This window comes from Geodermatophilus poikilotrophus, from assembly GCF_900111455.1.
GTDB lineage: Bacteria > Actinomycetota > Actinomycetes > Mycobacteriales > Geodermatophilaceae > Geodermatophilus > Geodermatophilus poikilotrophus.
In genome coordinates this window covers 446,376-903,629 of sequence record NZ_FOIE01000001.1, presented here as the reverse complement: position 1 = coordinate 903,629, position 457,254 = coordinate 446,376, and the positions used below count along the sequence as shown (strand labels likewise).

Genomic DNA, 457,254 nt, shown 5'->3' with positions numbered 1-457,254 from the left:
GGGCGGGCTCCGGAGGCGCGTCCCGATGACCTTCCCGATGACACCGCGCGACCGCCGGCGTGCCCGCAGCGGAGGAGCCTCCCGATGACCTTCCAGGCCCCCTGGTGGCTGCTCGGTCTGCTGGCCGTCGTCGCGCTGGTGGCGCTGTACGTGGTGCTGCAGCTGCGCCGCAAGGCCTACGCCGCCCGGTTCACCAACGTCGCGCTGCTGGGCACGCTGGTGCCCAAGCGGCCCGGCTGGCGGCGGCACCTGGCCTTCGGGCTGGTCGCGCTCGCGCTGGCCGCGCTGGTCGTGTCCCTGGCGGTGCCCAGCACCGAGGTGCGGGTGCCCCGGGAGCGCGCCACGGTGGTCATGGCCGTCGACGTGTCGCTGTCGATGCAGGCGACCGACATCGAGCCCAGCCGGTTCGAGGCGATGCAGGTGGCGGCCAAGGAGTTCGTCGACGTGCTGCCGGACCGGATCAACCTCGGGCTGGTGTCCTTCGCCGGCACCGCCACCACCGTGGTCACCCCGACGACCGACCGCGGGCAGGTGAGCACCGCGATCGACAACCTGGAGCTGGCCGAGTCCACCGCGATCGGCGAGGCGGTGTTCACCTCGCTGACCGCGATCGAGAACTTCCAGTCGTCGCTGGACACCGACGGCGAGGAGGTGCCGCCGGCGCGGATCGTGCTGCTGTCCGACGGCTACAACACCGTCGGCCGCCCCGACACCCAGGCCGTCTCCGCCGCGCTCGACGCCGGCATCCCGGTCTCCACGATCGCCTTCGGCACCGACTACGGCACCCTGGACCTCGACGGCGAGCGGGTGCCGGTGCCGGTGGACCGCGCCACGCTGGAGGAGATCGCCGACCAGACCGGCGGCAGCTACAGCGAGGCCGCCAGCGCCGCCGAGCTCGAGCAGGTCTACCAGGACCTCGGCAGCCAGATCGGCTACACGACCGAGCCGCGCGACGTCAGCTACTGGTTCGTCCGCGGCGGCGTGCTGTTCGCGCTGATCGGCGTCGTCCTCAGCCTGCTCTGGACCAACCGCCTGCTCTGAGCCCCCCTGCAGGGCCCCGGCCCGAGCCCGCGGGGGGCGGGGGGCAGGGGGTCCTCCCACTCACACCGTGAAGCCGCGCTGGCGGCGCACCAGCTTCTTCACCATGAACAGCGTCTGCAGCACGGTGACCAGGTAGAGCACCGGCCAGCCGATGGACAGGATCGCCGACTGGATGCCGACGCTCTGCTGGCTCCAGGCGAAGATGAGCACCACGAAGGTGGCCGCGGCACACACGGCCGGCATGACGTAGGCCGAGCCGCGGCCCCGCTCCGCGTCCGCCTGCGCCGCCCAGTTGTCCTTCTCCACCCGGGCGAAGAACTGCACCCACGCGGTGACGAAGTGGCCCATCCGGATCCACATGTACAGCTCCGCCGGGGCCAGCAGCAGCGCGTAGAAGATGTCCGAGGCGCTCTTGTCGTGCATCGACGCGACGATCCGCAGGTTGAGCAGCGTGGCCACCACCGGCGGGATGAGCCACACCGGGTTGAACACGAACGCGTCGATCGACAGCGCCGCGGCCAGCAGCAGCAGGAACGCCATGCGGGTGCTGATGTTGAACAGCATCGAGACGTTCTCGTACCAGCGCAGCCGCAGGTTCGGGTGCAGCGGCTGGCCCTTGTTGTCCCCGCGCTGGCCGGGCCAGAGCAGGTCGATGCCGCCGAAGTTCCACTTCACCTGCTGGCCGTGCAGTGCGCGCAGGGTCTCCATGGGGCCGACGAAGGCCCGTGCCCGGGCGCTGATCTTGGTGCTGAAGCCGGCGTCCTTGATCTGCAGGGACAGCTTGGAGTCCTCGACCTCCGAGTCCCGCACCCACGGCGCGGACTGGTGGTTGCGGTACATGACGGTCTCCAGCGCGCGGACGCTGAACAGGCTGCACTGCCCGCCGAGGACGGCCATGTTCCGGCCGCGGACCAGGTTGTCCATGTTGAACCCGGCGAACTGGGCCCGCTGGCCGGCGACGAGGAACGTCGCCATGGCGCCCTTCACCCTCGACTTGTCGAAGGTGTAGATGGCCGACAGCCCGCCGATCCGCGGGTCGGTGACCATCTCCTTCTCCAGCCACTCGAGGCAGCGCCGGTCGAGGGTGGTGTCGCCGTCCACGCCGAGGATGTAGTCGTAGCCGCGGCTGACGTAGTAGCCGAAGTTGAGCGCCCCGACCTTCTTGTCGGGGTTCTCGCCGATGTCGTGGACGTGCACGACGGTGGTGAACAGCTCGCCCTTGACCACCCGCTGGTGCTCGCCCTCGAACCTGCGGGCGATCTCCGGGGTGTCGTCGTCGGTGTTGTTGATGATGACGTGGATGGCGTCCGGCAGCCGCGTCTGACCGAGCAGCGAGGTGAGGACCTCGCTGATCGTCGACTGCTCGTTGTAGGCCGGGATGATGCAGCTGATCGTGGCGTGCCGCTGCTCCTCGGGCGTCGCTGGGCCCCCGAACTCGGCGGGGACGAGCGAGCTGATGTCGGGGACCTGGCCGGTTCCCCGGGCGAGCAGCTGGACGCGGTCGGTCGCCCGCCGCATGCCGTGCAGGACGAGCTGGGTCACTGGGTCTCCTCCTGGAGGAAGGGCAGCACGATGCTGTCGAGGACGGTCTGGCGGAAGTAGCGCCGGGACCCGGGTTCGGTCTCGACGAGCAGGTCGAACTGCACGGAGAGGTCCACCTGCCCGGCGTCGGCCGCCGAGGGGGTGAGGACGAGGGCGGTGCCGTAGCTGTAGGGCGGCTGGAGCGCGAACTCACCTCGGTCCTCGGCCACGGTGCTGCGCGTGGTGCCGTCGTCGGCGGTGGCCACGAAGCGGGTGACCAGCACCTCGAGGTCGGGGTCACCGCCTTCGAGGTGGGCGGACAGCTGCAGACCCTTGGTGTCGGCGGCCCGCCACTGCCGGGCCGGCTCGGGGGTCCACCAGTCGACGACCAGGGCGCGGTCGCCGGCCGGCACGGTGCGGGTGGTGGAGCCGGTGTCGAGGTCGCCGACCGGCCGCGCCGGGCCGGGGTCCGCGACGGCAACGGTGGCCGGGGCCGCCGGCTCCGGGGTGCGAGGGGGTGCGGTGGTCGACGCCGGCGCGGCGCCGAGGTCGGGGCTCATGCTGACGTCGGGCAGCGTGCAGCCCGAGAGGGCCACGCTGGTGAGCACGAGCAGTACCGCCCCTGCCCGGAGCTGCCGGGACATGGGTGTGATCACGAGTTCTCCCTGGGTGCGGCACGAGGCCGCGGCCGACAGACACCCGCAGGGCGGGAGGGCGACGCTGGCCCCTCAGCTGCGGTCATGTCTGACAGTAGGGAGATCGCTACGTCAGGTCATCCCCTCGTCACCCGTCCGGGTCGGGCTCCCGGCCGTGTGGAGGGCGGCCCGCCCCGGTGGTCACCGAGCGGGGTCGAGGACGAGCTTGCCGGTGGTGCGCCGGGCGAGCAGGTCCTGGTGCGCCTCCCGGACGGCGGTCAGCGGGTAGCGCCCGCCGATGACCGGCCGCAGTGCGCCGTCGGCCACCAGCGGCAGCAGCTCGGTCATCGCGTCGTCGAGCATCGCCGGCCGGGCCATGCAGTGCGCGAGCCAGAAGCCGATGACCGCGCGGCTCTTCTGCAGCAGCACCCCCGGCGGAACGGCGGCGGTCTCCTGGCGGGCGGCCATGCCGTAGGTGACGACCCGGCCGAACGGGGCCAGCGCGGACAGCGACCCGGCGAAGACGTTGCCGCCGGTCATCTCCAGGACGACGTCGACCGGCCGGCCGCCGTTGGCCTCGCGCAGCGCGGCGGTGAAGGCCTTCGGGTCGTCGTCGGCCAGGGCCGGGTCGACCGAGGCGTCGGCGCCGAGCTCCTCGGTCAGTGCCCGCTTCTCCGGGCTGGACGCCGTCGCGATCACTCGTCCCGCGCCCCAGCGGCGGGCCAGCTGCACGGCCAGCGACCCGACGCCACCGGCGCCCGCGATGACGACGACGGTCTCCCCGGCGGCGAGGTGCGCGCTGGTGCGCAGCAGGTGGTAGGCGGTGCTGCCCTGCAGGACGACGGCAAGCGCATGCTCGTCGGTGACGCCGTCGGGGACCTGCCAGGTCAGCCGCGGGTGGGCGAGGACCTTCTCCGCGTAACCGCCGCCGTCGAGCAGGCCGACCACCCGCGGGCCACCACCGTTCGTCATCCCCACGAACTCCGCACCCGGCACCAGCGGCAGCTGTTGGGCCGCGAGGTAGCTGTTCTCGATCTGGTGAGTATCAGCGAAATTGACGCCTGCAGCGCTCACCTCGTACAGCTGCTGTCCGTCGCCGGGGACGGGGTCGGGGAGGTCGACGACGTTCAGGACCTCGGGTCCACCGAATTCGGTGATCTGCACGGCGCGCATGGGGCCAGGCTATGACCTGGTCCGCCGCGGCCGTGTCCGTCAGGAACAAGGCAGCAGCGGCTCCTACGCTCCGCGCATGCAACTGAGCGCTGCGCTGGAGCAGCACATCGCGGTGTTCGGTGAGAGCGGCAGCGGCAAGACCGTGCTGCTGTCGTCGTTCTACGGAGCCACACAGGAGCCGCAGTACCGGAAGAAGGCGCTCTTCGACGTCGTGGCGGACGACTTCGGCCAAGGCACCCGCCTGCACCGGAACTACCTCGGCATGAAGAACTCAGCGCGGCTGCCAGAGCTCAATCGCTTCTCCGCGACGTCCTACGCCTTCTCACTCAAGTTGAAGCCGGGGTCCGACGCCAAGGCGGCGAAGGGCCGGCCAATCGACGCCCTGCGCCTGGTCTGGCACGACTACCCGGGGGAGTGGTTCGAGCAGGATGTGAGCGGGCCGGAGGAGGCCGAACGCCGGGTCGACACGTTCCGGTCCCTGCTGCGTTCCGATGTCGCCCTGCTGCTAGTAGACGGCCAGCGGTTGGTGGACAACGCCGGCGAGGAGGAGCGGTACCTGAAGTCGCTGCTGGCCAACGTCCGCAACGGACTGCTGAAGCTCCGGGACGACCTGCTGCCGGATGGAAAGCCGCTCGTCGAGTTCCCGCGCATCTGGATCATGGCGCTGTCGAAGTCCGACCTGCTGCCGGATCTCGACGTATTCGCCTTCCGGGACCTCCTCGTGGACAAGGCGGGCGAGGACCTCAACGAGTTGCGCACGGTGATCGCCGGCCTGGTCGAGGCAGGCGACGCCCTGTCCGTGGGCGAGGACTTCCTCCTGCTCTCGTCGGCGAAGTTCGAGGTAGGCGCGATCCGGGTGACCGAGCGCGTCGGCCTGGAGATGATCCTCCCCCTGGCCGCGATGCTCCCGTTCGAGCGCCACATCCGGTGGGCCCGGGCGAAGCTGCTGCCCGGGAAGGTGGCGGAGACTCTGCTCCGCGGCGTCGCACCTCTAGCCAACGTATTGACCAAACGTCTGGGCAAGCTGCCCGGCCCGCTCGGCCGGCTGTCGAAGTTCGTCGGCCCCGGCCTCGAGGAGGTGGCGAGGCTAGCGGGGGACAAGCTGAGGGAGGTCAACGCCGAGGCGTTGGCCGAGCACGACTACCTCCGGGCAACCCTGACCGGCTTCCAGCTGGACCTGGAGAGGGGCGAGGCGGAGCACATCTTCCTCAAGAGCCCACGGTGAGCCTCATCTGGGCCACGCGCGGGCGGACCTGGGGATTCCGGTTCCTCCGTCGAGGGGGCTTCGAGGACCCGCTGCCGGTCTACGACACCGCATTCTCAGGTCTTGAGGAGCGGTCCGAGGTGCGGGCACGCGTCCCCGGCACGGGTGCGCTCCCCGAGCTGGTGGCTCTGCGGTTCCCCGACCCCCTGGGGCGGCGGGACCGGGCCGGCCGCGTAATCCCCCACGAGTTCGTCGTCTTCCCACCCCTGGCCGACGGGGTCGACTCGGTCGGGGACGGCCTCCGGCTGGTCTGGCCGCTGGTGGCCGACGACTTCAAGCGCGTCTGGGAGCTTCCCAAGCCGCCTCCAGTCAACCAGTGACGGACGGCAGACCTCGCGCGCCCGAACCGGCAGGTCACCGGCCTAAGTGCCACGGGCCTCCAACGATCCGCACGGCGCTCCAGTCGTTCCGCATGCACGCGGAAGGTCGGCTTCCAGGAACATGAGCTGGCTGGCCGCCACTTCCTGGCGTGCCTTCAGAACCCTGCGCTGGTGATCTGCTCACGTCAGTTGACCTACAGGGCGTGGTGGGTGTCGGCGAAGTTGATGCCGGCGGCCGAGACCTCGTACAGCTCCTGCCCGTCGGCCGGCTCCGGCTCGCGGACGTCGACGACGTCGAGGACCTCGGGACCGCCGAAGCGAGTGATCTGCACGGCACGCATGGACGGCACGGGGATGAGGGAACGCGGCTGCACGTGGCGGGCGGTGTGCTGAGAGCTGGCCTCCGCCGCTCAGACACGCGGCCGGCCCGTCAGCCGCCCCATGGACGCTATGGGCGCTCGTCCCGCCTCAAGGAGGGCTTTCGCCTGGGTCGCTTGACGAACCCCGTCACAGCAAAGTCGACCACATGGCCGGGTCGAGGGCGATCCGGATCACCATCAGGCAACGGCGGTCGTTTCGCCGCTGGAACGGTTCGACTCGGGCGCCGCTCGATCCATGGCGTCGATGTAGCGGATGAGGGCGTCTCGGTTCTGCTCGAGGACCGCGATGCGTTCGGTCATCTTGTCGCGCTGCTCGACGAGCATGGCCCGAAGCTGCGGGTCGGCATCCTCGACAACGATCTCCGCCTGGTGCAGACAGGGCAGGATGTTGCCGATGATTCGGGTGGGAATCCCCGCATCGAGCAATCCGCGGATTTTGTGAACGCGGTCGACGAGGTAGTCGTCGTACTCGCGGAATCCGTTGTCCAGGCGCCGCGCCGTGATCAGGCCCTGTTCCTCGTAGTACCGCAGCATGCGGGGAGAGACGCCGGTCCTGTGGGACAAGTCACCGATGCGCACTCGCCCATTCTCCTTGACCTTGACATGGGTGTGAAGGTTCGAGGATGGTCGTATGACTCACACGTCTGCGCCGTCCGAGCGCGTGTCTCCGCTGGGCATGCGGCATGCGCTTGCCGGCTTCGCGACGGGCATCGCTGTCGTGGCCGCGGAGATCGACGGCGAGGTCGTCGGGCTCTCCGCGAACTCGTTCACGTCGGTGTCCCTCAACCCACCCCTCGTGTCGGTCGCATTCTCTGACACGTCGACGACGTGGCCACAGCTGCGCAGGGCGACCCGCTGGGGCATCAGCATCCTCGGCGAGACCCAGACGGGGCTGCTGCAGGACCTCCGCCGCCCGTCCACCGAACGCTTCGACCGCATCGCCATGGACGTCGTGGACGACGCGGCCTTCGTGCGAGGCGCTCTCGCGAGGCTCACCGTCGAGCTCGACACCGAGATCCCGGCCGGCGACCACGTCCTCAGCCTGTTGCGGGTCCTCGACCTCCATCGCGACGACGAGCAACGGCCCCTCGTCTTCTTCGGCAGCAATTCACACCGGCTCGCCGAATGACCCTCCCCTACGGAAAGAGAACGATGACAAAGAACAACCTCATCCTCGGCATGGCCCTGACCGACGGATACGGGAACCTGAGAGGCGCGTGGCGGGCGCCCAACGTCGATCCGAGCAACTACGTGAACATCGAGGCGAACATCCGCTACGCGCAGGCCGCCGAACGAGGCAAGTTCGCCTTCCTCTTCACCCCCGACTTCCCGGCGGTACGCGCAGACGTCGAGCGCGCGCCCATCAGCAACATCATCGAACCGCTGATCTCCTTGACAGCGATCTCCCAGGCGACGTCCCGCATCGGCTTCGTCGCCACGGGATCGACCACGTTCCAGGAACCCTTCAACCAAGCCCGCCAGTTCAAGGCGCTCGACGTGCTGAGCCACGGTCGCGCAGGGTGGAACGCCGTCACCACGAGCGACCCCGCGGTGGCCGCGAACTACGGCCGTCCGGTGGCCGAGCGCACCGAGCGATACCAGCGCGCCCACGAGTCCATCCAGATCGTGCAGGCGCTCTGGGGGAGCTGGGAGAAGGAAGCCTGGATCAAGGACCAGGCGTCCGGGCGGTTCGCCGATCCCTCGAAACTGAAGCCGATCAACCTGCAGGGCGAGTACGTCGCCTCGCGCGGCCCCCTGCCGATCCCGCCGTCGGAGCAGGGGCAGCCGGTCATCTTCACCTCCGGAGGCCCGAGCCCCCACCTGCTGTCGATCGCCGGTCGCTATGCGAGCGGCTTCATTTCCGAGGTGTGGACCATCGAGGAAGCCCGGGCGCAGCGCGCCATGGTCCGGCGGGCGGCTGAGGAGGCTGGCCGCGACCCCGACGAGATCAAGTACATCGTGGGACTGATGACGACCGTTGCTCCTAGCGTGCGTGAGGGGCTCGACCGACGGATCGCGATAGCGGGGGACACCCTTACCGCGCAAGTGCCGCACCTGGCGGCGATGCTCGGGGTGCAGCTGCAGCACAGCCAGCTCGACCAGCCGCTGACACCGGAACAGCTCGCGGCTGCCCAGGCCTCGCCGATGGACCCGCGCTCGGGACCTGCCCTGGAGGTGGCGCGCCAGGGATGGACGGTTCGCGACATCCTCGCGCACGGCGTGATCGACTACCACCCCGTCACCGTCGGCCCGGCCGAGGTTCACGCCGACCACCTGCAGGAGTGGTTCGAGGCAGGAGCTGCTGACGGGTTCTGGCTCAGCCCGGACGTCTACGAGGACGGCGTCGACGCATTCGTCGACCATGTCGTGCCGTTGCTGCAGGAGCGAGGCATCTACCCGACGGAGTACCCGGGCAGGACCTTGCGCGAGAACCTCGGCGTGCCCGAGCTGTACGGCTTGGACCCGCGCGTCACCTCTGGCGAGGACAGCTGACTCGACACGCGGAACTCAGGCATCGGGGCGCGAAGCGGTGAAGGGTCCCCTGCCCGCATCTTCAGCGCCAGAACGGGACTCGCCCCGCGACGGACGACACGGCTCGCGCCGTTAGAACAGCAGGGTGGTGTCGACGGCCGTGGCTCGGGCCGGGCCCCCACGTCCGCGACGCGCCGGAGTGCTGGACATGGCCCAGGTCGGTCTCGGTGAGGCGGACGGTCTTTCCACCGCGAGGTGCATCGGCGTGGCCCCGTGCTCGGCACGGTGTCCGTCGGCCGGGCTCGACGCCCGGCCGGCGGACACCCCCACCGCAACCGTCGACCCCTCACTACAGCCGACCCCGCACATCGCACCGCAGTGACACCACGCGCCCCCGACCCGGTGTGACGCACCACGAGCAACTTCAGCGGAGGAGCAGCAATGCAGATCGGCATCCTGGGCGTCGGGAACATCGGCGCCACATTGACCCAGCGGCTGAGCGAGGCCGGTCACCAAGTGAAGGTCGCCAACTCCCGCGGTCCCGAGACCATCCCGGCCGACGTCTTGTCCGTGGGCGGACGCGCGGTCAATGCCCGCGACGTCGTCACCGACGTCGACGCCCTGATCATCTCCATCCCTCTGTTCCGGATCCCTGACATCCGGCCGCTCGTCGACGACTTGCCCACCCGCGCTGTCCTGCTCGACACCTCGAACTACTACCCGATGCGCGACGGCCACATCGCCGCCCTCGACGACGGGCAGGTGGAGAGCCTCTGGGTCACGGAGCAGCTGAGCCGCCCCGTGGCCAAGGCGTGGAACGCCATCACCACCGGATCCTTCGACGCGAAGGCCGTCGCTGCAGCCGATTCCCGTCGCCTCGCCCCCCCGGTTGCCGCCGACGCCGACGCAGACCGCGGCCTCGGCATCTCCCTCGTCGAGGACACCGGCTTCGACGGGCTCGACGCCGGCCCGTTGTCAGAGTCGTGGCGCCAGCAACCCGGGACCCCGGCCTACTGCACCGACCTCTCCCGTGACGAGTTGCGGCGCGCTCTCGCCGCGGCGGTCCCCGGTCGGGCGCCCCGGCGTCGGGACCTGGCGATGGAGGTCATCGCCGAGCTGAGCGCCGATGCCACCGTCGACCGGGGTGATGACTTCCTTGTCCGGGTCAACCGGCTCATCTACCCCTGACCGGCGCCACGACGAAGGCAGGGACTGGAGCCGGATACGCGATCCGAACCGTCCCCCCGCCGGCGGATGACCTCCCGCGCCATGTCGTCGACTACCTCGAAGGCCGAACGTGACGTCGACCTGCGTGGCTGGACGCAGCTGGCAGCAGCGTTCCTGACCTCTGCTGCGGGACACCAGCGCCTCGTCAGCTCAGTTGGCCGACAGCCGGTGGTGGGTGTCGGCGTAGTTCACGCCAGCGGTGGAGACGTCGAAGAGCTGCTGACCCTCGCCCGGCGTGGGGTCGGGCAGGTCGACGACGTCGAGGACCTCGGGGCCGCCGAAGCGGGTGATCTGCACGGCTCGCACGCGTCTGAGGCTAGGGCTCCACCGGCACGCGACGGCTCCAGGGGCTGACAGCCGACGGCGCAGGAGGCGGTCCCGTGCGAGCAGGCCTCCCACACCAGGTGTCGCTGGTCCGCTTCGGGACATTCACCACCGCGTCGAGCCGGCGGTCCCCTCGAGCGGGGGAGGGCCTGCCGCGCCGGCGGGGTACTCCAGCATCGGCACGGCGTCCTGGGCCCACGCCTGGAGCACCGGATCCACGATCCGCCAGGCCTGCTCGGCCTCCTCGCCGCTCACCGAGAGTCGGCTACCGCCGGACAGCAGGTCGGTCAGGACCTGGCCGTACGCGGCGCGCTCGCCCGGGGCGGCCACCTGCACGCCGGGCTGCCGGGTCTCCTCCGGCGCGTCCAGCTCGATCCACAACCGGTCAGCCGCCACCCGCTGGGCGTCGCGCGGGTCGCACGCCGGCGCGGCGGTCCGGAAGTGGAGGGCGACTCCCTTGCGAGGCGTCCCCAGTGCCTTCCCGGTGCGCAGCACGAACCGGGTGCCGGTCCACCGAGGGGTGTCCAGCTCCAGGAGCAGCTCGGCGTAGGTCTCGGTGCCGCGGGCGGGGTCGACGCCGTCCTCGTCGGTGTACCCGGGCACGGCCCGACCGCCGGTGGCGCCCGCTCCGCTCAGTGTCCCGGCGGTGTAGCGCGCTCGTCGGGTCCGGACGGGGACCTCCGCGGCGGAGAGCACGCGCACCGACCGCAGCAGCTCCAGCTTGGCCGCATGCAGGTCACCCTCGGTCTGCCGGGCCGGCGGATCCATCGCGACGAGGGTCAGGACCTGCAGCATGTGGTTCTGCATCACGTCCCGGACGGCACCGGTCCGGTCGTAGAAGTCTGCCCGGCCCTCGAGCCCCAGCGTCTCCTCCCACAGCACGTCGACCTGTGCGATCGAGGCACTGTTCCAGACGGGGGCCAGCGAGCGGCCGGGTGCGTGCAGGTCGAGCAGCGCCTGCACCTTCGGCATCCCGAGGAAGTGGTCGACGCGGAACGCGGCCTCCTGGTCGCCGCCGGTCACGCGGGTGAGCAGCTCGTTGAGCGCCACCGCGCTGCGCAGGTCGGAACCGAACGGCTTCTCCACCGCGGTGCGGCTGCCGGCCGGCAGGTCCGCCCCACTGAGCGCGCCCAGCACCGCCGGGAACAGCGCCGGGGGCAGGGCCAGGTAGACCGCTACCGCCGCCCGGTCAGTGGCATCGCCGCCGTCATCGAGTGCGCGCACCGCGGCGGCGACGGTGTCGGGCTGCTCGGGGTCGACCGCCCGGTACCGCAGTCGATCGACGAGTGCATTCCGCACCTCGGTCGGCACGTCCCCGGCGTGCTGCTGCAAGCGGGTGGCCGCGTGGGTTCGGAAGGTCCGGTCGTCCCAGTCCTGGTGAGCGCCGCCCACGACCTGCAGGCCATCGGGCACCCGGCCGTCGGCCGACAGCCGGGCCAGCGCGGGCAGCAGGAACCGTCCGGCCAGGTCCCCCGTGGCACCGAGCAGGAGCAACCGGCTGATCACGAGTCCTCCTGGCGGACGGTGACGGCCTGGGGTCGGCTCCGTCCGGGCCGTGGGTCGGGTCGGACGGGCGGCGGGGCTGTGACCATGGCGCGACCGATCCTCCCCGAGCCCCGCGACCGGCGTCCACGCGGCCGAGGTGGCCGTTCGCGCGCGGGACCGGCGCGTAGTACACCCTCTCGTCAGCAGCGGCCCCGTGCGGTTCGCGGCATCTCGGGTGGGGCATCGTGCCCGCGGAGTCGGGACCGGGCGACGGCTGTTGCGGTCGCGGTCGACCGTCTGGATCGTGCGGGCCTCCGCAACCCGAGCAGGACCACCGTCGGAGAGGAACTCGATGTCCACCTGGCTCATCACCGGCTGCTCGAGCGGGCTCGGCCGAGCCCTTGCCGAAGCAGTCATCGAGGCCGGCCACCACGCCGTGGTCACTGCGCGCGACGAGGCCAAGGTCGCCGACCTCGTGGAGCTGGCCCCGGATCGCGTGCTGGGCGCGGCGTTGGACGTCACCGACCCGGCGCGAGCGGCAGCCGTCATCCAGCAGGCCGAGGACCGCTTCGGCGCCGTCGACGTGTTGGTCAACAACGCCGGGTACGGCTACCGCGCCGCGGTCGAGGAAGGGGATGACGCCGAGGTGCGTGCGTTGTTCGAGACCCACTTCTTCGGGTCGGTGACCATGATCAAGGCGGTGTTGCCCGGGATGCGTGCGCGTGGTGCGGGGGCGATCGTCAACATCTCCTCGATCGGGGCGCAGATCACCCCACCGGGATCGGGCTACTACTCGGCGGCGAAAGCGGCACTCGAGGGGATGTCCGGATCCCTGCGCGCCGAGCTGCAACCGCTGGGCATCTCGGTGACGGTCGTCGAGCCCGGCGGATTCCGCACGGACTTCTCCGGTCGGTCGCTGACCCAGTCCCGAACCGTGATCGACGACTACGCCGAGACGGCGGGCAAGCGCCGCAAGGAGCGCGACACGACGCACGGAACCCAGCCCGGCGACCCGGTGCGCGCCGGCCGGGCCATCCTCACCGCCGTGGAGTCCGCCCAGCCACCGGCGATGCTGCTGCTGGGCACCGACGCCCTGACCAGCTACCGGCGGGTGCTCCGCACGGCCCTCGCCGAGGCCGACCAGTGGGAGGAGCTGAGCGTCAGCACCGACTTCGAGGACTGATCCCGCAGCGCGGGCCGGGTGACCGGCGGTGTCGCTGTGGACGTCGGGGTCCCACCACACCCGTCCGGCCGGGTTCGTCGACCTGCGGGCGGCCTCGGCGTCCTGGCTCGGGCACGTCCTGGGGCAGGGCGTGGACGGTGCCGGGGTCTCCGGACCGGTGGGAGCCCGGGCCCTCGAGGCGGTGACGCGGAGCCGCGGCTACGGGGCCGCCCGCCGTCCTCACAGGCCGACGGTCTGGCCGCCGTCGACGACGAGGGCGTGGCCGACGGTGAACCCGCCGAGGTCCGAGCACAGCCACAGCACCGCCGAGGCGATCTCCCCGGGACGCCCCATGCGGCCGATCGGTTCCTGGCCGACCATGCGTTCGCGGCCCTCGTCAGTGCCGCCACTGACCCGGCCGATCATGGCCGTGTCGACGATGCCGGGGCAGATGGCGTTGATCCGGATGCCGGCGCCGACGTACTCCAGGGCCGCGGACTTCGTCATGCCGATCACGCCCCACTTGGCGGCGGCGTACCCGGCCTGTCCGGCGATGCCGACGACCCCGGCGCCGGAGGAGGTGTTGACGATGGCACCCCCGCCGGCGGCCTGCATGAGCGGGATCTCGTGCTTCATGCACAGGAACACGGCGGTGAGGTCGACGTCGACGATCCGCTGCCACTCCTCGGTGGGGAGCTCGGCGAGCGGCGTGAACGGCTGCTCCACCCCGGCGTTGTTGAACGCCACGTCCAGCCGCCCGAACGCCCCGACCGTCCGGTCCAGCGCTGCCCGGACGTCGTCCTCGCTGGTCACGTCACAGGTCAGCGCCAGCGCGCGGCCGCCGTCCTGCTCGATCAGCCGCGCGGTCGCGCGGACGTCGTCCTCGGGGATGCCGGCGACGGCGACGGCGGCGCCCTCGGCGGCGAAGGCCAGCGCGGTGGCCCGGCCGATGCCACTGCCGGCGCCGGTGACGAAGGCGACCTGCCCGGCGAAGCGGGCGCTCCCCGAGGCCGTCACCGCAGGGTGGCGGTGTCGATGACGAACCGGTAGCGGACGTCGGAGGCCAGGACGCGCTCGTAGGCCTCGTTGACCTGGTCGGCGGCGATGACCTCGACCTCGGCGCCGATGCCGTGCTCCGCGCAGAAGTCCAGCATCTCCTGGGTCTCGGCGATGCCGCCGATCATCGACCCGGCGTAGCTGCGGCGGCCGCCGATGAGGGAGAAGACGTTGAGGCTCAGCGGCTCGGCGGGCGCGCCGACGTTGACCAGCGCGCCGCCCACCGCCAGCAGCGAGAGGTACGCGTCGACGTCGATCGGTGCGCTGACGGTGTTGACGATCAGGTCGAACCGGTCGGCGAGCTCGCTGAACGTGTCCGGGTCGCTGGTGGCGAAGTAGGAGTCGGCACCCAGCCGCAGGCCGTCCTCCTGCTTCTTCAGCGACTGCGACAGCACGGTCACCTCGGCGCCCATCGCGTGCGCGAGCTTGACGCCCATGTGCCCCAGACCGCCGAGGCCGACGACGGCGACCTGCTTGCCGGGGCCGGCGCCCCAGTGGCGCAGCGGGGAGTAGGTCGTGATGCCGGCGCACAGCAGCGGGGCCGCGGCCGCCGGGTCGATGCCGTCCGGCACCCGCAGCACGAAGCCGGCGTCGACCACCACGTGGGTGGAGTACCCACCCTGGGTCGTGCTGCCGTCCCGGTCCGTGGCGGCGTAGGTGGCGACCATGCCGTTGAGGCAGTACTGCTCGTCGCCGCCCAGGCAGTTGGCGCAGTGGCCGCAGGAGTTGACCATGCAGCCGACGCCGACCCGGTCGCCGACCCGGTGGGTGGTGACCTCGGCGCCCACCTCGGTGACCGTGCCGACGATCTCGTGGCCGGGCACCACCGGGAACGGCTGCGGGCCCCAGTCGCCGTTGACGGTGTGGATGTCGCTGTGGCAGATGCCGGCGTGGGTGATCTCGATGAGGACGTCGCGCGGGCCGACGTCCCGGCGTTCGATGACGGTGGGGACGAGCGGCTCGGCGGCTGCGGGGGCGGCGTAGGCGTGGACCTGCACGGGGGTGCTCCTCGTTCTCGGGGGTGCTCGGGTGGGGCGGGGATCAGTCGGCGGCCGGGGCGGCGCCGTACTCCTCGTCGGTGACGGGGGCCAGCCAGTGCACGACGGCGTGGTCGTCGTCCCCCTCGTTGATGGCCACGTGGACCATGAGCCGGTTCGGGGCGGCGCCGTGCCAGTGCTCTTCATCGGCCTCGAACAGGACGCGGTCGCCGGGGCGGATGACCTCGACCGGGCCGCCCCGGCGCTGGCACAGGCCGACGCCCTCGGTGACGAAGACGGTCTGGCCCAGCGGGTGGCGGTGCCAGTGGGTGCGCGCGCCGGGCATGAAGTGCACCAGGTTGGCGCTGACCCGGGACGGCGCGGGCGCGGCGGCGACGGCGTCGATGTACACGTCGCCGGTGAACCAGTCTGCCGGGCCCTTGACGGTGTCGATGGAGCTGCGGGTGATCTGCACGCTGTCCTCCGGGGCGGTCAGGGACGCAGCAGGGTCTTGATGGCGCGGCGCTCGTCCATCGCCCGGTAGCCCTCGGCGGCCTGCTCCAGCGGCAGGTCGAGGTCGAAGACCCTGCCCGGGTCGATCTCGCGCTTGCAGATGAGGTCGATCAGCTCGGGCAGGAACCGGCGCACCGGAGCCGGTCCGCCGTGCAGGTGCACGCCGGAGAAGAAGAGCTCCTCGCCGGGGATCTGCACGTCGTGGGTGACGCCGACGTAGCCGACGTGCCCGCCGGGCCGGGTGGCGCGGATGGCCTGCATCATCGACTCCTGGGTGCCGACGGCCTCGATGACCGAGTGCGCGCCCAGCCCGTCGGTCAGGTCCTCGAGCCGGGCCACGCCCTCGTCGCCGCGCTCGGCGATGACGTCGGTGGCCCCGAACTCCCGGGCCAGCTTCTGGCGGGACTCGTGCCGGCTGAAGACGACGATGCGCTCGGAGCCGAGCTGTCTCGCGGCCAGCACACCGAGCAAGCCGACCGCACCGTCGCCGACGACCGCGACCGTCCTGCCCGGGCCGGCCTCGGCCGCGACGGCGGCGAACCAGCCGGTGCCCAGCACGTCGGAGGCGGCGAGCAGGCTGGGGACCAGGTCGTCGGAGGGCAGCTCGGGGGTGGCGACGAGGGTGCCGTCGGCCAGCGGGATGCGCGCGTACTCCGCCTGGGTGCCGAGGGCACCCACCGGCACGGCGTTCACGCAGCGCGACTGGTACCCCGCCCGGCAGATCTCGCAGGTGTTGTCCGAGGCGAAGAACGAGCCGACGACGAACTGGCCCCGCTCCAGCGTGCGGACGTCGCTGCCGACCTCCTCGACGACGCCGACGTACTCGTGCCCCATCGGCGCGGGCCCGTCGACCTCCTCGATGCCGCGGTAGGGCCACAGGTCCGAGCCGCACACGCAGGCAGCGGTCACCCGGATGACCGCGTCGGTGGGCTGCTCGATCCTCGGGTCCGGGCGCTCCTCGACCCGGACGTCACCGGGGACGTGGAGAACGACTCCTCGCACGGCGGTGCTCCTCACTGCTCGGTGGCTGGGCTGACCACCCCAGGGAACCCCGTCCGTCCCGGGCGCGGGTGGTCGGGCTTGTAGGGGGGAGAAGCACGACCTCCCTGGACCGGCGTGCCGCCGTACCGTCGATCCGGTGGACAACCGCTCCGACATCCGCGACTTCCTCGCCAGCCGGCGCGCTCGCATCACCCCGGAGCAGGCGGGGCTGCTGCCGGGCGGTGGCCGGCGTCGGGTGCCCGGGCTGCGCCGCGAGGAGGTCGCCGTCCTGGCCGGGGTGAGCACCGACTGGTACACCCGGCTGGAGAAGGGCCACATCGGCGGCGTCTCCGAGGACGTCCTGGAGGCCGTGGCCCGGGCGCTGCAGCTCGACGAGGCCGAGCGGCGCTACCTGTTCGACCTCGCCCGCGCCGCCAAGCCGAGCCGTACGCCGCAGCGGCGCAGCCGCGCCCAGGTGTCCCCGCGCGTGCAGTGGATGCTCGACTCGATGAGCGCCTCGGCGGCGTTAGTGGTCAACGGCCGGTTGGACGTCATGGCCGCCAACACGCTGGCCCGTGCCCTGTACTCACCGGTCTTCGACATGCCCGGCCGGCCGGCCAACATCGCCCGCTTCCAGTTCCTCGACCCGCGGGCCCGGGAGTACCACACCGACTGGGACGGCGCGGCCAGCGTCACCGTCGCGCTGCTGCGTGCCGAGGCCGGCCGCGACCCCCACGACAAGGACCTGCGCGAGCTCGTCGGGGAGCTGTCGACGGTCAGCGAGGAGTTCCGCGCCCGCTGGGCCGCGCACGACGTGCGCATCCACCACGCCGGGGCCAAGCAGTTCCGTCATCCCGTCGTCGGCACCCTCGAGCTGGTCTACCACACGTTCGACCTGCCGACCCAGGACAGCGGGAAGCTCGCCATGACCGTCTACACCGCCGAGCCCGGGACCCCGTCCGAGGACGGGTTCACGCTGCTGGCCAGCTGGGCGGCCACCGCCGCCGACGTGGCCGCCCCCGCGATCGACCGGGCCTGAGCCGGGGCCGGGCAGGTCGACGCCGAGACCCCCGGGGCCGCCGGAGCGCGTGGTCCGCACGGCCCGCGACGCCGCGGGGCCGGGCCGGGTCCCGGATCGCTCGGCGACGGCCCCGTCCCATCCGCTGTGGTTGGCTCACCGGTGCGTGCCGAGCCGCCCGAGCGGCGGGCCGCCCCGTCGGGTCGCGACGGGCGGGAACGACGAGGAGGCCTCCCATCCCGGCTGACCGGATCCTGGACGCGGCGACGCGGATCGCCGACCTCCTGCTGGACGTCCAGACGCGGGTGAACGGGCAGATCGACGCCGCGCTGACGGAGCTGCTGCCCGAGGTCCAGCAGCGACTGGGCGTCTCACCGGCGGACGCCGTCGACCTCGCCGGCCTGGTGAACACCAGGATCACCGGCCTGAGCGTCGTGGTCACCCCGGCGGCGGTCGCGACCGTCGTCCCGCTGTCGGCGCAGTCCGCCGCCACGACCCGGGCCGGTCGGCGTGCCGTGACCGGCATCGTCACCGGCGCCGACGACCGGCTGGCCGTCATCGCCGGCCCCTGCTCGATCCACGACCCGGAGGCCGCGCTCGAGTACGCCGCCTTCCTCGTCCGCATGCGGGAGCGGCACGGCGAGGACCTCGAGATCCTGATGCGGACCTACACCGAGAAGCCGCGGACCGAGGTCGACTGGAAGGGGTTCGCCTACGACCCGTTCCTCGACGGGTCCAGCCGGATCAGCGTCGGGCTGGTCGCGACCCGGGTGCTCATGTGCCGCATCACGGCCCTCGGCGTGCCGGTGGCGGCCGAGCCGCTGAACGCGCTCACGCCGCAGTACGTCAACGGGCTGGTCACCTACAACGGCGTCGGCGCCCGCAACGTCACCGACCAGACCGCCCGGGAGCGGGTCTCGGGCTTCTCGTCCGTCGTCGGCTTCAAGAACTCGCCGGAGGGGAGCATCGACGCCGCCGTCTCGGCCGTGCTGACCGCGCGGGCCCCGCACGAGTTCCTCGGCGTCGACCACCACGGGGTGAGCGCACAGCTCTCGACGACCGGCAACGACACCGCGCACGTCATCCTGCGCGGCGACAAGGACGGCCCCAACCACTCCGCTGCGCACATCGCCGACACCAAGGGGAAGCTGGCGCGGCGCGGGCTGCCGGAGGTGGTCGTCGTCGACGCCTCCCACGGCAACAGCCAGAAGGACCACCGGCGCCAGGTCGTCGTCGTGCGGGACCTGGCCGGGCAGATCGCTGCCGGCGAGCGGGCGATCCGCGGCGTGATGGTGGAGAGCAACCTCGTCGCCGGGCGGCAGGACCTGGACCGTCGCCACCCCGAGAGGCTGGCGTACGGCACGAGCGTCACCGACGCCTGCGTCGACCTCCCGACGACCGAGGTGGTGCTGGCCGAGCTGGCCGAGGCCGTCCGGTCACGGCGGCGCGCCGTCGCCTGAGCGGGTCCTCCCGTGCACGGAGGCGCCGAGCGGGACCGCTCACGGCAGGGCGGTCCCCCCGAAGGCGCGGGCGTACTCCTCGCGCCGCGCCGCCGGCACCTCCGGGTCCGGCGCCCTGCGGGGGAGCGGTGGCGGCAGCTCCCCGGTGACCGCCCGGGCGGCCAGGTGGGCGGCGCCGAGGGCAGTGGCCTCGCGGGCGTCGACGAACGCGGCCGCGCCCTCACCGAGGACGCTGCGCAGCTCGCGCCAGGCGGGGGAGGCGACCGGGGTCCCGGCCAGCAGGCGCAGGGCGACCGGCCGCGCGGCGGTGCGGCTGAGGTCGCGGGTCAGGTCGCGGGAGGCCACCGCGGTCGTCTCCATGAGGGCGCGCAGCAGCGTGGCGGGGGAGACGTCGACCGGCACGTCCTCCAGGGACAGCCGGCGGTCGGCGGCGAGCCGCCCGCGGACCCCGCGGCTGCCGACCGGCTCGGCGTCGAGCAGGGCGTCGAGCGGCGCGGCGGGGTCCAGCCCCAGCAGCCGGGTCCAGGTCAGGTACAGCGCCCCGGAGGGCAGCGCCGCGTGCAGGTAGTACAGGCCGTCGGTGACGAAGCACCCGACCTCGCTGTCGGCGGTGGCCGCCGGGTCCAGCGAGTCGGTGACCAGGAGGTGGGCCTCGGAGGTCCCCGCCGAGATGTACAGGTCGCCGGGTGATCGGGCGCCGGCGGCCAGCGCGCCGCAGAAGTGGTCGTGCCCGCCGGTGACCAGGGGCACGCCGGGCGCGACGCCGAGCGCCGCGGCGGCGTCGGCGCCGAGCTCGCCGACGACGGTGCCCGACGGCACGAGCCGGGGGAGGGCCAGGTGCCCGGTCCCCACGACGTCGAGGGCCTCGGCCCGCCAGGACCGGGTGGGCGCGTCGAAGAGCCCGGTGCGGGAGGCGTGCGAGTGGTCCATCACCAGCTCGCCGGGGCCCAGGGTGGAGAGCAGCCAGCTGCCGAGGTCGGTGAGGGTCGCCGCGGCCTGCGCCTGCGCGGGACGGGTGCGCGCCCACCACCCGAGCGTGTGGACGGTGTACTCGGGGTGCCGGAGCCCGGTGATCGGTGCCCGGCGGTCGAGCTCCTCGGCGTGCTCCCGCGCGGGGGCGTGCCCGACCCCGGCGAACCACGTCGGTACGTCCCCGACCGGGCGGGCCCCGGCGTCGAGCAGCACCGCCTCCTCGCCGACCGACGTCACGGCGATGCCGCCGAGTCGCGCGCGCGCCTCGGGGCCGGTCTCGGCCAGCGCCCGCCGGGCGGTGTCGACGACCGCGTCCCGGACCGCCCCGGGGACGTGCACCGGAACGCCGTCGGCCTCGCCCTGCGGCGTCGCCGCGGCGGCCGCGGCGAGCGCGTCCGAGCCTCCGCTCGCCAGGACGACGGCCTTGGTGCGCGTCGAGCCGACGTCGATCCCGAGGAAGGTGGCGCTCACCGGCGCACCGCCGGGACGGCGGTGGCGACGGCGCGCGCCCGCAGCTCGCGCACCTCGTCGGGCCCGCTGAGGTCCGGCTCGAGCCGGGCCGCGTTGGCCGCACCGGCCGCGGCGCCCGTGCGCAGCGCCGTCTCGACGTCCTCCCCGTGCGCCAGGGCCGTCACGAAGCCGGCCAGCATGAGGTCGCCGGAGCCCGTGGCGTTCACCACGGGGACGGCGGGCGCCGTGACGTCCCACGCTCCGGTCGGCGACCGGTAGCAGAGCCCGTCCGCACCGCGGGTGACGACGACCGCCCCGACGCCGGCGTCCAGGACGTGTCGCATCAGCGTGTCGAGGTCGGCGCCGTCGTCCTCCTCGGCGAGACCCGCGTCGGCGCGCAGCTCCTGCTCGTTGACCTTGAGGACGTCCGGCGCCGCGCGCACGGCGAGTGCCAGCGCCGCCCCCGACGTGTCCACCACCGTGCGGACCCCGCGGCCGCGGAGCTCGCGGACGCACCGCGCGTAGAGGTCCGGCGCCACCCCGCGGGGCAGGCTGCCGGTGCACACCACGGTGTCGCCCCGGGCCACCGCGCCCAGCAGCCCCTCGACCAGGGCCTCGACCGCGGCGGTGGCCACCTGCGGGCCCGGTTCGTTGACGACGGTGGAGGACCCCGAGGAGGCATCCACCAGGACGGTGTTCACCCGGGTCTCGCCGTCGACGCGGACGTGCCGGTCCTCGATCCCGAGCTCCCGGCAGCCCTCGGAGATGTGGGCGCCCACCGGGCCGCCGAGGAAGCCGTGCAGCGCGGCGCGGCCACCCAGCCGCACCACGCCGCGGGCCACGATCATCCCCTTGCCCCCGGGCCGGCTGACGACCTCGGTGGCGCGGTGGACCTCGCCGACCACCAGCCGGGGGACCACCTGCAGGCGGTCCTGCGCGGGGTTGGGGCTCACGACGTGGACCGTCGGGCCGGGTCCGTGCACGGGGTGTCCTCCTGGGGTCGGCCGGGGCGGGTACGGGGTCAGTCCGCGAGCAGGCGCACGAGGCGCTCCACCTCGCGCGCGGTCGCCGTCCGCGCGGCCCCCAGGTACGTGCGCGGGTCGACCAGCGCAGGGTCGGCGGCCAGCGCGTCGCGGACGGCGCGGGTGAAGGTGGCGTTGAGGTGCGTCGAGATGTTGATCTTCGTCATCCCCGCGGTGACGGCCTCCCGGAGGTGGTCGTCGGGGACGCCGGAGGAGCCGTGCAGGACCAGCGGCACCGGCACGGCGTCGCGGATCGCGGTGATCAGGTCCAGGTCGAGGCGGGCGGTGCGCTCGGTCATCGCGTGGGAGCTCCCGACCGCCACCGCGACGGCGTCGATGCCCGTCTCCTGCACGAACCGGGCGGCGTCCTCCGGCCGGGTCCGCACGCCGGGCGCGTGGACGCCGTCCTTGCCGCCGATCTCGCCGATCTCCGCCTCGACCGACGCGCCGAGACCGTGCGCCCGCTCGACGACGCGGCGCGTGGTCGCGAGGTTCTCCTCGACGGGCAGCGTGGAGCCGTCGTACATGACCGACGTGAAGCCGAGGTCGAGCGCCTCCTCCACCAGCTCGACGCCGGTGGCGTGGTCGAGGTGCACCACCACCGGGACGTCGGCCGCGTCGGCCACCGCGAGCATCGCCCGCCCGACGGCGGCCAGGGCCCCGTGGTAGCGGACGGCGTTCTCGCTGAGCTGGAGCACGGTCGGCCGCCCGGCGGCCCCGGCCCCGGCCACGATGGCCTCGGCGTGCTCGACCTGGATGACGTTGAAGGCGCCGACGCCGCGGCGCCCGGACTGCGCCGCGGACAGGACGTCGGTCAGTGCTGCGCGTGGGATGAGGTGCTCCTCGGGTCGTCGTGTGGGGGGTCGGTCAGTCGCGCTCGAGCGCTGCCCTGAGCTCCCCGGCCAGCACCGGCGCCAGGGGCAGCTGGGGCAGCAGCACCGCCTGGTAGGCGTGGTAGACGTCCGGCTTGCCCGACCAGACCGGCGGGGTGTCCCCGACCGACAGCTCGTGCACCCAGCTGCCGCGGTCCCGGTCGGTGTAGCGCGCGACGGCCTCGTCCCAGAAGGTCCGGTACCAGCGCTCGTACTGCGCCTCGCCGGTGCGCGCGCGCAGCACCGCGGCGGCACCGATCGCCTCGGTGAGCACCCAGTGCAGCCGGGAGGCGACCACCGGGCGGTCCTCCCAGTCGAGGGTGTAGACGAAGCCGGGCTGCCCGTCCGGGGCCCAGCCGACCTCGACCGCCGCGGCGAACAGGCTGCGGGCGGCCTCCGGCAGCCAGTCCGGGGCCTGCCGCCCGGCGTCCTGCAGAGCCGCCTCCAGGTGCAGCAGCAGCCGCGACCACTCCAGCCAGTGCCCCGGGGTCGAGCCGTACGGGCGGAACTTGTCGTTCTTGCGCTCGGCGTTGTAGTCCGGCAGCGGGCGCCACTGCGCGTCGAAGTGCTCGGGCAGGCGCCAGCCGTTCTCCCGCGTCGCCCGGTGGATCAGCTGCTCGGCGGTGCTCAGCGCCCGGTCCAGCCAGCGGGTGTCGCCGGTCACGGCGGCCACGGTGAGGAAGGCCTCGGTCATGTGCATGTTGCTGTTGGCGCCCCGGTAGGGCTCGGGGATCGACCAGTCCTGGTCCCAGCTCTCCGCGCACCGGCCCTCGTCCGGCCGCCAGAAGTGCTGCTCGACGACGGCGAGGGCCTCCTGCAGCAGCTCCGCGGCACCCGCCCGTCCCGCCGCGGTGGCGCTGGCGGCCGCGAGGACGACGAAGGCGTGGTCGTAGGCGGCCTTGCCGGTGCCCTCGGGCTCCCCGGCGGGGGTCAGCGCGGAGTACCAGCCCCCGTGCTCGGCGTCCCGGAAGGCGCCGGTCAGGGCGGCCAGGCCGTGGTCGACCAGCCGTCCGGCTCCCGGGCGGCCGCGCAGGGAGGCCAGGGCGAAGACGTGGGTCATCCGGGCGGTGATCCACAGCTGCGGGCCCTGGTCCGGCTGGGGCCGGCCGTCGTCGTCCAGCCAGGCGAACCCGGTGGCGGCCGCTCCCGCACCCTCGGCGAAGTCGAGGAGCCGCTCGCCCTCGGCGTCCAACCAGGCGCGGTGGGACGCCAGTCGGACCCAGGTGCCGGACACCTCGGGGGACCCGGTCGTCGTCATGGGGCTCCTTCTCCGTCAGCGGCCCGTCGGTGCCGGCCGGGGTGGTCAGGGCAGGGACCCTAGCGGCCCGGAAACGTTCCCGAGGGCCGGCGGGATCAACCTTGACATCGTTGACACGGGCGAGTTTAGTGACGCGCGCCATGTCGGGTCGAGCCCTGGGAGGAGCTGCCGTGGCCGTCCGTCCCGGTCGCCGCCGCCCGCACGGGCCGCCCGGCAGCCGTGTCCCGGGAGGCGCCCCGTGTCCCGGGCGGTGACGCTCCGCGACGTCGCCCGGGTGGCCGACGTCAGCGCGAAGACGGTCTCCCGGGTGGTCAACGGCGACGCCCACGTCACCCCCAGCACCCGGGAGCGGGTGCAGCGGGCCATCGACGACCTCGGCTTCGAGCCGAACCTCGTCGCGCGGTCCCTGCGCGTGGGCCGGGCCGACGCCATCGGGCTGGTGGTGGAGAGCCTGGCCGACCCGTTCTTCGCGCGGCTCACCAGCGCGGTCGAGCAGGCGGCGCTCGAACGCGGCCTGGCGGTTATGATCTCCAGCGTCGGCGACCTGCCCGATCGCGAGGCCGTGGTCGTCCGCAGCCTGCTCGTGCGCCAGGTCGCGGGCCTCATCGTCGTCCCCGTCGCCGAGACCCACGCGCACCTCGAGGACCCGCGGCAGCGCACGCCGGTCGTGTTCGTCGACCGGCGTCCGGACGGGATGGACGGCGACGCCGTCGTCGTCGACGACCTCGCCGCCGCGGAGACGGCCACCCGGCACCTGCTCGCCCACGGCCACCGCCGGGTCGGCTTCCTCGGCAGCCAGACCCGGAACCCGACGACGCGGTTGCGGCTCGAGGGCTACCGCCGCGCGCTGGCCGCCCACGGGGTCGCGGAGGACCCGGCCCTGGTCGCCCTCGGCGCCGGCACGGCGCAGACCGCCCGCGAGGCCGCGGAGCAGCTGTTCGCCGGTCCGCAGCCGCCCACCGCCGTCTTCGCCTCGAACATGCGGTGCTCGCTGGGGCTCGTGCCGTTCCTGCACAGCAGCGGCCGGACCGACGTGGCGGTCGTCGGCTTCGACGACTTCCCGATGGCCGACTCGCTCCTGCCGGCGGTCACGGTGATCGACCACGAGCCCGAGGCCGTCGGCCGGGCCGCCGCCGAGCGGCTGTTCCGGCGGCTCGCCGAGCCCGACGTCCCGGCCGAGACCGTGGTGGTGCCGGTCCGCCTGGTCCAGCGCGGGTCCGGCGAGCTGCCGCCTCCGGCGGGGACGACGGGTCCCCGCGGCGCGGACGGGGGCGAGGACGACCCGGGGCGCACAACCGACGCCCCGGTGCAGCAGGACGGGACCAGGGAGTGGGAGATGGCACAGGAAGGAGGGGGTCGCTCATGACGTCCCCGCAGAACCGGGAGGACGCCCCGTGACCGCGGCCCTCGAGGCCCGGGGCCTGCGCCGGGAGTTCGGGCACGTGCGCGCCCTCGACGGCGCCGACTTCGACGTCGACCTCGGCGAGGTCGTCGCGCTGATCGGGGACAACGGCGCGGGCAAGAGCACGCTGGTCAAGGCGCTGTCGGGTTCCCTGGCGGTGGACTCGGGGGAGATCCTCAGCGACGGCCGCCCGGTCACGCTCGACTCCCCGGCGGCCGCCCGGTCGCTGGGCATCGAGACCGTCTACCAGGACCTCGCCCTGGCTCCGCACCTGGACCCGGTGCAGAACATGTACCTGGGCCGGGAGGTCATGCGGTCCGGCCTGCTGGGCCGGCTGGGCTTCATGGACCACACCGAGATGAAGGACCACACCCGACGGGCGTTCGCCGACCTCGGGGCGACGGTGCGCGACTTCAGCGCGCCCGTCGGGTCGATGTCCGGTGGCCAGCGCCAGCAGATCGCGGTGGCGCGCGCGGCCGCCTGGGCCAGCCGGGTGATCTTCCTGGACGAGCCGACGGCGGCGCTGGGCGTGGTGCAGACCCGCAACGTGCTCGACCTGATCCGGCGGGTGCGGGACCGCGGCATCGCCGTCGTCTTCATCAGCCACTCGATGCCGCACGTGATCGAGGTGGCCGACCGCATCCAGGTGCTGCGGCTGGGCCGGCGGATCGCGACCTACGACGCGAAGCAGACCTCGATGGAGGAGCTGGTCGGTGCCATGACCGGGGCGATCAACCAGGACGCGGCATGAGCGCGGCCACGGGTCAGCAGCAGGCCGCCGGGCCCGCCCCCGCGGACGAGGAGGCCCCGAAGACCCCGCTGCAGCGGCTGCTGGGCGCGCAGGCGTTCCAGATCCTGGCCGTGCTGCTCGTGCTGGTCGTCCTGTTCAGCGCGGCGGAGCCGGACGCGTTCCCGTCGGTGAACAACTTCCGCAACATCGTCGTCAACGTCTCGATCCTGGCGATCATCGGCGTCGGGATGACGTTCGTGATCATCACCGGCGGCATCGACCTGTCCGTGGGCAGCGTCCTGGTCTTCAGCGGTGTGGTCGCGGCCAAGACGATGGAGGCGCTCGGTGGCCAGGGGGTCGGTGTCTCGCTCATCGGCGCCCTGGTGGCCTGCGTGTCCGGCGTCCTCTGGGGGCTGCTCAACGGCGTGCTCGTCGCCAAGGCGAAGGTCCCGCCGCTGATCGTCACCCTCGGCTCCCTGGGCATGGCCCTCGGCGGCGCGCAGATCATCACCGGCGGGATCGACGTCCGCGGCGCCCCGACGGTGCTCACCGACACCATCGGCTTCGGCCGCCTGTTCGGCCAGATCCCGTACCTGTCGCTGATCTCCCTGGTGGTCGTGGTGCTCGGCGCCGTGCTGCTGCACCGGACCCGGTTCGGCCGCTACACGTACGCCGTCGGCTCCAACGACGAGGCCGCCCGGCGCGTGGGCGTCCGGGTCGACCGGCACCTGATCCTCATCTACACGCTGGCCGGCTTCTGTGCCGGACTGGCGGGGATCCTCAACCTCGCCTTCTTCGCCTCCACCACGATCGCCGGCCAGTCCAACACCGCCCTGAACGTCATCGCGGGCGTCGTCATCGGCGGCACCAGCCTCTTCGGTGGCATCGGGACGATCGCCGGCACCGTCGTCGGCCTGTTCATCCCGGCAGTCCTGCAGAACGGCTTCGTGATCATGGGCGTCCAGCCCTTCTGGCAGCAGGTGGTCGTCGGGGCGTTCCTCATCGTCGCCGTCTACGTGGACCAGGTCCGGCGAGCCGCAGCGGCTCGCGGGGCCAGGGCCCGCCGGTCGGTGGCCTCTCGGTTCTCCCGCCCAGCCCGGGCACGTCGAAAGGAAGCACAGTGAACAGAAGGACCACAGTCCGGATCTCCGCGGTCTCGGCGCTCGTGCTCGGTCTCGCCGCCTGTGGCGGGGACGACGGCGGCGGCTCGGCCTCCGGCGGGGGCGGCGGCGGTGGCGGCGGGGACTACGAGGTCGCCTTCGTCCAGGGCGTCGCGGGCGACGAGTTCTACATCACGATGCAGTGCGGGATCGAGGCAGCCGCCGAGGAGCTGGGCGTCACGGTCACGACCCAGGGCCCGCAGCAGTTCGACCCCGCGCTGCAGACCCCGATCGTCGACAGCGTCGTCGCCAGCCAGCCCGACGGTCTGCTCATCGCGCCCACCGACGTGAGCGCCATGAACCGGCCCATCCGGGCCGCCGCGGACGCCGGCATCACGGTCGGCCTCGTGGACACGACCCTCGAGGACCCGTCGATGGCGGTCACCCAGGTCGCCTCGGACAACGAGGGCGGCGGCGCAGCGGCCTTCGAGGCCATCAAGCAGGCCAACCCCGACGGCGGCACCGTCCTCGTGGTCGGCCACGAGCCGGGCATCAGCACGAACGAGGCGCGCATCAAGGGCTTCAACGACGCGCTGGCGCAGGACCCCGCGTTCACGGCCCTGCCCACGCAGTACGCCCAGAACGACCCCGCCGAGGGGGCCCGGATCGTCACCTCGACCCTCCAGGCCCACCCGGACCTGATCGGCATCTTCGGCACCAACCTGTTCGCCGCCGAGGGCGCCGCGACCGGGCTGCGGCAGGCCGGGGCGACCGGGGTGACCGTCGTCGGGTTCGACGCCGGGCCGGCCCAGGTCGAGGCGCTGCAGAACGGGACCGTCCAGGCCCTCGTCGCGCAGCAGCCGGCGGACATCGGGCGGCAGGGGCTCGAGCAGGTCGTCGCGTCCCTCAACGGCGAGGAGCCGCAGGCCGAGATCCAGACCGGGTTCACGATCCTCACGCAGGACAACCTCGACCAGAACCAGGACGCGGTGTACCGGTCCGACTGCTGACTCACCGACCAGCGGCGCCCGGGGGGCCGGTCCCGGGGTCGGGCCTCAGCCGGTCGGGTCGTCCTCGGTCGAGTGCTCGGGGACGTCGAGGTGCACGATCAGGTCGGCGCGCTCCCGGGAGGCGTCGACGACCTCCCCGTTGGGCCGGTCGACGGTGCGCACCCAGTCCTCGGAGGCTCGCCGTTCGTGGCCGTGGGACAGCCGGCGGCGCAGGAGCCGGCGGGCACGCACCTCGGGTGGCACGTCGAGGTGCCAGACCTCGTCCAGGCACGGCCGGACCGCGTCCCACCCGTGCTCCTGCAGGAGGAGGTAGTTGCCCTCCGTGAGGACGAGGGGGGTGTCCGGGGGGACGGGGACGGCGCTGCCGACCGACTCCTCCAGGTCGCGGTCGAAGACGGGGCCGTAGACGGTGTGGTCCGGCGGCGTCCGCAGCCGCTGCAGCAGGGCGACGTAGCCGTCGACGTCGAACGTGTCCGGTGCGCCCTTGCGGTCCCGGCGGCCCAGCCGCAGCAGCTCCCGGTTGGCGTAGTGGAAGCCGTCCATCCCCACGAGCGCGACCCGCGCGCCGAGTGCGGCGACCAGCGCCGCGCAGACGGTCGACTTGCCCGCCCCCGGCCCGCCGGTGACGCCGAGCAGTCGTCTCCCGCCGGACGCCAGGGCCGCGGCCCGGTCGACCAGCTGCTGCACCGTCTCGCGGACGACGGGTGGCCCGCCCGCTGGCGGGGGGCCGGCTGCCTCGTGCACTGGCGACCTCCCCTCCCGGTCGCACGTCCGCGGCGTCGCCACGGGCCCCGGGGGAGGCGCGACGCAGCCAGCGTGACATCGGTGTCAAGAGACGCCATGACACCGATGACATGCGCGCCGTCCCTGTGGTTGCATCAGCCGTGGCGCCACTCCGCCCGGAGGCGGCGCGCACCGAGCCCCAGGGAGAGACGCTGACATGACCGACCTCGAGGGCCGCACCGTCCTGGTCACCGGAGCCAGCGGGGGCATCGGCGGTGCGACGGTCCGCCGCCTGACCGCCGCAGGGGCCGACGTGATCGCCAGTGGCCGGTCCGTCGAGGCGCTGGAGCAGCTGTCGGCCGAGACCGGAGCTCGCCCGCTGCCCTTCGACCTGACCTCGGAGGAGAGCGTCCGGTCGGCGCTGGAGGGCCTGGACCTCTGGGGTGTGGTGAACTGCGGCGGCTTCGGCGGGGAGATCGCCACGCCGGTGGACACCGACATCGCCGTCTTCGACAAGGTCATCAGCATCAACGCCCGCGGCGCGCTGCTGGTCACCAAGTACGCGTCCGCCTCCATGGTCCGGCTGGGTCGCGGCGGAGCCATCGTCAACGTGTCGAGCCAGGCGAGCCTCGTCGCTCTCCCCGGGCACATCTCCTACGGCTCCTCCAAGGCGGCGCTGGACAACATCACGCGCGTCTCGGCCCTGGAGCTCGGCAGGTACGGGATCCGCGTCAACAGCGTGAACCCGACCGTGGTGATGACCGAGATGTCGGCGTTCTACTGGGGGCGGCCGGAGATCGAGGGACCCTTCCTCGAGCAGATGCCCCTCGGCCGGTGGGCCACGGAGGACGAGATCGCCGCACCGATCGTGTTCCTGCTCAGCGACGACGCATCGATGATCACCGGGGTCTCCCTGCCGATCGACGGCGGCTACACGTGCCGCTGAGCGTGACCGGTCGTCGCCGCGCGGGCTGAGGCACCGGTGGCGACGATGCGGCAGGTCGCCGCCCGGGCCGGGGTGAGCGCCAAGACCGTCTCCCGGGTGGTCAACAACGACCCCCACGTGCTGCCGGAGACGCGGACCAGGGTCACCGAGGCGCTGCGCGAGCTGCGGTACGTGCCGAACGCGCTGGCCCGCACGTTCCGTGCGGGCGGTGCGCCGGTCCTCGGTGTGGCGGTGCCGGACATCGCCGACCCCTTCTTCGCCCTGGTGGCCAAGGCGGTCGAGGACGTCGCGGCGGCGCACGACACGTCGGTCGTGGTGAGCAGCCTCGGCTACGACCCCGAGCGGGAGCGGGGGGCGCTGGAGTCGCTCCTGCGCCGGCCGCTCAGCGGGCTGGTCGTCGCGCCGACCTCGCCGGACCAGGGCCACCTGGCCCGGTGGACCGCGCGGATGCCCGTCGTCTTCGTCGACCGCCCGCCGCGGGGGCTGGAGGCCGACACGATCACCGGGGACGACCACGGGGGTGCCCGGATGGCCACGGCACACCTGATCGGGCACGGCCACCGCCACATCGCCTTCGTCGGGGACAGCCCGCAGGTGCCCACGACCGCCGACCGCCTCGCGGGCCACCGTGCGGCGCTCGCGGAGGCCGGCCTCGTCGCACGGGACGAGCTCGTCGCCTTCCGCGACTCCGACGACGCGGCCCCGGGGCGGCTGGTGCAGCGCCTCGCCCGCTCGTCCCCGCCGCCGACGGCCGTGCTCAGCGCCGACGCGCGCACGACGATGGCGCTGGTGCCGGAGCTGGCCGGGACCAGCTGGGCCGTCGTCGCCTTCGGGGACTTCCCGATGGCCGACATGCTCTCGCCGGCGCTCACGGTGGTGGACCAGGACCCCGCCGCCCTGGGCCGGCTGGCCGCCGAGCGGGTCGTCGAGCGGCTCGGCGCACCGGAGGGCTCCGCGCTCCGGCGCACCGTGCTGCCGGTCCGGCTCGTCGAGCGGCAGTCGTGCCGGGCCGAGGCCCACGCGGCGGGGTTGTTCCCGTTCTCGGCGCCGGAGCTGGACACGAGCGTCTCCCGGGTCGAGCCGCCGGGGGGAGCAGCGTCGCGCCGCTGCCCGGACGCCTCCGCCTGACCTCCGTCCCCCGGTCGCCCCACCACCGCACCCAGGAGAGAGAGCCCCGACCGTGACCGCCACACCGCTGCAGGAGACCACCCTGACCGCGCTGCCGGCACCGGTCCGGCGACCGGCCTACGACCGCGCCGCGGCCGGCAGCGGCGTCGTCCACCTGGGTGTGGGCGGCTTCCACCGCTCGCACCAGGCCGTCTACTTCGACCGGCTGCTCGCCCGGGGGCACGGGGAGTGGGGCATCACCGGTGTGGGGGTCCTCCCCGCCGACCGCGGACTGCACGAGGCGCTGCGTGCCCAGGACGGTCTCTACACCCTGGTGCTCAAGCACCCGACCGGGGCGATCGAGCCGGCCGTCGTCGGCTCGCTGCTGCGCCTGCTGCTGGTGGACGACGACCCGGCGGCGGTCCTGGCCGCCATGGCGTCGCCGTCGACCCACCTGGTCACCATGACCATCACCGAGGGTGGCTACAGCACCGAGAAGTCCACCGGGCGGTTCCGGCCGGACGACGCCCTGCGCGCGGACCTCACGGCCCCGCACCCGCGGACGGCGTTCGGTCTGCTCAGCGCGGCGCTGCGCCGTCGACGCGACGCCGGGACGCCGCCGTTCACGGTGGTCTCCTGCGACAACGTCGAGAACAACGGCGCTCTGGCGCGGCGGACCCTCGTCGAGTTCGCCCGCCTGCAGGACGCCGGGACGGGGGACGACCTCGCCGGGTGGATCGACCGGCACGTCGCGTTCCCCAGCTCGATGGTGGACCGCATCACGCCCGTCACGACCGACGACGACCGCCGCCGGCTGGCCGACGAGGCCGGGATCGCGGACCGGTGGCCGGTCGTGGCCGAGCCCTACCTGCAGTGGGTGCTGGAGGACTCCTTCAGCGACGCGCGGCCGCCGCTCGAGGAGGCGGGGGTCCAGCTGGTCGACGACGTGCGTCCGTACGAGCTGGGGAAGCTGCGGCTGCTCAACGCCGGCCACCAGGTGATGTCCTACCTGGGCTACCTCGCGGGCCACCGCCGGGTCGACGAGGTGATGACCGACCCGCTCTTCGTCGAGCTGGTCGACCGGTACATGCGCGAGGAGGCCACCCCCACGCTGCCCCCGGTCCCCGGCACGGACCTCGCCGCCTACCGGGCCGTCCTCCTCGACCGCTTCGCCAACCCGGCCGTCAGCGACACTCTGGCCCGGAACTGCGCCGAGGGCTCCGAGCGCATCGCCACGTTCGTCCTGCCCGTCGTGCGCGACCAGCTGCGCACCGGCGGGCCGATCGACGTCGCGGTCCTGGCCGTGGCGGCCTGGGCCCGCTATGCCACGGGGGAGGACGAGGGAGGCGGGCGCATCGAGGTGGTGGACGCCCGCCTCGACCGGATGGCTCCGCTGCTGCGGCGCCGGCAGGAGGACCCCTTGGCCGTCCTGGGGCTCGGCGACGTCTTCGGCGACCTCGCCGACGACGAGCGCTTCCGGCGCGCGTACCTGCGCGCGGCCGGGTCGCTGGACCGGTTGGGCGCACGCGGCGCGGTCGCGCACCTGCTGGGTCCGTCGTCCGGACGCTCGCGCTGAGGCCCCACGCGGGCCCCCACCGGCCGCGGGCGGTCGGGGGGTGGTCAGCCCAGGCGCGCGGCGAGCACCTCGGCGCCGGGCCCCGCCAGCCCGTCGAGGCCGGCGCGCCGTCCCGCCGCGACGAGCAGCAGGTCGATGTCGGGGCCGCGCACCTCGGCCCCGTCGCCGTGGGTCCACCCGGTGTCGGTCGAGACCAGCCGCACCCCGGCCAGTCGCCGCGGCGCGCCCATGAACCTGTTCGGAGCGACGTAGGCCAGGCAGTCCGCCACCACGTCCGGGGGTGACACGAGACGCCGGCCCAGCGGCCGCGCGACGTCCTGGGCGTGGACGACGAGGTCCATCAGCGGGTCCCTCGGGGTGCTGCCGGGGAATCTCCGCGTGGAGCCGGCGCTCTCCCGCAGTTGCGCGACCAGCTCCGCGGGGCTGTGCGCCGCGGCCCGCTGCGCCGCCAGGTCGACCTCCATCCGGTCGAAGCTGCCCCGGGCCCGCACCGCCGCCCACAGCAGCCGGGGCACCGTCAGCCTGGTCGTGACCGTGAGGTGGGCGATGACGTCGCGCACCGTCCAGGCGGCGCAGAGCGACTCCGTCGCCCACTCCTCGTCGGTGAGGTCGGCGACGGAGTCGGCGAGGCGGTGCCGCTCGGCGGCCACCGCGGCGTCGACGGCCGCCCGGGACAGGGCAGGGAGGGTGCTCATGGTCCTCCCGACTCCGCCCGTCCCCGGAACTCGTCGGTCGCGGCCGGGGCGTGCCACCCGTGACCGGGTGTGACCTGCGCCGACCGACTAGGTTCGGGAGCCGGACCGGATGGACCGGCGCAAGGGGTGTGGGACGTGGCGAGATCGGTGCTCGTGACCGGCGGGAACCGCGGGATCGGGCTGGCGATCGCCCGCGCGTTCGCCGAGCAGGGCGACGCGGTGGCGGTGACCCACCGTGGCAGCGGCGCCCCCGAGGGCCTGTTCGGCGTGGAGTGCGACGTCACCGACGCCGCAGCGGTCGACCGGGCCTTCACCGAGGTCGAGGAGCACCAGGGGCCGGTGGAGGTGCTGGTCAGCAACGCCGGCATCACCCGCGACGGGCTGCTCATGCGGATGAGGGAGGAGGACTTCACCGACGTCCTCGACGCCAACCTCACCGCCGCCTACCGGGTCGCCAAGCGGGCCGCGGCCAGGATGGTGCGCGCGCGGAGCGGCCGGCTGGTCTTCGTCTCGTCGGTCGTGGGCCTGCTGGGCTCGGCCGGGCAGACGAACTACGCGGCGTCCAAGGCCGGCCTCGTGGGCCTGGCGCGGTCCATCGCCCGCGAGCTGGGCAGCCGCGGCATCACCGCGAACGTGGTGGCGCCCGGTTTCGTCGAGACCGACATGACGGCGCAGCTGCCGGAGAAGCGGCAGCAGGAGATCCTCGGGCAGGTGCCGCTGGGGCGGTACGCCTCGGCGGAGGAGATCGCCGGCGTGGTGCGCTTCCTGGCGAGCGACGCGGCTGGCTACATCACCGGGGCGGTCGTCCCGGTCGACGGCGGACTGGGAATGGGGCACTGATGAGCGGCGGCATCCTCGAGGGCAAGGAGATCCTGGTCACCGGGGTCCTCACCGAGGCCTCGATCGCGTACGCGACCGCCCGGATCGCGCAGGAGCAGGGCGCCACCGTCGTCCTGTCAAACTTCGGCCGCGCCCTGTCGCTGTGCCAGCGGATCGCCAAGCGGCTGCCGCAGGAGGCGGCCGTCGTCGAGCTCGACGTGACGAACACCGAGCACCTGTCGACCCTGGCCGACCGGCTGCGCGAGCAGGGCTTCGACACCCTCGACGGCGTCGTCCACTCGATCGGGTTCGCGCCCCAGGAGGCGATGGGGGAGGGCTTCCCCGAGGTCGCCTGGGAGCACGCGGCGACGGCCTTCCAGGTGTCGTCCTGGTCCTACGCCTCCCTCGCGCAGGCCTGCCGGCCGCTGCTGGCGAACCCGTCCTCGGTCGTCGGGCTGACCTTCGACGCGTCCGTCGCCTGGCCGGTCTACGGCTGGATGGGCGCGGCCAAGGCGGCGCTGGAGTCCGTGAGCCGGTACGTGGCCCGCGAGCTCGGACCCGAGGGCGTGCGGTCCAACATCGTGGCCGCCGGGCCCCTGCGCAGCATGGCCATGAAGTCCATCCCGGGCAGCGCGCAGTTCGAGGAGGCGTGGGAGGGGCGGGCGCCGCTCGGCTGGTCGGTCACCGACACCGAGCCGGCCGGCAAGGCCGTCGTCGCGCTGCTGTCGGACTGGTTCCCCGCCACCACCGGCGAGATCGTGCACGTCGACGGGGGCTTCCACGCCGTCGGCGTGTGAGTGCATCCGCCGGCGTCCCGCAGCGAGAAGGAAGTCCGTGCCCCGCGCCACCGTCGACATCAACCCCGGCCAGCGACCCGACGAGGACCCCTCGCTGGCCGTCCGCAACAACGGCGGCGTCCCGCCGTCGGCCGACCCCGCCCCCGCCGGACGACGGGAGGCGCTGCTGGTGCTCTCCTTCGGCGGCCCCGAGGGCCACGACGACGTCATGCCGTTCCTGGAGAACGTGACCCGCGGCCGGGGGGTGCCGCGCGAGCGGCTGGAGGAGGTCGCCGAGCACTACCACCACTTCGGCGGCGTCAGCCCGATCAACGACCAGAACAAGGCGCTGATCGCGGCGGTCGAGGCCGACCTCGCCGCCGCCGGCGTCGAGCTGCCGGTCTACTGGGGCAACCGCAACTGGGCGCCGTTCGTCGAGGACACCTGGCAGCAGCTGGCCGACGACGGCATCGAGCACGTCTACGTCCTCGCCACCTCGGCCTACGCCTCGTACTCCGGCTGCCGGCAGTACCACGAGGACATCGCGCGGGCCCGCGTCGCGACCGGCGGCGGGCCGACCGCGGAGAAGCTGCCGCACTACTTCGACGCGCCGGGCTTCGTGCAGGCCAACGCCGACGCGCTGGCCGCCGCGATCGCCACGCTGCCCGAGGAGCTCCGCGGCACCGCCCGGCTGGTGGCCACCGCGCACTCCATCCCCGACACGATGGCCGCCGTGGCGGGGCCCGGGGGGCACGCCTACGAGGCCGAGCTCACGACCGCCGCGCAGCTCGCGGTCGACGCCGCCGCGCCCGGCCGGTCCTTCGACCTGGTGTGGCAGAGCCGCAGCGGCCCGCCGTCGGTGCCGTGGCTGGAACCCGACGTCAACGACCACCTGCGCGCGCTGGCCGCGGCGGGGGAGCAGGCCGTCGTCCTGTTCCCGGTCGGGTTCGTCAGCGACCACCTCGAGGTCGTCTGGGACCTCGACAACGAGGCGAGGGAGACCGCCGAGGAGCTCGGGCTGGCCTTCGCCCGCGCCGCGACCGCCGGGACCCACCCGGCGTTCGTCCGGTCGCTGGTGGAGCTGCTGGGGGAGCGCCGCGCGGGTGGGGAGCCCCGCCTGGGCACCAACTGCCCGGCGTCGTGCTGTTTCGTCGCACCGCGCCGTCCCGGTGCCGCCTGAGGGAGGACCCCGTCCTCCCCACCCCTTCGGGGAAGGACCTCCCTGTCCCGCCACCGCTCGCAGGCTCGCGGCGGGACCCTGCAGGGAGGCCGGCGGGACCCGGGACGGGGGTCCTCCCTCAGCCGGTGGGGCGGAGCACGTCCGCCACGGCGGCGGCCACCGCCTCCGGAGCCTCCGACGGGATCTGGTGCCCGGCCCCGGGCACGACGACGGTCTGCGAGCGTCCCGAGAGCGCGGCCAGCTGCTCCTGGCCCGCCGTCCACGGCTCGCCGGCGCCCTCGCCGCGCATGAGCACCACGAGGCGCGGGTCGTCCTCCAGCGCCGTCACCGACCGCGCGGCCTGCTCGACGTCGCGGAGGTCCAGCCGCTCGCCGGCCATCTCGACCTCCTGCAGGCTCGGTGCGCCGGTGCCGCTCAGCAGGCCGACGGAGGGATCGAGCGCGTCGACGAACACCAAGCCGTCGACGCGCTCGGGGTGCCGGTCGGCGTAGACCCGCGCCAGGTAGCCGCCGAAGGAGTGCGCCACCAGGACGACCGGGCCGCCACCCGCGGCGTGGTCGACCACGGCATCCAGTTCGGCGTCGAGCTCGTCGGCGCCCCTGCCCGCGGTCCGGGGGGCGTCGCTGGCGCCGGTGCCGGGCCGGTCGTAGCGGCAGACCCGCGCGCTGCCGGTGAGGGGCCGCTCGACCTCGATCCACTGCTCGGAGGTGGCGTCGTCCCCGATGCCGTTGACCAGGACCACGGCGGGACCCTCACCGGCGCACCACACCCGCTGCGGTCCCGTCGGCGCGCCGACCTCGGCCTCGACCTCCCCGGGCACCGGGTCGCCGCCCGCACCGCAGGACGTCACGACGAGGCCGCACGACGCGAGGACCGCGAGCCCGACGGCAGGACGCCGACGGTGCGACCCCCTCACCGCGGGACGGCGTTGTAGGCGGCGGTGACCGCCTCGCGGACGGCGTCGCCCAGCGGACGGAGCGCGTCGTCGCGGGCGGCGGCCTGGCGGTGGGTGACCGCACCACCGGGGGCGTCGCTGAGCGCCAGGTCGAGCACCGTCGCCAGCCGCTGGGCCCGCGCCAGCAGCGACATCGCCAGCGGATCCGTGCCCGGTGGCATCCCCGGCACGTGCGCCGCCTTCGCCAGCCCGGCCAGCAGCGCCGGGACCTCCGGGTGCCACCGGGCCAGGTCGAGGTCGGCCAGCGTGCGGGCCGCGTCGCCGACGGCGAGGTCCAGCGCGCCGGACACCGCGCGCAGCGACCCCTCGACCGGTGGTGGCACCGGCGGGACACCGGTCAGGTCGAACGCCCTCCACTGCACCACCTCGGGGCCCAGCGGTTCGGGCACCAGCGCGAGGTGCTCGCCGACGGCGGCCTGTCCGGCCTCCACCGCCGGCTCGGCGAGGCCCGGGGCGCGCGGCAGCCCGCGCACGTCGCCGGGCACCGGCAGCACCAGGCGGATCCGGGTCTCCCCGGCGCTGCCCAGCGCGCTCAGCGCCCAGCCGAGGGGCACGGCCTCGTCCGTGCCGGGCAGGCCGGCGACCCGGTGCGCGGTGTCCCCCACCAGGGCGTCGAGGGCGTCGTCGTAGGAGGCGCGGCCGGTGAGCCAGGCGGTCGCCCACACCGCGAACCGGCCCGCGGGGAAGTCGTGCACCCGGCGAGGTTATGCCGGGCCCCGGCCGAGGTGACGATCCGGTTGAGATCGATCACAGCGCAGTCCGGATCTGGGAGAGTTCGGACGTGGACGCCTGGCTGCTGTGGCTGATCGCGTCGGGACTGTTCGCCGCCGGCGAGCTGGCCAGCGGCGACCTGTTCCTGCTGATGCTGGCCGGCGGGGCGCTCGGCGGCGTCGGGGTGGCGCTGCTCGGCGGTCCCGTCGTCCTGCAGCTGGCCGCCTTCGTCGTCGTCGCGGCACTGCTGGTGGCGGTCGTCCGGCCCCTGGCCAAGCGCCACCTCACCGAGGGCACCCCCGACCAGCCGGACGGCGTCGCCGCGCTCGTCGGCCGCACCGCCAGGGTCACCCGGGCGATCGACGGGCACGGGGGACGCATCCGCCTGGGCGCCGACGAGTGGACCGCCCGGAGCCAGTACGGCGGCGAGCACTTCCCGGTCGGCACGACCGTGCGGATCCTCCAGGTCGACGGCGCCACCGCCGTCGTCGGCGACGCCCTCGAACTGGAGTAGCACCTCCAGCGGGGGAGCGCGCGTCGCGCCGTGACCGGATCGTCACCGGGACCGGGCAGGATCGGCGGCGGAACCCAGAGGAGGGAGCGTTCCCGTGACACCCGCACTGATCGCCCTGATCGTGATCGCCCTGCTGGTGGTCGTCGTCGTCGCCAAGAGCGTGACGATCGTGCCGCAGGCCCAGGCCAAGGTCGTCGAGCGGCTCGGCCGCTACAGCCGCACGCTCTCGCCGGGCCTGTCGCTGCTCGTCCCGTTCATCGACCGCGTGCGCGCCACCATCGATCTGCGCGAGCAGGTGATCTCCTTCCCACCGCAGCCGGTGATCACCTCGGACAACCTGCAGGTCGGCATCGACACCGTCGTGTACTTCCAGGTGACCGAGCCGCGGCTGGCCACGTACGGCATCGCCAACTACATCCAGGGCATGGAGCAGCTCACCACCACGACGCTGCGCAACGTCGTCGGCGGGCTCAACCTCGAGGGTGCGCTGACCGGCCGCGACGGCATCAACAGCCAGCTGCGCGAGGTGCTCGACGGCACCACCGGCCCGTGGGGTCTGCGCGTCGCGCGGGTGGAGATCAAGGCGATCGACCCGCCGCCGTCCATCCGCGACTCGATGGAGAAGCAGATGCGGGCCGACCGCGACAAGCGGGCGATCATCCTGCAGGCCGAGGGCGCCCGGCAGTCGGCGATCACCACCGCCGAGGGGCAGAAGGCCTCGGCGATCCTCTCCGCGGAGGGCAAGAAGCAGGCGGCGATCCTCGAGGCCGAGGCCGAGCGGCAGAGCCGCATCCTGCGGGCCGAGGGTGAGCGCGCGGCGCTGTTCCTGCAGGCGCAGGGCCAGGCGAAGTCGATCGAGACGGTCTTCCAGGCCATCCACGACGGCAAGCCCGACCAGGGGCTGCTGGCCTACCAGTACCTGCAGACGCTGCCGCAGATCGCGCAGGGCGACGCGAACAAGATGTGGATCGTCCCCAGCGAGTTCAGCAAGGCCCTCGACGGCCTGGCCAAGCTCGGCGGCGCCGACGGCGACGGGCGGTCCTGGATGGACGTCGAGCCGTCGCGGAACGGCGCGAGCCGGCCGACCGCGGAGATGGACACCAGCGGCTGGTTCGAGTCGGCGCTGCCCCGGGCCGCCGACCAGCCCGAGGCGAAGATCGAGCTGTCGAGCATCGCCGACGCCGCGCCGGGCGTGGCCGCCCCGGGGATCCCGGACACCACGGCCCTGGCCCGCGCCGCCGAGCAGGAGACCACCGGCGGGGAGGTCCAGCCCCGTCCCTGACCGGTTCCCCGGCGGGACGGTCACCGTGAGTCCGTCACCGCGGGTCCGTCACCGCAGGTCCGTCAGCACGAGTTGACCACGGGGTCGTCGCACGGGACACGCGCGGACGCGCCGCGCGTCGGCGCGACAACCCCGTGATCGACTGCTGCGGGCGGCCGCTGACACCCGCCAGGGCCCCCCGGGAGCGGCCCCGTCCACAGGCTCGGCGCGGGCCTGCGAGCGGAGGAGGACGGGGTCCTCGTCAGTCCTTGAGCAGGCCCTCGCGGAGCTTGGCCAGGGTCTGGCTGAGCAGCCGGGACACGTGCATCTGCGAGATGCCGATGTCCGCCGCGATCTGCGACTGGGTCATGTTGCCGAAGAACCGCAGGATGAGGATGCGCCGCTCCCGGGCCGGGATGGTGGCCAGCAGCGGCTGCAGCGACTCGCGGTACTCCACGCCCTCCAGTGCGGAGTCCTCCTCGCCGAGCGTGGCGGCGAGGGTGGGGGAGTCGTCCTCGCCGGAGAGCCGCTCGTCCAGCGAGCTGCTGCGGTAGGCGTTGGCGACGGCGAGCCCCTCGAGCACCTCCGCGCGCGGGATGCCCAGGTGCTCGGCGAGCTCCGAGGGCGTCGGCGCACGGCCGTTCTTCTGCGCCAGCTCACCGACCGCCGCGTTCAGCGACAGGTGCAGCTCCTGCAGCCGCCGCGGCACCCGCACCGACCAGCCCTGGTCGCGGAAGTGCCGCTTGATCTCACCGGTGATCGTCGGGACGGCGAAGGAGAGGAACTCGACGCCGCGGGTCGGGTCGAACCGGTCGATCGCCGCGATGAGCCCCAGGGTGCCGACCTGCAGCAGGTCGTCGAAGGGCTCGCCGCGGTTGCTGAAGCGGCGGGCGAAGTGCCGGACCAGCGGCAGGTGCTCCTCGACGAGGACCTCCCGCAACCGCTCGCGGCGCGGGTCGTCCTTGTCCAGCGTGGCCAGCTCGGCGAACAGCGGCGCGGTGCGCTCGGCCCGCTTGCGGTTCTCCGACATCGGCGGGGCGGCGGGTGAACCGGTGCCGGTCGACTCGCTCGCGTCCTCGTCGACCTGGTCCTCGTCGGACGCGTCGGTGACGTCGTCCTCGGACTCGACGTCGTCGTCGGCCGGGTCGTCGGCCGCTGCGTCGCGCCCGGGCGGTGCGCCGGCGTCCGGCATGGGGACGACCTCGCTGCGCGGGTCGGGCACCACGACGGGCTGCTCCTCGGACGCGACCTCCCCCTCCGTGCCCCGCGGGCCGGTCGGGTTCTCGTCGTCGCGCAGGGTGTCCTCCTCGACGGTCGTGGGCTCCGGGGCTACCGCCCCGGTCACCGCACGACCGAGACGTTCTGGCCCGAGTCCCCGAGCTGCTTGTCCGGGTGCTGTCCCGGGAGGTACTTGTCCATGGAGATGACGGCGACCGGCGAGGTGCCGCCGTCGCCGGCCGGGACGGTGGCCTGGGTGGCGGGACCGGCCTCGACCCTGTCCACCAGCGTGTGCAGCACCGCCCAGCCGAAGCCGTCGCGGGGGACGTCGGTGCCCTCGGCCGTCGGCACCCAGGCGTCGATGTGCAGGCCCTGGCGCGTGGTCTCGAAGACCACGGTCAGCCGGCGGTCGCCGGAGACGATCGCGGAGAGCGTCGCGCAGGCCTCGTCCACGGCCAGCCGGAGGTCCTCCACCGCGTCGAGGTCGTAGTCCATCCGCATCGCCAGGTCACCGGCCATGGCCCGCACGGCGGGCAGCTGCGTGGGAGTGGTGGGCACCCGCAGTTCCAGTCGTTCGGCGCGCCGCCCGTCCTGCGCGAGGGCACCCCTCGAGTCCACCATCCGTCGTCCGCTCCTCTTCCTCGCGTGGTGACCGCGCGCCCGGGTCCTGGGACCGGTTCCGCGCGGTTCGCACCCATCCTGCCCGACCGGCCGCAGCGGAGTGCCGGGCCGGGTCGGACGGGGCGCCTGAAGAGGAGGGGTACCCCTCCCCACGCGCGGGTCAAACCCCAGGTCACGCGGGCGGTGGGCGCGGTTGCAGCCGTCTGGGGGCTGCGGTTCGCTGGCCCGAGATGAACGCCAGCCAGCAGAGCCCGGGCTCCGGGCCCGCCCCGGTGGACGACGCAGGCGGTGCCGCGCTCGTCGCGGCGTTGGAGACCGCCTCCGCCGCCATCTGGTGCCTGGCCGGGACCGCCCTGGAGCCGGTCTGGGCCAACGCCCGGGCCCGTGCCCTCGGAACGGGCCCGCACGACCTGGTCTCGGTCGCCGGCCGGCGCGTCACCGAGCTGGCCGGCTCGGTCGCCCGCACCGGCCGCGCCGAGACGGTGCACGGCGACCCCGACCCCGCGGGTCAGGTCGCGAGCGTCGTGCTGCAGCCGCTGGAGGTGCGGGGGCAGCCGGGCGTCCTCGTCGTCGTCGAGGCCGACCGGACCGACAGCGCGCAGGCCGTGGCGGCCGTCGCGGAGGAGGACGTCGTCGACCAGGTGCAGCACTCGCTGCTGCCCCCGGCGCTGCCGCTGCTGCCGGACGTGCGGCTGTCCGGCAGCTACCACCGCGCCAGCTCGGTGCACGCCGCAGGCGGCGACTGGTACGACGCGGTGCCGCTCGGCCGCGGCCGGCTGGCCCTGGTGGTCGGCGACGCCGTCGGCCACGGCGTGCCCGCCGCCGGGGCGATGAGCCGGCTGCGCGGGGCGATGCGCTCGCTGGCCCTGCGCGATCCGTCACCGGCGGCGGTGGTCGCCGCGCTGGACGCCTTCGCCGGTCAGATGGAGGACGTCGAGGGCGCCTCGGTGTTCTACGGGGTGCTCGAGGCCGCCACCGGGCGGCTGACCTACGCCGCGGCCGGGCACCCCGCCCCGTTGCTCGTCCGGGCCGACGGCAGCGCCGAGTTCCTCCCGCTGGCGCCCCGCCCGCCGCTGGGCAGCCTGCCCGGTGCGCCGACCGTCGCAGCCACGGCGCAGCTGCCGCAGGGCGCCACCCTGGTGCTGTTCTCCGACGGCGCCGTCGCCGCCGCCGGCTGGCTGTCGGCTGAGGGCCTCGACCGGCTGGCCCGGGTGTCGCAGGCCGCGCTCACCGCTCCGGGGGCCCTCGCCGGTGACGTGCCGGGCGAGCTGGCCGCGGCCATCGTCGAGGGGCTGGCGGACACCGCCGAGCGCCCCGACGACATCGCCGTGCTGGTCGCGCACCGCCGCGCCGTGACCACCGAGCCGCTGGCGCTCGACCTGCCGGCCGTCCCGGTGTCGCTGCCGACGGTCCGCCGGCGGCTGGGTGCCTGGCTGGCCGGGCTGGGCATGGGCGAGCAGGACCGGGTCGGCGTCATGGTGGCGGTGGGGGAGGCGGCCGCCAACGCGGCCGAGCACGCCTACCGCGGTGTGCAGCCGGGGCGGATGCAGGTGACGGCGGCGGTCGACGTCGACGGGCAGCTCACCGTCATCGTGCGCGACCAGGGCCGGTGGCGCCCGCCGGACCGCGATCCCGGCGACCGCGGCCGCGGTCTGCTGATCATGCGGCAGCTGGTCGACGGGGTGGTGCTGCAGGGCGAGCACGGCACGACGGTGACCCTGAACATGCGGCTGCGCCGCAGCCCCGATGACGACGCGGACCGTCCCGGCGGCACCAGCGCGGCCGACGTCGCCGTCGACCGGAGCGGCGAGTGCCCGGTGGTGCGGGCGACCGGCGCGGTCGACATGCTCGGCGCCGAGCAGATGCGCATCCGGCTGCTGGAGGCCAGCCACGGCGGCACCGGCCGGGTCGAGCTGGACCTGACCGCGGTCACCCTGTTCAGCAGCGCGGCGGTGCGCGTCGTCCTCGCGGTGGCCCGGATCGCCGGGGACGAGGGGTGGCGGCTGGTGGTGCACGCCCCCGAGGGCGGGGTCACCCGGCACGTCCTCGAGATCAGCGGGCTGGGCGGGCTGGTCGAACTGCGCTGACGGGCGAACCGCCGTCGTCCCGCGTTTGCGGAACGCCGGCGGTGCCCATCCTCTGGGCGTGAGACTCCGCCGCAGCGACGTGCACGGCCCCGGATGGCGGCGCCGGCGTGCCGGTCGCGGCTTCGCGTACTACGACTCCGCCGGCGCCCTCATCAGGGACGAGCGCCTCGACCGGCTCCGCTCGCTGGCCATCCCGCCGGCCTGGCGGGACGTCTGGATCTGCCCGTGGCCCAACGGCCACATCCAGGCCACCGGTGTCGACGCCGCGGGTCGCCGGCAGTACCGGTACCACGAGGAGTGGCGGGCGCGGCGGGACGCCGAGAAGCACGAGCGGGTGCTGGAGATCGCCCACCAGCTGCCCGACGTGCGCGACGCCGTCGTCGAGGCGATCCGGGGCGGGGGGCTGACCCGGGAGCGGGTGCTGGCCGCCGCCGTCCGGCTGCTGGACCTGGGCGCCTTCCGCGTCGGCAGCGAGCAGTACGCCGAGGACAACGGCACCTACGGGCTGGCGACGCTCCGCCGCGACCACGTGCGGGTCCGCGGCGAGCAGGTGTTCTTCTCCTACACCGCCAAGGGCGGCATCGAGCGGGAGCTGGAGCTCACCGACAAGCCGACCGCGGACGTCGTCCGGGAGCTGCTGAAGCGGCCCGAGGAGGGCGAGGAGCTGCTCGGCTACTGGGTGGAGGACCCGGACGGCGGTCGGGTGTGGCACGACGTGACCAGCGCCGAGGTGAACGCCTACCTCAAGGAGATCAGCGACGCGGAGATCACCGCCAAGGACTTCCGCACCTGGAACGCCACCGTGCTGATGGCCACGACGCTGGCCGCGGCGCCGGAGCCGGCGACGAAGACGGCCCGCAAGCGGGTGCTCAAGGAGGCCTACGAACGGGTGTCGGAGACGCTGGGCAACACACCGGCGGTCTGCAAGGCCAGCTACGTCGACCCGCGGGTGGTCGACCGGTTCGAGAACGGGGACACCGTGGCGCACGCCCTGAACGAGGCGGCGGAGGCGCCGGACGACCGGACGGCCCAGCAGGTGCTCGAGCAGGCGGTCTGCCAGCTGCTCAGCGCCTGACGGGACCTCCGGTCCCACGCTCCTCGCGAGCCCGCGACGGGCGGGATGCTGCAGGGGCCGAGCGCGGATTCGGGGCGAGGGGCACCGCACGACACGACGAGAGGCCCCGCCGGAGCAGGGCCTCTCGTCAGTGCTGTGGCCCCCTGCCGGGGCCCGCCGCCGGCCCCGTCCCGGGTCCCGCCCTGAGCTCGCGGAGGGTGGGGAGGACGGGGTCCTCACACGGTGGGGGCAGGGGATCCCTCGTCAGCGGGCGCTGCCGTCGACGATGGTGAACAGGTCGATCAGCCCGGTGACCTCGAGCGGGCGGGTGACGGCGCGCGTGGTGGCGATGAGGCGGAGGTCGACGTCGCGGGAGCGGGCCGACTTCTGCGTCTCCACGAGGACCGCCAGGCCGGCGGAGCCCAGGAACTGGACCCCTGACAGGTCGATGACCAGGACCTGGGGCTGCTGCTCCAGCTGGGTGTCCAGCGACGACCGGAGCACCGGGGCGGTGAACGTGTCCACTTCGCCGACGACCGTCACCGTGACCACGCCGTCCTCGCCGGTGGAGGTCGAGAGCGTGATCACGTCGTCGAAGGGCGCCTCCGTGCCTTCGGTCGACACGTCTGGCTGCCCCTCGGCAGGCAGGTCGGATGTGGTCACGAGCTGAGCTCCTCTCAACGGCAGTACCCGGCGGCACGACCGCCCGGTCAATCTACCGCTGCGCGGCCCCCCGGATGTCGTGGCCCCCGGACACGCACGTCGTCGTTCGTGTCCGCGCCGGGCGGTTCCCCGGCACGACCGCGGCTGCCTGCTCAACCGCAACCACAACGTAGACATCCGAGGTCGAACGCGCCAACCCGCCCCCGGGCACCCCCACCAAGTCGTGACGCCGTGCCCCCGTCCGGGGGACGGGCACGGCGTCACGGGTCGGTGGTGGAGCCGGCGAGCCGCGATGGGTGGGGAGAGGCGGTGCGTCCTCAGTCCACGACGTGCATGGCCGACTCCTCCGGGCCCTCACCGCCGACCACCGGGTCGAGGCTGGCCTCGACGTCGTCGGCGGTGCGGTTGGTGCCGGAGTCGGTGTCCGGGGTGGTGTCGTAGTCCTGCTCGAGCTGGCCGAGGCCACGGCCCGGGTCCTCGGCGGGGCGCACGTCCGGGACGTCGTCGGCGATCTCCTCCTCCAGGCGCCCGGACAGCGACCTGCCCTCCGACTGCTCGAACGCGGTCGTGCCGAAGCCGACGGTCCGGTGGCTCTCCCGGTCGCCCGGCTCCGGGGCGAACTGCGGGTCCTCGGACCGCTGCATGGTCGGGAAGTCGTCCTGGGAGACGTCCGGGACGCCGTTGTCCTCGGGGAACACGTCCCGGGCGGTCTGGCCCTCGGGTCCGGTGGCCCCGGTGTCGCCGCGGACGTCGTCGCGGGTCCCGGTGAGGCCCCGCTCGTCGTCGGGGAACTCGGCGTCGTTGAGGGCGGAGTGGACGGCTCCGCGGTCGGTCGGGTCCGGCTCGGTCATGGGGTTGCCTCCGTTCTGCGTGCGTCCGCCGTGCGCACGCTCGTCCATCCCGTGGACGGGGGGCCGGTCGGGTGACCGGCGTCGTGATCTCGCCCTACCCCTCGCACCCCACCCCATGCGTGAGCCGGCTCGCGACACCGGTCGGGCGCGTTCCGCATGGGCCGCGCACCAGTGGGTAGCGCGCCAGCCATGGCCATCGCAGACGAGGTCCAGCGGATCGGGGCCCCGGTCCGCCGCTGGGCCCGCCACCAGAAGCGCGAGTACACCCAGGGGGAGCCGCGCCCGCTGGCCGGGGACCTCGGTGCCATGGGCGTCTACCTCGGCCTGGTGTCGGCCGGCGCCGCGGCGGTCCGGGCGTCGGGCCGGGAGCTGCCCGAGCGGATCCCGCCGGGTGATGCGGCACTGCTGGCGGTGGCCACCTTCCGGCTGGCCCGGCGGATCGCCAAGGACCCGGTGACCAGCCCGCTCCGCGCGCCGTTCACGACCTTCCAGGGCCCGTCGGGTCACGCCGAGGTCGCCGAGGAGGTCCGCGAGCACGGCGGTGCCAAGCACGCCATCGGGGAGCTGCTCACCTGCCCGTTCTGCCTGGCGCAGTGGGTGGCGACCGGGCTCGTCTTCGGCTACGTGACCGCACCGAAGGCCACCCGCCTGGTCGCGCTGACCATGACCCTGGTCGCCGGTTCCGACGTGCTCCAGTTCGTCTACGACTCGATCCAGAACGGCGCGCTCGCGCCCGAGGGCGAGGAGGAGGCCGGCGTGCAGTGACTCCTCCGTCCGGAGGAGGCGGCGCCGCTCGACCTGCCGGAGGGGGAGCGGCGGTCCTATCCTGGTGATCTTGACCGCACCGGCCTTCCCCGCCCGCGGTCCACGGACGGGTCTGGCGACGGGAGCACGGGCATGCGGTCGATCTGGCGCGGGGCGGTGTCCTTCGGCCTGGTCAGCATCGGCGTGAAGCTGTACACGGCCACCGAGGACCACGACATCCGGTTCAACCAGGTGCACGCGACCGACGGCGGGCGCATCAGGTACCGGCGGGTGTGCTCCATCGACGGCGCGGAGGTGGAGTACTCCGAGATCGCCAAGGGCTACGAGCTGCCCGACGGCCAGCTGGTGGTGCTCACCGACGAGGACTTCGAGGAGCTGCCGCTGGCCAGCCGGCGGGAGATCGAGGTCCTGCAGTTCGTCGACCAGGGCGAGATCGACCCGATCCAGTACGAGAAGACCTACTACCTGGAGCCCGACCCCTCGGCGACCCGCCCGTACGTGCTGCTGCGCGACGCGCTGGAGAACGCCGGCCGGGTCGCCATCACCAAGATCGCCATCCGGTCGCGGGAGTCGCTGGCCGCGCTGCGCGTGAAGGACGGCGTGATGGTGCTGCACACCATGCGCTGGCCCGACGAGATCCGCCGGCCGGACTTCGCCTTCCTCGACGAGGACGTCGCCGTCCGGCCGCAGGAGCTGCAGATGGCCGAGGCGCTGATCGGCTCGATGACCGGTGCGTTCGACCCCACCGAGTTCACCGACGACTACCGCGAGGCGATGGCCGAGCTGCTCGAGGCCAAGCAGAGCGGCGGCGAGGTGCAGCCGCTGCCGGAGACCGCCGAGTCCGGCGCGGCCGTCGTCGACCTGATGAGCGCGCTGCGCCGCAGCGTGGAGGCCGCCCGCGGCGGCGCCTCCACCGAGGAGACCCCGGCGGAGCGGACCCCGGCCAGGAAGGCGACCGCGGCGCGCAAGGCCACGCGGGCCGCCGACGAGGACGCCGCGCCGGCCCGCCGCACGACGGCGCGCACGACCGCCGCCGCCGACCGGGCCGCTCCGGCCGCGAGGGCCACCCCGGCGAAGAAGGCCACCGCGGCGAAGAAGGCGACCGCGGCGAAGAAGGTGACCGCGGCCGGGAAGGCCACCGCCGAGAAGGCGCCGGCCAAGCGGGCCCGCCGCACCGCCTGAGGTGCCGACCCGGGGGAGCGCCCGGCGGCCGACCCCGCCGGCCGGCGAGCCGTTCGTCGTCACCGAGCACCCGTCCAGGGGCGTCGAGCTGCGGCTGGAGCGGAACGGCGTGCCGTGCTGCTGGGACCTGCCGGAGGGGCCGCCCACCCGGCGGGGCCGTCCGCTGCCCGCCGTCCCCACGAGGGGCGGGGACGCGACCGGGCTGCCGACCTGGGACGCCGGCCGCTACGCCGTCGAGCAGTGGACCGACGACCGCGTCGTCGTGGTCCTCGCCGGACGGCGGCTGCGGGGCCGGCACGTCCTCTTCCGGTCGCCCGACGGCGCCTGGTCCGTCCGCGCGCTGGACGCCCCGACGGAGTGCGCGCCCCTGGTCCCGATGCTCGCCGCCGCGGGGGAGCTGCCCCCGCCCGCGCAGGACGCCGACTGGGGCTACGAGTTCAAGTGGGACGGCGTCCGGGCGCTGGCCGTCGTGGAGGCCGGGGAGCTCGCGCTCTGGGCCCGCAGCGGCACCGACGTCACCGTCCGTTATCCCGAACTGAGTCCACCACCTGCAGTGCTCAGGGGCCACGACGCGATAGTCGACGGTGAGGTCGTCGCCCTCGACGCACGCGGCCGGCCGGACTTCGGTGTCCTGCAGGGACGGATGCACCGCACCGGCCCCGAGGTGCGCCGGATGGCCGCGGCCACCCCGGTGACCTATCTGGTGTTCGACCTGCTCGCATGGGAGGGCGAGAGCCTGCTCGGGCTGCCGTACGCGCGCCGCCGGGAGCGGCTGGAGGCGCTGGGCGTCGTCGGGGAGCGGTGGGTGGGCACGCCGTGGTTCCGCGGCGGCGGGGCCGCGGTGCTGGCCGCGAGCCGCGACAACGGCCTGGAGGGCGTCGTCGCCAAGCGGCTGGACTCGCCGTACCGCCCGGGGCTCCGGGGGCCGGACTGGCGCAAGGTGAAGAACGTCCGGACGCAGTCGGTCGTCGTCGGCGGCTGGCGGCCCGGGCAGGGCCGCCGGGCCGGGGGCGTGGGGTCCCTGCTCGTGGGGGTGCACGACGACGCCGGCCGGCTGGTCTACGCCGGGCACGTCGGCACCGGCTTCACCGCCGCGGCGCTGGAGGAGCTCCAGCCGCTGCTCACCCCCGCCGCCCGCCCGCCGTTTGCCGACGCACTGCCCCGCGAGGTCACCCGCGACGCGCGCTGGGTGGCGCCGGAGTTGGTCGGTGAGGTGGCGTTCGCCGCGTGGACCGCCGACGGCCGGATGCGCCACCCGTCGTGGCGGGGGCTGCGCGACGACCTGGTGCCCGAGGACGTGGTCGAGGAGTGGTGACCTGCCGGCGGGTACAGGAGACCGCGTGAGCCGGCAGCTGGTGCGCGTGGACGGGCGGCAGCTGCACGTGTCCAACCTGGAGAAGGTCCTCTTCCCCGAGGTGTCCTTCACCAAGGCCCAGGTCATCGACTACTACGTGCGGATCGCGCCGGTGCTGCTGCCGCACCTGTCCGGCCGGCCGGTGACCTTCACCCGCTGGCCCGACGGCGTCGAGGGGCAGGCGTTCTTCGAGAAGAACAGCGCCCGGCACGCCCCCGACTGGGTGCGGAAGGTGACCGTGCCCAGCCCCGGCAGCTCGCGCGGGCGCGAGACCCTCGACATGGTCGTCCTCGAGACGGTCGCCGACCTGGCGTGGGCCGCCAACCTGGCCGCCCTGGAGCTGCACGTGCCGCAGTGGCAGGTCGGCAGCCGGCTGCAGCCGGCGCTGCCGGACCTGCTGGTGCTCGACCTCGACCCCGGTCCGGACGCCGGGATCCTCGAGTGCTGCGAGGTCGCCGACCGGCTGCGCGAGCGGCTGGTCGACGACGGCCTGGACCCGGTGGTCAAGACCTCGGGCTCCAAGGGGATGCAGGTGTACGCGCCGATCCGGGTGACCGACCGCGAGCACCCCAGCCGGTACGCCAAGGCGCTGGCGCAGCAGCTGTCGGCCGAGACGCCCGACCGCGTGGTGTGGCGGATGGAGAAGGTGCTGCGGCCGGGCAAGGTGCTCATCGACTGGAGCCAGAACAACCCGGCCAAGACGACGGTCGCGCCGTACTCGCTGCGCGCCCGGCCCGATGCCACGGTGTCCGCCCCGATCGGCTGGGACGAGGTCGAGGCCGTGCTCGACGGCGCCGACCCCGGCCTGCTGCGCTTCCGCACCGAGGACGTCCTGGCCCGGGTCGAGGACTACGGCGACCTGTTCGACATCGCCGGTGCCCAGCGCGCCGTCCTGCCCCCGGCGTGAAGCCACTGGGGCGGCCGCCGCGGCCCTGCGGCCGGGACGACCATGGAGGCCCGGGGGCGACACGCCGGGCTGCCCGGTGCGTCGCCACCGCACATCCATGATCGTCTGCGGGGGAGTGGGCGGGGGAGTCGCCGCCGGGGGGCGGGCCGTGCCTGGCATCCTCGCTTCCCGTGTCCGCTGAACTGTCGCCCCCCGGGCCGCGCGACGACCGGCTCGACGACGTCGGGCGCCTCGTCGTCCGCTGCCCCGACCGGCCGGGGATCGTCGCCGTCGTCAGCGGGCTGATGGCCGACGTCGGGGCGAACATCATCGACTCGCAGCAGCACTCCTCCGACCCGGTGGGCGGCACGTTCACGCTGCGGCTGGAGTTCTTCCTCGCCGACCTGGCCGCCCGGCGCCAGCAGCTCGAGGGCGCGCTGGCCCTGCTCGGGCAGCAGTGGCAGTTCACCTGGCGGCTGACCGAGGCCGTGCACCGGCCGCGGCTGGCGGTGTTCGTGTCCAGGACCGACCACGTGCTGCAGGAGCTGCTCTACCGGGTCCGCGCGGGCGACCTGCGCGCCGAGATCGCCGCGGTCGTCTCCAACCACCCCGACCTCGAGCCGGTCGCCCGCGCGGCCGGCGTCCCGTTCCACCACGTGCCGGTGACGCCGGAGACCAAGGCGGAGGCCGAGGCGCGGGCGCTGGAGCTGGTCGGGGACGTCGACCTGGTCGTGCTCGCCCGCTACATGCAGATCGTCTCGGCCGACTTCTGCAGCCGGTTCCCGGAGCGACTGATCAACATCCACCACAGCTTCCTGCCGGCCTTCGTGGGGGCGAACCCGTACCGGGCGGCGCACGACCGCGGCGTGAAGCTGATCGGGGCGACCGCCCACTACGTGACGCCGGAGCTCGACGCCGGGCCGATCATCGAGCAGGAGGTCGCCCGCGTGGACCACCGCGCGACGGTCGAGGACATGCGCCGGATCGGCCGCTACGTCGAGCGCCAGGTGCTGGCCCAGGCGGTCACCTGGCACGTGGAGGACCGCGTCATCGTGGACGGCGAGAAGACGATCGTCTTCGCCTAGGCCCCCTGCAGGGGCCCCCCGCCGGCCCCGTCCCGGGTCCCGCCCTGAGCGTGCGAAGGGTGGGAGGACGGGGTCCTCAACCGGTGGGGACAGCGGGTCCTTCTCTTGACTGGTTCAAGAAAAGCGTGTTCGCTGGGTCGCGATGGAGACGACCTGGCAGGAGCAGCTCCGCACGGTGGGGCTGCGCGTCACGCGGCCGCGGCTGTCGGTGCTGCAGGTGCTCGCCGAACGTCCGCACGCGGACGTCGACACCATCGTCACCGCGGCCCGTGCGCTGCACCCCACGTTGTCGCCCCAGGCGGTCTACGGGGTGCTCGAGGCGCTCGTCGCCGGCGGCCTGGCCCGCCGGATCGAGCCGGCGGGCGCACCCGCGCTCTTCGAGCTGCGGGTCGGCGACAACCACCACCACCTGGTCTGCCGCTCGTGCGGTGCGGTCGCGGACGTCGACTGCACCGTCGGGGCGGCTCCGTGCCTGACGCCCTCGGACACGGCGGGTTTCGTCGTGGACGAGGCGGAGGTCGTCTTCTGGGGTCTGTGCCGCGCGTGCCGGGTAGGGACACCAGGAGTGACCGCTCAGGTCCTTCAGCACGACAATCGAGGAGGAGCACACGTATGACCGACGTCGCATGGCAGGGCCCGGCGCCGAGCGAGGCGGACCGTCCGGTCCTGACCAACCGTCAGGGTCACCCGGTCTATGACAACCAGAACCAGCGGACGGTGGGTGCCCGTGGCCCGGCGACGCTGGAGAACTACCAGTTCCTCGAGAAGATCAGCCACTTCGACCGGGAGCGCATCCCGGAGCGCGTGGTGCACGCCCGCGGCGTGACCGCCTTCGGCTACTTCGAGGCCGACGGCACCGTGGGCGACGAGCCCATCGCGAAGTACACCCGCGCCAAGCTGTTCCAGGAGAAGGGCAAGCGCACCGACGTCGCGCTGCGCTTCTCGACCGTCGCCGGTGGCCGGGACTCCTCGGAGATGGCCCGCGACCCGCGCGGCTTCGCCGTGAAGTTCTACACCGAGGACGGCAACTGGGATCTCGTCGGCAACAACCTGGGCGTCTTCTTCATCCGTGACGCCATCAAGTTCCCCGACTTCATCCACTCGCAGAAGCCGGACCCGGTCACCTTCGAGGCCAGCGTCGCCGAGCGCGCGTTCGACTTCTTCAGCCAGACCCCCGAGGCCATGCACATGGTCTCCCTGGTCTTCAGCCCCCGCGGCCTGCCGGCCAGCCTCCGCACCATGCAGGGCTTCGGGGTGAACACCTACAAGTGGGTCAACGCCGAGGGCGAGACCGTCCTGGTCAAGTACCACTGGCTGCCCGAGCAGGGCGTGAAGTCCTACACCGCCGCCGACGCCGCGGTCATCCAGGGCCAGACCCTCGGTGCCCACACGAAGGACCTGCACGACGCGATCGCCGCCGGCGACTTCCCGTCGTGGGAGCTGCACGTGCAGATCATGAGCGACGACGAGCACCCGGAGCTGGACTTCGACCCGCTCGACGACACCAAGGTCTGGCCGGAGGAGCTCTTCCCGCTCCGCAAGGTCGGCAGGATGACCCTGGACCGGATGCCGGAGGACAACTTCACGCAGAACGAGCAGATCGCGTTCGGCACCGGCGTCCTGGTCGACGGCCTGGACTTCTCCGACGACAAGATGCTGGTCGGCCGGACGTTCTCCTACTCCGACACCCAGCGCTACCGGGTCGGCCCGAACTACCTGCAGCTGCCGGTGAACCAGCCGAAGGCGCGGGTGGCCACCAACCAGCGCGACGGGCAGATGGCGTACGGCGTCGACCGCGCCGAGGGCACCAACCCGCACGTGAACTACGAGCCGTCGATCCTGGGCGGCCTGCGCGAGGCGCAGTACCCGACCCACGACGAGCAGGGCCCGCTCATCACCGGCCGGCTCACCCGCAAGCGGATCCCGCGCACCAACGACTACGCGCAGGCCGGCGAGCGCTACCTGCTGTCGGAGCAGTGGGAGAAGGACGACCTGGTCACCAACCTGGTGAGCGCACTCCAGCAGTGCCGTCGCGAGATCCAGGAGCGGATGGTCTGGCACTTCTTCATGTGCGAGGACGAGCTCGGCCAGCGCGTCGGCGACGGCCTGGGCATCACCGCGGACGACGTCCGCGGCCTGTCCCCGCTGCAGACGCAGACCCTCTCCGAGGAGGAGCTGCAGCGCGCGGCCAACCTCGGCAAGAACGGTCCGCGGGACGTCACCGGCCACGTCATGACGCACTGCGTGCCCAACGAGCACGTCGTCGTCGCCGGCTGACACCCAGCACTCCGCGGCGGGCCGCGACCGGGATCCCCGGTCGCGGCCCGCCGTGCGTCCGGGCTCGATCGGCGACCTTCCACTGGCTGGGAGCGCGGGCTGGGTCAGGTGGTCCGGCTCACCTACCGTCTCCCCGGGTCCGCAGCGTCGCGCCAGGAGGAGACATGAGCAGCACACCGACGAGCGCCGGCCGGACGGCGGGACGTCCGGGAACCGCGGGCCGCGCAGCCGGCTGGGTCGCTCCGCTGTGCTGGATCGCCGTGCTGCTCGACGGCTTCGACCTCGTCGTCGTCGGCACCGTCATCCCCACCCTGCGGACGCCGGAGGAGTGGGCGCTGTCCGGCACCGGCGCGACCGCGGTCATCACCATCGGGCTGGTCGGCATGATGGTCGGTGCCCTGACCATCGGGACGCTCACCGACCTCGTCGGCCGCCGAAAGGCGCTCATCGGGGCCGTGGCGGCGTTCTCGCTGCTCACCCTGCTGTGCGCCTTCGCGCCCAACGCCACGGTCTTCGGCCTGCTGCGCTTCCTGGCCGGCATCGGCCTGGGCGGCTGCCTGCCGACGGCCATCGCGATGGTCAACGAGTTCACCCGGGCCGGGCGCAGCGGCCGGGCGACCACCACGATCATGACCGGCTACCACGTGGGCGCGGTCGCCACCGCGGCGCTGGCCATCGTCGTGATCCCGAACCTCGGCTGGCGCTGGATGTTCGTCATCGGTGCGCTGCCCGCTCTGGTCCTGGTCCCGCTGATGGTGCGCCACCTGCCCGAGTCGGCCGGCTACCTGCTGGCGCACGGCCGACGCGCCGAGGCCGAGGAGGTCGCCCGCCGGCACGGGTTGCAGCTGGAGACGGCCCCGGCGACCGCCCCGCACGCCGGCGAGGAGCGCGCGGCCGGCGCCGCCGCCACGGTGCGGATGCTGTTCACCGCCGGCTGGCTGCGCAACACCGTCGCGATCGGCGTGACCTCGTTCATGGGCCTGCTGCTGGTCTACGGCCTCAACAACTGGCTGCCGACGATCATGCGCGAGGCCGGCTACGACCTCGGCGACTCGCTGGCCTTCCTGCTGGTCCTCAACGTCGGCGCGATCGTCGGCCTGCTGGTCGCCGGCACCGTGGCCGACCGCATCGGCATCCGCACCGCCGGGATCGGCTGGTTCGCCTCTGGCGCGCTATTCCTGGCCCTGCTCTCGGTGCGGTTGCCCACCGCGGGCCTGTACGCGATGTTCTTCCTGACCGGCTGCTTCGTCTTCAGCGCCCAGGTGCTCGTCTACGCCTTCGTCAGCGCCAACCACCCTCCGCAGGTGCGCGCCACCGCGCTGGGCTGGTCGGCCGGCGCCGGCCGGATCGGCGCGATCGTGGGCCCGGTGGTCACCGGGGCGCTGGTCACCGCCGGCGTCGCCTTCCCCTGGGGCTTCTACGTCTTCGCCGTCGTCGGCGTGGTGGGGGCCCTCGCGCTCAGTACCGCCCGGACGCGCCAGGCGGCCTGACCACCTGGCCGCCGTCCGGTCCCGCGAGGTCTGCGGTTCCGCGAGATCTGCACAGTGGCGGTCATCGGCACGCGGGAGACCACCACTGCGCAGATCTCGTCGCGTGTGGTGGCCCCGCCCTCACTCGCCGCGGCGCTCCTGCTCGGCGAGGAAGCGCTCGAGCTCCGCACCGATCTCGTCCCCGCTGGGCACCTCGCCGATCTCGCTCAGCAGGCCGGTGCCTTCGCGGGCGGCGGTGAACTGGTCGAACTGCTGCTCCAGTGCTGCCACGACGGCGGTGTTCTCGGGGGAGCGGGCGATCTGCTCGTCGACCTCGCTGCGGTGCGCCTCGGCGGCCTCCCGCAGCGCCTCGGTGGGCAGGTGCAGCCCGGTCAGCCGGGACAGGTGCTCGAGCAGCGTCAGCGACGCCGCCGGGAAGGTCGCCTGCGCCAGGTAGTGCGGTACGTGCGCGGCCACCCCGTAGGCGTCCAAACCGGCCTCGCCCATCCGCAGCTCCAGCAGCGCCGCGACGCTGCCGGGGAGCCGCATCTCACCCCAGTAGACCGGGTACTCCGCGATCAGCGAGCGCCTCGTCGCGTGGGCGGTGACGGTGACCGGCCGGGTGTGCGGCACCGGCATCGGGATGGCCTGCAGCGACACGACCGACGTGACGCCGAGCCGCTCGACCAGCCAGCCGACGGCGGCCACGAAGCGCTCCCAGGCGAAGTCCGGCTCCGCGCCGTGCAGCAGCAGGAACGGCTCGCCGGCGTCGTCCTCCAGCGCGTAGAGGAGGAGCTCCGGCGCGGCGAACGACTCGTAGCGGTCGCCGGAGAAGGTCATCCGCGGCCGGCGCGCGCGGTAGTCGACCAGGCTGTCGACGTCGAACCGGGCGACCACCTCGTGCGGCAGCACGGCGAGCAGGTGGGCGCCGGCCAGCGCCCCGGCCGAGGCCGCGTCGAACTCCCCGGCGACGTCGTGCACCAGGACCAGCCCACGGCGGGCACCGGCCTCGGTGACCTCGGCCTCGCGAGCCAGGAACGGCTCCGCCTCGGGGAGCAGCTCGACGAGCTCCTCCGGTCGCTGCGCCACGGTGGTGCCTCCTCGCGATACGGGTTCACCACCTACAGCTCCCGCCGTGCCCACCGCATTCCCCGAGGTCCCCGGAGGGGTCAGGCCGGAGGGCGGGCGGGGGTGTCGTCGTCGCCGTCCGGGACGTCGTCCGCGACGGACCCGGGGGCCGGCGCCGCGACGCGCTCCCGGACGACCGTGGCGCCGGTCTCGTCGCCGGTGACCTGCACCCGGGTGCCGTCGTCGGCGACCTCCGGTGTGCGGCCGTCCAGCTCGTCGCGCACGTACCGGTAGAAGACGGCGATGAGCGCGGCCACAGGGACGCCGAGGAACGTGCCGAGGATGCCGTACAGGCTGCCGCCGGCGGTGACCGCCAGGATGACCACGGCCGCGTGCAGGTTGAGCCCGCGCCCCTGCAGGATCGGCTGCAGCACGTTGCCCTCCAGCTGCTGCACGACCAGCACGATGACCAGCACGATGAGCGCGGTCTGCCAGCCGTTGCTGACCAGGGCGATCAGCACCGCGAAGGCGCCGGCGACGAAGGCGCCGATGATCGGGATGAACGCGCCGAAGAAGGTCAGGACGGCGAGGGGCAGCACCAGCGGGACGTCGAGGATCCACAGGCCCAGGCCGATGAAGAACGCGTCGATGAAGCCGACCAGGGCCTGCTGCCGGATGAACTCCGACAGGGTGGTCCAGGTCTTGTAGGACAGCGCGGCGACGTGCGGGGCCACCTTGGGGCCGGTCTGGGCGGCCAGCCACGGCAGCCAGCGCGGGCCGTCCTTGATGAAGAAGAAGGCCAGCACCAGGGCGAGCACCAGGTTGAGCAGGCCGCTGCCGACTGCGCCGACGCCGGTCAGCGCGTAACCGGCGATGTTCTGGGCGTTCCCCTGGACGCTGTTGATCACCTGGTCGACGGCCTGGCCGATCTGGTCCTCGCCGAGGTTCAGCGGCGGCCCGGTCACCCACTGCTGCACGTCCTGCAGTCCGGCGGTGGCGGCGTCGGCCAGCTCGCCGGTCTGGGCGGCGACCTGCGGGACGATCCAGGAGAACAACCCGACGACGACCGCGAAGAAGAGCAGCAGCACCACGAGGGCGGCCAGCGCCGGCGGGAAGTGCAGCCGGCGCAGCAGCCGGGTGGGCGGCCAGAGCACGGTCGCGAACAGCAGGCCGAGGATGGCCGGCAGCAGGACCGGCCACAGCCGGCCGAGGACCCAGCCGACGACCACGAGTCCGGCGACGATCAGCAGCAGCTGCGCCGAGGCGATGGCGAGGGCCCGGACGCCCTTCTGCAGCCGGGGTCCGCGGTCGGGACTCGGGGCGGGGCTCGCGGTGACCGCTGCCGTGGGCACCGCGGCGAAGCTGGGCGTCCGGGCGGTGGCCGTGGCGTCGTCCCCGGAGCCGGGGGCGGACGACGCGTCCGGGCGGCCGGGCAGTCGGGACCTCATGCGGTCGATCACAGCAGGCCACTACCCCGGGCAGGGCCGGGACGATCATGACGTGGCCGTCGTAACGTCCAGGCCATGCCGAGAACCGCGACCGCCGACCGGGTCGACCGTCCCGCCCTCGAGGAGTTCCTCCGTCCGCGCCACAAGGCGGTGCTGGTGACCCGGCGCAGCGAGGGGGGTCTGCAGCTGTCCCCGGTCACCTGCGGTCTGGACCAGGACGGGCGGGTCGTGGTCTCGACGTACCCGCAGCGGGCCAAGGCGGCCAACGCGCGGCGCGACCCGTCGGTCTCGCTGTGCGTGCTCTCCGACGACTTCGACGGCCCCTGGGTGCAGGTCGACGGCCGTGCCGAGGTCCTCGACCTGCCCGAGGCGCTCGAGCCGCTGGTCGACTACTACCGCGCGATCAGCGGCGAGCACCCCGACTGGGACGAGTACCGGGCGGCGATGGCCCGGCAGGGCAAGTCGCTGCTGCGCGTCACGATCGAGCGCTGGGGGCCGATCGCCACGGGTGGCTTCCCCCCCGAGGTCTTCGACCAGCTCTGAGGCCTGCTCCAGGCCGGGAGGGACGTCAGGTCCGCGCGATGCCGTACGTGCTCACCGTCGACCAGCAGGGCAGCCGCCGGACTCCGGACCGGGGCGCCGACCTCCTGGGGCGGCTCACGGACGGCGTCCCGACCGTGCGGCCCTTCGAGCGGACGGCGGGCGAGGAGTTCCAGGGTGTGCTGGCCGACCCCGTGGTCGTCGTGGACCTCGTCCTGCGGCTGGTGCGCGAGGGCGGCTGGAGCATCGGTGTCGGGGCCGGCACGGTGCAGGCGCCGCTGCCCGACAGCACCCGCGCCGGGGCCGGGGCGGCCTACCTCTGCGCCCGCCGGGCGGTCGACGCGGCCAGGCAGCGCGGCGTCCGGCTCGCGGTGCGTGGCGCCGTCCCGCCCGACGCCGGTGACGCGCAGGCGGTGCTGAGCGCGCTGGCCGTCGTGGTCCAGCGGCGCAGCGCCCCGGCGTGGGAGGCGATCGAGCTCGTGGGCGCCGGGTGCACCCAGGCCGCCGCCGCCGCCGCGCTCGGCGTCTCCCGCCAGGCGGTGGGCCAGCGGCTGACCGCGGGGCTGTGGGAGCTGGAGCGCGAACTGCGGCCGACGGCCGCGCGGCTGCTCACCCGGGCGGCAGGGTGAGCGTCGTCGGTCCGGGCCGCTGCGCAGCGCTCGAGGCCCCGGCCGCCGCCGCCGAGCGGTCCACCCTCGGCCCGCCGGCCGGCGTGATGTGGGCGGCGGCGTGCACCGGCGTCGCGCTGCTGCCGCGCAGCTGACCGGTCGCCGCGCGCGGTGATCACCGGACGGTGAGAATGGGTTCCGCACCTCTGCCGTCCGATCCCCGGGAGCACCCGTGTCCGAGCCGACCGCGCCAGGCGGGATCCGCAACGCCGACCTGCTCGGCGTCTACACCAACGACCACCTGGCCTCGGCCACCGGCGGCATCGAGCTGGTCAGCCGCATGCTCGGTCGCTGGCAGGGGACCCCCTACGAGCCCCGCCTGGAGCAACTGCTCGACGAGCTGCGCGAGGAGCGGACGTCGCTGCGCAGCACGATGGCGGCCCTCGGCCTGCCGGTGCGGCAGTACAAGCAGGCCGCGGTCTGGCTCGGCGAGAAGGTCTCCCGGGCCAAGTTCAACGGGCACCTGCTGTCCCGCTCGCCGCTGTCGGACCTCGTGGAGTTCGAGTTCATCGCGACCGCCGTGCTGGCCAAGCGGGCCGGGTTCGAGACGCTGCGCGCCGCGGCCGAGGCCGACCCCCGCATCGACAGGGCGCTGTTCGACCGGCTGATCGACCAGGCCGACGAGCAGCACCACTGGCTGGCCGACGTCCGCCGCGAGGTCGCCGCGCAGGTCTTCGGCGGCTCCGCCGCCCCGGCCGACGCCGCCGCCGACACCTGAGCCCCCGCCGGGCGGCCTGCCGGGTGCGCAGGTAGAACCGGCGGCATGTGCCACGACACCGACAGCCGACCGCCCGCACCGCCGAGGGGTGGCGACGTCGCCGAGCGCGGCACGCTGACCCTGACCTCCACCGACGGCACCGAGGTCGCTGCTGCGTACGCCGCGCCGGCCGGCCCGGCGCAGGTCGGCGTGGTCCTGCTCCCCGACATCCGTGGGCTGCACCCGTACTACGTGGCGCTGGCCGAGCGGTTCGCCGAGGCCGGGCTACCGGCACTGGCCGTCGACTGGTTCGGGCGGACGGCGGAGCTGCCGGAGACCGGTGCCCGCGGGCAGGACTTCGACTGGCGGACCCACATCCCGCAGGTCACCGCGGCCGGCGTGGACGCCGACGTCACCGCGGCGGTGGCCTACCTGCGCGGGCGCACCCGCGACGACCTGCCGGTGGTCACCGTGGGCTTCTGCTTCGGCGGCAGCCACTCCTGGCGGCTGGCCGGCGGCGACCTGGACCTGGCCGCCTGCGTCGGCTTCTACGGCAAGCCCGAGACGAGCGGGGACGCCCCCGCCGTCCGCCCGACGCTCATGGTGATCGCCGGGGCCGATGCCGCGACCCCGGTGGAGGCACAGCTGGCGCTGGCCGAGCGGCTGCGGTCGGGCGGCGCGGAGGTGGAGACCGCCGTCTACGACGGGGCGCCGCACTCCTTCTTCGACGGCGCGCACGGCGACTGGGCGCAGGCCTGCGACGACGTCTGGCGCCGGGTGCTGGCCCTCACCGACCGGGTGGCCGCCGGCTGACGGCGTCGGGAGCACCGCAGTGAGCGCCGGCGAGCGAGGAGCGGACCGGCGCGCGGGAGCCGGCCGGCGTCGCCGCCGGCTGAGCGCCGCGCCGCCCCCGCCGTCGGCCGGACCTCCTAGGCTCGACGTCGGGTCCGGGCGGGCGAGGGTCCGCACGGCGGAGCGGCGTCGAGCACCGGGCCGGTGAGGAGGACCGATGAGCGAGCAGGGGAGCGGCGGGATCGACCCGGGTGTCATCGAGCTGGCGGCGCGGGTCTTCGACCTGGCGCGTGGCGGGGCCACCGAGGAGCTGGCCGCCTACGTCGACGCCGGGGTGCCGGCGAACCTGACCAACGACAAGGGCGACTCGCTGCTCATCCTGGCCGCCTACCACGGCCACCCGGAGACGGTCGCCGCCCTGCTGGACCGCGGCGCCGACGTCGGCCGGGTGAACGACCGGGGCCAGACGGCGCTGGCCGCGGCGGTGTTCAAGCAGTCGGAGCGGACCGTCCGCGCGCTGCTCGCGGCGGGTGCCGACCCGGACGCCGGCGGCCCGACCGCCCGGGAGACGGCGGCGTTCTTCGACCTGCCGGCGATGACCGCGCTGCTGGACCGTGCGCGTCCCTGAGCCGGCCGGCCGGGCGTGCGAGGGTGGCAGCCCGTGAGCCCGGCGTTCTGCAGAGGAGGGCACGTGGTCGTAACCCACCCGGCGCCGCCCGGCGCCGCCACCGCCGGCTCGCCGGCCCGGGCCGCGGGCTGAGGAATCCGACGGTGACCGCGCAGCGGGGTGTCCCGCGGAACGACCTCCCGGTGACCAGCGGGGCCACTGGCGTGCCGCCGGCCGCCGCCGCGGAGGTGCAGACCGCGGCCGTCCAGGCCCAGGCCGCGGCGGACGCCGCCGCGGTCACGGAGACCCAGGCCGACGTCCTGCCCGAGGTCGCGCTGGGGCCGCCGACCGGCGGCATGCCGCGCTGGATGGTGCTGCTGATCGGTGCCGCCACCGCGACGATCGCGATCGCCGGGGTGCGCTCGATCGCCTGGCTGGTCGGTCCGGTGCTGCTGGCCCTGGTCGTGGTGATCGCCCTCACGCCGGTGCAGCGCTTCCTGCAGCGGCACGGTTGGCCGCGGTGGGCCAGCGCCACGGTGCTGCTCCTACTGGTCTGGACCGTCCTGCTGGGCTTCGTCGCCCTCCTGGTGGTCTCGATCGCCCAGTTCGCGGCACTGCTGCCCAACTACGCCGGCGAGGCGGAGGCGCTCATCGCCTCGGTCGTCGCCGACCTCAACGACCGCGGCATCGTCTCCGGCCAGCTCTCGGACCTGGTGGCGCAGTTCGACTACAGCCAGCTGGTGGGCGTGGCCACCGGTGTGCTGTCCCGGGCCACCGACGCCGCCTCCACGCTGGTCCTGCTGCTGGCGGCGCTGGTGTTCCTCTCCATCGAGTCCGGCGGGTTCGGCCGGCGGTTGGCGCTGGTCGCCGCCGACCGGCCGCACCTGCCGATCGCGCTCGGCCTGTTCGCCCGCGGCACCCGCAGCTACCTCTGGGTCAGCACGGTGTTCGGCGGTGTCGTGGCCGTCGGCGACGGCATCGCGCTGGCGATCATCGGCATCCCGCTGCCGGTGGTGTGGGGGCTGCTGTCCTTCGTCACCAACTACGTGCCCAACATCGGGTTCGTGCTGGGTCTGGTGCCCCCGGCGATCCTGGCACTGCTCGACGGCGGCTGGACCGAGTTCTGGACGGTCGTCGCGGTCTACGCGCTGCTCAACTTCGTCGTCCAGACGCTGATCCAGCCGCGGTTCGTCGGTGACTCGGTGGGGCTGTCGATGACGGTCACCTTCGTGGCACTGCTCTTCTGGGGCTGGGTGCTCGGCGCGCTGGGGGCGCTGCTGGCCATCCCGCTGACCCTGCTGCTCAAGGCGCTGCTCGTGGACGTCGACCCCCGCGGGCACTGGCTCGACGCGCTGCTGCGCGAGGAGCCCAGAGCCCCCCGGACCAGCCGGGCCCGGCAGCGCGCGAACGCCCGCCGCGCGGCCCTCGCCTCGGTCCGCGCGCTACACGTCCCGCGGCCGCACCGGCGCCCGTCGGAGGACTGAAACCGCAGGTCAGCCCGGAATGTCGTACCCCAGGAGGACGTTGTCCCCATGTCGGGCACGTCGCCCGGCGCGACGTCTGGAGGACGCGATGAAGGGCGACCGTGTCGAGATCGTCATCGACGCCGGCGGGGACACCCGCACCTACGAGATCGAGGCCACCCGCGCCGGGCGGCGGGTGGACGTGAGCCACGGCCGCGGGCTGGTGGAGGTCACCGAGACCACCCGGGGCGGCACCGCCGTCCGCACCGCCCGGTTCATGGCCGGCCGGGTCCTGGCGCTCGTCGAGCACCCGGCGCCCCGGCTCGCGCTGGACGACGACGCCGACGTGACGCCGCTGCGCCAGACCGCCTGAGCGGGGACCCCTGCCCCTCCCCGTGGGAGGACCCCGTCCCCCCCACCCTTCGCACGCTCAGGGCGGCACCCGGGACGGGGCCGCGGCGAGCCCCTGGACGGGGCAGGCCCGGGACGGGGCCGCGCCGGGCCCCGGCAGCAGGGCTCCGGTCCCGGGTCGACCGGAGCTGGTCGTCATGGCCGGCCTGCAGGGCAGCGGGAAGTCGACCTGGGTGCGTGAGCACCTGGCCGCGACGCACACCGTCGTGAGCAAGGACCACTGGCCCAACGCCCGCCGCCGCGAGGCCCGGCAGCGGCGGGTGGTCGCCAAACTGCTGGCCGAGGGCCGCAGCGTCGTGGTCGACAACACCAACCCCGCACCGGAGGACCGGGCGCCGCTGGTCGCGGCGGCCCGCGCGGCCGGCGTCGGCGTCCGGGCGGTGTGGCTGGACACGCCGGTCCCCGTCTGCGCCGCGCGCAACGACGCGCGGGAGGGGCGGGCCCGGGTGCCGCTGGCCGGGTTGTACGGCACGGCAGCACGGTTCGTGCCGCCGTCGGCGGCGGAGGGCTTCGACCGGGTGGACGTGGTCGCCGCCGGCTGACGGTCGCGAGGAGCACCGCAGCGAGCGGGAGCCGGCGGGCGTCACCATCGGCTGACCAGCGCGGGCATCCGGCACGCCGGGGCAGGCCGGGGGACGCCGGTGCGGTAGACACGTCCGGCGTCCGCCCGTCCCGCGTCCCCCCGGAGGTCCCTCGTGCTGGCCAGCATCGGTTACGCCGTCGCCTACACCGGGGTCGGCATCGTGCTGCTGACCCTCGGCTTCCTCGTGCTCGACCTGCTCACCCCCGGCCACCTCGGCCGGCAGATCCACGAGGAGCGGTCGGTCAACGCCGGCATCGTGCTCGCCGCCGGGTTCCTCGCCCAGGGGCTGGTCATCTTCAGCGCCATCTGGAACAACGCCACCAGCGGGTTCGGCGAGGCGCTGCTGTACACCGTCGTGTTCGGCGTGCTCGGGGTGGTGCTGCAGGCGGTCGCGTTCCTGGTGCTCGACCTGCTCACCCCGGGCAAGCTGGGCCGGCACGTCACCGAGGTGAGCTTCCACCCGGCGAGCCTGGTCCTGGCCGCCGTCCAGCTCTCCGTCGCGGGCATCGTCGTCGCCAGCACCTGGCCCTGACCCGCGCCTCCGCCACCACCGCGCTACCGGCCGGTAGCCTCGCGTAGCCGGTCCGTACGGTGTGGTCCAGCGCACCGGACGGCGCAGACATCGGAGAGGGACGAACACATGAGCGAGTCGAACAGCACCGCCACCCGCGTGGCGATCGTCACCGGAGCCGCGCGTGGCATCGGTGCGGCCGTCGCCAAGCGGCTGGCGCAGGACGGGTTCGCCGTGGGCGTGCTCGACCTGGAGGAGGCCGCGGGCAAGGCGACCGTGGAGGCCATCGAGGCCGCCGGCGGTCGCGCGCTGGCCGTGGGCGCCGACGTCAGCGACGCCGAGCAGGTCGAGGCCGCGGTCAGCCGCGTCGCCGCCGAGCTGGGCGCCCCGACGGTGTTGGTCAACAACGCCGGCGTCATCCGCGACAACATGCTGTTCAAGATGACCGAGGCCGACTGGGACACGATCATGAACGTGCACCTGCGCGGCGCCTTCCTCATGACCCGCGCGGTGCAGAAGCACATGATCGAGGCCTGCTGGGGCCGGATCGTCAACCTCTCCAGCACCTCGGCGCTGGGCAACCGCGGCCAGGCCAACTACTCGACGGCCAAGGCGGGTCTGCAGGGCTTCACCAAGACCCTGGCGATCGAGCTCGGCAAGTTCGGCGTCACCGCCAACGCGATCGCGCCCGGCTTCATCCAGACCGAGATGACCAAGGCGACCGCGGCCCGGATGGGCGTCGCGTTCGAGGACTTCATCGCCTACGCCGCCAAGGAGATCCCGGTGCAGCGAGTCGGCCAGCCCGAGGACATCGCGCACCTGGCGTCGTTCTTCGCGAGCGAGGGTGCGGGCTTCGTGTCCGGCCAGGTGGTCTACGCCGCCGGCGGCCCGAAGGCCTGAGGAAGGACCACCCTTCCCCACGCCTCGCGCGCTCGGCGCGGGACCCGGGAGGGTGGCCGTTCCAGCACGTTCCCAGGCTCGCGGTGGGGACCTGCAGGGGGGGCTGAGACGCGACAGGGCCCGGCCGGGAGCACACCCGGCCGGGCCCTGTGGCGTCTGCGGGCCGGGCATGGCGGTGCGTGCGCCGGTGTTGTACGAACCGTGACCCGCACGTCTCTCCGCCTCGCCCTGATCGGTGATTCCCTCGCGTACGGCTCCGGCGCGGCCGGCCCCCGCGACGCCCTCGGCCCGCGGCTGGCCGCGGCCCTGACCGACGCCGGCTACGACGTCGAACTGTCCGTGCTGGCCGTCCCGGGGGCGGTGTCGCGCGACCTGGCCGCGCAGGTCCGCCGGGCCGCGCCGCTCGGCGTGGACCTCGCCGTGGTGGTGGTCGGCGCCAACGACCTGGCGCGGCTGGTGCCCCCGGCCCAGTCGGCCGCGGCGCTCTCGAGCGCGCTGGCCGACCTGCGCGCCGCCGGCACCGACGTGGTCGTCGTCCCGGCGCCGGACATGTCGACGGTGCCGTGGGTGCCCCCGGCGCTGCGGCCGCTGGTCCAGGTCGCCTCGGCGACGCTGCAGCGCCAGCAGGCCGCGGTCGCCCGCGCGAACGGCGCGATGGTGGCCGCCGTCCCCGAAGCCGTTGCGGCCGCCTTCGGCACCGACCCGGCGCTCTTCTCCGCCGACCGCTTCCACCCGTCGTCGGCCGGCTACGCGCACATCGCCCAGGCGCTGGTCCCGCACGTCGTCGCCGCCGCCCACGCCCGCCGGGACGGCGCCGCCGCCTGAGGCCTCGGTCCACGCAGGCCCGTCGAGGCCCGCGGTCATCCGGCGATCCCCACGCACGCATTCCCCTGGACGGCCACCGGCGACCTCCCTAGCGTCGCCGGTGCGTCATTTCGGACGGATGCGGTCCGGAGGGGGAGACGTGGCGGTCCATGGCCGCGCCTGAGGTGGGCGTCCGTGGGCGGCACCGCGCACGCCGGACACACGGCCCGGCTCCCGCGGCGGGGTATCAGGAGCGCTCCTCCGGAGCTCATCCGAACCGGGACGACGGTGTCCCGGCTCGCGGATGGGGGATCGGTCATGGCGAAGCGGCTCGTGGAGTTCCCGCTGGAGGGCGGCGGCACCGTGCTGGTGCACGCCGAGGACGGCGCCGCGACCGGCGGGCACGACGGCGGTGAGGTCACCCGCGGGTGGGGGGACCGGGACGAGCGGGTGGTGCTGCAGGCGCAGCAGAGCTTCGAGCAGGCCGTCGGTCGGGTGCAGCCGGCCGTGCAGGCGCTCGTGCGCCGGCTGCGGTCGGTCGCGGAGAGCCCCGAGGAGATCACGGTCGACTTCGGGATCGAGCTCAGCGCCGAGGTGGGGGCCTTCGTGGCCGGCGCCAGCTCCACGGGCAACTTCACGGTGTCGATGACCTGGCGACCCGGTCGGGCAGCCGGGCAGGGCCCCGCCCCGGCCGAGTCCGGCCGGGGCGACCCGACGACCGGGGCGCCCTGATGACCGAGCGCACGTACCTGGACTTCGACGTGCTGGTCGAACCGGCGTCGGCGACCAGCTACCGCGCCCGGGTGCTGCACTCCCCGGTGGGCGAGACCCGCCCGGTGCCGGTCACCGTGCCCTTCTCCGATCTGGAGCTGGAGAACTTCCTGCTGCGGATCGGTCGGCCACGCCGGTACCTGGTCCGCAGCGAGGACGCACCGGAGGCCACCGCGGTCCGCGACTTCGGCGGTCGGCTGTTCGACGCCGTCTTCCGCGATCAGGTGCGTAGTGCCCTGACCGCGAGCCTGGACCAGGCCGAGGGGCGGGACGCCGGGCTGCGCGTGCGGCTGCGGCTGACCGACTCACCCGAGCTGGCCGACCTGCCCTGGGAGTACCTCTACGACAGGGACGCCCGCCGGTTCCTGGCGCTGTCCGAGTGGACCCCGCTGGTGCGATACCTCGACCTCCCCGGGCGGATCCGCCCGCTGCCTGTGCAACCCCCATTGCGTGTCCTGGTGCTGGTCGCCAGCCCCTCCGACTTCCCGCCCCTGGACGTGGACGCCGAGTGGACCCGGCTGCACGAGGCGCTGCACGACCTGCAGCACGCCGGACGGGTCCGGCTCGAACGGGCCCCGAACGGCTCCATGACCGAGCTGCAGCGCCAGCTGCGGCGGGGTCAGCACCACGTCTTCCACTACATCGGTCACGGGCGGTACGACGGCGAGCTCGGGGACGGGCAGTTGGCCATGGAGGGGCCTACCGGCCGGGCCCAGCCCATCAGCGGCTCCGACCTCGGCGCCCTCCTGCACGACCACCGCACCCTGCGCCTGGCCCTGCTCAACTCGTGCGAGGGCGCCCGGGGCGGCCGCACGGACCCCTACTCGGGGACCGCGCAGAGCCTGGTCTACCAGGGCATCCCCGCCGTGGTCGCCATGCAGTTCGAGATCACCGACCGGGCCGCCATCGTCTTCACCCGCGGCTTCTACGAGGCCGTCGCCGACGGCTACCCGCTCGACGCGGCGATGGCCGAGGCCCGCAAGGCCATCCGGCTCCAGCCGAACCAGGTCGAGTGGGGCACGCCGGTGCTGTACCTGCGCGCCCCCGACGGACGCATCTTCGACGTCGCCCCCCGGTCGGACGCCGCCGGAGCGGCGCCCGCCGGCCCCGTCCCCCCGGAGGTCGCTCCGGCGGCCGTCCGCGGGATCGCGCCGGAGCCCGCCCCGGGCGTGCTCCCGGCCCCGCGGCCGGACCCCGGACAGCCGCCCGGGACCGCCCGGTCCCTCGAGGCAGCACGGGCACGGCAGGACGTCCCGGTCACCACCGACGACCCCGCACGGGAGGACGCCGGACCGACGGTCGGGGACCGACAGCACGACCGCGCCGACGACGCCACCGCACCCGGGCGGGGACCGGGCGAGCGGCGTCGATCCGGCGACCAGGCCGGCACGGCAGCCGGGAGCCCCGCGCCGGCCGCCGCTCCAGAGCCTCCTCGGACCCGCAAGGCCCCGGCGCCGCGGGCCCGGGTGAAGGCGAGGCCGGGCCGGGAGGACGCCACCTCGGTCACCCCGACGGCCCCCCGGACGTCGACGAGGGACAGCTCGGCCGACGGGACGCCCGCGTCGGCGTCCGCATCGGCGCCGACGCCACCGTCGCCGTCGCCACCGTCGCCGTCGACACCGTCGCCGTCGACACCGCCGCCGCCGACACCGCCGCCGCCGTCCTCGAGGCCGCCGCCGTCCCCGCCGTCGGGGCAGGTGCCCGTGCCGGCGCCCGGTCCCCAGCCGCCACCGGTGAACCGGTGGCTCCTCATCGCGGTCGTCCTGCTGGTCGTGGTGGCCGGCGGAGCGGTGTTCGTGGCGATCGACCGACAGCGGCTGGGCCAGCAAGGCGACCCGGCCCGGACGATCGCGTCCGAAGCCACCTCCCCGGGGCCCACCGCGCCCACCAGCTCCGGCCCGCCACCGGTGTCCCCGAGCGTGCCGATCCCGTCGGCCGGCGCGATCATCCCCGTGGGCGAGACACCCGGCTACGCGGTGGCCTCACCGAGCGGGGCCCAGCTCTACGTCGCCAACCGCGCGGCCCGCACCATCACGGTGGTCGACACCGAGCTGGACCGGGTGACCGGGACGATCCCCGTGCCGGTGGGCCCGCCGCAGTTCGTGGTGTTCTCCGCGGACGGCCGGACGGCCTACCTCAGCCTGTACGACGAGGACACCAGGGACGGGGCCTTCGGCGTCCTCGACACCCGGACGTGGAAGATGATCGAGACCATCCCCCTGGACGGCAAACCGTGGTCACCCGCGGTCACCCGCGACGGGGGCCGGGTCTTCGTACCCGTCGAGGGTCCGGACACCGTCGTGGTCATCGACGCCGGGGCGTACGAGGTGCTGACCGAGATCCCGGTGCCGCCTCTGCCGCACTCCGTCGAGTTCACCCTCGACGGCACGCGGGCCTACGTCGCCGACCACACCTCCAACGTCGTCACGGTCCTCGACACCACGACGGACACCGTGCTCCGGGAGGTGCCGGTCGACGCGGGCCCGCACCGCGTGGCAGTGCACCCTGCTCGGCCGTTGGTCGCCAACGTCAACTACGACGCCGACACGGTCACGGTGATCGACACGAGCACGGACACGGTCGTGACCAGCATCCCGGTCGAGGCGGGGCCTCAGGACATCACCTGGGCGCCCGACGGACAGTTCGCCTACGTCACCAGCGTCGACGCGGACACGCTCTCGGTCATCGCGGCCGGCGACTGGAGCACCACGGCGAGGATCCCCATCGGCGACGCCCCGACCTCGGTCGCGGTGCTGCCCGACGGGTCACGCGGCTACGTGACCAACCTGAACGACGGCACCGTCCGGGTGCTCGATCTCGACGGCTGACCGGACGGCGCCGCCAGAACCGCCTCGAGGGCGCCCTGCACCATCCAGGCCCACCGTCGCGGCTCCTGGCTCAGGACGGGTCGTGAGCCAGGAGCCGCGGTGATCAGCTCACCTGGTCGTCGGTGGAGCGGGGGAGCGGCTCAGGAGGTGTGGTGCACCTCCTGCAGGCGGTAGACCGGGGTGGGGATGCCCTCCTGGCGGGCCTTGAGCTGCAGCGCCAGGTACAGCGAGTAGTGCCGGGACTGGTGCAGGTTGCCGCCGTGAAACCACAGCCCCGGCTGCTGGGTGGGCTTCCACATGTTGCGCTGCTCGCCCTCCCACGGCCCCGGGTCCTTGGTGGTGTCCGACCCCAGACCCCACACCTTGCCCACCGTGTCGGCGACCTCCTGGGAGATGAGGTCGGCCGCCCAGCCGTTCATCGACCCGTAGCCGGTGGCGTAGACGACGAGGTCGGCGGGCAGCTCCGTGCCGTCCTGGAGGACGACGGCGTCCTCGGTGAGGTGGTCGACCTGGCCGTGCGCCAGCTCCACCTCGCCGTCGGCCACCAGCTCGGCGGCGCCCACGTCGATGTAGTAGCCCGAGCCGCGGCGCAGGTACTTCATGAACAGCCCCGAGCCGTCGTCGCCCCAGTCCAGCCAGAACCCGGCGTCCGCCATCCGGCGGTAGAAGTCGGCGTCGCGCTCCTTCATCTGCTCGTACAGCGGGATCTGGAACTCGTGCATGATCCGGTACGGGATCGAGGCGAAGGTCAGGTCGGCCTTCTCGGTCGTGACACCGTTGGCCAGCGCCTCCTCGCTGTAGAGCGCGCCGAGGCCGATCTCCATCAGGCTGTCGCTCTTGACGATGTGCGTCGAGGTGCGCTGCACCATGGTCACGTCGGCGCCGATCTCCCACAGCGCCCCGCAGATGTCGAACGCCGAGTTGTTGCTGCCGACGACGACGACCTTCTTGCCCTTGTACTCGTCCGGCCCGGGGTGGGCCGAGGAGTGGTGCTGCTCGCCGCGGAAGACGTCCTGGCCCGGCAGCCGGGGGACGTTCGGCTTGCCGGACATGCCGGTGGCCAGCACCAGCTGCTTCGGGCGCAGCGTGACCGGCTGCCCGTCGCGCTCGACCTCGACGGTCCACTCGCCGGTCTGCTCGTCGTAGCTGGCCGAGCGCGCCAGGGTGCTGCCCCAGTAGGGCACCTCCATGACCTTGACGTAGGACTCGAGCCAGTCGCCGATCTTGTCCTTGGGCGAGAAGACCGGCCAGTTGTCCGGGAACTTCAGGTAGGGCAGGTGGTCGTACCAGACCGGGTCGTGCAGGCACAGCGACTTGTAGCGGCTGCGCCACTGGTCGCCGGGGCGGGCGTGCTTGTCGATCACCAGGGCGGGGACGCCGAGCTGCCGCAGCCGGGCGCCGAGGGCGATGCCGCCCTGCCCGCCCCCGACGACCAGCACGGAGGGCTGGGTGGTGTACCCGAGCTCGGCCTCCTCCTGCTCGCGGCGCTCCCGCCAGGTCCTGCGCTCCTTGTTCGCGCCGTGCTCGGCGCCCATCGGCCGGCGCTGGCGCAGCGGCTCCTCGTGGCCCTTCAGCTCGTACAGGGTGGTCAGCAGGGTGAACGCCTTGCTGCCCCCCTCCTGGAGGCGCAGGTGCCCGCGCCCACGGCCGACGGCGGTCTCGAACTCGATCCAGGCGGTGGTCACCCCGTCGGCCTCGGTCGGCTCCTCGGAGGTGCGGAAGCCGCGCGGGCCGGTGGTCTCGAGGGTGGCGCCGAGCAGGTCGCGGACGCCGTCCGGGCCCTCGACCGTGGTGATGTTCCAGGTGAAGGCGATCAGGTCCCGCCAGAAGCTCGTCGCGGCGAACATCCCCGCCGCGCGGTCGACGTCGCGCGCGGTGAGCGCGTCCTCGAACGCGGCCAGCCAGGCGTCGGTGCGGTCGGCGGGGGAGCCGGTGGTGCCGGGTCGTTCGGCGGTCTGCGTCATGGGTGCGCCTCCTGCGTCGTCGCGGGCGGGGTCGCCGGTGCGTCGTGGACCAGCAGACCCGCCCGGACGAGGCGCCGGGAGGCGTTGCAGGGGGTTGCACGGCATATCGTCGTGGCGCAGGTCACAGCGGAGGAGCGGCCCATGACCGTCGTCCAGAGCGCTCTCCCCCCGGGAGCCGACCCCCGGGTGCACACCCGGCTGCTGGCGCGGGTGCGCGCCGCGGCCCTGGCCGGCGGCACGCCGCCGGCCGCGCCCCGGCCGGTCATCGGCGCGTCCTGGCGCCGGGTCCGCGGCAGCGGCCTGGACCCCTCCGGGGCGCCGGACGTCGCCCCGCTGGACGGGCCCGAGCTGGAGCGCCGCCGGGCCGAGAGCGGGCTGGCCCCGCTGCTGCCGCTGCTGCGCGAGCGCCTGCTGCCGGTGGCGCGCGACGCCGGTCAGGTGCTGGTGGTGGGGGACGCCGGCTGCCGCGTGCTGTGGCGGGAGGGCGGTGCCGAGGTGCGCCGGCGGGCCGACCGGCTGGGCTTCGTGGAGGGGTCGTCCTGGGACGAGGACGTGGTCGGCACCAACGCCATCGGCACCAGCGTGGTGGTCCGCGCGGCGCTGCAGGTGCACGCCGGCGAGCACTACGCCGAGGGGCACCAGCCCTGGACCTGCGCCGCTGCTCCGCTGCGCGACCCGGTCACCGGCCGGGTGCTGGGGGTGGTCGACCTCTCCGGCCCGGCCTCGACGGTGCACCCGAGCACGATCGCGCTGGTCGACGCCGTCGCCCTGCTGGCCGGGCAGGAGCTCCTCCGCGCCCGCACCCGGCACGTCGAGCGGCTGCGGGCGCTGGCCGCGCCGATCCTGGCCCGGCTGACCGGCCCGGCGCTGGTCGTGGGCGTCGACGGGTGCACCGCCGCCGCGACCGGCCTGGCCGCACCCGACCGCGTCGTGCTGCCCGAGGAGGTGCGCCCGGGCGCGGCGTGGGTGCCGGCGCTGGGCCGGTGCACCGTCGAGCCGCTGCCGGGTGGCTGGCTGCTGCGCCCGCAGGGCCCCGGGGACGACGACCGGCCCGCGGGGCTGGTGCTCGACCTGACCGGCGCCCGCCCGCAGGTGCAGGTGACCGGGGCCAGCGGCAGCTGGACGGCCGGGCTCAGCCTGCGGCACGCGGAGATCCTGCTGGCCCTCACCCGGCACCCGGCCGGCCGCTCGGCCGCCGCGCTCGCCGCGGACCTCTTCGCCGACCCGACCCGCACGGTGACCGTGCGCGCCGAGGTCTCGCGGCTGCGCCGCACCCTGGGCTCGGTGCTGCTCACCCAGCCCTACCGGGTCGACGAGGACGTCGCCGTGGAGGTCCGGCTGCCGACCCCGGTCGCCCGCCTGCTCCCGGCGTCGACCGCACCGCTGGTGGAGGGTCTGCGACGGGGCTGAGCAGGGACCCCCACCCCGCTGAGGACCCCCGTGCCCCCACCACTCGCGGACTCGCGCCAGGCCCGTCCCGAGGCTCGCCGCCGGCCCCGTCCCGGGGCCTGCCCTGAGCCTGCGGAGGGTGGGGAGGATGGGGTCCTTCCACGGTGAGGGGGACGGGGCCCTCGGTCCTGCGAGGAGGCCGTCAGGGTTCGCGGCGTGACCCTGCAGGGGACCGGGCCGGCGCGTCGGACCCCTCCGGCAGGTGGGTGCGGGCCCACAGCGCTGCGGAGGTGCGGTCGCGGACGCCGATCCGCTGGAAGACGCTGGTCAGGTGCGCCTTGACGGTGCTCTCCCGGATGCCGAGCCGGCGGGCGATCTGCTTGTTGGCCAGGCCGTGGCCGACGAGGGCCAGCACCTCCTGCTCCCGTTCGGTGAGCTCGGCCGCCCGGGCGGGGCTGCGCCGGGCGTGCAGCACCGTGCGGGCCACGCGGGGGTCCAGCGGCGAGTGGCCGCGGGCGGTCGAGCGGATCGCGGCGAGCAGGTCGGCCGGCTCGGTGTCCTTGAGCACGTAGCCACTGGCGCCGGCGTCCAGGGCCTCGATGACCCGCTGCCGGTCGGAGAAGGAGGTCAGCACCAGCACCTCGACGGACGGGTGCTCCTCGACGATGCGGCGGGTGGCGGCGACGCCGTCCAGCACCGGCATGGACAGGTCCATGAGCACCACGTGCGGCGTCAACCGGGCCACCTCCTCGACGGCCTCGGCGCCGTCGGCCGCGGTGCCGACGACGCGCATGTCGCCGGCGGCGGCGATGAGGCCGGAGAGCCCGGAGCGCATGAGCGCGTGGTCGTCGACGACCAGGACGTCGATCACGGGGTGGGGACCTCCAGCCGCAGGCTCGTCCCGGCCCCCGGGGCGGTCCGCACGGCGAGGGTGGCGCCCGCCGCCGTGGCGCGGTCGGCCAGCAGGCGCAGCCCGAGGTGCCCGGCCCGCGGCCGCCGCACCACCGGGTCGGCGTCGAAGCCGATGCCGTCGTCGGTGACCTCGAGGACCAGCCGCCCCGTCCGCTGCTGGACGGTGACGTCGACGCACCGGGCGCGGGCGTGCTTGCCCACGTTGCGCAGCGCCTCCTGGACCGTCCCGAGCAGCAGCGCAGCGGTCGCCGGTTCGGTCTCGAGGTCCTCGGGGACGCCCAGCCGGACCTCGATGCCGCGCGGCCGCAGCCTCGCGGCCAGGTCGGCGAGGGCGCCGGGCAGGCCGGCCCGCTCGAGCGTCGGCGGGTGGATCTCCACGAGCAGGGAGCGCAGCGAGCCGACCGACTCCCGCAACGCCCCGGCGGCCTGCCCGAGGACCTCGGCGGCCTGCCGCTCGCGTCGTCCCGCGCCGGTGGCACGCAGGTCGTCGGCGGCGCGCGCGACCAGCAGCGCCGAGGCGGAGACGTCCTGCACGATCCCGTCGTGCAGGCTGCCCGCGATCAGCCGGCGCTCCTCGGTCGAGACGTCCAGCGCCCGCGCCTGCAGCAGTTCCCGTTCCTGCTGGGTCGCCCGCAGCTGGGTCACCATGCGCCGGGCCAGCGGGAGCTGCACCGCCACCAGGGTCAGCAGCACGACCAGGGAGATCGGGGCGAACTCCGCCCAGACCTCGAACCGCCGCTCGGTGACCTCGTCGTAGGCGGAGTAGGTCTCCAGCAGCAGCGGCTGTCCCCGGGGCCCGTCGATCTGCCCGTAGACCTCCAGCAGCCGGCCGGCCGAGCGCTCGAACCGGTTCTCGGGGCGGGCGAGGTCGCTGACCGCGGCCCGGGTGACGCCGTCGCGCAGGGTCTGCCGGCCGGTCTCGTCGAGGGGGTGGGTCCGGCCGATCAGGCGGGCCTCGTCGGAGTAGACGACCCGGCCGTCGGCGGTCCAGACCTTGAGCCGGAGGACGGCGGTGTCGGCCAGGCGGCCACGGAGCGCGGCGTCGACGGCGACGACCGCCGCGGGGTCGCCCCTGGTCAGCCCGTCGCTGACCAGGGGCTGCACGAGGACGGCGGCCAGCAGGTCGGTGGTGCGGCGGGCGTCGGCCAGGGCCTCGTCCTCGGCGGCGCCCACACTGGCCCAGAGGCCCCCGGCGATCAGCAGGACGACGGCGATCAGGTTGGCCAGCACGAACCGGAGGACGACCCGGCCCACCGACGGGGACGCCGGCCCGGACCGGGTGGCGGCGGTGCCGTTCCCGAGCGGGACCCATCCCGGGGCCTCGGACGGCGCGGCGGCCGCCGTGAGGTCCGTCGCCATCGCGCCCCCTCCTCGCGCAGACGCGGGAAGGGCCTGCCGGGGAGTTGTGCCACCCCGGGGCGCCGGTGCACAAGGGGCGGGCGGGTGGGGTGACCCGGACGGGCGGACGGCGGCCGGCCCCGCGGGGCTCACCGGACGACCCGGTTCCAGGCCCGGCGCAGGAGGTGCCGGTCGCCACCCGGCGTCGAGGCGGTCGCTGCGGAGGCGCCGGGATCGGTCCGGACCGGTACGCCCAGCGTGGCCTCGAGTGCCTGGGCCAGTGCGGTCGGGGCGCCCGCCGGGACCAGCGAGCCCGCGACCCGCGAGGTGAGGTGCGGCGCGGCCTGCCGGGTGGCCACCACGGGACAGCCGGTCACCCGGGCCTCGAGCAGGGCCACGTCGGCGGCCGGTCCCGCGCCCGCGCCGTGGTCCCGGTGCGGCAGCACCAGGACGGCGCACCTGCGCACCGCGGTCCGGACCGCCGGCGCGCGCATCGGGCCGCAGAAGACGACCCGGTCGGCCACCCCCAGGTGGTCGGCGTGCGCGCGCAGGGCCCGGGACAGCGGGCCGCCGCCGACCACCTGCACGGTCAGGTCCGGGCGGTCGCCGGCGAGGATGCCGAACGCCGTCAGCAGCGTGTCGACCCCGCCGGCGGGCACGAGCGGCGCCACGCACAGCAGCCGGCGCGGCGCACCGGGGACCGTCGCCAAGGTTCCCCCTCCCGTCAGGACGGGGTCACTGCACCAGCACGCCGGTCGGTGCCGCACCTGGACGGGGGTCGTACGACCCCGCGGTGCCGGAGCGGGGCCGGGCGGGGGGTGGTGACCACCCCCCGCCCGGTGCTCACCCGGTCGGCGGCTCGTCCTTGCCGGCCTCCTCGGCCGCGTCGGCCTCCTCCTTGGTCTTGTGCACCGCGCCGTCGGCGTGCTCCGGCGGGCCGTAGACGGTGTAGAGGACCAGCGGGTTCGGGCCGGTGTTGACGAAGTTGTGCTTCGTGCCGGCGGGGACGACGACCAGGTCGCCCTGCGCCACCTGCTTCGTGGACCCGGAGATCTTCGCCTCACCGGTGCCGCTGACGAAGGTGAGGATCTGGTCGATGTCCTCGTGCACCTCCTCGCCGATCTCACCGCCCGGCGGGATGGTCATGATGACCAGCTGGGTGTTCTTGCCGGTCCACAGCACGCGGCGGAAGTCGGCGTACTTCTCCGCCTCGGTCGCGATGGTGTAGTGGATGACGGACGCCATCGAGGGCTCCTCTCGTCGGTCGGGCACGGGTCTGTGCGGCCGCGGCCCGATCGGGCCCGGCGGACGACGTCCCTCCTGCCCCCCGCCCGCGTCGGTCATTCCTGCCCTGGGGACCGTCCTCCCACCTCTGCGGAGGAGGCCTCCCCGCCTCGGCGTGCTCGGACGGACCCGGGGGCCTGAGCCGCCGGACGGGCCCGCCCGGGGCGGCTCCGCGGCGTGTCCCGGTCGGGCACACAGGGGGTGGTGATCGAACTCACCGGGGCGACGGGGAAGGGACGGCGGCGCTCGCGGCGTCGTCCCTGAGGTGACGACCGCGACCTACGCCCGCCCGACCGCCCGTGCCTACGCCGTGTGGCTGGTCGCCCTCGCCGCGTACACCGTCGCCGTCTTCCACCGCGCCTCCCTCGGCGTCGCCGGGGTGGAGGCGCAGGAGCGGTTCTCCGCCGGCGCCTCGGCCATCTCGCTGTTCCTGGTGCTGCAGCTGGTGGTCTACGCCGCCATGCAGGTGCCGGTGGGTGTGGCGCTGGACCGGTTCGGGTCCCGGCGGCTGATCCTGGCGGGCGCGCTCACCATGGCCGCGGGGCAGGCGACGCTGGCGCTGGCGGGAGACGTGCCGACGGCCATCGCCGCGCGGGTGCTCGTCGGCGCCGGTGACGCGATGACCTTCGTCAGCGTGCTGCGCGTGGTCGGCTTCTGGTTCCCCGGCCGGACGGTCCCGCTGATCACCCAGCTCACCGGCATCCTCGGCCAGTTCGGGCAGATCGCCGCGGCCTACCCGCTGGTCGCGCTGCTGCACGCGACGTCCTGGGAGTCCACCTTCCTCGGCGGGGCCGCGGTCAGCGTGCTCGTCGCCGTCCTGGTGCTCGTCGCGCTGCGCGACGTGCCCCCCGGCACCGTGCTGGCCCCACCGGCCGGGCTCGCCGAGGTCCGGCGCAGCCTGGCGCTGACCTGGCAGGAACCGGGCACCCGCATCGGTCTGTACACCCACCTGGTCACCCAGTTCTCCGGCACCGTCTTCGCGCTGCTGTGGGGCTACCCCTTCCTGGTCCTCGGCCAGGGCCTGAGCCCGGCCACGGCGGCAGGCCTGCTGACCCTGCTGGTGGTGGTCGGCATCGGCGTCGGCCCGCTCTTCGGCCGGCTGTGCGGCCGCTGGCCGCTGCGCCGCTCGTCGCTGGTGTTCGCCATCCTCGTCGCCACCGCGGTCACCTGGACCGTCGTGCTGCTGTGGCCCGGGCGCGCGCCGCTGCCGCTGCTGGTGCTGCTGGTCGTCGTCCTGGGCACCAACGGCCCCGGCTCGATGATCGGCTTCGACTTCGCCCGCACCTGGAACCCCGCCGAGCGGCAGGGCAGCGCGAGCGGCGTGGTCAACGTCGGCGGCTTCGTCGCCTCGCTGCTCACCGTCCTGGCCGTGGGCGCCGTGCTCGACCTGCTGACCCCGGGCGGCTCGACCGGCTACTCGCTGGACGCCTTCCGCGCCGCGTTCGCCACCCAGTACCTCTTCTGGGCGATCGGGTTCGTCGGCGTGCTGCGCCACCGTCGGGAGCTGCGGGCGCGGCTGGCCCGAGACGGCGTCGTCCTGGCGCCGCTCGGCGCCGCCGTGGGCGCCCGGCTGCGCGGGGGCTCTGCCTACCACTGAGGAAGGCCCCTGCCGCTCGTGGGAGGGCCCCGTCCTCCGCACCGTGGAAGGACCCCGTCCTCCCCACCCTTCGCAGGCTCAGGGCGGGGCCCGGGACGGGGCCTCGCGGCGAGCCCCTGGACGGGGCCGGCGGGACCCTGCAGGGAGCTGACCACCCCCTGTGGTGGACCCAGCACGCAGGTGGCGGACGAGGCCGTCTCGCCCGCGGCCCGGGAGCGCGGGACTCCTCCTGGCGGCCCTGGTCTGGCACCGTCCCGGCCCTGGGGAACGGGGAAGCAGGGAGGCGCGGTGTTCGGACGCAGCGAGGCCCCGTTCGGCAGGGGGTCCGGGGCGGCCGGGGCGGCGGCCCCGCGCGCGGAGCGGGGCCGGCCCGGTGGCGCCGGGGACCTCGACGCCCTGCTCGAGCCCCGGCCGGCGTTCCGCGCCGCGCTGCGCGGCTACGACCGGCTGCAGGTGGACGACTACGTCGCCTGGGCCGGGACCGAGCTGCTCGCCGTCCGGCGGGCCAACGACGACCTGATGTCCCGCTACGGCGCCTGCGCCGCGGAGCTGGAGATCTCCCGCCGGCTGCTGGCCTGCTCACCGGCGGGGCGCGAGCAGGTGCGGACCTCCGAGCGGGTCGGCGAGATCCTGCGGCTGGCCGCCGACGAGGCCGCGCGGCTGACCGAGGCCGGCGCCGCCGACGCCGACCGGCTGCGCGGTGAGGCGCGCGCGGAGGCCGACGCGCTGCTGCGGCGGGCCCGCGAGGTCAAGGACGGCGCCGTCGCCGAGTGCGCCCGCATGCGGCGGGAGGCCGAGCAGGCCCGGGCGGCGGCGGAGGAGGAGCTGGCGCGGGCACACGCCGAGGTGCGCCGGCTGACCCGGGAGCTGGACGCGGTGCTGCAGGTCCTGGCCGGCCAGCCGGCCGGTGAGGAGCCCGCGCCCGCACCGCTGCCGACCTGACACGATGGCGCCGGGCCCGGCCCAGGGCCCGAGCGGGAGGTGCACGTGGACGTCGTCGTCGGGCTGGACTCCGGGACGACGGCGACGAAGGCGGTCACCGCGGGCGTCGACGCCCGCGTGCGCGACCTCGCCAGTGTCGGCTACCCGCTGCGGGTGCCCGGGCCCGGCCGCGCCGAGCTCGACGCCGGCCGCCTGCAGCAGGCCGCGGTCGAGGCGCTCACCGCGATCGCCGAGCGCGCCCGCGAGCGCGGCGACCGCGTCGTCGGGATCAGCCTGAGCGCCGCCATGCACGGCCTGGTGCCGATGGACGCCGACGGCACGCCGCTGGGGCCGGTGGTCACCTGGGCCGACGCCCGGGCCGCGGAGTGGGCGCAGGCCCTGGTCGCCGACGGGCGCGCCCCCGCGCTGCACGCCCGGACCGGCACACCGGTGCACGCGATGTCGCCGCTGGTGAAGCTCTCCTGGGAGCGGGCGCAGGACGCCGACCGGGTGGCTGGGACGCCGCGCTGGGGCGGGGTCAAGGAGCTGGTGCTCGGGGCGCTGTGCGGCGGCGCGCAGGCGGTCGACCGCTCGTCCGCCTCGGCCACCGGTCTCTACGACGTCCGGGCCGGCCGCTGGGACGACGAGGCGCTGGCCATCGCCGGCATCCGGGCCGGCCAGCTCGGCGAGGTGCTGCCGACGACCGCGGTGCTGCCGGGCCTGCGCCCGGGCGTCGCCGCCGCGACCGGGCTCCCGGCGGACACCCCGGTGGTCGTCGGGGCCGCCGACGGGGTGCTGGCCAACCTCGGCGTCGGCGCGGTGCGCCCCGAGGTCGCCGCGGTCTCCCTGGGCACCAGCGGCGCGATGCGGGTCGTCGTCCCCACGCCCACGGTCGACCCCGCGCGCCGGCTGTTCTGCTACGCGCTCACCGACGACGCCTGGGTGGTCGGGGGATCGGTGAACAACGGCGGCTCGGTGGTGCGCTGGGCCAGCCACGCGCTGGCCGTCGAGCCCGGCTCGCCCGAGCCGCACGGCGAGGCGGCCGACGAGCTCGACGCCCGGCTGCTCGAGGAGGCCGCGCAGGTGCCCGCGGGCAGCGCCGGGCTGCTGTGCCTGCCCTACCTGCTCGGCGAGCGGGCGCCGTGGTGGCGCTCGGGGCTGCGCGGGGCCTACATCGGCCTGCGCCGCGAGCACCGGCGGCCGCACCTGGTGCGCGCTGCGGTGGAGGGTGTCTGCCAGCAGCTGGCGCTGGTCCGCGACGCGTTCGCCGCCACCGACCTGCCGGTGCGCGAGGTGCGCGCCACCGGGGGAGCGGTCGCCTCGTCGCTGTGGGTGCGCACGCTGGCCGCCGCCCTCGACCTGCCGGTGCGGGTCGCCGACTCCCCCGAGGGCACCGGGCTGGGCGCCTGCCTGCTCGGGCTGCACGCCCTGGGCGCGCTGCCGGACCTGGACGCCGCGACCGAGCTGGTGGCCGTGCACGACCCGGTGGAGCCCGACCCGGCCGACGCCGCGGTCTACCGGCAGCTGCGGCCGCTGGTCGAGCGCTCCACCGACGCGCTGACCGACGTCCTCACCGTCCTGGACGCGCTCGACGACCCCCCGGCCGCCCCCGTCTGATCCCGGGCTGCCCCCGCGAGCCGGACGCCGGCGGCGGGCCACGGGCGGCGGACGCGGACGGGGCGTCGACGGACCCCCCGGAACCGGGCCCGCGGTGACATCGTGGCGCGATGGGACGCACTCTCCGTCTCGCCGGTGCCGGCCTCGCCGGTCTCGCCGCGGTCGCCGCCCGCGACCTGCTGCAGCGCGAGCACACCCTGTTGCGCAACTTCCCGGTGCTCGGCCACGCGCGCTACCTGCTGGAGTCGGTCGGCCCGGAGCTGCGCCAGTACCTGGTGGCGGGCAACAACGAGGAGCGCCCGTTCACCCGCGACCAGCGGCGCTGGGTGTACGCCTCGGCCAAGGGGGAGAACAACTACTTCGGCTTCGGCACCGACAACGACCTCGAGTACACCGCCGGCTACCCGGTCATCAACCACCGGACGTTCGGCCGGGCCGTGCCGCCGTCGACGCCGACCTCGGCGCACGACGTGCAGCTGCCCTCGGCCAAGGTGCTCGGCGGGCCGCGCGGGCGGGCGCGGGCGTTCCGGCCGGCCTCGGTCGTGAACGTCTCGGCGATGAGCTTCGGGTCGCTGTCCGGCGCAGCCATCGAGGCGCTCAACCGCGGCGCGGCGCTGGCCGGCTGCCTGCAGAACACCGGCGAGGGCGGGCTCTCGGTGCACCACCGGCACGGCGGGGAGCTGGTCTTCCAGCTCGGCACCGCCTACTTCGGCTGCCGGGACGAACGCGGCCGCTTCGACCTGCAGCGGCTCAAGGACCTCGTCGCCGGAGCGCCGGTCCGGGCCCTGGAGGTCAAGCTCAGCCAGGGTGCGAAGCCCAGCCTGGGCGGCGTCCTGCCGGCTGCCAAGGTGTCGGCCGAGATCGCGGCCGCGCGCGGCGTGCCGGAGGGCGTGGACTGCATCAGCCCGTCCCGGCACGCGGAGTTCAGCGATGCCGACAGCCTGCTGGACTGGGTGGAGCTGCTCGCTGCCGAGACCGGGCTGCCGGTGGGCATCAAGTCCGCCGTCGGGGACATGACCTTCTGGCACGAGCTGACCGAGCTGATGACGACGACCGGCCGCGGCGTGGACTTCGTGACGGTGGACGGCGGCGAGGGCGGCACCGGCGCGGCGCCGCTCATCTTCACCGACTCGGTGTCCCTGCCGTTCCAGCTCGGCTTCGCCCGCGTCCACTCGGTGTTCGCCCGCGCCGGGCTGCAGGAGCAGGTCACCTTCGTCGGCGCCGGCAAGCTCGGCCTGCCCGACAACGCGATCGTGGCGTTCGCCCTCGGCTGCGACATGGTGAACATCGGCCGCGAGGCGATGCTCGCGATCGGCTGCATCCAGGCGCAGAAGTGCCACACCGACACCTGCCCGACCGGCGTCGCCACGCAGAACCCCTGGCTGGCGCACGGCTTGGACCCGCAGCTCAAGTCGGTCCGCGCAGCGAACTACATCGGGACGCTGCGCCGCGACCTGGTCAAGGTCGCCGAGGCCTGCGGTGTCGAGCACCCCGGGCTCATCGACTCCTCCTCGGTCGAGGTGCTCACCGGGCGGACGGCGTCGACACCGCTGGGGGAGGTCTACGGCTACGAGCCGGGGTGGGGGCTGCCCTCGGCCACCGACCGGGCCGAGATCGTCCGGATCATGACGGCCGAGGCCCCGCAGGGCGGCTCCGCCGTCCCCTCGGAGGACGCCGTCCGCTGACGTCTTCCCCACGAGCCCGGAGTCCCGGGTGCGACGCGCGGTCGCACGCAGGCGTGTCGTCCCCGGGAGCTCGTGATCGAGGCACCGCGGCGCCGGGACGACCTGTCGGGCTCGGCAGGTGGCCCCGGCGCCTGACTGCGGCGGAGTGCCGGCTCAGTGCCCGCGGAGCAGCTCCTCGAAGGAGGGGACGTCGGCGAACGGGTCCACCGGCCGCTCGACGGACGGCCGGCCGGCGACCAGGTCGGCCAGCTCGCCGGCGGCGCGGTCGACGCGGCGGGCCAGCTCGCCGTCCACCCCTCCGGCGCCGGCCCAGTCCTCCGACGCAGCGAAGACGCCGGTCGGCGCAGGGATGGCGCGCAGGTAGGCGAACAGCGGCCGCATGGCGTGCTCGATCACCAGCGAGTGCCGGGCGGTGCCCGCGGTCGCGCCGAGCAGCACCGGCGTCCCGGTGAGCGAGTCCTTGTCCAGGACGTCGAAGAACGTCTTGAACAGCCCGCTGTAGGACGCCGAGAACACCGGCGTCACCGCGATCAGCCCGTCGGCGCCGACCACCGTGTCGATCGCCGCGCGCAGCGACTCGTTGGCGAACCCGGTGACCAGGTCGTCGGCCAGGTCGCGGGCGTGGGCGCGCAGCTCGACGACCTCCACCGTCGCGTCGTCGCCCCGCTCGCGCAGGGCGGCGACCGTCGCGGCGGTGAGCCGGTCGGCCAGCAGCCGGGTCGACGACGGGGTCGACAGGCCGGCGCTGACGACGGCCAGGGTGCGGGTGGTCATGCCGTGACCTCCTCCGGGGTCGGGGCGGCGGTGCGGGCCGCCACGCGCGAGGCGTGGGTCGGGGCGTCGGGCACGTGCGCGGGCTTGAGCGCCGCGAACTCGCGACGCAGCACCGGCACGACCTCCTCGCCCAGCACGTCCAGCTGCTCCAGGACCGTCTTCAGCGGCAGGCCGGCGTGGTCGATGAGGAACAGCTGCCGCTGGTAGTCACCGACGTACTCGCGGAAGCCCAGCGTCCGCTCGATGACCTGCTGCGGGGAGCCGACGGTCAACGGCGTCTCGCGGGAGAAGTCCTCCAGCGAGGGGCCGTGGCCGTAGACCGGCGCGTTGTCGAAGTAGGGCCGGAACTCCCGGACGGCGTCCTGGCTGTTCCTCCGCACGAACACCTGCCCGCCCAGCCCGACGATCGCCTGGTCGGCGCTGCCGTGGCCGTGGTGCTCGTAGCGGCGGCGGTAGAACTCCACCATCCGGGCGGTGTGCTCGGCCGGCCAGAAGATGTGGTTGTGGAAGAAGCCGTCGCCGTAGTAGGCGGCCTGCTCGGCGATCTGCGGCGAGCGGATCGAGCCGTGCCACACGAACGGCGGGACACCGTCCAGCGGCCGCGGGGTCGAGGTGAAGCCCTGCAGCGGCGTGCGGAACTGCCCCTGCCAGTCGACGACCTCCTCGTCCCACAGCCGGCGCAGCAGCGCGTAGTTCTCCACCGCCAGCGGCAGGCCGTTGCGGATGTCCTGCCCGAACCACGGGTACACCGGGCCGGTGTTGCCGCGCCCCATCATCAGGTCCACCCGGCCGCCGGCCAGGTGCTGGAGCATCGCGTAGTCCTCGGCGATCTTCACCGGGTCGTTGGTGGTGATCAGCGTGGTCGCCGTCGACAGCTGCAGGGTCGACGTCCGTGCGGCGATGTAGGCCAGCGTCGTCGTCGGCGAGGAGGAGAAGAACGGCGGGTTGTGGTGCTCGCCCAGGGCGAAGACGTCGAGCCCGACCTCCTCGGCCTTCTCCCCGATGGTGACGATCGCCTGGATCCGCTCAGCCTCGCCGGGCGTGCGGCCGTTGGTGGGATCGGTCGTGATGTCGCTGACCGAGAAGACGCCGAACTGCATGTCGGTCTCCGTTGGTTGAGAGTGCAACTACCGGCTGGTGCAACGTACCGCGGCCCGTGGTATTCCCCTCGCCCGGCTCCCTCGGAGGAGGGCGGGCAGCCCCCGGCGACGTCACTCGCGTCACATCTGCCGTCCCCAGGATTGTCACGGGACGGTAACGCCGCTTACGGTGGCTCCCGTCCGGTCGGTCGTCTCGTCCCCGCTCGGGGAGCCTGACCGGACGCCGCCGAGTCGTGTCCGCCGCCAGCGGGCGCGAGCCGGGGACCCACCGCAGTACTGGGGTGAATCCCGCCCGCGAGTCCGACTCGCGGGCCGGTAGGGCTGCTTCCCGCCCGAACCCGTCAGCTAACTCGGTAGGCGGCTCACGGAAGAACGGAGCACTCCGCATGCCCCGCCCACGGGCCCTCGCGGCTCGCCGGCCCACCCGGCCACGCGCACTCCGCGCCTCTTCCCCGGCCAGCTGACCCGGCACCAGACCGCGCCCGCCGGCACCCCTGATCCGCCGGCGTCCCCGTAGACCGCGCCGCGCCGGGCCGTCCTCTGCCAGGAGGACCGACCCCGCGCGCCCTCCCGCCACGGAGCACCCCCACCTGATGGACACCCAGCAGTTCCCGGCCGTCCCGGCCACCGACACCGCCGCCGACCGGACCACCCGTCGCCGCCTGCGGCTGCCCGCCCACGGCCGGCGCCCCGCGATCCTGCTGGCCACCGCCGCCGCCGGCGCGATCGTGGTCAGCACCGTCGTCGGCGGCCAGCCCGCCGCCGAGGCGGAGGCCGAGACGGTCACCGCCTCTATGAGCGTCGCCGAGCAGCTGGGCATCCGCACCGACGCCGCGCAGCAGCCGCTCGCCGCCCCGGCCGCCCCCGAGCTCGCCCCGCTGCAGGACCTCGCCGCCTCCCGCAGCGAGCGCCAGGTCGCCGAGGCCCAGGCCGCGCAGGTCCAGGCCGCCGCCCAGCAGGCCGAGCTGGACCGCCAGGCCGCCGAGAAGGCCGCCGCCGAGAAGGCCGCCCGCGAGGCCGCGGAGCGCGCTGCCGCCGAGAAGGCCGCGGCCGAGGCGGTTGCCCGTGCGGCCGCCGCGCCCGCCCCGGCCGCGGCCCCGGCGCCGGCCGCCAGCAGCTCGTCGTCGTCCGCCGCGCCGCGGGGCTCCTTCAAGGACTACGCGATGAGCAAGGTCGGCAGCGCCGAGCAGTTCAGCTGCCTGGAGAAGCTGTGGGGCAAGGAGAGCGGCTGGAACCCCAACGCGCAGAACCCCACGAGCACCGCCTACGGCATCCCGCAGTTCCTGAACTCGACCTGGGCCAGCACCGGCATCGCGAAGACGTCGGACGGCTACCGGCAGATCGACGCGGGCCTGATCTACATCGAGAACCGCTACGGCAGCCCGTGCGGCGCCTGGTCGCACTCGCAGGCCAACGGCTGGTACTAGGAGGACCACCCTTCCCCCCACGCCTCGCAGGCTCGGCGCGGGCCCCTGAAGGGCGGCCGTTCCAGCACGTCACCACGCTCGGCGCGGGCCCCTGCAGGGGGCCGTTCCAGTACGTCACCAGGCTCACCGAGGGCCGTTCCCGCACTGCGGGGGCGGCCCTCGGCCGTGTCCGGTTCACGGGGCCCGCGGCGCGTACATGATCACGGCCACGCCGAGCAGACAGATCAGCGCTCCGAGGACGTCGAAGCGGTCCGGCCGGTAGCCGTCCAGGGCCATGCCCCAGGCCAGGCTCCCGGCGACGAAGACCCCGCCGTAGGCGGCCAGGATCCGGCCGAAGGCGGCGTCCGGCTGCAGGGTGGCGACGAAGCCGTAGGCGCCGAGAGCCGCCACCCCCAGGCCGACCCAGAGCCAGCCCCGGTGCTCCCGCACGCCCTGCCACACGAACCAGGCGCCGCCGATCTCGAGCACGGCGGCGGCGAGGAACAGGGCGATCGAGCGGGCGACGAGCACGCGCGGATGCTCCCAGCCGGCGCGGTGCCGGGTGGAGGCGCGTGGTGGACTCGGGGCGTGACCGTCCGCGCCGTCCCGTCCGCCTTCGTCCGCGAGCACACCCAGGTCCGGCGGCCCTCCTCGGTCCCGGAGGTCCGGTTGCACGTGGCCGACGACGTCGTCGCGCTGTGGGAGGCGATGGAGGACGCGGACGGCGGTGCGGGGGAGACCCCGCCGTTCTGGGCCGCCGCCTGGCCCGGCGGGCAGGCGCTGGCGCGGTACGTGCTCGACAGCCCGGAGGCGGTGGCCGGGCGGGCGGTCCTCGACCTGGGGTCCGGCAGCGGGCTGGTGGCGCTGGCCGCCCGCCTGGCCGGCGCCCGCTCGGTGCTGGCCAGTGACGTCGACCCGTTCAGCCGGACGGCGGTCGGCGTCAACGCCGGCCTGAACGGCGTCGGCGGGATCAGCGTCACGGGCGACGTCCTCGGCCGGGACCCCGCCGGCATCGACGTCGTCCTGGCCGGCGACGTCTGCTACGACCGGGAGATGACCGAGCGGGTGCTGCCCTTCCTCGACCGGGCCCGCGCCCGCGACTGCGAGGTCTACGTCGGCGATCCCGGCCGGCCGTACCTGCCGCACGACCGGCTCGAGGCGGTGGCCGCCTACGACATCCCGGAGACCGAGGGCCCGGGGCTGCGGCGGACGACGGTCTGGCGGCTGCCCTGACCGGGGCCGTGCACGTCGGGACGTCGGGCTGGAGCTACGACCACTGGGACGGCGTCCTCTACCCGCCGGGCACCCCGCCGCGGGACCGGCTGGCGCACTACGTCCGGCGCTTCGGCACCGTCGAGCTCAACGCGAGCTTCTACCGCTGGCCGCGGACGGCGACCTTCGCCTCCTGGCGCCGCCGGCTGCCGCCGGGCTTCCAGCTCTCGGTCAAGGCCCCCCGCGGCCTGACGCACGCCAAGCGGCTGTTCGCGCCGGAGACGTGGGTCGGCCGGCTCACCGGGTGCTGGCACGAGCTCGGCGACCGGCGCGCCGTCCTGCTGGTGCAGCTGCCGCCCACCCAGGCCCGGGACGACGCCCGGCTCGACTTCTTCCTCGGCCTGCTGCCGGACTGGATGCGGGTCGCGGTGGAGTTGCGCCACCCCAGCTGGCACGACGAGGCGGTGTACGCCCTGCTCGAGCGGCACGGCGCGGCGTACTGCGTGATGAGCGGCGCCGGCCTGCCGTGCGTGCTGCGGGCGACCGCGCCGTTCGTCTACGTCCGCCTGCACGGCCCGGACGACGCGCATCTGTACGCCGGCTCCTACCCCGACGCCGACCTGCGCTGGTGGGCCGACCGGATCGGCGAGTGGGCGCGTGACGGCCGCGATGTCTACGGGTACTTCAACAACGACGGGCACGGGCACGCCGTGCGGAACGCCGAGACCCTGCGGGCGCTCCTCCTGTCCTGAGTCACCGCTTCCGCGGCGGCGCCACCACCAGCGCGACACCCAGAGCGGTGACCCCGATCCCCACGAGCGACAGCCCGCCGACCCGCTCGCCGAAGAGCAGGTACGCCTCGACGGCGGTGGCCACCGGCACCAGGTAGTAGAGGCTGGAGACTCCCGCGGCCGTGCCCCGGCGCAGGAGCAGCAGCAGCAGCAGGACGGCGCCGATCGACAGGAACAGCACCAGCCAGACGAACGCGGCGACGAACTCGCCGGTCCACCGGATCGACGTGTCCTCGGTGGCCACCGCGATCCCCAGCAGCACGGCCGCGGCCGCCGCGTACTGCACCGCCGTCCCCCGGACCAGCGGGATGGAGTCGCCGTGCCGCTTCTGGTAGACGGTGCCGAGCGTCCCCGAGGCGAGCGCCACGAGACACGCGACGAGACCGGCCACCGGGAGCGGCTGGGCCGGCCCGACGTCGGCGATGCCCGGGCCGACGACCAGCGCCACGCCCCCGATCCCGAGCACCAGCCCGAGCCACTGGCGCGCCGCGGGTCGCTCGCCGAGCACCCCCGCGGCGAGGACGGCGGTGAGCACCGGTTGCAGGCTGACGACCACCGCCGCCACCCCCGCGGGCACGCCCAGCGAGATGCCGTAGAAGACGCCGCCCAGGTATCCGCCGTGCAGCAGCAGCCCGGCGACCGAGGCGCGGCCGTACTGCAGCCGCGAGACCATGCCGGCCGAGCGCAGGGCGACGGCGAGGAGGCCGAGCAGGACCGCGGCGACGCCCAGGCGCAGGCTCAGGAAGGTGAACGGCTCGGCGTAGGGCAGCCCGTACTTGGCGCCGACGAAACCGGTGCTCCACAGCAGGACGAACAGCGTCGGCCCACCCAGCGTCTGGACCCGCGAGGTCGTCGCCGTCATCGGCCCAGTCTGACGACGCCCGTTCGATCACCGCCTGCGTGCCCCGGCACCGGGTCGCCACCCCGCGCCGTCCACCACCCCGGCGACGCCGGACCCGGCCCGGTCCACCGCCCTCGCCCGCCGGTCCCGGCCCGTCCGCACCCCGCCGCGGGCGCCCCGCGCGGCCAGCAGCCCGTAGCCGAGGACGTTGGGCACCAGCGCGACGGTGTAGATGCCGGCCTGGACGGCGGGACTGCCGACGTCCAGGCCGAGCGGCGCGAGGGCGTGGTGGCCGAGGAAGCCGCCGGTGTAGGCCTCCTCGCCGGCGCGCTCGCGCAGCGCCAGCTCCAGCTCGGTCAGCGGGCACGGCGCCCCGGCCAGGTGCACCGCGAGGATCGCCGCGGCCACCGGCGCGTGCACCAGCAGGAACCGCGGGCGGTGCAGCGCGACCAGCGCGCCGGTCACCATGAGGACGACGGCGAGCGCGTGCACGACCGCGACGAGGTGTGCGAGCACCACGTTCCCAGCCTGGCACGCCCGGGAGCGCGCCGGCCGCCCGCGGGCGCGAGGATGGGGGCATGAGCGAGCACGACGCCGGCGGGCGTGAGCCCGGGTCCGGGAACCGGGTGAGCCGGTCGGTCGAGGAGTTCGTCGGCCAGCTGCGCGCCTTCACCGACCGCGCACGCGGCGCGGTGCCGTTCTCGATGCCGCGGCTGCCCTCACCGCCCGGGGCGCTGTCGGCGGCCCAGCTGCGCGCCATCGACAAGGCGGTGCGCAGCCAGCGGCAGCAGATCGCGGCGATGACCGCCCAGCTGCAGGCCTTCGACGAGCAGCTCGCGGTCTTCGAGCGGATCCTCGACCCGCTGGTGGAGTGGAGCACGACCTGGGCGCGGCTGGAGGAGTCCGTGGCCGACCTGGTCCGCCGGCCCGGCGACCCCGACGACGGGACGGCGGGGACGACCCCGCGCGCCTGAGCTACCGCCGGTCGCGCCGCAGCGGGTGGTCGGGCGGCACCTCCACCAGCACGATGCGCACGCCCTCGGGGTCGGCGACCCACGCCTCGACCAGGCCCCACGGCTCGGTCCGCGGGTCGCGCAGCACCGTCGTCCCGGCGGCGCGCAGCCGCTCGACCTCGGCGGCGACGTCGCGCACCTGCACCCACAGCGCCATGCCGCGCGCCGGCGCGTCGCCGGGACCGGAGACCTCGAGCAGGCCGTTGCCGAGGAAGAACACCACCCCCGGGTGCTCGGGCGGCCCGAACTCGCGGTACACCGCCAGCCCCAGCACGTCGCGGTAGAAGGCCTGCGACCGCGCGGGGTCGATCGACCGGAGGAGGACCCGGCTGCTCAGCACGTCCACGGGGGCATCATCGCGGCACGGCCGGGACACCGACGCGAGGAGGACGCCGTGGCGCAGCGCTACGAGTACCGGGTGGTCGAGCTCCGCGAGGGGCTGATCGGCGGGAAGATGTCGGGTGACAAGCTGGAGAAGGTGCTCAACCAGCACGCCCGCGAGGGCTGGCAGCTCAAGGCCATCACCTCGGTCGAGGTGAAGGGCCGGATCGGCCCGGGCGGTGTCGAGGGCGTGCTCGTGACGCTGGAGCGCCCGACCACCTGACCGATCCTGCGAGGGGAGGGCCGTGCCCGACGCCGCCGCCGAGGCCCGCGCCCGGTTGCGCGCGGACTGCACCCGCTGCGCCGGGCTGTGCTGCGTGGCTCCCGCGTTCGCCGCCTCGGCCGACTTCGCGATCGACAAGCCGGCGGGGCACGCCTGCCCGAACCTGCGGGACGACGACCGCTGCGGCATCCACGCCGACCTGCGCGAGCGCGGCTTCCCCGGCTGCACGGTCTTCGACTGCTTCGGCGCGGGGCAGCAGACGGTGCAGGTGACCTTCGCCGGCGCCCCGCACTGGCGGGACTCCCCGGAGCGGGCGGCGGCGGTGTTCGCGGCCTTCGGCGTCCAGCGGCTGCTGCACGAGCTGCTGTGGTACCTGACCGAGGCGCTGGCTCTCCCGGCGGCGGCACCGCTGCACCGCGAGCTGGCCGCCGCGCGCGGGCGCGTCGAGCGGCTCACCGCCGCGGACGCCGGGGAACTCGCCGCCGTGGACACCGGGCTCCTGCAGGCGGAGGCCGGCGCGCTGCTGCTGTCGGTCAGCGAGCTGGCGCGGGCCGGCGTCCGCAGCCGGCCCTCCGCAGGGCCCCGCCGCCGGGTCGACCAGCGCAACGCCGACCTGGTGGGCGCCGACCTGCGGCGCGTGGACCTGCGGGGGGTGGGCCTGCGCGGAGCCCTCCTCATCGGCGCGGACCTGCGCGGAGCCGACCTGCAGCTGACCGACCTGCTCGGCGCCGACCTGCGGGGCGCGGACGTGCGCGGCGCCGACCTCTCCGGCGCCCTGTTCCTCACCCGGCGGCAGGTGGCCGGCGCCCGCGGCGACGCCGCGACCTCGCTGCCCGCCGGGCTCGAGCACCCGCGGCACTGGGGCGCGCGGTGAGCGCCGAGGACGCCGCCCGCTGGGTCGAGCGGCACCGCGGCGGGGCCGCACCGACCGACGTCCTCGCCTTCGCCGACCGGCTGCCGGGCGTGGCGGTCGAGGAGCTGACCGGCCGCTGGCGGGGTGCCGAGCTGCCCACCGGCTCGCCGCTGGACGGGCTGCTGACCGCGCACCGCTGGTGGGGCAAGGAGGTGGTCGACCCCGACACCGTGCACCCGCTGCTCTTCCCCGACCGGGCGGGCCGACCCCGGCCGATCGACCCGGCGCCGGCGCCGCTGGCCCTGCTGCGCCGCGCACCCGGCCTGGCCCGCAGCGCCCCGGCGCGGCTGGCCTTCCTCGTCGCCCGGCCGCTGCTGACCACCCGCCGGCCCACCGCCCGGCTGCGACCGGTCGTGCACCGTGGCGTGCCCACCGCGGCGCTGCTCTACGACCGGCTGCCGGTGGTCGACGTCTTCCGCCGGGTCGGCCCGGACCTGCTGCTCGGGCTGATGGACATGCGGGGCCTGCGCGACCCGTTCGCCTTCCTGCTCCAGCGGGCCGGCGGCTGACACCCCCGCCCCATACGCGCCGGTGTGCTGCCGCGAGGCCACGTGGCCCCGCGGGCAGCCCGCCGTCACCTCCGCCGTCCCGGTGCGCGTCGCCGGCCGGGGGAGGACCACCGGCGGACGGTCAGGCCGGGGGCGCGTTCCCGTCGGGGCGGCCCGGGGTCCCGGGCGCACGGCGGCGCAGGAAGCCGGCGACCGTGCCGACGCGGTCGGTGGCCTGGCGCAGCCCGTGCACCAGCGGGAGGAGGTCGTCGGAGACGGTGCGCAGCGTGTCGGGCAGGGTGTCGACCACCGGGTCGTCGAGCACCCGGCCGACCCGCTCGAGCCCGGGTCGCAGCGCCCGCACCGGTTCCTCCAGCTCGTCGACCAGGCCCTCGAGGCGCTCGGCGGTCCGCTGCGCCGACGCGATGGTCTCGGTGGCCACCCGCGTGGCCGTGATCAGCTCCCGGACGGCGCTGTTGAGGTCGGCCAGCGTCCGCGGCAGCTGGGCCATCGCCTCGGTCTGCTTCTGCAGGACGTCGACCAGCTCGGACAGGCCGGGGATGCGGGGGAGGCCCAGCCCGCGGAAGGGGTCCACCCCCTCACCGTCGGGGACCGCGGCCGCCCCCGCAACCGTCAGAGCGCCTTGAGGATGTCCTCCACCCGCTCGCGGGCGTCACCGAAGAGCATCCGGGTGTTCTCCCGGAAGAACAGCGGGTTCTGGACGCCGGCGTACCCGGTGCTCATCGACCGCTTGAAGACGACGACGTGCTCGGCCTCCCAGACCTGCAGCACCGGCATGCCGGCGATCGGGCTGCCCGGGTCCTCCAGGGCGGCCGGGTTGACCGTGTCGTTGGCGCCGATGACCAGCACCACGTCGGTCTTGGCGAGGTCGTCGTTGACCTCGTCCATCTCCAGGACGATGTCGTAGGGCACCTTGGCCTCGGCCAGCAGCACGTTCATGTGCCCGGGCAGCCGGCCGGCGACCGGGTGGATGCCGAAGCGGACGTCGACCCCGCGCTCGGTCAGCTGGCGGGTCAGCTCGGCGACCGGGTACTGGGCGTGTGCCACCGCCATCCCGTAGCCCGGCGTGATGACCACCGACTGGGCCTCGCGCAGCAGCTCGGCGACCTCCTCGGCGGTGACCTCGGTGTGCTCGCCGTCCTCCGTGCCGGAGGCCGTGCTGCCCTCGTTGCCGAAGCCGCCGGCGATGACCGAGAGGAACGACCGGTTCATCGCCCGGCACATGATGTAGCTGAGGTAGGCACCCGAGGAGCCGACCAGCGCGCCGGTGATGATCAGCAGGTCGTTGTCGAGCAGGAAGCCCGACGCCGCGGCCGCCCAGCCCGAGTAGCTGTTGAGCATCGAGACGACGACCGGCATGTCGCCGCCGCCGATCGAGGCGACCAGGTGCCAGCCCAGCGCGAGCGCCAGCACCGTGACGGCGGTCAGCAGGCCCAGACCGGGGGAGAGGACGAAGGCGACGGTCAGCACGGCGAAGGCGACCAGTGCGCCCAGGTTGAGCCAGTTGCGTCCGGGCAGCATCAGCGGGTTGCTCCTGATCCGCGCCGAGAGCTTGAGGAACGCGACGATCGAGCCGGTGAGGGTGACCGCGCCGATGAACACCCCGATGACCACCTCGGCGGAGTGGATGCCCAGCAGGTCGGCCGGCACCTCGGTCTGCTCCCCGGCGTCCGCCTCGACCGACAGGTAGCCGTTCCACCCGACCAGGACGGCGGCCAGGCCGACGAAGCTGTGCAGCAGGGCGATCAGCTCGGGCATGCCGGTCATCGCGACCCGGCGGGCCCGCCACAGCCCGATGGCCGCACCCGCGGCCATCGCGACGACGATCAGCCCGACGGCGGCGGCCTCGGTGCTGCGGGCGGCCAGCCCGATGGTGGCCGCCAGCGCGATCGCCATGCCGGCGATGCCGTACCCGTTACCGGCCCGCGCCGTCTCGTGCCGGGACAGGCCGGCGAGGCTGAGGACGAAGAGCAGGCCGGAGACGATGTAGGCCGCGGCGGCGGCGGAGACGGCGGTCATGTCAGCTCCTCGTGAACATGCCGAGCATGCGGCGGGTCACGGCGAAGCCGCCGAAGACGTTGATGCTGGCGACCAGGACGGCGACCGTGGCCAGCACGGTGACCAGGGCGCTGGTGTGGCCGATCTGCAGCAGGGCGCCCACCACGATGATCCCGGAGATCGCGTTGGTGACGCTCATCAGCGGCGTGTGCAGCGCGTGGTGCACGTTGCCGATCACGTAGAAGCCGACGACCACCGCCAGCGCGAACACCGTCAGGTTCCCGATCAGCTGGTTCGGCGAGAACGCGGCGGCCAGGAACAGCACCAGCGCGGCGCCGCCGACCACGCCGGCGGTGCGGGCGGGGGAGCGCGGCGGCTTCGGTACGGCGACGGGCGCGGCCGGGCGGGGGACCGGCGCGGCAGCCGGGGCCGCGGACACCTGGACCGGCGGCGGTGGCCACAGCAGCTCGCCCTCCCGCACCACCGTCATCGAGCGCTGGACGACGTCGTCGAGGTCGAGCACCAGCCGCCCGTCCTTGCCGGGGGTCAGCAGTTTGACCAGGTTGACCAGGTTGGTGCCGAACAGCTGCGAGGCCTGGCCGGGCAGCCGGCCGGGCAGGTCGGTGTAGCCGATGATCGTCACGCCGTTCGGGGTGACGACGAGCTCGTCGGGCACCGAGCCGGCCACGTTGCCGCCCTGTGCGGCAGCCATGTCGACCACCACGCTGCCCGGCCGCATGGCGGCGACCATCTCCTCGGTGATCAGCCGCGGCGCCGGCCGGCCGGGGATCAGCGCGGTGGTGATGACGATGTCGACTTCGCGGGCCTGCTCGGCGTACATCGCCGCGGCCCGCCGGTCGTAGTCGGCGGAGGTGACGCTCGCGTACCCGGTGCCGCCGCCGCTGTGCTCCTCGTCGGCCGGCACCCCGACGTACTGGCCGCCCATGGAGGCGATCTGCTCGGCGACCTCGGGCCGGACGTCGGTGGCCCGCACGACCGCGCCCAGGCTGCTGGCCGCGCCGATGGCGGCCAGCCCCGCGACGCCCGCGCCGACGACCAGGACCGTCGCCGGGGGCACCTTGCCGGCTGCGGTCACCTGTCCGGTGAAGGAGCGGCCGAAGGCGTGCGCGGCCTCGATGACCGCCCGGTAGCCGGCGATGTTGGCCATCGAGCTGAGCACGTCCAGGGACTGGGCCCGGCTGATCCGCGGGACGGCGTCCATCGCCAGGGCGGTGATCGGCCGGGAGGCCAGCGTCGCGAGCAGGTCGGGGTCGAGCGCGGGGGCCAGCGTGCTGACCAGCACCGCGCCGTCCCGCAGCCGGCCGACCTCCTCGACGGTCGGCTTCGCCACGTGCAGGACGACGTCGGCGCCCCACGCCTGGTCGGCGGTCCCCACCCGGGCGCCGGCCTCGCGGTAGCCGTCGTCGGGGAAGCTCGCGGCCGCTCCGGCCCCGGTCTCCACCAGCACGTCGTGCCCCAGCGCGGTCAGCTGGCGCACGGTGGTCGGCGTCGCCGCCACACGCGTCTCGCCGGGGCGGGTCTCCCGAGGTACTCCGATGAGCACGTCCGGTTCCTCCTGCACGGGTCGGTCGCCGCCCGTCTCCGGTGACGGTGCGGTCCGGTACAGCGGTGGGGCACGCCAGTGGGCGGGCGATCCGGGACGGCGTGCACTGGTGGCGCAGCCGGGGAGATCATGCCGAACCACCGGGCCCCTCCGTGAGTGGGCTGCGTCACCCTCCGCAGCGAGGGCCCCGACCGGTCCGCGCGCGCCTGAGGGCCGGCGGCTCCACCCCGGGAGGGTGAGGGACGCCGTTCCCGGCTGGTGGGCGCACGCCCGGCTGTCGTACTCCTCTGCGGGCGGACGAGAGGCACGGATGCCGGTCGCCGCCGATCGGGAGGGGGACGCGTGCCAGCGATGCCCGCGACCGCTGAGCCGCTGGTACCGGCGGAGGTCGTCTCGTCGGTCTTCTACGGAGCCGCGGTGAGCGACAGCCTCGTGCTCCTGGTGGTCGAGGTCGTGGACGGGACGCCCCGGATCGCCTGGGGCAACGAGGGCGCGACGCGACTGCTCGGCTACGGGGTGGCCGACCTGCAGTCGCTGCCGGTCGCCTCGTTGGTGCCGTCGCTGCGCGGCGCGGAGGTCGGGCTGCTGCTCCGCCGAGAGCGCAGCGCACGGGTGGACCTGTCCGTGCGCACCGCGAGCGGTGCGCTCGTGCAGGTGGTGGTGCTGTGCACCCCGACGCCGAGCGGGCGGACGTGGACCCTGCAGCTGGTCCCGGCCGACAGCGGATCCGAGCGGGTCCGGCAGGCCACCGCCGAGATCCACGAGCGGCGCCTGGCCACGCTGACGGAGCGCTCCCCGGTGCCGACGGTCCTGTCCGAGCAGGGCATGCGCCTGGCCCACGTCAACGACGCCTTCTGCAGCCTGGTGGGCCTGCACGCGGAGCAGCTGCTGGGCACCGGCTGGATGGCCACGGTGCACCCCGACGACCTCGACGACGTCATCGAGCAGGTCGTCGCCGTCCTCGGCGGGCGCGACGGGGAGATCAGGGCCCGGCTCGTCCGGGGCGACGGCACCGAGCGGACGACGGTCCTGCGCCTCTCGCAGCTGTTCACCCCCGGCGTCGGGGCGGGCTTCGTCGGCACCGTCGAGGACGTCACCGACCGGCTGGCCGTCGAGGCCCGGCTGGCGCACCAGGCCCGCCACGACCCGCTCACCGGGCTGCCCGACCGCACCCTGCTCGCCGAGCACGTGGCCGAGCGCTTCCGCCCCGGCGCCGGCGGCCTGGCCGTCATCTCCCTCGACCTGGACGACCTCACCGTCGTCAACGAGTCCCTCGGCCACGCCGCCGGCGACGAGCTGCTCGTGGAGGTCGTCACCCGGCTGCGTGCCACGGTTCGCCCCGGTGACCTGGTGGCACGCTCCGGCGGCGACGGGTTCGTCGTCATCGGCGAGGACCTCGACGAGGGCGCCGCGGTGACCCTGGCCGAGCGGATCGGCGCGGCGCTGGCGCAGTCGGTGCGCCTCGGCGGGGTCGACGTCCGCCCGCACGCCAGCGTCGGCGTCACCGTGCAGACCACCGGGCACCGCACGGCCGAGGACCTGATCCGCGACGGCGACATCGCGGTGTGCCAGGCCAAGGCCGGCGGCAAGGGCCGGATCAGCGTGCTGGACGAGCGCGCCCGGGCCGGGGCGCGGGACAAGCTGCGGCTGGTCGCCGAGCTGCGCGAGGCGATCGAGGGCAGGGAGATCACGCTGCTCTACCAGCCGATCCTGCGCGCCGGCGACCGCGCCCCGGTGGCCGTCGAGTCGCTGGCCCGCTGGCACCACCCGCTGCGCGGCCCGGTCAGCCCGGCGGTGTTCGTCGCGCTGGCCGAGGAGGGCGGGCTGATCGGCGTGCTCGGCCTGCTGGTGCTCGACGAGACCTGCCGCCAGCTGGCCGAGTGGGACCGCGTGCTGGGGGCTGCCGCCCCGCAGCGGGCCAACGTCAACGTCTCGGCCCTGCAGCTCGACGACCACCTCCACGGTCACGTGGTCGCCGCCCTGGAGCGGCACGGGCTGCACCCGTCGCGGCTGCAGATCGAGATCACCGAGTCCGCTCTGATGGAGGACCCGTCCTCGGCCCGCGAGGTGCTCGGCCGGCTGCGCGACCTCGGCGTCTCCCTGGCCATCGACGACTTCGGCACCGGCTACTCGTCGCTGGCCTACCTGCGCCACCTGCCGGTGGACGTGCTCAAGGTGGACCGCTCGTTCGTCGCCGAGCTCGCCGACGGGCACCCCCAGATCGTCTCGGCGGTCATCGCGCTGGCCCGCAGCCTCGACCTGACGACCGTGGCGGAAGGCGTGGAGACCGACGAGCAGGCCGCGCAGCTCGCGGACCTGGGGGCCGCCTACCTGCAGGGCTTCGCCCTCGCCCGACCGATGACGGGCGAGGCCGCCGCCGCCTGGTACGCGGCCCGCACCCGATGACCGTCAGCTGCCCCGTCCCCCCGGCGAGCAGCGGCGCCGCGGCCCGCCACCTCACCCCGAGGTTGGAGGGCACGCACCGTCCCCTCAAGGGCGCGGCGCCGTCGGCCGACGACCCTGGTGTGCGCCAGACGGCGCAGCTGCAGAGCGGCACCCGGGGAGGGCATGTGAGCGAGACGGCGGAGTCGCGTGTCGGCCGCCTGCCGACCGAGGTCAGCGCATCGATCTTCTACAGCGCCACGGTCGGCGACGCGACGGCCCTCCTGGTGGTCGAGTACGTCGACGGCGAGGCGCTCATCAGCTGGGGCAACGACAGCGCGGCGCACCTGCTGGGCCACCCGCTCGACGAGCTCCGCCGGTCGCCGCTCGCCGGCGTGCTCCCCGACCTGGGGGACGGCGGACTCGCCCTCCTCCTCCGGGAGCGCACCGCCCAGGTCACCGTCCCGGTCCGGACGGCGACCGGCGCGGCGGTCGAGTGCGTGCTGGTCGCCATGCCCGAACCGAGCGGCCGGCGGTGGATGGTCCGGATCATCGCCACGGCCAACGAGCTGGAACGGGCGCTGCGCGCGACGGCCGACGCGCACGAGCGGCGCTTCGCGACGATCACCGAACGGTCGCCGGTGCCCATGCTGCTCTCCGAGCAGGGGATGCGGCTGGCCCACGTCAACGAGGCCCTGTGCGACCTCGTCGGGCTGCGCGCCGAGCAGCTGCTGGGGACCGGCTGGCTCGCCGTGCTGCACCCCGACGACGTCGACGCGGTGGTCGACCAGGTGGCCGCTGTCCTCGACGGCGACGAGGGGCAGGTGCGGGTCCGGCTCGTGCTCGCCGGGCACGAGGTGCGCACGGCGGTGCTGCGGCTCTCGCCGCTGCTCACGCCGGGCGCAGGTGCCGGTTTCGTGGGGACCCTGGAGGACATCACCGATCGGTTGGCCTTCGAGGCCCGCCTGGCCCACCAGGCCACCCACGACCCGTTGACCGGGCTGCCCAACCGGACCCTGCTCAACCACTGGGTGGAGGAGCGCTTCACCGCCGGGCGCAGCGGGCTGTCGTGCCTGTTCCTCGACGTCGACGACTTCAAGCTGGTCAACGACTCCCTGGGTCACACCGCGGGGGACACGCTGCTCGTCGAGCTCGCCGGCCGGCTGCGCCGCACGGTGCGCCCCGGTGACCTCGTCGCACGGTTCGGCGGGGACGAGTTCGTGGTGGTCTGCGAGGGGCTGACCGAGGACGGTGCCGTGGGCCTCGCGCAGCGCGTCATCGCGACGCTGTGCCGGCCGGTCCGGCTGGGCGGCGTGGACGTCCGGCCGCACGTCAGCGTCGGCGTGACCGTCCAGACCGCCGAGCACGCCGACGCCAACGAGCTGATCCGCGACTGCGACATCGCGCTGTACCAGGCCAAGGCCGGCGGCAAGGGGCGGGTCGCCCTGCTCGACGAGAGCGGTCGCGAGGCCGCGCGCGACCGGCTCCGGCTGGTCGCCGACCTGCGCGACGCGATCGAGCAGCGGTCCCTCACGGTCGCCTACCAGCCCATCTTCCGGGCCGGCGACGGCGCGGCGGTCGGCGTCGAGGCCTTGGCCCGGTGGCGGCACGCCGAGCGGGGCCCGGTGAGCCCCGAGGTGTTCGTCCCGCTGGCCGAGCAGAGCGGGCTCATCGACGGGCTCGGCCTGCTGGTGCTCGACGAGACCTGCCGGCAGCTGGCCGAGTGGACCCGGGAGCTGGGCGCCGCGGCCCCGTCGCACGCCCAGGTCAACGTCTCGGCGCTGCAACTGGACCCGTCGCTGCCCGCGCAGGTGCAGGCCGCGCTGGACCGGCACGGGCTGGCCCCCCACCGGCTGGCCATGGAGCTCACCGAGTCGGCGCTCATGACCGATCCCGCCGCCGCCCGCGACATCCTGCAGGCCCTGCGGGACCTCGGGCTGCACCTCGCGATCGACGACTTCGGCACCGGCTACTCCTCCCTGGCCTACCTGCGGCACCTGCCGGTCGACAGCCTCAAGGTGGACCGGTCGTTCGTCGCCGAGCTCACGGCCGGCCACAACGAGATCGCCTCCGCGGTCATCGGGCTGGCCCGGACCCTCGGCCTGTCGACGGTCGCGGAGGGCGTCGAGACGCCGGAGCAGGCCGCCGAGCTCACCGGGCTGGGCGTGACCTACCTGCAGGGCTTCGGCCTGGGCCTGCCCATGACCGGCGCCGAGTGCACCACCTGGTTCGCCTCCCGACAGGAGCTCGCCCCGTGACCACCGCGATCGTCCCCGCACCGCTGGACGTGCAGCGCATCCTCGAGAGCATCGACACGATGGCCGCGCAGAAGCCGGTCGCCGCGCAGATCGTGGCCCGGGCGAGCGCGGACGACACCAGCGCCAAGGAGCTGGCGGCGATCCTGGCCGGGGACCTGCCCCTGGCCGGGCGGGTCACGAAGCTGGCCAACTCCGCCTACTTCGGCATGAGCGGGCGGGTCAGCTCGCTGCAGTTCGCGATCGCGGTCGTCGGCTTCATGACCGTGCGGACGATGGCCACGGTGGCGCTGACCGACCTCGACGACGAGTCGCGGCTGCCGGAGGACTTCTGGCTCACCAGCACCCACCTGGCGCAGGCCGCGACAATGCTGGCGCCCCGGTTCGGCGAGCGTCCGCCGGACGCGCTGTGCCTGGGCATGCTGGCGCAGCTAGGCAGCGCGCTGCTGCACCACAACGACCCGGAGGGCTATGCCGAGCTCGTCGCCGAGGAGCCGGACCTGCCCAGCCGGCGGCTGGCGGAGGAGCGGCGCTACGGCATCCACGCCCAGCGCCTGACGGCCGTCGCCCTCGAGCACTGGGGCTTCCCCCGGCGGATGGTCGCCGCGCTGTACTCCCTCGACGACCTGACCGCCCCGGACGGGGCGCTGTTGCGGGTCGCGTTCGAGGTGGCCGCGCGGCTGTCCTCGCGGTCGCACGTCCCCGTGCCCGTCGGCCGGCTCTGCGGCGGGTTGCTCACCGAGGACGCGCTGGACCTGGTCGTGGAGCGGGTCCGGGCCGAGGCCGGGGGGCTGCGGCTGGCCATGCTCGGCTGACGGACCCCCCGGCCCCCACCGCTCGCAGGCTCGCGTCGGGCCCCTGCCGGGGCCGACGCGAACTCGCGAGCGGCGAGGGGCAGGGGGTCCCTGCTCAGCGCGTGTAAGGCGCACCCAGCGGGTCGACGGTCTCGTGCGCGTCCACGTCCGCGGCCAGGCGGGACAGCGCCCAGTCGCCGTCGCCCAGCACGTGGTCGATCGCGGTGAGCCGGCTGGTGTGGTGACCGACGGTGTACTCAGCGGTCACCCCGATCCCGCCGTGCAGCTGGATCGCCTCCTTGCCGATGTGCCGGCCGGCGCGGCTGGTCTGCAGCCGGGCGCGGTCGGCGGCGGCGACCACGTCCCCGCCGGCGTCGACGACCATCGACGCCCACAGCGCGGTGCTGCGGGCCAGCTCGAGCGAGACGTACATGTCCGCGGCGCGGAAGGTGAGCGCCTGGAACCGGTTGAGCGTCACGCCGAACTGCTTGCGGGTCTTGAGGTACTCGGCGGTGGTGCGCAGCGCCGTGTCCATCGAGCCGATGGCCTCGTGGGCGTAGGCGATGCGCCCCTCGGCGAGCACCCGCTCGATCTGCGCGGTCCGGTCACCGGGGTCCGTGCCGAGCAGCTCGGCCGGGGTGCCGTCGAAGCGGACGCTCGCCGCGCGGCCGCCGTCGTGGGTGCGGTAGCCGGTGCGGGTCAGGCCCGCGGCGTCGCCGCGCACGAGGAACAGCGCCGTGCCGCCCTCGACCACCGCGGAGACGACGAGGACGTCGGCCCGCGCACCGTTGAGGACCGGCTCCTTGACGCCGGTGAGCGTCCAGGAGCCGCCGTCCTGGGTGGCGGCGACGGCCGCGGCCGACGGGCTCCAGCGGGTGCCGGGCTCGGCGTGCGCGACGGCGGCCAGCGTCGTCCCCTCGGCGATGCCGGCGAGCACCTCGGCCTTCTGGGCGTCGGTGCCGACCGCGGCGACCAGGCCGCCGGCCAGCACGACCACCTCGACGTAGGGCTCGGGGGCGAGCACCCGGCCGATCTCCTCGGCGACGACCGCCACCTCGATCGGCCCGGCGCCCATGCCGCCGTGCTCCTCGGCGAAGGGCAGGCCCAGCAGGCCCATCTCGGCCAGCCGCGACCAGGTCTTCTCGTCGAAGCCCGGGTCGCTCGCGGTCACCCGGCGGCGCTGCTCGCCGTCGCCGTAGGCGCGGTCCAGCAGACCGCGCACGGCCTCGCGCAGGTCGTTCTGCTCACTGTCGAAGGTGAAGTCCACGGTTGCCTCAGAGCCCCAGGATCGTGCCGGCGATGATGGTGCGCTGCACCTCGTTCGAGCCTCCGTAGATGGAGACCTTGCGGTAGTTGAGGTACTCCGGCGTGGCCACGCGGGCCCAGTCCGGGACCTCGGAACCGCCGTCGGCGAACGAGGACAGCGAGAGCGGGCCGGCGATGTCGACCACCAGCTCGGTGATGTCCTGCTGCAGCTCCGAGCCGCGCAGCTTGAGCACCGACGAGGCCGGGTGCGGCTTGCCGTCGGCGGAGTGGGCGACCACGCGCAGCGCGGTCAGCTCGAGGGCGAGCAGCTCGTTCTCCAGCTCGGCGAAGCGGTCGGCCGTCCGCGGGTCCTCGATCAGCGGGCGGCCGCCGACGGTGACCTCCCGCGCGTAGGACTTCGCCTGGGCCAGCAGGCGCTTGGAGGAGCCGATGCGGGCGATGCCGACCCGCTCGTTGCCGAGCAGGAACTTGGCGTAGTCCCAGCCGCGGTTCTCCTCGCCGATGAGGTTCTCCGCCGGGACGCGGACGTCCTCGAAGAAGACCTCGTTGACCTCGTGGCCGCCGTCGATCAGCTGGATCGGCCGCAGCGTGACGCCGGGGGTGTCCATCGGGAAGACCAGCAGCGAGATGCCGCGCTGCTTCTTCTCCGCGGTCGGGTCGGTGCGGACCAGGCAGAAGATCCAGTCGGCGTGCTGGCCCAGCGTCGTCCACGTCTTCTGGCCGTTGACGACCCAGTCGTCGCCGTCGCGGACGGCGGTGGTGCGCAGGCTGGCCAGGTCGGAACCGGCGTCGGGCTCGGAGAAGCCCTGGCACCACCAGATGTCGATGTTCGCCGTCCTCGGCAGGAAGCGCTCCTTCTGCTCCTGGCTGCCGAAGGCCGCGATGACCGGGCCGATCATGCTGGCGTTGAAGGGCAGCGGCTCGGGGACGCAGGCCAGCTGCATCTCCTCGCGCCAGATGTGCATCTGCAGCGGGGTCCAGCCCCGGCCGCCCCACTCCACCGGCCAGTGCGGCACGGCCAGCCCCGCGGCGTTGAGCGTCCGCATGGCCTCGACGTACTGCTCCTTGGACAGGTGCCGGCGGGCCGCGACGGTGTCACGGATCTCCTGGGGCACCTGGGTGGTGAAGAACGTCCGCATCTCCTCCCGGAAGGCCTCCAGCTCCGGGGACAGTTGCAACCGCATCGGACCTCTCTCCTGACGTCGGCCACCCTCGTCGGACCTGCGACCCGCAGGGTGGGAGACCGACGATCCCACACTTGCTACCGGCCGGTAGCCCCCGGGGCCCGGGTGCGCGGCGCGGCGTGTCGAGGGCGCCTGCGGCGGGCGGGGAACGCGGGCCGGACGCCGCCCGTTGCCGGGCCATGGAGCTGACCTGTCCCAAGTGCCAGGGGCTGATGCGCACCTACGAGCGCAACGGCGTGCACGTCGACCAGTGCACGGAGTGCCGCGGCATCTTCCTCGACCGCGGTGAGCTGGAGCGGCTGGTGGACGCCGAGACCGCGTGGCACGGGGCCGGCCGGCCCCCGTCGGGGGCGCCGTCCACGTCCTCCGCGGGTGGGCACGGGCACGGCTCGGCAGGTCAGGGCTCCGCCGGGCACGGTGCGGGTGGCTACGGATCCGGCGGGCTCGGGTCGGGCGGGCTCGGGGCGGTGGTCGGAGAGGTGCTCAACCAGGTGCAGAAGAAGCAGCAGCACTCGTCCGGGTACGGGCACTCCGCCAAGCGCAAGCAGTCGTTCCTGGGAGAGCTGTTCGGCTGAACATGGGCCCCTCCGCAGGGGCCGTGCCGGACGAGGACCCCGTCCTCCTCATCCCTCGCGAGCTCGGGACGAGCCTCTGGACGGGGCCGGCGGCGGGACCCCGCCACGCGGGGGACGCTGGGAGGCGTGTTCGACGTCGACTGGATGGGCCGGCTCGCTCGCGAGGTGCTGAGGGAGCGGCTGCCCGCGCTGATCGCCGAGGCGTGCGCGTGGAGCGTGGGCCTCTCCGACCGGCCGCACCACGAGCGGCGCCGCGGCCGGCTGCGGGCGACCGGCGGGACGAACGGTGACCGGATCGCCCGCGGTCAAGCGCTGTCCGGCGAGGAGGACGGCCGGCTCGACCTCGGCGACGCCCAGCCGGGCAGCTTCCGCGACGTGCTCAACGCGGTGGACGCCGACGGGGTGGTGTACGCCGACCGGTTCGACCGCGAGGTGATCGAGCCGTTCGTGCTGGCCACCTGCGTGCTCGCCGCCGAGCGGGCCCGGGTCGCCCGTCGGGCGGAGTGGGCCGAGCTGCTCGACGACCTCGGGGAGGACGGCCGCGACCTGGTCGGCGTCGTCCGGGCGGGGGAGTGGGAGGTGTCGCTGCGGACCGAGGCCGAGCACCTGGTCCTGGCCGCCCTGGCCGACGTCCCGCTGCTCGAGGTCGAGGCCGAGGGGCTGCCGCTGTCGCTGGTGCGGGCGGCCGAGGCGATGACCCGGGAGGCCGCCGCCCTCCCGCCGGCCGCGCCGCCAGAAGAGGACCCCGCCGCGTCGGGCGCGGTCTTCCTCGCCCGGGCCGCGCTCGCCGGGCTCGCCGAGCCGGTACCACCGGCGCAGGCCGACCGGGTGCTCACCGCGCTGCTGGCCGAGGGCATCGAGCCCGAGGAGCTGCCCGCCGTCCTGCCGCACCTGCCGCTGGCGCCGGGCACCGCGGACGCCGTCCTCACCCTCCTCGACGCCGGCCGCTGACCCGGCCCGTGCGCCCACCGCCGGGCACCGCCCTCGCGCGGGGGTGCCGACGTCCGTCACGATGGGCGGGGCGGTCCAGGGCCGCGGAGCCCGGTGGATGGAGGACGTCATGACGGAACAGCAGCCGGTCGAGCCCGACGCGATCATCGGCAGGGACGGGGCCGCGGTGCGGGGCCCGCGAGGCGACGATGCGGCGCTGCAGCCGCTCCCGTCGCTCCTCCCCGCGCTCGCCCGCGTGGCGTTCGCCGGCCCGCTGCTCACCGCGTCGGCGGTCGCGCTCACCGCGGCCGCGGCCGCCAAGGCGGTCGAGGTGGCCGGCCGGGTGGCCCGGCAGCGGATGGGTGCCGATGCGGTGCGGCAGGTGTTCCCCGGCGGCGTCGAGGTCACCTGGACCAGGATCGAGGTCCGCTGGACCCCCTGAGCGTCGCCGCTCACACGGCCTGCTGGGGGCTGGACCGGCCCCCAGTGGTTTCCCTCAGATCTCGAGCGGGAGACCGGTGTAGTTCTCGGCGAGCTCGCGCGCGGCGGCCTCCGAGGAGCAGACCCGGCGCAGCTGGGAGAGCTGCAGCTCGGCGTCGAAGTCGTCGCCGGAGCGGTGCAGCATCGACGTCATCCACCAGGAGAAGTGCGTGCACCGCCAGACGCGGGCCAGCGCCCGGTCGGAGTAGGAGTCGACCAGGTCGGTCTCCTTCTCCTGCAGCAGCCGCACCAGCGCCTGCGCGAGCAGGGTGACGTCGGCGACGGCCAGGTTGAGGCCCTTGGCGCCGGTCGGCGGGACGATGTGCGCGGCGTCCCCGGCGAGGAAGAGCCGGCCGCGGCGCATCGGGGCGCTGACGAACGAGCGCATCGGCAGGATCGACTTCTCCGTCACCGGCCCGCGGTTGACCGACCAGCCCTGCAGCGCCATGCGGGTGTCGAGGGAGTCCCAGATCCGGTCGTCGGACCAGTCCTCGATCCGCTCCGACGGGTCGACCTGCAGGTACAGCCGCGACACCGACGGCGAGCGCATCGAGTACAGCGCGAAGCCCTCGGGGTGCCAGGCGTAGATGAGCTCGTCGGTGGCGGGCGCGGCGTCGGCCAGGATGCCGAGCCACGCATAGGGGTAGGTGCGCTCCCACACCCGCCCGCCCGCCTGCTGCACCACCGCGCGGGAGGGGCCGTGGAAGCCGTCGGTGCCGGCGACGACGTCGCACTCGAGCACCTGGGCGACGCCGTCCGCGTCGGTGAACCGGATCCGCGGGGCCTCGCCGTCGACGTCCTCGGGGTGGACGTCGGAGACCTCGAACAGCAGCGGCGGGCCGCCGTCGAGCTGGGCCCTGATGAGGTCCTTGGTGACCTCCGTCTGCCCGTAGACCCACACGGTGCGCCCGCACAGCTCCGGGAAGTCCAGCGTGTGCCGGGTGCCGGGGTACTGCAGGTGGATGCCGCGGTGCTCCAGTCCCTGGCGGTGCAGCCGGTCGCCGACGCCGGCCGCGGTCAGCGTGTCGACGGTGTGCTGCTCGAGGATGCCGGCGCGGATCCGCGCCTCCACGTACTCCCGTGACCGGTTCTCCAGGACGACGGAGTCGATGCCCTGCAGCGCGAGCAGTCGCGACAGCAGCAGGCCGGCCGGGCCGGCGCCGATGATCCCCACCTGTGTGCGCACGCAGCCGAGTGTGACCGCCGCTACGTGGCCGTGGGAACCGCTCGCTCCCGCTCAGCGGAAGTGCTGCACCCGCGACAGCTCCCGGCCGATCCCGCGCGCGGCGACCTCGAGCACGGGCACGAGCCGCAGCAGGTCCCGCCGGTGGCTGGGGACGACGATGCCCAGGGCGGCGGCGACGGCGGGGCCCGCGGGCCGCTCCACCCGCACCGGGACGGCGACCGACAGCGTGCCCAGCGACATCTCCTCGGCGGTCCGGGCGTACCCGCGGCGGCGCACCTCGGCGATCTCCCGGCGCAGCCGTCCCGCGTCGACGACGGTGTGCCGCGTCTCCCGCGTCGGCGCGCGCAGCGCCGCCTCGACGACGTCGTCGGGCGCCGCGGCCAGCAGCACCTTGCCCACCCCGGTGGCGTGCAGCGGCAACCGGCTGCCCACCTGGCTGACCACCGGCACCGACTCGCGACCGGAGACCCGCTCGACGTAGAGCGCGCTGCGCCCCTCCCGGACGGCGAGGTGCACGGTGTCGCGGGTGGCGGTGTGCACGTCGAGCAGGAACGGGGCCGCCACCTGGCGCAGCTCCAGCTGCACGGGGGCGAGCAGGCCGAGGTCCCAGAGCCGGCGGCCGATCTCGTAGCGGCCGTCGGGTCGCCGGTGCAGCGCACCCCAGGTCGCCAGCTCGCCGACGAGCCGGTGGGCCGTGGACAGCGGCGTCCCCGAGCGCTCGGCGATCTCCGAGAGGGTCAGCCGCGGCGCACCGGAGTCGAAGGCGCCGAGCACGTCGAGGGCGCGCCCGGTCACCGACCGCCCTGCGGCCCCGCCACCGGCCACGGCCGCCTCCTTCCGCTGGCTGGAAGGCCAGGCTTGGGCAGGGTAGCCCGCGGCCCTACGGTCTCGGACATGACCGGGACCACACCTGGCAGCCGGCTCGATCTGCGGCGCTATGCGCGCACGGACGTCGCGCTGCGCACCCCCGTCGGGTACGCCGACTACAAGAGCACCGGGCTGCGCGCGCCGTTGCGGACCCCCGTCGACCTGCCGCACCGGCTCACCGAGGTGACCGGCCCGCTGCTCGGCGAGGACCGGGTGACCGCCGCCGACGCCGACCTGACCAAGCGCCTCGGCGGGGAGGCCCAGGGCCAGCGGATCATCGTCCACGGCCGGGTGCTCGACAGCGACGGCCGGCCGGTGCCCAACACCCTCGTGGAGGTCTGGCAGGCCAACGCCGCCGGGCGCTACCGGCACGTCGTCGACAACTGGCCGGCGCCGCTCGACCCGCACTTCGACGGGCTCGGCCGGGTCATGACCGACGACCAGGGCCGCTACGAGTTCACGACGGTCAAGCCCGGCGCCTATCCCTGGGGCAACCACCACAACGCCTGGCGGCCGGCGCACATCCACTTCTCGCTCTTCGGCCGGGCGTTCACCCAGCGCCTCGTCACCCAGATGTACTTCCCGGACGACCCGCTGTTCTTCCAGGACCCGATCTTCAACTCGATCCCCGAGGGTGCGCGCCACCTGGCGATCAGCCGGTTCGACTACGAGCGCACCGTGCCCGACTGGGCACTGGGCTTCCAGTGGGACATCGTCCTCCGCGGCGCCGAGCAGACCCCGTTCGAGACCGAGGACGACGGGGACGTGGCCTGATGACCCAGCCGATGACCACCCCCAGCGCGACCGTCGGCCCGTACCTGGCGATCGGCCTCACCTGGGAGGGCGGCGAGTTCGCCGTCCCGGCCGACACCCCGGGCGCGATCTGGCTGCGCGGCACGGTGTTCGACGGCAACGGCGACCCGGTGCCCGACGCGATGGTCGAGACCTGGCAGGCCGACCCCGACGGCCGCTTCGACCACCCCGACGACCCGCGCGGCGCGGCCCGACACCCCGGCTTCACCGGCTTCGGCCGCTCGCACACCGACTCGGGCGAGTACGCGATCTGCACGCTCAAGCCCGGCCGGGTGCCCGACGGCGAGGGCGGCCTGCAGGCGCCGCACGTCGACGTCTCGCTGTTCGCCCGTGGGCTGCTCGACCGGGTCGTCACGCGGATCTACTTCGCGGACGAGGCGGAGGCCAACGCCGAGGACGTCGTCCTGCGGGGGCTGCCGGAGGACCGCCGGCAGACGCTGCTGGCCACGCCGACCGACGACGGCTACCGCCTCGACCTGCACCTGCAGGGCGACCGGGAGACGGTGTTCTTCGCCGTATGACGCTCCTCTCCGGGACCTTCGCCCGTGGCGGGGCCGCGGCCGCCGTCTCCGACGACGCCTGGTTCCGGGCGCTGCTCGGCGTCGAGGCCGCCCTCGCCCGGGCGGCGGCGCGCACCGGTCTGGTGCCCACCACCGCGGCCGACGCGGTCACCGCTGCCTGCGCGCACCCCGAGCGGCTCGACCTGGCCACCGTGGTCGCCCGGGCGGCGGACGCCGGCAACCCGGTGCCGCCGCTGGTCCGGGCGCTGCAGGACGCGGTCGGCGAGCGCGACGCCGTCGCCGTCCACGTCGGGGCCACCAGCCAGGACGTGCTGGACACTGCGCTGCTGCTGATGGCACGCGACGCGATCGCCGCGGTCGACGCCGACCTCGCCGCCGCTGCGGAGACCGCCGCGGGGCTCGCCCGCGCCCACCGGGACGACGTCCTGGCCGGCCGCACGCTGATGCAGCAGGCGCTGCCCACCACCTTCGGGCTCAAGGCCGCCGGCTGGCTGGCCGGCCTGGACGGCGCCCGGCTGCGGCTGGCCGAGGTGGTCGCCTCGCTGCCCGTGCAGTACGGCGGCGCGGTCGGCACGCTGGCCGCCAGCGGCGGGGCGGGCGTCGCGCTGCGGGCCGCGCTGGCCGAGGAGCTGCAGCTCGCGAGCACCGCCGTCCCGTGGTTCACCGTCCGGCTGCCGGTCGCCGACCTGGCCGGGGCGCTCGGCGCCGCCGCGGGCGTGGCCGCCACCGTCGCGGTCGACGTCGTGCTGCTCGCCCAGACCGAGGTGGCGGAGGTCGCCGAGGTGGGAGGAGGGCGCGGCGGGTCGTCCGCGATGCCGCACAAGCGCAACCCGGTCGCGGCCGTCTCCGCCCGGGCCTGCGCCCGCCGCGCGCCGGGGCTGGTGGCCACGTTGCTGTCGGCGATGGAGCAGGAGCACGAGCGGGCCGCCGGTGCCTGGCACAGCGAGTGGCCGACGCTCACCGAGCTGCTGAGCACCGTCGGGTCGGCGGCGTCCTGGCTGGCCGAGAGCCTGCGCGGGCTGCAGCCGGACCCGCCGCGCATGGCCGCCACCGCCGCGGCCGCCGCCGAGGGCCCGCTGGCCGGCGCGCTCGCCGAGGCGCTGGCGCCTGCCCTCGGGAAGGGGGCCGCGCACGACGCCGCGGCCGCCGCCGTCCGCGAGGCCCGCGACGGTGGCCGCCCGCTGGCCGAGGTCGTGGCCACCCGCACCGACGTCGACGTGCGGGCCGTGCTGGCCGCCGGTACGTCCGACGTCGGGGAGGCCGGCGCCCAGGTCGACGCCGCGCTCGCCGAGCACGCCGCACTCACGGAGGGACGCCAGTGACCGCAGTCGAGGTCTCGTACACCGAGGACGGGCCGGCCGACGCGCCGGTCGTCGTCCTCTCCAACTCGCTCGGGGCCACCCGCGGCATGTGGGACCCACAGGTGCCGGCGCTCGCCGAGCGCTACCGGGTGGTCAGCTACGACACCCGCGGCCACGGCGACTCGCCGTCCCCTGCCGGGCCGTACACCCTCGACGACCTGGTGGACGACGTCGTCGCGCTGCTCGACCGGCTGGGCGTGCGGCAGGCGCACGTGGTCGGGCTGTCCCTGGGCGGGATGACGGCGCTGCGGCTGGCCGCCCGCGAGCCCGCGCGGGTGGACCGGCTCGTCGCCCTGGCGACCTCGGCGAAGCCCGACCCGCAGGGGTTCCTCGACCGGGCGGCTGCCGCCCGCTCCGGCGGGACGGCGCCGCTGGCGCCGACCGTGGTGAGCCGCTGGCTGACGCCGGGGTACGCCGCCGAGCACCCGGACCTGGTGGCGCGGCTCGAGGCGATGATCGTCGCGGCGGACGACGAGGGCTACGCGCTGTGCTGCGAGGTCGTGGCCGCCGTGGACCTGCGGGAGGACCTCGCGCGCATCACCGCGCCGACGCTGGTCGTCTCGGGCGCCGAGGACCCGGCGTTGCCGCCGCCGCACCAGCAGGCCATCGCCGACGGGATCGCCGGGGCCTCGCTGGTGTCGGTGAGCCCGGGGGCGCACCTGCCCAACCTGGAGCAGCCGCTGGAGGTCACCGGCGCGCTGCTGGGTCACCTCGACGCGGCGGGCGGGCACGCATGAGCGAGCTGCCCGGCACCGACGACGCCCGCCGGGACGCGGGCATGCGCACCCGGCGCGAGGTGCTCGGCGACGCGTGGGTGGACCGCGCGGTGGCCGGCACGACGCCGTTCACCGCCGACTTCCAGGACTTCATCACCCGGGTGGCCTGGGGCGACGTCTGGCAGCGGCCCGGCCTGTCCCGCCGCGACCGCAGCCTGATGACGCTGTCGATCACCATCGCGCTGCGGCACTGGGACGAGTTCGCGCTGCACGTGCGGGCGGCCAAGAACAACGGCCTGTCCGACGCGGAGATCGCCGAGGTCATCCAGCACGCCGCCGTCTACGCCGGAGTGCCCGCGGCCAACCACGCCTTCAAGGTCGCCGCGCCGATCCTCGAGGAGCTCCGCGGCGGGGCGTGACCCTCCCGTGGCCGGCCCTCCTGAGGGGACCCGCCACGAGTGTCGGGAGCCTCCCTCACGCCGGGCGGCCGCGACCCTCCCGGAGCAGCCGGACCAGCGCGTTGGTCGACGAGTCCGAGTCGTACTCCGGCGCGGACTCGCTCTGCAGCTTCGGCGCGAGCTGGTTGGCCATCACCTTGCCCAGCTCCACGCCCCACTGGTCGAACGAGTTGATGCCCCAGACGACGCCCTGCGTGAAGACCCGGTGCTCGTAGGCGGCGACCAGCTGCCCGAGCACCGAGGGCGTCAGCCTCGGCGCGACGATCGCATTGGACGGGTGGTTGCCCGGCATCACCTTGTGCGGGACGACGTGCGGCGCCGTCCCGTCGGCGGCGACCTCCTCGGCGGTGCGGCCGAAGGCCAGCGCGCGCGGCTGGGCGAGGAAGTTGGCCAGGAAGAGGTCGTGCATGCCGTCGAGGTCGTGGTTGGGCTGGACGAAACCCAGGAAGTCCGCCGGCACCAGCACCGTGCCCTGGTGCAGCAGCTGGTAGAAGGCGTGCTGGCCGTTGGTGCCCGGCTCGCCCCACACGATCTCGCCGGTCGGGACGTCGACCGGCGAGCCGTCCAGCCGCACCGACTTGCCGTTGGACTCCATGCACAGCTGCTGCAGGTAGGCCGGGAAGCGCGCCAGGTACTGCGAGTAGGGCAGCACCGCCTGGCTCTGCGCCCCGAAGAAGTCGACGTACCAGACCGAGATCAGCCCCAGCAGGGCCGGCAGGTTCTCCTCGTACGGCGCGGTGCGGAAGTGCTCGTCGACGGTGTGGAAGCCGTCGAGCAGCTCGCGGTAGTGCTCCGGCCCGATCGCGACCATGAGCGAGAGCCCGATCGCCGAGGTGAACGAGTAGCGTCCGCCGACCCAGTCCCAGAAGCCGAACATGTTGGCGGTGTCGATGCCGAACTCGGCGACCTTCTCGGCGTTCGTGGAGACGGCGACGAAGTGCGCGGCGACGGCCTTCTCGTCCCCGCCGAGCCCCTCGACCAGCCAGCGGCGGGCCTCCTTGGCGTTGGTGAGCGTCTCCTGGGTGGTGAAGGTCTTCGACGCGACCACGAACAGCGTGGTCGCCGGGTCGAGGTCGCGGGTGGCCTCGGCCAGGTCGGTCGGGTCGATGTTGGAGACGAAGCGGAAGGTCAGCGACCGGTCCGAGTAGTCGCGCAGGGCGGTGTAGGCCATGGCCGGGCCGAGGTCGGAACCGCCGATCCCGATGTTGACGACCGCCCGGATCCGCTCGCCGGTGTGCCCGGTCCACTCCCCGCTGCGCACCCGGTCGGCGAACTGCGCCATCCGGCCGAGCACCTCGTGCACCTCGGCGTTGACGTCGTGGCCGTCGACGTCCAGGCCGCTGGTGCGCGGGTCGCGCAGCGCCACGTGCAGCACCGCCCGGTCCTCGGTCGTGTTGATGTGCTCGCCGCGGAACATGGCCTCGGTGCGCTCCCGCAGCCCGACGCTCTCGGCCAGCGCCGCCAGCAGCCGGACGGTCTCCCGGGTGAGCCGGTTCTTCGAGTAGTCCAGGTAGAGGTCGCCGGCGGTGACCACGAGCTCGGTGCCCCGCTGCGGGTCCTCGGCGAACAGGTCCCGCAGGGAGGCGTCGCGCAGCTCCCGGTGGTGCTCGGTCAGCGCCTGCCACTCCGCGCTCTCCGTGATGCCCATGGACCCCTCCTGCTCCCGGCCGATGCATCGGCTGCCGTCCCACCTACCCTGCCGGGAGGCGGCTCCCAGGGCGACTCCGGGACCCACCGCCCGGACGAGAGGACGGACAGGGATGGCACTGCTGGACGACGGCGCGTGGCGGGGGAAGCTCTGGACCGGCGCGTGGACCGACGGGTCCGGCGGCACCTACGACGTGGTCGAGCCCGCGACCGGGGACGTCGTCGGCGCGGTCGGGAAGGCCACCCCGGAGGACGTCGTCGCCGCGGCGGACCGGGCGGCCGAGGCCCAGCGGGCGTGGGCGGCCGCCCCGTTCGAGGACCGGGCGCGGGTGCTGCGCCGCGCCGGTGAGGTGCTGGAGGCCGACGCCGACGAGATCAGGGGCTGGCTGGCCCGGGAGACCGGCGCGGTCCAGCCCTTCGGCGACTTCCAGGTGCACACCACCGCCGCCGAGTGCTACGAGGCGTCGGCGCTGCCCAGCCACCCGTACGGGGAGCTGCTGCGCACCGGGGCGCCCCGGTTGTCCTTCGCCCGCCGGGTGCCGGCTGGCGTGGTCGGCGTCATCGCGCCGTTCAACGTGCCGACCATCCTGGCGATCCGGGCGATCGCCCCGGCGCTGGCGCTCGGCAACGCCGTCGTCCTCAAGCCCGACCCGCGCACCGCGGTCTCCGGCGGCGTGCTGTTCGCCCGTGTCTTCGAGGAGGCCGGGCTGCCGGCGGGGGTGTTCCAGGTGCTGCCCGGCGGCGCGGACGTCGGTGAGGCCCTGGTGACCGCTCCGCCGGTGCGGGTGATCGCCTTCACCGGCTCGACCAGGGCCGGTCGCGCGGTCGGCGCGCTGGCCGGCCGGCACCTCAAGCGCGCGCACCTGGAGCTCGGCGGCAACTCCGCGCTCATCGTGCTGCCCGACGTCGACGTGACCGCGGCGGCCTCGGTGGGCGCGTGGGGCACCTTCGCCCACCAGGGTCAGATCTGCATGGCCACCAGCCGGCACCTGGTGCACGAGTCGATCGCCGAGGAGTACACCGCCGTCCTCACCGAGAAGGTGGCGGAGCTGCCGGTGGGCGACCCCTTCCGCGAGCAGGTCGCGCTCGGCCCGCTGATCGACGCCGGCCAGCGCGACCGGGTGCACGGTCTGGTCACGAGCAGCGTCGAGGGCGGGGCGACGCTGCGCACCGGCGGCACCTTCGAGGGGCTGTTCTACCGGCCTACCGTGCTCGGCGACGTGCCGGTCGAGGCGCCCGCCTACCGGGAGGAGATCTTCGGCCCGGTCGCGCCGGTGACCCCGTTCCGGAGCCTCGACGAGGTGGCGGAGCTGGCCCGCGGCACCGAGTACGGGTTGTCCCTGGGCATCCTCACCCGTGACGTGTACGCCGGCCTGCAGCTGGCCGAGCGCATCCCGTCGGGCCTGGTGCACATCAACGACCAGACCGTGAACGACGAGGCCGTGGCCCCCTTCGGCGGGGTCGGGGCGTCGGGCACCGGCTCCCGCCACGGCGGTCCGCAGGCCAACGTCGAGGCGTTCACCGAGACCCAGTGGGTCACGCTGCGCGGCGACCTGCCCGCCTACCCCTTCTAGGACATCGAGCGAGTGGCAAGCCTAGGCCGGACCCCTCTCGCCTTCAATCCTCATAATCCCAGACCGTGCTCGCTGCGATCAAGCCGATAAGCGCGGACGCTATCAGCAGCGTCGAGAGGCACAGTGCAAGCCACAATGTAATACTTGCAGTGCCCGCCCTGAGGAAGAGCCGCCAGAAAAGGAGCACCTCGTAGAAGACTGGTGCGATGACGAGGACGAATGTTCGCGCACCAGCTGCGAGATCTACGTACTTGTGTAATTTAGCCTTCTTTCCGAAGCCGAAGCGAAGCCGATCCCCAGCGAAGAAGGTCATGTTGGAGGGGTAGAGCAGCCGCCCCAAGCGGGCCTGCCAAAGTGCGGGCTGTCGTGTGATGAGTATGCTCTTGAACGCAGTCTCGTTCATCGACGACTCCGCAGCTAGGAACATGAGACTCGAGTACAGGTACGCAATCACTACAGGAAGTATGGCGTATAAGATTGCGAGGTCTGTGATTCTGACTCCCGCAACCGCTACTTCGGAAGTCGCCCCACGGATGACAAGTTCCGACACGCCGCACGCCAACACTAACAGAACGGTAGTTCTGTTGATACTTTTCTCGCAGTCGCGCCAGTTGACTAGGAGCTCGGATAGAAAGGCGTGCTCGTAGGCCGCCGCCTGCTCGCCCTCGAATGCCTTCCGCACAGCGTCATTAATCGCCACGGCCGTGCCCTCTCGGTCAGCGATGCAGAGGCCCTCGTGGTGGGTCGCAGTCGCAGGACACCACACGGTACGGACGGCGTTGCCTCCCCGATAGGCTACGCTGCACAATCGGCTGGAGGTCGGCTGAGGGGGCGTCGCCTGGGCAGGGGTAACCCTGCGCCCTTGGATAGGGCCCTTAGAAGGCGTTGCATTAGTTCGTCGGTAGGCGTCGCGCGCAGATCAAAGTGATCGCAAGCCGGGCCAGCGCGGTGATGGTGACGGCGGTGCGGTCGTAGCGCAGCGCCAGACGTTTGTAGGACAGCAGCCAGCCCAGCGTCCGCTCGACCACCCAGCGGTGCCGGCCCAGCCGGGCGCTGGAGTCGCGCCCGATGCGGGCAATGCGGGCGGTGATGCCGCGGCGGCGCAGGTAACGGCGCACCCGCGGGATGTCATAACCCCTGTCGCCGTGCAGCTTGACCGGTCGGCGGCGCGGGTGGCCGCGGCCGCCCCGCTTGATCGCTGGCATTGAGTCCAGGATCGGCTCGACGAACAGGCTGTCGTGCCGGTTCGCGGCCGACACCAGCACGTTCAGCGGCAGCCCGTGCGCGTCGACGAGCAGGTGGTACTTGCTGCCGGCCTTGCCCCGGTCGGTCGGATTGGGCCCAGTCAGCTCACCCCCCTTTTCGCCCGGACGCTGACGGAGTCCAGGCTGGCCCGCGACCAATCCAGTTCCCCCTGCTCACCGAGCCGGTCGAGCACCGCCTGGTGCACCCGGTCGAACACGCCGGCATCCGCCCACTCACGCATCCGCCGCCAGCAGGTCCACCCCGAGCCGTAGCCCAGCTCGGCGGGCAGCTTGGTCCAACCGATCCCGGTCGACAGCACGAAGGCGATGCCCTCGAGCACATCGCGGTCGCAGACCCGCGGGCGGCCGGTGCGGCCGTGCACCGCCAGCCTCTGCGGCGGGATCAACGGCTCGAACAGCGTCCACAGCTCATCGCCGATCAGCCGGGGCGGCGGGGAAGACGCCAGCGAGGACATGCTCGACAAGCTGCGCCGAACCGTCAGAGCGGAACAGGGCTCAAGGACCTACTTCTGCAACGTCTTCTTAGTGCGGGCAATGCCCCCTGACGGCTCGGCAGTGAATAACTGAGACCCCGGACACCTCGGGCTCCGGCGCCCACGACCCCTTCCGCGCGCCGGCTGGTCCGGCGGCGGGTCGAGGGTGTCCTCGGCCAGGCCGAGCACCAGCTCGGCCTGGTAGGCGGCCCTCCCCTCGCGGGTCAGCGCACCGACCGGCACCCGGCGCGTGGCCGGCGGCCGGTCGAGCAGCCGACCGACCAGCGCCGCCTCGATCGGCGTGCGCAGGGCACCGGCTCATGTAACGATTCGAACATATGTACGAGCGCGACAGTTTCAGGTCGCTGAAATGCAGATCTGGCGACCGGCCCACCGAATCTCCCGTAGACGGCGAGGGGCGCCCGGGTCGGGCAGGCGTGGTCAGCGGGAGGATCCGGCAGCGTGGGCGTCCGTCGTCGCCTCGGTCACCAGCCGCGGCCGGCCGGCGTGCAGCCCGGCCGCGAGCTGGAGGCCCTGCAGGACCAGCAGCACGGCCAGCCCCGCGCGCCACCCGCCCGTCGCGTCGTGCAGCAGGCCGACCGCCAGCGGCCCGGTGGCGGCCAGCAGGTACCCGACGCTCTGCGCGGCTGCCGACAGCCGGCCGGTCTGCGCGGCGTCCCGGGTGCGCACCAGCACGAGGGTCAGCGCCAGCGGGAACGCCGTCCCGGTGCCCAGGCCCCACAGCACTGCCCACACCGTGGGGGCGGCGGTGGGCGCGACGAGGAGGCCGAGGATGCCGACGGTCGACAGGAGGGTCGCGCCGGCCACCCACGCCACCTGGGACCGCTGCCGCGCGGCCAGCGGCGGGACGACGAGCGCGCAGGGTGCGCCGAACGCGGCTGCGGCGGCCACCAGGCCCCCGGCGGTGACCGCGGTCGTGCCGGCGTCGTCCTCGAGGACGTCGGCCATCCAGGTGAGCATCACGTAGAAGGCCAGCGACTGGAGGCCGAAGAACACCGTCACGGCCAGCGCCACGCGGTCCCGCAGGACGGCGACCACCGGCAGCCGGGCCGCCGGGGGACCGGCCGCGGGGCGGGCGCGCCGGGCGAGCAGCGCCATCGCCGGGATCGCCACCAGGACCGGCGCGAGCCACAGCGTGAGCCCGGCGACCGCGCTCCCGGTCACCGTGACCAGCGGCTGGGCCAGGCCCGCGCCCAGGCTGGCCGAGAACCCCATCGTCGCGGTCGTCGCGCCCAGCACCGGTGCCGCGCGGTCCCCGTAGACGGCCCGCGCGGCCGCGGGGACCAGCACGTTCCCCACCGCGATGCCGGCCGACAGCAGCACGGTGCCGGCGTACAGACCCCAGGTGCCGGCCGTGCGCAGGGCGATCCCGGCGGCGAGCACGACCAGGCCGGCCAGGACGGCCCGCTGGACGCCGAGCCGCGCGGCCAGCGCGGGCGCGAGGGGGGAGACCAGGCCGAAGCAGACCAGCGGGAGCGTGGGCAGCACCGACAGCGCCGCCTGCGCCAGGGACAGCTCGTCGCCCAGCTCGCCGAGCACCGGGCCGACGGCGGAGAACGGCGCGCGCAGGCACAGGGCGGCGAGGACCAGCGCGGCGGCGGGCGCGAGCACCGCCCACCACCGGGGCCGGGAGCCGGTCGGGGTCGCCGGGTCGGCGGTCTGCACGCGCGTTCCTCCAGGGGTCGTCGGGGACGGCTCATCGTCGCGCAGCGCCCGCCGGTCGCTCGAACCGTCCCCGAGGGGGCTACGCGACGACGTCGACCGCGCCTGACGGACTCGTCGGCCGACTGCTCGCCGCGCCGGTCCCCGGCCGGCGCGGACCCGCGGTCAGCAGCACCAGGCTGCCGAGCAGGATCGCCATGCCCAACCAGCCCAGGGCGGGCAGCCGTTCGTGCAGGACGAGGACGGCGATGACCGCGGCGACGGCGGGCTCGAGCAGGGAGAGGGTGGTGGCGGTGCTGGCGGGGACCGCGGCCAGGCCCCGGCCGAACAGCACGTACCCGAGGAACATCGGCACGGTGGCCAGGTAGGCCACGGCCGCGAAGTCGGACCAGTCCGCGACGATGGGTGCGCCGGTGAGCAGCAGGACCGGCAGCAGCAGCACCCCGCCGGCCCCGAAGACCGTGCCCATGACCGGGCGGGAGGGCAGTCCGCGGCGCATCACCCGTGCGGCGCCCCAGGAGTAGAGCGCGTAGGTCAGCCCGGCCAGCAGCCCCAGCGCGATGCCCAGCAGCGGCCTCGTGCCGGAGGTGCCGGCCGTCGGCCCGCCCGCGTCGGGGTGGGCGAGGGCCAGCGCGAGCACGCCGAGCACGCCGACGGTGGCACCGACCGCCCAGCGCCGGGACAGCGGCCGGCGGTCGACGACGCGCTCGACGAGGGCGGCCGCCATCGGCGCCGAGCCGATCGACACCACCGTGCCGACCGCCACCCCCGCCAGGCGCATGGACGTGTAGAAGGCCAGCGGGTACACCGCCACCGCGGCGGCGGACAGCGCCAGTGTCCGCCACTGCGCAGCCAGCCCGGCGCGGTGGGCGCGCATGACGCGGCCGGCGGACCCCGCCTGCAGCAGGCCGCCGACGCCCATCGCCGCCGCACCGACCGCCAGCGACCCGACCCCGGGCGCCAGCGCCGCCGCGGTGCCCGTCGTGCCCCAGAGCACGGCCGCGGCCAGCACGCACACGCTGCCGTACGTCGCGTCGTGCCTCACCGTGCGTGCCCGCGAGGGGCGGCGTCCACCAGCTGCAGCGCCAGCTCGCGGACGCGGTGCAACCGACGGGAGTCGCCCTCCAGTCCGGCCCGGGCCATCGCGCCCTCGAGCAGGAACGACAGCTGCTCGGCCAGATCGGCGGCCTGCTCGGCCGTCACCCCGTCCAGCTCGGCCAAGGAAGCGGCCAGCAGTGCCTCGACCTCCTCCTTGTGCCGGCGCACCAGCTGCCGCCCCGGCGCACCGGCGGGCAGCTCGGCCGCCGCGTTGAGCAGCCCGCAGCCGCGGAAGCCGTGTCGGTGGGCCAGCTCGGCGTGGTCGACGTAGGCGTCGAAGACCGCGGCGACCCGCTGCCGGGCGTCGGTCGCCGTTCCCAGCCGGCGGCGGTGGAGGCCCAGCCACTCCTCGTGCCGGGCCTCCAGGTACGCCAGGACCAGGTCGTCCTTGCCGGCGAAGTTGTTGTAGAGGCTCATCTTCGCCACCCCCGCCGCGGCGGTGATGGTGTCGATGCCAGTGCCGTTGACCCCGTGGTCGTAGAAGCACTCCGCTGCTGCAGCCAGCAGCCGCGCCCGCGCCGAGCCCCGGCCGGACCGCACCTGGGGCTCGGTCGCCACGGTCTGCGGGCCTCCATGATCGGGCACGGGAACTCCTCGGTCGGTAATAGGTAGACCAGTCTACACAGTATGGTGGCGCCATGCGGCCCCGGGCGATCAGCACCGTCGACCACCACACCGCCGGAGAGCCGTTCCGCATCGTTCCCGACCCGCCGGTGCCGATCCCCGGGACGACGGTGGCCGACCGCCGGGCCCGGGCGATCGAGGACCCCGAGGTCCAGGAGCTGCGGGCGGTGCTGTGCTCGGAGCCGCGCGGCCACGCGGACATGTACGGCGGCTTCGTCGTGCCACCAGACGACGCCGGGGCCCACCTCGGGGTGCTGTTCTGGCACAAGGACGGCTTCTCCACCGCCTGCGGCCACGGCACCATCGCGCTGGGCGTGTGGGCGGTGGACACCGGCCGGGGGGCCGCACCGGGGACCGGCAGTGTCGACGTGGTCGTCGACGTCCCCTCCGGCCGGGTGACCGCGCGGGTGCACCGGGAAGGCGGACGGACGGTGGCGGTCGACTTCGTCAACGTGCCGAGCTGGGTCGTCGCCCGGGAGGTGCCGGTGACCACCTCCCGGGGCGAGGTGACCGTGACCCTGGCCTACGGGGGGCGATCTACGCGACCCTGCCCGCCGCGCAGCTGGGCCTGTCGGTCACCCCGGAGCACCTGGGCGAGCTGATCACCCTCGGCCGGGAGGTCACGTGGGCGCTCGACGACAGCGAGCACGCCGCGCACCCGGACGACCCACGGCTGAACGGCGTCTACGGGACGATCTGGGTCGACGAGCTCGGCGACACCGACGGGCAGGTCCACCAGCGCAACGTGGCCGTCTTCGCCGACGGCGAGGTCGACCGCTCACCCTGCGGCTCGGGCACCTGCGCCCCGCTCGCGGTGCTCGCCGACGACGGCCGGCTACCGGCCGGCACCGTGCTGCGGCACGAGTCGATCGTCGGCAGCACCTCCACCGGCCGGGTGCTCGCGACCGTGGACGTCGACGGTCGTCCCGCGGTCCTCCCGCAGGTCACCGGGATGGCCTACCGCACCGGCGAGCACGTCTTCGTGGTCGACCCGCACGACCCGCTCGTCCCCGGGTTCGTGCTGCGGTGAGGTACCTCGACGCGGACGCCGTGGCCGCCCTCGGCCCGGCCGGCGCCGGTCCGCGACCTGGTGCCCGTGCGCGACGTCGTGACCGGTGCGGTCGCCCGGCCCGCCGACCGGCCCTGAGCGGAGTGACCGGGACGGCCGGTCAGCGGGGGACGACCGCGCCCCGGAAGCGGAGGGTCTGGCCCGGGCGGAGCTGGCCGCAGCGGTCGACGTCGGCGTCCTCCACGTAGCCGATGACCGGGTATCCACCGGTCACGGGGGCGTCGGCGAGGAAGAGCACCGGCTGCCCGGACGGGGGTACCTGCAGCGCGCCGCGCACCATGCCCTCGCTGGCCAGCTCTCCGGTGCGGGTCCGCTCCAGCGCGACCCCGGCCAGCCGCAGGCCGATCCGGTTGCTCTCGCCGGTCACCTCCCAGGAGGTGGTGGTGAGGGCGGTCGCGGCCTCGGCGGGGAACCAGTCGGCGCGCGGGCCGGGCAGCACGCGCACGGTCGCCTCGTCGCCGGGCGGGTCCGGCACCGGCGCGAGGTCGACCCCCGGCATCGGCGCGGTGGGCTCCCCGACCGGCAGCACGTCGCCGGGGGAGAGCACCGGCGGACCGAGCCCGGAGAGCAGGTCGGTCGAGCGGCTGCCGAGCACCGGCTCGACGGCGATCCCGCCGCGGACGGCGACGTAGGTGCGCAGCCCCGTGGGCGGCAGGCCGAGCCGCAGTTCCGCGCCCGCCCGGAGCGGCACCGGGGCGTTGTGCGCGACCGAGCACCGCGCTCCGGTCGTGGTCACCACCAGGTCCGCGCCGGCGCGCAGCACCAGCCCGCCCAGGGTCACCTCGAGCACCGCGGCGTCCGGGTCGTTGCCCACCAGCCGGTTGGCCAGCCGCGCGGCGGCGCGGTCGACGGCGCCGGACCGGCCGACGCCGAGCGCGCCCTGCCCGGGCCGGCCGCCGTCCTGCACGGTGGTCAGCGGCCCGGTCGCCAGGACCGTCAGCGTGCGGGTCACGTCGCGTCCACGAAGCGCACCCGCACACCGGGGCGCAGCAGCGCCGCCGGGTCCCGGCCGAGGTCGAAGACGGCGACGTCGGTGCGCCCGATCAGCTGCCATCCGCCCGGGGACTCCCGCGGGTAGACGCCGCTGAACTCCCCGGCAAGGGCCACCGACCCCGGCGGCACCTTCGTGCGCGGGGTGGGCCGACGGGGCACGTCCCACCCGCCGCCGTCCTGGGTGAGGTAGCCGAAACCCGGGGCGAAACCGCAGAAGGCGACCGTCCACTCGGCTCGCGTGTGCCGCTGCACCACCTCGGCCGGCTCGACCCCCAGGAGACCGGCGACGTCGGCGAGGTCGGCGCCGTCGTAGACGACCGGCAGCTCGACCAGCTCCTCCCGGCCGCTCCGGTCGGTGCGGGGCCGGGTCTGCCGCACCGCCCGCTCGACCGCGTCCAGCGAGGTCCGGGCCGGGTCGGTCACCAGCAGGACGGTGCGCGCGGCCGGGACGACGTCGACCACTCCCTCGACCGGCTCGGCCACCAGTGCGGCGTACAGGCCGAGGACCTCGTCGAGGCCGTCGAGCTCGACCAGGAGCGCGGTCGACCCGCTGGGCAGGACGCGCATCAGGGGGCGAACGGGGCCAGCGCGACCCCGGCCGCGGTGAGCGCCTCGCGCACCTGCCGGGCGATCTGCACCGCGCCCTCGGTGTCGCCGTGCACGCAGATCGACTCCGGGGACAGCCGCAGCAGGCCGCCCTCGACGTCGGTGACCGGCTCACCGGTGGCCATCGCGACGCAGCGGCGGGCGATCTCGTCGGCGTCGTGCAGCACCGCGCCGGGCAGCCGGCGGGAGACCAGCGTGCCCTGGGGGGTGTACTCGCGGTCGGCGAACGCCTCGGCCACCGTCGTCAGCCCGGCCTCGTCGGCCAGCCGCAGCCAGGCCGACCCGGGCAGCCCCAGCACCGGCAGGTCGCGGTCGTACGCGACCACCGCCTGCACCACCGCGGCCGCCTGCTCCTCGTGCGTGACGATCGTGTTGTAGAGCGCGCCGTGCGGTTTGACGTAGCGCACCCGGGAGCCGGCGACCTTGGCGAAGGCCTCCAGCGCGCCCAGCTGGTACAGCACGTCGGCGGTCAGCTCGGCGGGCTCGACGTCGACGAAGCGGCGGCCGAAGCCGGCCAGGTCGCGGTAGGACACCTGCGCGCCGACGGCGACCCCGGACTCCGCGGCCCGGGCGCACACCCGCCGCATGATCGACGGGTCGCCGGCGTGGAAGCCGCAGGCCACGTTGGCGCTGGTCACGACGTCCAGCAGCGCCTCGTCGTCCCCCAGCCGCCACTGGCCGAAGCCCTCGCCGAGGTCGGAGTTGAGGTCCATCCCGTCAGCCTCCCTCACGAGAACAGGGCGATCACCGGGCGGACCGAGTTGACCGCCAGGTAGATCGTCAGCAGCCACGCCACCCACCCGACGACGAGCAGCCAGCGGGGGTAGCGGTACCCGTGCATCAGGTCCGACCGGCGGGTGGCCACCCAGAGGATGACCGCGATGCCGATCGGCAGCAGCAGCCCGTTGAAGGCGCCGGCGAAGACCAGCAGCGTGGTCGGGGCGGCCCCGATGAGCAGGAAGGCCAGCGTGGTGACCGCGATGAAGCCGACCACCAGCATCGTGCGGGTGCGGTCGCTGGTGCGGGTCCGGGAGGTGATGAAGGAGACCGTCGTGTAGGAGGCGCCGATGACGCTGGTGATCGCCGCGGCCCAGAGCACGACGCCGAAGACCCGCAGCCCGACCTGGCCCGCCGCGGCCTGGAAGGCGTTGGCCGCCTGGTTCTCGGTGCCGAGGTCGGCGCCACCGGCCACCACACCGAGGATGGCGAGGAAGAGGACGACCCGCATGATCCCGGTGATCACGATCCCGGTGACCGAGCCGCGGGTGATGTCGCGGACGTGCTCCCGGCCGGTGACCCCGGAGTCGAGCAGCCGGTGCGCGCCCGCGTAGACGATGTAGCCGCCGATCGTGCCGCCGACCAGCGTGGTGATCGCCAGGAAGGAGACCTGCTCGGGGAGGACGACGTTGCGCAGCGCCTGGCCCACCGGCGGGCCCGAGGTGATCGCGATGTAGGCGGTCAGCAGGATCATCAGCAGGCCGAGGACGACGACGATGCGGTCGACCGCGACCCCCGCCCGGCGGCTGAGGAAGATGCCGATGGCGATGACGGCGGAGACGGCCCCGCCGATCCTCGGGTCCAGTCCGAGCATGGCGTCGGTACCGAGGCCCGCCCCGGCCACGTTGCCGATGTTGAACACCAGCCCGCCGATCAGCAGGAAGGCGGCCATCACCCAGCCGAGACCGGGGGCGACGAGGTTGCCCAGCTCCTGGGCCCGCCGGCCGCTGACGCCGATCACCCGCCACACGTTCAGCTGCAGCGCGATGTCGATGACGATCGAGACGGCGATCGCGAAGGCGAACGCGGCGCCCAGCTGGACGGTGAAGGTCGTCGTCTGGGTGATGAAGCCCGGTCCGATGGCCGAGGTGGCCATGAGGAACATCGCGCCGAGCAGGGTGGAGCGGGTGCCCGCGGCCATGCGGCCGCTGGTCGGGGCGGTGGTGGTGGGGGCGGGGTCGTGGCTCTGCGACATGGGCTTCTCCACGATGACGGGGGTCCGACGCTAGGGGCCCTTGCAGGTGGCGGCAACGCGAGGGCGGGCGGCGCTCCGGTGGGGTCGGCAGGGCAGTGAGCCGGGGGCAGCAGGAGGGCGACCTGCGGGGGAGCCGGACGGGAGCAGGCGGGAGACCATGGGCGCACGGCCACTCGCCACGACCGAGGAGGACCCCGTGACCGCCACGCTCCCCGCCGCCGACCCCGCGGTCGCCCGCGAGCACTACCGCGCCGGCCTGGCCGTCCCGTCGTCGGGCTGGGCGCCCGGCTACACCCAGGCCAACCTCGTCGTCGTCCCGCAGGACTGGGCCTACGACGTGCTGCTGTTCGGGTTGCGCAACCCGAAACCGGTGCCGCTGCTCGACGTGACCGACGCCGGGTCGTACCGCACGGTGCTGGCGCCGGACGCCGACTTGCGCACCGACCTGCCGCGCTACCGGGTGTGGCGGGACGGCGAGCTGGTCGACGAGCCGACCGACGTCGTCGACCTGTGGCGCGACGACCTGGTCGCCTTCCTCATCGGGTGCAGCTTCAGCTTCGAGACCGCGCTGCTGGACGCGGGCGTGCCGGTGCGCAACATCGAGCAGGGGCGCAACGTGTCGATGTACCGCACCGACCGGGCCTGCCGCCCCGCCGGCCGGCTGTCCGGGCCGCTGGTGGTGTCGATGCGGCCGGTGCCCGGCGAGCTGGTGGCCGCCGCGGTCCAGGTGACCGCCCGGATGCCGCAGGTGCACGGTGCGCCGGTGCACGTCGGCGTACCCGGGGCCCTGGGCATCGCGGACCTCGGTGCGCCGGACTTCGGCGACCCGGTCGAGCCCGCCGAGGGCGACGTCCCGGTGTTCTGGGCCTGCGGGGTGACCCCGCAGGCGGCGCTGATGGCCTCCCGGCCGCCGTTCGCGATCACCCACGCGCCCGGGCACATGTTCGTCACCGACGTCCCCGACGCGGTCTACCGCCAGTCCTGAGGCCAGGCCCGCCGACCTCGCTGCAGGACGCCGCCGGCCCCGTCCCGGGTCCCACCCTGAGCCTGCGAAGGGTGGGGAGGACGGGGTCCTCAATCCGTGCCGGACTCCATCGCGGCGCGGTCGAGCAGCTGCTCGTCGTCGGCCACCGTGCCGCGGGAGGCGATGGCCTCCGCACCGCCGGCGTCCATCGCGCCGATCAGGCCGGTCGAGGCCGCCTGGGCGACCCCGATCAGCCGCGGGTGCCCGCTGCCGACCATGCCGAGGGCCGCGTACTGCTCCAGCTTGGCCCGGGAGTCGGCGATGTCGAGGTTGCGCATGGTCAGCTGGCCGATCCGGTCCGACGGGCCGAAGGCGGAGTCCGCGGTCCGCTCCATCGACAGCTTGTCCGGGTGGTAGCTGAACGCCGGTCCGGTCGTGTCGAGGATCGAGTAGTCCTCGCCGCGCCGCAGCCGCAGCGTGACCTCGCCGGTGACCGCCGTCCCCACCCAGCGCTGCAGGGCCTCCCGCAGCATGAGCGCCTGCGGGTCCAGCCAGCGGCCCTCGTACATCAGCCGGCCGAGGCGCCGGCCCTCGCTGTGGTAGGTGGCGAGGGTGTCCTCGTTGTGGATGGCGTTGACCAGCCGCTCGTAGGCCGCGTGCAGCAGCGCCATGCCGGGGGCCTCGTAGATGCCGCGGCTCTTGGCCTCGATGACGCGGTTCTCGATCTGGTCGGACATGCCCAGCCCGTGCCGGCCGCCGATCGCGTTGGCCGCCAGCACCAGGTCGACGGCGGTGTCGAACGTCTTGCCGTCGATCGCCACCGGCCGGCCCTGCTCGAAGCCGATCGTCACGTCCTCGGGCTCGATGTCGACCGCCGGGTCCCAGAACCGCACACCCATGATCGGCTCGACGATCTCGACGCCGGTGTCGAGGTGCTCGAGGGACTTGGCCTCGTGGGTGGCACCCCAGATGTTGGCGTCGGTGGAGTAGGCCTTCTCCGCGCTGTCCCGGTAGGGCAGGCCGTGCGCGGTCAGCCACTCCGACATCTCCTTGCGGCCGCCGAGCTCGGTGACGAAGTCGGCGTCCAGCCACGGCTTGTAGACGCGCAGCGAGGGGTTGGCCAGCAGGCCGTACCGGTAGAACCGCTCGATGTCGTTGCCCTTGAACGTCGAGCCGTCGCCCCAGATCTGGACGTCGTCCTCGAGCATGGCGCGCACCAGCAGGGTGCCGGTGACCGCGCGGCCCAGCGGCGTGGTGTTGTAGTAGCTGCGCCCGCCGGAGCGGATGTGGAACGCCCCGCAGGTCAGGGCCGCCAGGCCCTCCTCGACCAGCGCCGCGCGGCCGTCGACCAGCCGGGCGACCTCCGCGCCGTAGGCCGTCGCGCGCCCGGGCACCGAGCTGATGTCGGGCTCGTCGTACTGGCCGATGTCGGCGGTGTAGGTGCAGGGAACCGCGCCCTTGTCACGCATCCACGCGACCGCCACGGAGGTGTCGAGACCGCCGGAGAAGGCGATCCCGACGCGTTCGCCGACGGGCAGGGACGTGAGCACCTTGGACACGCGAAGAAGTATGCACGACAGTGAATGGTCATGCGTCGGCGGGTCCGCGGTCGGGTCGAGTGGGCAGTTGCGGTCGCCGGGCCCGGCGCGTCATCACGTGTCGCCGACCGCAACTGCTCACCCGGCCGCGGGAGGCCTCGGCGAGATCACCTGCGGACGACGTCGTAGCGGACGCAGACGAACTCGCCGTTGACCGCCTCCTCCGTCCGCCTGAGCTCGAGCCGGCGCGGCAGCAGCGGCGCCCCGCCGCCGAGGGTGACCGGCGTGATCGCCACGACCACCTCGTCGAGCAGGCCGCGGTCGGCGAACTGACCGGCCAGGTCGCCGCCGCCCACGACCCACACGTCGCGGCCCCCGGCGGCGGCGACCATCTGCGCGTGCACCTCGGCGACGTCGGCCGCGGTGAACCGGATGTCCGCGCCCGGGTACGCGGTCAGCTGCCGGTGCGTGAACACCCACGCGGGCACGGTGTAGGACCACGCCTCTGGCCCGCCGTGCTGCTGCACCCACTCGTAGGTCGTGGCGCCCATGGCCAGCGCGCCGACCTGCTTCTCGAACTCCGCGTACCCCATCGGACCGTGCTCGTCGGAGTGCCGGGAGAGCAGCCAGTCCAGTGAGTGCCGCTCGTCGGCGATGAAGCCGTCGAGGCTGGTTGCGGTGTAGTAGACGGTGCGGGTCATCGATCCCTCCTGGTCAGCCAGTCGATGGGGTCCCCGGAGTCGACGGCCAGGCCGGCGTCCCGGAGCAGGTGGCGCACCAGCAGCCGCCGGTGCGCGGAGAAGGTGAGGACGTGGGCGACGACGCTGCCGAGGACGAAGGTCTCCGGCGGCTCGCACAGCGCGTCGACCAGCCGGTCGCCCCAGGCGCCGCGCCGGGCGATGTCGCGGACGGCAGCCAGCCAGCGCGGTGCCACGGCGTCGTGCCGGGCCAGCAGGGCGGCCGGGTCGTCGGCGCCGCGGGCGGGCTGCCCGGCGCCCTCGATGGAGGCCAGCCACACCTCCTTGGTCCACACCAGTGTGCCGAGGAGGGCGGCGATCGACTCCTCCGCACCGCTCCAGGGCAGGACCGACAGCCCGGGCAGCCGGGCGCGGCGGTACTCCTCGTCCGCGAGTGCCTTCGCGACCTCGAACAGGGCGCGGGTGTCCTCGATGTCGTGGTGGACCAGCATCGCGGTCACCTCGTCCGGGGAGCCGCGCCCGCTGTCGTCGGCGACCCACAGCGAGGTCGGCGGGTGGAAGTGGATGCCGTTGCGTGCCGGCAGCCAGTGCTCGTCGCGGGTGCGCGGGCGGCCGGCGTCCGGTGTGCCGGGGGAGCGACCGTAGGCGCGGCCGAAGGCGCGGGCGAAGCCCTCGACCGACTCGTACCCGGCGGCGAAGGCGGCGTCGGTGACGCTGGACCCCTCGCGCAGCTGCCACGCCGCCCGCTCCAGCAGCACCCGGCGGCGCAGCGCCACCGGCGGCTCCCCGGCGCCCCGGCTCACCTGCCGGGCGAAGTACCAGGGGCTGGCGTAGGCGTCGCCGGCCATGTCGGGGAGCGTGCGGTTGTCCTCGTCGAGGACGGCGTCGAGGAGCTCGCGGAGTCGGTCCCGTCCGGGGAGGGGGTCGTCGTCGGCCACGTGGGCAGTCTGGCCGGGGACGGCGGCGCGGCGCCCGACCGTTCTTGCCCTCTCGGGCGGGAGGCGGACCGGCCCTCGTGCTGGGTCGGAGCGACCACGAGCGAGGCGCGCTCCGGTCGCTGGTCGACGCCGTGGGCCGGGGCTAGCGTGGCCGGATGGCGGATCGCGTCGGCGCTGACCGGTGGCCAGGGGGCGCCGTTCCGTCCTTCGCCGACCCCGGGCTGCTCGGCGTCCTGGAGGGTGCGCCGGCCGAGGCCCTCGACGACCTGGCCTTCGGGTTGATCACCATGGACCGCCGAGGGGTGGTCCTGCACTACAACGCGGACGAGTCACGACGGTCCGGGCTCGGCCGCGAGCGCGTGGTGGGTCGCGACTTCTTCACGTCGGTCGGTCCCTGCGCCGACCACCCCCTGGTGGCCGGCCGCTTCGCCCGGGCTGCCGAGACGGGACGCACGCTGGACGAGGAGCTCGACTTCACGTTCACCTTCCGGATGCGGCTGTCCCCGGTCCGCCTGCGGCTGCTCGCCGCGGTCGGGTCGCCCCGGCAGTACCTCGCGGTCCGTGACGCATGAGTGCGGCGGACGAGCTGGAGCGCATGTACCGGTTCTTCTACCTGTGCCCCGTCGGGTTGATCGAGGTGGACAACGCCGGTGCCGTCCAGCAGGTCAACCCGGCGGCGGTGCGGATGCTGGCGCCCGCGCTCGAGGACGCGCCGCTGCGGGACCTCGTGGCCGTCCTGGACCGCCTGTCCCCGGGTACCCGGACCCTCGTGGGGTCCCGTCCCCAGCAGGTCGGCCAGCTCGCCGCCGGCCGCCGCATCGAGCTCCCGGCGTCCTCGGGGTGCACGCGCGTCCACGTCGAGGTGCAGCTCCACCGGGTCGACCCCCAGCGGGTCGTGGTGCTGCTGCAGGACGTGTCGGCCGAGCACCGGCTGGCCGAGCAGGAGCACCGGATCGCCGTGGAGCTGCAGCGCTCCCTGCTGCGGCAGGTCGACGTCCCCGACCTGCCCACCTGCCACGCCTACCGCGCCGCCGCACCGGAACTGGAGGTCGGTGGCGACTGGTACGACGTCATCGCCCTGCCGGACGGCGCCGTCGCCCACGTGGTCGGCGACGTCGTCGGACACGGCGTGCACGCCGCCGCGACGATGGGCCAGATGCGCAGCGCGCTCCGCGCGCTGGCGCCCGCCTTCCCCGACCCCGCCGACCTGCTGGGGCGCGTCGCGGCCTTCGCCGAGGACGTCCCCGGCGCCGCCTGCACGACCGTCGCCTACGCGGTCCTCGACCCCCGGGACGGCCGGCTGACCTACGCCTGCGCCGGGCACCCGCCGCCGCTGCTGATCGGGCCCGATGGGACCACCCGCTTCCTCGAGGGCGGCCGGACCCTGCCGCTGGCCAGCCTGTCCGCGCCGCGGTTCGCGTCCGCCCACGACCGACTGACCGGGAGCGACGCGCTGCTGCTCTACACCGACGGGCTGGTCGAACGCCGGGGACAGGACCTCGACGCCGGGCTCGACCGTCTCCGCACCACCGCGCAGTCCCTGTCCGGAGCACCCCCCGACCAGCTGTGCGACCTCCTGGTCGCGGACATGACCGGGAACGACCCGCTGCACGACGACATCTGCATGCTGGCGGTGCGCTGGGCGCCGCTCGCCGACCTCGCCGCGGCCGGACCCCGGGCCGCGGGGCGTCCCCGGGGCCGGGTGTCCGGTCCGGTCGTGCGACCGGTGTTCTGAGCTCCCTCACCTGCGGGTACGGCGGCCGCCATGCCGCGCACCGACCGCATCGCCGAGCCCTGGGGGAGCCGGACGCCGTACGCCGTCGGGGAGACCTGGCCGACCCGCGTCGACCAGCACCTCGCCGACGGGCTGACCGAGGACGACGTCGAGCGCTGGGTGCAGTCGGCGTCGATCCTGCACAGCAACGGCGACGCCCTCGACATCGCGGTGAGGGACGGCCGGATCGTCGGCGTCCGCGGCGGGGCCGTCGACCGGGTCGACCGCGGCCGGCTCGACCCCAAGGACCTGTTCGGCTGGCAGGCGAACAACGCACCCGACCGGCTCACGAGGCCGCTGGTCCGGCGCACCGGCTGCTGGCCGTCGCCGAGCGGCACAGGGTCGACCACGAGCTCTTCCACGTCGGCCGCGACCTGGCCGGCTGGTCGCAGGACCACGTGCGGCGGCTGGCCGCGTTCGGCGACCGGTACGGGGTGCGCCTCGACCCCGAGCCCGCCGGCGAGCTCCGGGTCCTGGCGGAGCTCAGCGAGGCGGTCAGCGACCGGCTGGGCCGGCGCTCGGCCCCCGCGCTGCTGCTGCTGCGGGACCTGCGCAGCCTCTCCACCCACGCGCAGGGGGTGTCCGCGGACTGGGAGATGATCGCCCAGGTCGCGCAGGGCATCCGGGACACCGACCTGCTCGCCCTCGCCCAGCGCTGCCACCCGCAGACCCTGCGCCAGGCCGAGTGGGCGAACAGCACCCTCAAGGAGTCCGCGACCCAAGCCTGGTCAGCTGATGGCGGACCGGGACCCCGTCGCGCGGCCGGCGACCCGCGTCGTCCTGCGGCCGCTGGCCACCCCGCTGCCGCTGGGCTGCCCCGCCCTGGCACGCCGGGGGGCGTCCTGCTCGGGACGCCGCGGCACGCTCGGCCGCGTGGGGGACCGCGGGTCCGCTAGCCGGCGATCGTCTGGCGTTCCGGCTCGATCCAGACGGTGACCCGCTCGGTCCTGATGTTCTCGGCGGGGCAGGGCTTGCCGTCGTACTTGTGGGACAGCTCGTCGATCTGAGCGCGGGCTCGCGGGCCCCGCTCGGTCCCGACCACGCGGCCGCGCACCTCGGCGTAGCGGTACGGATTCCGCTCGTCGCGGATCGCCAGGGTCACCCGCGGGTCCTGCTCGAGGTCCTTGAACTTCTGCCGGTGGGGTTCGGTGTTGACGAACAACCGGTCGCCGTCGACGCCGACCCAGATGTACTGGGTCTGGATGTGCCCGCTCGGCATCAGCGTGCTGATCGCGGCGTAGTTCGGGCCGCTGGCGAGCTCGCGGGTCGTCGGGTGCAGGTCGGGACCGTCCTGGGTGTCAGCCACGGACCCCCGACTACCCACCGGGCGCCGCGGCACGCCCGGCCCTCCGTCAGCAGGCCCCCTCCTGCGCCGCATGGGCGTCGAGGAGATGCCGGGCGTGCGCGCCGGGGACGACGACGTCCGCGACCGGGCGCCCGCTCACGCCGCGCCCTGCGCCGCGTCGGCCGCGCGCCGGACGAGGTCGTCGTAGACGCCCGGGTCGTCGGCGTCGACGACCGGGTAGCCGGCCTCGGACCAGTGCAGCTCGATGCCGGGGTTGTGGACGTCGGAACCGTCGGCCAGGAAGAAGTGCGGGCTGCCCTGCACCTCGTCGGCGTGCGCCCGGTAGTCGGCCATCATGGGGCCCCTGGCCCGTCCGTCCTCCAGCGCCGCGGCCAGCGCGCCGGCGTCGACCGCGTCGCAGTCTCCGGCGACGTCGACCACCTCGTGCAGCATGCTGATGCAGCGGCTGTCCCGGAAGAACGCCAGCCGCAGCGCCATGTCCAGCTGCTCGGCGGCCGCGGCCGACTGGGCCTTGGCCGCGTGCACGGCCTCGTTCGCCGGCAGCGCGGTCACCGGCCAGTCCGACGGCTGCCCCTGCCACGGGGTGATGCCCAGATCGGGCTCCAGGGAGCCGACCACCGGTATCTCGGCCTGCAGCATCCGCATGGGGAGGGCGAACCGGTTGACGTCCTCCAGCAGGTACACCCGGTGGTCGACGCGCACCCGGTCGTCCAGACCCAGCCGGGACCGCGCCGCGTAGAAGCGCTGCAGGGCGACGGTGGACCAGGCGCAGACCACGTCGGTGTAGACGACCACGGTCCCGGGGGCGACGTCGACGGTCACGACCTGCCCCTACCCGCCGGCCGGCCCGGCGCACCCACGAACCCGGCTCTCGTCGCCGGGCTCGTCACGGCGGGTCCCGCACGGCCAGCGGTACCCGGCGGGCCCTCCCTCGGGTCCGAGGACGGGACCGGGCAGGCGCCCGGCCCGGCCGTGCACGGCGCGGCCCGGCCGGTGCGCTGCAGGTCACACGGGTGGCGACGAGGCGGTAGCTTCCTCGCTCCCGGAGACCACGGGGCACCGACGAGGAGGCCGCCGATGTCCGTCCGCCGCTCGATCTGCCTGTACACGCCGTCCACGGACCCCTCGGGGATGGGCGCGCACATGGTCGACCTGGTCGCCGAGTACGCGGGGACGGCCGACGTGGCGCTGATGATGAGGCCGACGGTGGGCGGCCGGCGCCTGCTCGACCGGGCCGCCGCGCTCGGTGCCCGCACGGTCGAGCTGCCCTCACCCCGCGACCCGCGGTTCGCCCGGGTCGTGACGGGCTTCCTCGACACCCACCCCGCCGACGTCTTCCACTGCCACGTCGGCACCGGCAGCGAGGACTGGGACGGCGTCCGCCTGGCCCGCCGCGCCGGGTGCGGGGTGGTCGTGCAGACCCAGCACCTGCCCTACCTGGTGTCCCACCCGCGCAAGCGGCGGGCCTACCACCACGCGATCGAGGAGGTGGACCGGCTCGTCGCCGTCTCGGACGGAGTGCGCCGCACCTACCACCGGATCGGCGTCCCACCGGAGCGGATCACCACCGTGGCCAACGGTGTGGCGCCGGTGGCCCACCGGATCGGCCGGGACGCCGCCCGGGCGGCCCTCGGGCTGGACCCGCGGCAGCCCGTCGTCCTCACCGTGGGCCGGCTGACCCACATGAAGGGCCAGTGCCACCTCGTCGACGCCGTACCGGGCCTGCTCGCCCGCTTCCCCGACCTCGCCGTCGTCCTCCTCGGGGACGGGCCGCTGCGGGAGGCCCTGGAGAAGCGGGGAGCCGGGCTGGGCGTGGGGAGCGCCGTCCGGTTCCCCGGTCACCGGGTCGACGCCCGGCTGCTGCTGGCCGCGGCCGACGTCTTCGCCCTGCCCTCGCGGCACGAGGGGATGCCCCTGGTGGCGCTGGAGGCCATGGAGGCCGGGCTCCCGGTGGTGGCCACCCGCGTCATCGGCAGCGAGGAGGTCGTCGACGACGGGGTCACCGGCGCGCTGGTGCGGCCCGCGGACCCCGCCGCCCTGGGGGCGGGCCTCGGACGGCTGCTCGCCGACCCGGACCTGCGGCGCCGGCAGGGCGCCGCCGGCCGGCGCCGGTACCTCGCCGGCTTCACGCGGCGGCGGATGGCCCGGGACACCGCGGCGGTCTACGAGGCCGCGCTGTGCGGGGCCGGGCGGTGAGCCGCCTGCGGGTGGGCGTCGTCGGCACCGGGTTCATCGCCGGCCGGCACCTCGCGGCGCTGACGGCCTCCCCCGACGTGGCGGTCGTGGCGGTCGCCGACCCGGTGCGCGAGCGGGCCGAGGCCGCCGCGGCACGGTGCGGGGCGCGGGCCCACGGTGACGGGCTCGCGCTCCTGGAGACCGAGGAGCTCGACGCGGTCTGGCTGTGCGTGCCGCCGTTCGCGCACGGGCCGCTGGAGGCGGCGGCGGTCGCCCGCGGCCTGCCGTTCTTCGTGGAGAAGCCCCTGGCCCTGGACCTGGCCACCGCGGAGGCGGTCGCGGCCGGGGTCGCCCGGACCGGCCTCCCCACGGCGGTGGGCTACCACTGGCGGCACCTGGGGGTCGTGCAGCGCGCGGCGGGGGCGGTGCCGGCCGGTGAGGTGCAGCTGGTCACCGGTTCCTGGCTGGACCGGACACCCGCGGCGCCCTGGTGGGTGCAGCGCGGCGGCTCGGGCGGTCAGGTGCTCGAGCAGACGACGCACGTCCTCGACCTGGCCCGGCTGCTCGCCGGGGAGGTCGACCTGGTCTCGGCGGCCGAGCGGCCGGCCGGCACCGACGGTGAGGTCCCGACGGCGGCCGTGGCGCTGCTGTCCTTCGCCTCCGGTGCGGTGGGCAGCATCTCCTCGACGCGGGTCCTCGGCTGGCGGCACGCCGTCGGCCTGCAGGTGGTGACCGAGGGGCGGGTGGTCGAGCTGTTCGAGCGCAGCCTGACCGACCACGGGCTGCGGGTGGTCACGGCCGACGGCGAGGAGGTCAGCCGCAGCGACGAGGACCCGGTCGCCGCGGAGGACCGCGAGTTCGTCGACGTCCTGCTCGGCCGGGCGGCGCAGGTCCGGGTCCCCTACGCGGAGGCCCTGCGCACCCACGCGCTGGCCTGCGCCGCCGACCGGGCCGCCCGGGAGGGCACGTCGGTCCGTCCGGCCTGCTGAGTGGCGGCCGGGTTTCACCGACCGGCCCACCCGGGCACCGGGTCGCCATGACGACGAGGATCGGCCTGGTCGGGGCCGGGTTCATCGCCGGCCGGCACCTGGACGCGCTCACCGCCATCGAGGACGTGCGGGTCGCCGGGGTCGCCGACCCGCGGGCCGACCGGGCCGAGGTGCTCGCCGCCCGCGCGGGGGCCGCGGCCTACGCCCACTGGCAGGACCTGCTCGACGTCGAGCGGCTCGACGCGCTCTACGTCTGCGTGCCGCCGCACGCGCACGGGGAGGTCGAGGCGGCCGCGGTCGACCGCGGGCTGCCGCTGTTCGTGGAGAAGCCGCTGGCGGCCGACCTGCCCACCGCCGAGGCGCTCGCCGACCGGATCGACGGCGCCGGCCTGCTCACCTCGGTCGGCTACCACTGGCGCTACCTCGACACGCTGGAGACCGCCCGCGAGCTGCTCGCCGAGGCGCCGGCCCGCATGGTGCTGGGCGCCTGGCTGGACAGGGCGCCGCGCGTCGACTGGTGGGCCCGGCAGGACGGCTCCGGCGGGCAGACCGTCGAGCAGGCCACCCACCTCTTCGACGTCGCCCGGGTGCTGGTCGGCGAGGTGGCGGGCGGCTGGGCCACCGGCTCGCGCTCCCCGCAGGGCCCCGGCGACATCCTCGACGTGTGCACCGCCGCCCTGCGGTTCGGCTCCGGCGCGGTGGGGTCCTTCTCGAACAGCTGCCTGCTGCCGCGGGCCCAGCGGATCGGCGTCGAGCTGGTCGCACCCGGCCTGGGCCTGTGGCTCACCGAGCACCAGCTGGTGGTTACCGACGCCGACGGCGAGCGGACGGTGCACCGCGGGGTCGACCCCTTCGCCGCCGAGGACCGCGCGTTCGTCGCCGCCGTCCGTGGTGAGGGGGATGACGTCCGGACCTCCTACCGGGAGGCCCTGCGCACGCACCGGCTGGCGGTCGCCGTCGCGACCGCGGCCGCCGGCGGCGGGACGGTGCAGCTGTGAGCCGGGTGGTCCGCAGCATCGGCGTCGTCGCGCCGGGGGAGCCGGCGATCCTGGACGTCGAGGAGCCCGACCCCGGCCCGGGGCAGGCGTGGGTGCGCACCGAGTGGAGCGGGGTGAGCGCCGGCACGGAGGTGGCGATCGTCCGCGGCACCGACCCGCACCACCTGCTGCACTGGGACCCCGACCTGCGGTCCTTCGACGACGCCGGCCCGCCGGCCGCCTACCCCGTGCGGAGCCTGGGCTACATGGAGGTCGGCCGGGTCACCGAGAGCCGGACCCCGGACCTCGCCGAGGGGCAGCTGGTGGCCATGGCCCACGGGCACCGCACCGGCGTGTGCGCCGACCCCTCGGCCAGGCCGGTGGTGCCGGTGCCCGACGACCTCGACCCGCTGCTCGGCGTCTACCTCGCGCAGATGGGGCCGATCTGCGTCAACGGGCTGCTGCACGCCGCCGCCGACGCCGCCGGGCCCGGCGCGGGCGTGGACGCTGGGGTGCGCGACCGGCACGTGCTGGTCACCGGCGCCGGCGTGATCGGGCTGCTGAGCGCGCTGCTCGCCGTCCAGCACGGCGCCGACGTCGTCGTCGCCGAGCCCTCGGCCGAGCGGCGGGCGGTCGCCGAGGCGCTGGGCCTGGCCACCCTGGCCGACGACGGGTCCGCGTGGCGCGCCGTCAAGGAGCGCTGGCACCACGGGCGGGGGGACGCCGGCGCCGACGTCGTCCTGCAGTGCCGGGGCCACGACGCCGCGCTGGCCACCGGGCTCAAGGCGCTGCGCCCGCAGGGCACCGTCGTCGACCTGGGCTTCTACCAGGCCGGCGCCGAGGCGGTGCGGCTCGGCGAGGAGTTCCACCACAACGGCCTGGCGGTGGTCTGCGCGCAGATCGGCCGGGTGCCGCGCGGCATGGCCGACGCCTGGCCGCGGACGGCGCTGGCCCGGGTCACCCTCGACCTGCTGCGCGAGCGGGGCCCGGAGATCCGCACCCACCTGGTCACCGACGTCCTGCCGTTCGAGGAGGGGCCGCGGCTGCTGGCCGACCTCGCCGGCCGCCGGCTGGCCGCCCCGCCGCTGCAAGCGGTGCTGACCTTCCCGGGCGCCTGAGCCGGTGCGGGTCCTGCTGGTCGGCAACCACTGGACGCGAGCGCCCGGTGGTGCGGAGACGGTGCTGGTGCTCACCGCGGACCTGCTGCGCGCCGCCGGGGACGAGGTGGTGCCGTTCGCCGTCGCCGAGGAGCGGACGCTGCCGACGCCGGTGCGTAACCGGCTGCCGGTCGCGGCGGGCGCCGGCGCCCGCACCCGGTTCGGCGAGGCGTGGGCCGGCACCTGGTCACCGCGGGCCCACCGGGCGCTCCTGCAGGTCGTCGACGAGGTGCGGCCGGACGTCGCGCACGTGCACCACGTCTTCGAGCGGCTGACCGTCTCGGTGCTGGACGCGCTGCAGCGCCGGGGCGTGCCGACGGTGATGACGCTGCACGACTACAAGCCGGTCTGCCCCAACTTCCGGCTGTTCACCGACGGTGCGCCGTGCACCCGGTGCCTGTCCGGCGGGTACTGGCAGGTGGTGCGGCACCGCTGCCTGGAGGGCTCGCGGTGGCGGTCGGTGGCGGCCGCGGCCGACGCCTACGCCTCCCGGGGCCGCGGCGTCTACGACCGGGTGGACCGCTTCCTCGCGCCGAGCGCCTTCCTCCGCGACCGGGTGGTCGACGGCGGGCTGCCGGCCGACCGGGTGGAGGTGCTGCCCAACCCGGTGGTGGCCGCGCCCGAGCCCCGGCCGGCCCGGGCCGAGCCGCCGACGGTGCTGTACGCCTCCCGGCTGGTCGCGGAGAAGGGCGTGGACACCCTGCTGGACGCCGCCGCGCGGCTGCCGGCCGGCGTGCGGGTGCGGCTGGCCGGGTCCGGGCGGCTGGAGCGGGCGGTGCGGTCCCGGGTCGCCGCGGAGCGGCTGCCGGTCGACGTCCTGGGCCCGCTGCCGCCGCCGGAGGTCGCGGCCGAGCTGCGGGCCGCGGCGGTCGCCGTCCTGCCGGCGCTGTGGTGGGAGAACTGCCCGATGGCCGTGCTGGAGGCCGCCGCGCAGGGGGTGCCGGTGGTCGCCACGGCGCTGGGCGGCATCCCCGAGCTGGTGGACGACGGCTCGACCGGGTTGCTGGTGCCGCCGGGGGACGCCGACGCGCTGGCCGGCGCGCTGACCCGGCTGCTCGACCGGCCCGACGAGGCCGACCGGATGGGCCGGGCCGGGTGGGCGCGGGTGCGCGCGCGGCACGACCCGCACGGGCACGTCGCGGCGCTGCAGGGGGTCCATCGGCGTGTCGCGCGGTGAGTCGGCGCGGACGGCCTTGTCCCGGAACTCGTGCGGCGGGATCCTGCCGTCATCGTCGCGGACGCCGGGTGGACCGGGCTGCCTCGGCGGTTCGGGGAGTGGGTCGTCATGAAGTGGGCGATCATCGCCGTGCTCGGCTTCGGGCTGGAGATCGCGCTGGTCATCGCGATGGCGCGGAGCAACACGGCGCGGTGGGAGCGGGACCACCGGGCCGCCCGGGCGGCCATCCGGGCGCGCGAGGAGGCGGGGCTGCGCGTGCGGGCGGCCGGGCTGGTGGCGCAGCGCGTCCCGCACCCGCACCTGTCGCACCTCCCGCACGTGCACCTGTCGCCGCGCGTCGTCGACCGGCTCGCGCACACCCGCGAGGTCCTGCACGTCCCGCGCCTGCACCTGCCGCGCCTCACCCGGCACCCGGCGCGGCCGGACATCCCGGCTCCCGCGCCGGCGCCGGACGACGCGACCGCGGCCGCGGCCGACACGCCGTCCGAGGAGCAGTCCACGCCGTAGCGCCCGTCGCCGGTGCGCACGGACACCGCAGGACGACCGCCGGCGCCCCGGGCTGCATGCGGCAGACTGCCGCCGCAGACGCCGGACGAGGAGGTGGTGGTGACGCCCGAGGACGACCGCACCGAGGCCCCACTGGTCGGGGACGAGGTCCCGCTGCTGACCGGGTTCCTGGACTTCCAGCGGCAGACGCTGGCGTGGAAGTGCGCGGGGCTCTCGCCGCGGCAGCTGGCGACCCGCGCCGTCGCCACCTCCGACCTCACCCTGCTCGGCATGGTGCGCCACCTCGCGGCCGTCGAGACCGGCTGGCTGGTCGGCTTCGGCGGGCTGCCGTACGACGTGTGGCCGGACGTGGTCCGGGACTGCGACGAGCAGTTCCGGGTCGACCCCGCGACCGTCACGCAGGAGGACGTCGACACCGCCTGGGCGACCTGGCACGCCGTCGCCGACGCGGTCGCCAAGGTGGTCGACCAGCTCCCGCTCGACACCGCCGACCGGCCGTGGGGCCGCGACGACGAGTTCTCGCTGCGCTGGATCCTGCTCCACCTGGTCGAGGAGTACGCCCGGCACAACGGCCACGCCGACCTGCTCCGCGAGGCCCTCGACGGAGCCACCGGCGAGTAGCCGCGGCCGCCCGCTACGCCGGGAACGGGAGGAGGGGTGGTGCCTCGACCCGGGGGTGGTCCCGTGTCCCCTGCGCCGCCCGCTCCGCGCACCGGGCAGCCCGTCGTGCCGCGTCCCGCCGGTCGGCCGCGCGCCGGGCGTGCAGTGCCCGGGCCTCCGCGGCGCCCGGGGCCTCGAACCCGTCGGCGGTGAGGCGGCAGGCGCCGAGCCGCACCCAGCGCGTACCGCCGTCGACGTCGCGGACGCCGACCAGCAGGCCCGTGTTGTGCCGGCGCACCGCGTAGGCCACGCCGCGCACGGCCAGCTCGGTGTCCGCTGCCGACCCGGCCGCGGGTCCGTACAGCCAGGTCACGTGCCGGACCCGCCTCCGGTACCGGTCGTCGCGCTCGCGCCAAGCGGTGTCCGGCAGCGGTGACAGCTGCACCTCCACCACGGCGCCGACCTCCGCCACGACGACGTGCAGGCCGCCGCTCCCGGGCGGACCCGGGACCTCCTCGATCCGCGGCCGGAACCCCTGCGCGGCCAGCCACGCCGCCACCGCGCGCCGGTGGCGGAGGTGGTCGTACGCCGGCCCGGCGTCGGACCCGGTGAGGGCGCAGCGCACGTCACCGCAGTGGCGGAAGTGCGGCCGGGAACCCTCCCGGACCTCCAGGACGAGCCGGCCGCCGCACCCACCGGCCTCCCGGGAGCACCAGAAGCCGCCGCTGCGGTGCAGGCCGAGCGCGCGGACGGCGGCCCGGTCCTCGGGCAGCGCGACCGCAGCGGTCCCGGCCGGCCCGTCGGTCACCGCCCACCGCAGCTCCATCGACACGCCGCGACGGTAGGCCGGGGGTCCGACAGGACGAAGCCCGCCAGGACGAGCCGGACACCGGCCTGCCTGCAGGGCCCCGTCGGCCCCGTCCCGGGTCCCGCCCCGAGCCTGCGAGGGGTGGGGAGGACGGGGTCCTCCCTCAGCGGGCGACCGACCGGAACAGGTCCACGACGCGATCGGCGTGCGCGTCGAAGGTGTGCTGCTCCCGCGCCGCCAGCGCCGCCGTCGCACCCCGCCGCGCGGCCAGCTCACCGGCCAGGACGGCGGCCACGTCGTCGGCGTCCCGGTAGAACAGCCCGGTGCCGTCGCGGCGCAGCACCCGCTCCACCGACACCAGCGACCCCGGGTTGGCCTGCTGCAGCAGCGGCAGCCCGGCGGTCAGGTAGACCGGCAGCCGGGCGGGGGAGTTGAGGTCGTCCCAGGTCGCCCGCCGCAGGTCGCCGTCGTTGGCGCTGTCGAAGCGGTGCAGCCACCCGGCGTCGTACCGCGACAGCTCGCGCACCCAGGCCTCCGGCCCCACCGGCGGGTGCAGGTGCACGAACCCGGGCGCGGCGGTGAGCGCGGCGTCCAGCCAGCCGGTCCACGAGCCCTTCGGTCCCGGCGCCCGGACCTGCCCGTAGAGGTGGGTGTGCACGCCGCGCGCCGCCAGGGCCAGCACCCAGTCGAGGTCCAGCCCGGACGGCCGGCCCGCGACGACGGTGTGCGGCTGCCCGTCGTGGTCGGAGAGCCTGGGCGTGAGCGGGGCGTCGAGCCAGTCGCGCGCGGGCAGGTCGCCGTCCAGCACCCCGAGCCGGGCCGGGTCGACCCGGCCGGACAGCGCCAGCGCGAACCAGTCGCGCTCCTCCTCGGTGGCGAACAGCGACGCGTCGGCGCGGCACACCAGCTCGGCCAGCAGCGGCCACTCGCCGCGGACGGTGCTGCGCTGCGGCGCCTCCTTGAACGTCCACACGAACGGCAGCTCGGGGAACGCCGACTGCACCGCGTGCGCCAGGGGCACCGCCCGCCAGTTCAGCTGCGCCCACACCACGTCGGGCGCCCGTTCCCGGACGGCGTCGCGCCACCGGTCGCGGTCGAGGTCGGGGACGTGCCCGAACGGCAGCGGGCCAACGGTCGAGTCACCCAGGCCGCTCGTGGTCCACAACCCGGTGAGGGAGTGCCCGCGCCCGGCCAGCGCCAGGACCCGCTCCGGGTTGAGCGCCAGCTCGCCGACCAGCAGCACCGACAGCCCGTCCGCGGCCGGCGGGTACGACCGCGACCGGAACCGCGCGTAGCGGGCGACCTCGTCGACCTCCCCGCCGTCCGAGGAGGCGAAGCGCAGCGGCTCGCGCACCCGGTAGCGGCTGCGGAAGACGTTGAGCCCGCCGTCCCGCGACTCCCGCAGGGCGGCCGACCGCTGGCCGGGGTGGCGGGTCCAGGAGCAGGTGACGCGGCCGGTGTCCGCCGTCCGCCCGCGGGCCCGCAGCCGGTCCCACATCAGCCGGCCGAGGTCGTCGCTCTCCAGCTCGGCCCGCTCGGTCCACCGGTCGGCGGTGACCCGGTGCGCCACCTGCACCAGCTGCTCGTACGCGGTGTCCGAGGGCTCGGCCAGGCCGGACCGCGCCAGGACGACGTCCGGCTCGGCCAGGCACCGCAGCAGCGCGGCGAGGTGGCCGGGCGACCAGCCGTCGTCGGCCGGGAGGTAGGCGACGAGCGGGGTGTCCAGCGCGTCGAGCCCGGAGTTCAGCGTCGCGCCGAGCCCTCGGTTGGCCGGCCGGCGCAGCAGCCGCAGCCGGGGGTCGCCCAGCCCGCGCACCACGTCGGCCACCGCGGAGGCGTCCGTCGAGCCGTCGTCGAGCACCAGCGCCGTCCAGTCGGCGAGGTCCTGGGCGAGCAGCCCCTCCAGCGCGCGGGGCAGGAACGCGGCCTGGTCGTACACGGGAACGAGCACGCCGACCGCCGTCACGCCACCGCCTCCAGCGCGTCCTCCTGCCGCACCCGTGCGTAGACCGACGCCACCCGCGCGGCCAGCCGGGGCCACGCGTACTCGGCGGCCCGGGCCAGCGCGCCCGCCGCCAGCCGGGCCCGCAGCCCGTCGTCGGCGGCCAGCCGGTCCAGCGCCGCGGCCAGCGCGTCGACGTCCCCGGGCGGCACGAGCAGCCCGGTGACGCCGTGGTGCACCACCTCCGGGATGCCGCCGACGTCGCTGGCGACCACGGGCAGCCCCGAGGCCAGGGCCTCGGTCAGCACCGAGCCCATCTCCTCGTAGGCCGAGGGCAGCACCAGGACGTCGAGCGAGGCCAGCACGGCCGGGACCGCGGTGTGCTCGACGAACCCGGAGAGGTGCACCCGCGGGTGGCCGGTCGCCAGCGCGTGCACCCGCTCGCGGTCCGGGCCGTCACCGACGACCACGAGGGACGCCGGCTCGCGCATCCGGCCGAAGGCCTCGACCAGCCGGTCGGCGCGCTTCTGCGGGGCGAGCCGGCCGACGTAGCCGATCCGGGGGCGGCGCGCGGACGGGAACACGTCGGGGGAGCCGCCGCCGAACAGGCGCGGGTCGAACCCCGACGGGATGGTGCTGACCCGCTCCGCCGGCACCCCGTCGGCGGCCAGCGCGGCCGCCGTCCGGTCGGTGAGGACGACGACGGCGTCGGCCCGGCGCAGCACGGAGCGCTCGACCGCCCCGCCGAGCGCCCGCAGCAGCCGGGTGCGCGGACCCCGGCCGGTCAGCGTGTGTCCCACGCTGCAGTGCACGGTCACCACCAGCGGGCAGCGGTGCCTGCGCGCGGCGAGGCGGGCCAGCGGCAGGGTGGCGAGGTCCTCGCCCTGGTGGGCGTGCACGACGTCGACCGGCCGGGCGGGCCGCCGCAGGACGACGCGCAGCGCGTCCAGCGCCCACAGCTGGCGCAGCCGTGGCACCGGCAGGCCGGTGCGGTGCACGACGGCGGAGCGGTCGAGCCGGGTGACGCCGCGCCGGCCGGCCAGCCGCGAGGTGACCACCGTCTGCGCGTGCCCCTGGGCGTCCAGGCAGCGGGTCAGCGTGGCGGTGTGGTTCTGCATGCCGCCGATCGGGTCGTAGCGCGCGGACCGTCCGTCGACCCGCACGGGCTCGAACACGCTGCACAGCCGCAGCACGTGGGCGGGGTGCACGGGACCTCCGGGTTGGACCGACTCCAGCCACATCGGCAGGACCCGCAGTAGAGCAGAGTTGCGGCGGCGTCGCCGCCGGGGAAGATGCCGCAGGTGACCGCCCTCCTCGCCGACCCGTCGGTGCGCCGGGTGGCCCTGGTGCGGCTGCGCGTGGGCCTGGGCGACCTGCTCTGCTCCCTGCCGGCCCTGCGCCGGCTGCGCGCCGCCCGTCCGGACCTGGCGGTCAGCCTGGTCACCTGGCCCGAGACCGCCGCGGTCGTGGAGCGGATGGGGGACGCCGTCGACGAGCTGCTGCCCTTCCCCGGGGCGGACGACGTCCCCGACCGCCCACCGGGCCGCGAGCCGGACCCGGCGGCGTGGGCGGCGTTCACCGCGGCGGCGGCCGAGCGGCGCTTCGACCTGGCGCTGCAGGTGTACGGCGACCGGCCCGGGGCCAACCGGGTCACCGCCGCCCTGGGCGCCCGGCTGGTCGGCGGGTTCGCCCCGACCGGCTGGGCGCCGCCGCGCGGCACGGAGCACCTGCACCTGCGCTATCCGCTGCACCTGCACGAGGCCGAGCGGCACACCCGGCTGTTCGAGCACCTCGGCCTCCCGCCGGCCGGCCCGCCCGAGATGGCCTTCCCGTCCACGCCCGCCGACGAGGCCGAGCACGCGGCGACGCTGGACCGCGCGGGCCTGGTGCCCGGCGGCTACGCCGTCCTGCACCCGGGCGCCTCGTCGCCGACCCGCAGGTGGCCGGTCGAGCGGTACGCCGCGGTGGGCGACGCGCTGGCCGCCGACGGGCTGGTCGTGGTCGTCACCGGCGGACCGGGGGAGCGGGCGGTCGGCGCGGCGGTGGTGGCCGCGATGCGGGCCCCGGCGGTCGACCTGACCGGCGCGACCAGCCTCGGCGGGCTGGCCGCGCTGCTGCGCGACGCCGCCGTGCTGGTCGGCAACGACACCGGCACCGCGCACCTGGCCGCCGCCGTCGGCGCCCGCAGCGTCACCGTCTTCCTGCCCGGCGACCCGGTCCGCTGGGCGCACCCCGGTCCGCGGCACCGCGCGCTGGTGGCCGACGTGCCGTGCGCGCCGTGCCCGCACCTGGTCTGCCCGATCGACTTCCGCTGCGCCGACTCGGTGCGGACCAGGGACGTGCTCGCCGCGGCCCGCGAGCTGGTCGGTGCCGGCGCGTGAACCGGGTCTCGCTGGTCTGCGACTCCGAGAACTGGGGCGGCGCCGAGGTCTACCTGACCTCCCTGCTGCGCCGGGCCGGCGGGCTGGGCTGGGCGGCGTCGCTGGTCTGCGCCGAGCCGCTCGCCGGGCGCTTCGCGCCCGTGGTTCCACCCGGCCGGCTGGCCCTCGTCCCGCTGGCCCGGCACACCGCCGTCGCACCGGCGGTGCGGGACGCGCTGGCCGCGCAGCGCCCGGACGTGGTGCTGGTCAACCTCGTCGACCCCGGCTCCAACGCCGCGGCGGTGGCGGCGGCGCTCGAGGTGGCGCCCACGGTCGGCGTCCTGCACCTGCCGGGCGACGCCGGAGCGGGGGGGTTCCGCGCGCGGGTGGCCGGGCTGTACGGGCGGATGGCCGCCGTCCTCACCCCGGCCGCCGGTGCGCGGGAGCAGCTGGGAGCCGACCTGGCGGTGCCCGCCGACCGGGTCCACGTCGTCCCGAACGGCGTCGACCTGCCCGCCGATCCGGCCGGACCGGCCGGGCGGACGGTGCCGCGGGTCGGCGGGCTGGGCCGGCTCACCGCGCAGAAGGGCTTCGACGTGCTGATCGACGCCGTCCGGTCGCTGACCGACGCCGGCGTGCCGGTCGAGGTGGTGGTCGGCGGCGAGGGGCGCGACGGCGACCGGCTGCGCGCCGCGGCCGCGGGTCTGCCGGTCACCTTCTGCGGCTTCGTCGACGACGTGCGCGGTTTCCTCGCCGGGCTCGACCTGTTCTGCCTGTCCTCCCGCCACGAGGCGTTGCCCCTGGTGCTGCTGGAGGCCATGGCCGAGGGGCTGCCCTGCGTGGCCACCGACGTGGGGGACGTCGCGGTCGCGGTCGGCCGGGACGCCGTCGTCGTCCCGCCGGGGGACGCCGGAGCGCTCGCCGCCGCCCTGGCCGGCCTGCTCGCGGACCCGGGCGGGCGGGCCGAGCTGGGACGGCGGGCGCGGGTCCGGGCGACCGACGCCTTCGACGCCGACCTCATGGCCCGCCGGACGTTCGCCGTCCTCGCGGGTGCGGCGGGTGTGCCCGCGACCGGCGCGGGGAACGCCCAGGAGCGACAGAGTTGACGTGCGCGGGGCACCGGAGGCCCCGCACCCGAGAGAGGACGCCGCCCATGGCCATCGCCACGGTCAACCCCGCCACCGGCGAGACGCTCCAGACCTTCGAGCCGCTGTCCGACGACGCGGTCGAGGAGCGGATCGCCCGGGCCGCGGCCGCCTTCGACCGCTACCGGCTGACCACCCCGCAGCAGCGGGCCGGCTGGCTGCGGGCCGCCGCCGACGTGCTGGACGCCGACGCCAAGAGCGTCGCGGAGCTGATGACCACCGAGATGGGCAAGACGCTGGCCTCGGCGCAGGCGGAGGTCGGCAAGTGCGCCAAGGCGCTGCGCTACTACGCCGAGCACGGCGAGCAGATGCTGCAGCCCCAGCCGGCCGACGCGCAGGCGGTCGGCGCGGTCGAGGCCTACGTCGTGCACCAGCCGCTGGGTGTGGTGCTGGCGGTCATGCCGTGGAACTTCCCGCTGTGGCAGGCGATGCGGTTCGCCGCCCCGGCGCTGATGGCCGGCAACGTCGGGCTGCTCAAGCACGCGTCCAACGTGCCGCAGACGGCGCTGTACCTGGAGGAGCTGTTCCGCAAGGCCGGGTTCCCCGACGACGTCTTCCAGACCCTGCTCATCGGGTCGGGACAGGTGGAGGCGGTGCTGCGCGACGACCGGGTGGTGGCTGCGACGCTGACCGGGAGCAATGCTGCCGGTCAGGCGGTGGCCACGGTCGCCGGGGACGCGCTGAAGAAGACCGTGCTGGAGCTGGGTGGGTCGGACCCGTTCATCGTCATGCCCTCGGCCGACCTGGACCGGGCCGCGGAGGTCGCGGTCACCGCGCGCTGCCAGAACAACGGGCAGAGCTGCATCGCCGCCAAGCGCTTCTTCGTGCACGCCGACGTCGCCGAGGAGTTCACCCGGCTGTTCGCCGAGAAGATGGCCGCCCTGACCGTGGGCGACCCGATGGACGAGGGGACCAAGGTCGGCCCGCTGGCCACCGAGTCCGGCCGGGAGGACGTCGAGCGCTACGTGGCCGACGCCGTCGAGAAGGGCGCCACCGTCGTCACCGGCGGGAAGCGGGTCGACCGGCCCGGCTGGTTCTACGAGCCGACCCTGGTGACCGACGTGACCCCGGAGATGGGCATCTGGTCGGAGGAGGTGTTCGGCCCGGTCGCCGCGCTGCACACCGTGGCCGACCTGGACGAGGCGATCCGGCTGGCCAACGAGCACGTCTACGGCCTGGGCTCCAACCTGTGGAGCGAGGACCAGGGCGAGCGGCTGCGGTTCATCCGCGACATCCAGTCGGGCATGGCGTTCGTCAACGGGATGACCACCAGCTACCCGGAGCTGCCCTTCGGCGGGGTCAAGCAGAGCGGCTACGGCCGGGAGCTGACCGAGGTGGGCATGTACGAGTTCTGCAACGCCAAGACCGTCTGGATCGGCCCGCCCAGCGCCCAGCAGGGCGAGGGGGACACCGCCGCCGCCGCGTCCGAGTGACGCGCGTCGTCCTGGCGACCGCCTACGGCGGTCCCGAGGTGCTCACCGTCGTCGACCGGCCGGTCGGCGACCCCGGCCCCGGGCAGGCGCGGGTCGAGGTCCGCGCCGCCGGGGTCAACCCGGCGGACTGGAAGAGCTACACCGGCGCGTTCGGCACCGACCCGGCCGCGCTCCCGCGGCGCCTCGGCTTCGAGGTGTCCGGGGTGGTCACCGCGGTCGGTCCGGACGTCGACCTCGCCGTCGGAGCCGAGGTCATCGGGTTCCGGGTCTCCGGCGGGTACGCCGCCGAGCTCGTCGTCCCCGCGACGGCGCTGATGCCCAAGCCGGCGTCGCTCGGCTGGGCGCAGGCCGCCGGTCTGATGCTCACCGGCGCCACGGCGGTGCACGCGCTCACCGCGACCGGCGTCGGCCAAGGCGACACCGTGCTGGTGCACGGCGCCGCGGGCGGGGTGGGGCTGATGGCCGTCCAGCTCGCGGCGCTCCGCGGTGCGCGGGTCATCGGCACCGTCGGCGGCGCCGGCGCCGACCTGGTGCGCCGGCTCGGCGCCGAGCCGGTGCGCTACGGCGACGGGCTGGCCGGCCGGGTGCGCGAGCTCGCCCCGGGCGGGGTGGACGCGGCGCTGGACCTCGTCGGCAGCGACGAGGCCGTCGACGTCTCCCTGGAGCTGGTCGCCGACCGGCAGCGCATCGCCACCATCGCCGCCTTCGGCCGGGCCGCGGCCGACGGGATCAGGGCGCTCGGCGCCGGGCCGGGCGCCGACCCCGGCACGCAGCTGCGGGACGCCGCCCGGCCCGAGCTGGCCGAGGCGGCCGGCGCCGGCCGGCTGGAGGTCGTCGTCGCGGCGACCTTCCCGCTGGAGGACGTCGCCGAGGCGCACCGGCAGGGGATGGCCGGCCACACCCACGGCAAGCTGGTCCTCATCCCCTAGGCGCCGGCCTCGCCCCGGGTCCTCTACGAAGGGCGGGGAGGAGGGTGTCCTCCGTCAGACCTCCTCGACCGGGAAGGTGTGGCTCGGCGTCACGAACTCGTCCTGCGCGGCGACCAGCAGGATCTCCCGCGAGCGGGCCCGCTCGGTGGCCTCGAGGAGGCCGTGCACCGAGGCCGCGGCCGCGCCGAGCGCTGCTCCGGCGTCCCGGCTCGACAGCCAGTGGGCGAGGAAGAGCGCGGCGATGGCGTCGCCGGCGCCGTTGACCGAGAGGTCCAGCCGCGGGGTGCGCACCCGGAAGTGCCGGCCACTCTCGGAGGCGAGCAGGTCGACGGCGTCCCCGGGGGTGTCGTCGGTGACCAGCGAGGTGGTCAGCACGACCCGCGGGCCGAGCGCCTGGACCGCGGCGACGGCGTCCCGGACCTCGCCGAGGGTCCTCGTCGCCGTCCCGGCGAGGAAGTCGAGCTCGAAGTGGTTGGGCGTGACCAGGTCGGCGGCGGGGACGGCGACCTCGCGCATGAACTCCGGGATGCCCGGGCGGACGAAGACGCCGCGGCCGACGTCGCCGATGACCGGGTCGCAGCAGTAGACCACCGCTGGGTTGGCCTGGCGCACCCGCCGCACGGTCTGGACGACGGCGTGGCCGATGTCGGCCGAGCCGAGGTAGCCGGAGAGGACGGCGTCGCAGCTGCCCAGCACGCCGCGCTCGGCGATGCCCTCGACGACCTCCTCGATCGCCTGGCCGTCGAAGACCCGGCCCGTCCACTCGCCGTAGCCGGTGTGGTTGGAGAACTGCACGGTGTGCACCGGCCACACCTCGATGCCGAGGCGCTGCAGCGGGAAGACGGCGGAGGAGTTGCCGACGTGGCCGTAGGCGACGTGCGACTGGATCGAGAGAACGGCGGTCACGGGAGGAGACGGTGGCACACGGGCGCTACTGCTGTCCGCCCTCGTCCTGCACGGCGGCGAGCGCACCGGCCACGAACTCCTCCGCGCGCGCCCGATCGACGCCGAGGCCGGCCAGCACACCGGTGCCCTCGTCGGCGTCGAGGAGGGCCAGCAGCACGTGCTCGGTGCCGATGTAGTTGTGCCCGAGTCGCAGCGCCTCGCGGAAGGTCGCCTCCAGCGCCGCCCGCGTGCGGTCGTCGAAGGGCACCAACTCCGGCGACTCGCCGGTGCCCGCGGGGCCGAGCACCGCCGTCGCCACCTCGCGGACCCGGTCCAACGGCACCCCCTGCGCGACGACCGCCCGCGCAGCGAGCCCCTCCGGTTCGGCCAGCAGGCCGAGCACCAGGTGCTCGATGCGGATCTGCTGGTCGCGCCGGGCGCGCGCCTCGTTCTGCGCGGCGACCACGGCGTTGCGGGCCCGCGGGGTGAACCGGCTGAACCCGGCGTTGGGGTCGAGCGCGGCGGAGTCGGCGGCACCCGGACGCTGTACGAAGCGCTTCTGCGCGGCCTGCTTGGTCACGCCCATGCTCGCGCCGATCTCGGTCCACGAGGCGCCCTGCCGGCGGGCCTGGTCGACGAAGTGACCGATGAGCGCGTCGGCGACCTCCCCGATGTGGTCGGCGACGAGGACGGCGTCGGTCAGCCGTTCCAGGGAATCGGTGTGGACCTCCTTGATCGTGGCCATGAGGTCGTCGAGTCGGACGGACGTGGAGAGCGGGGTGGGGTGGGTCATGCCGTCAACCGTAGGTTGACGGTCCCGGTGCGTCAACCTGCGGTTGACGATGCGATCCGGTGATCCGTGTGTGGCGTCCGCGGGCTGCTGCGGGAGGGGTGAGCGCAGCGGGCAGGATGGCGGCATGCCCCTGCCTGCTGCTACTCCACCCGGGATCGTCGGCGTCGCCGGCCGCGTCGCCGAGCCGGTCGACGTCCTCAGTGCCGAGCTGCGGCTGGGTGGCCGACCGCTGCCGGTGGTCAGCCCCGCGCGCGTGTACGTCTGCGGCATCACGCCCTACGACGTGACGCACCTCGGGCACGCGGCGACGTTCGTGTGGGCCGACGTCCTCACGTCGGTGCTGCGGCTGGCCGGGGTCGAGGTGGTGACCAGCCGGAACGTGACCGACGTCGACGACGTGCTGACCCGCGCCGCCGACGCCCGCGGCCGGCACTACGACGAGTTCGCGCTGGGCCAGGAGTTCGCCTTCGAGCAGGACATGCGCGCCCTCGGGGTGCGGCCGCCGACCCACGCACCGCGGGCCCGGCACCACATCACGCACGTGCAGCAGCTGGCTGCGGCGCTGCTGCGGGCCGGGCGGGCGTACGAGCGGGAGGGGCACGTGTTCTTCCGCGGTGCCGAGGCCGTGGCGGCGTCGGGGCTGTCGCACGACCGGGCGCACGAGCTGGCCGCCGAGTTCGGCGACGAGCCGGACGGCCCGCTGCGCGAGGACCCCACCGACGTGCCGGTGTGGCGGCCCTCCGGCGAGCGGGACCCCGCCTGGCCCTCCCCGTGGGGCTGGGGGCGGCCGGGCTGGCACGCCGAGTGTGCGGCGATGGCGACCGCGACGCTGGGTCGGGGTGTGGACGTCCTGGTGGGCGGCGCCGACCTGGCCTTCCCGCACCACGCGCACCAGGCGGCGATGGCCGAGGCGGCCTCGGGGGTGGCGCCGTTCGCGCGCAGCCAGGTGCACGTCGGGGCGGTGTCCCAGGACGGCGCCAAGATGGCGAAGTCGACGGGCAACCTGACGCTGGTCGCCGACCTGCTGCGAGTGACCTCCGGACCGGCGTTGCGGTTGCTCGTGCTGGACCGGCCGTGGTCGCAGCCGTGGGAGTACCGGCCCGAGCTGCTCGAGACGGCGTCCGCGCGGCTGGACCAGCTGTTCGCCGCCGCCGGCCGTCCCGGCTCGTCGCCGGCGGCGAGCCGCGCGGTGGCCGACCGGCTGTTCGACGACCTCGACGTCTCCGGCGCTCTGGACGTCGCCCTCACCGACGGCGGGGACGCCGCCCGCCAGCTGGTGCGGGTGCTCGCGCTCGGCTGACGTCCAGCCGCCTGCCCGCGCGAGGAGTCCGGCGAGCTCGCGGCCCCGCCCGAGGTAGCGCCGCTCGTGGGGGTCCGTCGGCCGGGCAGGAGTCGGTCGAGGCCCTGCAGGCAGGCGCTGGCGAGCGCACGCTCTGCTGGGCCGGTCGGAGCGGATGACGGCGATCCGCCGAGCCAGCCAGTGTTGATCATGGGCTTGTTGCCGGCGACGCGCGGGGACACGCCGCGCCAGGCGGCGACACCCCCATGATCACGGCCGGGAGCGGCTCCAGCCGATACGGCGGCCGGCCGATCCGGCGAGCGGGAGTCCAGCAGGGCAGGACCCGGAGCACCCGGCCGGGTGAGGCCGGTCGAGGGGTCACCTCGCCGAGCCGATCACCAGGGGTCGGCTCGGCGACGGCGAACCGGTCAGGCGGCGCGGAGCGTGGCCGGAGCGGCGGTCGGCTGCGCGGTCGGCTTGGTGGGCACGGTCCAGCGCATCTCCATGTGCCGGTGCCCGGCGCTGTCCACGACGGGGACCCAACGCACCTGCGGACACGTATCCATACGCATGACAGCCACCTCTCGTTCACCTGTTGTTCACCATTGTGACACCAGGCACCCCTTGTGCGGACCCGACACGACGGGGGTGACCCGAAAGGGGGGCTAGAGCCAGCCGACCACAGAGGCGCCGATGCCGACGTGCAGCACCGCCCCCGGCACGACGCCGACGAGGGTGCCGAGCGTGGCGGGCAGCCACCGGATGCTCGACAGGCCCGCGGCGTAGCTGACGATCCAGAACGGCACCGGGCTCACCCGCGCGAGCGCGACGGCGAGGAAGCCGCGGTCCCGGAACAGCCGGTCGGCGCGCGCCAGCCGCGAGCCGGTGAGCCGGGCGACGGCGTCGCGGCCCAGGTGCCGGCCGAGGGCGAAACCGCCCATCCCGCCGAACCAGCCGGCCAGCACGGCCACCGCGAGCCCCGCCGGGAACCCCGCCGCGGCGCCCAGCAGCACCGACAGGGCGGTCCGGGGGACCGGCGCCATCAGCGCACCGGACACGGCCAGGACGACGGCGCTCCAGCCGAGCGGCCCCGCTTCGTCCAGCCAGCCCTGCAGCGCCGGGACGCCGGGCCGCTCCACGGTCAGCGCCACCACGGTGGCCGCCGCGAGCAGCACCCCCAGGACGGCGAGCCGCAGCCACGGCCGGCGGGTCGGCGGGCTCTCCGGCTCCGGGAGGGGGGATCCGGGCCCGGGGCGCACGCCGTCCACGCTACGGGCGCCTCCGGAGAACCCGGTTGCGGCCGCTGCGACGCTGCGGGCAGTGACCGAGCTCGCGAGGTCGCGCACGAGCACAGCACCGCCGGGCACGGGTCCGACGAGCGCCAGCGATGAGGACGCGTGACCGACCGACTGCTCGTCGACTTCTCCTACGCCCAGCAGCTGGGCCACGCCGTCGAGGCGCTGCAGTACTGCGTCGGGCACGCCGCCGCCGTACCGGGGCGGGAGGTGTCCGTGCTGCTCAACGCGGCCACCCCGACCGAGCTGGCCACCTGGTGCCCAGCGGTGTCGGCCGTCTTCCCCGTGGACGGGCCGTTCCTCGAGGCCGACCCGGCCGCGGCGGAGCGGCTGGCCGCCGTCCCGCGCGACTGGGACTGGGTGGTCGACGACACCCGCCGCCACCAGCCCTTCCAGCTCGACCTCTTCCCGGGGATGCGCGACCACTACACCGCCTCCGACGCGCACCTGCGCCCGCGGACCGGTCGCTCGGTCGTCGGCGCCGACCGCGTCGGCTACCTCCCGCACCAGCCGGTGCGCCTCGACCTCCCCGCCGCCGCCCGGGCCGCGGCTCCCCGCCGGGTCGGCGACGACGCCCGTCCGCGGATCGCCGTCCTCCCCGCCGGGTCGAGCGACCCGTCGCTGTACCCCTCGGTCGCCTCCTGGCGGCTGGTGCTCGACGCCCTGACCGACGCCGTCCCCGGCCTGCAGCTGGTCCTGCTCGGCCGGCTGGCCCGGGACGAGCGCAGCTCCACCTCCTGGGCGCGGGCGGACGTCGACGTGCTGCTGGCGCACCGGTCCCGTCCCGTGGACTGCGTCGACGTCCCCCTCGCCGAGCAGCTGGCCGTGGTGGAGGCGTGCGACGTCCTGCTGGCCCCGCACTCCGGGTTCGGGATGGCCGCGCTCGCCGTCGGCACGCCGTGGCTGGCGCTCTCGGGCGGGCGCTGGTTCGAGTACTGGGCGAACGCCGGGGTGCCGTTCCGTTCCGTGCTGCCCGATCCGACCCGGTACCCGGCCTTCAGCCAGTTCGACCCGGCGGCCGTCGTCCTCGACGGGGACGACGGCCCGCGGACGCCGAGCATGACGCGCGCGCGGGTGCGGCAGGACCTCGACCGCCTGGTCGCCGGCGCCCGCGAGCTGCTGGCCGGGGAGCTGACCCACGAGCGGGCCCTCGCCGAGTACTCCCGCGACCTGCGCGAGGTCGTCGGCGCCGAGGCGATCTGGTCGATCGACGGCGTGCACGCCGCGTTCCCCTGACGACGCGACACCATGGCCGGGTGGCGGAGAGCTGGCTGGTCCGGGACGCGACGGTCGAGGACGCCGCGGCGTGCGCCCGCATCTACGAGCCCTACGTCCGCGACACCGTCGTCTCCTTCGAGCTGGAGCCCCCGACGGCCGCAGAGGTGGCCGGTCGCATCGCGGCCGCCCTCGCCCGGCACGCCTGGGTGGTGCTCGAGGACGACGGCCGGGTGGTCGGCTACGCCTACGGCTCGACCTTCAACGCCCGCGCCGCCTACGACTGGTCGACGTCGGTGAGCGTCTACACCGAGACCGGACGACGGCGCACCGGCGCGGGCCGCGCCCTCTACACCGCGCTGTTCGACCGGCTGGCCGCCCGCGGCTTCCGCACCGCCCTGGCCGGCGTCGTGCTGCCCAACGACGCCAGCGTCGGGCTGCACGCGGCGATGGGGTTCGAGCCGGTCGGCACGTTCCGCCGGGTGGGCTGGAAGCTCGGCCACTGGCACGACGTCGCCTGGTCCCAGCGCCCGCTCGGCACCGGCCCGGGCGAGGACGACGACCCGCCGGCCCCACCGGGGGCGACCGTGGACACGGCGGCCTCGGCGGGAGATACTAGGACGTCCAACTAAATCGGCGCGGGTCCGTCGCGCGTCCGACGCTGGGAGCGACATGCCGTCCGACCTGCACGTCCCCACCCACCCGGTCCGCTTCGTCACCGCGGCGAGCCTGTTCGACGGCCACGACGCCGCGATCAACGTGATGCGCCGGCTGCTGCAGAGCCAGGGCGCCGAGGTGGTGCACCTCGGGCACGACCGCAGCGTCGACAGCGTCGTCCGGGCGGCGCTGGAGGAGGACGTGCAGGGCGTCGCGATCTCCTCCTACCAGGGCGGGCACGTCGAGTACTTCGGCTACCTGGTGGAGCGGCTGGCCGAGGCCGGCGCCGGGCACGTCAAGGTCTTCGGCGGCGGCGGGGGCGTGATCGTCCCCGAGGAGATCGCCGCGCTGCGCGAGAAGGGTGTGCGGATCTTCAGCCCCGAGGACGGCCAGCGCCTGGGCCTGCCGGGGATGATCAACGAGCTGATCCGCGAGTGCGACGTCGACCTGACCGAGCACGGCCCGGACGTCGAGGCCCTCCTCACCGGCGACCCGGCCGCGCTGGCCCGCGCGATCACCGTGCTCGAGTCCGGCCGCGACGCCGGGCTCGCGACCAGGGTGCGGCAGGCGGCCGAGGGCCGGGCGGTGCCGGTGCTGGGCATCACCGGGACCGGCGGCTCGGGCAAGTCCTCGCTGACCGACGAGCTGCTGCGCCGGCTGCGCACCGACCAGGAGGACAAGCTGCGGGTCGCCGTCCTGGCGATCGACCCCACCCGGCGCCGCGGCGGCGGGGCGCTGCTCGGCGACCGGATCCGGATGAACGCCCTGGAGACCGGCGAGGGCGGCCACACCTTCTTCCGCTCGCTGGCCACCCGGTCGGCCGGCGGGGAGACGCCCGAGCACCTGGACGACGTGCTGTGCGCGGTCAAGGCCGCCGGCTTCGACCTGGTCATCGTCGAGACCCCGGGCATCGGGCAGGGCGACGCCGGGATCGTGCCGTTCTCCGACGTCGCGCTGTACGTGATGACGCCGGAGTTCGGCGCCGCGTCGCAGCTGGAGAAGATCGACATGCTCGACTTCGCCGACGTCGTCGCGATCAACAAGTACGAGCGACGCGGGGCCGAGGACGCCCGGCGGGACGTCGCCCGGCAGATGGTGCGCAACCGCGAGGCGTTCGGGCAGCCGTGGGAGACCATGCCGGTGTTCGGCACCAGCGCCGCCCGGTTCAACGACGACGGGGTCACCGCGCTCTACCAGCACCTGCTCGGCCTGCTGGTCGAGAAGGGCCTGCCCGCGGGCGCCGGCGTCCTGCCGCGGGTCGACGTCACGGCGTCGTCCGGCCTGACCAGCGTCGTCCCCGCGCAGCGCGCGCGGTACCTCGCCGAGATCACCGAGGCGGTGCGCGGCTACCACGCGGCCACCGAGGCGCAGGCGGAGGTCGTCCGGCGGCGGCAGCACCTGACCACGGCCGCCGACGTCCTCAACGGGGACGCCGCCCAGGCCGCCCGCGCCGCGGTCGAGGCCGCGGACCGGGAGCTGCTGCCCGAGGTGCGCGAGCTCCTCGACGAGTGGCCCGCACGGGTGGAGGCCTACTCGGGCGACGAGTACGTCTACACCGTCCGCGGCAAGGAGGTCCGCACGCCGCTGACCCGGACGACGCTGTCCGGGAACCAGGTGCGGCGGGTGGCACTGCCGCGCACCCGGGACCAAGCCGAGCTGCTGCGCTTCCTGCGCCGGGAGAACCTGCCCGGCGGCTACCCGTTCACCGCCGGCGTCTTCCCGTTCAAGCGGTCCGGCGAGGCGCCGGCGCGGATGTTCGCCGGCGAGGGCGACGCCTTCCGCACCAACCGCCGCTTCAAGCTCCTGTCCGCCGGCAACGAGGCGACCCGGCTGTCGACGGCGTTCGACTCGGTCACCCTCTACGGCCGCGACCCCGACCCGCGCCCCGACGTCTACGGCAAGGTCGGCACCTCCGGGGTCTCCATCGCCACGCTCGACGACATGGAGGTCCTCTACTCCGGGTTCGACCTCTGCGACCCGACCACCTCGGTGTCGATGACGATCAACGGCCCGGCCCCGGCGGTGCTGGCGATGTTCCTCAACACCGCGATCGACCAGCGCCTGGACCGGTTCCGGGAGGAGGAGGGCCGCGTGCCCGACGTCGCCGAGGCCGAGGAGATCCGGGCGTTCGTGCTGGCCACCGTCCGCGGCACGGTGCAGGCCGACATCCTCAAGGAGGACCAGGGCCAGAACACCTGCATCTTCTCGACCGAGTTCGCGCTGCGCTGCATGGCCGACATCCAGCAGTGGTTCATCGAGCACCGGGTGCGCAACTTCTACTCGGTCTCCATCTCCGGGTACCACATCGCCGAGGCCGGGGCGAACCCGATCAGCCAACTGGCCTTCACCCTCGCCAACGGGTTCACCTACGTCGAGGCCTACCTGGCGCGCGGCATGGCGATCGACGACTTCGCGCCCAACCTGTCCTTCTTCTTCTCCAACGGCATGGACGCCGAGTACTCGGTGATCGGCCGGGTCGCCCGCCGCATCTGGGCGGTGGCGATGAAGGAGCGCTACGGCGCCGGTCCGCGGTCGCAGCAGCTGAAGTACCACGTGCAGACCTCGGGCCGGTCGCTGCACGCGCAGGAGATGGACTTCAACGACATCCGGACGACGCTGCAGGCCCTCTGCGCCATCTACGACAACGCCAACAGTCTGCACACCAACGCCTACGACGAGGCCGTCACCACCCCAAGCGAGCACTCCGTCCGCCGGGCGCTGGCCATCCAGATGATCATCGACCGCGAGTGGGGGCTGGCCGGCAACGAGAACCCGCTGCAGGGCTCGTTCGTCGTCGACGAGCTCACCGACCTGGTCGAGGAGGCGGTGCTGGCCGAGTTCGACCGGATCGCCGAGCGCGGCGGCGTGCTGGGCGCGATGGAGACCGGCTACCAGCGCGGCAGGATCCAGGACGAGTCGATGCTCTACGAGCACCGCAAGCACGACGGCAGCCTGCCCATCGTCGGGGTCAACACCTTCCTCGACCCGCACCGCGACGAGACGCCGCCGAAGCCGGTGGAGCTCGCCCGGGCCACGGAGGCGGAGAAGCAGTCGCAGCTGCAGCGGCTGGCGGACTTCCACGCCCGGCACGCCGACGAGGCGCCGGCCGCGCTGGCCGAGCTGCAGCGGGCGGCCACCGAGGGCGGCAACGTGTTCGCCGCCCTCATGGACGCCGTCCGGGTCTGCTCGCTCGGTCAGATCAGCGACGCCTTCTTCGAGGTGGGCGGCCAGTACCGCCGCAATGTGTAAGGACCCTCGTGCCCCCCACCGTTCGCAAGCTCACGGCGGGCCCCTGCACGAGGGCCGATGACCTCGGCCACCCGGTCGAGCTGCCGCGGCCGCCGCGGCGGGTGGTGTCGCTGGTGCCCTCGCTCACCGAGGCGCTCGCGGTCACCGTCCCCGAGCGGCTGGTGGGCGCCACCGACTGGTGCACCCACCCGACCGGCCTCGCGGTGACCCGCGTGCGGGGCACCAAGAACCCCGACCGCGCGGCGATCGCGGCGCTCGAGCCGGACCTCGTCGTCTGCAACCGGGAGGAGAACCGGCGGCTGGACGTCGACCGGCTGCGGGCCGCCGGCGTCCCGGTGTGGGTCACGGTCATCGAGTCGGTCGACGAGGCGCTGGCCTCGATGCGCCGGCTGTTCGACGAGGTGCTCGACGTCGGTGAGCCCGGCTGGCTGGCGGACGCCGCGAGGGTGTGGGCGCAGCCCGCGCCCACGAGCGGGCTGCGGGTCGCCGTCCCGGTGTGGCGCGACCCGTGGATGGTCGTCGGCCCGCGCACCTTCACCGGTGACGTGCTCGCCCGGCTCGGGCTGGTCAACGTCTTCGGCGCGGGAGCGGACCGCTACCCGCACGTGCCGGTCGAGGCCGTGCGGACGGCGCGACCCGACGTCGTGCTGTTCCCCGACGAGCCCTACGTGTTCACCGCCGACGACGGGCCCGAGGCCTTCCCCGGGATCCGCACCGCGCTGGTGTCCGGCCGCGACCTGACCTGGTACGGCCCCTCGCTCGGCCCGGCTCGCGCGCGGTTGCTGGCGGCGATCGCCTGCCGGCCGTCCTGACCGGAGACGTCGGCCGGAGACCCGGGACCACCGATCGCGGGCGGTCGGGGCGGTCGCTACGGTCGTCCCGGGCCACGGGACCCAGGCCACGAGGGTGCCGCCCGAGACCGCGCGGACGGGAACCAGGCCGCCGGGACCGGCCAGGACGTCGGGGCCACGCACACGGCGCGGCGACGGGCCGCCCGGGTGCGTCCCCGGCGTCCACGGGTGCACGGCCGGGCCCGGGACTCCCGCGGCCCAGGACGACGACGAGGGGAGAGCCGCATGTTGTCCGACCGCGCCCGTCCGGTGGTGGAGGCGACCCTGCCCGTGGTGGCCGAGCACATCGGCGAGATCGCGCAGCGGTTCTACCGGCACCTGTTCGACGCCCATCCGCAGCTGCTGGACGGGGTGTTCAACCGGGGCAACCAGGCCGAGGGCACCCAGCAGGTGGCGCTGGCCGGGTCGGTGGCAGCCTTCGCCAGCACCTTGCTGCAGACCCCGGAGCAGCTGCCCGAGCAGCTGCTGAACCGGATCGCGCACAAGCACGCCTCACTCGGCATCCGGCCCGAGCAGTACCAGGTGGTGCACGAGAACCTGTTCTGGGCGATCGCCGACGTGCTCGGCGACGCGGTCACGCCGGAGGTCGCCGCCGCCTGGGACGAGGTGTACTGGCTGATGGCCTATGCCCTGATCCACCAGGAGCGGGGTCTGTACAGCGCGCGCGGGGTCCGCCCGGAGCGGGTGTGGCGGGACTGGCGCGTCGAGGAGAAGGTCGACGAGACCGACGACGTGGTCACCTTCCGGGTGCGCCGGGTCGACGACCGGCTGGTCAAGACCTCCCTGCCGGGGCAGTACGTGTCGGTCAAGGTGCGCATGCCCGACGGGGTCCACCAGCCGCGGCAGTACAGCCTGACGCGCGCCGACGACGGGGAGCACCGCCAGTTCTCGGTGAAGCGGGTCCGCGGCGCCGGGAAGCCCGACGGCGAGGTCTCCACCCACCTCTGCGACCGCGTGCAGGTCGGGGACACCCTGACCCTGTCCCTGCCCTTCGGTGACGTGGTGCTCGACGACTGGCGGCCGGCGGTGTTCCTCAGCGCGGGCATCGGCATCACCCCGATGGCCGGCATGCTCTCCCACCTGCGGCACGCCGGCTCCGAGCTGCCGATCACGCTGCTGCACGCCGACGGCGACGAGGCGTCCTTCGCCCTGCGCGGTCAGGTGCTCGACGACGTCCGCGCACTGCCGAACGCCACGGTGCACGTCTGGTACGAGTCCGGCGCCGACAGCGCGCTGCCGGTCGACGGCGTGCACGCCGGGACGATGGACGTCGGCGCGGTCGACCTGCCCGCCGGGGCGGCCTACTACCTGTGCGGTCCGCTGCCGTTCATGCAGGCCGTGCGCAGTGCGCTGATCGAGCGCGGGATCCCGCCCCGGGACGTCCAGTACGAGGTGTTCGGCCCCGACCTGTGGCAGGCCGACCTGCAGAGCGAGCCCTCGCCCGGCGCCACGACCTGAACCTCCCGCCGCGGCCACGGGTCCTCGGCGCCGGCGCGTGCACCCCCGGTGGGGCCGCCGTCCGGACCGATGAGTCCGGCGGCCGGCCGGGGTCTCCACACGCATGAGACTCGCGCCGGTCCGGGACCTCCTGCAGCGCCAGGTCGACGAGGGCCTGCTGCCCGGCTTCGTCGCCGCGGTCCGGCACCGTGGCACGACGGAGGTGTTGTGCGGCGGCACGACCACCGCCGGAGACGTGCAGCCGATGGGCCCGGACACGCTGTTCCGCATGTCCTCGGTGACCAAGCCGGTCGCCGGCGCGCTCACCCTCGCGCTCCGGGAGGACGGCGTGCTGGGCCTCGACGACCCGGTGGGGGAGTGGCTGCCCGAGCTGGCCGCGCCGCGGGTGCTGCGCGACCGCACCGGGCCGCTGGCCGACACCGTGCCCGCCGAGCGGCCGATCACCGTGCGGCACCTGCTCACCAGCACGCCCGGCTTCGGCGGGGTCTGGGACGGCAGCCCGCTGGCGCGGGCCATCGACGAGCGCGGCATCGGCCCCGGACCCTGGCCGCCGGCGCTGACCCCCGACGAGTACCTGCGCCGGCTGGCGGAGGTCCCGCTCGCCGCCCAGCCCGGCGAGGTCTGGCTCTACCACCTGCCCGCCGACGTGCTCGGCGTGCTGCTCGCGCGCGCCACCGGCCGGCCGGTGGCGGCCCTGCTGGCGGAGCGCGTCACCGGGCCGCTGGGGCTGACCGACACCGCGTTCACCGCGGTCGACCCCGCCCGGCTGGCGACCGTCCACGCGACCACCCCCGACGGCCTCGTCCCGGTCGACGCCCCCGACGCCACCGTCCCGCCGGCGTTCGAGGGCCTGGCGGCCGGCCTGGTCTCCACGGCGCCGGACGTGCTCACCGTCCTGGCCGCGCTGGCCGACGGCGGCGCTCCGCTGCTGTCCCCGGCGTCGGTGGCCGCGCTGACCGCCGACGCCCTCACCCCCGCGCAGCGGGCGGGCGCGGCGGACTTCCTGGAGCCCGGGGTCTCCTGGGGCCTGCAGACCGGCGTCTGCGTCGAGCAGACCGAGCCGTGGTGCACCCCGGGCCGGTTCGGCTGGGACGGCGGCACCGGCACCAGCGCCTGGGCCGACCCCGCCCGCGAAATGGTCGCGGTGCTGCTCACCGGCCGGTTGATGGGCGGCCCGGACGACGGGCCGCAGGAGTTCTGGCGGACCCTGTACGCCTGCCTCTGAGCGGGGTGCTCCGCTCGTCGCTGCGGTCCTCGGGCCCCTGTCGGCCCACCGGGCGTTGCTAGGTTGGCGGCCGTGCTGCCGCCCTCCGGCCCCCTGGCGGGGATCCGCGTCGTCGAGCTGGCCGGCCTGGGGCCCGTGCCCTACGCCTGCCTGCTGCTGGCCGAGCTGGGCGCCGACGTCGTCCGCGTGGACCGTCCCGGCGGCGGCACGCAGCTGGTGCCACCGGAGCGGGACGCGCTGAACCGCAGCCGCCCGTCGGTGGCCGTCGACCTCAAGAGCCCGGCCGGCCGCGACGTCGTCCTCCGCCTGGTGGAGAGCGCCGACGTGCTGGTCGAGGGGCTGCGGCCCGGGGTCACCGAGCGGCTCGGCGTCGGCCCGGACGAGTGCTGGGCCCGCAACCCGCGGCTGGTGTACGCGCGGATGACCGGCTGGGGCCAGGACGGCCCGCTCGCCGACCGCGCGGGGCACGACATCAACTACCTGGGCCTGACCGGCGCGCTGCACGCCATCGGGACGGCGGAGGCGCCGGTCCCGCCGCTCAACGCCGTCGCCGACTTCGGCGGCGGCGCGCTGTTCCTCGTCGTCGGCGTGCTCGCCGCGCTGCTCGAGCGGCAGATCAGCGGGCGCGGCCAGGTGGTCGACGCGGCCATGGTGGACGGCGCCAGCTCGCTGGTCACGATGGTCTACGGCCTGCTCGGCGCCGGCCGCTGGCAGGACCGCCGGGCGGCCAACCTGCTCGACGGCGCCGCGCCGTTCTACGGCACCTACGCCTGCGCCGACGGCCGGCACGTCGCCGTCGGCGCCATCGAGCCGCAGTTCCACGCGCAGCTGCTCGCGGGGCTGGGCCTCGACCCCGACGCGCACGGCGGCCAGCTCGACGTCGCCCGCTGGCCGGAGCAGCGCGAGCGGATCGCCGCCGCCTTCGCCACCCGCACCCGCGACGAGTGGGCCGAGGCCTTCGCCGGCACCGACGCCTGCGTGACGCCGGTCCTCGGGCTGACCGAGGCGCCGTCGCACCCCCACCTGGCCGCCCGCGGCACCTTCGCCGACCGCGGCGGCCACCCGGAGCCCGCGCCGGCGCCGCGCTTCTCGCGCACCCCGGGTGCGGTGCGCGGGGAGCCGCGCGCGCCCGGCCAGGACACCCGCACGGCGCTGGCCGGGTGGGGCTTCGGCGAGGACGAGGTGACCGGCCTGCTGGAGGCCGGCGCCGTGGTCCAGGCGGACTGAGGAGGTTCGGTGGACGAGGTGCTGGTGGAGCGGCGGAACGGCGTCCTGCTCGTCACGATCGACCGGCCGGAGGCCAGGAACGCGCTCAACCGGACCGTCGCGGAGACGGTGGCCGCGGCGGTCGACGAGCTGGACGCCGACGACGAGCTGCGGGTCGGCGTCCTCACCGGCGCCGGCGGCACCTTCTCCGCCGGCATGGACCTCAAGGCGTTCCTGCGCGGGGAGAGCCCGGCCATCGAGGGCCGCGGGCTGTGCGGCATCACCCAGACCCCGCCCCGCAAGCCGCTGATCGCCGCCGTCGAGGGCTGGGCGCTCGCCGGCGGCTTCGAGCTGGTCCTCGCCTGCGACCTCGTGGTGGCCGCCGAGACCGCGCGCTTCGGGGTGCCGGAGGTGAAGCGGTCGCTCGTCGCCGCGGGCGGCGGTGCGCTGCTGCTGCCGACGCGGGTGCCGGCCAACGTGGCGATGGAGATGCTGCTCACCGGTGACCCGATCGACGCCCGGCGGGCCGCGGAGGTCGGCCTGGTCAACCGGGTGACCCCCGAGGGCGGCGCGCTGGACGGCGCGCTGGCGCTGGCCGCGACCGTCGCGGCGAACGGCCCGCTCGCGCTGGCCGCGACCAAGGCCGTGGTCCGCGGGAGCGCGGACTGGACGACCACGGAGGGGTGGGCGCGGCAGGCCGACCTGGTCGCCCCGGTCTTCGCCAGCGAGGACGCCCGGGAGGGTGCCGCCGCCTTCGCCGAGAAGCGCCGACCCGTCTGGCGCGGTCGCTGAGGGGCGTGCGTCCGCGCGCACGGGCGACTCCGGGTCCCGGGCCGGCGCCGTCGGGGACGACCGCCGCGGCAGGGAGCCGGGCAACCTCGTGGGACCCGATCGCCCGCCTCCCCGGGCCCGTCGCACGGTCCGGCCGGGGCCGCGACCTGCGCAACGGACCGGTGCGGGGACCCTGACGTGTCCCCCCGGGACGGGATCAGCCAGGATGGAGCGCGTGCAGGGGGAGGAGGGCCACCGTGGGCAAGCACCGGGCATCTGACGCTGACCCCACCGACTTCGACGCCGCCACCAGCGCGCTCGTCGACGTCACCGGGGACTACGAGGTCGACGTCGCGCACACGCGCATCGGGATCCGTGCCCGGCACGCCATGGTGACCACCGTGCGCGGGTCGTTCGGCGACTTCGCCGGGACGGCGCACCTCGACGTCGCCGATCCGGCGGCCAGCTCGGTGGCGCTGCGCATCCGGACCGCCAGCATCGACACCGGCCAGGCCGACCGCGACGCGCACCTGCGCTCCGCGGACTTCCTCGACGTGGAGATGTACCCCGAGATCGTCTTCGTCTCCACCGACGTGGAGCAGGTCGACGAGGAGACCTACACGGTCACCGGTGACCTCACCATCCGGGAGACCACCCGGCCGGTGTCGGTGGACTTCACGCTGACCGGCTCGGCCAAGGACCCGTTCGGCAACACGCGGGTCGGCTTCGAGGGCGCGCTGGCGATCAAGCGCAGCGACTGGGGGCTGACCTGGAACACGCCCCTGGACACCGGCGGCGTGCTGGTCAGCGACCGCATCCAGATCGAGTTCGACGTCTCCGCCGTCCGCGTCTCCTGAGGGCGGCACCCCTTCCGGCAGGGGCCCTCACCAGTCGACGCCGGCCTCCTCGGTGCCGGTGCGCACCAGCCCCCGCCCCTGGACGCGGTAGGTGTTCATGACGGTCAGCCGCGGCGTGCCGCGCACGACGGCGGAGGCGCCGGCCGAGCCGCCGTGGTCGTGCAGGCCGGTGCCCTGGCCGGGCAGCCAGGGCAGCAGCCACACCTGGGCGTGCGACAGGTCCTCGTGCAGAGACGGGTCCAGGCATCGGCGGCGGCGTCGCGGGGGAGCAGCGCGCTCCAGCGGCTCCCGGCGCAGGGCGGCAGGGGACGGCAGGGACCGGGGCACGACGGGGTCTCCTCGGGGAGTCGGCCCGGCCACGGGGATCGGCGGCCGGCAGGGCGGGGGCGCCGTCAGCGACAGGCGGCGGACCGGACCCGGCCGAGGTCGACGTGCACGCGCCGGACCAGCCGCGGCAGCGCGGCGGGGACGGTCGGGACGGCGGGCACGGGTCAATGCCTACCACGTCGGTCGGGTTTGACGGCATTCGGAACGGCGTGCCAGGCTCCCGGCAGGTCATGAGCGCCAGCGCGGAGCCCCGGCTCGCTGGCCGGCAACCCTCCTCCGCGATGGGGTGCCCCGGGTGACGACCAGGCGGGCACCGACCGGTGCCGGCAAGCGCGGGCTCCCGGTACCCGGGCCCCGGACGCGAGGAGACCCCGTGCCGCGGTCAGCCGTCCAGCAGCACCGTGCGCAGCTCGTGGGCGCCGTCGGCCCGGGTGGCCTCGTAGAACCAGCGGGCACCGCCCCCTGGCAGCGGCACGACGTCGGCGTAGCGCAGCCCGTGCGGCGGGTGCGGGCTCTGCAGCAGCGGCCCGTCGCCGGCCGCGGCGAACCGGCCGTCGCCGACGGCCGTGGCCAGCCCGGTGCGCTCCTCCCAGTTCTCCCCGGCCGTGGCGCGCCCGTCGTAGAGGGCCCAGGTCCGGTCGCCGTCCAGGACCACGGTGGCGAACCGGACGCCGCGGGCGTCCCAGCTCCCCGGCGTGCCGGCCAGCGCGGTGCCCTGCCAGGTCCAGACGGTGCCGTCGGGGCTGGTGGCGTGCTCGGTGGTCATCCGGTCGGTGGCCTCCGGTTCGTCCAGCGGGTGCACCGAGGCCCAGAGGTGCCACTGCCGACCGTCGTGCCGGACGACCGGGTCCTTGACCGCCGCGAGGTCGCTGCCCGGCAGCACCGTCCGCGGCTCGGCCCTCGCCAGACCCTCGACGTCGTCGGCCTCGAGCAGGTCCACCCGCCAGTGCTTCGTGCCCGGCGTCGCGCAGCTGACGTAGAGCCGCCACCGCCCCTCGAGGGTGTGCACGAGGGCCGGGCGCTCGAGCGACTCGGCGCCGAAGCGGTCCTTGCCGACCGCGACCACCGGGGCGAACCGCACCCCGTCGTCGGACCGCGACACCACGTTGGCGAACCCGCGGCCCTCGCCGACCGGGCGGCGCAGCCGGGCGGCCAGCCACCACGTCCCGTCGACCAGCTGCACCGACGGGCCGCCGGCCCAGGAGCCCGGCCGCGGGTCCTCCGGTTCCAGCACCACCGCGGCGTCGGCCCAGAAGCGGTCGGCGACCGGCGGACGGGCCAGGGACGTCGGGACGGGGTGGCTGGGCACGCGGCGGCTCCACGGTCGACCGGAGGGGACGCCGCCCAGTCTGCACACCACCGAGGAGGGACCACCCCGTGACCGGACGCCTGCCCCAGTTCGTCGTCGCCGGCGCCCCCAAGGCCGGGACGACGGCGCTGCACGCCGCGCTGGCCACCCACCCCGGCCTGTACCTCTCGCCGGTCAAGGAGCCCAAGTTCTACCTGACCGACGGCCGCCCGCCGCCCCGGTCGCAGCAGCGCGGGCCCGGCGACGCGCACAGCGCCCGGGAGTGGATCTGGCGGCGGCAGGACTACCTCGCGCTGTTCACCGCCGCCCCGGAGGACGCCGTGCGCGGCGAGAGCACGCCGTTCTACCTCCACGACCGCGCCGCCCAGGCCCGGCTGGCCGCCGACGTCCCGGACGTCCGGGTCGTCGCCGTCGTCCGGGACCCGGTGGACCGGGCGTGGTCGAACTGGGTGCACCTGCGCGCCGACGGCCTGGAGCCCGAGGCGGACTTCCTCGCCGCCGTCCGGCAGGAGGAGCGGCGGGTCGCCGACGGGTGGGCGCCGTTCTGGCACTACCGCGGCCTGGGCCGCTACGGGGAGCAGTTGCGGGACCTGTACCGGCACGTGCCCCGGGAGCGGGTCCTGCTGCTGCGCTACCGGCAGGTGGTCGACAGCCCGCGGGAGACCCTCGACCGGGTCAGCGCCTTCCTCGGCGTGGCACCCGGCGTCGCGCACGCGGTCCCCCCGGAGAACGTGAAGCCGTACGTCGCCGACGGGCCGCGCCACCGCGCGCTGTCCCGGCTGGTCCGCGCCGGCGCGGCCCTGGGCGCGTACGCCCCGCCGCAGGTGTGGCGGCAGGTGAGCCGCCCGCTCGTCGCCGCGCTGCACGCAGGGCGAGCTCCCCGGCCCGCGATGCCGGTCGAGGTCCGGCGCGAGGTGCTCGAGCCGCTGCTGCCCGACATCGAGCAGCTCGAGGAGCTGACCGGCGAGTCCTTCGCCGACTGGAAGGGCGACACCGGCCGCGGCGACTTCCGCTCCCGGTCGGCCGGGAGCGAGGCCCGGTGACCGCGCCGCGGGACGATGCCGCCGTGGCACGACCCCGTCCCGGCGAACAGGACGTCGTGCCGTTCCGCACGGCGGTGCGGGCCTGGTTCCTCATCTCGCTGCAGACCTTCGGCGGCCCGGCCGGGCAGATCGCGGTCATGCAGCGCACGCTCGTCGACGAGCACCGCTGGATCGGCCAGCGCCGGTTCCTGCACGCCATGAACTACTGCATGCTGCTGCCCGGCCCGGAGGCCCAGCAGCTGGCCACCTACGTCGGCTGGCTGCTGCACGGCACCCGCGGCGGGCTGGTGGCCGGAGGGCTGTTCGTGCTCCCCGGGGTCGTGGCCCTGCTGGTGCTCTCCGCGGTCTACGTGGCATTCGGCGACACCACCGCCGTCCTCGCGGTGTTCGCCGGCCTCGCCCCCGCGGTGCTGGCGATCGTCGCCCAGGCCGTCCAGCGGGTCGCGAAGCGGGCACTGAACAGCCGGGCACTGGTCGCGATCGCGGTCGCCGCATTCCTCGCCCTGGCGCTGTTCGGCGTCCCGTTCCCGGTGGTGGTGGCACTGGCCGGCGTCGCCGGCTGGGCACTGGGCCGCTGGCGCCCGACCGCCGTGCCGCAGAAGGCGGCGGCCGCAGCGGGGGACGACGGCCTACCACCGGTCATCAGCGACGACGTCCTGCACTCCGAGCCGCCGACCGCGCGCCGGACGCTGCGGGTGCTGCTCGTCGGACTGCTGGGGTGGGCCGTGCCGGTGGCCGCGGTCGCGCTGCTGACCGGCGCCGGCAGCGTCTTCACCCAGCAGGGACTGTTCTTCTCCGGTGCCGCGGTGGTCACCTTCGGCGGCGCCTACGCCGTGCTGGCCTACGTGGCTCAGCAGGCGGTGGAGACCTACGGCTGGCTGGGGCCGCGGGAGATGGTGCGCGGGCTGGCGCTGGCCGAGACCACGCCCGGACCGCTGATCATGGTGGTGCAGTTCGTCGCCTTCCTCGGCGCGTACCGCGACCCGGGCACGCTCGACCCCTGGGTCGCCGCCGTCCTGGCCTCGCTGCTCGTCACCTGGGTGACCTTCGTGCCGAGCTTCCTGTTCGTGCTGCTGGGTGCCCCCTACATGGAGCGGCTGCGCGGCAACCGGTCGCTGTCGGCGGCGCTGACCGGCATCACCGCGGCGGTGGTCGGCGTGATCGCCAACCTGGGGGTCTACTTCGCCGTCCACACGCTGTTCTCCGGGACCGTCGACGTCGACCGGGGTCCGCTGTCCCTGGAGCTGCCCGACCCGACGGCGCTGCGGCCGGTGCCGCTGGCGCTCGCCGTCGTGGCCGCGGTGCTGCTGTTCCGGCTGCGCTGGTCGGTGCTGCGGACCCTCGGCGTCTGCGCGCTGCTGGGGCTCGCCGCGGGGCTGGCCGGACTCCCCGTGGGGTGACGCCGATGAGTCCGGACGCCGCGCGCGGTCTGCAGGGCATGACCACCACGCCTCACCGACCCGTCAGCCGGCCCCGGCGCAGCGGCCCGCTGGACACCGCGTTCACCGCGCTCCTGCAGCGCAGCCCGGCACCGGGCGGCTGGACCTACGTGCAGATGCCCGGCTCCGCGGAGTTCTTCGGCACCCGCGGGCTGGTGAAGGTGCGCGGCACCATCGACGGCCACCCCTTCCGCAGCTCCTTCATGGCCCTGGGCGACGGCACGCACAAGCTGCCGGTGGCCGCGGAGGTCCGGCAGGCCATCGGCAAGGAGGCCGGGGAGCCGGTGGCCGTGCACCTCGTGGAGCGCCTGGGCTGACCCGTGCAGCTCCGGGAGCCGCCGGGGGTGCTGGCGTAGATTCCCCCGTCGAGGCCCGTTGCGGTCGATCGGAGCGTGGGGACGACGTGAGGGATGGCGGACTGCGCGCAGCGCTCCTCCCGGAGGGGCGGGCCGCTGATCCGCGGCGGTCCGCCGTCGCGGTCTTCGACGGAGACTGGACGCTGGTGTCGGTCGACCAGGCCGCCGCGGACCTGCTCGGTCGCCGGCGCGAGGAGCTGGCCGGCCGCAACATCTGGATCGCGCTGCCCGAGCTCGCCGGCACGATCTTCCACAGCTTCCTGCTGCACGCCCGCAGCGTCGGCGACCGGGTGACCTGGCGCGGCTTCTACCCGCCGGCGGGCTGCTGGCTGGACGCCACCGCGCACCGGGTCGACGACCGCCTGCACGTCGCCCTGAGGCGCAGCGCCGGCCCGGCGCCCGAGGGCGTGCTCGACCCCCCGGCCGGCGCGGCCGAGGACGACCGGCTGCGCTACCTCGCCGAGGTCAGCGAGTCGATGGTCAGCACCCTGGACCCGGACGAGTCGGTGGCCACGCTGGTCGACCTCGTCGTCCCGCGGCTGTGCGACTGGGCCGTCGTGACCGTGCTGGGGGACGACGGCGCCCCCGCCGACGAGGGCTGGGGCCACCGCGACCCGGCCCGGGCGGCCGACCTCGACCTCTACCTGAGCCGGAGGGTGCGCGCCGCGGCGGACGACAATCCGATGGTGACCGCGCTGCTCACCGGCGAGCCGATCCACCTGCCGGTGATCGACCCGGCGATGGTCGAGCCGGCCATCGGCGGCGACGAGGAGGTCCGTGCGGCCTGGGAACGGCTGGACGCGGGCTCGATCACCGTCGTCCCGCTGCGGGCCCGGGCGGAGACCTTCGGCGTCCTCGGGCTGGTCAACGGCTCGGCCCGGCCCCCGCACAGCGAGATGGAGATCGCCACGGCGGTGGAGGTGGCCCGCCGCGCCTCGCTGGCCATCGACAACGCCCGGCTCTACGGCCGCCAGCTCGCCGTCGCCGAGACCCTGCAGCGCAGCCTGCTGACCCCGCCGCCGCAGCCCGACGACCTGGAGATCGCCGTCCGCTACCTGCCGGCGTCGAGCACGCTGCACGTCGGCGGTGACTGGTACGACGCCTTCCAGCAGCCCGACGGCGCGACGCTGCTGGTGATCGGCGACGTCGTGGGCCACAACGTCGACGCGGCCGCGGCGATGGGGCAGGTGCGCAGCATCCTGCGGGGCATCGCCTACGACCGGCAGGAGGAGCCGGCGCGGGTGCTCACCCGGGTCGACGCCGCGCTCACCGGTCTGCGGATCGGCACCCTGGCGACCGCGCTGATCGCGCGCATCGAGCAGCCGGGCGAGCTGGCCGGCAGCGGACGGCGGGTGCTGCGCTGGTCCTCGGCCGGGCACCTGCCACCGCTGCTGCTGCGCGGCGACGGCCGGGTGGAGCTGCTGGCGAGCGAGCCGCAGACGCTGCTGGGCGCGGAGTCGACCGGTCCCCGGACCGACGCGGTGGCCGAGGTCGGCCCCGGCGACACGCTGCTGTTCTACACCGACGGGCTGGTCGAGCAGGGCCGCACCGGCATCGACGAGGGCACCGACCGGCTGGTGGCCGCGGTCCGCGAGCTGGGTGCGGTCCCGGTGCACCGGCTGTGCGACGCGCTGATCGAGCGGATCGTCGGGCGCCAGCCGGAGGACGACGTCGCGGTCGTCGCCGTCCGCTGCTCCGCCCAGGGCGGTGCCCCCGCCGGCTGAGCGAGGCCGCGGGGGAGCCCTCGGCTGCTCAGGGTGCGGACGGGGTGGCAGCGCGTCACGATGGGTCGCGGCACCGGGCGTCCGGGCCGGGTCCCGACGAGGAGGCAGCCGTGATCGGACGACCGACGACCCGGAGGGGTCCGGGGGTGGGCCGTCCCGGTGTCCCCCCGCCGACGACGACCGGGCGGTCCGTGGTGGTCTTCGCCGACCCCGACGAGGACGGCGCGGCCACGCTGCGCCGGCTGGCCGGGCTCTCGGACGTCGCCGACTCCCGCGACGCCGAGCCGGGGGACGCCGACGCGCGGGCGCTGCGGCAGGCCGACGCGGTCGTCTTCCCCGGGCTCGGGCTGGCCGTGGCCGCCGTCGACCCCCGGCGACTGGCCGGCGACGGGGCGGTGCTCGCCGTCACCCCCGAACTGGTCCACCACGTCCTGCCGGAGGTCCCCGAGGGCTACCTCGCCGGGTACCGGGACGGCGTCACCGACCTCGCCGGGCGGCTGATCGACCTGCCCGGGGACACCGCCGGGCCCACCACCCCGCCCTTCGCCGACACCCCGGAGTACACCTGGGGCCTGCAGGCCACCGAGGTGCCGGCCTCGCCGCGCACCGGCCGCGGCATCCGGGTGGCCGTGCTCGACACCGGCGTCGACCTCACCCACCCGGACCTCGCCGGCCGCGCGGTCACCGCCACCTCGTTCGTCGCCGGCCAGTCGCCGCAGGACGGGCACGGTCACGGCACGCACTGCGTCGGCACCGCCTGCGGACCGCGCACCCCGCAGGGGACGCGCGGCTACGGCGTCGCCCCCGACGCGGAGGTCTTCGTCGGGAAGGTGCTCAGCGACGAGGGCTCGGGCACCGACGCCGAGATCCTCGCCGGCATCGCCTGGGCGGTGCGCAACGGCTGCCAGGTGATCTCGATGTCGCTGGGCGCCGACGTCGCCGAGGTCAGCCCGGCCTACACGGCGGCGGGCCGGCGGGCCCTGAACCAGGGGTCGCTGATCGTGGCCGCCGCGGGCAACAACGCCGACCGGGAGAACGGGGACGCCGGCTTCGTCGGCGTGCCGGCCAACAGCCCGGAGGTCCTGGCCGTCGGCGCGCTGGACCCCGCCCTCGCGGTCGCCCGGTTCTCCGCCCGCAGCGGCGCCGTCCCCGGCGGGCAGGTCGACCTGGCCGCGCCCGGGGTGGACGTGTACTCGTCCTGGCCGCTGCCGGACTGCTACACCACGATCAGCGGCACCAGCATGGCGACGCCGCACGTCGCCGGCCTGGCCGCGTTGTGGGCCGAGGAGACCGGACTGCGGGGGCGGGAGCTCTGGCAGACCCTGACCGGGGCCGCGCGGCGGCTGACCGCCCCCTCGGTGGACGTGGGCTCGGGGCTGCCGCTCGCGCCGCGGTGAGCCACCCCGGCGGCGCCACCCGGGGCTACCGTTCCCCCGTGACCGCTGTGATCGTCACCGTCGACGACGCGCACCTCGCCCAGCTGGACGCGGTCGCCGAGGCGCTGCGCCGGCACGGTCTGCAGGTCGAGCAGGTGCTCTCCGAGGTGGGCCTGATCGCCGGGCAGCTGCCCGCCGGGCGGGCGCTCGGGGAGCTGCGGGTCGAGGGCGTGGCCGCGGTCGAGGAGGCCCGCACCGTCCGGCTGCCCCCGCCGGACGCGCCGGTCCAGTAGCCGCCCGGTGCGGGGCCCCGCGACGCGGTTGTCGCGCCGGGCACCCGCCGTCAGAGTGGGGGGCGTGCACCGCCTGAGCTCCGGGTCCGAGCCGCCGAGCGGGGCCTTCCGGGTGGTGCACGAGGACGCCGGCCCGGTGCTGCACCTGCTCGGCGACGTCGACGAGCCCCTGGTCGGGCGGATGCGCGCCGAGGGCGTGGACGAGCGCGCGCTGGTCGCGGTGCACGTCGCCTCGGTGGGCTACATCGACTCGGCCGGCCTGTCGCTGCTGGTGCGCTGGGCGCAGTCCGCGGCGCGCGACGGCCGGCCGGCGGTCCTGCGGTCCGCCTCGCCGCGGTTCCGCAAGGTGCTCGACCTCGCCGGCATCTCGGTGCTCTTCACCCTCGAGGACGACGGCGGGGCCTGACCGGCCCGCACGCCCGCGGGCGGCCCGCCCTACAGTCCGCGAGGACGGCCCGCCGGGGGCCGGGGGAGGTGGGCGACCGTGGACCGAGCGCCGGTCATCGCGCTGCTGGGGCTGGGGGAGGCCGGATCGGAGATCGCCCGCGACCTGCTCGCCGCGGGCGCCGACGTGCGCGGGTACGACCCGCGGGTGCGCCCGCCGCCCGGGGTGCTGCCGCGGGCCGACGAGGCCGCCGCGGTGGCCGACGCCGACCTGGTGCTCAGCGTGAACAGCGCCGCCGACGCTCCCGTCGCGCTGCGCAACGCCCTCCCCGGCCTGCGCCCGGGCACCGTGTGGGCCGACCTCAACACCGCCGCGCCGAGCGTCAAGCGGGACCTGGCCGCGGCCGTGGCCGGCCGGGGCGTGCCGGTGGCCGACGTGGCGCTGCTGGCCACGGTCCCCGGGCGGGGGCTGCGCACCCCGATGCTGGCCTCCGGGGACGGTGCCCGGTCCTACGCCGAGGTGCTGGCCGGCTTCGGCGTGACCGTCGACCTGCTGGACGGTCCGCCCGGCGCGGCCATCTCCCGCAAGCTGCTGCGCAGCGTCTTCTGGAAGGGCGTGGCCGCCGCCGTGGTGGAGGCGGTGGAGGGCGCGGAGGCGGCCGGGGTCGCGGACTGGCTGCGCGGCGACATCGGCGCCGAGCTGGACCGCTTCACCGCGACCGACGTCGAGACCTTCGTCGCCGGGTCGCACCTGCACGCCCGCCGCCGGTCGGCGGAGATGGCCGCGGCCGCCGAGCAGCTGCGCGACCTCGGCGTGCCGCCGCGGGTCGCGGAGGCCGCCCGGGACCAGCTCGCCGCCCTGGTCGAGCGGGCGGCCGAGCCCGGCTGAGCGCCCTCCCGGCGCGACCGCCGAGGAGGGCGACGGGCGTGATCTCCGCCCTCCCGGTCGGGACACCGACGTGTCGTCGTGTCGTCATGTCGTCATGACGTATGGTCGTGCACTCCGCCACGACCTGAGGAGCTGCCCCGGTGCGCATCGGGATCCTGACCGGCGGGGGCGACTGCCCCGGCCTCAACGCCGTCATCCGATCGGTGGTCCGCACCGCGACGACCCAGTACGGCAGCTCGGTGATCGGTTTCCGCGACGGCTGGCGCGGCCTGCTCGAGGACCGGACCACGCCGCTGGACGTCCCCGCCGTCGACGGCCTGCTGACCCGCGGCGGGACGACGCTGGGCTCGGCCCGGGTGGCGCCGGAGAAGCTGCACGCGGGGCTCGGCGACATGACGGCCGTGCTGGCCGAGCACGGCGTCGACGTGCTCGTCCCGATCGGCGGCGAGGGCACGCTCACCGCGGCGCACCTGCTGTCGGAGGCCGGCGTCCCGGTGGTGGGGATCCCCAAGACCATCGACAACGACATCGACTGCACCGACCTGACCTTCGGGTTCGACACCGCGGTCAGCATCGCCACGGAGATGATCGACCGGCTGCACACCACCGCCGAGTCGCACCAGCGGGTGCTGCTCGTGGAGGTCATGGGCCGGCACGCCGGGTGGATCGCGCTGCACGCGGGCCTGGCCGCCGGCGCGCACCTGACCCTGGTGCCGGAGGAGCCCTTCGACGTCGCCGAGGTGGCGAAGATCGTCGAGGACCGCTTCGCCCGGGGCGACTCGCACGTCATCGGCGTCGTCGCCGAGGGCGCCTCCCCGCTGCCCGGCACGATGCTCGTCCGCGACGGCGGCGTCGACGAGTACGGCCACAAGCGGTTCACCGGCGTGGCGCAGCAGCTCGGCGAGGAGCTGGAGCGGCGCACCGGCAAGGAGGTGCGCACCACCGTGCTCGGCCACGTGCAGCGCGGCGGCACGCCGACCTCCTTCGACCGGGTGCTGGCCACCCGGTTCGGCCTGCACGCCACCGTCGCCGCGCACGAGGGCAGCGTCGGCCGGATGGTGGCGCTGCGCGGCACGGAGATCGAGCTGGTGCCGCTGGCCGACGCCGTCGCCCGGCTGAAGACGGTGACGCCGTCCCGGCTCGCGGAGACCCTCGCCTTCACCGGCTGACCGAGGACCCCCGCCCCCGCCGCTCCCGGGCTCGGACCCTGCTCCAGGCCGGCCCGCTGGGTAGCGTCCGGGGCGCCCACCCGGCCGACGACGACGGGAGCCGCCCGTGCCCGAGACGACCGTCCCCGGCGGGGCGAGCACCCCGCAGCTGCGCGCCCACCTCGCCGTGCCGCCCGTGTCGGAGGGACCCTGGCCGGGCGTGGTGGTGGTGCACGAGGCCTTCGGGCTGAACGACGACACCCGCGAGCAGGCCGACCGGCTCGCCGCCGCGGGCTACCTCGCCGTCGCGCCCGACCTGTTCAGCGCCGGCGGTGCCGTGCGCTGCCTGAAGCGCACCTTCGGCGACCTGCTGCGCCGGGAGGGTGCGGCGTTCGGGGACCTGGAGGCGGCCCGCGGCTGGCTGGCCGGCCGCCCGGACTGCACCGGCCGGGTCGGTGTCCTGGGCTTCTGCATGGGCGGCGGCTTCGCGCTGCTGGGCGCCACCCGCGGGTTCGACGTCGCGGCGCCCAACTACGGGTTCGTCCCCAGGGACGCCGAGCGGCTGCTGGCCGGCGCCTGCCCGGTGGTCGCCAGCTACGGCCGCAGGGACCCGGCCCTCCGCGGGGCGGGGCACCGGCTGGAGCGGGCGCTGACCGGCAACGGCGTGCCCAACGACGTCCGCGAGTACCCCGACGCCGGGCACTCGTTCATGAACCGGCACGACAGCGGGCCGTTCGCCGTCCTGGAGCGGGTGGCCGGCCTCAGCCACCACCACCCCTCGGCGGAGGACGCCTGGGGGCGCATCCTGCGCTTCTTCGAGACGCACCTGCGGGCCTGAGGCGCCGCCCGGCGGGTCGCGGCGACGGCTCCCGGGCGCGGGGATCCCGGCGCCCCGTGTGTTACGGACGTGTTTCGGAAGGGCCGGGAGTGGGCAGGGCTGCTCGACCCGGTCTGGTGGAGCACGCCGCCATGGTGCCGGAGGACCGCTCCTCGCGATCGGCGCGCAGCGCAGTTCCGGCCGTGCACCCGTGGGCACGCGGTCGCACCCCCCGAGGGATGGCCCCCCATGCACGGAGCCACGATCCTGTCCGGCTCCCGGCCCAGCCGGCGCCCGACCCCCGGCGGTGCCCGGTGGTGATGCGGCCCCCGATCCGCCGCCGGTCCCCGCTGTCGGCCGCCAGCCCGCTCACCGGCGTCCCCTGGCAGCCGCCGTCGGAGCACCAGCTGCGCGGGATGCGGCCCGGCGTGGCGCTCGACCTGGGCTGGGGGCGGCTGGTCTTCGGGCAGACCTTCGCCGACCTCCGGGGCATCGTCGACGTGCTGCGCGACGAGGCCGACGGCCGCCGGGACATCTGCATCTACCCGCGGGACCCCCAGGTGCTGGTCGGGCTGGCGCCGGACGAGCTCTTCGTCGACCCGAGCTACACCTTCCGGCTCGACCTGCACTGCTACCGCCCGCGGCGCGAGCTCATCGAGGGCGTCTTCGTCCGGACGGTGTCCAGCCCGGCCGACGTCCGCGAGCTCGAGCTGATCCACGACCGCGCCGGCATGGTGCCCGCCGACCCGGTGACCACCTGGCGCAACCAGCGCACCCGCACCGTCACCCACCTGGTCGCCGAGGACCGCCGGACCGGTGGGGTGGTCGGGACGGTCACCGGGGTCGACCACGTGCTGGCGTTCGGCGACCCCGAGGGCGGCAGCAGCCTGTGGTGCCTCGCCGTCGACCCGCAGAGCGCGCCGCCGAGGACGGGGGAGGCGCTGGTGCGGGTGCTGGCGGAGCGGTACGCCGCGCGCGGGCGCGCCTACCTGGACCTGTCGGTGCTGCACGACAACACCGGCGCCATCGCGCTGTACCGCAAGCTGGGGTTCCGGCAGGTGTCGGCGGTCGTGGTCAAGCGGAAGAACTCGATCAACGCACCGCTGTTCGTGGGCGGCCCGCCCGGTCTCGACGACCTCAACCCCTACGCCCGGATCCTCGCCGACGAGGCGCTGCGCCGGGGCGTCCGCGTGGAGGTCACCGACGTCGCGTCCGGCGAGATGCGGTTGAGCCTCGGCGGGCGCAGCGTGCTGACCCGGGAGAGCCTCTCGGAGCTGACCACCGCGGTCGCGATGAGCCGGTGCGACGACAAGCGGGTCACCCGGCGCGTGGTGCAGGGCGTCGGGGTCCGCGTGGCCCGCGGCGCCGAGGTGCCCGGCGGGGACCTCACCGCCGCCCTGGCGCTGCTCGACGAGGTGGGGCAGGTGGTGGTCAAGCCGGCCCGCGGCGAGCAGGGCCGGGGCATCACGGTGGGGGTGCAGGACCCCGCCGCCCTGCGGCGCGCGGTCGACGTGGCCCTGCGGCACTGCCCCGACGTCCTGGTCGAGGAGCTGGTGGCGGGGGAGGATCTGCGGGTCGTCGTCATCGACCACGAGGTGGTGGCCGCGGCCGTCCGCCGGCCCGCCGAGGTCGTCGGCGACGGCCACCGGGACGTCACCGCGCTGGTCCGCGAGACCAGCCGCCGGCGCGAGCGGGCCACCGGCGGTGAGTCGCGCATCCCGCTGGACGAGGTCACCGCCGCGGTGGTGGCCGAGTCCGGCTACGCGATGGGTGACGTCCCGCCGTCGGGGGAGCGCCTCCGCGTCCGGCGGACGGCGAACCTGCACACCGGCGGCACGATCCAGGACGTCACCGCGCGGCTGCACCCGGAGGTCGCGGAGGCCGCCGTCCGGGCCAGCCGGGCCATCGACATCCCGGTCACCGGCCTGGACTTCATCGTCCCGGACGTCGACGGGCCCGAGCACGTGTTCATCGAGGCCAACGAGCGGCCGGGGCTGGCCAACCACGAGCCGCGGCCGACGGCGCAGCGCTTCGTCGACCTGCTGTTCCCGGAGACCCGCCGCCGCTGAGGGAGGACCGCTGCTCCCCACCGCTGGCAGGCTCGCGCCTGGCCCCGTCCGGAGGCCCGCCGCGAGCTCGCGAACGGTGAGGAGGACGGGGTCCTGCTCCCTGCACGGGGGTCTGCCTCAGCGCGGCGGGACCAGGGCCGCCTGCCGCCGGCGGCGGTGGGCGGCCATGCGCACCGGGGCGTCGGCGGTGCCGTAGCCGTCGTAGCCGTCCAGGCGCTGCACCACCTCGAAGAAGACCCGGTCGCCGAGCACCTCGGTGGCCAGGTGCAGGTAGCCGCCGGCGCCGTCCTCCTCGTACATGAGGCCGTGCTCCCGGATCGCGGCCAGGACGTCGGCGGGCAGGTCGAAGCGGGCCTCGAGGTCGGCGGCGTAGTTGGCCGGCAGCGGCAGCAGCGGCGCCCCGGCCTCGTGCAGGACGCGGGCGGTGGCGACCAGGTCGTCCGTGGCCAGGGCGACGTACTGCGGCTCGGGCACGCCGGGCGCCCAGCCGCCGCGGCGCAGCGTCGCGGCCGAGAGCGCCAGCCGGACCGACCGGTCGGGGTCGGTGACGGCCCGGGTGCGCACCAGCCCGAACGGCGCGGCGGTCTCGACGACCTCCTGCGCCTCGAGGCCCAGCACCGCCCGGTAGAACAGCCCCGCCTCGTCGAAGGAGTCGAACGGCTGGGTCAACCCCACGTGGTCCACTCCGGTGATCCCGGCTCCGGGGCCCGCCTGCTGCCCGGTGGGCAGGAAGTCGGCGGGCCAGCCGTCGGGGACGGTGCGGGTGAAGAAGACCTGCGTGCCATCGGGCGCGGCCACGGCCGACAGCTCCGCCTCGGCGGCGCCGCGGGTGCGGGGGAGGACCGGGGCGCTCATCGCCTCCGCCCGGGCGGCCGAGCGGCCGGGGTCGGCGCTCTCGAGGCCGAGCGCGGCGACCGAGGCGACGCCGGTCGCGGCCGGGCGGACCACCGAGGCGTTGAGCAGCACCCGCGCCCCGCCCTGCTCCCACAGCTGCACCGGCTTGGAGCGGTGCTGGCCGGTGTGGGTGAAGCCGAGCGCGGCGAGCACCTCGGCCGCCCGCGGCCCGGAGACCCCGTCGACCCCGAGCTCGGTGAACGACCAGCCCGACAGCGCCGGCGCGGCCGGGGGCGGGACCAGACCGGACGCCGGGTCGCGCACCGCGAGCGCCTCCTCCAGCCACTGCAGCGAGCGCATCGCGTCCACCGCCGTCCGGGCCGGGTCGGCCTGCCGGTAGACGTCGTTGAAGACCTCCAGCGACAGCGGCCCGGCGTAGCCGGTGGCGAGCACGGCGGCGACGAAGCCAGGCAGGTCGAAGGCGCCCTGGCCGGGGAAGAGGCGGTGGTGGCGGCTCCACTGCAGCACGTCCATGGCCAGCCGCGGCGCGTCGGCCAGCTGCAGGAAGAACAGCTTCCCCCCGGGGACGTCGGCGAAGCCGGCCGGGTCACCACCGCGGGAGAGCACGTGGAAGCTGTCCAGGCACAGCCCGAGGGCGGCGGAGTCCGCGCGCCGGACGGCGTCCCACGACCGCTCCCAGGTCGAGACGTGCCGGCCCCAGGCCAGCGCCTCGTAGGCGATCCGCAGGCCGCGCTCCCCGGCGCGGGCGGCGGCGGTGGCCAGCTGCCCGGCCAGCCGGTCGGCGTCGTCGACGGCGTCCGGTGCGACCGAGGAGCAGACCAGCACGGTGTCGACGCCGAGCTGCGCCATCACGTCGAACTTGTGCTCGGCCCGGCGCAGGTTGCGGGCGAAGCGGTCGTCATCGGTGGAGTCGAGGTCCCGGAACGGCTGGTAGAGGTCGATCGACAGGCCCAGGTCCGCGCAGCGGGCGGCCAGCTCGGCGGGGGACCAGGGGGAGGCGACCAGGTCCGGCTCGAACACCTCGATGCCGTCGAACCCGGCGGCGGCCGCTGCGGCGATCTTGTCCTCGAGCGTGCCGGAGAGGCAGACCGTGGCGATCGCCCGATGGCGAGGGGCGCGGGTGGCGGCCCCGTCCAGAGGCTCGCCGCGAGCTCGCGAGCGGTGAGGAGGACGGGGTCCTTCTCCTTCACCGGACACGGACGTCGCTGACCAGCGTGGTGAAGTGGGTCAGCATCCGCTCGGCGTCGGGCTCGATGCCGGTGAAGAGCCGGAAGGCGTCGACGGCCTGGAACACCGCCATGCCGCCGCCGTCCAGCACCCGGCAGCCCAGCTCCCGGGCGGTGCGCACCAGCGCGGTCTCCAGCGGCCGGTAGACGATGTCGGCCACCCACAGCCCGGGGCGCAGCAGGCCGGCGTCCAGCGGCAACCCGGGGTGGGCGGCCATGCCGGTGGGGGTGGCGTGCACCAGCCCGTCGGCGCGTTCCAGCGCCGCCGGCAGCGTGCCGAGGTCGCCGCCCTCGGCGCGGTCGGCGCCGAAGCGCCCGCCCAGCGAGGCGGCGAGCTCACCGGCCCGCCGGCCGTCCACGTCCAGGACGGTCAGCCGGCGGGTGCCCAGGGTGAGCAGCGCGTGCGCGACCGCGGCCCCGGCGCCTCCGGCGCCGAGCAGCACCACCCGGTCCAGCGGGGCCTCGGGCAGCCCCCGGTCGAAAGCCCGCGCGAAGCCGGACCAGTCGGTGTTGTGCCCGACCGCCCGCCCGTCGCGCAGCACGACGGTGTTCACCGCACCGAGGGCCGCGGCGTCGGGGGAGAGCTCGTCGAGGTGCTCGAGGACCAGCTGCTTGCAGGGGTGGGTGACGTTGAGCCCGTCGTAGCCGGCCAGCCGGGCGGCGGCGAGGACCTCGCCGACCGCCGACGCCGGTCTCTGCAGCCGGTCGAGGTCCAGGCGCCGGTAGAGGTAGCGCAGGCCCAGCTCGTCGGCCTCGCGTTCGTGCAGCGGTGGGGACAGCGAGGGGCCGATGCCGCTGCCGACCAGACCGATCAGGAATCCCTGCGCGCCGTCCGCCACGGGACCGCCCCCCTTATGTACCAACTGGTGAGTTGATGTGCAGCAGACCACATCCCGCCGTCCCGCACCAGCCTCCACCAGCGGACGACGACCGTCTGCGAGCCGGGGCTTGTGCTCCACGCCACGCTAATGTACCAATTAGTTCATTGCGGACGTGGTGTCGGTCACTGCGCTCGCTCTCCGCACCGAGCACCGCCGTCCCCGCGCCAGCCGGCGCACCCCCTTCCCTCCCAGGAGGACCGATGCGCGACCGAGTGGTCGAACCCCCCGGCTCGCACGAGCCCAGCGAGTTCCAGAAGACCCCCAGGAAGGCCGCGGCCAGCGGCTGGATGGGCAGCGCCCTGGAGTACTACGACTTCTTCATCTACGCCCAGGCCGCCGCCCTGGTGTTCCCGACGCTCTTCTTCCCGGAGTCCGACCCGCAGATCGGGATCATCATCTCGCTGGCCACCTTCGGGGTGGGCTACGTGGCCCGGCCGATCGGGGCGTTCGTCCTCGGCCACTGGGGTGACACCCGCGGCCGCAAGAACGTGCTGGTGCTGTGCATGCTGCTGATGGGCGTGTCCACGTTCCTCGTCGCGCTGCTGCCCACCTACCAGCAGGTCGGCCTGCTGGCTCCGGCGCTGCTGGTGGCGCTGCGACTGGTGCAGGGCTTCGCCGTGGGCGGGGAGATCTCCGGCGCCAGCGCGATGATCGTCGAGCACGCGCCCTTCGGCCGGCGCGGCTACTACGCCAGCTACACCCTGCAGGGCGTGCAGGCCGGGCAGATCCTCGCGGCCGCGGTGTTCCTGCCGCTGGCGGCGATCCTGCCCGAGGAGGCGTTCCAGTCCTGGGGTTGGCGGATCCCGTTCCTGCTGTCCGCCCTCGTGGTGGTCGCCGGCGTCATCATCCGACGCCGGGTCGACGAGACGCCGGTCTTCCAGGAGGAGGCCGTGCACGGCGAGGTGCCCAAGGCGCCGATCGTCCAGGCGGTCCGGGAGAGCGGCCCGGACATGCTCCGGGTGATCTGCATGGCGCTGATGAACGCCGTCCCGGTGGCGACCACCGTGTTCGGTGCCACCTACGCCACGCAGGAGGCGTACGGCATCGAGTTCAGCGCCGCCACCTACCTGTGGATCTCGGTGGTCGGCAACGCGGTCGCCGTGCTGCTGATCCCCTACGTCGGCAACCTGTCCGACCGCATCGGCCGGCGGCCCTGCATCATCGTCGGCGCCCTGGGCTCGACGGCGCTGTCCTTCGCCTATCTCTACGCGATCAGCCAGGGCTCCGTGGTCTGGGCCTTCGTGTTCGCCATCCTGATGTGGGGCGTCGTCTACCAGGGCTACAACGCGGTCTTCCCAGCCTTCTACCAGGAGCTGTTCCCCACCCGGACCCGCGTCACCGCCTTCGCGGTCTCGCAGAACCTGGGCACGATGATCACGGCGTTCCTGCCCACCGTGTACGCGATCATCGCCCCTGGCGACGCCAACGTGCCGCTGATCGTCGGCGGCATCACCTTCGGCATCGGGATCATCGCGGCGACGGCCGCCTGGTCGGCCCGGGAGACCCACCGGGTGCACATGGACGACCTGGGCCGCGACGACGCACCGATGGTGCCGCGCGAGGAGTACGAGCGCATCCGCGCCTCGCTCTGAGCGAGGACCCCCACCCGGTGGCCGGGCCGGCACTCGTCGGCCCGGCCACCGGCCTCTGCGTCCAGGGAGACGACGTGTCCGCAGCGCCCGGCGTCGCATCGCGGTGGCCGGCGTACTCCGCGGCCGTCGTCCGCGGGGAGGCGGAGCCCGTGTGCCGCGGCCGGGACCGGCCGGCGACCCTGCAGGTGGCCGGCGCCGTCTGCGAGTCGGCCGCCACGGGCCGATCGGTCGGCCTCCCGGGCGTCGCCACGGGCCGTCCTAGGCTCGGGGGGAGTCCACCGACGTGAAGAGGTCCGCACCCGTGTCGTCCGCCGCCCAGCAGCTGCCCGACGAGCCCGTCCCCTCGGTCGCGGCCGTGCCCGATCCGCCGCGGCAGCGGGACGCCGAGCGCACCCGGGCGGAGATCCTCGACGTGGCCACCCAGGAGTTCGCCGACCGGGGCTACGCCGGGGCGCGGGTCGACGAGATCGCCGCCAAGACCAGCACGACCAAGCGGATGATCTACTACTACTTCGGCGGCAAGGAGCAGCTCTACGTCGCCGTCCTGGAGCGGGCCTACAAGCGGATCCGCAGCCTCGAGCAGGGGCTCGACGTCGAGCACCTGGACCCGGTGCAGGCGGTGCGGGAGCTCGCCGGCCTCACCTTCGACCACCACGAGGCGCACCCGGAGTTCATCCGGCTGGTGAGCATCGAGAACATCCACCGAGCCGAGCACATCGCCCGTTCCGAGGCGCTGTCCGGGCTGGCCAACCCGGTGCTGGACGTCCTCGGCCGGATCCTCGAGCGCGGCTGGGACGCCGGGTTGTTCCGGGGCGACGTCGACGCCCTCGACGTGCACCAGGTGATCAGCTCGTTCTGCGTCTTCCGGACGGCGAACCGGCACACCTGGCGCGCCCTCTTCGGCCGGGACATGCTCGACGCCGAGCGGCGCGAGCACCAGCGCCGGATGCTCGGCGACCTCGTCGTCGCGCACCTCACCGCCCGCTGAGACCCGAGGTCCTGCGCGGCTCGTCAGGCGCCGGCGACCTCGATGAACGCGATCGTGTTCCCCTCCGGGTCGGTCGCGACGGCCTTGCGCGCGCCGTCGCCCTCGGCCCCGATGGGGCCGCAGCGGATGCCGCGCGTCCCCAGGTCGGTCACCGCGTCCTCCAGGTCGGGCACCTCGATGGCGACCAGGGCGCGACCGGCGCGGGTGGCGTCCTCGACGACGTAGAGCCAGCCGGTCCCGGCGACCTGCCACAGCACCTCGCGGTCGTGCGCCACGACGTCGGCGTCCCGGCCGAACAGCCGGCGGTACCACTCGGCCGCGCGAGGGAAGTCGGCGACCGCGACCCCCGCGAAGAGCGACTGCATCGACACAGGGGCACTGTGCCACCCCTCGGACCGGCCCGGCGGGGGTCCGAGGGGTGCCGGTGGAGCCGCTGGAAGCCGTCGAGCAGCAGGTCGAGTGCGAACTCGACCTCGACCTGGTCGTCGCAGCCACCGCCGACCGCCGACCCCTCGTCGTGGGATCCGGCCGTGGCCATCCCGACGAGGTGGGGTACCGCGCGGCGACCCGGCCGAGCGCCGCCGGCGGCCCGCGAGGCCGGTCCCGTCCATCCCCCCGCCGCGTCCGGCGGCTCCACCGGCGGCGGCCGAACGGGTCGGCTGAGCCGACGGACTCAGTGCAGCCGGGACCGCCAGTCGGCGGGCACCCGGCCGCGGGGGCCCGGCGCCGGCTGGTCGAGCGGGTGGTGCGCGGGGGGCGCGAGGTCGGGGCCGGCGACGACCTCGTCCCGGGTGAAGTCCCAGAACCAGCGCTCCCCGGGCTCGAAGCTGCGGATGACCGGGTGCCCGGTCTCGGCGGCGTGCCGGCGGGCGTGCTGCGACGGCGAGCTGTCGCAGCAGCCGACGTGCCCGCACGCGGCGCAGCGGCGCAGGTGGAACCACCACCCCCCGGTGGCGTCGCACTCCAGGCAGCCGGTCCCGCTGGGCGGTACCGAGGGGTCGATCGCAGCAGCAGCGTCCACGCCGGTCACGGTAGGGACGGGCACCGGCTCCCGGAAGCCGTCGCGCGGCCGGCGGGGCACACTCGGTCGGGGGGACGGAGGTCAGCATGGGGACGACGAGCCTCTCCGGGGAGGACTTCGCGGCCGCGACGCAGGCCGCGGGCATCGTGCTGGTCGACTTCCGCGACGCGGGGTCGGGCTCGAGCCGCGCGTTCGCGGAGGTCTTCGACGCCGCCGCCCACCGCCACCCCGACCTGCGGTTCCGAGCCGTCGACCTGCCCGCCGAGCCGGCGCTGGCGGCCGCGGTCGGCGTCGAGCGGGCGCCGAGCCTCATGGTCTTCCGCGACGGGGTGCCGGTGTTCGCCGAGCCGGGCTGGCTGCCCGAGGACTCCGTCGAGCTGCTCATCGCCACGATCCGCGGGCTCGACATGGTGGCGGTGCGCGAGACGTTCCCGGAGCCGGTCCACCGCGCCTGAGCCGGGCGAGGCTGTCGCACCGCTGCTCCGCCGGGCTAGCGTGGCGGTCACCCGGCAACGACGCCGTCCTCCCGCACCTCATCGGTCCGGCAGGGCCGGACAGGAGGCCGCCATGGGCCGACCCGTGCTGCTCACCGTCGACGACGACCCGCAGGTCTCCCGCGCCGTCGCCCGTGACCTGCGCCGGAAGTACGGCGACGCGTACCGGGTGCTGCGCGCCGGCTCCGGCGCCGAGGCCCTCGAGGCGCTCCGGGAGCTCAAGCTGCGTGGCGAGCCGGTGGCGATGCTGCTGGCCGACCACCGGATGCCGGAGATGAACGGCATCGAGTTCCTGGAGCGGGCGATGGACCTGGTCCCGCGGGCCCGCCGCGCGCTGCTCACCGCCTACGCCGACACCGACGCGGCCATCGCGGCCATCAACGACGTCGACGTCGACGCCTACCTGCTCAAGCCCTGGGACCCGCCCGAGGAGAAGCTCTACCGCACCGTCGACGCCATGCTGACCGCCTGGCACGAGACGCCCGACCCCGAGGTGCACGGCGTCAAGCTGGTCGGCCACCGCTGGTCGGCCCCGTCCTTCCGCGCCCGCGACCTGCTGGCCCGCAACGCCGTCCCGTACCGCTGGTTCAACGCCGACGAGCCGGACGGACAGCGGATCCTCGCTGCCGCCGGCGCCGGTCCGGACGACGTCCCCATCGTCGTCACCCCGGACGCGCGGGTGCTCCGGCACCCGGGCGAGGCCGAGCTCGCCGCCGTCGTCGGGCTGGCCGTCGACCCGCGGGAGGAGTTCTACGACCTGGTCGTGGTCGGCGGCGGGCCGGCCGGGTTGGGCGCCGCGGTCTACGGCGCGTCCGAGGGGCTGCGCACCGTGCTCGTCGAGCGGGAGGCCACCGGCGGGCAGGCCGGGCAGAGCAGCCGGATCGAGAACTACCTCGGCTTCCCCGACGGCGTCTCGGGCGGGCAGCTGGCCGACCGGGCCCGCCGCCAGGCGGTCAAGTTCGGCGCCGAGCTGCTGCTGGCCCGTGACGTCGTGACGCTCGAGGCGCACGGGCCCAAGCGGGTGCTCCACCTCGACGACGGCCGCCGCATCGCCGCGCACGCCGTCGTCCTGGCCACCGGCGTCTCCTACCGCAGCCTCGGTGTGGACGGCGTGGACGACCTGACCGGCCGCGGCGTGTACTACGGCTCGGCGATGACCGAGGCCGCCGAGTGCGCCGACAGCGACGTCTACATCGTGGGCGGGGCCAACTCCGCGGGCCAGGCGGCGGTGTTCTTCGCCCGGTACGCGCGCTCGGTGTGCCTGCTGGTCCGGGGGGCGTCGCTGGAGGCCTCCATGTCGGCCTACCTGGTCGAGCAGATCGCCGGCATCGGGTCGATCTCCGTCCGCACCTGCACCACCGTGGCCGGCGCGCAGGGCGACGGGCACCTCGAGGCCATCACCGTGGAGGACGCGCGGACCGGCGAGCGGGAGACGCTGCCGGCCAGCCACCTGTTCGTCTTCATCGGTGGTGAGCCGCGCACCGGCTGGCTGGACGGCGCGGTGGTCCGCGACGAGCGCGGCTTCATCCCCACCGGCCCGGCGCTGCTGCGCGAGGGGCGCCGTCCCGCCGGCTGGGACGTCGACCGCGACCCGTACCTGCTGGAGACCAGCCTGCCCGGGGTGTTCGTCGCCGGCGACGTGCGGGCGGACTCGGTGAAGCGGGTCGCCTCCGCCGTCGGCGAGGGCGCCATGGCGGTCACCCTCGTGCACCGGTACCTGGAGGAGAGATGACCGAGGTCGCGAGGGCATCCGGGGGCAGGACACGACTCGGAGCGAGTCCGACGAGCGCCGGCGAGGAGGGGTCGTGACGACGGCGGCCGAGCGGCTGTCGGCTGCCGAGCTGCGCGAGCTGTTCCTCTTCACCGACCTGGACGAGGGGCAGCTGGCCTGGGTCGCCGACCACGGCGCCGTCGTCGCCCACCCGGCCGGCGCCGAGGTCTCGGTCGAGGGGGAGCCGGCCCGGTGCTTCTCGGTCCTCCTCGAGGGGACGCTGAGCATGTCCCGCCGGGTCGGCGGCAGCGAGGTCGAGACCGTGCGGACGTCGCACCGCGGCGTGTACTCCGGTGCGGTGCAGTTCTACGTCGGCGAGCGGGTCGACCAGCGCTACCCGGCGACGGTCCGCGCGGTGACCGACTGCCGCTTCCTCGAGCTGCCCGCGACCGAGTTCGCCGCGCAGTTCCGGCGCTGGTACCCGATGGCCGTGCACCTGCTGGAGGGCATGTTCATCGGTCAGCGGAACTCCGCCGAGCTGGTCGGGCAGCGGGAGCGGCTGCTGGCCCTCGGCAAGCTGACCGCCGGGCTCACCCACGAGCTCAACAACCCGGCCGCCGCGGCGTCGCGGGCCGCCGCGGCGCTGCGCGAGCGGTTCGCCGGGATGCGGCACAAGCTGGCCCTGCTGTCGGAGGGCCGGCTCGACGGCGCGGTGCTGCGGTCGCTGACCGGGCTGCAGGAGGAGCTGGTGGCCCGGGTCGGCAGCGCCCCGGAGCCCACCGCGCTCGAGCGCGCCGACCGGGAGGACGAGCTCGGCGACTGGCTCGACGAGCGGGACGTCGGCGGTGCTTACGAGCTCGCCGGCGTCTTCGTCGGCGCCGGGCTCGGGCCCGCGGACCTGGAGCGGGTCGTCGACACCGTCGAGCCCGCCGCCCTGGAGCCCGCCCTGCGTTGGCTGGCCTATGCCGTGGAGACCGAGTCGCTGCTCGCCGAGATCGCCGACAGCACCGGCCGCATCTCCGGCCTGGTCGAGGCCGCCCGCCAGTACTCGCAGCTCGACCGCGCCCCGCACCAGCCCACCGACCTGCACGCCGGGCTCGACGCCACGCTGGTCATGCTCAGTGCCAAGACCCCGTCCGGTGTGCGGGTGGTCAAGGACTACGACCGGACGCTGCCGCCGGTGCCCGGCTACCCGGGGGAGCTCAACCAGGTGTGGACGAACCTGGTCGTCAACGCGCTGGACGCGATGGCCGGCGAGGGGACGCTCACCCTGCGCACCGCCCGGGACGGCGACTGCGCCCTGGTCGAGGTCGCCGACACCGGCCCGGGCATCCCCGAGGAGCTGCGGCAACGGGTGTTCGAGCCGTTCTTCACGACCAAGCCGGTCGGCCAGGGCACCGGTCTGGGCCTCGACGTCTCCTACCGCGTCGTCGTCACCCGGCACGGCGGCGACCTGCGGGTGCGCTCCCGCCCGGGGGACACCCGCTTCCAGGTGCGCCTCCCGCTGCAGGAGTCCACACCTTCGTAGTCGATCACGGGGTTGCCGCACCGGGACACGCCGTCGCGCGGTGGGGGGCAGAGGGTCCTCTGCTCAGCGCGGGGTGCGGGCCACGTAGACGGAGTTGAACGGGTCGTCGGGCACCTCGTGCACGGCCACGTCGACGAAGCCGGCCTCGTCGAGCATCCGGCGGGCCAGCTGCTCGCCCCACACCGTGCCGAGGCCGGCGCCGCCCTGGGCCAGGGAGACGGTCATGCAGTGCAGCGTGCTGACGGCGTACAGCCAGGGCGCCATCGGGTTGCCGACGTTGTCCTCGAGGGCGGAGGCCGCCTTGATGTCCACCATCACGAACCACCCGCCCGGCTCCAGCGCCGCGCGGACCCGCGACAGGACACCGGCCGGGTCGGCCTGGTCGTGGATCGCGTCGAAGGCGAACACGGCGGTCGACGGCGGCTCGCCGGGCAGCCGGGCGACGTCGAGCACCTCGAAGGACACGTTGGTCAGTCCCCACTCGGCCGCCTCCGCGCGGGCCTGGTCGATCGCGTCGCCGGCCAGGTCGTAGCCGGTGAACGACGACCGCGGGTACGCCCGGGCCATCAGGTTCAGCGCGTGGCCGGTGCCGCAGCCGATCTCGACGGCCCGCACGCCCTCGGTCAGCCGGGCGGGCAGCTCGCCGGTGAGCGGCAGGATGCCGTCGAGCAGCTGACCGTCCATGACCCCGCGCGAGACGCCGTCCATGACGTTGGTGAAGTCCGGGCGGTAGGCCTCGTAGGGCACACCCCCGCCGGTCCGGAACACCTCGGCGACACCGGGGACGTGGGTGGCGAGCAGGGTGACGAACCGGCTGATCGGGGCCATGTTCATCGACCCCGGGCCGGTCAGCAGCACGGCGTGCTCCGCCGGGAGGGTGTACTGCCGGGTGCCGGCGTCGTACTCGACGACCCCGGCCGTGACCAACGACCCCAGGCACTCGCGGACGTAGCGCTCGGCCAGGCCGGCCCGCGCGGCCAGCTCCTCGCTGGTGCCGGGACCGGTGGCGAGGGCGTCGAGCAGCCCGGTCCGCGAGGCCAGGTCGATCATCAGGGCCACCATGCCGCCGACGTAGGCGCCGACGAGTTGCTCGCCGAAGGCGGCCACCCGGGTCTCGTCGAGTGACGTGGTCATCGTGCACCTCCGTAGTCGTCGGGATGGCCACGCTAGGAGCGCGCGAGCGGGCGCGGCCAGGGCCGGAGGCCCCGCCCTGCGGCTCCGGCGGACCGGGCGGACCATCGGGGGGACGGCGGGCGCGCACCGGGCGCCGCCGCTGCAGACCCCCGGAGGCGCCCGTGACGGCCCGGCCCGACCTCGACCGGACGGCCCGGACCGCGGGGGACCCCGGCGGTGAGGAGGAGTACCGGCCGGACCCGCGGCGCTGGCGGGCGCTGTCGGTCACCCTCGTCGCCGGCTTCATGAGCCTGCTCGACGTCAGCATCGTGTCGGTGGCGCTGCCGACGCTGCAGCGCGACCTCGGCGCCTCCGCGGCGTCGGTCCAGTGGGTGGTCTCCGGCTACGCGCTCACCTTCGCGCTGATGCTCGTGCCGGCCGGCCGGCTGGGTGACGCCCTCGGCCGGCGGCGGATGTTCCTCGTCGGGCTGGCCGGCTTCGTGCTGTGCAGCGCGGCGGCCGGTGCGGCGCCGTCCGTGGGTCTGCTCATCGCCGCGCGGCTGGCGCAGGGCCTGGCTGCCGGGGTCCTCGCGCCGCAGAACTCCGGGCTGATCCAGCAGCTGTTCCGCGGCGGCGAGCGGGGCCGGGCGTTCGGCCTGTTCGGCGCGGTCGTCGGGGTGTCCACCGCGGTCGGCCCGATCGTCGGCGGGCTGCTGCTGCAGGTGGCCGACTGGCGGTGGATCTTCTACGTCAACGTGCCGATCGGCGTCGTCGCGTTCGTCCTCGCCTGGCGGCTGCTGCCCCGCAGCGGGGCGGGCGGGCGCGGGCACATCGACGTCGGCGGGGTGCTGCTGCTGGGCGCCGGGGCGCTGGCCCTGCTGCTCCCGCTGGTGCAGGCGGAGGCCGGCGGCCTGTCCCGGCTGTGGTGGCTCTTCCCGGTCGGGGTGCTGCTGGTGGGCGGCTTCGTCGCCTGGGAGCGGCGGGTGGTCCGCCGCGGCGGGGAGCCGGTGTTCGACCCGCGGCTGGTCACCGAGACCCGCGGCTACGGCCTCGGGGCGGCGCTGGGCACCGTCTACTTCGTCGGCTTCAGCGGCATCTGGCTGGTCTTCGCGCTGTTCTTCCAGACCGGCCTGGGGCTCACCCCGCTGCAGTCGGGCCTGGCGGTCACGCCGTTCGCGCTGGGCTCGGCGACCGCGGCGGTGGTGGCCGGGCGGCTGGTCGAGCGCGTCGGGCGGCTGCTGACCGTCATCGGCCTGGTCGGGGTGCTGACCGGCCTGGGCGCGACGGTCGCCGTCCTGCTGCTCGTGCCGGCCGACGCCGTCCCCTGGGCGGTGGCCCCCGCGCTGCTGGTGGGCGGGCTCGGCGGCGGTTTCGTCATCTCGCCGAACATCACCATGACGCTGCGCGACGTCCCGGTGCGGATGGCCGGCGCGGCCGGGGGCGGGCTGCAGACCGCGCAGCGCTTCGGCGCGGTCATCGGGACGGCGGCGCTGCCCGGCCTGTTCTACGTCGTCCTCGGCGCCACCGCCCAGGACTACCCGGCGGCCGCGGCCGCCGGCCTGGCCGTCGCCCTCGCCGGGATCGCCGCGGCCCTCGTGCTCGCCGTCGTCGACCTGCGCCGCACCCGGCGGCAGGACCGGGCGGACGCGGCCGAGTACGGCCACGACGCCGTCCACGGGCACGGGCACGCCGCCCACTCCTGACGCGACGAGGGCGCCCGGTCCTGGACAGGACCGGGCGCCCCCGGGGGAACGCGGTGCGGGTCAGCGCACCGAGGACTCCGCCAGCTTGGCCTGCGCGTCACCGGCGTCGCGCTGGCCAGGACCGGCGTTGGTCGCGTCGGCGGGGAGGTTGTCGTCGCTTGAGCCCCCGCCGTGGCCGTCGTCGTCGAGCATGGTCTCCTCGTCGAAGGGCCGGTCACCGGCGAGCACGGCGTCGAGCTGCTCGCGGTCGAGCTCCTTGGTCCAGGTCGCGATCAGGACGGTGGCGATCGCGTTGCCCGCGAAGTTGGTCACCGCCCGCGCCTCGGACATGAACCGGTCGATGCCGACGATCAGGCCGACGCCGTCCAGCAGGTCCGGACGGTGGGCCGAGAGCCCGCCGGCCAGCGTGGCCAGGCCGGCGCCGGTCACCCCGGCGGCCCCCTTCGAGGCGATGATCATGAAGGCCAGCAGCCCGATCTGCTCACCGATCGACAGCGGGTCGCCCAGCGCCTCGGCGATGAACAGCGAGGCCATCGTCAGGTAGATGGCGGTGCCGTCGAGGTTGAAGGAGTACCCGGTGGGGACGACGATGCCCGCGACCGGCTGGCTGACGCCGGCGTGCTCCATCTTGGCGATGAGCCGCGGCAGCGCGGTCTCCGACGACGAGGTGGAGACGATCAGCAGGAACTCGCGCCCCAGGTACTTGAGCAGCGAGAAGACGTTGATCTTCGCGACCAGCCGCAGCAGCAGCCCCAGGACGATGAACACGAACAGCGCGCAGGTGGCGTAGAAGCCGAGCATGATCACGGCCAGGCTCTTCAGCGCGTCGATCCCGGTCTCGCCGACGACGGCGGCGATGGCGCCGAAGGCACCGATCGGTGCGACCCACATGATCATCGCGAGGATGCGGAACACGAGCCGCTGGAAGTGGCCGATGCCGCGCAGGAGCGGCTCGCCGGCGCGGCCCATGGCCTGGATGGCGAAACCGGTGAGCAGGGCCACCAGCAGCGCCTGCAGGACCGAGCCCTCGGTCAGCGCCGACACCAGCGTGGTCGGGATCAGCCCGAGGATGAAGTCGGTGGTGCCGCCGGACTCCTCGGCCGTGCCGGCCAGCTGCGCGCCCTCGCCGCGCAGCTCCTCGGACAGCTGCAGTCCGTCGCCGGGGCTCAGGATGTTGCCGACGACCAGGCCGATCGCCAGGGCGATGGTCGACATGAGGATGAAGTAGCCCAGCGCCAGCCCGCCGATCCGGCCGACCTTGGCCGCCTGCCGGATGGCGCCGATGCCCAGCACGATCGTGCAGAAGATGACCGGCGCGATCAGCATCTTGATCAGGCCGACGAACGCGGTGCCGAGCCACTTGAGCGACACGGCGAACTCGGGGAAGGCGAAGCCGACCGCGATGCCGGCGAGCACCGCGCCGATGACGGCGATGTACAGCCAGTGGGTGCGATCCCGCTTCTTGGTGGCCGGTGGTTGCCCGGCCGCAGTGCCTGACGCCATGACTGCTCCTGGGGGTAGGCCCGCGGCGGGAGGCCTGCGGGGTGTGCCGTGCGTGTGTCCGCGGGGGCGGCGTACATCACAGTGCGGTGCCCGGTGACCAGGGTCACGCATTCGTTCATTGCGTGCACGCGGGACCCGGCGTGGATCGCTCCCGGGCACACTCGCGGGCGTGACGCTCGCTGCCTTCCTCGGTCACCGCCGTCGGGGAGACGCCAGCCTGGCCCGGCGGTTGCTGCTGCTCCAGGCGCTGGTCATGGCGGTGGTCGTCCTGACGGCCATGGCGGTGGCCTACCTCGACGCGCGCCAGGCGGTCCGGGCCGCCGCCGAGGAGGAGACGACGGCGATCGTGGAGAGCATCGCCGACTCACCGCTGGTCGTCGACGCGGTGACCGGCCCCGATCCGACCGCGGTCCTGCAGCCCTACGTCGAGGCGGTCCGCGCCGACACCGGGACGTCGTTCATCACCGTCCTGGCCCCCGACCGGACCCGGTACACCCACCCCGACCCCGGCGAGATCGGCCGGCCGTTCCTCGGCAGCATCGCGCCGGCCCTGGACGGGGAGACGTTCACCGAGACCTACACCGGCACCCTCGGCCCGTCGGTGCGCGCGACCGGCCCGGTCGTCGACGTCGACGGCGACGTGGTGGCCGTGGTCTCCGCCGGCGTCACCGTCGAGGTCATCGGGGAGGACCTCGCCGCCGCCGTCCCCGGCATCGTCGGGACGGCGGCCGCGACCCTCGCCGTCGGCGGGCTGGGCAGCTGGGCGCTGTCCCGGCGGCTGCGGCGGCAGACCCACGGGCTGTCCCCGGCGCAGCTGGCGCGGATGGTCGACTACCACCACGCCGTCCTGCACGCGGTCCGGGAGGGGCTGCTCCTGGTGGACGACGGGCAGCGGGTGCAGCTGGTCAACGACGAGGCGCGGCGGCTGCTCGGGCTGGCCGACGACCCCACCGGCCGGCACGTCGGCGAGCTGGGCCTGCCGCCGGAGCTGACCGCGGCGCTCGCCCAGCAGCGCACCGCCGTCGACGAGGTGCACGTGACCGGCACCCGCGTGCTGGTGGTCAACCAGGCCCCGCCGCGGCCGGAGGGTCGCTCGGCCGGCGCCGTGGTGACCCTGCGCGACCACACCGAGCTGCAGGCGCTGACCGGCGAGCTGGACAGCGTGCGCTCCTTCGCCGAGTCGCTGCGCGCCCAGGCGCACGAGGCGGCCAACCGGCTGCACACGACCGTGTCGCTGGTCGAGCTCGGCCGCACCCAGGAGGCGATCGACTTCGCGACCGCCCAGCTGGCCTCGGCCCAGCAGCTCACCGACCGGGTGGTCGACGCCGTCGGCGACCCGGTGCTGTCCGCGCTGCTGCTGGGCAAGGCCGCCACCGCGCACGAGCGCGGCGTGCTGCTGGAGGTGGACCCGGCGACGGCGGTGGGCGACACCGGCATCCCCGGCGGCGACCTGGTGACGATCGTCGGCAACCTGCTCGACAACGCCATCGACGCGGCGCTGGCCGGCGAGCCGCCGCGGGAGGTGCAGTTCGCCGCGGAGGTCGACGGCGGGCGGCTGGAGATCCGGGTCGAGGACACCGGCCCCGGGGTGCGGGAGGAGGACGTGCCGCGGCTGTTCGAGCGCGGCTGGAGCACCAAGGAGACGACCGCTGCGCCCACCGGCCTCGGTCGCGGGCTGGGGCTGGCGCTGGCCGCCCAGGCCGTGGCCCGGCACGGCGGCACGCTGACTGTGCGGCCCGGCCCCGGTGCGCTGTTCACCGTCACGCTGCCCGTCGGGGTGCCGGCGGTGTCCCGGTGACCCGGGTCCCCGCGATCCGGGTGCTGGTCGTGGAGGACGAGCCGGTCGCCGCCGAGGCCCACCGCGCGTACGTCGACCGGACGCCGGGCTTCACCACCGCGGCGGTCGCCGGCACCGGGGCCGCGGCCCTCGACGCGCTGGCCCGGCAGCCGGTCGACCTGGTGCTGCTGGACATGAACCTGCCCGACGGGCACGGCATCGACCTGTGCCGGCGGATCCGCGGCGCCGGCGCGCAGGTCGACGTCCTCGCCGTCACCTCCGCCCGCGAGCTGGCCACGGTGCGGGCCGCCGCCGCGCACGGCGTCGTCGGCTACCTGCTCAAGCCGTTCACCTACCCGGCGCTGCGCGACCGCCTGGCCGCCTACGCCGAGTACCGCGAGCGGCTGCACGCCGGTGGGGACGCCGCCGGGCAGGACGACGTCGACCGCGTGCTCGGCGGTGTGCGGTCCACCCGCCCGGCGCCGCTGCCCAAGGGGATGGGCCGGGAGACCCTCGACGCCGTCGTCGCCGCCGTCCGCTCCGCCGGCGAGGGGCTGTCGGCCGCGGAGACCGCGGAGCTGATCGGTGCCTCGCGGATCACCGCCCGGCGCTACCTGGAGTACCTCGCCGACACCGGGCTGGTCGATCGGGCGCCGCGCTACGGCGGCGCGGGCCGCCCGGAGCTGGAGTACCGCTGGCGCTGAGCCGCGTCGGCTCGGCCGGGGAGACCGGTGGCCCCGCCCGGTGCCGCGGGCCCGCTCCGTGTCCCTGAACGACCCACTGCGGAGCACCCGGGTCGAGGCGGCCGGAGGCGCTCAGCAGGCGTTCCGCCCGTGGGTGTGCTGGGCTCGTCCCAGCCCGCTGACCGCGCCCGGGGGCGGCCGTGGGTCAGGCCTCGCGCGTGGAGCACCCCGCACGCGGGGCCGCCTCACGTCGAGCAGCGACGGTCCCCTCACCGCAGGGCGGGCCCTCCGCCGAGCCGGGCGATCCGCCCCTGACTCGACCGGCCGGTGGCCAGCGCGACCACCAGCCCGGCCGCCAGCGCGCCGGCGGCGTTGAGCGCGGCGTCGACCGGGGAGACCACGCGGCCCAGCGGCAGGGCCCACTGCAGCAGCTCGATGCCGGCGCCGGCGGCGACCGCGAGCGCGGCCAGCCGCGTCGGGGTGCCCAGCCGTGGCCGGCGCAGCACCGCCAGGACGGCGAGCGGGACCAGCAGCGCCAGGTTGCCGACGAGCTGCAGCACCGTCGCCTCCGAGCCCAGCCCGGTCGCGTACCAGCGCAGCTCGGTGAGCGGGGCACCCCACACCCAGCCGGCGCCCCCGGCCGGGGTGAGGGTCAGCCACGCCACCGCGAGAGCGGCGAGCAGCAGGGCGGCGTCCAGTCCTCCGCGGTGGTCGGCGGCCATGACCCCACGGTGCCCGGCCGGCCCGGCACGGTCCTGCGAGCAGCCTGGACGACGGCTGGGAGCGGGTCCGGCCGCGGGAGTGTGCGGTCGTGGTGGTTCCCGCACCCGCTGAGCGGCCGATGACCGCACGACGGTCACCGGCCGCGCCACCGCGCGCCCGGCTCGGTGCGGCGGAGCACCAGGCTCCTGAGCCGGTGGGCAGGTGACTGCCCACCGGCTCAGGGGGGATCAGCCGGACTTCGCTTTCACGTCCTGCAGCGCCTGGAGTCCCTGGAGGAGGTAGCGGCGGAAGGTGGCGTGGTTCTCGCTCATCGGGAAGTGCCCGATCTCGGGCATGGCGATGAACGCGCCGTTCTTGATCTCGCCCGCCGTGCGGGCGCTGTCCTCGGGCGTCGTGAGGTAGTCGTACTCCCCGGTGAGCATGACCACCGGGCAGCGGTCGCCGTCGATCTCGCCGAGCCGGCCCCGCAGGTCGTGGTCCACCGAGTAGAAGTGCAGGTCGCCCTTGAACGCCTCGGACCCCTGCGAGTAGTAGAACCAGGTCTTCCATCGGTCGGCCTCGGGGGACTGCGGCGCCATCAGGTCCCAGACCCCGCTCGCGCACACCTGTGCGGCGTTGGCGTGCGGGTGCTGCCACCAGTCGAGGTAGAAGCCCGGGGAGTAGTCGGCCCCCTCGACCGAGAGGACTCCGGCGAACCGGTCCGGGTGGCGGAGGGCCAGCTGCAACGCGACGTTCCCGCCGAACGAGGAGCCCATGAAGATCGGGTCCTCGAGCTCCAGCGCGTCGCAGAGGGCGACGATGAAGTTGACGTAGTGGTCGGCGGTGAGCTTGTACTCCTCCTTCCACCACTCGGCGTTCTCCGGCGGGTCCGACTTGCCGTGGCGGGGCAGGTCGTAGGCGATGACGCGGTAGTCCGCGGTGATCTCGTCGTCCTCCAGCAGGCCGCGCCACTGGTGGTTGTGGCAGCCGGCGGTGTGCTGGCAGACCAGCGGCTGGCCGGTGCCGTTCTCGAGGTAGAAGACCTTGTACTCGAGGCCGTCGACCTCGAGCGTCACGTAGTGGCCGGTGACGGGGGAGATCCTGCTCATGGCTGTCTTCCTCCTCAGACGGGGGCGCCGACGACGCGCAGCAGCTCGATCTGGCGGGTGATGCACCGCAGGTTCTGCATGAGGACGAGCACCTTGCCCTCCAGGCGCATGTCCCGCTGGAACGTGGCCGCCCAGATCCCGTGGTACATGGGGGCCGGCACGGGCTCGCCGAAACCGCGCCACGTCTCCGCGCTGGCCCGGATGGCGAAGTCGTAGGCCACGTCGAGCGGACCGGGGTCCACCGCGACGTTCACCACCCGGCCGGACTGCACCTCCACCACGTAGCTGCGCTCGGTGGCGTCGAGCAGGTACGAACAGGTGAAGTACTTGCCGTGGGCCTGGATCTCCGGGTCGGTGTTGCTGGCCTCGGCGAACGCGTCGGCCCACGCCTGGGCGGACGGCGCGCGGGTCGCAGCGGTCATCGGCGTGCTCCTCTCCGAGCAGGTGGGACGTGTGGGCCGCGGGGTCGTGCCGGCGGCCGGTGCCATCAGATCCGTGTGATCCGGCTCACGTCCAATACCTGTCGGCCACCGATCGATAGGCCAGGGGCATTGGTGTGACGGCTGCCACCGCTCCTAGGGTGGGTCCGTGACGGACGCTCCTGAACTCCGCGTCCTCCGCTACTTCGTCGCTGTCGCCGAGGAGCTCCACTTCGGCCGGGCCGCGGCGCGACTGCACATCAGCCAACCCTCGCTCAGCGTGCAGATCCGCAAGCTCGAGCACACCCTCGGGGCGCAGCTGCTGGAACGGACGAGCCGGCGCGTGGAGCTGACCCCGGCCGGCGTGGTGCTGCTCGAGGAGGCGCACCGCCTGCTGGTCGGCGTCGAGCGCCTGACCGCCGCCACCCGCCGGGCGGCCGCCGACGGCGGCGGGGGGAGCCTGGTCGTCGGCTTCCAGGCCAACGCCGCGGCGGAGCTCACCCCCAGGATCCTGGCGGCGTTCCAGGCCCGCTGTCCCCGGGTGCAGCTGGAGATGCGCTCGCACGACTTCGCCGACCCCTACGTCGGTCTGTCCACCGGCAGCGTCGACGTGGCGTTCATCCGCCCGCCGGTCCTGGTGCAGAGCTGGCTGTCGATGGAGACCCTGTTCGTCGAACCGCGGGTGCTGGTGACCTCGAGCGAGTCGCCCCTGGCCACGCGCGACCGCGTCTCGGTGGAGGACGTCGTCGACCAGCCCTTCGTCGGCCGGCGGGCACCGGAGTACTGGCGGGACTTCTGGCTCGCCGTCGACAGCCGGGGTCCGCACACGGTCCGGCTCGGCGCCGAGGTCGCCAGCGTGGACGAGTGCTTCGAGGCGATCCTGTCCCGTCGGGGTGTCGCCTTCACCCAGGCCTCCACCCAGCGCTACTACGACCGCCCCGGGCTGGCGTTCGTCCCGGTGGCGGGGCTGCCGCCGTCCCCGGTCGCGATCGCCTGGCGCAACGACATGGAGGCCCAGCCGGTCCGGGACTTCGTCGACACCGCCCGGGCGCTCGCCTCGCTCGACCTCGTCCCGTCGGCCACCCCGGCGGTCGGTACGCCGCTGGCCGCCACCATCGCCGCCGTCGCCCGCTGACCCGGCGCCGCCGGCACCTCGGGCCCTGAGCCCGGTGCGCAGTCCGGGTCGCCCGCCGCGGCGTGTCCGTGCGCGTCGGCGACCGCAACTGCCCACTCGGCGGGCCGGTCCGGTGCTCGGCGCGCAGGGGTCGCCCTCGGCCGGCGGGGTCAGCGCACCGGGGTGGCCTCGCGCTCCTCGTCGTCCCTGCGGTCGACGTCGTCCCCGGCCACCGCCTCGCCGCGGGCGACCATGCCGGCGACGTCGGACAGCGGGATCTCCCTGAGGAACAGCGCCAGCAGCAGGGCGACGGCGAAGGCCGGCAGCAGGTAGCCGAACACCGGGGCCAGCGCGCCGGCGTAGGCGTCGACGATCGCCGTCCGCAGCGGCTCGCCGGCCGCCTCCACCGCCTGCGGGACCAGGCTGTCCGGCGAGGTGATGCCGGCCGCGGCCGCCTGCTGGGCGTTGCCGGTCAGCGCGCCGGTGAGGTTCTCGGCGAGCCGGTTGGTGAAGACCGTGCCGAAGACGGCGACGCCCAGCGTGGCGCCGACCTCGCGGAAGTAGTTGTTGGTGGCGGTGGCCGCCCCGAGGTCCCGCGGGGAGACCGCGTTCTGCGCCACCAGGACGACGACCTGCATGACCAGGCCGAGGCCGAGGCCCATGACGAACAGCATCGTGCAGATGGTGACCAGCGAGGTGCCACCGGACAGCGTGGTCATCCAGAGCATCGCCGCGGCGATGACCAGCACACCGGCGATCGGGAAGGCCTTGTAGCGGCCGGTCCTCGTCGTCGCGATGCCCGAGCCGATGGCGGTGACGAACAGGCCGGCCATCATCGGCAGCATGAGCAGGCCGGAGCCGGCCGCCGAGGTGCCCGAGGCCATCTGCAGGAACGTGGGCATGAAGGCGATGGCCGAGAACATGCCCAGGCCGATGGCGGCGCCCAGCGCCGTGGCGACCACGAAGGTCGGGTTGCGGAACAGCGACAGCGGGATGATCGGCTGCGCGGCGCGCTGCTCGACCAGCACGAAGGCCAGCACCGACACGGCGAAGGCCGCCATCAGGCCGAGGGTCCAGCCGTCGGTCCAGCCGCGGTCGCCGCCGGAGTCGGTGGCGAACACCAGCGAGGTGGTCGCGGCCGACAGGGCGACGATGCCGGCGTAGTCGACCGGCTCGGTGTTGCGCTTGCGCGGGAGGGTGAGGGCGAACCAGCCGATGACCAGCGCGGCGATGCCGACCGGGACGTTGATCCAGAAGCACCACTGCCAGCCGAGGCTCGCGTGGTCGGTGAAGAAGCCGCCGACCAGCGGGCCGGCGACGGCGGCCAGGCCGAAGACGGCGCCCAGCGGGCCGAGGTACTTGCCGCGCTCCCGGGCGGGGACGACGTCGGCGATGATCGCCTGCGACAGGATCATCAGCCCGCCGCCGCCGAGGCCCTGCACCCCGCGCCAGATGACGAACCAGGTGAAGTCGGTCGACAGGGCCGCGCCGACGCTGGCGGCGGTGAACAGCGCGATCGCGACGAGGAACAGGTTCCGGCGTCCCCACAGGTCGCCGAACTTCCCGTAGATCGGCATGACCAGCGTGCTGGCCAGCAGGTAGGCCGTCGTCACCCAGGCCATGTGCGAGACGCCGCCGAGGTCGCCGACGATCGTGGGCATCGCCGTCGAGACGATGGTCTGGTCGAGGCTGGCGACCAGCATCCCGGCGATCAGCGCCGAGAACACCAGGTTGATCCGGCGCCGGGTGAGGACGAACAGCGGTGCATCGTCCGTCGCGGTCGGGGTGGGGGCGTGCACAGGGCTCCTCGGGTCAGTGGGGGAGGGCGGCCAGGCCGCGGGCGAGGACATCCCACGCCTCGTCGACGAGGCGGGGCAGCGAGTCGGTGAAGTCGCCGGTCAGCCAGCGGTGCAGAGCGGTGCGCATCACCGCGCCGCTGGTCAGCGCCAGCAGCGTGGGCAGGGTGTCGCTGTCGACGTCGGTGCCGGTGCGCTCGGCGACGGCGCCGGCCAGCGCGCGGTCGGCCTCGCCGAAGTGGGTGACGAGCCGGCCGACGAGGTCGGGGTTGGCCTCGATGACCTGCAGCCGCAGCGGCCACAGCTCGGTCTCGCGCGCCATCTCCCCGGCCTGCTCGCGCTGGACGGCGCGCAGTGCCGCGACGGCCGACTCGTCCGCGGGCCGGTCGGCGAGCGCCTGCGCCGTCCGCCGCAGCCCCTCGGGGTCGAGCCCCAGGACCGCGTCGTCCTTGGTGGCGAAGTAGTTGAAGAAGGTGCGCGGCGAGACGTCGGCGCGGGCGGCGATGTCGTCGACGGAGACGCCGTCCAGGCCGCGCTCGGCCACCAGCCGCAACGCGGCCTCGTGGAGCGCGGACCGGGTGGCGGCCTTCTTGCGCTCGCGGAGTCCGGAGGAGGTCACTCGGCCATGGTCGGCCTTTTCTTGCAGACCGTGCAACTTTGCGCGCCGTGCAGGACGTGTCGCCTCGGCCACACCGATCGGCACGCCGATGAGCCGGCGCACCGACCGCGGTCTCCACCGGCATGAGCGACGACAGGTCCGTCGTCCGCGACCTGGTGCTGCGGTGGGCGGCGGCCGAGCCGGCCGAGCACCCCGGGCACCGGCTCCGGATCACCCTCGGCCTGCGCCGCGACGGCGGCCGGTGGCGCGTCGCGCACGAGCACCACTCCTTCCCGCTGCGGTGACAGCGGCCGGCCGCCGCCCCGACCACCGGGGCGGCGGCCAGCCCGCGGAGGTCAGCCGCCGGCCTTCTCCTGCTCGTACCGCTCGGTCATCGTGGCGACGGCCTGCATCTGCTGGGCGGCGTAGTCCTCACGCTTGCCCATCGCGTACTCCTTGGCGTCCAGCGTCTGCTGGGCGTGGGAGACCTCGCCGCCCTGGAAGTGCGGCACGACGTGCTGGGCGATGAGCTCCCACGAGCGCTTGGTGGCCTGCGGGTTCGCCCACTCGTGGCCGAGCAGCAGCATGCAGCCGAAGCCGCCGGACTGGTCCCACAGCCGCTGCACCTGCGCGCGGGCGTCCTCCACCGTGCCGATGGCCCCGATCCCGGCCTCGTTGATGAAGTCGATCATCTCCTTGGCGTCGCCGCCCTCGACGGCCATCTGCGGGAAGGCGGCCGTCTTCTGGAAGTAGCGGAACCAGGTCTCGATGCCGTGCTGCACGTCGGCGTAGGCCTGCTCGCGGGTCTCGGCGACGTGCATGAGCCCGACCAGCCGCCAGTCGCGGCGGGACACCGTCTGACCGAAGTGCTCGGCGCGCTCCTGGACGACGTTCCAGTGGTGGGCCAGGGCGTCGAAGCCCTCCTTGGTGAGCGTGGCGCCGATGGAGAGCAGCCCGATGCCGTGCCGCCCGGCCATCCGCGGTCCGGTGGGGGAGGCGACCGCGGCGACGGCGACCTCGAAGCGCGGCTGGGTGTAGGGGCGCAGGTGCAGGCGGGCGTTGACCAGGTCGTGCGTACGGGTCTTCTGCGTCACCGTCTCACCGCGCAGCAGCCGCATGATGATGTCGAGGTCGACCTCGAGCAGCTCGCGGGTGTCGGTCGGGTTGAGGCCCAGCATCATCGAGTCGGTGGGCAGCGAGCCGGGGCCGCAGCCGAGCATCGCCCGGCCCCGCGTGAGGTGGTCGAGCAGCACCATGCGCTCGGCCACCCACAGCGGGTTGTGGTAGGCGATCGAGGTGACGCCGGTGCCGAGCTTGATGTGCTTGGTCCGCTCCGCCGCGGCGGCGATGAAGATCTCCGGCGAGGCGATGATCTCGGTGCCCGCGGAGTGGTGCTCGCCGATCCAGGCCTCGTCGTACCCGAGCCGGTCCAGGTGCTCGACCAGCTCCAGGTCCCGCTGCAGGGCCAGCGTGGGGTTCTCCCCGGCGGGGTGGAAGGGAGCGAGGAAGGTGCCGAAGCGGAGCCGGTCCATGGGTCCTCCAGCAGGGTCGGGCGACGGACGCCGAACGTAACGCGGACCACACCCGGGAGGGAGGGGCTGGACCGGCCCCTACGCTCCGCCCGTGCCGCTGTTCTCCTTCGAAGGCCGTGCCCCCTCCGTCTCCCCGGAGGCGTGGATCGCCCCGACCGCCACGCTCGTGGGCGACGTCGTCGTCGAGGCCGGGGCGTCGGTCTGGTACGGCGCGGTGCTGCGCGCGGACTTCGGCCGCATCGTCGTGCGGGCCGGCGCCAACGTGCAGGACAACTCGGTGCTGCACGGTGGCGCGGACCCGGAGACCGAGATCGGGCCGGGCGCGACCGTCGGCCACCAGTGCGTCGTCCACGGCGCGGTGGTGGGCGCCGAGGCGCTGATCGGCAACGGCAGCACCGTGCAGGACGGCGCCCGCATCGGCACCCGGGCGCTCGTCGGCGCGCACAGCCTGGTGCCGCCGCGGGCGGTGGTCCCCGACGGGGTGCTGGCGCTCGGCGCCCCGGCGACGGTGCGGGGCCCGCTCAGCGAGGGGGCCGCGGTCTGGGTCGACGGCAACCCGGCGATCTACCGCGAGCTGGCCCGGCGGCACGCGGCGGGCGTCGAGCAGGTCGGCTGAGCCGGCGGTGGCCGTGCGCGAGCTCGTCGTCCTCGGCACCGCCAGCCAGGCGCCCACCCGCACCCGCAACCACAACGGCTACCTGCTGCGCTGGGACGGCGAGGGGTTCCTGTTCGACCCGGGTGAGGGCACCCAGCGGCAGCTGCTGCTCGCCGGCGTGCCGAGCAGCGCGGTCACCCACCTGTGCATCTCCCACTTCCACGGCGACCACTGCCTGGGCGTGCCGGGCGTGGTGCAGCGGATGTCGCTGGACCGGGTCGCGCACCCGGTGTCCGCGCACTTCCCGGCATCCGGGCGGGAGTACTTCGGCCGGCTGCGCGCCGCGTCGGTGTTCCACGACGTCCTCGACCTGCGCGAGGAGCCGCTGGCCGTCGACGGGCCGGTGGCCGCGGGGCCGTCGTGGACGTTGGAGGCCCGGCGGCTGGACCACCTCGTCGAGGCGTTCGGCTACCGGCTGGTCGAGCCCGACGGCCGCCGGATGCTCCCCGAGGCGCTGGCCCGGGCCGGGGTGGCCGGGCCGGACGTCGGTCGGCTGCAGCGGGCGGGGTCGCTGGACGTCGGCGGGCGGACCGTGCGGCTGGAGGAGGTGAGCGCCCACCGGCCGGGGCAGCGGGTGGCCTTCGTGATGGACACCCGGCTGTGCGACGCGGTCCCCGCGCTGGCCGACGGGGCCGATCTGCTCGTCATCGAGTCGACGTTCCTCGAGGAGGACGCCGCGCTGGCCCGTGAGTACGGGCACCTGACCGCGCGGCAGGCGGCGACGGTGGCCGCCGAGTGCGGGGTGCGGCGGCTGGTGCTCACCCACTTCTCGCAGCGCTACCCCGACCCGTCCCGCTTCCGGGACGAGGCGGCGGAGGTGTTCGACGGCGACCTGGTGGTGGCGGCGGACCTGATGACCGTGCCGGTGCCGCGCCGGGCCTAGCGGACCTCGCCGGAGCCGTAGTCCCCGAACGGCTCGGTGGCGATCGCGCTGACCGGCACCTCGGTGAGCGCCCGCCCGGCGGCGTCGAGGGTGCGCACGTCCCGCGCCCCGGTCGGGAGGAGGGCGACCCCGCCGCCGTCGGGCAGCGGGACGGTCGCGAGCAGGCCGCCGTGCTCGTCGAGGACGGCGGCGGCCGCGGCGGGGGCGGGCGCGGTGACGACCAGCCAGCGGCCGGCGTCCGAGGGTTCGCTCTCGGGCGAGGAGAGGTCGCACACCCGCGCCACCACGAGCCCGGCGACGTCCGTCGTCCCCGGCGGGGTGTGCACGCCGCAGGGCACGGTGCGGCCGGCGCCGGTGGCGCCGAGCTGGCCGGCCCACGTGGTGACGACCAGCCCGCCGCCGGGGCTGCGGCCGACGACGACGGCGGCGCTGCCCGGCACCTCGGGCATCGGCAGGGTGCCCGCCCAGAGCAGCTGCGGCTGCAGGTCGGCGGGCTCGGCGCCCAGCGGGACGGCGATGTCGGTCAGCGCCTCGGTGACCAGCCGCTCGGCGGGGCGGGCGGACGCCGGGCGCAGCGGCTCCAGCGGCGGGACCTCCGCGGGACCGGCCGGGAGGCCGGGCGCGGCTCCGGTGGGGAGGGAGGGGGCGGTGACGCCGGCGCGGTACACCGGCTGCCCGTCGCGCAGCACGCGGACGCTGGTGCCGGCTCCGGCGGTCGTGGTCCGGACCCCGGTGACCGCGAGGCCGCCGTCGGCCGGGACCGGCTCGTAGCTGCGGTCGACCGTGCCGCGCGGGCCGACCTGCAGCCGCGGGGAGACCTCGACCTCGTCGCCGGGGGCGGTGACGACGACGAGGGTCGCCGGGCCGGGGCCGCCGACCAGCAGCGACGCCGGCCGGTACGGGCCGAGGTCCTGGGGGACGGAGCGGGTGAGCTGCTCGGGCGGTGCGCCCACCGGGCCGGTGAGCCAGACGCCGCGGACGTCCTCGTCGACCGTGCCGGCGAGCAGGACGACGCGGCCGTCGGGGGTGTCGGTGGCGAGGACGACGCGGCGCTCCTCGACCGGCGGCGGGGTCAGCGGGCCCCAGTCGGCGCGGCGGGCGGCCTCGACGAACGCGGTGTCCCCGGCGAGCGTGCCGCGGGTGGGCTCGGTCAGCACCGGGACGTCGGCGGCCGGCTGCGGGGCGCCCCCGGCGTCGCGCGGCTCCGGACCCGGCTGCGGGACCACCAGGGCGGCCACCGCCACGGTGGCGGCGGCCGCGGCGGCGAGCCCGGCGGTGCGGACCCGGCGCTGCCGGCGGGCGCGGCCGAGGGCGTCGGTGGCGGCCGCGTCGGCGTCCAGCCGCCAGTGCGCGGGCGGAGGGGGCGCCGGTGGTCGTCGGTCGTCGAGCGACTCGAGGACCTGTCCGCCGTCCTCCCCCGTGGCCGCGTCGTGCAGCGCGTCGGCGGCGGTCGTCGCGGGGTCGGCGCCGCGTCGTCCCCAGTGCAGCCGGGTGCGGGCCAGCGCGCGCTGGACGGCGTCCTCGGCCCGGTCCGGGTCGCCGGTCAGCCGGAGGGCCTCGGCGAGGAGGCCGTCGCGCTCGGCGGCGACGAAGCGGCGGAAGGCCGCGTCGGCGCCCTCGGTCATGCCGGCCAGTGTGCGCCGTCCCCGGCTACCCTCGCCGCCGTGCCGGGCAAGCCGCTGCGCGACGTCATCGCCCCCGGCCTCGACGTCCTCTTCTGCGGGATCAACCCGTCGCTGACGTCGGCCGAGCGCGGGCACCACTTCGCCCGGCCGGGCAACCGCTTCTGGCCGGCGCTGCACCGGGCGGGCCTCACCCCGCGGCTGATGCGGCCCGAGGAGGACATGGACCTGCTGCAGTACGGCCTCGGCGTGACCAACGTGGTGGACCGGCCCACCCGGACCGCAGCCGAGCTCTCCCCCGAGGAGCTGCGGGCCGGAGCCGGAGCCCTGGGCGAGCTGGTCGCGCGCTACCGGCCGCGGGTGCTCGCCGTCCTCGGCATCACGGCCTACCGGCTCGGCTTCGACCGGCCGCGCGCGGGCACCGGGCTGCAGCCCGAGCGGGTCGGCGGCGCGGCGACCTGGGTGGTGCCCAACCCGAGCGGGCTGAACGCCCACCACCAGCTGCCCGACCTCGCCCGCCTCTACGGGCAGCTGCGGCCGCCGGCCGGCTGACCGCGGCTGTCAGCGGCGGGTGGCGAGGGCGCGCAGCTCGTGCGCGGACTCGACGGTCGGGGCCCGGGCGAGCAGCCGCTCGAAGGCGCGCTCCTCGCGCAGGCGGGCGCGGGTGCGGCGGTGCGCGGCGAAGCTGGTGCGCAGGGACATGGTGCTTCCTCTCGCAGGTCAGGCGGCGACCGGTGCGGCAGCACCGGGCACCGGGCTCTGCACGGCGTAGACGCCGTGCCGGGAGGTGAGGACGGCGCCGGGCAGCAGCCGCCGGACCAGCCCGACCACCCGGTCGTTGTCGGCCTGGACGTCGGCGGTGAGGCTGCGGACGCCGCGACGGGCGGCCAGCTGGGTGAGCTCGCCGAGCAGCTGCCGGCCGACGCCGACGCCCTGCCAGGCGTCCTCGACGACCACGGCGACGTCAGCGGTCCCGGGGTCGGCGGGGGAGCGGTCGTAGCGGGCCACCCCGACCACCTCCCCGCCGACGACGGCGACCAGCGCCTCGCGCAGGTCGTGGTCGACCTCGACCAGCCGGTGTGCGTCCGCCGGCGGGGAGCGCAGCGGCGCGTGGAAGCGCCGGTAGACCGTCTCGGGGGAGAGGCGGTCCCACAGCCGGCAGAAGAGCGGGCCGTCGTCCGGCCGCACCGGCCTGGTCGTCACGGGCAGATCCATCCCGGCCTCCCTGGGTTCGTTGAGCGAACTCTGCTCCTCCCGAGGTAGTTCGTCAAGTGAACCCAGCCGCTATGCTGGTGTCGTGAGCGAGGCTCCCTGGGACCGGTCGCGCTGCTCCGTCGCGGGCACGCTGGCCGTCATCGGCGAGAAGTGGAGCCTGCTCGTGCTGCGGGAGGCGTTCCTCGGCGTGCGCCGGTTCGCCGACTTCCAGCGGGTGCTCGGCGCGCCCCGGGCCGTGCTCACCGACCGGCTCGCCACGCTCGTGGACCAGGGTGTCCTGCGGCGGGTCCCGTACCAGGCGCCGGGGGAGCGGCAGCGGCACGAGTACCGGCTGACGCAGAAGGGCATCGACCTGCACCCGGTCCTGGTCGCCCTCATGGCGTGGGGGGACAGGTACCTGGCCGAGGACGGCGACGTCCCCCTCGAGCTGCGGCACCGCGGCTGCGAGGAGCCGGTGCACCTGGCCCTGGTCTGCGACGCCGGCCACGAGCTCTCCGGGGCCCGCGACGTCCGGCCGGTGCCCCGGGGCGCTCGGGCCTGAGCCGGGCCGCTCGGCTCAGTCCACGCCGAGGGCGCGCAGGCCGGCGGTGACCGCGGCGGCGCCCAGGACGACGACGAGCAGGTGCGCCCGCCGCCACAGCAGCAGGCCGGCGGTGGCCACGCCGGCGGTGTCGGCGCCGACGCGCAGCGCGGTGCCGTCCGCCAGCGCGGAGGTGACGACGAGCGCGGCCAGCAGCGCCGAGGACAGCAGGACGACGACCCGCACGGCGGGCGCGGGGAGCTCCCGCCCGCCGGTCGCGGCCGGGCCGGCTCCACGGGTGAGTGCGGTCGTCAGCACGCACAGGCCGATGAGCAGCCACCAGCTCGACGGGTTCACCGCGGCCTCCGCAGCCCGACGAGGGCCACGGCGCCGGCGGCCAGGACCGGCAGGCCCGGCGGGGCGACCGGCACGAGGGCGAGCGCGACCCCGCCGCCGGCCAGGGCCACGCCGAGTCGCAGCCGGTCGCTGACCTCCGCCGCGAGGAGTGCGAGGAAGAACGCCGGGAAGACGGCGTCCAGGCCGAGGGCGCGGGTGTCGAGCACCGGCACGAAGACCCCGACGACCGTGCCGGCCACCCAGGGGACGTACTGCGCCGCGGAGTGGCCGAAGAGGTACTCGCGGTCGTACCGGCCGTCGCCGCGGGCGGCCATCGCCCAGGACGCGTCCACCGTCGCCTGGCCCTCCAGCGCCCGGCGCAGCCGGCTGCCGCGCAACGAGGGCCCGAGCGCGAAGCCCATCGGCAGGAACCGGGAGCTGACCAGGGTGGCGGCCCCGACCGCCGCCCCGACGCCCCCGCCGGAGCCGACGATGCCCAGCGCGGCGAGCTGCCCCGAGCCCGAGTAGACGAGCGCCGACATCACGATCGCGGCGACCTCGGGCATCCCGGCGTCGGTGGCCACCACCCCGAAGGACACCGCCAGCACGAACGCCGCGGCGCCGTACGGAGCGCCGTCGCGCAGCCCGTCCCGCCAGCTCCTGCCCTGCCCCGCAGCACCGTCTCCGCCGCCCACCACGTCGCCGTCCTCCCCGCTCCGGTCCGCCGGGCCCTCGTGCGGACGACGGCGTCGGGACGACCCTGCCAGGACCCCCTGCCGCGTGGCGGAGCAGGGACGGAGGGACCGCCGGGCACACCAGCGACCGGAACGGCCGTCCGCTGACCGCGGCGGCCGGCAGCGGCTCTCGCGGGGCGGCCCGCAGCCCGGGTCCGCCGGGCACGCCGGCGAGCCGCTGCCCGGCGACGACCGCGCCGGGGAGCCTCAGACCGGCTGGGGGCCGGACGGCGGCGGCGCCGAGGGGTCGGTGGGACCCGGCACGGGGAACGGGGCGGGCTCCGGCGGCGGGACGGGGTCCACGGGCGACGGCGTCGGCGACGGCGGCTGTGGACCGGGAGGTGGCGGGACGGTCATGGACCGACGCTAGTGCCGGGGCGCCGCACCGTGGACCGGCGGACGCGCACCGGGTCCCCTAGCGTCCGGGACGTGGGCAGACGCGTGGTCGTGATCGGTGGGGACGCCGCGGGCGGCAGCGCCGCGGCGCAGGCGAAGAAGCGGCGTCCCGACCTGGACGTCGTGGTGTTCGAGCGGGGCCGGGCGACGTCGTACTCGGCGTGCGGCATCCCGTTCTGGATCAGCGGCACCGTCGAGCGTGAGGCCGACCTGGTCGCCCGCACGCCCGAGCAGCACCGCGCGATGGGCATCGACGTCCGGATGCGGACCGAGGTCGTCGGCATCGACCTGGACCGCCGCGTCGTCTCCTGGCGGGACCTCGCCGGCGGGGACGGCGGCGTCGAGCCGTTCGACGACCTCGTGTACGCCACCGGCAGCGTCCCGATGCGGCCGCCGGTGCCCGGCATCGACTCGACCGGCGTCCACGGCGTGCAGACACTCGACGACGGCGCGGCGCTGAGGGCCGCGCTCGACGGCGGGGACGTGCGGCGCGTGGTCGTCGTCGGTGGCGGTTACATCGGCCTGGAGATCGCCGAGGCCTGCCGGATCCGCGGGCTCGACGTGACCGTCGTCGACATGTCCGCGACCCCGGTCGGCACCTTCGACCCCGACGTCGGCGAGTTCATCGCCGAGGCCGTGCGCAAGGAGGACATCGAACTGGTCCTCTCCGACGCCGTCGCGGCGATCGAGACCGACGCCGGCGGCCGGGCCCGCGCGGTGGTGACCGCCAGCGGCCGGAAGCTGCCCGCCGACCTGGTGGTGCTCGGCCTGGGCGTGCGCCCGGCGGTCCGGCTCGCCGAGGAGGCCGGCATCCCGCTCGGCGTCTCCGGCGGCATCGCCGTCGACGCGGGGATGCGCACCCAGGTGGAGGGGGTCTGGGCGGCCGGCGACTGCGTCGAGTCGGTGCACCGGCTCTCCGGCCAGCGGGTCGTCGTCGCCCTGGGCACGCACGCCAACAAGCAGGGCCGGGTGGCGGGCATCAACATCGGCGGCGGTTACGCCACCTTCCCCGGTGTCATCGGCACCGCGATCACCCGCATCTGCGAGCTGGAGGCCGCCCGCACCGGGCTGTCCACCGCCGAGGCCGAGGCGGCCGGATACCAGTTCGTCACCGCCGTCGTCGACTCGACGACCAAGGCCGGCTACTTCCCGGGCGCGCAGCCGATCCGGCTGAAGATGATCGCCGAGCGGCGCAGCGGCCGGCTCCTCGGCGCGCAGGTCGTCGGCCGGGAGGCGGCGGCCAAGCGCGTCGACGCCCTCGCCATCTGCATCTGGAACGAGATGGGCGTCGACGAGATCCTCTCGCTCGACCTCTCCTACGCCCCGCCGTTCTCACCGGTCTGGGACCCGGTGCTCATCGCCGCGCGCAAGGCCTTCGAGGCCGTGGAGGCCGACGTCCGGCAGCTGTGACAGGCCGGCCCGCCGGCGCCGCACCCCGGAGGGCGCGGCGCCGGCGCGCAGGCCCCGTCCAGGGCACCGCCCCGAGCTTGCCAGGGGTGGGGAGGACGGGGTCCTTCTTCAAGCCGGGTCGACCCGGTCGGCCTGCCGGCCGCGCTGGCCCTCGCTGGCCTCGAACTCGACCCGCTGGCCCTCGTCGAGGCTGCGGAAGCCACCGCGGTCGGAGATGGCCGAGAAGTGCACGAACACGTCCGGGCCGCCGTCGTCGGGCTCGATGAACCCGAAGCCCTTCTCGGCGTTGAACCACTTCACCGTGCCGTTGGCCCGGCCACCGCCCGAGGGACGGCGACCTGCGCCGCCGCCGCCGCGCCCGGCGTCCCGGCCACCGTCGCGGTACCCCCCGCCGTCCCGGTCGCGGTACCCGCCGGAGTCGCGGTCGCGGTACCCGCCCCGCGGGCCGGCGTCCCGGGAGCCGCCCCCGCCGCGCTCGGCGGACCGCACGTCCTCGGCCTGCGGCCCGCGCTGGCCCTGGGTGACGTCGAACTCGACCCGCTGGCCCTCGTCGAGGCTCCGGTAGCCGCCGCTGTCGGCGATCTGCGAGAAGTGCACGAAGACGTCCGGGCCGTCCTCGTCGGGCTGGATGAACCCGAAGCCCTTGTCGTTGTCGAACCAGGTGACCGTGCCGGTGCTGCGCCCGGCCCGCGACGAGGACCGGCCGCGGTCGCTGTCGCGTCCACGGCCCCGGTCGTCGTCCCGCCCGCGACCCCGATCGCGGTCGTCGCGCCCGCGGTCACGCTCCTGGCCGTACCCGGCGTCCTGGCGTCGCGGGGCGCCGCCGACCGGCCGCACCGAGTCCGCCTGCAGCCCGCGCTGGCCCTGGCTGGCCTCGAACTCCACCTGCTGGCCCTCGTCGAGGGTCCGGAACCCGCCCTCGTCGGCGATCGCGGAGAAGTGGACGAAGACGTCCTGCCCTCCGTCGTCGGGTGCGATGAACCCGAACCCCTTCTCGGCGTTGAACCACTTCACCGTGCCCTGCGGCATCCAACTGCTCCTGCACTGCTCGTCGCCGGCGAGCCCGTCCCACCGACCGTCCTCCGGCCCCGCTGCCCCCTCGGGGAGGCGCGGCCGCAGCCTCCAGCCTCCTCCACCCGCCGCGCGCGCGGGCGGGCACCCGTCGGGACAGTGGTCACGCCGCGGACGCGGCGGGCGGGCGGGCGGCGGTCATGCGGTCGAACCGGACGTCGAGCAGCTCGTTGAGCCGCGCCTCCGCCGCCTGGCAGGCGGTGATCGCGGCACCGCTCGGGGACTGCGCGAACGCCGACCGGGCCGCGCCGAGGTCGCGGTGCGCCTCGACGATGCCTCGGTCGATCTCGGACACGGGAACGGCTGGGCGCGTCATGGTGGTCTCCGCGGGGCTCAGGCCGGTCCGACTGCCCGAACGGCGGCCGCCACGTCGCCTACCCCGCCGGAGTCGCTCCCACCCGCCCCGCCGCTTTCTCCGGCGTGTCACGGCATTGCCCGTTACCGGTCCGCGGACCCGGGTAGGGGCGGCCACTCAAGAGGGAGACCCGATGCACCGGAGGAACAGATGACCGGCAACACCGACAACCACTTCGTGGCCCAGGCCGTGCACGACCTCGGCTCGGCCCTCTGGTTCGGCGGGGCGGTGATGGGCATCGCCGGCGTCAACAAGTCCGGCAGCGACCTGTCCCAGGGCATCGACCGGATCCGGGTGGCCAGCTCGGCGTGGAGCCGCTTCCAGCCGGCCCAGTTCGGTGGCATCGCGGCCACCCTGCTCGCGGGGCTCCGGCTGACCCAGGTGGGCGGACGGCGCATCGCGCTGCAGCAGGGCTTCGGCACGGTCGGCGGGCTCAAGGCCGGGCTGGCCGTGGCCGGTGCGGGCGCCACCGCCTACGCCGCGTACAGCGGCGCCCAGATCGGCAAGCTGGCCGAGCAGGCCCAGCAGCGCGGGGAGACGGTGGAGGTCAAGGACGCCACCCTGCCCACCGCGGGCACCAGTCCGGAGATCCAGAAGTGGCAGAGCCGCCAGCGGGTGACGCAGTTCCTGGTGCCCGCGCTGGCCGGCGCGAACATCGTGTGCAACTCCTGGCTGGTGCAGTCCTACCGGGCCGGCGCGACGGCGAAGGGCGTCCTGCGGCGGCTGCTGCCCGACTGAGGGAGGACCACCCTTCCCCCCGCGCCTCGCAGGCGCGGCGCGGGACCGTGAAGGGTGGCCACCGTCCTCCTGGGGACGAGCCGCGGCTGCAACTCGCTGCAACGCTCCCCGGGGCGGGCGTCACGCGGTGTCCTGTCGGCAGCCTCCCGCGCGGAGGTCCACCGACGGACGGAGACGACGCCATGAAGGCAGCCCGGTTCCACGGTCGCGGCGACATCCGGGTCGAGGAGGTGCCGGACCCCCAGGTGCGCCCGGGGACGGTCGCCGTCGAGGTGGAGTGGTGCGGCATCTGCGGCACCGACCTGCACGAGTACCTCGAGGGCCCGATCTTCGTGCCGACGGCCGAGGCGCCGCACCCGCTGACCGGCGAGGGCATGCCGGTGACCCTCGGCCACGAGTTCGCCGGCGTGGTGGCGGAGGTCGGCCCCGGGGTGGACGACGTACGGCTGGGCGACCGGGTGGTCGTGGAGCCCTACGTCGTCTGCGGGCGCTGCGACGCCTGCCGGCAGGGTCGCTACAACGTCTGCCGCACCCTCGGCTTCGTGGGGCTCTCCGGCGGCGGCGGGGGCTTCTCGCGGTACGTCGTCGCCGAGCGGCGGTGGGTGCACCCACTGGGCGACCTGGGCACCGACGTCGGGGCGCTGATCGAGCCGCTCGCCGTCGCCGCCCACGCCGTCCGGCTCTCCGGCGCCCGGCCGGGACACTCCGCCGTGGTGTTCGGGGCCGGCCCCATCGGACTCGTCACCACCGCCGCCCTGACCGCCGCCGGCGTGGAGCAGGTGGTCGTGGTGGAGCCCGCCGAGGCCCGCAAGCACAAGGCCGCGGGAGCCGGCGCCGCCACGGTGCTCGACCCGCGGGCGGTCGACGTCGTGGCGGCCGTCGACGAGCTCACCGGGGGCCGCGGCGCCGACGTCACCTTCGAGTGCGCCGGCGTCGACCAGGTGCTCGCGACGGCCATCCGCTCGACCCGCGCCGGCGGCACCTGCGTCAACGTCGCGATCTGGGGACACGAGGCCCGGGTCGCGATGAACGACCTGGTGTTCCGCGAGGTGAGCGTGCTGGGCAGCCTCGCCTACGCGCACGACCACCCGGCGACGATCGACATGGTGGCGTCCGGCCGGGTGGACCCGTTCCAGTTCATCACCGGGCGGATCGGGCTCGACGGCATCGTCGAGGAGGGTTTCCGCGAGCTCATCGACAACAAGGAGCAGAACGTCAAGATTCTGGTGCAGCCCCGATGACCACCTGACCGGGTCGTCCCCAGCGCCCGGCCCGCTCCCGGTCAGCCGACGACGACGTCCCACTGCCGGATGGTCCAGCCGGTCACCAGCCCCTGGACGACGTAGGGGTCGGACTCGGCGAAGCGCTCGACCACCTCGCGGGGTGCGGTCCACACCAGCAGCGCGCGGTCGTACGGGTCGGGCAGCGCGCCGGCCATCAGCAGCTCGCCGCGCTCGTGGGCTGCCCGCAGGAGCGCCAGGTGTTCCTCGCGCAGGGCCGCCCGGCGCTGTAGGTAGTCGTCGGCCAGCGCGTACTCCAGGACCAGGTGCACGCGGCCAGTCTCCCAGGGGCGGGTCAGCGCAGCGCGGTCGTCAACCGGACCGTGACGCCGTCCGGGCCGGAGCTGATGTCGACGTGGTCGCACAGCTGGCGGGCCAGCCACACGCCCATGCCGCCGCGCGAGAGGTCGTCGCCGTGCGCCGGGCCGTAGCCGGCGAACGGGTCGTCCATCCCCGGCCCGTGGTCGGTGACGGTGCACACCAGCCGCTCGGCCGACGTCCACAGCCGCAGACCCAGCGGCGGCCTCCCGTGCCGGACGGCGTTGGAGGTGGTCTCGTCGACCGCGAGCAGGAAGTCCTCGACCACGTCGCGCGGCCCACCGGTGTCGGCCAGCGCGGAGGCGACGGCGTGCCGCAGCGCGATCGGGTCGGCGACCTCGTCCACCGCCAGCCGCGGGGCCGCCGCCTGCAGCGGTTCCACCGGCACCGGGAGGCCGCGCAGGTACTCCGCGGGGTCGACGAATCGGGGGTTCGGCGTGCGCGCGGAGCCGGTCACGACGGTCGGGTGGGTGCGGGCGACGGACTCCAGCACCTGGTCGGGCAGCCGCGTGGTGTCGAAGAGGCACAGTCCCCACAGCGGCCGGTCGGCGAGGGCGTGGTTCACCACGGCCTCGTAGCGCTGCCACTCCAGCTGCTCGCGCTCGGTCCGCCCGAAGTCGGTCTCGCCGAGCACCCGGACGCGACGCGCGCCGGTGGCGGTGAGCTCGTCGGCCAGCCGTCGGAACGCGGTGACCGCCGCGGGCGTGCGCCGGGCGTAGGCCTCGACCCATGCCAGGACCCTGACCCGGTCGTCGTCCACGGCCGTCCGGACGACGTCGGCGGTGGCGGGGGAGGCGGTGACGACGACGGCGTCCCCGGCAGCCAGACCCTGCTGCACGAAGGGAACCGTCGCGGCGGCCAGCTCGTCAGGGGAGGAGAAGAACAGCGCGTCGTGCACGTAGCGCGGGCCAGGCGCGGGGACGACCCCGTGCGGAAGCGCCGTGTCCACCTGTCCGTCCCCTCGCGTGCGGCCGCCGATGCCCTACCACGGTAGCCAGGTCGGCGGGGCCGGCGCCTGAGGACCCGGGGCGACGTCGCACACCCCGGGCATGCGCGCGAGCTCCCGGCTGTTGTCCCCCCGGGCCTGGACGGACCCCCGCCGAGGGCGTTCGGCCCGCCGCCCCTCCCGCACCCGACGAAGGACGACGTCCTGCCTGCCTCCCTCCACCCCCGGTCCGTCTCCGAGGACGCGCTCCCCGCCGGCGCGGGTCCGGCGCTGCCGGTGCGCGGCACCCCGCCGCAGCGGGTCGTGTTCCACCTCGGCCCCACGAACTCCGGCAAGACCCACGACGCGCTGGCCGCCCTCGCCGAGGCCGGTGCCGGCACCTACGCGGCTCCGCTGCGGCAGCTGGCCCACGAGGCGTACGCCCGGCTGTCGGCACAGCTGCCACCGGGCACCGTCGGCCTGTCCACCGGCGAGGAGCAGATCGAGCCGATGGCGCCGGTCCTCTGCTGCACCGTCGAGAAGGCGCCGCCGCGCGGCGGGCTGCTCGTCCTCGACGAGGCGCACTGGGTCACCGACCCCGACCGCGGGCACACCTGGGCGCGTCTGCTGCTCACCGGCGAGTACCGCGAGGTCCGGGTGGTCTCGGCCGCCGAGGCGCTGCCGGTGCTCGAGCCGCTGGTCGCCGACGTCGCCGACGTCGAGGTCGTCCGCCACGGGCGGCTGTCCCGGCTCGACGTCCTGCCGGCCCCGGTGCGGCCCTCGGGCGTGCGGCCGCGGACGCTGGTCGTCGCCTTCTCCCGCAAGGCCGTCTACGCCACCGCGGCGGTGCTGGAGGCGGTCCGGCCGGGGCGCACCGGCGTCCTCTACGGTGCCCTCCCGCCGGCCACCCGGCGCGAGGTGATCGACCGGTTCAGCCGCGGCGAGCTCGACGTGCTGGTCACCACCGACGTCATCGGGCACGGCATCAACGTGCCGGCAGCGACCGTGCTGTTCGCCGAGACGACCAAGTTCGACGGGGTCGAGCGCCGTCCGCTGCGGACGTGGAGGCCGCGCAGATCGCCGGCCGCGCCGGCCGCCACCTGCTCACGAGTCACGGCACGGTCGGCGTGCTCACCGGCGTGCCGGGTCTGCGGCCGGACGCCGCCCTGGTCGCCACCGGCGCCGCGGTGGCCCGCGGCACGGTGGCCAGCGACCTGCCCCGGCGCACCCCCCGGCTCCGCCCCGAGCTCGACGACCTGGGCGCGCTCGCGCCGGTCGACATCCCCGAGGCCCTGGGCCGGTGGGCGCGGTGGGCCCGGACGGCCACCCGGGACGAGGCGGTGACGGGCGACGACGTCAGCGGGCTGGTCGAGCGGGCTGAGGCGCTGCTGCCGCTGCTGGCGGGGCTGGTCGGGGAGAGCACCGACCTGGGGACCGTCTGGCGCCTGGTCACCCTGCCCATCGACTTCGAGCCGCCGCGCCGCACCCGCTGGCTCACCCTGGTCCGCGCCTCGCTGCTGCACGGAGCCGGGCACCGGGTCCCGCCGCAGACGGTGCTGCCGGCGCTGCCGCGGCGGGGACCGGTGGAGGACTTCGAGCAGGCGGCCGCCGCCGCGCGCGACGCGTCGACGCTGCTGCGCTCCTTCCCGGGCGTCGCCGGGCTCACCGCCGAGGACGCGGCCCGGCTGGAGCAGCGGTGTGCCGCCCGCATCACCGAGCTGCTCCCCGGCGCGATCGCCGCGGCCGGGCCGGGCCGGTGCGCCGACTGCGGCGTGTCGGTCGCCCCGCGGTTCCCCACCTGCCGGGCGTGCGCGGCGCGCGGCGCCCGGCGCGGGGCCCCGGTCCGGCGGGGGGCCCCGGCCCGCCGTGAGGACGCCGGGAGCCGCCGGTCCGGGGGCAGGGGCGGGCCCCGCCGCGGGAGCGCGCGGCGGGCGGGGCGCGGCTGACCGGCTCCTGGCGCACCATGGCGGGGTGACCGGCGCCGGAGGGTACGTCGCGCTCGGCGACTCGATCTCCATCGACGACTACTCCGGCGGCCCGGGCCGCGGCGGGGCCAGCCTGCTGTACGCCAACCGGGACGAGGACTTCCCGGACTGGCGCGGGCGCGACCTGCGCAGCACGGCGCCCGGGACGACGTTCGCGCTGCTGGCGACCGACGGCGCGACCACCGGCACGCTGCTGGACCGGCAGCTGCCCCGGCTCGCGGCGCTGCCGGAGCGGCCCGCGCTGGTCACCCTGACGATCGGCGGGAACGACCTCCTCGGCGCCTACGGGGACACCGCGGCCGCCCGCGCGGTGGTCGCCCGCGTCGCGGCCGCGCTCGACCGGGCCCTGGCCGCGATCGGCGAGACCCTGGCCCCGGGCGGCCAGGTCGTCGTGGGCACGGTCTACGACCCGAGCGACGGCACCGCCGACGCGGAGCGGCTCGGCCTGCCGCCCTGGCCGGACGCCGTCGCGCTGATCGGCGAGCTGAACGACGCCCTGCGCCGGGGCGCGGCGCGGCGCGGCGCCGCGGTGGCCGAGATCGCCGAGCGCTTCCGCGGCCACGGGCTGGCGGCCGGTGACCCGCGGCGCCGCGAGGCCCGGCCGGAGCAGCGCGACCTGTGGTTCTGCTCCCTCATCGAGCCCAACGCCTGGGGTGCCGACGGCGTCCGCGCGGCCTTCTGGGCGGCCCTGCACAGCGGCGGCTGACGGTGCCGCCCCCGGACCCCGGCTGGACCCGCCGGCGGCTGCTGGGCGCGGCCGCGGCGCTCGCCGGTGCGGGCGTCCTCGCCGGCTGCGGCGCGCGGCTGCCGGGGACACCCGGGGGCACGGACGCGGCTGCCCGGCTCACCGCCCGCCCGCAGCCCGAGCCTCCCGCCGGGCTCCCTGCGCCGGGGACGCAGCCGCTGGACCTGGGGGTGGAGCGGCCGCCGCTGCTGCACGTGCCGCCCGGGCTCGCGCCGGGCAGCACGGCGCCGCTCGTGGTGGCCCTGCACGGCGCCGGCGGGAACGCCGAGGCCGGACTGGGCGTCCTCGGCGGCCTGGCCGACGAGCGGGGCCTGCTCGTCCTCGCCCCGGCCTCCCGCGGGTCGACGTGGGACGCCGTCACCGGCGGCTCCGCCGAGGACGCCGCCCTGCTGGACCGGGCCCTGGCCCGGGTGTTCTCCACCGTGCCGGTCGACGCCAGGCGCACCGCGGTGGCCGGGTTCTCCGACGGCGCCTCGTACGCCCTGGGCCTCGGCCTGGCCAACGGGGACCTGTTCGGGCGGGTGGTCGCCTTCTCGCCGGGCTTCGTCCCCGGGTCGTCGCGGGAGGGGCGGCCGGCGGTGTTCGTGTCGCACGGCGACGCCGACGACGTCCTGCCGGTCGACCGGACCAGCCGGCGCATCGTGCCGGCCCTCCGCGACGACGGCTACGACGTCACCTACCGGGAGTTCGCCGGCGGGCACACCGTCCCGCCGGAGGTGGCGGTGGCGGCCGTGGACTGGCTCGGCGAGGGGTGAGGACGCTCGGGGGCGCGGGTGCGCGGCGACGGGCGTAGCGTCCGGGTCCACCTTGTTCCGGGGACCGAGTTCCGGGAGAGCCGATGGCCATCAGACGCCGGATCGGCAGCGCGCTCGGTGCGGCCGCGGCGCTGGCCGGTGCCGGCGTGGTGGCCGGCGCGGGGGTCACGGCCGGGCTCGTCGGCGGCACCGCCGGGCTGGTGGAGGGGGCCGCCCGGGCCTCGCTGTCCCGGGCCCACTCCGCCGCGGTCAGCGGCACCCGCGCCGTCGGCACCCTGCTCACCGGCGCCGACCCGCTGCCCGACGGGCGGCTGCACGACCTGCTGGACGCCGCCCGGGGCATGGTCGAGCCCCCGCCGGCGCGGCACACCCGCCGGGTCTGGGCCGACCGGGGCCGGGTCCAGGTCGAGCTGGTCGCACCGGACGCGGAGGAGTCCCCGGAGGTCCGCTCCGCGCTGCGCCGGCACCTGGAACGGCTCGAGGGCGTGGAGTGGGCGACCGTCAACGACGTGGTCGGCCGGGTCCTGGTCGCCTTCGACGAGCGGCGGGTCAGCGTCGAGGACCTCGTCGGCACGGTGACCGCCATCGAGAAGGCCCGCGGCGGGAAGGGGCTGTTCCCGGCGCGGGAGGACCACCCGGCCGACCTGGAGCCGCTGCTGGCGGCGCTCACCGCGGTCGGGATCCACGTCGCGGCCGTCGGTGTCGCCTACGCGGCCAAGCTGTCGCCGATCCCGGCGCTCACCCGCCACGCGACCCTCGCCGTCGTGCTGCTGGAGTCCCAGACGTGGCTCCAGCGCGAGCTGTACCGGCGCGTGGGACCGACCGGCACCGAGCTGGCGTTCTCCGGCGTCAGCGCCCTGCTGCACGCGCTCACCCAGAGCCCCTCGGTGCCCGCGCTCAACGCCGCCGCCGCGCTGCAGGAGTTCCTGGAGATGCGCGCCCACCGGCAGGTGTGGCGGCGCCGCGAGTGGGAGCTGTGCCGCCCGGACCCCGACGACGGCGAGCGCGAGCCCCTGACGCCACCCGGCGACCGGCCCGTGCCGCTGCCGCCGGGGCCGGTCGAGACCTACACCGAGCGGCTGGGACCCACCGAGCTGGCCGCCGCGCTCGGCCTGCTGGCGCTCACCGGCCGCCCCGGCCGCTCGGCCGACCTGCTCAAGGCGCTGAGCCCGAAGGCCGCCTTCCACGGCCGGGCGGCGTTCGCCACGACGCTGGACCTGCTGCTGTGCCGCCGCGACGTGCTGCCGATGGACGGCGCGGCCTACCGCCGGCTGGACCGGGTGGACGCCGTCGTGGTCGACGGCGACGCGCTGTGCACCGGCCCGCCGGTGGTGCTCGAGGCGACCGCGCAGGCCGAGGGGTGGGACGACGCCCGCGTCTGGTCGGCCGCCGCGCGGCTGGTCGGCGCCCTGGAGGGCGAGGAGCCCGAGGAGGGCCTGCGGGTCGGGCCGGCCACCGACGCCGACGACGCCCCCGGGGCCGAGACCCGTGGGGTGTACCAGGGTCGCCGCCGGGTGGGCACGGTGACCGTCGCCCGCGAGCTGGACCCGCACGCCGAGGCGCTGCTCTCGGCGGCGGCCGCCGCCGGCACGCGGCTGGTGCTGACCGCGCACGCCGGCACCCGGGAGGTGGCCGCCGCCGCCGACGAGGTGGCCCCCGCGGACGAGGCGCTGGTGGAGACGGTGCGGCGACTGCAGGCGGACGGGCGCGGCGTCCTGCTGGTCAGCGACACCGACGGCCCCGCGCTGCTGGCGGCGGACGTGTCCGTCGCGCCCGTGCGGCCCGGCTGCGCGCCCGCGTGGGGCGCCGACCTGGTCACCCGGCCCGGGCTGACCGACGCCTGCCGGGTGGTCGCGGCGACGGCGGCGGCCCGCACGGTCAGCCGGCGCTCGGTGCAGGCGGCGCTCACCGGCAACGTCCTCGGCGCGCTGCTGGCCGCCGTCGGCAGTGCGCGGTACGGGCAGCAGCGGGCGACCTCGCCCGGGAAGACGGCCACCACCGTCGCGATGCTGGGCGGCACCTGGGCCGCGGTCCGGGCCGCCGGCCGCCCGGTCCCGCCGCCCACGGTGCACACCCCCTGGCACGCGCTGGACCCCGACGACGTGGTGCGCCGGCTGGCCGAGCTCCCGGCCGGGGAGGAGGGCCGGCCGGTCCGGTTCCGCCGGCTCCGCGCGCACCCGGTGGTGCGCGGGCCGTCCCGGTTCGCCCGCACCGTCGCCGCCGAGCTCGCCGATCCGCTCACCCCGGTCCTCGGCACCGGCGCCGCGGCCACGGCGATGCTCGGCGAGGCCACCGACGCCGTCCTCGTCGGCAGCGTGACCGTCGCCAACTCGCTGGTCAGCGGCCTGCAGCGGTTCCGGGCGGAGACCGCGCTGGAGTCCCTGCTGCTCGAGCAGGACGTCGCCGTCCACCGCGAGACCGACGGCGGTCGCGAGGAGGTGCCCGGCAGCGCGCTGCGGGTCGGGGACGTCGTCCAGGTCGAGCCCGGGGACGTGCTCGCCTGCGACGCCCGCCTGCTGGAGGCCGTCGACCTGGAGGTCGACGAATCCAACCTGACCGGGGAGTCGCTGTCGGTCGGCAAGTCGGTCCCGGCCACGCCGGGGGCCGAGGTCGCCGACCGCACCTGCGTGCTCTTCGACGGCACCACCGTGGTCGCCGGGCGCGGGCGGGCCGTCGTCGTCGCGGTGGGGGAGGCCACCCAGGCCGGGCGCGCGGCCCGGGCCGCCGGCGGCGCGGCGCCACCGGTCGGCGTGCAGGCGCGGCTGGGCGAGCTGACCCGGTCGGTGCTGCCGCTGACCCTGGCCGGGGGCGCGGCGGTCACCGCCCTCGGTGTGCTGTGGCGCCGCCCGCTGCGCGACGCCGTCCGGGACGGCGTGGCGGTCGCGGTCGCCGCGGTGCCCGAGGGGCTGCCGCTGGTGGCGACCGTGGCGCAGCAGGCCGCGGCCCGGCGGCTGTCCCGACGGAGTGCCGTCGTCCGCAGCGCCCGGGTGCTGGAGGCCCTCGGCCGGGTCGACACAGTCTGCTTCGACAAGACCGGGACGCTGACGGAGAACCGGCTGCGGGTGGCCGGCCTCGTCCCGGTGGACGGCGAGCTGGACGAGGACGCGCTGCTGCGGCTGGTCGCGGCCGGTGTCGGCAACGGCGACGACCGGGCGCACGAGACCGACCGGGCGGTCGTGGAGGCCGCCGAGGAGCGCGGCGTGTGCCCCGACGGCGACGCGGGGGAGAGCCTGCCGTTCGCCGCCGGGCGCGGCTTCTCCGCGGCCGTGCGCGAGGGCCGGCTGGTGGTCAAGGGCGCGCCCGAGGTGGTGGCCGGCCGCTGCCGGGACGCCGGGGACCTCACCGGGCGGGTGCAGGCGCTCGCCGCCGAGGGGCTGCGGGTGCTCGCCGTCGCCGACCGCGAGTGGGACGGCGGTGCGGGCGACCTGGAGGAGGGGGCCCGGGACCTCACGCTGCGCGGGCTGGTCGGGCTGGCCGACACGGTACGGGGGTCCTCGGTCGCGGCCGTGGAGCAGCTGCGGGCCGCCGGCGTCCGGGTCCTGGTGGCCACCGGCGACCACCCGGAGACGGCCAGCGCCATCGCCCGGCAGGCCGGCATCCCGGACGCCGACCGGGTGGTGACCGGCGCGGAGTTCGCCCGCGCCTCGGAGGCCGAGCGCGCCCGGATGGTGCGCGAGACCGCGGTGTTCGCCCGGCTGTCGCCGGAGCAGAAGGTGTCGCTGGTCGCCGCGCTGCGCCGGGCCGGGGCGACCCTGGCGATGACCGGCGACGGCGTGAACGACGCCGCGGCGATCCGGCTGGCCGACGTGGGGGTGGGCGTCTCGGGCGCCGAGTCGCCCGCCGCCCGGGCCGCCGCCGACCTGGTGCTCACCGACCTGGACCTGACCCGGCTGGTCGACGCGATCGGCGAGGGCCGGGCGATGTGGACGCGGGTGCAGGACGCCGTCTCGGTGCTGGTCGGCGGCAACGCCGGCGAGGTGGCGTTCACCGTGCTCGGCACCGCGTTCGGCGGGCGGGCGCCGCTGAACACCCGCCAGCTGCTGCTGGTCAACCTGCTCACCGACATGTTCCCCGCGCTGGCCGTCGCCGTGGCCGCGCCCCGCGGTGCCGCGACCGGCGGGGACGACGGCCCGCTGGCCGGGCACCCGCTGGCCACGGTGCTCGAGGCCGGGCCGCGGCGCGGCTTCGCGCGGGAGGTGCGCCGGATGGTGCTGGTCCGCGGAGCGGCGACCACCGCCGGCGCGACCGCCGCCTGGGCCACCGGCCGGCTCACCGGCTTCCGCGGCCGGGCCGGGACGATGGGCCTGGCCGCCCTCATCACCACCCAGCTGGGGCAGACGGCGTGGGCCGGCCGGCGCAGCCCGCTGGTGCTGGTCACCGCCGCCGGCTCGCTCGCCGTCCTGGCCGCCGTCGTCCAGACCCCGGGGCTCAGCCGGTTCTTCGGCTGCACGCCGCTGGACCCGCTGGCCTGGCTCGTCGTGCTCGGCTGCGCCGCGGCCGGCACGGCCGGCGCCGAGGTGGTGCCGGTGCTGGTCGCGCGGCTGCGTGAACGGTCGGCTGCTCAGCTCGCGTAGCGGGCCGCGAACGCGCCCGGCGTCATCCCGGTGACCCGGGAGAAGTCCCGGCTGAAGTGCGGCTGGTCGGCGTACCCGAGCAGCGCCGCGACCTCGGCGAGGGTGGTGCCGCGACCGCGGAGGCGCTCGGCGGCCTCCTGCAGCCGGCGGCGCTGGATGAGCCACTTCGGCGTCAGCCCCAGCCGGCGCTGCACGAGCCGCTGCAGCGCCCGCTCGGACAGGCCGAACTCCGCGCAGACCTGGGCCACCCGGACGACCTCGCGGTCGCCCTCCACGAAGGCGACCACCCGGTTGACCAGGTCCCCCTCGGCGTCGACGGGCAGCAGCGGCCGCAGCGCGTCGCCGAAGGCCGCCATGGCGACCGCGTGCGCCGCGGGGGACGTCGGGTCGGCGGCCATCGCGCCGCGCACCCGCGCGGTCAGCCGCTCGCCGTCGCCACCGAGCACCTCGGCCAGGTCGACGTGCCGGTCGGTGTACGGCGCCACCGAGCCGCGGGCGACGAGCCCGCCGGCGGCCGGGGCGCACATGACCCCGACCGCCCAGCCGTCGCCGGTCAGCGTGGTCGTCGACAGGCCCGCGACGACGCCGTAGAAGCGGGCGTAGTCCCCGGAGACCACGAGCAGCGTGACCGGGTACTGCAGCACCTGCTGCGGTGCCTCCCGGCCGGGCGGCACCGACCAGACCGGGATCCAGAAGCGCTCCAGCAGGCCGCCGAACTCCGGCGCCGCGTCGTAGCGGTGCATCACGTGCGAGGCGTCGCCGGGGGAGCGCAGGTGCGCGCGCTCGACGTGGTCGAGGGGGCGGGGCGCGGTGTCGGGTTCCATCAAGACCCACCCTGCCCGGCCCCCTACCGTCCCGGCCATGACCTCACCGACGACCACACCCAGCACCTCGACCGCCACCGCCTACGCCGCGGCCGACCGCCCGCTGACCGCCGTCCTCGGCGCCGTCCCGCCCGACGCGTGGGACCGGCCCTCGACCTGCGAGGGGTGGACCGTGCGCGACGTCGTCCGGCACCTCGTGCGGACCCAGCGGGAGTTCCTCACCGAGCGCGGCGTCGAGCTGGGGGAGGAGCCGGACGTCGACGCCGACCCGGCGGCGGCGTGGCGGGCCCACGCGCGGCGGGTCGCGGCGGCCCTCGCCGACGAGGCCGTCGCGGAGCAGGCGTACGACGGCTTCTTCGGGCCGACGACGGTCGGCGCCACCCTCGAGCAGGTCTACGTGTGGGACATGGTGGTGCACCGCTGGGACGTCGCACGGTCGGTCGGCGCGGACCCCGCGCTCACCGACGCCGAACTGGACCGCGTGGAGGCCGGCGCGGACTCCTTCGGCGACGCGCTCTACATGGACGGCATCTGCCGCCCCGGGACCGAGTCGCCCGCGGACGCTGACCGCACGACCCGGGTGCTCGCCCGGCTGGGCCGCGGCTGACCCGCGCTCAGCCGGCGCGGGAGAGCGGTCACCGGCCCAGGTGCGCCCGGATGGCGGCGACCACCATGCGGTGGTCCTCCAGCTGCGGGAGCCCGGAGACGACGACGGCGCCGACCGGCCCCACCGAGCGGACGACGACGGGGAACGCGCCGCCGTGGGCGGCGTAGAGCTGGGGGTCCAGGCCGAACTGCTCCTCGAAGGTCGTCCCCCGCTCGATGGAGGCCTGCCGCACGAAGAGGCTGCTGTGCCCGAAGCGGTGGACGACGCGGGCCTTGCGCTGGATCCAGGAGTCGTTGTCCGGGCTGGTCCAGGGCAGCGCGGCGTGGAAGAGCTGGTGGCCGTGCCGGCTGACGTCGACCGCCACCGGGGCGCCGTCCCGCCGGGCGACCGCCACGATCGCCGAGCCGAGGTCCCAGGCGTCGTCGTTGGTGAAACCGTCGAAGCGCAGCTGCTCCTCCTCGGCGGCGAGCTCGGCGAGGGACGGGAAGGAGTCGGCCATGCCCCCTTCCTACCGCCTGGCGCGGCAAGCTGGACCGGGGGTGCCGCGGCGGGCACCCGGGGCGATCGGGGTGGGCCATGGGGTGGACCGAGCGGGTCGACCGGTTCCAGCGGCGGCACCCGGCGGCCGGGTTCCCGATCGCGGTGGTCTACAAGTTCATGGACGACGACGCCCACTTCCTCGCCGCGTTGATCACCTACTACGGCTTCCTGTCGCTGTTCCCGACGCTGCTCCTGCTGGCCACCGTGCTGGGCCTGGTGCTGGCCGGGGACCCGGGGCTGCAGCAGCGGCTGCTGGACTCCGCGCTGGCGGAGTTCCCGGTGATCGGGCCGCAGCTGGCCCGGCCGGAGGGGCTCGGCGGCGGGGTCACCGGGATCGTGGTCGGCGGGCTGGTCGCCCTCTACGGGGCCCTGGGCATGGGGCAGGCCATCCAGCACGCGATGAACACGGTGTGGGCGGTGCCGCGGCACAGCCGGCCGGACCCGATCAGCGCCCGCGGGCGCAGCCTGCTGCTGCTGTTCACCCTGGGCCTGCTCCTGCTGGCGAGCACCCTGCTCTCCGCGCTGGGCACGGGTGCGGCCGCCTACGGCGGCGGGTTCAGCGGCTGGCTGCACGTGCTGCTCACCGTCGCCTCGGTGCTGGCCAACGCCGCCGTCTTCGTGCTGGGGTTCCGCATCACCACGGCCCGCCGGCTCACCACCCGGGAGGTGCTGCCCGGTGCCGTGACCGCTGCGGTGGTGTGGCAGCTGCTGCAGTCCTTCGGCGGCGTCTACGTCGCCCGCGTGGTGGCCAACGCCAGCGCCGTCGACGCGGTCTTCGCCCTGGTCCTCGGGCTCATCGCGTTCATCTACCTGGCCGCGGTCGCGCTCATGTTGTGCGTGGAGATCGACGTGGTCCGGGTCGACTCCCTGTACCCCCGGGCGCTGCTCACGCCCTTCGTCGACCACCAGGACCTGACCGAGGGCGACGAGCGGGTCTACTCGGAGGCCGCGCGCGCCCAGCGGGCGGTGAAGCACCAGGAGGTCGACGTCCACTTCGACTCCCAGGACGACGGGGCCTGACCCGCGGCGGGGAGCCGTCGCCCGGTCCCTGTCCAGCGAGCGGGATCGCCGGACTCGCACGGCTGCGCGACCGGGACCGTGCGAGACCGCCGATCCCGCCGGTCCGGCGGGGCTTGACCTCCAGTGCGCTCGAGGTCCGACGATCGCGGCGGGAAATCCGGTGGCGGTCCGATGACTCCGACGCGCACATTCGGTCGGAGGTGCAGAGGACGCTGCGACGCACACACCGCTCGAGGGAGTCGCGATGACCGCAGGGAGCGCGCTCGCCATCGAGGCGACCGGCCTGGCCAAGTCGTTCGGGACCACCCGGGCCGTGGCCGGTATCGACCTCGCCGTCCCGGCGGGTGCCATCTACGGCGTGCTCGGGCCCAACGGCGCGGGCAAGACCACGACGATCCGGATGCTGGCCACGATCGTCCCGCCCGATGCCGGCAGTGCCCGGGTCCTCGGCCACGACGTGGTCGCCGAGGCCGACGCCGTGCGCGGCCTGGTCAGCCTCACCGGCCAGCTGGCCTCGGTGGACGAGGAGCTCACCGGCCGGGAGAACCTGGTGCTCATCGGGCGGCTGCTGGGCCACCGCCGGGCCGCGGCCCGCGCTCGGGCCGACGAGCTCCTCGACGCCTTCGGCATCGCCTCCGCCGCCGGCAAGCTGGTGAAGCACTGGTCCGGGGGCATGCGCCGGCGGCTCGACATCGCCGCGAGCATCGTGGTCACCCCGCAGCTGGCCTTCCTCGACGAGCCCACGACCGGGCTGGACCCCCGCTCGCGCGGTCAGGTCTGGGAGATCGTCCGGGCGCTGGTGGCCGAGGGGACGACGGTCCTGCTCTGCACGCAGTACCTGGAGGAGGCCGACCAGCTGGCCGACGGGATCGTGGTCATCGACCACGGCCGGGTCATCGCCGAGGGCACCCCGGGCCAGCTCAAGGCCTCGGTGGGCACCGGCTCGCTGCACGTGCGGCTGCTCGACCCGGCCCAGCGCGCGGCGGCCGCCCGGGTCCTCGAGGCCGCGGTCGGCACCGTGGTGCTCGAGCCCGACCCGGCCGCGCTCTCGGCGGTCTGCCCCGACGCCCGGCTCGCCGCCCTCGGCATGGGCGAGCTGGGCCGCGCCGGCCTCGGCATCGCCGAGTTCTCCCTCGGCCAGCCCAGCCTGGACGAGGTCTTCCTGGGCCTCACCGGCCACGCGGCCGAGGAGCCGCCCAGCGCGACCCTCGAGGAGCAGGCGTCATGACCGCCACCACCACCCCCGGCGGCACCGACACCGCCGCGGTTCGCCGGGCGATCGCCTCCACCGCGCGGCCGCCCCGGCCGGGACCGCTGGCGACCGCGCTGACCTTCGGCTGGCGCGGGATGCTCAAGATCAAGCACGTCCCCGAGCAGCTGATGGACGTCACCATCACGCCGGTGCTGTTCGTGCTGATGTTCACCTACCTGTTCGGTGGGGCGCTGGCCGGCTCGACCAGCGCCTACCTGCAGTACGTGCTGCCCGGCATCCTCGTCATGTCGGTCGTCTTCACCACCGTCTACTCCGGCGTCGCGCTGAACACCGACCTCACCAAGGGCGTCGTCGACAGGTTCCGCTCGCTGCCGATCTGGCGGCCGGCGCCGCTGCTGGGCGCCCTGCTCGGCGACAGCGTCCGGTACGTCGTCGCCGGCACGGTGATCCTCGTGCTGGGCGTCGTCCTGGGGTACCGGCCGGCAGGCGGGGTGGCCGGGGCGCTGCTGGCGCTCGGGCTGGTGGTCCTGTTCTCGTTCGGGCTCTCGTGGGTGTACTCCGCGCTCGGCCTGGTGCTGCGCTCACCGAGCGCCGTCCTGAACGGCGGTTTCACGGTGCTCTTCCCGCTGACGTTCCTGTCCAACGTCTTCGTCGACCCGGCCACGCTGCCCGGCCCGCTGCAGGTGTTCGTGGAGGTCAACCCGATCTCGGTGCTGGCCACCGCATCCCGCTCGCTCATGGCCGGTGACCCCGACGGCACCGCGATCGCGGTCTCCCTGGCCGTGGCCGCGGCCCTGACCGCGGTGTTCCTCCCGGTCACGACCCGCCTCTACCGGAGCCGATGAGGACTACGGTGACGGCCGTGGTGCCGTCGGACCACGACCCGTCGGGATCGGTGCGGCCGCTGGAGGACTCCATCCGCACCGACCTCGGCGGCGCGATGACCTACGCCGCCTACCTCGACCTGGACCGCCTGCTGGCCGCCCAGCACCCGCGCAGCCGCCCCGAGCACCACGACGAGCTGCTGTTCATCGTCCAGCACCAGACCAGCGAGCTGTGGCTGAAGCTCGTGCTGCACGAGCTGCGGGCCGCCTGCCGCCACCTGGCCGGCGACGCGCCGGCACCGGCGCTCAAGTGCCTGGCCCGGGTCAAGAACGTGGAGCGGACGCTCATCGAGCAGTGGTCGGTCCTGGCCACGCTGACCCCGCGGGAGTACGCCCAGTTCCGCGGCGCGCTCGGCAACGCGTCGGGCTTCCAGTCGCACCAGTACCGCGCGGTCGAGTTCGTCCTCGGCAACAAGCACCCCGGCATGCTCGCGGTCTTCGACGGCGAGCCCGCCGCACGGGCGCTGCTGGCGGAGCTGCTCGCGGCGCCGACGCTCTACGACGAGTTCCTCCGGTTGATGGCCCGGCTCGGCCTCCCGGTGCCGGCGGCCGTCCTGCAGCGGGACGTGCGCCAGCCGTGGACGTTCCAGCCGGACCTGGTCCCGGTCTTCCGCGAGGTCTACGAGTCGACGGGCACGCCGTGGGGGGTCTACGAGGCCTGCGAGAGCCTGGTCGACGTCGAGGACAACTGGCAGCTCTGGCGGTTCCGCCACCTGCGCACGGTGCAGCGGACCATCGGCGCGAAGACCGGGACCGGCGGCTCCTCCGGGGTGGGCTTCCTGCGCCGGGCCCTCGACCTCACCTTCTTCCCCGAGCTGTACGCCGTCCGCACCGTCATCGGCACTGCGGGGGGAGAACCCCGAGGAGGATCTGAACGAGGGGACGACGGCAGCCGTACGTGAGTGCAGAGGCGGCGCCGGGCCCGGTGCGAGCACCGTTCGTGTCGGTGGCCGGGAGCACGCTGCCTGCACCGCCCGCCGTCCGGAGGAGCAGCATGATCGTACGAACACACAACACGGGAGTCCTCGTGTCGCTCCCCCCCGGCGGCCGAGCATGGTCGACCTGGCGCACCCGACGAGGAGGAACCGACATGGAGCCCGACCCGCGCGAACCGACCGGAGACCTCGGCTACGACACGGCGCACGAGGTGACCGGCGACAGGCCCCGACCGCAGGAGGGGGCCCCGCAGACCGCCCCGGTGGACGACGCCGGCGACCACGGCTACGACGAGGCGCACGACTTCCGCCGCTGACGACGACCCCGCGTGGGAACGCCGCGCCGGGGTAGTCGACGGGGATCCTCTCGTCCCCAGGGAGCGTCGTGACCGACCGCACCGCACCCCGATCCATCCTCGGCGGCCTGATCCGCGCGCCCGAGCTGCGCACCGACGACGATCGGTCCGCCTCCCGCCTGGAGCTCTTCTTCGACCTGGCCTTCGTCCTCGTCGTCGCGGAGCTGGCCATCGACTTCCGTGCCGACGTGACCTGGCACGGGGAGCTGGTGTTCGCCGGGCTGTTCACCACCGTCTGGTGGGCGTGGGTCAGCTCGACCCTCTACGCCAACCGCTTCGACCACGACGACGTCGTCTACCGCCTGCTCAAGCTCGGCAGCATGGCCGCCGTCGTCGGGATGGCCGCCACGGCCACCGAGGCGACCGGCACCTACTTCGGCATCTTCGTCGGCTGCCAGCTGGTGCTGCGGGCGATGCTGTTCCTCCAGTACCTCCGCGCGTACCGGCACCTGGCCGGTGCCCGGCCGATCGCCCGGCTGTACATGATCGGCACCGCGATCGGGGCGCTGCTGTGGGCGGTGTCCCTCGCGGTGCCACGGCCGATCGGGTTCGCCCTGTGGGCCGCCGCCGTCCTGGTCGAGGTGCTGGTGCCGCTGGTGGCCACCCGCTCGTCGGCCGACGTGCCCCTGCACGTCGAGCACCTGCCCGAGCGGTTCGCGCTTTTCGTGATCCTGGTGCTCGGCGAGTCGGTGGCCGGCATCGCCCACGGGCTGCACACCGCCCACTGGACCGGCTCCGGCCTGCTGGTCGCGGCGCTCGGCTTCGTCCTGGCCGTGGCACTGTGGTGGAGCTACTTCGACCTGGCCGGGGCCCGCGCCAAGCAGCTGCTCAGCGAGGTGGGCGGGGAGCGCAGCGACCACTCGCACGACGTGTACGTCTTCGGGCAGCTGCCGCTGACCCTGGCGCTGGCCACCGTCGGCGCGGGGCTGGAGCTGGCCGTCGTGCAGAGCGGCGAGGGTGAGGTGCCGACCGGCACCCGGCTGGTGCTGGCCGGCGGGGTGGTGGTCTACCTGTTGTCGGTGTCCCTCACCGAGGTGGGGATGTCCAAGCGGGGGGCACGGCGCGGCTGGTGGTGGCCGGTCGCCGCGGCCGCCGTCGCCGTCGTGGACGTCGCGCTGGAGCTGCCGGCCGCCGTCGTGGTCGGCGCCCTGGCCGCGGTGGTCGTCGCCGTGGTGGTCGTGGGGTTGGTCGAGCGGGCCACCGGACGGATGGGCGTCGAGGAGGTGTGACCCGCGGCCGCCGGGTCAGCGCGCGCCGCGGGAGAGCAACCGGCGCACCGGGTCGGGGAGGAGGAGCAGCAGCAGCGCGAGGTAGCCGACCGCGGGGAAGGCGACACCGAGGACGAGGGCGACCCCGAAGGCGGCCGTGGTGAGCAGGGAACCGGTCGGGTCGTCCTCGGCGCCGTCGTAGCCGTGCCGACGCAGGTGCGGCCGGCCGGAGACCATCAGGCTCAGCACGGTCAGGCAGGCCGAGCTCAGTGCCATCGTCCCGATGTAGAGCGCGATCCCCAGGCGGGTGTCGTTCCCGTAGACGGCCGCCACCTCGGTGGCGAAGGGCAGCAGCACGATCGTCAGCGTCCAGAGCAGGTTCACCAGCACGAACGGCCGGTCGTAGGAGCCGACCCGCTCGACGATCCGGTGGTGCACCAGCCACAGCTGCGCGATCACCGCGAAGCTCAGCGCGAAGGCGCCGAACCGGCCGGCCTCGTCGGCGAGCAGGTCGCCGAGGTCGACGTCGCGCCCCTCCGCCGGGATGACGTCGACCAGCGGCAGGACCAGCAGCGTGATCGCGATGGCCACGACCGCGTCGAGGAAGGTGATCAGCCGGTCCAGGCCCCGGTCGGTGCGCACCCACCGCAGGCTAGGGACGTCCGCTCCCGGGCGGGGTGGTCGTCACGCCGCGGAGCGGGGTAGGGGCCCGGCATGCGGGAGCGACCAGGCCACGGCGGACGACCCGGACCACGGGAGGGCAGCGTCCGGCTGCCCGACGGGCGGACGCTGGCCTACGCCGAGTACGGCGACCCGGCGGGCCGGGTCGTGCTCGGCTGCCACGGCTCGCCGAGCTCGCGGCTGGAGCGCCACGTCGAGGACCCCGAGGACTACCGGCGCTGGGGCGTGCGCTTCGTCGTCCCCGACCGGCCGGGCTTCGGCCGCTCCGACCCGCTGCCGGGACGGCGGGTGGCCGACTGGCCGGACGACGTCGCGCCGCTGCTGGACTCCCTCGGGGTCGAGGACTTCGCCGTCCTCAGCCTCTCCGGTGGCGCCGCCTACGCCCTGGCCTGCGCGCACGCCTTCGACTCCCGGGTGCGCAGCGTCGGCGTCCTCGGCGGGGCAACCCCGCCGGACGTCCCGTGGCCGTGGCCGGGCTGGGTGCCGCGGCGGCTGCGGGCGGCCGCACACCGGCCGTCGCCGGCGGCGGCGCTGCTGCGGCCGGTGTTCGCCCCGATCGCCCAGCGCCCGGCGGCGATCCCGCGCTACCTGCAGGCACGGCTCAACCCGGCCGACCGCCGGGTGATCGGGCGCCCGGAGGTCCGGCGCATCCTGGCCGACACCTTCACCGAGGGCCTGCGCAACGGGACCGCGCCGCTCGCCGAGGACCGGGCGCTGCTGTTCCGTCCCTGGGGGTTTCCGCTGACGGAGGTGCGCCAGCACGTCCACCTGTGGCACGGGACGCAGGACTGGCAGGTGCCGGTGGCGCTCGGCCGGGTGCTGGCCGCGATGCTGCCCGACTGCACGGCGCACTGGCTGGTCGGCGAGGGGCACTTCGCCGTCTTCGACCACGCGGCGGAGGTGTACGAGGCGCTGCGCCCCTGAGCGGGCGGGGGAGGATGCCCGCGTGCCCCGGCTGCTCGTCGTCCACCACACGCCCTCGCCGTCCCTGCAGGCCGTGCTCGAGGCGGTGCGGGAGGGCGTCGCGCTGGTCGAGGAGGTCGAGCTCGACGTCCGCCCCGCGCTGTCGGCCGGGGCCGCCGACCTGCTCGCGGCCGACGGTGTCCTGCTCGGGACGCCGGCCAACATCGGTTACATGTCCGGAGCGCTCAAGCACTTCTTCGACACCGTCTACTACCCGTGCCTGGACGCCACCGTCGGTCTCCCGTACGGCGTGTACGTGCACGGCAACGACGACACCGCGGGCGCGCTGCGCAGCATCGAGAAGATCACCGGCGCGCTGCGGTGGAAGCAGGTCGCCGCGCCGCTGAGCCTCACCGGCGCGCCCGGCCCGGCCGACCTCGAGGCCGTCCGCGAGCTGGCCGCGACCGTCGCGGTGCAGCTGTAGCGGAGGTGCTGCTCGCGCGGCGACGGGGGCACGCGCTCACCCGGGCGGAACGGGCGGCGCTGCGGCCGGAGGGGCGGGCCGCGGCGGCACCTCGGTGAACAGGTCGACCAGCGCGTCCCAGCGGGTGCGCCGGTCGGCGGGGAAGCGGGCCTCGGCGCGAGCCCGCTGCCGGGAGCCCGGCCGGTAGCGGCGGTGGGCCCAGAACGAGCCGGGCCGGGCCAGCCGCACCGCTCCGACCAGCGCGACCAGCGGGACGAAGACTCCGACGACGCCCAGCACGACCCGGCCCTTGAGGATCGCGGCGAGGGCGAGGACCAGGTTCACCGCGACCGTCATCCACAACAACACCTCGCTGTCGGCGTCGTCCGCGTCGAACGGGTTGGCACCGACGAGCAGCAGCCCCCCGACGACCAGCGCCACGAGGACGGCGTCGATCGAGCTGCGGCCCTCCCGGCTCCAGTAGACGTCCTCCAGGTGCAGCCACAGCGCGAACTCGTCGAGGGTGAGGGCGGCACCGGCACCGAACAGCACGGCCAGCACCTGCACCCACGGCGGTCCGGGCCGGTAGGTGAACTCCAGGGTGCCGGTGCCGAGCAGCAGGAAGATGCCGTAGACCTCGTGGTGCAGGTGCACGCCGCCGACGCTCGCGTCGCGGAACGGCCCGCGGCCGGTCCGGATGGCCCGGGTGACCAGCCGGGTCAGCAGGAACGTCACCAGGAACGCCAGCACCATCCAGCCGACGACGGCCCGGTGCCCGGCCAGGCCGGGGACGATCTCCAGATCGACGTCCACCCACCACCTCCGCGCCCGCGGACCCCGGCCGTCGCCGATGGTGGTGCCGGCGGGTGCCCGCCGACAAGCGGGTCAGCCGCCGGTCAGGCGCAGCAGCACGGCCTCGTCCGGACCCAGCTCCACGGCCCGCCCCGGCGCCCGGCCGGGGTCGGTGGAGACGAGCAGGGTGGCCTCGCCGCCGACGGGGAGCGCGCGGGGCTCGGAGGTGAAGTTGACGGCGGCCAGCAGCCGGTCGTCGTCGTCCTCCCGCAGCCAGGCCAGCACGCCGGGCCCGGCGTCGACCATCCGCTGCCGGCCGGTCTGCAGGGTCGGCGAGCCGGCGCGCAGCGCGGCGAGCCGGCGCACCAGCGACAGCGTGGAAGAGGCGTCCGCGGCCTGGCGCTCGACGCACAGCCGTTCCGCGTCGGCCACGAGCGGCAGCCACGGCTCCCCGGTGGTGAAGCCCGCGCCGGGACCGGCCACCGACGGCGGCCGCCACGGGATCGGGGCCCGCTCGGGGTCGCGGCCGTCGACGTCGACCACCCGGTCCGGCGGGACGACGGCGTCCGGCAGGCCCAGCTCGTCGCCCTGGTAGAGGAAGGGCGTGCCGCGCAGCGCGGTCAGTAGCAGCGCGACCGCCCGGGCGCGGGCCGGCCCGTGCCCGCCGTCGCCCCCGTCATCGGTGTCGTAGCGGGTGGCGATGCGGGAGTGGTCGTGGTTGCCGAGGAACCAGGCCGGCCAGGCCCCGGGCTCGGCGAGCGCCTCGAACTCCTCGATCGCGGCGCGGAACGCGGCGGCGTCCCACGGCAGGTGGACGAACACGAAGTTGTGCGCCAGGTGCAGCTGGTCACCGCCGGCCAGGTAGGCGATCACACGCGGCAGGTCGAGCAGGTAGACCTCGCCGACGATCATGCGGTCGGGGAACTCGTCGACGACCCGCCGGATGCCGCGCAGCCGCTCGTGCGCGGTCTCCCAGTCCTGGTCGTGCCGGCGGTCGGACCCGGCGTTGCTGCGCAGCAGCGGGTCCTTGGCCAGCCGCTGCAGGGCGTCGATGCGCAGCCCGTCCACCCCGCGGCCCAGCCAGAACCGGACGACGTCGTGCATGGCCGCCACGACGGCGGGGTCCTCCCAGTTCAGGTCGGGCTGCTGCGGCGTGTAGGAGTGCAGGTACCACTGGCCGGTGCGCTCGTCGTGCGTCCACGCCGGGCCGACGGCGGCGAACTCCGAGCGCCAGTCGTTGGGCGGCCCGCCGTCGGGGGCGCCGTCCCGCCAGACGTACCAGCTCCGCTTCGGGTCCTCCCGCGAGGAGCGGGAGGCGAGGAACCACGGGTGCTGGTCGGAGGTGTGGTTGGGCACCCAGTCCAGGACCACGCGGATGCCCCGGGCGTGGCAGTCGGCGACGAGGTCGTCGAGGTCGGCCAGCGTGCCGAACACCGGGTCGACGTCGCAGAGGTCGGAGACGTCGTAGCCGAAGTCGGCCATGGGGGAGCGGAACACCGGCGAGAGCCAGACGGCGGCGACGGACAGCCCGGCGAGGTGGTCCAGGTGCGCCCGCAGGCCGCGCAGGTCGCCGACGCCGTCACCGTCGGAGTCGGCGAACGACCGCGGGTAGACCTGGTAGACCGCGCCGCGCCGCCACCACTCGCTCACGGGCACGGGGTGAGGTGGAGGCGGGTGCGTCGCGCGCCGGCGTCCGGCGGCACCCGGACCCGCGGGGCGGCGACGGTCGGGTGGGCCATGGCGACCTCCGCGGGGAGGAGCAGCGGCGGCCGGGGCTGACCGACGCCCGGGACGGTACGTGGAGGCGGCACCCCGGCGCGAGTCCCGCCGGTCGAGCCGGGAGGCCTCCCACGGACCCGGACCCGGCGCCTCCGGGCCTCAGCGGGCCGGGCCTCAGCGGGCGAGGAAGTGCACGCCGAGCCACACCCAGGCGAGGAGCACGGCGACCCGTCCCGGTGTCGTCCGCATGGCGGCGCCGACCGCCTCACCGACGGTCGCCGGCCCCGCGCCGCGCCGCGCCGCGGCCTCCAGTGCCACGGCGGCGACCAGCAGGACGGCGAACCCGGCGACGCCGGTCACCCCGGCCGCCGGGGACCGGCCCGGGTGACCAGCCAGGCACCCGCCGCCAGCCAGACGAGGGTCGCTCCGCCGCGCAGCACCGGGGAGGCGAGGACCGGGTCGGCCAGGTCGCTGAGCGTGGGCAGGTCGTCGGCGGCCAGGGTGGCCAGCTCCCAGGTGACTGCGGCTGCCAGCCAGCCGAGCCACGGCAGCCCGCGCCGGCCGACCGGCGCCGCGGCGGCGCCCGCCCGCCGGGCCAGGGCCGCCGTGGCGACGACGGCACCGGCGGCAAGCACGGCGAGCAGCGCGACCGTCGACAGCTCGCCGGCGACGGCCACCGCGGCGGCGCAGGAGACGGCCGCCGCGGCGCAGGTGAGCCGGCGCGCGGAGCGGGAACACCGCATCCGTGCATGCTGGCGCAGCCGACCGCAGGAGGGTGCTCGTCCTCGCCGTGGCGCTGGTCCCGGTGCTCGGCGCCTGGAACAACCTGGTCGTGCACCGGATCCCGGGCCGGCCCGGGTCCTACGTCGTGGCCAACGTCGCGGCGGCGGCTGTCCTGCTCGCGGCGGCCCGTGCGAGCGGCCTGTCCTGGGCCGACCTCGGGCTCGCCCGGCGGCGGCTGGCGGCGGGTGCGCGGTGGGGCGGGGCGTGCGCCGCGGTCGTCGCGGCGGGTTACGGCACGGCGCTGGCGGTCCCGGCCCTCCGGCCACTGCTCGGCGACGCCCGGGTGGCCGGCCTCGACGGCGGGGAGCTCGCCGGGCAGGTGCTGGTCCGGATCCCGCTCGGGACGGTCCTGTGGGAGGAGGTCGCCTTCCGCGGCGTGCTGCTGGCCGCGCTGGGCAGGCTGGTGTCCCGGCGCAGCGCGACCGGGATCTCCGCCGCCCTGTTCGGCTTGTGGCACGTCCGGCCCACGCTGGGTGCGCTGGCGGCCAACGACCTGGCCGGTGGTCCGCTGGCGCGCACCGGCGCGGTCGTGCTGGCCTGCCTGGGCACCGCGGCCGCCGGCGTCCTCTTCGCGGAGCTGCGGCTGCGCAGCGGCAGCCTGCTCGCGCCGGCCCTGCTGCACCTGGCCACGAACTCGCTCGGAGCGCTCGCCGCGGCCGCCGTGCACCGGTGACGGACCCCGGCCCGCCGCGAGCTCGCGAGCGGTTGGGGGGCGAGGGGGTCCCTTCTCTAGACTCGCGCCCGATGACGACGGGGAGGTGGCGGGCGGCGCTCGCCGTCCTCGCGCTGGTCGCCGGCGCGGCCGCCGTGCTCACCAACCTGGCGCTCTTCCCGCTCTACTCGTTCAACCGCGACGACTCCGTCTACGTCGCCATGGCCCGGCTGATCCAGACCGGCGCGGTCACCCTCCCCGCCGACGCCGACGCCTTCCGGCCCTGGGCCTCGGCAGTGGTCGGCGACCGGGTGGTGCTGAAGTACACCCCGCCCTGGCCGGCCGTGATCGCGGCCGGCGACCTGCTCACCGGCTCGCCGCGGGCGGCCCTGGCGGTCAGCGCCGCGGCGGCCGCGGTGCTCGTGGCGCTGCTGACCGCCGAGGTGTTCCGCGACCGGGTCGTCGCCGTCGCCGCCGGTGCGCTGTTCGCGCTGTCACCGGTGGTCGTCGTGCAGAGCGGCACGTTCCTGCCCTACCTGTTCTCACTGGCGCTCGGCCTGGGCGCCGCCGTCCTGCTGCTGTCGGGGACGAGGCTCGGCTCGACCCCCCGGTTGGTCGCGGCCGGCGTGGTGGCCGGTGTCGCGGCCTTCGCGCGGCCCTTCGACGCGCTGCTGACCGTGGCGCCGTTCGCGCTCGCCGCCCTGCTCGCCGGGGAGCGCGGCGGGCTGTCCCGGCTCGGCGTCGTCCTCCGGGTCGCGGCCGGGGCGCTGCCGGTGCTCGCGCTGACGCTCGTCTACAACGCCGTCGTCGTGGGCGGCCCGTTCCGGCTCCCGTTCACCGTCACCGGCCCGCAGGACACCTTCGGCTTCGGCGACCGCGGCGTCTTCCCGCAGTACACCGTGCACTTCACCGCCGCCGACGGGGTGACCGGCCTGCTGGCCAACGCCGTCGCGACGCCCGGCTGGGTCGCCGGCGGGGTGGTGCTCGTGGCGCTGGCGGCCCTCGGCCTGGCCCGGACGCGCGGCGCCGGGCGGTGGGCGGTCGCGGCGCTGGCCGTCGTCGTGCCGCTGGGCTACCTGCCGTTCTGGGGTCCCTGGGCGATCAGCGCGCAGTGGGAGGGCCTGGAGCTGTTCGGCCCGTTCTACTGGCTGCCGGTGGTCGTCCCGCTGGCCGTGTTCGGTGCCGCCGGCCTGACCTGGGTGGTGCGACGGAGGCGGTCCCTGGCCGCCGCCGTCGTCGTCGCGGCGATGGTCGGGCTCACCGCGCTCGCCGTGCCCGGTCCGGTGGCCGGGAACCGGGCGGTGACCGAGGAGTACCGGGCGGTGCAGCGGGCCGTCGCGGCCGCGGACCTCGACGACGCGCTGCTGTTCCTGCCGCGGCGGGGGGACCTCGGCTTCGAGAGCGACACCCCGTTCCTGCAGAACGACCCGTCGCTGCGGCAGCCGGTGCTCTACGCCGAGCAGCGCGGCGCGGCGGACCTCGCGCTGGCCGAGCGCTTCCCCGACCGTGCCCTGCACCGGCTGTCGGACGACGACGGCTCGACGGTCGTGGAGTCCCTGCGGGTGGACGCCGGCCCGACCGTTCCGCTCCGGCTGCGGCTGACCGCCCCGCCCGGCGCAGCAGGGGCCGTCGCTTACCTCCGGGCGGGCGACCGCACCCACGAGCAGCCGCTGGACCCGTCGGGCGAGGTCACCTGGACCGTGGCCGCACCCGGTGCGGCGCCGTCCGACCCGTCGGCGGTGGTGCTCCCCGCCGACGGCGTGCTCGCGGTCGGCCTGGCGGCCCGCCTCCCGGGGGACGACGGCCCCGGCGCCCGCTGGGAGCGGCGGATCGCGCACCGCACCGTGGACGGCGGGGACCTGGTGGAGCTGCTGCGTCCGGGGCAGGCGTGGGCGCGGGCGGACGGCGGCGGCTGGGAGCCCGACGCGACCGGCAGCCCGGTCGAGGAGCTCGGTTAGCCGACCTGCCGCTCCAGCCAGTCGAGGATGCGCTCGCCGCGCAGGCCGACGGCCAGCGGTTCGCAGTGGCCGCTCGCACCCTCGTCGGCGGTGAAGCGCACCAGCGCCTTGTCCCCGGGCAGCATGTCGTGCAGCCGGCGGGGTTGCCCCGGCCAGAACTGCTCGTCCTCGGGATCGGTGACCAGGACCGGGCAGGTGATCTGCCCGACGACGTCGTCGGTCAGCGTGTAGCCGCGGCCGGCGGTGAAGAAGTCGAACGGCGAGGTGGTGCCGTAGGGCCGCATCCGCCAGGTGAGCACCGCCTGGACGCGCGGGGCCAGGCGCAGGCCCCACGCCATCTCCTTGTCGAAGACCTCCCGGTCCCCGGAGTCCAGCAGCCGCACGAGGTGCTTCGGCAGGTGCGCGAGCATCGCGGTGGCCACGTCGACCACCCCGGGATCGGCGACCGCGGCGGCGACGCGGTGCTCGAAGGCCACCGCGCGCGGCACCCAGTAGCCGCCCTGGCTGACGCCGACCAGGGCCACCCGCCGCGGGTCGACGTCCGGCCGGGCGACCAGGGCGTCGACGACCGGGGTGACGACGTGCTCCCAGTCGGGCCGGAAGTGCAACCCCTGGCGGACGAGCGCGGCGTTCTGGCCCGGGCCGTCGAAGGTCATCGCGTTCCACCCGCGGGCCAGGGCGCCGGAGATCCCCCGCACCCAGGCGCCGACCACCGACCCGTCGCTGCCGTTGTTGTAGACCAGCGTGCGGCGCGGCTCGTCGGCCCTGTCGGAACGGAACAGGTAGCCGGGCAGCGTGGTGCCCTCGTACGGGATCTCGAGCCGCTCGACGGGGAGGTCGGTGGCGTCGACGAACGCGTCCCAGGCCCTCCGGTGCCGCTCCCACACCTCGCCGAAGAGACCCGCCGCGTCCGTGCGGTCGGCCGCTCCGGTCGCGGCGGCGAGGTAGTTCGCGGCGCGCAGGGCCCGAGCCGCGGTCGAGGCGGAGCTGCCGTCCTCGGCCAGCAGCCGGTCGGCGGTCGCGGACCACTCGTCGACCCAGGACCGGGCTCGGCCGTCCGAGATCCGGTCGACGGTGGTGAGCACCTCGCCGACGTCGGCGGCCCCGGCGAACACGCCGCCGAGCACGTTGCGGGTGGCGACGTCGAAGTCCTCGTCGGTGAACAGGCGGCGCACGGCCGTCACCTCCCCGGGTCAGGCGGACGACGATGCCGCGCGGGGGCAGCCGGCGGCACCCGCCGGCGCCGCGTGCGACCGCGCGCTCGCGGGTCGTGCCGGGCGGCGAGGGGGCCGACCGGCTCCGTGAGGCCGCGCGCGGGGGTTCCGCGCCGGGCGGGGGACCGGGAGCATGGCGCGGTGGACGGCCTGGCCGCAGCGCTCGCGCTCCTCGCCGCCGTCCTGTTCGCCGTGGCCTCGGCGGTGCAGCAGCGGTCGGCCGCCGACGTCCCCGACACCGACGCCGGCGGCGTGCGGCTGCTGCTCGCGCTGGCCCGCCGGCCCCGGTGGTGGGCCGGGACCCTCAGCGACACCGCCGGGTTCGCCGCCCAGGCGGCGGCGCTCGGCCTGGGGTCGCTGCTGCTGGTCCAGCCGCTGCTGGTCACCACCCTGCTGGTCGCGCTGCCGCTCGGCGCCCGCTGGGGCGGTCGGCGGCTGCGCCGGTCGGACTGGGTGTGGGCGGCACTGCTCGTGCTCGCGCTGGCCGTGTTCGCGGTGGTGGGAGGGCCGACGGCGGGCGTCGACCGGGCCGGCTGGCGGTCGTGGCTGCCGGCGTGGATCGTCCTCGGCCTGCTGGTCGGCGGCTGCCTGGCCGGTGCAGCGGTCCGCCGGGGGACGGCGCGGGCGGTGCTGCTCGCCGTCGCCGCGGGCGTGGCCTACGGGGTGGGGGCGGCGCTCACCAAGGGAGTGGTGAGCCGGCTGGACGACGGCCTGCTCGCGCTGCTGACCAGCTGGGAGACCTGGCTGCTCGCCGTCGCGCTGGTCGGCGGCACGCTGCTGCAGCAGTCGGCCTACCAGGCCGGCGCGCTGGAGGCGTCGCTGCCGGCGGTGACGGTGGGCGAGCCGGTGGTCGCCGTCGCGCTGGGCATCGGGGTGCTGGGGGAGCGGCTGCGGGCCGATGGCGCGGAGTGGGCGCTCATCGGCGTCCTCGTCGTCGTGATGGCCGCCGCGACGGTCGCGCTGGCCCGAGCCGCGGCCCGGGACGCCGCTCTCGTCCCCGCCTGAGCACGGCGGACGGTGCGATGACGCCGCACCGGGATCAGGCGCGGCACCCGCGTCCTGGAGGCAGCTCCCGGGACTCCGGCGTCACGAGACGACGTTGCGGATGAACCGGGTGACGCCGTCGTGCGCGTTGACGTAGGCGTAGGTCTGGGCGCTGGAGTAGGTGGCGTGACCACCGGTCTCGAGGGTCACCGGGCCGTCGTCGCGCTCGATGCGGAGCCGGCCCCCGGTGACGACGACCATCTCGTGCCATCCCGCCGGGTCAGGTTCGGCGTCGTAGCGCTCACCCGGGCCGAGCGCCCACGACCACAGCTGCACCTCGGAGCGGGCGGGTGCGCTGCCAAGCAGCACCGCCTCGCTCTCCGGCGCCGAGCCGCGCCAGGCCACCGCTCCGATGTCGTGCGTCGACGCGGCCGGCGCGGCGACGAGGTCGACGAAGCCGGCGCCCAGCGCCTCGGCCAGCCGGTCGAGGCCGGACAGGCTGACGTTGGCCTCGCCGGCCTCGAGGTTGATGATCGTGCGCCGGCTGATGCCCGAGGCCTCGGCCAGGGCCGTCTGGCTCAGGCCGGCGGCCTGGCGGAGCCGGCGCAGGTTCTCCCCGACGTGGACCAGCACGTCCCGGCGCGGCGTTTGCACATGCAGGATCCTACACCTACCGTGTGCAGAATGCTGCACACCCGGTCCGGTCCTCGCACGCCTTCCCGCTGGTCGGCGCCGTCGCTCACCCGGCAGGAGCTCGCGCTGGTGGGCATCACCGCCCTGTGGGGTGCGACGTTCCTCGTCGTCCACCTGGCGGTGCAGCACAGCGGGCCGCTGTTCTTCGTCGGCCTGCGGTTCCTCACGGCCGGCCTGATCAGCGTGGTCGTGTTCCGCCGGACGCTGGCCGGGCTCACCCGGCGTGAGCTCGGGGCAGGCGCGGCGATCGGGGTGACCATCTTCCTCGGTTACGCGCTGCAGACCCTGGGCCTGCAGACGATCCCCAGCAGCACGTCGGCGTTCCTCACCGCGCTCTACGTCCCGATCGTGCCGCTGCTGCAGTGGGCGGTGTTCCGCCGCGCCCCACGGCCCGCGGCGCTGGCCGGCGTGGCGCTGGCCTTCGCCGGGCTGGTCCTGCTCGCCGGCCCGGGCGCCACCGGGCTCAGCCTCAGCGCCGGCGAGGTCGTGACGCTGGTCAGCACCGTGGCGATCGCGGCGGAGATCGTCCTCATCGGCGTGTTCGCCGGCACCGTCGACCTCGGCCGGGTCACCGTCGTCCAGCTGCTCGTCGGCGGCGGTCTGTCGCTGGCGGTCATGCCCGTCGCCGGCGAGGCCGTCCCGGCCTTCTCCTGGGTGTGGCTGCTGGCCGCGGTCGGGCTCGGGGCGGCCAGCTGCCTCATCCAGCTGACGATGAACTGGGCGCAGCAGTCGGTGTCCCCGACGCGAGCGACGGTGATCTACGCCGGGGAGCCGGTGTGGGGCGGGATCGTCGGCCGCCTCGCCGGCGACCGGTTGCCGGGCCTGGCCCTCGCCGGAGCTGCGCTCATCGTCGCCGGCGTGCTCGTCAGCGAGCTGCGGCCACGCCCCCGTGGGAAGCGGACGGTGCACCACCCCGGCTCTCCTCCGTCGCGGATCCCGGCGGAACGGCCGCACACCTGACCCGCGGCTGCGCTTCGGCTGCCGCTCGGTGTCGACGGCGGGGACGTCCGGGAGCCGGCCGTTCGACCGGCTCCGGCGGACTGCGCGAGAGGGCGGCTGCAGGGACACGGGGAGGACCGTGCTGCGCCGTCGAGCGCACGCGGGACGGTGCGTGGCCACGGGGAGCGATGAGTGCGCGGGCCTCGGGCGGTCTGTGCAGTGAGTCCGCGGACCGGCCGCGGAACGCGCGGAGCGAGGTCGCATGCGCCGGGTCCTGGTCCAGCAGTGGGTCTCCGTCGACGGCATGGTCGCCGGCCCGAACGGGGAGACCGACGTCCTCGACGCCGTCCCCGACTTCTCCGCCTCGGACCAGCACAACACGGCGCTGCTCGACTCCGTCGACGAGGTGCTGCTGGGCAGGCGCACCTACGAGGAGTTCGTCCAGTTCTGGCCCACGGCCGAGGGCGAAGCGCTGGCCCCACTCGTCAACGCCCTGCCCAAGACCGTCGCGTCCACCACGCTCGGCGCCGCGCCGTGGGGTGGACACCCACCGGCGCGGATCGTCCCCGACGCCGTCGAGCACATCCGGTCACGCCGCACGGCCGGCACGACCGGGACCACGATCGTGTGGGGCAGCACCACCGTGATGCGTGCTCTGCTGCGCGCCGAGCTGGTGGACGACCTCGAGCTGTTCGTCGCACCGGTGCTGCTCGGCACCGGCACGCCGCTGCTCGATCCGGCCGGGCCCACCGTGTGTCTGACCCTGCGGGACAGCGAGACCTGGCCCGGCGGCTCGCTCCGGGTGCGCTACGCGGTGCCTGCTGCCGACCCCCTCCCAGAGCCGTCGACCGGCGCCAGCGTGAGCCGGCTCGGATGACCGGCAGGTCCGCCCAGACCTGATCCGCCGGGTACGACGCCATCGGCGGTCGACGGGGGTCACGAGGGACCGGAGGACGACGGTCGGCGTCAGGCGGGTGGAGCCCTCGGTACCGGCTCGACACCTGTGCCCGACGCCGTCGGCGACGGCGCGTCAGGAGTGGTCGCCGTGCCGGCCGAGGGTCTCCACTGGGGTCGCACCGGGGCGGGTCCACTGCGGCACGGGGCGGCTGGTCGGGCCCCAGGTGGCGTTCCCGTCCGCGTCCGCGCGCCAGTACCAGCACGCGTGGCGCCCCTCGGGCCAGCCCTCGGGGGTGTCCTCCCACGCCTCGCCGCGGCCGTAGGGCGTCCTGTCGAGCAGGCCGAAGGACGCGGCGACCGGCTCGTTGCCACGGCCCGTCGTGGAGTAGGTGAGGAACACGCGGTCGCCGTCGCGCAGGAAGCAGGTGAGGTGGCCCATCTCCCCGCCGACCGGCTCCGCCACACCGCGCACCGAGTACCAGGGCTGCGTGTAGCCCATGAACTCGACGTAGGCCGCCACCTCGTCCCACCGGCCCGTGGTCAGGACGGCGAACGAGACGCCGCGGGCGTTGAGGTAGACGGCGTCCCTCAGCTGCCAGGTCGTCATGGTGCAGCCCTCGCACTGCCCCTGGTGCGGCGCGCCGTCGTACCACATGTGCTTGTAGACCAGGAGCTCGTCGCGACCCTGGAACAGGTCCAGGAATGGGACCGGGCCGTCGGGTCCGACGACCTCGACCGTCCCGTCGAGCTCCACCATCGGCAGCCGGCGGCGGGCCGCGGCGAGGGCGTCGCCCGCGCGGGTGTGGGCCTTCTCGCGGACCAGGAGCTCGTCCCGGGCGGCCTGCCAGGTGGCGAGGTCGACGATGGGCGGGCGGCCGGGCAGCGCGGTGGCCGGGTTCCTCGACGTGGTCGTCATGGTCTCCTCCGTGGCGTCTCGTGCCGGGCAGCGTCGGACGACGTCCTGCGACGGTCACCAGGACAGACCCGCGACCCGGCCGGAACTCATCGCGGCAGGGGCGGCCGCCCGGCAGTCGCCGCCGATCGCCACCGTGGTCACGTGAGCCGGGGACCGCGGCGCCGCCGGGCACTCTCGTGCGCCGCAGGACCCGGTCAGCCTCCGCTGCGTGCCACGACCGCCGCGGCGACGACGAGGTCCTGCCACGACATCCCGACGCTCTTGAACACCAGCGGACGGTCGGCGGGCACGGCGACCGCACCGGTCAGGACGTCGCGCAGCGGCACCAGGTCGTCGGCGTCCAGCGTGCCCTCGGCGATCGCCAGCACCACGTCGCCGGCCTCCCGCAGGGCGGTGGCGACGTCCTCGACGACCACGGTGGCGCGCCCGAGCAGCGCTGCGTCGAGTTCCCGGGCGTCGGGCTCGTGCGAGCCGACGGCGACGACCACGGCGTCGTCGCGCAGCAGAGCGGAGTCGAACACCGGCGACCGTGCCGAGGTCGCGCAGACGACGACGTCGGCCGCCCGCAGCGCCTCGTCGGCCCCGGGCGATCCGAGCCCGACCGCGTCGAGCGGGGTCCGAGACGGGTCGCGCACCAGGTGCGTGACGTCCGCGAGCGGGCGGACGGCGGCCAGCGTGGCGACGTGGCCGGTGGCCTGCGGACCGGCACCGACCACCGCGACCCGCAGCGGACGCTCCGGCAGCCGCTCGAGGACGGCGGCGACCGAGACCGCCGGGGTGCGCAGCGTGGTCAGCGCTGTCCCGTCGAGCACCGCGCGCAGCGCGAGGGTCTCCCGGTCGAACAGCAGGTACGCGGCCTGGATGCGGGGCAGCCCGGAGGCCGGGTTGTCCGGGGCGACGGTCACGACCTTCACCCCGGCCGCGGCGGACGCCTCCGACGGCATCAGCAGGAACTGGCCCCGCGTCAGGCCGACCGGGATGCGGGGCGGGTCGGCGGCCGGGTCGACCCCACCGCGCAGGGCGTCGGTGATGGCCCGGACCGCCGCCGCGGGTCCGAGTGCGGCGACGGCGTCCGCGTCGAGGAACCTCACGGCAGCAGGGACGCGATGGGCGAGGGCAGCACGGGAGCACCCTGCCACCCGGGTCCAGCGCCCTCACCCCGTCGTGGCCGGCGTGGCGCGGCGCCGGCGCTCCAGCAGGGCGAAGACGAACGGCGGCAGCGACAGCACCACCGTGGCCAGCGCCAGCAGGAGCACGTAGACGACCGGGTTGCCGGTCTGCAGCTGGGCCGGCGGGACGAAACCGAGCAGGAAGGAGACGACGCAGCCGGCCAGGCCGACCCCGCCGACGAGCCACACGCCGGGCAGCCCGCCGGGGATGCGGTAGGGGCGGGGGACGTCGGGCTGGGTGTGCCGCAGCCGGATGACCGAGGCGAACACCAGCGCGTACATCACCACGATCACCTGCGCGGTGACCGCCGAGAGCATCCAGTAGGAGGTGCTGACGCTGGGCACCAGCGCGAAGAGCAGGGCGAACACCGAGCCGGCGACGGCCTGCACGACCAGCAACGCCACCGGGACGTCGTTGCCGTTGACCCGCCCCAGCCGCGCCGGGGCCAGCCCCTCGCGGGCGACCGCGCCGACCCCCTTCGCCGGCCCCAGCACCCACGGGGTCAGGTGGGCGACGCCGCCCAGCGCGACCACCACGGCCAGCGGGACGAGCAGCCAGCCGATGTCCAGCCGGTCCAGCACGCTCGAGAACAGCTCCATCGTCCCGGACACCAGGTCGATCTCCCGCTGCGGCACCACGAACGCCATGAACAGCGAGCCGAGCACGGAGAAGGCGACGGTGACGGCCACGGCCAGCGCGATGGCCCGCGGCACCGTCCGCCCGGGGTCGGCGGTCTCCCGGGCGTGGAAGCCGGCCATCTCCATGCCGGTGAACAGCAGGATGACCCCGCCGAGGAAGGCCATGTTGCCGAGCGAGACGTCGGGGACCAGCGCGCCGGCGGAGAACGGGATCTCCGAGCGGTCGCCGCGCAGCAGGAACGCCGCGCCGAGGGCGACGACGAGGACGGCGGGCAGGATGGAGCCCGCGACCGTGCCGACCGCGCCGATCACCGACGACGTCCGCACCCCGCCCAGCGCGGCGGCCGTGGTGCCCCAGAAGACGACGAGCATGACCGTGACGAGGAAGAACCGGTCGCCCGCCAGGGCGGGGTCGAACGCGTAGGCCAGCGAGGCGGCGATGAACGAGAGCACCGTGGGGAACCAGGCCACGTTCTCCGCGTAGTCGCACCACACCGCCAGCGCGCCGGTCCGGCCGCCGAAGGCCTGCTTGACCCAGGCGTAGACGCCGCCCTCCTGCGGCCAGGCGGTGCCCAGCTCGGCGGCGGCCATCGACACCGGGACCAGGAAGACGCCGATCGCCAGCGCGAACAGCACGAGCATCGACCAGCCGTACTCCGCCATGACCGGCAGGTTCCGGGCGCTGACGATCGAGGCGATGTTGACCATGGCCAGCGACAGGACGCCCAGGCGAGCCGGAGCGCCCGGCCGGGTCACGCGGGGTCCACCCGGCTCACGCCGCGGACCGCTGCTGCGGCGCCGAGGGCGAGGGCACGCCGCCGACGGCCCTGGGGACGAGCAGCTCGCCGAGGCCGGGCAGCGCCAGGAAGCCCTCGGCGCCGGCGTAGCGCAGCCCCACCCGCGGCAGGTCGGCAGGGTGCCGGTAGGCCAGGACGCGGGGCAGCCACTCGGGGTCGAAGCGGGCGTTGAAGTCGTGCAGCGACTGGATCTGGAAGAACGGGTTCAGCACGCCGACCGCCCACCGGGCCGCGCGCTGGGCGGGGGTGAACGGCACGTCGTCGGAGAACAGCCGGCCCCACATCGCGAAGTTCATCGACAACCGGGCGACGCCGCGGGCGCCCAGCGCGGTCGCGGTGGAGGCGATGAGGAACTCGGTCATGCCGTTCGGCGCGTCCGGGTCGTGCCGCATCAGGTCCAGCGTGTAGCCGAACGACGGCCCGTAGGCGGGCACCAGCCGCAGGAAGCCGCCGGCTCGGCCCTCGGCGTCCTCCGCGACGCACAGCAGGAACCCGGGGTCGGCGCCGGGGCCGCGCACGTCCTGGGACAGCGACATCGTGAAGCCGCGCTCGGGGTGCTTGCCGCGCCAGCGGGCGCTGATCGCGTTGAGCTGGTCGACCAGCGCCGGCGGGGCGTCGGTCTCGGCGACGAGCCGGAAGCGGTGGCTCCGCCCCACCCGCCGGACGGCGCCGCGCAGCCCCTTGCGCCCCGGGCCGTCGAGGGAGAACCGGCGGCAGTCGATCACCGCCTCGTCGCCGAGGTAGAACGCGCGGAACCCGCGCGAGGAGTACAGCGGCATGCTCGCCTCGCGCGCGGCCAGCAGGGCCGGCGTCCAGCCCCGCTCGTCGCACATCGCGAGGAACTCGTCGAGCACGCGCGGAACGGACTCCCGGGACCCGATCGGGTCACCGGAGACCAGCGCGTAGCCCCCGAGGTAGGTGTAGGCGAGGAAGGCCTCCCCGTCCCGGGAGAAGAAGAACGTCTTGTCGTCGCGCAGGGCGAAGTACGCGAGGGTGTCCCAGCCGTAGGTGTGCACCAGCCGGGACGCGTGCGCCCAGTCGTCCTCGGTGTGCGGACGGCGGGCGGCGGCCAGCGGCCGGAACAGCAGCACCGCGAGCACGACCAGCCCGGCGACCCCCAGCGCGAGCAGCGCCGCGGGGTAGAACGCCGCGAAGAACCGTGAGCCGTAGGTGTAGGGACCGTCGAGGCCGACCAGCCCGGCGAGCACCGTCTGCAGCGCTCCGCCGAGGGTGAGCGGCGGGTCGATCCGCGACCGCTCGGCCCACAGCGCGGCCAGGCCGAACAGCAGCACCCCGGCCAGGTACAGCGGGACGAACCGGAGCACGCGCAGCAGGGACGGCGGGTCGGCCGGCGCGCGGAACGCCGTCCGGTACCGCACCAGCCCGGCGAGCAGCACCAGGCACAGCGCCACGGCGACCGGGTGCGGGCCCTTGACCACGTGCGCGACCGCACCGACGGCGAACAGCCCCACGGCCAGCCGCCAGGCCAGCGCCTTGCGCCGGGCCAGCTGGTCGGACAGCAGCAGGAGCAGCAGCCCGACCACCACCGACGCGACCGCCCCGCTCACCGGCACCCACAGCGGGCCGAACGCCGCACCCCGGCCGACGAGCCGCTCGTGCACCACGGGCAGCGCGGTGAGCAGCTGCAGGACGCCGGAGAGCGCGGTCAGCCCGGCGAGCGCCTGCACGGCCAGCGGGTGGGTGCCCGCCGTCGGCGGGGGTGCCGGGATCGGGCCGGCCGAGGGTGCCATCGACGGCAGCGCGACGACCGAGCCGGCCGCCGTCCCCGCGCCGTCGGGTCCGGCCGTGCCACCGGCGGGCACCGGGGTGGGCGCCACCAGCGGGCGCACCGCCCCGTCGGGGCCGGTGCCCGGGACCTCGGGCCGCAGGGTCGGGAAGAGGATGACCTCGCGGATGGAGTCGACGCCGGCCAGCAGCATGACCAGCCGGTCGATGCCGATGCCCAGCCCGCCGGTACAGGGCATGCCGCACTCGAGCGCGCGCACGTAGTCGGTGTCGACGTCGCCGGCCTCCGGGTCGCCGTGCGACTTGGCGCGGGCCTCGGCCTCGAAGGCGGCGAGCTGCTCGACCGGGTCGTTCTGCTCGGAGTAGGCGTTGCACAGCTCGAAGCCGGCGACGATCAGCTCGAAGCGCTCGACGTAGGCGGGGTCGTCGCGGTGCACCCGCGCCAGCGGCGAGACCTCGCGCGGGTAGTCGACGCAGAACACCGGCCCGACGACGGAGTGCTGCACCTTCTCGTCGTAGACCTCCTTCATCAGCCGCCCGGCGCCCCAGGAGGCCTCGTAGGGGATGCCGAGCCGGTCGAGCACGGCGCGGGCGTCGGCGATCGGCATCGCCGGGTGCATCTGCGCGCCGGTGGCGTCGGCGATCATGTCGGCGAACCGCTTCCGCGGCCACGGCGTCGCGGACAGGTCGATCGCGTGACCCGCGTGGTGGACGGTGAGGTCGTCCCCGAGGGCCGCCCGCGCCGCGGCGGTGACGAGCCCCTCGGTCAGCTCCATCATGTCGGTGATGTCGCCGAAGGCCTGGTAGGCCTCCAGCAGCGTGAACTCGGGGTTGTGCCTGGTGTCCACGCCCTCGTTGCGGAACACCCGGCCGATCTCGAAGACCCGCTCCAGGCCGCCGACGATCAGCCGCTTGAGGTGCAGCTCGAGGGCGATCCGCAGGTAGAGGTCCAGGTCGAGGGCGTTGGAGTGGGTGACGAACGGTCGCGCGCTGGCCCCGCCCTGGATGGTCTGCAGCACCGGGCCCTCGACCTCGGTGAAGTCGAGGTCCTCCAGGTGCCGGCGGATCGCGCGGATGGCGGCGTGCCGGATGCGGAAGACCTGCCGGGTGCGCTCGTTGACCTCCAGGTCCACGTACCGCTGCCGGTAGCGGGTCTCGACGTCGGTCAGGCCGGCGTGCTCCGGCGGCGGCGCGTGCAGTGCCTTGCCGAGGACGGCGAAGTCCTCGACGCACACCGACAGCTCGCCGCGCTTCGTGGTCATCACGGTGCCCTCGGCGCCGATCCAGTCGCCGCGGTCGACGTCGTCGAACTCGGCGTGCCGCTCGGGGCCGAGGACGGAGCTGTCGACGTAGAGCTGGACCGCGCCGGTGCGGTCGCGCAGCGTGGCGAAGGTCAGCCAGCCCTGCCGGCGGATCAGCTCCACCCGGCCGGCGACCCGCACGCGGTCCGTCGTCCGCACGTCGGGGGCCAGGTCGGTGTGGGCCGCACGGATGCCGGCGGCGGTGGCGTCCGGTGGCCAACGGTAGGGGTAGGCGGCGGTGCCCCGGTCGCGCAGGGCCTGCAGCTTGGCCAGCCGGTGCGCGCGCTGTCCGGCGCTCCGCCCGGCGACGTCGGTCTCGCTGACCATCGGGCCATGATGGGGAGGCCCCCGGCCCGTGCGGCCGCCTCGGCAGCTCCGGCCGCCGGCGGCCGCGGTCCCGCCGGTGGGTCGCTGCGCTCGGGGCGGGCGGCCATCGCTGCGCGTGCGTCCGGCCAGGGCCCCACGCCCCTGGTGCCGGGCCGGTCGCGTCGGGATCGTGCGCTCTCGTGCGACGGACTCTTCCTCCTGCGTGGGCGCTCACCTCCCTGTTGGTCCTGGGTGGCTGCGCCGCCGGGCAGGAGGCCGAGACGGCACAGGAGACCCCGGACGTCGCAGGGGTCGACGGCACGGTCGGTGAGGTCTCGCTGGACGACGTCTTCCTCGACGCCGAGGACACCGTCGAGGCGGGGGCCTCCGTCCCGCTGCGCGGCGTGCTGACGAACGACGCCGAGCAGGCCGACCGGCTCGTCGGCGTCAGCACCCCGGCGGCGGAGTCCGTCCAGCTGCTCGACGAGTCCGGCGCACCGAGCGCCGACGGCATCGAGCTGCCGGCCGGCGGCCAGGTGGAGGCGGTCAGCGAGGCCGTGCGGATGCAACTGGAGCAGGTGACCGCACCGATCGCCCCCACCGACACCGTCCGGGTCACCTTCACCTTCGCGACGGCCGGTGAGGTGGTCCTCGACGTGCCGGTCACCCCCGGCCCCGGCCCCGTCGACTAGGGGCGCTGAGCAGGGACGTCGGGCACGGGGCCGGGAGAGCTGCGGAGGGCCTCGTCCAGGTCGCGGAGCAGCTCCCCGACCCGCCCTCCACCCGGCGGCGCCGCGGGGTAGCGGCTGAGCACGTCGACCACGACCGGTGTCGCGCGCCGGCGAGCTCGCTCGACGTGAGCAGCACCGACACCCCGATCACCGCCCACGGCGAGCTCGGCCGCCCTCGCCGCGTGGGCCGCCGCCCCCAGCACGTGCTCCACCTGGTGGGCGTCGGCCAGCGGGTGCAGGTACGCAGCGGACGCCGCGGCCATCGCGGCTCGCGCGGCATGGCCCGCGGCCGTGGTCCCCGCGTCGCGGGCAGCTCGGAGCGCCGCCCACGCGGTGTCGCGCAGGGCCTTCCCGCGCTCGCCGCCCCGGGCGAACGCCTGTGCGGCGGCGAGCGCATCCCGAGGCCGGGAGTCGCCCGGGTGTGCGCGCTCGAAGACCTCCAGGACCTCCTGCGCGCTCTCCGCGGCACAACGGGCGACCTCGCGGAGTTCCTCCGTGCTCAGGACGATCCCCCCGGTTCCGCTCGCCACTGGCAACACCCTCCTCCACCCGACCGGTCGACGGGGATCCGCGGGATGCGTGCCCGCCGGCGTGCGCACGGTCCGCACGCGCCGCGCCCGGCCCCGCCCGGCCCGACGGGGCGCCTCGAACGCCGCCGACCCCGGTGCGAGCGAGGACATTCCCTCGCGTGGCGGTGCCACCCGGCACCGTCGGGGAGGAGACCGGTCATGTACGCCAGGACGACCACAGTCCGCGGCGACCCGCGCGCGGTCGACGACGGGATCGCCTTCATCCGGAACGACGTCTGGCCGATGGTCGAGCGGATGGACGGCTGCATCGGGATGTCGATGCTCGCCGACCGCGAGGCGGGGCGGTGCATCGTCACCACCGCCTGGGCCGACGAGGACGCCATGCGGGCCAGCGCCGACGCGGTCCGGGAGTCGCGGCGGCAGGCGGCCGAGGTGATGCGCGCCGAGGCCGTCGACATCGCCGAGTGGGAGATCGCCGTCCTGCACCGGTCCCGGCCGGCGGGGGACGCGGCGTGCGTCCGGGGCACCTGGGTCGACATCCCGGCCGGGCAGGTCGACGGCATGATCGACGCCTTCCGGATGAGCCTGCTGCCGAGGCTCGAGGACCTGCCCGGCTTCTGCAGCGTCAGCCTGCTGGTCGACCGGCCCGGCCAGCGCGGCGTGGCGGCCGTGACCTACGAGGACCGGGCCGCCCTGGAACGGACCCGGGAGCAGGGTGCCGCGATCCGCGAGGAGTTCAGCCGGGCGACGGGCTCGACGATCACCGAGGTCGCCGAGTTCGACCTCGCGATGGCCCACCTGCACGTCCCCGAGATGGCGTGAGGAACCCCGGCCGGCGTGCCGTGTGCACGCCGGCCGGTCCCGGGGCGGCCGGCGCCCAGCCGTCCGCCCGGAGCTCAGCAGTGTGCCTCGGTGGCCCATCCGGGCGGCGGAGTGCGCCACGGCCGCACACCGTCCGGCCGCTGAGGTCAGGCCCGGGGGTGCCAGCCCAGCGCGGGGCCGAGCCGGGTGGCCGTGTCGGTCAGGATCTGCTCGTAGTCGGCGGGCGCGAAGTCGAACGGCAGCGCGAAGACGACCTCGGTGACCTCGCGGAAGCCGGCGTGCGCGTAGAGGGCCTCGGCGATCTCCTCGGAGCTGCCCAGCAGGTCCCGGGCGAAGAGCATCCGCGCCGGGCCCTGCGGCGCCGTCGTCCGCGGGGTGCGGGCCGCGACGTAGGCGGCGTACCGCGCCCGCTGCTCGGGGGTCGCGGTGTCGGTGGGGATCACCACCAGGCCCTGCGAGACCCGGCCGGTGGGGTTCGCGGCCCGGAACGCCCGCACGTGCGAGGCCTGGACCTCGGCGAAGTCCTCGGCCTCCTCGGCCCTGACCACGCTGGAGGTCAGGAAGTGCATGCCGTGCTCGCCGGCCCACGCCGCCGAGCGCAGGCTGGCCCCGCCGTACCACATCCGGCCGGCCAGCCCGGGGGACTGCGGCTGCACCCGGTCGGACCACTCCTCGACGACGCCCTCCCGGCCGACGAAGGTCGACGCCCGCTCGCCCCGGACGAACCGCAGCAGCCGTTCCACCCGCGTGTAGCTGAAGTCCTCGCGGTCGGCGGTGTCCGGGTACAGGGCGTCCTTGACGTCGTCCCAGTGCATGGGCGGCCCGACGCTGACGCCCGGGTTGAGCCGCCCACCGGAGAGGACGTCGACGGTGGCGAGGTCCTCGGCCAGCCGCAGCGGGTTCTCCCACGCCAGCGGCGTGACGGCCGTGCCGAGCCCGATCCGGCGGGTGCGCTGGGTGAGTGCGGCGAGGACGGCGACCGGCGAGGAGATGCCCGGCTGCAGGTGCCGGTGGCGCAGCCACGCGCTGTCGAACCCCAGCCGCTCGCCGAGCTCGACCATCGCGAGGGTCGCCTCGTGCCCGGGGGCGGGGTCGGCCGGGTCGAAGGTGCCGATGGTCAGGAAGCCGAGCTGGTCCAGCGGGATCCCGGGGGTGGGCACGGGGCGGCTCCTCGGTGCGGCGGTCGTCGGGCCATCCTCGGTCAGGAGGCGGTGACGTGCTCCTGCGCCCCGCCCCGGCCGGGTGGCGTGGGTGGACCCAGGGGTGCCTCACATCCGTCGCGGGGGTGGAGCCGGCGTCGTCCGGGGGCCGCCCTGCAGGTCATGCGCGCCGCCACCACTGCCGGTGGCTCCGCCACGCCATCCCCGGGCGGCCGGCGGGACCACCGATCGCGCCACCCTGCGGGATGCCCCCGCACCCGATCCACCGCAGGGCGGACAGCAAGGCGCCGGCCGTCGATCCCGCGATCCGCGTCCACGAGCACCCGGCACACCGCTGTCAGCCGTGAGCGGCGAACTCCAGGAGGTCGGTGAGCGCGGTCTCCGGCTCCGGCCCGAGGACGCCGACCTCCGCCGTCCCGGACGAGCGGACGGCGTGCGACGCGCCGCCGTCCCCGAAGTCGACGCGGCCGGTGGGCAGCTCGGCCGCGGCGATCGTGCCGGCCCCAGCGGCGGCCGAGACCCACACGGCCGCCGCCTGCAGGTCCCAGCCGGCCGGCACCGGGGCCCGCGCCCAGCGCTGAGCCGTCGGACTTCCTGGCGGCGGTCCTCCCGCCTCCGTCCAGAGCTCGTCCAGCGACGCCACCGGGCGGGCGGCCCCCGTGGCCGTCGTCAGCAGGTAGCCGCCGCGCCAGGGCGTGATCCGCAGCCGCCGGCCGGTCAGCAGCCGGCCGGCGGCCTCGGCCCGGGCGGCCCGCCGGTCAGGTCCCGCCCCGGCGAGCACGTCCTCCCACGGCGCGGCGACCCGGCCGCTGCCGCAGGCGCCGCACACGGGGTCAGGCGGCGGTGCGCGGCGAGCGGCGCAGGAAGTCCTGCGCGATCTCGTCGAAGGTCACCCACTGGACGCCGTCGTGTCCCTTGATGTGGGCGATGACCCGCTCCAGGGCCATCAGCACCTGCGGCCGCCCGGCGACGTCGGGGTGGATGGTCATCGTGAAGGCGGCGTAGTCCTGCTCGCGGTAGACCCAGTCGAACTGGTCGGTCCACATCTGCTCGATGTCGCGCGGGTTGACGAACCCGTGGCTGTTCGGGCTGGTCTTGACGAACATCATCGGCGGCAGGTCGTCGAGGTACCAGTTCGCCGGGATCTCCACCAGGTCGGTCTCCTCGCCGCGCACCAGGGGCTGCATCCAGGTGTCGGCCGGCTGCGAGTAGTCGATCTTGGTCCAGCGGTCGCCGACCCGGACGTAGTAGGGCTCGAAGTCCCGGTGCATGAGCGAGTGGTCGTAGGTGATGCCCCGCTCGAGCAGCAGCTCGTTGGTGACGGGGGAGAACTCCCACCACGGCGCGACGTAGCCCGTCGGCCGCCGGCCGGCCCGCTTCTCGATGAGCTCGATGCAGCGGTCGAGCACCGCGGACTCCTGCTCCCGGCTCATCGCGATCGGGTTCTCGTGGCTGTAGCCGTGCACGCCGATCTCGTGGCCGGCCGCCACGCAGGCGTCGAACTGCTCCGGGAACGTGTCGATCGAGTGCCCCGGCCAGAAGAACGTCTGGGTCAGCCCCTCGCGGCGGAACAGCTCGAGGATGCGCGGCACGCCCACCTCGCCGGCGAACAGCCCGCGCGAGATGTCGTCGGGGGAGTCCTCCCCGCCGTAGGACCCCAGCCACCCGGCGACGGCGTCGATGTCGACGCCGAAGGACACGAAGATCTCCTTGGCCATGCCCGTTCCCCTCTCGATCCGTCGGTGTTCACAGCCGCCCGGCGAGGACCCGCCGCGGGTCCTGCGGGTCCAGCGCCAGGGCGGCGGCCAGCAGCAGCCGCCCCTGCCAGGGGCTCAGGTCCGCGCCGAACAGCGCCCCGTCGCGCGCCAGGCTCGCCCCGCCCCCGGCGTAGAGCGGCGCGACCGGACCCGAGGGCACCCGCGAGCAGACCAGGACCGGCACGCCGCCCGCCACCAGCTCGGCCGCCGCCGCGGCCACCGGCGGCGGCACGTTGCCCGCGCCGAACGCCTCGAGCACGACCCCGGCCGCGCCGGCCGCGACCGCGGCGCGCAGCAGGGCGTCGTCGGATCCCTGGGCGCAGGCGACGACGTCGACCCGCGGCAGCTCGGCGTCCAGGTCCAGCGGCAGCGCGGGCGGCCGCGGCGGGCGGCCGAGCGGGACGACGGCCCCGCCGTCCACGCGCAGCAGCGGACCACGGCCGGGGGCGCCGAAGGCCGCGCTGCGCAGCGTCTCGACCTTGCGCACCCCACGGGCGGCGAGCACCAGGCCGTCGAAGGCCAGCAGCACACCCAGGTCCCGGGCGGCGGGGTCGGCGGCCACCCGCAGGGCGTCGGCCAGGTTCGCCGGGCCGTCGGGGGCCGGGGCGTCGAACGGCCGCTGCGCGCCGGTGAAGGCCACCGGTCGGGGGTCGTCGTGCACCAGGTCGGCGAGGAACGCCGACTCCTCCATCGTGTCCGTGCCGTGGGTGACGACGACGCCGTCGGCGCCGTCGGCCAGGTGCCGGCGCACGTCGCGGACCAGCGCACGGACGTCGGCACCGGTCAGCGCGAAGCTGGGCACCGTGGTCAGGTCGCTGACGGTGACCTCGAGGTCCGGCAGCGGCCCGGCCGCGGCGAGCAGCTCGGCGGCCGGCGTGGTGGCCGACAGCCCGCCGTCGGTGCGGCGGCTGGCGATCGTGCCCCCGGTCGCCAGCAGGTGGACCCGTGCCACGGCACCCTCCCGTCATCGCACCTGACCCCCGCAGCGGCCCCAGGTGAACACGACGCGCCGGGCCACGCACGTCGGGGAGCACCGCGGTGAGCGGTGTGAGCGGACCCACCCTCGGCGCTGACCTGCGCAGCTGCCGGACCGGTCCGTCCCGGGGCTTGACGGCCCTCCGCGGCACTCACCTAGAGTCCTCGACCGGACACCGCCCGTCATGGGGGGCCGCACGCCGCGAGGGCCACGGGGCTCTCGCGTCGCGCGGTGCGGGGGTGGCCCGCCGGAGCGCTCCGTCGCCCGGACGACCGCCGCCCGGGGCTCGGAGCCCGGGGGCGCCCGACGCCCGCACGCCCTGGAGAACGTCCTCATGCCCGACCCTGCCCTCCGGCGCCGCAACGCCCCGGGAGCCCACCGGTGACGACGGTCCTCGACCGGCCGCGCGTCTCGGACCTCACCGGCGAGGCCCCGCTGCCGGTGACCCGCCGGGCCGCGCCCTCGACCCGCGCGCAGGCGGTGGCCTGGACGGCGCTGCACGCGCTGGTCGCCGCCGCCCCGCTGGCCCTCTGCGCCACCGCCGTCCGGCCCGGGCGCGGCTTCCTCGTCGACCTCTCCGTGGCGCTGGGCTTCCTGGCCCTCTCGGTGATGGGGCTGCAGTTCGCGCTGGCCGCGCGGTTCTCCCGCGCCACGGCGCCGTTCGGCATCGACGCCGTCCTGCGCTACCACAAGCAGATGTCGGCGCTGTCCGTCCTGGCGGCGTTCGGGCACCCGGCGCTACTGTTCCTCGCCGACGACCGGTACCTGGTGCTGCTCGACGTCGTCGACGCGCCGCTGCGGGCCAAGTTCGCCTGGCTGTCGGTGCTGGCGCTCGGGCTGCTCATGGTGACCTCGATCTGGCGGCGGGCGCTGCGGATCCCGTACCAGGTCTGGCACGTGCTGCACTCGCTGCTCGGCGTCACGATCGTGCTGGCCGGCCTCGTGCACGCCTTCCTCGTCGACAACTGGATGAGCGCGCCGTGGGTGCGGCTCGGGTGGACCGTCTACGCCGCGGCCTTCCTGTGGCTGGCGGTGTGGGTCCGGCTGGTCAAGCCACTGCGGCTGTGGCGCCGTCCCTGGCGGGTGGTGGAGCTGTGGCCCGAGCCCGGCGGCGCGGTGACCGTCGGCCTGGAGCCCGCGCACCGGCACGGCGGGCGCCCGTGGTCGTTCACGGCCGGTCAGTTCGCCTGGATCCTCCCCGGCCGGGTGCCCTTCACCCCGACCTACCACCCGTTCTCGATCTCGTCCAGCGCGCTGCGGCCGCGGGTGGAGTTCACGATCAAGCAGGTCGGCGACTTCACCCGTTCCATCCGCCGGCTGCGGGTGGGCGACACCGTCTACGTCGACGGCCCGCACGGCTCGTTCACCCTCGACCGGCACCCCGGGATGGGCTACGTCCTCGTCGCGACCGGCGTCGGCGTCACCCCGTTCCTGAGCATGCTGGCCACGCTCGCCGACCAGGGCGACCGGCGTCCGGTCTGGCTCTTCCTCGGCAACCGCAGCGAGGACCAGATCACCGGCATCCGCCAGCTGGAGCGGCTGAGGGGGCGGCTGGACCTGACGGTGGTGCACGTGATCAGCCGCCCGTCGGGGGAGTGGCCCGGGGAGCGTGGCCGGATCGACGCGGCGCTGCTGGCCCGGCACCTGCCGCCGCACGCCCGGTCGCTGCAGTACTTCGTGTGCTCCCGCGAGGAGACGGTGCAGGCCGTCCGGTCCGCGCTCGCCGAGCTGCGGGTACCCGCCGACCGGGTGCACAGCGAGCAGTTCGGGATGGTCTGAGGTGCGGATCGGTGGACCGGCGTCCGCGGCCTGGGTGGTCAGCGTCGTGCTGCTGACCCTGTGCGTGCTGTGGGCGCTGCTGCGGACCTGAGCGGCGGGAGCGCGCCGGACGGGGACGTGGTCGAGGCGCGGCCGGGGCGGGACTGTGCCGACAATCCCCCACGGGAACCCGTCCGCACCGCGCCCTGAGGAGACCAGGTGGCGACCTTCAGCTCGGCCCAGCTCACCCCGACCGCCTTCCTCGAGCGCTCCGCCCGGGTCTTCCCCGAGCGCACCGCCGTGGTCGACGGCGACCGGCGGTTCACCTACCGGGAGTTCGCCGACCGCTCCCGCCGGCTCGCCGGGGCCCTCGCGTCCCGCGGCGTCTCGCCCGGGGACCGGGTGGCCGCGCTGTGCACGAACAGCTCGGCGATGCTCGAGGTGCACAACGGCGTCCCGTGGGCGGGAGCCGTCCTGGTCCCGCTCAACACCCGGCTGAAGGGCAACGAGCTGGAGTACATCCTGCGGCACTCCGGCGCCGCGGTCCTCGTCGCGGACGCCGTGTTCGCCGCGACGGCCGGCGAGGTCGCCGCGGCGGTCGGCATCCCGGTCGTGGTGGCCGGCGGCGAGGCCGACGAGTACGAGCAGCTCCTGGCGTCGGCCGAGCCCCTGGCGCGGCCCTGCGACGACGAGTGGGGGCTGCTCGCGCTCAACTACACCTCCGGCACGACCGGCCGGCCCAAGGGCGTCATGTACAGCCACCGGGGGGCCTACCTGCAGGCGCTCGCGATGGCGCTGCACACCGGGCTGGGCCCCACCAGCCAGTACCTGTGGACGCTGCCGATGTTCCACTGCGACGGCTGGTGCTTCCCCTGGGCGGTGTCGGCCGGCGGCGCCACCCACGTGTGCCTGCCGCGGGTGGAGCCCGCCCGCATCTGGCAGCTGCTGCGCACCGAGGGCATCACCCACTTCAGCGCGGCGCCGACCGTGCTCACCATGATCGCCAACGCCGAGGAGGCGGAGGCCGGCCCGGTGTCCCCGCGGGTCGCGGTGCAGACCGGCGGCGCGCCGCCCACCCCGACCCTGCTGGCCCGGATGTCCGCGCTCGACATGGACGTCACCCACCTGTACGGGCTGACCGAGACCTACGGGCCGGTGGCGGTCAACCAGTGGCACCCGGAGTGGGACGACCTCCCGGCCGAGCGGCAGGCCGAGCTCAAGGCCCGGCAGGGTGTCGCCAACGTGGTCGCCCAGCCGCTGCGGGTGGTGGGGGAGGACGGCACCGACGTGCCCCGCGACGGGGAGACGATCGGGGAGATCGTCGCCCGCGGGAACGACGTCATGCTCGGCTACTACCAGGACGAGGAGGCGACGGCGGCGGCGACGCTGCCGGGGCCGGACGGCGGTCCGGGCTGGTTCCGCACCGGGGACCTCGCCGTCGTCCACCCGGACGGCTACCTGGAGATCCGCGACCGCAGCAAGGACATCATCATCTCCGGCGGCGAGAACATCTCCTCGGTGGAGGTCGAGCGGGCCCTGGACGCCCACCCCGCGGTGCTGGAGTCCGCCGTGGTCGCCGAGCCCCACGAGAAGTGGGGCGAGGTCCCGGTCGCCCACGTGACGCTGCGGCCCGGGAGCGAGGTCACCGACGAGGAGCTCGCGGCCTTCGTGCGGTCACGGCTGGCGGGGTTCAAGGTGCCCAAGCGGTTCGTCTACGGGGAGCTGCCCAAGACCTCCACCGGCAAGGTCCAGAAGAACGAGCTGCGCGCGCGTTCCTCCGGCTGACCCCGCGCCTCAGACGGCGGCGGTCCCGATCAGGCCCTTGCGGGTGACCACGCCGGCCAGCTCCTCCTCCGGCATCCCCTCGGTCCCCTCGGGCCGGCGTGGGACCACCATGTACCGCGACTCCGCGCTGGCGTCCCACACGGTGATCCGCGTCGTCGCCGGCAGGTCGAGGCCGAACTCCGCCAGCACCCCGCGCGGGTCCCGCACCACCCGGGACCGGTAGGCCTCGCTCTTGTACCAGGCCGGGGACGGGCCGAGCAGCGCGATCGGGTAGCAGGAGCACAGCGTGCAGACCACCACGTTGTGCTCCTCCGAGGTGTTGGCGACGACCTTCAGCCGCTGTTCCTGCAGGCCGCCGGCCATCGACAGCCCGACCTCCCTGATGGCTGCGTTGGCGTCGGTGAGCAGCCGGTCCCGGAAGCCCGGGTCGACCCAGGCGCGGGCGGTGATCCGGGCGCCGTTGGCCGGCGAGCCGCCGGCGAGGAACTCGTCGATGCGGCGGTCGATCTCGCCCTCGTCGACGAGGCCGCGCGCCTCCAGCAGCGCCTCGACGTGCCGGACCCGCTCGGAGATCGCCGAGCTGGCGTGGTGGTCCCCGCTCATGGTGTCCCTCCCGAGGGGTCGGCGGGCTCCAGGTAGTCCTCCCAGAGCTCCACGGTGACGGCGTGGTCGCCGTCGCCGAACAGGTCCGCGGCGGCGAACCGCACGTGGTAGACGGTCCGCGTCGTGCCCGGCAGGCCGCGGGCCCGGTCGTCGGCCAGCGGGTGGTGCCCGGCGACCTCGACCACCCGGCCGACGGCGCCGCGGGCGTACCGCGGGAGCCGGGTGTGCCACGCCGGGTCGGCGGTGCTGGTCCGCACCGCGTCGCCGGGAGCGAAGCGGTCAGCCACCGGCCAGTTCCTCCGGCGTGGCGATGCCCTTCTCGACCAGCAGGGTCGTGATGGCCGTGAACCACTTCTCGTAGTACGAGCTCGACAGGTACGCGTCCGGCGGCATCCGCTCGATGGCGTCGCGGAACTCGTCGAGGTTGTAGACGCCGCGCCGGATCAGCGCGGCGTTGAGGGCCAGGACGTGCGCTTCCCAGTCGGCGTGGAAGGCCGGCTCGTCGGGCTCCTCGGCGATCGCCGGGAAGCCCATCATGCCGCCGACGTCGTTGATGCGGCTCACCCGTCGATCCTGTCCCGTCGCACCGGTCCGGTCCAGCTCGCCGGGCGGGCCGGCCGGGCCAGGAGCAGGCTGAGCTCCTGGACCGCGACCGCCCGACGCCCGAGGAGTCCCCGTGCCGCGTCGACGCACCGCCCTGACCGCCCTGACCGCCGCCGTCCTGGCCGGGTTCGTCCCGGCCGGGGCCGCGGCCGCCGCGCCCGGGGGCGCCGCCGTCCCGCCGCCGGAGAAGGTGCCCCGCGCGGTCGGGACCGGGGGCGCGGTCGCCACGGTCGACCCGGACGCCACCCGGGTCGGCCTGGAGGTCCTGGCCGCGGGCGGCAACGCCGCCGACGCGGCGGTCGCCGCGGCCGCCGCGCTCGGCGTGACCGAGCCCTACTCGGCGGGCGTCGGAGGCGGCGGCTTCTTCGTGTACCACGACGCCGCGACCGGGGAGGTCACCACGATCGACGGCCGGGAGACCGCGCCGCAGGCGATGGGGGCCGACGCCTTCCTCGGGGAGGACGGCGAGCCGCTGCCCTTCGAGGAGGCGGTGACGAGCGGGCTGTCGGTCGGCACGCCGGGGACCCCGCTGACGTGGCAGCGGGCGCTCGACGAGTACGGCACGCTCTCGCTGGCCGAGGCGCTGCGGGGCGCCACCGAGCTCGCCGAGGAGGGCTTCGTCGTCGACGAGACCTTCCGCGAGCAGACCGCCGACAACGAGGAGCGGTTCCGCCGCTTCGCGTCGTCCACCGAGCTGTTCCTCCCCGGCGGGGCGCTGCCCGAGGTGGGCTCGGTCTTCCGCAACCCCGACCTGGCGGGCACCTACGAGCTGCTGGCGGCGAAGGGCGTCGAGGCCCTCTACACCGGGGAGCTGGGCGGGGAGGTCGTCCGCACCGCCCAGGAGCCCCCGGTGGCCGACGGCGCCGCGCCGGTGCGGGCCGGTCTGCTGGAGGAGTCCGACCTCGCCGCGTACGAGGCGCCGCTGCGCGAGCCGACGCGGGTCGAGTACCGGGGCCTGGAGGTCTACGGCATGGCGCCGCCGTCCAGCGGTGGCTCGACCGTCGGTGAGGCGCTGAACGTCCTGGAGGGCACCGACCTGGCCGCGCTGCCGGAGGTCGACGTCCTGCACACCTACCTGGAGGCGAGCGCACTGGCCTTCGCCGACCGCAACGCCTACGTCGGCGACCCGGCCTACACCCAGGTGCCGCTGGCCGAGCTGCTGTCCGACGCCTTCGCCGCCGAGCGGGCCTGCCTGGTCGACCCGGACCGGGCGGCGCCCAAGCCGGTGCCGGCGGGCGTCCCCGACGGCGAGTACGGCCCGTGCCCGGCCCCGGCCGCACCTCCCGGCGACGGCGGCGCGGAGGGGCCGTCGACCACGCACCTCACCGTGGCCGACGCCGAGGGCAACGTCGCCGCCTACACGCTGACCATCGAGCAGACCGGTGGCAGCGGGATCACCGTCCCCGACCGCGGGTTCCTGCTGAACAACGAGCTGACCGACTTCACCTTCGCGCCCACCGACCCGACCCGCCCCGAGCCCAACCTGCCCGCACCGGGCAAGCGGCCGCGCAGCAGCATGGCGCCGACGATCGTGCTGCAGGACGGCGAGCCGCTGCTGGCCCTCGGCTCGCCCGGCGGGGCCACGATCATCACCACCGTGCTGCAGACGCTGGTGGACCGGCTCGACCGCGGCACCGACCTGGCCGACGCGATCGCGGCTCCGCGGGCCAGCCAGCGCAACGCCGCGACGGCCGACGCCGAGCCGGCCTTCACCGACGCGTACGGCGCCGAGCTGACCGCCCGGGGGCACGCCTTCGCGCCGGTCGACGAGATCGGGGCCGCCACCGGCGTGGAGTTCCTGCCCGACGGCCGGCTGCTGGCCGCGGCCGAGACCGTGCGGCGCGGCGGCGGCAGCGCCGGGGTCGTGCACCCCGGCGACGGCTGACCCCCCGGGGTCAGCCCTCCTGCGACCGCCGCCGGCCGAGCTGCACCAGCACCGCCGCGGCCAGCAGCAGCGCCCACGCCGCCTGGACGGCGACCAGCAGCGGGGTCGGACCCCCGCTGACCAGCGCGGCGAGCAGCGGCAGGGTGCCGACGACGCCGACGTCCACCCCCTGCACGAGGGTGGCGCCGACCCCGGCCGGCAGCACGCCCATCGGGGTGGAGACGACCGGCCCGGACCAGTCCGGGTCCGGGCGCAGCGCCCCGCGCAGCGAGGCGGCCGCCCACGCCGGCGCCGCCGCCAGCCCGAACAGCGCCCAGGTGCCCACCGCCCCCGTGCCGACGCCGACCAGCAGCCCGCTGAGGGCGCAGACCAGCACCGTTCCGCCCAGCGGGACGACGGCGCGGCTGCGCACCACGGCGGCGGCCGACAGCGCGAACAGCCGGTCGAGCTCCGGCGCGCCGTGCGCCTCCCGGGCGGCCCGCCCGGCCGCCGTCGCGGCGAGCCCCCAGCCGAGCAGGCAGCCGGCCCAGACCGCCGGCGGCAGCGCGCCCAGTCCCCCGGTGCGGGCGACGACCACCGGGACGGCGGCGGCGACGGCGAGCTGGCCGAGCTGCCACCGGCCGCGCGTCAGGACGGCGAGGTCGGTGGCCACCACCGCCTGCCAGGGGCGTCGCACCCGGCGGAAGCGGCGGCTGCGGCGGGGCGGCCGGTCCCGGCCGGCCAGCGCGCGGCCCAGCTGCCGGGTGTCCATCGACAGCAGCGAGCCGCCGGCGTAGCGGGCCGTCGCCCCGCCCGCGAGCAGCCGGGCGGCGTCCAGCCGGCCCAGCCCCCGGTCGGCCTGCACCAGCAGGGCCCCGGCGGCGACCGCTGCCACGGCGAGCACCCACCCCGGGAGCGTCCCGGCGGCCGGGACGCCGACAGCCCACCCGCCCGCGGCGGCGAGGGTGCCGGCGACCGCGGGGACGACGGCCGCCGCGCCCGCGACCGCACCGGCGAGCCCGGCCACACCTCGGCCGCGGCGCCGGGTCTGCAGCAGCGCCGTCCCGCCGACCGCGGCGATGGCGAGCGCGCCGGCCCAGCCCAGGCCGCCGAGCACCGAGGCCGCCGTCGGCGCGGCGGCGGCGCCGAACACCAGCGGCAGCGCCAGCAGCAGCGCGACGGATCCGCCGGCCGCGGTCAGCCGCACCAGCTCGCCGCGGAGCAGGCCGCGGCGGTCGGCGGGCAGCGGCAGCCACCACGCCGCGGCCGCCGGCGTGGCGCTCACCGGCCCCAGCCGGGCCAGGACGACGACCACGCCGGCCAGCGCCAGCAGCGCCAGCGCGGCGGAGGTGAGGGAGGCGGGCAGCGTCGTCCCGGTGACCGGTGCGCCGGCCAGCGCGATGCTCTCGCGCAGGGACGCGAGGCTGCCGCCGGCGACCGCCACGCCGATGCCGGCCGAGACGAGCCCGCCCCACGCCTCGGAGATCCGCTCGCCCAGCGTCGTCCGCGCCCGGGCCGCCGTCGCCCGGCGGGTCAGCCGGCGCACCGCCGCGCCGTCCAGCGGGGCGACCGTGGTGCTGGTGGTCACCGGCTCAGAGCTCCGCGATCCGGCCGGCGGCCTCGACCGGGTCCAGCAGCCGGCAGGCGTCGTCGTCGACCACGAGGACCTCGTCGGCGACCGTGGCGACCACGTCGGCGTCGTGGCTGGCGAGCAGCACGGCGGTGCCGGCGTCCCGCAGCGATCCCAGCCGGGCCGCCAGCCGGGCCCGCATGCCGGCGTCGAGCCGGCGCTCGGGCTCGTCGAGGACCAGCAGCCGGGCGGGTCGGACGAAGGCGGCGGCCAGCGCCAGCCGACGCCGCTGGCCCGAGGAGAGCGCCGAGGGCAGCGCGTCGGCCCGGTCGCCCAGCCCGAAGGCCTCGACCTCGTCGTCCACCGCCTCCTCGGCCGCGGCCACCCCGTGCCCGCGCGCGGTCAGCAGCAGGTGCTCGCGGCCGGTCAGGGAGATGAAAAAGGCGTCGTCGTCCAGGACGGCGGCGACGTCGCGGCGGAAGGCGGCGGCCCGCTCGTCGACCGGAGCGCCGTCGAAGGCGACGGTGCCGGCGAGCGGCTCCAGCAGGCCGACGAGCGTGCGCAGCAGCGTGGACTTGCCCGAGCCGTTCGGGCCGACGACGGCGAGCGCCCGCCCCGGTCCGAGGCGGAGGTCCACCGGCGCGCACACGGGGGCGCTGCCGTGCCCCACGGAGAGCTCCTCGACGACGAGCAGGTCGAGCGATCCCATTCCGTTCCGCATGGCCCGTCCACCGTAGGACCGCAGCCGGGCCGCAGCCCGTACCGGCGCGCGTGCCGGCGGCGCAGGATGCCGGCATGGACGCCTCGCCCGGCCTCGAACCCGATCTGGAACCCGATCTCGACGGTTTCCTGCTGGCCCGCATCGCCGAGGACCAGCGGCTGGCGGCCGAGGCCGCCCAGGCGACCGGACGGGAGGAGTGGGACGCCGGCGTGACCGCGCCGCACGGCGCCACCGACCACGTCGCGCACCACGACCCGGCGCGGGTGCTCGCCGACTGCGCGGCCAAGCGGCGGCTCGTGCTGGCCTGCCGCGACATCCGGCCCGACCTGCGGCTGCTGGGCGCCCGCCCGGCGGGCCTGGACTTCCCGCTTCCGCCCACCGACCAGCACCAGCTCGCCGCGCTCACCCTGGCGCTGCTCGCGCTGCCCCACGCCGCGCACCCCGACTACCGGCCGGCCTGGCGCCCCTGACCGGGCGTCGAGTCCCCGCAGCCGCCGGCGCGTGTGTGGACGCCTCGACGGGGGCGGGTGCGTCCACGCGCGCGCGACCACCGCGGCAGACCGGACGGGACCCCGGCGATGAGTTCCGGGCGCCGGCGGGGTCGGAACTGCGTTGGAACCGACCCGGGAGGCACGGTGCGCACGCTCGCGATCACCCAGAACACGACCGTCGACGGCGCGGTGGAGATGCTCGGCGACTGGTTCGAGCCGCAGGGCCAGGCGGGGGTGGACGACTCCGACCTGGTCGAGGAGATCCACCGCCAGGACGAGCGCGCCGACGCCCTCCTCCTCGGCCGGCAGACCTTCGAGGACTTCCGCAGCTACTGGCCGGGGCGGACCGACGACCCGACCGGCATCAGCGCCTACCTGGACCGGGTGCAGAAGTACGTCATCTCCTCGACGCTCACCGAGCCCGGCTGGCAGCACACCACCGTGCTGGACGGCGACCCGGTCGACCAGGTGCGCGCGCTGAAGGAGCAGCCCGGCGCGGACATCGTCGTCACCGGCAGCATCACCCTGTGCCACGCGCTGATCGGGGCCGGGCTGGTCGACGAGTACCGGTTGTTCACCTACCCGGTCGTCCAGGGCCGCGGCCGGCGGCTGTTCCCCGACGGCGCCGCGGAGGGCCGGCTGCGGCTGGTCGAGTGCCGGGGCTTCCGCGGCGGCGTCACCTACTCTCGGTACGCCGCCGGCTGAGCAGGGGCGGCGTCCCCGCGCAACGACTCTCCGCCGTCCCGGGGGACCCCGGCTCAGCGGTGCAGCGGCTCTCGGAGGCCGCGCAGGTCCGGTCGGCCTCCGCCGTCCCCCCGTGCACGGGCGGCATGCCGCTGGCGGTGGGCACGGTGAGCAGCGCGGTGACGTGCGGGTCGACCGGCACCGCACCCGGGAGTGACGGTTCGGGCACGGGTCCGCCCCGGTGGGAGGACCGGCGGCGCCGAGTCGAGGGCGCCCCACCGGCCGGGTGCAGCCCGGCTCGCCGGCAGCTGGTCAGGGCGTGGCCGTGGGTGTCCCCGTCCCGGTGGGTGTCCCCGTCCCGGTGGGTGTCTCCGTCTCGGTCGGCGCTGTGGTCTCGGTCGGCGCTGTGGTCTCGGCCGGCGATGTGGTCTCGGCTGGCGCTGTGGTCTCGGCCGGTTCCGCGGTCCGAGTCGGCTCCGCGGTCGCGGTCGGCTCGGGAGTCTCGGTCGGCGATGCCGTTGCGGTGGCTGATGCCGTTGCGGTGGCCGGCGCTGTCGTCGTTGTGGTCGCGGTCGGTTGCTGGGTCGGTTGCTGGGTCGGTGTGGGGCTGGGTCCCGGCGTGGACGTGGCCGCCGCGCCGGACGGGGTCCCCGCGGGGGTGCCGGAGCTCGTCGTGCCGGAGCTCGTCGTGCCGGAGCTCGTCGTCCTGGAGCTCGTCGTCCCGGAGCTCGTGCTGCCTGAGCTCGCCGAACCCGCGCTCGTGGCCCCGCCGCCGGTCGCGGCCGCGCTCGTGCCGGAGCTCGCCGGACCGCTGCTGCTGCCGAGCGGGGCCGGGCTCTCGACGGCACCGCCGGGGGTCGGGGACGCGGTCGTCGTCGTGGGGGTGCCCGGCGCCGCGGCCGGGCGTTGCGACCTCGCCCGCGGTGACGGTGCCTCCTGCGTCCCGCCGTCGGGAGCCGCCTGGCCCCCGCCGGGGACCGAGCCGGAGAGGGGTGCGGCCGGCGGCGACCCGTCGGGGAGCCCGGAGTCCTGCGACCCCTCCCCGGTGGCCGGGGGGCGGGAGCCCAGCGCCACCCCGCCGAGCCCCAGCAGGAGCCCGAGCGCGGCCGCGCCGGCCAGGACCCGTTCCCGGACGGGCCACCGCCGGGGCGCGACCGTCGCCGCGGAGGCTGCGTGCCGGTGCGCCGGGAGGCCGGGGACGACCCCTGGCCGGCCCCGGGTGCCGTGGCGGGCGGGAGGAGCCGCAGCGGGGGCCGCGGGGGGCGGAGAACCGGCAACCCGGGCCGCGTTCCGGCGGGCCTGGATGCCGGACTCGGCCGACAGCGTGAGCTGCGGCAGGAACAGGAAGACGGCGGCGCCCACGGCCACCACGCCGGCGACGACGAGCAGCACCAGCTCCACGGACCCGGCGAAGCCGGCCCGGAAGGGCTGGGCAACCGCGTCGGGGAGCTGCTGGACGAAGGAGCTGTCGGAGAGGTCGTGGCCGATCCCGTCGAGCGCCTGCAGCCGGGGCGCCAGCCCGGGGTCGGCGCGGACGGCGTCCTGCACCGCGCCGTCGATCTCGACGGGCAGCCGGGCGAACAGCAGGGAGAGGAACGCCGCGGTGCCCGCGGTGGCGCCCATCTGGCGGAAGAAGGCCACCGAGGAGGTGGCCACCCCGATCTCGCGGGGGTGCACGGCGCTCTGCACCGCCACGACGACCGGCTGGAACGTGCAGCCCACGCCCGTGCCGAACAGTGCCAGGAACGGCACGAGCAGCCCGTAGGGGGTGCCCGCGCCGGCGACCAGGGAGAGGCCGAGGAGCGCGGTGGCCATCAGTGCCACCCCGAGCAGCGGGAACTGCCGGTAGCGGCCCGTCCGGGAGATCGCGACGCCCGAGCCCCTCGCCCCGAGCATGATCCCGGCGACCAGCGGGAGCATCTGCAGGCCGGCGGCGGTCGCGCTCGAGCCGTGCACGATCTGCAGGTACTGCGGGACCAGCAGCAGGCCGCCCAGCATCCCCGCGCCCAGGACGACGCTGCCCAGGGCGGTGACGGTGAAGCTGCGGTTGCCGAACAGCCGCAGCGGCAGCAGCGCGTCGTCCCCGTGGGCCCGTTCGGCCAGCACGAACCAGACCAGACCGACGGCCCCGGTCCCGTAGCAGGCCAGCGCCACCGGGGACGTCCAGCCCCACGTGCGGCCCTGCTCGGCGACGACGAGCAGCGGCACGACGCAGGTGCTCAGCGCCAGCGCACCGGGCCAGTCGATGCGGTGCTCGCGCCGTTCGTGCGGCAGGTGCAGCACCCGGAACACGATGGCGAAGGCCAGCGCGCCCAGCGGGACGTTGACGAGGAAGATCCACCGCCACCCGTCGATGCCGAGCAGGGACGCCTGGCCGGCGAGGAAGCCGCCGACGACCGGGCCGAGCACGCTGGAGCCGCCCCAGACGGCCATGGTGTAGCCCTGGTAGCGCGCGCGTTCCCGTGGCGGCACCAGGTCGCTGATGATCGCCAGCGCCAGCGACAGCAGCCCCCCGGCGCCGACCCCCTGCACCGCCCGGGCGGCCGCCAGCTGGTACATCGACCCGGCGACGGCGCACAGCACCGAGCCGAGGACGAACACCGAGATCGCGAACAGGTAGAACGGCCGTCGTCCGTAGACGTCGGAGAGCTTGCCGTACAGCGGGGTGGAGATCGTCGAGGTGACGAGGAAGGCCGTGGTGGCCCAGGCCTGCATGTCGTAGCCCTGCAGGTCGTCGGCGACGGTGCGGACGGCGGTCGCCACGACGGTCTGGTCCAGCGCGGCCAGGAACATCGCCGTCATCAGCCCGGCCAGGACGGTCAGCACCTGCCGGTGGGAGAAGGTGCCGTCCCCGGGGACGACGTCCTCCACGGATCCGGTGGCGGCGGGGCGGCTGGGGGGCATGCGATCACTCCCGGGACGGGGGCGGGGGGCACGGACGCGCTCGGGTCGCCGGGCAGCGACCGGTCGGTCGAGGACGACGCCGTCCCGGGAGGTGGGCCCGGGCCGCGGCCGGTCCCACCAGGCGTCCGGCTCCCGCACTCCCCGGTCGCGCGCGTGCGGCGTGCGGGTCGGGACGCTGGTCGGGGGCGGGCTCGTGCCGGACCGCGCCAGCATGGGGAGCGGCCGGGGGCGAGCGCAACCGCCTCCGCGATCGCTGCCCCGCGCGCCGTACGTGCAAGGGGGCGGTACCCGCGTCGGTGGGTGAGGGCCGTCGCCGGGACCTGGTTGACTGGTTGAACACTGGACCGTCGCCGGTGGCGGCCCCACCCGTGAGGAGGACAGCCGTGCACGTCGGCGTCGACAGTTTCGTCGCAGCGGTGACCGACCCCTCGACCGAGCGCCTGGTCGGTCCGGAGGAGCGGATGGCGCACCTGCTCGAGGAGATCGCCCTCGCCGACGAGGTGGGGCTCTACTCCTTCGGGATCGGTGAGCACCACCGCCCGGAGTACTACGACTCGGCCCCGCCGGTGATCCTGGGCGCCGCGGCCGCGCGCACCTCGCGGATCCGGCTGGGCAGCGCGGTCACCGTGCTCAGCGCCGCCGACCCGGTCCGCGTCTTCCAGCAGTTCGCCACGCTCGACCTCGTCTCACGGGGCCGCGTCGACCTGGTCGTAGGCCGGGGCTCGTTCATCGAGGCGTTCCCGCTGTTCGGGTTGTCGCTGGCCGACTACGACGAGCTGTTCGAGGAGAAGCTCGACCTGCTGCTGCGGCTGCGCGAGTCCGAGCAGGTGAGCTGGTCCGGCCGGCACCGCCCCGCGCTCACCGGGCAGGGTGTCTACCCGCGGCCGCTGCAGGACCCGCTGCCGATCTGGGTCGGCGTCGGCGGGACGCCGGAGTCCTTCGTCCGCGCCGGGCTGCTCGGCCTCCCGCTGATGGTCGCCGTCATCGGTGGGGAGCCGCGGCAGTTCGCGCCGCTCGTGGATCTGTACCGCCGGGCCGGGGCGCAGGCCGGCCACGCGCCCGAGCGGCTGCAGGTGGGGCTGCACGTCTTCAGTTACGTCGCCGAGAGCACGCGGGCCGCCGCCGACACCATCTACCCCGGCTGGCACGAGATGTTCACCAAGGTCTCCCGTGAGCGCGGCTTCGCCCAGCCGACGCGGGCCCAGTTCGACGCGACCAGCGGGCCCGACGGCGCCTTCTTCATGGGCGACCCGGACACCGTGGCGGACAAGCTGGTGCGGGTCTCCGACCAGCTGGGCGGGGTCGACCGGGTCGCGATCCAGATGACGAACCCGCGCCTGGCGCACGCCGACCTGCTGCGCGGTATCGAGCTGCTGGGCACGGAGGTCGCTCCCCGGGTCGCCGAGGCGTAGCGCTCAGAGCCGCCGAGCGCTCACCAGCACGATCGGGTCGGCCTGGTCGGCCCAGGTGCCGGTGAGCGTGGCGCCGCCGTCCACCGGAGCGCCCGGCGTCAGGACCCGCCGCACGACCAGCTCCAGGTGCCCGGCGCGGACGGTCGTCGCGTCGGCGCCGTCGGTGGGGCTGGGCGCGCCCAGCGGCCCGACGTCCGCGGCCCCGCCGCTGCCGGTCACGCGGGCGGTGGGGTCGCGGCGCTCCCGCCGCCCGTCGACGTGGACGTACTCCTCGGCCTGGGGTGCGCCGCCGAGCACCACGGCGGCCAGCGCGGCGACGTACACCGGGTCGGCGCAGGCGTCGTAGACCCAGCGCCGGCCGAGCACCGAGTGCTCCGTCGTCCCCACGAGGTGCTCCTCCTGCTCCGGGACGGGCGCGCCGCGGTAGGTCAGCGGCACGTGCAGCAGGGTGTCGCCGGCGCGCAGCACCAAGGTCTCGGTGCCGACCTCGCCGGCCGGGTCGTCGAAGCGGTAGGCGGCGACCTGCTCGAGTGCGGCACCTGCGGCCGCGGCACCCCACGGGCGGCCGGGGGCCCAGCCGGCCACCAGCTCGAGCTTCGACGGTCGCAGCGTGGCCCGGTGGATGATCGCCATGCGTCGACGGTAGGCGAGTCGTCCCCGGGCACGGGCTGCCCGGGCCGTCCCCCCGACGACCGCCGGGACCGCTCGGACCCGGCCCTGGCGTCCCGGCCCCGGTGTGGTGCGGTGGGGCCGTGGCGCGGGGGGACGGCGGTCGGCAGCCTGCCGCGGTGTTCCTGCTCGGCCTGTCCGCGCTGCTCACCACCTACTCGACGCAGCCGCTGCTGCCCGAGCTGGCAGCCGATCTCGGTGTCTCCGCGACCGGCGCCGCCTGGACGGTGAGCGCCACCGCCCTGGGCGTGGCGGTGGCCGCGCCGCTGGCGGGGGCGGTGTCGGACCGGCTGGGCCGCAAGCGGGTGATGCTGGCGGCCATCGCCGCGACGGCGCTGGCGACGCTCGCCTGCGCGGCCGCGCCCGGCCTCTCCACGCTGATGGCCGCCCGCGCGGCGCAGGGCCTGGCGATCTCGTTCGTGTTCGCGGTCGCGGTCGCCTACGTGGCCGAGGAGGTCGCCGGCTCCCGCGCGGCCGCGGTCAACGGCCTGTACGTCTCCGGGACGGCGTTCGGCGGCTTCCTCGGCCGGTTCCTGTCGGGGGCGGTGGCCGGCGCGCTCGGCTGGCGGGCGTCGTTCGTCGCGCTGGCGCTGGTCCTGCTGCTCGTGCTGGGGGCGGTCGCGGCCTGGTTGCCGCGGGAGAGGCGCTTCTCACCCTCGTCCGGCGCGCTCCGCGGGGTGCGCGGCATCGCGGGTCAGCTGCGCAACGGGCCGCTGCTGGGCACCTGCGCGGTCGGCGCGTCGGTGCTGTTCGTGCAGGTCGGCGCCTTCACCTACGCGGGGCTGCACCTGGCCGGGCCGCCGTTCGGGCTGGGCACGGCGCAGGTCGGCGCGGTGTTCGCGGTGTTCCTCGTCGCCGTCGTCGTCACGCCGCTGACCGGGCGGCTGGTGTCGCGGGTCGGCCGCCGGGTGGTGCTCGTCCTGGCCACCGGGGCCGTGCTGGCCGGGCTGGCCCTGACGCTCGTGCCCGCGACCGCCGCCGTCGTCGCCGGGCTCGCGGGGGCCTGCACCGGCGTGTTCGCCGCCCAGGCCTGTGCCACGGCGCAGGCGGCGTCGAGCGGGGGCGCGGCGCGGTCGAGCGCGGTGGGGCTGTACCTGTCCTGCTACTACGCGGGTGGGGGCGTCGGTGCGGTCGTCCCGGCGCCGCTGTTCGAGGCTGTGGGGTGGGGCGCCTGCGTGGGGCTGCTGTGCGCCGTCGCCGTCCTCGGCGCGGTCGCGGGGTCGGTGAGCTGGCCGGCGCGGGCCGGTGCCGCGTCCGCCCGGTAGCACCGCCGGGTGCGCAGGGCTGGCGTCCGGCGCCGGCCTGTGGGGAGATGCCAGGGCGGGACGGACGACGCGGAGGTGCCGGCATGACCCGAGCGATCGTCGTCGGCGGCGGGGTCGCCGGCCCGGTGGCGGCGATGGCCCTGCAGAAGGCCGGCATCGAGGCCACGGTGCACGAGGCGCACGCCGGCCCTGCGGGCGACGTCGGCGCGTGGCTGGGCCTGCAGGTCAACGGGCTCGACGCGCTCCGGGCGATCGACGCGGAGCACGCGGTCGCCGGCGTGGGCTTCCCGACGCCGGTCATCGAGTTCCGCAGCTGGACCGGCACCGTGCTGGGCGCACTGCCCACCTCGGGCCCCGGCGGGAGCTCCGGCCTGTCGATGCGGCGCTCCGACCTCTACCGGGCGCTGCACGCCGAGGCCCTGCGCCGCGGTGTCCGGTTCCGCTACGGCTCCCGCCTGGTCGACGCCCGCTGCACCGCCTCGGACGTGACGGCGGTCTTCGCCGACGGCACGACCGAGTCCGCGGACCTCCTGGTCGGGGCCGACGGCGTCCGCTCCACCGTCCGGTCCCTGGTGGACCCGGGGGCGGCGGCGCCCCGCTTCGTCCCGGTGCTCAACACCGCCGGGTACTCCGAGCACGTCCCGCCCGGGGCCGAGGTCGGCCGGCTGACCATGGTGTTCGGCCGGCGCGGGTTCGCCGGGTACCTCGTGCCGCCGTCCGGGGGGACCTGGTGGTTCGCCAACCCGCCGCTGGACCGCGAGCCGCCGGCCGGCGAGGTGGCGGGCACCCCGGACGCGGAGTGGCGGGCCCGGCTCTCCGAGCTGCACCGCGGCGACCGCTCGCCGATCCTGGCCCTGGTCGAGGCCACGCCGGGTCCGCTGCGCGGGTGGACGACGTACGACGTCCCGACCGTGCGCCGGTGGTCCGCCGGCCGCATGGTGCTGATCGGGGACGCCGCGCACGCCACCTCGCCCGCGGCCGGCCAGGGGTCCTCGCTCGCCGTCGAGGACGCCATCGTCCTCGCCCGCTGCCTGCGCGACCTGCCGCCGCGCGCGGCCCTGGAGGCGTTCGAGGGTCTGCGCCGGGCGCGGGCGGAGCGGGTCGTCGCCCAGGGCTTCCGCACGAGCAGCGCCAAGTCGCCGCCCGCCGTCGGCCGGGTCGCCCGCGACCTGGTCATGCCGTTCGTGCTGCGGCGCCGGGACCCGCAGGCCTGGATGCGGGCCCACTCCGTCGACTGGGACGCCCCCGCCGTCCCGGCCTGAGGCCCCGCGGTCAACCGCCGGCGAGCAGCGCGCGCACGGCGTCGAGCGTGTCGGCGTCGGCCGGGGACCTGTCCGGTCGGTAGCGCAGCACCCGGGCGAAGCGCAGCGCGACGCCGCCGGGGTAGCGCGGGCTGCGCTGGGCGCCGTCCAGGGCGACCTCGACGACCAGCTCCGGGTCCAGCAGTACGCCCCACTCGTGCTGCTCGCGGGCGAGGTCGGGGAAGGTGGCCGTCTGCCAGTCCAGCAGCTCGTCGGTCATCCCCTTGAAGGTCTTGCCGACCATCACCGGCCCGCCGCCGTCGGGGTCGCGGGCGCCGAGGTGGATGTTGGACAACTTCCCCGAGCGCCGCCCGTACCCCCACTCCGCGCCGAGCACGACCAGGTCGAGGGTGTGCACCGGCTTGACCTTCTGCCACGCCCTGCCGCGGCGGCCGGCGGCGTAGGGCGCGTCGAGCGCCTTGACCACCACGCCCTCGTGGCCGGCGGCGAGCGCGCCGTCCAGCACCTCGGCCGCCTGCTCCGGGGTGGGCCGGCGGACGCCGGGCATCCGCAGCGCGGCGTGCTCCTCGCGGGCCAGCAGCTCCGCCAGCGCGTCGAGACGGACCGACAGCGGCTCGTCGAGCAGGTCGCGGCCGTCGAGGTGCAGCAGGTCGAAGAAGAACGGGCTGAGCAGGACCGTCTCGTCGGCGGCGCTGCCGAAGCGGCTCATCGTGTCCTGGAAGGCCCGCGGCCGGCCGTCGTCGTCCAGGGCGAGGGTCTCCCCGTCGAGGACGGCGGTGCGGCACGGCAGCGACCGGACCTGCGCGACCAGCTCGGGCACCCCGTCGGTCACCTCGCGCAGGGCGCGGGTCCAGACGCGGACGGCGTCGCCGTCGCGGTGCACCTGGATGCGGGCGCCGTCCAGCTTGTGCTCGACCGTGACGTCGTCGCCGAGGTCGGCCAGCACGGCGTCCAGCGAGGAGCCCGGGCCGGCCAGCATCGGCCGCACCGGGCGGCCGACCTGCAGGTGCACGGCTGCCAGCGCCGTCGTCCCGCCGTCGAGGGCCGTGGCGGCGGTGTCGGCCAGGCTGCCGGAGAGCATGAACGCCCGCCGCACGGCCGCGGCCGGGACGTCGGCCGCGGCGGCGATCGCGTCGAGGACGACGCCCTCGAGCGCGCCCTGCCGCAGCTCGCCGGTGAGCAGCCGGACGAGGAAGCGCTGCTCGTCGGCGGTGGCGGCGGTGAACAGCTGCTCGAGGAGCGCCTCCCGCCGAGCCGCCGACCCGGTGCCGGTCGTGCCGGCCAGCTCGGTGAGCGCGCGGTCGACGTCGGGGACGGTCAGCTGCGGTGCGACTGCCGGGTCGTGCGCGAGGCGGCCGAGGGTGCGCCAGCCGACCCCGACCCGGCCCTGCAAGGGATCGCCGGCCAGCCACGCGGTGACCGGCCGCACCTCGTCGCCGTCCGCGCGGCGCAGCAGGTCGGCGATGGCCGTGGCCTTGGCCGTGCGCGAGCGGGTGGCCGCCACCGCGGCGGAGGCGGCGACGACGTCGGCGAACAGCACGGCGCCATGGTGGCAGCCGGGACCGACACCGCCGCGGTGCCGGTGGCGCAGCGCTGTCGTGGAGGTGGCGGCCGTGTCAGCCGCGTGACAGGGCGCTGCGAGGGGGCGCCGCCACCCTCAGGACACCCGGGAGGCGGAGGACGAGATGGTCGGTGGACCGGTGGGTGCAGGGATGCGGGTGGCCCCCGCGCCGAAGCGGGGCCGCGGAACGGTGACGCCGGTGGCGGCCCTGGGGGTCGGCGCGTTCGCGACCGGCACCGACCTCTTCGTCGTGGCCGGGGTGCTCCCCGGCCTGGCCGCCGACCTCGGGATCACGGTCGGCACCGCCGGCCTGACGGTCACGGTCTCCGCGGCCGCCTACGCCGTCGGCGGTCCGCTGCTCGGCGCTGCGCTCGGCGCGCGGTCCCGGCGGCCGGTGCTGATCGGCTCCCTGGCGCTGTTCGGTGCGTGCACCGCGGTGGCGGCGGCGGCGCCGACGTTCGCGGTGCTGCTCGCCGCCCGGGCACTGGGCGCCCTCGCGGCGTCCGTGCACGTGCCGGTCGCCGCCGCGGCAGCCGTCGCGGCGGTCCCGGCGCGGTCCCGCGGCCGGGCGCTGGGGGTGGTCCTGGGTGGGGCCTCGGCCGCGATGGTCCTGGGTGCCCCGCTCGGCGTCCTGCTGGCCGGGGTGCTGTCGTGGCGCGCGGCCTTCGGCCTGGCCGCCCTGTTCGCGGCGGGTGGCGTCGGCGTCCTGCTGCGCGGCGACCTCGGGTCCGGTCGGCTGCCCCCGTCGACTCTGTCCGAGCGGCTGCGTCCGGCCCGCCGCCCCGCGGTCGTCATCACGCTGGGCGCGACGGTCCTGGTGATGGCCGGCTCGAACGGCGTGTACAGCTACCTCGGCGTGCTCCTGGGACCGGTCGCCGGACCGACCGGTCCCGGCCTGGTCATGGCGGCGTTCGGCCTCGGCGGTGCGGCGGGGGCCTGGTGGGGCGGGACCCTGGCGGACCGGCTCGGGGACCGGCGCCTGGTCCTGCTGGCGGGAGGCGCACTGACGGCGGCGGTCGCCGCGCTCCCGCTGGTCGCCTCGACCGGTGGCGCGCTGCTGGTCGTCGTGGCCGGGTGGGGGACCGCGGCCTGGGCGTTCACCGCGGCGCAGCAGCACCGCGTGCTCCGGCTGGGCGAGGACGCGGCGTCGGTGTCCCTGGCCCTGAACAGTGCGGCGACCCACGTCGGGTTCGCGGTGGGGGCGCTGCTCGGCGGTCTCGTCGTGGACACCGCCGGCCCCGGCCCGCTGGCGCTGCTGGGCGTCGCCCTCGGCGGCGCCGGACTGACCCTGCACCGATTCCTCGACCTGGAGGTCCGATCATGAACGAGTCCGTGACCGTCGTCGCCGAGCTGGGCACCGTCCTCGGCATCTGGGCGCACCCCGACGACGAGGCCTACCTGTCCGGCGGGCTGATGGCGCTGGCCCGCGACGGCGGCTCGCGCGTGGTGTGCGTGACCGCGACGCGCGGCGAGCAGGGCACCCCCGACCCGGAGGCGTGGCCGCCCCGGCGGCTGGCCGCGGAGCGCACCCGCGAGCTGGCGCGCTGCCTGGCGGTCCTCGGCGTCTCCGAGCACCGCTGGCTCGGGTACCGGGACGGCGAGTGTCCGGCGGCCCCCGCGTCCGAGGCGGTCGGGGAGCTCTGCGAGGTGATCGACGAGGTCGCACCGGACACCGTGGTGACGTTCGGCCCGGACGGCATCACCGGTCACCCGGACCACCAGGCGGTGTCGGCCTGGGCGACCGCGGCGTTCGAGCGGGCGGCCGCGCCGGGGGCCCGGCTGCTGTACGCGGCGGCCGCCGAGCGGCGGGTGCCCCGGTGGCGGGACCTGGACGAGCGCCTGGGCGTCTACCTGCCGGGCTACCCCGTCGCGGTGCCCGACGAGCAGCTGGCGGTCGACCTGGTGCTGGACCCGGACACGGCAGCCCGCAAGGTCCGGGCGCTGGCGGCCCAGACGACCCAGACGGCCGGCCTCATCGCCACGATGGGGATCGACTGCTACACCGCCTGGGTCGGTGAGGAGTCGTTCGTCGAGCACCGGCGCCAGGCGCCGGTCGCCCGGCGGCCGGTCGCGGCGGTCACACGCGGGTGAGGTTGCGCTCGATGGCCAGCCGGGCCACCTCGAGGACCGCAGCCCGGCCGGGGACCTCGACGGTGGCCGGCTGCGGTGGGGCGCTGCGGGCGGCGGCGTCGGGAGCCCGGTCGGAGGCCGCGTCGAGCACGTCGGCCGGCTGGTCGTCCCCGAGCCGGCGGAGCAGGTCGGCGAGGTTGCGCAGCGTCGTCCACTGGTGGGTCCAGTTGCCGGTGCGGGCGAAGTAGTCGACCACCTCCCGGTACCCGACCAGCGCCTCACGGACCCGGCCGGCGTCGGCGCGCGCGGGGAGGAGCCCCACGGAGGCGATGCCGACGACGAAGGTGGCCCCCGACGTCCGGGCGAGGTCGATGGCCCGGACGTAGTGGGGCTCGGCGCGGTCCCGGCGGCCGACGGCGGTCTCGATCTCCCCGGCGACGTAGGCACCCCAGGCGCGCATCGAGGGCGAGACCGCCTCGGCGAGCCCGCGCTCGTTGAGGGTCCGTGCCCGGTCGGCGTCTCCCGAGTAGGCCAGCGCGAGGGCGGCGATCCCGGGCAACTCGGCGGGCCGGATCCGGAGCGCGGCCGCGGCGAGGGCGTGCTCGGCGGCCTCGGTGTACGCCCCGCGGGCCAGGGCGACCACCGACAGCGGCAGCAGGCAGCACCCCGTCCCGGTCACGTCGGTCGCGCACTCCAACCCGGCGCGGGCGAGCCGGACCGCCGTGGTGAGGTCGCCGCGGTGGTAGGCGGCCTCACCGGCGGTGCCCAGCACCGCGGCCTCCTGCGGGTGGCCGGCGAGCGCCGGGTCGGCGGCCAGCTCCTCGGCCCAGCTGCGGATCTCGACGAGATCGCGGTACGTGACGGCGTCGTACAGTCCCAGGACCATCGCTACCGCGTCGTCGAGGGCGCCCCGGCTCCGGGTCGACCGCCACGCGGCCCGCAGGTTGGCCACCTCCCTGCGCAGGACGGCGTCGGCCTCGGGCTCACGGTCGGTGAGGCTGGCGGCGGCGAACCAGGCGGTCAGCTCGACCGCCCAGCGCTGCACGCGGTCGGTCGCGGCCTCCTCCTCGCCGGCCGTCGTCAGCCGGTCCAGGCCGAACGCCCGCAGCGTGTCGAGCATGCGGTAGCGGGTGCCCGCCTCCCCGATGTCGGCCTCGATCACCGAGGCGTCCACCAGGCGGGCCAGGACGCTCCCGGGGTCGCTGCCCAGGCGCAGGTCGGCGGCGACCCGTTCGGCGGTCGCCAGGTCGACCCCGTCGACGAACACCGACAGGTGCCGGAACAGCCGCCGCTCGTCCTCGGAGAGGAGCTGGTAGGACCACTCGACGGTCGCGCGCAGCGTCCGGTGCCGGGCGTCGCCACTGGGTCGCCCCCCGCCCAGCAGGTCCAGCGAGCGGGTCAGCCGGCTGCGCAGGTCGGTCAGGGAGAAGGTCGACAGCCGGCCGGCAGCGAGTTCGATGGCCAGCGGCATGCCGTCGAGCCGGCGGACGATGTCCGCGACCGTGCGCAGCTCGTCGGGTGTCGGCGGGGGGCCGGGACGCACCCGCCCGGCCCGGTCCAGGAAGACCGCCACGGAGGGGACCAGGGGAAGGTCCCGATCGCCGTCCGGGAGCGGGAGCGGGGCCAGCCGGACGACGCACTCGGCCGCGAGGCCGAGCGGTTCCCGGCTGGTGGCCAGCACGGCGATCCGCGGGCAGGCGGCCAGGACGGCATCGACCGTGTCGCGCACCGCGTCGAGCAGGTGCTCGCAGTTGTCGACCACCAGCAGGCCGGGGCGGTCGCCCAGGACGGCGAGGCAGGCCGCGAGGACGTCCCCCCGCACGACCTCCAGGCCCACGGCCGCCGCCAGCGCGTGCGGGACGGCGGCCGGATCGGTGACCGGTGCGAGCAGCAGCGCCGCGGTCACCTCGCTCCGTCGTGCGACCTCGACGGCGACGCGGGTCTTCCCGACACCGCCCGGCCCGACGAGCGTGACCAGCCGCTCCCTCTCCAGCCGCCGGTGCAGCGCAGCGACCTCCGCGTCCCGGCCGATGAGCCGGGTCGTGGGCCGGACGGCCACCCGGGGTCGGGGCACCGGGCCGGCAGCTCCTCCGGCGACCTCCCGTTCCAGTCGGTCCAGCTCCGCTGAGGGGTCCAGGCCGGTCTCCTCGGCCAGCCGCTGCCGGTACTCGCGCCCGGTCTGCAGCGCCTCGGACGCCCGCCCGGTCGCCGCCAGTGCCCGGACCAGCAGCAGCACCGCGGGTTCGCGCAGCGGGTCCTCGGTCACCGACGCAGCCGCCAGGCCCAGCACCTCCTCGGCCTCTCCGGCGGCGATCGCACTGCCTATCAGCGCGTCGGTCACCTCGCGCCGGAGCCGCGTGCACTCCTCGACCGCGGTGGCGATCGGCAGGACGTCGGTCAGGTCGGACAGGAGCGGTCCCCGCCAGAGGGCCCGTGCCTCCCGCAACACGGCGAGCGCACCGGCCGGGTCCTGCCGTCCGCGCGAGCGCGCCGCCGCGAGCAGCGCCCGCGCCCGCGCCACGTCGAGGGCGTCGTCCTCGAGCACGAGCCGGTAGCCGTCCGGCTGGGTCTCCAGCCGGGCCGCCGCGGAGCCGAGGTGCCCGCGCAGCCGGGACACGTGGCTGTGCAGGGCCTGGCGGCCCGACTCCGGCACCTCCGACGGCCACAGCGCGTCCACCAGGGAGTCCACCGGCACGGTCCGGCCCTCGGCGAGCGCGAGCAGGGCGAGCACCGCGCGTCGCTTGGGGCCGCGGACGTCGACCACTGCGCCGTCGACGACCAGCCGCAGCGGACCGAGCACCTCCACCCGGACCCGCGCCGCCGCCTGGCCGTCCGACATCGCGCACCTCCGGGGTGCAGCGTGCCCGCCCCGGCGTCCGGGCGGGAGGGCCAGGGCCGCCCTGTCAGCGGGCTGCCAGTGCGTGCCAGAGCCGTGACAGGGCCCGCGCCCACCGTCTGTGGCGACCGGCAAGGACAGAGGAGGACGAGATGGACCAGAGCAGGGTGACGGCGTTCCTCGAGCGCTTCGTCACGGACCTGGGTGCGGGCGGATCCGTCGGCGCAGTGGCGATCGGCCACCGGCTGGGGCTCTACCGCGCCCTGGCGCAGGGCCCGGCGACGCCCGAGCAGCTCGCCGAGCGCAGCGGGTGCCACCCGAGGTACCTCACCGAGTGGCTGCGCGGCCAGGCCGCCGGCGGGTGGGTGAGCTACGACGCGGCGACCGGCGGGTTCTCGCTCACCGAGGAGCAGGCGTTCTGCCTGGCCGACCCGAACGGGCCCAACCTGGCCGCGGCGTCCCTCGTCGTCCTCGGCTACCTGCGGGCGGAACCGAGGATCACGGAGGCCTTCCGCACCGGTGCCGGCGTCGCCTGGAGCGAGCACCACGAGGACGTCTTCGTGGGGTGCGACGCCTTCTACCGGCCCGGCTACGTGGCCCAGCTGGTGCCGGACTGGATCCCCGCGCTCGAGGGGGTCGAGGAGAAGCTGGCCGCCGGGGCGCGGGTCGCCGACGTCGGGTGCGGTCTGGGCTCGACCTCGGTGCTGCTCGCCCAGGCCTACCCGAGCACGACCGTCGTCGGCTCGGACTCGCACGCCGAGTCGATCGACCTGGCGCGCAAGAAGGCCGCCGAGGCCGGGGTCGGCGACCGGGTCGTCTTCGAGGTGGCCTCCGCGCAGACCTTCTCCGGCAGCGACCACGACCTCGTGACGATGTTCGACTGCCTGCACGACATGGGGGACCCCGTGGGTGCCGCCCGCCGGGTGCGCGACGCGCTGGCGCCCGACGGCACGTGGCTGCTCGTCGAACCGTTCGCCGGCGACACGGTGGAGGACACCCTCAACCCGGTGGGACGGCTGTACTACAACGGCTCGACGTTCCTGTGCGTCCCCAACGCGCTCTCCCAGCCGGGCGGCCGCGCACTCGGTGCCCAGGCCGGTGAGGCGGCGATCCGCCAGGTCGCGGCCGAGGCGGGCTTCACCCGGTTCCGGCGGGCGGCGCAGACCCCGTTCAACCTGGTCTACGAGATCCGCCCGTAGGCGGGTCGGCCGGCGCCGGGGTCCCGGCCGGCGGGGGTCAGCCCTCGCCGGCCGGCTCGCCGAGGTGGGCCTGCTTCGGCGCCAGGCCGCGCAGGGCCTCGGCGGCGACCCGGTCCCGGTCGGCCCCCGCGGCCGCGGTGACCGCCGCGCCGACGAGGCCCTCGACCAGGGGCGCGGGGGAGAGGACCACCCGCTCGCGGACGTCGTCGTCCACCAGCTCCAGGGCGGTCTCGGCGGAGAGCACGGCGCTGCCCAGGTCCATGAGGACGACGACGCCGTCCCCGCTGTCGACCGCGGCGATGGCGTCGGCGATCGCCGTCGCATCGGTGCCGAGGCCGCCGTCGACGTCCCCGGCCGCCACCCCGACCGCGAGCTCCCGGCCGGGCAGCATGCCGCGGGTCAGCTCGACCGCGGCATCGGCGAGGGCGCGGCTGTGCGACACGACCACCAGTCCGACCGGCACCGGTCAGCCCCGGCCGGCGAGCGCGGTCGCGGCGGCCTCGACCAGCAGGGTCGCCGAGGCCGCGCCCGGGTCGACGTGGCCGGCGCTGCGCTCGCCGAGGTAGCTCGCGCGCCCCTTGCGGGCGACCAGCGGCTCGGTCGCGTCCCGCCCCTGCGCGGCCGCCTCGGCGGCGGCGCCCAGGGCCTCGTCCAGCGCCTTCCCGGCGGCCAGCGCCTCGTCGAGCGCGTCGCACGCCGGGCCGAGCGCGTCGAGCATCGTCTTGTCCCCGCGTTCGGCCTTGCCGCGTGCGACGACGCCGTCGTACCCGGCGCGCAGCGCGGCCGCGAGGGCGGCGCCGTCCCCGCCGTCCAGGGTGCCGGATGCGCGCAGGAAGAAGGTGCCGTAGAGCGGGCCGCTGGCGCCGCCGACCGTCTTGATCAGCGTGGTGGCCACCGTCTTGAGGACGGCGGCGGGGTCGTCCGAGGGGGTGGTCTCGAGGGCGGCGACCGCGGCGGTCATCCCGCGGTCGAGGTTGGCGCCGTGGTCGGCGTCCCCGATGGCGGAGTCGAGCTGGGTGAGCGTGTCCCGCTGCTCGTGGACCAGCCGGGCGAACTCCCGGACCCACGCGGTGAGCGCGGCGGCGTCGACCACGGTCACGCGCCCCAGCGCAGCGACGGGGTGCGCACCGGGGCGTCCCACAGCCGCAGCAGCTCGTCGTCGGCCTTGAGCAGGGTGACCGAGCAGCCGGCCATGTCCAGGCTGGTCATGTACGAGCCGACCAGGTTGCGGGCGACGCCGACCCCGGCCTTCTCCAGGACGGCGACCACCTCGGCGTACATGAGGTAGAGCTCGAGCAGCGGCGTGCCGCCCATGCCGTTGACGAAGGCGATCACGCCGTCGCCGCCGGTCATGTCCAGGTCGCCGAGGATCGGCTCGACGAGCATCTCGGCGACCTCCCGCGCCGGCGCCAGGGGGACGCGGCGGCGGCCCGGCTCGCCGTGGATGCCGATGCCGATCTCCATCTCGTCGTCCGGCAGGTCGAACGTCGGCCGGCCCGCCGCGGGCACCGTGCAGGAGGTCAGCGCCATCCCCATGCTGCGGCCGGTGGCGTTGACCCGCTTCGCGATGTCGGCGACCTGGGCCAGCGGCCGGCCCTCCTCGGCCGCGGCGCCGGCGAGCTTCTCGAGGAGGACGGTGACGCCCACGCCGCGCCGGCCGGCCGTGTAGAGGCTGTCCTGGACGGCGACGTCGTCGTCGGTGACGACCGCGACCACCTCGGTGTCGGACTCGGCGGACACCAGCTCCGCGGCCATCTCGAAGTTCATGACGTCGCCGGTGTAGTTCTTCACGATGTGCAGCACCCCGGCGCCGCCGTCGACGCCACGGGTCGCCGCCACCACCTGGTCGGGGACCGGGGAGGTGAAGACCTCCCCGGCGCAGGCGGCGTCGAGCATCCCGACGCCCACGAAGCCCGCGTGCATCGGCTCGTGCCCGGAGCCGCCGCCGGACACCAGGCCGACCTTGCCCCGCCGCGGGGCGTCGCCGCGGAGGACGACGCGGTTCTCGTGGTCGACCCGCAGCTCGGGGTGAGCCGCGGCCAGGCCGCGCAACGCCTCGGGGACGACGTCCGCGGGGTCGTTGATGAGCTTCTTCATCACAGCCTCCTGGCCTCGGCGTACCCGGTGACGGGGGTTCCGGGGCAGGAGGCTAGGAGGGTGCACCGACCGGCACAAGCGACCCGGGGCCCGTCGCCCCGTGGGGACGGTGGCGAGTGGCCGGCCAGCGCTTTCGTCTCGTGCCGGTGCGGCTGTGCACTGCCACGCCCGCGCCCGCGACCGCTGCTGCCGGTTCCCCGCTGCCGCCGCCCGGGCGCCCGCCGTCGGGGCCGGTGGCAGGCCACCCCCACGGCGGAGCCGACGGCCCGGCCGAGCCCGGGTGTGCTCGACCGGGCCCTCCCCCCGCGAGGGATCGTGGCCGGCGCCGGAGGTCACCCGGCCGGCGACGGGATGGCGGCGTCGTCGCCGGTCGGGTCCTGGTCCGGGTCGTCGTCCGGGAAGTCGAACGGCGGCGTCGGGTCCTGCCTCTCCGCGGACACCGGCACGTCGATCGTCACCTCACCGGCCTCGGCGAACGTGAAGGTGACGGGGACGGACTGCGAGGAGCGCAGCTCCCGGCCCAGGTCCAGCAGGGTGACGTTCGGCGGGTCCTCGGCCCCCACGTACAGGTTGTCGTCCGCGTCGACGGTGAGCGGCAGCCCCTGCCCCTCGGCCGTCTCGACGCGCACCCCGCTGAAGTCGGGCCCGCTGATGTCGGTCAGCGTCACCGGCTCCCCACCGGTGTTCGTGACCGCCATGAACAGCCGCGCGTCCTCGCCCACCGCGTAGACACCGTCCAGCGGGTACTCGAGCTGCACCTGCTGCAGGCCGACGTCGTCGTTGACCCGCACGTCCGGGCCGATCGCGCCGCCGTCGACCTCGACGCCGGGGTCCTCCGCGGGCGCGTCCTCCTCCAGCCGGTCGGCGCTGCAGCCGGCCAGGAGCAGGACGCCCCCGGCGAGGGCTGCAGCCAGGCAGGTACGGGCGGCGGGCAGCAGGGGCGAGCGGGCGGTCATGGGTCGGCCTCCGTGGGTGCAGCGGATCGGGTGTCGGGGAGCGGCTCGTACACCTCGGTCACCACCCCGGTCTCGGAGGAGTCGTCGGACCCGGTGGCGGCGGGAACTCGCGGCGCGCGCACGACGACGTCTCCTCTCGACCGGCGGGTCCGGGGCGGCCCGCTCCCCGTCGTCTCCTGCCCGGCGCACCCGCGTGGACCTCACGTCCGGCTCGTTGTGTCACCGAACCGTCATGTCCGCGCCGGGCTCAGCGCAGCCGGCGCCGCCCGGGGGTGGACGGGGCGGCCGGTGGTGCGGTGGCCGGGTCCCCGGGGGACGGCGACGGCGCGGACGGCAGCGGTGAGCCCACCGGCGGAGCGACCGACGCGTAGTCCTCCCGGCTCACCGGCTCCGCGGTCAGCCCGTCGTCGGTGGGCACCTCGACCGGTGAGCCGTCCGCGGTGATGCGCACCGCCTCCACCCCGGGCACCTCGGTCACGGTGAACACCACCTGGGCCGTCGCGAGCAGCTGGTTGCCGCCGGCGACCTCGGTGAACTCGCGGGACACCCCGACGACCACCACGGCGTCGGCGGACACCGGTCGGTCGGGGGTCAGGCTCTGCGGGGACAGCGCCGTCCGCAGCCCGTCGACCACCTCGCCACGGGTCGGCCCCGCGGCGAGCGCATCCAGTGCGGCGTCGATGCCGGGGCGGTCGACCGGACGCTCGGCCGCCTTCAGCCGGCTGCCGCGCACGAACCAGACCCGCAGCCCGGTCCCGGCCGCGTCTCCAGGAGCCCCGGCCTCGGGCGATGCCGGACCCGGGATGCGGACCTCCTCCGGCTCCGACTGCGCGCCCACGCCGCACCCGGCCAACCCCAGTCCCGCGGCGAGCGCGAGGGCGGCCCGCCTCACGGCAGGTCCTCCGTTCCGGGGGCGGCGGGCAGCCGGACGACGAACCGCGCCCCGCCGCCCGGTGCGTCGGTCACCGCGACCGTGCCGTCCATCAGCTGCACGTGCCGGCTGACCAGCGCCAGGCCCAGACCACTGCCGGCGCTGCTGGCCCGGGTGCTGCGGCTGCCGCGGGCGAACCGCTCGAACACGACGGCGCGCTCGGCCTCCGGGACGCCGGGGCCGTGGTCGTCCACGACGAGGCACACCCACGGACCGGAGCACTCCACCGTGACCGCCGCCAGGCCGCCGCCGTGGCCGTCGGCGTTGTCGATGAGGTTGCGCAGCACCCGCTCCAGGCGGCGCTTGTCCGCCCGGACGACGACGTCGGCGGCGTCCCCGCGCACGGTCAGGTCTACGGCGGAGCCGCCCGCGGCCGCCCGGCGGGCCAGCGCCTGCCGCGCCAGATCTGCCGGCCGGACGTCCTCGAGCACCAGGTCGGTGTTCCCGGCGTCGGCGCGGGAGATCTCCAGCAGGTCGGCGACCAGCCGCTCGAGATCGCCCACCTCCGACCGCAGCAGCGCCAGCGCCTCCCGGCCGTCGGGCGGCAGGTCGTCGGCGTGCGCCGCCACCAGCGCCGCCGCGTTGAGCATGGTCGTGAGCGGGCTGCGCAGCTCGTGGCTGACGTCGGAGGCGAAGCGGGCGTCGGCGCGCACCCGCCGCTCGAGGGCAGCGGCCGTGGCGTTGAACGAGCCGGCGATGGGCGCCAGCGAGGGGTCGTCGTGCGGGTCGATGCGGGCGCCGAGGTCGCCGGCGGCGATGGCGGCCGCGGCTGCCGAGATGCGGTCCAGCGGCCGCAGCGCCGAGCGCGTCACCCACCAGCCGACCGCCGCCGATACTGGTGCGACGGCCAGCACCGACAGCGTCAGCACCACCCCGAGCACCCGGAAGGTGCTGTCCAGTTCGCGCAGCGGGAAGACCTCGAAGTAGGCGTCGTCCAGCCCGGCCAGCGGTACCCCCACGGCCAGGTAGGGCTCCCCGTCGACGGCGATCCGCTGCCGTGACGGGGTGCCCGCGCCGACGGCGGTGCGCAGCGCCTCGGGCAGCTCCTCCTGGCCGATCCGCAGCGAGGTGGTGCTCCACAAGCCGCCGTCGACGAGTAGGGACACCGACCCGGTCTCCCGCGGCAGCTGGGAGAGCAGCTGTTCCCGCGACAGGCCCTCGGCCGGCAGGCCGCGCGAGACGACCGAGGCGTTGGCGACCGCCTGCCCGAGCGTGACGTTCTCCCGCTGGTAGAGGAGGTACCGGGTCGCGAACACCCACACGCCGACGGCGAGGGCAGTGGTCAGCACGACGGCGACCGCGGTCAGCGCCAGCGTGGCCCGGCCGCGCAGCGAGGGGTGCCGGGCCCCGCGTCGACGTGGGGGAGGAGCCTCTGGGGGGTCGGCGAGCAGCGCGGGCGGGACTGGTCGTCCGGCCGTCAGGCTCACTCCGGCAGACGGTAGCCCATGCCGCGCACCGTGGTCACGACCGTCGGGGCGGCCGGGTCGGCCTCCACCTTCTTGCGGAGCCGCCGCACGTGGACGTCGACCAGCCGGGAGTCGCCGAAGTAGTCGTAGCCCCACACCCGCTCCAGCAGCTCCTCGCGGCTGAACACCCGGCCGCGCTCGGTGGCCAGCTCCAGGAGCAGCGTGAACTCGGTCCTGGTCAGCGGCACGACCTGGCCGCCGCGGGTCACCACGCCGTCCGTCGGTGCGATCTCCAGGTCGCCGACGACGATGCGGGGCCGCGGTCCCGAGCCCCCGGAGCGGCGGGCCAGCGCGCGGATGCGGGCGGAGAGCTCCTCGGCCACGAAGGGCTTGGTGACGTAGTCGTCGGCACCGGCCTCCAGGCCCGCGATGACGTCCGAGCTGTCCGCACGGGCGGTCACCATGATCACCGGCGTGGTGGAGACCCGGCGGATCTCCCGGCACACCTCCAGACCGCTGCGGCCGGGCAGCACCAGGTCCAGCAGCACGATGTCGTACGGCCGCTCCGCCAGCCTCGCCAGGCCCTCCTCGCCCGACCCGGCCTCGGTCACCTCCAGCCCCTGCCGGCGGAGGGTGATCGAGACGACGCGCCGGATGCGGTCGTCGTCCTCGATGATCAGCACGGACCGGGCCACGCCTTCGGGACTGCCCACCTGAGTCCTCCCCAACCCGGTGACGATCCGGTCACGTCCGGCCCGCCCGGGCGTCGCTGCACCGCCCGCGGGTACCGCCGGGGACCCGTCCGGGGAGGAGGCCCGCGTGGACTGGATCGTGCTCGTCGTCCTGCTGGCGGTGGCGGCGGCGCTGGCCCGGCAGGGGGCGCGGCTCGTCGCCCGCGGACGGCCTGCGGCCGACGCCGATCCCGAGGCCGGCACCGACCGCGCCGTCCTCTCGCTGCTGCTCGTCGGCGCCGCCCTCGGGATCGGCGCGACCGGCGCGGCCGTGGCCGCCGCCGGCTCCTCCGGACCGGTCCAGGCGGCCGTGTTCCTCGCCGCGGCCGTCGCGGTGGGCCTGCCCGTGGCCGCCGTCTGGCGGGGCACCCGGCGCGGCTGACCGCGGCCGGTCAGAACCAGCCGCGACGGGCGCCGAGCTGCCGGACGGCGGCGTCCAGGTGCGCGGCCACGGAACGGACGTCGGTGTCGGCGTGGCTCAGCCGCAACCGGCCGCCGACGTCCCGCCCCTCGCTGAGCAGGCCGCCGCGCCGGTCGACCTCCAGGACGACGTCCACCCCCTGAGGATCGGCGAGGAAGGTGACCTCCAGCTCGTTGACCCGGCCGCGCAGCCCGTACGGCGGGGCGAACTCGACCTCCTGGTAGAAGGGCAGCTCGCTGCCGCGGACGCGGCCCTTCTCCACGTCGGCGCCGCGGAAGGCGAAGCCCAGGCTGTCCAGCGCCTGCAGCACGGTGCGCTGCACCGGCAGCGGCAGCACGGTCACCGGGTCCAGGTCGCCGGGGTCGACCGAGCCCGCGATGTCCAGCCGGGTGCGCAGACCGACGCGCATGCCGCGCAGGTGCCAGCCGTCGATCGCGGTGACCGGGCACTGCCACGGCACCGGCAGGCTGAACGGCAGGGCGTGCCGAGCGCCGGGCTCGACCCGAGCGGCCCCGGCGACGGCGACCGTGCCGAAGGTGACCTCCTCGCGCCAGGAGCTGTCGCCGCTCTCCACCTCGACGGTGGCCTGCAGCGCGACGCGGACCTCGGTGACGTCCTGGGGGACCGAGCCGCCGGTGACGTGGACGGTGCCGGTCACCGATCCGCCCGGGGTCGTCTCGGGCCGGTCCAGCACGGTCTCGACGCCGGCGCCGCCGGAGCCCAGGCGCGCCATCATGCCGCGGAAGGCCATCGATCCTCCTGGTTGGTGCGGGTGGTGGGGTGCGTCGAGATCATGTCGGCCGGAGCCTGTCATGGCGTCCGACCACGTGTCACCGCCCCCTGAGCAGGGCACCGGGATCCGCATGGACCTCCCACCGGCACCGTTCCCGAGGAGGGGACCGTGAGCGAGACGTTCAGCCTCGGCCGGATCGCCGGCATCCGCGTCGGCGTGAACGCCAGCGTCCTGGTGATCGTGCTGATCATCGCGGGGGGACTGGCGTTCGGCCGGTTCCCCCTCGTGCTGCCCGGCCGCGGTGCCGCCGCGTACGTCGTTGCTGCGCTGGCGGCCGCCCTGGCCTTCCTCGCCTCGCTGCTGGCGCACGAGCTCGCCCACGCCCTGGTGGCCCGGCGCAACGGGGTCGAGGTCGAGGGCATCACCCTGTGGCTGCTGGGCGGGGTGGCCCGCCTGAGGGGAGGGGCCCGCACGCCCGGGGCGGAGTTCCGCATCGCCGGCGTCGGCCCGCTCACCAGCCTCGTCCTCGGCCTCCTCCTCGGCGCCGGTGCCATGCTGGCGCGGCTCGCGGGCGCCGACGGCCTGCCGGTGGCGGTCCTCGAGTACCTCGCCGGCATCAACGTGGCGCTCGCCGTCTTCAACCTCGTGCCGGCCGCCCCGCTCGACGGCGGCCGGCTGCTGCGGGCCCTGCTCTGGCGCCTCCGCGGCGACGCGTGGTCCTCGGCGGTGACCGCGGCGCGGGCCGGGCGCTTCTTCGGCTTCGCGCTGATCGCCCTCGGCTTCCTGCAGCTGGTCACCGGACAGGGATTCGGCGGCCTGTGGCTCGCGCTGGTCGGGCTGTTCGTGGTGAACGCGGCGACGGCCGAGGAGCAGCACGCGCAGGTCTCCGGCCGACTCGGGGGGCTGACCGTCGGCGCCGTCATGAGCGGCCCCGCGCTGGTCGCCGACCCGGACCTGACCGTCGAGCGGTTCCTGCACGAGGTGGCCCTGGTGCGGCGCTTCAGCACCTATCCGCTCGTCGACCCCTCGGGCGCACTCGTCGGCCTGGTGACGCTCAACCGGCTGCGCTCGGTGCCGCCCGCGGCCCGGACCACGACCCGGCTGCGGGACGTCGCCTGCCCGCCGGCGGCGATCCCGGTCGCCCGGCCCGGTGAGCCGCTGACCGAGCTGCTGCCGCGCATGGAGGGGTGCAGCGACGGCCGCGCGGTCGTCCTCGACGGTGGCCGGGTGGTCGGCGTGGTCTCACCGAGCGACGTCGCCCGGACCCTCCAGCTGGCCGACCTGGCCGCCTTCGACCGGTACCCGTCGGCGGGGGGCGGGGCCGACGTCGCCCGCGTGCCGGACGCCGGCCGTCCCTGACGACCCCTGCCGGCCGGCGGGCAGCTCAGGCGCCGCCGGCGAAGCGGCGCTCGGCGCGGGCGGCCAGCACCGGGTAGAGCCGCGGCGCCAGCCGGACCAGCAGGTCGACGGCCTTGGCGTCGTTGCCGACGAGGATGCGCGGCCGGCCGGCCTCCACCCCGTCGACGACGATCCGCGCGGCCTGCTCCGGCGGCATCCTCAGCAGCTTCTCGTTGTACGCGCGGTGCCGGGCCTCGTCGGCCGGGGTGAACTCCTGGCCCTGCGCCCGCGCGTGCTCGAACGCGGCCGTCGCGATGTTGGTCCGCACGCCGCCGGGGTGGACCACGCTGACCTGCACCGGGGCACCCGCGGCCAGCAGCTCCGCGCGCAGGCTCTCGGTGAAGCCGCGGACGCCGAACTTGCTGGTGCAGTACGCCGTCATGCGGCCCTGGCCCATGATCCCGTTGAGGCTGGAGACGTTGACGACGTGCCCGTCGCCGGAGGCGATCAGGTGCGGCATGAACGCCTTGGTGCCGTGGAGGACGCCGAACAGGTTGATCGACAGGACCCGGTCGTAGTCGGCCCAGGTGCTGTCGAGCACGGTGCTGCCGCCGGCCACGCCGGCGTTGTTGTAGACCTGGTGGACGACGCCGAAGTGCCCGGCCACCGCGGTCGCGTACGCCTCCACGGCCGCGCGGTCGCTGACGTCCAGCCGGGCCGTGTGCACCTCCGCCCCGAGCGCCTCAGCCCGGTCGGCGGTCTCGCCCAGGGCCGGCTCGTCGACGTCGGACAGCGCCAGCCGGGCGCCGCGCTTCGCCAGCTCGAGGGCCAGCTGCCGGCCGATGCCGGAGCCGGCGCCGGTGATCACGGCGACCTTGCCGCGCACGCTGCTCATCGGGTTCCTCCTGCGGTGGTCCGGACCAGGTCGGTGGTGAGCTCGACGAGCCGGTCGACGACGCCGGGCGCCAGGTGGTGGCCCATGCCGGCGACCTCGACGTGCCGGGCGCCGGGGATCGCGTCGGCGGTGGCCCGCCCGCCGGTCGGGTGCACCATCAGGTCGCGGTCGCCGTGCACGACCAGGGTGGGCGCGGTGATCCGGGCCAGCTCGGCCGTCCGGTCGCCGGCGGCCTGGATGGCGCCGATCTGCCGGGCGACCGCTTCGCCGGCGCGCGGGCCGCCGCAGCGGTCCCACACCGCGGTGGCCCAGGCCCGCTCGTACTCCTCGTCGGGCGGGAAGGTCGTCGAGCCGATGTGCCCGAGCATCGCCAGGTGCCGCTCGACGGACTCCTCGACGGTGCGCGCCGGGGCCTTCGCCAGCCGCAGCAGCGTCGAGCGGGCGGGCTGGCCCACCCGCCGGTGCCCGGTCGTGGAGAAGATCGACGTCAGGCTGAGCACCCGCGCCGGGTGCCTCGCGGCCACGGTCTGGGCGATCATCCCGCCCATCGACATGCCGAGCAGGTGCACCCGCTGGATGCCCAGCGCGTCGAGCAGGCCGACGGTGTCGGCGGCCATGTCGGCGAGGTCGTAGGCGTCCGGCCGCGGCCGGGCCAGCAGCTGGCGCAGCCGGCCGGGCGGCGAGTTGCCGATCCGCGAGGACCGGCCGGCGTCGCGGTTGTCCAGGCGGACGACGCGGAAGCCCCGCTCGACGAAGCCGTCGACCATCCGCTGCGGCCACGACGTCAGGTCCAGGCCCAGGCCCGCGACCAGCAGCAGCGGCGTCCCGTCGTCCGGCCCGTCGACCCGGTAGCAGATCCGCGGGCCGGCCGGGAGGTCGACGAAGCGGTCGGTGTCCTGCGCCGTGGCCGTCATGCCGTCACCGCCACCCGGTCGGCGGAGCGGGACAGGTGCAGCTCGGGGTCGGTGACGCTGTCGGCGCGCAGCAGCTTGACGTCGCTGCTGTAGCTCGTCGACGTCAGCCACGGCATCCGGTCGCCCTGGCGGGGCAGCTGGTCGACCGCGCGCTGGATGTAGCCGGCGGCGAAGTCGAGGAAGGGCCGGGTCGGCATGTCCGGGTCGCTGGGCTCGGGCCGGGCGACGTCGAAGCCGTGCGCGTCCATGTGGGCCAGCAGCCGGCAGAAGTGCTCGCAGAGCAGCCCGATCTTCAGCGTCCAGGAGGAGTTCGTGTAGCCGATCGCGAGCACGAAGTTGGGGACGCCGGACAGCATCATCCCCTTGAAGGCGACCGTGTCGGGCAGGTGCACCGGCTCGCCGTCCACGGTCAGCGAGATGCCGCCGATGGCCTGCACGGTGAGCCCGGTCGCGGTGACGACGACGTCGGCCTCGAGCTCCCGGCCCGACGCCAGCAGCACGCCCTTCTCGGTGAAGGTCTGGATCCGGTCGGTGACGACGTCCGCCGTCCCGTTGCGGATGGCGCGGAACAGGTCGCCGTCGGGGACGGCGCACAGCCGCTGGTCCCACGGGTCGTACGGGGGGTTGAAGTGCTCGTCGACCGGATAGCCCTCGGGCAGCTGCTTGGTGTTGACCCAGCGGATCAGCCTCCGGGCCGCCTTCGGGTACTTCTGGCAGAACCGCCAGATGCCGATGCCGCGGGCGATGTTCTTGCGCCGGGTGAGCGCGAACGCCCGCTCCTCGCCGAGCAGGGCGCGCAGCCGGTTGGCGAGCACGTCGTTGCGCGGCACCGGCATGACGTAGGACGGCGTGCGCTGCAGCATCGTCACGTGCCCGGCGGTCCCGGCCATCGCCGGCACCAGGGTGACCGCGGTGGCGCCGCTGCCGATGACCAGCACCCGCTTGCCGGCGTAGTCCAGGTCCTCGGGCCAGTGCTGCGGGTGCACGATCGGGCCGCGGAAGCGCTCCCGGCCGGCGAAGACCGGCGTGTGGCCCTCGTCGTAGCGGTAGTAGCCGCCGGCGCAGAACAGCCAGCCGGCGCTCAGCTGCAGCCGCTCGCCGGTGTCGGTGCGCTCGACGTCGACCAGCCAGCGCGCCTCGGCGGTCGACCACGAGGCCGCCAGCACCCGGTGGGAGTACCGGATGGCGGCGTCCAGGCCGTTCTCGGTGATCGTCTCGCGCAGGTAGGCGAGGATCCGCGGCGCGTCGGCGATCGACTGCTCGTCCCGCCACGGCTTGAACTCGTAGCCGAACGTGTGCAGGTCGGAGTCCGACCGGATGCCGGGGTAGCGGAACAGGTCCCAGGTGCCGCCGGACGCCTCACGAGCCTCCAGGATCGCGAAGCTCTTCGCCGGCAGCTCCGTCCTCAGGTACCGCCCGGCCCCGATGCCGGAGATCCCGGCTCCGACGACGAGGACGTCGAGGTGCTCGACCGGCGTCTGGGTGGTGGTCACCCGTCCGACTCTCCGTGGTCCCCGGCGCTTGCGCCAGCGCACGGTGCACCAGCATGCTCGGCCGGTGGTGCAGAGTGCTGCGGGCGCGCGGTGGCCCGAGGTGTCACCGCGCGTGCGGGAGCTCTTCCGGCGGGGCGCCGAGGTGGCGCTCGACCCGCGCGACGAGTGGATCGAGGAGCTGCACGCCGCGGCCCTGGGCGGGCAGCGGATGCGGCCGGTCGCCGAGGACCCGGTCCTCGCCGCGGCCACCCGGCGGGTCAACCTGGCCAACCTGCTGCACTGGGCGGCGGCCAACGTGCAGCACCCCGGACGCCGGGTGCCGCCCAACACCGGGCCGGCGTCGCTGGAGACGGCGCGGGACCTGGTCCGCCGGGGCCTGGACGAGTCGGCGCTGGACGCCTACCGCGCCGCCCAGGGCGTGGTCTGGCGGCGGTGGATCGAGATCTGCTTCGAGCTGACCGCAGACCCCGCCGAGCTGCGCGAGCTGCTCGACGTCTCCGCGCTGTCCATCACCACCTTCATCGAGGACACCGTCGCGGCCACCTCGGAGCGGATGCGGGCCGAGCGCGGCGAGCTCACCCGGGGCGCGCACGCCGAGCGGCGGGCCGCGGTCACCCTGCTGCTGGAGGGCGCCCCGATCAGCCGGGCCCGCGCCGAGGCCCAGCTCGGCTACGGCCTGGCCGGTCCGCACACCGCCGTCGTCGTGTGGAGCGGGTCGGGGACGGCCTCCGAGCAGCTGGAGGCCGCCGCGGAGGCCGTCGTCCGGGCGAGCGGGGCCGCGCACCGGCTGACCGTCGTCGCGAGCGCCGCCGCGCTGTGGGTCTGGCTGCCGGTGGCGACCGCACCGGACGCCGGGCAGCTCGCCGGCGAGCTGGCCGCCCACCCCGACGTCCGGGTGGCGGTCGGCCGCCCCGGCCGGGACGTCGACGGCTTCCGCCGCAGCCACCTCGACGCCGCCACCACCCAACGGATGGTCGCCCGGCTGACCAGCCCGCAGCAGGTGGCCCGCTACGAGGACGTGCAGCTGGTCGCCCTGCTCACCGGCGAGCCGACGCTGGCCGACGAGTTCCTCGCCGACACGCTCGGCGACCTGCTGCACGCCGAGGCCGAGACCCGGCACGCGGTGCTGACCTACGTGCGCGAGCTGGGCAGCACCTCGCGCACGGCCGAGCGGCTGTACACCCACCGCAACACGGTGCTGCGCCGGCTGGCCCGCGCCGACGAGCTGCTGCCCCGCCCCCTCGCGGAGAACGTGGTCAGCGTCGCCGCGGCGCTGGAGGTGCTGCGCTGGCGGGGGACGGCGAGGTGACCCGGCTCAGCCCAGCGAAGCGGTCAGGGTGACCGCGTCCGCCGTGACGGTGGTGCACTCGAGGGTCAGCGGGCCGGCCGCGACGCTCTCCCCCTGACTGCAGGACACCTCGCGGTCGCCCACCCGGACGGTCGCCCGGCCGTCCTGGACGGTGCCCAGCGAGACCTGCGTCCCGAGGACGTCCGCCTGGGCGCCGTCGCCGGTGAGGGTCAGCGAGCAGGAGGTGCCGGTGCAGTCCACGCCGGCGTCCGTGCCGGTGGCGGTGGTGTCCTCCGGCGCGGTGGTGTCCGTCGTACCGGTGTCCCCGGCGGGGGCCGACGTCTCCGTGGTGGCGGTCCCGGAGGTGGTGGTGTCCTCGCTGCAGGCCGCCAGCGGCACCAACAGCAGAGCGCCGGCGAGCACCCCGGGAGCGAACCGGCGGCGGTGGATCGTGCTCGTGTCCATGCACCGACGGTAGGGACAGCGGCCGTGAGGTTCGCGGCGAACGCCGGTTCCGTCACACTCCCGTGACCCGCGGCGCCGCAGCCGCGTCAGGAGCCCAGGACGACGCCGCTGCCGGAGACCCGGATTGCCAGGCCGTCCGGCTGCACCGCGACGTCGACGTCCCCCTCCTCGAACAACAGGGGGTCCAGGGGCACCGGGAAGGTGAACCGCTGCCGGAGCAGCAGTTCCTCGAGCCCGTCGAGCGCGGCGGGGGTGTCCAGCTGCGTGGGTCGCACGAGCAGCGCGCCGGCCTCGGGCGCGACCTCGGCGAGGGCGGAGACCTCCCGGACCCCACCGGAGGTGTCGACGGTCCCGGTGAGTCGCAGCTGCTCCTCGCCGGCCGGCTCGGCCGCCAGCCGGCGGCTGGTGAACCGCAGGTAGCGGTCCAGGTCGTCGTGGGTCAGCAGGGCCCGCTCGACGGACCGCTCGACGAATACCTCGTCGGTGTTGCCGTCGAGCAGGTCGTGGAAGGAGAGGTACACAGCGCTCAGCTCGGCCTCGACGGCCCGCAGCCGCACCGGACCGGAGGACACGGTGCCGCTGTCGACCTCGACGTCGTCGTAGCGACCGCGCAGGGCCTGCAGCAGGACCGGGCTGCCGTGCACCTGCACTGCCGGGCGTTCGAGGACGCCGGTCTGCTCCTGCACGGCGCGGGCCAGCACGGACTCCGCACCGGCGCGGGCCAGCCACTCGGCCGCCCACAGCAGCAGCGCGGTCCCCAGGACGACGGTCAACGCGAGCGCGACGGTGGCGCGCCCGCCGTGGATCGGGGGCGCCTGGTCCGCGCTCACCTCGCCCCGCCGCCCACCGTCGCCTGCACGGCCGAGCTCTCCCGCGACCGCTCGGCCTCCTGCTCGAGCAACCCGGACTGCTCCTCGGCGCCGGTGCGGGCGTCGGTGGTGCGGATCCGGTCGCCCGGCCAGCCCCCGGCGCGACCGAGGAGGGTCAGCGCGGCCGGGGTGAGCACCGGCCGGGTGAGGAAGGTGTCGATGAGCAGTCCGACCGCCATGGTGAACGCGATCTGGCGGAAGGTGGACAGCGGGATGATCGCGACCATGGCGAAGGTGGCCGCCAGGATCAGGCCGGCGGCGCTGACCGCCCGTGCGGTAGCGGGCAGGGCGACGGCGATCGCCTGTGCGAGTGGGCGCCGGGCGGCCTGCTCCCAGATCGCCCCGACGACGAACACGAGGTAGTCCGAGCCGAGCGCGAGCAGCAGCACGGCGGTGGCGAAGGGTACGTAGAAGGTGAGGCCCGGCTCCCCGAGCAGGACCTGGAACACCACGACGGTCAGGCCGAGGGCGGTGGCGACGCCGAGGGCGCTCAGCAGGAGCAGCACCAGCGGCGCCAGGATCGCGCGCAGGAACAGCGCGAGGATGACCAGCTCGACCAGGAGCACGGCGATCACCACGCGCCCGAGCTCGGCGCGGGTGATGGCGGCCAGCTCGGCGGCGACGGCGGTCTGGCCGGTCACCCCCACGGTGACGTCCTCGACGCCGGCCTCGGCGACCAGCGTGTCGACGCGGTCCTGCAGCTGCCGCAGGTCGGCGATCGCCGGAGCCGCCAGCGGGTCGCTGTCGAACACCACGATGAACCGTGCGGCGTCGCCGTCCGTCGAGAAGACGATGCCGTACTCCTCGGGCAGCGGGTTCTGCGCCGGCCCCAGCACCTCGGCGACCCCGGGCAGGGCGGCGAGCTCCTCCTGGAAGCGGGTGAGGGCATCCCGCTGCGCGGAGACCCCCTCGCCCTCCAGGATCACCTCGGTCGGTGCGGTCACCCCGCGCACGCCGGTGTCCTCGAGCACCTGGGCGCCGACCCGCACCGGGTCGTCGTCCGGCAGGGCGGTGGTGAACGACACGCCTAGCTGCATGTCCGACAGCGGCAGCGCCCCCGGGACGAGCACGCCGACGCCCAGGACCAGCCCGGCCAGCGCCCCCCGCCGGCCGGAGAGCGCCCGGGCGAGCCACCGCGTGGCCGGCCCGGCGCTGCGGTCCAGCGTCCGACCGCCGGCCCGGGACGGGGCGAACAACCGGGCGCCCAGGACCGCCAGCACGGCCGGGACCAGGGTGAGCGACACGACCAGGCCCACCACCACGGTGAGGGACAGCGCCGGCCCGAACGCGCGGAACAAGGCGAAGTCGGCGACCAGCAGCGCCGCCGTCCCGGCCGCGACGGTCACCCCGGCGACCGCCACGATCGGACCCTCGGTGAGGACGACGCGGCGGGCCGCCTCGTGCCGGTCCAGCCCGCGGTCCAGCTGCCGGCGGAAGCTCGAGAAGAACAGCACGCAGTAGTCGGTGACGACCCCGATGAGCAGGGCCGCCGTCAGCGGTCGGAGCTCGTCGGGGAGGGCGAATCCCAGCGCGGAGGCGGCGGCGTCCAGCACGTGCACTCCGACCACGTAACCCAGCCCCGCCACGAAGAGGACGACGACGGGCGCCACGAGCGAGCGGAAGGTGAGCGCCACGACGACGGCGATCAGCACCAGCGTCGCCAGCTCGAACACGAGCAGGCGGGACGAGAGGTACTCGGCCTGGGCGACCCGGGCCGGGGTGAACCCGGTGACGTAGGTCCGCACCGAGGGGTCGATGTCGAAGTGGTTGGCGTACTGGCGGGCCAGGGCCGTCGCCTCGGCCAGCGAGGTCCCACCGGACACGTACAGGTAGGTGACGGCGGTCTCAGGGTCGGAGGTGGGGATCGGCACCGCCGCGACGACCTGCTCGCCACTGGGCGGCGCGGTCCCCTCGAGCTGGGCCTGCACGTGGGCCAGGGCCCAGAGGGCGACGTCGGCGCGGGTGAGGGGGTCCAGGCCCTCGGGGTCGTGCACGACGACGGAGGTCTCGGAGAGGACCGGCACCCGGAACAGCTCCAGGCTGCGCTCCTGCACGGCCACCGCCTCGCTGCCGGGGGGCAGCAGGCCGCCGACGTCGGCGGTGCTGCCGCCGCCATTGCCAGGGGAGGGCACGACGACCGCCGCCACGGCGAGGGCGATCCACCCGGCGAGGACGAACCACCGCCCGGCCACCACGAAGGTCCGGATCGCGCGACCCACCGCGCAGAGCACGGCCGCCGGGACGGCGACCAGCGACCTCGCCCAGTGCCGTGAGGACAAGGCGGCCTCCCGCCGGGCCCGTTCTCGTGCGTACCGCTGTCTGCGGAGGGTACGTCCGAGCCAGCCTGATCGCCGGGTGAGATGAGGACCGATGGCGCAGCCCGCCCCACCCGGCCGTGAGGACCGGCCGGACGGCCCGCAGGACCGCGGCTGGACCCGCTGGCTGGCCGCGGGGACCTTCGTGCTCGGCCTGGTGGCCGGGGCGTTGCTCGTCGGGCTGCTCGGTCAGGCCCCGCCCGTGCCGAGGCCCGCGCAAGAGGCGGCCTCGGCGTCGACCGCTGGGCCGACGAGCACGGCCGGTCCGGGCGACCGGGTCGGGATCGAGCCGGCCTGCCTGCGGGCGCTCAACGCCGCGCAGGACATCGCCGCGACCGCCGACGACCTGGGCGCCGCCGCGGCGGCCCTGGACGCGGCTCAGCTCGACGAGGTGGTCCGCCGGCTCCAGCCGCTGCAGGCGCGGCTCGGCGAGAGCCGCGCCGCCTGCGAGGCGTCCGGGTCGCTGCCCACCGAGGGGGCCGAGCCGACCGGGAGGGGAGAACCGACCCCTCCGGCGTCACCGACGGGCTGAAGCCGCCGGCGGCGAGGAACCGGCCCCGCTGCCGGCCCTGCGAGTGACCGGGGCAGCGGCGGCTGCCCTCCAGGGGCCCGCGCCGAGCCGACGAGGCGTGGGGGACGGGTGGTCCTCCTTCAGCGGACGCGCAGCAGCACCTTGCCGGTGGCGCGGCGCTCGTCGAGCTCGGTGACCGCCGCTGCGGCGTCGGCCAGGTCGTGCACGGTGCCGAGGACCGGTTCGAGGGCGCCGCGCTCGAGCAGCGGCTGCAGGTCGCGCCACTGCTCCTGCACGTAGCCGGGCTCGCCCGTCCAGAACGCGCCCCACCCGACGCCGACGACCGACACGTTGTTCAGCAGCAGCCGGTTGACCTTCACCGTGGGGATCTCCCCGCCGGTGAAGCCCAGCACCAGCAGCCGGCCCTCGCGGGCCAGGCTGCGCAGCGAGTCGGTGAACCGGTCGCCGCCCACCGGGTCGGCGACGACGTCGACGCCCCGGCCGCCGGTGAGCTCCCTGACCCGGTCGCGGAAGCCGTCGGCGAGCACGACCTCGTCGGCGCCGGCCGCCCGTGCGGCCCCGCCCTTGGCCTCGCTGGACACCACCGCGAGCACGCGTGCGCCGTACGCCTTGGCCAGCTGGATGCCCGCCGTCCCCAGGCCGCCGGCGGCACCGTGCACCAGCACCGTCTCGCCCTCCCGCAGCTGACCGCGGCGGCGGAGCGCGAAGTGCATGGTCAGGTAGTTCATCGGCAGCGCCGCGCCCTGCTCGAACGTCACGCCGTCGGGCAGCGGGAAGACGAAGCCGGGGTCGACGGCCGCCACCTCGGCGAAGCCGCCGAAGCCGGGGAAGGCCGCGACCCGCTGGCCGGGCTGCAGGCCGCTGCCCGCGGGGGCGCTGCGCACCGTCCCGGCCACCTCGCTGCCGGGCACGAACGGCAGCGGCGGCTTGATCTGGTACTGCCCGCGGCTGAGCAGCACCTCGGGGAACGTCACGCCCGCGACGTGCACGTCGATCAGCACCGTGCCGTCCGAGTCGGGCTCGGGGACGTCGACGACCGAGATGGCCGAGGGACCGTCGAGGGTGGCGATCTGGGCTGCGCGCACGGGTCCTCCTGCACGGTGGGCTACGGGACCGCGAGCTTGGCAGAGGGGGGAACCGGCGTCGCACCGAGGTGGGGGCGGGGGAGGGGTCCGCCACGCCGCGCCGGGGCTCCGGTGTGTCCCGAGCGCGGGTGCCCGCCCGGGCCTCCGACCGTGGACCCGCAGGTGACCGGCGGTCAGCCCTGTGGGCTCTCCGGGCCGACCGCCGGGGCGGCGCCGCCCAGCTCCCCGCTCTGCGTCGACCCGGCGTCCTCGGGGCGCGGCACGCGCGGGTCGTCGGGGAGCGGGGGAGCGGTCTCCAGTGGTCCGTCGACGTCGCGCGGCGGGGTGTTCTCGGCCTCCATGACCCCGGGGTACCCCGGAACCGCCCGGTCGTCGCGGGCGGAGCGCAGGTCCGTCCGGGGCCGCTCCGTGGTGCCGTCCGTCGCAGGTCCGGGCTACCGGCCGACCAGCCGTCGCAGCCTGCGGGCCGGCGCCTGGACGGCCCGCAGGGCCAGTCGCACCGGCAGGGTCGCGAGGGTCGAACCCACCCGCACGCCCAGGCGCCACAGGTCGGCGTAGTCGGGCGGCCGGGGCGCGGTCGGCGTGGGGTCGGCCGGGGGCGGCGTCGCGGGCACGATCAGGTCGACCGTCGTGCGCGGGCGGGTGCTGCGCAGCGACTCGAACGACGGGATGCTCGGCGCATGGGGGGACTCCTCCTCGTCCGCCCCGGGCTCCGCGAGGGAGAGCTGCGGGGAGTCGGGGCGCGGCTGGGTCGCCGGGATGCGGCCGGGCGGCTCCGGGACGACGCGGCGGATGGCGGCGATGCTGCCCGGGCCCAGCCCGTTGACCGCGACGAGCTCCGCCCGGGTGAGGGCGGCGAGCTGCGCGGTCGTGGTGATCCCGGCCCGGGCCAGCGCGGTCACCGCTCGCGTGGGCAGGCCCAGGTCGCTGACGGTCTCGCCGGGCGCGGTCCCCGGTGACGTGGTCGGCATGGTGCCCAACCTAGGGCCGACCGCCGCACGGCACCGGGCCAGGTCTCCTGCAGGATGCGCAGGCAGTCCGCACCCCTGGAGGCTCTCCCGATGACCGCTGCCCGTCCCGGCGGGACCCCGCACCCCACGCACACCGAGGGCACGCTGTCCTCCGGGCAGTACCGGCAGGCCTGGACCGTCGAGGACCCGGTCGGCGCGGTGGTCCTGGTGCACGGGGCCCACGAGCACGGCGGTCGCTACCGGCACGTGGCCGAGCGGCTGACCGCCGCGGGGTACGCCTGCCACGCCGTCGACCACCCCGGCCACGGCCGCTCGCCGGGCCGGCGCGGCAACATCGGCAGCATGGCCGCCGCCGTCGACGGCGTCGCCCAGCTCGTGCGGTTCGCCGGTGAGCAGCACCCCGGCGTCCCGCTGTTCGTCTACGGGCACAGCCTGGGCGGGCTGATCGCCCTGCAGTACCTCACCGGGACGCCGGACGCCCGGGTCGCCGGTGCGGTCCTCTCCGCGGCGGCGCTGGACACCAGTGCGGCCAACCCCGTCCAGAGGGTCGTGGCACCGCTGCTGTCCCGGGTCCTGCCCGACCTCGGCGTCCTCCGGCTCGAGGCCGAGGCGGTCAGCCGGGACCCCGAGGTGGTCCGCGACTACCGCACCGACCCGCTGAACCACACCGGGAGGATGGTCGCCCGCACCGGCGCCGAGCTGATGAGCACCGCGCTGGCCATGCCCGGGCGGCTGCCCTCGCTCACCATGCCGCTGCTCGTGCTCCACGGCACCGCCGACCGGCTCGTCCCGCCGGCGGCGAGCGAGGTCGTGCGCGCGCACGCCGGCTCCGCCGACCTGACGCTCAGGGTCTACGACGGGCTCTTCCACGAGCCGCACAACGAGCCGGAGAAGGACGACGTCCTGGCCGACGTCGTCACCTGGCTCGACGCGCACCGGGCGGCGTCCTGACGCGTGACCGCCCGCGGGAGGTGACGACGGGTACAGCGACGCGACACGCCGCGCCGACCTGCGACGCGCCGCCCAGGGGGCCCGGGTGTGAGCCGCGTCACGACGACAACTCACATGACTGCACGTAGCGTTTTGTGTGCGCTCAGCAAACAAGAGCGCGGCGCCGGACCGCCAAACCCTGCCCACCGGTCGCCATCCGGATCCCAGGGCAGGGGTGGGGGACCCACGACCACGGCGCCGCGGCTCGATCGCACGACTCGAGCCCCGGCCGCCTCGGGGTGAAGCCGCGGACCGCGGCCGGGCACCGATCGCCCGAACCCGACAGCTGACCTCGCCGGCGGTGATCGGAGATCACCATGGCCAAGCACCGCGCACCCCGCTATGTCCGCACCAAGAAGGTCCTCGCCAAGGCCCCGGTCGCAGCCGGCGCCACGGTCGTCGGCTTCGGCGTCCTGAGCTCCCCGGCCCAGGCCTCCGCCGGGACCACCGTCCTCGCCCACGCCGTCGAGGTCCCCGTCGCGACGCCGGCCGCGGACGCGGGCGCCGCCGCTCCGGAGGCCGACCACACCGTCGAGCGCGGTGACACGATCGCGGAGATCGCCGCCGCCCACGGCCAGTCGTGGCGCGAGCTGTACCAGCGCAACGCCGGCGTCATCGGCGCCGACCCGAACCGGATCTTCCCGGGGCAGGTCCTGCTCACCGCCGGCCCGGCCACCGCCGCCCCCGCGGCGCCGGCCGCCCCGGCCCCCCTCCCCGGCTCGGCCGGGAACGCGGCCCCCGCAGCGGCAGTCGCCCCGCTGGCCGCCGTGGCTCCGGCGCCCGCGGCCGCTCCGGCGCTCGCGGCGGCCCCGGCTGCCACCGCACGCATCACCAACAGCGCCGGCAGCGTGGCCCCGCAGGTGCAGGCCGCGGCCGACCGGGTGGTCAGCGAGGTGCCCGGCGCCGACTCGATCACCATCGGCGGCACCCGGGCCAGCGCCGCCGACCCGAACGGGCACCCCTCCGGCCTGGCGCTGGACTACATGGTCGGCTCCGACGCCGCCCTCGGCGACGCGATCGTGGCCTTCCACGTCGCCCACTGGGACGAGCTCGGCGTCGAGTACGTCATCTGGGAGCAGCGGATCCTGACCTCGCCGACCGGCGCGTGGAAGGCCATGGCCGACCGCGGCAGCGCCACGGCGAACCACATGGACCACCCGCACGTGAACTACGTCGGCTGACGCCCGGCGCGGCCCCCGGCGGCCCCCCACCCTCTGCGGGTGGGGGGCCGCCGGCGCCTCGGGGTCACAGGAGCCGGTCGAGGTCGTCGGGCCCCGGCCCGGTGCCGCCGGAGTCGCGGAGGGGAGAGGTGTCGGGCACGTCGTCCTCGGGCGGTTCGGGTGCGACCGGCCCCTCCGAGTACAGGGTGCTCGGGTCCCGCGGGTCCATCTCGCTCATGGGGACGGGGTGCCCCGTCGGGCCGCGGGGAACCGCGTGCCGGCGGCCGGGTACCGCTCGGCGACGAGCAGGTTGGGCACCCAGGCCAGGAACGGCACCAGCAGGTAGGCGCGCTGGAAGGCCACCTGGCCCGGGACGCCGGCCAGCGCGACCTGCGCCGGGACCAGGACGAGCAGCCACAGCCGGAGGGTGACCGCGGCGTAGGTCAGGGCGAACGTCCGCACGACCCACCGCCGGTGCGCGGCGACGTCCCGGTGGCGGATGGCGCGCAGAGCCGCGGCGGCGCAACCGAGCCACAGCGCCGCGAGCAGGCCGAACCCGGCGGTCCCCACCCCGCCGGCGAGGCTGTGCGGCGCGAGGACCAGCCCGGCCGTCCCGGCCACCGCGACGGACCCCAGGACCACCCGGCCGACGGTCCGGTGCACGGCCGGTGCGCGGTTCCGCAGCCGCGCGGCGAACCGCACCGGCGACAGCAGCAGCGCCAGGCCACCGAAGCCGACGTGCAGGGCGAAGGCCACCTGCAGCGCGGAGGCCGGGCTGCGTAGTTGGCCGCCACCTCCATGCCGTTGCCGCCGAGCTCGGCCGGTGGGAGCAGCGCGTACGGCAGCGGCGCGACGACGGCGACCGCCAGCGCGGTCGACCCGAACCACCAGAACGCCGCCCGCGTCCGCCAGGTGGGCTCCGCCGGTCGGGTGCCGGTCAGCGTCACGACGGACCTCCAGCTCCCCGGACCGGTCCGGTGGCCCCCGACCCTCACGGACCGGACGGGCGCAGGCCAGGGGCGGACAGCCCCCGGTGGGGACGCCGTCGGCCCCGCCGCCGCCTCGCCTCAGCGGGCCGGGACCCCGGTCGCCCGGGCACCCGGTCCGCCCGGCGCCGGCCGGGAGGGCCGCTGACGGCCGGCCAGCCCGGCGACCACCGCGGTCGCCGCGCAGACGGCCGCGCCGATCCCCGCGAGGGCGGTGTAACCGCTGCCGGACGGGGCCGCGCCCGGGCCCGCCGTGGCGCCGGCGAGCACGGTCGCGGTCAGCGCGCTCCCGACGGCGAAGCCCACGTACCGCAGCACCTGGTTGAGGCTCATCGCGCTGCCGGTCTCCGACGGCGGGACGGCGGCGACCACCAGCGCCGGGAACGCGGCGAAGGCGGCACCGACACCGAGCCCGGCCACCGCCATGACCAGGAAGAGCTGCCAGAGCTCGGTGCGCAGCACAGCGAACAGCAGGAACGCGCCGCCCTGCACCAGCGCGGCTCCCGGGAGGACCAGCTCCGGGCGGGCGCGGGCGGTCAGCCGGCCGGCGACCACGCTCGCCGCCGAGAACGGCAGCAGCATCAGCCCGGCGACCACGATCGAGGCGCCGAGGCCCGCACCGGGCGATGCCGGGGCCTGCGCCAGCACCGGCACCGCGGTGAGCAGCAGGTAGTTGGACAGCCCCACCAGCAACGCCGCCGAGTGCGCGGAGAACGCCACCCGTCCGCGGGCGAGCCGCACGTCGACCAGCGGGTGCGGCGTCCGCACCTCCCAGAGCACCCAGGCGCCCAGCGCCGCCACGGAGCCGCCGGCCGTCGCCAGCAGCAGCGGCGAGGCCCAGCCCCACGTCCCGGCCTGACCCAGCGCGACCAGCAGCCCCGCCACCCCGGCGCCGAGGAGCAGGGCCCCGACGACGTCGAGGGGGCGGCGCGGAGCCGCGGCCGAGGGCGGCAGGACCGCAGCGGAGGCGGCGAAGGCGGCGGCGCTGACGGCGGCGCCGGCCCAGAAGGCCGCGTGCACCCCGCCCAGCTCGGCCACGAGGCCGGCGAGCGGGTAGCCGAGCCCGACGCCGGCGACCACGGTGATGGACAGCGCGGCGATGGTGGAGCGCGACCGCTGCCCGGTCAGCGCCTCGCGGGCGGTGGCGATGGCCAGCGGGGTGAGCCCGAGCCCCACGCCTTGCAGCGCCCGGCCGGCGACCAGCCAGCCCAGGCCCAGGGGGAGCGCGGCGAGCACGCCGCCGGCGGTGACCACGGCCAGGACGACGAGGACGACCGTCCGCCGGTGCGGACCGTCGCCGAGCCGGCCCACCACCGGCGTCGCCACCGCGCCCACCAGCAGCGTGACGGTCAGCGACCACTGGGCGTTCGGCAGCGACGTCCCCATGGTCGCGGCGATCGCCGGGACCAGCGGTGCGCCGAGACTGCTGATGACGGCGACGACCGTCCCGACGAAGAGCAGCACCGGGACGAGGGCGCGAGGGGACCGGGCGACCGTCATGACGTCCAGGGTCCCAGGTCGTTGCACGACCCAACGGACGGGACGCCGGCGCCGTCAGACGTCCTAGACATCTGTTGCGAAGCCGTTCCGTTGACCGCATGCTCTGCGTGGGCGGAGCCCTGGGGGTCCCTCGGGTGCGCTCCGCCCGCCAGCTCCGCAGGTCCGCGCACCGGTCGTCCCGCCCGGGACGGCCGGTGCGCCGCTCAGACGGGACGGTCGAGCAGGTCCCGCAGCGTCCGGTCGATGACGGCGTTGTCGGCGGCGTTCATCCCGAGGCCGGCGAAGTGCCCCCAGATCGTGTCGAGCACCCGGACCTCTCCCTGGGGGATGAACTGCGAGGCCCACTGCTCGTCCTCGGGCGGGAAGTAGAGGTCGGTCCGGGCGGGCATGGCCACGACGGGGCAGCGGATCGAGCGCAGCGCCGCCTCGGTGTCCCCGTCGAAGCCCGGGGTCCGGCCGACGTCCCCGTGCTCCCAGGTCCACAGCATCGCCAGCAGGTTGTTCGGGTCCCGGTCCTCGTCGAGCCAGAAGCCCTCCCAGAAGCCGACCAGGAAGTCCTCGAGGGAGGAGTAGCCCAGGTCCCGGTACGCGCGCTCCCAGTAGAAGGCCTGGGACAGTCCCCACCCGGCGTAGATCCGGGCGAAGGCACGCATGCCGGCGGTCGGGCGCGCGTCGGGGGAGTACTCCCCGCCCCGGAAGGCCGGGTCGAGGGTGAGGGTGGCGCGCAGGCTCTTCAGGAACACCTGGTTGTGCTCGCTCGTGCGGCTGGAGCCGACGATCGGTGCAGCGCGCCTGACCATCTCGGGGTGGCTGACCGCCCACTGGTACGTCTGGCCGGCGCCCATGGAGGAGCCCAGCACCAGCTCGATCGACTCGATGCCCCACTGCTGCGTGAGCAGGCGGTACTGGGCCTCGACCTGGTCGTGGAAGGTGATCGCCGGGAAGTGCGGCCCGTCGAACGGCGGCGGGGTGCTGCTCGGGGACGTCGACAGGCCGTTGTTCAGCTGGTTCGGGACGACGATGAAGTACTGCTCCGGGTCGCAGGCCAGACCCGGTCCGATCGACCACTCGTTGGCGTCGTGCCAGGCGCTGAACCAGGTGGGGTGCACGATCACGTTGGACCGGTCGGCGGCCAGCGTGCCGTACGTCTTGTAGGCCAGTCGGGCGTTCCGCAGCGTCCCCCCGCTCTGCAGCGGCAGGTCACCGAGGTCGAACAGCTGGGAGTCCGTCGGAGCCGGCACGGCGTGTTCCTTCCACGTGGAAGCGTTTCGCCAGCCTGCCCGCCCCTGCCGGGGGGCCGCAACCCGCAGGCCTGCGGTCAGGGGGCCGCGAGCCGCTCCAGCAGCCGGCGGAGGGTGCGCGCCTCGGCCGAGGACAGCGCGGCGAGGCCGTCGCGCTCGGCCTCGGCGATCCTCGGCGCCAGCGACCGGCACAGCCCCCGGCCGCGGTCGGCGGCGTGCACGACGACGCGGCGGCGGTCGGCCGCGTCGACGTTGCGGTACAGCAGCGCGCGCTCGACCAGGCGGTCCACGATCCGGGTCAGGGTGGGCCCGGACACCCGGGTCCGGGCGCTCACGTCGCTCATGGACAACGGGCCGCGCTCCGTGACGGTGTGCAGCACCCGCCACTGGTCCAGGGTGAGGTCGCTGTCGACGAGGATCTCCTCGACGCGCGAGGTCAGACCGGAGGCGACCTGCCGGAGCAGGTCCACGTGGTGCAGCGAGCCCCCCGCCGTCTCCTGCCGCATGCTTCTTCCTTCTCGCCCCGGAGCGCCTTCCGCTGGCCGGGGCAGGTCAGCATAGTGATCCCCGACTCGGGGCGATTGTCGCAGGAACCCGGGACGTCCCGCTCCGACGCCCGCGCACGCCACGCCTGGGGGGATCGATGAGCCGGTCCGCAGACGTCGCGCGGGTCGGGCTGGTCGTCCCCCTGCAGGGGCCCGCGGGCCTCTTCGGACCGTCCTGTGAGGCGGTCGCGGCGACGGCGCTGCGGATCATCAACGACGCCGGCGTCCTCGGCCGGGAGCTGGCCGTCGAGGTCATCGACGGCGGCGCGCGGCCGGAGGAGGTGGGCGCCACCGTCGGCCGGCTCATCGACGCCGGGCGGATCGACGCGGTGACCGGCTGGCACATCTCGGCGGTCCGCCACGCCGTGGCGCCCGTGACCGCGGGGCGGGTCCCGTACGTCTACACCTCGCTGTACGAGGGCGGGGAGTCCCGGCCGGGCGTCTTCTGCTCCGGCGAGACACCCGCGCGGCAGATCGCGCCGGCCCTACGCTGGCTGCGCGACGTGTGCGGCGTGCGGCGCTGGTTCGTGGTGGGCGACGACTACGTCTGGCCCCGGGCCTCGGTCGAGGTCACCCGGGAGTACGCCCGGCGGCTGGACCTGCAGCTGATCGGGACGAGCTACGTGCCGCTGGGGACCGACGACTACCGGGGCGTCGTCGAGCGCATCGGCGTCAGTGACGCCCAGGGGGTGCTGCTCTACCTGGTCGGGCAGGACGCCGTCGAGTTCAACCGCGTGTTCGCCGAGCAGGGTCTGCAGGAGAGGCTGGTCCGCTTCACGCCGCTCATGGAGGAGAACATGCTCCTGGCCAGCGGGGCGGAGGCGACGAGGAACCTGTTCGTCTGCGCCTCCTACTTCCGGTCGCTGGCCACGCCGTCGGCACTGCAGTTCTGCGGTGACTACGTCGACCAGCACGGTCCCGACGCGCCCCCGCTGAACAACGCCGCGGAGTCCTGCTGCGAGGGGCTGATGGCGCTGGCGGCCCTCGCCGAGCGGGCCGGGAGCCTCGACGTCCAGCGGATGGCCGCCGTCGCCGACGGGCTCGGGTACGACGGGCCGCGCGGCCCGGTGTCCTTCGCCGGCAACCACCTCCAGCAGCGGGTCCACCTGGCCGTGGCCGACGGCTACGACTTCGACGTCCTCGCGGCGTTGTAGGACGGGCGGTCCCCCCGCGCTCCCTTGACAGTTCCTTTCAGGTGAATAAGTTCCACCCGGAAGGAACGGAGGAGCCATGGCCACGTACGTGTTCCGGTGTCCCGCCTGCTCGGTCTTCGAGGTGGTGGTCCCGATGTCCTCGGTGCGCCCCACCCACCCCTGCCCGACCTGCGCGGGGGAGTCCAGCCGGGTCTGGACCGCCCCTGCCCTGGCGACGACGCCAGCCGCGCTGCACCGCGCGGTGGCCGCCGCCGACGCCAGCACCGAGGCCCCGCAGGTCGTCCGGTCCATCCCCGCCGGCAGACCCCGCCCACGGGGCCGCCGGTGGAACCCCGTCACCGGCGCCGCCCCCGTCGACGCGGCGCACCGACCGGCGGGCCCGCACCCCTCGCTGCCGCGCTGGTGACCCCGTGGGCGCCGTCGGCCTGCTCTACGTCGGTGCTGTGCTGGTGGTCAACGGCTTCATGCTGTTGGGGCACGTCAGCCCGGCCAGTGCCGCACCGCTGAACCTCTTCGTCGGCGCGCTCCAGGTGGTCACGCCGACCTACCTCATCATCGCCGCGAACGGCGACCAGGCGCAGATCGCGCTCGCCGCCGGGCTCTACTACTTCGGCTTCACCTACCTGTGGGTGGGGATCAACGGCATCACCGGCTGGCCCGGTGAGGGGCTCGGCTGGTTCTCGCTGGTCGTGGCCGCCGCCGCCGTGGGCTTCGCCGTCCACTCCTGGGTGGAGGTCGGCGACCGGACCTTCGCCGTCATCTGGCTGCTGTGGGCCGTCCTGTGGTTCGGCTTCTTCCTGCTGCTGGCCCGGCACAAGGACCACCTCACCGCCGCGGTCGGCGTGCTGGCCCTGGGCCAGGGGCTGCTCACGGCCGCCGTCCCGGCCTTCCTGATCATCACGGGCTGGTGGAGCGAGTCGCTCACCACGGCCCTCGTCGTCGCCGCGCTCGGGGTGCTCCTGCTCGCTGCCAGCGTCCCGCTCGGCCGGACCCTGTCCGCCCCCGCTCCGCCCGCCCCCGCCCAGCCCGGTGCCGCACCGGGCGTCCAGTGAGAGGAAACCGCCATGCCCGAGGTCGTGTTCACCGTCGACCAGAGCAGGTCCATGCGGGACCAGGCCGTCCCCGGTCACAACCGCTGGCACCCGGACATCCCGCCGGCGGTCACCGTCCGGCCGGGGCAGGACATCCGGGTGGAGTGCAAGGAGTGGACCGACGGCCAGATCCTCAACAACGACTCGTCCAACGACGTCCGGGACGTCGACCTCTCCCACGCCCACATGCTCTCCGGGCCGATCGCGGTGGAGGGGGCCGAGCCGGGTGACCTGCTGGTCGTCGACATCCTCGACCTCGGTCCGGTGCCCCAGGTCCAGGGCCCCAACTGCGGCGAGGGGTGGGGGTACTCGGGCATCTTCGCCAAGGTCAACGGCGGCGGGTTCCTCACCGACTACTACCCGGACGCCTACAAGGCCATCTGGGACTTCCGCGGCCAGAAGTGCACGTCCCGCCACGTCCCCGGGGTCGAGTACACCGGCATCACCCACCCGGGCCTGTTCGGCACGGCGCCGTCGGCGGACCTGCTGGCGCGCTGGAACGCCCGCGAGCGGGCGCTGATCGCCACCGACCCCGACCGGGTGCCGCCGCTGGGGCTGCCGCCGCTGCCCGACAACGTCCTCGGCGGCACGGCCACCGGTGACCTGCTCGAGGCGATCGGTCGGGACGGCGCCCGCACCGTGCCGGCGCGGGAGAACGGCGGCAACCACGACATCAAGAACTTCACCCGCGGCAGCCGGGTCTTCTACCCGGTGTACGTCGACGGCGCGCTGCTCTCCGGCGGGGACCTGCACTTCAGCCAGGGGGACGGCGAGATCAACTTCTGCGGCGCCATCGAGATGGGCGGCTTCATCGACTTCCACGTCGACCTCATCAAGGGCGGCATGGAGACCTACGGGGTCACCACCAACCCGATCTTCATGCCGGGCCGGGTCGAGCCGCGCTACTCGGAGTTCCTGACCTTCATCGGTGTCTCGGTCGACCACCGCGACGACACGAACGCCTACATGGACGCGACGCTGGCCTACCGCAACGCCTGCCTGAACGCCATCCGCTACCTGGAGAAGTGGGGCTACACGGGCGAGCAGGCCTACCTCATCCTCGGCACCTCCCCGATCGAGGGCCGCATCGGCGGGGTGGTGGACATCCCCAACGCCTGCTGCTCGGTCTTCCTGCCGACGGAGATCTTCGACGAGGACATCCGGCCCGGCGGCCAGGGCCCGCAGCGCAGGGACCGCGGGCAGGTCTGCGTCACCTCCTGACCGGGGAGCCGAGGCGGGGCGCGAGCGGACGCCGGTCCGCCCGCGCCCCCGTCCCGTGACCCGGGCACCCGCCGGCCGGCCCGGTCCCGCCCGCCTGGTCGCCGCCGGCGCGGTGGCCAACCTCGCGGTCGGGACGCTGTTCGCCTGGAGCCTCGTGGCGCCCCGGGTGGTGGCCGACGCCGGCGCCCCGCGGGGCACCGGTCCGGCGGTGTTCGCGCTCGCCCTCGCAGTCTTCACCGTCGTCCTGCTCGGGGTGGGCCGCTGGCTGGCCCGGGTGGGACCGCGACGGTTGCTCGCCGCGGCAGCCCTCGCGGCCGGGTCGGGGATCGGGGTGACCGCCGCGGTGCAGCGGCCCGAGGCCCCGTGGCTGGGGGTGGGGCTGCTGTTCGGCGCGGCCAACGGGCTGGCCTACGGCGTCGCGGTCGCCCTCGCCGCCCGGGTCCCCGCTGCGCGCCGCGGCACGGCGAGCGGTCTGGTGGTCGGCGCGTACGCGGCGGGGCCGGTGCTGCTCGGTCTGCTGGCGCCGCGCGTCCTGCCGGCGGTCGGCTGGCGGACCTGCCTGGCCGTCCTGGCCGTGCTCGTCGCCGGTCTGGTGGGCCTCGCCGCCGCCCTCGCCCCCGGCGGCGCGGGGGGCGAGCAGCGCCGCGACCGCGTCGAGGAGCCGGTGCCCGGGACGACGGTGGCAGCGCTGTGGGTCCTCTTCGCGGGAGGAGCCGCGCCGGGGCTCGTGGTCTTCGCCACCGCCGCGCCCCTGGCGTCCGCCGCCGGGCTGGGTCCGGGAGCCGCGGGAGCAGCGGTCTCCCTGCTGGCCGCCGGCAACCTGGCCGGCCGGCTGGGCGCGGGCTGGTGGTCCGACCGCGCCGGGCGCCTGCCGGCCCTGGCGACCGCGCTCGCGGCCACCGCCGGCGCACTCGCCGGCCTCGCGTCCCGGGTCGCGCCCGCCGTCGTCCTGACCGGCTTCCTCGTCGTCGGACTGGCCTACGGCGCGGTCTCCGCGCTGGTCCCGGCCGCGACGGCGGACCGCGTCGGGGTCCGCGCCTTCCCGGCGGTCTACGGCCGGGTGTTCACCGCGTGGGGGTGTGCCGGGCTGCTCGCACCGCTCCTCGCCGCGAGGGTGACCGACGCCGACGGTGCGCAGCCCGGCCTGCTCCTGCTCGCCGTCCCGCTGGCCCTCGCGGCGGCCGCGCTGTCCGTCCTCGCCCGCCGCTGAGCCCCTACACCTCCGGCCGCCGATCCGGGGGGTGGGCGACGCGCGTCACCTGACGAATGCCGGGCCGCGGATTGTCACAGCTCGATAACGCCGTTACGGTCGAAGGGTCCGATCGGTCGTTCCGCCTCCCAACGGGGGGCCCGAGCGGACGCCGCCGAGTCGCCCTCCGGGGCGAGCCGGGGACCCACCGCAGCACTGGGGTGAATCCCGCTCCTGGACGCACGTCCGGGGTCAGGTAGGGCCGCTTCCCGCCCGAACCCGTCAGCTAACCCGGTAGGCGGCCGTCGGAAGAACGGAGAGCCGCCGCATGGCGTGCCCCTGCCCTGCTGCACCACCCCGCCGGCTCCGGATCCCGGTGCGCCCGCGCACCTGACCGCACGCGGCCGTCCGCAGCGGACGCCGCCCGTGGGTTCACCGACCCGAGCACCCTCGCTCGACCGGCTCCCCGCCGCTTCCCCGGTGCGCCCGCCCGGCGCTCGTCGCACGGCCGCAGCCCCCGCCGCCCGCAGACCCCGCAGACCCGCGCGCCCTCGTGGCGCCGCTGCGCCCGCACCCCGGAGAACGCGAACCCCATGGACCGTCGCACCACCACCTCTGGCCGCCCCACCTCCGGCCGCCCCGGCCGCCCCGGCCGCGCGCGCCGCCGTCCCGCCCTGTACCTGGGGATGGCCACCGCCGGCGCCGTCCTGGCCGGCGCCGTCATCGGCCCCGAGCCGGCCGCGCAGGCCGAGGCCGCGCCGTCGGAGACCGTCAGCATCGCCCGGGAGCTCGGCCTGACGGCCCGGTCCGGCCCGGTCGACGTCACCTCGGAGCTGCAGCCGCTGCAGGACCTCGCCGCCACCCGCAGCACCCGCGAGGCCGCGGAGACCGCCGCCCAGCAGGTCCAGGCCGCCGCCGACCAGGCGGTGCTCGACCGGCAGAAGGCCGAGGCCGAGGCCGCCGCCAAGGCCGAGGCGGAGGCGAAGGCGGCCGCCGAGGCCGCGGCTGCCTCCACCGCCGCCGCCGCCGGCCGGGCCGCTCCGGCGCAGGCGGGTGAGGCCGCTCCCGCGGCCGCCGCGCCCCGGGCGGCCGCCGCGGCCGGCACGGTCGCCACGATCAAGAACTCGTCGGGCCCCGTCGCCGCGGTGGTGCAGGCCGCTGCCGACGCCGTCGTCAGCAACGTGCCCGGCGCCGACTCGATCACCCTGGGCGGCACCCGCCCCAGCGCCGCCGACCCCGGCGGTCACCCCTCGGGCCTGGCGCTGGACTACATGGTCATGTCCGACGCCGCCCTCGGGGACGCGATCGTCGAGTACCACATCGCCCACTGGGACGAGCTGGGCGTCGACTACATCATCTGGCAGCAGCGGATGCTGTCCTCGCCGAACGGCTCCTGGAAGGCGATGGCCGACCGCGGCGGCGCGACGGCCAACCACATGGACCACCCGCACGTGAACTACCGGGGCTGACCTGCGGTTGCCCGCCGCACCGGCGGGGCAGGACGGCACGATGGGCACCACGTCCTCCCGCCCCGTCCCGCCGACCCTCGTCGACGCCAATCGGCTCTGGGTCGACTCGCGCCTGCGCGCGCTGGTGCAGCGCCGCGTCGAGGCACCCGTCCTGCTGAGACTCGGCGGGCCGGTGTCCGGCGGCCGGGTCCTGGAGCTCGGCACCGGGCGCCGGGGCACCGGACTGCGCCTGGCGCTGGAGCTGTTCGGCGCCGCGCACGCCGACGGCGTCGAGCGGTTCGACGACAGCGTCACGGCGTGCCGCGAGGCGGTGCGCGACCTGACCGGGCGGGTCGACGTGCAGCCTGGCGACGCGACGGCGTTGACCGCGCACGACGGGGCCTACGACGCGGTCTTCGGCTACCACGTCCTGCACCACGCCGACGCCTGGCGGGACGTCGTCCGGGAGGCGGCACGGGTGCTCCGCCCCGGCGGGCGCCTCTACTCCTGCGAGATGACCGCGCGCATCGTCGACAGCCGTCCGCTGCGGGCGGTGTCCCGCCACCCCGCCGACGGCGACCGCCCGACCCCGGAGGGCCTGGCCGCCGCCTGCGCGGCCGCGGGGCTCACCGTGACCGCGCAGGAGACCCGGCTCGCCGGCTGCTGGACGGCGCTCGTCGCGACCCGGCCGTGACCCGGCGCCCGGCCCCGTCCGGGTCGCTCGCCACCGTCCGCGAGGCCCTGGCCGTGCTGCGCCGGAGGTGGCCGGCGGCTTACCTGGCCGCGCTCGTCGCCGTGGGCGTCAACACCGTCCCCGACGTCGCGCGGCAGCTGCTCGTCCGGGACGACCCGCGGATCTCCGCCGCCCTGCTCGTCGACGCCGTCGGCCTGGCGACCGGGCTGGTGGCCCAGCTGTGGGTCGCCGGCGCGGTGGCCGCCCTGCCCGCGGGCGGTGCACTGCTCCCGGCCGGGGCGCTGCGGCGGGGCGCCGGCCTGGCTGGGCGGGCCGTCCGGTCGGCGCCGGGTGCGGTCGGCCTCGGCGTCGTGCTCGGGGGTGGGGTGTCCGCGCTGCTGACGTTGCCGGCCTCGGTGGCCGCGCTCGGTGCGGACGGCGTGCTGGGCCCGCTCGACTCGCCCGCGGCCGGGGCCTTCGCGGTGGCGACCGCGAGCGACCTGGTGGCCAGCGTCGTCACGCTGCCGTTCCTCGCGCTCGTGCTGGTCGTCGCGGGGAGCCGGTTGACCGCGTCCCCGGGCGGGCAGTAGGCCGCCATGACCAGGGAGTGGGACGTCACCCGCACGACCGTCGGCACGCTGTCGATCTGGGTCGGGACCGCGGCGCTGTTCGCCCCACGCACGCTGCCCCGGCTGCTCGGGGCCTCGGAGACGGGGACGCGGGCCGACGTCCTGCTGCCGCTGCTCGTGCGGCTGGCCGCGGCCCGCAACATCGCGATGGGCGCCGCCCTGCTGGTCACGCCGGCCCCGCAGGCGCGGCGCACCACCGAGGTGACGCTGCTGCTCACCGCCCTCGACGCGGCCGCGGTGCTGGTGGCCCGCCGGGGCGGCGACGTCGCCCGGCGCAGCGTCGCCACCTCGCTGGCGGTGCTCGGGACGGCCGCGGCCGGCGCCGTCCGCTGGCACCGCCGCTGACCGGCGGCCGGCCGGACCGGTCAGGGGAGCGTGGGGCCCGTCAGCCGGCCAGGTCGCCGTACGTCGTCCGGAGCTCGCGCTTGAGGATCTTGCCGCTGGCGTTCTTGGGTAGGCTCTCGGCGACGGCCACGTACCTCGGCGTCTTGTAGCCGGCCAGCCGCTCCCGGCAGAACCGGACCAGCTCCCCGGGATCGACCGCCTGCCCCGCCCGTGGGACGACGACCGCGGCGACGGCCTCGATCCACCTCGGGTGCGGGATGCCGAAGACGGCGGTCTCCGCGACGGCGGGGTGCTGGTAGAGGACCTCCTCGACCTCGCGGCTGGCGACGTTCTCCCCGCCGGTCTTGATCACGTCCTTCTTGCGGTCGACGACGGTGATGTAGCCGTCCTCGTCCATCACGCCGAGGTCACCGCTGTGGAACCAGCCGTTGCGGAACGCCTCCGCCGTCTTCTCCGGGTCGTTCCAGTAGCCGGCCGTGGCGTGCGGGCTGCGGTGCACGATCTCGCCCTCGACGCCGGGGCCGACCGGGTGGTCGGTCTCGTCGACGATCCGCGTCTCGCTGTTCACCACCGCCGTGCCGGCCGACCCGGGCTTGCGCAGCTGGTCCTCGGGGGACAGCACGAGGGCGAGCGCGGACATCTCGGTCTGGCCGTAGAAGTTGAACAGCGCCATGTCGGGCAGCCGGCGGCGGAGCTCCTCGACGACGGCCACCGGCATGATCGACGCGCCGTAGTAGCCGGTGGCCAGCGACGACAGGTCGCGGCGGTCGAAGTCGGGGTGGCGCAGCAGCCCGATCCACACCGTCGGCGGGCAGAACAGGCTGGTCACCCGCTCCCGTTCCACCGTCCCCAGCACGGTGGCCGGGTCCGGCCCGTCCAGCACGACGTTCGTCCCGCCGAGGTACAGGTTCGGCATCAGGAAGCAGTGCTGGGCGGCGACGTGGAACAGCGGCAGCGCGTGCAGGGCGACGTCCCCGGCGGTGTAGCGGCCGTCGACGATGCAGCTGACGTACTGGCTGACCAGGCTGCGGCTGGTCATCATCACGCCCTTGGGCCGTGACTCGGTGCCGCTCGTGTACATCAGCTGCAGCACGTCGTCGTCGGCGACCGCCACCTGCGGCGCGGAGGCGTCCTCGTGCGCCGTCCAGGTCTCGACCGCCTCCCACCCCCCGGGCAGCAGCCCGCCCGCGCTGCCCAGGACGCCCCGGACCCCGACCGCCTCCTCGCGCTCGGCCAGCTTCACGGCCTCCTGCGCCACCGGCAGCAGTGCGGCCTCCGCCACCAGTCCGGTGGCCCCGGAGTGCTCGAGGATGTAGGCGACCTCGCCCGCCCGGAGCATGAAGTTGACCGGTACCGCGATCGCGCCCAGGCGCGCGAGGGCGAAGGTGAGCACGACGTACCCGTCGTCGTTGTGGGACAGCAGGGCCACCCGGTCGCCCTTCGCCACGCCGCGCGCGGTGAGCGCGTTCGCCGTGCGGTCGGCCGCCGCGTCGAGCTCGGCGTAGGTGTGCGACCGGTCGCGGTAGCGCAGGGCGGTCCGGCCCGGCGCGCGGGCCGCGGAGCGCCGCAGCAGGTCGCCGAGCGCGTGCCCGCGGGCCTGGGCGATCGTGCTGGTCAGCGTCTCGTCGAACACGTTCGTCTCCTGGGGCCCGGCCGTCCGTGGAGGGGCCCTAGAGTGACCCCGGGCACAACTTATTCGGACGTCCGACCATCCGGAAGCCGCCGCGACCGGGTGCCGGCCGGCGCGCGACGAGGCACAGGGGAGGACACCGGATGGACGTCACCGAGGCCTACCGGGCGAGCCGGGACCAGCTGCTGGGTCTGCGCGGCCGGCACGAGCAGGCGGTCGCCGAGTTCCGCTGGCCGGAGCTCGGGGAGCGGTTCAACTGGGCGGTCGACTGGTTCGACGCCGTCGCCCGGGACAGCGACCGGCCCGCCCTGGTCCTGGTCGAGGAGGACGGGACGACGACGCGGCGCAGCTACGCGGAGCTGTCGCGCGCGTCGGACCGGCTGGCGGCGTGGCTCGCCGGCCGCGGCGTCGGGAAGGGCGACCCGGTGCTGCTCATGCTCGGCAACCAGGTCGAGCTGTGGGAGGCGATGCTCGCGGTGGCGAAGCTCGGGGCGGTCATCATGCCGACCACCACCGCGGTCGGCCCGGCCGACCTGGTGGACCGGATCACCCGCGGCGGTGCCCGGCACGTCGTCTGCAACGCGGCCGACGTCGCGAAGTTCGACGAGGTCCCCGGCGACTACACCCGGATCAGCGTCGGGCCGGCCGACGGCTGGGCCGACCTGCACGCCGCCGCGGACCTCGAGCACGTCCCGGTGGAGCACCCGGGGACGGCGCCCGGCGACCCGCTGCTGCTGTACTTCACCTCCGGGACGACGTCCCGCCCGAAGCTGGTCGAGCACACGCAGGTCTCCTACCCGGTCGGGCACCTGTCGACGGTGTACTGGCTGGGCCTGCAGCCCGGCGACGTCCACCTCAACATCTCCTCGCCGGGGTGGGCCAAGCACGCCTGGTCCTGCTTCTTCGCGCCGTTCATCGCCGAGGCGACCGCCCTCGTCCACAACTACCGGCGCTTCGACCCCGCCGTGCTGCTGACGCTCCTCCGCGAGCACGGCGTCACCTCCTTCTGCGCGCCGCCCACGGTGTGGCGGATGCTGGTCCACGCCGACCTGTCCGGCGGTCCCGGCGCGCTCCGGGAGGTCATCGGCGCCGGCGAGCCGCTCAACCCGGAGGTCATCGAGCAGGTGCGGCGTGCCTGGGGGCTGACCATCCGCGACGGGTACGGCCAGACCGAGACCACCGCGCAGGTCGGCAACACGCCGGGGTCGGAGATCAAGCCCGGGTCCATGGGCCGTCCGCTGCCCGGCGTGCCGGTGGTGCTGGTCGACCCGATCACCGGCCGACCGGTCGAGGGGCCGGGGGAGGGGGAGATCTGCCTGGACCTCGCCCAGCACCCGCTCCCGCTGATGACCGGCTACCAGGGCGACCCCGAGCGCGCCGCCGAGGCGATGGCCGGCGGGTACTACCACACCGGGGACGTCGCGAGCGTCGACGCCGACGGGTACGTCACCTACATCGGGCGCACCGACGACGTCTTCAAGGCCAGCGACTACAAGATCAGCCCCTTCGAGCTGGAGTCGGTGCTCATCGAGCACCCGGCGGTCGCCGAGGCGGCCGTCGTCCCGGCGCCGGACGCCCTGCGGCTGGCGGTGCCCAAGGCCTACGTCACGCTGGCCCCGGGGCACGAGCCGACGGGGGAGACGGCGCTGTCGGTGCTGCGGTACGCCCGCGAGCACCTCAACCCCTACCAGCGGGTGCGGCGGATCGAGTTCGCCGAGCTGCCCAAGACCATCTCGGGGAAGATCCGGCGGGTGGAGCTCCGCGCCCGCGAGGAGGAGCTCGCCGCCGCCGACACGCGCTCCGGCGTCGAGTGGCGCGACGACCAGTTCCCCGAGCTCAAGAGCTGACTGCGCCCGTGCACCCCCTGGAGGGACCACCGTGACCGTCGACCGCCTGCTGCCCAGCGAGGAGGCCGAGGACCTGCTGGCCCTCGTCCGCGAGGTCGCCGACAAGGAGCTGGCGACCCGCGTGGTGGAGCACGAGCGGGCCGAGACCTATCCCGAGGGACTGTTCGCGACCCTCGGTGGGCTCGGGCTGCTCGGCCTGCCCTACCCCGAGGAGCTCGGCGGGGGAGGGCAGCCCTACGAGGTGTACCTGCAGGTGCTGGAGGAGTTCGGCGCGCGCTGGGCGGCGGTGGCCGTGGCGGTGTCGGTGCACGGGCTGTCCTGCCACCCGCTGGCCACCTTCGGCACCGACGAGCAGCGGGAGCGCTGGCTGCCGCGCATGCTCGCCGGTGAGCTGGTCGGCGGCTACTCGCTGTCCGAGCCGCAGGCCGGCTCCGACGCCGCGGCGCTGGCGTGCCGGGCCGAGGCGGTCGAGGGCGGGTACCGGGTGACCGGCACCAAGTCCTGGATCACCCACGGCGGGAAGGCCGACTTCTACGCGTTGTTCGCCCGTACCGGGGCGGGCTCGCGCGGCATCTCCTGCTTCCTGGCGCCGGGGCAGGGCGAGGGCCTGTCGTTCGGCCGCCCGGAGGAGAAGATGGGGCTGCACGCGATCCCGACCACGATGGCCAACTGGGACGGCGCGCTGATCGAGGGGGACCGGCTGATCGGCGCCGAGGGGCAGGGCCTCAGCATCGCGTTCTCCGCGCTGGACTCCGGGCGGCTCGGCATCGCGGCGGTCGCCACCGGTCTGGCGCAGGCGGCGCTGGAGGCCGCGGTGGACTACGCGCACGAGCGCAGCACCTTCGGTCGGAAGATCATCGACCACCAGGGGCTGGGCTTCCTGCTGGCCGACATGGCCGCCGCGGTGGACACCGCGCGGGCCACCTACCTCGACGCGGCCCGCCGCCGCGACGCCGGCCGCCCCTACGGCCGGCAGGCCAGCGTGGCCAAGCTGGTGGCCACGGACGCGGCGATGCGGGTGACCACCGACGCCGTCCAGGTGCTCGGCGGGTACGGCTACACCCGTGACTTCCCGGTCGAGCGGTACATGCGCGAGGCCAAGGTGATGCAGATCTTCGAGGGCACCAACCAGATCCAGCGCCTGGTCATCAGCCGCTCGCTCGCCCGCTGACGGCCGCCGGGTGCGGGGAGGGGGTCAGCCCCACCCCGGGGACGGGGGATCCGGCGGTCGGAGCCGGGGGCTGCCTCGATGGTCCGGCGACCGGGTGGGCGACAGGCTCTGTCCCGGAAGAGCCCGACACCCCGAGGAGCCGACCATGACCGCCACCGCCACCGCCACCGTCGGCCTGCGCAGCGTGCTCGAGGACGACTTCGCGCGCGCGAGCGGCACGTGGTCCGAGGCCCGCTCCCGGCAGCAGCGGAAGGACACGCCGGCGCACCGTGCCGCGGTCGCCGAGTGCACCGACCGGATCGACGCGGTCCTGGACATGTACCTCGAGGTCCGCCGCGCCGCCTGAGCGGGACGCGCCGGCTCAGCCCGCGAGGTCCAGGGGCACGAGCACCCCGGCGTTGAGGACGCTCACGTAGGCCCGGCTGCCGTCCGGCAGCACCGCGACCGAGGTCGGGCCGTCACCGACCGGCAGCCGTGCGGTCACCTCGAAGGACTCGGCACTGACCACGGCCACGGCGTCCGCGGTGACCGTGGCGACGTAGGCGAAGCGACCATCGGCCGACCAGGTGATGTCCTGCGGGTTCTGGCCGACGGGGATGCTCCTGACGACCGAGTTGCTGTTCGTGTCGATCATCGTCACCGAGCCCGACTCGTAGTTCACGTTGGCGACCAGCGGCCGGGTCGGGTGCACCGCCACGCTGTGCGGGGCGGTCTCCACCCGGACCTCGCCGACCACCTCGAGGGTCCTGGGGTCCAGCTGGGTGACGACGTTCGACTCGTGGTTGGCCACGTAGGCCCGCGACCCGTCGGGGGTGAACTCGATCCAGTGCGGGTTCGGGGGGACCTGCACCTCCTCGACCACGGTGTTGCTCGCCGTGTCGATCACCGAGATGGAGCCCGAGTCGTGGTTGGGCACGAACAGCCGCGAACCGTCCCGGGTCACCGCACCGAGGTAGGGCCGGGTGCGCACCGGGATCGTCGTGACGACCTCGTTGTCGGACGTGTCGATCACGGCGACGGCGGCGATCGTGCGCTCCTCGTTGTAGACGCTGACGTAGAGCCGGCTGCCGTCGGGCGCGAAGGTCAGGAACTGCGGCGGTCCGGCGGGGACAGGGATCGTCGCGGTCACCGCGTCGACGGCGGAGTCGACCACGGTCACCACGCCGGCGGTCCGGTTGGCGACGTAGAGCTGCCGCCCGTTGGGCGACACGGCGACGAAGCCCGGGGTCTCACCGACCTCGATCGGCGTCCCGATGGAGGGGATCGGCACCGCGGTCGACGGCGCCCGACCCGGCACCGCGGACGGCGCGGGTCCCGGGGCGTGGTCGTGCTCGGGCGCGGCGGTCACCCCGCCGCCGGTCTCCTGCGCCGCCGGCGCCGCGTCGTCGCGCAGCAGCCACCCGACGAGCACGACGCCCAGGACGACCACGAGCACCGCCGCGGCCCCGGCCAGCAGCTTCCGGCGCCGGGACACGTCCGGCCCCGCGTCGGGCACCTCACCGGCCCCCGGGTCCGGCGGACCGGCCCCTCCGGGTCCGCCGGGGCCCGGAGGCCAGCCGTTCGCGGGCCAGGGGGGTGCTCCGCTCCCGCCCGGAGGCGCCGGGTCGTGGCCCCGGGTGGGCGGCGGCAGCGGCGCGCCACCGGCGCCGGGCCTGCCCGCACCGGCCGCCCGTCGTGGCGGGGCCCCGACGGGCGTCCCGGCCCAGGCATCCGGGGCCGTGCCGACCGTGCGCGGCGGCGGCACCGGGGCGGCGACGGGTTCGGCGCGCGGCGGCACGTGACCGCCGGCCGGTGGGGCGGACCCCGCGGGCGCCGCGCCGAGCCCGGTGTGGACCTGGGCGAGGAGCGCCGCGCCCAGGGCGACGGAGTGCTTCGGGTGGGCGTCGACCACGGTGGGCCGCCCGAGCTCCCGCGAGATCATCTCGCCGACCAGGGGGATGCGGGAGGAGCCGCCGACGAGGAGCACGGCCGACAGCCGGTCCGGTGTCACGTCCGCCGTCCGCAGCGCACGGGTCAGCGTGCCGATCGTCGACTCGACCGGCGCACGGATCATGTCCTCGAACTCCGCCCGCGTGATCCGGACGTCCAGGTGCCGGCCGGGGAGGAAGACCGGGATGGTGGCCTCGCTGTCGAGCGAGAGCGCCTCCTTGGCCAGTACGCAGTCCTGGCGCAGCCGGGCCAGCGCGACGACGGTCTGGGTGTCGCCGAGGTCCAGTTCCGACAGCGCGCCACCGGTGGCGTGGTTGACGTGGGCGAGCACGGCCTCGTCGAAGTCGGCTCCCCCCAACCGTTCGATGCCCTCCGGGGAGCCGAGGATCTCGATGCCCTCGGCGGTGCGCTGCAGGACCGTGGCGTCGAAGGTCCCGCCCCCGAGGTCGTAGACGGCGATGACGTCGCCCTCGGTCAGCCGCCGGGTGGTCGCGTAGTACGCCGCGGCTGCCTCGGGCTCGGAGACGGTGAGGGCCGTGGACAACCCGGCGAACCGGGGGACCTCCTCGAACAGCTCCCGCCGGAACGGGCCCCAGTTGGCCGGGTGGGTGAGCACGATCTCCTCGGCCGGGCCGCCCCGCTCTGCGCTCACCCGCGCCAGGACCTCCTGCAGCAGGGCGCCGAGCAGGTCGGTCACCGCGTGCGACGTGCCGCCCAGCAGCAGCGGCGTCGGGTCACCCAGCCGACGCTTGATCTCCGTGGCGACCCGGTCGGGATGGCTCACCGAGCGCCGGGCGGCGGCATCACCGGTGACCAGCACGCCGTCGTCCCGGAGGTAGACCGCGGCCGGCATGACCGTCGAGCGGTCGCCCAGCGCGGCCATCTCCAGGCTGCTGTCGTGGGCGACCGCGGCTGCCACGAAGGTCGTGCCGAGGTCGACCCCGAGGTGGTAGCTCACGGCGCCTCCCGGACGGACACTCGTCGCGCGGCTCGACTCGCCGGGGGAAGTAGGCACCCACTGCAGCGACCTGACAACGACGTGCTCTGCTGCCTCGGCGCGCCGAACACGGACCGGGGGACAACCCCACCCCTGGGTAGGGGCGGCACCCTTCCTGGTGCGATCCGCCGGACGGGACCATCACCGCATGACGTCCGAGTCGGCCCCGTCCGCGGACGACCCCTCGGGTGCGGGCCTGCCCGGGCCGGTCGCTCCTGACCGCCCCGCAGCCCTCTCCTGCCGGGCCGAGCGCGACCAGTGGAACCGGCGGCTCCGGCTGCAGCGGCAGCTGCACGACGGCGCCTCCCTGCGGATCTCGGCCCTCGTCCCGCAGCTCGGTGTCGTCCGCACCCGGCAGCCGGACCTCGACGCCTCCATCGAGGGGTTGCAGGACCAGTTGCACACCGTGCTCCAGGAGCTGCGCGAGATCGCGCGGGCCATCTACCCGCCGGTGCTCGACGAGGCCGGCCTCGGCCCGGCGCTCCGGGACCACGTCGAGCACACCGACGTCGTCGTGCGCGTCGACGTCGGGCCGGAGCGCTTCGGTCCGGCCGTGGAGGGTGCTGCCTACTTCGCGGTCATCGGCTGCCTGGCCGCCCTCCCCTCCGGCTCGCCGCCGGTCGAGGTGCGCGCCCGGCGCGAGGGCGGCGCGCTCGTCCTCGCGCTGTCCGGCGTGCCGCCCCGGCTGGCCCCCGCCGTCCTCGACCACGTCTGCGGCCTCGGCGGCGAGGTCACCACAACCGGGGGGCCCGAGGTGGGGACGATCGAGGTGGAGATCCCGTGCGCGTAGCACTGGCCGAGGACGGCGCCCTGTTCCGCGAGGGGCTGCTCATGCTGCTGCAGGCGGCCGGGCACGAGGTCGTCGGCAGCGTCGCCGACGGCGACGCGCTGGTCGGACTGCTCGCCGGCGAGGACGCCGACGTGGCGATCCTGGACATCCGGATGCCCCCCGAGCCGGACGGCGGCCTGGTGACCGCGGAGCGGCTGCGGGAGAGGCACCCCGACATGGGGCTGCTGTTCCTCTCCCACTACGCCGAGTCGCACTACCTCATGCGCATCCTCGAGATCGGCACCGAGGCGGTCGGCTACCGGCTCAAGGAGAAGGTCGGCAGCGTCGAGGTCCTCAGCGACACCCTCGACCGGATCGTCGGCGGGGAGATCGTCATCGAGCCCGTGCTGGCCAAGCGGCTGGTCGAGCGTCCGCGCGGCGACCGCAAGGAGGTCGTCGACACCCTCTCACCGCGGGAGCTCGACGTGCTGCGACTGATGGCCGAGGGACGCTCCAACAACGGCATCGCCGCACAGCTGTTCGTGACGCCCAAGGCGGTCGAGAAGCACATCGCCAACATCTTCAGCAAGCTCGGCCTGCAGGAGGACGGCAGCGAGCACCACCGCCGGGTCCTCGCCGTCCTGACCTACCTGCGCTCCCAGCACGACCGGCGCTGACCCGCGCACCGTGCCTCGCGCGCCGCGGCCTTGGCCCGGACCGGGACCCTGCCTAGCGTGACGCCGGCGGGCCGCCCGGTTCCGCGGCCGAGGGGTCGGTGGTGCGCATGGTCGGGAGGACCCGGTCCCGTGCCGTGCGCGGGCTGCTGGTCGTCGCCGGGGTGGCCGCGGTGCTCGTCGTCGTCGTCCGGGGCACCGGGCGGGTCACCGGGGCGGCCGTGCCCACCGCGGTCCTGGCGTTCGCCGCAGGCGCGGTGGTGGCCGTCGGCCTCCAGCTCCTGTTGCCCCGGGTCCTGCCCGACCCGGCCGCCCGCGACGGGGCAGCCCGCTACGCCGCGCTCGCGGAGGCGGCCCGGCGCGGGCAGTCCGGTTCGCTGGACCAGGCCCTGCCCGGCCTGGCGCGGGTCGTGGCCGAGGGCACCGGCGCCGTCCGCGCCGTGGTCTGGCTCGCCGTCGGGCACCGCCTCGTGGCTGCCGCGGCGTACCCGCCCGAGCCGGGGACCGGGCCGGAGAGCGTGCCCGACCTCGCCGCTCTCCTGGCGCGCCCGGACACGGACTCCGCCGTCCCCGTCCTCGACGGGACCGTGCTGCGCGCCGTGCTCGGCATCCGCAAGCCGTCGGCGGTCACCGCCGCCAACCGGCAGCTCATGCAGGACGTCGCCAGCGGCGCCGCCCTGGTGCTGCGGGTCGCCGCCCTCAACGCCGAGCTCGCCGAGCGGGTGCAGCGCGCCGCCGCACTCGCCGGTGAGCTGCACGCGTCGCGGCACCGCCTGGCCTCCGCCCGCGACTCCGAGCGGCGGCGGTTGGTCGCCGAGCTCCGGTACGCGACGGGGGAGCGCCTGGAGGCCCTCCGGGCCGAGGTCGGGGCGGCCACGGCGGCGCTGGACGACGAGGAGGCCGGCCTCGCGGCGGCGCACGCTGCGCTCGGCCGCGCCCGGGAGCGGCTCGAGGAACTGCTCGACCGGTTCCGCGCCGTGGCCCGGGGCGTGTACCCCGCGGTGCTGCGCGACCAGGGGCCTGCCGCGGCACTCGACGAGGTGGTCGCCGACCTGCCCCGGCCGGTCCGCACCAGCGGCGGGCCGGCCGAGCGGCTGCCCTGGGAGCTGGAGTCGGGCATCTACTACGTCGCGGCCACCGCGGTCCGCGCGCTGGCCGACCGGCCTGCCGGCACCGCGGTGCTGGTGCGGCTGGAGCACTCCGCGGGCCGGATCGGCCTGCACATCAAGGACCCCGTTCCACTCGTCCCCGCGGAGCGCCTGACCGAGCTGCTCGCCGACGACGCCGACCGGCTGGCCGCGCTGGGGGGCGGGATGGACCTCGAGGTCCCCGCGGCCGGAGGACTGGTCCTGCGGGCCTGGCTGCCCGACCGGGTGGAGCCGGTCGTCGTGGAGACCGCCGGGACCGAGGTCGCGGTCCGGTGAGCCCGGGGCGCCCGACGGGCAGGGCCCTGCTCGCCGACCTGCTGACGATCGCCCTGGTCACCGCCGCCGTCGGCGGCGTCCACCTGGCCGTGGACGCCGGCGTCGGCCGGCTCCTCGCCGGGACGACGGCAGCCGCGGTCGCGGCTCCGGTGGTGGCCGCGGCGACGGCCCTGCCGGCGTACGCCTGGGCGCGGCGGCTGACCGCTCGGCTGGACGTCGGGGACCGTCCCACGGGGGGCCGGGTGCTCGCCGCGCTGGCGGCGTTGCCACGGCCCGCGTCGCGCGGGGTGCCCGACCTCGCGGACGTCGTGGCGGCCGTCGGGCAGGGCCTGGGTGCGGGGGTGTGCACGCTGACCGTCCGCCGGCCGGGGCTGCGCGACCGGGTCGCCACGTGGTCCCCGGCCGGCCTGGAGCCGGCCCAGGCGCGCTGGGTGGTGCCCGTCCGGCACGGGGGGGAGGACGTCGGCACCCTCGCCGTCGACCGGGTGGCGGTGCCCGGCACGCCTGCCGAGCGCCGGCAGGTGCTGGAGGACGTCGCCAGCAGTCTGGGCGTGGTGCTGCAGGCCGAGCGGTCCGGCATCGAGCTGGAGCGACAGCTGCGGGCGGCGCTGGCGCACGCCACCGAGATCGCCGTCGCCCGCCGCCGCGCCGTCGCGGAGTCCGACAGCGAGCGCCGCCGGATCGAGCGCGACCTGCACGACGGGGCCCAGCACCAGCTGGTCTCCCTCAGCCTGGCGCTCGGTCTGGTGGAGCACGGGCTCACCACCGGGCAGCTCGACCGGGCGCGGGCCGTCCTGGCCTCCGTAGCCGTGCAGCTCGAGGCGATCGCGGACCTGCTGGCACGCACCACCGCCGGCGTCAGCTCGCCGGTGCTGGCCCGCAGCGGCCTGGTCGCCGCCCTCCGGGAGGAGCTGGCGCAGGACGACCCACCCGTCGTCCTGGACGTCCCGGACGGGGTGCGGTTCCCCGCCGACGTGGAGCAGGCCGTCTACTTCGTCTGCCTGGAGGCCGTCAGCAACAGCCGCAAGCACGCACCGGGTGCCCGGGTGGTCGTGCGGCTGACTCAGGACGGGGACCGGCTGCACTTCGCGGTTCAGGACGACGGCCCGGGCTGGACCTCCGGGGCCGGCTCCCCGGGACGGGGCATGCGCAACCTCGCCGCCCGGGTAGCCGCGGTCGGCGGGCAGGTCGAGGTGCGGTCGGCGCCGGGCCGTGGCACCTCGGTCGAGGGCTCCGTGCCACTGCCGGCGCCCGCGGCCGACCGGGCACCGGCCAGCGGGGCGCCGGTCGGCCCGGGGCTGTTCGACCGGGTCCGGACGCTCGTGCGGTCGGCGCGGGACCTCTACCACGGCAGCCCGGAGGCCGAGCGCCTGCAGGCCCTCGCCCGGTCCCTCGACGAGCCGCTCCGGATCGCCGTGACCGGTCCGCCCGTCCCTGCAGTGGACGTCCTGGCCCTCGGGCTGGCCGCGGGTACCCCATCGGCCACCGTGCACCGGGCGGAGGAGGCGTCCGGCATCCCGGCGCAGACGCCGGCCGACGCCTGGGTCCTCGTGCTGGACTGCGCCCGGTCCGGGGAGGGCGAGCGGTTCGCGCTCCCGCCCGTGGTGCGCCCGACCCAGGCAGTCGGCGTGCTCCTCGGCGAGGGGTCGGTACCGGCCGTGGCCCGCCGGTGCCAGGCGGTGGTGACCGTCCCCGCCGGTGCGGAGGACCCGGCTGCGGTCAGCGCACCGGTGCAGCAGCTGGTGGACAGCCGTCTCGTCCCGCGGGCCCAGGCGCTGCGGGTCAGGGGTGCCCTGGCCGTGCTGGAGGCGACCCTGCAGGTCCGGCCGCCCCGGGGCGACGCCGGCCCGCTGCGCTACCAGCTCGACGCCGTCCGATCGGCCGCGCAGGAGGTGGCCGAGCTGGACCTGCTCGACGCGCTCTGCTCCGGGGAGCTCCGCGTCCCGGACGAGGAGCGGCGGGCCGCCGAGGTCCTGCTCGGCGCGGACGGGGTGGAGGCGTGGGCGCGGCTGGCGTGCGGCCCCACCGCCGGCGCGCAGGACCTGGCGCAGGCCGCGGCGGCGCAGCTGGCCCGCTGGCAGCGGGTCGCCGTGCACCCGGCGTCCCCGGCCGCCGTCCGGCGCCTCGCCGGCGCCCTCGTGCAGACCTGCGAGCGGCTGATGGCGGGCGCCGCCCCGCGCTGACCTGCGGTCGGAGGGGACCCGGCCCCCGGGGCCGGGGGAGAACCCCACTCCGAAGACGGGGGTCCCGGGCGCCGCGTCCGGGGGCCTGCTCGATCGTCCGGCCTGTCCGGCGCCGACATCCTCGTCTCATCGAGAAGCCACCGGGACCACCTCCCCGGCTCGAGCAGAGGAGCAGCAGATGTCCGCCGCCACCGCCACCGCCAGCTTCACCGCCCGCCCCGTCCGCACCGGCCCCCGGCCCTGCTACAAGCACACGGCCCACCGGTGGATGGCGTACTGCGACGACTGCACCGCCTGGCACCTCGGCCACCAGATCGCCGCCCGCACCCGGACCGCCCCGGTCCTGACGCTGGTCACCTCAGCCGGCCGCCGGCCGGCTGCCTTCCGCCCTGCCGCCTGACCGGTCCCGACCCACCGCCCGACCCGTCCGGAGAGGAGGAAGCCGTGCGTCCCGGCCCCACACTGAGCGCCCTGACGCTGGACGCCGCCCTCGCCGTCCGCGGGATGGTGGTCGACCGGCTGCTCCGCTCACTGCGCCCCGCCGACCCCGAGGCGGCACCGGTCTCCCCGCCCGTGGCGACCCGCCTGCACGGCCTCCGGCACGTCACCCCGGTCGTGCTCGTCCACGGCTACGGCGGCACCCGGTCGACGTGGTCGCCCCTGGAGCGGCGGCTGCAGGAGGCCGGCGTCAGCCACCTGCACACGCTGACCTACAGCCCCTTTGCGCCGTGCGTCCCCGAGATCGCCCGCAGCCTCGTCCGGGAGTGCCGCAGAGCGATGGCACGAGCCGGGACCGACCGGGTTCACCTCGTCGGGCACAGCCTCGGCGGCGTCGTCGTCCGGTTCGCCGTTCAGGAGCTGGGACTCGAGCCGCACGTCGCGACTGCCGTCACCGTCGCCTCCCCGCACGGCGGGACGCCCGCGGCGTTGCTCGCGCGGGGCACTCTCGTCGCCTCGCTGCGGCCCGGCTCGCCGCTGCTGGCGCAGCTGCGGCGGCAGGCACGCACCAGCGACGTCCGGTGGGTCTCCTACTACTCCGACGCCGACCTCGTCGTCCGGCCCCGTTCCTCGCGGCTCGACGAGCCCTCCCTCGGCGCATCCAATGTCCTGGTCCCCGGGACCGGGCACCTGGGGATCGTGCGGTCCCCGGTGTTCCTGGCCTCGGTCGTCGACCTGCTGACCCGCGACACCCCGGGCCAGGTGGAGACCCCCGCCGCCACCGCCGCCTGACCCACGTCCGTCGTCCCGTCCCCGCACCGTCCCGGAGGTCCCACCATGCCCGCGTACACGTCCCGTGAGCAGGCCGTCTCGGTCTTCTCCCAGCTGTTCGAGATCATGCTCGAGGACGACGCCTTCCGCGCGATCGTCCGCGACGAGGCGCTGTCCGTGCGGTTCGTGCACACCGAGCCGGACTTCGAGCTGTACGTCGACGCCGAGGGCGTCCGCGTCGACGGGCCGGCCGCACCCACCACGCTCGCGATCAAGATGTCGTGCGACACCGCCGACGCGCTGTGGAACGGCCGGCTGCTCATGCCCATCGCGGTCGCCACCGGCAGGATCCGGATCAAGGGCAGCGTGGCCAGGGTCATCGAGTTCGTGCCCCTGCTGCGCCCGGCGTTCGACCGCTACCCCGCTCTGGCTGCCGCCGCCGGCGTGCCCACCTCGGCCTGACCGGCCTCCCGACGCGCCGACGTCCCGCACCCCTGCCGACCCGAAGGAGCAACCCGTGCTCGACACCTCCCCCGCCGAGGTCGCCGGCCCCCCGACCACCTCGCTGCCGCCACAAGTCGGGGCCCTGCGCGACTGCGTCCGCACCTTCGCCCAGGAGCGGCTGCGCCCCGAGGTGCAGCGCCTGGACCGGGCCGACGCCGCCGACTTCGACTGGGACCTGGTCGCCGAGGGGCACCGGCTCGGCCTCACCCGGCTGGTCATCTCCCGGGCGCACGGCGGCCTGGGACACGGCGAGCTCGGCGTCGCGGTGGCTCTGGAGGAACTCGCCGCCGTCGACGCGGGCTTCGCGCTCGTCTTCGGCGCCACCATGCTCGGCCAGGCACCCCTGCTCCTGTCCGGCGACCCGGCGCTGCAGGCCCGGTTCCTGCCGCTGTTCTCCGGCGACGAGCCGGTGCTCGCCTGCAATGCCATCACCGAGGAGCTGGCCGGCTGCGACCTGCTCATCCCGGAGAACGCGCAGTACGCCCTCGACGTCATGCGAGCCCGCCGCGACGGCGACCACTACCTGCTGGACGGCGCCAAGAAGTTCATCACCAACGGCAGGGTCGCGACCTACGCCACGGTCTTCGCCAACATCGAGGGCAACCCCGGCGCCAGCGCGCTGACCTGCTTCGTCGTCCCCCTCGACTCGCCGGGCGTCGAGCTCGGCGCGGTGGCGGACAAGATGGGCTACCGCACCTGCCTGGGCACCGAGATGACCTTCCGCGGCGTCCGCGTGCCGGCCGAGAACGTGATCGGCGGCGAGGGCGGCGGCGTGGTCATCAACGTCCAGCAGATGAACATGGCCCGTGCCGCGGTGGCCGCGATCTCCACCGGCGTCGCCCGTGGCGCCCTGGACCTGGCCCGGCAGTGGTGCGGCGAGCGGATCCAGGGTGGCGTCCCGCTGTACCGCCACCAGTTCACCGCCCGCAAGCTGGCCGAGATGTCGACCAAGGTCGACGCCGCCCGGCTGCTCTACCTGCGGGCCGCGCACCTGGCCGACACCGAGATCCCCGCCCCGGCCTACGAGCCGGCGGTCGCCAAGCTCTTCGCCGACCGGATCGCCGTCGAGGTGGCCGAGGAGGCCATGTCGCTCATGGGCGCCCGCGGCTACGTGCGCGACTGGGGGATGGAGAAGTACCTGCGGGAGGCCCTCGGCGCCCGTATCTACGAGGGCACGCCCGAGGTGCTGGCCCTCGCCATCACCGAGTCGATGTACGCCACCGACGACGACTTCTGAGCGGAGCGAGGACCACCGTGTGCACCACGCCGACCCGCGGGGCCACCCGCCGCTACGCCGCCGACATCGTCGCCCTGCACGACCGGCTGAGCTACCGCCACCTGCTCGACGCCCTGCCGCACGCGGACCTCCTGCACCGGGCCGAGCGCGGCGACGGGCTGGTGACCGTCGCGGCGGCCACCGAGCACCTGCCGCACCGCTACCTCCTCGGCCTGCAGGGGTTCCGGCTGGCCCAGTACCTGCAGCTGGGCTGGGCCTGCGAGGAGGCGCTGCACCGCAGCGCCGGGTTCTGCGAGCCGCTGCAGTCCCTGCACCCCGACGACGTCCACGTCGTCACGTACAGCAGCCGGAGCGGGCGCATCCTCGGCTACCTGGGTCTCACCACCTCCGGGGACCTCGAGCCGCGCGACCTGCACGACCCGGGCCGCGCGCGGTTCCCGGTCGAGGCGGCGCACCGGGTGGACGTGTTCGCGGCCGTGCCGGCCCCGGCCGGCGTCCGCAGCGACCAGGTGCGCGAGCTGAAGCGGTTCGTGCACTCCCGGACGCTCACCGACAAGGCGCAGCGGCTGCGGGTCACCCTCGAGCTGCTGCTCGGTGCGGGCCGGACCCTGGTGGCCCTCGAGCCCGCCGTCCGCGTCCTGGTCGGGGACGTCGAGGAGCAGGTCGCCCTCCGGCACCTGCTGCTGGCCGGCCTGGACGTGCACCTCATCGAGGACACCCGGCCCTGGCTGCCGGACGACGACCTGCTGCACCTGGCCTACACGCGACGCGCCGAGGTCAAGCCGTTCGTCGCCCAGGTCCCCGACCGCGCCGAGCTGGCGGGCCGGGTCGAGCTGCTGGAGGCCGCGCTCGCCTCCGAGGACCTCTTCGAGGCCGCCGACGCCTTCTCCGACGCCGTCCGCGGGTCCGCCCGGCGGACCGCCGCCTGACTCCCGCCCCCCGCGCCGCCCCCCCGCCACGAGGAGCCCCACCGTGCCCATCGACCCCGCCGCCATCCGCGCCCAGGAGTTCCGGGTCGTCTTCCGCGGCTACGACGTCGAGGAGGTCGACGCCTTCCTCGACTGGATCGAGCAGGAGCTCAGCCGCCCGGCGCAGGGCCCGCACGCCCCTTCCCCCGCCGCGCCCGCGTACGGCGCCGCCTACGCCCAGGCGATGCGGACGCTGCGGCACGCCGAGCAGGCCGCCGAGCGGATGCTCGCCGAGGCCGCCGCCGACGCCGCCGCCGTCCGGGAGCAGGCGCACGCCGAGGCGCGGGGCATCGTCGCCGACGCCCGCGCGGATGCCGCTCGCATCGTGGCCACCACCCCCCGGCGCCCGTCGGCCGACGTCGAGGACCTCGTGGTCTGCGCCGAGCGGTTGCGCGCCGAGCTCGACCGCCTGGGCGCGTCGGAGCGCCGGTGCCGGGAACAGCTGCAGACCTGGCTCGAGGAGCACGGCCGGCTCCTCGACCGGGACCCGGTGCCGGCCGGCTCCGAGGTCCCCGCCGACTCCTGGCGCCGGGACTCCGGCACCACCGTCCGCCGGGTGCTCACCACCCTGCCGCCGTCCGCCGTCCGCTGACCGCCCACCCACCCGCCGACTGGGGAGCACCCGCCATGACCGCGACCACCCCCGACCTCTACGACGAGCTGACCCGCCGCAACCGCGGCTTCATCCCGGCGGCCTCGCAGCAGCGTCTGCGCGACGCCACCGTGCTGGTGGCCGGCTGCGGGTCGACCGGCGGCGCCGTGGTGGAACCGCTGACCCGGCTGGGCGTGCAGTCCTTCCTCCTCGCCGACAACGGGACCTACGAGCTCGGCAACCTCAACCGGCAGAGCGCGACCCAGGCCGACATCGGGCGCAACAAGGCCGAGGTCTGCGCCCGCCGCGTGGTGGAGATCAACCCGCGGGCCCGCACGCGCGTGGCGACCGACGGCATCCAGCCGGGCACGGTCTCGGCGGTGGTCGCGGCGTGCGACGTGGTCGTGGACGGCGTCGACGTCACCGAGCCCGCCGGCTGGCGGGCCAAGTACGCGCTGCACGCGGCGGCCGCGGCGCTGGGCCGGCCGGTCGTCTCCGGGTACGACATGGCCGGCACCCAGTACGTGCGCTTCCACGACTACCGCCGGGCCGGCGTGCCCTTCGACGGCGCGGTCACCGCCGCGCAGGTCGAGTCGGACTCGACCTGGCGGCTGCTGCGGCAGGTGGTGCCGCTGCGCGTGGTGCCGGTCGAGATGCTGGAGAGCGCCCGCGCCGCGGTGGCCGACGGCGAGGACGGCGTGTCGCAGCTGGTGTACACCTCGATGCTGTTCGGCGCGCTGACCTCGCGGATGGTGGTCGACGTGCTCGACGGCCGCCCCGTGCGCCGCCACACGGTGGTGGACGTGCACGCGGCGGTCCGGCCCGCGGCCTCCTCCGTGCGTGCCCGGCTCCGCAAGCCGTGGGTTCTCGCGCTGGCCCTCCGGGACCTGGCCGTCCTGGAGCGCACGTCGGGACGCCGCCGGTGATCGAGCGGTTCGCGGCGTTCACCCGCCGCGCGCGCTGGCCGATCGCCGTCGTCTGGGTCCTCCTCGTGGCCGCCGCGGCCGTCCTCGCCTCCGGCCTGCCCGACCGGCTCAGCGGCGGCGGCTGGGACGTCGAGGGCTCGCAGTCCGCAGCCGTCGAGGAGGCGCTGCGGCAGGGCTTCGCCGGCCGGGGCGAGAGCACCCTGACCGTCGTCGTCCGCGACCGCGAGCACATCACGGGCGAGGAGGCCTTCGAGGGCCGGGTCCGGGAGGTGGTGGCTGCGGTGGCCGGGGACCCGGCCCTGGACGTCCGGAGCACCTACGGCTGGTCCACGCTGGGCAGCCCCGAGGCGCGCGAGCCCTTCACCGGCGAGGACGGCCGCACGGTCGTCGACGTGGTCGGCCTCGGTGTCGAGGACGGCTACGCCCGCCAGGAGCTGCCCGCGGCGCAGGAGCGCCTGCACGACCGGTTCGGCGACGACGGCCTGGACGTCTCGCTCGTCGGACCGGCGTCCTTCTGGGGGGAGGTCAACGAGCTCAGCGAGGAGGGCCTGCTCCGGGCCGAGCTGATCACGCTCCCGCTGATCGTCCTCGTGGTGGTGCTGCTCTTCGGCGGCATCGTCGCGGCGCTGGTGGCCCTCGTCGTCGGGGTCACCTCGATCGTGCTGACCCTCGCGGTGCTGACCCTGCTCGCGGGCCAGTACGAGCTGTCCCTGTTCGTGCAGAACACCGCGACCATGCTCGGTCTGGGCGTCGGGGTCGACTACTCGCTGTTCGTCATCGCCCGCTTCAAGGAGGAGCTGGCGGCCGGCCGGGACGTCGAGGGCGCGATCGCCACCACGCTGCGCACGTCGGGGGAGACCGTGCTGTCCTCCGGCCTGACCGTCATCGCGGCCATGAGCACGCTGTTCCTCGTGCCGCTGGGCGTGATCGGCTCGATCGCCCTGGGCGCGGTGGTCGTCGTCGCCTTCTCGGTGCTGACCAGCGTCCTCCTGCTGCCGGTGCTGCTGCACCTGCTCGGCCCTCGCATCGACCGGTGGGTCGTCGTGGTCCGCAAGGGCAGCCACCGCCGTCCGGCCGCGGCGCGGTGGGCCGGCTTCGCCGGGCGGGTGATGCGCCGGCCGGTGCTCTTCCTCGCCGTCAGCGTCGCCGGACTGCTGCTCCTCGCCGCACCGTCACTGGGCCTGCGCACCTTCACCCCCGACGCCCGGATCATCCCCGCGGACGAGCCCGTGCGGGCCGGGTACACGCTGATGGAGGAGCAGTTCGGCGTCGGCTCCACCGCGCCGCTGCAGGTCCTCGTCAGCTCGCCGGAGCCGCTCGGGTCCGACGACGGTCCCGCCGTCACGGACCTGCAGGAGCGGCTGCAGGAGCTGCCGGGCGTGGTCCGCGTCGACTCGGCGATCGAGCCCTTGGCCCGCGTGGCCTCCCACGACCCGCTGGGCGCTCTAGCCGGGCCGACCCGGGAGGCGCTGCCCCCGGACGTGCGGCAGACCGTCGACCACTCCGTCTCCGAGGACGGACGCCGGCTGCTGCTCAGCGTGATCCCGGACGGGCCGGCCGCGGCCGGGGGCACCCAGCAGCTGCTGGACGACGTCCGCGCCGAGGCGGCCCGCACCGGCGGCGCCGGGCTGACCGTCGACGTCGGCGGCGAGACGGCGCAGGGCGTGGACAGCAACGACGCCATCACCCGGACGATGCCCGCGGTCGTGGCGGCGATGCTGGGGATCATCTACCTGTTCCTGCTGCTGACCTTCCGGTCGGTGTTCCTCCCGCTGAAGGCGATCCTGATCAACCTGCTGTCGGTGGCCGCCACCTACGGCGTCCTGGTCCTGGTCTTCCAGCACGGCATCGGCGCCGACCTGCTGGGCTTCGAGCGCACCGGGAACGTGCAGAACTTCGTCCCGGTGCTGCTGCTGACCCTGCTGTTCAGCCTGAGCACCGACTACGAGGTCTTCCTGCTCAGCCGCGTCCGCGAGGACCACCGGCGGACCGGCGACGGCGTCGGCAGCGTCGCCCGGGGACTCGCCCACACGGCCCCGCTGATCTCGGGCGCGGCGCTGCTCATGGTCGTGGTCTTCGGTGCCTTCTCCTTCGCCGGCATCCTGCCGATGAAGCAGCTCGGCCTGGGCATGGCGGTCGCGATCGCGCTGGACGCCACCATCATCCGGCTGGTCGTCGTCCCGGCCTCGATGCGGCTGATGGGGGACTGGAACTGGTGGATGCCGGGCCGGCGTGCGCCGGCCCGGCGGGCCGCGGGGCGGGGCCGGCCCCGGCCGGCCCACCCGACCGGCCTGGCGCACTCCGTGGCCGCGGGGGTGCCGGCTCCCTGAGACCCCACGGGTCTTCCCCACCCCAGGGAGCGGGGGCTGCACCTCGGGAAGGGGGGGCCTGCTCCATCGTCCCCGGACCGCGTTGCCAGCAGGCTCGTCAGCACCGAAACGGCAGCGCCGGACCACCGGCGCCCCGGGAGACGAGGTACGAGATGGCCACCAGCCCGCGCGCGACCACCCGCCGGCGTCCGGCCGCCTCCTCCGAGGCGACGGTCACCGCCCTGCGTCCCGCCCAGCCCGGCGACCGGGACGTCGCGGACCTGCTCCGGCGGGCCGCCGGCGGGGACCAGGCCGCGTGGCACGACGTGGTCGAGCGGTACAGCGCCCTGCTGTGGTCGGTCGTCCGCCGGTTCCGGCTGCCGCACGCCCAGGCCGCCGACGCCGTGCAGGCCACCTGGCTGCGGCTCCTGGAGAACGTCGACACCATCCGGGACCCCGAGCGGCTGGCAGGCTGGCTGCAGACCACCGTCCGCCGCGAGTGCCTGGAGACGATCCGACGCAGCGGCCGCGAGCGAGCCTCGGACCTGCACGCCCCGCAGGTCGGCGCCGAGCCGGTCTCGGACCGGGACGACGCCGACCCCGAGGCGGCCCTGCTCCGCCAGGAGCGGACCGACCTGGTCCGCGCCGCCGTCCGGGACCTGCCCGAGCACTCCCAGCGGCTGCTCGGCCTGCTCGTCGCCTCCCCGTCGCTGAGCTACGAGGAGATCGGTGCCCGGCTGGGCATGCCGGTCGGCAGCATCGGCCCCACCCGCGCCCGGGTGCTCGCTCGGCTGCGCGCCAGCCTCGCGGACGCCGGCCTCCGCGACGCCGCCTGACCCGCACCACCCCGACCCCGAGGAGGAGCCCGTGCCAGGACGACCGCCCGCCCACCACCGGCCGGCACCGGGGAGGCACCACGACGTCGTCGTCATCGGCGGCGGCGCCGGTGGGCTCACCGCGACGCTCACGCTCGCCCAGCAGGGCGCGCGGACGCTGCTGCTGGAGAAGAACCCGGTCGTGGGCGGATACGCCCACGGCGACGGGGAGCAGGGCTTCTCCTGGGACCACGGCGGCCACATCCTGCTCGCCTACCGGCTGGGGTCGCCGGCGCGGCAGGTGTTCGAGCGGCTCGGGATCGACCAGCGGGTCGAGATGGTCCCCGACCGGCAGACCTTCCAGTGCGTCTTCCCCGACGGGCGGACCGAGATCCCCGCCGACCTCACCATGGCCGCCGAGGGCCTGTCCCGCCGGCACCCGGCCGAGCGGGCCGGGATCGCTCGTCTGCTGCTGGACATGGAGCGGATGGTCACCGACCTGGCGACCGTGGTCCCCTCCTTCCGGATCGCCGACACCCCGGGGCAGCGCCGGCCGCTCGACCGGGTGCTCGAGCAGTTCCAGCGGCCGTGGCTCGGCGACGCCGTCGCGCCGCTGGCGGGCCGGCTGCACCTGCCCGGGCACACCCTGCTGAGATACCAGAACCGGACGCTGCAGCAGATGCTCGACGAGCACCTGCGCGACCCGGACCTCAAGGCGACCCTGTCCATGCTGTGCGTGGGGATCGGCACCGCACCCTCGGAGCTGTCCGCGGTCATCGCGGCGGTGTTCCTGGTGCACGCACTGCGCCCGATGTGGATGCCGGCCGGCGGCTTCGGCCAGTTGGCCGAGGTCCTCCGGGAGATGTTCCTGGACGCCGGCGGGACGGTCGTGACCGGCGCCGAGGTCCAGCAGGTGCTCGTGTCGCGCGGCCGGGCGCGGGGCGTGCTGACCGGCGACGGCCGGGGGTACACCGCGGACGCCGTGGTCTGCGCCTCCGACGCCCGTCGGCTCTACACCGAGCAGCTGCCGGCCCACGTGGTCCCGCGCGGGCTGCGCACCCGTGTGGAGACCATGCCCACCACACCGGCGTTCTTCCAGGTCCAGCTGGGGGTCGACCTCGACCTGTCCGCGCCGGAGCTGGACCTCAAGCGGCTGAACTTCGTCTACCCGTCCCGCGACGTCGACAAGTCGATGGCGAACTTCCCACTGGGCAACGTCGAGGAGGCGGCCTACTACCTCTACGTCGCAACGTTCCACCAGCCGGAGCTCGCCCCGCACGGCATGCACTCGGTCAAGCTGGAGTGCCCGACCCGGCTCGACAGCGCCGGCATCGACTGGGACCGCGACAAGGAGGCGGTCGCCGACGTCTTCGTGCGGCGCGCCGAGGAGCTGATCCCTGGCCTGCGCGAGCACGTCGTCGTGCGGCGCGTGTACACGCCGCAGGACATGGTCCGCCGTACCCGCAACGCCGACGGCGCCTTCGCCGGGTGGGCGTTCGTCCCCGAGACGCTCACCCGTGCCCGGCCGCAGCAGCGCTCCCCACTGCCGGGGCTCTACCTGGCGGGGCACTGGACGACGCCCAGCGCGGGCCTGCCCTGGGTGGTCCTGTCCGGGTACAACACCGCGGGCATGGTGCTCGCCGACGCCGGAGGGCACCCGCGATGGACGCACTGACGCTCACCCCGACCGAGCGGCGCAACCTCGACACCATGGCGGCGGTCGTGCCGCAGTGGAACCGCCACGACGTGGCCGGGATCCTGGCGCACTACGACGACCGGATCACCTGGCACGACGTGGCCCGTGGGCGCACCCTGCGGGGTAAACAGCAGGTGGGCGACTACCTCAGGGGCCTGTTCGCCGCCCTCCCGGACCTGCGGCTGGACCTCACCACGCGGCTCCCGCACGGGGACGACGTCGCCGAGGAGTACACGATCACCGGCACCCACCTCGGGTCGCTGTTCGGCATCCCACCGACGGGCCGGACGCTGCGGATCCGGGCGGTCAGCTTCGTCCGGATGCGGGACGGCCGGCTCGCCGAGGACACCTTCTACGTCGACCTCGCCGGGGTCCTCGGGCAGCTGGGGCTGTTCCCGCCGCTCGACCTCGCCGAGACCCGCTGGGGACGCGCCGGCCTGCGGGTCGCCGTCCTGCTGCGCTCCCCCCGGCGCGTCCTCGCGACACGCCGGGCCCGGCGCCGCGGCCGAGCAGGGAGGGCCTGGTCCGGGGGCTCCGCGCTGGGGGAGGCTGACGCGCCTCGACCGCCCGGTTGACACCAGGAGGACCCGATGTGCCGAACGGTCGTCCCCTCGCTCCTGTCCGCCTGCGCCCTCACCGTCGTCGTGGGGGGCTGTGCGGGCACCGACGAGGCGTCGTCCGCGTCCACCGCCGGGGGCACCACGGCCGCGGACGCCTCGGCCCCGGAGTCCGGGGCGGGGGAGCTCACGGCGCGGCTGGTCGACCCCGAGGGCGGCGAGGTGGGCGTCGCGACCCTCACCGAGGTCGAGGGGGGCACGCAGGTCGAGGTGCGGGTCACGGGGCTGTCCCCGGGCTTCCACGGGTTCCACGTGCACGCCGTCGGCCGCTGCGAACCGGACAGCCCCAGCCCCACCGATCCCGCCATGACGGGGGACTTCCTGTCCGCCGGCGGGCACCTCGGCGCCGGGGAGGCCGACCACGGGGAGCACGCCGGCGACCTGCCGCTGCTGTTCGTGACCGAAGCCGGCACCGGGGCGCTCACGGTCGTCACCGACACGCTGACCCTCGACCAGGTGACCGACGAGGACGGCAGCGCGGTCATGGTGCACGCCGACCGGGACAACTACGCGAACGTCCCGGAGCGCTACGCACCCGGTGGGCCGGACCAGATGACGCGCAACACCGGCGATGCCGGAGGGCGGATCGCCTGCGGGCCGGTCGAGGGCTGACCCGCCCGCCGCTCCCACCTCTTCGACCCGCTGCCCCCGGCAGCGGGGCCCCGCCCGACCCTGGGAGCGGTCCCGACAGCGGCGTGAGGCCCGGCCGTGGGACGCGGCCGGCGCCGGCACGCGGGGTGGCCCCTACTCCTGATCCGGGAGAACGGCCACGGTGAAGACGGGGGTCACCTCGATGGTGGGCCGGCCCGGCGCTCGGAATGCCTTCTCTCACAGCAGGCGACCGGGGGCGGGAGCTCAGACCACTCCTCCCCACTCGCGGAGCAGTGCCGGGAGGCGGTGACGAGATGCCCACGCAGATCGACGTGACGGCCGGCGGCTACAGGTCGCCCTGACCCGCCACGCATCGAGCCTCAACCGGGTGTCGATCCCGGTCGAGGGCCATCCGACCCGAGCGGGCGGATGGTCCTCGGTGTGTGACCGGCACGTGTACGCCGCTCGAGCGGACGACCGGTCGCGTGACGCCACGGCGAGCCGGTGGGTGCAGCGGCCCCGATCGCGTTGACGCCGCCGCCGGTACGCGCTAGCCGTGTCCCCCATCTCGTTCGCCCAGGCGCTCGGGATCGCGGCGGCCCGGGCCAGCGCGTGGGGCAAGCGCCGCGTCGTGGCGCGGGCGGCGCAGCTGGACCCGGACACCGTCTTCCGGGCCGGGCCCGGGTGGGTCCTCGGCCGGACCTTCGACGTCGACGCCGCCGCCCCCGACCTCAGCGGCGGTGGTGCGGTCGCCCTGACCGGGGCCGCCGAGGTACTGGTCGTGGCGGCGCTGTGCCTGGCCGTCCCCGAGGGGACGGTCGTCCTCGCCGGTCTGCTCGGCCACCTCGCTGTCGCGGGCGCGGCGGGGTGCGCGTCGGTGAGGCGCAGGCGGAGCTGGGAGGAGGCGCGCGGGGCCATCAGCACCCTGATGACGGAGGAGCTGCTGGCGCACCCCTCCAGGCTCGTCCAGGGCCGGCCTGCAGGGGACGTCGAGTGCATGCGACGCGCACTGGAGGAGGTCGAACGGGCCGGGCGTCGCTGCGACCGGATCGCCGGCTGGCTGGTGGGCGCCATCGCCCCGGCTTGGCTGCTCTTCGCGCTCCTGCTGCTCGCGCTCAGCGGGGCCGGCTCGATCCCCGCCCCCGGCGCGGCCGCGGCCGTCCTCGGCGCCGTCCTGCTCGCCGCCGGCATGGAGTCGCTCGCCGTGGCCGTCGTCGACCTCTCCGACGGCGGTCTGGCCATGACGCAGGTCCGCCGAGCTGCTGAGCGCCGTCCCCACCTGGCGCGCCGGGCCGGCGCTGCCGGCGTCCACCGGGCCCCGCGTACCCGAGGTCCCCGGCGACGGCAGCGGCGCCCTCCTCGCCGGGACGCCGGCCGGGCCGTCCACCCCGCCGGTCGTCGAGGCGCGGGGCCGGAGGGTCTGCTGTCCTGGGTGGGACCGTCCCGGCCTGGACGGCTTCGACATAACCGTCCGCTGCGGCGACCGGATCCTGCTGACCGGTCCGTCCGGACTCGGCAAGAGCACCGCCGTCGCCGTGCTCGCCGGCCACCTCCCCGTCTACGTCGGCCACCTGTCCCGGGCCGGCCGCGTCGTGGCCGTCCCCCAGAACCACCTCAACCACCTGTTCGCCGGCACCCTCGCGTTCGACCCGCCACCTGGCCGCGCGTGGCCGCCGACGCAGGGGGACCTCGACGAGGCCGAGCGACTCTGCCGCGTGCTGCTTCTGGGACCCGTGCTGGACCGCATGCCGGGCAGGCTCAACCAGCTGGTGGGGGGGACCGGCAGGCAGCTCTCCGACGGTGAACTGGCCCGCGTCTACGCCGCTCGCGCCCTCCTGCAAGACCCCGACGTCGTCCTGCTCGACGAGACGCTCTCTGCCCTCGACCCGCTCACGGTCCGTGCCTGCCGCGACGCCGTCGCCCTGCACGCGCGCGCCGTGGTCCTCACCCACCACCCCTGAGAGCGGGGCGCGGCTGCACCGCCGGGGTGACACCGGTCGCCGGGCACCCCCCTCGGGTCATGGGACCCGCCCCCGGATGTGCAGTGTCGGCGTCTCCGGGCATGATGCTCGGGAAGCGTTCCGTGACCCAACGCACCAGGGTCGGAGGTCCCCAGGAGGGGATCGCCGTCTCGGAGGAGACGACATGGCATCGGTCGACGACTCGCGCGAGGTGGCCGGTGCGGCCGGGCCTCTCGACCTGCTGCTCACCCAGGCGGCCCAGGGGACGGTCCGCCGGCTGTCCCCGGGTAAGCCGGGGCTCAAGTTCCTGGGCGGGCTGGCCCGCCGCCCAGACCGGGTGGCCGCGCGGGCCCGGTCGCTGGCCGGCCAGCTGGCGCAGATCGCCGTGGGCACCAGCGACGTGGCGCCCTCCAAGCGGGACCGGCGCTTCGCCGACCCGGCGTGGACGGAGAACCCGCTGCTGCGGCGGCTGGTCCAGGCATACCTCGCCACGGGGGAGACCGCGCTGGGCCTGCTGCACGACGTGCCGCTGGAGTGGAAGGACGCCGAGCGGGTGCGCTTCGCCGGCACCAACCTGGTCGACGCGCTCGCGCCGAGCAACAACCCGCTGATCAGCCCGGTGGCGTGGAAGGCCCTCATCGACACCGCGGGGGCCAACCTCGTGCGGGGGCCGCGGAACCTGGTGCGCGACCTGGCCAGCCCGCCCCGGGTGCCGACGATGGTCGACCCGGACGCCTACGAGGTGGGCCGGGACCTCGCGGTCACCCCGGGCTCGGTGGTGCTGCGCACGCCGGTCTTCGAGCTGATCCAGTACCGGCCGACGACGGAGACCGTCCGCACGGTGCCGGTGCTCGTCGTGCCGCCGACGATCAACAAGTTCTACGTGCTCGACCTCGCGCCCGGGCGCAGCCTGGTCGAGCACCTCGTCGGCCAGGGCCAGCAGGTCTTCATGGTGTCCTGGCGCAACCCCGACGCCCGGCACCGCGAATGGGGCTTCGACACGTACGCCACGGCCATCCTCGACGCGCTCGACGCGGTCGAGGAGATCAGCGGCGAGGACGCCACCCACCTGATGGGCACCTGCTCGGGCGGCATCCTGGCCAGCATGACCGCCGCCGTCCTGGCCGCGAAGGGGCGGCAGGACCGGCTGGCCAGCCTGAGCCTGCTGGTCACCGTGCTGGACCAGACGCGCGCCGGCCTGCTCGGCGCGACGATGGACCCGGACACCGCCGCGCAGTCCGTCGCGGCCTCCCGGCGCGCCGGCTACCTCGACGGCCGCAGGCTCGCCGAGGTGTTCGCCTGGCTGCGGCCCAACGACCTGATCTGGAACTACTGGGTCAACAACTACCTGCAGGGCAAGCGGCCGCCGAAGTTCGACATCCTGTCCTGGAACTCCGACACCACCCGGATGACCGCCCAGCTGCACGCCGACTTCGTCGACATGGCCCTGGGCAACAAGCTGACCCGGCCCGGCAGCGTGACCCTGCTCGGCACCGAGGTGGACCTCAGCCAGGTCACCGTCGACTCCTACGTGCTGGCCGGGTCCGCCGACCACATCTGCCCGTGGCAGTCGTGCTACCGCAGCAGCCAGCTGCTCGGCGGCAAGATGCGCTTCGTGCTCTCCACCAACGGGCACATCGCGGCGCTGGTCAACCCGCCGGGCAACCCCAAGTCCAGCTACCGGGTCACCGACGACAACTCCGCCCCGGTCGAGGAGTGGACCGACACCGCCCGCACCGAGAAGGGCTCCTGGTGGCCGGACTACAGCGCCTGGCTGGGGGAGCGCTCCGGGCCGGACAAGCCCACGCCCGACGAGCTCGGCAGCGCCCGGTTCCGCGTCCGCGAGGACGCCCCCGGCAGCTACGTGCGGGACAAGTGACCGCCGGCACCCGACCGGAGAGGACCGACGTGACGCTCGCAGAGGACATCGGCAAGGCGCTGTCCACCGACTACTTCCAGCTGCGCGAGGAGTTCTCGCCCGAGCAGATGGACCACCTGCTGCGCACCCGCGCCTTCGTCGAGGACGAGGTGCTGCCGGTGATCAACGGCTACTGGGAGCGCGCGGAGTTCCCCCGGGAGCTGGCCGAGAAGCTGGGCGCGGCGGGCCTGGTCGGCGACGGCATCGAGGGCTACGGCTGCCCGCCGATGGACGCGCTGTCCGCCGGCCTGGTGCACATGGAGCTCAACCGCGGGGACGGCAGCCTGGGCACCTTCCTCGGCGTCCAGGCCGGCCTGGCGATGAAGTCGATCGCCATGCTCGGCTCGGAGGAGCAGAAGCAGCGCTGGCTGCCGCCGATGGCCCGCTGCGAGGCGCTCGGGGCCTTCGCGCTCACCGAGCCCGACCACGGCTCGGACTCCATCGCCCTGGAGACCTCGGCCCGCCGGGACGGCGAGTCCTACGTGCTCAACGGGTCCAAGAAGTGGATCGGCAACGGCACCATCGCCGACGTCGTCGTGGTCTGGGCCCGCGACACCGACGACGGGCAGGTCAAGGGCTTCCTCGTGGAGAAGGGGGCACAGGGCTACCGGGCACGCCGGATCGAGGGCAAGGGCTCGCTGCGCGCGGTGTGGCAGGCCGAGATCGAGCTGGAGGACGTGCGGGTCCCGGCGGAGAACGTGCTCCCCGGGGGCCGGTCGTTCAAGGACACCGGCGCGGTGCTGGCCACCACCCGCGGCTCCTGCGCCTGGATGGCGCTGGGCCACGCCGTCGCCGGGTACGAGGCGGCGCTGACCTACGCCGGGCGACGCAAGCAGTTCGGCAAGCCGCTGGTGGAGTTCCAGCTGATCCAGGAGCGGCTGGTCGGGATGCTGGCCAAGGTCACCTCGATGCAGCTGTACTGCCGGCGGCTGGCCGACCTGGCACTGGCGGGACGGGTCGAGCCGACGCTGGCCGGCCTGGCCAAGGCGCACAACACCAGCACTGCCCGCGCGGTGCTGGCCGAGGCGCGCGACCTGCTCGGCGGCAACGGGATCCTGCTGGACTTCCACGTCATCCGGCACATGGCCGACATCGAGTCGATCCACACCTTCGAGGGCACCGAGACCATCCAGACCCTCATCGTCGGCCGGGACATCACCGGCGCCTCGGCGTTCGCGTGAGGGGGGTGCCGCGGGCCGAGGTGCGGACCGTCGAGGTGGGGGAGGTCCGGCTGCGGACGTCGGTCCGCGGTTCGGGCCGACCGCTGCTGCTGGTCACCGGCCTGGGCGCCAGCCTGGAGCTGGCCGAGCCGTTCGAGCGCGAGCTGGCCGCCCGCGGCCGGCAGGTGATCAGCTTCGACGCGCCGGGCATCGGCGGCTCGACGCCCTACCGGAGTCCGCGGCGGATGCCGGGCCTGGTGCGCACGGTCACCGGGATGCTGGACGCGCTCGGGTACGACGAGGTCGACGTCTTCGGCGTCTCCCTCGGCGGTGTGGTGGCCCAGCAGCTGGCCCGCCAGGCCCAGCACCGGGTGCGCGGCCTGGTGCTCGCGGCCACCGCTCCCGGACTGGGCGGCATGCCGGGGGCGCCGTCGGCCCTGCTGGCGCTCACCACACCGCGCCGCTACCGCGACCCCGAGCACTACCTGCAGGTCGCCGGGCGCATCTACGGCGGCATGGCCCGCACCGACCCGCACCGGCTGCTGCACACGGTCATCGGCCGGGTGCGGCCCCCGTCGCTGGCCGGGTACGCCGGCCAGCTCTACGCGATCACCGGGTGGACGAGCCTGCCCTGGCTGCACACCCTGCGGCAGCCCACGCTGGTCATCGCCGGGGACGACGACCCGATCATCCCGCTCATCAACGGGCGGATCCTCGCCTGGCGCATCCCGAACGCGTCGCTGCACGTCGTCCAAGGCGGAGGACACCTGTTCATCCTGGAACGCCCGGCCGACATGGCCGAGCTGGTGACCTCGTTCCTCGACGGGGAGCCTGCTCCGGTCACGGTCGGAGCCGGCGCGACCACGTGGACGGACCACCCGCTCGGTGGGAACCCAGCGCCTCGTTGACCGCCGCCTCGTTGACCGCCACCGCAGGACCCAGCATGGCGCCCCGCTGCGCGCGCTCGGGCTGCGTGAGTGGCACGTGCAGCGCGGTGCAGGCGACCAGCCGGCCGTCGCGCAGGGCGGCGCCGGTGGGCACCGTGCGACCCCGGACCGCGGGCGCGGCCGCGTCCTCACGGACCCGTGCGGCGTCCCGGTGCTCCGCCTCGACCAGCACGTCCCTGCTCGACGCGTCGTGACGTCGACCAACGCTCCCGCGGCGACGTGCGAGGGCGGGGGACCCGACACCCTGGCGTTGGCCCGGCGTGGTCACGACGCGGACGCACGTCCTCGAGCGACCGCTCCGCAGGGGCCCCGCCGCGTCGAGGTGAGGGCAGCGAGGGCGAGGAGCCAGCTCGCCGCTTCGAGATCCGCAGCTCCGGATCCCCGCCGTCGTGGTCGGTGCTCGGGACGATGGCCGTTGCACCGAGCGGTGCGGCCCCGGTGCGCTCGTGCGGACCGGCGGCGATCGCGGCGGAGTTGCCGAGCGGGCGACAGGACTTCGAGGCCGACAGCCGCGGCCGCCGGGACGCCAGGATCCCGGTGAGCACGTTGCGTCAGTCCGGCGAGCCGGCCGTGGAGGTGCGCGACTCGGGCGCGGCTCCGCCGAGTCGTTCCCGCACCGGAGCCGCTCGGTCCGGAGCGGTGTCCTCGGGCACGTTCACCGCAACCCGGTCCAGCACGACATTGGCCTGCTGATCCACGAACCTGGTGAAGATCTGCTGGGCGTAACCGAACAGCACGGCCCAGGCGAGGATCTGCGGAGGCGAGTCCAGAGCGCTGAGACCGGGGACGAACCCTCCCCGCATCAGCAGGAGACCCAGGACAGCCGTGAGCGCTCCGAGTGGCAGCTTGAGGATCGCGAGCGAGATGGGGATCCCGATGGGGGTGTGGGTCCCGTGGATGTTCCGCAGCGCCACGGCCGCCGAGATGGCGGCCGCCGTGAGGCCGAGTGCCTCGACTGTGAACAGGTCCCAACGCCCAGCCGTCCGGTCCATGACCTCGTCTATGGTGTCCGGCGGCGTGACCATCTCCTGTCCCGTCGGGCACACCACCATGAGCCCCTCGGCGGTCTCGGGCGCGAAGCACAGGGAGATGGTGTCGGGGCTCACGAAGCCGAACACGGCCGTCAATGCCGCCAGCAGGATCAGGATGGCCGATGTGAGGATGAGCGTGTTGAGGAAGCTCTTGGCCAGCATCAACTCGCGAGCACCTGCAGAACTCGCAGCCCGCACCGCGCTGACGATGACCCCCCGCTCCTCCTCGGAGAACTGACGTGGCTCGGCAGGAGCGTTTCCGTTGAGGTGCCGCCGATGACCTCGAGCGGCTGACAGCTCCTCCAACTGCAACCGGCGCGGGTCATGAGGAGCCAGGTGGCGACGCACGTGAGCGAGGAAGCTCGACATCTGACCGCGCAGGTAGGAATCGGGTGCGAAACGCAGGAGGCACGCCTCAGCCGCGTCCAGGTTCGTGGCGGCGCCCTGCAGACTGCTCCCCGTGATCGCTCGCCAGGGATTCCTGTCATTGGCGCGGTCGATGGCGATCTCTACATGGGAACGGACGGCTTCCGACAGACCCTCCGAGTCGGCTCGACGTGGATGCCGTGCCATCCACCGGTTCAACCCTTCGAGTTCCTTCGCCCGGGTCACCACACCCTCACGCCAGGGTCGGTTGACTGCGCGCAGGCGACTGTCGGACGTCAGGTGCTCGCCGCCCACACGCGCGGTCTGCGGTCCGGTCTCGGGTGCGACCCGCGACCCTGGACCCGCGGGTCCACCAGAGTGAGGAGTCATGCCGCTCCAGTCGGAGACATCGGTAGCAGAGGCAATCCGCAGACGTGGACTCGCGCAGGCCTGACTCCACGGGACTGAGGGGTCCAAGATGCTCGTCTGACGTCACCGATGCGTCACCGGTGGGCCATGCACCGACATCGGTCGAACCACCTCGAGTGGTGCCGGCACGCGCACCACGAGTGCCTCCGTTCCCCGGGGCAGGGGTGCCCACGCCGTGACGGCTGGGCGAGGTCGTCCCTCGGTGGCTCCAGGGGAGCCCGCACGGGACCAGCGCGCTCCTCTGTGGCCGTCGGGTGGCAGCGGTCGCAGCTCAGCGCAGCCGCACCGGCAGCCGGGTCAGACCGCGCATCAGGATGCTCTGCCGCCAGGTCAGCTCGCCGGGGTCGACGGCGAGGGTCAGGTCGGGGAACCGGGCGAGCAGCGTCCGGAACGCAACTTCGCCCTCGAGGCGGGCCAGCGGGGCACCGAGGCAGTGGTGGATGCCGTGCCCGAAGGCCAGGTGGGAGGCCTCGCGGTGCAGGTCCAGCTCGTCGGGCGCGGTGTAGTGGTCCGGGTCGCGGTTGGCCGACGCCAGGGACACCAGCACGACCTCGCCGGCCGGGATGGTCGTCCCGCCCACCTCGACCGGCTCGGTGGTGTGCCGGAACGTGGCCAGGTTGACCGGCCCGTCCAGGCGCAGGAACTCCTCCACCGCGCCGGGGACCAGGGCGGGGTCGGCGCGCAGCTCCGCGAGCCGGTCGGGACGGCGCAGCAGCGCCAGGACGCCGTTGCCGATGAGGTTGACCGTCGTCTCGTGCCCGGCGACCAGCAGCAGGAAGGCCATCGACACGGTCTCCTCGAACGAGAGCCGGTCGGCGTCCTCGGCGGCTGCCACGATCGCCGACAGCATGTCGTCCGCCGGTCGCGCCCGCTTCTCCGCCACCAGGGCGGTCAGGTACTCCGCCATGGCCATGCCGGCGGCGGTGCGCGCGTCGACCGCACCGTCGGAGGCCAGCAGCGTGTTGGACCAGCGGCGGAACGACGTCCGCTCGCCCTCGGGCACGCCGAGCAGCTCGCAGATCACCCCCATGGGCAGGGGGAAGGCGAAGGTGTCGAGCAGGTCGACCTCCGCCGGCCCGGCGGCCATCCGGTCGGCCAGCCGGCCGGCGATCGCCTCCACCTGCGGGCGCATGGCGGTGATCGCCCGCACCGTGAACGCCCGGCTGACCAGCTTGCGCAGCCGGGTGTGGTCGGGCGGGTCGGTGCTGAGCATGTGCCGGTTGAGCTCCTGGGCGAACACCGCCCGGCCCTCCGGGGGCACCGGCTGACGTTCCAGCGCGCGGGCGAACCCGTCGGAGTCCTTGGACAGCCGCGGGTCGGTGAGGGCGTGCCGGACGTCGTCGTAGCGGGTGACCAGCCACACCGGGAGGCCGACCGGGGTCACCGCCCGCGCGACCGGCTCCTCGACGCGCAGCCGTGCGTAGAGGGCGTGCGGATCGGCGAAGAAGGCCGCGTCGAGCGGCACCACCCGGTCGGCGGTCAGGGTCCCGTCGGTGCGCCCGTCGTCCATCGCCCGAGGCTGCCGGGCGTGCGCGGCGGGCACCAGGTGCGGAGGTCCCGGGTGCTCAGGCGGACGCGGGGGCGCGGCGGGCGAAGGCCGGTGCGTGCTCCGGGCGCAGCCCCACCCCGATCAGGTACGCCGGGACGACGGACAGCTGCGGAAACCGGTGCACCAGCGCGAGCACCGGCTTCGGCGGACCGGCCCGCCGTCCCTCGACCAGCGGGCCCACGAAGCCGCGGTGCAGCGCCCGCTGGAGGGTCTGCACGAGCACCGTGGGCAGCAGCCGCCGGGCGCGCACGGCCGCCAGGTCCGAGGGGCCCACGGTGCCGTTCCGCAACGGCTCGGCCAGCAGGGTCGCGGCGGCCACGGCGTCCTGGACGGCGAGGTTGATGCCCACCCCGCCGACCGGCGACATCGCGTGCGCGGCGTCGCCGATGCACAGCAGCCCGTCGACGTGCCAGCGCAGGAGCCGGTCGACCCGCACGTCGAGGTGCTTGACGTCGTCCATCGACGCCAGCGCGTCCACCCGGTCCCGGAACTCGGGGATGAGCTCGGCGACGTCCGCGCGGAACGCCTCGATGCCGCGGGCCCGCAGCTGCGCGTCGGTGCCCTTGCGGCCGATGTAGGCGACCTGCAGGAACGTCTCGCGCGGGATGACCACGGCGAAGCGGCCGGGGGCCGCGTGCGGGGCCAGGGCGGAGGGGCGGTCGTCCGGCCTGCGGGGGACCCGGAACCACCAGGCATCGATGGGGACGGCGAACTCCCTGGGGCGCAGCCCCGCCTGCCGCCGCGCGAGGGAGTGCCGACCGTCGCAGGCGACGGTGAGGTCGGCCCGGATCTCGCCGGTGGTGCCGTCCGCGGTGCGGTATCGCACGCCGGAGACCCGGTCGTCCTCGCGGATCAGGTCGGTCATCTCCGTCTGCATCCGCAGCGTGAAGGTCGGTTCCCGGCGTCCGGCGTCGGCCAGCAGGTCCAGCAGGTCCCACTGCGGCGTCATCGCGATGTAGGGGTAGCGGACGTGCAGCCGGCGGAAGTCCCCGAGGGTCACGGTGTTCCCGTCGGCCATGGGGATGACGACCTCTTCGAGCTTCGTGTGCGGCAGCCGGGCGAAGTCGTCGGCGAGGCCGAGCTCGTCGAGCAGCTGCAGGGTCGAGGGGTGCACGGTGTCGCCGCGGAAGTCGCGGAGGAAGTCCGCGTGCTTCTCCAGCACCGTCACCTCGACACCCGCGCGGGCCAGCAGCAGGCCCAGGACCATCCCGGCCGGGCCGCCCCCGACCACCAGGCACGTCGTGCGCTCACCCATCGCCGGCCTCCCTCGGGGTGTCCGGTGCCGCACGGGTGCGGTCCGGCACCGCCGATCCTCCCGCGCCCACGGTGCCCCGCACCACGGTCCGGTGCGCGCCGCGTCGCCCAGCCGCCGGCGCGTCGGTCAGCACCCGCGGTCGTCCGCCGCACCGGGGAGCAGACCCGTGCCGGGCCGACGGCGACGGAGCGCGCGGTTTTGGCGGGCGGCGGTCCGCCCGGGTGCGGGACCTCCGGGAGCGGCGGGGCCGCCGCCGGACCAGGCGGCGGGAGGCGCGGGCGCGACCGTCAGGGCTTGACGGCGAGCACGGGGCGGTCGGCGTCGAGCAGGATCCGCTGCGCCGTGCTGCCCATGATCAGCTTGCCGACCGGCGAGCGCCGGCGCAGGCCGATCACGATCACCGAGGCGTCGACCGCGTCGGCGACGCGCACCACCTCGTCGGCGAGATCGCCGGTGTGCGCGTCCTGGCGCACCTCGAGGTCCACCCCGGCGGCCCGGGCCCGGGCGGCGAGGTCGCGGACGCCGTCCTCGTCCGCGAGCGCCGCGCTGACCGGGGCCCCCTCGCGCGGGGTGTTCAGGAGGACCAGCCGGGCGTTGCGCCGGCCGGCCTCCTCGACGGCCGCGGTGAAGGCGGCGTCCCCCTCGGGGGTGGGGACGTAGGCGACGAGGACGGTCACACGAGCTCCTTGGTGTCGCGACGGGCGTCGGCCCGTCGGCGGGGGAGGGCGGCCCGGATCAGCGGGAGCAGCACCACGACGAGGAACAGGACGAGCAGCGTCCCGGAGATGGGACGGGTGAGGAAGCCGGTCGGGTCGCCGTCGAACAGCAGCAGCGAGCGGCGCAGCGAGTCCTCGAGCAGCGAGCCGAGGACGAAGGCGAGCACCAGCGGGCCGGGGTCGAAGCCCAGCTTCTTCATCAGGTAGCCCAGCGCCCCGAAGGCGACGACCAGCCCGATGTCGAAGACGTCGTAGTTGACCGTGTACACCCCGATCAGCGTGATGAGCACGGTGATCGGCGCGAGGATCGTGGCCCGCACCCGCAGGATCTTCACGAACAGCCCGACCAGCGGGATGCTCATGATCAGCAACAGGATGTTGCCGATGTACATGGAGTTGACCACGCCCCAGAACAGCTCGGGCTCCTGGTCGACCAGCTGCGGGCCGGGGCTCACGCCCTGGATGAGCAGCGCGCCGTAGATGACCGCCATCGTGGCGTTGGCGGGGATGCCCAGGGTGAGCAGCGGGATGAACGACGAGGTCGCGGCCGCGTTGTTGGCCGACTCCGGCGCGGCGACGCCCTCGACGGCACCCCGGCCGAAGCGCTCCGGCGTCTTGGACCGGCGCTTCTCCATGGCGTAGGCGGCCAGCGAGGCCAGCGTGGCGCCGCCGCCGGGCAGGATGCCGAGGAAGAAGCCGAGGACCGAGCCGCGGCCGATGGCTCCCGAGGACTGGCGCAGGTCCTTGCGGGAGGGCCAGACGTTGGCCACCGTCGCCGGCGCGTGCACGGCCCGGTGGCGTTCCTCGAGGTTGTAGAGGATCTCGCCGAGGCCGAAGAGGCCCATCGCGATCGGCACGAAGTCCAGGCCGTCGGCGAGGGAGAGGTTGTCGAAGGTGAACCGCTCGGCGCCGGTGAAGCCGTCGCGGCCGACCGTGGCCAGCAGCAGGCCGAGGCAGGCGGCGATCACGGCCTTGAGCCGGTCCCCGCTGCTGACCGTGGCGACCAGCAGGATGCCGAGCAGGGCCAGGGCCGTGTACTCCGGCGGGCCGAAGTCCAGGGCGAAGCCGGCCACCAGCGGGGCGACGAAGGAGAGCGCGACGATCGAGACGGTGCCGCCCAGGAACGAGCCGACCGCGGCGATGCCCAGCGCGGTCCCGGCGCGGCCCTGCCGGGCCAGCGCGAAGCCGTCGAACACGGTGACGACCGAGGACGCCTCGCCGGGCAGCCGCAGCAGCACCGAGGTGATCGTGCCGCCGTACTGGGCGCCGTAGAAGATGCCGGCGAGCATGATGACCGCGGTCACCGGCTCGATGCCGATGGTGATCGGCAGCAGGATGGCGATGGTCGCCGCCGGGCCGAGGCCGGGCAGCACGCCGACGAGCATGCCGACGACGACGCCGATCAGGCAGTAGAGCAGGTTGGTGGGCTGCAGCACGACGCCGAAGCCGTCGAGCACCGGGGCGAGGTCCACGGCGTCTCCTAGAACAGGTGCGGGATGGGCACCGAGAGGGCGCCCACGAAGATGAGGTAGAAGGCGACCACCAGGGCCACGCTCGTGACGATCGACGTCCGCCAGCCCTCGGAACCGAGGAAGCGGAGCCAGACGAAGGCGAGCAGGGCCGCGGGGATCTCGAAGCCGATGACCGGGATGACCGCGACGAAGACGACCATGGTCGCCAGGCCCACGAGCACCAGCCAGCTGGTCCGGCCGAAGCGCTCGGCGTCCGTCGTGCGTCGGGCCGTGACCACGAGGCCCAGCCCGAGGACGACGATCACGACGCTGACCATGAGCGGCCAGGTGCCCGCCTCCGGGCTGCGGGCGCTGCCGGCGTCGAAGGCCAGCGAGCCGACGACCGCGGCCACCCCGAGGACGACGACGGCGGCGGCGACGACCAGGTTGCCCAGCAGCCCGGCGGCCGGCGGGCGGCCCTCGTGCTCCTCGGCCTCGACCTGGTGGATGGCCTCCTCGAGGTCGAACTCCTCGGGGGTGCTCACCTCCGGCGGCGTCCCCGGGCCGGCCTGGGGGGTGGCCCCGGCGGCCGGGTGGCCGCCGGGGCGTCCCGGGACGTGCGTCCCGCCTGCGGGAGAGGTCACGAGTCCCCGCCGAGGTCGATCGAGTACTGCTCGACGACGCCGCGGTACCGCTCCAGGTTCGACGTCCACGTCTCGCGGACCTCCTCGCCGTCGACCTCGTTCGGCGTCAGCTGGTTGTCCTCGTTGAACTGCTGGTAGGCCTCGGAGCCGAACGCAGTCTGGAACGACGCCTGCAGGGTCTCGAGGACGTCCTCCGGGGTGCCCTTCGGGGCGAAGACCGCGCGGGACTGCTGGACCGGCGCGTCGTAGCCCGCCTCGACGGCGGTCGGGGTGTCGGGCAGGTAGCTGACCCGCTCCTCGGCGAAGGTCACGATCGGGGTCAGCTCGCCGGCCTCGATCTGCTCGATGGCCTCGCCCAGCTGGATGGAGCCGACGTCGACCTGACCGCCCAGCACGGCGGTGAGGGTCGGGGAGCCGCCGTCGAAGGGGACGGCGGTCGCCTCGATGCCGGCCTGGTTGAAGAGCAGCTCCTGGGAGAGCTGGCTGCCGGTGCCGACGCCCGTCGTCCCGAAGGTGATCGGACGCCCGGCGTTGGCCAGGTCCTCGACCGTCCTGAAGCCGGAGGACGGCGCGGTCACCAGCACGTAGTCGTCCTGGCTGAGGCCGGTGACGATCTCGTAGTCCGCGATGTCGGGCGCCTCGCCCTCGGCGACGGCCAGCGGCGTGATGTAGGCCAGGCTGCCGTTGTAGACCATCAGGGTGTGCCCGTCGGGCTCCGCGCCGGCCAGCTCCTGGGCGGCGAGCGCGCCGTTGGCACCGGGCCGGTTCTCCACGGTGACCGGGACGCCGAGGTCGTCGGAGACCTCGTCGGCCAGCGCACGGGCGATCAGGTCGGTGCTGCCGCCCGGGTCCTGGCCGACGAGCACGGTGATCGGGTCGCCGCCCGGGAACTCCTCGCCCTCGGCGGACCCGCCACCGCCGACGTTGCCGCCGCAGGCGGCCAGCGAGAGGGCCAGGGCGAAGCCGGTGCTGGCCGTCGCCCAGCGGCGTGCGCGGTTGTTCGTCGTCATGAGAGTTCTCCTCGGAGAGCAGCCGTGGCCGGGCCGCGGGCCGTGTGAGTGGCGTCACGGACGCCTGGTCGTCGGCGAGCCTAGGAAGCGTCGCTCATGCCTGTCCAAATCCATTGAGGCATCGATTGATACCTTGCCAGCATGGCGTTCACGCTCGAGCAACTCCGCGGCTTCGTGGCCGTCGCCGACGAGCTGCACTTCGGCCGGGCCGCGGCGCGGCTGAAGATGACCCAACCCCCGCTGAGCCGGCAGATCCAAAAGCTCGAGCGGGTCGTCGGCGCCCAGCTGCTCGAGCGGGACAACCGCAGGGTGACGCTGACCGCCGCGGGTCAGGTCTTCCTCGTCGAGGCCCGGCGGCTGCTCGGCCTGGCCGACTCCGCGCCCGAGCTCGCCCGCCGGGTCTCCTCCGGGGCCAGCGGTGTGGTGCGCATCGGCTTCACCGCCGCCTCGACCTACGGCGTCCTCGGCCGGCTGCTCAACGACCTGGCGGCCGAGCTGCCCGACGTCGACGTCGACCTCACCGAGATGGTCACCCGCGAGCAGGTCGCCGGGCTGCTCAACGAGGAGGTCGACCTGGGCCTCGGGCGTCCGCCCTTCGACGAGGAGGCGTTCGGCCACCGGCTGCTGCACCGCGAGGCGCTGCTCGTGGCCGTCCCGGTGGGCCACCGGCTGCTGGAGCTGGGCCGGCCCGTGACGGCCGCGGACCTGGCCTCGACGCCGGTGGTCATGCACTCGCCGACCCAGGCGAAGTACTTCTACGACCTGGTCGCCCGCGTCGCGCCCGTCGCCGCCGAGAACACCGTGCACACGGTGAGCCAGGTGCTCACCATGCTGTGGCTGGTGGCGGCCGGTCGCGGGGTGGCGTTCGTCCCGGCGTCCGCGGCCCGCCTGCCGATCGAGGGTGTGGCCTTCGTCCGGCTGGAGACGTCGGTGCCCGAGCCGGTCGAGCTGCACCTGCTCTGGGCCAAGGACTCGAAGAACCCCGCGCTGTGGCGGACGCTCGCCGTGCTGGAGCGCCGGGCCGGACGACTCTGATACCCCTCCAGCATCGAGTGATGCCAAAGTGCACTTGGACGTGCATCGTCTGACCTTCCTACGGTGGCCGCGACCACAGCCCGTGCCGCCGGAGGACCCCCGGTGCGGACCCGTCGGACCCAAGGACACGATCCCCGTGACGCTGCTGCCCCCGGATGCCCTCGCTGACCGGCTCAAGTCCGGCCTGCTCTCCTTCCCGGTGACCCACTTCGACGCCGACCTGCAGTTCGACGAGGCCCGGTACCGCGAGCACCTGGCCTGGCAGGCGGGCTTCGACGTCGCCGGCCTGTTCGCCGCGGGCGGGACCGGCGAGGGCTTCTCGCTGACCCCGGAGGAGATCGACCGCGTCGTCCGCGTCGCCGTCGAGGAGGTGGCCGACCGCGTGCCGGTCATCGCGCCGGCCACAGGCGGGACCGCCGTCTCCGTCGCCCAGGCCCAGGCGGCCGAGGCCGCCGGCGCCTCCGGGCTGCTGCTCTTCCCGCCCTACCTCACCGAGGCCAGCCAGCGGGGGCTCGTCGAGCACATCAGCGCCGTGTGCCGCGCCACCGACCTGGGCGTCATCGTCTACAGCCGCGCGAACGCCGTGCTGACCGACGCCACCGTGGCCGAGGTCGCCGAGCGCAACCCCAACCTCATCGGCCTCAAGGACGGCGTGGGCGACATCGAGCAGATGACCCGCACGTACGCCCGCGTCGGCGACCGGCTGATCTACATCGGCGGGCTGCCCACGGCGGAGACCTTCGCGCTGCCGCTGCTGCAGCTGGGGGTCACCACCTACTCCTCGGCGCTCTACAACTTCCTGCCCGAGTTCGCGCTGCGCTTCTACGCCGCGGTGCGCGCCCAGGACCGCACCGCCGTCTACCAGATGCTCAACGACTTCGTGATCCCGTACCTGGACATCCGGGACCGGGCCAGGGGCTACGCGGTCTCCATCGTCAAGGCCGGCCTCACCGCGGTCGGCCGCGACGGCGGCCGGGTCCGCCCGCCGCTGGCCGATCTCACCGAGGCCGAGCTCGCCGAGCTCACCGCCCTGGTCGACAAGGTCTCCTGAACCCACCACCGAGAGGACGGCGAGGACTCCGATGCCGACCGGCCGCACGCCCACCGTCGCCCGCGTCGAGGTGGTGCCCGTCGCCGGGCACGACAGCATGCTGCTCAACCTCAGCGGCGCGCACGGCCCCTTCTTCACCCGCAACATCGCGATCGTCACCGACAGCGAGGGCCGGACCGGCGTCGGGGAGGTCCCCGGTGGCGAGGCGATCCGCCGCACCGTCGAGGACGCCGGTGCGCTGCTCGCCGGGCAGCCGGTCGCGCAGTACGGGCGGCTGCTGCGGCAGGTGGCGGCCACCTTCGCCGACCGGGACGCCGGTGGCCGCGGCCTGCAGACCTTCGACCTGCGGACGACGATCCACGCGGTCACCGCGCTGGAGTCCGCCCTGCTCGACCTGCTCGGGCAGCACCTGGAGGTGCCGGTGGCCGAGCTGCTCGGCGAGGGCCAGCAGCGCGACAGCGTGCCGATGCTGGGCTACCTGTTCTACGTCGGCGACCGGTCGGCCACCGACCTGCCCTACCTGGCCGAGCCCGACCCGGCCGACGACTGGGAGCGGCTGCGCCGCGAGCCGGCGCTGACCCCGGAGGCCGTCGTCGCGCTCGCCGAGGCGGCGCAGACCCGCTACGGGTTCTCCGACTTCAAGCTCAAGGGCGGCGTGCTGGCGGGTGAGCAGGAGGTCGCCGCGGTCCGGGCGCTGGCGCAGCGGTTCCCCGACGCCCGGATCACCCTGGACCCGAACGGCGGCTGGCTGCTGGCCGAGGCCGTCGAGCTCTGCCGTGACCTGCACGGCGTGCTGGCCTACGCGGAGGACCCGGTGGGCGCCGAGGGCGGCTACTCCGGCCGCGAGACCATGGCCGAGTTCCGCCGGGCGACCGGCCTGCCCACCGCGACCAACATGGTCGCCACCGACTGGCGGCAGATGGCGCACGCCGTCCGCGCAGGGGCGGTCGACATCCCGCTGGCCGACCCGCACTTCTGGACCATGCGCGGCTCGGTCCGCGTCGCGCAGCTGTGCTCCGACTTCGGGCTGACCTGGGGCTCGCACTCCAACAACCACTTCGACGTGTCGCTGGCGATGTTCACCCACGTCGGCGCCGCCGCCCCGGGGCAGATCACCGCCCTGGACACGCACTGGATCTGGCAGGACGGGCAGGCGCTGACCCGCGAGCCCCTGCAGATCCGCGACGGTGCGATCGCCGTGCCCACCGCACCCGGGCTCGGTGTCGAGCTCGACCGCGACGCCCTCGCCGCCGCGCACGAGCTGTACCTCGAGCACGGTCTCGGCGCGCGGGACGACGCCGTGGCGATGCAGTACCTCGTCCCCGGCTGGGCGTTCGACCCCAAGCGCCCGTGCCTCGTCCGTTGAGCCTCGTCCGTTGAGCCTCGTCCGTTGAGCCTCGTCCGCCGACCCACGTCTGGAGACCCGAGATGACGACGACCGTGCCCGCCCCGCCGCGGTCCACCGCCCCCGCGGTGCTCGACCGGATCGAGTCGGTGACCCTGTCCTCGGTCACCCTGCCGCTGCCGAGCCCGATCAGCGACGCCAAGGTCTTCACCGGCCGGCAGCGCCCGATGACCGAGGTCGCGTTCCTCTTCGCCGAGATCACCACCGAGGACGGCCACGAGGGCGTCGGGTTCAGCTACTCCAAGCGGGCCGGCGGCCTGGCCCAGTTCGCGCACGCGAGCGAGGTCGCCCCCGACCTGATCGGCGAGGACCCCAGCGACGTCGGCCGGCTGTGGACCAAGCTGGTCTGGGCCGGCGCCTCGGTGGGCCGCAGCGGCGCGTCGACCCAGGCCATCGCGGCGATCGACGTCGCGCTGTGGGACCTCAAGGCCAAGCGGGCCGGCCTGCCGCTGGCCAAGCTGCTGGGCGCGCACCGCGACTCGGTGCGCTGCTACAACACCTCCGGCGGCTTCCTCCACGAGTCGGTCGAGCAGGTCAAGGACAACGCCACCCGCACCCTCGAGCAGGGCATCGGCGGCATCAAGATCAAGGTCGGGCTGCCCGACTCGGCCGAGGACCTGCGCCGCGTCCGCGCCGTCCGCGAGCACCTCGGCGACGGCGTCCCGCTGATGGTCGACGCCAACCAGCAGTGGGACCGGCCGACGGCCATGCGGGTCAGCCGCCGGCTGGAGGAGTTCGACCTCGTGTGGATCGAGGAGCCGCTGGACGCCTACGACGCCGAGGGCCACGCCCAGCTCGCCCGTTCGCTGGACACCGCGGTCGCCACCGGGGAGATGCTCACCAGCGTCGCCGAGCACGCCGAGCTGATCCGGCACGGCGCGGTCGACGTCCTCCAGCCCGACGCCCCGCGCATCGGCGGCATCACCCAGTTCCTCAAGCTGGCCACCCTCGCCGACGTCGCCGACCTGCAGCTGGCCCCGCACTTCGCGATGGAGATCCACGCCCACCTGGCCGCGGCCTACCCTCGCGAGCCGTGGGTGGAGCACTTCGACTGGCTGCACCCGCTGTTCAACGAGCGGCTGGAGACCCGCGACGGGCGCATGTACATCTCCGACCGGCCGGGCCTGGGCATCACGCTCAGCGAGCAGACCCGCGCCTGGACGGTCGACCGCGTCACCGTCGGGGCCATCCGCTGACCACCCGCACGACAGCACAGGAGGCAACCGTGTCCGCACCCCCCGACCGCGGGGTCGTCAGCACCGACCCGCGCACCGGCGAGACCGTCGAGGTCGTCGCCCAGGAGACCCCCCGCGAGGAGGTGGACCGGCTCTGCACGGCCGCGCTCGCCGCGGCCCCCGGCCTGGACGCCCTCGGCCGTGCCGGGCGGGCGGCGCTGCTGCGCGCGCTCGCCGACGCGCTGGAGGCCCGGCGGGACGACGTGGTCGCCGTCGCCGACCGGGAGACCGCGCTCGGCCCCACGCGGCTGAACGGCGAGCTCACCCGCACCTGCTACCAGTTGCGGCTGTTCGCCGAGGTGCTCGACGAGGGCAGCTACCTCGAGGCGGCGATCGACCCCGCCGGCGACACCCCGATGGGCCCGCGCCCCGACCTGCGCCGGATGCTGGTGCCGATCGGCCCGGTCGCGGTGTTCGGGGCCAGCAACTTCCCGCTGGCGTTCTCGGTGCCCGGCGGCGACACCGCCTCGGCGCTGGCCGCCGGCTGCCCCGTCGTCGTCAAGGCGCACGGCTCGCACCCGGCGACCTCGCAGCTGGTCTTCGACGTCCTGGACGCCGCGGCGCGCAAGGCCGGCGCGCCCGACGGCACGCTGGGCATCGTGCACGGCCTGCAGGGCGGGGCCGACCTGGTCGCCCACCCGGCGATCCGCGCCGTCGGCTTCACCGGCTCGGTGAACGGCGGCCGCGCCCTGCTGGAGATTATCGAGCGGCGCTCCGACCCGGTGCCCTTCTTCGGCGAGCTGTCCAGCCTCAACCCGGTGGTCGTCACGCCGCAGGCCGCCGCCGAGCGCGGGACGACGATCGGCACCGAGCTGGTCGGCTCGTTCACGCTCGGGGGCGGTCAGTTCTGCACCAAGCCCGGCCTGGCGTTCGTACCGGCGGGGCCCGAGGGCGACGCCGTCGTCGACGCGATGGCCGAGGCGGTGCGCGGTGCGGCCGCCCCGGTGCTGCTCAACGAGGGCATCGCCGCCTCCTACGGCCGCATCTCCGACGCCCTGGCCGGGGCGCCGGGCGTCGAGGAGATCGCCCGCGGCGGGGACCCGTCCGGTCGCGGGTTCGAGGCCGTGCCCCGGCTGCTGCAGACGACGGCCGCCGGGCTGCCGGAGCAGGTGACCGAGGAGTGCTTCGGGCCGGTCTCGGTGGTCGCCCGCTACGACGGCGAGGCCGAGCTGTTCGCGGCGCTGGGCCAGATGCCGTCGTCGCTGACCGCCACCGTGCTGCGCGGCGCCGGGGAGACCGAGCTGCCGCTGGCGGTCTCGCAGGAGCTGCGCACCCGTGCCGGCCGGCTGGTCTACGACGCCTACCCGACCGGCGTGGCCGTCTCCTGGGCCCAGCACCACGGCGGCCCGTGGCCGTCGACCAACTCCCAGCACACCTCGGTGGGCACGACGGCGATCCGGCGGTTCCTGCGCCCGGTGACCTGGCAGGGCGCGCCGCAGGAGGTGCTCCCGGCCGAGCTCACCGACGGCTTCCGGGGCATCCCGCGGCGGATCGACGGCGTGCTGGAGCTGCCCCGGTGAGTTCGCGGGTCGCCCTCGTCAGCTCCGAGCGCGGCCTGCGCGTCGACCCGGACCTCCCGCTCGCCGCCCCGGCGCTGCGGGAGGCCGGGTTCGCCGTGGACTGCGTCCGCTGGGACGACCCCGCGGTGGACTGGTCCGGCTGCGACCTGGCCGTCGTCCGGTCCTGCTGGGACTACGCCTGGCGGCGGGCCGAGTTCCTGGCCTGGGCCGACGCCGTACCCCGGCTGCGCAACGACGCCGCCGTGCTGCGCTGGAACACCGACAAGACCCACTTGCGCGACGTCGCGGCCGCCGGGTTGCCCGTCGTGCCCACCGTCTGGGACCCGGCGGGCACCGCCGACCTGCCGGACGCGGAGGAGTGGGTGGTCAAGCCGTCGGTGTCCGCGGGCGCCCGGGACACCGCGCGCTGGACCGACACCGGCGACGTCCTGGCGCACGTCGCGCAGCTGACCGCGGCCGGCCGGACGGCGATGGTGCAGCCGTACCAGGCCAGCGTGGACGACGCGGGGGAGACGGCGCTGCTGTTCCTCGGCGGCCGGTTCTCGCACGCCGCGCGCAAGCCGCCGATGCTCGGCCGCGGGGAGGGCGTGCGCCAGGACCGCAGCGGTCGCCGGGGCGTGCGGCCGGCTCCCGCGACGCCGGAGCAGCGGGACCTCGCGCAGGCGGTCGTCGACGCCGCAGCCGTGCTGGTCCCCGGCGCGGCGCCGCTGCTCTACGCGCGGATCGACCTGGTCGCCGACGCCGCCGGCCGGCCGGTGGTGCTCGAGGTCGAGCTCACCGAGCCGAACCTGTTCCTCCCGCACGCACCGGCGGAGGCGCTGCCCCGGCTGGTCCGCGCGGTCGGGGACGCGATCGCCGCGTGAACGGGGTGGTGGGGGGCTTCGCCGCCCTCACCGCGGTCATCGCCGTCGGCTGGCTGGTCGCCCGCACCGGCGCCGTCGGGCAGGACGCCGCGGCCGTGCTGTCCCGGCTGTCCTACGTCGTGGCGACGCCGGCGCTGCTGCTGCTCACCCTCGCCGACGCCGACCCCGGGGTGCTGCTCTCACCCGCCCTGGTCGCCACCGCGGGCAGCGCGGTGCTGGCCGCGCTGCTCTTCGCCGGGCTGGCGCGGTGGCGCTGGCGGCTGCGACCGGCCGAGCTGACCGCTGGCGGGCTGGCCTCCTCCTACGTCAACGCCGGCAACCTCGGCGTCCCGATCTCGGTCTACGTGCTGGACGACGCCTCCTTCGTCGCGCCCGTGCTGCTGTTCCAGGTGCTGGTGATGGCGCCGGTGGGCCTGGCGGTGCTGGCCGGCTCGCGCACCCCGGCCGGGGCCCGGCCGCGCTGGCAGGTGGTGCTGCAGCCGCTGGCGACGCCGGTGGTCGTCGGCTGCGGCCTCGGCGTGCTGGTGGCGGCGACCGGTGTGCAGCTGCCGTCGCTGGTCCTGGCGCCGGTGGAGCTCACCGCCGGGCTGGCGGTGCCCGCCGCGCTGCTGGCCTACGGGATGAGCCTGCACGGCGCGCCGCGGCCGGCGTCGGGCGAGGGAGCCGGTCAGGTGTGGCTGGGGGTGGCGCTCAAGACGCTCGGGCAGCCCGCGCTGGCCTACGCCCTCGGCCGCTGGGTCGCCGGCCTCGACGAGGTGGCGCTGCTGGCGGTCACGGTGACCTCCGCGCTGCCCACGGCGCAGAACGTCTTCGTGTACGCCGCCACCTACGACCGCGGCACCCTGCTCGTGCGGGACGTCGTCCTGCTGAGCACCGTCCTGTCGGTCCCGGTGCTCGTCGGCATCGCCCTGCTGCTCGGCTGAGGGAGGACCCCGTCCTCCCCTTGGAGGACCCCCTTGCCCCCCGCCGCTCGCAGGCTCGCGGCGGGACCCTGCAAGGGGGCCGTCGGGGCTCGGGGCGGTGCCCCGGACGGGGCCGGCGGCGGGAGCCTGCAGGACGCATGGCGGTGGCCGGACCGGAGACCGGGGGACCGGTCCCGTACCGCCAGGTGGTGTCGGCGGCGGCGAAGGCCGGCCCGTCGAGGAGGCCGGGGGCGAGCGACCGGCGGCCGGTCAGCTGGTCCAGTAGGACCCGGGCGTCGTCCGGGTCGGTCGGCGAGGGCACGCCGAGCGGCCGGTGGACGTCCTCGGCGTGGATCACGAGGTGGCTCAGCGGAGCCTCCGGCGGCGCACCGGGCCCGGCCTGGGAGGTGCGGTGCGCGGTGTCGCGCAGGGCCGCGACGACCTCCGCCGGTGAGCGACGACCGGCCCGGGCCCAGCGGTCCGCGGTCCGGTCGGAGGAGAACCGGGAGCGCGCCATCAGGGCCAGGAACCGGGGCATCGACAGCTCGTAGGCATGAGCAGGTGGACGACGAGGTCCCGTACCGACCAGCCCGCGCGCAGGCTCGGCGTCCACCACCCCGTGTCGTCCAGCCCCTCCAGCCGGCGAGCAGCCGCGCCCGCTCCCGGCCGACCCGCACGTCCACGTCGTCCCTGGTCCCCGTTACCCGCATGCTCCTCTCGCCGGTCCGCTGCCTGCGGACGCCGGATCCCGCCGTCGGGAGCAGGGACGCCCGGCACCCGGCGGACACGTCGGCGCGCCCATGCCGTCGGGGCATCGCGTCATGCCGCAGCGGTCTTGGACACGCATCGGCGCTGTTCCTAGCGTGGGCGCCGTGCCGGTCGAGCAGTGGGACGCCGTCCTCGTCGGTGGCGGGGTGATGAGCGCGACGCTGGGCGTGCTGCTGGCCGAGCTGCAGCCGGACCGGCGGATCGCCGTCGTCGAACGGCTCGACGAGGCCGGGCTGGAGAGCTCCAGCGCCTGGAACAACGCCGGGACCGGGCACGCCGGGCTGTGCGAGTTCAACTACACCCCGCGGCGGCCGGACGGCACGGTCGACCCGGCCGGCGCGGTGCGCATCGGCGAGCAGTTCGCCGCCTCGCTGGTCCTGTGGGCACGGCTGGTCGAGCGGGGCGTGCTGGGCCCGCCGGAGGCGTTCGTCCGGTCGGTGCCGCACCTGGGCCTCGGCCGCGGCGCGGACGGCGTGGCGTACCTGCGGGCCCGGTACCAGGCGCTGCGCGGCTCCCCGCTCTTCGCCGACCTGGAGTTCAGCGACGACCCCGACGTCCTCGCCTCCTGGCTGCCGCTCGTCCTCGACGGACGCACGGCCGACGAGCCGATCGCGGCCACCCGGGCGGCGCAGGGCACCGACGTCGACTTCGGCGTCCTCACCCGGCAACTGCTCGCGGTCCTGCGCGAGCAGGGCGGGCAGGTGCGGCTGCGCACCGAGGTCACGTCCCTGCGGCGGCGGGACGGGGGCTGGGAGCTGGCGGTGCGGGACCGGGCGACGGGGGAGCGCCGGCAGCTGCGGGCGCCGTGGGTCTTCGTCGGCGCCGGTGGCGGGACGCTGCCGCTGCTGCAGTCGGCGCGGGTGCCGGAGGTCCGGCGCTACGGCGCCTTCCCCATCAGCGGCCGGTTCCTGCGCACCGACCGTCCCGAGCTGGTGGCCGCGCACCGCGGCAAGGTCTACGGCCACGCCGAGCCCGGGGCCCCGGCGATCTCCGTCCCGCACCTGGACCTGCGGGTCGTCGACGGGCGCGAGTCGCTCCTGTTCGGCCCGTTCGCCGCGTTCTCGCCGCGGTTCCTCACCCGCGGCCGGCTCGGCGACCTGCTCCGCTCGGTCCGGCCGGGGAACCTGCCCGTGCTGCTCGCCTCTGCGCGCGACAACCGGACGCTGATCGCGTACCTGGTCCGGCAGGTCACCGCGTCGCCGGCGTCCCGGATGGCAGCGCTGCGCCGGTTCGTCCCGACGGCGCGGGCGGAGGACTGGACCCTGGTGGCCGCCGGTCAGCGGGTCCAGGTGCTCAAGGAGACCGACGGGCGCGGGACGCTGGTCGGCTTCGGCACGGAGGTCGTCACCTCGGCGGACGGGTCGCTGGCCGCCCTGCTCGGCGCCTCACCCGGGGCCTCGACCGCCGTGGCGACGGCGCGCGACGTGCTCGCGGCCTGCTTCCCCACGGAGGTCCCGCGGCTCGAGGCGCTCGCACCCCGGCCGACGGCGGAGGAACTGGCCCGGGCCCGCAGGGTGCTGGGGCTCCCCCCGGTGCGCGCCGTCCGGCCCGAGGTCGCCCCGTGACCGCCGACCTGGCCGCCCGGCTGCGCGACGTGGTCGGCCCCGCCGGGCTGGTCGACGACCCGGCCGGGTTCCTCACCGACTGGCGGGGCGCGTACTCCGGGACGGCGGCGGCCGTCGTCCGCCCCGGCAGCACCGAGGAGGTCGCGGCCGTCGTCGCGCTGTGCCGGGACCTCGGCGTCGCGGTCGTCCCGCAGGGCGGCAACACCGGGCTGTGCGGCGGCGCGGTGCCCGACGCCTCCGGGCGGCAGGTGGTGCTCTCGCTGACGCGCATGCGGCGGATCCGCGACCTCGACGCGGCGAACTCGACGATCACCGTGGAGGCCGGCGTGGTGCTGCAGACGGTGCAGGAGGCCGCCGCGGCCGCGGGCCGGCTGTTCCCGCTGTCCCTGGGCGCCGAGGGCAGCTGCACGATCGGCGGCAACCTGGCGACCAACGCCGGCGGCACCGGCGTGCTGCGCTACGGCACGATGCGCGACCTCACCCTCGGCCTGGAGGTCGTGCTGCCCGACGGGCGGGTGTGGCACGGGCTGCGGGGGCTGCGCAAGGACAACACCGGCTACGACCTCAAGCAGCTGTTCGTCGGCGCCGAGGGGACGCTCGGCGTGATCACCGCCGCCGTGCTGGAGCTGTTCCCGGCCGTCCGCAGCACGGCGACGGCGTGGGTGGCGCTGCCGGACCCGCAGGCGGCGGTGGACCTCGTCGGCGTCGTGCGCGAGTCGGCCGGTGACCGGCTGACCGCCGTCGAGCTCATGTCCCGGCAAAGCGTGGAGTTCGTGCTCCGCCACGGAACGGGGGTGCGCGACCCGATCGCCGACGTCCACCCCTGGTACGCGCTGGTCGAGCTGAGCGACACGCTGCCCGACGCCGGCCTGGACGCGGTGGTCGAGGCGGCGCTGGGGGAGGCGGTCGAGCGGGGCGTGGTCACCGATGCCGTGGTCGCCGCCGGCTCGGCGCAGGTCGCCACCCTGTGGGCGCTGCGCGAGGGGATCTCGGAGGCGCAGGACTCCGAGGGCCCGAGCCTCAAGCACGACGTCAGCGTGCCGATCAGCTCGATCCCGGCGTTCGTGGCCGCCACCGACCGGGCGCTGGCCGAGGCGCTGCCCGGCGTCCGGGTCGTGGCCTACGGCCACGTCGGCGACGGCAACCTGCACTACAACCTGAGCGGGCCGGAGCCGAGGGACGACGGGGCCTTCCGCGCGCGGGCCGGCGAGCTGAACCGGATCGTGCACGACTCGGCGGCCGCCCTCGACGGCAGCATCAGCGCCGAGCACGGGCTGGGGCAGTCGAAGCGCGACGTGATCGCCGACTACAAGAGCCCGCTGGAGCTGGAGCTGATGCGCGGGGTCAAGCAGCTGCTGGACCCGGCCGGGCTGATGAACCCCGGCAAGGTGCTGCCCGGCTGAGCGGGCAGCACCGGCGGCGCTGCCGTGCCGGCCGGCGGCGCCGGCCGGTCACCAGCGGAGGGGGTCGACGACCCGGGACTGCGCCGTGCGGCAGGCCCGGCAGTTGCCCCACGAGACGATGGCCAGCGGCGTCGTCGGCGCTCCGCACTCCGGGCAGTCGACGGGCTCGCCCGACCGGTCGCGGGCCTCGCTGATCTCGCGGGACCGTTGTTCGTGGATCGTCTCGTCGCCCCGGCAGGGGCATCCGAGGTGGGCTTCGGCGCAGCGTCCACGGTGGGTGGCGATGGGGCCTCCTCGTCTCCGGGCCGACGCTACCGCCGGCGTCCCGCGCCTCGGCCGGCGCCGCGCCCGGCGCGGGTCAGCGGTTGCCGCGGCCGACCCGCAGGACCATCCCGTCGGCGCCCGCGAGGACGACCAGCGAGCCCCGCCGGAAGCGGGTCCGCGACGGGCTGTCGGGGTGCGGCGAGACGTCGTCGGGGGCGTCGAGGCAGCGCTGGACGTCGGCGTCGGCGATCCCCATGCCGGTCGCGGCCTCGCGCGCTCCGCGGGTCATCCGCAGGACCGGGGCCCGACGGTCCCGCGGCGGGGGTCCGGCCGGGCGGTCCGGGGCGGTGGGGGAGCGGACGTCCGTGGTGCTGTCGTCGGGGTCGTACCCCGTGGACGGGGGAGCGAGGAAGGTCAGAGCGGGTGCGCTCATGCAGGGTCCAGACGGGAACGGGCGGGGACCGGGGTCGCTCCGCGGTGGTGGGCGCCGGTCGGCGCCGCGAGCCCGGGCGCGGATGGCGCTGCCACCGGGCAGTGGTCGACGGTGCGAGCGCCGAGCGGGCTCGCGATCACCACGCTACGCGCCCACGGGGCCACCGCTGCGGGCGGCACGGTCGCCGACCGTGCGGGCGCCCTCGACGGGGAGCCGGGGCGCGGGGGCGACGACCGCCTCCCGGCGGACCCCGGCGAGGTCCTCGACGTTCACCCGGCGGCCCGGGGTCAGGTCCCGGACCGCACCGGCTCACGCCCGGCGGGGTCCACCCGGGTCGAGACGAGCGAGCGGGTCAGGCGCTGAGGTCGGTGCGCTGGCGCAGCCGGATCCGGCGACGCTCGCGCTCGGAGAGGCCACCCCAGATGCCGAAGCGCTCGTCGTTGGCCAGCGCGAACTCCAGGCACTCGGCCCGCACGGTGCACCCGCCGCACACCCGCTTGGCGTCGCGGGTCGAGCCGCCCTTCTCCGGGAAGAACGCCTCGGGGTCGGTCTCCGCGCACAGCGCCTCGAGCCGCCACGACGCGTCCCCGACGGGGGCCGGGTCGGTCCACGGCGACGCCTCGCGGGCCGGCGCGGGGGCGTCGTCGGTGAGCAGGGTCAGGTGCGGGCGGGAGAACGCGGTCACGGGGGGCTCCTCGGGGAAGGCGGAGTCGGGCGGGTGGGTGACGGACCGGTACGGCCTCGTTGCTGTATGTGACGTTACGGAACGGCCGGCCCGGCTGGCACTAGCAGAACGTGGACGAAAGCGGCGCCGGGTTCTGGCGCGATCTGTGGTTCCCCCGCCGTCCGGCGCGTCGCGGTCACCGCGGCCGGGCCCCGTCGGTCGGCACCGGGAGCGCCGTCGCCCACGGGCGCCCGAGGGGGCCGGGCGTGAGGTCGCCGGTGCGGTGCGTGACCGGCTCGCCCGTTCGCGGCCGCCGGACCCCGGTGGATTGACATCGACCGGGGGGACCTCACAGCATTCCGGTCCCGAGGCACCTCCCTCTCGCGCACCACACCCGTCAGGTGCCCGAGGGAGTGCTCCCGTGGCCGTCGCGCCGGATGTCCGGACCACGTCGCCCGACGGCGTCCGGGTCGCGGTGCACCGGCTCGGCGTCCGGACGGGTCGCGCATGAGCCGGGCGCTCCGGTACGCACCACCGCTCGCCGACCGCGGGCTCATCGTCCGGCCCCGGCTGCTGCACCGGCTGCACTCCCGGTTCGAGCGGCGGCTGACCGCCGTCGTGGCGCCGGCGGGGTTCGGCAAGACGACGCTGCTGGCCCAGGCGGTCCAGGAGAACACGCTGTCCCCGCTGGGTGAGGACCGCTGGCTGACCTGCCAGCGGGACGACACGTCGCTGTCGTTCCTGGCCGGGGGCGCGTTCGCCGCCGTGGGCCTCACCGCGCCGGTACCGGAGGACCCGCGGGAGGCCGCGGTCACCGTCGCCGAGGCCATCTGGAGCGCCGCGCCGCAGCAGCTCGCGCTGATCCTCGACGACGTCCACCTGGTGCGGCCGGGCTCGCCCGGCGGCCACTTCGTGGCCGAGCTGGTCGAGGAGCTGCCGCGCAACGGCCACGTCGTCCTGGCGTCCCGCCCGCCGCTGCCGCTGCGCGCCTCGCGGCTGCTCGCCAGCGGCGAGGCGGTCGTCGTCGGCGAGACCGAGCTCCACTTCGCGCGGGAGGAGATGGCGGCGTTCGCGGCGTCCCGGCACGTGCCACCGGACCTGCTGCGGGACGTGGGCGGCTGGCCGGCACTGGCCGAGCTGACCGCCACCGCCGGCCCGGACGCCGTCAGCGGCTACGTGTGGGAGGAGCTGCTCAGCCGGCTGTCGCCGGAGCGCCGGCAGGCGCTCAGCGTGCTGGTCGCCGTCGGTGGCGCCGACGACGAGCTGGCGGCGGCGCTGCTCGGGCCGGACGTGCGCCTGGAGGAGCTGCTGGAGGGCCTGCCGCTGGTGGTCCGCGGTCCCTCGGGCTGGTGGTCGCTGCACGGGCTGTGGTCGGCGATCCTGGCGCATCGCCTGGACCCCGAGCAGCTGGCGCAGGCCCGTCGCACCGCCGGCCTGGTCCTGGCCCGTCGCCGCCGCTACCACGACGCCATGGAGCTGCTGGTCGACGCCGGGGCGTGGGACGACGTCCGCCGGCTCGTCGTCGAGGTGTGCGAGGTCGGCACGCCGCTGGTCCCGCCGGACGTCCTCGAGGTGTGGCTGCAGCGGCTGCCCCCGGAGGTGCAGGAGGGCCCCGAGGGGCTGCTGCTGGCCGCGAACGTCGCCGAGCCGACCAGCCTGGCCGGCGCCGAGGCGCTGCTGGAGCGCGCCTTCGCGCTGGCGCCCGACGTCGCGCCGGTGCGCTTCGCCTGCCTCAACGCCCTGGTCGAGGTGGGGCTGCGCCGGTCCGACCGCCGGGAGATGGAGCTGCACATCGAGCGGCTGACCGAGCTGGCGGCCCGCGGCCACGAGCGCGCCGCCGGGTGGCTCGCGCTGTTCCGGGGTCTGCTGGCACGCACGCCCGCGGAGGTGCGCGCCCAGCTGACGACGCCGGCGCTGGTGGCGGGGACCGCGCTCAGCCCGGTGCAGCAGTGGCTGCGCGCCCACCTGATGCTGCTCAAGCTGGGCGACGCCGAGGGCGCCGAGCGCGTCGTCCACCGGGCTCTCGCCTCGGCCGGCCCCAACATGGCGGTGCTGTTCCGGAGCCAGCTGGTCGAGTCGCTGCGGATGCGCGGCCGGCTCGAGGAGGCCGAGGCGCTGCTGCCCGACCTGCTCGCCGGGATCCACCCCGCCAAGGTCCTCACCTCGCCGGAGATCGTCACCTGCGCCGTCGTCCTGCTCGGTCTGCTCGGCCGGGACGACCAGGCCGGGGAACTGCTGGCGGCGCACCGGCAGGCCATCGCCGACTCGTCGGTCGGCTGGGCGCCGGTCGCCGGGGCGGTGGCGGAGGCGGCCCACCGGGTGTCGCTCGGTCAGGAGGCCGCGGCCGCCGAGGCCCTGCGCGCGGTGCTGCGGCTGGACGTGGCCCGCAGCCGGGCGGTCCGCCAGGTGTCCGCGGCGGCGCTGCCGCTGCAGTACGTCCTGCTCCCCGAGGTGCGTCCGCGGTGGGACGCCGCGGCCCCGCCGGGGTGCTTCCGGCCGGCGCTGCAGCTGGCCCGGGCGCTGGTCGCGATCCGGGAGGAGGGGTCGCTGGAGCAGGTGGCCGGGCTGCCGGCCGAGGCCCGCGCGGTCATGCGGGCCGTCCTGCCGGTGCCGTGGACGGCGGAGCTCGCCCTCGGCATGGTCGCCTCGGGCCTCCAGGAGGGGCACGCGCTGGTCGAGGAGCTCGGGCCGCGCGCCCGGCCCACCCTGCGGGCGCTCAGCAGCGGAGGCCGCGCGCCGGTCGCCGCCACCGCGCGCCGGCTGCTGCGCGAGCTGCCGGCCGCGCCGCCCGCCCGGCTGGAGCTGCGGGTGCTGGGGCCGATGCAGCTGCGCCGGAACGGAGCCGTCGTGGTCGCCCGCGAGCTGCGCCGCGAGCGGGTGCGCCAACTGCTCGGGTACCTGCTGGCCCACGACGGGCCCACCCGGGCGGCGGTCACGGCCGACCTGTGGCCCGACCTCGACGAGGTGGCCGCGGCCCGCAACCTGCGGGTCACCCTCGCCTACCTGCAGGACCTGCTCGAACCCGACCGCGGCGAGTCCGACGCGCCGTACTTCGTCCGCAGCGGGGGGCCGGTCCTGCACCTCCTCGTCGGTGAGGCGCTGCAGGTCGACGCCGTGGACTTCGAGCGCCACCTCGACGAGGCGGCGCGGCTCGAGCGCCAGGGTGCGCCGTCGGCCGCCCTGGCCGCCTACGAGCAGGCGCTGCGGCTCTGGGACACCGACTACCTGCCCGACGTCGGCGGCGGGGACTGGCTGGAGTGGGAGCGCGACCGGATGCGGGGGCGGTTCGTGGCGGCCGCCGTCCGGGCCGGGGAGCTCCTGCTGGCCCGGGGGGACGCCGGCGCCGCCCGGACGCTCGGCGAGCGGGCGATCCGGGTCGACGCCTGGTGCGAGGAGGCCCACCAGCTGCTGGTCTCCGCCCTGCTGGAGGCCGGGGACGCAGCCGACGCCCGTCGGGCGCTGCGGCGCTGCCTGCAGGCGCTCGACGACCTCGGCGTCCCGCCGCAGCCGCGCACCCTGGCCCTGGCCCGGCGTCTCGAGGTGCACGCCCCCGCGCGGCCGGACCGGCCGCAGCCTCGCGGCTGACGTCCGGCTGACGCCCGGCTGACGTCCGGCTGACGCGGCCTGCTGTTCCGGCTGACGCCCGGCTGACAGGGCCCGCCCACGCTCCGGGACGACGGCGGTGCCGCCGTCCCGGACCAGGGAGTCGCCATGGACGCCGCAGCAGTGACCGACCTGGTGCGCCGCGCCGCGCAGGGGGACGAGCGGGCGTGGCGGGGGATCGTCGACGAGTACGGCCGCCTGGTGTGGTCGGTGGCGCGGGGCTTCCGGCTCAGCGAGGCGCAGACCGCCGACGCCGTCCAGACGACCTGGCTGCGGCTGGTGGAGCACCTGGCCGACATCCGCGACCCGGAGCGGCTGCCCGGCTGGCTCCGGACGACGACCCGGCGGGCCTGCCTGGCCGTGGCCCGCGACCACTGCCGCGAGCAGGTGACCGACGACCTCGAGCAGGCCGCCGCCGTCTTGTGGGACGGCCCGGCCGACGACGCCGGGCCGGAGACGAGCGCCGTGCGGCACGAGCAGCAGGTGCTGGTCCGCCGTGCGGTGGCCGCACTGCCGGCGCAGCAGCGGGCGCTGCTCGGCCTGCTCGTCGCCTCGCCGGCACCGAGCTACGCGCAGATCAGCGCCCGGCTCGGGATGCCCGTGGGCAGCATCGGCCCGACGCGGGCACGGATCCTGGCCCGGCTGCGGACGACGCTGGAGACGGCCGGGGTGTACGACGCGGTGCCGGCCTGAGGTCCCCTGCCGAGGTGGCGCCGGGCGAGCGGGTGCTCGGCGCCACCTCGGCGGGGCCCGGGAGCAGCGCGCTCAGCTCCCGGCGAGGTGGCGGATCCCGGTCACGCTCGGGAGGAAGACGTACGCGCCGCCCCGGGTGGTGACCAGGCGGGGCAGGCCGGTCAGCTCGGACCGGCCGGTGGCCGTCCGGAAGCGGAAGGCGCGGGCGGCGCCGGTGCCGTCCCCGGTGCCGAGGAAGGGGTCCTGGGTGCGGCCCAGCCCCGGTGCGAAGAGCCCGTCGAGCGCCCACTCGGCCATGAGGAACTCGAACTGGTCCCGGAGGCTGGCGCCGATGAACAGGGCGACGACCCCGCGCTCCTGCCCGTCGTCGGGCCGGGCCGGGTCGTACGGCGGGCCGTAGGTCAGCCCGCGCCGCACGACGCGGTGCTTGGCGCCCCCGCCTCCGGCGACGGGGGAGTCGCGGGGGTGCATGCGCCGGACGTGCGCGCCGATCGGGCAGCGCTCGCCCCGCTCGTCACCGGCGTAGTCGAAGTCGTTGAGGGCCTCCGGTGGCAGCCGGGCATCGCTGTCGGGGGAGAGGACCAGCGGCGTCCCGCTGCGCCACCGACCGCACAGCCGGGCGGCGACCAGCTCCTCGGACGTGCCGGTGCGCTCCGCCTGCTCGGCCAGCAGGGCGCAGAAGGCGGCGACGTCCTGGGCCAGCACCCGGAACGCCGCGAAGCTGCCGTTGCGGCCGAGGGCGGGCGGGTCGGGCACGGGGTAGCTGTGGCCGGTGAACTGGCTGGGGTGGCCGAGCAGGAAGGCGCCGGTCGGCTGGACGGGCAGCCGGTCGGGCGGGCCGGGTGGCGGGGCGGGGGCGACGGTCGGCTGGGAGATCCCGTCCACGTAGCCGAAGTGGTCGACCCGGCCGGGCAGCAGGTCGCCGTCCAGGCGGTCGAGCTCGGTCAGCCCCGGAGCGGTGCCGGCCAGGACGGCCTCGGTGGCCCGGTCCCGCGCCGCCGGGGAGACGGCCGCCAGCGACAGCAGCAGGTGGAAGCCCGGGTCGGTGAACGCCAGGCGCCAGTGCGCCGGGTCGCTGGGCCCGGTGTCCCCGACGAGCGCGGCCCGCGCGACGGCGCCCGCGGTGAACTCGGCGGGGAAGCCGGCCGGCGGGACCTCGAGCGCCTGCAGCCCGGCCGCGGTGATCCCCACGTTGAGGCAGGACTCCGGCTTCTCGGTCCACGGGGTCGCCGTCGTGACCTGCGGCCGGCCCGGGGTGCCGTCGACGAGCGAGCCGAGCAGCGCGCGGGCTGCCGGTGCGGAGTCCACGCGCAGCAGCAGGTGCCGCGCCGCGGGCATCGTGTAGCCGCGGACGACCAGACCCTGGACGTCGGAGAGGTCGAGCACCACCGGAGCCCCCCGTCCCGCCGCGCTCAGCCCGCGTCGTCGGCGCGGATGTCGATCACCGGCCGGGTGGGGTAGGCGCTGTAGAAGGGGCCGACGCACCCCAGGTCGTGCCGGCGCACGTAGGCCAGGAACTCCTCGGGGTGCTGCTGGACCGGCAGCGGCGGCGGGTCGGCCATGTGCCGCAGCAGCAGGTCGAACACCGGCCCGATGTGGTCGACGAAGTCCATGATGTAGCGCTCGAAGTCCCCGTCGTACGTGGTGATCACGGCCAGCCGCTCGTCGTCGTCGAGGAAGACGAACCGGGCGAAGTGCACCGTGCCGATCGCGTCGAGCGCGGTGGTGACCGGGTTCTGGTCGCGGGGCAGGGCCTGCAGCTGCTCGACCTCCGCCCGCAGCGCGGCGCGCGCCTCGGGCCGGACCGGCATGACGAGCGTCAGCGGGCTCTGCACCGTCGTCCGTGTCGCGGTCCCGCCGGTGGTGTCCGTGGTCACGCCGGTCATGGTCGACCTCCTCGTGTCGCGGGACGGCGGCAGCCGCCCGGGTCCGCGACGATGCGGCGGGGGCGTCACCGCGCCGTCACCAGCGTGTCACCGGCGGGTCACCGGTCCGGGGTGTATCAGGGCCGGCCGCGCCCGACTCTGCCGGTCGTGGAGCAACGGGGAGCGGACACCGTGGACGTGCCGGCGACGACGCTGAGGGTGGGCCTGCTGGGCGGCTGCACCCTCGGCACCGCCGGGGCCCCGGCCCGGCGGGACGACGTCCCCCGCAGCGTGCAGCGCCTGGTGGCGTACGTCTGCCTCTCGGGCCGGCCGGCCCGGTCGGCGGTCGCCGGCCAGCTGTGGGGCGGGGTCCCCGAGGAGCAGGCGCACGCGAGCCTGCGGTCGGCGCTGTGGCGGCTGCACCGGCTGGCACCGGGGCTGCTGGACACCTCCGGCGGCGCGCTCACCGTGGCCCCGGGTGTGCACGTCGACGTCCGGGAGCTGTGCGCCTGGGCGGCCCGGGTCCGGGACCCGCGCTCCCGCGTCGAGGACCTGCGCCTCCCGCCTCCCGAGCTCCACGGCGACCTGCTGCCCGGCTGGGGCGACGAGTGGGTCCTCGTCGAGCGGGAGCGGCTGCGGCAGCTGCGGCTGTACGGGCTGGAGACCCTCGCCGCGCGGCTGGCCCACGCCGGGCGCCCCGGCGACGCGGTGGAGGCGGCCTCCCTCGCCGTCCGGGCGGAGCCGCTGCGCGAGAGCGCGTACCGGGTCCTGGTGCGGATCCACCTCGCCGAGGGCGACGTGGCCGCCGCCGTCCGTTCCTACCGGCAGTTCCGGTCGAGGGTGCGCGACCAGCTCGGGCTGGACCCGACCGACCGGCTCACCCGGCTGGTCGCCCACCTGGACGAGGGACGGCGGGTGGCCTCCTGAGGACCCCGCCGGCCGTGTATCAGACCGGCGGCGGCCCGCCTCCGTCCGGTGCACCGGACACACCCACCCGGGAGGTCAGGGATGGACCCGCAGGCGCCCGCTCCGGCGGATCGGTGGGGCGACGTCTCCTACCGGCAGCTGCTCACCGGCCTGCGTCGGTTCCTCCGCACCGAGGGGCAGCACCACCTGGACGACCCGAACGTCGCCTCGGTCGGCCTGGGCTACAAGGTCACCGGGGGGCGGCCGACCGCGGAGCTGTCGGTGCAGTTCACGGTGGAGGAGAAGCGCGTCGGTCCGGAGGCGCTGGCCGCCCTGGGGACGCACCCGGTCCCGGAGGCGGTCACGGTCGCCGGCGTCCGGGTGCCGACCGACGTGCTCGAGCGCCGCTCCCAGCCGGCCCTGGCCGCCGGCCGCAGCAGGTGCGTCCCCGTGGTCTCCGTCCCCCGTGGCGGCGGGGCGGCGCCCCCGGTCGGGCGGCACGCCGTCGCCCCCACCGGGGCACCAGTGCCGGTCGTCCCTTGTGAGCACCCGGCGGCGGCAGGACCATCGCCCTCGGGGGCCCGGTGACGGCGAGCCGCCCCAGCGGAGCGGCGGTCGCCGCCGGTCGGGGTCCCCGGGAGGGAGGCTCCCGTGCGACGAGCCGTCACCGGCCTGCTGGGCTGGTTCGCGGTCTTCGGCCTGGGCGTCGGCGGCTGGCAGGCACTCGCCCCGGCGTCGTTCTACGAGGACTTCCCGGGTCTGGGCCGGCACTGGGTGAGCGTCGACGGTCCCTACAACGAGCACCTGCTCCGGGACGTCGGGCAGGGCAACCTGGCCATCGGCGTCGTGGCCCTCGTCGCGCTGCTGACCGGCGGGGTCTGGCTCGCCCGGGCGACGGGCCTCGCCGCGGTCGTGGCCTACCTGCCCCACCAGCTGTACCACCAGCGGACCCTGCACCTGCTCCACACCACCAGCGACGAGGTCCTGCAGACGGTGACCCTGACCCTGGTGTCGGTCGCCGCGGTGCTGCTGACCGCGATGGCGTTCCGGTTGCCGGCCGAGCCCGGCGGCCGTCCCGCACCCGGTACGGCCGGGCGCACCGGCCGGTCCCGCGCCGCGTTCCTCCCCGGACCGGGGACGCGGCCACCCAGTCCGAGGGGAGCGAGCCCGCATGACGACCACCCGACCGACGTTCGATGACTTCCTCGCGTGGCTGGAGGCCGGCCGGGAACACGGGCAGGTCCACTTCGACGACCGGCAGCAGTGCTGGCAGGTGCTGGGCCACCCGGAGGCCGGCATCGTGCTGTCCGACCCGGTCGTCTTCTCCTCCGACCTCACGGCGCTGCAACCCGCGCAGGACGACCTCGCGCTGTTCCAGCGCGGCAACCTCGTCCGGATGGACCCGCCGCGCCACCGGGTGCTGCGGTCCCTGGTCAACCAGGCGTTCACCCCGCGGGTCGTGGCCGGCCTCGAGCCGCGGATCGCCGGGCTGACCACCGAGCTGCTGGACCGGGCCGGGGAGCGGTTCGACCTGGTCGACGCGCTGGCCTACCCGCTGCCGGTGATCGTCATCGCCGACCTGCTGGGGGTCCCGACGTCCGACCGGGGGCTGTTCCGCCGGTGGGCCGACGTGCTGCTCGGCCAGGAGATCGACCCCGACCAGGGGCTGGTGGAGGCCGGCGAGCAGGCGGTGAGCGCCGTGGCGCCGACCGTCCGGGAGATGAACTCCTACTTCCTGGAGCACATCAGGTCCCGGCGGACGCACCCGGGCGACGACCTGACCAGCCGGCTCATCCAGGCCGAGGTGGACGGCCGGCGGCTGGCGTACGAGGAGATCGTCGGCTTCGTCGGGCTGCTGCTGGTCGCCGGGCACGTCACCACGACCGCGACGCTGGGCAACAGCATCGTCGCCTTCTCCGACGCCCCGGACGCCGCGGCCGAGGTCCGGGCCGATCCGGACCTGCTCCCCGCGGCGATCGAGGAGGTGCTGCGGATGCGGACGCCGTTCCCGCGGCTGGCCCGGATCACCACGGCCGACGCCGAGGTCGGCGGCGTGCAGATCCCGGCCGGGCAGGTGGTGGTGCCCTGGCTGGCCGCCGCCAACCGCGACGCGCGGGTGTTCGCCGAGCCGCAGCGCTTCCAGCTGCACCGCCGGCCCAACCCGCACCTGACCTTCGGGCACGGCGTGCACTTCTGCCTCGGCGCGCCGCTGGCCCGGCTGGAGGCCCGGGTCGCGCTGCGGCTGCTGCTGGAGCGCTACCGGGACATCGAGCTCGCCGCCGACGAACCGGTCGAGCACCGCAACCCGTGGACGATGGTCGCCGTCTCCCGGCTGCCGCTCGCCGTCCGCCCCGCCTGACCCGGAGGTTCCGTGACCGACGTCCGCGAGACCGACCTCCGCCCCGCGCCGCCGGCGGACGGCCCGTCCGACCTCCACGTGGTGGTGGGGGCCGGGGGCGCGGTCGGCCGGCTCGTCGTCGGCCACCTGCACGCGGCCGGCGTCAGGGTGCGTGCCGTGACCCGGGACGGCCGGGACGTCGGCACCCCGGGTGCCGAGGCCGTGGCGGCCGACGCCCGGGACGGCGCCGCGCTGGCCGCCGTCTGCCGCGGGGCCGTCGCCGTCCACCACTGCGTCATGCCGGAGTTCAGCCGGTGGACCGAGCAGTTCCCCGTGGTGACCGACGCCCTCGTGCACGCCGCCCGGGCGGTCGGCGCCCGGCTGGTCTACGCCGACGACACCTGGATGTACGGCCGGGTCGACAGGGCCATGACCGAGGACACCCCCTGGCGGCCGGTCAGCGCCAGGGGCGTCCTCCGCGCCTGGCTCGCCGAGCGGCTGCTGCACGCTGCCGCCGACGGAGGGCTGCGCGTCAGCATCGCCCGCGCCGGGGAGCTGTACGGCCCCGGCGTGCGCTCGGTGATCGCCGGCAACGTGTTCGGCGCCGCGCGCCGGGGCCGGCCGGTGCACTGGCTCGGTGATCCGGACCAGCCGCTGACCCCGACCTTCGTCGACGACTTCGCCCGGACGGTCGCCGTCCTCGGCGTGCGGGACACGTCGGACGCGGCGGTCTGGCACGTGCCGCACCCCCCACCGACCAGTGGCCGGGCCCTCGCCGCGGAGGCCTGCCGGCAGGCCGGGACGCGGCTCCTGCTGCTCCGGTACAGCGCCGCACAGGTGCGGGTGCTCGGCCGGCTGGTGCCGCTGGCCCGGGAGGGAGCCGAGCTGGTCTACCAGTTCGAGCAGCCCTTCGAGGTGGACGGCAGCCGGGCGGCCCGGGCCTTCGGGCTCCCCGCGACCCCGTACGAGGAGGGCGTGCGCCGCACGCTGGCCGCGCTGTCGGCCGCGGCAGCCGGACGCCGCCCCGCCCGGCGACGGGTCCCCGCGCCCCTGGTCCCGCCGCCCGGCGGGTGAGGGCCCCCTGGACCCCTCAGCCGCCGGCTGCGCTGCCGAGGGGGGCCGACCGGGCGGCGAGCAGGCCGGCGCGGTCGAGCAGGTCGGCGAGCGCCCGGCCGTCGCCGGCACGGACGACGAGGACGGGGCCGACCCGTTCCTCGGTCGCCGGCGGCTCCGTGCCGATCGGGGCGACGGTGCGCAGCGCGATCGCCGCGACCCGGTCCGGGTGCGCGCGGGCGAAGTCGCGGTAGATCTCGGGGTCGTGCTCGCCGTCGTCCCCGACCAGGACCCACCGCACGCCGGGCAGGTCGGCGGTCAGCCGCTCCAGGGACGCCCGCTTGTGCGCCCGGCCGCTGCGGAACCACGCGCGCGGGCTGATCCCCCAGTCGGTGAGCAGCAGGGCACCGGCGGGGAAGCGGTGCCGCTCGAGGAAGGCGGTGATCGGCCCGGCCAGGTTCCACGGCCCGTTGCTCACGTATACGACCGGTGCGTGGGGGGTGCCCTCGACGAGCCGGACCAGCAACGCCGCCATGCCGGCCACCGGGCGGCGGGTGGAGCCGTTGCCCGCGAAGGTGCGCCACGCGGCGCGCAGGGGGTGCCGGATCCCGGTGATCCACACCGTGTCGTCGATGTCGCAGACGACGCCGCGGCGCGCGTCGGGGGAGGCGACGTGCAGCGGTGCCGGCACCGGCGGGCGGCCCTCCGGGTGCAGCAGGGCCGCGGCCGGACCAGGGGGCAGCTCGGCGGGCACCGTGAGGTCGATCAGGCCCGCGTCGTCGGCACGCGCGCGGACCCGCGCTCCGCCCAGGGTGACGTCGATCTCGCCCCGCGGCTGCTCGAGGGTCAGCAGCCGGCGCCAGCCGGGGACGTCGAGGCGGGCGTTCGGATCGGTGCCCGCGGGAGCCAGCAGCAGCCGTCCCCGCACCCGCGCCCGGCCCTGCGCGGCGTACCCGGGGTAGCCGAGGGCAGCGGTCGTCCAGCCACGGCGACGGGCGCGGGCGGAGAGCGCCCGGTCCAGCCGGACCTTGGCGCGGTACCCGGCCTCGATCGCCCGCAGCGACCAGGTCGCGGGGTCGGCGGGCTGGTCGGGCACGAGCGCCTCCGCGGGGACGGGTGGTCCGCAGACCGTACCGGCCCGGCCGCGGTGCCCCGGGTGCAGCACGGGCCCCGGGAACGACCGGACCCCCACGGCAGGAGAGCCGTGGGGGTCCGGTGCCGTTGCCGGCGTCGCTCAGATCGCGCGGACGTTCTCCGCCTGCGGGCCCTTCTGGCCCTGGGTGACGTCGAACTCGACGCGCTGCGCCTCGTCCAGCGACCGGTAGCCGCTCCCGCTGATCGCCGAAAAGTGGCAGAAGACGTCGGGGCCGCCGCCGTCCTGCTCGATGAAGCCGAAGCCCTTCTCGGCGTTGAACCACTTCACAGTGCCCTGGGTCATGTCGTTCCCTCTTCCGTGCTGTCGCGTCAGGACGGACGGTCGCCGCTCCCGGGTCGCCGCACCGACCGGCAGGACCGAGAGGAACGTCAGGCAGAGACGACTGCGGACGTTCGGGAACGAAGCAGAGGCACAACAGCGACCGGACACCACGGTACGCGACCGCCCGCCACCCCGGGGACGCGCCACCGCGACCGGGCGGACCCCGTCCCGGACGAGGTCCGGCCGGTGGCCCGGTCCGCGCCCGCCGAGGTGTCCGGCGGACACCACCACCGCCGGCGACCGGCACCCGTACCAGGGGCGGGTCGTGGTGGCCGGTCCGCAGGGGCGTCGGCTGCGCGGGGTCCCCGTGGACGTCGTCCGCCGCGCCGCCGCCGGGGTTCCGCGGCCCCGGTGTGGGGAACACCGCACCGTGTGACCGATCCGGACGGGACACCCGAGGTGGAGCGGCGGCTGGCGGAGGACCTGGACCCGGAGCGGCACCGGGCTCCGTCCGAGGGCATCCCGCGGGAGCTGGCCGACGACGCGGGACAGGACGACCCCCCGCCGCCCGGGACCGGCCCGTGAGCGCGGTGCCGCGGCACGCCCCGGAACCCCCTCTGCGCGCCGCGCCCGTCGCGGGCACACCGGCGCCCGGGCAGCCGGCCTCGGTCGGCACCGGGCAGCTGCCGGACGGGTTGGTCGCCGTGGTCAAGCGCGAGTGCCCGACCTGCGTGCTCGTCGAGCCGGTGCTGCGCGGCCTCGGTGCCGCGGTGTGGTGCCAGGACGACCCGACCTGGTTCGACCACGACGACACCGCCCTGGAGCTGTCCTACCGACTGGACGTGGAGACGGTGCCGACCCTGCTGCGGGTCGAGGACGGGGTGGAGACCGCGCGGACGGTCGGCTGGAGTCGCGAGCAGTGGGAGGCGCTGACCGGCGTCCCCGGGCTGGGGGAGGGTCTGCCGGAGCACCGGCCGGGGTGTGGGTCGCTGTCGGTCGACCCGGCTCGGATCGACGCGCTGGAGGCGCGGTACGGCGGCAGCGGGCTGGCCAGCCGCCGGATCGAGCTCGCCGACCTCGAGGACGAGCACGAGGCGCTGTTCGACCGTGGCTGGACCGACGGGCTCCCCGTCGTCCCGCCCACCCCCGAGCGGGTGCTCCGGATGCTGCGCGGCACGACCCGCGACCCCGGTGAGGTGGTCGCCGTCGTCCCGCCGGACCTCGTGCCCTGCACCGTCGAGAAGGTCGCCGTCAACGCGGTGCTGGCCGGCTGCCTGCCCGAGTACCTGCCGGTCGTCCTGGCGGCGCTGGAGGCGGCGTGCGCGGATGAGTTCGCCCTGCACGGCGTGCTGGCCACGACCCACTTCGCCGGTCCGGTCGTGGTCGTCAACGGGCCGGTCGCCGACCGGATCGGGATGAACAGCGGGGTCAACGCCCTCGGCCAGGGCAACCGTGCGAACGCCACGATCGGCCGGGCGCTGCAGCTGGTGGTGCGCAACGTCGGGGGCGGACGCCCGGGTGAGGTGGACCGGGCGACCCTGGGCAACCCGGGCAAGACCGGCTCCTGCTTCGCCGAGCGCGAGCAGGGCAGCCCCTTCGCCCCGCTGGCCGCCGACCGCGGGGTGCCCGGGAACGCGGTGACCGTCTTCGCGGGGTCGGGTGTGCAGCCGGTGGTCGACCAGCTCAGCCGGGACCCCGAGTCGCTGGCCCGGTCGTTCGCGGCCTGCCTGCGCGTCAACGCCCACCCCAAGCTGCCGATGGCCTTCGACGCGATGCTCGTCGTCTCGCCGGAGCACGGCCGGGTCCTTCGCGAGGCCGGCTGGGACCGCCCCCGCCTGCTGGCCGAGCTGGACGGGCTGCTGAGGCTCCCGGCCGGTGAGCTGGTGCGCGGGGCCGGCGGGATGGCCGAGGGCCTGCCGCCCGGGGTCGCCGCCGACGAGGTGCCGAAGTTCCGGCCCGGCGGCCTGCTGGTGGCCCACGCCGGCGGGGACGCCGGGTTGTTCAGTGCGGTCGTCGGCGGCTGGGTCGGCGGCGAGACGGGCAGCACTCCGGTGACGCGGGAGGTACGGACATGAGGACGGTCCTCGATCCCACCGGCGAGCGCCGACCGCCGGAGCGGGCGCTGCTGCCGCGCCCGGCCTCGCTGCACGGCCGGACCGTGGGTCTGCTCGACATCAGCAAGGCCCGCGGCGACGTGGTCCTTGATCGTCTCGCGGAGCTGCTCGGCGAGCACGGCGCCACGGTGCGCCGGTACCGCAAACCCACGTTCGCCCGCGTCGCCCCGGTGGACCTGCGCCAGGAGATCACCGAGCACTGCGAGGTGGTGGTCGAGGCACTGGCCGACTAGGGCTCGTGCACGTCGTGCAGTGTGCACGACATCGCCGACCTGGAGCGCCGGGGTGTGGTGGGGGTCTTCCTCGCCAGCGAGGCCTTCGCCGACGCCGCGCGGCTGCAGGGTGTGGCGCTGGGCTTCCCGGTGCCCTGCGTGCTGGTGCCCCACCCGGTGCAGGACCGCACGGACGCCGAGCTGCGCGCGGTCGCCGAGGAGGTCTACCCGGCGGTGGTGGCCGCCGTGACCTCGGGTCCCGCGTCGGGCTGACCCTCCCCGAGCCGGGCCGGGTGCCGCGCCGCCGGACCGGTCGGCCGACGGTGCGCGGCGACCGCGCCGACCGGGCGGTGCGGTCGCCGCGGTCCGGTCAGGCCGGCCTGGGGGTCTCGCCGTACAGCCAGCAGTCCGCGCCGAGCTCGTCCCACCGCGGCACGACCGCCCAGCCCGGACCGGCGTCCCGGACGACGGTGTGCGTCCCGGTGATCTCGTACATGCAGGACGAGTCCGGATCGCTGCCGACCCACAGGTCGATGGTGTAGTCCGCCGTGCTCGTGGGGTCCGAGCAGGCGCCGCAGCGGTCCTCCACCACGAAGTACGCGCGGACCAGCGGGACGTAGAAGACGGTCCCGACGGAGAACTCGTCGCCGCCCTCGTAGCCCACCGCGAGCGTGATCGGGTCGTCGTAGGTGCCCGTGCCGCCGGCCTTGCGACCGGAGGAGGTGGCACGGGTCCCGGCGGGCGAGTTGTCCTCCAGGCTGTACGCGGTCAGCCACGCCGTCTCGACCGACTCGTGCGGTTCCGGACCCGGGTGGGCGGCGGCCTGCGGGGCGGCGACCGTCGGCACCAGGACCGCGGCGCACAGGCCGGTCAGCCCTGCGGCGGCGGTGGTCACGGTGCGGCGGGTCGGTGTCCTCATGGCGTTCCTGTCCGTGGGGGGCGGGAGCGCGGGTCACTCTCCCGGCCCCGCCGTCGACCCACGACCCGGAGGCCGGTCCGACGGCGAGTCGGCGACAGGGCGTACCGGACACGCCCACAGGTGTCGCGACCGCCGGCCGGGCGGTCGCGGGCCGGGCCGGGCCGCCACCGGCCCGACGTGCAGGGCGTCGGCGGACGGAGTCGTTCCCTGTCTTGCCGTGCCGTCCCGTCGGCACCATGCTGCCGGTACTCGAAATCGGAGACGCGGTCTGGCGCACGGACCCGGCTCCGGTCCAGGTACGAGACGCGTGCACGCGAGTCCTCAGGAGGAGCCGGTGACAGCGACCCAGGAACGGACCAGCAGGACCGGCGACAAGCTCTCCGGGCGCGTCGCCTTCGTGACCGGCGGCACCCGGGGGATCGGCGCGGCCATCTCCCGCAGCATGGCCGCCCAGGGCGCCGACGTCGCCGCCGGCTACAGCGGCAACGACGAGGCCGCCGAGCGCTTCCGCAAGCAGTTCTGCGACGACTTCCCCGACCAGGGCTTCTCGGTGCACAAGGGCGACATCAGCAACGCCGACGACTGCCGGCGGACCATCGCCGAGGTCATCGAGAAGCACGGCCGGCTCGACATCCTGGTCAACAACGCGGGCATCACCGTCGACCGGACCGTGCTCAAGATGACCGACGACGACTGGCGCCGGGTCATCGACGTCAACCTGTCGGGCGCCTTCTACCTCTCCCAGGCCGCGCTCAAGCACATGCTCGAGCGGGGCAGCGGGCGGATCGTGATGATCTCCTCGGTGATCGGGGAGATGGGCGGCATCGGCCAGTCGAACTACGCCTCGGCCAAGGCCGGGCTGCTGGGCCTGACCAAGACGCTAGCCCGCGAGGCCGCGATGCAGGTGCAGCGCTCCGGCAAGACCGACGGGCTGGGCATCACCGTCAACGCCGTGACCCCGGGCTACACCGCTACCGACATGCTGGACAGCGTGCCGGACAAGGTGCTCGACAACCTCAAGGGCAAGATCCCGCTCGGCCGGCTGGGCGAGCCCGAGGAGGTCGCCCGCGTCGTGCACTTCCTCGCCGCGGACGCGTCCGGCTACATCACCGGGCAGGTCTGGGGCGTCAACGGCGGCCTGGACATGTAGTCCCTCGGAAACCGTCCGCAGGTCCGCTGACAGGAAGAGGTGCTCGGGTGTTCGACCGCATCGCCGTCGTCAACCGTGGGGAGCCCGCGCTGCGGCTCATCCGTGCGGTGCGAGAGCTCAACGCCGAGCACGGCACGCGGACCCGCGTCGTCGCCCTGCACACCGAGGCCGAGCGCCGGGCGACGTTCGTGCGCGCCGCCGACGAGGCGGTGCTGCTGGCCGACAGCGGGGGCGGTTCCCCGTACCTCGACCACGCCGAGCTGGCCCGGGCCCTGCGCGCCAGCGGCGCCGACGCGGCCTGGGTCGGCTGGGGCTTCGTCGCGGAGGACCCCGCCTTCGCCGAGCTGTGCGCCGACCTCGGCGTGACCTTCGTCGGACCGCCGCCGGAGGCGATGCGCCTGCTCGGCGCCAAGATCGAGGCCAAGGTCCTGGCCGAGAAGGTCGGCGTCCCCGTCGCGCCGTGGAGCCACGGCCCGGTCGAGAGCCTGGACGACGGCCGGCGGCACGCCGATCTCATCGGCTACCCGCTCATCGTCAAGGCCCGCAGCGGCGGCGGCGGCCGCGGGATCCGCGTCGTCCGCTCGCCGGACGAGCTCGAGGAGGCCCTGACCCGCACCCGCTCCGAGGCGGAGAAGAGCTCCGGCGACCCGATCGTGTTCATGGAGCGGCTGGTCGAGGGCGGGCGGCACGTCGAGGTCCAGGTGATCGCCGACCAGCACGGCACGGTCTGGGCACCCGGCGTGCGCGACTGCTCGGTGCAGCGGCGCAACCAGAAGGTCATCGAGGAGTCCAGCTCACCGGCGCTGACCCGCGAGCAGGACGCCGCCCTGCGCGAGTCCGCGGTCGCGCTCGTCCGCGCCGCCGGCTACGTCGGCGCGGGCACCGTCGAGTTCCTCTACCAGCCGGAGGAGCAGCTCACCACCTTCCTCGAGGTCAACACCCGGCTGCAGGTCGAGCACCCGGTGACCGAGCTGACCACCGGGCTGGACCTGGTGAAGCTGCAGCTGCACGTGGCCGCGGGCGGCCGGCTGGAGGGCGAGCCGCCGCCGGCCAACGGGCACGCGGTGGAGGCGCGGCTGACCGCCGAGGACGCCGAGCAGGGGTTCGCCCCGGCGCCGGGGCGCGTGGAGCTGCTGCGGCTGCCGACCGGGCCGGGCGTCCGGGTGGACACCGGGATCAGCGTCGGCGACGTCATCCCGCCGCAGTACGACTCGATGATCGCCAAGGTGATCGGGTGGGGCCGGGACCGCTCCGAGGCCCTCGCCCGGCTGCGCTGCGCCCTGCAGGAGACCACCGTCGTCCTGCGGGGCGGCACCACGACCAAGTCCTTCCTGCTCGACCTGCTCGACCGCCCGGAGGTCGTGGCGGGCACCGTCGACACGGGGTGGCTGGACCGCACCGGCACGGCTGCCACCCGCCCGGCCGGCAGCGCGTGGGTGGCGCTGGTGCAGGTGGCACTCGACCTGGCCGAGGCGGAGGTCGAGCAGGAGCGGCTGGCCTTCCTGGCCTCGGCCCGCGGCGGCCGGCCGCGGGCGCCGCACGAGGTCGGCCGCACCATCGAGCTCGGCATGCGCGGGCAGGTGTACCGGCTGACGGTGGCCACCGTGGACCACGACCGGTACCGGGTCGGGCTCGACGACCGGGTCGTCGACGTCGAGGTCGACCGGCTCAGCCCGCTGGAGAGCCGGCTCACCGCCGGCGGACGGCGGTACTCCGTGGTCACCGCCGATGCACCCGGGTCCGCCCTGGTCGAGGTGGAGGGCGAGACGCACCGGGTCAGCCGGGACGTCGGCGGGGTGGTCCGCGCCCCTGCGCCGGCCGTGGTCGTCGCCCTCCGGGTCGAGCCGGGCGACGAGGTCGAGGCCGGCCAGCCGGTCGCCGTCCTGGAGAGCATGAAGATGGAGACGGCGGTGCGGGCGCCGTTCGCCGGCCGGGTCCGCGAGGTGCGGGCTGCGGTCAACAGCCAGGTCGACGCCGGCGCGCCGCTGCTGACCCTGGAGCGGACCGGCGGCGACGTCGAGGAGGCCACCGGCGAGCGGGTGACCCTGCCCGGCACCGACGAGGCACCGGACGGCGACCCGCGGGCGCGTGCGCTGGACCGGCTAGCCGCGTTGCGGGCGCTGGTCACCGGCTACGACGTCAGCGGCCGGCACGCCAAGCGGCTGGTCGCCGAGTACGCCGCCGCCCGCGAGGAGCTGCCCGCCGACGACGCCCAGCTGCTGCACGCCGAGCTCGACGTCCTGGTCACCTTCGCCGACATCTCCGAGCTCTCCCGCAACCGCCCGGCCAGCGCGGAGGAGGAGGCCGACACCCAGGTCCACAGCCCGCGGGAGTACTTCCACGCCTACCTGCACTCCCTGGACGCCGAGCGGGAGGGGCTGCCGGATCCCTTCCGGGCCCGGCTGCGGCAGGCACTGGCCCACTACGGGGTCGAGGACCTCGAGCCCAGCGCGGCGCTGACCGAGGCGGTGCACCGGGTGTTCCTCGCCCAGCAGCGCGTCGCCGAGCAGCTGCCGGCCGTCTCGGCGCTGCTGGACCGTTGGCTGACCGCCGACCGGCTGCCCGAGGGGCCCGCGCGCGCGGAGGTGGGGGAGGTGCTCGACCGGCTGGTCGTCGCCACCCAGCTGCGCTACCCGTCGGTCGGCGACCTGGCCCGCGCGGTGCGCTACCGACACTTCGAGGAGCCCGTCGTCCGGGCGGCCCGGCAGGAGGTCCTCGACCGGGCCGCGCAGCTGCTCGACGAGCTCGACGAGGCCGGCGCGCGGGGCGACACCGCGGAGAGCATCCGGCGGATGGAAGCCCTGGTCGCCAGCCCCGAGCCGCTGGTGCGGCTGCTGGCCCAGCGCTTCGGCCGGGGGACGGCCGTCCCCGACCCGGTCCTCGAGGTGCTCACCCGCCGCTATTACCGCAGCCGCAGCCTGGAGGACGTGCGCTCGACGTTGCTCGACGGCGACACCTGCGTCACCGCGGAGTTCGACCTGAACGGCAACCGGCTGCACCTGCTGGCGCTGATGACGGACCACGCGCGGCTGCCCGAGGCGCTGGGGTCGGTGGCCGGCGCGCTGGCCGACGTCGCCGACCCGACGCAGGTGGTCGTCGACCTCTACGTGAACTGGCCCGACCGCCCCGCGGACGACGACGAGGTCTCCGAGCGGCTGCGCGGCCAGCTCGAGGGCGTGCCCGCGTTGCGGACCGGCCGCCGGGTCACCGTCACGGTCTGCATCCCGGAGGGGGAGGTCGAGACGGTCACCTTCCGGCCGACGCCGGACCGGGCACAGAGCCCGGCAGGGGAGGGCGGCCCGGCCTCGGCGCTCGCCGAGGAGCGGGTCATCCGCGGCCTGCACCCGCTCACCGCACAGCGGCTGGACATCTGGCGGTTCAAGGAGTTCGAGGGCGAGCGCGTGCCGTCCCCCGAGGACACCTACCTGCTGCACATCACGGCGAAGGAGAACCCGAACGACGAGCGGTTCATCGCCATGGCCGAGGTCCGCGACCTGACCCCGCTCCGCGACGAGCACGGCGCGGTCGTCGGGTTCCCGACGATCGAGCGGCAGCTCACCTCCTGCCTCGACGGCCTGCGACGGGCGCAGTCGCTGCGGCGATCCCGGCGGCCGCTGGAGAACAACCGCATCCACCTGTACGCCTGGCCGTCGATCGAGGTGCCGCTCGCCGAGGTGGCCGAGTTCGCACGCACCGCGGCTCCGCTGACCTACGGCGCCGGCCTGGACCAGATCGTGCTGCTGGCCCGGCTGCCGGAGGAGGGCGGCCCGCCGCGCGACGTGGCCCTGCGCTTCTCCGCCCGCCCGGGCACCGGGGTGCAGATGCGGGTCACCGACCGCCCGACCGAGCCGCTCAGGGTCCTGGACGACTACACCGCCAAGGTGCTCAGCTCCCGGGCTCGCGGCGCGCCCTACCCGTACGAGCTGGCGCCGCTGCTGGCCGGGTCGCAGGGCTCGTGGGTCGAGCACGACCTGGACGCCGACGGCCGGCTCGCGCCCGTGGAGCGCCCGCCCGGGCAGAACAGGGCCGGGATCGTCGTCGGCCTGGTGACCACGCCGACGGCGCGCTACCCGGAGGGCATGACCCGGGTGGCCTTGTTCGGCGACCCGACCAAGGCGCTGGGCACCGTGGCCGAGCCGGAGTGCGCGCGGGTCGTGGCCGCCCTGGATCTCGCCGAGGAGCGCGACATCCCGGTCGAGTGGTTCGCGCTCTCGTCGGGCGCGCGCATCTCGATGGACAGCGGCACGGAGAACATGGACTGGGTGTCGCGCGCGCTGCGACGGATCATCGAGTTCACCCAGGCCGGTCGCGAGATCAACGTCGTCGTCACCGGGATCAACGTCGGCGCCCAGCCGTACTGGAACGCCGAGGCCACGATGCTCATGCACACCAAGGGCATTCTGGTCATGACCCCGGACAGCGCGATGGTGCTCACCGGCAAGCACTCCCTGGACTACTCCGGCGGGGTGTCGGCCGAGGACAACTTCGGCATCGGTGGTTACGACCGGGTCATGGGGCCCAACGGCCAGGCGCAGTACTGGGCGCCGGACCTCACCGGGGCGCTGGACGTGCTGTTCCGGCACTACGACCACGCCTACCGCGCGCCGGGGGAGCGCTGGCCGCGGCCGGCGCAGACCTCCGACCCGCGCGACCGGGACGTGCGCTCCTTCCCGCACACGCACCCGGACAGCGAGTTCACCACCGTCGGCGACGTCTTCTCGGCGGAGGCCAACCCCGAGCGCAAGAAGGCGTTCGACATCCGCACCGTCATGCGCGCGGTCACCGACCAGGACCACCCGGTGCTCGAGCGGTGGGCCGGCATGGCCGACGCCGACACCTCCGTCGTCCTCGACGCACACCTCGGCGGGCACCCGGTGACCGTCCTGGGCGTGGAGTCCCGGCCGATCCCGCGGCGCGGCAGCCACCCGGCTGACGGGCCCGACCAGTGGACGGCGGGGACGCTGTTCCCGCGCTCGTCGAAGAAGACCGCCCGCGCCATCAACGCGGCCAGCGGCAACCGGCCGCTGGTGGTCCTGGCCAACCTCTCCGGCTTCGACGGGTCACCGGAGTCACTGCGCAACATCCAGCTGGAGTACGGCGCGGAGATCGGCCGGGCGATCACCAACTTCGACGGGCCGATCGTCTTCTGCGTCGTCTCCCGCTACCACGGTGGTGCCTTCGTCGTCTTCTCCGGCGTCCTCAACGACAACATGGAGGTCCTCGCCGTCGAGGGCTCCTACGCCTCGGTGATCGGCGGCGCGCCGGCCGCCGCGGTGGTGTTCGCCCGCGAGGTCGACAAGCGCACCGGCGCCGACCCCCGGGTGAAGGAGCTGGAGGCCGCCATCGCTGCGGCCGACGCCGTCGAGCAGGCCCACCTCCGATCGCAGCTGGCGGCCCTGCGCAGCGCCGTCCGCTCCGAGAAGCTCGGCGAGGTGGCCGCCGAGTTCGAGGCGGTCCACGACATCGAGCGCGCCCGCCGGACGGGCTCGGTGCACGCCATCATCCCCGCCGCGGAGCTGCGCCCCCGTCTCATCGCCGCCGTCGAACGCGGGATGGAACGCGCCGCCCAGAGCTGAACCGTCCGACAGAGAGGACTCTCGTGAACGCGTTCGTCCTGAACCGGCACGGCCGCATGGTGTTCCCGTCGAACATCATGCCCGAGCTGGACTTCTCCACCATGGAGACGCTCGAACAGCTCGACAGCGTCATCCGCCGGGACTTCGAGACCAAGGCCCCGAGCGGCACCGAGATCCTGGAGAGGGTCCGCACCGGCGCCTACGGCACCCGGTACGACCTGATGCGGGACCTCGCCCTGAACCTGTTCTGGGCCAACCGCTTCTCGATCACCATGTACGACAAGCGGCCGACCCGCTGGGCCGACCTCCCGCGGACCCGGTCCGACGTCTTCCTGCCCGTCCTGGAGCCCTGGGAGGAGGGCGAGGCCAAGGTCACCGGGGTCCAGGAGGCCTATCCGCAGCTGCCGTCGAAGTGGAACGAGGGCTGCGAGGACCGCATCTTCGACATCCTGTTCGACGTCTTCGCCAACCGCCGGCACCACGCGTCCACGCTGCCGGCGGTCAAGCCCACGGTCGCGGAGTTCCTCGAGCAGCCGGGCAACCTCACCTTCCGGCTCCCGCACTACGACCCGGACTACCCGGTCTACGACTACACCGACATCCTCGACGTCTCCGAGGACATCCCCGAGCTCGAGGCCCTGCACCGCTGGGCGATGGTGCTGCACAACCAGTACCCGTGGGAGCGGTCGCAGGTGGAGCTGGCCTCGGTCGACCAGCTCCGGGACGACGACTGGGTCGTCGCCTTCCACCCGCGGGACAAGGAGGTGCGCGCCTTCCTGCGCCGGCTGCGCGCCGGCACCCCGCCCCGGCACGTCGCCGGGCCCCGGGAGTCCCGGCCGCCGGTGCGGCCCTACCCCGAGCTCGACGTGCGGCAGCGGTTCTCGGTGCAGCCCCGGATCGAGGCGCTGGCCGCGGTGCACGGCGACCAGGTCTGCAGCAACGACGACCTGATCCGCAACACCGCCTACAACTGGTCGCCGATGAGCGCCGACGAGATCTCCTCCAAGACCGGCATCGAGCAGCGCGAGTACAGCTCGCTGCCGCTGGAGGAGCTGGCCCTGCAGGCCGCCGAGGCGGCGCTGGACAAGGCGGGGCGGCAGCCGGAGGAGATCGGCGGCGTCCTGGTCTGCACCTGCACCAGCTCCCGGCTGATCCCGTCGCTGGCCACCTACCTGTGCGGGCAGCTCGGGATGCACCAGGTGTACGCGGCCTACGACATCATCGCCGCCTGCGCCGGCATGCCCTACGGCGTCGCCGACGCCGTCCGGATGCTGCAGGAGGTCGAGCGGCCGGTCCTCGTCGTCTGCGTCGAGAAGTTCTCCGACAAGATCGGCAACGTCCGCACGTCGCGGATGATCTTCGGTGACGGGGCGGCCGCGCTGGTGGTGGGCCCGGCGCCCGAGGGCACCGACGGCGACATCGACTACATGAAGACCTACGCCAGCGGCCCGGCCAGCGAGGTCAACTCGATCCTCTGGCCGAACCCCGAGTTCGACAACAACATCACCGTGTTCGGCCCGCAGGTGAAGGCGCTGGCCGGCCGGTACCTCTCGCAGATGATCGACGAGCTGGGCAAGCTGCCGGCACCCGAGGGCCGGGACGGGTCGCTGATGGACGCCATCGACCTGATCGTGCCGCACCAGGCGAACAAGACGATGGTGATCGGGTTGGCCGAGCGGGCCGGGCTGACCGCCGACCAGCTGTACTTCAACATCGAACAGGTCGGGAACACCTCGTCGGCCAGCATCCCGCTGGCCATCCACGACGCGGTGCGCGACGGGGTGATCACCGAGCCGGTGCGGGTCTTCGCGCCCGGGTTCGGCGCGGGCGCCGTGGCGGGGTACGCGGTGATGCGGGTCGACCCGGCGGTGGTCGCCGTCCAGACGACGTCGCAGCCGCAGGAGCACGGCGAGATGCCCGCTCCGGCGCCGGCCGACGAGGCGCCGTCCGAGTCGGCCTCGGAGGGGATGCGGGAGGCCTTTACCTGAGCACTCGCACGGTCCGCGGCGCGGACGGGACGCGGCTGCGCGCCTGGAGCAACGACGGGGACGGCGTCCCGGTGCTGCTCTGCAACGGGCTCGGGGCGCCGACCGCGGCCTGGCCGCTCATCACCGGCCGGGACAGCGGGTTCCGGGTGGTCTCCTGGGCCCACCGCGGGCTGGCCGGCTCCGAGCGGCCGGCCGACCGGAGCCGGGTGCGCGTCGAGGACCACGCGGACGACGCCCGCGCGGTCCTCGACGCCTACGACATGCCGTCGGCGACGGTCATCGGCTGGTCGCTGGGAGTCAACGTGGCCTTCGAGCTCGCGCTCGAGCAGTCCTCCCGCGTCCGGTCGCTGCTCGCCGTCGCCGGCGTCCCCGGTGGGAGCTTCTCCGCGATGTTCGCCCCCTTCGGCGTGCCGCGGCGGCTCCGGACTCCTGCGGGGCGGCTGAGCAGCCGGCTGCTGCCGGTGTTCGGCCCGCTGCTGCCGGTCCTCGTGGCCAGCCTGCCGCCGCTGCACGAGCTGCTGACGGCCGAGGGGGTCCGCGGCCCGGCGCGGGAGGCCGCCCACCCGGCCGCGCTGTACGCGGTGCTGCACGAGTTCTCCCGCCACGACTGGCGCTGGTACCGGCACCTGGCTCTGGCCGTCGCGGAGCACGCGCCGCTGGACGTCGCGCCGGTGCGCTGCCCGGTCGCCTTCGTGGCCGGCCGGTACGACACGCTCGTCGACCTGGCCGATGTCCGGACGGCGGCAGGAACGGTGCCGGACGCCCGGCTGCGCACGCTCGCCGGCACCCACTTCGTGCCGCTGCAGTACCCGGAGGTGATGGTCGAGGAGCTGCGGGCGCTCGTCGCCCGGGAGGCGGGCCGTCCCTAGTGCCCTGTCGCCTCGTGGCCGGCATCGTCGGGAACCCCGTGCCGAGGAGGCGCCGTCCCCGTGGGTGAGGCTCGCACGCTCGCCGAGGTGTACCGACGCTTCGGCGAGGTCGACGCCGCCGGGACCTCGCCGCTGTACGAGCGCGTCGCCGTCGCGCTGAGCGAGTCCGACGAGGCGCTGCGCGCCATCCGGGCGGCGCCGGCGCGCAAGCGGCATCCGACGGTGGTCCTCGCCGCGCTGCACGACCTCGCCCTGGCCGGACGCGCCCCGGCGCTCGCCGCGGCCTGTGCCGCTGCGGACGGCGACGCCGCCGCCGGCGCGGCGATCGACGCGCTGCTGCGGATGACCGACGCGGTCGTGGCCATCGCCGTGCGCCGGCCGCCGCAGATCCTCGAGACCGGACGTTGCGCCGTGCTGTACCCGGCCGTCGCCGAGGTGGCGCGCCGGGTGGGCGCGGATGCGGTCGGGCTGGTCGACGTGGGCGGTTCGGCCGGGCTCGACCTCCACGTCGACCGCGTCGGCATCACCTACAGCGACGGACGATCGCTGGGCGACCCGTCCTCTCTCGTGCGGCTGTCGTCCTCGATCGTGGGCGGCCGACCCGTCCCGGCGCGGGCGGTGCCCGAGGTCGTCGCCCGGGTCGGCGTCGGCCCCGACCCGGTCGACCTGACCGACGCCGATGACGCCCGGTGGTTGCGCGCCTGCGTGTGGCCGGGCCGACCGGAGCAGGTGGCGAGGCTCGACGCGGCGGTGGCGGTGGCGGCGACGGCCCCTCCGCTGCTGCTGCGAGGCAACGCCGTCGACGTCCTGCCCGACGCCGTCGCGCGGGTGCCCGCGGACGCCCTGCCCGTCGTCACCACGGCGTGGGCGCTGTCCCGGCTCCCGCTCGCGGACCGGCTGCGCTTCCTGCACCGCCTCGACGAGGCGGCGGCCGGCCGGGCGGTGGCCTGGGTGTCGGTGGAGGGGGTCGGGGTCGCGCCGGCGATCCCGACGCTCGGTGATCGCCGCGCCTCCGGCCACAGCACCATCGGCCTGGCGGTGTTCGACCGGTCGGCTCTGCACGCCGAGCCCGTCGGCCGCTGCTGGTCGCGGGGCCGCCTGCTGTCGTGGCTGGCGGATCCCTAGGTGTCCGGTCAGGCCGGTCCGTCGACGGCTCCCCCCTGCCTCAGTCGTGCGGCCCGCCGGGTGAGGTGGTCGCGCTCGGCCAGGTTCGACGCGGCCCGCGCCGCCGCGGCGTAGAGATCCGCCGCCTCCGCGAGCTGTCCGGCCTTCTCGTGCAGGTGCGCCGAGGCCGCGGTGTGGCGGGGCAGGCTCGGGTCGACCTCGGTCAGGGCGGCGAGTCCCGCCGGCGCACCGTCCGCCTCCCCGATCGCCACGGCGCGGTTGAGCCGGGCCACGACGGAGCCGGTGAGGGCCACCAGCTCGTCGTACCACGCCACGATCTGCACCCAGTCCGTCTCCTCGAACCGCTGCGCGTCGGCGTGCAGGGCGGCGATCGCCGCCTGGGCCTGGTACTCACCGAGCCGGTCCCGGGCGAGTGCGGCCTGCAGCACCTCGACGCCTTCGGCGATCAGCGCGGTGTCCCAGCGGGACCGGTCCTGCTCCGCGAGCGGGACCAGCCGGCCGGCGGAGTCGGTGCGCGCGGCGCGGCGGGCGTGGTGCAGCAGCACCAGCGCGAGCAGGCCGTCGACCTCCGGGTGGTCGGCCGCCGCCGCCAGCTGCCGGGTCACCCGGATCGCCTCGGTGGCGAGGTCGAGCTCGCCGGAGTGCCCCTCGTTGTAGATCAGGTAGAGCACCCGGAGCACCGTCGGCAGATCGCCCGGCTGGTCCAGCGACACCTCCGCGATGCGCCGCTTGGCCCGGCTGATCCGCTGGGCCATCGTCGACTCCGGCACGAGGTAGGCCTCGGCGATCTGCCGGGTGGTGAGCCCGCCGACGGCGCGCAGGGTGAGCGCCACGGCCGAACCGGGCGTCAACGAGGGGTGGGCGCACAGGAAGTACAGCTGCAGGGTGTCGTCGACCGCGGGGACGGGGCCCTGTGGCTCCTCCAGGACCTGGGCGACCTCGCGGCCGTGCCGGGCGTGCTCCGAGCGGAGCAGGTCCAGGTGCTTGCGCCAGGACACCGTGACCAGCCAGCCCTTGGCGTCCCGCGGCGGGTCCGCCGGCCACGTCCGCAGAGCCGTGACCAGCGCCTCCTGGACGGCGTCCTCGGCCGATGCGAAGTCCGCCCCGCGCCGGACGAGGACGCCGATCACCTCGGGGATCAGCTCCCGCAGCCCCGACTCGTCCATCCCGGTGCCCGGGTTCCGCGGTCTGCTCACTCGGTGACGGTGGGCGGGAGGCCGAGGAAGGGCCGCAGCTCCAGCCACTCGTGGATCGGCTTCCCCCCGGCTCCGGGTGCGGCCGACAGCTCCCCGGCCAGCTCGACGGCGCGGTCCCAGGAGTCGACGTCGATGACGTACCAGCCGGCGATCAGGTCCTTGGTCTCCGGGAACGGGCCGTCGGTGACCGGCGGCCGACCCTCGCCGTCGTACCGGACCCACGCACCCTCGGGCGCCAGCGCCTGCCCGTCGACGAACTCACCGGACTCCGCGAGCCGCGCCGCGAACTCCTGCATGAACGTCATGTGGGCGTCGATCTCCTCGGGCGTCCACCGGTCCATCGGCACGTCGTTCACCGCTGCCGGTGCGCCCCGGTAGTGCTTGAGCAGCAGGTACCTGGCCATGGGATCTCCCTCGTCCGTGCGGCCCGTCTCGGCCGCCTCACACCAGGGACGGAGCCGACGAGGCCGTCTCGACACCACCGGACGCCGGGCCACCAGGAGGCGCCGACGGGCAGCCCCGGAGCACTCCGGTGAGGTCCCGGGAACCCTCGTCCGGAGGCGTTCGGCGTGCGCCGCCGGGCGGGGGACGACCTAGGCCCGGGCGGGGGACGACCTAGGCCCGGGCGGGGACGCGGTCCCGGACGTAGGAGCCGGGGGCCGGCTCCAGCACCGGGTGCTGCGCGCTGCCCGGCGTCTCCGGCGCGGGCACCTCGTCGCCGGAGCGCTCGATCGCCCACTCCGACCACGGCTCCCACCAGCTGCCGGTGTGCTCCTCGGCCGCCGCGCGCCAGGCGTGCGGGTCCGGACCGGGCTCCCCGCCGGTCCAGTACTTCGCCCTGGGGTTGCCCGGGGGGTTGACCAGGCTCTGGATGTGGCCGCTGGAGCTGAGCACGAAGGTGCTCGGCCCCGACAGCAGCTGGGTGGTCCGGTAGCAGCCGTACCACGGGGTGATGTGGTCGGTGAGCGCACCGGTGACGAACGTGGGCAGGGTGATCCGGCTCAGGTGGAGCGGCGTTCCCAGCACCCGCAGCGCTCCCGGCTTGACCAGGGCGTTGTTCCCGAAGACGTCGAGGAACTGCTCGTGCAGCCGAGCGGGCAGGTTCGTCCCGTCCGCGTTCCAGGCGAGCACGTCGAAGGCGGGCGGGTCCTCGCCCATCAGCCACTGCTGCACCAGGTAGTTGAAGATCAGGTCGTCCGGCCGCATCCAGGTGAACATCGATCCCATCTGCCGGGCGCTGATGACGCCCCGCCGACGGGAGTTGCGCCTCGCGACCTCCAGCATCCGCGGCCCGGAGAAGGCGCCGAGCGGGGCCTTGCTGGAGAAGTCGAGCAGGGTCACCGCGTAGCCCGCGGCGTGCACCCGGTCGTCGCCGGTCGCCGCGAGGTGGTTCAGCGCCGTCGTCATGATCTGGCCGCCGGCGCACAGGCCCAGGGTGGTCACGTCGGGGGAGCCGGTGACCTCGCGGGCGACGTCGACGGCGGTGACGACGCCCTGCGCGTACTCGTCCAGGCCCCACTCGGACTGTTCCTTCGTCGGGTTGCGCCAGCTGATCATGAAGACCTGCAGGCCCCGGCTGACCGCGTACTCGACGAGGCTCCGGCCCGGTCGCAGGTCGAGGAAGTAGAAGCGCCCGATGGGTGGCGGCACGATCACCAGGGGCCGTTGCCGGACCCGCGGCGTCGTGGGCGTGTACTGGATGACCTCGACGACCTCGTCCCGGTGGACGACGGCCCCCGGGGTGATGCCGAGGTCCTCGCCCACGGTGAAGGCGCTGCGGTCCACCTGGCGGGGCAGCCCGCCGTTGCGCACCAGGTCGTGGAGCGCGTTCCGCATCCCGCGGGCGACGCTGGTCCCCGCGGTGTCGAAGGCCCGCTTGAGCGCGGCCGGGTTGCCGAGCAGGGTGTTCGTGGGCGCCATCGCGCTGGTGAGCGCGTTGAGGACGAAGCGCACCTGCTCGACCTCGCGCCAGTCGGCGCCGCTGGCCTGGAAGTCCTCCACCAGGCGGTCCAGGGACGCCGTTGCCGTGACGTAGGACTGGGCCAGCCGGCGGTAGCCCGGGTGCAGCGTCCAGGCCGGGTCGGCGAACCGCTTGTCCTTGGGGGAGGGCGCGATGTCGTCGGTCCCCCGGAGGATGCGCGCGGCGTCCCGCCCGAGCCGGACGGCCTCCCGGGCCATCGGCCGGGGCTGGGTGAACGTCGCGACCAGCCCCCGGGCCATGCCCCGCGGGGAGGGGAGCCCGACGGGCTCGCCGCCCTCCACGGGAGCCGGCGTACCGGGGTCCTCCGGCGCCGGCCGGTCCTCGGCTGCCGGGCGGGGCCGGCCGGATGTGCGCGGGCGGGGCTGGGTCGTCGTCACGGTGCCTCCGTTGTGAGCCGGGTCACACGCCGACGACCGTAGCGCTCCACCCCGGGAGCCGGGTACCTCCGCGGCCGTTCCCCGCGACGGCCGCCCGCACCACGGTGCGCCCGACCGGTGCCGGACCTGCGGCTCCGGTCCGCGGGTCCTAGGCTGCGGCCGTCGGCCTGGCTGGAGGACCCGTGCGCACGCTGCTCACCAACTTCCGCAACTTCGCCTTCTCGGGCAGCCTCGTGGACCTGGCCGTGGGCCTGGCGATCGGTGCCGCCTTCGCGACGGTGGTCGAGTCGCTGGTCGGCGACGTCATCCTGCCGCTGGTCGCGGCGATCTTTGGGGCACCCAACTTCGACGCCCTGGTGCTGACGGTGAACGGCGGGGAGATCCGCTACGGCTCGTTCCTCACCGCGCTGGTCTCCTTCCTGCTCCTGGCGCTGACGATCATGTTCCTCGTGCAGGCGATCCGCCGAGCGACCGGGCGGGAGACGGCCGGTGCCCAGGGCAGCAGGGAGTGCGACCACTGCAAGAGCTTCATCCCGGTCGACGCCTCGGTCTGCATGTTCTGCACCCGGGACGTCCAGCCCCTCGCTTCCTGACCCGCCGGGTGCCGACCGTCGACCACGGGGCCGCGTGCCGCAGGGTGGGGCGGCAGGCGATCGGCCGACCGCTGGTCCCGGTGCCCGGTGGCCCGCGGACGCCCTCGCCCGGGCGCGGCGGTAGCGTCCCCGGGGTGACGGCTCTGCGGAAGCTGGAGGCGCCCACGGGGCTGGGACCCGGCGACCACGTCTGCTGGACGTTCGCCGACGCGGCCGAGTTCTCGGCCGCCGTCCTGCCCTTCCTCGACGAGGGGCGACGGCGCGGCGAGCAGCTGCTGCTCATCGGGTCGTCGCGACCGGAGCTGCTGCGGATCCTGGCGCCGCTGCCGGGACGGGACGAGCTGCTCGCCAGCGGGCAGCTGCGGGTGCAGAGCACCGCCGGGGTGTACGCGGCCGGCGGGGCGCTCCTCCCGACCGAGCAGGTGGCGGCGTACCGGAGCCTGGTCGCGGAGGCCCGGGAGCGCGGCCGCGCCGGCCTCAGGGTCGCCGCCGACGTCACCCCGCTGGCCCGCCCCGGGGCCGGGGCGCGGCGGCAGCTGCACGTCTACGAGCAGCTGGCCGACGCGATGATGGGCACCGTCGCGATGACCGCGCTGTGCCTCTACGACTCGGCGCTGGGGGCGGAGGTCCTCGGCCCGGTCGCCCTGCTGCACCCCGATCAGCATGCCGGCGAGCAGGAGCCCCTCGCCCACCTGTCCGGGCGGAGCCCGTCGCCGTCGCTGCACGGCGAGGTCGACGTGACCCAGGCCGACGGCCTGTTCCGCGCACTCGTCGACGTCGCCGGCGGCACCCCCGGGGAGGTCGTGCTCGACCTCTCGGACCTCCGGTTCCTGGACGTCGCCGGCGCCCGCGCCCTGGCCCGGGCCACCGACGTGCTGCGCGGCTCGGGGGTGCAGCTGCGGCTGGTGCGGGTCCCGCGGGTGGCCGCCCGCTGTCTGGCACTGTTCGGCCTCAGCGGTGCGGACACGGTGCCGGCGTGAGCGCGGTCCGCCCGACCGGCGACTGGGACGGCACGGGCCTCGCCCACGAGGCCTTCGCGTTCGGCACCGATCAGGAGCTCCTCGACCGGGTGGTCCCGTTCGCGGTGGAGGGGTTGTCCCGCGGGGAGCCGGTGCTCGTCGTCGCCGGCGAGCGGGTCCGGACGCTGCTCGCCCAGGAGCTCGGCTCGGACGTGGGCCGGCTGGCGGCGTTCACCGCCGCGGAGACCTGGTGGCAGGGTGGGCACCGCACCCTGCACGCCTACGACCGGGACCTCCGGGCCCTGCACGCCGTGGCGCCCCGCTGGCGGCTCGCCGCCGAGCCGACCTGGCTGGCCCGCGACGACGGGCGGGAGTGGAGCCGTTTCGAGGCCGTCGCCAACCGCTGCTACGCCTCCCTGCCCTACTACAGCCTGTGCCTGCACGACCGTCGCCGGCTGCCGGTGTCGACCCTCGACGCGGTGGCGCGCACGCACCCGCTGACCTGGGGCGGCTCCGCACCGGTCCCGGAGCCGGCGTACGAGGACCCGGAGCGGTTCCTCCGGTCGGTGCACCCGGCCTGGGTCCCGCGGCCGGCGCGGGCCACCGTCGCGGCGCTGACGACGCCACGGGAGGCGCGCCGGGCCGTGTCCGCAGCGGCGCTCGACTGGTGGCCGGCGCGCGTGGGCGAGGTCGTCCAGGCCGCCCACGAGCTGGTGGTCAACGCGCTGCGGGTGGCCGCCTTCGCCGAGGTGTCGTCCTGGACCGACGGGTGCACGCTCGTCGTCGAGGTCGCCGACTCCGGACCCGGCCTGCCCGACGAGACCCTCGGCTACGTCCCGCCCCCCGACGGACCCGGCGGCGCCCGCGGGATGTGGCTGGCGTGGAGCCTGGCCGACGACGCGGCGGTCGACTCCCACCCCGCGGGCACCGCCATCCGGCTGTTCTTCCACCGCTGAGGAAGGACCCCGTCCTCCTCGCCGGGTCAGACGAGGACGCGGCGGCCGGAGCGGGTGTCGGCGGCCTCGGCGGCGAGCAGGATCCGGCGGGCCGGGCGGTAGCGGCCCTCACGCAGGCTGCGTGCCTTCTCCGGGGACACCCGGGCCAGCTCGGCGTTGGCGGCGAGGTGGTGCGCGTTGTCGGCCAGCATGACCAGGCGGCCCAGCGGGTGGGCGGCGGACCGGCGGATCAGCCCGGCGATGTAGGGCTCGCCCGGGCGCCGGGTGACCGCGTCGACCGCTTCGACGACGACCTCCGGGACGCCGAGGGAGCGGAGCCGGTCGAGGTCGTAGCGGCGGGTGGGGTCGGGGAGGTCGCGGGTGTCCTCGACGACGTCCTGGAGCGCGCCGGCCATCTCCGCGTCCGGGCCGTAGGGGCGCAGGGCCTCGGCGACCGGCCGCAGCTGCGCGAGGTAGTGGTCACGGCCCCGCTCGTCGACCTGCCCCTGGTGGACGTGCAGGGCGAGCAGGTGCGCGTCGGGAACGGTGAACCCCACGCGCCCGAGGCTAGGCGGTGGGGGAGCCGCCGGCGGGGACCCCGGTCCCGAGCCGCTCAGGATGCCGCGAGCGACCGCGCGCAGTGCAGCAGCGCCGCCACGTGGCCCAGCAGCAGCTCGCGGTCGGTGAGGAAGGTGACCGTCGAGATGCTCACCGCGCGGAGCGGGTGGCCGAGGGTCTCGGGCACCACCGCGGCCAGGCAGCGGATGTGCTCCTCGTTCTCCTCGTCGTCGACCGCGTACCCGCGCTCCCGGATCAGGCGCAGCTCGGCGCGCAGGGCCTCGGGGTCGGTGAGGGTCCCCGGCGTCCGGCGCGGCAGTCCCGCCGCCAGGACGGCCGTCACCTGGTCGTCGGGCAGGTGTGCCAGCAGCGCCTTGCCCATGCCCGTGCAGTGCAGCGGGGCCGTCGCGCCGACCCGTGACCTCATGACGAACGGGTCGTGGCCGTCGAGCTTGTGGGTGTAGACGACGTGGTCCTCGACGAGGACGCCGGCGTGCACGGTGTGCCCGACCGCGTTCCGGAGCCTGGTGAGGGAGTGCTCCACGGAGGTGCCGGGCGACACCATCGCGGCGAAGGCCTGCGCCTGCGGCCCGAGTGAGTAGCGCCCGCCCTCGTGTGCGCGGACCCAGGCCAGCGCACGCAGCCCGGCGAGGACCCGGTGCGCCGTCGGCTTGGAGATGCCGCAGCGGCGGGCCAGCTCGGCCAGCTGCACCGCGCCGCCGTCCTCGGCGAGGACCTGCAGGACGACGAGCGCCTTCGCGGTGCTCCCGGGGGCTGGGGCCCCGGCCGTCGTCCCGACCTCGGTGGCTGACGACTCGGGCATCTCGCTCCTGTCCTGCACGGCACGGTGCCCGGAACGCGGCCCGCGGCGCCCCCGGTGCTTGACGGTCCGATGTGACGCCGCTTACCCTGCTCGCCTCCACCGGAACAGCGTTTCGTATACCGGAACGTAGTGCCGCTCGAACCGCCCGTCAAGGTCGACACCGGCAGGTGTCGCCCGGGACGCGGCGAGCGGCTCGTCGACCGCCCGTCCGTCGCCAGGGGGGACAGTGAGCAGCTCGGCACCCGACGACGACCGGCTGGCCGCCCTGGAGCGGGCCCGCCTGGTGCCGGTCGTGGTGCTGGACGACGCGGCGGACGCCGGGCCGCTGGCCGACGCGCTCGTGGCCGGTGGGCTGCCGGTCGCCGAGGTCACCTTCCGCACCCCGGCCGCGGCCGACGCGATCCGGGCGATGGCCGACCGGGGGGACCTCCTGCTCGGTGCCGGCACCGTCCTCACCCCGGCCCAGGTCGACCAGGCCGTCGCCGCCGGCGCCGGTTACGTCGTCTCCCCGGGCCTGAGCCGGGCCGTGGTCGAACGGTGCGCCGAGCGCGGCGTGCTCGCGCTGCCCGGCGCCGTCACGGCGACCGAGGTGCAGGCGGCCCTGGAGCTCGGCCTCACGGCGGTGAAGTTCTTCCCGGCCGGGACGTCGGGCGGCGCGCGGGCGATCGCCGCGCTGGCGGCACCGTTCGCCGGCGTCCGGTTCGTCCCGACGGGCGGGATCGGGCCGGCGGACCTGGCGGACTACCTGGGCACCGACGCGGTCGTCGCGGTCGGCGGCTCCTGGATGGTGCCCCGCGACCGGATCAGGTCGGGGGACTTCGAGACCGTCCGCCGGCTGACCGCCGAGGCGGTGGCCATGGTCCGGCCGGACCCCGGCCGGGCGGCCGGCGCCCGACGAGGAGAGGGGAGAGCATGACGGACAGGGCACCGCTCCCGCCGGTCCCGACCACCCGGCAGGTGCCGAGGTGGTCGGAGCTCCGCGAGGTCGTGCAGTTCAGGAGGCCACGGCTGGGCCGCAGGGCACGACGGCTGGAGAACGCCCTGTCGGTCCGCGACCTGCGCGAGGCGGCCCGCCGCACGACACCCCGGGCGGTCTTCGACTACGTCGACGGCGCGGCCGAGGAGGAGATCACGGCGGCGCGGAACTCCGCCGCCTACCGCCGGGTCACCTTCCACCCGGACGCGCTGCGCTCGGTGGCCGAGCCCGACACGAGCACCGAGCTCCTGGGCCGGCGCATCGCCATGCCCCTGGTGTTCGCGCCCACCGGCTACACGCGGATGATGCACCACCACGGCGAGGCCGCCGTCGCCACCGTGGCCCAGCACGTCGGCGTGCCGTACGCGCTGTCGACGGTGGGCTCCACCTCGATCGAGGACGTGCGGGCTGCATCCCCCGACGGCGACCTGTGGTTCCAGCTGTACTACACCGCCGACCCCGAGGTGAACGAGGACCTGCTGGCGCGCGCCGAGGCGGCCGGCTACTCCACGATCCTGCTCACCGTCGACACCACCGTTTCCGGGATGCGGCTGCGCGACGTCGTCAACGGCCTCACCATCCCGCCGACGCTCACCGCGCGCACCGTGCTCAACATGTCGAGGTTCCCGGTGTGGTGGTTCAACAAGCTGACCACCGGCGGGATGACGTTCGCCTCGCTCTCCGGGGTCCCGGGCAACCCGACGCCGGCCGAGGTCGCCAGCATGATGTTCGACCCCGGGCTGGACCTGGCCTCGCTGGACCTGCTGCGCAAGCGGTGGCGCGGTGACCTGATCGTCAAGGGCATCACCACCCCCGCGTCGGCCCGCGAGGTCATGGAGCACGGAGCCGACGGCGTGGTGGTCTCCAACCACGGCGGGCGCCAGCTGGACCGCTCGGCGGCGACGCTGGACGTGCTGCCCGTCATCCGGTCGGCGGTCGGGCAGCAGGCCACGGTGCTCATCGACGGCGGCGTCCTGCACGGCCAGGACGTCGTGGCCGCCCGGGCCCTGGGCGCGGACGCGGTCATGATCGGCCGCGCCTACCTGTACGGCCTCATGGCCGGCGGCCAGGACGGCGTGCTGCGCGCCTACGAGATCCTCGCCGAGGAGTACCAGCGGTCGATGCAGCTGCTGGGCGTGCGACGCAGCACGGATCTCTCCGACCGGCACGTCGCCTTCACGGCGCACGCGTCGGGCGACTACCCGAACGTCTCGGTCTGACCGCGCCGACCGGTGGCCCCGCCGGTCGGCACGGGACCGTGCGCACCCCCGTACCGCCCCACCCGACAGTGACGTCGAACAGAAGGAGGCACGATGGTCAGCACCCGTGAGCCGGGAGGCGCGAGGTCCTCGGTGGTGGACCTCTTCCCGACCAAGCACCTGGAAGCACCGAAGGTGCGGGACATGCCCGAGCCGCCGGCGAGCTTCCGGCACGTCATCGGGCCGGGGATCGTCGCCGCCGGCGTCGGCATGGCCAGCGGCGAGTTCATCCTCTACCCCTACATCGCGTCCCAGGTCGGGCTGGTCTTCGTCTGGGCCGCCTTCGTGGGCCTGGCCACCCAGTACTTCCTCAACATGGAGATCGAGCGGTACACGCTCGCCACGGGGGAGACCGCGCTCACCGGCTTCAGCCGGTACTGGCGGCACTGGGGCCTGGTCTTCGCCGTCCTCGCCTACTTCGCCAACATCTGGCCGGGCTGGGCGACGAGCTCGGCCACCCTGATCACCTACCTCGTCGGCGGCAGCGTGGCGCCGATCGCGATCGGCATCCTGCTCCTCATCGGCGTCATCCTGACGATGGCCCCGGTGGTCTACCAGGCGCTCGAGAAGATCGAGATGGTCAAGGTGGCGGCCGTCCTGCTGCTCATCGTCGTCGCCTCGGTCGCCGCGATCGGCGCGTCCACCTGGGCCGACACCCCGCAGATCATCACCGAGGCCGGGCTGCCCTACCAGGAGCTCGGGTTCGCACTGCTGCTGGGCGCGCTGGCGTTCGCCGGGGCCGGCGGCGGCCAGAACCTGTGCCAGAGCAACTGGATCCGGGACAAGCGGTTCGGCATGGGCGCCTATGTGCCGCGGATCGTCAGCCCGGTCACCGGCCACCCGGAGGCCGCGCCGTCGACCGGCTTCGTCTTCGAGCCCACCCCGGAGAACCTGGGCCGGTGGCGGCGCTGGTGGAAGTTCGCCAACTACGAGCAGCTGAGCACCTTCGTGGCGATCAGCTTCCTCACCATCCTGTTCACCTCGCTGCTGGCCTACGCCACCGTGTTCGGGCAGGAGGGGCTGGCCAGCGACATCTCCTTCCTGGAGGCGGAGGGTGACGCGCTCAACGCGACCGTCGGCGGCTGGTTCGGCACCTTCTTCTGGATCATCGGCGCCTTCTCGCTGTTCGCGGCGGCGCTGGGCATCGTCGACTACACCAGCCGGCTGGGCGCCGACGTGCTGAAGACCGCCTATCTGAAGGGCGCGAACGAGAGCAAGATCTACTTCGGGCTGGTCTGGGGCCTGGTCGTGATCGGCGTCGTCGTGATCCTGTCCGGGCTCAGCCAGCCGCTGGTCCTGCTGGTCATCTCCGCGGTCACCGGCGGGCTGATGATGTTCATCTACTCGGCACTGCTCCTCCTGGTGAACCGGCGGACGCTGCCCAGGGAGATCCGTCCGGGTGCCGGCCGTGTCGCCGCCCTGGTCTGGGCCTTCCTGCTGTTCGGCTTCCTGTCCGTGCTCACCTTCAACCAGCAGCTGCAGAACCTCTTCGGTGGCTGAGCCGGGGGAGGCCCCCGTGCCGCGGGTGGTCACCGCCGGGGAGACGATGGTGCTCATCGTCCCCCCGGCGCCCGGCCGCCTGCGGCACGCCACGTCGGTGACGCTGTCGATCGGCGGGGCGGAGAGCAACGTGGCGATCGGGCTGTCGCGGCTCGGCGTCCGGGCCAGCTGGGTCAGTGCCCTGGGGCAGGACGAGCTCGGCGAGCTGGTCCTGCACCGGGTGCGCGCCGAGGGCGTGGACACCAGCGCCGTGCGCCGGGTCCCGGACCGGCCGACGGGCCTCTACCTGCGCGAGGAGGTCGCCGGCGCGCTGCGGGTCTACTACTACCGCAGCGGGTCGGCGGCCTCGACGCTGGCGCCGGGCGCCTTCGACCCGGCGGTGCTCGACGGCGCGGCCTTCCTGCACCTCACCGGGATCACCGGGGCGCTGTCCCCGGCGTCGGCCGAGTTCCTGACCTGGGCGGCGCGGACCGCCCGGGCGGCCGGCGTCCGGGTCAGCTACGACGTCAACTACCGCAGCCGGCTGTGGGAGCCGGCGGCGGCCCGCGCCGCCAGCGAGGCGGTGCTGCCGTACGTCGACGTCCTGCTCGTCGGGGACGAGGAGGCCCGCGCGCTGTGGGGCCGCGACGACGAGACCTGGCTGGACCGCCTCGCCGACGCCGGTCCGGGCGAGGTCGTGCTCAAGCTCGGCGCGCGCGGCTGCGCGGCGGTGGTGGACGGCGAGCGGCTCACCTCGCCGGGGTTCCCGGCCCGCCAGGTGGACCCGATCGGGGCGGGGGACGCGTTCGCCGCGGGCTACCTCGCCGCGACCCTCGAAGGGCAGGACCCGGCCGACCGCCTGCGCACGGCCAATGCGATGGGGGCGTTCTGCGTGCAGAACCTCGGCGACTACGAGGGGCTGCCCAGCCGCGCCGAGCTCACCGCCTTCCTGGACCAGACCGTCGACCTCGGGAGATGACGATGCAGCTGCAGGACCCGGCCGACGTCCTCGAGGGCGTCTACGTGGCCAACGTGACGCCGTTCCGCGACGACGAGCGCTACAGCGTCGACGTGGACGCCTACCTCGCGCACGTGGCGTGGCTGGCCGGGCGGGGGGTCACCGGCGTCATCCCGTTCGGCACCAACGGGGAGGGCCCCTCGGTCACCACCCGGGAGAAGCAGGCCGTGCTCGACGCGCTGGTCCCCGTGGCCGGCTCGCTGCACGTCGTCGCCACGGTCGCCGAGGGCAACCTGCCGGACACCCTCGACCTGCTGGCCCACCTGGACGACCTGCCGGTGCGGGCGGTGATGGTGCTGCCGCCGTACTACTTCAGGCCGGTGTCGACCGACGGGTTGCGGCGGTTCTACGACCGGGTGCTGGCCGCCACCCGGCACCCGGTCGTGCTCTACCACATCCCCAAGTACGCGGTGCCCCTCCCGCCGGACCTGGTGACCGGCCTGCCGGTGTGGGGCGTGAAGGACTCCGGGGGAGAGCCCGGCTACGCCGCGGAGGTCCACGCGGCCGGGAAGGGCGTCCTGGTCGGCACGGAGGACGACCTGCCCGGACGGCTCGGGACGGCGCACGGCTCGATCTCGGCACTGGCCAACATCGTCCCCGAGCAGGTCGTCGCCCTCTACCGGCAGGTCCGCGACGGGCGGTCCGCCGAGGCGGCGGCGCTGTCCGCCCACCTCCAGCAGGTCCGCGCGATGACCAAGCAGCACGACTCCGCCGGGGTGCTGAAGAAGGTCGCCGAGCAGCGGCACGGGCACCCGATGGGCACCGTGCGGCCCCCGCTGAGCCCCGTTCCGCCGACGTTCGACGCCGTGGCCGCGGCCGAGCGCGCCGTGGCCGGCCCGGTCCGGTGAGCGGGCCCGGGCTGCGGGTGCTGGTCACCGACGCGGACTACGGGGTCCTCGACATCGAGGAGCAGGTGCTGGCCGCCGCGGGGCACGAGCTGCACACCGCCCGGTGCCGGACGGCGGCGGAGGTCGTCGACGCGGCGCGGGACGCGGACGCCGTCCTCGTGCAGTACGCCCCGATCACCGCCGAGGTGCTCGACGCGCTGCCCCGGCTGCGGCTGGTGAGCCGCTACGGCGTGGGGGTGGACGTCGTGGACACCGACGCCGCCCGCGCCCGGGGCGTCTGGGTGTGCAACGTGCCCGACTACGGGACCACCGAGGTCGCCCTGCACGCCGTGGCGGTGCTGCTGGCCCTGCTGCGCAACCTCCCCGAGCACGACCGGCAGGTGCACTCCGGGCGCTGGGACCACCGGCTCGGCGGCCGGCTGCGGCGGCCCGCGGGGCTGACCCTCGGGGTGGTGGGCCTGGGCCGGATCGGGCGGGCCACCATGGCCGGCGCGGCACCGTGGTTCGGCGCGGTCGTGGGCCACGACCCGCACCTGCCCGACGAGGCCTGGCCCGCCGGGGTCGAGCGGCTCGGCCTGGCGGAGCTCTTCGCCCGCAGCGACGCGGTGACGCTCCACCTGCCGCTGACCGCCGACACCCAGGGCCTGGTGGGCGCGGACCTGCTGGGGCGGATGCCCGCGGGGTCCTACCTGGTCAACACCGCCCGGGGCGGCCTGGTCCAGCTCGACGCCGTCCTGCAGGCGCTGGAGGACGGCCGGCTCGCCGGTGTGGGCCTCGACGTGTTCCCCACGGAACCCCCGCCCGCCGGCTCCCCGCTGCTCGCGCACCCGCGGGCGCTGCTCACACCGCACGTCGCGTGGTACTCCGACGAGGCGGAGGTGGAGCTGCGGCGCAAGGCGGCGGGCAACGTCGTCAGCTGGGCGCGGACCGGGCGCCCGGACCACGTGGTCGTCGAGGGCCGCTGAGACCTGCGGGGTGCCGGTCCGGGTCAGTAGGTGGCCCGGCCGCCGCTGATGTCGTAGACGGCGCCGGTGGAGAAGCTGACCCGGTCTGAGCACAGGAAGGCGACCAGCTCGGCGACCTCCTCGGGCCGGCCGACCCGCTTCATCGGGATGAGGCCGGTGATGTGCGCCAGCACGTCGGGGGCGGTCGCCGCGTTCATCGGCGTGGCGATGACCGCGGGGGCGATCACGTTGACCAGCACGCCGGTGGTGGCCAGCTCCTTGCCCGCGGACTTGGTCAGCGCGATGACTGCGGCCTTGGCGGCCGAGTAGGCCGCGAGGCCGGGGTTGCCGTCCTTGCCGGCCATGCTCGCGACGTTGACGACGCGCCCCCAGCCGCGCTCGACCATCCCGGGCACGAAGGCCCGCAGGGTGTTCACCGTCCCGACGACGTTGACGTCCAGGACGCGGCGCCACTCGTCGGCCGTGGTCTGCACCAGCGGCCGGTTCGGCCCGACGATGCCCGCGCAGTTCACCAGCACGTCGACCGGTCCCACCTCACCGGCCACCTGCCGCAGCGCCTCCTCGTCGGTGACGTCGGCGGACAGGTCGGCCCCGGCGAGGTCGAGGGTGACCACCTCGAGCCCGTCGGCGCGGAGCCGCTCGGCGGTGGCCGCGCCGATGCCGCTGGCGCCGCCGGTCACCAGGGCGGTCCGGGTCGTCGTCACGTCCGCCTGCCGGGTGGCGGTCAGTGCGACTCGCGGCTGACGGCCGAGCCGCTGGAGCCGAGCAGGAAGTCGAGGTCGGCGCCGGTGTCGGCCTGCAGCACGTGGTCGACGTAGAGCCGCTCCCACCCGCGTCGCGGGTCGGCGAAGGCGGCCACGGTGGCCGGGTCCGGTGCGCGCCGGGCCAGCTCGTCGTCCGGCACCTCGACGTCGATGCGCCGGGCCGCGACGTCGAGGCTGACCACGTCACCGGTCCGGACGAGCGCCAGCGGGCCGCCGGCGGCGGCCTCGGGGGTGACGTGCAGGACGACGGTGCCGTAGGCGGTGCCGCTCATCCGCCCGTCGCAGACCCGGACCATGTCCCGGACGCCCTGCTCGAGCAGCTTCTTGGGCAGCGGCATGTTCGACACCTCGGGCATGCCGGGGTAGCCCCTCGGGCCGCAGCCCCGCAGCACGAGGACGGAGTCGGCATCGACGTCGAGGTCGGGGTCGTCGATGCGGGCGTGGAAGTCCTCGATCGAGTCGAAGACCACTGCCCGGCCCCGGTGCCGCAGCAGGTGCGGCGAGGCGGCGGCCGGCTTGACCACCGCACCGGTCGGGGCGAGGTTGCCGCGCAGCACGGCGATGCCGCCCGCGGCGACCAGGGGTTCCGCGCGGGTGCGGATGACCTCGGGGTCCCAGATCGGCGCGTCGTCCAGCGAGTCGACGAGCGGCTTGCCGGTCACGGTGAGCGCGGTCGGGTCGAGCAGGTCGCGCACCTCGCGCAGGACCGCGAGCAGGCCACCGGCCCGGTGGAAGTCCTCCATGAGGAAGCGGCCGGCGGGCTGCAGGTCGACCAGCACGGGCACCGAGGAGCCGATCCGGTCGAAGTCGTCGAGCGTGAGCTCGATGCCGAGCCGGCCGGCGATGGCCAGCAGGTGGACGACGGCGTTGGTGGACCCGCCGATGGCGGCCAGCGCGACGATCGCGTTGGTGAAGGAGGCCCTCGTGAGGAAGGTGCTCGGCCGCCGGTCGGCGGTGATCATCTCCACGGCCAGCCGGCCGGTGCCGTGCGCGGCCTCCAGCAGCCTGCTGTCGGGAGCAGGCGTGCCGGCGACGCCCGGGACGACGGTGCCCAGCGCCTCGGCGACCAGCGCCATGGTCGAGGCGGTGCCCATGGTGTTGCAGTGCCCCCGGCTGCGGATCATCGACGACTCCGACCGGGTGAACGCCTCCTCCGAGAGGGTGCCGGCGCGGACCTCCTCGCTGAGCCGCCACACGTCGGTGCCGCAGCCCAGCGGTACGCCGCGGAAGGTGCCGGTCAGCATCGGGCCACCGGGGACGACGACGGCGGGCAGGTCCACCGAGGCCGCGGCCATGAGCAGCGACGGGATGGTCTTGTCGCAGCCGCCGAGCAGCACGACGCCGTCGACCGGGTTGGCCCGGAGCATCTCCTCGGTGGCCATCGCGGCCATGTTCCGCCAGAGCATCGCCGTGGGCCGGACCTGCGTCTCACCGAGGGACACCACGGGCAGTTCCAGCGGGGTGCCGCCGGCCTCGAGCACGCCGTTGCGCACGGACGCCGCGACCTCGGTGAGGTGGGCGTTGCACGGGGTCAGGTCCGAGGCGGTGTTGGCGATCGCGATCTGCGGCCGGTCGAAGGCGTCGCCCGGCACGCCGCGGCGCATCCAGGCCCGGTGGATGTAGGCGTTGCGGGCGTCCCCCGCGTACCACTGCGCGCTCCGGAGCGTCACGAGCTGCCTTCCGACTGTCGAGACGATGGTCTAACTTCTGGAACGCGATGGAGACTACGCACACATCCGGCGGAGCGACAGCTCCCGGAGGGGGCGGCGTGAGCCCGCTCGACGAGAGCCGGCTCGTCGGCTCCGACCGGGTGCTCGCCGTGCTCAAGGAGCTGGCCCGCCACGCCGACGGCGCCGGCCTGGAGGAGCTGACCCGGGCGATCGGCAGCCCCAAGCCCACCGTGCACCGCGCGCTCGGCTCGTTGCGTCGCGCCGGGCTCGCCGACCAGGACGCCCGGGGCCACTACGTCCTCGGCGACGAGTTCCTCCGGATGGCGTTCGCCCACCACGAGGCCCGGCCGGAGCACGTCCGCGTGCGCCCGGTGCTCGAGAGCCTGGCCGCCCACTTCGGGGAGACCTCCCACTACGCGGTCCTCGACGGCCGCGAGGTGGTCTACCGCGCGAAGGTCGACCCGCCGACCGGGGCCGTGCGGCTGACCTCGACCATCGGCGGGCGCAACCCGGCCCACGCCACGGCGGTCGGCAAGCTCCTGCTGGCGCACCGGCTGACCACCCGCGCGGACGTGGCGGCCTGGGCCGGGACGGCGGAGCTCGTGCGACGCACACCGCGGACCCGCTGCACGGTCGAGGACCTGCACCGCGACCTGGCGCGGACCCGGGAGCAGGGGTACGCCACCGACGACCAGGAGAACGAGACCGGCGTCAACTGCCTGGCGCTGCCGGTCTTCCTCACCTCGCCGAGCGCGCCGTCGGGTGCGCTGAGCATCAGCGCGCTCGCCTACCGGACGCCGCTGCCCGCCCTGGTCGAGGCGCTCGGCGTGGTCCGTGGGCTGCTGGGGTCGATGGGGGAGGCCCGGTGACGCGGACCGCCGCGCCCGTGGTGGGGCTCCGCCCGGCACCGACCTGCCCGCACCCGACCCTGGAGACAGCACCGTGTACCTGATGCGCATCGGCGCGCCCGGCGCCGAGAAGCCCGTCGTCCGCCTCGACGACGAGACCTACGTCGACGTCTCCGACGTCGCCCCCGACTTCGACGAGACCTTCTTCGGCAGCGGGGGCCCCGAGCTCCTCCGCCCGGTGGTGGCCGAGCGCGCGGCCGCCGGGCAGGTCGCGCGCTTCGCCGGGGAGCGGATCGGCGCGCCGATCGCGCGGCCGCACCAGATCCTGTGCATCGGCCTGAACTACCGCGACCACGCCGCCGAGACCGGCCAGCCGGTGCCCGCCGAGCCGATCCTGTTCACCAAGTCGCCCAACACGCTCGTCGGCCCGGACGACGACGTGCGCATCCCGCGCGGGTCCACCAAGCCCGACTGGGAGGTCGAGCTGGGCCTGGTCATCGGCCGGCGCACCAGCTACCTGGACGCGGTCGAGGAGGCCCGCGACGCGATCGCCGGCTACCTGGTCGTCAACGACGTCAGCGAGCGGGCGTTCCAGATGGAGCGCGGCGGCCAGTGGTCCAAGGGCAAGTCCGCCGAGACCTTCAACCCGGCCGGCCCCTGGCTGGTCACCCCGGACGAGGTCGACGACGTCCGGGCGCTGGACATGTGGCTGGACGTCAACGGGGTGCGCCGGCAGACCGGCAACACCAGGACGATGGTCTTCGACCCGTACGTGATCGTGCACCACCTGAGCCAGTTCATGGTCCTGGAGCCCGGCGACCTGATCAACACCGGCACCCCGCCCGGCGTCGGGATGGGGTTCCGGCCGCCCGTGTGGCTGCAGCCCGGTGACGTCGTGGAGCTCGGCATCGAGGGCCTGGGGTCGCAGCGGCAGCACGTGCTCGGGCCGCGGTGAGCACACCCACCGTGCGGGCGTTCGTGCTGACCGCGCCGGGGGAGGCGTCGGTGCAGGAGGTGCCCGCGCCCGTGGCCGTCCCCGGCGAGGTCGTCGTCGACGTCGAGCGGGTGGGCGTCTGCGGCACCGACATCGAGTTCTTCACCGGCGAGATGACCTACCTGCACGAGGGGCACTCCGCCTACCCCATGCGGCTGGGCCACGAGTGGGCGGGCACCGTCTCCGCCGTCGGGGACGGCGTCGACCGGTCCTGGCTCGGCCGCCGGGTCATGGGCGACACCATGCTGGGCGACCGGACCTGCCGCGCCTGCCGGAGGGGCGCCCAGCACGTCTGCGCGCACCGCCAGGAGGTCGGCATCCGCGGCGGCCGTCCCGGTGCGCTGGCCGAGCAGCTCGCCGTCCCCGCGTGGTCGCTGCACGCGCTGCCGGACGCCGTCGACGCCGTCCTCGGTGCGCTCGTCGAGCCCGGCGGCAACGCGCTGCGCGCGGCGCAGGCCGCCGGTGTCGGCCCGGGCGACCGGGCCCTGGTGCTCGGCCCGGGGACGATCGGGCTGCTGGCGGCGATGTTCCTGCGCGCCGCCGGCGCCGAGGTGCACGTGATGGGTCTCGGTGCGGAGTCGCTGGCCTTCGCCCGCAGCCTCGGCTTCCCGCACGCCTGGACCGAGGCGACGTTGCCCGACGAGCCGTTCGACGCGGTCGTCGACGCCTCCAACGCCGTCCACCTGCCTGCCCTGGCCCTCGACGTGGTGCAGCCGGCCGGCCGGGTGGTCTACATCGGCATCGCCGGCGAACCCAGCACGATCGACACCCGGACCCTGCTCCTCAAGGACGTCACCGCGGTCGGCGTGCTGTCCGCCTCGCCGGCGCTGGACGACACCATCGCCGCCTACGCCGGCGGCGCGGTCGACCCGCGACCGCTGGTCGCGGCGACCGTCGGTCTCGACCGGGTCGGTGCCGTGCTCGCCGGCGAGCGCATCGAGGGAGCCGGCCCCGGACCCAAGACCCACGTCGACCCGAGAGGCGCCTGACATGACCGAGTTCGGAGGGCTGGTCGCCGTGGTGACCGGCGGCGCCAGCGGCATCGGCGCGGCCACCGCCCGCCTGCTGCAGGAGCGCGGCGCGCGCGTCGCCGTCCTGGACCGCGGGACCGACGGTGCCCCGGACGGCGTCCTGGCGCTGCGCTGCGACGTCACCGACGCCGCCGCCGTCGACGCGGCCGTCGGGACGGTCGTCGAGCAGCTGGGCGGCCTCGACGTGCTGGTCAACAACGCCGGCATCGGTGCGACCGGGCACGTGGGGGAGAACGACGACGCGGAGTGGGCCCGCGTCCTCGACGTGAACGTCACCGGCACGGCCCGGGTGACCCGGGCGGCGCTGCCGCACCTGCGCCGGTCCGCGCACGCGGCCGTGGTGAACACCTGCTCGGCGGTCGCGTTCGTCGGCGTCCGCCAGCGGGCGCTCTACAGCGCGAGCAAGGGCGCGGTGCTCGCGCTGACCCTGGCCATGGCCGCCGACCACGTCCGGGACGGCATCCGGGTCAACGCCGTGGCCCCCGGGACGGCGGAGACGCCGTGGGTCGGCCGGCTCCTCGCTGCCGCCGAGGACCCGGCCGCGGCGGCCGAGGCGCTGCGGGAGCGCCAGCCGCTGGGCCGGCTGGTGACCGCCGAGGAGGTCGCCCACGCGATCGCCTCGCTCGCCTCCCCGCTGGCGGCCTCGACGACCGGCGCGGTGCTGCGGGTGGACGGCGGCATGACCGGCCTGCGCGTCTGACCGCGGCGCGCGGACACCCGCGCCGCGTGCGGGCGCCGGATCGCGGCGTCGTCGGGTCGCGGCGGGCACCGGCCCGCGACCGGCTCACGGTCGGTCGAGGTCCTCGATCCGCGCCGTCGACGGGCCCCGCACGGCGGCCGCGGAGCGGGACACGGCCTCGGCCTCGCGGAGCACCCGCAGGACGTTCCCGCCGACCAACCGGACGCAGTCGTCCTGGCTCCACCCGCGGCCGAGCAGCTCGGCGATCAGCGCGGGGTAGCAGGCGACGTCGTCCAGGCCGTCGGGGACGTCGTCGGTCCCGTCGTAGTCCCCGCCGAGACCGACGTGGTCGATGCCGGCCACCGTCCGCACGTGCTCGACGTGGTCGGCCACCTCGGCGAGCGACGCGCGCGGCCGGGGGTGCCCGGCGGCGTACTCGGCGCCCACCGTGGCACGGACCCCTGCGTCCCGCGGGTCGAGGCCGCGGCGCTCCACCTCGGCCCGGAGCCCGAGGGCCCAGGCGCGGCACCGCGGCGACACGAAGTCCGGCACGAACGTCACCATGCACACGCCGCCGTTGGCGGCCAGCCGGCGGAGCAGGTCGTCGGGGACGTTCCGCGGGGAGTCGCAGACGGCACGGGCCCCGGAGTGGGAGAAGACGACCGGTGCCTCCGCGACGTCCAGCGCGTCGCGGGCCGTGGTGGCCGCCACGTGGGACAGGTCGACCAGCATGCCGAGCCGGTTCATCTCGCGTACGACCTCGCGTCCGAAGGGGCTGAGTCCACCGGTCGCGGGGACGTCGGTCGCCGCGTCGGCCCAGGGCACGTTCACGTTGTGCGTCAGGGTCAGGTAGCGGACACCGAGCCGGTGCAGGACCCGGAGGGCGCCCAGCGAGTTCGCGATGGAGTGGCCTCCCTCGGCGCCGAGCAGCGAGGCGATCCGGCCCCGGGAGAAGGCGGCCGCCACGTCGTCGGCGCCGAGGGCCAGCTCCAGGTCGTCCGGGTGGCCGCGGATCATCCGGTGGACGAGGTCGACCTGCTCCAGTGTGGCGGCCACCGCCGCGTCGCCCTGCAGTGCGCCCGGGACGTAGACCGACCAGAACTGGCCGCCGACCCCGCCGCGCCGCAACCGCGGCAGGTCGGTGTGCGTCCCCGGCACGGGGCCCGCGAGGTCCACCCGGTCCAGGTCGGCCCCGAACCGGGTGCGGAGGGCCCACGGCAGGTCGTTGTGGCCGTCGACCAGGGGGTGCCGGCGCAGCAGGGCGCGGGCCGCGGCGAGGTGGCCGGTCATCCCGCCCTACAGACCCAGCGCCTGGCGGACGCGGGGTGCGTGCCGCCGGGCGACCGGCACGATCTCGTGACCGCGCGTGCTGGTGGCGAGGAACAGCGCGCCCTTGAACCCCTGCTCGATCTCCCGCACCCGGCCGAGGTTGACGAGGAAACGGCGGTGGACGCGCAGGAACCCCCGGCCGGCGAGCTCGTGCTCGAGGCGGTCCAGACCGCGGACGGCGGCCAGCAGCCGTCCCTGGTCGGTCACGAGCCAGACGTTGTCGTGGTCGGTCTCCGCGTACCGGATCTCGCGGGGGTCGAGGAGGACCCACCGGTCCTCCCGGAGGGCGACGACCCGGGTGGGGAGCGGTCGCGGGCCGGGTGAGCCGGTGTCCGGGGCGTCCTGCAGCTCCGGATCGCCGGTGCCGCGGGATCCGAAGACCAGCAGCGCGCCGATGACCTGCGACCCGTCGAGCACGGGCCGGACGGCGACCGGGAGGGGCTGGTCGAGGAAGGGCACGTAGAGCAGCGTCGACCCGCTCCACCCCGGGTCCTGCCGGGCGCGGACGGTCGCCCGCCGGGTCAGCTCCAGCACGGCGGGGACCTGCGGCATCCACCGGTCCGACGGTGCGAAGGCCGCGGCGTCCGCCGGGGTGCCGAGCAGGACGGCGGCCGCGGTGTTCGCCAGCACGACCTTTCCGACCGTGTCCACCACGGCCAGCGGCGTCCCCGGCGCCTCACGGGTGTCGGCGAGGGCCGCCGCGAGCAGCGCGCCGGTGTGCCGCGCCCGCTGCCGCAGCTTGGCCTCGGTGGTCGCTGCCGCCGCGCGCAGCCACGGCAGGACGGCGTCGGACAGCGGCGTCTCCCAGCACGAGATGTCGAGGGTCGCCAGCGGCTCGCGGGTGACGACGTCGCGCACCGCGACGCCGGCGCACATCCAGGAGTGAAACCCCCGGCACCAGTGCTCCGGACCCCTGACCAGGACGGGGCGCCGGGTCTCCAAGGCCGTGCCCATGCCGTTGGTGCCGCTCGCGCGTTCCGACCAGGTCGACCAGGGCGCGAGGTTGCTGTCCGCGGCCAGGTCGAGCACGCGCCGACTGCCCCAGGCCGCCAGGACCCGCCCGTCGCAGTCGCTCACCGCGACCAGACCGTCGACGCCGTCGAACTGCCGTGCCGCCCCCGCGGCCAGGCCGCCGAGCTCGGCGAACACCACGTCGTGCTCGATCGAGTGCGACGTGCCCTCGGCAGCGGCGGGAGCCCGTTGCAGGTGTGGGCTGACCTCGTACTCCTCGCGGCACCGGTACCAGGACACCAGGATCTCGGGGCGGACCCCGTGGACGTCGTCCGCGCCGGCGGCGAACCGCTCCCGGGCCGCCGCGACCCGATCGAGGCTCTCACCGGAGAGCGCGGCCCCGCTCGTCGCGGGGGACGCGCCTGTCGTCGGCTCTGTCTCGCCGTTCATCCAGTTGCCCTTGGGCTCGGGGGAGCGAGCGTCCCAGGATCCATCAGGGGTCGGCCGACCCCGAGGCTAGCCATCCGCGGACGGGGTTCCAACGACGTCGGACGCGGTGGCCCGGAGGACCCGGGCACGGCGGCCGGGGGAGGAGGCGCCACTGGCAGCGCGAGCGGGACCACCTCGACCACTTCGACACCGAGACCCACGAGGAGGTGGGGTCCGTGGCGACCCTCACGCCGGACCGGTCCGAGATGCTGCGCCAACTCGGTCTGGACAGGCAGAACGTCGGGATGCTGGGCCGGTTGCTGGCCACCGGGAACATCGGTCAGGCCCAGGAAGGGCCGGACGGCCGGATGACCGCCGAGATCCACATCGTCCCCGACCAGTTGATCTGGGACCCCTCGGTCCTGGTCCTGCCCCACGGCGGCGACCTGGACATCGAGTTCGTCAACGACGACCAGAACACCCACTGCGCGCTGGTGCCGAGCAACGGGGACAGCCAGTGGATGTGGCTGCCGAACTACTCGCGGGGGACCATGCACGTCACCCTCGACGGCCCTGGTCAGTACTGGTTCAGCTCCAACATCGGCAACGACGAGGGCCGAGGCCTGATCGGCGCGATCGTCGTCATGGGCGACGTGCCGGCGTCGGCCCGCCTCGACCGCCCGCCGCAGCCACGCCCGTAGAGAGGAGCAGTCGATGACCACCATCGAGTACCGGCAGGCCCCGCCCCCCGTCGACTTCGGCTCCCTGACGACCGCGACGGGGACCGCGCCCCCGGTGGTCCAGGGCGTCACGTACGAGCGCATCCTCGATGCCCGCTCGGAACCGCAGAACTGGCTCACCTACTACGGCGCCTACGACGGGCAGCGGTACAGCCCGCTGGACGAGATCGACACCGGGAACGTCACGCGTCTCACGCCGGCGTGGGTGTTCAGCTTCTCCCCGCACGGGCTGCACGCGGGCCAGTCGACCTACGCCTTCGAGACCTGCCCGATCGTCGTCGACGGCGTCATGTACGTCTCCGGGTGGGACGGCTGGGTCTGGGCGCTCGACGGCAAGACCGGGCAGCTGCTGTGGCAGTACAAGCACGCGATCCCGTTCGACGTCTCGCTGTGCTGCGGCAACGTGAACCGCGGCGTCGCCGTGGCGAACGGCAAGGTGTTCGTCTGCACCCTGAACGCCCACGTGGTCGCCCTCGACGCCACCAACGGCGACCGCATTTGGGACGTGACCAACGGTGACGTGCGCGCCGGGGAGAGCCTCACGATCGCCCCGCTGGTGGTGAAGGACCGGGTCGTCGTCGGCAGCTCCGGCGGGGAATTCGGGGTGCGCGGCCACCTCGACGCCTACGACATGGAGACCGGGGAGCGGGTCTGGCGCTGCTACACGGTCCCCAAGCCGGGCGAGCCTGGCTCGGAGACCTGGCCCGCCGAGGGCGAGGCCTGGGCACGGGGCGGCGCCAACTGCTGGATCACCGGCACCTTCGACCCGGAGACCAACCTCCTGTACTGGGGGACCGGCAACCCGGCACCCGACTTCGACGGGGAGGTCCGGCCGGGCGACAACCTCTTCACCGACAGCGTGATCGCGGTGGATGCCGACACCGGTGAGATCCGCTGGCACTACCAGTGCACCCCGCACGACCTGTGGGACTACGACAGCAACATGGAGTGCATCCTGTTCGAGCAGGATGGGCGCAAGCTGCTCGCCCACTTCGACAAGAACGGCTACTGCTTCGTCCTGGACCGCACGAACGGCGAGCGGGTGCGGATCTTCCCGTTCGTCGACCGGATCACCTGGGGCGAGATCAGCCCCGACGGGCAGGTGACGCCCCGGATCTACCCCGACAAGGAGGGGGAGGAGGTCCACTTCTACCCCGGTCCGGCCGGTGCCAAGGAGTGGACCCACGCGGCCTACAGCCCGAGGACGGGCCTGTTCTACGTCCCGGTGCAGGACACCGGTGCGAGGGTCGCCCGCCGGCGCCGGGAGTTCAAGGAGAGCATCCCCTACTGGGGCGCGGCGGTCATCGTCGACGCGGAGGACATGGCGGGGTCGGTGTCGGCCTTCAACGCCTCCGGCGAGGAGGTGTGGCGCTGGCGCAACGACCTGCCGATGTGCGCGTCGGTGCTCGCCACGGCGGGCGACCTCGTGTTCGCGGGCACGCCGTCCGGGACGTTCGTGGCCCTCGACGCCCGCAGCGGCGAGTTCCTGTGGCAGTTCAACTGCGGCAGCGGCCACCACAGCAGCCCGATCACCTACAGCGTCGAGGGCAAGCAGTACGTCGCCGTCCCGGTCGGCTGGGGCGCCTGGGTCGAGGGCTTCCTGCCCGGGATGATGGGCGGCCCGCACGGCCAGGCGATGTTCGTCTTCTCGCTGCCCGAGGACATCGACTCGGCCGGGGGGAGGTGACCGTGATGGACCAGGAGCTCTGCGTCTCCCCGCCCTGCGCAGAGGAGTGGGAGGCCCCCTCCTTCGAGGAGATCCGGGTGTCCGCTGAGGCGACCGCGTACATGGGCGTCCAGGACGACTGGGACTAGGAGGACACGTCGGGAACCGGGCGGAGAGGCGTCGGGCGGTGCGGTCCGGCGCCTCTCCGCCTCCGCAGCGCTCTGTCGGCCCGCTGCTGGGAGGACCACCGATCGACATGTGGGTGCGGGTGCTGGGCTCGGCGGCGGGAGGCGGGTACCCGCAGTGGAACTGCGCCTGCCCGCCGTGCCGGGCGGTGCGCGACGGGTCCCGGCCGGCCCGGCCGCGCACCCAGTCGTCGGTCGCGGTGAGCGCGGACCGCCGGCGGTGGTTCCTGCTCAACGCCTCACCGGACGTCCGTGCCCAGATCGAGTCCTTCCCCGCGCTGCACCCCGCCGGCGGCCCCGACGGCGCCCGGGTGGTCCCGCTGGAGGCCGTGCTGCTCACCGACGCCGAGCTGGACCACACGCTCGGGCTGCTGCTGCTCCGCGAGGGGGGAGGCCTCGTCCTGCACGCCACCGAGGCGACCCACGACACGCTGCGCCAGGGGACCTCGCTGCTCCGCACGCTGGAGGCCTACTGCCCGGTCGAGTGGCGACCGGTCGTGCCGGGGGTGGACGTGCCGCTGGCCGACGGGCTGTCCTACCGGGCCTTCGACGTCCCGACGACCAAGCGCGCCCGGTTCCGCTCCGGTTCCCGGGAGGGGCGGGTCGTCGGCTACCGCCTCACCGACGAGCGCAGCGGCCGGGCGCTGGTCCACCTGCCGGTGCTGCAGGAGCTGACGCCGCAAGTGCGGAACGAGCTCGACGGCGCCTGCCTGCTCGTCGACGGCACCTGCTGGTCCGACGACGAGCTGATCCGGCTCGGCCTGGCCGGCCGGACGGCACGCGAGATGGGCCACCTGCCGATCAGCGGCCCCGGGGGCAGCCTCGAGCAGCTCGCCCGGCTGCCCGCCGAGCGCCGGATCTACGTCCACGTCAACAACACCAACCCGATCCTCCTCGAGGACGCGCCCGAGCGGCGCACCGTCGAGGAGCACGGCATGGAGGTCGCCGTGGACGGGCTCGACCTGGAGGTGTGAGGCCCCTCATGACGCCGACCGCGACGGCCACCGACGAGTTCGTGGCCGCGCTGCGCGAGCAGTCCCGCCGCTACCACGACCAGCACCCCTTCTCCCGCAGGATGAACGAGGGAGAGCTGGGCCGTGAGCAGATCCGCTGCTGGGTGGCCAACCGGTTCGCCTACCAGGCGGCCATCCCGCGCAAGGACGCCGCCATCCTCGCCAACTGCCCCGACCGGCAGGTCCGCCGCCGCTGGATCCGCCGCATCCACGACCACGACGGCACCGCCGACGGCGAGGGCGGCATCGAGGCGTGGCTGCGCCTCGGCGAGGCGGTGGGCCTGGACCGCGAGGAGCTGGAGGACCAGCGGCACGTCGTCCCGGGTGTGCGGTTCGCCGTCGACGCCTACGTCACCTTCGCCCGCACCCGGCCATGGGTCGAGGCGGTGGCCTCCTCGCTGACCGAGGTGTTCGCGCCGGACCTGATGGCCGAGCGCCTCGCCGCCTTCGAGCGCCACTACACCTGGATCGACCCGCAGGGCCTGGCCTACTTCCGGGCCCGGCTGACGCAGGCGCCCCGCGACTCCGCACACGCCCTGGAGGTGGTGACGGAGCACTGCCGGACGCCGGAGACCCAGGCCGCTGCCCTGGCGGCCCTGTCCTTCAAGTGCGACGTCCTCTGGAGCATGCTCGATGCGATCGACCGCGCCTGCGCAGACCGCCGGTAGTGCCGGCCGCCCCCGGCTGGCCCGCTCCGTCCGGCTGAGGTTCGACCCGGCACGCGGCCGGTCCGTGCTGCTGACGCCGGAGGCGGTGACCGTCCTCAACGGCACGGGGGCAGCCGTCCTGGAGCTGTGCGACGGGCGGCGGACGACGGCCGAGATCGTGGCCGAGCTGCGCGGGCGGTACGCGCACGTGGACGACGACGAGGTGCGCGCCTTCGTCGACCGCCTCACCGCCCGCCGGTGGCTCGAGATCGGGAACGGTGAGGCCGGCCGGGGGCAGGCCCGCCATGGGCAGCGCCGTGGATAGCCCCGCCGTGGACCGGCCGTTCGGCCTGCTGGCCGAGCTGACCTACGGCTGCCCGCTGCACTGCTCGTACTGCTCCAACCCGCTCGAGCTCGCCGCCCACACCGACGAGCTCACCACGGCGGAGTGGCAGCGCGTGCTGGTCGAGGCCCGGGACCTCGGCGTGCTGCAGCTGCACCTCTCCGGCGGTGAGCCGCTGCTGCGCCGCGACCTCCCCGGCATCGTCCGGTACGCCGCTGAGCTGGGCCTTTACACCAACCTGATCACCAGCGCCCTCGGGCTGACGCCCCGCCGCGCGGAGGAGCTGCTGGCCGCGGGCCTCGACCACGTGCAGATCAGCCTCCAGTCGGACGAGGCCGCCCTGTCCGACCGCCTCGCCGGGGTGCGGTCGTTCGAGCGCAAGCTGGTCGCCGCCCGGCTGGTGAAGGAGCTGGGCTGGCCGCTGACGCTGAACGTCGTCCTGCACCGGCACAACGTCGACCGGGTCGCCGGCATCCTCGACCTGGCCGAGCAGCTGGGGGCCGACCGGATCGAGCTGGCCCACACGCAGTACTACGGGTGGGCCCTGCGCAACCGCGACGGGCTCCTGCCGAGCAGGGCGCAGCTGGCGCGCGCCGAGGACGTGGTGCGGGCGGCCCGCGGGCGGCTGCAGGGGCGCATGGAGGTCATCTACGTGCTGCCCGACTACCACAGCCGCTACCCCAAACCCTGCATGGGCGGCTGGGGCCGGCGCCAGCTCACCGTGGTGCCCGACGGCGACGTCCTCCCCTGCCCGACCGCACACACCCTGCCCCTCCCACGGGCCAGCGTCCGGGAGCACTCCCTGGCGTGGATCTGGGAGCGGTCACCGCTCTTCCAGCGCTTCCGCGGCACGAACTGGATGCCCGATCCCTGCCGCAGCTGCGACCGCCGCGAGCTCGACTTCGGCGGCTGCCGCTGCCAGGCCTTCCAGCTCACCGGCGACGCCGCCCGCACCGACCCGGTCTGCCACCTCTCGCCCGACCACGGCCTCGTGGCCGCGGCGGTGGCCGCCGCCGACGAGGAGGCGCGGTCACGGGACACGGTGCTGATCCCCCGGCGCAGCCGGTGACCGCCCGCCGACGCTCCGGCCCGGCGGCTCGCCGCGAGGAGGAGCTCCGGCCATGACCTCGGTGTTCGTCTTCATCTCCGGGGCGACGCTGCTGGTGATCAGCGCAGAGAAGCTCATCACCCACCTCGTCGGGGCGGCCGGTGGGCTACGCATCCCGCTGTTCCTGCTGGCCATCGTCTTCACCGGCGTCGAGTTCGACGACATCGCGCTCGGCGTCGGGCTCAACCTGGAGGAGCTCAGCGGTGTCGCGCTCGGCGTCGTGTTCGGCACGGCGCTCTCGTTCACCGGGATCGTCCTCGCGGTCGCGGCCATCACCCGGCCGAGCGTCGTCGACATCCCGCGTGACTACCTCGTCGTGTTCGCCGCCGCCCCCGTGGTGATGGTCGCGTTCACGCTCACCGGGCCGCTGACGGTCACCAACGGAGTGCTGCTCCTCGGTCTGTTCGTCCTGTTCGTCGGCTACGTCGCCGCCCGGGAGCTCCGCAGGAGCGTCGCGGTCTTCCGCGACGAGGAGGTGTGCGAGGCCGCCGCCGCCGAGGTCGGGGACGGCACACCGCCCCGACGCGGGGCGGACACGCACGTGCTGCCGGACCAGCCGGCCGGGGCAGCAGCACGGACCGGCGCCGAGCGGACGCAGCAGGTCGTCGACGAGCCCCGCGCCGAGCCGAGCGAGCTGCCCGCCGGCTGGGCCCATCTCGGACTGGCGGTGGTCGCCCTGGCCGGCCTCGTCGTCGGCGCGGCGACCGTGAGCACCGGGACCGAGGGGATCCTGGAGACCTACGGGCTCGAGGGCACGGTGTTCGGCGCCACCATCGTCACCGCCGTGCTCACCATGGAGGACGTCTTCCTGACGGTGGAGCCCTTCCGGCGGGGCGTGCCGGAGATCGGGGTCGGGAACGTCATCGGCAGCGTCGTCTTCTCGGTCACGGGGAAGCTGGGCATCACCCTGCTGGCCGGCGGCATCGTCGTCGGCCCGGACGTGTCCACCTGGCACCTGCCCGCGCTCGTCGTCCTCACCGCGCTGGCTGCGTACCTGCTCTCCACCGGCCGGCTGACGCGGTGGCACGGCTGCCTCCTCCTGGCGCTCTACGCCGTGTACTGGGTGGTCAGCCTGGTCGCGTTCGGTGGGGTTCCGGTCGAGATGGGGTGAGGACCCCCGTGCCCCCCGCCGTGGGAGGACCCCGTCCTCCGCACGCTCAGGGCGGAACCCGGGACGGGGCCGCGGCGGGACCCTGCACGGGGGGCACCGTCCCGCCGGCGGACGGGACGAGGGAGGTGGCGGCGGGATGCCGGACTGGGCGTGGTCGCTGATCGGCGTGCTGGGCGGCCTGCTGCTGTGCTGGCTGCTGCTCGTGGCGGTGCTGTGGAGGACCTGCCGGGACGAGCTGCGGGTGCGGGAGCTGCTGCGCCTGCTGCCCGACGTGCTGAGGCTGGTGCACCGGCTGGCCGGCGACGGCACGCTGCCGCGAGGCGTGCGGGTGCGGCTGTGGCTGCTGCTGGCCTACCTGGCGCTGCCGATCGACCTGGTGCCCGACTTCGTGCCGGTGCTCGGCCACGCCGACGACGCGATCGTGGTCGCCCTGGTGCTGCGCTCGGTGGTGCACCGCGCCGGCGCGGCTGCGATCGCCCGGCACTGGCCCGGCACGCCCGACGGCCTGGCCGCGCTGCGCCGGGCGAGCCGGCTGCCGGTGTAGGCCTCCGCTCGCCCGGGGCGCTGCGCTCCCGCGGGGCCGACCCGCGTGCTGCCCGGTGGGTCCGGTACGTCAGAAGCCGGCGGTGGCCGCCTCGCAGACCGTGGTGTCCTGCTCACCGGTGCCACCGCTCACCCCGACGGCGCCCACGATGACCCCGTCCGCGCGCACGGGGGCGCCACCGGCGAAGACCATCACCTTGCCGCTGTTGGACGCCTGGATGCCGTAGAACGGCCCACCCGGCCTGGCCAGGTCGGCCAGTTCGGCGGTGGCGATGTCGAAGGCCCGGGCGGTGAAGGCCTTGTTGATGGCGATGTCGACGCTGCCGCGCCAGGCGCCGTCCATGCGCACGTGCATGACGAGGTCGCCCCCTGCATCGACGACGGCGATGTTCATCGGCTGCCCGATCTCTGCGGCGCGCGCCTCCCCGGCCGCGACGATGCGGCGGGCGTCGTCCAGGGACAGGCTGGTCAGCTGCTGGGTCACGGTGATCCCTCCCGGTCGGAGCCGTTCGGTCCAGGGGCCGGAACGGGATGGGGGTACCCGGGCCGCGACGTGACCAACTCCGCTCTCGGCCGGTCGCCGTCCTGCCGGACCTGCAGGACCTGCAGGACCGGGACGGTGCACGGCACTCCGTGGGGCGACGCCGCCGGGACGGCTACGACGGGTCGCCGGACCCGCCGAAGCGTTCGAGCCTGATCCACGACGGGTCGTGACCGAGGTCGACGAGCGTCGTGGCGGTGCTCTCGACGAAGGAGGTGGGGCCGCACACGAAGACCCGCGGCCGCGTCGTGGGCGCGAACGTCTGTGCCTCCAGCATGCGGCGGTCGATCCTGCCGGTCAGACCCCGCCAGCCCGCGGGTGCCTCCCGGGTGAGCGTGATCGTGGTCTGCGGTCCCAGGACGTCGCGGGCGAGGACGTCGTCGGACGTGCGTGCCGAGTACAGCAGGCGTACCGGCGTGGAACCCCCCGTGCGCCGGTGGTGGTCGAGCATGGCGAGGAACGGGGCGACGCCGGCGCCACCCGCGACGAGCTGCACGGGGCGGCGTCCCTCGGCCTGCCCCGCGTCCCGGTCCACGGCGGACGACCAGACGAAGTACCCGCCGATGGGGCCGCGCAGCTCCAGCAGGTCGTCGGAGCGCAGTTCGTCGGTGAGGTACGGCGAGACCTCGCCACCCTCCAGGCGCTCGACCAGCAGGTGCAGCCGGGGGTCCTCGGGGGCGGAGGCCAGCGAGTAGCTGCGCTGGGCCGTGTAGCCGTCCTCGGCGGTCAGCCGTACGTCGACGTGCTGGCCGGGCAGGTGGCCCGACCAGCCGGGGACGTCGAAGAGCAGCCGGTGGACGCGAGCGGTCTCCGGGCGGTTCTCGAGGACCGTGGCGCGCAGCCAGTTCAGTCGCCGCTGTACCGCTGCTCGAGCCATGGGTCCCCGCGATCGTGGTAGCCGAACGTCTCCCAGAACCCCGGCTCGTTGAACCGGGTCAACGCGAACCCGCGGAGCCACTTGGCGCTCTTCCAGAAGTAGAGGTGGGGGACCAGCAGCCGGGCCGGCCCCCCGTGTTCAGGTGCGAGCGGCCGCCCGTCGTAGGTGTCGACCACCCACGCCCGGCCGTCGGTCAGGTCGGACAACCGGTGGTTGGTGGTGTACCCGCCGTCGCAGAAGGCGAGGACGTACGCGGACTCGGTCCGGACGCCGTCCAGCAGCGTGTCGACCGCGACGCCCTCCCAGCGGGTGCCGAACTTCGACCACTTCGTGACGCAGTGGATGTCGACCGAGACCGCCTCGCGCGGCAGGTCCCGGAACTCCTCCCAGGTCCAGCGCCGCAGGCCGTCCACCTCGCCCTGGAGCGTCAGGTCCCACTCGGTCAGGGGCGTGTGCGGCGTCGGACCGGCGGACAGCACGGGGAAGGTGTCGCCGGCGTCGTACTGGCCCGGGGGCAGCCGCTCGTCCCCGCGCTGCTCCCGTCGACCGAACCCTCGAGAGACCAGTGACACGACGGCTCCTCCCCGGGCGTTGCCCCCACCGGTGCCGACCCTCCCCGCTCCGGCGGGCCGGGGCATCAGTCAAAGGACCGCGGCTCGGCCCTCGGTGACCGCTGCCCGTGCGGTGCCGCTCAGGGCGTCCCGCAGCGCGGCCCGGGAGGTGATGCCCAGCTTCGGGAAGACCCGGTAGAGGTGGGCACCGACCGTCCGGGGTGAGAGGTACAGCCGGCTGCCGATCTGCTTGTTCGACAGACCCGTGGCGGCCAGCATGGCGATCTGGTGCTCCTGCGCGGTCAGTGCCCCGGCGCCCCCGTTCCCGGGAGCGCCGCGGTGGGTCAGCCCCGTGGCCCGGACCTCGTTGGCCGCCCGTGTCGCCCACGGTCGCGCCCCCAACTGCCGGAACGCCTCCAGCGCCGCGGTGAGCTGCACGCGGGAGGCGTTCGTCGCCCGGCTGCGGCGCAGGTGCTCGCCGTAGGCGAGCTGGACCCGCGCGCGCTCGAAGGGGTACTGCTCCGCCCCGGGGACGGCCAGCGCCTCCTCGAAGCGCCGGGACGCCTCCTCACCCGGTGCCACGAGCGCTGCCGAGCCCGCCTTCACGAGGGCGAGCCTCGGCCGGCCGGTGAAGATCGCGGCTCGTTCCATGGCCGCCACGTGCGCCGCGGCCTCGGCACGACGGCCCGTGCGCACCGCCGCCTCCACCAGGTCCATGGCGACGACGAGGCCGACCGGGGCGTAGGGGGCGAAGCCGCCCGCCTGGCTGACGGCGCTCAGCTCCCGGTAGGCGTCCTCGAAGTCCCCGCGTCCCAGCGCGGCCAGCCCGCGGACGCGGCGGGCGAAGTCCTCGAGCAGCCGGACCGCCCTCGGGGCCGACCACGCGACGAGCTCGTCGGCCAGGGCCTCCGCCGTCCCGTCGTCCCCCCGTGCGGCCGCCAGGAGAGCCGAGCAGTAGACGCCGGTCAGGCTGACGAGCCGGTAACCCAGCTCCTCACCCCAGGCCCGCCCCTCCTCGGCCGTGCGTCCGGCCTCCTGCCAGCGACCGCCATCGAACGCGTCGTGGCAGAGCAGCATCAGGGCGTTGACGGCCGAGGCGGCCGCGCCGCCTCCCCGCCCGTCCCTGACCACCCTCCGCAGCGCCGGCCGGCAGCTGGAGAGGCGGTCCGCGTAGAACGCGGCCGTGCCCACGCGGACCACGTGGGTGGAGTCGACGCCGGTGTGCGCCGAGACGATCAGCTCGTCGAGCCGTTCGAGCGCCTCCGGTGCCGCTCGGACGGGGTCGGCGAACACCGTGCGCGACACCGACAGCACCGGCGGGACGTCCGGTCCGAGCGCCTCGAGCGCCCACTCGAAGGGTCGCCAGAGCTCGTCCCGGCCGCCGAAGTGGCACACCAGCAGGAGGCTGTGCAGGGCGTCCTCGACCGTGGCCGCGTCGGAGCCGGTGTCGAGCGCGTACTCGACGGCGCGCACGAGCATGCGGTGCGCCGTCCCGACGTCGCCCTCCCCGTTGAGCAGGTGGTGGGCGGCGGCGACCGCGACCTCGAGGGACCCCGCCGTCCGGGGATCGGCCGTGCGGGCCGCGGACAGCAACTGGGGCACGTTGCGCAGGTCCCCGGTCGTGTCGGCGCCCACGAACGCGGCGGCCGCCAGCCGACGGGCTCGGTCCGGACCGCTCGGGGTGAGGTCGGCGGCCCGCAGGAGGGCGTTGACCGCGTGCACCGCGTCGCCCTTGTGGCGGGCGCGGTGCGCCGCGGTCTCGAGGAGGTCGGCGGCGCGGGCGTCGGCGCCCACGACGGCCTCGGCGAGGTGCCAGGCACACTCCTCCGGCCGGTCGACCAGGACCTGGGCCAGGGCGCCGTGCGCCCGTCGGAGCTGACCGCTCGTCGACAGCTCGACCGCCGCCGACCCGATGAGCGGGTGCCGCAGGGTCACCCGTCCCGCGGCGAGGTCGACGCGCAGCAGCCGTGCCCGCTCGGCCGGGGCCAGGTCGTCGAGCCAGCTCTCGGTGGCTGCTGCCGCCCGCAGGGTCCGGAGGTCCCCCGTGCCCTCGAGGGCAGCGAGCAGCAGCAGCCCCTGGGTCCGCTCGGGGAGGGCGGCGAGCTGCTGGGCGAAGACCCGTTGCAGGTGGCTGTTCAGCGGTAGCGCCGACGGGAGGGGGTCGGACCCGGTGCGCTGGGCCTCGGTCATGACCGCGGGGAGCTCCAGCAGGGCGAGCGGGTTGCCCTGGGAGGCAGTCAGGACGCGCTGACGGGTCTGGGCGCCGAGCACGGGGAAGCGGGTCCGCAGCAGCTCCGCGGCCGCGTCGTCGTCCAGCGGGGGCACCTCGAGCTCCGGCAGACCTGCCTGGAGGAGGACGCAGTCGCTGCCCGTCCGCGCCGCGGCGAGGACGCCGATCCGACTGCGGGCCAGCCGGCGGGCGACGAAACCGAGGACCCGGACGCTCGGCCGGTCCAGCCAGGGCACGTCGTCGACGACGACCAGCACCGGGCGGGACTCCGCGGCCCGCGCGAGCAGACCGAGGACGGCGGCCGAGACGAGCAGCCGGTGCGGTGGCGGCCCCGCCCCGAGGCCGAGGGCGACGACCAGCGCGTCCCGGTGCGGCTCCGGGAGCGCCTCGAGGTGGTCGAGGAGCGGCAGCAGGAGCTGGTTGAGGCCCGCGAAACCCACCTCGGCCTCGAACTCGACCCCTGCGGCCTGCAGGACCGTGGCGTCGGATGCCGCGGCGTCCCGGACCACCGTCTCGAGCAGGACCGTCTTGCCGACGCCGGGCTCCCCGGTGACCACGAGGACGTCGCCGATGCCCAGCGCCCGGTCGAGGAAGGAGGCGAGGGCCGCGCACTCGGCCGACCGGCCGACCAGGCCCGCGTCGGCGGTGCGGACGGAGGCGAGCGCGTCTGGCAACGGAGTCCCCTCCCGCGCGTCCCCGGCGGTGCCGGGTCACGAGCCCTCGGTCGTGGAGGTCGCTGGTTCGGTCGTCCGTGTCGCGGTGAGAGCGTCTCTCACTGAGCGGCTGGCCACCAGGGACCTCGGGCCCGGGCGGGGCGCCACCTGCAGTCGGATGACCGATGCACCGGTGTGGTCGGGGCTGCCACGGTCGCCTCGCCCGGCGGACGCGGGCACCGGGCGGACCCGGGCGACCCGCTCCCGGTGGAGGACGTCCCTGCCCCGGCCCGAGGAGGTGTGCGGTGGACCCGTTCGTCTTCGGCACCGACGGGACCGATCCCGAGGAGGACTCGGGCGTGCTGGAGCCGCAGGACACCCTCGAGGAACTCGGCGTCGCCGACGTGCTCGACACCGGCTGGTCCCCGGCCGAGCGCCCGTGGGCGGTGACGGACTGGGGGACCACCGAACGCGAGGAGCTGGCCGGCGAGAGCCTGGCGGGTCGACTCGCCCGTGAGGTCCCGGAGCGGCAGCAGGTCGAGGGGGACGGTCTGGGGGACGCCTCCGACACCGACGGGGAGCTCATCGACGACGAGGTCGGCGGCCGCCGCGCGGGACGCCTGGTGGAGACCGTCGAGCGCTGGGGCGACGTCGAGCCGGAGCTGTACGCCCTCGACGTGGGCATCGACTCGGGGGCAGCGTCCGCGGAGGAGGGGGCGGTGCACGTCGTCCCCGAGGCGGACGACGACTGGTCCCCCCGCTAGACGGATCGATGACGCGGCAGGTCGGAGCGGATCGGAGGGGTGTCCCGTGACCGGTGTCCCGGAGACGGGTGATCGGCGCCTGGACGGCAACGCGGCGGGCGGTGTCCTGCGGGAGGTCTTCGCGGTGGACCCGACGACGGCCGTCTCGACCTGCGCGCACTGCGGACGGCCGGCGCCCCTGGGTGAACACCTCGTCTACGCCGACGCGCCCGCGCTCGTCGTCCGGTGCCCGGGCTGCATGCAGGTCGTGCTCCGGTGCGCCTCCGACGCGGCGGGCCTGCGACTGGAGATGACCGGGGTCCGGCTGCTGCGGATGACCCCTGCGGAGGGCGCCGCCGGGTGAGACCGCGCGCGGTCGGGCCGTCGGGACCGGGACGCGCTCCCGACGGCCCGAGCGGCCGGCGCCCGCTACGCCGAGACGGCCTGGAGCGCCTGCCGGATGACCTCGGTGACGACCTGCGGCTGCGACACCATGATCACGTGCGAGCCGTCGGCCTCGGTCACCGTGGCGCCGGCCCGTGCGGCCATGGTCCGCAGGACGTCGCTGCCCGCCGCCTTGTCGCCCGTCGGGATGACGGCCCAGGACGGCAGGCTCTTCCACGCCGGCGCCGCGGTCGGCTCCCCGAAGCCCAGGGCCGAGATGGGCCGCTGGGTGGCCGCCATGACGCGGGCCTGCTCCTCCGACACGTCGGAGGCGAAGGCGTCGTGGAACCGGTCCGGGTCGATGGCGAACTCGGTCTGCGTCCCGGAGTCGCCGGTCGGGTAGCTCCACTGGAGCAGGGCCGTGGTCAGGACGCTGTCCTTGGAGTCGCTCTCGATGTCCTGCAGGGTCTCGCCCTCGTCGGGCGCGAAGCCGGCCACGTAGACCAGTCCGACGACGTTGCCCGCCCGCAGCGCGGCGTTGGTGATGACCGCCCCGCCGTAGGAGTGACCGACCGCGAGCACCGGGCCGTCGATCTGGGAGAGGGCGCTGGCCACGTAGGCGGCGTCGTGGGAGATGCCGCGCAGCGGGTTGGAGACGGCCCGCACGCCCACGCCGTCGGCGAGGAGCTGGGCGACGACGTCGTTCCAGCCGGAGCTGTCGGCGAAGGCGCCGTGGACGAGCGCGACGGTCGGCCGTGCGCCGGTGGTGGTGGCCTCGGTCATGGTGATCCCCTCCGGGGTGGTCGGCGGAACCTGACGTGGCACCGCCGTGCGCCCGGGTGCCGGCGACGGCGTGCCGCGGGCGAGGACGTTGCCCCGCCGTCCGGGCGGCCGCATCGGTCAGGTGACCCGATGCTCGACCGTCGGGTCAGGCGGACGCGGTCGGCCCGGTCGGGCTCCGGGAGCCGACGTGGAAGTCCTGGATCGCGGAGAGCGCTTCCAGCGGTCTCTCCTCGACCATGAAGTGGCCGCAGTCGAACGCCCGCCCGGTGACGTCGTCGGCCCAGTCCCGCCAGATGGCGAGGGTGTCGTACCAGGCCTCCAGCGCACCCCTGCCCGCCCAGAGGACCTGCGTTGGGCAGGTGATCCGCCGCCCGGCGGCGCGGTCCTCGTCGTCCCATCGGCGGTCGCAGGTCGCCCCGGCCCGGTAGTCCTCGCACATGGCCGCGATGGTCGCCGGATCCCGGGCGCAGCGGACGTAGTCGGCCACCGCCGCCGGGGGGAACCGGCGGATGGCGCCACCGAACTCGGCGTCGAGGAAGAAGAAGTCGGGATCCCGTCCGATGAGCCGCTCGGGGATCGGCGAGGGCTGGGCCAGGAAGGCCCAGTGCCAGTAGCCGAGGGCGGAACGCGCGTCGGCCCGCGCCCAGACCTCGCCGGTCGGGACGACGTCCAGCACCGTGAGCCGGCGGACCACCTCGGGGTGGTCCAGGGCCATCCGGTAGGCGACCCGCCCGCCCCGGTCGTGGCCGACGACGTCGAAGGCGTCGAAGCCGAGTCCGGCCATCAGCGCGATGCAGTCCTCCGCCATGGCCCGCTTGCCGTAGCTCTCGTGACCGGGGACCGCGGCCGGCTTGGAGCTGTCCCCGTACCCGCGCAGGTCGGGAGCCACGACCGTGGCGGTCCGGGCCAGCTCGCCGGCCACCAGCCCCCAGGCCAGGTGCGTCTCGGGGTAGCCGTGGAGGAGGAGCAGCGGAGGTCCTGAGCCGCCGTGGCGGACCCGCAGGGAGACCTCCCCGACGGAGATGCGCGACAGCCGCAGGTCGTCGAACCCGGCCGGGAAGGCGCCGTCGCCGGAGGTCCCGCCAGGTGTGGACATCCGGATCCTCCTCGGGAGCAGGGGTCGAGGCGACCGCACCCGTGCAGCGTGCTCGGGAGCCGGGCGTGGCGCATCGGTCGGGCGACTGCTCGCCGAGGCCCGCACGTCGGTGAGGGCTCGGGCTGCGGGTGACAGACTCGTCGCTCGTCCGGGTCGGCCCCACCGCGCGAACAGGAGGGCAGCGGCATGCCCCCGAGCAGTCCGGTGGCCGGCTCCCGGGAGCAGCGGCGTGCCCGGATCGAGAAGACGGCGCTGGAGCTCTTCCGCACGAGGGGTTTCGACAACGTCACGGTGGAGGACGTCTGCGCCGAGGCCGGCGTGGCTCCCGCGACCTTCTACCGGCACTTCGGGACCAAGGAGGAGGTCGTCTTCGCCTACCGGGAGGACTTCACCGCGGCGCTCGGCAGGGCCCTCGACGTCGCCGCGCACGTCCCGGACGCGGAGCGCCTGCCGGTGGTCCTCGGCGAGTTCGCGGCCTTCCTCGAGTCGCAGCAGGACGTGCTCGCACTGCGGGACCAGATCGTGCTGGGACACCCGCGGCTCATGCAGCGGACGCTGACGGTCCAACGGGACATGGAGAGTGCACTGGCGACGGGTCTCGCGCGGTTGCGCGGCTCGTCGACGCCCGACCCGGCGGCCCTGCTGCAGGCCGGGATCGGCATCCTGGTGCTCCGGGTCGCGGTCCGGTCGTGGCGCGCCGGGGGCGGGGGATCGCTGCTGACGGCCACGCAGCAGGCGTTCGGGCGGCTGCGGGAGGTCGTCGCCGGTCTGGCTCCCGGGGGGGACTGAGTCCAGGCGGCCTACCCGAAGGTGAGGGCGTAGACCGAGACGCCCGGGTCGAGGAACTCCACCTCGAAGGTCCCGCTCGTGACCGCGCCGCGTCGACGGAGGAGCTGGTACAGGCGGGGTTCGGTGACCGTGCCGCGACCGGTGCCGTCGACGTCGAGGCCGTGGTCGGTGCCCGGGTCCCGGCCGTCGAGCTGCACCCGGAAGCGCACGGTGGCCCCGGCCGGCGGCGCCACGACCAGGTGGAGGTCCCGGGCGTGGAAGCGGCACGCGAGGCGTCCGCCGGCCTCGGAGGAGGACGACGACTCGGCACCGACCGTCCAGCCGCCGGCGAGGGACCAGTGCCCGAGGCGCAGCCGCTCGGCCGCGGCGTAGACGTGCGGCCGGTCCGGCACGACGTCGGGGGAGGAGGCGAACCCGGAGGTCCGGTCGTAGCCCAGGTAGGTCTCCGCGGAGCGCAGCGTGTCCCAGTCGGCGGGGGCCTCGATGCCGCGGGCGTCCACCGCCACCGGCTCGGGCCCGAGGTCGCCGGCCCCGGCTTCGCCGAGGAGCTGCCGGAGGACCGTCTCGTCCTCCTCGTAGCCGCCCTCGCCGAAGCTGTGGTGCCGCAGGCGTCCCCCGGCGTCGACCAGGTAGCGGGCCGGCCAGAAGTGGTTGTGGAAGGACCGCCACACGGCGAAGTGGTCGTCGATCGCGACCGGGTGGCGGATCGACCGGGCCGCCGCGGCACGGCGGACGTTCTCCACGTCGTGCTCGAAGGAGAACTCCGGTGAGTGCACGCCGACCACGACCAGCCCGGAGTCCCGGTAGGCCTCCTCCCAGGCGCGCACGTGGGGCAGCGAGCGGAGCCAGTTGATGCACGTGTAGGTCCGGAAGTCGACCAGCACCACGCGACCGCGCAGGTCCGCGCCGGTGAGCGGCGGTGAGTTGAGCCAGTCCGTGGCTCCGGCGAGGGAGAACTCGTCCCCGGTCGGCCAGAGGCCGTCCTCGCCGTCGGCCGGCCCGCGGTCCTCGGCCCGGACGGCGTCGTGGTGGAACCGCTGCCCGAGACGGCGGGCGACGTCGGCCAGGTGGTCGTGGGTGGCCATGTCGACGCCCGCTCAGCGCAGGGACCGGAACGCGGCGCGCAGTTCCTCGGCGAGGAGCTGCGGCTGTTCCCACGCGGCGAAGTGGCCGCCTCGGTCGACCCGGTTGTAGTGGATGAGGCCGGGGTAGGCCCGCTCGGTCCAGCTGCGCGGAGCCTCGTACTGCTCGCCCGGGAACACGGTCACGGCCACCGGGATCGCAACGCCCTTGGCGTCGAAGAAGCCGCCCCGGTACTCCCAGTAGAGGCGGGACGCGGAGACCCCGGTGTTCGTCAGCCAGTAGAGCGTGATGTTGTCGAGCACCTCGTCCCGCGTCAGCTCACCGGTGGTGCTGGTGTGCCGGGCCAGGGCCGCGACGACCGCCGCGGCCGGCTGGCCGTCGGCGTCGTTGTGGTCGAGCAGCCAGGCGGCGAGGCCGACGGGTGAGTCGGCGATGCCGTACAGGGTCTGCGGGCGGGCGGCCATGTACCGGGCGTACTCCACCTGCCCGAACGTCCGGATCAGCTGCTCGTAGGCGCGCTGCTCCTCGGCGGAGAGACCGGCGGGCGGCGGCTGGCCCGCCAGCGCGGCGGCGTTGACGTCGGCGGGCACGGTGGCCGGCATGTTGGTGTGGACGGCGAGCAGCCCCTCGGGCGCCTGCAGGCCCATCTGGTCGACGACGAAGGCGCCCCAGTCACCGCCCTGGGCGACGTAGCGGTCGTAGCCCAGTCGTCCCATGAGCTCCGCCCAGGCCCGGGCCATGCGCTCGGGGCCCCAGCCGGTGCTCGTGGGCTTGCCGGAGAACCCGTAGCCGGGCATCGACGGGACCACCACGTGGAAGGCGTCCGCTGCGCTCCCGCCGTGCGCCGTCGGGTCGGTGAGCCGGTCGACGATCTTGAGCTGCTCGATCACCGAGCCGGGCCACCCGTGGTTGATGACGATCGGCAGCGCGTCCTCGTGCCGGGACCGGGCGTGGACGAAGTGGATGTCCAGGCCGTCGACCACGGTGGTGAACTGCGGCAGGGCGTTGAGCCTCGCCTCGCAGGCGCGCCAGTCGTAGTCCGTGGCCCAGTGGCGGGCCAGCTCCTGCACCACGGCGAGCGGCACGCCCTGGGAGGAGTCCGCGACGGTCTCCTCCTCGGGCCACCGCGTCGCGGCGATGCGTCGCCGCAGGTCGGTGAGCTGCTCCTCGGGCACGTCCACGTGGAAGGGGCGGATCGCCGTGGCGCCCGCGGGCTTCTCGGCTGTGAGGGACATCTGCGGCCTCCGTCGTCCGGGAACGGCAGCCAGCCTGGCGGTGCCCGGCACGGCGCGCGCCCGTCGGAGTGCCTGGTCCGTCCCTGGTCTCCCTGCGTCCCGCCACGGTCGACCTCCCGTCGACCCGGGCCGGACGGCACGGCCGCGGTGGCCCGGTGACGGCGTGTCCGGGGAGCGCTGTCCCCGGCGGCCTGCGGGCCGGCCGGTACCCGCCTCGACCGTGCGCCCCCGCGACAGCAGGGGCGCACGGCTGCGTCACGCGCCGACGGCCGCGGTGCGGAGCTCGAGCAGCGCGTGCAGGAACGCCTCCGAGAAGGTCGGGAAGGGCTGGATGACGTCCTCGAGCACCTCCAGGGGCACCCGGGCCCGGATGGCGACGGTGGCCTGCTGCAGCCACTCGCCGGACCCGGGACCGAGGGCGTGGGCCCCGGTCAGGCGCGTCCCGTCGGAGACGAGCGTGAGGTAGCCGGGCTCGGTGTCGTAGGAGCGGGTGTAGGTCGCCGTCCGCGCCACCTGCGACAGCGGGACGGTGACCGTGACCGGGCCGTCGGCGGCCCCCACGGCGGCGGCCTCGGGATCGGTGTAGGTCACCCGCGGGACGGCGGAGTAGTCCACGGCGCGCGGCCGGCCCAGGATGTTCGACGCCACCACGCGGGCCTGGTACTTGCCGACGTGGGTCAGCGGCCAGGGGGTCATCACGTCGCCGACGGCCCACAGCCCCTCGCGGGCGTTCAGCCGGGCGTCGAGGCGCAGCTCCTCGATGCCGACGGTCTCCAGGCCGACGTCGTGCACCCGGGGACGCCGGCCGGTGGCCACGAGCAGCCGGTCGCCCCGCAGCGGGTCCCGGCCGGGGAACTCGAGCACGAACTCGCCGTCCTCGTGCCGCGCCGCGGACACCATCTGGCCGAAGTACAGGCCCACGCCCTCGGCCGCGAGCGCCGTGCCCAGCGCCGTCCCCAGCGCCCGCGGCTCGCGGGGGAGCAGGTGGTCCATGCCCTCGACGATCGACGCGGTGCCGCCCAGGCGGGTGACGGCCTGGGCCATCTCCACGCCGACCGGGCCGCCGCCGAGGACCAGCAGATGACGCGGGACCTCGGTCATGCTGGTCGCCTCGCGGCTGGTCCAGGAGCCCGGCAGCTCCCGCAGGCCGGGAACCGGCGGGATGAACGGGTCCGAGCCGGTGGCCAGGACGACGTGGTCAGCGGTGTGGACGGCGTCGTCGACCCGCACGCGGCCGTGGCCGGCGAGCCGGCCGTGGCCGCGGATGACGTCGATGCCCTCGCCCTTGGCCCACGCGACGGCACCCGAGTCGTCGTAGGAGGACACCATGAAGTCCCGCCAGGCGAACGCGGCGGCCGGGTCGACCCGGCCGGTCACCGCCTCGGCGGCGCCCGGTGCCCGCCGCGCCCCGGCCAGCGCCTCACCGGGCCGCAGCAGGGTCTTCGACGGGATGCACGCCCAGTACGAGCACTCGCCGCCGACCCGTTCCCGCTCGACGACGGCGACCTTGAGGCCGCCTTCGGCGAGCCGTGCGGCGCAGTGCTCTCCCGGGGCTCCGCCGCCCACCACGATGACGTCGTAGTCCATGACCGCTCCTCGGTTGTGTCGCCGCTCCGTCCGGCGGCGGTGCGTCTCGCCGTGAGGACCGGGCGGGTGTGCCGGGCCGGCCCGCTGCTCCTCGTGTCGGTACCGGCCAGTGGGTACGGGGTCTCGACGGTCGCGGCCCGGGCCGTCCGGTCGCGCCCGTGGGGCTCCCCGGGGTCCCCGCCCTGCGGCCCGCTCGGCTCCGTGCCGCCGTGGGGACCGCCGTCCGTGCGGGCGGCGTGGCCGCGGAGGTGTCGGCGCAGGTACGTGGAGACCCGCCGTCTGCGCGCCGGGGCGTGCACACCCGGCGCGCCGACGGCGACGGGCTCCCGGTCGGTCAGTGCGGGGCGCCCTCGATGACGAGGGTGGCGTCGGCGACGGCCTCGTCGGGAGTGCGGCCCTGCTGCCGCGCCACGATGTAGCCGGCGTACCAGTCCGACCAGTGGTGCGGCGGCCCCACCGGCTCGTACTCGCCGTGGTGCTCCTCGGCCTCCCGGAGCAGACCGGCCAGCGGTGCGACGTCCATCTCGTCCTCCTCGGTGCGTGCCACGGGGTGCGGCGGAAACTCGGTGGTCAGCGGCCCGGCAGGCGCGTCGTGAGCTCCTGCAGCACCCACGTGTTGCCGTCGGGGTCGGCGAAGGTGGCGTAGGAGGCGTAGCTGCGGCGCTCGGGATCGGGCCCCGGCGCGTGCGTCGCGGGGTCCGCGCGCACCGCCAGCCCTCCGCCGGCGTCGTGGAAGACCTCGCTGACGCCCGCACCGCGCTCGACCAGTTCGGCACGGGCCGCCTCGATGTCGGGAACGGCCAGGAGCAGGCCCGCGATCGAGCCGGGCGGCGCGGGCGCCAGGCCGATGCCGAAGTGGATGGAGCACGCCGAGCCGGGTGGCGTCATCTGGATCACGTGGAAGGCCTCGTCGACGAGGAGGTCGGCGTCCTCCCGCCATCCCAGTCCCTTGTAGAACTGCTTGGCCCGGTCGACGTCGGAGACCGGTACGACGACGGCCTCGAGCTTCATGTCCACGGTGTGCTCCTCGTCCTCGCGGAGGCGGCACCCGGTCGATGCCGGCTCGGACACGCTCGCGCGGCCGTGGCCCGCGTCGCCCCAGGGGCATCCCCTGGTCTGCTACTGGTCGCCGTCCCCGCGCCGGAGGTCTCCGGGTCCCCGCAGGCCGACCAGGGAGGGACCAGGGGACCTCCCTGCGACGAGGCGCCGTTCGGTGCCGCGAGAGTGGCCCGGGGCCGGACGGCGGAGGGTGACCGGTCACCGCACGGTCGTCGGGATCACGGAGTTCCGCGACGGCGAGGTGGTCCGTGAGCGGGTCTACCCCGGCGACCCCGGGGAGCCGCCGTCCTGGCGCACCCGGTGGGTCGAGCGGTTCGACCCACGTGCGCCGGGGTCGTCGGCCGGCGCGTGAGCCGGCATCCCGGCGCTGTGCGGAACTGCTGCGCGGCGTCTCGCCGGCGACGCGGACCGCCCGACCGGCCGGATCGCGGTGACGACGCCGTCCGGCAGGGACCGCCGCAGCTCGCGGCGCGTGCTGACCCCCAGCTTGGTGAAGACCTTGCGGAGGTGCCACTCAACCGTCCGGGGGCTGAGGTACAGCTCGGCGCCGATCTCGCGGTTGGTCAGCCCCCGGGTGGCCAGCCTGGCGATGTGGGCCTCCTGGGCGGTGAGCTCCCCGGTGGTCTCCGCCGTGCGCTTGCGCACGACCTCCCCGGTCGCCAGCAGCTCGTGGCGCGCGCGCTCGGCGAAGGCGTCGGCGCCCATCGCGGTGAACGTCTCGTGCGCGACCCGCAACTGGACGCGGGCGTCGATGCGTCGACCCTCCCGGCGCAGCCACTCGCCGTAGCGCAGACGTGCCCGAGCCAGCTCGACGCGGACGGTGGTGCGGCCGAGCCGGTCGAGGGCCTCCAGGTGGAGTTCCTCGGCCGCGCGACCCTCGCTCAGCAGGGCGCGCCTGCCCGCCTCGGTCCCGAGCGCCCACTCCGTGCCACTGGCCCGGGTCATCGTCGAGAGCTCCTCCAGGGCAGCAGCCGCTGACCCGGTGTCCCTGGTGCGCACGCCCGCCTCGACGAGTTCCGCCAGCGCCCACTTGGGTGGTCCGAGCTCGAGGGGAGAGGCGGCCGCCTCCCGAGCCGCACGCAGTGCGTCCCCGTAGCGGCCGAGGCCGTTGCACAGCACCGCCCGGGCCCACTGCACCATGGTGGCGCCGGCCCCCTCGCCTCGGGCGGTGACGTCCTCGAGACAGCTCTCGATCAGCGGCTCAGCCTGCGCGGCGTCCCCCCGCACGGCGAGCAGCCCGACCTCCCCGCAGGGCGCGACACTGCTCCTCGTCGCCTCGGCGACCGACCGTGCCTCCTCCACCAGGCAGGCCGCCGTGGCCAGGTCCCCGGTGAAGAGGTGGACGACGGCGCGGGTGTGGAGGGCCAGGGGCAGTGCGCTGAGGGCTCCCGAGTCGCGGGCGACCTCCAGGTGCCGACGGGTGAGGACGTCCCAGCTGGCGTCGTCCCACAGGGACGCGGCCGAGGCCGCCGCGAGCCAGGCCGAGCGCAGCGCCTCGTCCAGCGTCAGCTCCTCCGTGACGAACGCCCGCACCACCGGGTGCAGCAGCGGCGCCGCGGCGGCGTACCCGTCGGTGAACAGCACGGCGAGCCCGGCGAGGAGCGCGTCCCCCTTGCGCGGAACGGCCGGAGTCGGCGCCTGCCGCACGGCCTCGGCGACCTGCCGCGCGCCGGGACCGGCGGCCAGCCGTCCGGCGGACAGGGCAGCGGAGAGCGCGTCGAGGTAGGTGTCCCGGGACAGTCGCGCGTCGAGCGGTTCCAGCCGCCGCGCCACGGGCAGCAGCAGCGGCAGCGCCTCGTCGCCCCTGTTCGCGGCGAAGGCGATCTCCGCACGGAGCAGGTCGAGCCGTGCCCGCCCGGCATCCCCGAGCGGTCCCTCGCCGGCGGTGGTGAGGAGGGCCGAGGCGTCGTCGAACGCACCGGCGTGCACCTTGACCTGAGCGGCGTCGAGGCAGCGTCCTGCCCGCCGCGCCGGATCCGGCGTCAGCGCCGCGGCCTGTTCGAGGAACGCGGCCGCCGCCGCCAGGCCGCCGTGCGCGAAGGCACGGCCTGCGGACTGCTCGAGGTCTGCGGCGGTGTCCTCGTCCGGACCCACCGCAGCACGGGAGCGGTGCCATGCCCGGCGGTCGGGATCCACCTCCGGATCGGTGACGTCGCAGAGCGCTCGGTGGACCTCCCGCCGTTCCGCCGGAACGGCCGAGCGGTAGACCGCCGAGCGGACCAGTGGGTGCCGGAACCGGACCCGGTCGCGCAGCTCGATCAGGCCCGATGCCTCGGCCTCGGCCACAGCGGCGGCCCCGATACCGAGCCGACCGGCGGCGCGCTCCAGGAGCTGGACGTCACCGACCGGATCGGCGGCCGCCGTCAGCAGCAGTCGACGTGCCTGCGGCCGGAGGGGCGCCACCTGGCGGAGGAACCCCTGTTCCAGCCGCTGGCCCAGGGGCGTCGCGCGGTGGCCGGTCCCGCCCCCGAAGGACAGGTCGGCCGCCGAGAGCCCTCGCGGCAGCTCGCGGAGAGCGAGCGGGTTGCCGTGGCTCTCGGCCAGGATGCGGTCGCGTACCCGGGGATCGAGCACGCCGGTCACCGAGGACTCCAGGAGCGCAGCTGCATCACGGGCGCTCAGGCCCTGCACCACGAGTTCCGGGAACCCGCTGAGCCCGGACTCCTCGTCCGACGCGCGCACCGCGAAGACCATCGCCACGCGTTCGTGCACGAGCCGGCGTGCGACGAACTCCAGCGCCTGTGCGGACGCCCGGTCCAGCCACTGGGCGTCGTCCACGACGCAGAGCAGCGGTCCCTCGTCGGCCACCTCGGACAGGAGGCCGAGCACCGCCAGGCCCACGAGGAAGCGGTCCGGTGTGCTGCCCGGGCGCAGTCCGAACGCCGTGCCGAGCGCCTCCTGCTGGGGACCGGGCAACGTGTCCAGCCGATCCAGATGGGCGCTGCACAGCTGGTGCAGCCCGGCGAAGGCGAGCTCCGTCTCCGACTCGACACCGGCCGCTCGGGCCACTCGGCACCCCGCTGCGCGTTCGAGCAGGACGTCGAGCAACGCGGTCTTGCCGATCCCGGCCTCGCCGCGCAGCACCAGGACCTGGCCGCGGCCCGCCCTCGCAGCGGCGACGAGCCCGCTCAGCGTGTCGCACTCGCTGCGTCGTCCCAGCAGTCCGGGCCACGCGCGGGTCCTCGACATTCCGCACCTCCTGAGGTCGTCGGGGGAGCGGGGCGCCCACGGCACGGCCCTGCCGGTCGGCACCGGATCCCGGTCGACCGGCCGTGTCGGAGCCCGGTGCCGTGGAGCCGGACGGGAGCGGGAGCGTCCGCCGAGCGGGTCCGCCGTCGGACCGGAGCCGCGGAACGGGGCTGCCGTCACGCCTCTCGGCGGGTGAGCTGGAGCGAGGACCTGCTCCCCGTGAGCAGGCGGGTCGGGGGTTCTCTCGGGGCAGTCACGCTAGGGGAGGCCACCGGGACGCACATGGGTCATTCGACTCCCCTCGCCGGGCCCGTCGATCCGAACGGGTCCGGGACGGCAGGAGTCCGGGACGCGGCCGGGGCATCGGCCGTCGCGCACCGGCCGGCCACGTACCGGGGCCCGCCCGCCCGGCAGGTGCGGACGGGGTCGGCACTGCGGTCGGTGGCGGCGTCGTCAGGTCGCGGGAGCGGTGCGGAGGTACCAGTTCCGCAGGCGGGCGAAGCCCTCCTCCAGGCCCACCCGGGGCCGCCACCCGAGAGCCGTCCGCGTCCGCCGCTGGTCGAACCAGTGCGCGGTCGCCAGCTGCTCGGCCAGGAAGCGGGTGATCGGGGGGACCTGCCGGCGGCCGGTCACCGCCCAGACGCCCTCGACGGCGGCGCCCACCGCGTAGGCGGCACCGAAGGGCACCCGACGGCGCGGCGCGGGGACCCCGGCGGCGCGGCACAGCCGGCCGATGACCTCCGCGACCGGGCGCGGCTCCCCGTTCGAGACGACCAGGGCCTCGCCGTGCACCGGTCCGCAGGCGTCCACGGCGGCGACCAGGGCCGCTGCGGCGTTGTCGACGTAGGTGGTGTCGATGAGCGCCGCGCCCGAGCCGATCACCGGCAGCCGCCCGGTCCGCGCCCGCTCGACGATGCGGCCGACGAGCTGGGTGTCGCCCGGGCCCCACACCAGGTGGGGACGGACCGCCAGCACGGCCAGCGCGGAGGAGTCCGCGGCCAGCGCGTCGAGCTCGGCCACCGCCTTGGTGCGGGCGTACCGGCCGCGGGCGCGCGCGGGGTCCGCGGGGCCGGCGACGACCCCGGCGAGCGCCGTCCCGGCGTGGGCCACCGAGGGGGAGGAGACGTGCACCAGCCGGCCGACGTCCGCGGTCCGGCAGGCGTCGACGACGGTCCGGGTGCCGTCGACGTTGGCCGCGACGTACTCGGCCCACGGGCCGGTCACGTCGACCTTCGCGGCCAGGTGCAGCACGGCGTCCTGGCCGCGGACGGCGCGACCGACGACGGCCGGGTCGGCGACGTCCCCCAGCACCTCCCGGCAGGGCAGGCCGGACGGGCGACGCTGCAGCACCGTCACCTCGTCGCCCCGCTCGAGCAGCCCGGTGGCCGTCGCCCGGCCCAGCATCCCGCTCGCCCCGGTGACCAGCACCCTCACGGGCGCGGTGCCCGCGCGCCGGCCAGCACCCGTGCGGCCCGGCTGGCGACCTCGCCGCGGTCGACCTTCGACTGGTGCCGGATGTCCACCGGCAGCGCGGAGGCCGTCAGCACCGCTGCCACGTCGACGCCGGCGGCCGCGCGGACGGCCTCGGCCAGGTCCGGGCCGGCCAGGCCCAGGCGGCGCCGGCGACGCCCGGGGGAGCCCTCGGACGGCACGACGACCAGCACGACGACCTGCGCCCCGGGCGGCCCGACGCCGACGGCCGCGGCAGCGGTCACGCCGTCGACCCGCTCGACCCGCTGCTCGACCCCGACGGGGGTCACCGGACCGGAGGCCGTGGGGACGACGTGCTGCAGCCGCCCCTCGATCCACAGCCGGCCGTCGGGGTCGAGGTGCCCGACGTCGCCTGTGCGGTGGAAGCCGGGGTCCCGGGACGCCGACCGCTCCAGCGCCCACAGCGCGTCGTACCGGTCCTTGACGTGCGCGGCCCGCACGCAGACCTCGCCCACCACGCCGGGACGGTCGGTGAGCGGGCCGTCGGCGGTGCCCTCGGGGGACAGCGGGCTGACCCGCACGGTGACGCCCGGCAACGGCGCACCCACGCACACGCCCTCGCCCTCACCGGCGGCCTCGATGCCGGCCAGGGAGACGTCGGTGACGGGGAGGACCTCGGTCATCCCGTAGGGGGTGTGCGCGTCGGCGGCGGGCAGGACCTCCTGCAGCGAGCGCAGCAGCGACGCCGGGACGGGCGCGCCGGCGGACATCAGCAGCCGGACCCCGGCCAACGCCCCCCGCTGCCCGGACGAGAGGTCCCCGGCCGTGGCCCCGACGCGCCGCAGCGCCGCGGGGGAGGCGAACACCACGGTCGCGTCGACGGCGGCCGCGGCGTCGGCCAGCGCCGCCGCGGTGAGCGACCCGGGTGCGGTCACGTCGACGTCCGGCACCGCCGACCCGATGCCCAGGGCCGGCCCGAGGATCGCGAACGGCGCGAACGCCGCGACCAGCCGGTCGTCGGCGGTGAGGCCGTAGGTGGCGCGCACCAGCTCCAGCTGCGCGGCGGCCTGGCGGTGCGTGTAGACGACGCCCTTGGCCGGTCCGGTGGCGCCGGAGGTGAACAGCACGGCGCAGTCGTCGTCCACCGGGCACTCCGCGGGCACCGGTGCCGACCGGCCGCGGGCCTCCAGCTCGTCGAGCGTGGCGGCGGCGCCGAGCGCGCGCAGCGCGGCCCGGCTCGCCCGGCCGGCTGCGGTGCGGGAGCCGGGCAGGCCCATCAGCCGCGCCGCGGCCAGGCCCGGACGGCTGCCGATCACGGAGTCGACCGATGCGCTGCGCAGGGCGCGGCGCATGCCGGCGAACCCGAGGCCCTTGTCGGCCACGACGACGACGGCACCGGCGCGCCACACGGCGTAGACCGCGGCGGTGAGGTCGGCCGAGGGCTCCACGAGCAGCGCGACGCGGTGCCCGGGGCGCACGCCAGAGGCGGCCAGCCCGGCGGCGAGGTCCCGCACCCGCCGGGCCAGCGCCGACCAGGACACCGTCGTGCCGCCGACCTCGACCACGGCCGGGGCGTCGTCGTCGGACCGCTCGTCGAGGGCCGACCACAGCCGGCGCGCGGCGTCGCCCGCCGGGCGGTCCGGCGGCTCGGCGGTGCCGGTCCCGAGGTCGGTGACCCACTGCGCCACCGCCCCGGCGTACCGGGGGGCGTCCTCGGGGAGCAGGTGGGAGGCGCCCTCGTAGCGGTGCAGCCGGGCCTGCGGCAGGCGGCTGCGCAGGTCGGCCAGGTAGCGCTCGCCGAAGACCGGGTCGCGCGGACCCCACAGCAGCAGGGCCGGGACGTCGAGGGTGCGGATGCCCTCGGCGACGGCCTCCTGCACCGGGCGGGACGGGTGGCCGGGGGAGAAGGGGATGTCGGCGACGAAGTCGCCCACGGACCGTCGTCGCGCCGGCGAGCGGTAGGGGGCGGCGAAGGCGCGCCGGACGTCGGCCGGCAGCGCGGGCCGCGACAGCGCGGTCGTCGCCCGTACGAACACCGGGGTGCCGACGGTGACCGCCGCCCGTACCCCCGGCGCGTTCGCCATCCGGATGAGCGCAGGGCCGAGGTCGCCCTCGGGCATGGCGACGGCGGTGTTGGCCAGGACGACGCCCCGCAGGTCCTGCCGGTGGGCCAGCGCCCAGCCCAGGGAGATGACGCCGCCCCAGTCGTGCCCGACCGTGACCACCGGCCCGGTCACGCCGAGCGCCGCGGTGAGGTCGCCGAGGTCGGCGATGCGCTGGCGCAGCGACCGCGGCCCGGGCGGCCGGTCGGAGAAGCCCATGCCGAGGTGGTCGGGTGCGACGACCCGCCACCCGGGCGGGGCCGCGGCGAGCAGCCGCCGCCACAGGTAGGACCAGGTGGGGTTGCCGTGGACGCACAGCAGCGTGCCGACCGGGTCCCGGACGCCGTTGTCCAGCACGTGCCAGGTGTGCTTCGCGCCGCTGGAGTCGGCGACGGCGACGAGGCGGGACCACGCGGGGTCCAGGCCGGGCAGCGCCGGCGGGAGGCCCGCCGCTCCTCCCGCCCTCGTGTCGGGAGCCCTCACCAGGCGAGCTCGAGGCAGGAGACGTTGAGGCCCGAGCCGATGCCCATGAGGAGCACCCGGTCGCCGCCGACCAGCGAGTCCTGCTCGCCGGCGAGCGTGTAGGGGACCGACGCCGGGCCCAGGTTGCCCCGGGTCGGGAAGGTCGTCGGCACCAGCGCCGGGTCGATGGCGAACCGGTCGCACATCGCCTGGGTGTGCACCTTGGAGACCTGGTGGACGATGTAGCGGCTCATCCCGCCGGCCCAGTCGACCTCCGCCGCGGCGTCGGCCCACATGTCCTCGGACAGGGCGAGCCCGGCGTCGAGGAGCCCCTTGAGGTCGGTGCGCATCAGGTCGTTGTCGCCGACGCACAGATTGTGGTGCTCGGTGCCCGCCCGGCTCACCGACGCGACCAGGCGGTGTCCCTCCGGGTGCCGGTCGGCCCGGCCCAGCACCATCGCGACGGCGCCGGAGCCCAGGGTGAGCGTGGCGAACTGCGCGATCACGTCCTTGGAGCCGGTGCCCGGCTGGTTGAGCCGGTCGAGCGTGCGCTCCTGGACCGGCTGGGCGTCCTCGCCGTTGACGACCAGGGCGTGCTCGACCAGCCCGGAGTCGATCATGGCGGCCGCGAGCTCCATGCCGTTGACGAAGCCCAGGCAGGCGTTCGTGACGTCGAAGTTCTGGCACGACCGCGGCAGGCCGAGCGCGTGGTGGACGGCGACCGCCGTCGAGGGCTCGAGCCACCTGCGGCTGACCGAGGTGTTGATCATGACGCCGATCCCGGCCGGGTCGACCCCGCTCTCGCTGATCGCCTTGGCACCGGCCTCGGCGGCGCCGTCGACGAACGTGACGCCCTCGCCCCACCAGCGGCGCTCCCGGATGCCGGCGAGGCGCTCGAGCAGGCCGGGCCGCAGCCCCACCCGCTTGTAGGTGTCGGCGAGCGCGTCGTCGAGCGCGTCGGAGGTGACGACCCGCGTGGCGTCGGTCGTCTGCAGTGCCAGGACGGCCGTGTTGCCGAACCGGTGTGTGGCGTTACCGCTCATGTCTGGAGTCCAGTCCTCGGAAGGGTCGACTCCTTGCCGCGCCGCCCTCGGTGAAGACACGTACTACCCGACCGGTCCGACGCCATGCCGCCCGGCCCCTCGCTCGGGCCTCCGGCCCCGGCCACCGCCGACCGTCCCCCGGCGCGGACCGGAGCGCCTCCCGGGGTCAGTGCCGCCGCCGGGCGCGGAGCGACTCCAGCTCGGCGGTCAGCGCGCCGACCCGCTCGCTCGCCTCGCGCGCCGTCGCCTCGGCACCGGTCGCGCGGCGGTCGGCGTCCTCCGCGCGCTGGACGGCCCGGGCCGCGTCGGTGAGGGCCTCCAGGCGGCCCTGCTCGGCGGTCGCCGCCCGGCTGGCCGCGCCGTCCGCCGCGGTCCGCGCGTCCTGCTCCGCGCGCCGGGCTGCGTCCCGTTCCCGTTCGGCGTCGCGGGCCTGCTCCCGCGCGGCGGCCGCGGCGGCCCGCGCCTCGTCCCCAGCGGCAGCGGCCGCGTCGCGCTGCTCCGTCCGGGCCTGCACGGCCTCGGTGAGGGTGCGCTCGGTGACGCCCCACTGCGCGCGGGCCTCGACGAGGGCGTCGTGCTCGCGGGCGGCCTCCTCGCGGGCGCGCCGCTCGGCCCGGCGCGCGGCCGCGGCGTCGGCCTCGGCGGCCCGGCGGTGCAGGTCCGCGTCGGCGGCCCGGGCCAGGGCGGCGGCGCGTTCGGCTCCGGCCCGGTCGCGCTCGGACTCCGCCTCCCGGCGGGCGGTCTCGGCCGCGTCGCGCGCCTCCTCGGCGAGCCGGCTGAGGTGCGCCGCCTCCCCCCGCGCCTCCGCGATCCGCTGCTCGGCGTCGGCCCGGGCCCCGGCGATCCGCTGCTCGGCGTCGTCCCGGGCGGCCGCGGCGTCGCGCTCGGCGGCCTGCCGCGCCGCCTCGGCCTCCGCGCGGAGCTGCCCGGCCAGCCGGGCCTGCTCCTCGGCCCGCAGCCGCGCGGCCTGCGCGGCGTCGACGTCGGACCTGGCCTGGGTGAGCCGGGCCTCCACGGTCGTCTCGTCCCGGTACTCGTCCAGCGCCTCGACGGCGGCGGTGAGCAGCGCGGCCTGCGCCTCGGCCGCGACGGCGGCCTCCCGGGTCGCCGCAGCCCACCGGCCCACCAGCTGCCGGACCCGGCCCTCCGGCGGCAGGTCCTCGCCCAGCGCCCCGGCCGTGGCCACGACACCGGTGGACCGCTGCCCGGACACGCGAGCGCGGGCCTGGCGCGCCGACTCCGGGTTGTGGTCGGGGCGGGTGCAGAACTTGGGAGCCGGGCCGCTCCGCCCGGGGATCCGCGGCCGCGGCGGAGCCGGGCAGCCCGGGAAGGCGCAGCGGCGGTCGTCCTGGGTCCCGTCCGCCGCCGTCATGCTCGCTGACCATAGTCAAATGTCCGGTCCGTGCATTCATTCATCCGACAATGTGCTGAGCCCGGCCCACAGATGACTTCGTAGATAGGGTGTTTATCGGTAGTGATCGACCGGCACGGGGATGAGGCGAGCAGTGGGGCGCAACCGGATTGAACACACCTGCGGACAACCTCGAGGCACATGGCGGACCTGCCCTTGCACTCTTGCCGTCGTAGCCGAGAGCAAGCGGAGATGGGAGGAGCGCAACCGGCACACTCGCCGCAACTCAGACCTCGAGCGCCGTTACGGCGTCACCGCTGCCACATACGACCGGATGCGCGAGGACCAGGGATACCGCTGCGCATTGTGTCGAGCCCACGAAGACGACCTGCCGCTGCTCACCACTGGGCGCCCCCGGCGTGATGGCTCACCCGCGGTCAGCACGGTCAAGTTGGTGGTCGACCACTGCCACACCTCGGGGCTCACGCGCAGTCTGATCTGCCACCGGTGCAACGTCCTGGTCGGTCACGCGGAGAACAACGCCGACCTCCTCGCACTGGCCGCGGAGTACGTGCGCCAGTGGAAGTGCTGCTGATGAGCGAACCGACGCCGGGAGTGGGGTGCCGGGTGCCGACTAGAACGATCATGATGCAGGCACGTGAGGCGACATTCCCGATCGACTCAGAGGACAACCACGAATCGTGCTCCTGGACGCCAGCAGGAGGACCTCCGTGACCTCTCGGACTGGCCCGCACGACGACGTCGCGGAGACCGCAGTCGTCCCGCAGCCGTTGGGCAACGAGGGGCTGCTGTCGCCCGTCGAACTGGCCCTCGTGAGCGACTACCTCGCCTCGGCGCAGGCCGAGAACACCCGGAAGTCCTACGCGCGCGACATGCGGGCGTGGGCGGCCTGGTGCGCCGGTCGGTCGCTGTCCTCCGTGCTGCCCGCCGACCCGCTGACCGTCGCCGCGTGGCTGGCCACGATGGCCGACGAGGGCCGCAGCACCAGCTACATCGCCCGGCGGCTGGCGGCGCTCAACGACGCCCACCGCAGCGCCGGCCACCTGCCACCCGGCGGCAGCGAGGGGGTGCGGCGGACCATGGCCGGGATCCGCCGCACGGCCGCCCGTGCCGGCTCCCGGCCGCGGCGGGCCCGCGCGGTGGACACCGCGACCGTCCGGGCACTGGTCGAGGACCTCCCCGCGACCCTCGGCGGAACGCGCGACCGCTGCCTGATCCTGGTGGGCTACGCGCTGGGCCTGCGGGCCTCGGACCTGTGCGCGCTGCGGGTCGAGGACCTCACCCCGGCCGGGCACGGCGGCCTCGACGTCCTGGTGCGGTTCTCCAAGACCGACCAGGACGGCGCGGGGGAGACCCTCGCCCTGGCCGAGGGGGTCCGGGAGGTCACCTGCCCCGTCCGCGCCGTGCGTGCCTGGCTGGCCGCGCTGGCCGCGCAGGGCGTCACCTCCGGCCCCCTGTTCCGGTCGGTGGGCAAGGGGCGCACCCAGCGGCTCGGGACGACCGCGCTGACCACCCGCAGCGTCGACCTCGTGCTGGAGCGCGCCGCCGGACGAGCCGGGGTCTCCACCGCGGGCCTGTCGCCGCACTCGCTGCGCCGCGGCTTCGCCACCACCGCCTACGCCCAGGGCGTGTCCGAGAAGGAGATCAGCCGGACCGGGCGGTGGAAGTCCCTGGTCGTCCGCACCTACGACGCCTCCAGCCGCTGGGCCGACCCCGCCTCCGGCTCCCTGGGGCTCTGACCGGCCGGCGGCGGCAGCCGCGGCCCCGCGACCACCATGGAGCCGTGCTGCGCGTGCTGCGGACGGCGGTGGCCGTCGCCGTCCTGTTGGCTGTGCTGGTGGGTCTGCTGTGGGCGTTCCAGCGACGCCTGGTCTACCTGCCGGACGGCGGTCCCGTGCCGGCCGCCGCCGACGCCGTCCCGGGTGGCCGGGACGTCGAGCTGACCACCGCCGACGGCCTGACCCTGGGCGCCTGGTTCGTCCCCGGCCCCACGGACGACGCCCCCGCCGTCCTCGTGGCCAACGGCAACGGCGGGCACCGCGGGATGCGGGCGCCGCTCGCGCGGGCCCTGTCCGCGGCCGGGCTCGCGGTGCTGCTGTTCGACTACCGCGGCTACGGCGGGAACCCCGGCAGCCCCAGCGAGGAGGGCCTGGCCCTCGACGTCCGGGCGGCGCGCAGCCACCTGCTGGAGGAGGCCGGCGTCCCCGAGGAGCGGCTCGTCTACTACGGCGAGAGCCTGGGCTGCGCCGTCGTCACGGGGCTCGCCGTCGACCACCCCCCGGCCGGCCTGCTGCTCCGCTCGCCGTTCGTCGACCTGGCCGCCGTCGGCGAGGTGCACTACCCGTTCCTCCCGGTCCGGTCGCTGCTGCGCGACCGTTACCCGGTCGCCGCGCAGGTCGCCGAGGTCCGGGCGCCCACCACGGTGGTCTACGGCACCGCCGACACGATCGTGCCCCCGGAGCAGAGCCGGCAGGTGGCCGACGCCGCGGCGCGGTTGCACCGCCGGGTGGAGGTCCCCGGTGCCGGCCACAACGACGCCGTCCTGCTGGACGGCGGGGCACTGGTGGACGCCGTCGTCGAGCTCGCCACCGCGACCCCCGGACCGTGATCCGGTCCGCCTGCTCCCTGCCCGCGGGTCCGCGGCCTCGGTCGCGTGCACCGGCCCCCCCGAGCAGGATCGTCCCGGGGCGGTGGCCGACGCCGCCGGGGCGAGGAGCCGGAGGAGGGGTGGGCCGGGGATGGCGATCAGCGAGGTGGACCTGCGGCAGCGGTGGTCCGAGGGCCGGGCGTGCCACGGCCTGTGGAGCCAGCTGCCCGGCGCGGTGACCGGCGAGGTGCTGGCCCGCACCGGCGCGGACTTCGTCGTCGTCGACCTGCAGCACGGCGCGACGGCCGAGGCCGACCTGCCGGGCGTCGCGGCGGCGATCACCGCGGCGGGCTCGGTGCCGCTGGTCCGGACCCGCAGCCCCGCCTTCGCCGACGTGGGGCGACCGCTCGACCTGGGTGCCCGTGGCGTCGTCGTGCCCAACGTGCGCGACGCCGGCCACGCCCGGGAGGTCGTCGCCGCCTGCCGGTACGCCCCGGCCGGGACGCGGTCGATCGGGCGGCTCTCCGGCGGAGCCGACCAGCCGCTGGTGATCGTGATGGTGGAGGCGGCGACCGCGCTCGACGACCTCGACGCGGTCCTCGCCGTCGAGGGACTGGACGGCGTGTACGTCGGTCCGGGCGACCTCTCCCTGTCCTTGCAGCTGACCGGTGCGGAACGCCGGGAGGAGCTGCGCGCCGTGCTGTCCTCGATCGTCGCCCGGGCCGGCGCCGCGGGCGTCCCCGTCGGCGTCCACGCCCGCAGCGGCGAGGAGGCCGCCGCTCACGCCGCCGAGGGCGCGACCATCGTCACGGTCGCCGTCGACGCCGCCGCCCTCGGCGAGGCCGCGACGCACCACCTCGGCGTCGCCCGCGGCCGCCCGGGCTGACCGTCGGCCACCCCGGTCGCCGGCGCCTCCCCGCCGCGACGGGATACTCCTGCCGACGTGGCCCGCCGGTGGCCCGCGGTCGAGGAGGTCCCTGAGCGTGCCGAGAGCCCTGCTGCTGGAGAACATCGACCCGGTGGCGGCCGACCTGCTCGGATCGGCCGGCTTCGCGACCGAGTCGCTGCGGGGGGCGCTGGACGAGGCCGACCTGATCGCCGCGCTCGACGGCGTCGACGTGCTGGGCATCCGGTCGAAGACCCAGGTGACCGCGGAGGTCCTGCGCCGCCGTCCCGGCCTGGCGGCGGTGGGGGCCTTCTGCATCGGCACCAACCAGATCGACCTCGCCACGGCGGCCGGCTGCGGGGTGGCGGTGTTCAACGCGCCCTACTCCAACACCCGCAGCGTGGTGGAGATGGCCATCGCGGAGATCATCATCCTGGCCCGCCGGCTGGTCGACCGGGACCGCGCGCTGCACGCCGGGACCTGGGACAAGTCGGCGGCCGGCAGCCACGAGATCCGCGGGCGGACCCTCGGCATCGTCGGCTACGGCAACATCGGCAGCCAGCTCTCGGTGCTCGCCGAGGCGCTGGGCATGCGGGTGCTGTTCTACGACCTCGAGGACAAGCTCGCGCTGGGCAACGCGGAGGCCTGCGGCAGCCTCGAGGAGCTGCTGGAGCGGGCGGAGACCGTGACGCTGCACGTCGACGGGCGCGCCGGCAACGCGGGCCTGTTCGGCGCCGAGCAGTTCGCCCGGATGCGCCGGCGCAGCCTGTTCCTCAACCTCTCGCGCGGGTTCGTCGTCGACCACGAGGCGCTCCGCGACCACGTCCTCAGCGGCCACATCGCCGGCGCCGCGGTCGACGTGTTCCCCGAGGAGCCGCGCGAGCAGGGCGACGCGTTCGGCTCCGTGCTGCGCGGCCTGCCCAACGTCATCCTCACGCCGCACGTCGGCGGGTCGACCCAGGAGGCGCAGCACGACATCGGGCGGTTCGTCGCCGGCAAGCTCGTCGACTACACCGGCTCCGGGACGACGACGCTGAGCGTCAACCTGCCCACCGTGGCCCTGCACGGGTCGTCCGCGGCCCGCTTCGCGCTGCTGCACCGCAACGTGCCCGGCGTCCTCGCCCGCGCCGACGCGCTGGTCGGCGAGCACGGTCTCAACGTGGACGGCCAGGTGCTGGCCACCCGCGGTGAGCTGGGGTACGCGGTCACCGACGTCGGCGCGGCGCTGCCCCCCGAGCTGCTGGCCGCGCTCCAAGCGCTCCCGGAGACCGTCCGCCTGACGACCTTCGGGCACCGGACCGGCTGACCGCACGCACGGGTCCGCCGGGGGTCCGTCCCCGCGCGGGGCCCCGGGCCCGACGGGGGGCCCGCCGGTCAGCTCTGCTGGCTGTCGGTCCGTTCCGCTCGCTCGGCGAACTCCTGGTAGGCGGCGAAGGCGCGGGGACCGTACACGGTGGCCGGTCCACCGTTCATGGCGATGGTGACGCCGAGCGCTTCGGCGACCTCCGCCTCGGTGGCGCCGGTGCGGGCGGCGCCGCGGGCGTGGGACGCGATGCACCCGTCGCACTCCTTGCTGACCGCGATGGCCAGCGCGATCAGCTCCTTGGTCTTCTCGTCCAGGGCGCCCGCGGCGTAGGCGGCGGTGTGCATCTGGCGGTAGCCGTCGTAGACCTCGGGGATGGCGCGACGCAGCGCGCGCGAGGGTTCGCGGAGTTCGTCCTGGACGGCGTGGCCATAGCTCATGACGGGATGGTGCCAGCCGCCGTCCCGCCCGGCTCGGTCCTCCCGGTGCCCCCGGCCTCGCGGTCGGCCTCGGCGGCGAGGACGGCCTCGGTGCGGGTGGCGAACGGCCCTGCGGCGCGGCCGTCGGCCCGGCACGTCCACCGGTAGCCCTCGGGGGTCTGCTCGATGAGGTAGCCCTCCGGGTCGGACGGCCCGTGGCCCGGTCGTTCCCACAGGTCGGTCACGTGAACACCACGTCCTTGAACCGCGCCCCGGCGAACGCGCCGCCGAGGTGGACGACGGGCACGGGACGGTGGGTGGCGTCCGCGACGGTCACGGTCGCGTCGGCGTCGGCGTCGGCGTCGGCGCGACCGTCGCGGGCGAAGAGGAGGCCCGAACCGGTGACGGTGATGCGGAGCGGCACGTAGCTGCCCATCGTCAGCCCCGTCGCCCCCGTCGAGGACGCCAGCGGAGCGGCGATCCCCTCGACGACCCGCTGGACGTCCAGGCTGCCGTCCCCGCGCAGCAGGAACAGGTAACCGTTCACGCCGGCCGACCCACCGGACGACGGCCGGTACGGGTGGTCGTCGGTGCTCAGCAGGACCCACCCGCAGCTCGTGCGGCCGTCGGCGCAGGTCTCGTCCACGCGGAGGGCGAGGCGCAGGGTGAACGCGGCCGGGTCCGGCGGTGCCAGGAAGCCCATGAGCGTGGAGGTGGCGGTGCCCGAGACGTCGAAGCCCCACGAACCGTCGTCCGCGTGGAACCGGCCCCTGCGGGTGTCCGCCAGCATCCCGGGTAGCCAGACCTGACGGGCGAACAGGTCCGAGGTGCGCCGCGCCGCGTCCCCCGCGATGTAGACGGGGTCGTCGGAGAACAGCGCGTCCACGCCGTCGGCGACGAGGACGTCCCGCAGGTGTCGGCGGTTCACCGTGTGACAGGCCACCTCGATCCCCACGGCATGCGCCCGGGCGCACACCGCCGGGGTCACGGAGCCCACCTCCGGACCGATCCAGCCGATGCCCTCGGCGGCGGCCCGGTCGACGTCGGTGGTCCCCAGCCAGATGACGTCCCACCCCCGCGAGCGCGCCAGCAGGCAGTCGGCCAGCGCGTAGGACTGGAGCAGGACGGACGCCGGGCTGATCCCGCGTCGGCCCAGTGCGTCGATCATCGGCCCCATCGCGTCGCTGCTCTTGGCCTCGGCGCACAGGAGGACGCGGTTGCCGAACTCGGTGAGCACCTCCTCGAACAGCGGAGGGCGCAACCCGTCGGGCCAGCCTCCGCCGAGGGTGGCCGAGGCGTCGATGTCGAGCTGCTTCCAGGACACCGACGTGTGGTCGGCGACGTTGCCGCTCGAGGTGGTCATGCGGTCCACGGTGCCGTCGTGCATGACCCCGAGGCCGCCGTCGGCGAGCGTGGCGACGTCCTGCTCGATGACCGGCAGGCCCTGGCCCACCGCCACGCGGTAGCCCTCCAACGTGTGCTCGGGCACCTGCATGGCCCCGCCGCGGTGGGCGATGACGAACGGCCGGGTCAGGTGGGCGAAGTCCACGGGGTGATCCTGGGGCCCCGACCGCGCGGGGTGGGGCCGAACGGCCTCCGTTCCTGCCCGCGGCGCGCCCGAGGGCAACGAGGGCGTCGGCCGCGCAGCAGGTCTCCGGCGCACGGAGCCGGCTGCCGTGCCCCCGCGGTGGCCGGGGACCGCAGCGGTGAGCAGGCTCCCCACGAGCCGTGCCGTGGTACCGGGGGCTCGGGGAGGGGAGGCGGCGATGGCGCCGGACGACGTCCTGATCCGGGGGGCCGAGCTCTTCGACGGGCACCGCTTCCACGGGCCCGGCTGCCTGCTCGTCCGGGAGGGACGCGTCGCTGCGCTCGCCGAGCGGCTGACCCCTCCCGCGGGGGTGCCGGTCGTGGAGGCGCACGGGGACACCGTGCTGCCCGGCCTGGTCGACGCTCACGTGCACGTCTCTCCCGGTGACCTGCAGGTGGCGTTGCGGGCGGGGGTCACCACGGAGGTGGACATGTTCGGCGACCCCGGCCTCATCGGGGCGCTGCGGCAGCAGGCGACGGCCGACCCCGGCATGGCCGATCTGCGCTCGGCCGGCACCGGAGCCACCGCTCCCGGGGGGCACCCGACCCGGCTGGTCGAGCGCGGCCTGCTGGCGCCGTTCCCCACGGTGGCCGGACCGGACGCGGCCGAGGACTTCGTCGCGGCCCGGGTCGCGGAGGGCTCCTCGTTCCTCAAGGTGGTCCTGGAGGACGGCACGACGTCCGGGCACCCGTGCCCCACCCTGACCGCCGGCACGGTGCGGGCGCTGGTCGACGCGGCGCACGCACGCGACCTCCTCGTCGTCGCCCACGTCCTCACGCAGGCGCACGCGCTCGTCGCCGTCGGCGCGGGCGTCGACGGGCTGGCCCACCTGTTCCTGGACGAGCCGCCCGCGCCGCGGTTCCTCGACGCCGTCGCGCACCGCGACGTGTTCGTGATCCCCACGCTCACCTCGCTCGCTGCCCGCGCCGGCCATGACCGAGGACGCGCCCTGGCCGCCGATCCCCACCTGGGTCCGCTCCTGGACCCGCGCCGGCGTGCCGTCCTGGAGATGGAGTTCCCGGCCGCGCCGGGCGCCCGGGCCGACCTGGGCCACGCGATGTCGACCGTCGACGCGCTGCACCGGGCAGGCCGGCGGATCCTGGCCGGCACCGACGCGTCCAGCCCGGGCACCGCCCACGGAGCCAGCCTGCACGACGAGCTCTCCCTGCTGGTCGCGGCCGGCCTGTCCCCGGCCGCGGCCCTGACCGCAGCGACCAGTGCTCCGGCCGCCGCACTCGGCCTCCCCGACCGGGGAGCGCTCACCCCGGGGATGCGCGCCGACCTCGTGCTCGTCCACGGCGACCCCGGGCTCGACATCACCCGGACCCGGGACATCGCGCAGGTCTGGCGCGCGGGCCGGCGAGCAACCTGACCCCGGCCGCCACGTCCGGGACGGCGTCCGCCCGGCCGTCCCCGTGCCAGGGTGGGGCATGACCGTGGAACGGACGGTCCGGCTGCAGTTCGACGAGTCGGCGCGGACGGCCGGCACCCACAGCAACCTCTCGGCCGTGCGCAGCGACGGCGCAGCCCTCTGGGTCGCCGGTGACGAGACCGCGACGATCGAGCGGCTGGTCGCCGACGCTCCGGGCGAGCCGCACCGCTACGCGCAGCAGACCGGCTTCCGCCTCGCCGACCTGGTGGAGCTGCCGGCTCCCGGGGACGAGGAGGACGAGGAGGACGAGGCCGACATCGAGGGCCTGGCCCGGGACGGCTGCTTCCTGTGGGCGGTCGGGTCGCACAGCCTGCGCCGCAAGCAGATCAAGACCGGGCACAGCGGCGACAAGGCCCTGCGCCGGCTGGCCGCGGTCACCGGCCAGCCCAACCGCCAGCTCCTCGTCCGGCTGCCGGTCGGCGTGGTGGACGGCCTGCCGACCGTGGTGCGCGAACTCGAGCAGGGCGGGGTCCGGCACCGTGCCGCGTCGTTCGGCCTGCACGGCACCGACCTGCGGGACGTCCTGGCCGACGACGAGCACCTCGGCGCGTTCCTGCCGCTGCCGGGCAAGGACAACGGGCTGGACGTCGAGGGCATCGCCGTCGCCGGTCCGCGGGTGTACCTGGGCCTGCGCGGGCCGGTGCTGCGCGGCTGGGCCGTGGTGCTGGAGCTGCGCCCCGAGGTCGACCCCGACGCGCCGGAGCGGCTGCGCCTGACCGCGTTCGAGGACAGCCGCCCGTACCGCAAGCACGTCCTGCGGCTGCGCGGTCTCGGAGTGCGGGACCTCTGCCCGCACGGCGACGACCTGCTCGTGCTGGCCGGGCCGACGATGGACCTCGACGGGCCGGTGCACGTCTACCGCTGGCACGGGGCGCTGCGGGCGGACTCGCCGCAGGTGGTCCGCGGCGACCTGCTCACGCGGGAGCTCGACCTGCCCTACGGCGACGGGCACGACCACGCCGAGGGCATCGGGGTGCTCGGTCCGGCCGACGGCCCGCGCCTGCTGGTCGTCTACGACAGCCCGTCCCCGGCCCGGCTGACCGACGACGGGAGCGTCCTCGCCGACGTGGTCCGGCTGCCGGGTGCGCCGGGCGGATCGGCGCCCGACACGGGTGGTGTGCCCTCGGCGCAGGAGCCGCCGGCCGGGTCGGCGGCGCGCGGCGCGGCGTCCCCGGACGTGCACCTGCGGGAGATCACCGACGACAACCGCGAGGCGGTCCGCGCGCTGCGCGTCCGAGGTCGCCAGAAGCGGTTCGTCGCTTCGGTGTCCCGCTCGCTGCGGGACGCCGCCGGGACGCCGAAGGCCGAACCCTGGTACCGGGCGGTGTACTGCGGCGACGAGCCGGTCGGCTTCGTGATGCTCTCCTGGAAGCCGCGGCGGGGCCGCTACCGCGGGCGCCACTTCCTGTGGCGGCTGCTGATCGACAAGCGGTACCAGGGACGCGGGATCGGCCGGGCGGTGCTGACGCAGCTCGTCGACCTGGTGCGGGCCGACGGCGGTACCGAGCTGCTGACCAGCTACGAGCCCGGCAAGGGCGGACCGTGGCCCTTCTACGAGCGGTTCGGCTTCCGGCCGACCGGCGAGGAGGACGACGGCGAGATCGTCTTGCGGCTGCCCCTGCCCGCACCCTGAGCGGACGGCTACCGCTGCCCGAGGGGCTGCAGGTCCAGGCCCGCCAGCGTCTCCGGGGCGGCGAGCAGGTCGATCGCGGTCACGACGCCGTCCCCGACGGTGAAGGCGAAGACCACCTGCGGCGTCCCCCTCAGGGACCACACCGCGCCCGGTACGCCGTCGACCAGCACCAGCCGCGCGGCCCGCGCCCGGCCGGAGAGGAACCGGGCGACCCCGATCGCCCCGCGCACCTCGGCGGCGGCACCCATCTGCGCGGCGACGGCGTCGGACCGCAGCACCGCCTCGGGGTGGAGGAGCTCGAGCAGGGCGGAGAAGTCGCCGTTGCGCGATGCGTCGAGGAAGGCCGCGACCACCTCGCGGCGCCGCTCGACAGCGTCGGGCAGCTCGGCCCCGCGCACGCGGCGCCGGGCGCGGCTGGCCAGCTGCCGGGCGGCGGCGGGGGACCGGTCGACGATCGGCGCGATCTCGTCGAAGGGCACGTCGAAGAGATCGTGCAGGACGAAGGCCAGCCGCTCGTCGGGAGTGAGCCGGTCGAGCACGACGAGCAGCGCCGACCCGACGGAGTCCGCGAGCACCACCTCCTCGGCGGGGTCGGCGACGGCGTGCAGGCGGGCCGGCGGCGCGCCGTCGAGGGGGTCCTCGCGCCGGCCGGCCCGGGCGCGCAGCTGGTTGAGCGCCACCCGGGCCACCACGGTCGTCAGCCAGCCGCCGAGGTTCTCCACCTCCGCGCTGCCGACCCGGCTGACCCGCAGCCAGGCCTCCTGGACGGCGTCCTCGGCCTCCGCGCGGGAGCCGAGCAGGCGGGAGGCCACGGCGGTCAGCCGGTGGCGGTGCACCTCGAACTGCGCGGCGAGGACGTCGTTCCCGTCCATGTCGTCACATCCCTCGGTCGGCGGGTGTCACCGAGGTGGCAGACCCGAACCCGACGATCCCAGGAGCACACCATGACGACCGGCATCCGCACCGTCATCTACCCCGTGACCGACCTGACCCGCGCGAAGGCGCTGTTCAGCGCCCTGCTCGGTGCCGACCCGGTGGTGGACGCGCCGTACTACGCCCAGTTCGACGCCGACGGCCAGGCCATCGGCCTGGACCCGCACGGCCACCGGCACGGGCAGTCCGGTCCGGTCGCGTACTGGCACGTGGACGACGTCGCGGCGAGCCTCGCCGCTCTCGTGCAGGCCGGCGCCGAGACGGTGCAGGACCCCACCGACGTCGGCGGCGGGCTCCTCGTCGCCCTGGCCAGGGACGGCGACGGGAACCTGATCGGCCTGCGCCAGGCGGGCTGAGGCGCTCAGGGCAGGTCGGCGCCCGGCACCGGGGCCGGCTCGCGCTGCGACGGAGAGGGGGAGACCTGAGGTCGGATCCGTCGCTATCCGGGCGCACAATCGAACACGTGTTCGCACGACCGTCGCCGGTCCCCTCGCCGGGGAGGACCCGGGGCCGGTCGTCCGGTCGACCCGATGCCCAGGAGGCCCTGATGACCACTGTCCCGACGTCGCACCTGCCCGCTGGGGAGCCGGTCCTGACCACCGACGTGGTCGGCACGGACTTCGGCCTCCCCCTGGTCCGGCCGACCAGGACCAGGCAGGGCAGCCAGGTCCGGGTCGTGCGCTCGCGCTGCAAGGCACACGGGGGCGTTGTCGTGTGGTTCACCGACGGCACCAAGACCCCACCGCTCCACGGGCGCACGGCCTGGACCGTCGCCGAGGGCGAGCCGGGTGCGCACCCGCCTGCGCGCGTGGTGGCGTGACGCGGCACGCCCGTCCCGGCCCACCCCTGGACCGGTCGACGGCCGCACGGGTGGTCCGTGACCAGGAGGCCGAGGCGCGGGCCCGCGAGGGGACGTCGCTGCGGTCGTCCCCCGCTCGGCGGCAGCGACCCGCCGGTCGGGTGCGGCGCCGTGCACGGGCTGTCCACCCGCGGGCGGGAGGGCCAGGATCGGGGCGGAGGGCGCGGACGAGGACGTCCGGGCCGACAGTCCGCCGGGAGGCAGCCGCCATGACCGACCGCCCGATGCTCGACCGCAGCCCGTACCTCCAGGGCCCGTATGCGCCGGTGACGGAGGAGATCACGGCGTTCGACCTCCCGGTGACCGGGCGCCTGCCCGCCGGCCTGGACGGACGCTACCTGCGCAACGGGCCCAACCCGCTGGGCTCGGACGATCCCGGCTCGCACTGGTTCCTCGGTGCCGGCATGGTGCACGGCGTCCGGCTGCGCGACGGCCGGGCCGAGTGGTACCGCAACCGCTGGGTCCGATCGCGGCACGTGGCCGAGGCGCTGGGGGAGCGGTGGCCGGGCGGGCCCGTGCACGCCGGCATGGACTTCGCCGCCAACACCCACGTCATCGCCCACGCCGGGCGCACCCTGGCCACCGTCGAGGCCGGCGCGCTGCCGTACGAGCTCACCGACGAACTCGACACCGTCGGCCCGTGCGACTTCGACGGCACGCTGCCCGGCGGCTACGCGGCGCACACCAGACTCGACCGGCGGACCGGGGAGCTGCACGCCGTCGCATACTTCTGGGGCTGGGACCACCTGCAGCACGTCGTCCTCGGTCCCGACGGCAGGGTCAGCGGCACCACCGACGTCCCGGTCGTGGACGGGCCGATGGTGCACGACTTCGCCCTGACCGAGAGGTACGTGGTCCTGCTCGACCTGCCGGTCACCTTCAGCATGGACGCGGCGGCGGCCGGCGCGCAGCTGCCCTACACCTGGAACCCGTCCCACCAGCCCCGCGTCGGCCTGCTGCCCCGGGCGGGGACGACCCGCGCCGCCCGCTGGTTCGAGGTGGACCCGTGCTGGGTCTTCCACACGCTCAACGCCTACGACGACGGGGACCGGGTCGTCGTCGACCTGTGCCGCTACGGGGGCTCGTTCGACGTGTCGGCCCTGAGCAGCGGGGGCCCGCTCACGCTGGAGCGCTGGACGGTCGACCCGGGCGCCGGACGGGTGACCCGGCAGAGCCTCGACGACCGCCCGCAGGAGTTCCCGCGCGTCGACGAGCGGGTCGTCTCCCGGGCGCACCGCTACGGGTACAGCGCGACGACGGGGCAGCTCGACCGGGGCACCGTGCAGCTGGACGGGACCTTCCAGGACGCCGCGTTCGCCGATGCGCTGCTCAAGCACGACCTGGTCGCCGGAACGGTCGAGGAGCACCGCTTCCCGAGGGACGCCATGATCGGCGAGGCCGTGTTCGCCCCGTCGACGCCGGACGCGGACGAGGACGACGGCCACGTCCTGGCCTTCGTGCACGACCCCGACCGCGGAGCCACCGACCTGGTGGTCCTGGCGGCGCAGGACTTCGGCGGGCCACCCGTCGCCACCGTCCACCTCCCGGCGCGGGTCCCGCTCGGCTTCCACGGCAGCTGGGTCGCCGACGGGTGAGGAGCGGGCCAGACGGTCGCCCGGGCGTCATCCAGCGGGGCGGGCGGGGGGAGCGCTCGTCAGCGCCGGCGCAGCGGGGAGGTGGTCCCCGGTGCGGGGGGAGGGGATCAACAGGGTGTGATCCGGGGTCCCGCGTCGTCCGCCCGGCTCGGGGGGCGCGGTCAGCAGGCCGGCGTCGCGAGCCCGCTGGACCGCCATCAGCCGGTCGCGCACGCCGAGCTTGCGGTACAGGTGCTCGAGGTGCTTGTGCACCGTCCGGGGGGAGGTCCGCAGACGCCGGGCGATCGCCTGAGCGGTGAGCCCCTCCCCGAGGAGCCTGAGGACGGCGAACTCGCGTCTGGTCAAGCGGATGCCGTAGGCGCAGTCGTACTGCTCCGCCGGCACGTCACGGAGCACCCGGTGCTGGCGGACGAGCGCAGCCAGCGCGGGGAGGACCAGGGCAGCCAGGTCGGCATCGGCGTCGTCGTAGTCGTCGTCGGGACGGCTGACGACGTACGACTCGATCCCCTCTCCCACCCGCAGGGGGAGCGCGAGCTGGTGGGTGATGCCGAAGGGACGGGCGAAGGCCGACCACTCGGCGCACAGCCTCGGACCGGCGACCGCGCGCGGCACCCGGCCCAGGCTCTGCGGTGCGGAGCTGCCCGTGACGGCGTACCAGCGGATGAGCGGGTGCGTGGTGGCGTCGGGGAGGACACCGGACGGCGGCGCCATCGGCAGGAAGCCGACCGGCCAGCCCCCGACGACGTGGTCCACCCAGGCGCGGTCGACGACGTTCAACGAGCAGCAGGCCGCATCGAAGGACTCGATGAGCAGGTCCGCCACCTGCGCGTGGGGGAACTCCGCCGCTCCGGGCTGCCCCTGCAGGATGTCGCCGACGAGCTCCAGCCACGCTGCATGACGCCTCGTGGTGCGCGACACGGAGCTGAGGGTAATCCGCCGGCGCTGGACCGTGGAGGTCGCCTCCGGCGCGGCGGCCACGTCCCCCCGAGGTCGCTGTCGCCTGCCGCGGCTACGCACAACTGCGTACGGTCCCGGTGCCCGGACGTGAATAGCGTTCCTGTTCCGCATCTCGTGCGTGTGCGTCCAGGGGGAGTCATGTGGGTCGACGTCGTACACCTGTGTCCGAGGACCACCGGCGGGAGCGAGGGCGGTCGAGGTCGACCGGGCGCCACCGGGGTGCACCGCCCGATCCGCCGGCCGCGCCGGGGGGGGGGGGGGGGGGGGGGGGGGGGGGGGG

General features: G+C 75.4%; 436 protein-coding genes, 2 pseudogenes and 3 riboswitches (1 of these 441 cut by a window edge). Of the genes and pseudogenes, 253 read left to right on the top strand and 185 right to left on the bottom strand.

Features of this window, described 5'->3' with window-relative positions:
* Together BMW27_RS04180 and BMW27_RS04175 are read left to right on the top strand one after the other, a co-directional pair.
* Positions 1-29 carry the final stretch of a DUF58 domain-containing protein gene (locus BMW27_RS04180; RefSeq protein ID WP_091439476.1) on the top strand. 1,000 nt of this gene lie to the left of the window's left edge, so only the last 29 of its 1,029 coding nucleotides appear in the window; its start codon lies beyond the left edge, outside the window; its stop codon occupies positions 27-29.
* Between the two features lie 55 nt (positions 30-84).
* A complete protein-coding gene (locus BMW27_RS04175; protein WP_091439475.1) occupies positions 85-1,041 on the top strand; it encodes a VWA domain-containing protein in 957 nt (318 codons plus the stop codon).
* A 60-nt stretch (positions 1,042-1,101) separates the two neighbouring features.
* Here BMW27_RS04175 and BMW27_RS04170 read toward each other — a convergent pair whose 3' ends face one another.
* The 3 genes from BMW27_RS04170 to BMW27_RS04160 all read right to left on the bottom strand — a co-directional run bounded on the left by BMW27_RS04170 (position 1,102) and on the right by BMW27_RS04160 (position 4,370).
* On the bottom strand, positions 1,102-2,583 hold the full coding sequence (locus BMW27_RS04170; RefSeq protein WP_091439473.1) for a glycosyltransferase family 2 protein: 1,482 nt from the start codon (positions 2,581-2,583) through the stop codon (positions 1,102-1,104).
* On the bottom strand, positions 2,580-3,218 hold the full coding sequence (locus BMW27_RS04165) for a hypothetical protein (protein WP_091439470.1): 639 nt from the start codon (positions 3,216-3,218) through the stop codon (positions 2,580-2,582). The genes BMW27_RS04170 and BMW27_RS04165 overlap by 4 nt, the downstream gene beginning before the upstream one ends.
* A 180-nt stretch (positions 3,219-3,398) precedes the next feature.
* A complete protein-coding gene (locus tag BMW27_RS04160) occupies positions 3,399-4,370 on the bottom strand; it encodes a quinone oxidoreductase family protein (protein ID WP_091439467.1) in 972 nt (323 codons plus the stop codon).
* 76 nt (positions 4,371-4,446) lie between these two features.
* Between BMW27_RS04160 and BMW27_RS04155 the strand changes: the two genes are divergently transcribed.
* Together BMW27_RS04155 and BMW27_RS04150 are read left to right on the top strand one after the other, a co-directional pair.
* Positions 4,447-5,595, top strand: a complete 1,149-nt coding sequence (locus tag BMW27_RS04155; RefSeq protein WP_091439464.1) for a TRAFAC clade GTPase domain-containing protein — start codon at positions 4,447-4,449, stop codon at positions 5,593-5,595.
* Complete coding sequence (locus BMW27_RS04150) at positions 5,592-5,954, top strand: hypothetical protein (protein WP_091439459.1); 363 nt, start codon at positions 5,592-5,594, stop codon at positions 5,952-5,954. Before BMW27_RS04155 ends, BMW27_RS04150 begins: the two co-directional genes overlap by 4 nt.
* 194 nt (positions 5,955-6,148) lie before the next feature.
* Here the strand turns inward: BMW27_RS04150 and BMW27_RS04145 are convergent, their stop codons facing one another.
* Positions 6,149-6,295, bottom strand: a complete 147-nt coding sequence (locus BMW27_RS04145) for a Zn-dependent oxidoreductase (protein WP_091439857.1) — start codon at positions 6,293-6,295, stop codon at positions 6,149-6,151.
* Between the two features lie 216 nt (positions 6,296-6,511).
* On the bottom strand, positions 6,512-6,913 hold the full coding sequence (locus BMW27_RS04140; protein ID WP_091439455.1) for a MerR family transcriptional regulator: 402 nt from the start codon (positions 6,911-6,913) through the stop codon (positions 6,512-6,514).
* Between the two features lie 82 nt (positions 6,914-6,995).
* Between BMW27_RS04140 and BMW27_RS04135 the strand changes: the two genes are divergently transcribed.
* The 3 genes from BMW27_RS04135 (at position 6,996) to BMW27_RS04125 (ending at position 9,994) form a co-directional block, all read left to right on the top strand.
* The gene (locus BMW27_RS04135; protein ID WP_217638030.1) at positions 6,996-7,463 is read left to right on the top strand and encodes a flavin reductase family protein; all 468 of its coding nucleotides are present in this window, start codon (positions 6,996-6,998) and stop codon (positions 7,461-7,463) included.
* Positions 7,464-7,486: 23 nt separating this feature from the next.
* The gene (locus BMW27_RS04130) at positions 7,487-8,827 is read left to right on the top strand and encodes an NtaA/DmoA family FMN-dependent monooxygenase (RefSeq protein WP_091439452.1); all 1,341 of its coding nucleotides are present in this window, start codon (positions 7,487-7,489) and stop codon (positions 8,825-8,827) included.
* A gap of 420 nt (positions 8,828-9,247) precedes the next feature.
* Complete coding sequence (locus BMW27_RS04125; protein ID WP_091439450.1) at positions 9,248-9,994, top strand: NADPH-dependent F420 reductase; 747 nt, start codon at positions 9,248-9,250, stop codon at positions 9,992-9,994.
* A 189-nt stretch (positions 9,995-10,183) separates the two neighbouring features.
* Here the strand turns inward: BMW27_RS04125 and BMW27_RS04120 are convergent, their stop codons facing one another.
* Both BMW27_RS04120 and BMW27_RS04115 read right to left on the bottom strand, forming a co-directional pair.
* Positions 10,184-10,339 (bottom strand): Zn-dependent oxidoreductase, encoded by a 156-nt coding sequence (locus BMW27_RS04120; RefSeq protein WP_091439448.1) that lies wholly within the window; start codon positions 10,337-10,339, stop codon positions 10,184-10,186.
* A 123-nt stretch (positions 10,340-10,462) separates the two neighbouring features.
* The gene (locus tag BMW27_RS04115) at positions 10,463-11,863 is read right to left on the bottom strand and encodes a glucose-6-phosphate dehydrogenase (RefSeq protein WP_091439444.1); all 1,401 of its coding nucleotides are present in this window, start codon (positions 11,861-11,863) and stop codon (positions 10,463-10,465) included.
* A gap of 331 nt (positions 11,864-12,194) precedes the next feature.
* Between BMW27_RS04115 and BMW27_RS04110 the strand changes: the two genes are divergently transcribed.
* Positions 12,195-13,025 carry an oxidoreductase gene (locus BMW27_RS04110; protein ID WP_091439441.1) on the top strand — a complete coding sequence of 277 codons (831 nt, stop codon included), beginning with the start codon at positions 12,195-12,197 and terminating at the stop codon, positions 13,023-13,025.
* Between the two features lie 219 nt (positions 13,026-13,244).
* Here the strand turns inward: BMW27_RS04110 and BMW27_RS04105 are convergent, their stop codons facing one another.
* The 4 genes from BMW27_RS04105 to BMW27_RS04090 are packed head-to-tail and all read right to left on the bottom strand — an operon-like array spanning position 13,245 to position 16,552.
* Positions 13,245-14,021 carry a glucose 1-dehydrogenase gene (locus BMW27_RS04105; RefSeq protein ID WP_091439439.1) on the bottom strand — a complete coding sequence of 259 codons (777 nt, stop codon included), beginning with the start codon at positions 14,019-14,021 and terminating at the stop codon, positions 13,245-13,247.
* The gene (locus BMW27_RS04100) at positions 14,018-15,058 is read right to left on the bottom strand and encodes an NAD(P)-dependent alcohol dehydrogenase (RefSeq protein WP_091439437.1); all 1,041 of its coding nucleotides are present in this window, start codon (positions 15,056-15,058) and stop codon (positions 14,018-14,020) included. Before BMW27_RS04100 ends, BMW27_RS04105 begins: the two co-directional genes overlap by 4 nt.
* Positions 15,059-15,101: 43 nt before the next feature.
* Positions 15,102-15,512: a (R)-mandelonitrile lyase gene (locus BMW27_RS04095; RefSeq protein WP_091439434.1), complete on the bottom strand. Its 411-nt coding sequence runs from the start codon at positions 15,510-15,512 to the stop codon at positions 15,102-15,104.
* A 17-nt stretch (positions 15,513-15,529) separates the two neighbouring features.
* A complete protein-coding gene (locus BMW27_RS04090; protein WP_091439432.1) occupies positions 15,530-16,552 on the bottom strand; it encodes a zinc-dependent alcohol dehydrogenase family protein in 1,023 nt (340 codons plus the stop codon).
* A 136-nt stretch (positions 16,553-16,688) separates the two neighbouring features.
* Between BMW27_RS04090 and BMW27_RS04085 the strand changes: the two genes are divergently transcribed.
* Together BMW27_RS04085 and BMW27_RS04080 are read left to right on the top strand one after the other, a co-directional pair.
* Positions 16,689-17,570, top strand: a complete 882-nt coding sequence (locus BMW27_RS04085) for a helix-turn-helix transcriptional regulator (RefSeq protein ID WP_091439429.1) — start codon at positions 16,689-16,691, stop codon at positions 17,568-17,570.
* 284 nt (positions 17,571-17,854) lie between these two features.
* On the top strand, positions 17,855-19,009 hold the full coding sequence (locus BMW27_RS04080) for a 3-deoxy-7-phosphoheptulonate synthase (RefSeq protein WP_245743284.1): 1,155 nt from the start codon (positions 17,855-17,857) through the stop codon (positions 19,007-19,009).
* Positions 19,010-19,048: 39 nt separating this feature from the next.
* On the opposite strand, the gene BMW27_RS04075 is transcribed toward BMW27_RS04080, so the two are convergent.
* The 4 genes from BMW27_RS04075 to BMW27_RS04060 all read right to left on the bottom strand — a co-directional run bounded on the left by BMW27_RS04075 (position 19,049) and on the right by BMW27_RS04060 (position 23,583).
* A complete protein-coding gene (locus BMW27_RS04075; RefSeq protein WP_091439427.1) occupies positions 19,049-20,452 on the bottom strand; it encodes an FGGY-family carbohydrate kinase in 1,404 nt (467 codons plus the stop codon).
* On the bottom strand, positions 20,449-21,384 hold the full coding sequence (locus BMW27_RS04070) for a 1-phosphofructokinase family hexose kinase (RefSeq protein ID WP_175486347.1): 936 nt from the start codon (positions 21,382-21,384) through the stop codon (positions 20,449-20,451). The genes BMW27_RS04075 and BMW27_RS04070 overlap by 4 nt, the downstream gene beginning before the upstream one ends.
* A 68-nt stretch (positions 21,385-21,452) precedes the next feature.
* Positions 21,453-22,259, bottom strand: a complete 807-nt coding sequence (locus BMW27_RS04065) for a class II fructose-bisphosphate aldolase (protein ID WP_245743301.1) — start codon at positions 22,257-22,259, stop codon at positions 21,453-21,455.
* 61 nt (positions 22,260-22,320) lie between these two features.
* Entirely contained in the window at positions 22,321-23,583 is a 1,263-nt protein-coding gene (locus BMW27_RS04060; protein WP_091439422.1) for an AGE family epimerase/isomerase, read from the bottom strand.
* A 238-nt stretch (positions 23,584-23,821) separates the two neighbouring features.
* Here BMW27_RS04060 and BMW27_RS04055 point away from each other — a divergent pair, with 238 nt between their 5' ends.
* The 4 genes from BMW27_RS04055 to BMW27_RS04040 are packed head-to-tail and all read left to right on the top strand — an operon-like array spanning position 23,822 to position 27,825.
* Entirely contained in the window at positions 23,822-24,949 is a 1,128-nt protein-coding gene (locus tag BMW27_RS04055; RefSeq protein ID WP_175486345.1) for a LacI family DNA-binding transcriptional regulator, read from the top strand.
* Positions 24,950-24,977: 28 nt separating this feature from the next.
* Positions 24,978-25,736: an ATP-binding cassette domain-containing protein gene (locus BMW27_RS04050; RefSeq protein ID WP_091439417.1), complete on the top strand. Its 759-nt coding sequence runs from the start codon at positions 24,978-24,980 to the stop codon at positions 25,734-25,736.
* Positions 25,733-26,839, top strand: coding sequence for an ABC transporter permease (locus BMW27_RS04045; protein ID WP_091439414.1), 1,107 nt, complete (start codon positions 25,733-25,735; stop codon positions 26,837-26,839). The genes BMW27_RS04050 and BMW27_RS04045 overlap by 4 nt, the downstream gene beginning before the upstream one ends.
* Complete coding sequence (locus BMW27_RS04040) at positions 26,836-27,825, top strand: ABC transporter substrate-binding protein (protein ID WP_091439411.1); 990 nt, start codon at positions 26,836-26,838, stop codon at positions 27,823-27,825. Before BMW27_RS04045 ends, BMW27_RS04040 begins: the two co-directional genes overlap by 4 nt.
* A 45-nt stretch (positions 27,826-27,870) precedes the next feature.
* Here the strand turns inward: BMW27_RS04040 and BMW27_RS04035 are convergent, their stop codons facing one another.
* The gene (locus BMW27_RS04035) at positions 27,871-28,569 is read right to left on the bottom strand and encodes a nucleoside/nucleotide kinase family protein (RefSeq protein ID WP_091439407.1); all 699 of its coding nucleotides are present in this window, start codon (positions 28,567-28,569) and stop codon (positions 27,871-27,873) included.
* 196 nt (positions 28,570-28,765) lie between these two features.
* On the opposite strand from BMW27_RS04035, the gene BMW27_RS04030 reads away from it, so the two are divergent.
* The 3 genes from BMW27_RS04030 to BMW27_RS04020 are packed head-to-tail and all read left to right on the top strand — an operon-like array spanning position 28,766 to position 32,177.
* The gene (locus BMW27_RS04030) at positions 28,766-29,494 is read left to right on the top strand and encodes an SDR family oxidoreductase (protein WP_091439404.1); all 729 of its coding nucleotides are present in this window, start codon (positions 28,766-28,768) and stop codon (positions 29,492-29,494) included.
* A 45-nt stretch (positions 29,495-29,539) separates the two neighbouring features.
* Entirely contained in the window at positions 29,540-30,622 is a 1,083-nt protein-coding gene (locus tag BMW27_RS04025) for a LacI family DNA-binding transcriptional regulator (protein ID WP_091439845.1), read from the top strand.
* Positions 30,623-30,674: 52 nt separating this feature from the next.
* Entirely contained in the window at positions 30,675-32,177 is a 1,503-nt protein-coding gene (locus tag BMW27_RS04020) for a mannitol dehydrogenase family protein (RefSeq protein WP_091439401.1), read from the top strand.
* A 44-nt stretch (positions 32,178-32,221) separates the two neighbouring features.
* Here the strand turns inward: BMW27_RS04020 and BMW27_RS04015 are convergent, their stop codons facing one another.
* Entirely contained in the window at positions 32,222-32,872 is a 651-nt protein-coding gene (locus BMW27_RS04015; RefSeq protein ID WP_091439398.1) for a maleylpyruvate isomerase family mycothiol-dependent enzyme, read from the bottom strand.
* 135 nt (positions 32,873-33,007) lie between these two features.
* On the opposite strand from BMW27_RS04015, the gene fabG (BMW27_RS04010) reads away from it, so the two are divergent.
* Genes fabG (BMW27_RS04010) through BMW27_RS04000 form a run of 3 tightly spaced genes read left to right on the top strand, consistent with a single transcriptional unit; the run spans position 33,008 to position 35,647 of the window.
* A complete protein-coding gene (gene fabG, locus BMW27_RS04010; protein WP_091439842.1) occupies positions 33,008-33,712 on the top strand; it encodes a 3-oxoacyl-[acyl-carrier-protein] reductase in 705 nt (234 codons plus the stop codon).
* Positions 33,712-34,488 (top strand): enoyl-ACP reductase FabI, encoded by a 777-nt coding sequence (gene fabI / locus BMW27_RS04005; RefSeq protein ID WP_091439395.1) that lies wholly within the window; start codon positions 33,712-33,714, stop codon positions 34,486-34,488. The genes fabG (BMW27_RS04010) and fabI overlap by 1 nt, the downstream gene beginning before the upstream one ends.
* A 37-nt stretch (positions 34,489-34,525) precedes the next feature.
* Positions 34,526-35,647, top strand: a complete 1,122-nt coding sequence (locus tag BMW27_RS04000) for a ferrochelatase (protein ID WP_091439393.1) — start codon at positions 34,526-34,528, stop codon at positions 35,645-35,647.
* Between the two features lie 118 nt (positions 35,648-35,765).
* Here BMW27_RS04000 and BMW27_RS03995 read toward each other — a convergent pair whose 3' ends face one another.
* Together BMW27_RS03995 and BMW27_RS03990 are read right to left on the bottom strand one after the other, a co-directional pair.
* Positions 35,766-36,497: an alpha/beta fold hydrolase gene (locus BMW27_RS03995; protein ID WP_175486343.1), complete on the bottom strand. Its 732-nt coding sequence runs from the start codon at positions 36,495-36,497 to the stop codon at positions 35,766-35,768.
* 62 nt (positions 36,498-36,559) lie between these two features.
* Positions 36,560-37,297: a hypothetical protein gene (locus BMW27_RS03990; RefSeq protein ID WP_091439388.1), complete on the bottom strand. Its 738-nt coding sequence runs from the start codon at positions 37,295-37,297 to the stop codon at positions 36,560-36,562.
* Between the two features lie 86 nt (positions 37,298-37,383).
* On the opposite strand from BMW27_RS03990, the gene BMW27_RS03985 reads away from it, so the two are divergent.
* On the top strand, positions 37,384-37,827 hold the full coding sequence (locus tag BMW27_RS03985) for an NfeD family protein (protein WP_091439385.1): 444 nt from the start codon (positions 37,384-37,386) through the stop codon (positions 37,825-37,827).
* Between the two features lie 94 nt (positions 37,828-37,921).
* Positions 37,922-39,109, top strand: a complete 1,188-nt coding sequence (locus BMW27_RS03980; protein WP_091439381.1) for an SPFH domain-containing protein — start codon at positions 37,922-37,924, stop codon at positions 39,107-39,109.
* 241 nt (positions 39,110-39,350) lie between these two features.
* Here BMW27_RS03980 and BMW27_RS03975 read toward each other — a convergent pair whose 3' ends face one another.
* Together BMW27_RS03975 and BMW27_RS03970 are read right to left on the bottom strand one after the other, a co-directional pair.
* On the bottom strand, positions 39,351-40,433 hold the full coding sequence (locus BMW27_RS03975) for an RNA polymerase sigma factor SigF (protein ID WP_091439378.1): 1,083 nt from the start codon (positions 40,431-40,433) through the stop codon (positions 39,351-39,353).
* On the bottom strand, positions 40,430-40,927 hold the full coding sequence (locus tag BMW27_RS03970) for an ATP-binding protein (protein WP_091439374.1): 498 nt from the start codon (positions 40,925-40,927) through the stop codon (positions 40,430-40,432). The genes BMW27_RS03975 and BMW27_RS03970 overlap by 4 nt, the downstream gene beginning before the upstream one ends.
* Before the next feature lie 230 nt (positions 40,928-41,157).
* Here BMW27_RS03970 and BMW27_RS03965 point away from each other — a divergent pair, with 230 nt between their 5' ends.
* Both BMW27_RS03965 and BMW27_RS03960 read left to right on the top strand, forming a co-directional pair.
* Positions 41,158-43,014, top strand: coding sequence for a SpoIIE family protein phosphatase (locus BMW27_RS03965; protein WP_091439370.1), 1,857 nt, complete (start codon positions 41,158-41,160; stop codon positions 43,012-43,014).
* A 58-nt stretch (positions 43,015-43,072) separates the two neighbouring features.
* Entirely contained in the window at positions 43,073-44,089 is a 1,017-nt protein-coding gene (locus BMW27_RS03960; protein ID WP_091439367.1) for a DNA topoisomerase IB, read from the top strand.
* Between the two features lie 243 nt (positions 44,090-44,332).
* Here the strand turns inward: BMW27_RS03960 and BMW27_RS03955 are convergent, their stop codons facing one another.
* Positions 44,333-44,731: an STAS domain-containing protein gene (locus BMW27_RS03955; protein WP_091439363.1), complete on the bottom strand. Its 399-nt coding sequence runs from the start codon at positions 44,729-44,731 to the stop codon at positions 44,333-44,335.
* 317 nt (positions 44,732-45,048) lie between these two features.
* Positions 45,049-45,582 carry a hypothetical protein gene (locus BMW27_RS03950; RefSeq protein ID WP_091439838.1) on the bottom strand — a complete coding sequence of 178 codons (534 nt, stop codon included), beginning with the start codon at positions 45,580-45,582 and terminating at the stop codon, positions 45,049-45,051.
* Between the two features lie 189 nt (positions 45,583-45,771).
* On the opposite strand from BMW27_RS03950, the gene BMW27_RS03945 reads away from it, so the two are divergent.
* The 8 genes from BMW27_RS03945 to BMW27_RS03910 all read left to right on the top strand — a co-directional run bounded on the left by BMW27_RS03945 (position 45,772) and on the right by BMW27_RS03910 (position 54,621).
* Complete coding sequence (locus BMW27_RS03945; RefSeq protein WP_091439360.1) at positions 45,772-46,347, top strand: DUF1360 domain-containing protein; 576 nt, start codon at positions 45,772-45,774, stop codon at positions 46,345-46,347.
* A 132-nt stretch (positions 46,348-46,479) separates the two neighbouring features.
* Positions 46,480-47,529 (top strand): non-homologous end joining protein Ku, encoded by a 1,050-nt coding sequence (gene ku, locus BMW27_RS03940; protein WP_091439357.1) that lies wholly within the window; start codon positions 46,480-46,482, stop codon positions 47,527-47,529.
* Position 47,530: 1 nt separating this feature from the next.
* Positions 47,531-48,844: a non-homologous end-joining DNA ligase gene (gene ligD / locus BMW27_RS03935; RefSeq protein WP_091439353.1), complete on the top strand. Its 1,314-nt coding sequence runs from the start codon at positions 47,531-47,533 to the stop codon at positions 48,842-48,844.
* A gap of 25 nt (positions 48,845-48,869) precedes the next feature.
* Positions 48,870-49,790, top strand: coding sequence for a non-homologous end-joining DNA ligase (gene ligD, locus BMW27_RS03930; protein WP_091439350.1), 921 nt, complete (start codon positions 48,870-48,872; stop codon positions 49,788-49,790).
* A 170-nt stretch (positions 49,791-49,960) separates the two neighbouring features.
* Complete coding sequence (purU, locus tag BMW27_RS03925) at positions 49,961-50,854, top strand: formyltetrahydrofolate deformylase (protein ID WP_091439347.1); 894 nt, start codon at positions 49,961-49,963, stop codon at positions 50,852-50,854.
* Positions 50,855-50,996: 142 nt separating this feature from the next.
* Entirely contained in the window at positions 50,997-51,470 is a 474-nt protein-coding gene (locus BMW27_RS03920; protein ID WP_091439343.1) for a Fur family transcriptional regulator, read from the top strand.
* Positions 51,467-53,131, top strand: coding sequence for a catalase (locus tag BMW27_RS03915; protein WP_091439330.1), 1,665 nt, complete (start codon positions 51,467-51,469; stop codon positions 53,129-53,131). Before BMW27_RS03920 ends, BMW27_RS03915 begins: the two co-directional genes overlap by 4 nt.
* A 164-nt stretch (positions 53,132-53,295) precedes the next feature.
* Positions 53,296-54,621 (top strand): MFS transporter, encoded by a 1,326-nt coding sequence (locus BMW27_RS03910; RefSeq protein ID WP_091439326.1) that lies wholly within the window; start codon positions 53,296-53,298, stop codon positions 54,619-54,621.
* A gap of 120 nt (positions 54,622-54,741) precedes the next feature.
* Here the strand turns inward: BMW27_RS03910 and BMW27_RS03905 are convergent, their stop codons facing one another.
* Positions 54,742-55,689: a proteasome assembly chaperone family protein gene (locus tag BMW27_RS03905; protein ID WP_091439324.1), complete on the bottom strand. Its 948-nt coding sequence runs from the start codon at positions 55,687-55,689 to the stop codon at positions 54,742-54,744.
* Between the two features lie 80 nt (positions 55,690-55,769).
* Positions 55,770-57,116, bottom strand: a complete 1,347-nt coding sequence (locus tag BMW27_RS03900; RefSeq protein ID WP_245743283.1) for an AI-2E family transporter — start codon at positions 57,114-57,116, stop codon at positions 55,770-55,772.
* Positions 57,117-57,191: 75 nt separating this feature from the next.
* On the opposite strand from BMW27_RS03900, the gene BMW27_RS03895 reads away from it, so the two are divergent.
* From BMW27_RS03895 to BMW27_RS03835, 14 genes are all read left to right on the top strand, one after another.
* Entirely contained in the window at positions 57,192-57,659 is a 468-nt protein-coding gene (locus BMW27_RS03895) for a PPOX class F420-dependent oxidoreductase (RefSeq protein ID WP_091439320.1), read from the top strand.
* Positions 57,660-57,697: 38 nt separating this feature from the next.
* Complete coding sequence (locus BMW27_RS03890; RefSeq protein ID WP_091439317.1) at positions 57,698-58,285, top strand: hypothetical protein; 588 nt, start codon at positions 57,698-57,700, stop codon at positions 58,283-58,285.
* Positions 58,282-58,419 carry a hypothetical protein gene (locus tag BMW27_RS23220; protein ID WP_175486342.1) on the top strand — a complete coding sequence of 46 codons (138 nt, stop codon included), beginning with the start codon at positions 58,282-58,284 and terminating at the stop codon, positions 58,417-58,419. The genes BMW27_RS03890 and BMW27_RS23220 overlap by 4 nt, the downstream gene beginning before the upstream one ends.
* Positions 58,420-58,496: 77 nt before the next feature.
* Positions 58,497-59,042: a hypothetical protein gene (locus BMW27_RS03885; RefSeq protein WP_091439314.1), complete on the top strand. Its 546-nt coding sequence runs from the start codon at positions 58,497-58,499 to the stop codon at positions 59,040-59,042.
* Between the two features lie 45 nt (positions 59,043-59,087).
* Positions 59,088-59,834 (top strand): dienelactone hydrolase family protein, encoded by a 747-nt coding sequence (locus tag BMW27_RS03880; protein WP_091439310.1) that lies wholly within the window; start codon positions 59,088-59,090, stop codon positions 59,832-59,834.
* Between the two features lie 196 nt (positions 59,835-60,030).
* Positions 60,031-60,441, top strand: coding sequence for an ankyrin repeat domain-containing protein (locus BMW27_RS03875; protein WP_091439308.1), 411 nt, complete (start codon positions 60,031-60,033; stop codon positions 60,439-60,441).
* A 143-nt stretch (positions 60,442-60,584) separates the two neighbouring features.
* Positions 60,585-61,904, top strand: a complete 1,320-nt coding sequence (locus tag BMW27_RS03870; protein WP_091439306.1) for an AI-2E family transporter — start codon at positions 60,585-60,587, stop codon at positions 61,902-61,904.
* 88 nt (positions 61,905-61,992) lie between these two features.
* Complete coding sequence (locus tag BMW27_RS03865) at positions 61,993-62,256, top strand: hypothetical protein (protein ID WP_091439302.1); 264 nt, start codon at positions 61,993-61,995, stop codon at positions 62,254-62,256.
* A gap of 175 nt (positions 62,257-62,431) precedes the next feature.
* Complete coding sequence (locus BMW27_RS03860; RefSeq protein ID WP_091439298.1) at positions 62,432-62,836, top strand: AAA family ATPase; 405 nt, start codon at positions 62,432-62,434, stop codon at positions 62,834-62,836.
* 153 nt (positions 62,837-62,989) lie between these two features.
* Complete coding sequence (locus tag BMW27_RS03855) at positions 62,990-63,409, top strand: DUF350 domain-containing protein (RefSeq protein ID WP_091439295.1); 420 nt, start codon at positions 62,990-62,992, stop codon at positions 63,407-63,409.
* A 108-nt stretch (positions 63,410-63,517) separates the two neighbouring features.
* A complete protein-coding gene (gene fabG, locus BMW27_RS03850) occupies positions 63,518-64,288 on the top strand; it encodes a 3-oxoacyl-ACP reductase FabG (RefSeq protein ID WP_091439291.1) in 771 nt (256 codons plus the stop codon).
* A 201-nt stretch (positions 64,289-64,489) separates the two neighbouring features.
* Positions 64,490-65,113 carry a GDSL-type esterase/lipase family protein gene (locus BMW27_RS03845; RefSeq protein ID WP_091439288.1) on the top strand — a complete coding sequence of 208 codons (624 nt, stop codon included), beginning with the start codon at positions 64,490-64,492 and terminating at the stop codon, positions 65,111-65,113.
* 297 nt (positions 65,114-65,410) lie between these two features.
* Positions 65,411-65,824: a CU044_2847 family protein gene (locus BMW27_RS03840; RefSeq protein WP_091439285.1), complete on the top strand. Its 414-nt coding sequence runs from the start codon at positions 65,411-65,413 to the stop codon at positions 65,822-65,824.
* Entirely contained in the window at positions 65,824-68,691 is a 2,868-nt protein-coding gene (locus BMW27_RS03835; RefSeq protein WP_091439282.1) for a CHAT domain-containing protein, read from the top strand. The genes BMW27_RS03840 and BMW27_RS03835 overlap by 1 nt, the downstream gene beginning before the upstream one ends.
* 140 nt (positions 68,692-68,831) lie before the next feature.
* On the opposite strand, the gene BMW27_RS03830 is transcribed toward BMW27_RS03835, so the two are convergent.
* Positions 68,832-70,655: a flavin-containing monooxygenase gene (locus BMW27_RS03830; protein WP_091439280.1), complete on the bottom strand. Its 1,824-nt coding sequence runs from the start codon at positions 70,653-70,655 to the stop codon at positions 68,832-68,834.
* Positions 70,656-70,796: 141 nt separating this feature from the next.
* On the opposite strand from BMW27_RS03830, the gene BMW27_RS03825 reads away from it, so the two are divergent.
* A complete protein-coding gene (locus BMW27_RS03825; RefSeq protein ID WP_091439279.1) occupies positions 70,797-72,065 on the top strand; it encodes a GAF domain-containing protein in 1,269 nt (422 codons plus the stop codon).
* Positions 72,066-72,246: 181 nt separating this feature from the next.
* On the opposite strand, the gene BMW27_RS03820 is transcribed toward BMW27_RS03825, so the two are convergent.
* From BMW27_RS03820 to BMW27_RS03805, 4 genes are all read right to left on the bottom strand, one after another.
* Complete coding sequence (locus BMW27_RS03820) at positions 72,247-72,915, bottom strand: response regulator (protein WP_091439276.1); 669 nt, start codon at positions 72,913-72,915, stop codon at positions 72,247-72,249.
* Entirely contained in the window at positions 72,912-74,315 is a 1,404-nt protein-coding gene (locus BMW27_RS03815; protein WP_091439273.1) for a sensor histidine kinase, read from the bottom strand. Before BMW27_RS03815 ends, BMW27_RS03820 begins: the two co-directional genes overlap by 4 nt.
* A 128-nt stretch (positions 74,316-74,443) precedes the next feature.
* A complete protein-coding gene (locus BMW27_RS03810) occupies positions 74,444-75,004 on the bottom strand; it encodes a glycosyltransferase (protein ID WP_175486340.1) in 561 nt (186 codons plus the stop codon).
* A 133-nt stretch (positions 75,005-75,137) separates the two neighbouring features.
* Positions 75,138-75,539 (bottom strand): cupin domain-containing protein, encoded by a 402-nt coding sequence (locus tag BMW27_RS03805; protein ID WP_012948266.1) that lies wholly within the window; start codon positions 75,537-75,539, stop codon positions 75,138-75,140.
* 304 nt (positions 75,540-75,843) lie between these two features.
* On the opposite strand from BMW27_RS03805, the gene BMW27_RS03800 reads away from it, so the two are divergent.
* The 4 genes from BMW27_RS03800 (at position 75,844) to BMW27_RS03785 (ending at position 81,398) form a co-directional block, all read left to right on the top strand.
* Positions 75,844-77,175, top strand: a complete 1,332-nt coding sequence (locus BMW27_RS03800) for an MFS transporter (protein ID WP_091439265.1) — start codon at positions 75,844-75,846, stop codon at positions 77,173-77,175.
* Between the two features lie 288 nt (positions 77,176-77,463).
* On the top strand, positions 77,464-78,117 hold the full coding sequence (locus tag BMW27_RS03795; protein WP_091439261.1) for a DivIVA domain-containing protein: 654 nt from the start codon (positions 77,464-77,466) through the stop codon (positions 78,115-78,117).
* Between the two features lie 45 nt (positions 78,118-78,162).
* Positions 78,163-79,713, top strand: a complete 1,551-nt coding sequence (locus tag BMW27_RS03790) for a gluconokinase (protein WP_091439258.1) — start codon at positions 78,163-78,165, stop codon at positions 79,711-79,713.
* A gap of 110 nt (positions 79,714-79,823) precedes the next feature.
* A complete protein-coding gene (locus tag BMW27_RS03785; protein ID WP_091439255.1) occupies positions 79,824-81,398 on the top strand; it encodes an FMN-binding glutamate synthase family protein in 1,575 nt (524 codons plus the stop codon).
* Positions 81,399-81,551: 153 nt separating this feature from the next.
* Here BMW27_RS03785 and BMW27_RS03780 read toward each other — a convergent pair whose 3' ends face one another.
* A complete protein-coding gene (locus BMW27_RS03780; protein ID WP_091439253.1) occupies positions 81,552-82,172 on the bottom strand; it encodes an FMN reductase in 621 nt (206 codons plus the stop codon).
* Entirely contained in the window at positions 82,169-83,272 is a 1,104-nt protein-coding gene (locus tag BMW27_RS03775) for an LLM class flavin-dependent oxidoreductase (protein WP_091439250.1), read from the bottom strand. Before BMW27_RS03775 ends, BMW27_RS03780 begins: the two co-directional genes overlap by 4 nt.
* Positions 83,273-83,486: 214 nt before the next feature.
* Positions 83,487-83,647, top strand: a riboswitch (cyclic di-AMP (ydaO/yuaA leader).
* Positions 83,648-83,865: 218 nt separating this feature from the next.
* Here BMW27_RS03775 and BMW27_RS03770 point away from each other — a divergent pair.
* Positions 83,866-84,699 carry an aggregation-promoting factor C-terminal-like domain-containing protein gene (locus BMW27_RS03770; RefSeq protein WP_091439248.1) on the top strand — a complete coding sequence of 278 codons (834 nt, stop codon included), beginning with the start codon at positions 83,866-83,868 and terminating at the stop codon, positions 84,697-84,699.
* 174 nt (positions 84,700-84,873) lie between these two features.
* On the opposite strand, the gene BMW27_RS03765 is transcribed toward BMW27_RS03770, so the two are convergent.
* A complete protein-coding gene (locus BMW27_RS03765; RefSeq protein WP_091439245.1) occupies positions 84,874-85,209 on the bottom strand; it encodes a YnfA family protein in 336 nt (111 codons plus the stop codon).
* A 57-nt stretch (positions 85,210-85,266) separates the two neighbouring features.
* Between BMW27_RS03765 and BMW27_RS03760 the strand changes: the two genes are divergently transcribed.
* Both BMW27_RS03760 and BMW27_RS03755 read left to right on the top strand, forming a co-directional pair.
* Positions 85,267-85,911 carry a class I SAM-dependent methyltransferase gene (locus BMW27_RS03760; RefSeq protein ID WP_091439243.1) on the top strand — a complete coding sequence of 215 codons (645 nt, stop codon included), beginning with the start codon at positions 85,267-85,269 and terminating at the stop codon, positions 85,909-85,911.
* Between the two features lie 8 nt (positions 85,912-85,919).
* A complete protein-coding gene (locus BMW27_RS03755; RefSeq protein WP_091439241.1) occupies positions 85,920-86,642 on the top strand; it encodes a DUF72 domain-containing protein in 723 nt (240 codons plus the stop codon).
* 1 nt (position 86,643) lies between these two features.
* Here the strand turns inward: BMW27_RS03755 and BMW27_RS03750 are convergent, their stop codons facing one another.
* Positions 86,644-87,543 carry a DMT family transporter gene (locus tag BMW27_RS03750; RefSeq protein WP_091439238.1) on the bottom strand — a complete coding sequence of 300 codons (900 nt, stop codon included), beginning with the start codon at positions 87,541-87,543 and terminating at the stop codon, positions 86,644-86,646.
* Between the two features lie 27 nt (positions 87,544-87,570).
* Positions 87,571-88,041: a DUF2784 domain-containing protein gene (locus BMW27_RS03745; protein WP_245743282.1), complete on the bottom strand. Its 471-nt coding sequence runs from the start codon at positions 88,039-88,041 to the stop codon at positions 87,571-87,573.
* Between the two features lie 59 nt (positions 88,042-88,100).
* Here BMW27_RS03745 and BMW27_RS03740 point away from each other — a divergent pair, with 59 nt between their 5' ends.
* The gene (locus BMW27_RS03740; RefSeq protein ID WP_091439232.1) at positions 88,101-88,496 is read left to right on the top strand and encodes a hypothetical protein; all 396 of its coding nucleotides are present in this window, start codon (positions 88,101-88,103) and stop codon (positions 88,494-88,496) included.
* A gap of 1 nt (position 88,497) precedes the next feature.
* Here the strand turns inward: BMW27_RS03740 and BMW27_RS03735 are convergent, their stop codons facing one another.
* Positions 88,498-88,881, bottom strand: coding sequence for a VOC family protein (locus BMW27_RS03735; RefSeq protein ID WP_091439229.1), 384 nt, complete (start codon positions 88,879-88,881; stop codon positions 88,498-88,500).
* 48 nt (positions 88,882-88,929) lie between these two features.
* On the opposite strand from BMW27_RS03735, the gene BMW27_RS03730 reads away from it, so the two are divergent.
* From BMW27_RS03730 to BMW27_RS03720, 3 genes are read left to right on the top strand one after another with little or no spacing between them, the layout of a single operon-like run.
* Entirely contained in the window at positions 88,930-89,139 is a 210-nt protein-coding gene (locus BMW27_RS03730) for a DUF4177 domain-containing protein (protein ID WP_091439226.1), read from the top strand.
* A gap of 22 nt (positions 89,140-89,161) precedes the next feature.
* Complete coding sequence (locus tag BMW27_RS03725) at positions 89,162-90,013, top strand: pentapeptide repeat-containing protein (protein ID WP_091439223.1); 852 nt, start codon at positions 89,162-89,164, stop codon at positions 90,011-90,013.
* Complete coding sequence (locus BMW27_RS03720) at positions 90,010-90,561, top strand: GXWXG domain-containing protein (RefSeq protein ID WP_091439219.1); 552 nt, start codon at positions 90,010-90,012, stop codon at positions 90,559-90,561. The genes BMW27_RS03725 and BMW27_RS03720 overlap by 4 nt, the downstream gene beginning before the upstream one ends.
* A gap of 121 nt (positions 90,562-90,682) precedes the next feature.
* On the opposite strand, the gene BMW27_RS03715 is transcribed toward BMW27_RS03720, so the two are convergent.
* From BMW27_RS03715 to BMW27_RS03705, 3 genes are read right to left on the bottom strand one after another with little or no spacing between them, the layout of a single operon-like run.
* The gene (locus tag BMW27_RS03715; protein WP_091439214.1) at positions 90,683-91,135 is read right to left on the bottom strand and encodes a hypothetical protein; all 453 of its coding nucleotides are present in this window, start codon (positions 91,133-91,135) and stop codon (positions 90,683-90,685) included.
* A 38-nt stretch (positions 91,136-91,173) separates the two neighbouring features.
* On the bottom strand, positions 91,174-92,580 hold the full coding sequence (gene pntB / locus BMW27_RS03710; RefSeq protein ID WP_091439211.1) for a Re/Si-specific NAD(P)(+) transhydrogenase subunit beta: 1,407 nt from the start codon (positions 92,578-92,580) through the stop codon (positions 91,174-91,176).
* Position 92,581: 1 nt separating this feature from the next.
* Entirely contained in the window at positions 92,582-94,123 is a 1,542-nt protein-coding gene (locus BMW27_RS03705) for a Re/Si-specific NAD(P)(+) transhydrogenase subunit alpha (RefSeq protein ID WP_091439829.1), read from the bottom strand.
* 351 nt (positions 94,124-94,474) lie between these two features.
* Between BMW27_RS03705 and BMW27_RS03700 the strand changes: the two genes are divergently transcribed.
* From BMW27_RS03700 to BMW27_RS03690, 3 genes are all read left to right on the top strand, one after another.
* Positions 94,475-96,529: a putative bifunctional diguanylate cyclase/phosphodiesterase gene (locus tag BMW27_RS03700; RefSeq protein ID WP_091439207.1), complete on the top strand. Its 2,055-nt coding sequence runs from the start codon at positions 94,475-94,477 to the stop codon at positions 96,527-96,529.
* A 164-nt stretch (positions 96,530-96,693) separates the two neighbouring features.
* Positions 96,694-98,763, top strand: coding sequence for a putative bifunctional diguanylate cyclase/phosphodiesterase (locus BMW27_RS03695; protein ID WP_245743280.1), 2,070 nt, complete (start codon positions 96,694-96,696; stop codon positions 98,761-98,763).
* On the top strand, positions 98,760-99,575 hold the full coding sequence (locus BMW27_RS03690) for an HDOD domain-containing protein (protein WP_245743279.1): 816 nt from the start codon (positions 98,760-98,762) through the stop codon (positions 99,573-99,575). The genes BMW27_RS03695 and BMW27_RS03690 overlap by 4 nt, the downstream gene beginning before the upstream one ends.
* Positions 99,576-99,669: 94 nt before the next feature.
* Here BMW27_RS03690 and BMW27_RS03685 read toward each other — a convergent pair whose 3' ends face one another.
* Both BMW27_RS03685 and BMW27_RS03680 read right to left on the bottom strand, forming a co-directional pair.
* Complete coding sequence (locus BMW27_RS03685) at positions 99,670-100,821, bottom strand: acyl-CoA dehydrogenase family protein (RefSeq protein WP_091439202.1); 1,152 nt, start codon at positions 100,819-100,821, stop codon at positions 99,670-99,672.
* Positions 100,822-100,828: 7 nt separating this feature from the next.
* Entirely contained in the window at positions 100,829-102,004 is a 1,176-nt protein-coding gene (locus BMW27_RS03680) for an acyl-CoA dehydrogenase family protein (protein ID WP_091439199.1), read from the bottom strand.
* A 179-nt stretch (positions 102,005-102,183) separates the two neighbouring features.
* Here BMW27_RS03680 and BMW27_RS03675 point away from each other — a divergent pair, with 179 nt between their 5' ends.
* The 3 genes from BMW27_RS03675 to BMW27_RS03665 all read left to right on the top strand — a co-directional run bounded on the left by BMW27_RS03675 (position 102,184) and on the right by BMW27_RS03665 (position 103,951).
* Positions 102,184-102,579 (top strand): TFIIB-type zinc ribbon-containing protein, encoded by a 396-nt coding sequence (locus BMW27_RS03675; RefSeq protein WP_091439195.1) that lies wholly within the window; start codon positions 102,184-102,186, stop codon positions 102,577-102,579.
* A 126-nt stretch (positions 102,580-102,705) separates the two neighbouring features.
* The gene (locus BMW27_RS03670; protein ID WP_091439192.1) at positions 102,706-103,530 is read left to right on the top strand and encodes a hypothetical protein; all 825 of its coding nucleotides are present in this window, start codon (positions 102,706-102,708) and stop codon (positions 103,528-103,530) included.
* A gap of 109 nt (positions 103,531-103,639) precedes the next feature.
* Complete coding sequence (locus tag BMW27_RS03665; protein ID WP_139206820.1) at positions 103,640-103,951, top strand: hypothetical protein; 312 nt, start codon at positions 103,640-103,642, stop codon at positions 103,949-103,951.
* 54 nt (positions 103,952-104,005) lie between these two features.
* On the opposite strand, the gene BMW27_RS03660 is transcribed toward BMW27_RS03665, so the two are convergent.
* Both BMW27_RS03660 and BMW27_RS03655 read right to left on the bottom strand, forming a co-directional pair.
* The gene (locus tag BMW27_RS03660) at positions 104,006-105,175 is read right to left on the bottom strand and encodes a 4-hydroxybenzoate 3-monooxygenase (RefSeq protein ID WP_091439186.1); all 1,170 of its coding nucleotides are present in this window, start codon (positions 105,173-105,175) and stop codon (positions 104,006-104,008) included.
* A gap of 51 nt (positions 105,176-105,226) precedes the next feature.
* Positions 105,227-106,000, bottom strand: a complete 774-nt coding sequence (locus tag BMW27_RS03655; protein ID WP_091439183.1) for an IclR family transcriptional regulator — start codon at positions 105,998-106,000, stop codon at positions 105,227-105,229.
* A gap of 69 nt (positions 106,001-106,069) precedes the next feature.
* Between BMW27_RS03655 and pcaH the strand changes: the two genes are divergently transcribed.
* From pcaH to pcaC, 5 genes are read left to right on the top strand one after another with little or no spacing between them, the layout of a single operon-like run.
* A complete protein-coding gene (gene pcaH, locus BMW27_RS03650; protein ID WP_175486338.1) occupies positions 106,070-106,816 on the top strand; it encodes a protocatechuate 3,4-dioxygenase subunit beta in 747 nt (248 codons plus the stop codon).
* Positions 106,816-107,376: a protocatechuate 3,4-dioxygenase subunit alpha gene (gene pcaG, locus BMW27_RS03645; RefSeq protein ID WP_175486336.1), complete on the top strand. Its 561-nt coding sequence runs from the start codon at positions 106,816-106,818 to the stop codon at positions 107,374-107,376. Before pcaH ends, pcaG begins: the two co-directional genes overlap by 1 nt.
* Entirely contained in the window at positions 107,373-108,698 is a 1,326-nt protein-coding gene (gene pcaB, locus BMW27_RS03640; protein WP_091439180.1) for a 3-carboxy-cis,cis-muconate cycloisomerase, read from the top strand. Before pcaG ends, pcaB begins: the two co-directional genes overlap by 4 nt.
* The gene (pcaD, locus tag BMW27_RS03635; protein ID WP_091439177.1) at positions 108,695-109,474 is read left to right on the top strand and encodes a 3-oxoadipate enol-lactonase; all 780 of its coding nucleotides are present in this window, start codon (positions 108,695-108,697) and stop codon (positions 109,472-109,474) included. Before pcaB ends, pcaD begins: the two co-directional genes overlap by 4 nt.
* On the top strand, positions 109,471-109,872 hold the full coding sequence (gene pcaC / locus BMW27_RS03630) for a 4-carboxymuconolactone decarboxylase (RefSeq protein ID WP_091439174.1): 402 nt from the start codon (positions 109,471-109,473) through the stop codon (positions 109,870-109,872). Before pcaD ends, pcaC begins: the two co-directional genes overlap by 4 nt.
* 55 nt (positions 109,873-109,927) lie before the next feature.
* Here pcaC and pgi read toward each other — a convergent pair whose 3' ends face one another.
* On the bottom strand, positions 109,928-111,559 hold the full coding sequence (pgi, locus tag BMW27_RS03625) for a glucose-6-phosphate isomerase (RefSeq protein ID WP_091439171.1): 1,632 nt from the start codon (positions 111,557-111,559) through the stop codon (positions 109,928-109,930).
* 112 nt (positions 111,560-111,671) lie between these two features.
* Here pgi and BMW27_RS03620 point away from each other — a divergent pair, with 112 nt between their 5' ends.
* Positions 111,672-113,132 (top strand): benzaldehyde dehydrogenase, encoded by a 1,461-nt coding sequence (locus BMW27_RS03620; RefSeq protein WP_091439168.1) that lies wholly within the window; start codon positions 111,672-111,674, stop codon positions 113,130-113,132.
* Between the two features lie 43 nt (positions 113,133-113,175).
* On the opposite strand, the gene BMW27_RS03615 is transcribed toward BMW27_RS03620, so the two are convergent.
* From BMW27_RS03615 to BMW27_RS03590, 5 genes are all read right to left on the bottom strand, one after another.
* Complete coding sequence (locus BMW27_RS03615) at positions 113,176-113,832, bottom strand: hypothetical protein (protein ID WP_091439165.1); 657 nt, start codon at positions 113,830-113,832, stop codon at positions 113,176-113,178.
* A 190-nt stretch (positions 113,833-114,022) separates the two neighbouring features.
* Positions 114,023-114,852 (bottom strand): IS5 family transposase gene (locus tag BMW27_RS03610; RefSeq protein ID WP_091439162.1). Its coding sequence is split into 2 segments (ribosomal slippage): positions 114,023-114,495 and positions 114,495-114,852, totalling 831 coding nucleotides; the frame shifts between segments, so codons are not numbered across the junction.
* A 459-nt stretch (positions 114,853-115,311) separates the two neighbouring features.
* Entirely contained in the window at positions 115,312-116,556 is a 1,245-nt protein-coding gene (locus BMW27_RS03600; protein ID WP_091439156.1) for an MFS transporter, read from the bottom strand.
* 79 nt (positions 116,557-116,635) lie between these two features.
* Positions 116,636-117,598, bottom strand: coding sequence for a DMT family transporter (locus BMW27_RS03595; protein ID WP_217638029.1), 963 nt, complete (start codon positions 117,596-117,598; stop codon positions 116,636-116,638).
* The gene (locus BMW27_RS03590) at positions 117,595-118,236 is read right to left on the bottom strand and encodes a TetR/AcrR family transcriptional regulator (RefSeq protein WP_217638028.1); all 642 of its coding nucleotides are present in this window, start codon (positions 118,234-118,236) and stop codon (positions 117,595-117,597) included. The genes BMW27_RS03595 and BMW27_RS03590 overlap by 4 nt, the downstream gene beginning before the upstream one ends.
* Before the next feature lie 53 nt (positions 118,237-118,289).
* On the opposite strand from BMW27_RS03590, the pseudogene BMW27_RS24545 reads away from it, so the two are divergent.
* Positions 118,290-119,305: pseudogene (locus tag BMW27_RS24545) on the top strand (proline racemase family protein).
* A 139-nt stretch (positions 119,306-119,444) separates the two neighbouring features.
* Here BMW27_RS24545 and BMW27_RS03580 read toward each other — a convergent pair.
* Genes BMW27_RS03580 through BMW27_RS03565 form a run of 4 tightly spaced genes read right to left on the bottom strand, consistent with a single transcriptional unit; the run spans position 119,445 to position 122,915 of the window.
* Positions 119,445-120,296, bottom strand: coding sequence for a 5-oxoprolinase subunit C family protein (locus BMW27_RS03580; RefSeq protein ID WP_091439149.1), 852 nt, complete (start codon positions 120,294-120,296; stop codon positions 119,445-119,447).
* A complete protein-coding gene (locus BMW27_RS03575) occupies positions 120,293-120,904 on the bottom strand; it encodes a 5-oxoprolinase subunit B family protein (RefSeq protein WP_091439146.1) in 612 nt (203 codons plus the stop codon). Before BMW27_RS03575 ends, BMW27_RS03580 begins: the two co-directional genes overlap by 4 nt.
* Positions 120,904-121,656 carry a LamB/YcsF family protein gene (locus tag BMW27_RS03570; RefSeq protein WP_091439143.1) on the bottom strand — a complete coding sequence of 251 codons (753 nt, stop codon included), beginning with the start codon at positions 121,654-121,656 and terminating at the stop codon, positions 120,904-120,906. The genes BMW27_RS03575 and BMW27_RS03570 overlap by 1 nt, the downstream gene beginning before the upstream one ends.
* A gap of 14 nt (positions 121,657-121,670) precedes the next feature.
* Positions 121,671-122,915: an NRAMP family divalent metal transporter gene (locus BMW27_RS03565; protein ID WP_091439139.1), complete on the bottom strand. Its 1,245-nt coding sequence runs from the start codon at positions 122,913-122,915 to the stop codon at positions 121,671-121,673.
* A 196-nt stretch (positions 122,916-123,111) separates the two neighbouring features.
* On the opposite strand from BMW27_RS03565, the gene BMW27_RS03560 reads away from it, so the two are divergent.
* Positions 123,112-123,900, top strand: a complete 789-nt coding sequence (locus BMW27_RS03560) for a putative hydro-lyase (RefSeq protein WP_175486334.1) — start codon at positions 123,112-123,114, stop codon at positions 123,898-123,900.
* An 89-nt stretch (positions 123,901-123,989) separates the two neighbouring features.
* Here BMW27_RS03560 and argG read toward each other — a convergent pair whose 3' ends face one another.
* The 3 genes from argG to BMW27_RS03545 all read right to left on the bottom strand — a co-directional run bounded on the left by argG (position 123,990) and on the right by BMW27_RS03545 (position 127,053).
* Positions 123,990-125,438 (bottom strand): argininosuccinate synthase, encoded by a 1,449-nt coding sequence (gene argG, locus BMW27_RS03555; RefSeq protein ID WP_091439133.1) that lies wholly within the window; start codon positions 125,436-125,438, stop codon positions 123,990-123,992.
* A 146-nt stretch (positions 125,439-125,584) separates the two neighbouring features.
* Positions 125,585-126,118 (bottom strand): dihydrofolate reductase family protein, encoded by a 534-nt coding sequence (locus BMW27_RS03550; RefSeq protein ID WP_091439131.1) that lies wholly within the window; start codon positions 126,116-126,118, stop codon positions 125,585-125,587.
* Positions 126,115-127,053, bottom strand: a complete 939-nt coding sequence (locus tag BMW27_RS03545) for a helix-turn-helix domain-containing protein (RefSeq protein ID WP_091439127.1) — start codon at positions 127,051-127,053, stop codon at positions 126,115-126,117. Before BMW27_RS03545 ends, BMW27_RS03550 begins: the two co-directional genes overlap by 4 nt.
* A 155-nt stretch (positions 127,054-127,208) precedes the next feature.
* Between BMW27_RS03545 and BMW27_RS03540 the strand changes: the two genes are divergently transcribed.
* The 3 genes from BMW27_RS03540 (at position 127,209) to BMW27_RS03525 (ending at position 129,723) form a co-directional block, all read left to right on the top strand.
* Positions 127,209-127,625, top strand: a complete 417-nt coding sequence (locus BMW27_RS03540; RefSeq protein WP_091439124.1) for a PAS domain-containing protein — start codon at positions 127,209-127,211, stop codon at positions 127,623-127,625.
* Positions 127,622-128,788, top strand: coding sequence for a PP2C family protein-serine/threonine phosphatase (locus BMW27_RS03535; RefSeq protein WP_091439118.1), 1,167 nt, complete (start codon positions 127,622-127,624; stop codon positions 128,786-128,788). The genes BMW27_RS03540 and BMW27_RS03535 overlap by 4 nt, the downstream gene beginning before the upstream one ends.
* 437 nt (positions 128,789-129,225) lie before the next feature.
* Complete coding sequence (locus BMW27_RS03525) at positions 129,226-129,723, top strand: hypothetical protein (protein ID WP_217638027.1); 498 nt, start codon at positions 129,226-129,228, stop codon at positions 129,721-129,723.
* Here BMW27_RS03525 and BMW27_RS03520 read toward each other — a convergent pair.
* Positions 129,720-130,133 carry a TIGR03618 family F420-dependent PPOX class oxidoreductase gene (locus BMW27_RS03520; protein WP_217638026.1) on the bottom strand — a complete coding sequence of 138 codons (414 nt, stop codon included), beginning with the start codon at positions 130,131-130,133 and terminating at the stop codon, positions 129,720-129,722. The two genes, BMW27_RS03525 and BMW27_RS03520, sit on opposite strands and share 4 nt — an antisense overlap.
* A 135-nt stretch (positions 130,134-130,268) precedes the next feature.
* Positions 130,269-130,955, bottom strand: coding sequence for a DsbA family protein (locus BMW27_RS03515; RefSeq protein WP_091439110.1), 687 nt, complete (start codon positions 130,953-130,955; stop codon positions 130,269-130,271).
* Between the two features lie 255 nt (positions 130,956-131,210).
* Between BMW27_RS03515 and BMW27_RS03510 the strand changes: the two genes are divergently transcribed.
* The 7 genes from BMW27_RS03510 (at position 131,211) to BMW27_RS03480 (ending at position 137,736) form a co-directional block, all read left to right on the top strand.
* Positions 131,211-132,329, top strand: a complete 1,119-nt coding sequence (locus BMW27_RS03510; protein WP_091439107.1) for a glycosyltransferase — start codon at positions 131,211-131,213, stop codon at positions 132,327-132,329.
* The gene (locus tag BMW27_RS03505; RefSeq protein WP_217638025.1) at positions 132,326-133,297 is read left to right on the top strand and encodes a Gfo/Idh/MocA family protein; all 972 of its coding nucleotides are present in this window, start codon (positions 132,326-132,328) and stop codon (positions 133,295-133,297) included. Before BMW27_RS03510 ends, BMW27_RS03505 begins: the two co-directional genes overlap by 4 nt.
* Positions 133,298-133,344: 47 nt before the next feature.
* Positions 133,345-134,295 carry a Gfo/Idh/MocA family protein gene (locus BMW27_RS03500; protein ID WP_091439101.1) on the top strand — a complete coding sequence of 317 codons (951 nt, stop codon included), beginning with the start codon at positions 133,345-133,347 and terminating at the stop codon, positions 134,293-134,295.
* Positions 134,292-135,392 (top strand): zinc-binding dehydrogenase, encoded by a 1,101-nt coding sequence (locus tag BMW27_RS03495; RefSeq protein ID WP_091439098.1) that lies wholly within the window; start codon positions 134,292-134,294, stop codon positions 135,390-135,392. Before BMW27_RS03500 ends, BMW27_RS03495 begins: the two co-directional genes overlap by 4 nt.
* 4 nt (positions 135,393-135,396) lie before the next feature.
* Positions 135,397-136,608, top strand: coding sequence for a glycosyltransferase (locus BMW27_RS03490; RefSeq protein WP_091439095.1), 1,212 nt, complete (start codon positions 135,397-135,399; stop codon positions 136,606-136,608).
* Between the two features lie 108 nt (positions 136,609-136,716).
* Positions 136,717-137,115, top strand: coding sequence for a hypothetical protein (locus tag BMW27_RS03485; RefSeq protein ID WP_139206819.1), 399 nt, complete (start codon positions 136,717-136,719; stop codon positions 137,113-137,115).
* A 99-nt stretch (positions 137,116-137,214) separates the two neighbouring features.
* Positions 137,215-137,736 (top strand): DinB family protein, encoded by a 522-nt coding sequence (locus BMW27_RS03480; RefSeq protein WP_091439810.1) that lies wholly within the window; start codon positions 137,215-137,217, stop codon positions 137,734-137,736.
* Between the two features lie 13 nt (positions 137,737-137,749).
* Here the strand turns inward: BMW27_RS03480 and BMW27_RS03475 are convergent, their stop codons facing one another.
* The 3 genes from BMW27_RS03475 to BMW27_RS03465 all read right to left on the bottom strand — a co-directional run bounded on the left by BMW27_RS03475 (position 137,750) and on the right by BMW27_RS03465 (position 141,673).
* Positions 137,750-138,547: a competence protein CoiA family protein gene (locus tag BMW27_RS03475; protein WP_091439089.1), complete on the bottom strand. Its 798-nt coding sequence runs from the start codon at positions 138,545-138,547 to the stop codon at positions 137,750-137,752.
* Positions 138,548-138,686: 139 nt separating this feature from the next.
* Positions 138,687-140,489: a glycosyltransferase family 2 protein gene (locus tag BMW27_RS03470; RefSeq protein WP_091439087.1), complete on the bottom strand. Its 1,803-nt coding sequence runs from the start codon at positions 140,487-140,489 to the stop codon at positions 138,687-138,689.
* Positions 140,486-141,673: a glycosyltransferase gene (locus tag BMW27_RS03465; RefSeq protein ID WP_091439084.1), complete on the bottom strand. Its 1,188-nt coding sequence runs from the start codon at positions 141,671-141,673 to the stop codon at positions 140,486-140,488. The genes BMW27_RS03470 and BMW27_RS03465 overlap by 4 nt, the downstream gene beginning before the upstream one ends.
* A gap of 84 nt (positions 141,674-141,757) precedes the next feature.
* Between BMW27_RS03465 and BMW27_RS03460 the strand changes: the two genes are divergently transcribed.
* From BMW27_RS03460 to BMW27_RS03445, 4 genes are read left to right on the top strand one after another with little or no spacing between them, the layout of a single operon-like run.
* A complete protein-coding gene (locus BMW27_RS03460; protein WP_091439081.1) occupies positions 141,758-142,846 on the top strand; it encodes a glycosyltransferase family 9 protein in 1,089 nt (362 codons plus the stop codon).
* Complete coding sequence (locus BMW27_RS03455) at positions 142,843-143,931, top strand: glycosyltransferase family 4 protein (protein WP_091439078.1); 1,089 nt, start codon at positions 142,843-142,845, stop codon at positions 143,929-143,931. Before BMW27_RS03460 ends, BMW27_RS03455 begins: the two co-directional genes overlap by 4 nt.
* 47 nt (positions 143,932-143,978) lie before the next feature.
* Complete coding sequence (locus BMW27_RS03450) at positions 143,979-145,403, top strand: NADP-dependent succinic semialdehyde dehydrogenase (RefSeq protein WP_091439075.1); 1,425 nt, start codon at positions 143,979-143,981, stop codon at positions 145,401-145,403.
* Entirely contained in the window at positions 145,400-146,332 is a 933-nt protein-coding gene (locus BMW27_RS03445) for a quinone oxidoreductase family protein (RefSeq protein ID WP_091439072.1), read from the top strand. The genes BMW27_RS03450 and BMW27_RS03445 overlap by 4 nt, the downstream gene beginning before the upstream one ends.
* Before the next feature lie 54 nt (positions 146,333-146,386).
* On the opposite strand, the gene pdxY is transcribed toward BMW27_RS03445, so the two are convergent.
* Positions 146,387-147,238 carry a pyridoxal kinase PdxY gene (gene pdxY, locus BMW27_RS03440; RefSeq protein WP_091439069.1) on the bottom strand — a complete coding sequence of 284 codons (852 nt, stop codon included), beginning with the start codon at positions 147,236-147,238 and terminating at the stop codon, positions 146,387-146,389.
* 25 nt (positions 147,239-147,263) lie between these two features.
* Positions 147,264-148,010: a Clp protease N-terminal domain-containing protein gene (locus BMW27_RS24260; protein WP_091439066.1), complete on the bottom strand. Its 747-nt coding sequence runs from the start codon at positions 148,008-148,010 to the stop codon at positions 147,264-147,266.
* A 124-nt stretch (positions 148,011-148,134) separates the two neighbouring features.
* Here BMW27_RS24260 and BMW27_RS03430 point away from each other — a divergent pair, with 124 nt between their 5' ends.
* Positions 148,135-149,310 (top strand): cysteine--tRNA ligase, encoded by a 1,176-nt coding sequence (locus tag BMW27_RS03430; RefSeq protein WP_091439062.1) that lies wholly within the window; start codon positions 148,135-148,137, stop codon positions 149,308-149,310.
* 644 nt (positions 149,311-149,954) lie between these two features.
* Here BMW27_RS03430 and BMW27_RS03425 read toward each other — a convergent pair.
* A complete protein-coding gene (locus BMW27_RS03425) occupies positions 149,955-150,548 on the bottom strand; it encodes a TVP38/TMEM64 family protein (protein WP_245743277.1) in 594 nt (197 codons plus the stop codon).
* Between the two features lie 138 nt (positions 150,549-150,686).
* Here BMW27_RS03425 and BMW27_RS03420 point away from each other — a divergent pair, with 138 nt between their 5' ends.
* The 9 genes from BMW27_RS03420 (at position 150,687) to BMW27_RS03380 (ending at position 162,073) form a co-directional block, all read left to right on the top strand.
* On the top strand, positions 150,687-151,820 hold the full coding sequence (locus BMW27_RS03420) for a hypothetical protein (RefSeq protein WP_091439054.1): 1,134 nt from the start codon (positions 150,687-150,689) through the stop codon (positions 151,818-151,820).
* A gap of 20 nt (positions 151,821-151,840) precedes the next feature.
* On the top strand, positions 151,841-152,431 hold the full coding sequence (locus BMW27_RS03415; protein WP_217638024.1) for a GNAT family N-acetyltransferase: 591 nt from the start codon (positions 151,841-151,843) through the stop codon (positions 152,429-152,431).
* A 40-nt stretch (positions 152,432-152,471) separates the two neighbouring features.
* Positions 152,472-155,705, top strand: a complete 3,234-nt coding sequence (gene icmF / locus BMW27_RS03410) for a fused isobutyryl-CoA mutase/GTPase IcmF (protein ID WP_091439050.1) — start codon at positions 152,472-152,474, stop codon at positions 155,703-155,705.
* An 8-nt stretch (positions 155,706-155,713) separates the two neighbouring features.
* Complete coding sequence (locus BMW27_RS03405) at positions 155,714-156,517, top strand: helical backbone metal receptor (RefSeq protein WP_091439047.1); 804 nt, start codon at positions 155,714-155,716, stop codon at positions 156,515-156,517.
* A gap of 264 nt (positions 156,518-156,781) precedes the next feature.
* The gene (locus tag BMW27_RS03400; RefSeq protein WP_091439043.1) at positions 156,782-158,014 is read left to right on the top strand and encodes a globin domain-containing protein; all 1,233 of its coding nucleotides are present in this window, start codon (positions 156,782-156,784) and stop codon (positions 158,012-158,014) included.
* A gap of 103 nt (positions 158,015-158,117) precedes the next feature.
* Positions 158,118-159,239: a serine hydrolase domain-containing protein gene (locus tag BMW27_RS03395; protein ID WP_091439040.1), complete on the top strand. Its 1,122-nt coding sequence runs from the start codon at positions 158,118-158,120 to the stop codon at positions 159,237-159,239.
* A 72-nt stretch (positions 159,240-159,311) separates the two neighbouring features.
* A complete protein-coding gene (locus tag BMW27_RS03390; RefSeq protein WP_091439806.1) occupies positions 159,312-160,466 on the top strand; it encodes a CaiB/BaiF CoA transferase family protein in 1,155 nt (384 codons plus the stop codon).
* Between the two features lie 9 nt (positions 160,467-160,475).
* Positions 160,476-161,237 (top strand): crotonase/enoyl-CoA hydratase family protein, encoded by a 762-nt coding sequence (locus BMW27_RS03385; protein ID WP_091439037.1) that lies wholly within the window; start codon positions 160,476-160,478, stop codon positions 161,235-161,237.
* Between the two features lie 236 nt (positions 161,238-161,473).
* Positions 161,474-162,073: a YceI family protein gene (locus tag BMW27_RS03380; RefSeq protein WP_091439034.1), complete on the top strand. Its 600-nt coding sequence runs from the start codon at positions 161,474-161,476 to the stop codon at positions 162,071-162,073.
* 27 nt (positions 162,074-162,100) lie between these two features.
* Here the strand turns inward: BMW27_RS03380 and BMW27_RS03375 are convergent, their stop codons facing one another.
* Both BMW27_RS03375 and BMW27_RS03370 read right to left on the bottom strand, forming a co-directional pair.
* A complete protein-coding gene (locus BMW27_RS03375; RefSeq protein ID WP_175486333.1) occupies positions 162,101-162,400 on the bottom strand; it encodes a cupin domain-containing protein in 300 nt (99 codons plus the stop codon).
* A 226-nt stretch (positions 162,401-162,626) separates the two neighbouring features.
* Positions 162,627-162,739, top strand: a riboswitch (SAM riboswitch).
* A gap of 43 nt (positions 162,740-162,782) precedes the next feature.
* Positions 162,783-163,709, bottom strand: coding sequence for a glycoside hydrolase family protein (locus tag BMW27_RS03370; protein ID WP_091439031.1), 927 nt, complete (start codon positions 163,707-163,709; stop codon positions 162,783-162,785).
* A gap of 68 nt (positions 163,710-163,777) precedes the next feature.
* Between BMW27_RS03370 and BMW27_RS03365 the strand changes: the two genes are divergently transcribed.
* The 11 genes from BMW27_RS03365 (at position 163,778) to ngg (ending at position 175,247) form a co-directional block, all read left to right on the top strand.
* Positions 163,778-164,752, top strand: a complete 975-nt coding sequence (locus tag BMW27_RS03365; RefSeq protein WP_091439028.1) for a sulfotransferase — start codon at positions 163,778-163,780, stop codon at positions 164,750-164,752.
* Positions 164,753-164,775: 23 nt separating this feature from the next.
* Entirely contained in the window at positions 164,776-166,152 is a 1,377-nt protein-coding gene (gene chrA / locus BMW27_RS03360; protein WP_245743276.1) for a chromate efflux transporter, read from the top strand.
* A 5-nt stretch (positions 166,153-166,157) separates the two neighbouring features.
* On the top strand, positions 166,158-166,508 hold the full coding sequence (locus BMW27_RS03355; RefSeq protein ID WP_245743275.1) for a DUF1905 domain-containing protein: 351 nt from the start codon (positions 166,158-166,160) through the stop codon (positions 166,506-166,508).
* A gap of 185 nt (positions 166,509-166,693) precedes the next feature.
* Entirely contained in the window at positions 166,694-168,271 is a 1,578-nt protein-coding gene (locus tag BMW27_RS03350) for a PP2C family protein-serine/threonine phosphatase (RefSeq protein WP_245743274.1), read from the top strand.
* Positions 168,272-168,381: 110 nt separating this feature from the next.
* Positions 168,382-169,668, top strand: coding sequence for a S8 family serine peptidase (locus BMW27_RS03345; protein ID WP_091439023.1), 1,287 nt, complete (start codon positions 168,382-168,384; stop codon positions 169,666-169,668).
* A gap of 38 nt (positions 169,669-169,706) precedes the next feature.
* Positions 169,707-169,940: a ketohydroxyglutarate aldolase gene (locus BMW27_RS03340; RefSeq protein WP_139206817.1), complete on the top strand. Its 234-nt coding sequence runs from the start codon at positions 169,707-169,709 to the stop codon at positions 169,938-169,940.
* Between the two features lie 64 nt (positions 169,941-170,004).
* Positions 170,005-170,346, top strand: coding sequence for an STAS domain-containing protein (locus BMW27_RS03335; RefSeq protein WP_139206816.1), 342 nt, complete (start codon positions 170,005-170,007; stop codon positions 170,344-170,346).
* Positions 170,347-170,424: 78 nt separating this feature from the next.
* On the top strand, positions 170,425-171,213 hold the full coding sequence (locus tag BMW27_RS03330; RefSeq protein WP_091439011.1) for an NAD(P)-dependent oxidoreductase: 789 nt from the start codon (positions 170,425-170,427) through the stop codon (positions 171,211-171,213).
* A 140-nt stretch (positions 171,214-171,353) separates the two neighbouring features.
* Positions 171,354-172,382, top strand: coding sequence for an ATP-dependent 6-phosphofructokinase (locus BMW27_RS03325; protein ID WP_091439007.1), 1,029 nt, complete (start codon positions 171,354-171,356; stop codon positions 172,380-172,382).
* Between the two features lie 106 nt (positions 172,383-172,488).
* Positions 172,489-173,199, top strand: coding sequence for a dienelactone hydrolase family protein (locus BMW27_RS03320; protein WP_091439004.1), 711 nt, complete (start codon positions 172,489-172,491; stop codon positions 173,197-173,199).
* A gap of 299 nt (positions 173,200-173,498) precedes the next feature.
* Positions 173,499-175,247, top strand: a complete 1,749-nt coding sequence (ngg, locus tag BMW27_RS03315; protein WP_245743273.1) for an N-acetylglutaminylglutamine synthetase — start codon at positions 173,499-173,501, stop codon at positions 175,245-175,247.
* 117 nt (positions 175,248-175,364) lie between these two features.
* On the opposite strand, the gene BMW27_RS03310 is transcribed toward ngg, so the two are convergent.
* Together BMW27_RS03310 and BMW27_RS03305 are read right to left on the bottom strand one after the other, a co-directional pair.
* A complete protein-coding gene (locus tag BMW27_RS03310; protein ID WP_281244740.1) occupies positions 175,365-177,161 on the bottom strand; it encodes a sugar phosphate isomerase/epimerase and 4-hydroxyphenylpyruvate domain-containing protein in 1,797 nt (598 codons plus the stop codon).
* A 127-nt stretch (positions 177,162-177,288) separates the two neighbouring features.
* Positions 177,289-178,167 (bottom strand): shikimate dehydrogenase, encoded by an 879-nt coding sequence (locus tag BMW27_RS03305; RefSeq protein ID WP_091438997.1) that lies wholly within the window; start codon positions 178,165-178,167, stop codon positions 177,289-177,291.
* Positions 178,168-178,409: 242 nt separating this feature from the next.
* On the opposite strand from BMW27_RS03305, the gene BMW27_RS03300 reads away from it, so the two are divergent.
* Positions 178,410-179,801 carry an MFS transporter gene (locus BMW27_RS03300; protein WP_091438994.1) on the top strand — a complete coding sequence of 464 codons (1,392 nt, stop codon included), beginning with the start codon at positions 178,410-178,412 and terminating at the stop codon, positions 179,799-179,801.
* A gap of 301 nt (positions 179,802-180,102) precedes the next feature.
* A complete protein-coding gene (locus tag BMW27_RS03290; RefSeq protein ID WP_217638023.1) occupies positions 180,103-180,789 on the top strand; it encodes a TetR/AcrR family transcriptional regulator in 687 nt (228 codons plus the stop codon).
* A gap of 23 nt (positions 180,790-180,812) precedes the next feature.
* Here the strand turns inward: BMW27_RS03290 and BMW27_RS23215 are convergent, their stop codons facing one another.
* Positions 180,813-181,154 carry a VOC family protein gene (locus tag BMW27_RS23215; protein ID WP_175486331.1) on the bottom strand — a complete coding sequence of 114 codons (342 nt, stop codon included), beginning with the start codon at positions 181,152-181,154 and terminating at the stop codon, positions 180,813-180,815.
* A 308-nt stretch (positions 181,155-181,462) separates the two neighbouring features.
* Complete coding sequence (locus BMW27_RS03280) at positions 181,463-181,810, bottom strand: UBP-type zinc finger domain-containing protein (protein ID WP_091439790.1); 348 nt, start codon at positions 181,808-181,810, stop codon at positions 181,463-181,465.
* 86 nt (positions 181,811-181,896) lie between these two features.
* Between BMW27_RS03280 and BMW27_RS03275 the strand changes: the two genes are divergently transcribed.
* The 3 genes from BMW27_RS03275 (at position 181,897) to BMW27_RS03265 (ending at position 185,543) form a co-directional block, all read left to right on the top strand.
* On the top strand, positions 181,897-182,265 hold the full coding sequence (locus BMW27_RS03275; RefSeq protein WP_091438989.1) for a thioredoxin family protein: 369 nt from the start codon (positions 181,897-181,899) through the stop codon (positions 182,263-182,265).
* Positions 182,266-182,377: 112 nt separating this feature from the next.
* Positions 182,378-184,036, top strand: coding sequence for an NAD(P)/FAD-dependent oxidoreductase (locus BMW27_RS03270; protein WP_091438986.1), 1,659 nt, complete (start codon positions 182,378-182,380; stop codon positions 184,034-184,036).
* A 73-nt stretch (positions 184,037-184,109) separates the two neighbouring features.
* Complete coding sequence (locus tag BMW27_RS03265; protein ID WP_091438983.1) at positions 184,110-185,543, top strand: ATP-binding protein; 1,434 nt, start codon at positions 184,110-184,112, stop codon at positions 185,541-185,543.
* Positions 185,544-185,606: 63 nt separating this feature from the next.
* Here BMW27_RS03265 and BMW27_RS03260 read toward each other — a convergent pair whose 3' ends face one another.
* Positions 185,607-186,677, bottom strand: a complete 1,071-nt coding sequence (locus BMW27_RS03260; protein ID WP_091438979.1) for a methyltransferase domain-containing protein — start codon at positions 186,675-186,677, stop codon at positions 185,607-185,609.
* A gap of 161 nt (positions 186,678-186,838) precedes the next feature.
* Between BMW27_RS03260 and BMW27_RS03255 the strand changes: the two genes are divergently transcribed.
* A complete protein-coding gene (locus tag BMW27_RS03255) occupies positions 186,839-188,359 on the top strand; it encodes an MFS transporter (protein ID WP_091438976.1) in 1,521 nt (506 codons plus the stop codon).
* Positions 188,360-188,419: 60 nt separating this feature from the next.
* On the opposite strand, the gene BMW27_RS03250 is transcribed toward BMW27_RS03255, so the two are convergent.
* Positions 188,420-189,862 (bottom strand): cation:dicarboxylate symporter family transporter, encoded by a 1,443-nt coding sequence (locus BMW27_RS03250; protein WP_091438973.1) that lies wholly within the window; start codon positions 189,860-189,862, stop codon positions 188,420-188,422.
* 169 nt (positions 189,863-190,031) lie between these two features.
* Here BMW27_RS03250 and BMW27_RS03245 point away from each other — a divergent pair, with 169 nt between their 5' ends.
* A complete protein-coding gene (locus BMW27_RS03245) occupies positions 190,032-191,660 on the top strand; it encodes a sensor histidine kinase (RefSeq protein WP_091438970.1) in 1,629 nt (542 codons plus the stop codon).
* Entirely contained in the window at positions 191,657-192,343 is a 687-nt protein-coding gene (locus BMW27_RS03240; RefSeq protein ID WP_245743271.1) for a response regulator, read from the top strand. The genes BMW27_RS03245 and BMW27_RS03240 overlap by 4 nt, the downstream gene beginning before the upstream one ends.
* 248 nt (positions 192,344-192,591) lie before the next feature.
* On the opposite strand, the gene BMW27_RS03235 is transcribed toward BMW27_RS03240, so the two are convergent.
* The 3 genes from BMW27_RS03235 to BMW27_RS03225 all read right to left on the bottom strand — a co-directional run bounded on the left by BMW27_RS03235 (position 192,592) and on the right by BMW27_RS03225 (position 194,555).
* Positions 192,592-193,044 carry a VanZ family protein gene (locus tag BMW27_RS03235; protein WP_091438968.1) on the bottom strand — a complete coding sequence of 151 codons (453 nt, stop codon included), beginning with the start codon at positions 193,042-193,044 and terminating at the stop codon, positions 192,592-192,594.
* A 228-nt stretch (positions 193,045-193,272) separates the two neighbouring features.
* Entirely contained in the window at positions 193,273-194,133 is an 861-nt protein-coding gene (locus BMW27_RS03230; RefSeq protein WP_091438966.1) for an alpha/beta fold hydrolase, read from the bottom strand.
* Positions 194,134-194,147: 14 nt separating this feature from the next.
* Positions 194,148-194,555 carry a hypothetical protein gene (locus tag BMW27_RS03225; protein ID WP_091438965.1) on the bottom strand — a complete coding sequence of 136 codons (408 nt, stop codon included), beginning with the start codon at positions 194,553-194,555 and terminating at the stop codon, positions 194,148-194,150.
* 166 nt (positions 194,556-194,721) lie between these two features.
* Here BMW27_RS03225 and BMW27_RS03220 point away from each other — a divergent pair, with 166 nt between their 5' ends.
* Complete coding sequence (locus BMW27_RS03220) at positions 194,722-195,687, top strand: LysR family transcriptional regulator (protein ID WP_091438962.1); 966 nt, start codon at positions 194,722-194,724, stop codon at positions 195,685-195,687.
* A 149-nt stretch (positions 195,688-195,836) separates the two neighbouring features.
* On the opposite strand, the gene BMW27_RS03215 is transcribed toward BMW27_RS03220, so the two are convergent.
* Positions 195,837-197,465: an MDR family MFS transporter gene (locus BMW27_RS03215; RefSeq protein WP_245743270.1), complete on the bottom strand. Its 1,629-nt coding sequence runs from the start codon at positions 197,463-197,465 to the stop codon at positions 195,837-195,839.
* Positions 197,466-197,478: 13 nt separating this feature from the next.
* Positions 197,479-198,081, bottom strand: coding sequence for a TetR/AcrR family transcriptional regulator (locus BMW27_RS03210; protein ID WP_217638022.1), 603 nt, complete (start codon positions 198,079-198,081; stop codon positions 197,479-197,481).
* Positions 198,082-198,203: 122 nt separating this feature from the next.
* Here BMW27_RS03210 and BMW27_RS23645 point away from each other — a divergent pair, with 122 nt between their 5' ends.
* Positions 198,204-198,365 (top strand): nuclear transport factor 2 family protein, encoded by a 162-nt coding sequence (locus tag BMW27_RS23645; RefSeq protein WP_091438956.1) that lies wholly within the window; start codon positions 198,204-198,206, stop codon positions 198,363-198,365.
* Positions 198,366-198,416: 51 nt separating this feature from the next.
* Here BMW27_RS23645 and BMW27_RS03200 read toward each other — a convergent pair whose 3' ends face one another.
* Complete coding sequence (locus tag BMW27_RS03200) at positions 198,417-199,592, bottom strand: LLM class flavin-dependent oxidoreductase (RefSeq protein WP_091438953.1); 1,176 nt, start codon at positions 199,590-199,592, stop codon at positions 198,417-198,419.
* A gap of 91 nt (positions 199,593-199,683) precedes the next feature.
* Between BMW27_RS03200 and BMW27_RS03195 the strand changes: the two genes are divergently transcribed.
* On the top strand, positions 199,684-200,208 hold the full coding sequence (locus BMW27_RS03195) for a gamma carbonic anhydrase family protein (protein ID WP_091438949.1): 525 nt from the start codon (positions 199,684-199,686) through the stop codon (positions 200,206-200,208).
* Between the two features lie 7 nt (positions 200,209-200,215).
* Positions 200,216-201,130 carry a ribonuclease Z gene (locus BMW27_RS03190; protein ID WP_091438945.1) on the top strand — a complete coding sequence of 305 codons (915 nt, stop codon included), beginning with the start codon at positions 200,216-200,218 and terminating at the stop codon, positions 201,128-201,130.
* Here BMW27_RS03190 and BMW27_RS03185 read toward each other — a convergent pair.
* Entirely contained in the window at positions 201,127-202,755 is a 1,629-nt protein-coding gene (locus BMW27_RS03185; protein ID WP_091438943.1) for a SigE family RNA polymerase sigma factor, read from the bottom strand. The two genes, BMW27_RS03190 and BMW27_RS03185, sit on opposite strands and share 4 nt — an antisense overlap.
* Before the next feature lie 39 nt (positions 202,756-202,794).
* Between BMW27_RS03185 and mug the strand changes: the two genes are divergently transcribed.
* Entirely contained in the window at positions 202,795-203,304 is a 510-nt protein-coding gene (gene mug, locus BMW27_RS03180; RefSeq protein WP_175486329.1) for a G/U mismatch-specific DNA glycosylase, read from the top strand.
* Positions 203,305-203,313: 9 nt separating this feature from the next.
* Here the strand turns inward: mug and BMW27_RS23210 are convergent, their stop codons facing one another.
* Both BMW27_RS23210 and BMW27_RS03175 read right to left on the bottom strand, forming a co-directional pair.
* A complete protein-coding gene (locus BMW27_RS23210; RefSeq protein WP_175486328.1) occupies positions 203,314-203,454 on the bottom strand; it encodes a hypothetical protein in 141 nt (46 codons plus the stop codon).
* A gap of 18 nt (positions 203,455-203,472) precedes the next feature.
* Complete coding sequence (locus BMW27_RS03175; RefSeq protein ID WP_091438941.1) at positions 203,473-203,967, bottom strand: GNAT family N-acetyltransferase; 495 nt, start codon at positions 203,965-203,967, stop codon at positions 203,473-203,475.
* A gap of 82 nt (positions 203,968-204,049) precedes the next feature.
* Between BMW27_RS03175 and BMW27_RS03170 the strand changes: the two genes are divergently transcribed.
* On the top strand, positions 204,050-204,508 hold the full coding sequence (locus BMW27_RS03170) for a winged helix-turn-helix transcriptional regulator (RefSeq protein WP_091438939.1): 459 nt from the start codon (positions 204,050-204,052) through the stop codon (positions 204,506-204,508).
* A 15-nt stretch (positions 204,509-204,523) separates the two neighbouring features.
* Here the strand turns inward: BMW27_RS03170 and BMW27_RS03165 are convergent, their stop codons facing one another.
* Together BMW27_RS03165 and BMW27_RS03160 are read right to left on the bottom strand one after the other, a co-directional pair.
* Entirely contained in the window at positions 204,524-204,844 is a 321-nt protein-coding gene (locus BMW27_RS03165) for an AzlD domain-containing protein (protein WP_091438938.1), read from the bottom strand.
* Positions 204,841-205,521 (bottom strand): AzlC family ABC transporter permease, encoded by a 681-nt coding sequence (locus BMW27_RS03160; protein WP_091438936.1) that lies wholly within the window; start codon positions 205,519-205,521, stop codon positions 204,841-204,843. Before BMW27_RS03160 ends, BMW27_RS03165 begins: the two co-directional genes overlap by 4 nt.
* Positions 205,522-205,986: 465 nt before the next feature.
* Here BMW27_RS03160 and BMW27_RS03155 point away from each other — a divergent pair, with 465 nt between their 5' ends.
* On the top strand, positions 205,987-207,363 hold the full coding sequence (locus BMW27_RS03155) for an FAD-dependent oxidoreductase (protein WP_175486326.1): 1,377 nt from the start codon (positions 205,987-205,989) through the stop codon (positions 207,361-207,363).
* Between the two features lie 108 nt (positions 207,364-207,471).
* Here the strand turns inward: BMW27_RS03155 and BMW27_RS24540 are convergent, their stop codons facing one another.
* Positions 207,472-208,392, bottom strand: a complete 921-nt coding sequence (locus tag BMW27_RS24540; RefSeq protein ID WP_091438932.1) for a cold-shock protein — start codon at positions 208,390-208,392, stop codon at positions 207,472-207,474.
* Positions 208,393-208,537: 145 nt separating this feature from the next.
* Positions 208,538-208,750 (bottom strand): hypothetical protein, encoded by a 213-nt coding sequence (locus tag BMW27_RS03145; RefSeq protein WP_139206815.1) that lies wholly within the window; start codon positions 208,748-208,750, stop codon positions 208,538-208,540.
* Positions 208,751-208,939: 189 nt separating this feature from the next.
* Between BMW27_RS03145 and BMW27_RS03140 the strand changes: the two genes are divergently transcribed.
* Together BMW27_RS03140 and BMW27_RS03135 are read left to right on the top strand one after the other, a co-directional pair.
* The gene (locus BMW27_RS03140; RefSeq protein ID WP_091438877.1) at positions 208,940-209,527 is read left to right on the top strand and encodes a hypothetical protein; all 588 of its coding nucleotides are present in this window, start codon (positions 208,940-208,942) and stop codon (positions 209,525-209,527) included.
* 182 nt (positions 209,528-209,709) lie between these two features.
* The gene (locus tag BMW27_RS03135) at positions 209,710-210,768 is read left to right on the top strand and encodes a 2,3-butanediol dehydrogenase (protein ID WP_091438875.1); all 1,059 of its coding nucleotides are present in this window, start codon (positions 209,710-209,712) and stop codon (positions 210,766-210,768) included.
* A 41-nt stretch (positions 210,769-210,809) separates the two neighbouring features.
* Here the strand turns inward: BMW27_RS03135 and BMW27_RS03130 are convergent, their stop codons facing one another.
* Together BMW27_RS03130 and BMW27_RS03125 are read right to left on the bottom strand one after the other, a co-directional pair.
* The gene (locus BMW27_RS03130) at positions 210,810-211,079 is read right to left on the bottom strand and encodes a YciI-like protein (protein WP_091438873.1); all 270 of its coding nucleotides are present in this window, start codon (positions 211,077-211,079) and stop codon (positions 210,810-210,812) included.
* A 23-nt stretch (positions 211,080-211,102) separates the two neighbouring features.
* Positions 211,103-212,074 (bottom strand): sensor histidine kinase, encoded by a 972-nt coding sequence (locus BMW27_RS03125; RefSeq protein ID WP_091438871.1) that lies wholly within the window; start codon positions 212,072-212,074, stop codon positions 211,103-211,105.
* A gap of 273 nt (positions 212,075-212,347) precedes the next feature.
* Between BMW27_RS03125 and BMW27_RS23815 the strand changes: the two genes are divergently transcribed.
* From BMW27_RS23815 to BMW27_RS03105, 5 genes are all read left to right on the top strand, one after another.
* Complete coding sequence (locus BMW27_RS23815) at positions 212,348-213,394, top strand: helicase-related protein (protein ID WP_245743269.1); 1,047 nt, start codon at positions 212,348-212,350, stop codon at positions 213,392-213,394.
* Positions 213,391-213,996: a hypothetical protein gene (locus tag BMW27_RS23810; protein ID WP_245743268.1), complete on the top strand. Its 606-nt coding sequence runs from the start codon at positions 213,391-213,393 to the stop codon at positions 213,994-213,996. The genes BMW27_RS23815 and BMW27_RS23810 overlap by 4 nt, the downstream gene beginning before the upstream one ends.
* Positions 213,997-214,021: 25 nt before the next feature.
* Positions 214,022-214,741, top strand: coding sequence for a GDSL-type esterase/lipase family protein (locus tag BMW27_RS03115; protein WP_175486324.1), 720 nt, complete (start codon positions 214,022-214,024; stop codon positions 214,739-214,741).
* 2 nt (positions 214,742-214,743) lie between these two features.
* Complete coding sequence (locus tag BMW27_RS03110) at positions 214,744-215,535, top strand: alpha/beta hydrolase (protein ID WP_091438867.1); 792 nt, start codon at positions 214,744-214,746, stop codon at positions 215,533-215,535.
* Between the two features lie 83 nt (positions 215,536-215,618).
* Positions 215,619-220,109 carry a cation-translocating P-type ATPase gene (locus tag BMW27_RS03105; protein WP_091438865.1) on the top strand — a complete coding sequence of 1,497 codons (4,491 nt, stop codon included), beginning with the start codon at positions 215,619-215,621 and terminating at the stop codon, positions 220,107-220,109.
* Here BMW27_RS03105 and BMW27_RS03100 read toward each other — a convergent pair.
* Positions 220,097-220,933 (bottom strand): helix-turn-helix domain-containing protein, encoded by an 837-nt coding sequence (locus tag BMW27_RS03100; protein WP_091438863.1) that lies wholly within the window; start codon positions 220,931-220,933, stop codon positions 220,097-220,099. The two genes, BMW27_RS03105 and BMW27_RS03100, sit on opposite strands and share 13 nt — an antisense overlap.
* A 37-nt stretch (positions 220,934-220,970) precedes the next feature.
* On the opposite strand from BMW27_RS03100, the gene BMW27_RS03095 reads away from it, so the two are divergent.
* Entirely contained in the window at positions 220,971-221,540 is a 570-nt protein-coding gene (locus BMW27_RS03095; protein ID WP_091438861.1) for a TIGR03086 family metal-binding protein, read from the top strand.
* A gap of 28 nt (positions 221,541-221,568) precedes the next feature.
* On the opposite strand, the gene BMW27_RS03090 is transcribed toward BMW27_RS03095, so the two are convergent.
* Complete coding sequence (locus BMW27_RS03090) at positions 221,569-222,039, bottom strand: heme-degrading domain-containing protein (protein ID WP_091438859.1); 471 nt, start codon at positions 222,037-222,039, stop codon at positions 221,569-221,571.
* A gap of 77 nt (positions 222,040-222,116) precedes the next feature.
* Between BMW27_RS03090 and BMW27_RS03085 the strand changes: the two genes are divergently transcribed.
* The 6 genes from BMW27_RS03085 to BMW27_RS03065 all read left to right on the top strand — a co-directional run bounded on the left by BMW27_RS03085 (position 222,117) and on the right by BMW27_RS03065 (position 227,717).
* A complete protein-coding gene (locus BMW27_RS03085; protein WP_091438857.1) occupies positions 222,117-223,100 on the top strand; it encodes a YihY/virulence factor BrkB family protein in 984 nt (327 codons plus the stop codon).
* A gap of 244 nt (positions 223,101-223,344) precedes the next feature.
* Positions 223,345-224,328, top strand: a complete 984-nt coding sequence (locus BMW27_RS03080) for an ATP-binding cassette domain-containing protein (protein ID WP_091438855.1) — start codon at positions 223,345-223,347, stop codon at positions 224,326-224,328.
* Positions 224,325-225,158: an ABC transporter permease gene (locus tag BMW27_RS03075; protein WP_091438853.1), complete on the top strand. Its 834-nt coding sequence runs from the start codon at positions 224,325-224,327 to the stop codon at positions 225,156-225,158. Before BMW27_RS03080 ends, BMW27_RS03075 begins: the two co-directional genes overlap by 4 nt.
* 17 nt (positions 225,159-225,175) lie before the next feature.
* Positions 225,176-226,099, top strand: coding sequence for a tryptophan 2,3-dioxygenase (locus BMW27_RS03070; RefSeq protein WP_245743267.1), 924 nt, complete (start codon positions 225,176-225,178; stop codon positions 226,097-226,099).
* A 188-nt stretch (positions 226,100-226,287) separates the two neighbouring features.
* Positions 226,288-226,449: a hypothetical protein gene (locus BMW27_RS23205; protein WP_175486322.1), complete on the top strand. Its 162-nt coding sequence runs from the start codon at positions 226,288-226,290 to the stop codon at positions 226,447-226,449.
* Between the two features lie 68 nt (positions 226,450-226,517).
* Positions 226,518-227,717, top strand: a complete 1,200-nt coding sequence (locus tag BMW27_RS03065; RefSeq protein WP_175486316.1) for a low temperature requirement protein A — start codon at positions 226,518-226,520, stop codon at positions 227,715-227,717.
* 15 nt (positions 227,718-227,732) lie between these two features.
* Here the strand turns inward: BMW27_RS03065 and BMW27_RS03060 are convergent, their stop codons facing one another.
* A complete protein-coding gene (locus tag BMW27_RS03060) occupies positions 227,733-228,338 on the bottom strand; it encodes a TMEM175 family protein (protein WP_091438847.1) in 606 nt (201 codons plus the stop codon).
* A 72-nt stretch (positions 228,339-228,410) separates the two neighbouring features.
* Between BMW27_RS03060 and BMW27_RS03055 the strand changes: the two genes are divergently transcribed.
* Complete coding sequence (locus tag BMW27_RS03055; protein ID WP_091438845.1) at positions 228,411-229,301, top strand: alpha/beta fold hydrolase; 891 nt, start codon at positions 228,411-228,413, stop codon at positions 229,299-229,301.
* A 22-nt stretch (positions 229,302-229,323) separates the two neighbouring features.
* Complete coding sequence (locus tag BMW27_RS03050) at positions 229,324-229,764, top strand: flavodoxin family protein (protein ID WP_091438844.1); 441 nt, start codon at positions 229,324-229,326, stop codon at positions 229,762-229,764.
* Between the two features lie 36 nt (positions 229,765-229,800).
* Here the strand turns inward: BMW27_RS03050 and BMW27_RS03045 are convergent, their stop codons facing one another.
* The 4 genes from BMW27_RS03045 to BMW27_RS03030 form a co-directional block, all read right to left on the bottom strand.
* The gene (locus BMW27_RS03045; protein WP_091438842.1) at positions 229,801-230,556 is read right to left on the bottom strand and encodes a hypothetical protein; all 756 of its coding nucleotides are present in this window, start codon (positions 230,554-230,556) and stop codon (positions 229,801-229,803) included.
* Between the two features lie 72 nt (positions 230,557-230,628).
* Positions 230,629-232,185 (bottom strand): alpha-amylase family glycosyl hydrolase, encoded by a 1,557-nt coding sequence (locus tag BMW27_RS03040; RefSeq protein WP_091439781.1) that lies wholly within the window; start codon positions 232,183-232,185, stop codon positions 230,629-230,631.
* A 243-nt stretch (positions 232,186-232,428) separates the two neighbouring features.
* Positions 232,429-232,614: a DUF6186 family protein gene (locus BMW27_RS03035; protein ID WP_091438841.1), complete on the bottom strand. Its 186-nt coding sequence runs from the start codon at positions 232,612-232,614 to the stop codon at positions 232,429-232,431.
* On the bottom strand, positions 232,611-232,997 hold the full coding sequence (locus BMW27_RS03030) for a hypothetical protein (protein WP_091438839.1): 387 nt from the start codon (positions 232,995-232,997) through the stop codon (positions 232,611-232,613). Before BMW27_RS03030 ends, BMW27_RS03035 begins: the two co-directional genes overlap by 4 nt.
* A 32-nt stretch (positions 232,998-233,029) precedes the next feature.
* On the opposite strand from BMW27_RS03030, the gene BMW27_RS03025 reads away from it, so the two are divergent.
* Together BMW27_RS03025 and BMW27_RS03020 are read left to right on the top strand one after the other, a co-directional pair.
* Complete coding sequence (locus BMW27_RS03025; RefSeq protein ID WP_091438837.1) at positions 233,030-233,710, top strand: CPBP family intramembrane glutamic endopeptidase; 681 nt, start codon at positions 233,030-233,032, stop codon at positions 233,708-233,710.
* A gap of 71 nt (positions 233,711-233,781) precedes the next feature.
* Entirely contained in the window at positions 233,782-235,647 is a 1,866-nt protein-coding gene (locus BMW27_RS03020; protein WP_091438835.1) for a hypothetical protein, read from the top strand.
* Here BMW27_RS03020 and BMW27_RS03015 read toward each other — a convergent pair.
* Positions 235,644-236,822, bottom strand: coding sequence for an alpha/beta hydrolase family protein (locus BMW27_RS03015; protein WP_091438833.1), 1,179 nt, complete (start codon positions 236,820-236,822; stop codon positions 235,644-235,646). The two genes, BMW27_RS03020 and BMW27_RS03015, sit on opposite strands and share 4 nt — an antisense overlap.
* Positions 236,823-237,002: 180 nt before the next feature.
* On the opposite strand from BMW27_RS03015, the gene BMW27_RS03010 reads away from it, so the two are divergent.
* Positions 237,003-237,866, top strand: a complete 864-nt coding sequence (locus BMW27_RS03010; RefSeq protein ID WP_245743266.1) for a DMT family transporter — start codon at positions 237,003-237,005, stop codon at positions 237,864-237,866.
* A gap of 81 nt (positions 237,867-237,947) precedes the next feature.
* Here the strand turns inward: BMW27_RS03010 and BMW27_RS03005 are convergent, their stop codons facing one another.
* A complete protein-coding gene (locus tag BMW27_RS03005) occupies positions 237,948-238,499 on the bottom strand; it encodes an XRE family transcriptional regulator (protein WP_217638019.1) in 552 nt (183 codons plus the stop codon).
* Between the two features lie 30 nt (positions 238,500-238,529).
* Between BMW27_RS03005 and BMW27_RS03000 the strand changes: the two genes are divergently transcribed.
* Positions 238,530-239,498 carry a DMT family transporter gene (locus tag BMW27_RS03000; protein WP_091438828.1) on the top strand — a complete coding sequence of 323 codons (969 nt, stop codon included), beginning with the start codon at positions 238,530-238,532 and terminating at the stop codon, positions 239,496-239,498.
* Between the two features lie 241 nt (positions 239,499-239,739).
* Complete coding sequence (locus BMW27_RS02995; RefSeq protein ID WP_091438825.1) at positions 239,740-240,354, top strand: dihydrofolate reductase family protein; 615 nt, start codon at positions 239,740-239,742, stop codon at positions 240,352-240,354.
* A gap of 153 nt (positions 240,355-240,507) precedes the next feature.
* On the opposite strand, the gene BMW27_RS02990 is transcribed toward BMW27_RS02995, so the two are convergent.
* From BMW27_RS02990 to lysS, 4 genes are all read right to left on the bottom strand, one after another.
* Complete coding sequence (locus tag BMW27_RS02990; protein WP_091438822.1) at positions 240,508-241,290, bottom strand: DUF899 domain-containing protein; 783 nt, start codon at positions 241,288-241,290, stop codon at positions 240,508-240,510.
* Positions 241,291-241,484: 194 nt separating this feature from the next.
* On the bottom strand, positions 241,485-242,381 hold the full coding sequence (locus BMW27_RS02985) for an ornithine cyclodeaminase family protein (protein WP_091438818.1): 897 nt from the start codon (positions 242,379-242,381) through the stop codon (positions 241,485-241,487).
* Between the two features lie 63 nt (positions 242,382-242,444).
* A complete protein-coding gene (locus tag BMW27_RS02980) occupies positions 242,445-243,854 on the bottom strand; it encodes an APC family permease (protein ID WP_091438815.1) in 1,410 nt (469 codons plus the stop codon).
* A 16-nt stretch (positions 243,855-243,870) separates the two neighbouring features.
* Positions 243,871-247,269, bottom strand: coding sequence for a lysine--tRNA ligase (gene lysS, locus BMW27_RS02975; RefSeq protein ID WP_091438811.1), 3,399 nt, complete (start codon positions 247,267-247,269; stop codon positions 243,871-243,873).
* Between the two features lie 179 nt (positions 247,270-247,448).
* Here lysS and BMW27_RS02970 point away from each other — a divergent pair, with 179 nt between their 5' ends.
* Complete coding sequence (locus BMW27_RS02970; protein ID WP_091438808.1) at positions 247,449-247,940, top strand: copper chaperone PCu(A)C; 492 nt, start codon at positions 247,449-247,451, stop codon at positions 247,938-247,940.
* On the opposite strand, the gene BMW27_RS02965 is transcribed toward BMW27_RS02970, so the two are convergent.
* Entirely contained in the window at positions 247,937-248,509 is a 573-nt protein-coding gene (locus BMW27_RS02965; RefSeq protein WP_091438805.1) for a putative immunity protein, read from the bottom strand. The genes BMW27_RS02970 and BMW27_RS02965 overlap by 4 nt on opposite strands.
* A gap of 198 nt (positions 248,510-248,707) precedes the next feature.
* On the opposite strand from BMW27_RS02965, the gene BMW27_RS02960 reads away from it, so the two are divergent.
* A complete protein-coding gene (locus BMW27_RS02960) occupies positions 248,708-249,331 on the top strand; it encodes an antibiotic biosynthesis monooxygenase (protein ID WP_091438803.1) in 624 nt (207 codons plus the stop codon).
* Between the two features lie 146 nt (positions 249,332-249,477).
* Here BMW27_RS02960 and BMW27_RS02955 read toward each other — a convergent pair whose 3' ends face one another.
* The 4 genes from BMW27_RS02955 to BMW27_RS02940 form a co-directional block, all read right to left on the bottom strand.
* The gene (locus tag BMW27_RS02955; protein ID WP_091438800.1) at positions 249,478-250,491 is read right to left on the bottom strand and encodes an LLM class flavin-dependent oxidoreductase; all 1,014 of its coding nucleotides are present in this window, start codon (positions 250,489-250,491) and stop codon (positions 249,478-249,480) included.
* A gap of 337 nt (positions 250,492-250,828) precedes the next feature.
* On the bottom strand, positions 250,829-251,320 hold the full coding sequence (locus BMW27_RS02950) for a hypothetical protein (RefSeq protein ID WP_091438797.1): 492 nt from the start codon (positions 251,318-251,320) through the stop codon (positions 250,829-250,831).
* Positions 251,321-251,324: 4 nt separating this feature from the next.
* The gene (locus BMW27_RS02945; protein WP_091438794.1) at positions 251,325-252,209 is read right to left on the bottom strand and encodes a polysaccharide deacetylase family protein; all 885 of its coding nucleotides are present in this window, start codon (positions 252,207-252,209) and stop codon (positions 251,325-251,327) included.
* A 28-nt stretch (positions 252,210-252,237) separates the two neighbouring features.
* On the bottom strand, positions 252,238-253,200 hold the full coding sequence (locus tag BMW27_RS02940) for an asparaginase (RefSeq protein ID WP_091438792.1): 963 nt from the start codon (positions 253,198-253,200) through the stop codon (positions 252,238-252,240).
* Positions 253,201-253,605: 405 nt separating this feature from the next.
* On the opposite strand from BMW27_RS02940, the gene BMW27_RS02935 reads away from it, so the two are divergent.
* Both BMW27_RS02935 and BMW27_RS02930 read left to right on the top strand, forming a co-directional pair.
* Positions 253,606-255,003, top strand: coding sequence for a ferredoxin reductase family protein (locus BMW27_RS02935; protein ID WP_091438788.1), 1,398 nt, complete (start codon positions 253,606-253,608; stop codon positions 255,001-255,003).
* 198 nt (positions 255,004-255,201) lie between these two features.
* On the top strand, positions 255,202-256,767 hold the full coding sequence (locus tag BMW27_RS02930; protein ID WP_091438785.1) for an acyl--CoA ligase family protein: 1,566 nt from the start codon (positions 255,202-255,204) through the stop codon (positions 256,765-256,767).
* 9 nt (positions 256,768-256,776) lie between these two features.
* On the opposite strand, the gene BMW27_RS02925 is transcribed toward BMW27_RS02930, so the two are convergent.
* From BMW27_RS02925 to BMW27_RS24460, 3 genes are read right to left on the bottom strand one after another with little or no spacing between them, the layout of a single operon-like run.
* Positions 256,777-257,370, bottom strand: a complete 594-nt coding sequence (locus tag BMW27_RS02925) for a nitrile hydratase subunit alpha (RefSeq protein WP_091438783.1) — start codon at positions 257,368-257,370, stop codon at positions 256,777-256,779.
* Positions 257,367-257,657, bottom strand: a complete 291-nt coding sequence (locus tag BMW27_RS24465) for an SH3-like domain-containing protein (RefSeq protein WP_091438780.1) — start codon at positions 257,655-257,657, stop codon at positions 257,367-257,369. Before BMW27_RS24465 ends, BMW27_RS02925 begins: the two co-directional genes overlap by 4 nt.
* The gene (locus BMW27_RS24460) at positions 257,650-257,934 is read right to left on the bottom strand and encodes an SH3-like domain-containing protein (RefSeq protein ID WP_091438777.1); all 285 of its coding nucleotides are present in this window, start codon (positions 257,932-257,934) and stop codon (positions 257,650-257,652) included. The genes BMW27_RS24465 and BMW27_RS24460 overlap by 8 nt, the downstream gene beginning before the upstream one ends.
* Positions 257,935-258,046: 112 nt before the next feature.
* On the opposite strand from BMW27_RS24460, the gene ggt reads away from it, so the two are divergent.
* The gene (gene ggt / locus BMW27_RS02910) at positions 258,047-259,858 is read left to right on the top strand and encodes a gamma-glutamyltransferase (RefSeq protein ID WP_091438774.1); all 1,812 of its coding nucleotides are present in this window, start codon (positions 258,047-258,049) and stop codon (positions 259,856-259,858) included.
* Between the two features lie 10 nt (positions 259,859-259,868).
* Here the strand turns inward: ggt and BMW27_RS02905 are convergent, their stop codons facing one another.
* Together BMW27_RS02905 and BMW27_RS02900 are read right to left on the bottom strand one after the other, a co-directional pair.
* Positions 259,869-261,425 (bottom strand): DUF6297 family protein, encoded by a 1,557-nt coding sequence (locus BMW27_RS02905; RefSeq protein ID WP_091438772.1) that lies wholly within the window; start codon positions 261,423-261,425, stop codon positions 259,869-259,871.
* Between the two features lie 4 nt (positions 261,426-261,429).
* Entirely contained in the window at positions 261,430-262,128 is a 699-nt protein-coding gene (locus tag BMW27_RS02900) for an ABC transporter ATP-binding protein (protein WP_091438769.1), read from the bottom strand.
* Positions 262,129-262,202: 74 nt separating this feature from the next.
* On the opposite strand from BMW27_RS02900, the gene BMW27_RS02895 reads away from it, so the two are divergent.
* Both BMW27_RS02895 and BMW27_RS02890 read left to right on the top strand, forming a co-directional pair.
* On the top strand, positions 262,203-262,598 hold the full coding sequence (locus BMW27_RS02895; protein WP_091438766.1) for a DUF6221 family protein: 396 nt from the start codon (positions 262,203-262,205) through the stop codon (positions 262,596-262,598).
* A gap of 165 nt (positions 262,599-262,763) precedes the next feature.
* Positions 262,764-263,324, top strand: coding sequence for a dihydrofolate reductase family protein (locus tag BMW27_RS02890; RefSeq protein ID WP_091438762.1), 561 nt, complete (start codon positions 262,764-262,766; stop codon positions 263,322-263,324).
* A gap of 291 nt (positions 263,325-263,615) precedes the next feature.
* Here the strand turns inward: BMW27_RS02890 and BMW27_RS23625 are convergent, their stop codons facing one another.
* Complete coding sequence (locus BMW27_RS23625; RefSeq protein WP_091439776.1) at positions 263,616-266,207, bottom strand: MDR family MFS transporter; 2,592 nt, start codon at positions 266,205-266,207, stop codon at positions 263,616-263,618.
* 383 nt (positions 266,208-266,590) lie between these two features.
* Here BMW27_RS23625 and BMW27_RS02875 point away from each other — a divergent pair, with 383 nt between their 5' ends.
* Positions 266,591-267,619: an Atu2307/SP_0267 family LLM class monooxygenase gene (locus BMW27_RS02875; protein ID WP_091438755.1), complete on the top strand. Its 1,029-nt coding sequence runs from the start codon at positions 266,591-266,593 to the stop codon at positions 267,617-267,619.
* Between the two features lie 3 nt (positions 267,620-267,622).
* Here the strand turns inward: BMW27_RS02875 and BMW27_RS02870 are convergent, their stop codons facing one another.
* Entirely contained in the window at positions 267,623-268,252 is a 630-nt protein-coding gene (locus BMW27_RS02870; RefSeq protein ID WP_091438751.1) for a CG0192-related protein, read from the bottom strand.
* A gap of 155 nt (positions 268,253-268,407) precedes the next feature.
* Here BMW27_RS02870 and BMW27_RS02865 point away from each other — a divergent pair, with 155 nt between their 5' ends.
* Entirely contained in the window at positions 268,408-269,553 is a 1,146-nt protein-coding gene (locus tag BMW27_RS02865) for an MFS transporter (RefSeq protein WP_245743265.1), read from the top strand.
* 83 nt (positions 269,554-269,636) lie between these two features.
* Complete coding sequence (locus BMW27_RS02860; RefSeq protein WP_091438745.1) at positions 269,637-270,815, top strand: FAD-dependent oxidoreductase; 1,179 nt, start codon at positions 269,637-269,639, stop codon at positions 270,813-270,815.
* A 10-nt stretch (positions 270,816-270,825) separates the two neighbouring features.
* Here BMW27_RS02860 and BMW27_RS02855 read toward each other — a convergent pair whose 3' ends face one another.
* A complete protein-coding gene (locus BMW27_RS02855; RefSeq protein ID WP_091438742.1) occupies positions 270,826-272,355 on the bottom strand; it encodes an ATP-dependent DNA ligase in 1,530 nt (509 codons plus the stop codon).
* A gap of 178 nt (positions 272,356-272,533) precedes the next feature.
* Between BMW27_RS02855 and BMW27_RS02850 the strand changes: the two genes are divergently transcribed.
* Both BMW27_RS02850 and BMW27_RS02845 read left to right on the top strand, forming a co-directional pair.
* Positions 272,534-273,700, top strand: a complete 1,167-nt coding sequence (locus BMW27_RS02850) for an MFS transporter (protein ID WP_217638018.1) — start codon at positions 272,534-272,536, stop codon at positions 273,698-273,700.
* Positions 273,697-274,467 carry a PIG-L deacetylase family protein gene (locus BMW27_RS02845; RefSeq protein ID WP_091438735.1) on the top strand — a complete coding sequence of 257 codons (771 nt, stop codon included), beginning with the start codon at positions 273,697-273,699 and terminating at the stop codon, positions 274,465-274,467. The genes BMW27_RS02850 and BMW27_RS02845 overlap by 4 nt, the downstream gene beginning before the upstream one ends.
* On the opposite strand, the gene BMW27_RS02840 is transcribed toward BMW27_RS02845, so the two are convergent.
* Positions 274,454-277,285, bottom strand: coding sequence for an ATP-binding protein (locus BMW27_RS02840; protein WP_091438733.1), 2,832 nt, complete (start codon positions 277,283-277,285; stop codon positions 274,454-274,456). The two genes, BMW27_RS02845 and BMW27_RS02840, sit on opposite strands and share 14 nt — an antisense overlap.
* Positions 277,286-277,434: 149 nt before the next feature.
* Here BMW27_RS02840 and BMW27_RS02835 point away from each other — a divergent pair, with 149 nt between their 5' ends.
* Entirely contained in the window at positions 277,435-278,481 is a 1,047-nt protein-coding gene (locus tag BMW27_RS02835) for a class I SAM-dependent methyltransferase (protein WP_091438730.1), read from the top strand.
* Positions 278,482-278,518: 37 nt separating this feature from the next.
* On the opposite strand, the gene dhaM is transcribed toward BMW27_RS02835, so the two are convergent.
* The 7 genes from dhaM to BMW27_RS02800 form a co-directional block, all read right to left on the bottom strand.
* Positions 278,519-278,944: a dihydroxyacetone kinase phosphoryl donor subunit DhaM gene (gene dhaM, locus BMW27_RS02830; RefSeq protein ID WP_091438726.1), complete on the bottom strand. Its 426-nt coding sequence runs from the start codon at positions 278,942-278,944 to the stop codon at positions 278,519-278,521.
* Between the two features lie 3 nt (positions 278,945-278,947).
* The gene (gene dhaL / locus BMW27_RS02825) at positions 278,948-279,580 is read right to left on the bottom strand and encodes a dihydroxyacetone kinase subunit DhaL (RefSeq protein ID WP_175486312.1); all 633 of its coding nucleotides are present in this window, start codon (positions 279,578-279,580) and stop codon (positions 278,948-278,950) included.
* Positions 279,577-280,578 (bottom strand): dihydroxyacetone kinase subunit DhaK, encoded by a 1,002-nt coding sequence (dhaK, locus tag BMW27_RS02820; protein WP_091438723.1) that lies wholly within the window; start codon positions 280,576-280,578, stop codon positions 279,577-279,579. The genes dhaL and dhaK overlap by 4 nt, the downstream gene beginning before the upstream one ends.
* Before the next feature lie 332 nt (positions 280,579-280,910).
* Positions 280,911-281,534 carry a copper chaperone PCu(A)C domain-containing protein gene (locus BMW27_RS02815; protein WP_091438720.1) on the bottom strand — a complete coding sequence of 208 codons (624 nt, stop codon included), beginning with the start codon at positions 281,532-281,534 and terminating at the stop codon, positions 280,911-280,913.
* Positions 281,535-281,781: 247 nt separating this feature from the next.
* Positions 281,782-282,426 (bottom strand): GerMN domain-containing protein, encoded by a 645-nt coding sequence (locus BMW27_RS02810; protein WP_091438714.1) that lies wholly within the window; start codon positions 282,424-282,426, stop codon positions 281,782-281,784.
* Positions 282,423-283,892, bottom strand: a complete 1,470-nt coding sequence (locus BMW27_RS02805) for a sensor histidine kinase (RefSeq protein WP_091438711.1) — start codon at positions 283,890-283,892, stop codon at positions 282,423-282,425. Before BMW27_RS02805 ends, BMW27_RS02810 begins: the two co-directional genes overlap by 4 nt.
* Positions 283,889-284,584 carry a response regulator transcription factor gene (locus tag BMW27_RS02800; RefSeq protein ID WP_091438709.1) on the bottom strand — a complete coding sequence of 232 codons (696 nt, stop codon included), beginning with the start codon at positions 284,582-284,584 and terminating at the stop codon, positions 283,889-283,891. The genes BMW27_RS02805 and BMW27_RS02800 overlap by 4 nt, the downstream gene beginning before the upstream one ends.
* 106 nt (positions 284,585-284,690) lie before the next feature.
* Between BMW27_RS02800 and BMW27_RS02795 the strand changes: the two genes are divergently transcribed.
* Positions 284,691-284,984, top strand: a complete 294-nt coding sequence (locus tag BMW27_RS02795; protein ID WP_091438706.1) for a hypothetical protein — start codon at positions 284,691-284,693, stop codon at positions 284,982-284,984.
* 10 nt (positions 284,985-284,994) lie between these two features.
* Here BMW27_RS02795 and BMW27_RS02790 read toward each other — a convergent pair whose 3' ends face one another.
* On the bottom strand, positions 284,995-285,774 hold the full coding sequence (locus tag BMW27_RS02790; protein WP_091438703.1) for a sporulation protein: 780 nt from the start codon (positions 285,772-285,774) through the stop codon (positions 284,995-284,997).
* Between the two features lie 150 nt (positions 285,775-285,924).
* On the opposite strand from BMW27_RS02790, the gene BMW27_RS02785 reads away from it, so the two are divergent.
* Positions 285,925-287,115: a site-2 protease family protein gene (locus BMW27_RS02785; RefSeq protein WP_091438700.1), complete on the top strand. Its 1,191-nt coding sequence runs from the start codon at positions 285,925-285,927 to the stop codon at positions 287,113-287,115.
* Between the two features lie 25 nt (positions 287,116-287,140).
* On the opposite strand, the gene BMW27_RS02780 is transcribed toward BMW27_RS02785, so the two are convergent.
* The 3 genes from BMW27_RS02780 to BMW27_RS02770 are packed head-to-tail and all read right to left on the bottom strand — an operon-like array spanning position 287,141 to position 290,396.
* Positions 287,141-287,989: an SDR family NAD(P)-dependent oxidoreductase gene (locus BMW27_RS02780; RefSeq protein WP_091438697.1), complete on the bottom strand. Its 849-nt coding sequence runs from the start codon at positions 287,987-287,989 to the stop codon at positions 287,141-287,143.
* On the bottom strand, positions 287,986-288,903 hold the full coding sequence (locus tag BMW27_RS02775) for an alpha/beta fold hydrolase (protein ID WP_091438692.1): 918 nt from the start codon (positions 288,901-288,903) through the stop codon (positions 287,986-287,988). The genes BMW27_RS02780 and BMW27_RS02775 overlap by 4 nt, the downstream gene beginning before the upstream one ends.
* Positions 288,900-290,396, bottom strand: a complete 1,497-nt coding sequence (locus BMW27_RS02770; RefSeq protein ID WP_091438689.1) for a flavin-containing monooxygenase — start codon at positions 290,394-290,396, stop codon at positions 288,900-288,902. Before BMW27_RS02770 ends, BMW27_RS02775 begins: the two co-directional genes overlap by 4 nt.
* Positions 290,397-290,508: 112 nt before the next feature.
* On the opposite strand from BMW27_RS02770, the gene BMW27_RS02765 reads away from it, so the two are divergent.
* Positions 290,509-291,705: a PucR family transcriptional regulator gene (locus BMW27_RS02765; RefSeq protein WP_245743264.1), complete on the top strand. Its 1,197-nt coding sequence runs from the start codon at positions 290,509-290,511 to the stop codon at positions 291,703-291,705.
* Positions 291,706-291,711: 6 nt separating this feature from the next.
* On the opposite strand, the gene BMW27_RS23200 is transcribed toward BMW27_RS02765, so the two are convergent.
* From BMW27_RS23200 to BMW27_RS02745, 3 genes are all read right to left on the bottom strand, one after another.
* Positions 291,712-292,149, bottom strand: coding sequence for a hypothetical protein (locus BMW27_RS23200; RefSeq protein WP_175486310.1), 438 nt, complete (start codon positions 292,147-292,149; stop codon positions 291,712-291,714).
* An 86-nt stretch (positions 292,150-292,235) separates the two neighbouring features.
* Positions 292,236-292,979, bottom strand: a complete 744-nt coding sequence (locus BMW27_RS02750; protein ID WP_091438675.1) for an LmeA family phospholipid-binding protein — start codon at positions 292,977-292,979, stop codon at positions 292,236-292,238.
* Positions 292,976-295,297 carry an MMPL family transporter gene (locus tag BMW27_RS02745; RefSeq protein WP_091438672.1) on the bottom strand — a complete coding sequence of 774 codons (2,322 nt, stop codon included), beginning with the start codon at positions 295,295-295,297 and terminating at the stop codon, positions 292,976-292,978. The genes BMW27_RS02750 and BMW27_RS02745 overlap by 4 nt, the downstream gene beginning before the upstream one ends.
* Positions 295,298-295,388: 91 nt before the next feature.
* On the opposite strand from BMW27_RS02745, the gene BMW27_RS02740 reads away from it, so the two are divergent.
* Complete coding sequence (locus tag BMW27_RS02740) at positions 295,389-295,865, top strand: hypothetical protein (RefSeq protein ID WP_091438669.1); 477 nt, start codon at positions 295,389-295,391, stop codon at positions 295,863-295,865.
* A gap of 119 nt (positions 295,866-295,984) precedes the next feature.
* On the opposite strand, the gene BMW27_RS02735 is transcribed toward BMW27_RS02740, so the two are convergent.
* From BMW27_RS02735 to BMW27_RS02730, 3 genes are all read right to left on the bottom strand, one after another.
* A complete protein-coding gene (locus BMW27_RS02735; protein WP_091438663.1) occupies positions 295,985-296,950 on the bottom strand; it encodes an NADPH:quinone oxidoreductase family protein in 966 nt (321 codons plus the stop codon).
* 173 nt (positions 296,951-297,123) lie between these two features.
* Complete coding sequence (locus tag BMW27_RS23195; protein WP_175486309.1) at positions 297,124-297,291, bottom strand: hypothetical protein; 168 nt, start codon at positions 297,289-297,291, stop codon at positions 297,124-297,126.
* Between the two features lie 93 nt (positions 297,292-297,384).
* Positions 297,385-297,921, bottom strand: coding sequence for a DNA-directed RNA polymerase subunit alpha C-terminal domain-containing protein (locus BMW27_RS02730; RefSeq protein WP_091438658.1), 537 nt, complete (start codon positions 297,919-297,921; stop codon positions 297,385-297,387).
* Between the two features lie 90 nt (positions 297,922-298,011).
* On the opposite strand from BMW27_RS02730, the gene BMW27_RS02725 reads away from it, so the two are divergent.
* Together BMW27_RS02725 and BMW27_RS02720 are read left to right on the top strand one after the other, a co-directional pair.
* Positions 298,012-298,872, top strand: coding sequence for an alpha/beta hydrolase (locus BMW27_RS02725; protein WP_091438654.1), 861 nt, complete (start codon positions 298,012-298,014; stop codon positions 298,870-298,872).
* 356 nt (positions 298,873-299,228) lie between these two features.
* Positions 299,229-300,092 carry a LysM peptidoglycan-binding domain-containing protein gene (locus BMW27_RS02720; RefSeq protein WP_091438651.1) on the top strand — a complete coding sequence of 288 codons (864 nt, stop codon included), beginning with the start codon at positions 299,229-299,231 and terminating at the stop codon, positions 300,090-300,092.
* Between the two features lie 64 nt (positions 300,093-300,156).
* Here the strand turns inward: BMW27_RS02720 and BMW27_RS23190 are convergent, their stop codons facing one another.
* From BMW27_RS23190 to BMW27_RS02695, 5 genes are all read right to left on the bottom strand, one after another.
* Positions 300,157-300,309 (bottom strand): hypothetical protein, encoded by a 153-nt coding sequence (locus tag BMW27_RS23190; protein ID WP_175486304.1) that lies wholly within the window; start codon positions 300,307-300,309, stop codon positions 300,157-300,159.
* Positions 300,306-300,827: a DUF2306 domain-containing protein gene (locus BMW27_RS02715; protein WP_217638017.1), complete on the bottom strand. Its 522-nt coding sequence runs from the start codon at positions 300,825-300,827 to the stop codon at positions 300,306-300,308. Before BMW27_RS02715 ends, BMW27_RS23190 begins: the two co-directional genes overlap by 4 nt.
* 311 nt (positions 300,828-301,138) lie before the next feature.
* On the bottom strand, positions 301,139-302,557 hold the full coding sequence (locus BMW27_RS02705; protein ID WP_091438644.1) for an MFS transporter: 1,419 nt from the start codon (positions 302,555-302,557) through the stop codon (positions 301,139-301,141).
* Positions 302,558-302,760: 203 nt separating this feature from the next.
* A complete protein-coding gene (locus tag BMW27_RS02700) occupies positions 302,761-303,798 on the bottom strand; it encodes an alpha/beta fold hydrolase (protein ID WP_091438641.1) in 1,038 nt (345 codons plus the stop codon).
* A 77-nt stretch (positions 303,799-303,875) separates the two neighbouring features.
* Positions 303,876-304,304: a MarR family winged helix-turn-helix transcriptional regulator gene (locus tag BMW27_RS02695; RefSeq protein ID WP_091438638.1), complete on the bottom strand. Its 429-nt coding sequence runs from the start codon at positions 304,302-304,304 to the stop codon at positions 303,876-303,878.
* Between the two features lie 137 nt (positions 304,305-304,441).
* Between BMW27_RS02695 and BMW27_RS02690 the strand changes: the two genes are divergently transcribed.
* The 9 genes from BMW27_RS02690 (at position 304,442) to BMW27_RS02650 (ending at position 312,093) form a co-directional block, all read left to right on the top strand.
* Positions 304,442-305,497 (top strand): substrate-binding domain-containing protein, encoded by a 1,056-nt coding sequence (locus tag BMW27_RS02690; protein ID WP_091438635.1) that lies wholly within the window; start codon positions 304,442-304,444, stop codon positions 305,495-305,497.
* A 76-nt stretch (positions 305,498-305,573) separates the two neighbouring features.
* Complete coding sequence (locus BMW27_RS02685; protein WP_091438632.1) at positions 305,574-305,903, top strand: zinc ribbon domain-containing protein; 330 nt, start codon at positions 305,574-305,576, stop codon at positions 305,901-305,903.
* Between the two features lie 4 nt (positions 305,904-305,907).
* Positions 305,908-306,549, top strand: a complete 642-nt coding sequence (locus tag BMW27_RS02680; protein ID WP_091438628.1) for an AmiS/UreI family transporter — start codon at positions 305,908-305,910, stop codon at positions 306,547-306,549.
* Between the two features lie 12 nt (positions 306,550-306,561).
* Positions 306,562-307,809 (top strand): formamidase, encoded by a 1,248-nt coding sequence (gene fmdA / locus BMW27_RS02675; protein ID WP_091438624.1) that lies wholly within the window; start codon positions 306,562-306,564, stop codon positions 307,807-307,809.
* Between the two features lie 55 nt (positions 307,810-307,864).
* Positions 307,865-309,019 (top strand): MFS transporter, encoded by a 1,155-nt coding sequence (locus tag BMW27_RS02670; protein ID WP_091438620.1) that lies wholly within the window; start codon positions 307,865-307,867, stop codon positions 309,017-309,019.
* A gap of 142 nt (positions 309,020-309,161) precedes the next feature.
* Positions 309,162-309,314, top strand: a riboswitch (cyclic di-AMP (ydaO/yuaA leader).
* A 277-nt stretch (positions 309,315-309,591) separates the two neighbouring features.
* Positions 309,592-310,467 (top strand): VldE C-terminal domain-containing protein, encoded by an 876-nt coding sequence (locus BMW27_RS02665; protein WP_091438617.1) that lies wholly within the window; start codon positions 309,592-309,594, stop codon positions 310,465-310,467.
* Positions 310,468-310,507: 40 nt separating this feature from the next.
* Complete coding sequence (locus BMW27_RS02660) at positions 310,508-311,140, top strand: class I SAM-dependent methyltransferase (RefSeq protein ID WP_091438614.1); 633 nt, start codon at positions 310,508-310,510, stop codon at positions 311,138-311,140.
* A complete protein-coding gene (locus BMW27_RS02655) occupies positions 311,137-311,709 on the top strand; it encodes a hypothetical protein (RefSeq protein WP_091438610.1) in 573 nt (190 codons plus the stop codon). Before BMW27_RS02660 ends, BMW27_RS02655 begins: the two co-directional genes overlap by 4 nt.
* Before the next feature lie 6 nt (positions 311,710-311,715).
* Complete coding sequence (locus tag BMW27_RS02650; RefSeq protein WP_091438607.1) at positions 311,716-312,093, top strand: hypothetical protein; 378 nt, start codon at positions 311,716-311,718, stop codon at positions 312,091-312,093.
* Between the two features lie 40 nt (positions 312,094-312,133).
* On the opposite strand, the gene BMW27_RS02645 is transcribed toward BMW27_RS02650, so the two are convergent.
* Positions 312,134-313,726 (bottom strand): acyl-CoA synthetase, encoded by a 1,593-nt coding sequence (locus BMW27_RS02645; protein WP_091438603.1) that lies wholly within the window; start codon positions 313,724-313,726, stop codon positions 312,134-312,136.
* Between the two features lie 140 nt (positions 313,727-313,866).
* Here BMW27_RS02645 and BMW27_RS02640 point away from each other — a divergent pair, with 140 nt between their 5' ends.
* From BMW27_RS02640 to BMW27_RS02630, 3 genes are all read left to right on the top strand, one after another.
* Positions 313,867-315,570: an AMP-binding protein gene (locus BMW27_RS02640; protein WP_091438600.1), complete on the top strand. Its 1,704-nt coding sequence runs from the start codon at positions 313,867-313,869 to the stop codon at positions 315,568-315,570.
* A gap of 31 nt (positions 315,571-315,601) precedes the next feature.
* Positions 315,602-316,741 (top strand): acyl-CoA dehydrogenase family protein, encoded by a 1,140-nt coding sequence (locus BMW27_RS02635; protein ID WP_091438598.1) that lies wholly within the window; start codon positions 315,602-315,604, stop codon positions 316,739-316,741.
* Positions 316,742-316,886: 145 nt separating this feature from the next.
* The gene (locus tag BMW27_RS02630; protein WP_091438595.1) at positions 316,887-317,087 is read left to right on the top strand and encodes a hypothetical protein; all 201 of its coding nucleotides are present in this window, start codon (positions 316,887-316,889) and stop codon (positions 317,085-317,087) included.
* Positions 317,088-317,102: 15 nt separating this feature from the next.
* Here BMW27_RS02630 and BMW27_RS02625 read toward each other — a convergent pair whose 3' ends face one another.
* On the bottom strand, positions 317,103-319,628 hold the full coding sequence (locus tag BMW27_RS02625; RefSeq protein ID WP_091438589.1) for an Hsp70 family protein: 2,526 nt from the start codon (positions 319,626-319,628) through the stop codon (positions 317,103-317,105).
* Positions 319,629-319,815: 187 nt separating this feature from the next.
* Here BMW27_RS02625 and BMW27_RS02620 point away from each other — a divergent pair, with 187 nt between their 5' ends.
* The 16 genes from BMW27_RS02620 (at position 319,816) to BMW27_RS02550 (ending at position 336,202) form a co-directional block, all read left to right on the top strand.
* Positions 319,816-320,457, top strand: coding sequence for a sensor histidine kinase (locus BMW27_RS02620; RefSeq protein ID WP_091438585.1), 642 nt, complete (start codon positions 319,816-319,818; stop codon positions 320,455-320,457).
* A complete protein-coding gene (locus BMW27_RS02615; protein WP_091438582.1) occupies positions 320,448-321,113 on the top strand; it encodes a response regulator transcription factor in 666 nt (221 codons plus the stop codon). The genes BMW27_RS02620 and BMW27_RS02615 overlap by 10 nt, the downstream gene beginning before the upstream one ends.
* Before the next feature lie 134 nt (positions 321,114-321,247).
* On the top strand, positions 321,248-322,534 hold the full coding sequence (locus tag BMW27_RS23185) for a sensor histidine kinase (protein ID WP_091438579.1): 1,287 nt from the start codon (positions 321,248-321,250) through the stop codon (positions 322,532-322,534).
* On the top strand, positions 322,531-324,717 hold the full coding sequence (locus tag BMW27_RS02605) for a sensor histidine kinase (RefSeq protein ID WP_091438577.1): 2,187 nt from the start codon (positions 322,531-322,533) through the stop codon (positions 324,715-324,717). Before BMW27_RS23185 ends, BMW27_RS02605 begins: the two co-directional genes overlap by 4 nt.
* Positions 324,718-324,895: 178 nt before the next feature.
* Entirely contained in the window at positions 324,896-325,117 is a 222-nt protein-coding gene (locus BMW27_RS02600) for a hypothetical protein (RefSeq protein ID WP_091438574.1), read from the top strand.
* Positions 325,118-325,161: 44 nt separating this feature from the next.
* The gene (locus BMW27_RS02595; RefSeq protein ID WP_091438572.1) at positions 325,162-325,947 is read left to right on the top strand and encodes an esterase/lipase family protein; all 786 of its coding nucleotides are present in this window, start codon (positions 325,162-325,164) and stop codon (positions 325,945-325,947) included.
* Between the two features lie 45 nt (positions 325,948-325,992).
* Entirely contained in the window at positions 325,993-326,388 is a 396-nt protein-coding gene (locus BMW27_RS02590; RefSeq protein ID WP_091438569.1) for a hypothetical protein, read from the top strand.
* Between the two features lie 55 nt (positions 326,389-326,443).
* On the top strand, positions 326,444-327,667 hold the full coding sequence (locus tag BMW27_RS02585; protein WP_091438566.1) for an acyl-CoA dehydrogenase family protein: 1,224 nt from the start codon (positions 326,444-326,446) through the stop codon (positions 327,665-327,667).
* A 17-nt stretch (positions 327,668-327,684) separates the two neighbouring features.
* Positions 327,685-328,596, top strand: a complete 912-nt coding sequence (locus tag BMW27_RS22805) for a hypothetical protein (RefSeq protein ID WP_139206814.1) — start codon at positions 327,685-327,687, stop codon at positions 328,594-328,596.
* 43 nt (positions 328,597-328,639) lie between these two features.
* Positions 328,640-329,227 carry a DivIVA domain-containing protein gene (locus BMW27_RS22800; RefSeq protein ID WP_139206813.1) on the top strand — a complete coding sequence of 196 codons (588 nt, stop codon included), beginning with the start codon at positions 328,640-328,642 and terminating at the stop codon, positions 329,225-329,227.
* A gap of 35 nt (positions 329,228-329,262) precedes the next feature.
* Positions 329,263-330,153, top strand: coding sequence for a ThiF family adenylyltransferase (locus BMW27_RS02575; protein ID WP_091438559.1), 891 nt, complete (start codon positions 329,263-329,265; stop codon positions 330,151-330,153).
* Complete coding sequence (locus BMW27_RS02570) at positions 330,150-332,483, top strand: MMPL family transporter (protein WP_175486302.1); 2,334 nt, start codon at positions 330,150-330,152, stop codon at positions 332,481-332,483. The genes BMW27_RS02575 and BMW27_RS02570 overlap by 4 nt, the downstream gene beginning before the upstream one ends.
* A 152-nt stretch (positions 332,484-332,635) precedes the next feature.
* Positions 332,636-333,298 carry an RNA polymerase sigma factor gene (locus tag BMW27_RS02565; RefSeq protein WP_091438552.1) on the top strand — a complete coding sequence of 221 codons (663 nt, stop codon included), beginning with the start codon at positions 332,636-332,638 and terminating at the stop codon, positions 333,296-333,298.
* Positions 333,299-333,329: 31 nt separating this feature from the next.
* Positions 333,330-334,952, top strand: coding sequence for a phytoene desaturase family protein (locus BMW27_RS02560; protein WP_175486300.1), 1,623 nt, complete (start codon positions 333,330-333,332; stop codon positions 334,950-334,952).
* Positions 334,940-335,548: an ester cyclase gene (locus BMW27_RS02555; protein ID WP_091438546.1), complete on the top strand. Its 609-nt coding sequence runs from the start codon at positions 334,940-334,942 to the stop codon at positions 335,546-335,548. The genes BMW27_RS02560 and BMW27_RS02555 overlap by 13 nt, the downstream gene beginning before the upstream one ends.
* A gap of 15 nt (positions 335,549-335,563) precedes the next feature.
* A complete protein-coding gene (locus BMW27_RS02550; RefSeq protein WP_091438543.1) occupies positions 335,564-336,202 on the top strand; it encodes a superoxide dismutase family protein in 639 nt (212 codons plus the stop codon).
* 529 nt (positions 336,203-336,731) lie between these two features.
* On the opposite strand, the gene BMW27_RS02545 is transcribed toward BMW27_RS02550, so the two are convergent.
* Positions 336,732-337,493, bottom strand: a complete 762-nt coding sequence (locus BMW27_RS02545) for a hypothetical protein (RefSeq protein WP_139206812.1) — start codon at positions 337,491-337,493, stop codon at positions 336,732-336,734.
* On the opposite strand from BMW27_RS02545, the gene BMW27_RS02540 reads away from it, so the two are divergent.
* The 4 genes from BMW27_RS02540 (at position 337,441) to phaZ (ending at position 342,128) form a co-directional block, all read left to right on the top strand.
* Complete coding sequence (locus tag BMW27_RS02540) at positions 337,441-338,142, top strand: ATP-binding cassette domain-containing protein (RefSeq protein ID WP_217638037.1); 702 nt, start codon at positions 337,441-337,443, stop codon at positions 338,140-338,142. The genes BMW27_RS02545 and BMW27_RS02540 overlap by 53 nt on opposite strands.
* A gap of 184 nt (positions 338,143-338,326) precedes the next feature.
* Positions 338,327-340,021, top strand: a complete 1,695-nt coding sequence (locus BMW27_RS02535; RefSeq protein WP_091438534.1) for a PHA/PHB synthase family protein — start codon at positions 338,327-338,329, stop codon at positions 340,019-340,021.
* Positions 340,022-340,050: 29 nt separating this feature from the next.
* Positions 340,051-341,241, top strand: coding sequence for an acyl-CoA dehydrogenase family protein (locus BMW27_RS02530; RefSeq protein ID WP_245743263.1), 1,191 nt, complete (start codon positions 340,051-340,053; stop codon positions 341,239-341,241).
* A gap of 5 nt (positions 341,242-341,246) precedes the next feature.
* Complete coding sequence (gene phaZ / locus BMW27_RS02525) at positions 341,247-342,128, top strand: poly(3-hydroxyalkanoate) depolymerase (protein WP_091438528.1); 882 nt, start codon at positions 341,247-341,249, stop codon at positions 342,126-342,128.
* A gap of 590 nt (positions 342,129-342,718) precedes the next feature.
* Here phaZ and BMW27_RS02515 read toward each other — a convergent pair.
* The 7 genes from BMW27_RS02515 to BMW27_RS02485 form a co-directional block, all read right to left on the bottom strand.
* Positions 342,719-343,879, bottom strand: a complete 1,161-nt coding sequence (locus tag BMW27_RS02515; protein WP_175486299.1) for a hypothetical protein — start codon at positions 343,877-343,879, stop codon at positions 342,719-342,721.
* Positions 343,880-344,264: 385 nt separating this feature from the next.
* A complete protein-coding gene (locus BMW27_RS02510; RefSeq protein ID WP_175486298.1) occupies positions 344,265-345,503 on the bottom strand; it encodes a cytochrome P450 family protein in 1,239 nt (412 codons plus the stop codon).
* 55 nt (positions 345,504-345,558) lie between these two features.
* Positions 345,559-346,797 carry an FAD-dependent oxidoreductase gene (locus tag BMW27_RS02505; RefSeq protein WP_091438519.1) on the bottom strand — a complete coding sequence of 413 codons (1,239 nt, stop codon included), beginning with the start codon at positions 346,795-346,797 and terminating at the stop codon, positions 345,559-345,561.
* A gap of 287 nt (positions 346,798-347,084) precedes the next feature.
* Positions 347,085-347,474 (bottom strand): universal stress protein, encoded by a 390-nt coding sequence (locus BMW27_RS02500; RefSeq protein WP_091438515.1) that lies wholly within the window; start codon positions 347,472-347,474, stop codon positions 347,085-347,087.
* On the bottom strand, positions 347,471-348,985 hold the full coding sequence (locus BMW27_RS02495) for a tripartite tricarboxylate transporter permease (RefSeq protein ID WP_091438511.1): 1,515 nt from the start codon (positions 348,983-348,985) through the stop codon (positions 347,471-347,473). The genes BMW27_RS02500 and BMW27_RS02495 overlap by 4 nt, the downstream gene beginning before the upstream one ends.
* Before the next feature lie 8 nt (positions 348,986-348,993).
* Complete coding sequence (locus tag BMW27_RS02490; protein ID WP_091438508.1) at positions 348,994-349,608, bottom strand: tripartite tricarboxylate transporter TctB family protein; 615 nt, start codon at positions 349,606-349,608, stop codon at positions 348,994-348,996.
* The gene (locus BMW27_RS02485; RefSeq protein WP_091438506.1) at positions 349,605-350,618 is read right to left on the bottom strand and encodes a tripartite tricarboxylate transporter substrate binding protein; all 1,014 of its coding nucleotides are present in this window, start codon (positions 350,616-350,618) and stop codon (positions 349,605-349,607) included. The genes BMW27_RS02490 and BMW27_RS02485 overlap by 4 nt, the downstream gene beginning before the upstream one ends.
* Positions 350,619-350,759: 141 nt before the next feature.
* Here BMW27_RS02485 and BMW27_RS02480 point away from each other — a divergent pair, with 141 nt between their 5' ends.
* The 7 genes from BMW27_RS02480 to BMW27_RS02450 all read left to right on the top strand — a co-directional run bounded on the left by BMW27_RS02480 (position 350,760) and on the right by BMW27_RS02450 (position 358,650).
* Entirely contained in the window at positions 350,760-351,653 is an 894-nt protein-coding gene (locus tag BMW27_RS02480) for a LysR substrate-binding domain-containing protein (RefSeq protein ID WP_091438503.1), read from the top strand.
* 136 nt (positions 351,654-351,789) lie between these two features.
* The gene (gene kdgD, locus BMW27_RS02475) at positions 351,790-352,704 is read left to right on the top strand and encodes a 5-dehydro-4-deoxyglucarate dehydratase (protein ID WP_091438501.1); all 915 of its coding nucleotides are present in this window, start codon (positions 351,790-351,792) and stop codon (positions 352,702-352,704) included.
* A 31-nt stretch (positions 352,705-352,735) separates the two neighbouring features.
* Complete coding sequence (locus BMW27_RS02470) at positions 352,736-354,070, top strand: enolase C-terminal domain-like protein (RefSeq protein WP_091438499.1); 1,335 nt, start codon at positions 352,736-352,738, stop codon at positions 354,068-354,070.
* Between the two features lie 62 nt (positions 354,071-354,132).
* Positions 354,133-355,305 (top strand): L-talarate/galactarate dehydratase, encoded by a 1,173-nt coding sequence (locus BMW27_RS02465; RefSeq protein ID WP_091438497.1) that lies wholly within the window; start codon positions 354,133-354,135, stop codon positions 355,303-355,305.
* 29 nt (positions 355,306-355,334) lie between these two features.
* Complete coding sequence (locus BMW27_RS02460; protein ID WP_091438495.1) at positions 355,335-356,864, top strand: aldehyde dehydrogenase (NADP(+)); 1,530 nt, start codon at positions 355,335-355,337, stop codon at positions 356,862-356,864.
* Positions 356,861-357,727, top strand: coding sequence for an ATP-grasp domain-containing protein (locus BMW27_RS02455; RefSeq protein ID WP_091438493.1), 867 nt, complete (start codon positions 356,861-356,863; stop codon positions 357,725-357,727). The genes BMW27_RS02460 and BMW27_RS02455 overlap by 4 nt, the downstream gene beginning before the upstream one ends.
* Entirely contained in the window at positions 357,724-358,650 is a 927-nt protein-coding gene (locus BMW27_RS02450) for an AEC family transporter (RefSeq protein WP_091438491.1), read from the top strand. The genes BMW27_RS02455 and BMW27_RS02450 overlap by 4 nt, the downstream gene beginning before the upstream one ends.
* Positions 358,651-359,145: 495 nt before the next feature.
* Here BMW27_RS02450 and BMW27_RS24535 read toward each other — a convergent pair whose 3' ends face one another.
* The gene (locus tag BMW27_RS24535; RefSeq protein ID WP_091438489.1) at positions 359,146-359,406 is read right to left on the bottom strand and encodes a maleylpyruvate isomerase N-terminal domain-containing protein; all 261 of its coding nucleotides are present in this window, start codon (positions 359,404-359,406) and stop codon (positions 359,146-359,148) included.
* 95 nt (positions 359,407-359,501) lie between these two features.
* Here BMW27_RS24535 and mqo point away from each other — a divergent pair, with 95 nt between their 5' ends.
* On the top strand, positions 359,502-360,962 hold the full coding sequence (mqo, locus tag BMW27_RS02440) for a malate dehydrogenase (quinone) (RefSeq protein WP_245743262.1): 1,461 nt from the start codon (positions 359,502-359,504) through the stop codon (positions 360,960-360,962).
* Entirely contained in the window at positions 360,959-362,365 is a 1,407-nt protein-coding gene (locus tag BMW27_RS02435; RefSeq protein WP_091438486.1) for an FAD-binding oxidoreductase, read from the top strand. Before mqo ends, BMW27_RS02435 begins: the two co-directional genes overlap by 4 nt.
* Before the next feature lie 358 nt (positions 362,366-362,723).
* Here BMW27_RS02435 and BMW27_RS02430 read toward each other — a convergent pair whose 3' ends face one another.
* From BMW27_RS02430 to BMW27_RS02425, 3 genes are all read right to left on the bottom strand, one after another.
* Entirely contained in the window at positions 362,724-363,062 is a 339-nt protein-coding gene (locus tag BMW27_RS02430; RefSeq protein ID WP_091438484.1) for a hypothetical protein, read from the bottom strand.
* A gap of 144 nt (positions 363,063-363,206) precedes the next feature.
* Complete coding sequence (locus BMW27_RS24255; protein ID WP_281244738.1) at positions 363,207-363,335, bottom strand: hypothetical protein; 129 nt, start codon at positions 363,333-363,335, stop codon at positions 363,207-363,209.
* A gap of 79 nt (positions 363,336-363,414) precedes the next feature.
* A complete protein-coding gene (locus tag BMW27_RS02425; protein WP_091438482.1) occupies positions 363,415-363,747 on the bottom strand; it encodes a WhiB family transcriptional regulator in 333 nt (110 codons plus the stop codon).
* Positions 363,748-364,233: 486 nt separating this feature from the next.
* Between BMW27_RS02425 and BMW27_RS02420 the strand changes: the two genes are divergently transcribed.
* Both BMW27_RS02420 and BMW27_RS02415 read left to right on the top strand, forming a co-directional pair.
* Entirely contained in the window at positions 364,234-367,311 is a 3,078-nt protein-coding gene (locus tag BMW27_RS02420; RefSeq protein ID WP_091438479.1) for an AfsR/SARP family transcriptional regulator, read from the top strand.
* 126 nt (positions 367,312-367,437) lie between these two features.
* The gene (locus tag BMW27_RS02415; RefSeq protein WP_091438477.1) at positions 367,438-368,022 is read left to right on the top strand and encodes an RNA polymerase sigma factor; all 585 of its coding nucleotides are present in this window, start codon (positions 367,438-367,440) and stop codon (positions 368,020-368,022) included.
* A gap of 72 nt (positions 368,023-368,094) precedes the next feature.
* Here the strand turns inward: BMW27_RS02415 and BMW27_RS23180 are convergent, their stop codons facing one another.
* The gene (locus tag BMW27_RS23180; protein WP_091438474.1) at positions 368,095-369,411 is read right to left on the bottom strand and encodes a Dyp-type peroxidase; all 1,317 of its coding nucleotides are present in this window, start codon (positions 369,409-369,411) and stop codon (positions 368,095-368,097) included.
* A gap of 23 nt (positions 369,412-369,434) precedes the next feature.
* A complete protein-coding gene (locus tag BMW27_RS02405; RefSeq protein ID WP_091438471.1) occupies positions 369,435-369,908 on the bottom strand; it encodes a hypothetical protein in 474 nt (157 codons plus the stop codon).
* Positions 369,909-370,079: 171 nt separating this feature from the next.
* On the opposite strand from BMW27_RS02405, the gene BMW27_RS02400 reads away from it, so the two are divergent.
* The 5 genes from BMW27_RS02400 to BMW27_RS02380 all read left to right on the top strand — a co-directional run bounded on the left by BMW27_RS02400 (position 370,080) and on the right by BMW27_RS02380 (position 374,205).
* Positions 370,080-370,814: an AfsR/SARP family transcriptional regulator gene (locus BMW27_RS02400; protein WP_091438468.1), complete on the top strand. Its 735-nt coding sequence runs from the start codon at positions 370,080-370,082 to the stop codon at positions 370,812-370,814.
* 81 nt (positions 370,815-370,895) lie between these two features.
* Positions 370,896-371,381 (top strand): hypothetical protein, encoded by a 486-nt coding sequence (locus tag BMW27_RS02395; protein WP_091438464.1) that lies wholly within the window; start codon positions 370,896-370,898, stop codon positions 371,379-371,381.
* Between the two features lie 63 nt (positions 371,382-371,444).
* Positions 371,445-371,993: a hypothetical protein gene (locus BMW27_RS02390; RefSeq protein WP_091438460.1), complete on the top strand. Its 549-nt coding sequence runs from the start codon at positions 371,445-371,447 to the stop codon at positions 371,991-371,993.
* Positions 371,965-373,152 carry a cytochrome P450 gene (locus BMW27_RS02385; RefSeq protein ID WP_091438456.1) on the top strand — a complete coding sequence of 396 codons (1,188 nt, stop codon included), beginning with the start codon at positions 371,965-371,967 and terminating at the stop codon, positions 373,150-373,152. Before BMW27_RS02390 ends, BMW27_RS02385 begins: the two co-directional genes overlap by 29 nt.
* Before the next feature lie 12 nt (positions 373,153-373,164).
* Positions 373,165-374,205, top strand: coding sequence for an NAD-dependent epimerase/dehydratase family protein (locus BMW27_RS02380; protein ID WP_091438453.1), 1,041 nt, complete (start codon positions 373,165-373,167; stop codon positions 374,203-374,205).
* Between the two features lie 16 nt (positions 374,206-374,221).
* Here BMW27_RS02380 and BMW27_RS02375 read toward each other — a convergent pair whose 3' ends face one another.
* Both BMW27_RS02375 and BMW27_RS02370 read right to left on the bottom strand, forming a co-directional pair.
* Positions 374,222-375,280, bottom strand: coding sequence for an App1 family protein phosphatidate phosphatase (locus tag BMW27_RS02375; protein ID WP_091439765.1), 1,059 nt, complete (start codon positions 375,278-375,280; stop codon positions 374,222-374,224).
* A gap of 138 nt (positions 375,281-375,418) precedes the next feature.
* On the bottom strand, positions 375,419-375,622 hold the full coding sequence (locus BMW27_RS02370; RefSeq protein ID WP_012948522.1) for a cold-shock protein: 204 nt from the start codon (positions 375,620-375,622) through the stop codon (positions 375,419-375,421).
* Between the two features lie 411 nt (positions 375,623-376,033).
* Between BMW27_RS02370 and BMW27_RS23175 the strand changes: the two genes are divergently transcribed.
* From BMW27_RS23175 to BMW27_RS24250, 3 genes and pseudogenes are all read left to right on the top strand, one after another.
* Entirely contained in the window at positions 376,034-376,186 is a 153-nt protein-coding gene (locus tag BMW27_RS23175) for a hypothetical protein (protein ID WP_175486297.1), read from the top strand.
* The gene (locus BMW27_RS02365; protein WP_245743261.1) at positions 376,183-377,676 is read left to right on the top strand and encodes a thioredoxin family protein; all 1,494 of its coding nucleotides are present in this window, start codon (positions 376,183-376,185) and stop codon (positions 377,674-377,676) included. Before BMW27_RS23175 ends, BMW27_RS02365 begins: the two co-directional genes overlap by 4 nt.
* Positions 377,673-378,200, top strand: a pseudogene (locus BMW27_RS24250) (UGSC family (seleno)protein). The gene BMW27_RS02365 and the pseudogene BMW27_RS24250 overlap by 4 nt, the downstream one beginning before the upstream one ends.
* A gap of 97 nt (positions 378,201-378,297) precedes the next feature.
* On the opposite strand, the gene BMW27_RS02350 reads toward BMW27_RS24250, so the two are convergent.
* Positions 378,298-378,846 carry a hypothetical protein gene (locus tag BMW27_RS02350; RefSeq protein WP_139206811.1) on the bottom strand — a complete coding sequence of 183 codons (549 nt, stop codon included), beginning with the start codon at positions 378,844-378,846 and terminating at the stop codon, positions 378,298-378,300.
* Between the two features lie 334 nt (positions 378,847-379,180).
* Between BMW27_RS02350 and BMW27_RS02345 the strand changes: the two genes are divergently transcribed.
* The 5 genes from BMW27_RS02345 to BMW27_RS02325 all read left to right on the top strand — a co-directional run bounded on the left by BMW27_RS02345 (position 379,181) and on the right by BMW27_RS02325 (position 389,554).
* Positions 379,181-379,996, top strand: a complete 816-nt coding sequence (locus tag BMW27_RS02345) for a 3-oxoacyl-ACP reductase family protein (protein WP_091438444.1) — start codon at positions 379,181-379,183, stop codon at positions 379,994-379,996.
* A gap of 47 nt (positions 379,997-380,043) precedes the next feature.
* Positions 380,044-385,572 (top strand): ATP-binding protein, encoded by a 5,529-nt coding sequence (locus tag BMW27_RS02340; protein ID WP_091438442.1) that lies wholly within the window; start codon positions 380,044-380,046, stop codon positions 385,570-385,572.
* Between the two features lie 23 nt (positions 385,573-385,595).
* Positions 385,596-387,560, top strand: a complete 1,965-nt coding sequence (locus BMW27_RS02335; protein ID WP_091438439.1) for a 3-oxoacyl-ACP synthase III family protein — start codon at positions 385,596-385,598, stop codon at positions 387,558-387,560.
* 71 nt (positions 387,561-387,631) lie between these two features.
* Positions 387,632-388,429 (top strand): alpha/beta fold hydrolase, encoded by a 798-nt coding sequence (locus BMW27_RS02330; protein WP_245743260.1) that lies wholly within the window; start codon positions 387,632-387,634, stop codon positions 388,427-388,429.
* A 60-nt stretch (positions 388,430-388,489) separates the two neighbouring features.
* Positions 388,490-389,554 carry a DUF2332 domain-containing protein gene (locus BMW27_RS02325; protein ID WP_091438433.1) on the top strand — a complete coding sequence of 355 codons (1,065 nt, stop codon included), beginning with the start codon at positions 388,490-388,492 and terminating at the stop codon, positions 389,552-389,554.
* An 8-nt stretch (positions 389,555-389,562) separates the two neighbouring features.
* Here the strand turns inward: BMW27_RS02325 and BMW27_RS02320 are convergent, their stop codons facing one another.
* The 3 genes from BMW27_RS02320 to BMW27_RS02310 form a co-directional block, all read right to left on the bottom strand.
* Positions 389,563-390,750, bottom strand: coding sequence for an RNA polymerase sigma factor (locus BMW27_RS02320; protein ID WP_245743259.1), 1,188 nt, complete (start codon positions 390,748-390,750; stop codon positions 389,563-389,565).
* Positions 390,747-391,154 (bottom strand): YciI family protein, encoded by a 408-nt coding sequence (locus tag BMW27_RS02315; RefSeq protein WP_091438424.1) that lies wholly within the window; start codon positions 391,152-391,154, stop codon positions 390,747-390,749. Before BMW27_RS02315 ends, BMW27_RS02320 begins: the two co-directional genes overlap by 4 nt.
* A 211-nt stretch (positions 391,155-391,365) precedes the next feature.
* Entirely contained in the window at positions 391,366-393,012 is a 1,647-nt protein-coding gene (locus BMW27_RS02310; RefSeq protein ID WP_245743258.1) for a PHA/PHB synthase family protein, read from the bottom strand.
* 278 nt (positions 393,013-393,290) lie between these two features.
* Here BMW27_RS02310 and mscL point away from each other — a divergent pair, with 278 nt between their 5' ends.
* The 3 genes from mscL to BMW27_RS02295 all read left to right on the top strand — a co-directional run bounded on the left by mscL (position 393,291) and on the right by BMW27_RS02295 (position 395,616).
* Entirely contained in the window at positions 393,291-393,701 is a 411-nt protein-coding gene (gene mscL, locus BMW27_RS02305; protein ID WP_091438418.1) for a large conductance mechanosensitive channel protein MscL, read from the top strand.
* 134 nt (positions 393,702-393,835) lie between these two features.
* On the top strand, positions 393,836-394,681 hold the full coding sequence (locus BMW27_RS02300; protein ID WP_091439758.1) for an MEDS domain-containing protein: 846 nt from the start codon (positions 393,836-393,838) through the stop codon (positions 394,679-394,681).
* The gene (locus tag BMW27_RS02295) at positions 394,678-395,616 is read left to right on the top strand and encodes a sensor histidine kinase (RefSeq protein ID WP_091438414.1); all 939 of its coding nucleotides are present in this window, start codon (positions 394,678-394,680) and stop codon (positions 395,614-395,616) included. Before BMW27_RS02300 ends, BMW27_RS02295 begins: the two co-directional genes overlap by 4 nt.
* Positions 395,617-395,642: 26 nt before the next feature.
* Here BMW27_RS02295 and BMW27_RS02290 read toward each other — a convergent pair whose 3' ends face one another.
* Together BMW27_RS02290 and BMW27_RS02285 are read right to left on the bottom strand one after the other, a co-directional pair.
* The gene (locus BMW27_RS02290) at positions 395,643-396,152 is read right to left on the bottom strand and encodes a phosphohydrolase (protein WP_091438411.1); all 510 of its coding nucleotides are present in this window, start codon (positions 396,150-396,152) and stop codon (positions 395,643-395,645) included.
* A gap of 56 nt (positions 396,153-396,208) precedes the next feature.
* Positions 396,209-396,976 (bottom strand): IclR family transcriptional regulator, encoded by a 768-nt coding sequence (locus tag BMW27_RS02285; protein WP_091438408.1) that lies wholly within the window; start codon positions 396,974-396,976, stop codon positions 396,209-396,211.
* A gap of 226 nt (positions 396,977-397,202) precedes the next feature.
* On the opposite strand from BMW27_RS02285, the gene eda reads away from it, so the two are divergent.
* From eda to BMW27_RS02255, 6 genes are all read left to right on the top strand, one after another.
* The gene (eda, locus tag BMW27_RS02280; protein ID WP_091438405.1) at positions 397,203-397,892 is read left to right on the top strand and encodes a bifunctional 4-hydroxy-2-oxoglutarate aldolase/2-dehydro-3-deoxy-phosphogluconate aldolase; all 690 of its coding nucleotides are present in this window, start codon (positions 397,203-397,205) and stop codon (positions 397,890-397,892) included.
* On the top strand, positions 397,889-399,172 hold the full coding sequence (locus tag BMW27_RS02275; protein WP_091438402.1) for an alpha-hydroxy acid oxidase: 1,284 nt from the start codon (positions 397,889-397,891) through the stop codon (positions 399,170-399,172). Before eda ends, BMW27_RS02275 begins: the two co-directional genes overlap by 4 nt.
* 93 nt (positions 399,173-399,265) lie before the next feature.
* The gene (locus BMW27_RS02270) at positions 399,266-400,711 is read left to right on the top strand and encodes an Nramp family divalent metal transporter (RefSeq protein ID WP_091438400.1); all 1,446 of its coding nucleotides are present in this window, start codon (positions 399,266-399,268) and stop codon (positions 400,709-400,711) included.
* Positions 400,704-401,669 carry a sugar kinase gene (locus BMW27_RS02265; RefSeq protein ID WP_245743257.1) on the top strand — a complete coding sequence of 322 codons (966 nt, stop codon included), beginning with the start codon at positions 400,704-400,706 and terminating at the stop codon, positions 401,667-401,669. The genes BMW27_RS02270 and BMW27_RS02265 overlap by 8 nt, the downstream gene beginning before the upstream one ends.
* Positions 401,666-402,556 carry a dihydrodipicolinate synthase family protein gene (locus BMW27_RS02260; protein WP_091438393.1) on the top strand — a complete coding sequence of 297 codons (891 nt, stop codon included), beginning with the start codon at positions 401,666-401,668 and terminating at the stop codon, positions 402,554-402,556. Before BMW27_RS02265 ends, BMW27_RS02260 begins: the two co-directional genes overlap by 4 nt.
* Positions 402,553-403,521: a C-terminal binding protein gene (locus BMW27_RS02255; RefSeq protein ID WP_091438391.1), complete on the top strand. Its 969-nt coding sequence runs from the start codon at positions 402,553-402,555 to the stop codon at positions 403,519-403,521. Before BMW27_RS02260 ends, BMW27_RS02255 begins: the two co-directional genes overlap by 4 nt.
* Positions 403,522-403,544: 23 nt before the next feature.
* Here BMW27_RS02255 and BMW27_RS02250 read toward each other — a convergent pair whose 3' ends face one another.
* Both BMW27_RS02250 and BMW27_RS02245 read right to left on the bottom strand, forming a co-directional pair.
* Positions 403,545-404,225 carry an SDR family NAD(P)-dependent oxidoreductase gene (locus BMW27_RS02250; protein ID WP_091438389.1) on the bottom strand — a complete coding sequence of 227 codons (681 nt, stop codon included), beginning with the start codon at positions 404,223-404,225 and terminating at the stop codon, positions 403,545-403,547.
* 20 nt (positions 404,226-404,245) lie between these two features.
* Positions 404,246-405,955: an IlvD/Edd family dehydratase gene (locus BMW27_RS02245; protein ID WP_091438387.1), complete on the bottom strand. Its 1,710-nt coding sequence runs from the start codon at positions 405,953-405,955 to the stop codon at positions 404,246-404,248.
* A gap of 98 nt (positions 405,956-406,053) precedes the next feature.
* On the opposite strand from BMW27_RS02245, the gene BMW27_RS02240 reads away from it, so the two are divergent.
* The 4 genes from BMW27_RS02240 to BMW27_RS02225 all read left to right on the top strand — a co-directional run bounded on the left by BMW27_RS02240 (position 406,054) and on the right by BMW27_RS02225 (position 409,528).
* On the top strand, positions 406,054-406,824 hold the full coding sequence (locus BMW27_RS02240; RefSeq protein WP_091438385.1) for an IclR family transcriptional regulator: 771 nt from the start codon (positions 406,054-406,056) through the stop codon (positions 406,822-406,824).
* Positions 406,825-406,906: 82 nt separating this feature from the next.
* On the top strand, positions 406,907-407,758 hold the full coding sequence (locus BMW27_RS02235; protein WP_245743256.1) for a fumarylacetoacetate hydrolase family protein: 852 nt from the start codon (positions 406,907-406,909) through the stop codon (positions 407,756-407,758).
* Positions 407,755-408,786, top strand: a complete 1,032-nt coding sequence (locus BMW27_RS02230) for a zinc-dependent alcohol dehydrogenase (RefSeq protein WP_091438380.1) — start codon at positions 407,755-407,757, stop codon at positions 408,784-408,786. The genes BMW27_RS02235 and BMW27_RS02230 overlap by 4 nt, the downstream gene beginning before the upstream one ends.
* Before the next feature lies 1 nt (position 408,787).
* Positions 408,788-409,528 carry an SDR family NAD(P)-dependent oxidoreductase gene (locus BMW27_RS02225; RefSeq protein ID WP_091438377.1) on the top strand — a complete coding sequence of 247 codons (741 nt, stop codon included), beginning with the start codon at positions 408,788-408,790 and terminating at the stop codon, positions 409,526-409,528.
* Positions 409,529-409,612: 84 nt separating this feature from the next.
* Here the strand turns inward: BMW27_RS02225 and BMW27_RS02220 are convergent, their stop codons facing one another.
* Positions 409,613-410,797, bottom strand: coding sequence for a dipeptidase (locus BMW27_RS02220; protein ID WP_091438374.1), 1,185 nt, complete (start codon positions 410,795-410,797; stop codon positions 409,613-409,615).
* Between the two features lie 6 nt (positions 410,798-410,803).
* Positions 410,804-412,237 (bottom strand): DNA-binding protein, encoded by a 1,434-nt coding sequence (locus BMW27_RS02215; protein WP_091438370.1) that lies wholly within the window; start codon positions 412,235-412,237, stop codon positions 410,804-410,806.
* A gap of 215 nt (positions 412,238-412,452) precedes the next feature.
* Between BMW27_RS02215 and BMW27_RS02210 the strand changes: the two genes are divergently transcribed.
* The 9 genes from BMW27_RS02210 (at position 412,453) to BMW27_RS02170 (ending at position 419,573) form a co-directional block, all read left to right on the top strand.
* A complete protein-coding gene (locus tag BMW27_RS02210; protein WP_245743255.1) occupies positions 412,453-412,917 on the top strand; it encodes an MSMEG_3727 family PQQ-associated protein in 465 nt (154 codons plus the stop codon).
* A gap of 13 nt (positions 412,918-412,930) precedes the next feature.
* Entirely contained in the window at positions 412,931-414,643 is a 1,713-nt protein-coding gene (locus tag BMW27_RS02205) for a PQQ-dependent dehydrogenase, methanol/ethanol family (RefSeq protein WP_091438367.1), read from the top strand.
* A 5-nt stretch (positions 414,644-414,648) separates the two neighbouring features.
* On the top strand, positions 414,649-414,771 hold the full coding sequence (gene pqqA, locus BMW27_RS02200; protein ID WP_139206810.1) for a pyrroloquinoline quinone precursor peptide PqqA: 123 nt from the start codon (positions 414,649-414,651) through the stop codon (positions 414,769-414,771).
* A 107-nt stretch (positions 414,772-414,878) separates the two neighbouring features.
* Positions 414,879-415,781 carry a pyrroloquinoline quinone biosynthesis protein PqqB gene (gene pqqB / locus BMW27_RS02195; protein WP_091438360.1) on the top strand — a complete coding sequence of 301 codons (903 nt, stop codon included), beginning with the start codon at positions 414,879-414,881 and terminating at the stop codon, positions 415,779-415,781.
* A gap of 8 nt (positions 415,782-415,789) precedes the next feature.
* Positions 415,790-416,488: a pyrroloquinoline-quinone synthase PqqC gene (gene pqqC, locus BMW27_RS02190; RefSeq protein WP_091438357.1), complete on the top strand. Its 699-nt coding sequence runs from the start codon at positions 415,790-415,792 to the stop codon at positions 416,486-416,488.
* Entirely contained in the window at positions 416,454-416,792 is a 339-nt protein-coding gene (pqqD, locus tag BMW27_RS02185; RefSeq protein WP_091438355.1) for a pyrroloquinoline quinone biosynthesis peptide chaperone PqqD, read from the top strand. Before pqqC ends, pqqD begins: the two co-directional genes overlap by 35 nt.
* A gap of 7 nt (positions 416,793-416,799) precedes the next feature.
* Complete coding sequence (gene pqqE / locus BMW27_RS02180; protein WP_091438353.1) at positions 416,800-417,879, top strand: pyrroloquinoline quinone biosynthesis protein PqqE; 1,080 nt, start codon at positions 416,800-416,802, stop codon at positions 417,877-417,879.
* A gap of 52 nt (positions 417,880-417,931) precedes the next feature.
* Positions 417,932-419,029 (top strand): sodium:calcium antiporter, encoded by a 1,098-nt coding sequence (locus BMW27_RS02175; protein ID WP_091438350.1) that lies wholly within the window; start codon positions 417,932-417,934, stop codon positions 419,027-419,029.
* 136 nt (positions 419,030-419,165) lie between these two features.
* The gene (locus tag BMW27_RS02170) at positions 419,166-419,573 is read left to right on the top strand and encodes a YkvA family protein (protein ID WP_091438348.1); all 408 of its coding nucleotides are present in this window, start codon (positions 419,166-419,168) and stop codon (positions 419,571-419,573) included.
* A 69-nt stretch (positions 419,574-419,642) separates the two neighbouring features.
* Here the strand turns inward: BMW27_RS02170 and BMW27_RS02165 are convergent, their stop codons facing one another.
* The 4 genes from BMW27_RS02165 to BMW27_RS02150 all read right to left on the bottom strand — a co-directional run bounded on the left by BMW27_RS02165 (position 419,643) and on the right by BMW27_RS02150 (position 424,445).
* Entirely contained in the window at positions 419,643-420,056 is a 414-nt protein-coding gene (locus BMW27_RS02165) for a GlcG/HbpS family heme-binding protein (RefSeq protein WP_091438345.1), read from the bottom strand.
* A gap of 172 nt (positions 420,057-420,228) precedes the next feature.
* Positions 420,229-420,990 carry an FAD-binding oxidoreductase gene (locus BMW27_RS02160; RefSeq protein ID WP_091438343.1) on the bottom strand — a complete coding sequence of 254 codons (762 nt, stop codon included), beginning with the start codon at positions 420,988-420,990 and terminating at the stop codon, positions 420,229-420,231.
* Positions 420,960-421,562, bottom strand: a complete 603-nt coding sequence (locus BMW27_RS02155) for a molybdopterin-dependent oxidoreductase (RefSeq protein ID WP_175486294.1) — start codon at positions 421,560-421,562, stop codon at positions 420,960-420,962. Before BMW27_RS02155 ends, BMW27_RS02160 begins: the two co-directional genes overlap by 31 nt.
* A 69-nt stretch (positions 421,563-421,631) precedes the next feature.
* Positions 421,632-424,445, bottom strand: a complete 2,814-nt coding sequence (locus BMW27_RS02150; protein WP_091438338.1) for a helix-turn-helix transcriptional regulator — start codon at positions 424,443-424,445, stop codon at positions 421,632-421,634.
* A gap of 284 nt (positions 424,446-424,729) precedes the next feature.
* Between BMW27_RS02150 and BMW27_RS02145 the strand changes: the two genes are divergently transcribed.
* Both BMW27_RS02145 and BMW27_RS02140 read left to right on the top strand, forming a co-directional pair.
* Entirely contained in the window at positions 424,730-425,188 is a 459-nt protein-coding gene (locus tag BMW27_RS02145) for a DUF5709 domain-containing protein (RefSeq protein ID WP_091438336.1), read from the top strand.
* 46 nt (positions 425,189-425,234) lie between these two features.
* Entirely contained in the window at positions 425,235-425,531 is a 297-nt protein-coding gene (locus tag BMW27_RS02140) for a DUF6510 family protein (protein ID WP_175486292.1), read from the top strand.
* A 65-nt stretch (positions 425,532-425,596) separates the two neighbouring features.
* On the opposite strand, the gene BMW27_RS02135 is transcribed toward BMW27_RS02140, so the two are convergent.
* Complete coding sequence (locus tag BMW27_RS02135) at positions 425,597-426,334, bottom strand: alpha/beta fold hydrolase (protein WP_091439750.1); 738 nt, start codon at positions 426,332-426,334, stop codon at positions 425,597-425,599.
* Positions 426,335-426,479: 145 nt separating this feature from the next.
* On the bottom strand, positions 426,480-427,430 hold the full coding sequence (locus BMW27_RS02130; protein WP_091438333.1) for an alpha/beta fold hydrolase: 951 nt from the start codon (positions 427,428-427,430) through the stop codon (positions 426,480-426,482).
* A gap of 186 nt (positions 427,431-427,616) precedes the next feature.
* On the opposite strand from BMW27_RS02130, the gene BMW27_RS02125 reads away from it, so the two are divergent.
* On the top strand, positions 427,617-428,219 hold the full coding sequence (locus BMW27_RS02125) for a TetR/AcrR family transcriptional regulator (protein ID WP_091438330.1): 603 nt from the start codon (positions 427,617-427,619) through the stop codon (positions 428,217-428,219).
* Positions 428,220-428,230: 11 nt separating this feature from the next.
* Here BMW27_RS02125 and BMW27_RS02120 read toward each other — a convergent pair whose 3' ends face one another.
* From BMW27_RS02120 to BMW27_RS02075, 10 genes are all read right to left on the bottom strand, one after another.
* Entirely contained in the window at positions 428,231-429,304 is a 1,074-nt protein-coding gene (locus tag BMW27_RS02120; RefSeq protein WP_091438329.1) for a thioredoxin family protein, read from the bottom strand.
* A 12-nt stretch (positions 429,305-429,316) separates the two neighbouring features.
* Positions 429,317-430,537 (bottom strand): epoxide hydrolase family protein, encoded by a 1,221-nt coding sequence (locus tag BMW27_RS02115; protein ID WP_091438326.1) that lies wholly within the window; start codon positions 430,535-430,537, stop codon positions 429,317-429,319.
* A 255-nt stretch (positions 430,538-430,792) separates the two neighbouring features.
* Positions 430,793-432,124: a dihydrolipoyl dehydrogenase family protein gene (locus BMW27_RS02110; RefSeq protein ID WP_091438323.1), complete on the bottom strand. Its 1,332-nt coding sequence runs from the start codon at positions 432,122-432,124 to the stop codon at positions 430,793-430,795.
* A gap of 334 nt (positions 432,125-432,458) precedes the next feature.
* Positions 432,459-432,647, bottom strand: a complete 189-nt coding sequence (locus tag BMW27_RS02105) for a bleomycin resistance protein (protein ID WP_091439748.1) — start codon at positions 432,645-432,647, stop codon at positions 432,459-432,461.
* Positions 432,648-432,694: 47 nt separating this feature from the next.
* On the bottom strand, positions 432,695-433,135 hold the full coding sequence (locus BMW27_RS02100; RefSeq protein WP_091439745.1) for a VOC family protein: 441 nt from the start codon (positions 433,133-433,135) through the stop codon (positions 432,695-432,697).
* A 306-nt stretch (positions 433,136-433,441) separates the two neighbouring features.
* Positions 433,442-436,372, bottom strand: a complete 2,931-nt coding sequence (locus BMW27_RS02095) for an ATP-binding protein (protein ID WP_091438320.1) — start codon at positions 436,370-436,372, stop codon at positions 433,442-433,444.
* A gap of 453 nt (positions 436,373-436,825) precedes the next feature.
* Complete coding sequence (locus tag BMW27_RS02090) at positions 436,826-437,806, bottom strand: NAD-dependent epimerase/dehydratase family protein (protein ID WP_091438317.1); 981 nt, start codon at positions 437,804-437,806, stop codon at positions 436,826-436,828.
* The gene (locus BMW27_RS02085) at positions 437,803-440,388 is read right to left on the bottom strand and encodes an alpha/beta fold hydrolase (RefSeq protein WP_091438314.1); all 2,586 of its coding nucleotides are present in this window, start codon (positions 440,386-440,388) and stop codon (positions 437,803-437,805) included. The genes BMW27_RS02090 and BMW27_RS02085 overlap by 4 nt, the downstream gene beginning before the upstream one ends.
* Complete coding sequence (locus tag BMW27_RS02080; protein ID WP_091438311.1) at positions 440,385-441,410, bottom strand: 3-oxoacyl-ACP synthase III; 1,026 nt, start codon at positions 441,408-441,410, stop codon at positions 440,385-440,387. The genes BMW27_RS02085 and BMW27_RS02080 overlap by 4 nt, the downstream gene beginning before the upstream one ends.
* Before the next feature lie 166 nt (positions 441,411-441,576).
* On the bottom strand, positions 441,577-442,782 hold the full coding sequence (locus BMW27_RS02075) for a coiled-coil domain-containing protein (RefSeq protein WP_091438308.1): 1,206 nt from the start codon (positions 442,780-442,782) through the stop codon (positions 441,577-441,579).
* Positions 442,783-442,903: 121 nt separating this feature from the next.
* On the opposite strand from BMW27_RS02075, the gene BMW27_RS24455 reads away from it, so the two are divergent.
* From BMW27_RS24455 to serA, 5 genes are all read left to right on the top strand, one after another.
* The gene (locus BMW27_RS24455) at positions 442,904-443,356 is read left to right on the top strand and encodes an endonuclease domain-containing protein (RefSeq protein ID WP_091438304.1); all 453 of its coding nucleotides are present in this window, start codon (positions 442,904-442,906) and stop codon (positions 443,354-443,356) included.
* A 136-nt stretch (positions 443,357-443,492) separates the two neighbouring features.
* Complete coding sequence (locus tag BMW27_RS02065) at positions 443,493-444,521, top strand: site-specific integrase (RefSeq protein ID WP_091438301.1); 1,029 nt, start codon at positions 443,493-443,495, stop codon at positions 444,519-444,521.
* 44 nt (positions 444,522-444,565) lie between these two features.
* Positions 444,566-445,390: an alpha/beta hydrolase gene (locus BMW27_RS02060; protein WP_175486289.1), complete on the top strand. Its 825-nt coding sequence runs from the start codon at positions 444,566-444,568 to the stop codon at positions 445,388-445,390.
* 130 nt (positions 445,391-445,520) lie between these two features.
* On the top strand, positions 445,521-446,255 hold the full coding sequence (locus BMW27_RS02055; protein ID WP_091438298.1) for an HpcH/HpaI aldolase family protein: 735 nt from the start codon (positions 445,521-445,523) through the stop codon (positions 446,253-446,255).
* Positions 446,256-446,352: 97 nt separating this feature from the next.
* Positions 446,353-447,561: a phosphoglycerate dehydrogenase gene (serA, locus tag BMW27_RS02050; RefSeq protein WP_091438294.1), complete on the top strand. Its 1,209-nt coding sequence runs from the start codon at positions 446,353-446,355 to the stop codon at positions 447,559-447,561.
* 68 nt (positions 447,562-447,629) lie between these two features.
* Here serA and BMW27_RS02045 read toward each other — a convergent pair whose 3' ends face one another.
* Genes BMW27_RS02045 through BMW27_RS02035 form a run of 3 tightly spaced genes read right to left on the bottom strand, consistent with a single transcriptional unit; the run spans position 447,630 to position 449,526 of the window.
* On the bottom strand, positions 447,630-447,998 hold the full coding sequence (locus BMW27_RS02045) for a carboxymuconolactone decarboxylase family protein (RefSeq protein ID WP_091438290.1): 369 nt from the start codon (positions 447,996-447,998) through the stop codon (positions 447,630-447,632).
* Positions 447,995-448,222 carry a hypothetical protein gene (locus BMW27_RS02040; RefSeq protein WP_091438287.1) on the bottom strand — a complete coding sequence of 76 codons (228 nt, stop codon included), beginning with the start codon at positions 448,220-448,222 and terminating at the stop codon, positions 447,995-447,997. The genes BMW27_RS02045 and BMW27_RS02040 overlap by 4 nt, the downstream gene beginning before the upstream one ends.
* Positions 448,219-449,526 carry a glycerophosphodiester phosphodiesterase gene (locus tag BMW27_RS02035; RefSeq protein WP_091438283.1) on the bottom strand — a complete coding sequence of 436 codons (1,308 nt, stop codon included), beginning with the start codon at positions 449,524-449,526 and terminating at the stop codon, positions 448,219-448,221. The genes BMW27_RS02040 and BMW27_RS02035 overlap by 4 nt, the downstream gene beginning before the upstream one ends.
* A gap of 217 nt (positions 449,527-449,743) precedes the next feature.
* Between BMW27_RS02035 and BMW27_RS02030 the strand changes: the two genes are divergently transcribed.
* Positions 449,744-450,937: an amidohydrolase family protein gene (locus BMW27_RS02030; RefSeq protein ID WP_091438281.1), complete on the top strand. Its 1,194-nt coding sequence runs from the start codon at positions 449,744-449,746 to the stop codon at positions 450,935-450,937.
* A 58-nt stretch (positions 450,938-450,995) separates the two neighbouring features.
* Complete coding sequence (locus tag BMW27_RS02025) at positions 450,996-452,630, top strand: GNAT family N-acetyltransferase (RefSeq protein ID WP_217638015.1); 1,635 nt, start codon at positions 450,996-450,998, stop codon at positions 452,628-452,630.
* 8 nt (positions 452,631-452,638) lie between these two features.
* On the opposite strand, the gene BMW27_RS02015 is transcribed toward BMW27_RS02025, so the two are convergent.
* Complete coding sequence (locus tag BMW27_RS02015; protein WP_091438278.1) at positions 452,639-453,502, bottom strand: sigma-70 family RNA polymerase sigma factor; 864 nt, start codon at positions 453,500-453,502, stop codon at positions 452,639-452,641.
* Between the two features lie 72 nt (positions 453,503-453,574).
* Between BMW27_RS02015 and BMW27_RS02010 the strand changes: the two genes are divergently transcribed.
* The 3 genes from BMW27_RS02010 (at position 453,575) to BMW27_RS02000 (ending at position 456,017) form a co-directional block, all read left to right on the top strand.
* Positions 453,575-453,919 carry a VOC family protein gene (locus tag BMW27_RS02010; RefSeq protein ID WP_091438275.1) on the top strand — a complete coding sequence of 115 codons (345 nt, stop codon included), beginning with the start codon at positions 453,575-453,577 and terminating at the stop codon, positions 453,917-453,919.
* A 191-nt stretch (positions 453,920-454,110) separates the two neighbouring features.
* The gene (locus tag BMW27_RS02005; protein WP_091438273.1) at positions 454,111-454,383 is read left to right on the top strand and encodes a hypothetical protein; all 273 of its coding nucleotides are present in this window, start codon (positions 454,111-454,113) and stop codon (positions 454,381-454,383) included.
* Positions 454,384-454,631: 248 nt separating this feature from the next.
* Positions 454,632-456,017, top strand: a complete 1,386-nt coding sequence (locus tag BMW27_RS02000) for a carotenoid oxygenase family protein (protein WP_091438270.1) — start codon at positions 454,632-454,634, stop codon at positions 456,015-456,017.
* A gap of 27 nt (positions 456,018-456,044) precedes the next feature.
* Here BMW27_RS02000 and BMW27_RS01995 read toward each other — a convergent pair whose 3' ends face one another.
* A complete protein-coding gene (locus BMW27_RS01995; RefSeq protein WP_245743254.1) occupies positions 456,045-456,935 on the bottom strand; it encodes a helix-turn-helix transcriptional regulator in 891 nt (296 codons plus the stop codon).
* Positions 456,936-457,254 lie beyond the last annotated feature (319 nt).

Coding starts and splice junctions, on each gene's coding strand:
- BMW27_RS04175 (WP_091439475.1), top strand. CDS start 85: ATGACCTTCCAGGCCCCCTGGTGGCTGCTCGGTCTGCTGGCCGTCGTC.
- BMW27_RS04160 (WP_091439467.1), bottom strand. CDS start 4,370: ATGCGCGCCGTGCAGATCACCGAATTCGGTGGACCCGAGGTCCTGAAC.
- BMW27_RS04155 (WP_091439464.1), top strand. CDS start 4,447: ATGCAACTGAGCGCTGCGCTGGAGCAGCACATCGCGGTGTTCGGTGAG.
- BMW27_RS04145 (WP_091439857.1), bottom strand. CDS start 6,295: ATGCGTGCCGTGCAGATCACTCGCTTCGGCGGTCCCGAGGTCCTCGAC.
- BMW27_RS04130 (WP_091439452.1), top strand. CDS start 7,487: ATGACAAAGAACAACCTCATCCTCGGCATGGCCCTGACCGACGGATAC.
- BMW27_RS04125 (WP_091439450.1), top strand. CDS start 9,248: ATGCAGATCGGCATCCTGGGCGTCGGGAACATCGGCGCCACATTGACC.
- BMW27_RS04110 (WP_091439441.1), top strand. CDS start 12,195: ATGTCCACCTGGCTCATCACCGGCTGCTCGAGCGGGCTCGGCCGAGCC.
- BMW27_RS04060 (WP_091439422.1), bottom strand. CDS start 23,583: ATGACGACGACCGGGTCCCCCGAGGTGTCCGGCACCTGGGTCCGACTG.
- BMW27_RS04045 (WP_091439414.1), top strand. CDS start 25,733: ATGAGCGCGGCCACGGGTCAGCAGCAGGCCGCCGGGCCCGCCCCCGCG.
- BMW27_RS04030 (WP_091439404.1), top strand. CDS start 28,766: ATGACCGACCTCGAGGGCCGCACCGTCCTGGTCACCGGAGCCAGCGGG.
- BMW27_RS04025 (WP_091439845.1), top strand. CDS start 29,540: ATGCGGCAGGTCGCCGCCCGGGCCGGGGTGAGCGCCAAGACCGTCTCC.
- BMW27_RS04015 (WP_091439398.1), bottom strand. CDS start 32,872: ATGAGCACCCTCCCTGCCCTGTCCCGGGCGGCCGTCGACGCCGCGGTG.
- fabI (WP_091439395.1), top strand. CDS start 33,712: ATGAGCGGCGGCATCCTCGAGGGCAAGGAGATCCTGGTCACCGGGGTC.
- BMW27_RS03970 (WP_091439374.1), bottom strand. CDS start 40,927: ATGGTGGACTCGAGGGGTGCCCTCGCGCAGGACGGGCGGCGCGCCGAA.
- BMW27_RS03965 (WP_091439370.1), top strand. CDS start 41,158: ATGAACGCCAGCCAGCAGAGCCCGGGCTCCGGGCCCGCCCCGGTGGAC.
- BMW27_RS03950 (WP_091439838.1), bottom strand. CDS start 45,582: ATGACCGAGCCGGACCCGACCGACCGCGGAGCCGTCCACTCCGCCCTC.
- BMW27_RS03945 (WP_091439360.1), top strand. CDS start 45,772: ATGGCCATCGCAGACGAGGTCCAGCGGATCGGGGCCCCGGTCCGCCGC.
- ku (WP_091439357.1), top strand. CDS start 46,480: ATGCGGTCGATCTGGCGCGGGGCGGTGTCCTTCGGCCTGGTCAGCATC.
- BMW27_RS03920 (WP_091439343.1), top strand. CDS start 50,997: ATGGAGACGACCTGGCAGGAGCAGCTCCGCACGGTGGGGCTGCGCGTC.
- BMW27_RS03915 (WP_091439330.1), top strand. CDS start 51,467: ATGACCGACGTCGCATGGCAGGGCCCGGCGCCGAGCGAGGCGGACCGT.
- BMW27_RS03910 (WP_091439326.1), top strand. CDS start 53,296: ATGAGCAGCACACCGACGAGCGCCGGCCGGACGGCGGGACGTCCGGGA.
- BMW27_RS03900 (WP_245743283.1), bottom strand. CDS start 57,116: ATGAGGTCCCGACTGCCCGGCCGCCCGGACGCGTCGTCCGCCCCCGGC.
- BMW27_RS03895 (WP_091439320.1), top strand. CDS start 57,192: ATGCCGAGAACCGCGACCGCCGACCGGGTCGACCGTCCCGCCCTCGAG.
- BMW27_RS03890 (WP_091439317.1), top strand. CDS start 57,698: ATGCCGTACGTGCTCACCGTCGACCAGCAGGGCAGCCGCCGGACTCCG.
- BMW27_RS03880 (WP_091439310.1), top strand. CDS start 59,088: ATGTGCCACGACACCGACAGCCGACCGCCCGCACCGCCGAGGGGTGGC.
- BMW27_RS03875 (WP_091439308.1), top strand. CDS start 60,031: ATGAGCGAGCAGGGGAGCGGCGGGATCGACCCGGGTGTCATCGAGCTG.
- BMW27_RS03865 (WP_091439302.1), top strand. CDS start 61,993: ATGAAGGGCGACCGTGTCGAGATCGTCATCGACGCCGGCGGGGACACC.
- BMW27_RS03860 (WP_091439298.1), top strand. CDS start 62,432: ATGGCCGGCCTGCAGGGCAGCGGGAAGTCGACCTGGGTGCGTGAGCAC.
- fabG (WP_091439291.1), top strand. CDS start 63,518: ATGAGCGAGTCGAACAGCACCGCCACCCGCGTGGCGATCGTCACCGGA.
- BMW27_RS03840 (WP_091439285.1), top strand. CDS start 65,411: ATGGCGAAGCGGCTCGTGGAGTTCCCGCTGGAGGGCGGCGGCACCGTG.
- BMW27_RS03835 (WP_091439282.1), top strand. CDS start 65,824: ATGACCGAGCGCACGTACCTGGACTTCGACGTGCTGGTCGAACCGGCG.
- BMW27_RS03830 (WP_091439280.1), bottom strand. CDS start 70,655: ATGACGCAGACCGCCGAACGACCCGGCACCACCGGCTCCCCCGCCGAC.
- BMW27_RS03825 (WP_091439279.1), top strand. CDS start 70,797: ATGACCGTCGTCCAGAGCGCTCTCCCCCCGGGAGCCGACCCCCGGGTG.
- BMW27_RS03815 (WP_091439273.1), bottom strand. CDS start 74,315: ATGGCGACGGACCTCACGGCGGCCGCCGCGCCGTCCGAGGCCCCGGGA.
- BMW27_RS03805 (WP_012948266.1), bottom strand. CDS start 75,539: ATGGCGTCCGTCATCCACTACACCATCGCGACCGAGGCGGAGAAGTAC.
- BMW27_RS03785 (WP_091439255.1), top strand. CDS start 79,824: ATGGGACGCACTCTCCGTCTCGCCGGTGCCGGCCTCGCCGGTCTCGCC.
- BMW27_RS03780 (WP_091439253.1), bottom strand. CDS start 82,172: ATGACCACCCGCACCCTGGCCGTCGTCAGCGCCGGCCTGTCGACCCCG.
- BMW27_RS03775 (WP_091439250.1), bottom strand. CDS start 83,272: ATGCAGTTCGGCGTCTTCTCGGTCAGCGACATCACGACCGATCCCACC.
- BMW27_RS03770 (WP_091439248.1), top strand. CDS start 83,866: ATGGACACCCAGCAGTTCCCGGCCGTCCCGGCCACCGACACCGCCGCC.
- BMW27_RS03750 (WP_091439238.1), bottom strand. CDS start 87,543: ATGACGGCGACGACCTCGCGGGTCCAGACGCTGGGTGGGCCGACGCTG.
- BMW27_RS03740 (WP_091439232.1), top strand. CDS start 88,101: ATGAGCGAGCACGACGCCGGCGGGCGTGAGCCCGGGTCCGGGAACCGG.
- pntB (WP_091439211.1), bottom strand. CDS start 92,580: ATGACCGCCGTCTCCGCCGCCGCCGCGGCCTACATCGTCTCCGGCCTG.
- BMW27_RS03700 (WP_091439207.1), top strand. CDS start 94,475: ATGCCCGCGACCGCTGAGCCGCTGGTACCGGCGGAGGTCGTCTCGTCG.
- BMW27_RS03680 (WP_091439199.1), bottom strand. CDS start 102,004: ATGCGGTTGCAACTGTCCCCGGAGCTGGAGGCCTTCCGGGAGGAGATG.
- BMW27_RS03675 (WP_091439195.1), top strand. CDS start 102,184: ATGGAGCTGACCTGTCCCAAGTGCCAGGGGCTGATGCGCACCTACGAG.
- BMW27_RS03665 (WP_139206820.1), top strand. CDS start 103,640: ATGACGGAACAGCAGCCGGTCGAGCCCGACGCGATCATCGGCAGGGAC.
- pcaH (WP_175486338.1), top strand. CDS start 106,070: ATGACCGGGACCACACCTGGCAGCCGGCTCGATCTGCGGCGCTATGCG.
- pcaG (WP_175486336.1), top strand. CDS start 106,816: ATGACCCAGCCGATGACCACCCCCAGCGCGACCGTCGGCCCGTACCTG.
- pcaB (WP_091439180.1), top strand. CDS start 107,373: ATGACGCTCCTCTCCGGGACCTTCGCCCGTGGCGGGGCCGCGGCCGCC.
- pcaC (WP_091439174.1), top strand. CDS start 109,471: ATGAGCGAGCTGCCCGGCACCGACGACGCCCGCCGGGACGCGGGCATG.
- pgi (WP_091439171.1), bottom strand. CDS start 111,559: ATGGGCATCACGGAGAGCGCGGAGTGGCAGGCGCTGACCGAGCACCAC.
- BMW27_RS03620 (WP_091439168.1), top strand. CDS start 111,672: ATGGCACTGCTGGACGACGGCGCGTGGCGGGGGAAGCTCTGGACCGGC.
- BMW27_RS03575 (WP_091439146.1), bottom strand. CDS start 120,904: ATGCGCGTCCTGCCCAGCGGGTCGACCGCGCTCCTGGTCGAGCTCGAC.
- BMW27_RS03570 (WP_091439143.1), bottom strand. CDS start 121,656: ATGGACCTCAACTCCGACCTCGGCGAGGGCTTCGGCCAGTGGCGGCTG.
- BMW27_RS03565 (WP_091439139.1), bottom strand. CDS start 122,915: ATGTCGCAGAGCCACGACCCCGCCCCCACCACCACCGCCCCGACCAGC.
- BMW27_RS03550 (WP_091439131.1), bottom strand. CDS start 126,118: ATGACCCGCACCGTCTACTACACCGCAACCAGCCTCGACGGCTTCATC.
- BMW27_RS03540 (WP_091439124.1), top strand. CDS start 127,209: ATGGCGGATCGCGTCGGCGCTGACCGGTGGCCAGGGGGCGCCGTTCCG.
- BMW27_RS03535 (WP_091439118.1), top strand. CDS start 127,622: ATGAGTGCGGCGGACGAGCTGGAGCGCATGTACCGGTTCTTCTACCTG.
- BMW27_RS03510 (WP_091439107.1), top strand. CDS start 131,211: ATGTCCGTCCGCCGCTCGATCTGCCTGTACACGCCGTCCACGGACCCC.
- BMW27_RS03500 (WP_091439101.1), top strand. CDS start 133,345: ATGACGACGAGGATCGGCCTGGTCGGGGCCGGGTTCATCGCCGGCCGG.
- BMW27_RS03485 (WP_139206819.1), top strand. CDS start 136,717: ATGAAGTGGGCGATCATCGCCGTGCTCGGCTTCGGGCTGGAGATCGCG.
- BMW27_RS03460 (WP_091439081.1), top strand. CDS start 141,758: ATGCCGCAGGTGACCGCCCTCCTCGCCGACCCGTCGGTGCGCCGGGTG.
- BMW27_RS03450 (WP_091439075.1), top strand. CDS start 143,979: ATGGCCATCGCCACGGTCAACCCCGCCACCGGCGAGACGCTCCAGACC.
- BMW27_RS24260 (WP_091439066.1), bottom strand. CDS start 148,010: ATGACCCACCCCACCCCGCTCTCCACGTCCGTCCGACTCGACGACCTC.
- BMW27_RS03430 (WP_091439062.1), top strand. CDS start 148,135: ATGCCCCTGCCTGCTGCTACTCCACCCGGGATCGTCGGCGTCGCCGGC.
- icmF (WP_091439050.1), top strand. CDS start 152,472: ATGCCGTCCGACCTGCACGTCCCCACCCACCCGGTCCGCTTCGTCACC.
- BMW27_RS03400 (WP_091439043.1), top strand. CDS start 156,782: ATGTTGTCCGACCGCGCCCGTCCGGTGGTGGAGGCGACCCTGCCCGTG.
- BMW27_RS03395 (WP_091439040.1), top strand. CDS start 158,118: ATGAGACTCGCGCCGGTCCGGGACCTCCTGCAGCGCCAGGTCGACGAG.
- BMW27_RS03355 (WP_245743275.1), top strand. CDS start 166,158: ATGAGTCCGGACGCCGCGCGCGGTCTGCAGGGCATGACCACCACGCCT.
- ngg (WP_245743273.1), top strand. CDS start 173,499: ATGCGGCCCCCGATCCGCCGCCGGTCCCCGCTGTCGGCCGCCAGCCCG.
- BMW27_RS03300 (WP_091438994.1), top strand. CDS start 178,410: ATGCGCGACCGAGTGGTCGAACCCCCCGGCTCGCACGAGCCCAGCGAG.
- BMW27_RS23215 (WP_175486331.1), bottom strand. CDS start 181,154: ATGCAGTCGCTCTTCGCGGGGGTCGCGGTCGCCGACTTCCCTCGCGCG.
- BMW27_RS03275 (WP_091438989.1), top strand. CDS start 181,897: ATGGGGACGACGAGCCTCTCCGGGGAGGACTTCGCGGCCGCGACGCAG.
- BMW27_RS03270 (WP_091438986.1), top strand. CDS start 182,378: ATGGGCCGACCCGTGCTGCTCACCGTCGACGACGACCCGCAGGTCTCC.
- BMW27_RS03260 (WP_091438979.1), bottom strand. CDS start 186,677: ATGACCACGTCACTCGACGAGACCCGGGTGGCCGCCTTCGGCGAGCAA.
- BMW27_RS03250 (WP_091438973.1), bottom strand. CDS start 189,862: ATGGCGTCAGGCACTGCGGCCGGGCAACCACCGGCCACCAAGAAGCGG.
- BMW27_RS03235 (WP_091438968.1), bottom strand. CDS start 193,044: ATGGCCGCCGACCACCGCGGAGGACTGGACGCCGCCCTGCTGCTCGCC.
- BMW27_RS03230 (WP_091438966.1), bottom strand. CDS start 194,133: ATGAGCAGGATCTCCCCCGTCACCGGCCACTACGTGACGCTCGAGGTC.
- BMW27_RS03225 (WP_091438965.1), bottom strand. CDS start 194,555: ATGACCGCTGCGACCCGCGCGCCGTCCGCCCAGGCGTGGGCCGACGCG.
- BMW27_RS23645 (WP_091438956.1), top strand. CDS start 198,204: ATGAGCGACGACAGGTCCGTCGTCCGCGACCTGGTGCTGCGGTGGGCG.
- BMW27_RS03200 (WP_091438953.1), bottom strand. CDS start 199,592: ATGGACCGGCTCCGCTTCGGCACCTTCCTCGCTCCCTTCCACCCCGCC.
- BMW27_RS03185 (WP_091438943.1), bottom strand. CDS start 202,755: ATGACCGAGGGCGCCGACGCGGCCTTCCGCCGCTTCGTCGCCGCCGAG.
- BMW27_RS23210 (WP_175486328.1), bottom strand. CDS start 203,454: ATGTCCCTGCGCACCAGCTTCGCCGCGCACCGCCGCACCCGCGCCCGC.
- BMW27_RS03175 (WP_091438941.1), bottom strand. CDS start 203,967: ATGGATCTGCCCGTGACGACCAGGCCGGTGCGGCCGGACGACGGCCCG.
- BMW27_RS24540 (WP_091438932.1), bottom strand. CDS start 208,392: ATGCCGCAGGGCACGGTGAAGTGGTTCAACGCCGAGAAGGGGTTCGGG.
- BMW27_RS03145 (WP_139206815.1), bottom strand. CDS start 208,750: ATGACGCGCCCAGCCGTTCCCGTGTCCGAGATCGACCGAGGCATCGTC.
- BMW27_RS03140 (WP_091438877.1), top strand. CDS start 208,940: ATGACCGGCAACACCGACAACCACTTCGTGGCCCAGGCCGTGCACGAC.
- BMW27_RS03135 (WP_091438875.1), top strand. CDS start 209,710: ATGAAGGCAGCCCGGTTCCACGGTCGCGGCGACATCCGGGTCGAGGAG.
- BMW27_RS03105 (WP_091438865.1), top strand. CDS start 215,619: ATGGCCATCAGACGCCGGATCGGCAGCGCGCTCGGTGCGGCCGCGGCG.
- BMW27_RS03100 (WP_091438863.1), bottom strand. CDS start 220,933: ATGGAACCCGACACCGCGCCCCGCCCCCTCGACCACGTCGAGCGCGCG.
- BMW27_RS03095 (WP_091438861.1), top strand. CDS start 220,971: ATGACCTCACCGACGACCACACCCAGCACCTCGACCGCCACCGCCTAC.
- BMW27_RS03090 (WP_091438859.1), bottom strand. CDS start 222,039: ATGGCCGACTCCTTCCCGTCCCTCGCCGAGCTCGCCGCCGAGGAGGAG.
- BMW27_RS03085 (WP_091438857.1), top strand. CDS start 222,117: ATGGGGTGGACCGAGCGGGTCGACCGGTTCCAGCGGCGGCACCCGGCG.
- BMW27_RS03080 (WP_091438855.1), top strand. CDS start 223,345: ATGACCGCAGGGAGCGCGCTCGCCATCGAGGCGACCGGCCTGGCCAAG.
- BMW27_RS03075 (WP_091438853.1), top strand. CDS start 224,325: ATGACCGCCACCACCACCCCCGGCGGCACCGACACCGCCGCGGTTCGC.
- BMW27_RS23205 (WP_175486322.1), top strand. CDS start 226,288: ATGGAGCCCGACCCGCGCGAACCGACCGGAGACCTCGGCTACGACACG.
- BMW27_RS03055 (WP_091438845.1), top strand. CDS start 228,411: ATGCGGGAGCGACCAGGCCACGGCGGACGACCCGGACCACGGGAGGGC.
- BMW27_RS03030 (WP_091438839.1), bottom strand. CDS start 232,997: ATGCGGTGTTCCCGCTCCGCGCGCCGGCTCACCTGCGCCGCGGCGGCC.
- BMW27_RS03020 (WP_091438835.1), top strand. CDS start 233,782: ATGACGACGGGGAGGTGGCGGGCGGCGCTCGCCGTCCTCGCGCTGGTC.
- BMW27_RS03000 (WP_091438828.1), top strand. CDS start 238,530: ATGCTGCACACCCGGTCCGGTCCTCGCACGCCTTCCCGCTGGTCGGCG.
- BMW27_RS02995 (WP_091438825.1), top strand. CDS start 239,740: ATGCGCCGGGTCCTGGTCCAGCAGTGGGTCTCCGTCGACGGCATGGTC.
- BMW27_RS02990 (WP_091438822.1), bottom strand. CDS start 241,290: ATGACGACCACGTCGAGGAACCCGGCCACCGCGCTGCCCGGCCGCCCG.
- lysS (WP_091438811.1), bottom strand. CDS start 247,269: ATGGTCAGCGAGACCGACGTCGCCGGGCGGAGCGCCGGACAGCGCGCG.
- BMW27_RS02960 (WP_091438803.1), top strand. CDS start 248,708: ATGTACGCCAGGACGACCACAGTCCGCGGCGACCCGCGCGCGGTCGAC.
- BMW27_RS02945 (WP_091438794.1), bottom strand. CDS start 252,209: ATGGCCAAGGAGATCTTCGTGTCCTTCGGCGTCGACATCGACGCCGTC.
- BMW27_RS02925 (WP_091438783.1), bottom strand. CDS start 257,370: ATGAGCGGGGACCACCACGCCAGCTCGGCGATCTCCGAGCGGGTCCGG.
- BMW27_RS02900 (WP_091438769.1), bottom strand. CDS start 262,128: ATGCGGAACGGAATGGGATCGCTCGACCTGCTCGTCGTCGAGGAGCTC.
- BMW27_RS02895 (WP_091438766.1), top strand. CDS start 262,203: ATGGACGCCTCGCCCGGCCTCGAACCCGATCTGGAACCCGATCTCGAC.
- BMW27_RS23625 (WP_091439776.1), bottom strand. CDS start 266,207: ATGCCCCCCAGCCGCCCCGCCGCCACCGGATCCGTGGAGGACGTCGTC.
- BMW27_RS02870 (WP_091438751.1), bottom strand. CDS start 268,252: ATGGCGATCATCCACCGGGCCACGCTGCGACCGTCGAAGCTCGAGCTG.
- BMW27_RS02860 (WP_091438745.1), top strand. CDS start 269,637: ATGACCCGAGCGATCGTCGTCGGCGGCGGGGTCGCCGGCCCGGTGGCG.
- BMW27_RS02845 (WP_091438735.1), top strand. CDS start 273,697: ATGAACGAGTCCGTGACCGTCGTCGCCGAGCTGGGCACCGTCCTCGGC.
- BMW27_RS02840 (WP_091438733.1), bottom strand. CDS start 277,285: ATGTCGGACGGCCAGGCGGCGGCGCGGGTCCGGGTGGAGGTGCTCGGT.
- BMW27_RS02835 (WP_091438730.1), top strand. CDS start 277,435: ATGGACCAGAGCAGGGTGACGGCGTTCCTCGAGCGCTTCGTCACGGAC.
- dhaK (WP_091438723.1), bottom strand. CDS start 280,578: ATGAAGAAGCTCATCAACGACCCCGCGGACGTCGTCCCCGAGGCGTTG.
- BMW27_RS02815 (WP_091438720.1), bottom strand. CDS start 281,534: ATGACCGCCCGCTCGCCCCTGCTGCCCGCCGCCCGTACCTGCCTGGCT.
- BMW27_RS02790 (WP_091438703.1), bottom strand. CDS start 285,774: ATGGCCTTCCGCGGCATGATGGCGCGCCTGGGCTCCGGCGGCGCCGGC.
- BMW27_RS02780 (WP_091438697.1), bottom strand. CDS start 287,989: ATGAGCAGCGTGCGCGGCAAGGTCGCCGTGATCACCGGCGCCGGCTCC.
- BMW27_RS02775 (WP_091438692.1), bottom strand. CDS start 288,903: ATGACGGCCACGGCGCAGGACACCGACCGCTTCGTCGACCTCCCGGCC.
- BMW27_RS23200 (WP_175486310.1), bottom strand. CDS start 292,149: ATGGACACGAGCACGATCCACCGCCGCCGGTTCGCTCCCGGGGTGCTC.
- BMW27_RS02740 (WP_091438669.1), top strand. CDS start 295,389: ATGGCGCAGCCCGCCCCACCCGGCCGTGAGGACCGGCCGGACGGCCCG.
- BMW27_RS23195 (WP_175486309.1), bottom strand. CDS start 297,291: ATGGAGGCCGAGAACACCCCGCCGCGCGACGTCGACGGACCACTGGAG.
- BMW27_RS02730 (WP_091438658.1), bottom strand. CDS start 297,921: ATGCCGACCACGTCACCGGGGACCGCGCCCGGCGAGACCGTCAGCGAC.
- BMW27_RS02725 (WP_091438654.1), top strand. CDS start 298,012: ATGACCGCTGCCCGTCCCGGCGGGACCCCGCACCCCACGCACACCGAG.
- BMW27_RS02720 (WP_091438651.1), top strand. CDS start 299,229: ATGGCCAAGCACCGCGCACCCCGCTATGTCCGCACCAAGAAGGTCCTC.
- BMW27_RS23190 (WP_175486304.1), bottom strand. CDS start 300,309: ATGAGCGAGATGGACCCGCGGGACCCGAGCACCCTGTACTCGGAGGGG.
- BMW27_RS02705 (WP_091438644.1), bottom strand. CDS start 302,557: ATGACGGTCGCCCGGTCCCCTCGCGCCCTCGTCCCGGTGCTGCTCTTC.
- BMW27_RS02695 (WP_091438638.1), bottom strand. CDS start 304,304: ATGCGGCAGGAGACGGCGGGGGGCTCGCTGCACCACGTGGACCTGCTC.
- BMW27_RS02690 (WP_091438635.1), top strand. CDS start 304,442: ATGAGCCGGTCCGCAGACGTCGCGCGGGTCGGGCTGGTCGTCCCCCTG.
- BMW27_RS02685 (WP_091438632.1), top strand. CDS start 305,574: ATGGCCACGTACGTGTTCCGGTGTCCCGCCTGCTCGGTCTTCGAGGTG.
- fmdA (WP_091438624.1), top strand. CDS start 306,562: ATGCCCGAGGTCGTGTTCACCGTCGACCAGAGCAGGTCCATGCGGGAC.
- BMW27_RS02665 (WP_091438617.1), top strand. CDS start 309,592: ATGGACCGTCGCACCACCACCTCTGGCCGCCCCACCTCCGGCCGCCCC.
- BMW27_RS02660 (WP_091438614.1), top strand. CDS start 310,508: ATGGGCACCACGTCCTCCCGCCCCGTCCCGCCGACCCTCGTCGACGCC.
- BMW27_RS02650 (WP_091438607.1), top strand. CDS start 311,716: ATGACCAGGGAGTGGGACGTCACCCGCACGACCGTCGGCACGCTGTCG.
- BMW27_RS02640 (WP_091438600.1), top strand. CDS start 313,867: ATGGACGTCACCGAGGCCTACCGGGCGAGCCGGGACCAGCTGCTGGGT.
- BMW27_RS02630 (WP_091438595.1), top strand. CDS start 316,887: ATGACCGCCACCGCCACCGCCACCGTCGGCCTGCGCAGCGTGCTCGAG.
- BMW27_RS02620 (WP_091438585.1), top strand. CDS start 319,816: ATGACGTCCGAGTCGGCCCCGTCCGCGGACGACCCCTCGGGTGCGGGC.
- BMW27_RS02600 (WP_091438574.1), top strand. CDS start 324,896: ATGTCCGCCGCCACCGCCACCGCCAGCTTCACCGCCCGCCCCGTCCGC.
- BMW27_RS02590 (WP_091438569.1), top strand. CDS start 325,993: ATGCCCGCGTACACGTCCCGTGAGCAGGCCGTCTCGGTCTTCTCCCAG.
- BMW27_RS02575 (WP_091438559.1), top strand. CDS start 329,263: ATGACCGCGACCACCCCCGACCTCTACGACGAGCTGACCCGCCGCAAC.
- BMW27_RS02565 (WP_091438552.1), top strand. CDS start 332,636: ATGGCCACCAGCCCGCGCGCGACCACCCGCCGGCGTCCGGCCGCCTCC.
- BMW27_RS02555 (WP_091438546.1), top strand. CDS start 334,940: ATGGACGCACTGACGCTCACCCCGACCGAGCGGCGCAACCTCGACACC.
- BMW27_RS02550 (WP_091438543.1), top strand. CDS start 335,564: ATGTGCCGAACGGTCGTCCCCTCGCTCCTGTCCGCCTGCGCCCTCACC.
- BMW27_RS02535 (WP_091438534.1), top strand. CDS start 338,327: ATGGCATCGGTCGACGACTCGCGCGAGGTGGCCGGTGCGGCCGGGCCT.
- BMW27_RS02510 (WP_175486298.1), bottom strand. CDS start 345,503: ATGGACGACGGGCGCACCGACGGGACCCTGACCGCCGACCGGGTGGTG.
- BMW27_RS02505 (WP_091438519.1), bottom strand. CDS start 346,797: ATGGGTGAGCGCACGACGTGCCTGGTGGTCGGGGGCGGCCCGGCCGGG.
- BMW27_RS02485 (WP_091438506.1), bottom strand. CDS start 350,618: ATGACGACGAACAACCGCGCACGCCGCTGGGCGACGGCCAGCACCGGC.
- BMW27_RS02480 (WP_091438503.1), top strand. CDS start 350,760: ATGGCGTTCACGCTCGAGCAACTCCGCGGCTTCGTGGCCGTCGCCGAC.
- BMW27_RS02470 (WP_091438499.1), top strand. CDS start 352,736: ATGCCGACCGGCCGCACGCCCACCGTCGCCCGCGTCGAGGTGGTGCCC.
- BMW27_RS02465 (WP_091438497.1), top strand. CDS start 354,133: ATGACGACGACCGTGCCCGCCCCGCCGCGGTCCACCGCCCCCGCGGTG.
- BMW27_RS02430 (WP_091438484.1), bottom strand. CDS start 363,062: ATGAGCGCACCCGCTCTGACCTTCCTCGCTCCCCCGTCCACGGGGTAC.
- BMW27_RS02420 (WP_091438479.1), top strand. CDS start 364,234: ATGAGCCGGGCGCTCCGGTACGCACCACCGCTCGCCGACCGCGGGCTC.
- BMW27_RS02415 (WP_091438477.1), top strand. CDS start 367,438: ATGGACGCCGCAGCAGTGACCGACCTGGTGCGCCGCGCCGCGCAGGGG.
- BMW27_RS02405 (WP_091438471.1), bottom strand. CDS start 369,908: ATGACCGGCGTGACCACGGACACCACCGGCGGGACCGCGACACGGACG.
- BMW27_RS02395 (WP_091438464.1), top strand. CDS start 370,896: ATGGACCCGCAGGCGCCCGCTCCGGCGGATCGGTGGGGCGACGTCTCC.
- BMW27_RS02385 (WP_091438456.1), top strand. CDS start 371,965: ATGACGACCACCCGACCGACGTTCGATGACTTCCTCGCGTGGCTGGAG.
- BMW27_RS02370 (WP_012948522.1), bottom strand. CDS start 375,622: ATGACCCAGGGCACTGTGAAGTGGTTCAACGCCGAGAAGGGCTTCGGC.
- BMW27_RS02350 (WP_139206811.1), bottom strand. CDS start 378,846: ATGAGGACACCGACCCGCCGCACCGTGACCACCGCCGCCGCAGGGCTG.
- BMW27_RS02315 (WP_091438424.1), bottom strand. CDS start 391,154: ATGGCCAGGTACCTGCTGCTCAAGCACTACCGGGGCGCACCGGCAGCG.
- BMW27_RS02285 (WP_091438408.1), bottom strand. CDS start 396,976: ATGCCCGAGTCGTCAGCCACCGAGGTCGGGACGACGGCCGGGGCCCCA.
- BMW27_RS02275 (WP_091438402.1), top strand. CDS start 397,889: ATGACGGACAGGGCACCGCTCCCGCCGGTCCCGACCACCCGGCAGGTG.
- BMW27_RS02270 (WP_091438400.1), top strand. CDS start 399,266: ATGGTCAGCACCCGTGAGCCGGGAGGCGCGAGGTCCTCGGTGGTGGAC.
- BMW27_RS02260 (WP_091438393.1), top strand. CDS start 401,666: ATGACGATGCAGCTGCAGGACCCGGCCGACGTCCTCGAGGGCGTCTAC.
- BMW27_RS02235 (WP_245743256.1), top strand. CDS start 406,907: ATGCGCATCGGCGCGCCCGGCGCCGAGAAGCCCGTCGTCCGCCTCGAC.
- BMW27_RS02225 (WP_091438377.1), top strand. CDS start 408,788: ATGACCGAGTTCGGAGGGCTGGTCGCCGTGGTGACCGGCGGCGCCAGC.
- BMW27_RS02220 (WP_091438374.1), bottom strand. CDS start 410,797: ATGACCGGCCACCTCGCCGCGGCCCGCGCCCTGCTGCGCCGGCACCCC.
- BMW27_RS02215 (WP_091438370.1), bottom strand. CDS start 412,237: ATGAACGGCGAGACAGAGCCGACGACAGGCGCGTCCCCCGCGACGAGC.
- BMW27_RS02205 (WP_091438367.1), top strand. CDS start 412,931: ATGACCACCATCGAGTACCGGCAGGCCCCGCCCCCCGTCGACTTCGGC.
- pqqA (WP_139206810.1), top strand. CDS start 414,649: ATGGACCAGGAGCTCTGCGTCTCCCCGCCCTGCGCAGAGGAGTGGGAG.
- pqqB (WP_091438360.1), top strand. CDS start 414,879: ATGTGGGTGCGGGTGCTGGGCTCGGCGGCGGGAGGCGGGTACCCGCAG.
- pqqC (WP_091438357.1), top strand. CDS start 415,790: ATGACGCCGACCGCGACGGCCACCGACGAGTTCGTGGCCGCGCTGCGC.
- pqqD (WP_091438355.1), top strand. CDS start 416,454: ATGCGATCGACCGCGCCTGCGCAGACCGCCGGTAGTGCCGGCCGCCCC.
- BMW27_RS02175 (WP_091438350.1), top strand. CDS start 417,932: ATGACCTCGGTGTTCGTCTTCATCTCCGGGGCGACGCTGCTGGTGATC.
- BMW27_RS02170 (WP_091438348.1), top strand. CDS start 419,166: ATGCCGGACTGGGCGTGGTCGCTGATCGGCGTGCTGGGCGGCCTGCTG.
- BMW27_RS02160 (WP_091438343.1), bottom strand. CDS start 420,990: ATGGCTCGAGCAGCGGTACAGCGGCGACTGAACTGGCTGCGCGCCACG.
- BMW27_RS02135 (WP_091439750.1), bottom strand. CDS start 426,334: ATGACCGAGGCCACCACCACCGGCGCACGGCCGACCGTCGCGCTCGTC.
- BMW27_RS02130 (WP_091438333.1), bottom strand. CDS start 427,430: ATGTCCACACCTGGCGGGACCTCCGGCGACGGCGCCTTCCCGGCCGGG.
- BMW27_RS02125 (WP_091438330.1), top strand. CDS start 427,617: ATGCCCCCGAGCAGTCCGGTGGCCGGCTCCCGGGAGCAGCGGCGTGCC.
- BMW27_RS02120 (WP_091438329.1), bottom strand. CDS start 429,304: ATGGCCACCCACGACCACCTGGCCGACGTCGCCCGCCGTCTCGGGCAG.
- BMW27_RS02115 (WP_091438326.1), bottom strand. CDS start 430,537: ATGTCCCTCACAGCCGAGAAGCCCGCGGGCGCCACGGCGATCCGCCCC.
- BMW27_RS02110 (WP_091438323.1), bottom strand. CDS start 432,124: ATGGACTACGACGTCATCGTGGTGGGCGGCGGAGCCCCGGGAGAGCAC.
- BMW27_RS02105 (WP_091439748.1), bottom strand. CDS start 432,647: ATGGACGTCGCACCGCTGGCCGGTCTGCTCCGGGAGGCCGAGGAGCAC.
- BMW27_RS02100 (WP_091439745.1), bottom strand. CDS start 433,135: ATGAAGCTCGAGGCCGTCGTCGTACCGGTCTCCGACGTCGACCGGGCC.
- BMW27_RS02095 (WP_091438320.1), bottom strand. CDS start 436,372: ATGTCGAGGACCCGCGCGTGGCCCGGACTGCTGGGACGACGCAGCGAG.
- BMW27_RS02080 (WP_091438311.1), bottom strand. CDS start 441,410: ATGAGCGGTAACGCCACACACCGGTTCGGCAACACGGCCGTCCTGGCA.
- BMW27_RS02075 (WP_091438308.1), bottom strand. CDS start 442,782: ATGACGGCGGCGGACGGGACCCAGGACGACCGCCGCTGCGCCTTCCCG.
- BMW27_RS24455 (WP_091438304.1), top strand. CDS start 442,904: ATGAGGCGAGCAGTGGGGCGCAACCGGATTGAACACACCTGCGGACAA.
- BMW27_RS02055 (WP_091438298.1), top strand. CDS start 445,521: ATGGCGATCAGCGAGGTGGACCTGCGGCAGCGGTGGTCCGAGGGCCGG.
- BMW27_RS02045 (WP_091438290.1), bottom strand. CDS start 447,998: ATGAGCTATGGCCACGCCGTCCAGGACGAACTCCGCGAACCCTCGCGC.
- BMW27_RS02030 (WP_091438281.1), top strand. CDS start 449,744: ATGGCGCCGGACGACGTCCTGATCCGGGGGGCCGAGCTCTTCGACGGG.
- BMW27_RS02025 (WP_217638015.1), top strand. CDS start 450,996: ATGACCGTGGAACGGACGGTCCGGCTGCAGTTCGACGAGTCGGCGCGG.
- BMW27_RS02015 (WP_091438278.1), bottom strand. CDS start 453,502: ATGGACGGGAACGACGTCCTCGCCGCGCAGTTCGAGGTGCACCGCCAC.
- BMW27_RS02010 (WP_091438275.1), top strand. CDS start 453,575: ATGACGACCGGCATCCGCACCGTCATCTACCCCGTGACCGACCTGACC.
- BMW27_RS02005 (WP_091438273.1), top strand. CDS start 454,111: ATGACCACTGTCCCGACGTCGCACCTGCCCGCTGGGGAGCCGGTCCTG.
- BMW27_RS02000 (WP_091438270.1), top strand. CDS start 454,632: ATGACCGACCGCCCGATGCTCGACCGCAGCCCGTACCTCCAGGGCCCG.